The organism is Leifsonia xyli subsp. xyli str. CTCB07 (assembly GCF_000007665.1).
GTDB classification, from domain to species: domain Bacteria; phylum Actinomycetota; class Actinomycetes; order Actinomycetales; family Microbacteriaceae; genus Leifsonia; species Leifsonia xyli_C.
The window spans coordinates 1,596,265-2,053,304 of the sequence record NC_006087.1 but is presented as its reverse complement, the minus strand read 5'-3'; the positions used below and the strand labels follow the sequence as shown (position 1 = coordinate 2,053,304).

Sequence of the window (457,040 nt, the reverse complement as noted above, 5' to 3'; positions counted from 1 at the left end):
CGCGATCATCTTCTGGATCACCCTCGCCCTCTTCTTCGCGAGCATATCGGCCAGCTACAGCACGTACTGAGCCCCGGCCAGCGGGTGTTCAGAGCCGCTCGGCCAGCAGCGCTGTGTGTCGCCCGGCGATCCTGGTGAGGACCAGGGTCGCCGAGCGTTCGCCCGCGAGTCCGAGCCGCTTCCGGAGCGCGGCGGGGTCCACGTCCACGCCGCGCTTCTTGATTTCGAGGGTCCCGATCTCCCGCTTCCGGAGCGCGCGTTTGAGGTCGCGTTCCGCGTAGGGCAGCTGCTCCCGGATGCGGAACCCGGCGGCGAACGGGGTCTCGTGCCGCGCGTCGCCGGTGATGTAGGCGATGCCCTCGGCGAGCATCCGGCCGCCCAGGTTCCGCGCCACGTCCCCGATGAGTCGGGCTCGGATGACCGCGCCGTCCGGTTCGTAGAGGTACTCGCTCAGGTCGCCCGTCTCGGCGTCCTCGCTATCGGCCGCCGCGGTCAGTTCGTGTGTCTTACCGCCGCGCAGCACGAGCGCCGCTCGCCGGATGCCGGGGCGGGCCAGCGCGCCGAACCACAGTCCCAGCTCGACCGCCTGGCCGTCGGCGGACACCCACTGCGCCTCTGCCGCCGAGGGGATGCGGTCGCGATCGAACCCCGGTCCGAGTTTCAGCCCGACCGGGCGCACGGTCGCCAGTTCGTACGCGAACCCCAGCGACGGCGTGTAGTCGCCGGGGTCTGTCAGTCGTTCGGTCTGCGTGTGCCCGGCCGTCCGCCGGGCGGGGTCGAGGTAGACCGCGCCGGCGCCGCGCAGGTCGGCGTCTTCGGCGCGGCCGTGCTGAACGGTTGCGGACGGGAAGGGAGCTAAGTTGAAAGCGGCGATGGCGGCGGTCACCTCGTCGGCCTCGACCGCCGTGACCTCGATCTCCAAGCCCGCGATCGCGAGAGCGTCGCCGCCAATCCCGCAGCCGAGGTCTGCCACCGTGTCGAGGCCCGCCGCGCGGAACCGTCCGGCGTGCTGAGCCGCGACCGGCAGACGGGTCGCCTGCTCCAGCCCGGCTTCGGTGAACAGCATCCTGTCTGCGAACTCGCCGAATTTGGCCGCGGCCTTCCGGCGCAGCTTCCCCTGCGTCAGCACGGCCGCGACGAGCCCGGGGGAGTGGCCGGCTCTGCGGAGGGCGGTGACCGTCCGTAGCACGTTCTCCTCGGACCGGGCGGGTGGGAGGGCATCAAGCAGCCGCAGCCCTTCGGCGCTCAGCAGCTCGACGAGTTCGGACCGGTCCATAGCCCTTACGCTACCGTTTGGCACTTACGTTGCGTGACTGCTAACCCACCCTCTAGACTCGTCGTTAGCACTCTCATCATGAGGTTGCTAACCCAAGCCTTATGTACAAGAAAGAGGTCAACCGTGTCGGTCTCCATCAAGCCGCTCGAAGATCGCATCGTCATCAAGCAGGTCGAGGCTGAGCAGACCACTGCCTCCGGTCTGGTCATCCCCGACACCGCCAAGGAGAAGCCACAGGAAGGCGTGGTCGAGGCTGTGGGCCCCGGCCGCATCGACGACAACGGCAACCGCGTTCCGCTCGATGTCGCTGTCGGCGACAAGGTGATATACTCCAAGTACGGCGGAACCGAGGTCAAGTTCGGTGGCCAGGACTACCTCGTCCTCTCGGCTCGCGACGTTCTCGCGGTCGTCGTGCGCTGACGTTCGTCTCTCGTCGCGAAGGCCCGGATGCTCCGCGTATCCGGGCCTTCGCCGTCCCCGGGACAATGCCTATTTGCTTGTTGACGCGGACGATCTCTCTGAACATTCGTCATGAAGCCGACAACTGGCTTGGGGCTTCGACCGACATTGTCAACGGGTGAGCGCAGTTGGTGTCGGACTTCTCATATCAGCAGCGCATTGGTCCCTGGCGCTTTTCTTGCTAGCCGAATTGGGCATGATCTGCTTCGACAACGAAAGACATAGCAGAGTACTTCAGAGTGAAGTCCACTGAAGTGACAAGTGCCATTGATGCTGCCGGGCCCATACCGGTGAATGTAGAGGGATGGAACGACATCGCCTGGAGTCAGGACTCCTCTCAGCCTTCGTGAGCGTTAGAAGATCAAGCTGGCTAGGGCTGTATTTGTCGAATTCCTCAGCGCTCAGATACTGACAGCCGCCCAGCCCGAGGGCGGCGACAGCGTCCTCAGCGCGTTCCGCGAAAGGCAGACCAAGCGATACCGTTCCGGCCGCACCCACCACCGTGATCCCGTCCACCGCATCCACCGGAACCGTGACATCGATCCCCGCCAGCGTCACGTCATCGCATTCTCGCCGATGCTCTTCGTCGCTGTAAGCTAGAGCCGCCGGCAGGCCGCGCTGGGCAGCGCGACGATCGGGTGAGCTGGGACTGCGACCCGGAATCTTCGCCCAGCTTCTGACGTTACGATGAGACATCCACTCTCGCGCAGCACGGAATAGGGGTGAAATGGATCAGGCGGATCCGTTCGGCTTCATCGGTTTGACCTACGACGATGTCATGCTCCTTCCCGGGCACACCGACGTCATCCCGAGCGAGGCGGACACGTCGACGTTCTTGACCAGGCGGGTCCGCATGGCCTCCCCCCTGCTGTCCAGCGCGATGGACACGGTGACCGAGGCGCGGATGGGCGTGGCGATGGCGCGTCACGGCGGCATCGGCATCATCCACCGCAATCTCTCGATCGACGATCAGGCGACCCAGGTCGACAAGGTTAAACGCTCCGAGTCGGGCATGATCACCAACCCTGTGACTATCACCCCCGAGGCGACGGTCGAGGAGGTCGACCAGCTCTGCGGCCAGTTCCGCGTCTCCGGCCTCCCCGTCGTGGAGGGCGATGGCACGCTCGTGGGCATCGTCACCAATCGCGACATGCGGTTCGTGTCGCCGTCCGAACGCGCGACCGCTCTGGTGCGCGAGGTGATGACCCGCCAGCCGCTGATCACCGCGCCGGTGGGCATCGACCCGGACGCTGCGGTCGCTATCTTCGCCGAGCGCAAGATCGAGAAGCTCCCGCTTGTGGACGCCGACGGCAAGCTCCGCGGCCTCATCACCGTCAAAGACTTCGACAAGAGCGAGAAGTACCCCAACGCCACCAAGGACGACGATGGCCGCCTGCGCATCGGCGCTGCGATCGGCTTCTTCGGCGATGCGTGGGAACGCGCTATGACCCTCGTCGACGCCGATGTGGACGTGATCGTGGTGGACACGGCGAATGGCGACTCCGCCGGGGTGCTCGACATGGTCCGCCGGCTCAAGAGCGAGCCGCGAGCCGCGCACGTCGATGTCATCGGCGGCAATGTGGCGACCCGTTCGGGGGCGCAAGCCCTCGTGGACGCGGGGGCGGATGCGATCAAGGTCGGCGTCGGCCCCGGCTCCATCTGCACCACCCGCGTGGTTGCGGGGGTCGGCGTCCCGCAGGTGACAGCGGTCTATGAGGCGTCGAGGGCGGCACGAGAGGCCGGTGTCCCGGTCATCGCAGACGGCGGGCTCCAGTACTCGGGGGACATCGCGAAGGCCCTCGTGGCCGGCGCGGACAGTGTGATGCTCGGCTCCCTGCTGGCGGGAACCTCCGAGTCCCCGGGCGATCTGGTCTTCGTTGGCGGCAAGCAGTTCAAGAACTACCGCGGGATGGGGTCTCTCGGTGCGTTGCAGACGCGCGGCAAGAAGACCTCGTACTCGCGCGATCGCTACTTCCAGGCGGACGTACCGGGCGACGAGCAGCTGATCGCCGAGGGCATCGAGGGGCAGGTCCCGTTCCGCGGTCCGCTCGGCGCGGTCGCCTACCAGCTGGTCGGCGGCCTGCGGCAGTCGATGTTCTACGTCGGCGCGCGCAGCATCCCGGAGCTCAAGGAGCGCGGCCGGTTCGTCCGCATCACCGCGGCCGGGCTGAAAGAGTCGCACCCGCACGACATTCAGATGGTCGTGGAGGCCCCGAACTACCGGCGCTGACACCGCGTGCGTCCAGAGGTCGCCGTTCCCGTCCCGGGAGCGGCGGCCTCTACGCTGGTGGGATGCGGACATCGTATCCCCTGAAGTGCCTGACACACGTCCTCATCGCCCTGGCGACCGTCGTCGCGCTCATCGTCGTCGGCTTCCTCGCCTGGGTGTTCATCCCGATGATAGGCACGCGCCAGGCGGCGCTGGAGGTGTGGCGCGACCCGGCGGTGAGCGTCCGGGACGCCGGCGGCTCGGTCGTCCTCAGCCCGGCCGGTGCGCCATCGGGAACCGGACTCGTGTTCATCCCCGGCGCCCGTGTCGATCCGTATGCGTACCTCTTCAAGCTTTCCGGCGTCGTAGCGGAGGCGGGCGTCACGGTGGTCATCGCCAAACCGGCGCTGAACCTCGCCCTCTTCGACCAGCGCCCCCTCTCCGCTTTCACGTCGGCGGCTCCGGGGGTGAGCCGCTGGTATGTCGGCGGGCACTCGCTCGGCGGGGTGCGCGTCTGCCAGCTCGCGGACACGCCCGGGGTGGAGGGACTCGTCCTCTTCGGCAGCTACTGCGCGAACGATGTCTCGGCGACCTCCCTGCGCGTCCTCTCCCTCGGCGGCGCGAATGACTGCCTCAGCACGCCGGGGAAGATCGCTGCCGCCGCGCATCTGCTCCCGCCGGACGCGGCCTTCGTGGAGATCCCCGGGATGGACCACGCGCAGTTCGGCGACTACGGTGCCCAGCCCGGTGACTGCGCCGCGACGATCGGCGACGCGGAGGCACGCGACGCACTCACGGCGGCGCTGGGGACGATCCTCTCGCCGCCTCGCGATCCCCTCTCGCCGGGAACGACGGCCTCGCCCGCCGCCGCGAGTTCCGCACCTCGGGTGTCTAGACTGAACGTGTGAGTATGGAGATCGATATCGGGCGCGCCAAGCGCGCACGCCGCGTTTACGCCTTCGACGACGTCGCCGTGGTGCCGAGCCGTCGCACCCGCGACCCGGAGGATGTCTCGGTCTCCTGGACGATCGACGCCTACCAGTTCTCCGTGCCGTTCCTCGCCGCCCCGATGGACTCGGTGGTCTCCCCGGCGACGGCGGTCGCGATGGGCCGGCTCGGCGGTCTGGGCGTGCTGGATCTCGAGGGCCTCTGGACCCGCTACGAGGACCCGGAGACGCTGCTCGCCGAGATCCGCGAGCTGCCCGTGGGGGAGGCCACCCGCCGGATGCAGGAGATCTACTCCGCGCCCATCCAGCCCGAGCTTGTGACGAAGCGCCTGGCGGAGATCCGCGCGGGCGGCGTCACTGTCGCGGGCGCTCTCTCGCCGCAGCGCACGCAGGAGCTGTATCAGACGGTCGTCGAGGCTGGTGTCGACCTGTTCGTGATCCGCGGCACCACCGTCTCGGCCGAGCACGTCTCGAAGAATGCCGAGCCGCTGAACCTCAAGAAGTTCATCTACGAACTGGATGTGCCGGTCATCGTCGGCGGCGCGGCCACCTACACGGCGGCGCTGCACCTGATGCGCACCGGAGCGGCCGGCGTGCTCGTCGGCGTCGGCGGCGGCGCGGCCTCCACGACCCGCTCGACCCTTGGCATCCACGCGCCGATGGCCACCGCCGTCGCCGATGTCGCCGGCGCCCGCCGCGACTACATGGACGAGTCGGGCGGCCGCTATGTGCATGTCATCGCAGACGGCGGCCTCGGCAGCTCGGGTGACATCGTCAAGGCGATCGCCTGCGGGGCCGACGCCGTGATGCTCGGCTCGACGCTCGCCCGTGCCACCGATGCGCCCGGCGGCGGCTGGCACTGGGGCGCCGAGGCGCACCACCCGGATCTGCCGCGCGGCACCCGCGTCCAGGTCGGGCAGGTCGCCCCGCTCGAGGAGATCCTCTACGGTCCCTCACCGGTGGCCGAGGGGACTGCGAATATCGTGGGAGCATTGCGCCGCAGCATGGCGACGACGGGATACTCGGATCTGAAGGAGTTCCAGCGCGTCGAAGTGGTCGTCGCGCCGTACCAATCGCACTAGGTTCCGGCCCCTGGCGGCCGGGGAGGGAGAGCACGATGGCGACAACAGCCCTGTCCAACTCAGCGCAGTCCTCGGCGGCATCCGCTCCATCACGACTCGGCCCGGCCGAACGGGCTGCCGCGATCGCGGCGCTGAAGGAATCCGAACTCGACATCCTGGTGGTCGGCGGCGGCATCGTCGGTGCCGGCAGCGCGGTGGACGCCGTCACCCGCGGTCTGAGTGTGGGGCTGGTGGAGGCGCGTGACTTCGCTTCGGGCACCTCCAGCCGGTCGTCCAAGCTCGTCCACGGCGGCATCCGGTACCTGGAACAGCTGGACTTCGGTCTCGTGCGCGAGGCGCTCATCGAGCGTGGTCTGCTGCTGCAGCGGATCGCGCCGCACCTCGTGAAGCCGGTGCGGTTCCTGTACCCGCTGCACAAGCGGGTGTGGGAGCGCCTCTACATCGGCGCCGGGATGATGCTGTACGACATCTTCTCCTACACCGGTCTCCGCCCGCCGGGAGTCCCGCACCACCGCCACCTCAGCCGGCGCCAGGTGCTGAAGGCCATCCCGAGCCTTGCGCCGAACGCCCTGGTGGGCGGCATCACCTACTACGACGCGCAGGTGGACGACGCCCGCTACGTGGCCACCCTCGCCCGCACCGCGGCGCACTACGGCGCCCAGGTCGCCACCCGCCTCCGAGTCGAGGGCTTCGTCAAGGTCGGCGAGCGCGTCGTCGGCGTGTGGGCGCGCGATCTGGAGACGGACGAACGGTTCGAGATCCGCGCCAAGCAGGTCGTGAACGCGACCGGCGTCTGGACGGACGATACCCAGGCGATGGTGGGGGAGCGCGGCCAGTTCAAGGTGCGCGCCTCGAAGGGCGTCCACCTCGTCGTTCCGCGCGACCGCTTCCAATCGAAGATAGGTCTGCTGCTGCGCACCGAGAAGAGCGTGCTGTTCGTGATCCCGTGGGGCCGGCACTGGCTCATCGGCACCACCGACACCGACTGGAACCTCGACAAGGCCCACCCGGCGGCGACCGCGGCCGACATCGACTACCTGCTCGCGCACGTGAATCAGGTGCTCAACGTGCCGCTGACCCGCGAAGATGTCGAGGGCGTGTTCGCCGGGCTGCGTCCGCTGCTCGCCGGGGAGTCGGAGGAGACCTCGAAACTCTCCCGCGAGCACCTCGTGGCGCACTCCGTGCCGGGGCTCGTCGTGATCGCGGGTGGTAAGTGGACGACCTACCGCGTGATGGCGAAGGACGCGATCGACGCCGCCGTGGACGCGCTCGACGGCAAGATCCCGGCCAGTGCCACAATGGAGATCGCGCTCGTCGGAGCCGAGGGCTACCAGGCTGCCTGGAACAGCCGCGGCCGCATCGCGCGGGAGAGCGGTCTCCACCCCGCCCGCATCGAGCACTTCCTCAACCGCTATGGGACGATGACCGCCGATATCCTGGCGCTCATCCGCGAAGACCCGGCGCTCGCCGAACCTCTTCCGGGCGCCGACGACTACGTGGGCGCGGAGGTCGTCTACGCCGTCTCCCACGAGGGCGCCCTGCACCTCGAAGACGTCCTCGCCCGCCGCACCCGCATCTCCATCGAAGCCTGGGACCGTGGCGCCTCGGCTGCGCCCGTCGCCGCATACCTGATGGCCAAGGTGCTCGGCTGGGACAGGGCCCGCGAAGAACGCGAGGTGCAGACCTACCTGCTGCGCGTCGCCGCCGAACGCGAGAGCCAGCTTCAGCCCGACGACGAATCCGCCGACCGTGTGCGGCTCGAAGCGCCGGACATCGTGGCGGTGGACGCCGCGGCCGAGACCGGGTCCGCAGCGAAAGCGCCTCGGACGGCCGCAGCGTCCCGGAGGCCCAAGGGACCCAAGGGACCCAAGCCGTAACGGCTCCGCGGGCGGCCTCACCGCGGTGCGCGTCAGCGAGCGCCGCGGTGGGGGTTCTGCCCTCGATCTCGGGGAGCGCGACGGCCGTCGCCGGTCCGCGTGGCTGACCTCTCTCCCCCTGGGGGCCGCTGTCTCCGTGGACCTCCCGTGCCTCCGGTAGGCTGGAACCCGGTGCCCGCGACGGATGGAGACAGGGAAATGGTTGACGTTCGACGGGTCAAACTGCCCGGGGTCGGGGTGTTGCACACCTTCGTGACGGATGACGGCGGCAAGGTGGGCGTGATCGCGCACCGGTCCGGGCACAGTGACCTGATCACGTTCTCGGACGACGAAGACGGCTCCGACGCGACGAAGGTCTCGCTGCGCTTGAACGAGGACGAGGCGCACACGCTGGCCGAACTGCTCGGCGGCACGCAGATAACCGAATCGCTGAACGCGCTCGACCAGATCCCGGGGCTCAGCATCGACTGGTTTACCGTCGACTACGAGGACTACATCGCCGGGCAGCAGCTCGGCGCTCCCGGCGATCGCGGTGTCGTCGGACTCACCGTCGTCGCCGTCGTGCGCGGGGACTCGGCCAGCCCCGCACCCGCACCCGACTTCAAGGTCTTCCCGGGCGACACCCTCGTCGTCGCCGGGACACCGGAGAAAGTCGCCAAGGCCTTCGCGCTCTTCCGGACCGGCGAGACCGCCATCCGGGCCGCCGCCGACGCTCCGCCCGGAGGCTGATCCATGCATCTCGGCGAAGACCTCATCATTCTCGGCCTCCTGCTGCTCGTCGCCTATGCGCTGGGACGCCTCGGCAAGCTGGTGGGTCTCCCCGCGATCCCCATTTACATGATCGTCGGGCTGCTGGCGAGCCCGAACACCGGTTGGTTCCCCCTCGACTTCGAGAGCCGCTACATCGAGCTCATTGCGGTGTTCGGGCTCATCCTGCTGCTGTTCAACCTGGGGCTGGAGTTCGACCAGGACGAGTTCTTCGGCAACTTCGGCAAGCTCATCATCTCCGGCGGCTCCTACATCCTCATCAATATGGGCGTCGGGCTCGCGTTCGGCTTCTGGGTCGGCTGGGGCACGCGAGAGGCGCTGGTCATCGCCGGGATGACGGCCACCTCCTCCTCGGCGATCGTCACGAAGCTGCTCATCGAGCTGCGCCGTCTGCCCAATCGGGAGACGCCGATGATCCTCGGCGTGACCGTGGTGGAGGACATCTTCATCGCGATCTACCTGGCGATCGTCTCGGTGGTGCTCAGCGGGGAGACGGCGCTCTGGCCAGTGGCCGGCAAGCTGGCGATCGCCTTCGCCTTCCTCGTGGTGATGTTCACGCTGGCCCGGTGGGGCGGGAAAGTGTTCTCCCGGCTCTTCCGGACGAAAGACGACGAGCTGTTCACCATCCTGTTCTTCGGGCTCGCCGTGCTCTTCGCGGGCATCGGCGAGATCCTGGGCGTGACCGATGCGATCGGCGCTTTTCTCATCGGCCTCGTGCTCGGCGCGACGAAGCACCGGAACAAGATCGAGCACATCGCCATCCCGCTCCGGGACGTGTTTGCCGCCTTCTTCTTCCTCAACTTCGGGCTCGAACTCGAACCGGCGAAGTTCTCCGGGGTGCTCGGCCCGGTGCTCATCGCCGTCGCGATGACGATCGCGCTCAACATCCTGGCCGGTCAGGTCGTCGCGTGGATCAATGGGATGGACGCGCAGGCCGGCATCAACACCACGGTCATCCTGCAGAACCGCGGAGAGTTCGCGCTCATCCTCGCGACCCTGTCGATCAGCGCGGGGCTCGACCCGCGCATCCAGCCGTTCGCGGGGCTCTATGTGCTCATCATGGCCGTCCTCGGCCCGGTGCTCGCAGCGAGCTCCGAGAGGATCGGTGCGCTGGTCCTGCGGACCGGCAAACTCCGGCGGCGCGGCCGGCGCAAGCCGCGCCCTCCGATGCTCGACGAGGAGATCGCGCTTGTCGAGGCGGCGACCGCCGATCTCGACTCCGACAAGCCTCGCGAGGAGAAGAGCGCCGCGGTGGCCGCGGAGGAGACCCGCCGAGCCGTCGACCGGCTCGTCGAGCAGGCCATGCAGCAGGCCGGACCTCAGAACGACACCACCGGCGACCGAAAGCGGGACTGACCCATCGAAACCATTCCGGCCCGATCGGCGTCTCCGGCAGGGAGCACCCTCCTGCAGACGATGCTGCGCCCTCGCTGGATCGGCGCGCTGGTGTTCGCGCTCGCCTTCGCCGCCGTTTTTGCCGGGCTCGGCCAGTGGCAGCTGGAGCGCGCGATCGAGTCGGGCAAAGCGGTCGAGGCGCCGACCGAGACCGTCCTGCCCCTCCCACGGGTCGCGCAGCCCGGCGGCCCCATCCGGGACACGGCGGTCGGCCAGCTCGTGGAGGTCACCGGCACGTTCGTCCCGGGCGACGAACAGCTCCTCTCCGACCGGCTCAACCACGGCGTGAGCGGCTTCTGGGTCGTCAGCCATGCGACCGTCGAGCTGCCCGGCGGTGAGACGGCGGCGCTCGCCGTGGCCCGCGGCTGGGCGCCCGACGAAGCCGCCGCCCAGGCGGCGGCCGGGCGTCTGGCGCAAGAGCCCGCGCCCCGGCAGCCGATCGTGGGCCGCATCTTGCCCGACGAGCAGCCCGAGGCGCCCGCCGACAAATCGAAGCCGACCGCGATGCGCACGCTCGGTGTCGGCGCGCTCTACAACCTCTGGCACGGCGTCGATGGCAGGGCGGTGTATTCGGCCTATCTGGTCGATCGCACCCCACCCGCGGGTCTTGCGGCGATCGACTCGCCCCCGCCGATCGCCCAGACCGAGCTCAACTGGCTCAATGTCTTCTACGCGGCCGAGTGGATCATCTTCGCGGGCTTCTCGATCTTCCTCTGGTACCGGCTCGTGAAAGACGCGAAGGAACGTGAGGACGAGCTTCGCGGGCTCGCCGCGGCGGAGGACCCGGATGCGCAGGACCCGGATGCGCAGGCCGGTGCCGCGGGGGCCGTTGCCGCGGGGAAAGTAGACTAGCCCTATGCCCCTCGCTCCCAAACCGGAAGACGTCCCGAAGATCCGCGGGGCCCTGCGGCTCTACCAGGTCTTCGCCTACGTCACGGGCATCATGCTGCTTCTGCTCTGCGCGGAGATGACCGTCAAGTACGGTCTCGGTCACCAGCTGTTCGCTTTCAGCAACTACGGCGCGCTCACCTTCGTCCCGGTCGAGACCGCCGTCGCGCCCACGGGCGTGGACCTGAGCACCGGCATCCTGATCGCGCACGGCTGGCTGTACGTCGTGTACCTTTTCTCCGACTTCCGCCTGTGGAGCCTCATGCGCTGGAACTTCACGAAGTTCGTCATGATCGCACTCGGCGGCGTGGTGCCGTTCCTCTCGTTCTTCGTGGAGGCACGCATAACCAAGCAGGTCAAGACCTATCTGGCCGGCCGCGAGGCCGCGAACCTCGTGGAGGCGACAAATTAGCACCGAATCCGCACTCTCGGACCGTGGGGAGGCCGCTGGTTCGGCGAACCCGAGCGGCCCCCTCCTCGTCATCGACTTCGGTGCGCAGTACGCGCAGCTGATCGCCCGCCGCGTGCGCGAGGCGAACGTCTACTCCGAGATCGTGCCGCACACCGTCACTGCTGCCGACATCGCGGCCAAACGCCCTGCGGGCATCATCCTCTCCGGCGGGCCGTCCAGCGTCTACGAGGAGGGCGCGCCTCGTCTGGACGAGGGCATTTTCGAGCTCGGCGTTCCGGTGCTCGGCATCTGCTATGGCTTTCAGGTCATGGCGGTCGCGCTCGGCGGCGAGGTCGCGAAGACCGGCCACCGAGAGTACGGTTCCACGGCGGTGCGTGTCTCCGCGGGCGCCCGGGGCGGAGCGGGCTTTTTGCTGGACGGCCAGCCCGGCGATCAGACTGTGTGGATGTCGCACGGCGACTCGGTCGCCAAAGCGCCCGAGGGCTTCGACGTCCTCGCCTCCACGGACGACACCCCGATCGCCGCGTTCGCGAACGACGGGCGGAAGCTCTACGGCGTCCAGTGGCATCCCGAGGTCAAGCACTCGGAGCACGGCCAGGCGGTGCTCGAGAACTTCCTGCACCGTGCTGCGGGCATCCCGGCCGACTGGAACTCCGGCAATGTCATCGCCGATCAGGTCGCCGCGATCCGCGCCCAGGTCGGCTCCGGCCGCGTGCTGTGCGCCCTGTCCGGCGGAGTGGACTCCGCGGTCGCCGCCGCGCTCGTCCACAAAGCCATCGGCGACCAGCTCGTGTGCGTTTTCGTGGATCACGGCCTCCTCCGCCGGGACGAGGCGCGGCAGGTCCAGGAGGACTACGTTTCGGCGACCGGGGTCCGGCTCATCACGGTGGACGCGGAGGAGCAGTTCCTCGCCGCACTGGAGAGCGTGAGCGACCCCGAGGCCAAGCGCAAGATCATCGGCCGCGAGTTTATCCGCGTTTTCGAGCGGGCTCAGGCCGACCTCGTCGCCGAAGCCGCGAGCGAAGGCGACCCGATCCGCTTCCTCGTGCAGGGCACGCTCTATCCGGATGTCGTGGAGTCGGGCGGCGGCGCGGGAACCGCGAACATCAAGAGCCACCACAACGTGAGCGGCCTGCCGGAGGACTTGCAGTTCGAGCTCGTGGAGCCGCTGTGTACGCTCTTCAAAGACGAGGTCCGCGCCATCGGCCGCGAGCTCGGCCTGCCCGAGGTCATTGTCGGCCGCCAGCCCTTCCCCGGGCCGGGGCTGGGCATTCGCATCGTGGGCGATGTGACACGCGAGCGTCTCGACCTGCTGCGCGACGCAGACGCCATCGTTCGCGCCGAGCTGACCGCTGCCGGTCTCGACAGTGAGATCTGGCAGTGCCCCGTCGTGCTGCTGGCGGACGTGCGCTCGGTGGGCGTGCAGGGCGACGGCCGCACTTACGGCCACCCGATCGTGCTGCGCCCCGTTTCCAGCGAGGACGCGATGACCGCTGACTGGACCCGCCTGCCCTACCATCTGCTCGCGAAGATCTCCAACCGCATCACCAACGAGGTGGAAGGGGTCAACCGCGTGGTCCTCGACGTCACATCGAAGCCGCCGGGAACGATCGAGTGGGAGTGACCTCCCGCTGAGGTGAGGCTCTCACGCACGAAGGCCCGGGACGCTGTAGAAGCGTTCCGGGCCTTCGTGCGTGGTCGCGGCGTCTAATTGCGCGAGATCGCGAGGAGCCGCAGGATCTCCAGGTACAGCCAGATGACCGTGACCATGATGCCGAACGCGCCGGACCAGCCGTAGACGCGCGGGGCACGGTTCCGGACGCCGCGCTGGATGAAGTCGAAGTCGAGCACGAGCGAGTAGGCGCCCATGATGACGACGACGACACCGAGGAGGACGCCGAGCGGGATGCCGAAGAGCCTGACGTCGGTGCTCAGGCCGAAGGCGCTGTTCGTGACACCGGTCCACATCAGTACGACGTTGATGAGCGAGTAGGCCAGGTACCCGAACATCGCGATCATGAAGACCTTGGTCGCCTTCTTCGATGCGCGGATCTTGCCCGAGGCGAAGAGCGCGAGCGTCACGCCGACCACCGCGATCGTTCCGATGACCGCCTGAACGACGATGCCCGGCAAGGCCGTCTCGAAGATCATCGAGATCGCGCCGACGAAGACGCCCTGCACGCCGGCGTAGCTGAGGATGAGCGCGGGCGACGGCTTCTTCTTGAAGATGTTGACGAGCGCGAGCACGAATCCGATCAGAGCGGCCGGCAGCGCCAGAGCGGGAACCAGCCAGCCGACGACCGCTCCCACCACCAGCAGGCCGAACGAGGCGGCCGTCTTGTGAATCGTATCCTCGACGGTCATGCGGTCGGTGTCGAGGGCCGTCGCGGACGGAGCCTGGTACAGCTGCTCGAGGTTCTCGGCGTTCGCCCCTCCGGCGGTCGCGGTCGCTGCGGCCGTGCCGTTGGTGCTGAAAGCCGGGTTGTTCGAGAAGGCCGGATTTGTGAGTGCCATGCATTCCTCGCTTGCTCGGGGGGATCGTTCAGGACCTTTGTCCGTTAAACTTAGCTTGTTATTTTCTGTGAGGTCTGGCAGATTGCCATGAATCGGCCTCGCGCGAGATGAGACGGGCCAGCCAGGCCGCGCCGATGACAGCCAGCGACATCGTCAGGATGATGATCCAGCCTTGTCCGTAGTGGCTCACGACAAGCGGCAGGACGAGACTCGTCGCCACCGGCACCGCGAGGGCCGCGTATGACGGCAGAGGCCGTATCCGCACCAGCAGCCACGCTGCGAGCGGAACGGCATAGCACCACGCGAACTGGGCCCCTCCGAGCATCAGCCAACTGAACCTGAGCACGGGGAGCGGGACGGCCACGCGGCGTCCGAGGGTGGCGGGGAGAACAGCCCAGCCGGCGAGCTGGAGGAGGGAGCCTGCCAGGAGGAAGGGCAGACTGTAGGCCGTCGTGGCGAGGACGCATGCGGAGCCGGTCATGATCATCGCGATGCCGGCGACGAGCCGCGGGCGGTAGGCGCCCCAGCGCAAGGGGAGCAGCGAAGCGGGTTCGCGCCAGAGACCGGATGCGGACACGGCACGTTTTTGTCATCGGGAGCGCTGCCGGGACAGCCCCTGCCGGCAGTCTAGGATCGCCACATGTCTGCCCACCGGAGCCCCCTCGTCATCGGCCACCGCGGCGCGCCAGGGTATCGGCCGGAGCACACCGCGGCCGCCTACGAACTGGCTTTCGAGCTGGGCGCGGACGCGGTCGAACCCGATATCGTCGCGACGCGGGACGGGGTTCTGGTCCTCCGGCACGAGAACGAGCTCTCGGGCACCACGAACGTCGCCGAGCATTCCGAGTTCGCTGCACGCCGGACCACCAAGGAGGTCGATGGCGTCCCGCTCACCGGCTGGTTCGCCGAGGACTTCACCTGGGTGGAGCTCTCGGGACTGCGGTCGCGTGAGCGTATTCCGTCGCTCCGGCAGGGGAGCGCGACCTTCGACGACCGATATCCGCTGCTGCGGCTCGCCGACCTGCTCGACCTCATCGACCGCGCCTCCGTCGCCGCGGGGCGTCAGCTCGGGATGGTCGCCGAGCTCAAGCACGCCACTTATTTTGAGGCGGCCGGGCTCCCGCTGGACGAGCTGCTCGTCACCGAGCTGGCCGCCGCCGGATGGTCGGAGCATCCGGGGCTCATCGTGGAGAGCTTCGAGCGCACGGTGCTGACCCGGCTGTACGAGCGCGGTTTCCGCGGCAAGCGGGTCTACCTCGTCGAGTCCGACGGCGCTCCGGCCGATCGCGTCGCGGCGCTGGGGACGGACGCGCCCGGCTATTCCAGCGACCTCACCCTGCGCGGTCTCTACGCGCTGAGCAGCGCTCCTGCCGCGGCCGAGCGGGTCGACGGGATCAGCGTCGGCACCGAGCTCATCCTCCGCGCCGGTTCTGTCTCTCTCGGGCTGTTCGGGGAGGACGAGGGCGGGACCGACATCGGCTCGGTCACCTCCGATCTGGTCGACCTCGCACACTTGGCGGACCTCTCGGTCTACTGCTGGACGCTGCGGCCGGAGAACAGCATGCTGCCCGAACCGTTCCGCGGGCCGGGCCGACGAGTGGGGCGACTGGCGACGGCTGTACACCGTCCTGTTGCGGTCGGGTGTGGACGGGGTCTTCGCCGATCATCCCGACCTCGCTGTCGCCGTTAGCGACGGACGGTGACCCGGAGCGACGCCTCCCGGCGGGAATGACGGTGGAGACGGCTAATATCGTCAGCGATATGACGAGCCTCCCCGACGTCCCTTCCCCCTCCACCGTTCCGATCATTCTGGACGGGTGGGAGGGCGAGCGCCGGACCGCCGCCGACACCGGTGCGTCCGATGCGGTGGCCGCCGCAGCGGGTGTCGCGAGCGCCGGACCGTTGGGAAGCGACGGACAGCGCTCCGACAGCGGGGGCGCTCGCAGCGGCCGCGCGGACGGGGCCCCGGGCGCAGACTGGCGGAATGCGAGCCAGCGGCTGTTCGACGGGCTGAACCCTCAGCAGCGCATCGCGGCGGAGTACCGCGGGCAGGCGCTGCTCATCGTCGCGGGAGCGGGTTCCGGCAAGACGAGCGTCCTCACCCGGCGCATCGCCGGCCTGATCGAGAGCCGGGAGGCGTGGCCGAGCGAGATCCTCGCGATCACGTTCACCAACAAAGCGGCGAACGAGATGCGCGAGCGCGTCGAGCAGCTGCTCGGCGGGCGAGCGCAGGGGATGTGGATCTCCACGTTCCACTCGGCGTGCGTGCGCATCCTGCGCCGCGAGGCCGAGACCATCGGCAAGACCCAGAGCTTCACCATCTACGACTCGGGCGACAGCCGAGCCCTGCTCAAGCGGATCGTCAAGGAGCTGGACGCGGACACGCTCGGCTTCACGGTCGCTGCGACAGGCGGCCGCATCTCGAAGCTCAAGAACGAGTTGACGGACATCGAGGCCTTCGCGCGCTCGACCAATCTGAGCGATCCGAAGGAGGTCATGTTCGTCGAGATCTTCCGTCAGTACACCCGCGAGCTCCGCCGCGCGAACGCGTTCGACTTCGATGATCTGATCGCCGAGACGGTGTACCTCTTCCGAGCGTTCCCGAAGGTCGCCGCGCTCTATCAGTCGCGGTTCCGTCACATCCTGGTCGACGAGTACCAGGACACGAATCACGCGCAGTACGCGCTCATCCGTGAGCTGACCATGCCGATCGCTCCGGACATCGCTGACGAGCTGGAGTCGTACGGCCGCAACATCGGCAAGCTGCGCGACGCCGTGGGCGTCGTCCCGAGCGCGTCGCTCACCGTCGTCGGCGACTCCGACCAGTCCATCTACGCCTTCCGCGGTGCGGACATCCGCAATATCGTGGAGTTCGAGAGGGACTTCCCGGGAGCGAAGGTCGTCCTGCTCGAACAGAACTACCGATCGACGCAGAACATCCTGAGCGCGGCCAACGCCGTGATCGCCAACAACTTCGATCGCAAGGACAAGAAGCTCTGGACGGCGGTCGGCGACGGCGAGAAGATCGTCGGCTACACCGGCTACTCCGGCCACGACGAGGCGCAGTTCGTCGCGGACGAGATCGAGAAACTGCACTCGGACGGCATGGACTACAAGGACATCGCCGTCTTCTACCGGACGAACGCGCAGACCCGGGCGCTGGAGGAGATCTTCATCCGGTCCGCCCTGCCCTACAAGGTGATGGGTGGCACCAAGTTCTACGAGCGCGCCGAGATCAAGGATGCGATGGCGTACCTCATCACGGTCGCCAACCCGGCCGATATGCTCGCGCTCCGCCGCATCCTGAACACCCCGAAACGCGGTATCGGCCCCGCGACGGAGACGCAGCTCGCCAGCTACGCCGTCGACAACGGTGTCACCTTCCGGGACGCGATGCGCGACGCGGGCTCCCTCGGTCTCGGTCCGAAGGTCACGGCCGCGATCGTGCAGCTGTCCGGCCTGCTGGACGAGGCGACCGCGAAGGCGGACCCGGCGAACCCAGCGGGCGCGGCGGCCGTCGCGGACACCCTGATGTTCCTGCTCGACGGCAGCGGGTATCTGGAGGTGCTGCGCAACAGCCGTGATCCACAGGATGAGGCGCGTGCGGAGAACGTGGAGGAACTGGTGGCAGTGACGCGCGAGTTCGCGCGGAACAACCCGGACGGCACGCTGGTGGACTTCCTCACCGAGGTCTCGCTCGTCGCCGCCGCCGATGAGATCGACGACTCCAGCGGGTCCGTTTCGCTCATGACGCTGCACACCGCCAAGGGCCTCGAATACGATGCCGTGTTCCTCACCGGAATCGAGGAGGATCTGCTTCCCCACCGGATGTCTGCGAACGAGCCGGGTGGCCCGGCGGAGGAGCGGCGCTTGTTCTACGTGGGAATCACCCGTGCGAAGAAGCGCTTGTTTTTGTCGCTGGCGATGACGCGCGCACAGTTCGGCGAGACCGCCGTGGCGATGCCGAGTCGATACCTGCAAGAGATCCCCTCCGATCTGATCGACTGGCGGCAGTCTCTTGGCGCGGCGAACGGCCGTGGCGGGTCGCAGTCGCGTGCGCTCAACGCGCGCTGTCCGGGGCTCGGCTCCGGGGGCACGGCCGGGCGCTGGAACGAGAGTTTCCCGGTCGGCGGTTCGGGCATCCCGGAGCGGCCGAAAGCGGAGTGGCCGAACCGGGTCACCGGCAAGGTCCGCGACAATGGCGACCTTGAGCTTGCGTCGGGCGATCGCATCCGTCACTCCGACTTCGGCGAGGGCCGCGTGACGACCGTGACCGGCGAGGGCGCGAAGCGCATCGCACACGTCCAGTTCGAGAAGGCGGGCGCGAAGAAACTCCTCATCAAGATCGCCCCGATCGACAAACTGTGAGGTCGTTTGGACGGGTCTGGAGGGGTGAGGCCGGTCTCCGCGCCGTGTCCGGGGCTCTGGCTTAGCGGTCCGGCTTCGGGGAGCCGCTCCTGTTCAAGCCGCTGGTTCCGGTGCCTGTTCCAGGTCGTGTGTCTGTGCCGGGGCGGCTGCCGACCGCCTTGCCGCCGGCGTTCCTGTCGCCGTTCATCGCGCCGGTCTTGTCGCCGCTGCCGGCGCTCTCGCCGCTCTCGGTTCTCCCGGTGCTGCCGCCGCGCACCCGGTCCGTTTGCCGGCCGGGCCGGGCTCCCGAGTTCGACGCGCTCGCCATCGACTCCCGCAACCGCCGCAGGAAGAGGTCGCGGGGGCGGTGGCGGAGCCAGGTGGGCAGGAGCGGGTAGACCACCGCGATCCACCGCAGCTGGCGCTGGAAGCGGCGCTCCCGACGCGCGTCCCACGGCAGGCCGAACTGTTGGCGGACCTCCGCCGGGAGCAGCCCTGTCGTCAAGAGACGTGTGGCAGGCAGGGCCAGCCGCAACTAGGCCGGGACATCGCTCAGGGAGAGCAGCTGGTGTGCGACGGCCCGGGCGTCGTCGGACACTTGGAGCCTGCCGAGCGACTCCGCCCAATACGCGTCGAAGGCCGCTGAATCCTGCGGCCACGCGCCGGGATGCGCCTGCAGCATCCGGTCGCGTGAGCGGAATCGCTGGTAGACCTGCTCCCGCTCCGCCGGGGCGAGCGGATCGAAAACGCGCTCGTGGAGGTCGATCATCGTGTGGTGGAGCGTCGCGGCGACCCAGAGCTGGAGGGAGACGTCGAACGCGCTGTAGGCGGGCTGGCCCTCGCTCGCTGGTGCGTGAACCGGCTCATGTGCCTGGTTCACCCGGCGGCGCACCTCCGCGTACTCTTCCGGTGTTCCGAATGCCGCGGTGTACACGAACATCATGGTCCCGTGGAAGCGGTCCATCGCCCGTCTCGCGAAGTCGCTGTGCTCCACGACTCCCCGCCCGACGGCCGGATGAGCGATCTGCAGCAGGATCGCCCGCCCACCGCCCGCGAGCGCGAGCGCGAGCGCTTCGGACAGGATCTGCTCGAACGTGGTTTCCCCATCCTTGCTGCGCACCCGCACATCCTCCTCGTTCAGGCTGAGCTTTTGCGGGGAGTTCCGTGCCGCACGGGCGCTGACAGCGTGAGGCGTTCCGGGCGGCGGTCACGAGCGGCCCCGCGTTCGCCGGTGTCGCACGACGCTCGCCACAGCGAGCGCACCCAGGCCGGTCGCCAGCAGTCCGAGCGCGATCGCCGGGTCGGCTGTCGCCACCCGACCGCCCGTTGCCGCCAGGGTGGCGGGGCGCTCGGGCGCCGCGACGATCGGCGGCGCGGGCGCGAACGTCACCTCGCTCGCGACGCCGAACTTGCTCTGCCACGGGAGCAGCCGTGCCCCGCCCTCGGCGGCGGGCGTCCGTGCGGCGTCGATTCGCTCCGTCCACACGTAGTACCCCGCTGCCGGCAGCTCGCAGGCCGGTGTCTCGTACTCGCCCGTGCCGGTGACGACGGTCTCGACGGTGCAGACGGCCGGAGCGTCCTCGGGGGCGGAGGGCCCCGGCGCGATCGGTTCCGCGAAAGGTCCGTGGAGGGTGCTCTCGACCGTCGCCGTGATGGGAGCGAACCCGTCCTCGGACATCCAGACGCCCCAACCGGGCAGGAGACCCGCTCCGGCGGCGACACCGATGGTCAGGCGGTCCCTGATGGCCGCGCCGGGCGCTGCGGTCGCCGAACTGGTCACGGTGCTGACGATCGGCTGGAACGGCAGCGGCGATGGGCCCACAGCCGACGCGTTCGCGCTCGCGGAAGCGGTGGCCGGGACCGCGATGAGGACAGCCTGGGCGTCGTCGCGGGGCACCGCCACCGTCAGCCGGTCGCCATACGGCAGGGCTTCGAGCATCGCGCTCATGCCGATGGCGACGCTCGCGGAGGAACCGGACGGGACGATCGGGATGTCTGTCCCGGTCGGGATGTCGGCGGTCGCTCCGCCGCTCAGGAAGGTCGCTCCGTCGAGCGCCACACGGGCGGTGTGTGCTCCGGGCGGCAGGGTTTCCGGTCCACTCAGCCGGTCGACCGTCAGCTCGACCCGCACACGGCCCGGCCCGGTCTCCGCCAGCTCCACGATCGCATCGGCGCGGAAGTCCGTCGAGGCGAGGCTCGCCGACTCCTCCGCCATCGCGTGTGCCCGTGCCAGCACCGCGTCCGCGTCTGCGCCCGCTCTTGCGGCGAACTGCTCGGCACTGTGGCCTCCCATCCCGGCGACGAGCCAGGTGGCGATCTGCCCGGCGCCCGCGGTCAGCCGATCGCCGGTTCCCGCCCAGGACCGGGAGAGATAGGCGAGCCGGGCCGACTGCTCGGGGGTGAACCAGCCGAGAGCGGACCCGTCTGCGTAGTCGAGCGGGTGGCCGGTCGGACTGGGCTTCCCGGCGTTGAGGCAGAAGCCTTGTGCGCCGTCGTCGAGCCGGTAGGTGCCGAGCCACCATCCCGTCGCGGAGAGGTATCCCGGTCCGTGGCCGATTCCGGTGAGCGCCTGGGCCGGCGGTGCCAGCGCGACCACTTGGAGGACGCAGAGGAGCGTCGCGGAGCACAGAGAGGCGAGTGCTGCGATGATGCGTGGTATGAGGTTCGTCATGGCTCCCACACTCGCCAGAGGGGAGAGGTCGCGGCCGAATCGAACGAGATCTCTGGAGAACTCGCGAAACGCGCCTGCCTGTGGGAAGAATCGGGTTTCGGGGAGCTCGGACGGACACGCTAAAGTTCTGAGTGGCGAATTTATCTCGGCGTCGAGCTATTCTCCCGCCGGAAGCCCAGGAGATATCGACCGGCGGCGCCACGAGCGCGCCGGACAATCAGCGGATTGGATAACCGTGGATCTATACGAATACCAGGCCAGAGACCTGTTTGAGAAGTACGGGGTCCCGGTCCTTCCGGGCATCGTCGCGGACACTCCCGAGGAGGTCCGTGCGGCCGCGGAGAAGCTCGGCGGGGTGAACGTGGTCAAGGCGCAGGTGAAGACTGGCGGCCGCGGAAAGGTCGGCGGCGTCAAGGTCGCGAAGAACCCCGACGAGGCGGAGGAGGCCGCGAAGGCCATTCTGGGTCTCGACATCAAGGGGCACGTCGTGCGCCGGGTCATGGTCTCCGGTGGCGCTCGCATCGCCCGCGAGTTCTACTTCTCGGTGCTCCTCGACCGGGCCAACCGCTCCTACCTGTCGCTCACGAGCGTCGAGGGCGGCATGGAGATCGAGCAGCTGGCGGTCGAGAAGCCGGAGGCGCTCGCGCGCATCGGGGTCGACCCCATCGCGGGCGTCGACACCACGAAGGCCACCGAGATCGCGAGGGCCGCCGGGTTCCCGGAGGAGCTGGTCTCGAAGGTCGCCGACGTCTTCGTCAAGCTCTACGACGTCTACAAGGGCGAGGACGCGACCCTGGTCGAGGTCAACCCGCTGGTCCTGACCGAGGAGGGCGAGGTGATCGCGCTCGACGGCAAGGTGACGCTCGACGAGAACGCCGGATTCCGTCACCCGGAGCACGAGGAGCTTGAGGACAAGGCCGCGGCCGACCCGCTGGAGGCCAAGGCCAAGGAGGCCGACCTCAACTACGTCAAGCTCGACGGCCAGGTCGGCATCATCGGCAACGGCGCGGGCCTCGTCATGTCGACGCTGGATGTCGTCGCCTACGCGGGTGAGAGGCACAAGGGCGTCAAACCGGCGAACTTCCTCGACATCGGCGGCGGCGCTTCGGCCGAAGTGATGGCGGCCGGGCTGGACGTCATTCTGAACGATCCGCAGGTCAAGAGCGTGTTCGTGAACGTCTTCGGCGGCATCACCGCTTGCGACGCCGTCGCGAACGGCATCGTCAAGGCGCTGGAGATTCTCGGCGGCGACGCCAACAAGCCGCTCGTCGTGCGCCTGGACGGCAACAACGTCGAGGAGGGCCGCCGCATCCTGACCGACGCGAACCACCCGCTGGTCACCCTCGCACTCACCATGGACGAAGGCGCTGACAAAGCCGCCGAGCTGGCCGCGAAGTAAGCGCCGAGTAAGGACGAATCAGAGATATGTCTATCTTCCTCAACAAGGATTCCAAGGTCATCGTCCAGGGCATCACCGGCGGTGAGGGCACCAAGCACACCGCGCTGATGCTGAAGGCCGGCACCACCGTCGTCGGTGGCGTGAACGCCCGTAAGGCGGGCACCTCGGTCACCCACGGCGATGTCGAGCTCCCGGTGTTCGGCACCGTCGTCGAAGCGATCGAGAAGACTGGCGCGGACGTGTCGATCGTCTTCGTGCCGCCGGCGTTCGCGAAGGACGCGATGGTCGAGGCGATCGACGCCGAGATCCCGCTGCTCGTGGTCATCACCGAGGGCATCCCGGTGCAGGACGCCGCCGAGGTGTGGGCCTACGCCAAGGAGAAGGGCAACAAGACCCGGATCATCGGCCCGAACTGCCCCGGTGTCATCATCCCGGGCGAGTCGCTGGTCGGCATCACCCCGGCGACGATCACCGGCAAGGGCCCGATCGGCCTGGTCTCGAAGTCGGGCACGCTCACGTACCAGATGATGTACGAGCTGCGTGACCTGGGCTTCTCGACCGCCATCGGCATCGGCGGCGACCCGATCATCGGGACCACCCACATCGACGCGCTCGCCGCGTTCGAGGCGGACCCCGAGACCAGGGCGATCGTCATGATCGGCGAAATCGGCGGCGATGCCGAGGAGCGGGCGGCCGACTTCATCAAAGCCAATGTGACCAAGCCGGTCGTCGGCTATGTCGCCGGGTTCACCGCGCCGGAAGGCAAGACGATGGGCCACGCGGGCGCGATCGTCTCAGGTTCTGCGGGCACGGCGCAGGCGAAGAAGGAGGCGCTGGAGGCCGCGGGTGTGAAGGTCGGCAAGACCCCGTCCGAGACCGCGTCGCTGCTGCGCGAGGTGTACGCCGCGCTGTAATCGCGCGACGACCACCGGCCCGTCCGCTTTCTCCACAGCGACGAAATGTGTCTTCGGCAGTCCGCTCCGCGGCGATACAGTGAACGCACTCGCGGAAGGGGACGCCATGACACGTTTGACGAAATCCGACCTCCTGGAGCGTCTCGCGGCTTTGGAAGCGGAGAACGCCTCCCTCCGCGCCCGCGCGGATGGCAGCGCGATCGAGCCGCGGCCGGATGCGGTGGCCGAAACACCGCGGAAGCACCGGCGCGGGTGGGGATGGACGCTGCTGGCGGTCGCGCTGATCGGAATCGGCGCCGTTCTGGCCCCGGTGGCTGTGGTGGCGGCGTGGGCGAAGGTGCAGCTGACGGACACCGACAGCTTCGTCTCCGTCTATGCGCCGCTGGCGGACGACCCCGCGGTGCAGAAGTACATCACGGCCGAGACGGTCAAGGTCATCCAGAGCCATGTCGATATCCCGGGCATTACCTCCGAGGTCGTCGACGGGATCACCGAGCTGGGGACAGACCCGGCCGCCACGAAAGCGCTGGAACTGCTGAAAAGGGCCGCTCGCTCAGGGGTGGTGTCGCTGATCCAGACGACAGTCGGGAATTTCGTGTCGTCGGACGCATTCGCTCAGGTCTTCGAACAGGCGCTGCGGACCTCGCACGACCAGCTCGTCGCGACGATGCAGAATGATCCGAAGGCGGCGATCAGCGTGGGGTCCGACGGATCGGTCGGCATCCAGCTCGCGCCGATCATCGACCGGGTGAAGCAGGTGCTCGAGGATCGGGGCATAGCGTTCGCCTCGCAGATACCGTCCATCGATGAGACGCTCACGATCGCGCAGAACTCCTCCATCCCGACCATCCAGCTGTTCTACGGGGTTGCGGTCGCAGCGGGCGCGTGGCTGCCTTGGGTGTCGCTTGGACTGCTCGCGCTCGGCGTGATCGTCGCCCGGCGTCGCCAGGCCGCGCTCATCGGGGCGTCGGTGGCACTGGCGATTGCGATGATCGCGATCCTCGCCGGGATCGGGATCGGCCGGATCGTCTTCGTGGCCTCGCTGATCCCGGCCGGGGTGGCGACGGTGGTCTACGGCACCGTGACGACGACGATGCAGGACACGGCGGTCGCGGCGCTCGTGGGCTGGTATTCGGGTCCGTTCGCCGTCCCGCGGCGGCGATCGTGCTGTTCGTCCGGCCGCTCTCGTCCGGTCTCATCGTCGGCACACTGGTTGCCGCCGCGGTCGTCATCGCCATCCTGGAATTGGTGCAGCGACCGGTGGGCACCGTGCCCGAGCACGCGAGCGAGGACACGCCGGCGATGATCGTCTCCTGAGCCCCGAAGTGTCGGGCGGGCGGCGCGGGCGGTGGCCGGTAGGCTCCATCCGGTCATGAATCGCACAACCGTCGCCCTGCTCGCCGCGCTGGAAGCGGTTGTCGTCGCGGCGGTCGGACTCGGGATCTGCGTCGTGCCGTTCACGATCCTCTGGGCGGCCCAGTATCATCTCGGTTCCGAATTCCTGGTCGTGTGGCGCGCGGCGGTCGATGTCTGGCTGACCGGCCACGGGGTCAACCTGACTGTGACGCTCGACACCCAGACCGTTGCGACGCTCGGGCTGCCGGGCGCGGCGACGCCGTTCCAGGTGACGATCGCCCTACTGGGGTTCGCCGCTCTCACTGCCGGGCTCGGCGTCCGGACCGGGATGCGCGCCGCCGAGACGCCGTTCCGGTTCACGGGCGCGGTGAGTGCGCTCACCGCCTTCCTGACTGTGTCGGTCCTCGTGACACTGACCGCAGGCAGCGCGCCGGTGCAGCCGTCGGTGTGGCAGGGGACTCTGCTGCCGCCGTTCGTGTACGGGGTGGGCATCGCTGCGGGGTTCGCGTTCGCAGCCGGGTACACGCCGCGCGCGGCCGACGCTGCGAGCGCCGACGCTGCGAGCGCGGACGCTCCGGGTGGTGCGACGACGGGTGCGCCAGCGCCGGAACCGCTGGCCGCGGAAGCACGGGACGGCGCATCGGCGAGCCCCGTCGCCCTCCTCACCGCTCTCAGCGCCCGAGTCGGAGTCCGTGCGATCGCCCTCTCGGTCCCGGCTCCTGTTCGGACGGCGGCTGTCGGCGCTCTTCGCGCCGGGACCGCCGCCGCCGCTATCGTCATCGGGCTGGCCTCCCTCATCCTGACGCTGCTCATCTTCGGCAACTACGGTGCGATCATCAGCCTGTACGAGCAGTTGCAGACCGGTGTCGCGGGCGGAATCGCGCTCACCGTCGGGCAACTGGCTTTGCTGCCGAACCTTGTGATCTGGCTGGCGTCGTGGCTCATCGGTCCGGGCTTCGCGATCGGAACCGGTTCGTCGGTGAGTCCGATCGGAACCGATCTCGGGCCCCTGCCCGGGCTCCCGCTGTTCGGGGTGATCCCGGCTCACGGGTACTCGTTCGGGCTGGTGGGGGTCGTGGTGCCGCTGCTTGCGGGCTTCCTCGCGGGGGCGCTGCTCCGCGGCACACGCCGGGTGGACACCGACGGCGCGTTTACCCTCTTTCTCATCGCGCTCGGCATCGGTATAGTTTCCGGCGTTGAGCTCGGTCTGCTCGCGTGGGGGTCCTCTGGTGCGCTCGGCCCTGGTCGGCTGCACGAGGTGGGGCCGAACCCGTGGCTGGTCGGAGCTCTCGCGGCGGCGGAGGTCGCGGTCGCTGCTGTGATCGGTTTGCTGGCGGGAGGACGAAGGCGGAGATGAGATTCTGGCGGGGTCGCCACTGGTTGAAGCCGGAGTTCCAGCGGCGGCAGGTCGAGGTGGAACAGCTTGTGGAGAGCCCGTCCGTGCAGTTGCAGGAGTTCTTGGTCCAGCTCGGCGGCGCGCTGCTCTCGATCGGAATGGCCTCGACCGATATCCAGAACACGCTGAAACGGGTCGCCACGGCCCTCGGCTCGCCGAAGGCCGCGATTTTCGTGTTCCCGACGCTCATGGCCGTCGGGATGCCGGGGAAGCAGCAGACGCGCTTCGAGGTCGCCGTCCCTTCCGGCGAGGAGATGCGCTTCGACCGCGCCTCCTCTGTCTACGCGGTCGCGGACCGGGCTCTCACCGGGACGATCACCGCCACCGAGGGCATCAAAGTGCTGCACGCGGTCGAGGTCGCGAAACCGCGGTTCCGTGGTCTTGTCCGTGTTTTCGGGCACGGGTTCGCCGCTGCCGGGGTCGCCCTCGTGCTCCTCGGAGCCGAAGTTCCCACCATGCTGGACGCCCTGGCGCTAGGGATGCTGGTCGGTGTGGTGAAACTGGCGGTGCGCCCCAAAACCCACGCCGCCATTCTGTTTCCCGTCGCCACCGCCTTCCTGCTCGCGCTGCTGATCTTCTCGCTCGGGAAGACTGTGATCGTCGGCGCGCCGTTGCAGGCGCTCATCCCACCGCTGGTCACGCTCCTGCCCGGCGCGGTCCTCACGACCGGCGCCTGGGAGCTGGCGGCAGGGGACACGATCGCGGGCGCCAGCCGGCTGGTCTCGGGGATCGTCCAGCTCGGTTTCCTCGCGACCGGGATCCTGGCGGCGATGACCATCACTGGTGTCCCCGCGAGCGCAGCGCTGATCGCGACAACGCCCACGCCCTCCCCGTTCCAGCCGTGGGTCGGCGTGCTCCTGTTCTCTCTGGGCGTCTACCTCTACTATTGCGGACCGCGGCGCTCGTTGTTCTTTCTGACGTTCGTGCTCCTGGCGGTTTACGGCGCACAGATGCTCGGCGCGATGCTCCTGGGCACGGTTTTCAGTGGGTTCTTCGGCGCCTGCGCGCTCACGCTCCTGGCCTACCTGATCCAGTCGGCGCCGGGCGCGCCCCCGGCGGTCGTGTGCTTCCTGCCCTCGTTCTGGCTGCTCGTCCCCGGGGCGACCGGGCTTATCCAGCTCGCTCAGAGCGCGGCCGGCGTCGGCTTCGATCCGAGCAGCATCCCCAGTGTGCTGGGCTCCATTGTGGCGATCGCTCTCGGCGTGCTGGTGGGGACGGCGCTGTTTCGCCAGATCTACACGTTCACGCCGGCGTTCTGGGGGCTGCGTCCGGTCTGAGCCGGTCGGGCCGCCTTTGCGCGCCCCGGTAGGCTGGATGCGTGCTTTCGATTGTGGTTCTGATCTCCGGCGCTGGCTCCAACCTGCGCGCTCTGCTGGAGGCTGCGGCCGATGCCGAGTTCCTCGCGCGCGTGGTCGCCGTCGGCGCCGACCGCGATGCGGACGGCCTTGCACACGCGGAGGAGTTCGGCGTGCCGAGTTTCACGGTGCCGTTCACGTCGTACGACGATCGTGTCGAATGGGGGGACGCGTTGCTCGCGCAGATCGAGCAGTGGCAGCCGGACCTCGTCATCCTCTCCGGCTTCATGCGGCTGGTGCCCCCGCGCGTGGTCGCGGCGTTCTCGCCCTTCCTTCTCAACACCCACCCGGCCTACCTTCCCGAGTTCCCCGGCGCCCACGGGGTGCGGGACGCGCTGGCCGCGGGTGTGACCCAGACCGGCGCGAGCCTGATCGTCGTGGACGACGGAGTGGACGCCGGGCCGATCGTCTGCCAGGAGCGCGTGCCGGTGGAGCCGGGGGACACCGAGGCCAGCCTGCACGAGCGCATCAAACCTGTGGAGCGGCGGCTGCTCATCGGAGCTGTGCTCGACATCGCCAACGGACACCTCGACCTCAAGGAGCTTTCCCGAGCATGAACGGCCCCCGCCACGACACCAGCCTCTTCCGCGAACGGGATGTCGTTCCGATCCGACGCGCGCTGATCTCGGTCAGCGACAAGACCGGTCTGCTCGACCTGGCGGCGTCCCTGGCGGACGCCGGTGTCGAGATCGTGTCGACCGGGTCGACCGCCCAGACCATCCGGGAGGCCGGGCACACGGTCACCGATGTCGCGAGCGTCACCGGCTTCCCCGAGTCGCTCGACGGCCGTGTCAAGACGCTGCACCCGGCCATCCACTCCGGCCTGCTGGCCGATCTGCGGCTCGCCTCGCACGAGGAGCAGCTGAAGGATCTTGGCATCGAGCCGTTCGAGCTCGTCGTTGTGAACCTGTACCCGTTCGTCGAGACGGTCGCTTCGGGTGCGGTGGACGACGACGTGGTCGAGCAGATCGACATCGGGGGGCCGGCGATGGTGCGGGCGTCCGCCAAGAACCACGCCAACGTCGCGATCGTCGTCTCGCCCGCCGACTACGCAGGTCTCGCCGCCGCGGTCGCCGCCGGCGGCACCACCTGGGGCCAGCGCCGCGAGCTGGCGGCGCGCGCGTTCGCGCACACGGCCGCCTACGACGGGGCGGTCGCCGCGTGGTTCGCGGGCGAGGCCCCGGACCTCTCCGCTGTCGCCGAACGGTTCGAGGTCCGCGCCGAGTGGGGGCAGCCGCTCCGCTACGGCGAGAACGCGCACCAGGCAGCGGCCCTCTACGCGGACCCGGCTGGCTGCGGCATCGCGCAGGCGTCGCAGCACGGGGGCAAGGAGATGTCGTACAACAACTATGTGGACGCCGACGCCGCTCTCCGCAGCGCGTACGACTTCGCCGAGCCGGCTGTCGCGATCGTCAAGCACGCGAACCCGTGCGGCATCGCGGTCGCCGGCGACATCGCGGAAGCGCACCGCAAGGCCCACGAGTGCGACCCCGTCTCCGCCTATGGCGGTGTGATCGCCGCGAACCGGACGGTGACCCTCGCGATGGCGGAGACGGTGAGGGGCATCTTCACCGAGGTGCTGATCGCGCCCGGCTACGAGCCGGGGGCGCTCGAACTGCTGAAGACGAAGAAGAACCTGCGCATCCTGGAACTGCCGGTCGGCTACGCGCGGTCGCTGACCGAGTTCCGGCAGATCTCGGGCGGCGTTCTGGTTCAGGACACCGACCGCTTCGATGAGTTCGACTCCTCCGGCTGGACTCTCGTCGCCGGAGCCGAGGCGGACGCCGTCACCCGCGCCGACCTCGAGTTCACCTGGAAGGCGTGCCGCGCTGTGAAGTCGAACGCCATCCTGCTCGCCAAGGACGGCGCCTCTGTCGGCGTCGGGATGGGCCAGGTCAACCGCGTGGACTCGTGTACCCTCGCCGTCAGCCGCGCAGCGGAGCGGGCTGTGGGCGCGGTTGCCGCCTCGGACGCCTTCTTCCCGTTCGCGGACGGTCCGGAGATCCTGATCGCCGCCGGTGTGGCGGCGATCGTGCAGCCCGGCGGCTCCATCCGCGACGAGGAGGTGATCGCCTCCGCGACGGCGGCCGGCGTCACCATGTACTTCACCGGTGAGCGGCATTTCTTCCACTGAGCTCCGTCCGGGAAGGCCTATGGCCGGACCCGGACGGATTTCGTGGGGGATCGCCACTCTCACCGCCGTGGAGGGGAACGCGCAGGTCTGGCTGACCCCCAGCGAGTCAATGCCAGCAATTGCATAGCAGCTGTCCGATAGGTTACGTCTATGACTTCTTCGTGGGGCCGCCGGCTTGTCGCATCCTTGATCGCCGCCTTGACGGTGGCCCTGGTCGTTCATGCGGCCATGATCGCCGCGTTCTATGTCGGCAGCATCGCCGGGTCGACGGCTCCTACGGGTGCGCTCATCATCGCGGTCAGCAACTACTTCTCCTTCACGAGTGTGCTCGCTTTCGCCCTGCTCTTCGCCGCAGGTTCGGGCGGTGCGTTCGATCGGTGGTGGACCGCGCTCATCGCCGGCGCGCTCGCCGGCTTCCTCGCTCCGGCGGCCGGCACGCTGGCGACGGCGACCGCGGCCGGCTCCCCGTTCGGCGGCGACCTCCTGGTTGCGGTGCTGGGCACGCTGCTCGGGATCAACCTGCTCTACATCGTCGGGATCGCCGTGCTGACCCCCACGTTCGGCCGCTGGCTGTTCCGCTTCGTGTCGGGCAGCGCCCGCTTCGGGTCCGGCCGCAAGGTCGCGCTGGTCCGCATCCCCGCCGCCACCCTCGAGGACGGCCTGGTCACCCACCTCGAGCGCGAAACGGTCGACACCGCCAAAGCCGATGAGCAGTGGGACGCCTACGTCGCCGCTCTCGCGGGGGAGGGCTGGCAGACGGTCGAGGTCGCCAGCGCCGACGATCTCGCGGACTCAGTGTTCGTCGAGGACACCGCCGTCGTCTTCGGCGATGTCGCCGTCCTCTCGTGTCCCGGCGCCGACGAGCGCAAGCCGGAGGTCGCGGGCACGGAGGCGGCGCTGCGCGCCCAGGGCCTGCGCCTGGAGGGCATCGAGGAACCGGGCACGCTCGACGGCGGCGATGTCCTGACGATTGGCGACACGGTGTACGTTGGCCGCAGCGGCCGAACCAATGCTGAGGGCATCCGCCAGCTGCGCGCCCTCGTGACGCCGCTCGGCTACACGGTGGTCGCGGTTCCGGTGACCAAAGCCCTGCACCTGAAGACCGCCGTCACCGCGCTGCCCGATGGCACCGTGATCGGGTATGAGCCCATCGTGGACGATGTCCGTTTCTTCGAGCGTTTCCTCCCCGTTCCGGAGGCACACGGCACGGCTGTCGTGATCTTGGATGAGGTGACCGTGCTGATGTCCGCCAGCGCCCCGCAGTCGGTGGCGCTGATCCAGGACCTCGGCTACCGGGTCGTCACCGTGGACATCTCCGAGTTCGAGAAGCGCGAGGGGGGCGTGACCTGCCTCTCCGTCCGGCTTCGCTGACCTGCCCGGCTGATCCACCTTTTCTTCTTGCGCCGAATGCCGATCTGGCCATAGTATGTAAAGCTGTCTTGCCGCAGCAATCGGAAGACGCATTCGCTGTGGGAGGACGCCATGACAACGACGGGAACACACGAATCGTGACCGTGTACGGGCTCGTCGTCGCCGCGTCCCCGGAGCCGGGCCCCGCCCGGTAAGTCCCAGGAGGTCTCGCGCTTCCGGGTGACTCTGGCAGGCGCGCCGTCCGGGTACGCCCATTCCGGGGTCTCCGCTCGGCCACACGGTCACGCGAACGCCTCTTTCAATGACCTTTCAGCGCGCCCTCGGCGGGTCGGCTCCGACCCGCCGAGGAGAAGCATCGAAGAAGAACGACACAGAGAACGGAACCCATGTCTATCGCTGAAGCACCTCAGCACCCTCCGCAAAAGGACAAACAAGAAGAAGAGACGAGAGCCAAACGCACGGGGACGGTCCGGACGCTGTTGCGCATCCTGCCGTTCGCGAAGTCGGCCGCTCCGCGCATCCTGCTCGGAATGGCCGCGGCGCTGCTGGCGAGCCTGGTCGCGCTGAGCATCCCCCAGGTACTGCGCGCTGGCTGGTGGACGGTCCGCTCGCCACGGGCGATCCCAGTGCGGTGTGGCCTGCGGCGCTGCTCGTCGTCGGGCTGGGCGCGGCTGAAGCGGTCTTCATCGCGCTTCGGCGCTGGTTCGTGCTCACACCGGGCACGCACGTCGAGGCGCGGATGCGCAACGCCCTGTACGAGAAGCTCCAGGATCTGCCTGTCGCCTTCCACGACCGCTGGCCGAGCGGCTAGCTGCTGTCGCGCGCGGTCAGCGACCTCGGCCTGATTTGCCGCTGGCTGTCCTTCGGGATCGTGCTGCTGGTGGTGAACGTGGTCACGATCGTGGTCGGCTTCGCCATCCTGATCGGCTGGAATGCCATCCTCGGAACGATTTTCCTTGTGCTGTCGGTGCCGCTCTGGATCTACGGGTTCGTGTTCGAGAAGAGGTACTCGATCGTTGCCCGGCGCAGCCAGGACCAGGCTGGCGATCTGGCCACCGCGGTGGAGGAGTCGGTACACGGCATCCGGGTTCTGAAGGCGTTCGGCCGCGGCAAGCACGCGCTGAAGAAGTTCGCGTCGCAGGCCGAGGAGCTCCGCGGCACCGAGATCGAGAAGGCGAAAGCCATCGCCGGCATCTGGCTGTGGCTGCTGCTGATCCCGGATCTGGCGTTCGGGCTCTGCCTCGTCGCCGGCGTCTGGCTCGCGGCCCAAGGGCAGCTGTCGGTCGGCGAACTGGTGGCGTTCTTCGCCACGGCGACCGTACTGCGGTTCCCGATCGAGTCCATCGGCTTCCTGCTCTCGATGACCTTCGACACCCGCACGGCGGCCGACCGGTTCTTCGAAGTCATGGACCAGGCCAACGCGATCACAGACCCGGCCGAGCCGAAGCGGATCGCGGCCCCGAAGGGCGAACTCGTCTTCGAGGGGGTCTACTTCCGCTACCAGGACTCGCCCGAACGGTTCCCCGACCTGCTCGACGGCGTCGACCTGCGGCTGGAACCGGGGGAGACGATGGCGCTGGTCGGTCTGACCGGAAGCGGCAAGTCGACGCTGACCGCGCTGACCACTCGCCTGTACGACGTGACCGGCGGCGCGGTGAGGGTGGACGGTGTGGATGTGCGCGACCTCACCCGCTACGATCTGCGGAGGGCCATCGCGATGGCCTTCGAGGACGCGACGCTGTTCTCGGCGTCTGTGCGTGAGAACGTGCTGCTCGGCCGCGACGGGCTCGACCTCCGTTCCGCCGAGGCGGAGCGCCTCGGCGAGGAGGGGCTCAGCCTCTCCGGCGGCAGCGGCTCGCGCTCGCGCGTGCGGTGGCAGCCGAGCCCAGCGTCCTCGTGCTGGACGATCCGCTGTCCGCGCTGGATGTGGACACCGAGCCCTGGTCGAGGCTGCGCTCCGGCGGGTGCTGGCCGCCACGACGGCTCTGATCGTGGCGCACCGTCCCTCGACAGTGATGCTCGCCGACCGGGTCGCGCTGCTGGAGGACGGGAAGATCACCGCCGTCGGCAAGCACCAAGACCTGCTCGCCGGCAATGAGCACTATCGTTTCGTCCTCTCGAGTCTCGAGGACGAACGGAACGAGGGGCTTCGGAAGGAGGCGAACCCGTGAGCACGACGACCGTTACGGGGGTCGAGGGCGAAGAGCGCCATGACCTCACCAAGGAGGAGAGCCGGCAGATCCGCCGGCGCTCGCTGCGCCTGCTCGGATCGCTGCTGCGCCTGCGGCTGGCGCTGACGGCGGCCGTGGTCGTGGTCAGCACGGCCGCCCAGGTCGCCGGTCCCGCGATCATCGCGTTCGGCATCGAAAACGGGCTGCCCGCGCTGCTGAAGCAGGACTGGTTCCCGCTGGCCGCGGTCGGCGCCGCGTACCTGTTCACCGGCGTCATCGGCGCTGTGCTGATCGCGTGGTACACGGTGCTGAGCGCCCGGATCAGCCAGGCCATCCTGATCGACTTGCGCAAACGGGTGTTCCTGCACACGCAGAGGCTCTCGCTCGAGTTCCACGAGTCGTACACCTCCGGCCGCATCATCTCGCGGCAGACGAGCGACCTGGACTCGATCCGCGAACTGCTGGACTCCGGCATCAACCAGCTGGTGCAGGGCTTCCTCTACATGCTGTTCATCGCCATCATGCTGTTCTCTCTGGACGGGGTGAGCGGAGCGGTGCTGTTCTGCTCGCTGGTGCCGCTGTACCTGCTCACGCGCTGGTTCCAGAAGCGCTCGCAGGTGCTGTTCCGCATCTCGCGGGTGGCCTCGGCGAGGCTGATCGTGCAGTTCGTGGAGACCATGACCGGCATCCGCGCGGTCAAAGCGTTCCGCAAGGAGAAGCGCAACGAGAAGGAGTTCGGTGGTCTGGTCGAGGAGTACCGGGATGTGAACGCCCGCGTCATCCAGCTGTTCGGAGTCTTCGATCCGGGACTGGTGATGATCGGCAATGTGACGGTCGGTGTCGTCCTCCTGGTCGGCGGTTTCCGGGTGGCGGACGGCCAGCTCGCGATCGGCGTGCTGCTCGCGGCGCTGCTGTACACCCGCCGGTTCTTCGACCTGATGGAGGAGATGGCGATGTTCTACAACTCCTACCAGTCGGCTGCGGCCGCACTCGAGAAGATCTCGGGCGTCCTGGAAGAGGAGCCGAGCGTCCTGGACCCGGTGAAACCGGTGGATCTGTGGACGGCGGAGGGGCGGGTGGCCTTCGAGGAGGTGACGTTCGCTTACACGGAAGACCGGGTCATCCTGCCCGAGTTCAGCCTGGACATCCCCGCGGGGCAGACCGTGGCGCTCGTTGGCTCGACGGGGGCGGGAAAATCGACGCTGGCCAAGCTCATCTCCCGGTTCTACGATCCGAGTGCGGGCGCCGTCCGCCTGGACGGCGTCGATCTGCTGAGTCTGCACCCGAAGGATCTGCGCCGTGCGGTCGTCATGGTTACCCAGGAGGCGTACCTGTTCAGCGGCTCGGGCGCGGACAATATCGCGCTTGGGATGTCGGATGCGACCCGCCAGCAGGTGATCGAGGCGGCGACGGCGGTCGGCGCGCACGAGTTCGTCCAGGGTCTGCCGAACGGCTACGACACCGACGTGAACAAGCGCGGCGGCCGGGTTTCGGCGGGTCAGCGGCAGCTGATCTCGTTCGCGCGGGCCTTCCTCGCGAACCCGGCGGTGCTCATCCTGGACGAGGCGACCAGCTCGCTCGACATTCCGAGCGAGCGTTTGGTGCAGGAGGCGTTGCAGACGCTGCTCGCCGATCGCACCGCGGTGATCATCGCGCATCGTCTCTCGACGGTCGCGATCGCGGACCGGGTGCTCGTGATGGAGCACGGCCGTGTGGTCGAGGACGGCGCCCCGGGCGACCTCATCGCCGGAGCCGGCCGGTTTGCGCAGCTGCACGCGGCCTGGCGTGACTCGCTGGTGTGAGCTGAGCGGAAGAAGGGCGCTGGAGGGGACCTCGTCTCCTCCAGCGCCCTTCTCGTGTGGCTGACTCAGCGGTTCACGGTCACAACGAGCGGAGCGGCCGAGCACGGCACGCTCGCATAGCCGGGGTCGGGCAAACACACTCACCTATGATCGTGTGCTTGCGCATTACCCCAGTTTACTGGTCCGCGGGATTCGACGCTCCAGCCTGAGAGTAAGACTCAGTTGCTGGTGACGGGTGTCTGCTGACGAATCCACTCGTCTCGAATGGGTAAAATTTACAACTTTAAATTCACAAGTTGTGTATTATGTGATCTATCTAGTTTTTTCTATCAATGAAGAGTGAAAGGAACTGAAAAATGAGAAATATCAAAACACGCGGCTCACCGAGGGTGCGCAAAAAGGGAGAGATCCTTGCGGCCGTCTCAATACTTGCGCTCGTGTTGACTTCTGTAGCAAGCCCAGCATCAGCGGTTGAGCAGAGCACTGTTGCCATGGATTCAACGAGTGCGGGGTCCTCATTAATGACTGCTGTGGATGTTCAGATCATCGACGGTGTGCTTTTCGGAATGGGACCTGTGGCTGACAGTCTTGGAAACTCTGTTTCGGCCCTGTTCTCATCTCCAGATGATCTTGCGATTGTTGAGGCGAACCTTCAGTCGGCGCGGGATGCATTCCTGGAGGTAAAAGAGCCGGAGGCAGATGCGGCTGTTGAGAAAATCAGATCCGGTTCGGTGAACACGGTCACTGCTGGGCTTGAGCAACTCGGACAATCGTTCAACGACTACATCAAAGAAACGTACACAGAGGAAGAACTGGCCTCCGCAGTCCAAAACTATGGCGGCGTGGCAGTTGTGCCCATGTGTGGCGTCGTCGCGGCTTGCGCGGCAGCAGTTGCGGTTGCCGTATATGCTGGAGTGATCGTACAAAACGCAGCGGCAATTACGGCAGCAACCGCGGTTGTTGTCGCCGCTGCCTTATGGTGCGGCGCTTGGACATGGTGCGGGCGGTCCGCCCCTACCGAAGGTAACGAGCGCGTTCTCCAGGAGAAGTTCATTGCACACCTTACGCGGGTGTCGGCAGCTCTTCCTGAATAGCTCTCACGTAGTACGGGGCAGGAACTACATTCAATCTCGATGACCGGATGCGAAGGTGCTGACATGGTAGATCAAGAAAATACGACAAGAACCAAGTGGAGTAGTCAAGCTGGCTACGCGCGCACAACAGTCATCGTTCTTTTGTCTCTTGTCCTAGGTACTATTGTCCTAAGTTCGCTGCCCGTGATTGTACACTTCACCGGAGCGGGCGACTCGGTTAGCAAAGCCGTAACAAGCATCACGCCACAAGGCTGGGGGTTCTTTACTAAGGACCCAAGAGAGCCGTTCGTCTTGACATATCTTTCCCGTGATTCGGAAACCTGGGAGCATTAGTCGCGCGGACCCAACGCGCAACTCCGAAATGTTTTCGGTCTCAATAGAGAATCACGCCTCGATGAGTACGACCTGTCACAGGTTACAGCAGGTGCGAAACTTGACGCACTATGGGTCGAATGCACTGGAAAGACAACAAACTATTGCGCAGCGCTTGCTTCAAAAGTTAAAGGTTGGCAATCGTGGTCTACATCGATTTACGACCAAATATTATGTGTTCGTGTACTCCTGATCCGGCAAGAACCATTACCGTTGGACTTTGCTGGGTTGGACTTTAAACCTAAACAGGAAGCGATCGTAGCCAACGTCGCTTGCACCACGCCCGGGGGTTCCCATGACTGAGCAAAGAACCACCACCCTGTCGCAATAACGTCGTCACAAATCAATTCCAAACCCTCTACTGTGCTCAGTGTCAGTGTCTCAAAACTCGATAAGTATGTAGCAAGATACTCGCCATTCACCCCAGTTTTGGGCCTCGCTCGGTCAACGATCGCGCTTGCGTTACTTCTGACGCTAATAGCCACCCCAATGGAGCAACTGTTCTTCCGAAGTGAGGCTTTCCCTTCCGGCGTCAATTGCACCTCCAGCTTGTCTTCATACTCACTCTTCTGTATCGCCTCAGGTGCTGGAATTCTGGGTGTCTCCTATTGGATGAGTATCATCGTGCTGGTCTTTGTGATGTCGGGCATTCTGCCAGCAGTAACCGCCATACCCCACTGGTACTTAACCTGGAGCTTCATGCTCACTAGCACCGCGGTCGATGGGGGTGACCACCTCGCTGCGAACCTGACACTTTTACTTATCCCTCTAACGGTCATGGACCGTCGAATGTGGAATTGGAAACGTGACGATTCGTACAAAAACAGATCTGCCTGGGTCTGCTATATCGCATACGGCGTTCTCTTGCTGTGGACACTCCAAATGATGGGGGTCTATTTTCAGGCAAGCGTTGCAAAGTTTTCAGTGTTGGAATGGAGTGACGGTACGGCGCTCTGGTATTGAATGCAGAATCCCACGTTCAGCCCGCCTGGCTTCGCTGGTGAAATGGTGCGTGCCTTTTTACAGCATCTCCCGATTTCTATTGCTTTGAATTATGGAACCTTGTTGTTGCAAATAGTGCTCGTGTTCGCCGTATTTTTTACGCACCACATACGCATGACTTTCCTTGCAATCGCGGTACTATTTCATCTGCTCATCGCGGCTGCGATGGGGTTGTGGAGCTTTTCACTCATCATGGTAGCCGCCGACCTGATTCTTCTTCTGCGTCCGCATGAGTCGAATGAGTTCCCAGAAACAACAATGTGGTTCCATCGAAAGGGTATGAGTTCGTGAAGTCTTCTGAGAAATCTAAGTTCCGGGTATTCGCGCCTATGGCTGCTCGGATCGGTGTGGCACTTCTGTTCTTATCACCGTTCCTTTTTTCGTTGCTGGCACTTGCTACTGGAATAGCAAGCGACCCTAATCTCGTCGTTCCGTTGTTCTCCGCAGCGGGGGCTTGTTTGGTTCTCGCGGTCGTGTCTTTTCGGGCATCAGTATTCATTTCTGTTACGGAGACGCATGTGTCGATCGGTTTCGCACCTCTCTGGGCGACGCGACTGTCTCGACTCGACGTTCAGGACATACGCATTGTAGAGATCGATGCGTATAAGGATTACAACGGCTGGGGAATTAAATGGTCAGCGAAGAAAAAGTTCGGTCGCCTCTATTCGGCGGGCGGGTCGCAAGCCCTACGTCTCCACGACACACGCGGAAGGACGTTCCTCGTCGCCTTCCCCCGAGGCTCAGAGCACGTACAGGAGCTACTTAACGTGCTTGCAGCGCCTTCAAACGAACAACAGGACTCCCCTTCATGAGACACGAAATCTACGTTCGCGGTGAGAATAGAGTTTAGTTGTCCAGGCAGGGGGTGCTGTACGTTTAGGTGACAGGGGTTAGTCAGGCCGCGAGGGTCGGGGTCATCATGGCCTCGTACTCGATTGGTGTCAATCGGCTCAGGCGTGCTTGCCGGCGGCGTCGGTGGTAGGTGTGCGCAAAAGCCGATTCCAGACCACTCGCTATCGTGGCATGGAGGAGATCGCGGCGTCGCAGTGTTGTGTCCTCATCGATTTTGTGCCCGAACGATTGTATCGTTTGCCGCTGCGATCAAATCGGCTATCGAAGCTGGAACATGACCCAAATCGTCGACTACCCTCGCGGCTACCGAAGTGCGCGGCTTTGTGTGCGAGCCATTGACGTAGATCCCACCTGGGCTCGTTTGCATCGCTCTCGCGTCAGTTCGGTTGACAAGAGGAAGCTGCGCGTAGCGATGGATGTTTGACGCGCGCCCGATCTTTGGGCCGTTCGCGGCGGAATGGGCTACACTGAACACGTTCAGTGAACATGTTCGGAGGCGTGATGGCGGGTGCGCGGGATACTGCCCGGCGGGAGACCGAGACGAGGGTGCTTGCCGCATCGGACGCTCTGTTTCGGGAGCGAGGGTTCGCGGACACGACGATTCGCGATATCGCGGCCGCGGCGGGTGTGAGTGCCGGAACCGTCATTGCGGTCGGTGACAAGAGCGGGCTGCTTGTGGCGATCTTCGACCGTCTCATCGAGGCCGAGCATCGGAAGCGGTCGTGCGCGCTGTCCACGGGCTCGGCGCTGGATCGGATCGTCGCCTTGCAGGAGTCGTTCGTCGATGTATTCGCGGATCGAGCCGAGCTGGCCCGAGCGTATGCGTCGATCCTCGTTGCCGGGAGTCACGCTTCGACGGTGTTCACTCAACTCGCCGCAACGCTCATCACCGAGTTTCGTGAAGTGCTTGGTCCCGGCAGCGACGCACTTGCTCGCGCACTGCACCGGGCCTACCTGGGCACGCTGTTCCTCTGGGCTGCGAGCGGCAGCGATGACGCGGTGGCCCTCAAAGAAGACTTGCGCAACACGATGTCCGCGCTGTGCCCGCCCGATAAGGAGAACCCGTGATCCTGCTGCCCCATTTCTGGTGGGCGCCCGCCGCCCTCGCTGTCGTACTGGTGGCGGAAGCGGCGCTTTCGATCCGGCCGCCAGCGTTCATTCGCGACTGTTTGAACGGGGTGAGACTTCCCCAGGAGTGGTGGTGGACCCTCATCGTCGTCAAGGCCCTCGCGAGTGCGGGGCTCATCGTGGGCATTTGGACTCCCGGGGTGGGGATCGCCGCGAACACCGGAGTCGTCGCCTACTTCCTGTGCGCCGCCGCCGCGCACATCAAGGCACGTTTCCTCGGACGGGCGTTCTGGATCAACTGCCTCGGTATGCTCGCCCTCACCGGGGTCGCACTCATCGCCTCCTACGCACGGTGACGGCCCCGCCACCGTGGCGGAACCGCGGTGCGGCCTGGGACGTCGGGGCCTGGGCGCTCAGGGCCTCGGTGGCGTTTGGATGGGCGATGCCGCTTCGGCGGAACCGTCCGACCGGGGCAAAGTCGCTCAGAGAGGGTGCGCCACGGTGACTCCACCGTGGCGCACGGCCGGATCGCCCGCATCCGGGTGACCACCCGTTTCGGGCTCGGTGGTGGCACGGATGCGGGCGGGGCGCTCCTGGGCGATGATTGTCCGCATGTGTTTTCGTGTTGTGATCGTCGATGACCACGCGCGATTCCGCGCACAGATGGCCGAATTGCTCCGTCTGGAGCGGTTCTCGGTGGTCGGCGCTGCGGAGACCGGAGCCGGTGGCGTCGAGCTGAGTCGGCGCCTCACGCCCGATCTGGTGCTGCTGGATGTCGCTCTCCCGGACGCGAACGGCTTCGACCTCGTCGGCGCTGTGCAGGCCACCGGAGCCGCTGTCGTCCTCACGTCCAGCAGGTCGCGCCACGACTACGGGACGCGCATCACAGACAGCGGTGCGGACGGGTTCATCGGCAAGGCTGAGCTGACGGGTGAGGCGATCCGAGGCCTGCTAAAGTAAGCGCGTGGTGGGAGTGAACTGGGAATCCCGCCCGCCTCGGGTCGCGGTCGCCGACGACGCGGTACTGCTGCGCGAGGGCATCGGCCAGATCCTGCGCGCGGGCGGAGTGGAGGTGGTCGCCTCCGTCGACACGGCGGGGCAGCTGCTCGACGTGGTCGCGCGGGACGGCGCCCTCGATGCCGTTGTCCTCGACATCCGCATGCCGCCGACCCACAGCGACGAAGGTCTGCGCGCGCTCGAAGATCTGTGGGCCTCCGGTTCGGAGGTGGGCGTGCTGCTGCTCTCGATGTACACCACCGCCGCGTACGCATTCCGCGCTATGAGCGCCGGCAGCGGAACCGGATATCTGCTGAAGGACCGCGTCGCGGACGCCGGCGCCCTCGTGAACGCCGTGCGCGCTGTCGCTGCCGGCGGCTCCGTCGTCGACCCGGAGGTCGTGCAGCTGCTCGTCGCCGCGCGCTCGTCGGAGGTGTCGCTGGATGCGCTCTCCGCCCGCGAGCGCGACGTCCTCCGGCTCATGGCCGAGGGCCGCTCGAACGCGGGGATCGCTTCGGACCTGCATCTCAGTCTGCGCACCGTCGAGTCGCACATCGGCCGCATCATGGTGAAACTCGGCATCGAGGACTCCGCGGAGGGCCACCGTCGCGTGCTCGCCGTTCTGCGCTTCTTCCGCCAGGGCGCCTGAACCGTGGCCACTGCGCGCCTCTGGCTCCGTGCATTCGCGGTCGTCGCCGCCATCGCCGCCAATGTCCTCGCCCAGGTGCTGAGCGCCGCCTGGGGGGACTACGGTCCGCGACCCTACGGCATCGGCTGGGCGCTGGTGTTCGTCGCCGTAGCCCTCGACTACGCGGTCTGCGCGATCATCGCGTGGCGCGCGGTGCGGAACCCGCTCCCGGGCTGGCTGATGGTCGCTGCCGCTTTGTTCTGGTCGGCGGGCGCCTGGTGTCCGCTGGCCCGCGGTATCGGCTGGCTGTGGCCGCTGCTGTCGGGGGCGACGGACCTGTGGGCGGTGCTGGTCGGCGTCCTGGTGCTCTCCTATCCGGCCGGAAAGATCCTCTCCACGTTCGACCGGGCTGTCGTTCTCGTGGTGTCGGCGGCCTTCCTGGCGCGCTTCGCAGGCATCCTCCTGTTCAGTTCGCCAGCCTCGTCCGCTTGCGGCTGCGTCGCGAACAGCTATGCGGTCCTGCCGAGCCCCGATGCCGTCTACGGGCTGGGCATCGCCTGGCGGATCATCGGGCTGGGGCTGATGCTCACCGTTGTGGTGCGGCTCGCCGCGCGCTGGTTCGCGAGCTCGCTCCCGGCCCGGCGGGTGTCGTTCGTGATGCCGCTGGCCTGCTGCTCTGGTGCTACGGGACGATTCAGGACTCGCTGAGCTTCGCGATCGGCTGGGACGGCGGCTGGCTGCAGTTCGTCCCGCCGGTGGCGATCGCCTTCATCCCGCCGGTCTTCGGCGGCGGTGTCTTCTATGTCCGTGGCCTCCGCTCCCGGGTGGCGGATCTCGTCATCGTCGCGCGCGACAAAGTGGACAGATCGCTTTGGGAGTCGAGCCTGGCCGCCGGGCGCTGCACGACAGCTCGCTGCGTGTGTTCTGGTGGGAGGAGAAGTGGCGCGGCTACGCGACCAGCGACGGGGAGCCGGCGCCGGCTGCGACGGAGAGCCGCCCGGGCCGCTCGACCCTGGCGATCGACTCCGACCAGGGACCCATCGCGCTGATCGAGCACGATATCGCGCTGAGCCAGGATGACCGGCTGCTGGACGCGGTCTCCTCGGCGCTGCTGCTCTCCGTCGACAACGACCGGTTGCGGGATCGGCTGGAGCAGACCATCCAGGAGCTGCGTGAGTCCCGCCTGCGCATCGTCGAGGAGCAGTATCTCGCGCGGCGGCGGCTGGAGCGCGATCTGCACGATGGCTCGCAGCAGCAGCTGGTCTCGCTCGCGATCGGCCTGCGCATCGCGACGGGCAAGGCGCAGAGCGCGGGGGAGGCGGAACTCGTCGCGGACCTGGAACAGGCGTCCGCGCAGCTCTCCGACGCACTGCGGGAGCTCCGGGAGCTGGCGCGCGGCATCCACCCCACCGTCCTGACCGACGGTGACCTCCGTTCGGCGCTCCTCGAACTCGCGCAGCGCAGCCCTCTGCCGGTCGAGGTGGACGTCGAGCTGCTCGAAAGACTGCCGACGGTCATCGAGGAGACGATATACTATTGCGTCTCGGAGTGCCTGGCCAACGCAGCCAAGCACGCGCAGGCGCGCACCTACTCCATCGTGGTGAAGCGGGATCGGGATGCGGTCGCGATCACGGTGAAGGACGACGGCCGCGGCGGTGCGAGGATCGAGGCCGGCGGCGGGCTCGAGGGCCTGCGTGACCGGGTGGAGACCGTCGGCGGGCGCGTGGAGGTGTACTCGGAGGCCGGGCTCGGGACGATTGTGGAGCTGCTCATCCCCGTGCCAGCGTGATCACTTGCCGCTTGCGGCCTTCGCGGCATAGGTCTGGTCGCCGAGCACGAACGCGCTCCAGCCACCGCCGCAGTCGCTCGCCTTTTCGGGCAGGCCGCTGATCGGCCACCAGCTGTCCTGGACCTTCGGCTTGGGCATCGCCGTCTCGGCCTTGCAGGTTCCTGCGAGGACGTGCGTCGGCGAGGTGTAGGTGAGGATGGTCTCACCCGTGTTGGTGTCGTAGTCCACGCGGATCACGGTCGCGTCGCCCGGTACGAAGCCGGGCGAGCCGAATCTCGCCGTGCCCGCCGCTTCGAAGTCCTTGGCGGTGTCGAAGATGGCCGACTGGACGTGCGGGGCGAACATCGACACGACCGAGCAGCCCGAGAGGGCGATCAGGACGGGGACGGTGGACGCCGCGATGGCGACTCGGCGAGCACGGGGCACAGCTGACTCCTGAGTGACGATGACGATCCTGCCAGTCAACACCATTCACCTGAGTGCAAGCGTCGATCGCGAGGATGACGCTCCGAAAGCGGGTTCCGGTCAGGGGCGGTGCCGGGCGTTCCGCAGGTCCACACGGTAGGCAGGGCCGCCCACGCCGAGCAGGGGTGTGGCCTCTGCCCGATAGTGCTCCAGGGCGCTGTGCCCGTGGTTCGCGGCGGGATGGCCGCTCGCGCGGACGACGCGCCACCACGGCACCTCGCCGCCGAAGTGGGCCATCACCTGCCCGACAAGGCGGGCGGCGCGCGATCCCAGCACGGCGGCGACATCCCCGTAGGTAATCACGCGACCGGGAGGGATGCCGCCCACAGCGGCCAGGACACGGGAGGCGAAATCGCCCTGCTCCCCATCCGGGGCTCCGGGCTCAGAGTTCGAGGGCACCGATCGTCTCACCGTACTGCGTCTCGCCGAAAGACTGGAAGCCGCTGCGCAGGAAGAACTGCTCGGGGCCCTGCTCGCCGGCCTCCCAGATCACAGAGAGGCGCTGGTGGCCACGTCGACGGGCCTCGTCGGCCAGCGCGAGCACCGCGAAGGTGCCGACGCCGCGGCCCTGCTCGCCGGCCTCCACGTTGATGCGCCAGAGGATCGCCCGGAACTCCTCGTGCTGGGCATGAGGGTTGAAGTCGCCCATGATGAAGCCGACGACATTGTCGCCGTCGAGCACGACGCGCTGCCAGGAGGTGCTGGGGTCGGCGACAGCGGCCTCAGCCGAGTAGGAAACCGGAGCGATGAACTGCTCCTGGCCCGGCTTCAATGTGAGCGCGTTCGCCGCAACCACGGTCCGCGCGCTCAACTCTTCCAGTCTCAACTCAGCCATAAACGAAAGGGTAACGTGCGAGGCGATACTGGCATAGTCGAGTCCGGCCGCCGGAGGCCGGGAGGCAATTTGTCTCGATGTCAAGATAGTTACGCGGCTCAGGTAAGCTTTCTGCGGCTGAAAACGGCAGAGAAGCAGGAGAACCAGTGGACAAGATCAAGGTTGAAGGAACGGTCGTCGAGCTCGATGGCGACGAGATGACCCGCATCATCTGGAAGGCGATCAAGGACTCGCTCATCCACCCGTACCTCGACATCGACCTCGAGTACTACGACCTCGGCATCCAGAAGCGCGACGAGACCGACGACCAGATCACGATCGACGCCGCACACGCCATCCAGAAGCACGGCGTCGGCGTCAAATGCGCCACGATCACCCCGGACGAGGCGCGCGTCGAGGAGTTCGGCCTCAAGAAGATGTGGAAGAGCCCGAACGGCACCATCCGCAACATCCTCGGCGGCGTGGTGTTCCGCGAGCCGATCATCATCTCCAACATCCCGCGGCTCGTCCCCGGCTGGAACAAGCCGATCATCATCGGCCGCCACGCCTTCGGCGACCAGTACCGCGCCACCGATTTTACCTTCGACGGCCCGGGCACCCTCACCCTCAGCTTCCAGCCGAGCGACGGCGGAGAGGCCAAGAGCGTCGAGGTGTACCAGGCGCCGGGCGCCGGTGTCGCACTGGCCATGTACAACCAGGACGAATCCATCCGCGACTTCGCCCGGGCCTCTTTCACCTACGGGCTGGACCGGCAGTATCCGGTGTACCTCTCGACCAAGAACACCATCCTGAAGGCCTACGATGGCCGGTTCAAAGACCTGTTCCAGGAGGTCTTCGACACTGAGTACAAGGAGAAGTTCGACGCGGCCGGGCTCACCTATGAGCACCGTCTCATCGACGACATGGTGGCCTCCAGCCTCAAATGGGAGGGCGGCTACGTCTGGGCGTGCAAGAACTACGACGGCGATGTCCAGTCCGACACGGTGGCCCAGGGGTTCGGCTCGCTCGGTCTGATGACCTCGGTCCTGACCACGCCGGACGGCAAGGTCGTCGAGGCGGAGGCCGCGCACGGAACGGTGACCCGCCACTACCGCCAGCACCAGCAGGGCAAGCCGACCTCCACCAACCCGATCGCCTCGATCTTCGCCTGGACGCGCGGGCTCGCGCACCGGGGCAAACTCGACGGCAACCAGCAGCTCATCGACTTCACCCACACTCTCGAAGATGTCGTGGTGAAGACGGTCGAGCAGGGCAAGATGACCAAGGATCTCGCCCTCCTGGTCGGCCCGGAGCAGGCGTTCCTGACGACGGAGGAGTTCCTCGAGGCGATCAGTGCGAACCTCAAGGCGCTCCTGGGCTGAGCCCGCGGTCGTGCCCGAGCGGCCCGGTGGACCGAGAGCCACCGGGCCGCTCGCTGGTGGCGCACCTGCGGCCCGTCCCCGCTCCGCTCGCCGTTCGCGGCTGCGGTGACCGCGATCAAGGCTACGCTGAATGAAGGCATCGCCGCAGCGGTGCTGGTCTTCGCGCTGACCGTCGCTGCCGACACCGTGGTGATCGGCGGCGTCAGCCCTTCGGGGACCGGCGGCTCTGCGATGTCCACGAGGTGCTCGATAGCGGGGCGGGACGGTCTTCCGTTCCTCGCCTCGCTGGCGCTGTCGCGCCGTATCAGCCTCGTCCCCGAAAGAACACCTGTCGCCGCGCTCGAAGCGGTGCTCGGAGGAGGAACAGTTGGCTGAAGTCGTCGTCGTCCCGGATAAGGACGCAGCAGGAGAGCTCGCAGCGGAGTCCATTCTCGACCTGATTTCGCACAAGCCGGACGCCGTTCTCGGTCTGGCCACCGGGTCCACTCCGCTGCCGGTCCTACCGGGCCCTCGCGCGCCGCGTGGGCGAGCGGGGGGTGGACGTCTCCCACGTACGCGGCTACGCACTGGACGAGTACGTCGGGTTGGAGGCCGGGCATCCCGAGTCGTACCGCGCGGTGATCACCCGCGAGGTCGTGGAACCGCTCGGGCTCACCCCCTCGCTCATCCATGTGCCCAACGGCGCTGTCGATGGCATCGAGCACGCGGGCGCCGACTACGAGCGGGCGATCGCCGAGTCCGGCGGGGTGGACGTGCAGATCCTTGGTATCGGCACTGACGGCCACATCGGCTTCAACGAGCCCGGCTCCTCGTTCGCCTCGATCACGCGCGTGAAGACCCTGACCGAGCAGACGCGCAAGGACAATTCGCGCTTCTTCCCCTCTGAGGACGATGTTCCGATGCACTGCGTCACGCAGGGGTTGTCGACCATTCTGAAGGCGCGGCATCTGCTGCTGCTGGCTTTCGGCGAGGGCAAGGCCGAGGCTGTGGCCGGGGCCGTCGAGGGGCCGGTGTCGGCGTCGAATCCGGGCTCCGCCATTCAGCTGCCCCCGCATGTCACCGTGCTGGTGGACGAGGCGGCCGCCTCGCGGCTGAGGAACATCGCCTATTACCGCTACGCGTACGATCACAAGCCGAGCTGGCAGAGGCTGTAGCGAAGCGGCGGTGAGAGGGGCATCCAGCCGGGTGGGGCTGGATGCCCTTTTGCTGTCTCCGGGTACTTCAGTGGCTTTTCAGTGTACTTAGCGTTCCACTCAATTCGGACCGTGTGATCGCTCTCCTGGCCGGTGCCTCCTAGCCTGAAAGGAGCGAAAATCTCGCTCTCGGGAGAGGAAACGACGGTGTCTCTGCAACGAACCGCCCAGGCTCTGAGCGACCTGGTCGCCACTGAACTCAACACGGATGTCACAGCAGGGTCCTCAGTGCCGCTCCACGAAGTCACCTGTCTCGGCGTGATCGCCGTCGTCGCGGCGACGGCGATGGATATCGCGGCCTACGATGTGGCCTCGGGCGCGGCCGCCCTGGCCGTGACAACGCTCTCCGTCTAGGCCGGGAGGCGTCGAATCATGGGGAGATCGCGCAAGACACTGCGAGTGTTTCGTGGGCGCGCATCCAAAACAGCCTTCCTGAGCCGGGGGACTGCCCTCCGCATCGCGGAGTGCCTCAGCGCTGTGACTGTGCTCACGAGTGTCGCCGAATATCTGGTGAACCCGGGAGATCGTCGTCGCGGTGGGCTCAACGCGTGGGAGACGCTGCGGCAGGAGCAGCGCCGTATCCTGCCGCCGGTCCTCTTCCGGCTGGTCGATGTCGTGTCCGGCCGGGGTGTCAGCCTCGCTCTCACGCTGTTCCGGGGCGCCGCCTCGATGGCTGTGCTCTCGGGTCGCGTCAGCACGCGCGCAACGGGCGCCCTGCACCTCGGGTCGGCGATCGCCCAGATGCTCCTGGGCCCGAGGACCCGGCGTGGCTCGGACGGTTCGGATCAGGCGGTGCTGCAGACGACGCTCGCCGTCGGCGCCGCTCGGGCCATCGGCACGCCCCGAGCGGCCGACATCGCCCTGACCCACCTGGCTCTCCAGGCGACGCTCGCCTACCAGGCCTCCGGGTGGGCCAAAATCCCCAACCCGGACTGGGGATCCGGGAAAGCCCTCACCGGTGTCATGCGGACCCGCGCCTACGGCGACCGGGGACTCTGGCGGGTGCTGCACGCGCATCCCGGACTGGCCCGGACGCTGAGCCGCGGGATGCTCGGCTTCGAGTGCGCATTCGCGCTGGTGCTTCTCCGGTGTCCTCCCGTGACCTGGCTGTTCACGCTGATCGCGGCGGGCTTCCATATCGCCGTGGGAGCCACGATGGGGCTCGGGCGCTTCGTGACCGCCTTCCCCGCCATGCTGGTCGCGGTCCCGTACGTCTTCGGGTCACGACGCCGCAGCGCCCAAGACCGGTCGGTGCCGCTTCTGCTGGCCGGCGCGATCGCGGCGGGGGTGACCGCCGGGGCGGTGAGCGCTGGATGGCACGAACGTCGCTGGCGCGACGAGCGGAGCCTGCTCAAGCGGTCTCCCACGTCCGCCGGGACCACGGTCAGCTTCAGCGAGCGCCGCTCCTCCGGGCCCGGCGAGGTCTGCTTCGTCCTCTTCCCCGGTCTCGGATCGCTCCACCACGATCTCACCCGGTGGGCGTCCCTGCTGTCGAGCGGTGGGCGTGTGATCGTCCTCGCCGATGCGCTTGGCGGCCAGAGTCTCTCCGCTGGGGGGATCGAGGCGGTGTTGCGTGGTTTGTGCGACTTCGTTTCGGCGCTCCCGGGGCGGGTGGTGCTTGTGGGGCACTCGCTCGGGGCCTGTGTCGCCGGTTCGGTGGCCGCTCGTGTGCCGGGATCGGTCTCGGAACTCATCCGGGTCGATCCGACCGATCCCGCTGTGGTGGACACCGATCCGCGGACGAACCCGACTCTGAAGTCTATGCATCTTCTCCCCGCGACGCTGCTCCTCAGCGGCGGTCTGCTCTTCACCCGGCCGGGATGGGTCGCGGGGCTTCCCGGCCCGGCCGGTAGCCGCTCCTGGGACGCGCAACGGACCCCGTCGTGGTGGCGGCGGACGGCGGCCCTCTGGCGCCTGATCCTCGAGGACTGGGCGGCGAACGGCGTCCCCGGGCCTGTCGAGGCCACCGGGGTCGATATCTGGTCGCAGCTTGTCTCCGCGCAGCTGCCCGCAGACGAGCCCTGCGAGAACGGGCGTGTCGGCCTGGCGGTGCGGGGGTGCGACCACCATTCCATCCTGAGCTCGCGTGAGCACGCCGAGACGGTGGCGGCGCTCATCCTCGAACACGTGGAGGCGTCCGCATGAGGCCGGCTGCGGGGGCCGCGGCCCGCTGGTCTTTCTCTGCGGCGTCCTGCGCGCTGCTGCTGCTCACTCTGCTGCGCCAGCATCCCAAACCGCTCCGTCCGGCTTCTGCCGCGAACGCGGGCGCTTCGGCCCCTCCTCGACGAAATCGTGCCCGATTGGCGCTTCTTCGCCCCCCGGCCGATGACGACGGATGTCCTGCTGTTCGCGCGAACGCTCGATGTCGCCGGCGAGACGTCTCCCTGGGTCCCGCTCACCCGCTATCCGCGACGGTCCGCCACCCAACTGCTCTTCTTCCCCGACCGGCGGCGCAGCAAAGCCCTGCTGGATGTGACGAACCTGTTCCTGAATCAGCTGGCCGCGAACCCTGGCGCAGTCGAGCGGCTGCCCATGTACCGTCTCCTCGCCGATCGCGCCCGCGTGCTCCTGGAGCCGTTCGACGCCGGTGTCCTCGGCTTCCAGTTCTGCGTGGTGAAGGACAACGGCCACGAAGGGGGCGATATCGACATTCCGTTCATATCGGGATACCTCTCCCTCGCTGCAGAGCGTAGCGAGACGGATGAAGAAAAATGAGTGGCCTTTCAGAGCACTTAGCGTTCCACTCGATTCCGGCCGTGCGATCGCTCCCCTTGTCGGTGCCTTCCTAGCGTGAAGGTGGCGAAAATCTCGCTGCTAGGGGAAAGGAAACGACGATGTCTCTGCAAAAGACCGCCCAGACCCTGAACGATAGGGTCACCACTGAAATTGACCCGGATGCGACAGCCAGTACCTCGGTGCTGCACCGCGAAAACACTTGTATCGGAGTGGTGACGATCATCGTGGGGGCAGCGGCGGACGTCGCAGCCTTCGATGTCGCCACGGGCGCCTCCGCCCTGGCCGCGACGGCGCTCGCCATCTAGTCGGGGGGGACCTCGGACCGTGGCGAGATCGCGCAAGATGTTGCGAGCGTTTCGTGGGCGCGCAGCGGCGGAATCGAGCGGCTGCCCATGTACCGTCTCCGCGCCGATCGCGCCTCTACCTCGCCGCAGAACGCAGCGAGACGAATGAAGAAAGAAGATGAAATGAAAAGAAACATGACTATGAGCCAGACCGCTGAGACAGTGAATGGCGTCTTGAGTTCGCGGCTCGAAACGACGACACCAGCGGGATGCTCCCGGTCTCAGAGCGAGATCACTTGTTTGTCGGTTGCTGCGGTCATGGCCTACGCCGCATTTCTGGGCGCCGAGGCAACGGTGGACGTCGCGGTGGGGTCGGCGGCCGTGGCGGCCACCGCTCTAGCGGTATGAGGGACAGGCTTTCGATATAGCCGCCACAGGTAACTTCTGGGCCTCACAGCGCACCACTGCTCACAGTTCTCCGGCCGCGGAGAACTAATCTGGATACGCGCCCGCAAAACACTCGCAGCGTCTTACACGATCTCCCCATGATTCGACGCCTCCCGACTAACCGGCGACTGTTGTCGCGGCCGCGATGACCGCAGCATCGGCGATGTCGATAGCGGCGAAGTCCCCTGCTGCCTCCGCGGCGGCGATGGCGACGATGATCACTGCAAAACACGTGCTCTCCCGATGCGATAGTGCGAAGCTGGAGGTCGATCCCGTATCGAGTCCGGCGGCGGTCCGGTTGTTCACGATCTGGGTGGTTCGTTGCAAAGACACCGTCGTTTCCTCTCTGAGGAGCGAGATTTTCGCTACCTTCACGCTAGGAAGGCGCCGGCCAGGCGAGCGGTCACAGGGCCTGAATTGAGCAGAGCTCTAAGTAGTCGGAAAAGCTTTGGAGTGGGAGAAGAAGGTGTTGCGGCGGCGGCGTAGCTGTCGCAGGCGAGCCTGCCGGGAAGATGATGCGCCCGCTCGTGACAGGCTCGCTCAATCGGGGATTCCCGTGACGGCGGCGTGCCGGGTCCTGAAGCTCTCCCGTCAGCCCTGCTGCCGGTGGCTGAACGCCGGGGCCGAGTGTGGGTTCTGTCCGCCGGTGCGGCCTCGGGTGCGCTCGGACATGAGGGTGTGCTCGAACATCGCCTATTACCGCTACGCGTACGATCACAAGCCGAGCTGGCAGAGGCTGTAGCGAAGCGGCGGTGAGAGGGGCATCCAGCCGGGTGGGGCTGGATGCCCTTTTGCTGTCTCCGGGTACTTCAGTGGCTTTTCAGTGTACTTAGCGTTCCACTCAATTCGGACCGTGTGATCGCTCTCCTGGCCGGTGCCTCCTAGCCTGAAAGGAGCGAAAATCTCGCTCTCGGGAGAGGAAACGACGGTGTCTCTGCAACGAACCGCCCAGGCTCTGAGCGACCTGGTCGCCACTGAACTCAACACGGATGTCACAGCAGGGTCCTCAGTGCCGCTCCACGAAGTCACCTGTCTCGGCGTGATCGCCGTCGTCGCGGCGACGGCGATGGATATCGCGGCCTACGATGTGGCCTCGGGCGCGGCCGCCCTGGCCGTGACAACGCTCTCCGTCTAGGCCGGGAGGCGTCGAATCATGGGGAGATCGCGCAAGACGCTTGAGGACGGATGTCCTGCTGTTCGCGCGAACGCTCGACGTCGCCGGCGAGACGTCCCGTTCTGCCTGGTGAAGGACAACGGCCACGAAGGGGGCGATATCGACATCCCGTTCACATCGGGATACCTCTCCCTCGCTGCAGAGCGCAGCGAGGCTGATGAAGAAGGAGATGAGAGGAATGAATCTCATAGCAGACACTCAGGCTCGGCTCGCGGAGACCACCGCGAACGAGCCGCTCGAACCCGAGACGCTTTCGGCCTTCGCCCGGCGACCGGGTGAGACGACCTGCGCGGCGATCTTCGTCGCGGCGACCGTGGAACTGGTGATCCCGGCCGCCGTCGAAGTGGCGGCGGCGGATATCGCGGTGACCGCGGCCGCCACCGCCTTGGCGGTGTGACGACCGTGGTTCCTCAGACCAGAGAGACGCTGTCCTGACCGCCCCTCACCGGAAATCGCGCCGGCCGTTGATCACACCGCTGACCGTCGCGATGAGGGCGAACGCACCCGCCACGATCGGCTGGCCGAGACCGAGCCAGGCGAACGCGGACGCGCCCATGACGACCAGTTCGACGAGCGCCTTCGCGAACGGGTCGACCCGCAGCACGGCCTGGGGGGAGCGGAACAGCGCCCACAGCAGAATGGCGAGAGCCGGCGCGCCGAGGCCGATCGCGATGTTCCACGGCAACGGCCACACGAGGGAACCCCAGCTGCCGAGCGACACGATCGCGAACACCTCCAGCACGAAACGGAGGATGTCGTTCGGCCCGACGCTGTGGTGCTCGGCGCTCTCCTGGGGTGTTGCGGTCACGGGACCAGTGTACTCAGCGGAAGATGATCGTCCGTGCCCCGTCGAGCAGCACCCTGTCCTCGGCGAACCACTTGACAGCCTGGGTGAGCGTGCGGCTCTCCTCGTCCTGGCCGATGGCGACCAGCTCCGGGACGCTACTCGCGTGGTCCACCCGGACCACGTTCTGTTCGATGATCGGCCCCTCGTCGAGGTCGCTGGTGACGAAGTGCGCCGTCGCCCCGATCAGCTTCACACCCCGCGCGTGCGCCTGGCGGTAGGGGTTCGCGCCCTTGAACCCGGGAAGGAAGGAGTGGTGGATGTTGATCGCCCGGCCCGCGAGCCGCTCGCACAGTTCCGGCGACAGGATCTGCATGTAGCGGGCGAGGACGACCAGCTCGATGCCGTGCTCCTCGACGGCGGCCAGCGTCCGCTCCTCGAACGCGGCCTTCGAGGCCGGGTCGGTGACCGGGGCGGACTCGAAGGGGACGCCGTAGAAGCCGGCGAGGTCGCGCAGTGTTCCATGATTCGACAGCACCAGCGGGATCTCGACGGGCAGATGGCCCGCGCGCTGGCGGAACAGTAGGTCGTTCAGGCAGTGTGCGGCCGTGGAGACCAGCACGAGTGTGCGCAGTGGCCGCCCGACGTTGTCGACGCGGTGCGACATCCCGAACTGTGTCACGATCGGGGCGAGCGCCCGCTCGAACTCCTCTCGGTCGGCGGCGGACTCGACCTGCAGCCGCATGAAGAAGCGGCCGGTGTCGGTGCTCGCGAACTGCTGGCTCTCGGTGATGTTCCCGCGCGCCGCGACGATCGCGCCGCTCACCGCATGCACGATGCCGGGCCGGTCGGCGCAGCTGAAGGTGAGAACCCAGTGGTTGGGGTGTGTGGCGGGCGCGGGTGAGTCCATCCGATCAGGGTATCCCGACGTCCGGTGCGCCGTGCAGAGGAAGCGGCGTATGATCAGCGCGTCCGGGGAAGCCCCGCCCGCGTCACATCGGCGGCCTCCCGGTCCGGCGCCGGGCCGAAGCGGCCCGGAACGATTCAGCGGACCGGGCGCAAAGGACGTGCCCGTGACCTGTTCCGGCGGTGGTCCGCCGCCACCGTCTCCGTGTCCGGGCGGAGCTCGCGGTTCTTAACTGCCCCGGTCCGGCCTCTCCCTCTGGCAGACGGCGCCTGCGCGTCACTCACCGGCGCGCACTGGCGCGCGTTCTCGAGGGGATGACCCTCTCTGCGCCTCTCATCGAGGCTGGCGGCTGCCGTTCCCCGATCCCGGCGGTGTAAACTGGACGCGGTCGGCTGACTCAGCCGGCCCTGGGCGCGCACACAGGCGCGAAGCCGGACGGTGGCGGGCCGCCGTCCGCCGGACAGAGACTCATGACCGCGCCACCCCCGCCTTCATCTTCCTCACCGCCCTGCCCCGCGTTCCCCTGGGCCGGGCTCATCGCGCTCGCCGTCGCCGTTTTCCTCTCGGTCACCAGCGAGATGATCCCCACCGGTCTGCTGCCGGACATGAGCGCGTCGCTCGGCGTCAGCGAGGCGCAGATCGGCCTCCTGGTCAGTGTCTTCGCTTTCACCGTCGTGGTGTCGAGCCCGCCGCTCACCGTGCTCACCCGGCGCTGGCCCCGGCACGGGATGATCGTCGGCGTCCTCGTCGTCCTCGCCGTCGCGAACGCCCTCACCGCGTTCGCGCCCGACTACGCCTGGGTGGTCGTCGCGCGCGTTTTCGGCGGCCTCGGGCACGGGATGTTCTGGTCGGTCGTCGGCGCGTACGCCGGTCACCTCGTTCCGCACCGGCAGATCGGCCGCGCCGTCGCAATCACCCTGAGCGGCGGAACGCTCGCCTTCGTCTTCGGCGTCCCGCTGGGAACCTTCGCCGGGCACCTGCTCGGGTGGCAGCTCACATTCGGCACGCTCGCACTGCTCATGCTGGCGGGCGCCCTCCTCATCGCCAAGCTTCTGCCGGCGGTCGAGCGGGACGCGGGGGAACCCGGCCGCGACCGGTCACAGCCGCGGGCCCGCGACCGCAGCGTCCCGGTGGTGCTCATGATCTGCCTCATCGCCGCGGTCACTATGATCGGGCACTATGGGTTCTACACCTTCGTCGTGCCGTTCCTCACCGGACCGATGGAGGTGCCGCCGGGGGATGTCGGAGCGCTGCTGTTCCTCTTCGGCATCGCTGGAGCCGGCGGCCTGCTGCTCGCCGCTTCCGTGCTCGGGCGCAGTCCGCAGCGGGGAGTCCTGCTCGGGCTCGCGGTGACGGGGGTCGCGGTCGCCGTGCTCGCGGCGTTCGCGTCCTTGCCCGTGCTCGGGATCGGCGCGTTCGTTCTGTGGGGGCTCGCCTTCGGCTCCCTCCCGCCGCTGCTGCAGACCCGGCTCCTGCACACCTCGAGCGCGCGCTTCCGCGACACCGCCTCCGCGCTGTACACGAGTTCCTTCAACATCGGCATCGGCGGCGGTGCGCTCGTCGGTTCGCTGATCTTCGACGCTGGCGGGCTCGGGCTGCTCCCCGTTTTCTACATAGGAGTCCTGGTCGTGTCCGTGGTCCTGGTCGTCGTCATGGGACGGATGTCGGCGGCGCTCAGCCGAGTGTGATGGTGATCGGCGTCTCGGCGAGCACTCCGTGGCGCCCGTCCGCCGTGTAGGCGAACCCGATCCGGTGCTCGCCCGGGCTCCGCCACTCGTACAGGGCGGCGAACACGCCGTCGCTGCCGATCCTCCCGGTGTGGCCGCTCAGCTTTCCGTCTGCGTAGAGGGCGATCTCCCTCCCCGGAACACCCGCCACGCTCACCGAGAGCACCGTGCCACTGGCTTCGGCGGCGACGGAGGGCACCGCGATCTGGCCGCTGACCGTCTCGCTGGCCGCCGAGACACCGCCCGATGAGCCGGTCGAGCGCGCGCTGATCGCGAAGGACGCACCGGTGCCGAGCGGGTCGGTTCCCCAGCGGCCGTCGTCCCCCGCGGCGACCGTGGCGAGCAGCGACCCGCGATCGAAGACCTCGACGGTCGCGCCCGGCTCCGCTGTCCCGGAGACGATCGGGAGCAGGTAGCCCGAGCCGGTGTCGACGGCGATCGTGGGTGCGAGGGGCCGGCGAGCGACCACGACCTCGATCGGGACCGGGGCGGAGGCCGCGCCCGAGACGACCTGCACCAGGGTGAGCGCCCAGGTGCCGTTCGCCAGCCGGTCGATCGGGAAGGCGGCGGCCCACGACCCGCCGGGAGAGGCGGTCGTGGTCCCGAGGAGGATGTCGCCGCACCGGAGTTCGACGGTGGCGCCGGGGACGGCGGTTCCGGCCAAGTCCAGCTCGAACGCCGTGGCGGTCATCCTGGTGGCCGAGCCGAGGGAGAGCGGGCCCGGGCGGGCGGCGATCGGCGCCGTCGCGGGATCCGCCGCCGGCGTCTCCGCGGGAGCGGGGAGCGGGGCCGCTGCGGGCGGCGTCGCGGGGGCGGGGGTCTCGGCCGTCGGCTCAGCGGGGGCGGCAGGCTCGTTCGCCGGCTCCGGCTCACGGGGCCGCGGTGCGCTGGGCTTCTGTGCGGCGGGCGGCTGTGAGGTCTCCGCGGCGACCGGTGCTTCGGCGAAGAGTTCCGGGCCGAGAATGAGGGCTCCGGCCAGGGCGGCGGCGAGCAGCGCGCCGCCCGCCGCGAGACCGGCGATCGTCACACCGGACCCGGCAGCGCCGCTGGTCGTGCCCGCGCTGGTCGTGCCTGTGCCGGCCGTCGTCCCCCAGGTCACTGATTTGGGTAGCGCCGCCCCCGCCGAACCGAGCGCGTAGGCCACCGCGTTCGCTCCGGTCTGCGCCCACGCGGTGTACGCGGCTGTCCCGCCGACGCCGACCGCCAGCGGGAGCAGCACCAGCGCCAGCCGGCTGCCGGCGTCTTTCGCTTCTTCGGCGACGATGGCGCAGCGGGCGCAGTCCGCCAGATGGGACTCGATCTTGGCGGTGTCGCGTTTGCCGAGGCCGTTCCGTGCGTAGGCGCCGAGGCGGTCCGTGGCCCAGCGGCACTCGGAGTCTTCCGGGCTGCTCGCGATGTGGGCCTGCACCCACGCCTGCCGCAGCCCTTCGCGGGCCCGGTAGGCGAGCGCGGCGACGGCGCTGGCCGACATTCTGAGCAAGGGGGCGACGGCGGCCGGCTTCATGGCCTCGACCTCGCAATACCAGAGCACCTCCTGCCAGCGCGAGGGGAGCGAACGGAAGGCCTGGGCTGTCAGCGAGCGGTCCAGCTCGGCGAGCGCATGGTCCTCGTCGAAGGCGGGATCTGCGAGGGCTGCGGCGTCGTCGATGGGCGTCTCGCGGGCTGTGCAACGACCTCAGGTGGAGGCGACATTGCGGACGGTCGTGAAGAGGTAGGCCCGGAAGGATCCGATGGGTCCGTGGCCGCGGGAGAGGGCGTGGAAGATCTTGGTGTACGCCTCTGCGACGAGATCGTCGGCGTCGATGCTCGTGAAGCTGCGTGCGATCGTCCGGCCCGCCCGGGCATGCCGGCGCCAGAGCTCCCCGAAGGCCGTGCTGTTGCCCGAACGGGTGCGGTCCACCAGATCGGCGTCGGAGAGATCGGTCACAGAGGGCATCCATCGATTCTGCCCGATCGACGTATGAGATGTTCGAAATCCATAATTTCAGACGGGGTAAAGAAAATTCGCACAAGTCGCGTCATGGATGGGGAGGTCGATGGTCCCTTATCGTGTGGCGCGCTCCGCGGAGCGGATCGCCACGGTGTGTGACCGGCGACCCGAGCGCCGATCACACCGGGGGAGGTTCGGGGGCCGGGTTCGCGGAGAACCCGGCCCCCGAACCCGCGCCGAGCCCCGTCAGGACCGCGCGACCGGCGAACCGGCCGCCCACACCTGCACCACCCGGAAACCGTCGTCCAGCAGCACCGCGTCCGCGGCGAACCCGGGGGCGAGGCGGCCGAACTCGTCCCCGCGGCCGATGGCCGTGGCGGGCGTCTCGGTGAGGGCGAGCACGGCGTGCTCGACACCGATCCCCACTTCCATCACGGCCCGGCGCAGAGCGTCGTCCAGCGTCAGCGTCGAACCCGCGATCGAGCCGCCCTCGGCCAGCCGGGCGACGCTGCCGCGCACCTCGACCGCGAGCGAGCCGAGCAGATAGTCCCCGTCCGCTGACCCGGCGGCGGCCATCGCGTCTGTGATCAGGGCGATGCGGCCGGGAGCCGATGCGAACAGCACCCGCACGACCTCAGGGTGTACATGCGTGCCGTCGTTGATGACCTCGAGCGTCACGCCCGGGGTGCGTGTCGCCGCCGCCACGGGGCCGGGCGCACGGTGGTGCAGGCCATCCATCGCGTTGAAGGCGTGGGTCAGTATGCGGGCGCCCGCCTCGAACGCCGCCAGGGTCTGCCCGTAGTCGGCGGCGGTGTGCCCGACCGCGACAGCGGTGCCGGCTTCCGCGAAGGCGCGCACGGCCGCCATCCCGCCGGGGAGCTCCGGCGCGATCGTGATCTGCCGCAGGGTGCCGCCGGCGGCGTCGAGCAGCAGTGCGATGTCGTCGCCGGTCGCCGAGCGGAGGAGTCCGGGGTCGTGCGCGCCTTTGTGCCCTGCGTCGAGGAACGGACCCTCCAGGTGCGAGCCCAGGACGCGCGGGTCGTTCGCCGCGAGCTCCCGCACACCGCGGAGGCTCTCCGCCAGCTGCGGAACCGGAGCGGTCACGAGCGAAATAACAGCACGGGTCGTCCCGTGCCGGCTGTGGAGGACGAGCGCCGCACGGATCGCGTCGGGGCCGTCGTCGAAGCTCGCGCCCTCGCCTCCGTGGCTGTGGATGTCGACGAAGCCGGGTGTCAGCCAGCTGCCGTCGGCGTCGGTGACGATCGCCTCCGGGTCGCCCGCGACTGCGGCACGCCAGGTGTCACCGGCCCCGATCTCGGCGATTTTGTCGTCCGCGAAGCGGACCCAGCCGGCGTGCGTGATGCGGCCCTCGCTGACGAGGCGGGCTGAGTGGATGAGGTGAGTGGACATCCCCACAACCTACGCGACGCGCGCTGAGTGCCTTTCCTTGTGGCTTAAGCGACGATGACATCGACGCCGTGCTCCGTGAAGGCGGCTCGCTGCTCGCCGGTGATGCCGTCGTCGGTGATGAGCGTCGTCAGAACCGTGGGCCCGCCGAGGGTCGCGAACGCCGTCCGGCCGATCTTTCGGGAGTCGGCCACGATCACCGCTCGCGCCGCCCGCCGGGCCATCAGCGAGTTCACGCTCGCTTCGCCCTCGTCGTGGACGGTCGCGCCGACGACCGGGTCGATCCCGTTCACACCGATGAACGCGATGTCCAGGGTGATCTTCTCCAGCACGACATCGCTGTACGGCCCGACCAGTTCGTACGAGCGGGCATGCACGACACCGCCGGTGACGACGGTCTTGATGTGCGGCCGCATTACCAGCTGCGCCGCGATGTTGATGGCGTTCGTCACGACCGTCAGCGTGGGATGCGGCGACGGCTCCATGAGGTCCGGCCGTGATCCCAGCACGGTTGCGACGGCGGTGCTCGTCGTCCCGCCGCACAAGCCCACCACCGCGCCGCGTGGAACGAGCGCGCTCGCCGCCTGGGCGATCCGCAGTTTCTCCGGTGTGCGCTGTTGGCGCTTGTAGCGGATCGGGAGGTCGTACGCGACCGATTGCCCGACCGCTCCGCCGCGCGTGCGCGTCAGCAGCCGCTGCGAGGCGAGCGCGTCCAGGTCGCGCCGCGCGGTCGCCGCCGAGACATCGAGCTTCGCCACGATGTCCTCGACCTCGATCTGACCGGAGCCGGCCAGCAGGTCGAGCACGGCGGTGAGCCGCTCCGCCCGGTTCATGACGCCGTTTCCTTCGTCCGGTCCCTCTCCTCCACGGCGCTCGCCGTCACATCGAACAGCCGCATCAGCCGGGCCGCCTCCGCCGTCATCGCCGTGCGCCCCTCGCGCAGGTACGTCCGTGAGTCGACTGTGCCGGGATTCGCGGCGAGGTGCCCGCGGACCCCTGCGGTGAACGAGCGGTTCAGATGGGTGGAGACGTTGACCTTGGTGATGCCCGCCCGGATCGCCGCTTCGATCGTCTCGTCCGCGGCGCCGCTCGACCCGTGCAGCACGAGCGGAACCGGCACGGCCTGCCGGAGAGCGGCCACCAGGCCCAGGTCGAGCCGGGCGGTCCGCTCCGTCATGGCGTGCGAGCTGCCGACCGCAACGGCGAGCGAGTCGACCCCGGTCTCGGTGACGAAGCGCTGCGCCTCGTCCGGTTCTGTGCGCACACCGGGAGCGTGTACACCGTCCTTGCCGCCGATCTCGCCGAGTTCGGCCTCGACCGAAACCTCGTTCGCGTGGGCGTGCTCGACGACGCGCACGGTCGCCGCCACATTCCGTTCATACGCCAGTGCCGCTCCGTCGAACATCACCGAGCCGAAGCCGAGGTCGATCGCGCGCCGCGTCAGCTCCTCATCCTCCGCATGGTCCAGGTGAACGGCCGCGGACGCCGACGATCCCGCCGCGGCCGCGAGGGTCGCCGCCTCGATCGGCTCCAGCGAACCGTGGTACTTCACGCAGTTCTGCGAGATCTGCAGCACGATCGGCAGCCCCGTCTCCTCCGCGGCGGCGAGCAGCGCCTCGGCCGTTTCCAGATGGATGACGTTGAACGCGGCCAGCCCGGTGCGGTGGGCGACGGCTCTGCGCAGCAGGTCGAGCGTCGGGACGAGGGGCATGGGGACTCCGATCGGTCAGGCGGGGACGAGGCGGGCCTCGAACTCCGCATAGGCGGGATCGAGCTCGCCCGCGAGCGGGGCGAGGACGGCGGCGGACCAGGCGGCCGCGCGTCGCAGCAGGACGAGCGGATCGTCCTCGCCGGCCGCGAGCGCCGTAGCGACGGCTGCAACGGCGGCGTCACCCGCGCCGGTCGCATTGCCGCTGAGCGGTTCGGGCAGGCGCACGCCGGCGGGTTCGGCCCCGGGACGCACGGCGAGCATTCCGTCGCCGCCGAGCGACACGAGCACCAGACCGGCCCCGGCGTCGAGCAGCAGGCGGGCGCCGGCGACCGGGTCGTCCGTCCCGGCGGCACCGGCCAGCTCGCGGCGATTCGGTTTGAGCACGCTCGCCCCGGCCTCCGCGGCCGCGAGGAGCGAGCGCCCGTCCGCGTCGATCACGCTCGGAATCCGGTGGGCCAGCGCGATCGCGACCAGCTCGGCGTAGATGTCGTCGGGCGCGTCCGGCGGGAGGCTGCCCGAGCCGACGAGGGCGGTCGCGGGCCCAGCGAGCCGGTTTGCGCTCTCCCGGAGCGCGTTCCATTCGGCGGCGGACAGCGCCCCGCCGGTCTCGGCGAGGATCGCGACGGTGGCGCGGGTGGGAGCGGCGACCGGCACCAGCTCGGAGGGGATGCCGCTCGCTTCGAGATCGCCGGCCAGGCGGAGCCCGGACGCGCCGCCCGCCGTCGTGAGCGCGAACGCGGCCACACCGGTCTGGGCGATCACCCGCGCGACGTTCAGGCCCTTGCCCCCGGCCCGCGCAGTCGGGGGAGCGACCCGGTGCGTCTCGCCGGCTTCCAGCGCGGGTACGCGGTAGGTCAGGTCGATCGCGGGGTTCGGCGTGACGGTCAGGATCACAGGGCCGGCTCCCGCGCCGTCTCGGCGAGCAGGTCTCTGGCCCGCAGCGCAGCGCGGATGACCCCGGCGTTCTCGCCGATGCGGGCCGGCAGCAGTGCGGGCCGCCGCTGGAAGGTCAGGATGGTGTCCAGCTTCTCCGCGAGCGGCACGAACAGCGCATCCCCCGCCTGCGAGAGCCCGCCCCCGATGACGATCGCCTCCGGGGCGAGCAGCGCCACCGTGTGCGAGAGGTCGAGAGCGAGCGCGTCGAGGGCGCTCTCCCAGATCCTGGTGGCGGCCGGGTCCCCGGCCTGCGCGCGCTCGAGCACTTCGCGCGCTCCCGGAACGGAGTGACCGGTCAGCGCACTGTACCGGCGCGCGATGGCCGCGGCCGAGGCCACCGCTTCCAGACAGCCGCGTCCGCCGCACGCGCAGTCCGGTCCCTCAGCGACGCGGGAGTGTCCCATCTCGCCCGCCAGCCCTCCGCCGGTGTGCAGGCGGCCGTCCAGGAAGATCGCCCCGGCGATGCCCGTGCCGATCGCCATGACCACGGTGTCGCGGAACGGCGCTGCGGCGCCGAGCCGGTGCTCTGCCTCGCCCGCGCCGCGCACATCGTGGCTGAACGAGACGGGCCCGCCGAGCGCCGCAGAGGCGCGGTCGCGGAACGGGAAGTCCCGCCAGCCGAGGTTCCCGGTGTCGTCGTCCACCTGCCCGGGCACTAGCAGGCCCGCGGCGGCCGGGCGGATGCCCGGGTGCGCGCCCGCGAACCTCGCTGCGAGATCCGCCACGGCCGCGACGACGTCCTCGCCGGTGCGTTCCCCGTCGAGCGGCGTCGGACGCCGTACGACTTCTGCGATCCGGCCCGCCGGGTCGATCAGCGCCGCTTTCATATCGGTGCCGCCGACATCGAACGCGAGGACGGCTTCTCCGTCGCCGAGGGGAGCCGGGGAGGGGAAAGCTGGCTGATTCACGAGGAAAGGATGACGGATCGCGTCAGGTTGCGCGGCCGGTCGGGGTCCAGCCCGGAGCGCCGGGCCCGTTCCAGGGCGACCCGTTGCGCGCGGACGAGGTCGGCCATCCCATCGATGCCGCGGTGCTCGAAATGCGCCCCCGTGGCTGCGACGTCGTCGGCGAGGCCAGCCGGAGCGTCCCCGAACATCCAGGTCACCCGGCCGGGCGCGGCGATCGCGATCGGGCCGTGCCGGTACTCCTTGGCCGGGTACGATTCGGTCCACGACTGGGCTGCTTCGCGCATCTTGAGCGCGGCCTCGTGGGCGAGCCCCACGCTCCACCCGGCGCCGAGGAACGAGTATTGGCCCGCGGTGACGAGGCTTTCGCCGAGCTCTTCCCCGATCACGGCGCTGGCATCGGCGATGATCTCGACGACGCAGAGGGCGAGAGTGGAACACAGTGCGGCGGCGTCGGCGCTGAGGTCCGGCGAGGAGACGGGAAGCTCGCGGCCGCCGGTGTCGCGCGTCGTCGCGGTCTCGCCGCCAGCCGGCGATTCGTCCGCCGAGCCGAGGCCGAGGGACGCTCCGGGTGTGTCCGGACGGTTCCGGGGGTGTGGCATCATGTCGTGGTCCTCTCTCGTGGGCCGTTTGCTGTCGAGCGCGTGGTTCACCCACCCAAACAGCCGGCCGGACAAAGGTACAGAGCGTAAAAGCACAGAAAAGCATGCCTTGCGTTTTTGTCTCGCTTGTGCAACATTCCAGAAATGCCGACCCGCATACACTGGTGACGTGTCGACGCTCAGTGATCTCGTTCATGCCCAGGGCCGCTCTTCCGAGGCCGACGTCGAATGGCTGTACGGGCTGGTGGGTGACTGGCAGCTGCTGGCCGATCTCGCTTTCGCGGACATCGTGCTCTGGGTGCCGACGGCCGATGACGATTTCGTGGCGGTCGCCCACGCGCGGCCTTCCAGCGCGGCGACGCTGTTCTACCGAGACTTCGTGGGCCAGCGGATCAAGCCGGAGTGGTCGCAGCAGGTGACGGACGCGTACCGGACGAAATCCATCATCGACATGTCCGCGCCCGACTGGTACGAGGAGACGCCCACCCGGGTGCGCGCGCTTCCAGTCATCCGCCGGCTGAGCGTCCACTCGCCGGAGCTGGCGGAGGAGCCGATTGCGGTGATCACCCGGCACACCAACCTCAGCGAGGCGCGTACGCCGAGCCGGCAGGAGCTGACATTCAACGACTGCGCCAATGATCTGTTCACGATGATCGCGACGGGAGACTTCCCCGATCCGGGAGCCCCTGCGGCCCCGCGGCGCGGTGCCCCACGGGCGGCGGACGGCCTGATCCGGCTCGGTGTCGACGGCATCACCACGTTCGCGAGCCCGAACGCCCTGAGCGCCTTCAACCGGATGGGTTTCACCGGGGAGCTGGAGGGCGAGTCCCTCGCGACCGTCACCACGAAGCTGCTGGTGGGCACGATCGCGGTGGACGAGTCGCTGCCGCTGGTCATGACCGGCCGTGCGCCGTGGCGGACCGACATCGAGGCGCGCGGCGTCACCGTCTCGCTGCGCGCCATCCCGATCCGCAACCGCGGCGAGCGGGTCGGCGCGATCGTGCTGTGCCGGGATGTGTCCGAGCAGCGCCACCAGGAGCGCGAACTGATCACGAAGGACGCGACCATCCGGGAGATCCACCACCGGGTGAAGAACAATCTGCAGACGGTCGCCTCACTGTTGCGCATCCAGGCCCGGCGCACCCATTCCGAAGAGGCGCGCGAGGCGCTGAGCCAGGCGATGCGGCGAGTGGCTGCGATCGCCGTCGTCCACGACACGCTCTCCACCGGTCTCGATCAGATCGTGGATTTCGATGATGTGTTCGATCGGGTGCTGCTCCTCGTGGCGGAGGTCGCCGCGAGTCACACGACGACCGTGCATCCGAAGCGGACGGGCCGGTTCGGCTCGATGCCGAGCGAGTATGCGACTCCGCTCGCCCTCGCCCTGACGGAACTGGTGACGAACGCTGTCGAACACGGGCTGGCGGGACGCGAAGGCCAGGTGAAGATCGTCGCCGCCCGCACCGCGGACTTCCTGACGGTCAAGGTGGTCGACAACGGCTCCGGCCTGCCCGAGGGCAAGGTCGGCTCGGGTCTCGGCACCCAGATCGTCCGCACGCTCATCCAGGGTGAACTGGGAGGTGCGATCGATTGGCACACGATGATGGGACAGGGCACAGAGGTTACCATCGAGGTTCCGTTGCGCTACCTGACCAAGGGGTGACACCGGCCCGGCCGTTTCGTGTGGGCGCGAGGGCCGAACCGTAAGTCGCGCGGGTTCAGGAGGCGCGGCGGGCGCGGGCGGCACGTCGTTTGAGGGCGCGGCGCTCGTCCTCGGAGAGGCCGCCCCAGACGCCCGAGTCCTGGCTGGTCTCGAGGGCGTACTGCAGGCAGATCTCGGTCACGGTGCAGCGCGCGCAGACCGTCTTCGCCTTGTCGATCTGGTCGACGGCGGGGCCGGTGTTGCCTACCGGGAAGAACAGTTCGGGGTCCGCGGTCAGGCAGGCGGCTTTGTCGCGCCAATCCATGAAAATGTGCTCCTTGTTGTTTGCTAGGTTTCTCCCGGCCAGAGAGGCTTAGGATGCAGGGTAAGCAGTCGGGTTACAGGGTTCAGACCCGTAAGAAACGAGAAATGACCACGACCCTGTGAGCGTTAACTCGACCTCCCATATGCTCCCATAGCGGTTAACTCGAATCAATAGTTTTGTATGAGACAACGCTGTGAACACACGATCGAAACGTCTGGACGCTAAAGTGCCCGCCCTGTCTTCCCCCCGTCGTCCGCCGCTGCTGGTGGCGCTGGCCGTGATCCTCGGTCTGGAGTCCGCTCTTGTCACCGGGCTGGCGGTCTGGCTGCTGGTCGACCTGCTCACGATCGCCCCTCAGTCGTTCGTGACGGCGATCGCGATCTTCGTGCTCACCGTGCTGGCCGCAGTGTGGGCGATCGCGACGCTGGTCGGCATCCTCGCACTGCGGGCGTGGGCGCGTGCCTCGACGGTCACCATCCAGGTCCTGATGCTGGCGGTCGCCGTCGGCAGCTTCCAGGGCCTCGTCGCGCGGCCGGATCTGGGCTGGGGCCTGCTTGTCCCTGCGGTCGCCGCCGGGGTGCTCGCCGTGGTTCCTTCGGTTGTGAAGGTCATCGCCCGAAATACTCAGTCACACGAATAGCGCCGGGCTGGGAACAACCCCGAGACTCGGGGTGTTATGTCTGGAATCGTGTCTCAACTCCCTGCCCCAGCTGCACCCGCCCTGCTCTCCGCCTCCCCGTCCACCGTCGCGGCCGCTCGCGCCGTCTATAGCTCGTGGCGCTCCTCGTGGCTGTCCGCCGTCGTCGGCCCGATAGGGAATCTCGCGCTCATCGAGACGCGCTGGCTGCCTGAGGGCGACACGACGAGCGCGTAGGAGGCGCTGGCCGGCCACCCCGCGACCGTCACCGCCACCGCGCTCGAGCGCGGCACCCTCGACACCGGCGTCCCTGAGCGAGGCATCCGGCTCTGGGAAGCGGCGGCCCCGGCCATCCGGGCCTTCGACACCATCGACGCCTTCCCGTTCGACCCGGCGTGGGTCGTTGAGGCGACGTTCACACCGGTGGCGGGGGAGCGCACCATCCCGTTCGAGCACATCCGGGACAACGGCCTTACCCGCGACAAGGTCGTACCCGGAGACATCTCCTTCTCGCGCGACGGCGTCGACTACACCCTGAGCGCGTTCGACGATGAAGGGACGCTGCTGTTGGTCTTCGGCGACCCGACCAACGGCGTCGAGGGCGACGGCGGGACCTACGCCTCCGGCCGCTTCCTCTTCGTCGCCCGGCATGGCGATCGCGCCGTCCTCGACTTCAACCGCGCATTCGTCCCGCCCTGCGGCTTCTCGGACCAGTTCAACTGTCCGCTGCCGCCGCGGAGCAACCGCTTCGCCTTCCCGGTCACGGCCGGGGAGAAGCGCGTCGTGTTCCGCGAGGGCTTCGCGCACTGACCCGCCCAAACACCCAACCTTCCTCACAGTACAGGAGAACGCCCTTGAGAAAGACTCCCCTTCTCGCCACGCTCGCGATCGGCCTGGCCTCGGCGCTGGCGCTCGCCGGCTGCGCGGGCGGCCCGTCGTCCGCTGGGGGCCCGGACGCGTCCATCGCCATCGGCTCGCTCTATGAGCCGGTCAACCTCGACAACACCGGCGGCGGCGGACAGGGCGTGACCGAGGCGCTGAACGGCAATGTCTACGAGGGTCTGTTCGCGCTCACGGACGACGGCAAAGTCGAGCCGTTGCTCGCCACCGGCTACACGGCGAGCGAGGACGGCCTGACGTACACGTTTACCCTGCGCGATGGCGTTAGCTTCCACTCCGGCAAGCCGCTCACCAGCGCCGCGGTGAAGTCGAGCATCGAGCGCGTCCTCGCTGACGGCTCCCAGTCCGCCCGCAAGTCGCAGCTCGCTGTGATCTCCGGCATCGAGACGCCCGACGCGAAGACCGTGGTCATCACGCTGATGGCGCGGTCGATTTCGCTGCCGTACAACCTCAGCATACATCTGGATCTACGGACCGGGTACGTCGAACTACAAGACGGCCGAGGACGGCACGGGGCCGTACAAGCTCGGCGCCTGGAAACGCGGCAGTTCGCTCAGCCTCGAGCGCTGGAGCGGCTACTGGGGCGCCGCGGCGAAGAACAGGGAGGTCGTCTTCGAGTACTTCACCGACGCGAGCGCTCTCTCGAACGCCCTGCTGACCAACCGCGTCGACATCGTCACGAGTGTGCAGAGCCCGGACGCGCTCGCGCAGTTCCGGGGCAATGCGGACTACCGGATCAGCGAGGGGACCTCGACGACGAAAGAACTCCTGGCCTTCAACGACAGGGTCGCGCCGTTCGACAAGGCTGAGGTGCGCAAAGCTGTCTCCTCGGCGATCGACAAAAAGAAGCTCCTCACGTCGATCTGGGGAGACTATGGCACGCTCATCGGCTCGATGGTCCCGCCGAGCGACCCCTGGTACGAAGACCTCACCGCAGTCAACCCGTACGATGTCTCGCTCGCGAAGAAGGAACTGGCCGAGGCCGGATTCCCGAACGGGTTCGCCTTCGCGCTCGACACCCCGACCTACGACCCGCACCCGGCGGTGGCCGAGTTCCTCAAGACGGAACTCGCCAAAGTCGGAGTCACGGTGAACATCAACTCGATCTCCGCCGATGAGTGGTACACGAAAGTGTTCAAGAACCACGACTTCACCGCGACGCTGCAGGAGCACGTCAACGACCGCGATGTGGTCTGGTATGGCAACCCGGACTTCTACTGGGGTTACGGCAATCCCCAGGTGACCCAGTGGGTCGCCGAAGCGGAGCAGGCGCCGACCACGGCTGAGCAGACCGCGAAGCTCAAGCTCGTGGGCGAGCAGATCGCGAAGGACGCGGCCAGCGCCTGGCTGTACCTGTATCCGCAGATCGTGGTCGCCTCGAGCGCTGTGACCGGCTATCCGGTGAACGGGCTGAACTCGCAGTTCTACGCCTACGGCATCGTCAAGAAGTAGTCCTCCACACCCCCATCGTCCGATCCGCCTCTCCACAGAGTCCCGGGTGGCCCTCTCCCCGGACGTCCGGGCATCTACGCTGAGATCATCATGGCTGTCTACCTCTTCCGTCGCACGGCGTTCCTCGTGGTGTCGTTGCTGCTCGCCATGGTGGTGCTGTTCTTCCTCTTGCGTGTGCTCCCGGGCGATCCGGCCAACGCGCTGCCCTCCGCGAGCGCGACCCCGGAGCAGATCGCGGCGGCGCGGCAGCAGGTCGGCAGCGACCTCCCGCTGGTGCAGCAGTTCGCGACGTGGTTCGGATCCCTCCTCACGTTCGATCTCGGGGAGTCGTTCATCACCTCCCTGCCGATCGGCCCGGAGATCGCGTCCCGGCTGGTGGTGACCGTCCAGCTGACGCTGCTCTCGTTCGCGCTCGCGGTCGGGCTGGCGCTGCCGATCGGTTTCTTCGCGGCTTGGAAGGCCGACCGATGGTACGGGCTGGCGCTCTCCGCGTTCTCGCAGCTGGGGATCGCCGTGCCGGTGTTCTGGGTCGGCATTCTGCTGGTCGGCGTGTTCTCGATCGCCCTGCGCTGGTTCCCGTCGGGCGGATTCCCGCGGGACGACTGGGCCGACCCGGTTGCGGCGCTCGGGTCGCTCGCGCTGCCGATCGCGACGATCGCGATTGTGATGAGCGCCTCGATCTCGTGGTATGTGCGCAGCGCGACGCTGGATGTGATCGGCAGCGACTACTTGCGGAACGCCCGTGCGCTCGGTTCCGGATTCGGGCGGGCGATGTGGCGGCACGGACTGCGCAACGGCGCGGCGCCGGTTGTCTCGGTTCTCGGGATCGAGCTGGCGACCGCGTTCCTCGGGGCGGTCGTGGTCGAGAGCGTGTTCGCGCTGCCGGGGCTGGGGAGCATGCTGCTGAGGGCGATCGAGCAGCATGACTCCCCCGGCATCCAGGGCATCCTCTTCGTCTCGACGCTGCTCGTCCTGGTTGTCGGCTTCCTGGCCGACATCACGCAGCGCCTCATCGACCCGCGGCTGCGGCACAGCATTTCGGGGGACCGATGAACGCGGTGGTGAAGCAGACGGTCGCTCAGGACCCGGCGCCGGACCGGCGCGCGGGCGCCCCGCACCGCACGCGCCGGTCGCTGACGCTCGGGACCGGCCTGGCGCTGGTCGGGCTGGTGGCGCTCGTGGCAGCGGTCTCGTTCGTGTGGCTTCCGTACGCGCAGGGCGACACCTCGGGCGGGCGGCTGCACCCGCCGGACGCCTCGCACTGGCTCGGGACCGACCGGTTCGGGCGTGATCTGCTGACCCAGCTCATGATCGGCTCCCGGATCGTCCTCGCGGTCGGAGCGGGAGCGGCGGTCATCGGCGCGATCGCCGGTGTGACGGTCGGGACGCTGGCCGCTTTCGCGACGCGCTGGCTGGACGACACGGTCTCGGCTGTGCTCGACATCCTGATCGCCTTCCCGACGCTGCTGCTCGCCATGCTCATCGTCGCGGCGCAGGGGGCGTCGCTCGGGACGGCGATCCTGGCGATCGGGCTCGCGCTGTCGGCGGTGGTCGCGCGGCTGACGCGCATCCTCGCGAAGCGCGTGCTGGCGCAGCAGTACGTCACGGCCGCGCGGACGGCGGGGACCTCGTGGGCGGGCATCGTGGGGCGGCACATCCTGCCCAACATCTGGCCGACGCTGAGCGTGAACCTCGCGCTGCAGTTCGGCGTCGCCGTGCTCGCGGAGGCGATTCTGTCGTACCTGGGGCTCGGGGCGCCGCCGCCGAACGCCTCGTGGGGCCGGCTGCTGCAAGAGGCGCAAGGAACGGCCGCCGTCGCCCCGGCGGGTGCGATCGCGCCCAGTGTGGCCTTGGTGGTGCTTGTGGTCGGAGTCAATCTCGTCGCCGACGGAGTGCGGGACATCGGCGACCCGACGCTCAGGAGGTCGCGATGATTCTGGAGGTGCGGGATCTTGGCGTGAGCGGCCGCGACGGCTCGCCGCTGGTGGAGGGCGTCTCGTTCGGACTCGACGTGGGGGAGCGGCTCAGCCTGATCGGCGAGTCGGGCTCGGGCAAATCGCTGACGTCGTTCGCTGTGACCGGGTTGCTCCCCGACGGGCTGACGGCGACCGGGGAGGTCGAACTCGCCGGGGTGCCGGTCATCGGGGTCAAGGAGAGGACGCTCGTGCCGCTCCATGGGCGGACGGCCTCGCTCGTCTTCCAGGAGCCGCTGACAGCGCTCGACCCGCTCATGCGGCTCGGGAAGCAGGCGGCAGAGCCGCTGCACCGCCACCTCGGGCTGCGCGGCGCGGGGCTGCGACAGGCGGTGCTGGAGGCTCTCACCGAGGTCCGGCTGCCCGAGCCCGAACGCATCGCCCGGGCTTACGCACACGAGATCTCCGGCGGCCAGCGCCAGCGCGTGGCCATCGCCGCAGCGCTGGCCTGCCGCCCCCGGCTGCTCATCGCGGACGAACCGACGACCGCGCTCGACGTCACGGTCCAGGCGGACATCCTGAACCTCTTGGACAGCCTGGTCGCCGAGCGCGGGATGGCGCTCCTGTTCGTCAGCCACGATCTCGCGGTCGTCTCGCGGATGACCGATCGAGCGCTCGTGCTGCGCGGGGGACGGGTGGTGGAGGAAGGCGCGATCGAACGCATCCTGACCTCGCCGGCCGACCCCTACACGGCGGAACTCGTTCGCAGCGCCCGGCGCCTGGATGCCGCCCTGGAGGTGTCGTGACCGTCATCCTGAAACTGCGTGAGGCCGGCTTCCGCTACCGGCGTGCCCCAGTATGGGCGCTCGACGGTGTCTCGTTCGCGGTCGAGCCGGGCCGGAGCGTCGGGCTCGTCGGGGAGTCCGGCGCGGGCAAGACGACCATGCTCTCGCTGCTCCTCGGCCTCGCGGCGCCGACCAGCGGCAGCGTCGAGTTCGACGGCGTGCCGCTCGACCGGCGCGATCGGGCCCGGATGCGGGAATTCCGGCGCAGTGTGCAGGCGGTCTTCCAGGACCCCTACTCCTCCCTGAATCCGCGGCAGAGCGTCGGGCGCATCGTCGGGGAGCCGCTTGCTTCGCTGAAGCTCGCCAGCGGGGCGGAGGCCCGCGACCGGGTGGCCGAGGCGCTGCGAGCCGTCGCCCTGCCGGCGGAGGCTGCGCAGCGCTACCGGCACGAGTTCTCGGGCGGCCAGCGCCAGCGCATCGCCATCGCCCGGGCGATCGTGCCGCGACCGCGGGTGCTGCTCGCAGACGAGCCGGTGAGCGAGCTCGATGTGACCACGCGCATCCAGATCATCGAATTGCTCGGTGAGCTGACCGAGCGAAATGAAATGACAATTGTGATGGTCTCGCACGACCTCAGCGTCGTCGCGGCGCTCTGCCGGCAGGCCGTCGTGCTGCGCGGTGGCCGTGTGGTCGAACAGGGGCCGACCCAGGACGTCCTCGGCGCCCCGGCCGACCCCTACACGCAACGGCTCATCGCGTCCGTGCCGCGACTGCCCGCCGTTTGACCGGCGCCCTCAGTCGAGGCCGAGCTTCTTCCGCAGCGAGGTGACGTGGCCGGTGGCCTTCACGTTGTACAGAGGGAGGCGGACGCTGCCGTCCGTGTCCAGGACGAACGTGGAGCGGATGACGCCCTCCACGACCTTGCCGTAGAGCTTCTTCTCGCCGTACGCGCCGTACGCGCTATGCACCGCGAGGTCTTCGTCCGAGAGCAGCGGGAAGTTCAGCCCCTCCTGCTCCGCGAACCGCTTGTTCTTGGCCGGGGCGTCTTTCGAGATGCCGATGACCCGGTAGCCGCTCGACGCGAGCGAGGCGAGGCTGTCGCGGAAGTCGCACGCCTCCTTGGTGCAGCCCGGGGTCATCGCCGCGGGGTAGAAGTAGACGATGACCTGCTCACCGGCGTAGTCGGCGAGCGAGACGGATTTGCCGTCCTGGTCCTTCAGTGTGAATGCGGGTGCGGCCTGGCCGGCCTCGAGACGAGCGTCAGTCATGCCGCTATTCTCCCAGCGCCGCCGTCAGCGCGCGAGTGTCGTCAGGAGCCGTTGCAGCGAATCCAGCCGGGCTGTGCCGATCTCGCCCAGCTGTCCCTCCTCGACGGCCTCGGCGATTGCGCAGTCGGGGGCGTTCGGCAGGTGGGTGCAGCCGCGCGGGCACTCTTCTGCGAGCCGGGCGAGGTCGGTGAACGACGTCAGGATACTGGCGGTGTCGACGTGCCCGAGCCCGAACGAGCGGACCCCCGGGGTGTCGATGACCCAGCCGTGGCCCGCGTCGTTCCCGGCCCGCAGCGAGACGGTCGAGGAGGAGGTGTGCCGTCCCCGGCCGGTCACCTCGTTGACGTGTCCGGTCGCGCGCCCGGCGCCGGGCACGATCGCATTGACGAGAGTCGATTTGCCGACCCCCGAGTGCCCCACGACGACGGTGCTGCGTCCGATCAGAGCGGCTGTGATCTCCTCGACCGGGATCGCATCCTCGCGGCTCGTGAACACCGGCAGGTCGAGCCCCGCGAAGTTGTGCAGGAACGGCGCGGGGTCGGTCAGATCGATCTTCGTCACGCAGAGCATCGGCTCGATCCCCGCGTCATAGGCGGCGACGAGGTAGCGGTCAACCAGCCGGGTTCGGGGTTCGGGGTTTGCGGCGGCGACGACGACGAGCATCTGATCGGCGTTCGCGACCATGACCCGCTCGACTTCGTCGGTGTCGTCGGCGCTGCGGCGCAGCAGCGTCGTGCGCGGCTCGATGCGGACGATGCGCGCGAGGGTGCCCTGCCCGCCGGTGGTGTCGCCCACGACCGCGACCCGGTCGCCGGTCACGATGGGCTTCCGGCGCAGTTCGCTGGCCCGGGCTGCCGTGACTTCGCGCTCGTGGTCGGCGTCCTCGTCCAGCAGCACCGTGTAGCGCCCGCGGTCGACGCCGAGCACCCGTGCGATCTCCGCGTCCGCGTGCTCCGGGCGCACCTTCGTCCGTGGGCGGTTCCCCTTGGGATTCGGCCGGCTGCGGATGGCCGAATCGTCATAGCGGTCGAACTCGTCGTCGTCATCGTCGTCCGACCACCACGACCCCGAGCCGCCGGGCATCAGGGGCGGGCGCTCTCGTCGAGCATCCGCGCCCACAGCTCGGTGAAGTGGGGGAGGGTCTTCGCCGTCGTGGCGACATTCTCGATCTCCACACCCTCGACGGCCAGCCCGACGATCGCCCCGGCGGTCGCCATCCGGTGATCCTCGTAGCTGCGCCACACGCCGCCCGTGAGCGGCCTCGGTTCGACCCGGAGGCCGTCCTCCAGCTCGGTGACCGCGCCGCCGAAACCATTGATCTCGGCCGCGAGGGCAGCCAGGCGGTCGGTCTCGTGGTGGCAGATGTGGCCGATGCCGGTGATCTCGCTCGGGCTGTCGGCCAGAGCGGCGATCGCGACCAGGGCGGGCGCGAGCTCGCCGCCGGTCGTCAGATCCAGCCGGATGCCCTGGATGCGCTCGGGGCCGGTGACCGTCAGCCGGTCGACGGCCTTCGTCACGGTCGCCCCGAACAGCGGCAGCAGGTGGGCTAGGTCGGCGCCGACCTGTGTGGTCGACTCGGGCCAGCCCGTGATCGTGACCGAGCCGCCGGTGACGACGGCCGCGGCCAGGAAGGGGGCGGCGTTGGAGAGGTCCGGCTCGATGTCCACGTCGCGCGCGGCGATCGGACCGGGCTGCACGACCCAGCGGCCCGTCTCGGGTGAGTCGACGGCGACACCGCGCGCGGCGAGCGCGGCCACCGTCATCTCGATGTGGGGCAGGCTGGGGAGGCGCTCGCCGGAGTGCGTCAGATCGAGGCCGTTCTCGAAACGGCTGGCCGAGAGCAGAAGGGCGCTGACGAACTGGCTGGAACGGGAGGCGTCTACCTCGATCGCGCCGCCGGCGACCGTCCCGGTGCCGTGGACGGTGAACGGGAGGGCGCCGTGGCCGTCGTCGTTGATCTCCACGCCGAGCCCGCGGAGGGAGGCGATGATCGCGGTCATGGGCCGGCCGCGCGCGGAGTCGTCCGCGTCGAACATCGTCGGGCCGAGCGCGAGCCCGGCGATCGGCGGCACGAAGCGCATGACCGTCCCGGCCTGGCCGCACTCGATGGTGGTGCTGCCGAGCAGCTCTTCGGCGGGGGTGACCAGGAAATCGGAGCCGAACCCGCCTGAGCCTTCTCTCTCTTCGACTCTCACGCCGAGCGAGCGCAGCGCCTCCACCATCGCGGCGCTGTCGCGTGAGTGCAGCGGCGCCCTCAGCAGCGAGGGGCCGTCCGCGAGGGCGGCCAGAACCAGTTCGCGGGCGGTCAGCGACTTGGACCCGGGAAGGGCGACGGAGGCCGAGACCGGCCCCGGCGCGACGGGAGCGGCCCACAGTTCGTTGGGCTTCTCCACACGGGTGTCGCCGTAGGGATTGAAGTCGGGGGTGGAATAGTTCGAGATCAGCATTGTTGTCCAGGGTATCCGTGTTCTCGCCGGAAGGAAGGATCGGCCTGTGGCGTCCACTCCCGCTGTTCTCAACGCTCCCCGTTCCATCCCGCGCGCCCGCTTCGGCTCGGCGGGCGCCACCGTGGGGGACCGCGGGCGGAAGCTGCAACTAGACTGGCCCCTGATGACCACCGAAACTGAGGATCTGGGCGCTCTGTTCGAGGAGCAGGCGCTGCCGTTCATGGACCAGCTCTATGCGGCCGCGCTCCGGATGACCAGGAACCCGGCCGACGCGCAAGACCTGGTGCAGGAGACCTACGTCAAGGCGTTCGCTGCCTTCCGGCAGTTCCAGCAGGGCACCAACCTGAAGGCCTGGCTGTACCGCATCCTCACCAACACCTTCATCAACATGTACCGCAAGAGACAGCGCGAGCCCTACCAGGGGACGATCGACGAACTCGAGGACTGGCAGATGGGAGGGGCGGAGTCCGCCACCGCCCCCGCGAGTCGCTCGGCCGAGGCGGAGGCGATCGACCACCTGCCCGACAGTGCCGTCAAGGACGCTTTGCAGGCCATTCCCGAAGACTTCCAGCTGGCCGTCTACCTCGCTGATGTCGAAGGGTTCTCTTACCAGGAGATCGCCGACATCATGAAGACCCCGATCGGCACCGTCATGAGCCGCCTCCACCGCGGCCGTCGGATGCTCCGGGAGCTTCTGACCGATTATGCGCACGAGCGTGGCTTCTCCGCCGTTCAGGGGGACCGGGCCGTGCAGAACCCAGGAGCACGACATGACTGACTGCGGATGCGAGAAGGCCAAGGCCGAACTCGAAGAGTATCTGCGCAACGAGCTCTGCAGCGAGGACGCTGCGGATGTGCGCGAGCACCTCGCCAACTGCGACGGCTGCTCCGACGAGCTGCACCTGAACATCGTCCTCACCGAGGCGGTGCAGCGCGCCTGCAAGGAGACCGCTCCCGAGACGCTGCGCGCCGAGGTGCTGATGCGGATACGGTCGTTTCAGACGGCGGCGCACTGATCCCGGGCGGCCTCAGCGCCGCTGCGCCTGGCGCAGGAAGAACAGACCGCCGAACGGATCGGTGACTCGGGAACCGTGCCAACTCGCTGTCCCCGGGATCGTGGGCGACCGGTGCCGCCCAGCAGAGCTCGCCGGGGCGGTGGGCGGGCAGCGCGGTCCTGCGGTCAACCTACGCCCGGGACACCGCTGCCCACGACCGCACCTCCTCGGTGGCGCCGGAGACGCTGCCGTCTTCTCCGGCGCAGCACACCGCGAAAGGAAGCGCGGGGAAGCGAAGAGCCCCGGTTCGGTCTGAACCGGGGCTCTTCGCTCACTCGCCGCTACAGCTTTAGCGCCCGTTGGATGAGCACCGCCTGCTCCTGCGCGTGGCGTTTCGCCGAGCCTGCGGCGGGCGACGCCGACGGCGGCCGGGAGACGACGCCCAGCGGGCGCGGGCCCAGCTTTGAGGTCTCCAGGATCATGTACGGCCAGGCCCCCTGGTTCTCGGGCTCGTCCTGAACCCACACCAGCTCGGCGTTGGGGTAGGAGTCGACGGTCGCCTTCAGCTCGGCGGTCGGGAGCGGGGAGAACTGCTCGACGCGCACGAGGGCGATCTCCGGGTTGGGGTTCTTCTCCAGTTCGCTGAGCAGGTCGTAGTACAGCTTGCCCGCGAGGAGCAGGACGCGCTTGACCGCTGCTTTGTCTCCGATGCGCGGGTCGTCGATCACCGGCTCGAAGCGGCCCGAGGTGAAGTCCGCGATCTCGCTGGAGGCTCCGCGCAGGCGGAGCATCGCCTTCGGCGTGAAGACGACCAGCGGCCGGCGCGGGCGGGCGTACGCCTGGCGGCGCAGCAGGTGGAAGTACGACGCCGGGGTGGACGGGCGCGCGACGGTCATGTTGTTCTCGGCGCACAGCTGCAGGTATCGCTCTATGCGGGCGCTGGAGTGGTCCGGGCCCTGGCCCTCGTAGCCGTGGGGGAGGAGCAGGACGAGCGATGAGCGCTGGCCCCACTTCTGCTCGGCCGAGGAGATGAACTCGTCGATGATCGTCTGGGCGCCGTTGGCGAAGTCGCCGAACTGGGCCTCCCAGAGCACGAGTGCGTCCGGGCGCTCCACCGAGTAGCCGTACTCGAAGCCCATGGCCGCGTACTCGCTGAGGAGCGAGTCGTAGATCCAGAGCTTCGCCTGGTTGTCGCTGAGGTTCGCCAGCGGCAGCCATTCCTGGCCGTTGGCGCGGTCGTGCAGCACGGCGTGGCGTTGGACGAACGTGCCGCGCCGAGCGTCCTGGCCGGCCAGGCGCACCGGAGTCCCCTCCAGGAGCAGCGAGCCGAGAGCGAGGAGTTCGCCGAAGCCCCAGTCGACCGAGCCGTTGCGGCTCATGTCGCCGCGCTTGCTCAGCAATTGCTGGAGCTTCGGATGCACGCTGAACCCGGCGGGCGGGTTGTTGAAGGCGTCGCCGATGAGGTGGATGACCTGCTCGCTCACCGCGGTCGTCTCCGGTTCGCCGACGTTGTCGTCGTTCTGCTGTGCGATCGGCTGTTCGAGCTCGCCGCCGTCCTGCGCGATCACCGGCGTCGAGTTGGTCTGCGCCGCGTGCGTCTCCATGAAGGCGCGCTCCAGGCGCTCCTGGAAGTCGCGGTGCGCGGCCTCGTATTCCTCTTCGGTGATGTCGCCGCGGCCGACCAGGGCCTCGGTGTACAGGCGGCGTACGGAGCGCTTGGCCTCGATCAGGTTGTACATGAGCGGCTGGGTCATCGAGGGGTCGTCGCCCTCGTTGTGACCGCGGCGGCGGTAGCAGACGAGGTCGATCACGACGTCGCGCTTGAACTCCTGGCGGTACTCGAAGGCCAGCTGGGCCACGCGGACCACGGCCTCCGGGTCGTCCCCGTTGACGTGGAAGATCGGCGCCTGGATGGTCTTTGCCACATCGGTCGAGTACATGGACGTACGAGACTCGGTGGGAGGCGTGGTGAAGCCGACCTGGTTGTTGATGTTGACGTGGATGGTGCCGCCGGTGCGGTAGGCGCGCAACTGCGACATCTGAAGGGTCTCGACCACGACACCCTGGCCGGCCATCGCGGCGTCGCCGTGGATGAGGACCGGGAGGGTGAGGAAGGTTCCGGCCGGGCGGCGGTCCTGTTTGGCGCGTACGATGCCTTCGAGAACGCCGTCCACCGCCTCCAGGTGCGACGGGTTCGCGGCCAGATAGACCGGGATCTCCTCGCCGCCTGCGCCGTGGAACGTGCCCTCGGTGCCGAGGTGGTACTTGACGTCGCCCGACCCCTGCACGGTGCGCGGGTCCTGGGTGCCCTCGAACTCGCGGAAGATCTGCCCGTAGGTCTTGCCCGCGATGTTCGTGAGGACGTTCAAGCGGCCGCGGTGCGCCATCCCGATCGCGACCTCGTCGAGGCTCTCTTCGGCGGCGCCCTGCAGGATGGTGTCGAGCAGTGCGATGGTGGACTCGCCGCCTTCGAGGCTGAAGCGCTTCTGGCCGACGTACTTCGTCTGCAGGAAGGTCTCGAACGCCTCCGCCTCGTTGAGCTTGCCGAGGATGCGCAGCTGCTCGTCGTGGGTCGGCTTCTGGTACGGCCGCTCCAGCTTCTCCTGCAGCCACTTGCGTTGCGCCGGGTCCGGGATGTGCATATACTGGATCCCGACTGTGCGGCAGTAGGAGTCGCGCAGGACGCCGAGAATGTCCCGCAGCTTCATCGTGTGTTTGCCCTGGCTGCCGAAGCCGCCGGTGACGAACTCGCGGTCCAGGTCCCAGAAGGTGAGGCCGTGGGTCTCGATCTCCAGGTCCGGGTGGCTGCGCTGCACGTATTCGAGCGGGTCGATGTCGGCCATCAGGTGCCCGCGGACGCGGTAGGAGTTGATGAGTTCCTGAACGCGCGCGGTTTTGTCCACGGCGCTCGCCAGATCGACCGAGATGTCCGGGTTCCACTGGATCGGTGCGTACGGGATGCGCAGCTCGGCGAAGATGTTCTCGTAGAAACTCCGCTTGCCGGTGAGCAACTCGTGAACGATCTTCAGGAACTCGCCGGAGCCCGCGCCCTGGATGACGCGGTGGTCGTAGGTGCTCGTGAGCGTGATGGTCTTGCCGATGGCGAACCCCGCGAGCGTTTTCTCGCTGGAGCCCTGGAATTCGGCCGGATACTCGAGCGCTCCGGCGCCGATGATCGCGCCCTGGCCCTTCATGAGGCGCGGCACGGAGTGTACGGTGCCGATGCCGCCGGGGTTCGTCAGCGAGATGGTGGTGCCGGCGAAGTCGCCGGCCGCGAGTTTGTTGCTCCTGGCCTTCGAGACGAGGTCTTCATACGCGGCGAGGTAGTCGCCGAAGCGCAGGGTGTCGGCGCGTTTGATGCTCGGGACGAGGAGGGCGCGGGAGCCGTCCGGCTTCGGCAGGTCGATCGCGATGCCGAGGTTGATGTGCGCGGGGGCGACGACGGAGGGCTTTCCGTCGACTTCGTCGTAGAAGACGTTCTGGCTCGGGAACTCTTTGAGCGCCTGGACGAGCGCCCAGCCGATGAGGTGTGTGAACGAGACCTTGCCGCCGCGGGCGCGTTTGAGGTGGTTGTTGATGACGATGCGGTTGTCGATCATCAGCTTGGCCGGGATGGTGCGGACGCTGGTCGCGGTCGGGACCGTGAGCGAGGCGTCCATGTTGCTGGCGAGCGTCTTGGACATGCCGCGCAGTGGGGTGACCCTGTCTTCATCGGCCGTCTCGGCGACCGGGGTGGGGGAGGTGACCGGCGCGTCGGCCGGGACCGGCTGCGGCTTCGGCGCGACCGAGGTGGTGCGCGCGACGGGCTGCTGGCCGATGATCGGGATCGGCGTCGTCACCGGTTTGGGCTCGGCCGGGTGGGCGGCCGGCGCCTGCGCGGCGGCGGCCGCTGTCGGCTCCGGCGGGGCGGCGGACGTCGGCGCGGCGGGTTCGCTGGGCGTCGGCGCGGTCGGTTCGCTGGGCGTCGGCGCGGTCGGTTCGCTGGGCGTCGGCACGAGCGGCTCGGCGGGCGCAGGGAATGACGGCTCGCTCGGGGACGGGACGCCCGGCTCCGCGGGGGCCGGTGCGGGGGTCTCGTCCTGGTCTGGAGCGGAGGCCTGGCCCTCCTTCACCGGGTTGTAGTTCTCCAGGATGGGCCACCAGGACTTGTCGACCGAGTTCTTGTCCTGCACGAACTGCTCGTACAGTTCGTCGACGAGCCACTCGTTGGCTCCGAACTCACCCGACGATCCCTCGTCGGTCCCTACACCGGTCAATTGGCTCGACACAGCCGATCGCCCACTCTCTCCGTTGATTTCGCTACGATCGGGCAGCGATTCACCACCCGAATCCCTCCCCGCTAAGCCTAATCCTATCGGGGCGCTATGCGGTCGCTCAGCCGGGGCGATACCGTAATTCCCATGCAGTTCTATGGAACGACACCCCGCCACGACCTGACTTACTCCGATGTCTTCCTGGTCCCTTCGCGGTCGGATGTGGCAAGCCGGCTGGATGTGTCGCTCGAGCCCCGCGACGGCACAGGAGCGACCATTCCGATTGTGTCCGCGAACATGAACTCGGTGACCGGCAAGCGCCTCGCCGCGACGCTCGCCCGCCGCGGCGGCCTCGGTGTGCTGCCGCAGGACATGCGCCCGCAGGAGATGGACGAGGCGATCCGCTGGGTGAAGGCGCAACCCGTGGCGTTCGACACCCCGTACGGGGCCGGCCCCGAAGAGACGGCAGCCGATGTGCTGCGGCGCATCCCGGCCGTCGGCGGCCACGGCGTCGTCGTCTCCGGAGAGGACGGTGGCTACCTCGGCTGCCTGGCCGCGACCCAGCTCGGCTCCGCTTTGCCGGACGCCAGGGTCGGCGATCTGCTGCATTCCGCCATCCCCGCGCTCGACGCCGAGGACCTGACCGACAGCCGTTCCGCCTTCGCGGTGATGGAGGCCGCGGATCTCGGCTTCGCGCCCGTGCTCGACCAGGGCCGCGTCGTGGGCACCCTGAGCAAGAAGACCGCGCTGCGCTCGGCGATCTACCGGCCCGCGCTCGATGCGCACGGCCGGCTGCGGGTCGCCGCCGCTGTCGGAATCAACGGAGATGTCGCCGCGAAGGCGAAAGCGCTGGCCGCGGCCGGCGTCGACGTCCTCGTGATCGACACGGCGCACGGCGACCAGGACGGCATGTGCCGCGCCATCCGCGCCGTCAAGCAGCTAGGCCTCGGCCTTCCGGTCGTCGCCGGCAACGTCGTGACCGAGCAGGCCGTGCGCGATCTCGTCGCGGCCGGAGCGGATATCCTGAAGGTCGGCGTCGGCCCGGGCGCCATGTGTACCACGCGCATGATGACGGCGGTCGGACGGCCGCAGTTCTCGGCCGTGCTGGAGACGAGCGCGACGGCGCGCGAACTCGGCGCCCACGTCTGGGCAGATGGCGGTGTGCGCTACCCGCGGGACGTTGCTCTCGCGCTCGCCGCGGGCGGGGCCTCTGTGATGATCGGCTCCTGGTTCGCCGGGACGATCGAGGCGCCCGGTCTGCTCGCCGCCGACCAGTCCGGCGCCCTCTACAAGGAGAGCTGGGGGATGGCGTCCACGAAAGCGGTGAAGGGTCGCTTCGAGCGTCTCGACGCCTACGAGCTCGCCCGCAAGACCCTGTTCGCCGAGGGCATCTCCAGCTCGCGGATCTTCCTCGACCCGCTGCGGCCATCGGTGGAGGATCTGCTCGACATGATCACGACCGGCGTGCGGAGCTCGTTCACCTATGCCGGCGCCCGGACGCTGTCCGAGTTCCATGAGCGGGCGCTGGTCGGCATCCAGTCGGCGGCGGGCTATGAGGAGGGCAAGGCGCTGCCGGTCAGCTGGTAGCCGCTGGGGTCCGTCGCCGACGGGACGGGCCAGCGGCCCAGGACGCCGCTGTGGACCGCGGGAGCCGCGGGCGTGTGCGGCGCTGCTGCGGAGGCGGGCTGGGAATCGCGGAGCCGTCCGGCGCTCTTCAGACTTCCGTCGATATACTGACCCACGAAATGGACGACCCTCCTTCACTGAAACCTTCGACCCAGCGCCCATTCCTCCGAACCGGCCCGCGCGAGCGGGGTGATCGCCTTGCTCTTTGAATGGGCCATGCTCGGCGTCGGCCTTCTGCTGACGATCGGCACCGGTCTGTTCGTGGCGAGCGAGTTCGCCCTCGTCAATCTGGATCGCGGCGACCTCGAAGCCCGCAGAGCGCGCGGCGAATCGCGGCTGGCCATGACGATCGCCGCCCTGAAGATCACCTCCACCCACCTCTCCAGCGCCCAGCTCGGCATCACCCTGACGACCTTGCTCACCGGTTACACCATGGAGCCCGCACTGAGCGCGCTGCTGCGCGGCCCGCTGACCGCCGGGGGGCTGCCGGCCGTGGTGGTGGTCCCCATCGCGTCCGTCGTCGCGATCACCGCGGCCACGCTGCTGTCGATGATCATCGGCGAGCTCGTGCCCAAGAACTTCGCTCTCGCCCTGCCGCTGTCGACGGCGCAGCTCGTCATCCCTTTCCAGACGGTTTTCACGGCGGTCTTCCGGCCCTTCGTCGTCGTGCTCAACGGCACCGCGAATGGCTTCCTGCGGATGCTCGGAATCGAGCCGAAGGAGGAGCTTTCGGGCGCGCGCACAGCCGAAGAGCTCTCCTCGCTGGTGCGCCGCTCGGCCAGCGCCGGGGTGCTGGAAGAGGACACCGCGACTCTGCTCAGCCGCACCCTGGCGTTCTCCGCCCGAACCGCCTCCGATGTGATGACGCCCCGCCCGAGCGTCGAGGCCGTGAAACGCACCGAGCCCGCCGGCGCCGTCATCAGCCTGGCGCGCAAGACCGGGCTCTCGCGCTTTCCGGTGGTCGATGAGGATGTGGACGATGTGGTCGGCTTCGTCCATGTGAAGCAGGCCGTCGTCGTGCCGCGACAGCGACGCGAGTTCGTCCCTGTCTCGGCGCTTCAGACCGACGCCCTGCGCGTCCCGGAGACTATGAGCCTCGACACGCTGCTCGGTGAGCTGCGCCGGCGCGGCTACCAGATGGCGGTCGTCGTGGACGAGTACGGCGGCACATCGGGAATCGCGACGCTCGAAGACCTCGTGGAGGAGATCGTCGGCGAGGTCGCGGACGAGCACGACCGTGCGCGCGCCGGTGTCGTCCGGGGGCGGCATTCTATCACCTTCCCCGGCATCCTGCGTCCCGATGAGCTGCTCGAACGCGCGGGCGTGACCGTTCCGGACGAGGGCCCGTACGAGACCGTCGCTGGTTTCGTCATGAACGAGCTCGGGCGCCTGCCCCGGGCCGGCGACGAGGTCGCGATCGGCGGCGGCACGCTGCGGGTCGAACGGCTGGACGGTCGCCGCGTCGACCGCATCCGGTACACGCCGGAGACGGAGGCGGACCATGAATGACTGGGCCGGAATCGCCTGGCTGCTGGCGCTCCTCCTCGTGAACGCCTTCTTCGTCGGCGCTGAGTTCGCCGTCATCTCCGCGCGCCGCTCGCAGATCGAGCCGCTGGCGGAGCGCGGCAAGCGGAGCGCCAAGACCGCGCTCTTCGCGATGGAGCACGCCACTCTGATGCTGGCGACCATCCAGCTCGGGATCACGGTCTGCTCGCTGCTCATCCTGAACGTCTCCGAACCGGCCATCCACCATCTGCTGCAGGTCCCGCTGGGGGCGACGGGCTGGCCGGAGGAGGTCATTGGGACCATCGCGTTCATCGTGGCGCTGGCGCTGGTGTCGTTCCTGCATGTCCTCTTCGGCGAGATGGTGCCCAAGAACATCTCGTTCTCGATGCCCGACCGGGCCGTGCTGCTACTTGCGCCGCCGCTGGTCGCCGTTGGGCGGGCCGTGCGCCCGATTATCGTGGCGCTGAACGCCACCGCGAACGCTGTGCTGCGGCTGTTCCGGGTGGAGCCCAAGGACGAGGCCGCCAGCACCTTCTCGCTGGACGAGGTGGCGACCATCGTCGACCAGTCCAAGCGCGAGGGCGTGCTGACCGACCGCACGGGCGCTCTGATCGCCGCGTTCGAGTTCACGGAGAAGACTGTCCGGGATGTGATGGTGGGACCGGAGACGCTCGTCGCGCTGCCCCCGTCGCCCACCCCGGCGGATGTGGAGAAGGCGGTCGCCAAGCACGGGTTCTCCCGCTACGTCGTCCTGGACGCCGACGCCGAGCCCACCGGCTACCTCCACCTCAAGGACGTGCTCGATCTGGAGGAGACCGGCTACGAACTCCCCGTGCCGGTCAAGCGGGTCCGCCGCCTGGTCACCGTCTTCGCCGGCAGCGAACTAGAGGACGCCCTGGCGACGATGCGCCGCTCGGGCAGCCACCTGGCGCGAGCGGTGGACGCGGAGGGGGCGACGGCCGGTGTGCTGTTCCTGGAAGACATCATCGAGGAGCTGGTCGGCGAGGTGCAGGACGCGACCAGGCGGAGGTAGGCCGCATCCGGGCGGTCGCTCCTCCCCGGCCGGCTCGATCTCGACGCGCTCCGCGTTCAGCCCCGCCACGCCGCGCGGAGGTATTGCGGTGGCCAGTAGCCGATCGGCACGCCCAGCTCGTGCGCGGCCCGCAGCGGGAAATGCGGGTCGCGCAGCAGCTCGCGCGCCAGCATGACCGCGTCCGCACTGCCGTTCTCCACGATGTCCGCCGCCTGGCGCGGGGTGGTGATGAGCCCGACGGCGCTTACCTCCACCTCGGCCGAACGGCGCACATGCTCGGCGAAGGGAACCTGGTAGCCCGGCTGCAGCGGGATGCGGACACCGGTCTGGATGCCTCCGGAGGAGATGTCGAAGAAGTCGGCCCCGGCTTCCTGCGCCCAGCCGGCGACGGTCGCTGTCTGCTGCTCGTCCCAGCCGCCGGGCGTCCAGTCGGAGCCGGAGAAACGGACGAAGACCGGCACGTCGCCGCCGACTTCCGTGCGCACCTCGGCGACGATGCGCAACAGCAGCCGTGCGCGGTTCTCGAGGGAGCCGCCGTACTCGTCATCGCGGCGGTTGGCGAGGGGGGAGAGGAACTGGTGCAGCAGGTAGCCGTGCGCGGCGTGCAGTTCCAGGACGCGGAAACCGGCGTCCACCGAGCGGCGTGCGCTGGAGCGGAAGCCGGCGACGACCCGGTCGATGCCGCTGCGGTCGAGTTCGGCCGGGGTGTCTAGATCGCCGAACGCGATCGGCGACGGCGCCACGGTCGGCCAGCCGCCCTCCGCGGCCGGGACCGAGCCGGTCCTGTCCTCGAAGCCCCAGGCCGGCCAGGAGGAGGCCTTGCGGCCGGCGTGGGCGAGCTGGATGCCCGGGACCGCGCCCTGCTCGGCGATGAAGGCGGCGATGGGCCGCCACGCCTCCGCCTGCTCGTCCGTCCAGATGCCGGTGTCGCGCGGGGAGATGCGACCCTCCGGGCTGACGGCGGTCGCTTCGGTGAAGACGATGCCGCTGCCGCCGGTGGCGATCGCACCGAGGTGGACGAGCTGCCAGGTCTGCGGGACGCCCGAGCGGTCCAGCACCGAGTACATGCACATTGGGGAGGCCCAGATGCGGTTGCGGGCGGTGACGCCGCGCAGCGTGAGGGGTCCGAAGAGTGTCGCCATATCGTGCCCTAAGCCGCCAGGGCCGTCAGATACGCCCGTAGATCGGCGGCGGAGGTGTAGACATACCCGGCCATCCCGACCGCCTCGGCACCGCGCACGTTCTCCTCTTTGTTGTCGATGAAGACCGTCTCGGCCGCCGTGACGCAGAGTTCGGCGAGGACGTGCTCGAAGATATCGGCGCTGGGCTTGATCGTGCCGAGCTCGCCGCTCACGAACACTTTCTCGAACAGGTCTCCGAGCGTGCCGTGCCGGAAGTACGAGCCGAAGTCGGGGCCGGCGTTCGACAGCAGCGCGAGCCGGGTGCCGCCCTCTTTCAGATCGAGCAGCACCTGGAGCGTGTTCTGGTCGATGCTCAGCCAGCTCCGGAAGTCGGTCAGCCAGAGCTGGTGGATCTTCGCGTCCGCCCACTGCTCGCCGAGCTCGCGCTCGATCCCGCGCCAGTACTGCTGGATGCTCAGCGTGCCCTGGTCCAGTGCGTTGCGGCGCCGCCAGTAGGCGGGCCAGAAACTCCCCGAATCCGCGCCGGCGAGCGTTACGAGCGCGGCCCGGTCGGCCTCCGTCGGGGTGGTCGAGATGACTTCGCCGTAGTCGAAGACGATGATTTTCCCGGGGATGGCGATGCTCATCGCCCTAACCTATCGTGAGGAGGGGAGGTTTTCATGGACGATCGGGGCCCGTGGCGGGAACGGGACGTGAACGACTGGATCGTGGCGCCGTCCGAGAGCGACGACAAGTACTCGCGGGGCGTGCTGGGCGTGGTGACCGGCTCCGGCCGCTACCCGGGCGCCGCTGTGCTCGGCGTCGAGGCGGCGGCGCGGACCGGTGTCGGGATGATCCGCTACCTCGGGGCGGCTCATACGGCCGCGGAGGTCCTGCGCCGGCGGCCGGAGGCCGTCACTGCGCCCGGACGGGTGCAGGCCTGGCTGCTCGGCTCCGGGATGGACGCTGCCTCCCGGACCCCGGACGACACCCGCCGCCTCCGCGACGCGCTCGCCGACGGCACGCCCCTCGTCATCGACGCCGGGGCCCTCGACCTTGTGCCGGAGGCTGCGGGGCCGGTCGTCATCACCCCGCACGCCCGCGAACTCGCGCTCATGCTGGCCGGTGGCGACGATCCGGACGCCATCACGGCTGACGGCATCCGTTCCGGCCCCGCCGTCTGGGCGGCGCGGGCCGCCGCTTCCTTCGGCGTGACGGTGCTGCTCAAAGGACACACCACGCACATCGCCACTCCCGGGGGCACACATCGCACGGTGACGGCGGGGACGCCCTGGCTCGCGACCGCGGGCAGCGGGGACGTCCTCGGCGGTGTCCTCGGTGCCCTGGTCGCGACGCACGCCGACGCGGTGCGCGACCAGGGCCACGACGCGCTCGCGGCGCTCGCCGCGACCGCGGCCTGGCTGCACGGCCGGGCGGGCCTGCGGGCGTCCGGTGGCGGCCCGATCGCGGCGCTCGATATCGCGGAGGCTCTTCCTGCGGTCGTGCGGGGACTGCTCTCCGCCCGCTGAACGACGCACGGGACGTGTCCTCTATGATGAGTGTCATGGGCATGGAACCGGAGCCGAAGCCCGCGAAACCGACCCCGGAGAGTGTCTCGGGCGGGCTCCAGCGCGTCGCCGCCAGCCCGTTCGCCCTGTGGATCGCGTTCCTGCTCGTCCACCTCGTTCTCGGCGCCCTCGCCTTCGACCAGGGCAAGGGCCTCGGCGACGTCATGCATGTCTACAAGCCGTGGGCGCAGCTCGCGGCGCAGGGAACCCAGATCGTCGGCGTGGACTCCGACTGGGTGTACCCCTTCGGCGCGCTGGTGCCGGTCATGGTGCCGCTGCTGCTCGGCGCCGACAATTACGTCGGCGGCTGGCTCGCGATGGTGCTCCTGATGAATGCCGCCGCCTTCGCCGTGCTCACCGCCGGGCGGGAGCCGCGCCGCATCGTGGCCGCCTGGTGGTGGCTCGGTTTCCTGCTCCTGCTCGGCCCGATCGCGGTCGGCCGGCTGGACTCGATCTCGGCCGCGATTGCGATCGTCGGACTGCTCTGGCTGACGCTGCACGAGCGCGCGGCGGTGGTCGCGATCACGGCGGCCACCTGGATCAAGGTGTGGCCGGCCGCGATCGTCGCCGCTGCCGTCATCGCGCTCAAGACACGCTGGCACATCGTCCTCGTTGCGGTCGTCACCAGTCTCGTGATCGTTGCCGTCCCTCTGCTCTTTGGCGCGGGCGGCCATGCGCTCAGCTTCGTCACCATGCAAACCGATCGCGGCATCCAGATCGAGGCTCCGGTCGCGACGTTCTGGATGTGGCAGGCGGCGCTGCACCTGCCCGGCTCGTATGTCTACTTCGACACGAAGCTGATCACGTTCCAGGTCGCGGGGGAGGGGACGGCCGTCGCGGGCGAGCTGATGAACCCGCTGCTCGCGGTCACGGTGATCGTCGTGGCGCTCGTCGGCGTCCGCTCGCTGCGGCGCGGGACGCCGTACACGCGTATCCTGCCCGAGCTCGCCCTCGCCCTCGTCACCGCCTTCATCGCCTTCAACAAGGTCGGGTCGCCGCAGTACATCGCCTGGCTGGCCGCTCCGGTCGTCATCGGGATCGTCTACCAGGGGCGAGGGTTTAGGACGCCCGCGGTCCTGGTGCTGATCACGGCGGCGCTCACCCAGGTGCTGTACCCCGTTCTCTACGGCGGGCTCATCGTCCCGAACCTGGCGATGGTGAGCGTCCTGACGGTGCGCAACGTCGGCTATTTAGTCCTCCTCGCCTGGGCGATCGCCGCCCTGTGGCGCAAGCGGCACACGGGCGAAGCCGCGGGCGACCTGCTGCCGGCTCGCGCGTGGCCGTTCCGCGCTGCGCCGGGTTCGCATCCGGTGTCGATGGTCCGGTCCGCGCGGTAGGCTGCCGGACCGAGGCTCCTGCACGGGGAGCGGACGAAGGAGGTCCCATGCTCGTCGCATTCTCGGTCGCCCCCAGCGGCGGCGAAGGTCCGGACGCATCGGTCCACGCTGCGGTCGCCGCTGCGGTGAAGGTCGTCCGCGAGTCCGGTTTGCCGAACAGGACGTCGGCGATGTTCACCGAGCTCGAAGGCTCGTGGGACGAGGTCTTCGATGTCGTGAAGCGGGCGACCGAGGCCGTCGCGCCGTTCGGTTCGCGGATCTCGCTGGTGATCAAGGCGGACATTCGCCCGGGCTACGAGGGTGAGCTCGGCGCGAAGCTCGAGCGTCTGGAACGGGCGATCGACGATGCGCGGGGCGCGGGGGAGTAGCGGGGCCGCCGGGCTCCGGGAGGGACGTCAGCGCCTCTGATCCTGTGCCGGGCTCACGGGTGGTCAGTCGCGAGTCGTGACGCTGAAAAGGGGTGCTCTCGAGGTCGGTGAAGTTGCCGACGGACGCCCGCAGCCGGCACTCGGGGGTGATCGAGAGTGCGGTCACCGTGAGCCCGTCCGACGACACCGCGACCGCGCTGCCGCAGCTGTCGGAGAACCGGAAGCTGCTCTCGCCGCCGGCGATGTCCTGCAGGAGCTGGGAGGGCGAGCCCGAGGAGGGACTCTGGTAGAGCGGGTTGAGGGTGTCCGTTCCGCTCGGCCACACCGGGAGCAGCGTGATCGGCAGGGGCGATTGGCTGACGGTCCTCGCGGGCGTCGTGACGCTGATCCCCTTGAGCCGCTGGGCCGGGTAGGTCGTCCCCCTCACCTGTGGGTCCGAGACGGCCGTGTTCGTCGCCGTCGCCGCCTCGTCGAGCCAGGCGTGCAGGGCGGCGTCGTCCGCGACCGTGCCCGGCAGGGACGCTTTCACGGTCGTCCGTCCGTCGCGCGGGACCCGCACATCGGCCAGACGCCACCCGCAGGAGACGGTCATCCCTGTCGTGGAAGCCGCGTGCCGTGTCGCGGTCGTGCCCGTCCAGGCGACAGGGTGACAGCTCGTCGTGCCCGGAGCGGGGAGGACCTCGGCAGTTCGCCGGAGAGGTCGGAATTCTGCGCCGAGTAGACGATCTCCACGACGATGCGTTTCGATGCCGGGTCGTAGGTCGCCGAGCGGGCGGTCGAAAGTCCGGTCGGGCGGGCCTGGTCCTGTTGGTTCGCGGTCACCGCCGAATCGGAGGCGACGGGCTTCGCCTTCGTCGATCCCCCGGGGACAGCAGGACGACACTGGCCCCCAGCCCGATCAGCAGGACGATTCCCGCCGCCCCGAGCGCCATTGTGCGCTTGGTCAGCCACTCGGGCCGTCGTCCGCGCTGCGGCGCCGGCGACTCGCCCGCTTCCGCCGTCGGCGCTGACGGAACCAGGGACCGGGCCAAGGGGCGCACGATGGTCCGCTGTCCCGCCTCGCCGAGGTCCGGACGCTCGTCGGACAGGGGGACGGAGTGGCCGTGGCCGGTTCGCCGGGTCGCAGCAGCTCGCCGCGCAGCATCGTCGCCGGCCGGTTCGAGCGCCGGGAGAGCGGAATGCGCGGTCGCGAGCCTCCGCGCCGTCCGGGCGGCCTCGGAAGCGCTGGGGCGCGCCTCCGGGTCCTTCGCGAGCAGGGTGTTCAGCAGCGCCCACAGATCGTCGGGTACGGCCAGCCGGGGCGGGAGCGCCGACACATGCCGGTAGGCGATTGTGAAGTCGGTTCCGGCTCCGGCGAACGGGGTGCGCCCCGCGAGCAGCTCGTAGAGCAGGATGCCGGCCGAGTACACATCCGACGCGCCCGTCGAGCGTCCGCGGCTGATCAGTTCCGGCGACATGTAGAGCGGTGTGCCGAGCAGTCCGGTCGTCTGCCGCGTGCGTTCGTCCACCACCGAGGCGATCCCGAAGTCCGTCACCCGCACGACATTGCGGGCGCCGGGCTGCCACGGCTCGGTGAGGAGCACGTTGTCCGGCTTGATATAGCGGTGCGCGACTCCATGCTCGTGCGCGGCGGCGAGCGCGTCGAAGACCTCGGCCGTCAACGTCAGGGCATCCGCCGCGGGGAGCGTCTTTGACTCGCCCAGGGCGTCGCGCATCGAGCCACCGTGGATGTGGTCCATGACGATGGCGAGGGTCTCGCCCTCCACCACGAGATCGCGGACGGCGACGATGCCCGGGTGCCGGAGCCCGATCAGCACCGATCGCTCCCGGATGAACCGCTCCACGAGCGTCGGGTCCTTGGCGTGCTCCGGCTTCAGGATCTTCGCGGCGAAGCGGGGGCCGTCGGCCGTCGTCTCTGCGAGCCAGACGTCCCCCGCCGCTCCCGCGCCGACATGCTGCACGAGCCGGTACCCGGCCCCGAGGGCGTCGCCCGGTCGTGGCTGAACCATCGATTTCCCCTTTTTCTCGGTCTTCTGGCATATTGTATGGTATATTTTATGCGATAGGGGTCTGTCCGACACCGCGCGCATCGCCGATCGCCATCCGAGGGGGACCTGATCTTGAGCTTCTCTGCGCGTTCTCGCAGCGCACGCTTCCGTCACCGGGCGTCCGCCGGTCTGGGCGGAGCCGCCCTGCTGGCGCTGCTCGCGGGATGCGTACCGACGGCGGACGCGCCCGATTCGTCGTCGCGGGTGCTTCAGTCCGTCCACGTCGCTCTCACATCGGACGGTTCTGTGCGGGCCATCGACGGCAAAGCAGTCTACCTCGGTGCCGAGTCCCAAGAGACGACGAGCACGGAGACGTCTTACCGGGCGGAGGAGGTCGTCGACGACCTTCCGGTCCGGGTGATCACCCAGTACCGCACCGACAAGGGATCCGGCTCCGATCTCTCCGACCTGAAAGGCTACACCGGCCGTCTCGAACTCAGCGTCGCCGTCGAGAACCTGACCGTCGCTCCCCGGAGCGTCTCCTACGACGTCACCGGGTCCCAGCGCACCTCACCGGCACCGCCTGCGATGGCGTCACGCCGTTGACGGCTCCGGCCTGCTATTCCGCGGCCCTCGACGCGCGGCTGGCCGCCCAGGTCACGGCGTGGACGACGGTCCAGAAGGCGACCGAGTCCGACGACGCGGCCTCGGCCCTCGGCCGGTTGCGCGCTTCGCTGACGGCCGTGCAGAATGCTCTGGCAACGGCACAGTCGACCGACGCCAAACAGCAGGAGAAGCTGCGGGCGGCGCTGGATCTGGCCGACGCGCAGGCGCGCGCCGCCCGAACGGACGCGGACACTCTGCACGGCGACCTCCTCGCCGTCTCTCAGCAGCAGGACACCCTCGCGGCGGCTATCGCCCAGGCTTTCCAGGACGCGGCCGACGACACGAACAGCCGGGTCGCGGAGACCGTGAGCGAACAGACCCGGGTGGTCTCGGAGCAGGGCCGCCTCAGCCGTGAGGCGCTCACCGACTCGTACGACCGCACGATCGCCGGGCTGACCTCGACCTCCGGCCGCGTGCTCGACGAGTCCGGCCGGATGATCGACCAGCAGAAGCGGAAACTCGCCGAGACCGACGCGAAGGCGACGGCCGCGCTCAGCGAACGGACGGCGAGGGCCCTCGACGGCATCGCTCGCAGCACCACCGCCTCCGCGCTGGATGTCGTGTCTGCGACCGCTCTGCTCCAGGGCCGTCTCCAGGGCGTCCTGCTCGACCTCGGCGACCGGTCGCCGGGCGGGGCCGGACTGCTGGGGGCGATGTCGGCGAGCGCGGCCAAGTCGGACACTGCCGATTTCCAGCTCGCGCTCGCTTCGCAGAACGCGGCCGGCTACGCGAACATCCGTGCTGAGGACATTGCGGGCATCCTGCTCGGGCAGGCCCAGTTCTCGGCGGCGCTGGACGAGGCCGCCGCCTACCCGCCCTTCCACCTGACGGTGCCGTCGGGGGCGAGCTGGCAGACCATCTACTCGTTCCAGATCGGGGGAGGCCGGAAGTGAGCACGCACAGTCGAAGGATCGCGCCCGGGAGAGGCTGGACCCGCAAGCGGGTCCTGATCGCTGCGGGCGTCGTGGTCGGCGTGGCTGCGGTCGTCGCAGCGACCTCCGTCGCCCTGCGTGCGACGGCCAGCGACCCGGCCGACCCGGTCGCCGTGACGGTCCCGGTCGCCCTCTCTAGCGTCTCGGTCCCGAAGGACACCCGCATCGGTGTGATCGTCACGCTCGGCGGCTCGGCCGAAGGGTCCGAGTGGAACATGGCCGCCCAGGGCGCCCGCGTCGCCCAGCAGCGGCAGGCGCTCGGCGGGACCACGGTCGACCTCGTCTCCGAGGACGACCACGGAACGCCAGACGGGGGCAAGGAGGCCGTCCGCCGTCTGGTCGGCAGGGGCGTCTCCGGCATCGTGATCGCCTCTTCGGGCGCCCACCTGAGCGGCGCGGTCGCCGCGGCCTCGGCCGCGGGCGTGCCGGTGATCCTGCCCTACGCGCCTCTGCCTTCCAGCGACGCGAAGGCGGAGGGAGGCTGGACGTTCGCGCCGACCGCCAAGGCGGAGCGCGAGGCGCTGACGAAGGCGGTCGGCGCAGCCCGGCATCCTTTGCACATCGACGAGGGGCCGGGGCTGCCGGACGGCTTCGCGGAGGTCGACCGGATCGCGCTCCAGCAGGGCGGCGACCTCCAGGCGCTGGCGGTCGAGGTCGCCCGGCGGACCGAGGCGGATACGACGACCAACGGCGCCTACCTCGGTGTGCCCGCGAAGGAGGAGACATCTCCCGAGCGTCAGCCCGGCACGGCGAACGACGTCATCATCGTCAGCGGAGCGCCCGGGCAGCAGGCCGCGATCGTGCGAGCCCTGCAATCCAGGAACATCGGCGTGCCGATCGTCCTCACGGGCTCGGCGACCGGTCCGGCCTTCGCCGCAGCGCTGGCCGCCCAGGGTGGGAGCGTCGCTGCTGGCCTTCAGACCGTCGGCGCTGCGTGGGGCGATGCGACCGCGCTCGACGCGACGGCCGCGGGCCGGAGGATGTCGGCTTTCCTGGCCGGGAACCGCCTGCTCGCGCAGGACTCCGGAGCCAAGAACCTCACCGGTGACGCGGCGTTCGCCACGGTCGCCTCCGCGGCGGACGCGCGCAGCCACGACGCTGTCCTCTCCCTGGTCCGCGCCGTCTCCGCCGCGGACAGCAAGGACCCCGGCCGCGTCGCCTCCGCTCTCGGCGACTCCACGCTTGGCCCCCAGAACGGCGGAGCCGGGCCCAAGCTCGACTTCTCGCGTCCATCGGCGCTCGCCGGACCCGTCGCACCGCTCGCGGCCAGCGGACAGGACCTGGCGCTGCGGCCGGCCGCTGCCGGCGGCGCCGGTGGGCTGTCTCTGGTCTGGTTCCCCGGACCGTCCAGGCGCTAGGCGCGATACGACCAAGGGAGGCCGCTATGCGGGTGGTGATCGACATCGACGGCCGGCGCGAGGCGGTCGAGCTGGGCCGGTGGGCTCCGACGGCGACTGTCGCCGAGCTCGTGGACGCGGCAGGCGGTCGCCGGCTGGAGGCGGAGGAGCGGCTCTTCGTGGACGGCGTCGCCGTGACGGCGACGACCGAACTGCGCGACCTCGTCCTCCTGGAGGGGTCGCTCGTCTCCGCGAAGCCGGGCCGCGCGCTCGCCCGGGTGGCGGGATGGAGCGTCTCGCTCTCCGGCGGCGAGGCCGTCGGCGGCATCGTGCCCGTCCCGGACCGCCGCGAGCTCGTGGTCGGGCGCTCCCCGCAGGCGGATGTGGCGCTCCGCACCGAGAGCGCCTCCTGGAGCCACTGCACTCTGGCGTTCGAGGGCGACGGGGTGCGAATCCGCGACAGCGGTTCGACGAACGGCACCATCGTCGACGGCCGCCGCATCGACGCGGAGGGCGAGCTGCTCACCGGGCCGGCCACCGTCCTGGTCGGCGGCGCTGTCCTCACCCTCGATCTGGTCAAGGACGGGCCGCACGGACTCGTCGGCGGCACGACGGGCTCCGGCAAGAGCGAGTTCCTCCGCTCCTTCGTCGCCGGCCTCGCGGACCGGAACGATCCCACCCGGCTGAACTTCATCCTGATCGACTTCAAAGGCGGCGCCGCGTTCAAAGCGTGCGAGCGCCTCCCGCACACCATCGGCACGATCAGCAATCTCGACGAGCAGCTCGCCGACCGCGCCCTGCGCGCGCTCGAGGCCGAGATGCAACGCCGGCAGCGCCTGTTCGCCGCCGCGGGCGACGATATCGACAACCTCGACGCCTACCTCGCGACGAACCCGGCCGAACCGCTTCCGCGGCTGCTGCTCGTCATCGACGAGTTCGCGATGCTCGCGAAGGACTTTCCGGACGTTCTCGCCTCCCTCGTCAGCGTCGGCGCGGTCGGCCGGACGCTCGGCGTCCACATGGTCCTCGCGACCCAGCGCCCCGCGGGGGTGGTCACCGAGGACATCCTGGCCAACACGAACCTCCGGGTCGCCCTGCGCGTGCAGAGCAGGGAGGACTCCTCGAACGTCATCGGCGTCCCTTCCGCCTCCGCCATCGGCCGCGCGCAGACGGGCCGGGCCTACGTCAAGCTCGGGCAGGACGACATCACGCCGGTGCAGACGGCCCTCGTCACCGGACGCGCGCAGCAGGAGACAGCCGAGGCCGTCGAGGTGCAGCTCCTGGACGATTTCGGTGTTCCGATCCCGCTCCGCAGCGCGCCGGCCGCAGCAGACGGCGCGACCGACCTCGACGACCTCATCGACGCTGTCGTCGCCGCGAACGCGCAGGCCGGGTTCGCCCCGCCCCGCCCGGTCTGGCCGGAGGCGCTGGGCGAGACTGTGGAACTCGAAGAGATCGGCGGGATGAGCGGGCAGCTCATCGCCGTCTGGCTGCGATCTGAGCCAGGGCAACCTCATGCTGATGGGCATCGCCGGAAGCGGCACCAGCACCGCACTCTCCAGCATCGCGCTCGCCGCGGCCGGGGCGACGCCTCCGGAGGACCTGGACATCCTGTGCCTCGACATGGGCTCACGCGAGCTTGCCCCGCTCGCCGGGCTGCCGCACACCGTCGCCTACGTCGGCTCGGGTGCGGGCGCGAAGGAGAAGCAGACGAGGTTCCTGCGGCACCTGCTCGGCGAGTTCGAACGCCGCCGGTCCTCCGGCGAGGGGACGCCCCGCCGGGCGCTCGTCCTGCTCGACGGGCTGGCGGCGCTCCGCGACGAGTTCCAGGACTACCAGGGGCAGGCGCTGCTCGACGGCCTTTACCGTGTGTACGCCGACGGTCCGAGCGTCGGTATGTCGTTCGCCGTCTCGACGACCCGGGCCAAGGCCATCCCTTCGGCGATGGACGAGGTCACCACGCAGAAGTGGCTCTTCCGCCTCGCCGACGCCTACGACTATTCGGCGCTCGGCGTCCGCGGCACGGCCATCCCTGCCGCCGTGCCCGGCCGCTACGTCGACGTAACGACCCTGTTGCAGAGCCACGTCGCGATTCCGGCCGGCGGCTTCGTGGGCACGGTGGACGCGGTTGCCCGCCGGTGGGCGGACAGTGGGGCGAAGCGCGATGCCATCGGGAGTCTGCCCGACCGGATCGCTGTGGCGGAGCTCGGCGTCGCTGCGACGACCGGCGGTGAGCCTTGGCTGATCCCGGTGGGTCTGCGTGAGGACACCCTGGCGCCGGCCACGCTCGAAGTGTACGAGGGTGAGCATCTCCTCATCGCGGGGCCGTCGCGCTCGGGCAAGTCGACGCTGCTGCTCGCGGTCGCGGAGAGCATGCGGGCGGCGGGGTGCCAGGTCTGGGGGATCCACGACCGCCGATCCCCGCTGGCTGCGGCCGAGCTGGACCGGAGCGCGGGGAGCGCTGACGAAATCCCGGCCCTCCTGGCCTCGCTCCGGCTGGAGACCGCGCCGATCGTCCTGCTGATCGACGACGCGGAGCGGGTCGAGGACACGGATCAGTCGATCGCCTCGCTGATCTCCGCCCAGCGCCCAGGACTGTGCATCGTCGCGGCGGGCCGGGGCGGCGACCTCCTGAACCTCTACAGCCATTGGACGAAGGCGGCCCGCAGCGCCCGCTGCGGCGTGCTGCTGCAACCGGACATCGACTACGACGGCAATCTTCTCGGCGTCTCGCTTCCACGCCAGTCTCCGGTCGCCATCACCCCCGGCCGTGGGTACGCTTGCGTCGGAGGCGCTGTCGCGCTGATTCAGGCGGTCAGCCCGTCTGGAACTTGACATGAGAGATTCTGTATTGGAAAGATCAAAGTGATAATCCAATTGGTCCGTGTGGGCCGTTTTGAGGGGAAGTAATTATGTCGCGTGTGCTTTCGACCGAAAAGGCGAAGACGGCTATTCGTCAGATCCAGTCGATTGTCAATGGGGGTTCACCGATCAGATCGCCCAGTTGGATGCTCAGGGTCGTATTCTGTCCGATTCGAATGTGTGGGATGGGCCGTTGGCGTCGACGTTCCGGGGGTCGACGTGGCCGGAGACCAAGGCTGCGTTGGATAAGGCTAAGCAGGAGCTTGAGGAGCTGAGGACTCAGCTCGACCGCATCTCGCAGGATATTTTCACGGCTGGTGGCGGGGCTTGATCCGGCCGGGAGCTGTCTGGGTGCCCTCGTCTTTTGGCGGGGCACCCTTTTCCGTTCGGTGAAGGGGACCGGATCGTAGCGGACTGGTGCGGGTAGGGCCTCGACCTGGCCACGAGCGATCGTGCGGTGCGCACAGCAACCGCATCGCTCTGCACCGGGTAGCGCGCTGTGCCGCTTTCCGCGCTGTACACCTGCCGCCCTTGCGCTCAGCCCCGCCTCTAGTCGTTCTGCAGCAGGATCCCGTCCTGGATGGCCCGCTTCCGTAGCGCTACCTTGGTGCCGACGTCGTAGCCTGCGACGCGGTACTTCTCGCGGATGCGCTTCAAGTAGCTCTTCGCGGTCTCGTCGGAGATGCCGAGCTGGAAGGCGACGGCTTTGACCGGCTCGCCGGCGCCGTAGAGCGCCATGACGCGGCGCTCCTGGGCGCTGAGCTTGGGGGCGCCGCCGACTTCGCCGGTGTTGAGGGCGAGATCGAGTTCGGCGGAGATGAACGACTCGCCCTTGCTCGCCGCGCGGATCGCTTCGACGATCATGACCGCGTCCTCGCTCTTGACGAGGTAGCCGAGCGCGCCGGCGGCGAGGGCTTCGCGAACGACGGCGGGCTCCGAGTAGGTGCTCATGAGCACGGTGCGCACGCCGGTCGTCTTGAGCGTGGAGAGCTTGAGGGAGACGGGGATGTTGTCTTTGAGGTCCAGGTCGAGCAGGACGACATCGACGGGGAACTCGGGGTGCGTCAGCAGCTCGGGCCAGCTGGCGACGGCGGCCACCATGCTGATGTCGTCCGCGGCGTTGCGGATCCATTCGGTGAGAGCCCCGAGCAACATTTTGTGATCGTCGACGATCGCGATTCTGATGGGGGGTTTCTCGCTCATGGGCAGCCTTTCTTCCTTGTGAGTACCGTGCTGGGTCAGGGCATCTCGGCTGAAGCTTCGCTCACGGTGGTGACCTCGATTCGGAGCGTCGATCCGGAGAACGACTCGACATGGCGGCCCACCTTACGGATAGCTTGCCACGCGGCAGGATCCACCCCGTTTCGCGGCACACCGGTGGCTGTCACAACGATAGCCATTGTGGCATCCGTGGCGACGGCTCCGGGCATCGCTGCGGTGACGGGCCGCCGTTCGATTCCGAGGGTCAGCGTTCTGGCCTGTCCGGCCCCGGAGCGCACCGGATCGCTGATGAGCAGCCAGACCGCGGTGAGGAGGCCGTCGCGCTGATCGCGGGTGAGCCCGGCGGCGAGGCCCTCGGGGTCGTTGAGCCTCACCGCCGGACCCAGCAGCGTCGACTCCGTGACCGCGTGGTAGAGCCAGGTCTCCTTGCGGCCCTGGATGAGGCGGATGCGAAGCGCGGTGGCGATGCTGGCGGCGGCGTCCGCAGTGGACTCGTCCAGCGGGAGCGACGTCTGCCCGGTTGCCACACCGTCGAGGAGGCGCTCGGCGGCGAGGTCGAGCCGGGCGAGCTCCTCGGAGGCCATCATCCCGACCGCGTACCCGGGGGAGGAGACGGTGCTCTGTGCCTGCACGAGGTCCAGTTCCAGCTGGACGAGTGTGCTCAGCGACCGGACGATCTGCACGCCGATCAGCGGCGGAGCGACGGCGACGGCGATCGTGACCAGGTTCGGGCCGAAGATCTGCGGTTGCCCGCTCGCTCGCAGGACGAGCACGACGGTCAGAACGATGCCGAGCGCCACCGCGGCGATCGCGATCTCCCCGGCGGGCCGGACCGGGACGCACAGCAGCAGGGCGGGGCCGACGGCCGCGGCGGCGGTCAGCGGGACCCAGCCGGCGCTGGTGGCGGTGCCCGCCACATCCAGGGCCACGATCGCGGCCCAGACGATGAGGGCTCCGGCGAACATCCAGGTGGGAAGCGCCTCCGGCAGCCGGAAGCGGACGAAGAGCGCGACGAGGAGCGTCGCCAGCAGCAGCGCCCACGCCCCGAAGCTGAGGCCGATCCGCGGGGAGGAGAGGCTGGAGAGGGCCAGCACCACGAGGAGGAAGGCGATCAGGGTGACCGCCGCCACATTGAAGCCGAGGTCCAGCTGGGCCTGCTCGAGGGCGTCGTGCTCCTGGCCGCCCGGGCGGCGCGGGATGGTGCGCTCGTCCGCCTTGCTCACTTCGGCACCTCCAGAACCACCGTCGTCCCGCTGCCGGGTGACGAGAACAGGCGCGCGTTGCCCCCGACATCGTGGAGGCGCGCGACGATCGACTCGGCGAAGCCCAGCCGGCTTTCCTCAATGCTGGCGACATCGAAGCCTTTGCCGCCGTCGGTCACCATCGCGCGGACGGTCGTCTCGTCGTCCGTGATCGTGACGTGCGCCTCGTTCACGCCGGAGTGCCGGCGGACGTTCTCGAGGCACTCGCCCAGCGCGAGGAGGAACGAGTCCAGCACTTCGCTCGGCAGGAGCACCTGTCCGGCGCCATGCCAGTTGACTTCGAGCCCCATCCGCCGGAAGCGCTGCTTGACCGATTCCAGCGTGTTGCCCAGGGTGGACTCCTCGACCGGTTTCAGGCGGTAGTCGCCGGACCGGCTCGGGTCGGGGGCGAAGCCGAGTCGCAGCTGGCGGAGCAGCGCCGCGTCTTCGGCCGCCTGCTCCCGCAGCGCGCCGACGCCGACGCCGACGCCGGAGTGCGCCAGCAGTGTGAGCGTGGCGAGGACCGTGTCGTGCAAGAGACGGGCGCCCTGGCGGCGGCGCGCCTCGGTCTCCGAGGCCTGCCGCTCGACGCGGTAGGCGCGGCTCATCGTGGAGATCCGCTTGAGTGTGCGCGGCACGGTTCGCGAGAGCCAGACACCGGTCGTCGTGAGAGCGATCCAGCCGGCGGCGACGAAGACGAGCGACTCGGCCATCTGCGAGCGGGTGAGCCCGAGCGTTGTGACGGTGGCCGCGAGCGTCAGGGCGACCGCGCCGACGAGCAGCAGCATCCGGGGTCTCGACGTCACCCCGAGCACCGAGACGGACGCGATGCCGGCGGCCGCGGTCACCGCGATAGCGGCGACCGCCGACGGCCCGAGCGGGCGCATCGGCAGCAGGCTCAGCAGGATGAGCGCAATCCCGGAGACGACGATGACGGAGAGCCACACCGTGAGGCGGGACAGCGAGGCGAGCCGGACCTGGGCGTACGCCATGCACGCGATCAGCACAAGCGACGCGAGGTAGAGGGGGAGCGGGAGGGTTCCGGGAACGCTCAAGCAGAGGGCGGCGGTCACCGTGGCCGTCAGCCCCACGGTGCGGGCGGTCGAGGCGAGGAGACGATCACGCTCCCTCTGGATGCGCGACATGCCCCTCCGTTCCGTTCAGGCCGCGAACAACCTCCTCAGCTGCCCGCCGATGAGATCGTCCTCGATCAGGAATCCGTCGTGGCCGAAGTGCGATCGGACCACGAGAGGAACTCTACCGTCAAGTGCCGCCGGCAGGTGGGAGGCGATGAGCTCTTGCCCGTCCACCGGGAAGAGCCGGTCGCTGTCGATCCCGACGACCAGCGTCGTCGCCGTCACCCGGGAGAGAGCCGCCGCCAGGCCGCTGCCGTCGTGGCCGACATCGTGCGAGTTCATCGCCTGCACCAGGGTCAGGTAGCTGTTGGCGTCGAAGCGGCGGGTGAACTTGTTCCCGTGGAAGTCGAGGTACGACTCTACGGCGAACCGGCCCCCGTCGCCCAGCGGGCTGATGCCGCTCTGCCAGGTGCGCTCGAACCGGTCGTTCAGCTCGGACAGGCTTCGGTAGGTGATCAGGGCCATCCGCCGGGCGAGGGCGAGCCCCTGGTGCGGGCCCTCGCCGTCCTTCTCGTCGTAGTAGGAGCCGCCGTGGAACAGCGGATCGGTGCGGATGGCCCCCAGCTGCACGGAGTTGAACGCGATCTGGTCGGCGGTGGAGTGCGGCGGTGCGGCGATCACGGCGAGCCGTTCGACACGCTCGGGGAATCCGACAGCCCACTCCAGTGCCTGCATTCCACCCATCGAGCCACCGACGACGGCGGCCCAGCGCCCGATCCCGAGCGCGTCGGCGAAGGCGGCCTGCGCTTTCACTTGATCGCGGATCGTCGTGAACGGGAAGCGCGCTCCCCACTCGGCCCCGTCCGGGGCGATGGAGGTCGGGCCGGTCGTCCCCTGGCAGCCGCCCAGCATGTTCGGGACGGCCACGAACCAGCGGTCGGTGTCGATCGCTTTTCCCGGGCCGATGATGCCCTGCCACCAGCCGGACGTCCGGTGCCCGGGGCCGGCTGCGCCGACCGCGTGGCTGTCGCCGGTGAGAGCGTGCAGAACGAGCACGGCGTTGTCGCGAGCGGGGGACAGCTCGCCCCAGGTCTCGTAGGCGATGCGCACGAACGGGAGGCTCTCGCCGCTCTCGAAGCCGAACGCCCCGATGCCGGCGAAGCGTCTCCCGCCGACCGGGTCGGACTCCTTCCAGGCTCCGCTCGCGGGCGGCTTCCCGAACAGCGACCGGTCCTGCTCCTCGGTGATGAAACTCGAGGGGGCCGTGTCGGCCGACGTCGTCTGCCAGTCCATGCGCCCATTCTGGCGGAGCGGGGGGCCGTCCTCACGCTGTGTTACGACGTCGGCGGAAAGGGAGCGTCCGGATTCGGGACGGCGTCGCGGCGCTGGTCAGCCTCTCACCCGCAGCTCGCCCTTGTGGAGCCGGTGGGGCGCGGCCTGCGCCACCGGTTTGATCACGATGAGGTCCAGGTCCACAATGCTTTGGCAGGGTGAGGGCATGCACGATGGCCTCCGCCACATCCTCGGCGGTGAGCGGCTCCGGCACATCCTCGTAGACGGCGTCGCGCTTCTCCCGGTCGCCGCCGAAGCTGACGAGGGAGAACTCCTCGGTCGCCACCATCCCGGGAGCGACCTCGATCACGCGGATGGGCTCGCCGTTCAGCTCCAGCCGCAGCACCTCGGTCAGCGCGCGCTCGGCGAACTTCGCGGCGTTGTAGCCGCCGCCGCTCGCGTAGGCGGTGTGGCCGGCGATGGACGTCACGTTCAGGATGCCGGCGTGGCCGGTCTCGTGCGCACCTTGCCGCATCAGCGGAAGCAGGGTGGAGATCACGCGCTTGGTTCCGATCACATTGATGTCGAACATCCAGATCCAGTCCTCGACGCTGGAGGACTCCACCGAGTCGAGCCCGCGCGCGCCGCCGGCGTTGTTGACGAGAGCGTGGACGCCCCCGGTCGCCGCGAGGAGGTCGCGGAGGGCGTCGACGTCCTCTTGCCGGGTGAGATCGGCGGCGAACGTCTCGGCGCCGGTCTCCGCCGCGAGCGCCGCCAGCCGGTCGGAGCGCCGTGCGACGCCCACCACCTCCCAGCCCCGCTCCCGGAACAGGTGGACCGTCGCCGCCCCGATCCCCGAACTCGCCCCTGTCACGATCACACGTTTGCCCATACGGCCCATTGTCCCGGTTACGGCGTGTTTCGCCTGCGTTGCCCGCGCGCCACCGTGAGCCTAACGTGCTGTCATCACCCGATGCTGTCACCACGACGCCCACCGAGAAGCGAGACGCCATGACCGAAGCCGCCGACTGGCAGTTCGAGACGAAGCAGATCCACAGCGGAGCCGCACCGGACCCGGTGACCAATGCGCGTGCGACGCCGATCTACCAGACCACCTCCTACGTCTTCGACAACGCGGAGCACGCGAAGAACCTGTTCGCGCTCGCCGAGTTCGGCAACATCTACACCCGCATCCAGAACCCGACGCAGGCCGTCGTGGAGGAGCGCGTCACCGCGCTCGAAGGCGGCACCGGTGCGCTGCTGGTCGCCTCCGGACAGACGGCCGAGACCTTCGCGGTGCTGAACATTGCGCAGGCCGGCGACCACATCGTCTCCTCGTCGTCCATCTACGGCGGCACCTACAATCTCTTCAAGTACACGTTCGCGAAGCTCGGCATCGAGACCACGTTCGTGGAGAACCAGGACGACGCGGAGGAGTGGCGCCGGGCGGTCCGCCCGAACACCAAGCTGTTCTTCGCGGAGACCATCGGCAACCCGAAGATCAACATCCTGGACATCGAGCTTGTGGCGCAGGCTGCGCACGAGGACGGTGTGCCGCTGATCGTGGACAACACCATCGCGACCCCGTACCTGATCCGTCCGTTCGAGTACGGCGCCGACATAGTCGTACACTCCGCCACCAAGTTCCTCGGTGGCCACGGCACCGTGATCGGCGGAATCGTCGTGGACGGCGGCGCGTTCGCGTGGTCCGAAAACGTCGAGACGTTCCCGGGGCTGACCGAGCCGGACCCGTCGTACCACGGCGCGAGCTATACCGCAGCGGTCGGCGACGGTCTCGCCTACATCGTCAAGGCTCGTGTCCAGCTGCTGCGCGATCTCGGCGCGGCGATCGCTCCGGCGAGCGCCTGGCAGCTCATCCAGGGCATCGAGACGCTCTCTCTCCGCGTCGAGCGTCACACGCAGAACGCACAGGAGATCGCCGAGTTCCTGGAGAGCCACCCGGACGTCGCCTCGGTCAACTACTCCGGTCTGCCCACGAGCCCGTGGTACCCCGCCGCCAACAAATACGCCCCCAAGGGCGTGGGAGCGGTGCTCTCCTTCGAGCTCGCAGGCGGGGTGGACGCCGGCGCCGCCCTGGTGGACAGCCTCCAGCTGTTCAGCCACCTCGCGAACATCGGCGACGTCCGCAGCCTCGTCATCCACCCGGCGTCGACCACGCACTCGCAGCTCACGCCCGAGCAGCAGTTGACGGCGGGGGTCACACCCGGTCTGGTGCGCCTGTCGGTCGGGCTGGAGAACATCGACGATCTGAAGGCGGACCTCTCCGCGGGCCTTGCCGCAGCGCGGTCGGTCGTGGAGGCGGCACGCGCATAGGCGCTTCCCAAGGCAGTCATATATCATAATGTGCAATGACTCCCGACCCGGACCCTCCCCTCGGCGTGCCTCTGAGTGCGGCCGTTCCCCTCGCCCATGCGCTCGTGCGCGAGGTGGCCGAGCGCAACGGCATCCGCATCCTGTTCGTCAAAGGTCCGGTGCTCGCGGCGCAGGGGCTGCGAGCACCGCGCGTGTCGGTGGATGTGGATGTCTGGGCCGACCCGGCCCGGTTCGACGACCTCATCGCGGCGCTGCGTGAGTTCGGCTGGACGCGCCGCGCGGAGTCGCGCAGCTGGCAGCTGTTCATCACGCACTCGGTGACGCTGGTGCGGTCGGGCTGGCCGTGCGACATCGATGTCCACGACCGGTTCCCGGGTGCTTTCGCCGACCCGCAGCTCGTGTTCGAGACCCTGTGGACGTAGCGGACCGAAGCTGTGCTGGAGGTCGGCGCTGTGCCGGTCCCGAACCGTGCGTTCCACGCCGCGATCGCACTGCTGCACGCGCACCGGGAGGCCGACGGCGTCCGTCGGGCTGGGCACCTCGACCCGCTCGTCGCGATCCTCCGGCGATGGAATGCCGCCGAACGGGCGGAACTCGGGGCGGCCGTCGAGCGGATCGGTGCCGCGGAGGTGCTCGCGGAGACCTGCGCCGAACTCGGTGTCGCGGTGCGGGCCCCGGATCGGCCGAGCGGTGAGATGCTCGTCTGGCGGCTCCGGCGCAGCGACACCCACCACGCGGTCGACTGGATGCTGGAGGTGCTGACCGCACCACGTCGTGAGCGCATCGCCGTGCTGCGGAACGCCCTCTTCCCGCCCCGCGAGGACGTCATGGCCGATCATCCCGAGCAGTCGGCGTCCTTCGCCGATCGGCTGCGGCTGCGGCGAGGGGGGCGTGCGATGCGCTCGATTCCGAAGATGCTGCAAGCCATCCGGGTCGCGCGCTCGGAGAGCGTGCGACGGGCGATCGCGGAGAGCAAGACGCCTCGCCTCGCGGAGCCGGAGCCCGCTCTGACCGCCACCGAAGCGCCTGCTGCTCCCGTCCCCGCTGTGGAGGCGGCCGTTGCGGAGGCAGCCGTTGCGGATGCCGACGCCCCGCCCGCGATCGCGCGCTCTGGCCGGATCGCGGCTGTCGCCGATGAGTCCGGCGACTATCTCCTCGCGCTCGATCGGCTGGGGGAGCCTCCGATGGTGCTGGCCGGGTCGGCCTCCCTCATTTGGCGTGTGCTCGACGCGGTCAGCTGGACGCCGGAAGGGCTCGTCCTCGCTGTGGCGAGCGCTGCCGGGATGGAGCCCGATCTCATCCGCGGGGATGTCGCCGGCTTCCTGGCGACGCTGCGACGGCACGGCCTGGTCGAGGAGGCTGCCGCTGCCTCCGCGAACGCCGGCCGCAACGCGAAGAACAGCAGCCCAGCCGCGGCGAGTGCGCCGCACCTGCCAGCCGTTTAGCCGGAGGACAGGCCGGTTGCGGACGCGGCGCCCGTGCCCGCTCGCCGGCCAGGGCGTAGCCGCTCCGGTCGTGGCGGCCCCGGCATCCGCCCGCTGTCTCGTTCGGCCTCGTGTCCCGTTCGGTATCCTCCGCGGGTGCTAACATCCGCCGTGCCCTTGTACGGTAGTGCTGTGACCAGCGAACTCGATGATTCACATGCATGCGCTCTCACGGAGTCAGCGGAGACGGAGCGCGAAGTCCTCGGCTGGCTCGAGTTCGGGGAAGCCTCGCGCCATCTCGCGGGCGAGGTGCTCGAATCCGGATTCGAGCCGGATCTCGTCGTCGCCATCGCGCGCGGCGGGCTGATGCTCGCCGGGGCTGTCTCCTACGCGCTCGGCGTCAAAGCCTGCGGCCTGCTCAACGTCGAGTTCTACACGGGTTTCGACGAGCGCCTGCCCGAGCCCGTCCTGCTCCCGCCGGTGTTCGACGCCGCCGCCCTCGACGCGAAGCGCGTGCTGCTCGTGGATGATGTCGCCGACTCCGGCCGCACGCTGGCGATGGTGATCGACCTGATCGCCGCCTCGGGCGCGGAGATTCGCACCGCCTGCCTGTACGCGAAGTCGCAGACCGTGATCGTCCCCGATTTCCTCTGGCGTCGCACCGACCGCTGGATCGTCTTCCCCTGGTCGGCGCTGCCGCCCGTGACGGCCACCTACTGAGCGTCATGCCGAAATCTCTCGCCGAACTCGCCGCAGATGGGTCGATGGACCCGGGCTGGGCTGAGGCTCTCGCCCCCGTCGCCGATCGCATCGCCGCAATGGGCGATTTCCTCCGCGCGGAGGTCGCGGCCGGCCGGCCGTACCTGCCCGCCGGCGCCAACGTCCTGCGCGCCTTCCGCGCGCCGTTCGCCGATGTGCGGGTCCTCATCGTCGGCCAGGACCCGTACCCCACCCCCGGGCACCCCATCGGTCTCTCGTTCGCTGTCGAGCGGCAGGTGTACCCGCTGCCGCGGAGCCTTCAGAACATCTACCAGGAGCTGCGCGACGACCTCGGCCTCGCACCGCCCCCGCACGGCGACCTCAGTGCGTGGTCGGGCAACGGGGTCATGCTGCTCAACCGGGTCCTCACCGTCCGGCCGGGGGCGCCGGCCTCGCACCGCGGCAAGGGGTGGGAGCCGATCACCGAGCATGCCATCCGCTCCCTCGTCGCCCGGGGGCGGCCGTTCGTCAGCATCCTGTGGGGGCGGGACGCCTCGACGCTGAAGCCGCTCCTCGGCGGCAACCCGGCGATCGAGTCGCCCCACCCGAGTCCGCTCTCGGCGTCGCGCGGGTTCTTCGGGTCGAAGCCGTTCTCCCGTGCGAACGCGCTGCTGGAGCGGGTGGGGGAGAGACCGGTCGACTGGGCGCTGTCGCCGTAACGCGAGCGAAACGCTCCCGACGTACCCTGGATACCGTGCTGGAAGAGGAATACGAGACGCGCCGGGCGCTTCCGCGGCATCTGCGTAAGCGGGAGCTGCCGGAGGCGTCGTTCGAGTACGCGATTCGCGAGGCGCGGGCCGAGGACCTCCCGCATGTCCGCGAGATCTACAACCACTACGTCGCCAACAGCACGGTCACATTCGATGAGGATGCGATGACGCTGCCGGAATGGAAAAGCAAATTCGGCTACCTGCACAAGCTCGGGATGCCGTTCATCGTCGCCGAGTCGCCGTCCGGTCAGGTGCTGGGGTACGCGCTCGTCTCCCCGTGGAAGCAGAAGCGGGCTTACCGCTACACCGTGGAGAACTCGATCTACCTGGGTGCGGCCTCCACCGGCAAAGGTCTCGGCCCGGCGCTCCTGCAGGAGCTCATCGATCGCTCGAAAGCGGCGGGTCTTAAGGAGATGATCGCCGTCATCGCCGACAAGGGAGCCGAAGCGTCGATCACAATGCACGAGAACTTCGGTTTCACCGAGATCGGCCGCATGGGCCGCGTCGGTTACAAGTTCGAGCGCTGGCTCGGGACGGTGCTTATGCAGAGGTCGCTGAAATAGCCTCCGACGCCGTCTCGTCGGAAAGCGCTGTCGGAAAGGGAGGAGATTCGCGATCGGCCCATCGGTCAGGGGCTTCGCCAATCGGTCCGGACCGGCTTCGTCGTGAGCGGGATAGCCTGGCCGGATGACCGACCTCCACGAGTTGACCGCGCTCGCCCTCTGGCAGGAGCTGCAGAGCGAGCGCATCTCGCCCCGCGAACTCGTCGCCCACTACCTCGACCGCATCGACCGGCTGAACCCGGAGCTCGGCGCGTTCGTCGCGGTCACCCGCGAGCAGGCGCTCGCCCGCGCCGACGAGGTGGCCGAACGCGTCCCGCGCAGCGCGCCGCTGTGGGGTCTGCCCTCCGGCGACAAGGACCTGTGGATGCGCGCGGGCGTCCGCGCCGGCTTCGGCTCGCGGATCATGTCCGGGTTCGTCCCGGAGACCTCCGACGAGATCGTGGAGACGCTCGACGCGGCCGGCTCCGTCAGCCTCGGCAAGACGAACGCACCCGAGTTCGGCCTTCCTGCCTACACCGAGTCGCTCGTCGCGCCGCCCGCGCGCCCCCACTGGAACCCCGCGCTCGGCGCTGGCGGTTCCAGTGGGGGCGCGGCAGCGGCTGTCGCGAGCGGGATGCTGCCCTTCGCTCCCGGCTCGGACGGCGGCGGGTCGGTCCGCATCCCGGCCGCCGCCTGCGGTCTCGTAGGGCTGAAGCCGACGCGCGGGCTCGTTCCCGCCGGCAGCGGCATCGCTTCGCTCGCCGGCCTTGTGGTCGACGGCCCGCTGGCACGGACGGCGGCGGACGCCGCGCTGCTGCTCGACGGGATGATCGCGAGGGTCGGCGGCCGCATCGACCACCACTACACGCTGCGCGCGCCCGGCGACGGAGACGGGGCCTTCCTCGCGGCGGCGGTCCGCGGCGAGGGCCGCTTTCAGCTCGGCGTCATGACGACCTCCGTGTGGGACGACGCCTATGAGATCGCCCTCGCTCCGGAGGCCCGGGCGGCGCTCGAGCTGGCCGTCGCCAAACTCGCCGCTCTCGGTCACGGAATGGAGGAGACGGCTCTGACGCCGGACCCGAGCTACGCGCCCGCGTTCCGCACGATCTGGCAGGCGGGCGGCGCGCATCCCGGCGGAGGGGGAGGCGCTGGCCCTCCTGGAGCCGCTCACGGCGTGGCTGGTCGAGCGCGGCCGGGCGATCGGCGCGCGCGAGCTGAGCGAGGCGCTCAGCGCGCTCACCGCGTACGAGCGCTCGTTCATCCGGCAGCTCGCGTCGTTCGACGCCGTGCTCACACCGGCTCTCGCGATGACGCCCCGCCCCGTCGTCTGGTACGACCGTGAGGACGGCGAGCGCAACTTTGAGCAGCAGGTCCAGTACACGCCGTTCACCTCGATGCTGAATGTCACGGGGCTGCCCGGCATCGTGGTGCCGGTGGCGCAGACCGAGGACGGACTTCCGATGGGGGTCCAGCTGATCGGCCGCCCCGGCGCGCGAGCGGACGCTGCTGTCGCTCGCCGCGCAGCTGGAGCGGCGGTTGCGCTGGGACCTGCGCCGGCCGCCGGTCTGGTGACGTGCCGCCCCGGCGCGTGTCAGCTGACGGGGCCGGTGTGCTTCTCGCCCGGGCCCTTGCCGATCTCGTCCGGGAACGGCGAGGCTTCGCGGAAGGCCAGCTGGAGGGAGCGCAGGCCGTCGCGCAGGCTGCGGGCGTGCTGGGTCCCCTAGGTGGGCCGCGCTCGCGGTCACGAGTCCCGCGAGGGCGTCGATGAGCTTGCGGGCTTCGTCCAGGTCGGTCTGATCCCCGGGGGCTTCGGCGAGTCCGCACTTGACGGCGGCCGCGCTCATCAGATGCACCGCGGTCGTGGTGATCACCTCGACGGCGGGTACCTCTGCGATGTCGCGGGTGGCCCCCGCGACGGCCTCGTCCTCATGGTGGTGGGGGGATGTTTCGCTCACTGATTTCCTCTGTTAGAATCGTTCGGGCTCCCGGGCATCTGTCCGGGTGTGAAAGTGGAGGTTCCTCCCACCCGCGCTTGACCGCTTCATTAAGGTTACCGGGTCGTTGCACTCCGCCGCCGTGTACACACGAGGGCAGACAGGGTGCTGTGCCAGGACTGCGAGGAAATCGCAGGACCGTGCTGGTGCGTGGAATCCTCGCTTTCGCCGGATCGTCGCCGATGGTCCGAGCCATGCGAAGCATCGCTCGACTCAGAGGAGACACACCATCAGCGAACCCCGTACGAATGACCGTATCCGCGTCCCCGAAGTACGACTCGTTGGCCCCAGCGGAGAGCAGGTCGGCGTCGTCAAGATCGAGGTCGCCATCCGACTCGCGCAGGAGGCGGATCTCGACCTCGTCGAGGTCGCGCCGAACTCCAAGCCGCCGGTCGCCAAGATCATGGACTACGGCAAGTTCAAGTACGAGGCTGCGCAGAAGGCCAAGGAGGCCCGGCGCAACCAGGCGAACACCATCCTCAAAGAGGTCCGGTTCCGCCTCAAGATCGACAAGCACGACTACGAGACCAAGCGCAAGCGCGCCGAAGGCTTCCTCCAGGCCGGCGACAAGGTGAAGGCCATGATCCTCTTCCGGGGCCGTGAGCAGTCGCGTCCGGAGCAGGGCGTCCGCCTCCTCCAGCGCTTCGCGGAGGATGTCGCCGAACTCGGCACCGTCGAGTCGAACCCGACCATCGACGGCCGCAACATGGTGATGATCATCAGCCCGCTGAAGAACAAGTCCGAGGCCAAGGCCGAGGCAAACGCACAACGTGCCGCATCCAAGGCGCGCGCCCAGGGGCGCGCCCAGGACGCGGTTGCTGAGCCGGCCGCCGCCGCTCAGTCCGAGACGGATTCCCCGCAGCGCGAGGATGACCCTGAGGAGAAATAATGCCCAAGCAGAAGACCCACTCCGGCGCCAAGAAGCGCTTCAAGATCACCGGCAGCGGCAAAGTCATGAAGCAGCAGGCCGGTATGCGCCACAACCTGGAGGTCAAGGGGAGCGACCGCAAGCGCCGCCTGAACGCCGACCAGGTGGTCCCCGAGGTGGACGCCAAGTTCGTCCGCCGGATGCTCGGCAAGTGACCCCCGACACGCACGTAAGGAATATCGACTAATGGCAAGAGTGAAGAGGGCTGTCAACGCCCACAAGAAGCGTCGGGTCATCCTCGAGCGCGCCGAGGGCTACCGCGGTCAGCGGTCGCGCCTCTACCGCAAGGCCAAGGAGCAGGTCACCCACTCGCTGGTCTACGCGTACCGCGACCGCCGCCAGAAGAAGGGCGACTTCCGCCGTCTCTGGATCCAGCGCATCAACGCCGCCAGCCGCGCCAACGGCCTCACCTACAACCGCTTCATCCAGGGCCTCGGCCTGGCCGGTGTCGAGGTGGACCGCCGCATCCTCGCTGAGCTGGCCGTGAACGAGCCCGCGACCTTCACGGCCCTCGTCGAGACCGCCAAGAAGGCCCTGCCCGCCGACACCTCTGCCCCCAAGGCGGATGCTGCGGCGTAAAGCCGCCCACACGGAAACGGTCCGGCCGGCCTAGCGCCGGCCGGACCGTTTCGCGCTCTGCGATGGGACGCCCCCTCATCTGTCCTTGAAGTACCTGAAGAGGTGCCGCTCGCGGCTGCGAGCACGCCCGGAAGCGCCGCGGCGGCTGCGAGCAGGGCGGTCAGCGTCCCGGTGGCGACACTCACCGATGCGACGCCGAGGAGCTGGGCGGCGGCGAGACCGCTGGCCTCGGCGGCGGCGGCCGTGCTCCAGATGATGGTCTCGGCGCTGAGAACCGCGAAAACACTCGACCGTGTGGCCCCGGCGTGCAGAGCAGCCGCGATCTCCAGGCGTCGAAGCCTCACTCCGACGGCCCCGACGGCCGCCGCTGCCAGCGCGGCGAGAGCCGGGGCCAGCCGGGTCACGCGCTCTTCCTACTCTGAGGCGACATCGAGCGTCGAGCCCAGCGACTTGTTGACCTGCCCTAGGATGACCGGTGTCTTCGAGTCGGGGGCGGCGAAGGCCGTCGCGCGCAGAAGTCCGTCGCTGTCGGTGGTCGCGGGCCAGACGAGGGCCCAGCATTCGTCCATGGCTCCGACCGGGACGGGGACCAGCACAGCGCGGCCGAGTCGCTTGTCCCGGCCGTCTTCCGGCCACTCGAAGATCGAGGTGATTCGGATGACCCCTTCCGTCGTCGGGAGGGCGTCGCCGGCGGAGACCCCCAGCGTCTCGGCCAGGGAGCGGGAGACGAAGGCGCCGCTGCCGCCCTCCGGGGGCAGCTCGAGGACACGGGCGAACCCCGGTGAGACGGCGAACCGCGGAAAGCTCGTTCCTGGAAGCGCCGCAAGGCGCAGAGGCTGCTCTTCGCGCAGCGCCCCCGCGGTCGGCACGCCCTGGGCCCGGTCGAGGGCGTCGCAACTGGGGATGTCGATCTGCTGGCGGCTGACGACGGTGCGGATCGCGGCGCCCGAGGCGAGGTAGGTCTCCGCCCGGCGGGTCAAGGAGTCCACCGTCACGGCGTCCGCGATGGTCGCTCCGGCGGCGAGGATCGCGACGGCAGCGGCCAGAAGGACGGCGCGGCTCGTGCCGCTCCGGAGGTTCCGGAGCGCTTCGCTGAGGATCGCGGACGGCCTCATGCGGCGCTCCGCTCAGAGGGCGCGTAGTCGATCAGGTCGAACACGCGGGTGCAGGCAGCGCGCGTGTCCGGGTCGTGGGTCGCGACGACCACGATGGAGCCGCTGCTGGCGACCTGGCCGAGCGTGGCGCTGACTTCGTGGGCTGTGTGCGTGTCGAGTTGCGCGGTCGGCTCGTCGACCAGGAGCAGGCCGGGCGCCGCGCTGACCGCCCTGGCGAGCATCAGACGCTGCGCTTCGCCCCCGGAGAGCGCTCGAAACGGCCGGTGTGCGACGGATTCGAGACCGAACAGTGCGAGGGTGCGCAGCCCTTCCGCCTCCGCTTGGCGGCGCGAGAGACCGCGGGTGAGCAGAGGGAACACCGCGTGGTCGAGGGCGGTGCGCCGGGGGGACACCGTGCGGATTCTGGAAGACCCATCCCACGCGGTCGACGCCGATCTGCTCGATCGTTCCTTTCGCCGGAGTCTCCCAGCCGGCGAGCAGAGAGAAGGGTGGATTTGCCGAATCCCGAGGGGCCGCACAGCCCGATCACCTCTCCCGAAGAAAGATCGAAGGACAGGTCCTGGAACAGGTCGGGAGTCCCGTCGAAGCGATGCCTCAGCCCGGTCGCCCGCACGCGTGCCGTCATCGGCAGGCCTTCGCTGCGACTCCCGTGCCGATGCGGACCGTCGTCGGCGCCGGGGCTTCGGCGGGAAGCGTGACGAGTGTCGCCCCCAGCGCTGCCCCGACCACCTCGACCGCCTGCACACCGGACGGCGACTGGATGCAGCCCCGGGAGCCGTCGACGCCGAAGACCGCCGCGGCGGGCACCTTGACGGTGCTGAGGGGCTCATCGAGGGCGGTCGCCCCGGTCGCTTGGCGATTGTCCTCCGTCGCTGCGAGCATGACCCGATAGTCGGTGGTCGCGCTGAGCCGGGCGAGGAAATCGGGATCGGTGGATCGGAGGCTGTCGTCCAGAGGCCCCTTCTGCCCCCACAGGGTCAGCGTCCGGCTCCCCGGCGTGAGCGCGGTGGGGCGCGGCGTGAGCGTCACCGCGGTCAGAGCGCCGGGCAGCGTTCCGAGCGTTTCGCCCGCTTGCGCGCTCGCACCCCACACAGCGCTCCACGCGCCGACGCTCACGCTCGGTGCGGGCAGCCAGAGGATGTCGGTGCGGGAGAGCGAACGGTCGGGCGCGGGGAAGCCCGCCTTCTTTTCGAGCGTCTGGAGCCCTCGCCCGGTGGCCGCGTCGAACCGCCCGGTGACGGTGAGGTCGTGTCCCAGCCGGGCGAGTTCGCGTTGCAGGGCGGACACATCCTCGCCGCGGTCGCTGGCGGTGAGGTCGCGGTAGAGCGGGACATCGGTGTGAAGCGCGAGGACCGGCGCGCCGTCGAGGGCCAGAGGCGTCGTTCCCGAAGCGATCGTCGCGCCGGGGCCGGCATCCGCGCGTGTCACGATCCCCGACCGGGGGTCGGGCAGCGGCCGGTCGGCGGTCACCGTCAGCGACGCTGTGACCGTCCGTTCGTCGCGGAACTCCTGGGCCGTCGCGGGAGCGCTCCGCGCCGGAGCCGCGGCACGCAGCACCGGGTCGCGCTGCTCAGGTGTCTCGGCGGCCGCGGTGATCGCGGCCGCCGAGAGGGTGACGGCCACACCGAGGATGAGGAGGGACCCTCCCACGGCGTGACGGCTCCCTTTCCGCTCAGCGTTCGTCGTCGGGAGCGGTGTAGGCGGGTACGCGCTCGGCGCAGATCCGCTCGGCCTGGGCTCGGGCGTCGCCGGGGGAGTCGTCCGAACTCACGGAGGCTCCGCCGTACGCCTCGCCGATGCCGTACGCCACCCGGCCGTCCTGGTCGACGATGGCGTCGATGCCCTCGTCGTTCAGGCAGCTGACGTATTCGGCGGTCGCCGCGGGGACGCTGCCCCGCTTCGGCGCACCGGGGTCTTCGGCGGGTGCGGGAGCGGAGCAGCCGGCGAGCACGGCGACGATCAGCGTCGCGATGCCCAGGGCGGCGGCCCGGGGGGAGGGTGGATCGTGTCATGGCCGGTTGTCTCCTGGTGGCGTGGGCAGTGGTTCTGGTCCGTCCGCTCACGGGGTGTCTCCCGTCGCGACCGAGTAGCCCGCCGAGTACAGGCAGTTGTTGACATCGGCCTGCTCGACGAAGAACGGAGCCGAGGCGAATCCGCCCTCGGCGTCGCGATCGAAGTCCTCGGGCGTGTAGCCGGCATCGACAGCGTCGAGGTCCCGGAAACACTGGATCGCCACGGCGCGCGGGTCGGCCAGGAGGTCGGGATTGGCCTGCTGCTGAAGGTAGAGACTCTCGATGCGTATCACTGTGCCGTCAGCGCAGCCGGCTGTCTTCTCCAGATAGGCTTTGGCCTTCTCGTTCGAGCCGAGGGCCGGTGGCGTCACCCGGTACAGCCCGTTCGGGAGTTTGTTCCAGGTCTCCTTGTAGCCGAGATCGGCGACGCAGGAGGAGTACCGCTGGAAGGCCTCGTCGTAGTCCTCTTCGGAGATCTTCCCTGCTGCGACGGCTCGCTTCAGCACCGAGCGTTCGAAGTCCGAAAGCCCCTCTTTGCCCAGTTCCTGTGTGAAGAGTTCGGTGAGGCTGCCGGCCAGGCGCTCGTCGGCTTTCCCCTGCGCCGCCGGTGTGGGAGCCGAGCACGCGGCGAGGCTGAGCGCAACGATCAGCGCGGGGAGGAGCCGGAGAGGTCTCCGGGGTGTCGATGTCATGCGGTCGCCTTCCTTCGTCATCGCCGGGTGGCTCAGCCAGTCAAACGAACCGGCCGTTATGGTCGCGTGATGCGACCGCTAACGTCTGGCTAACATGTGGAATGGAGAATGAGTTCCGGGTGAAGGGAGACGGGGCATGGTGCGTGTGCTCGTCGTCGAAGACGAGCCGGATCTTGCGGAAACGCTGCGCGAGGCTCTGACCGTGGACGGTTTCGTCGTCGATGTCGCCGGCGATGGGCGGCAGGCGCTGGACTTTCTCGAGACCCAGCCTTTCGACCTCGTCGTCCTTGATCGCGATCTGCCGGAGGTGTCCGGCGACGAGGTGTGCCGGCTGCTGGTCGAGCGCGGGTCGATCGTCCGCATCCTGATGCTGACCGCATCCGTCGATCTGGCCGATCGCGTGCGCGGTCTCGAGCTGGGGGCGGACGACTACCTCGTGAAGCCGTTCGCCTACGCCGAACTCGTCGCGCGCCTGAGAGCCCTCGCCCGCCGGAGCGGCCGGGCCGCCGGGTCCGTGGTGGTTGTGGGCGCCCTCAGAGTGGATGTGACCCGCCGCATCGCCGACGTCGAAGGGTTCCCCGTCGCCCTGATGCCCAAAGAGTTCTCTGTGTTGGAGGCGCTGGCGCTCCATGACGGGGCGGGGCTGACCGCGGAGCGTTTGCTGGCGATGGCGTGGGCAGAGCCCTATGAGCGCACGGTCGGAGCGGTTCGCGTCGTCGTGCATTCTCTGCGTCGCAAACTCGGACCGGCGTTGCGCATCGAGAGCGCGCCGGGGTACGGCTACCGGCTGGAGCGGCCGTGATCGGAGGCTTCCGGGTGCGGCTCGCCGCTGCGATCGCCCTCGCCTTCACCGCGCTGGGAGCGGCTTTCGTGGCCGCGGAGTACGCGATCCTCTCGCGCGTCTTCGATTCGAGCGTGGCGCTGGCGACGACGGGGGAGATCGAGGCCTTCGGCGCGATCGGCGATGTCCCCGGGTGCGCGGGCGAGGTCGATGACGGCGTCGTCTGCTCCGGCGACGGAGCGGGGCGGCTGCTCTCCGAGACCATCGGGTCCGGTTTCCTCGCCTGGTCGCTGCTGATTCTGGCGGGGTTCGTCCTCGTCTCTGCCGTCGCAGCGTGGCTCATCGCGCGCGGAACCGCCCGCCGCCTCGGCGAGATGGCCGAAGCCGTCGGCGCGGTGTCGGAGCGCGATCTCTCCCGCCGTCTCCGGCTCCGCGGACCGCGTGACGAGGTGCGGGCGCTCGCCGACCGCATCGACTCGACTCTGGAGCGGCTGGATGCGGCGTTCGCTCGGCAGGAGCGGTTCCTCGGGAACGCCTCGTACGAGCTGCGGACGCCGCTTGCCACGGGTCGTGCGGCTCTGGAGGCGCCGCTGACGCAGGGGCGCCTCGCTCCGGAGGTCGAGCCGTCCGTGCGGCGGGCCATCCGGTCCTATCTGCGCATGGAGGAGGCGGTGGAGGGTTTGCTGCTGGTGGCGCGGGTGGGGGAGCTGGGCGACGCCGATGTCGAGGCGGTGCCCATCGCGGAGGTTCTCGCGCGCACGGCAGGAGACATCGAGGGCGAGGCGCGCGAGCGGGGAGTGCGTGTGCGAGAGGGGGTCCGGCCGGGCCTCGCGGTCTGCGGCTCCGCGCCGGCGGTGGATGTGGCCGTGCGCAACATCCTGCTCAACGCCGTCCGGCACAACATCGACGGCGGATTCGTTCGCATCGATGTCGAGCGAGCGGCTGCCGGCTCTGCGGTCGCCATCCGCGTCGAGAACTCGGGGGCCCGCTATGAGGCGGAGGAGGCGCTCAGGCTGCTGGAGCCCTTCAACCGCGGCGTAGCGTCGCGGAAGGGCGGGGCGAAAGGGATCTTGGGTTCTAGCGGTTGTTGCAACATCTGGAGTTTCTAGGAGTTGCAAGGACCGTGTCCCGTTTAAGGCGCAGTGCGGGGAAGAGGAAGTACACCCAGGCGGAGCGTGAAGCCTTCTTCGTCATTTTCAAGGAGTCCAGGAGTACGACGATCGCGGCGAGGGAGCTAGGGTTCAACCCCGCGACGTGCGCGCAATGGGTTCGCAAGGCGGGCCTGGCTAGTCACGGCTACACCGGCGGCGGCATGAGCGCGCACCCATGCAAGGACGAGTACCTGGAGCTGCGGAGCAGCGGGCTCTCGCGCCGCGAAGCGGTGGGACGAGTCGGAATCAGCCCGAACACGGGATACCTCTGGGACAGTCGAACGGGCGACGCATTTATCCAGATGGTCGCGTGGTCGATTACAAAGACAGGGTGCCTGTCGTTGTTGATCCTGTTCAGCGGGCGTCGATGCGTTCGCTCGAAGCCGCACTCCACCCACGATTCCTCTCCCTGCAGGAGCGTGAGCTGATCCGGGACCTGACCAGGGCCGGCCTTTCGTTGTGTCGGGTCGCGGCCAAGCTTGGTCGCTCGGTGTCGACGATCAGTCGAGAGATTCGCCGGAATCAGCTTCCTGGAGAGGGCGGCTACCATCCATACGTGGCGCATCGGAAAGCGGCCAGCCGCCGACCGCGACCGAAAGCCACGAGGCTGGTCCGCAATCCGCAGCTGCGCAGTTACGTTCAACGGAAGCTGACGCTACGTTGGTCGCCGGAGCAGATCAGCCGGTCGCTGATCCGCGAGTTCCCCGGCGATGCGGAGATGCGCGTGGCGCACGAGACGATCTATCAAGCCTTCTACGTGCAGGGCCGTGGACAACTCCGCCGCGAGCTCACGATGGTGCTGCGGACCGGCCGGGCCAAGCGGAAACCGCATCGTTCTGGCGCCGCTCGCAGACATCGTTTCGCGGATCCGATGGTAATGATCTCCGACCGTCCCGCCGAAATCGAGGACCGCGCCGTTCCCGGACATTGGGAAGGCGACCTCATCATCGGCGGACACCGCAACAGCGCCATCGGCACCCTCGTGGAACGCTCCACCCGGTTCGTGATGCTGATCCATCTCCCCATCGATCGCACCGCAGAATCCGTCCGGGACGGACTGATCAGCGCCGTCAAGACACTCCCACGCGAACTCCGTCGCTCGATCACCTGGGACCAGGGCTCGGAAATGGCAGCTCACAAGTCGTTCACGATAGCCACCGACATCCCGGTCTACTTCTGCGACCCCGCGAGTCCCTGGCAACGCGGCAGCAACGAGAACACCAACGGACTCCTTCGCCAATACTTCCCCAAGGGAAAGGGAACAGACCTCGCCCGATTCACCGCAACCGACCTGACGAACGTCGCCCACGAGCTCAACACCCGCCCACGCAAAACGCTCGGCTGGGAAACCCCAGCCGAACGCCTCGCTAAACTACTCGCCAGCTAATCGTCGTGTTGCAACAACCACTGAATCCGCCCACCCGCCATGTCGCGCCCCATGATCATGGTGTCTGCTGTCGGGTTGTGAGTGACTGCTCCCATGAGTTTCTGGCTCACGACCTGCCCCGTTGTGCCACCTGCACCGCCGAGCAGAGCCCCCGACGCAATTCCGGTTCCAGCCGCGTTGAGACCGCCCAGGACGGTGTGAGGACCGGGACCGGTGTAATAACTGTAGGTGTTCATGACGCCACCGCTGACCCCACCAGAACTCGCCCCGGCCGTGACGGCCGCCTTCATACCCGTCAGACCGGCACGCGCAGCGATACCAGCGCCACCGAACCCACCGAGAAGCCCGCTGATGGCGACTTCGCCCCAGTTCACGGTTCCGGTGGTGGCTTTTTGGATGATCGTGTTCGCGCCTGCTCCGATGAGCATCATTCCGGCGGTGCCGCCGATACCGGTGGCCATGAGGACGCCGCCAGCGATGACCATGGCTCCGCCGGCGACGTATTCCCAGTTCTCGTTCCACCAGTGGCCGGCCGCTGCGGCTGCTTGGGTGAGGGGGCCTTGGAGGCTGTTGGCGTATCCGCCGAGTTCGGCGTCGGTGATCGGGGCCAACCCTAACGGGTCGGTGGCGTGGAGGGGATCGTTCCCGGCGTAGGAGTATGGGTTGCTCTCCCAGGCGGCGCCCGTGGGTGGGGTGAGTGGGTCGATCGAGAGGAACCCGCGGGTGGCGGGGTCGTAGGCGCGGGCGCCTAACCATTCCAGACCAGCGACGGTGAGCTCGCCGGTGGCGGTGAGAGAGATCCGGCGGGGAGCGTCGAGGAGCCGGGGAGACCGGCCAGCGCCGCCCAGGGGTCATCGTCGCTGGCGGTGTGTGTCCCGCCAGTCCGGGGTGATCCAGGTCCCGTCCAGGCCGGTGAGCCCACCCGGGGCGTGGAGCACGCTCGTTTCGCCGAAGGTGGTGAGGGCGGGGATGGGGGAGGCGGTGTCCCACACCGACGCTGTCCCGTCGACCTCGGCCAGCTCGCCCAGAGCGTTGACCCAGAGCCGGGTTTTCCGGGTGGTGTCGCTGGTGTGTTCGGTGATGCCGGTGAGGTGGCCGGTGTCGCCCCACTGGTAGTGGGTGCTGCGGTCGCCGGTGGTGGTGCGGGTGCCGGTGGTGGTGTGGGTGCGGCGGCCAGCGCCGTCGTAGGCGAACGTGGTGCGCTGCGGGCCAGCGGTGGAGGTCAGCAGTTGCCCGGCGGCGTCGTACTCGTGGGTGCGGGTGGAGTGGTCGCGGGTCTCCGCGATCAGACGGCCAGCTGTGTCGTAGGTCCAGGTGGCCCGGGTGGTGGCCCCGGGGGAGCTGGTGGTCGCGGCGGTGAGCTGGCAGGCGTCGTTGTAGCGGTAGTCGGTGCGGGTGTCGGGGCGGTGGATGCCGGTGATCCGGTCGTCCTCGTCCCGGGCGATGGTCGTGGTGTGGGCGCTGTCGGGGGTGATACGGGTGTGCCGGATGGGGTGGCCGGCCCGGTACTCCCAGGTTTGGAGGAGGTCACCGGCCTGTGCGCGGAGCATCCGCCCGTCGGCGTCGTACTCGTACTGGACGCTGCCGAACCCGGTGCGGGCGATCTCGATCACCCGGCCGGTCGTGTCGTGCCGGTAGTCGGTGCGGTCGCCGCCCGGGGCGAGCATCCCGGTGCGGTGGCCGTCGGGGTCGTACTCCCACCGGGTCCTCTGGCCACCGGTCGTGCGTTCGACCAGGCGGTCGTGGCGGTTGTAGCGGAGGGTGTGGGTGACCGGGTCGCCGCCGGGGTGGGTGTGGTCGGTGATCGTCGCGGTGCGGGAGCGGGGGTCCCGGTCGATGCGGGAGACGAGGCGGCCTGCGACGCGGAGGGCGCAGACGAGTCCGGCCGCATCGTGCTCCCACTCGGTGGTGACCCCGTCTGGGTCGGTTTGGGAGACTTGGCGGCCGGCCGCGTCGTATTCGGCTGCGGTGGTGCGGCCGAGGGGGTCGGTGCTGGTGGCGACTTTGTCGAGCGGGGTGTACGTGCGGGTGGTGACACCGCCGGCGGGGTCGGTGACCCGGACCATCCGGCCGCGGGTGTCGTACTCGTAGCGGGTGAGCCCGCCGAGACCGGTGGTGGTGGCGGTGAGCTGACCGGCTTCGTCGTAGGCGAAGCGGCGGATGCCGTACCGGGTGATCCGGCCCGCGGGGGTGGTGACCTGGATGACGCGGCCAGCGCGGTCGCGGAGGATGCGGGTGAGGCCGCCCTCGGCGTCCAGCACCTCGACGGGACGGCCGCAGGGGTCGTAGCCGATCAGCTCGGCGGAGCCATCGGACTGCTCGACGCGGGTGTTCTCGGTGCGCACCCCGGTCGGGTCGACCGTCACGGCCAGCTGGCCGGTGGCGTTGTAGTCGCGACGCCAGTCCGCCGGCCGGGTCGGTGATCGCTCGCAGCCGGGCGAGCGCGTCATGGGCGTACCCCAGGCGTCCCCATCCGGCAGGGTCACCGCCGAGACGTTGCCGAGGTCGTCGAACTGCTTGGTCACGGCCCGGCCGAGCGGGTCGATCGTGGTGACCAACTCGCCATGAGGGCCGTACTCGTAGCGGGTGGTCGCTCCCAGAGGGTCCGTCACCCGGGTGAGCACCCCTTCCTCCCAGCTCAGCTCGGTGACAACGCCGCCAGGGTCGGTGACCCGGCACGGGTTGCGATCCCCCTCACTCGCGTAGGCGTACTCGACAGTGCCGCCGGACGCGGTGACGACGGTGGTCACCCGGTCATGCTCGTCGTACCCGTAGACGACATCCGCGCCCTCGGCGGTGACAGTGCGCGTCCTGCGCCCGCGGTCGTCGACGGCATGCACGGTGGTCTGCCCGTCCCGCTCGGTCACCGGGACCAGGTTGCCGTGCCGGTCGTACGCCATCGACTGCCGGTTCCCATCGGCGTCGATGACGCCCACCACCCGGCCTTTGGCGTCGGAGACCCAGGTGTTCGCCCTCGTCCCGTCGTCGTCGGAGACCGAGGTCACCCGGCCCCGCAGATACGCGAACCGCACCGTGCGGCCGAACGCGGTGACCTGCTGAATCACCCGCCCCGTGTCGTCGTAAGCGTTCTCGCACTCCACCACCCCGGCGGCGGAGACCACCCGGTCGACCAGACCCTGGCTGTTCCACCGATACGACCGCGTCCCCACCGCGTCCTGGACGCCGACCAGACGCCGTTCGTCGTCGTACAGGTACTCGAGCCGGCGACCATCGGATGCCGACACCGACGCCACCCGGTCGCCGGCGTACTCCACCGTCAGCGACCGGCCCCACTCATGGACCAGGCCCGAAACCCGCCCGGACTCCTCCCGGAGGACTCTCACCGTTGTGCCCGGCCCGTTCCCTGACCCCAGCCACACACCGGCCAGGCTGAACGCCCACCACCCCCCAGCGTTGTTCCGCACGACCAGCGCCGCCCCAGCCGCCTCCCGCCGCAGCGGAAGCGTGCCGGCAGGCTCCTCGGCGAGCCAGAAGTTCTCCCCGGTCCCGCGATCCCAGCCCGCACCCTGCCGCGGGAAGCACACCTGGCGGCCGTCCGCCATCACGAACCCTGCGCCCTCCTCGTCCAGCGTCAGCCGGACATCGAACACGGAAGACCAGCCGACACCGAACACACCCACCCGAGCATCGAGCGAGTTGTACATCCGCGTACACGCCAGGGACGCCGCACCCCCGGAGAACGGCAGATCCGTCTCCGGCTCCAGGAAATTCCCCGTCGCCGTGTTCACCGGATCGTCCGCGAAACCATTCGTCGGCGGGGTCCCCAGCGCCGAGAACGGGCCGATCGTGAAATCGTCCCGAAAGATGTCGAGCCCCACCGACGCCAGCGCCGCACCGATCGACGTATCCGACACCGTGACCACCCCGCCACCAGTGCCCACCGCCTCGAAAACCCCCCGCGACCTGACCCGCCCACTGCGCATCCCGCTCATTAGCGTCCAGCCACGCACGCACCGCCGCCACCAGCGACTGAGCGTTCAGCGTCCCCCACCGCCCATTGCAGCCCGCCTCATACTCCGCCAACGCCGACGAGAACGACGACACCCACCCCCTCGCCTGTGCGTCCAACGACTGCGTGCCCGATTGAAACGAGCGCAGATCCCCCGGAACCGCCGCCGACACACTCGACGCCCTCCGACCGCCCGGGTCCCCTCGGCCCGCGATCGTCACCGGCTCAGCCGCAGCCGACGGTTCCGGCTCCGGAGCCGGCGGCTGCGGGTCGTCCTTCTCCACCCACCCCAACGCCGTCCCGACCTCATACCGGGCCCCGACGAACCAATTCTCCTCACGCCGCCTGTCCTCCGCCCGCGCCGCCTGCCGCAACTGGTCGACGAAACCAGAAAGACTCCGCAACGCGCCCGCCAGCGCGATAGCACCGTCCCGGCCCACCCGCGCATTCTCGGCGAACGCCTGCGCATAGAACCCCCGGAACTCCCGGCCCGCCGTCGACACCAGAGAAGCACGCGACCCCGCCTGCCCCTCCACCCCCGACTCCAAAACCCCACACGCCAACCTCAACGCATCAGCCGACGAATACGAATACCCCGTCGGATCATTCCCACCGATCCTCGCCATGACAGCTCCGTTCTCCTCCCTCTCGAAACCCCCAGGACAGACGGCCACAAAACCGTGGCAAACCCGAAACTCAGGCAGGCGTCAGCAAAACACATCATAAACATCAAAAACATATATTGAATACTTGATGCTCGCTGAGAGAAGCACTGCGCCGAGAGCGTTTCGACAGGGGGACTTCCGGCCGCGCGCGGGTCGTCGCCGCTGCCGGCGGGCCGCACCCGGCTGCCCGTCCGGAGTAGCATCGGAGGCTATGATCGCGGGCGTCACCAGTCTTGTCCGGCCGGCAGGCAGCGGGCGGCAGGCCGCGCACCCGCGCATCCCGCTGTTCGGCCGCGAGTGGCGCTGGTGGCCGCTGCTGCTCGGGGTTTTCGCGGTGTCCCGCCTCCTCACGACGGCCCTCATGCTGGCGCTGTACGTGGCGGAGACCGCCGGGCACTGGCCCTCGGCCAGCCCGATCGGGCAGAACGGCTTCTTCCGTTTCTCGGCCACTTGGGACGCGTCCTTCTATCGGCGGATCGCGGACGACGGCTACCCGCACACCCTGCCGGTCGATTCGTCCGGGGATGTCGAGCAGAATCCCTGGGTGTTCCTCCCGCTCTATCCCCTGATCGTGCGTGGTCTGATGTCGGTCACCGGGCTCGGCTTCGATCTTCCCGGCGTCCTCGCTGCGGTCGTGTTCAGTGCGCTCGCGACGCTGGTGCTCTACCGTCTCGTTGCCTCCCGCGCCGGCGCGCTGAACGGCTTCTGGGCCGCCGTTCTCTTCTGTTTCGGACCGCTCTCGTTCGTGCTCCAGATCGCGTACGCCGAGAGCCTCTTCTTGCTGCTGATGTTCGCTGGTCTCTGGGTGGCGATGGAGCGCCGCTACCTGGCCGTCATCCCGTTCGCCGTCGCGGCCGCTTTCACCAAGCCCGGGGAGCTCGCACTGCCGCTGGCACTCGGAATCGTCTTCCTGGTCCGGCTGGTGCAGGCCCGGCGAGGTGGCGAGGAGTTCCCGGGCCGCCAGCGCGCGGCGATGATCGCCGCCGGCGCCGTCTCGGCCCTCGCCGGACTCGCCTGGGCCGTCATCGCGTCCGCGGTCACCGGCATGCCGGGCGCCTATGTGGAGACCGAGCTCTCCTGGTGGACAGGATACGTCGGGCGGGTGACGTTCGTGCCGCTTACCCCGTGGTTCCTGTTCACCTGGACGTACGAGGGCCTCGCCGGGACGCTGCTCGTCGTCTCCGTCGTCGCCGGGTACATCTGGCTGCTGCGCCGCCCCGGCGTCCGGGATCTCGACGTCGAGGTCGTCGCCTACGCGGCGAGCTACGGCCTCTACCTCTTTGCGGTGTTCCTGCCGCAGCAGAGTCTGTTCCGGCTGCTGATGCCGCTCGCACCCCTCGCGGGCGCGCCGGGGCTCACCCGCCGGGCTCGCGCGATCGCGCTCGTCGCCGGTGTCGCCCTGCAACCGGTGACCCTGCTGCTGCTCTGGTTCCTCGGCTACCCTTAGACGGCGATCGACTTGATGAGCGAGGCCAGTTCCGCGCGGTTCGAGACAGAGGTCTTCCGCATGATCCGGTGCAGGTGGCTCTCCACGGTCCGCACGCTGAGCACGAGTCGCGCGGCGATCTGCGGGTTGGACAGGCCGCTCGCGACGGGTCGCGAGATCTCGCGCTCGGTCAGGTTGATCGCCGTCGCGAACATCCGGGTCGCGTCATAGCTGCGGCTCGGGAGGGCGGCGATGAACTCCTCGCGCGCCCGGTCGGACTCGCGTGCCCGCTCGTGCTCACCGTCCTCGTTCAGCCACTCGGAGGCCAGGCGGAACGCGACGACGGCCAGGCCGGGCCGGCCACTCGCGGTCAGCCGGGGCACGAGGGCGGTGATCGCGTCCGCGTCCCGGTCCTGAAGGGCGATCAGGAAGGCGAGGTGAGCGTCGAAGAACTCGGACTGCATCCCGCGGAGGACATCGGAGGCCTGCTCCAGGCCGGCCGGGTCCGGGTTGAGCTCAAGGGCCGACAGCAGGGCGAAAACGCTCCCCGAGTGGACTCCGATGCCGCGGAGGTGATCCGAGTGGCCGTGGAGCAACTGCGCTGCCTCGTTCGGCTGTCCCCGGTAAGCGACCAGCTGGGCAGTGCTCCAGGTGAGACCGGAGCGGCCGATCAGAGTGCCGGCGGCGGGAGTGGCGGCGATGTCGGCGCGCAGCCTTTCGCCGAGGGCTGCGTTGTCCCGGCGGACCGCGACCACGGAGGCGAGCGCCTGGATTCCGATGTGGTCGCTCAGGTCCGTGAGCGGTGGCTCTCCGAGAGCGAGCGCGACGGAGATCACATTCTCCGCCTTGCTGTACTGCCCGGAGACCGTCAGGCACAGTGCCGCGATGAAGCTATGGGCGCGGAGCCCGGAGACATCCAGATTGGCGTGCGCTTCGTCCACACCGCGCTCCGCCCAGGCTAGCGCCTCGGCGTGCCGGCCCTCGCCGAGCAGGGTGTAGCCGTGCGTGGCGACGATGTCGGTCGAGATGTCGGCGGTCCCCAGCGCGGAGAGCTGGTCGAAGAGCGCGTGCGCCTCCGCGAACCGGCCGCGGAGGGTGGCGATGGTGAGCGTGACTTCGAGCAGCCGCGTGCGGATCGGGTGCGGGAGGTCGCCGCCGGCCTCCAGCCGATCGTCCGCGTCGTCTGGGATGCCGCGCGCGGCCGCTTCGAGGAGCACGGCCTCGGCGTCGGCCAGCCGGGCCGCGGGGCCGAGTCCGGCGACCCGCTCGCGCAGTTCGCGGAGCGTCTTCTCGAGGTCGCTCCCGGAGGCGAGCTGCCACTGAGCGCGCAGCACGGCCAGCCGGGCGAGGTCGACCGGCTCGCCTGCGCTGTTCTCGGTCTGGGCGAAGGTCCGGGCGACGAGGCCGTCCGAGTCGGCGTCGGCCAGGAGAGCCTGCAGGTAACGGTGGGCGGAGCCGGCTTCCGGCGCGTTGTGCCACTCCGCTTCGGTGACGACGCGGCGCGTTCGTGCGCGCTCATGGACGAGACGCACGAACAGAGCGTCCCCGTCGCCGAGGCCGTGCGGGACGACCGGGGTGTCGGCGAGGATGGCCTCCAGCGAGTCCAGCGAGCCGCGCACGACCCGGATCCGGCTCGCCAGGCGCTGTCGCCGCACCGCGGAGGACTTGTGCCGGTAGAACTCGGAGAGCAGCGGCGGGTCGACCGTGACCAGCTGATGGCTGCCGCTCGGGACGATCCGGAGGACGCCCGCGTCCTCTAGTTGCTCCAGGACGCTGTTGTCGCTCAGCTTGAGGGCCGTCTCCAGGTCGCTCACGCCGACCATCGCGATCATCTCGAGCGCTTCGCGGTGCTCGTCGCCGAGCCAGGAGAGATAGGTCTCGACCGCGCCGCGCAGGGACGGGCTCCACAGGCTGCGCCGGGCCATCCACACCTCGTTCGTGAGCAGCAGACGGCCTTCGCGCGCGGCGAGGTCGATCATCGTGAGGGCGAGCCCGACATTGCCGCCGGACTTCGCGTAGACGCGGCTCATGGTCCCCGCGTCGATCATTCCGCCAAGCCGTTCGCTCAGCACGATCTCCAGATCGTCGTACCGGAGCGAGGGGAGGTCGATCACGTATCCGGCCGTGTGAGCACTGTTCGCGCTGAGCCGCGAGCGTGTCCTCGCGGTCGGCACCCGCATCGAGCGCTGGACGGCTTCGATCGCTCCGAGCGAAGCCTCGTCGAGCAGGTCGGTGTCGTCGATGAGGATCACACCGCGTCCGTCCCCGACCGATGCGCTGAGCGCGTCGATCGCGTTCTGCAGCGGCGACGCGGGGCGGCGGTCGCCGGTGAGCTGAGAGCCGATGCCCGCGGCGTGGACCGCGGCCAGCGGATTGCAGCGCAGCGCACGGACACCGTTGATCCGCACGACGGTCGCCTGGCTGTCGGCGACCGTGAGCGCGAGCGCGTCGAGCACGCTGGTGCGGCCGCTTCCGCCGCTTCCGACGATGTCGATATCGGCGCTCGCGGAGAGCAGATCGCGTGCCAATCTGAGCACAGATTCCCTACCTACCAGGGTGGGAGCGGGACGGGAGGCGAATGATTCGAGAATAAGAATTATTTCTGGTCAGGGTAAGAGATTTCGGGTTTCACAATTTAGAATCTCAGCGTATTATGGAATACGCAAGATCGAAAGTTCTTATACGCAATACCCGTTGCGTACCTCGCTAAGCTCGCTCGTTGGCACGTACTTCCCCGAAGCGCTCGGTATGAGGCCCCCGCCCCGCGGGAACAATCAGTCCGAGCGGAGGTGAGACCCGAACCCATGACGAAACCCCTGACCGAATCAATGCCCGACATCGCGAACCTCGGCCCGACCATGCGATCCGCCGCGCCCCTGGAATTCATCTCCCGGCGTGTTCTGGACGACGCGCTGGCCACCGCCCGCCCCGGAGCCGTCCTCCTTCTGGAAGGGCCCTCCGGCTCGGGCAAGACCTCGGCTGTCCTGGCCTCCGACGCCAAGCGGGACGCGATCGTCGCCACGGCCGACGGTCTCGCCGCCCCCAACTCGAGGCGATCGCCGCCGCGGCTGCTGCGGCCGGCGTCCCGGCGCTCCTGATCGCGGCGGACGACAGCCCGCGTTTCCGGCTGCTCGCCCGCGGCATCACCCCTGTCGTCATCGGTTCGGACGAACTCCGCTTCGACCTTGCTGAGGTCGTCCGCGCCGCCGATCTCGCCGCCGTGCGCTTCAGCCGCCGGCAGCTCGCCGCGCTCGCCGCCCGGACACAGGGCCGTCCCGTCCTGGTCACCCGCCTGCTCGCCACCCTTCCCCGCCACGTCGCGGTCTCCGACGGTGCTCTGCGCACCGCATGGACGACGCTCGCCCGCGTCACCGCCGACGACCTCGCCGAGCGCTTCGGCGCCGCCTGGATTGCCATCGCCTCCCGGATCGCCGAGGTGCCCGTTCTGACGGCCACGCTGCGCTCGCGGCTGGCGTCTGTCGAACCAGCGGCCGAGGAGATCCTCTCCGTCCTGGCCAAGCGCGGTCTTGCTGCCGAAACGCTCGTCTTCGGGGAGCCCGCACTCCGCATTTCCGGTGTGGACGCCGATCCGGCCTCTGCGGTCAGCGACGACGCCTGGCTCGCCCTCGCCGAGTACCGCCGAGTCGGCGCCGACCTGGAGCTCGCCACGCTCTACGCCGACCGCGGCGACTGGGCGGAGCTCAGCTGCCTGGTCCGTCGCCGGTGCGCCGAACTGCTGTGCTCGCCGGAGCGCGCGGCGGAGATCGTCTCCCGCATCCCCGCCTCCGTCTTCGACCAGGACGCCTGGCTCATCGTCGTCGAGCGGACGCTCGGCGCCGAAGCGGGCATCGCCGTCCCGCCACGCCGGCTCAAGAAGCCCGCTGGCGCCATGCCCGCCGCTGAGCGCGCCTGGCTCCAGGCCGGCAAGCTGCGGATGGAGATCGCGGACGGGTCGTTCACCAAGGCGGTCGCCGAGGCCGGCTATCTCACACGCATCTTCGGCCAGGCCGACCTTCCCGAGGACGAGACGGCCGAACTCTGGTTGCAGAGCGCCCTTCCGCCGTTCCACACCGGAAACTACGCGGAGGCGGCTCAGCGGCTGGAAGCGGCGCTCGGCCTGGCCGGGCGCGCGGACCGCCGGCACGTCGAGCTGGCCGCCAGCGGTCTGCTGGCGCTCTGCCACGCTCTGCGCGGTCGCCTTCCCGAGGCGGAGACCGTCATCGAGCGCATCCTCCCGTCCGAGCTGTCCGGGAACGAGGGGACGGTGTGGAGCGTCCCGGGGTTCATCGCGTCCGGTCTGATCAGCGCGGAGCGCGGTAACGCGGCGGGGCAGAGCGCCGTCGCCGAGTGGCAGGCCGGCCTCGGGGAGGCGTTGGATCGGTTCCGCTAGGCGGAGGTCTCCGTCGTCGTTCTCGGCAACCCGCCGGAGACGACCGCCGCGGCCGATTGCGCTGTCCGGTCCGGGCGATCCGCCGACTGCGTCCGGCAGCCGTCCGGGGCCTACGGGCTCAAGGCGCGAGCCGAGAAGGCCGCAGTGGAGAGCGCGCGGGACACCGGTATGACGGTCGACTACATCGACCCAACCGGCTGGTTCTGCGTCCCCGGTCTTGGCTGCCCGCCCGGCGTCGACGGCGTTCTCGCCAAGCGCGACCACGGCCACCTGACGGAGACCTACTCGGCCATGCTCGGCCCGCTGCTGCGGGCCGAGCTCCCCGTGGCGGTGACCGGCCGTGGGTAGCGTTGCCCTCGCGGCCGTGCTCGCCGCCGGAGCCGTCGCCATCCTCCTGGTCCTGCTGGTCCCGGCGCGTCTGGCCCGTGCCACTGCCCTGTCTATCGCCCTGGTGGTCGCGGTCGTCGGCGCGACCCTGACCGCGGGATCGAATGTCTCGATGGCCTCGATGGCCTTCGGATCTGTCATCCTGGGCATCTCTCTCGTCCGGGTGCGCTCGTCGTCCTCCGGAGAGAGACTCCTGCAGGGGGTCCTGTGCGCCTGGTGGGTCCTCGCGATGCTGAGCACGCTGGTCATGCACGGTCGCAGTGTGTCCGGGATGCTGGTCTTCGGGACGTTCGCGCTGCTCGTGAGCCACGTCGCGCTGCATCTGGATCGCGCATCGGTGCGGCTCTTCGTGCGCGTCACGCTCGCGGTCATGGTCGTCGAGGTCGCGCTGGCCGCGCTCGAGTTCGGCGCTGGGATGCAGCCCCTGTGGGGCTACCTGGCAGGCGCACGCGCGAACCCGCTCATCGACGGCTTCGACCGAGCACAGGGCACCTTCGGACATCCGATCGTCTTCTGCTGGTTCCTGGCGGTGTGCGCGACCCTCGTCTGGGTGGACGCCGGGCGGCTCACCCGCCGGTGGCGTTTGCCGCTCCTGGCTGTCGTCGTCGCCGGCCTGGCGCTGAGCGGCACCCGGAGCGCGATGGTCTCCTTCGCCGTGGGCGTCATCCTGCACCTGGCGATGCGCCCCGGTCTGGCCAAGTGGATGCGCAACCTGCTGATCGCCGGGGGAGCCGCGTTCGTCGCTCTCGCGATCGGCGCCGGTTCCCGCATCAGCGAGTTGACCGCCGACCTCCTCGATTCCGGTTCGTGGGCGCAGCGCATCGGCAACCTGGCCCGCATTCCCGACCTCCTCGCGTGACCGCCGATGGAGTCGCTGTTCGGGGTCGGCTGGGGCCGGGACGATCAGCTCTTCGTCGAGGGAGATCTGGTCAGTCCGTTCAACTTCCACGTCGTAGACAACATGCTGGTCGAAGCGCTCGGCACGGTGGGAGTGCTCGGCCTGCTCGTGCTGATCGTCATGGTTGTGGTCGCGTTCGTTCGCGGCGACCGGGCCAGCCGTGCCATCGTGGCGGCCATCGCGGCCATGATGTTCTCCTTCGACACGATGGTGTGGCCGTTCACGGCCATCGCCCTGATGCTGTTCTTCTCGCTGCCGCGGCTGAACCGGAACGCACCCCCGGAGCCGCCGGAGGCGCTCAGCGGAACGGAGCCGGTGACGCGGCGTGTGCTAAACGGGCGACGGACCCGCTGAGCTTCTCGAAACGCTGTGCGTCCGGAAGGCCCTTTTCGCTTTCGCGCCGGTATCGCGCCACTCATTCCGAGCGCTGTGGCCGCTCTGGGCGGGGCTCTCCACCTATCGTGGCGACGGAGAACCGCCTCCACTGCCAGGCGAGAGGGGATGCGATGTCCATTCGACGAACCACCAGAACCGTGAATGATCTGCTCGTCGCCGATCTCGGTTCGCATTCGACAGCCGTCGTCGCGGGGTCGCAGCACGAGGTCATCTGCCTCGTAACAGCGGCTTTCGCCGCTATCGCAGCGACGGTGGAGATGGCGGCCATCGACATCGCCGTCGACGCGGCGGCCGAAGCGGCGACCGCGCTCGCTCTCTGAGCGCGGAGGGCCCGGAGCGGGGGAAACGGCGGACAGCGGGGGCGAGCACAGTGCTCGCGCCCGCTGAAAGAGAGCGCTCCCGGTCGGCAGGCCTAGCCTCCGCATCTTGGCGCGCTCCGCGTTTCGGCGCGCTCCGTCTTTTGGCGCGCCCGGTGGACGCGACCCGCGCTCACGAGCGGCGCTGAGCGTCTTGTGAACCCGGGGTCGTCCTCGCGTCGGTCTCGACGAGTGGGCGACGCTGCGGGAATCGCGGCGGGAAGTGCCCGGCCGTTGACCGTCGTGCCGCAATGAGGCGCGGAATCCTTCTGACCTGTGGCGGAGCGTTCCGCTGAAGCCGGTTCTTATCCGTGCCGCGCGGCCCGGCGGCCGCGGTTCGCGGGTTCGGCGGGAACCGGCTCCGGGACGCTGCCGGACGTGCTGTGCGGGTCGGTAGCGTCCCGGTCGGCAGCGTCCGGCTCGGCTGGCGTCGGCACGGGGGTGGCGGCCGGCGCCGGGGCTGCCTCAGGCCCGGCCGTCAGGGATGCATCGTGGTAGTAGCCGTACCCGTATTTGGCACCGTAGTAGCCGTAGTTGACAGCGTCGGCGCCGCGGCGCGGGACGCGGTTGAGGACGACCCCGGTGAGCTTCCCGGCGGCCTGGTCGAGGGTGCGGAGGGCCTTTCCGAGCTGGTCGATCTTCGTGCGCTTCGCGTTGACGACCAGCAGCACACCATCGACCGATTTGGAGAGCACGGCGGCGTCGGTGACCGGGAGCAGCGGCGGTGCGTCCACGATGACCACGGCGAGTTCGGAGAGGGCGGCGAGGAGTTCGCGCATTGTCCGGGAGCCGAGCAGCTCGCTCGGGTTCGGTGGCGTGCGGCCCGCGGTGAGGACACGGATGTGTGTGTGGAGAGAGACATCGGGGTCTTGCAGCACTTCGCGCAGAGAGACCCGGCCGGCGAGGACATCCGAGAGCCCGGCGCCGTTGGGGATGCCGAAGGTCTTGCCCTGCGTGGGGTGGCGCATGTCGGCGTCGACGACGACGACCGGCTGGCCGCCGCGGGCGATCGTGACCGCCAGGTTGGCCGAGAGGGTCGACTTGCCCTCGGAGGGCATGGAGGAGGTGACGAGCAGGATGCGCGGGGGTTGTCCACATCCACATACGAGAGGTTCGTGCGGAGTTCGCGCAGAGCCTCCATCGCGCTCACGGAGTCGGATGCGTTCTTCCCGCTCATACCGATGATGTGCGAATTCTCGGCCAGTTCGTCCGTGACGGGGACGGTGCCGATCACCGAGACGCCGAAGGTGTTCTCGACCATCTCGGCCGACCGGACGCCGCGGTCCAGCTGGTTCCGGATCAGCGCGTAGAGGGCGGCGAGGAAGAGCCCGAGGACCAAGGCGATACTGAGGGTGATCGGGACGTTCGGTGACGAGGGCAGCGAAGGGAGCGGGGCGCTGGCCGTCGGGGTGAACTGGGTCGCCCCGCTGGAGGCGTCGCCGTCGCCCTGTAACTGGGCGATGTGGAGCTGTACACCCGCGTCTGGGCGATCGTCCACACGGCTGCGGCGGAGACGCTGATCAGGATCAGGATCAACATCCCCACCCAGTACGTGCGGAGAATACGCAGGTATTCGCGGAGATTCGTCGTACGGGCTTGGTCGGGCTCGCGGTGCTGCATCGGGTCCGGACTCCTCAGGGCGGAAGTGTCTGTTTTCGACAGGAAGTTCTTCTGGTATGGAACATGTAACTATAACATTTTAAAAAAGGACCCCTCTTTCAGAGGGGCCTCCTGTTCCCGAAGAAAGAGCGAATCAGACGGTGACATCATCCAGCCACGGGAGGCCGTCCACCCTCCGGTACCGGGTGCCGTGGGCGTCCCAGCTGCTCCGCGAGCCGGGCCACGCGGGTGGCGAAATCGTCGAAGTCGCGTGCAGAGTCCGTGCCGTAGGGCGTGGCCGACCAGCCGATCTCGGCGACGGCGGCCAGCCGGGGAAACACCATCTCTTCGGCGTCCTCGATGGTCGGGACGGTCTCGGTCCAGAGCGGGCCCTCCACGCCCAGGATGTGCGATTCGCTCAGGCCGGGTACGACACGCGCCGGCTCCCAGCCATAGGCGCTGCGGAGGTCGGTCGGTCCGTTTGCCCAGTCCAGGCCGATCGCGTCGCCCTTTTCGTAGACCATATCGAGGTAGGCCACGTCGGCGGGCGACATGATGACGGAGCCGCCCTGCCTCACGAAGGAGAGGATCTTTTCGCCGGTCTTGTCGCGGGGAGTGCGGAACGACCAGTACTGCCCGATGGTGCCCCGTGGCAGCCGGTCGCTCCGGCCCATCTCGTGCCAGCCCACCGGGGTCTTGCCGGTCTCGGCCACGAGGCCGGCGGCGCGCTCGATGAAAGCTCGGAAGTCTTCGGCAGGGGTGCTCAGGCATTCGTCGCCGCCGATGTGAAAGTACGGGCTCGGCGTCAGCGCGGCGAACTCGCGCACCACATCCCGCAGGAACCGGTCGGTGGTGGCGTCATCGGTCATCAGACTGCTGAAGCCGACTTTCCTCCCCGTGTACAGCTCTTTGGCGACGCCGTCCGGGTTCAGCTCTGGATAGGACGCCAGCGCCGCGTTCGTGTGGCCGGGCACATCGATCTCGGGCACGATCGTGATGTGACGCTTGGCCGCGTAGTCGACCAGCGCCCGGTATTCGTCCTGGGTGTAGTACCCGCCGGGGCTGCCGTCGCTGCCCGTGGAGCCGGCGATCCGGGTCAGCTCCGGCCAGGACTCGATCTCGATGCGCCAGCCCTGGTCGTCGGTCAGGTGCAGGTGGAGGTGGTTGATCTTCAGCAGTGCGATCGCGTCGATGAAACGGCGGATGTCGGCGGGCGGGAAGAAATGCCGTGCGACATCCAGCATCGCGCCCCGGTAAGCGAAGCGCGGGTAGTCCTGGATGCGGACCGCCTCGATCGTGAGCGGGTCGTCCGCGCGGGCCGTCGGCACCAGCTGGCGGAGCGTCTGCACGCCCCAGAACGCCCCGGTTGCGGTGGCCGCGCCGATGCGCACGCCCTCCGCCGAGACCTCCAGGGTGTGCCCTTCCTCGCGCTGCCCCTCCGGCCCTTCGTGCTCCGCGATGACGATCGCGATTTCCCCGAACGCCGGCGGCTCGTGTACCACCTCGAGTTCGCGGCGGCCGTCGCTCGCCAGCCCGTCGCGCAGGCGCCGGGCCATAGCGTCCGCACCCGGACCGGCGGCGCTGATGCGCGCGCCGCCCCCGAGGACGAACGGGGCCTCGCAGCTTTTCTCGGACCGGACGGGAAGGGGGACGACCACGGTTGCTCCTCGTACAAGGTTTTTCGGGGGAGGCTGACGCTGCCCGCCCGCTGGTCGGCCACTGCGAGTATTTCAGGAGCCCTCTGCTCTGAGCAAGGTTTCGGCCGGCGCTGCCTTTGCTATGCTGGCCTTCGTCGCGACTGGCGCTCAGATGGTCACCATCGGGGAGCGACGACGGTACCTCGAACGAACGGGTGGATTCGGCCGCGCGCCTGGGTCGATAGCAACAGAAATGTCCACGCCTGTTTTTGTTTTGAAGGAGCCGATTGTGACCGACACCCTGCCGTCCACCTTCACTGCGTCGCTTGCGGAGGTCGACCCGGAGATCGCCGAGGTGCTCCAGTTGGAGCTCGGCCGCCAGCGCGACTACCTGGAGATGATCGCGTCCGAGAACTTCGTGCCGCGCGCCGTCCTGGAATCCGTCGGTTCGGTGCTGACGAACAAGTACGCCGAAGGGTATCCGGGGCGTCGCTACTACGGCGGCTGCGAGTACGTGGACATCGCCGAGCAGCTGGCGATCGACCGGGCGAAGAGCCTGTTCGGCGCGGAGTACGCGAACGTGCAGCCACACTCGGGCGCCTCGGCCAACGCGGCCGTGCTCTCCGCCATCGCGACCCCGGGCGAAACCATCCTGGGCCTGGAACTCGCCCACGGCGGGCACCTGACGCACGGGATGAAGCTGAACTTCTCCGGCAAGCTCTACAACGCGGTCGCCTACGGCGTCGACCCGGAGACCTTCCTCGTCGACATGGACGCTGTGCGCGACAGAGCGCTCGAGCACAAACCGCAGGTCATCATCGCCGGCTGGTCGGCCTACCCGCGTCAGCTCGACTTCGCTGCGTTCCGGGCGATCGCAGACGAGGTGGGCGCCAAGCTGTGGGTGGATATGGCCCACTTCGCCGGCCTTGTCGCGGCCGGTCTGCACCCCTCGCCCGTGCCCTACGCCGACGTCGTCTCCTCGACTGTCCACAAGACGCTCGGCGGCCCCCGCTCCGGTTTCATCGTCAGCCGGGACACGGAGCTGGCGAAGAAGCTCAACTCGAATGTGTTCCCCGGTCAGCAGGGCGGCCCGCTCATGCACGTGATCGCCGCGAAGGCGACCGCGTTCAAGCTGGCGGCGACCGACGAGTTCAAGGACCGTCAGGCACGCACCATCCGTGGCGCGCAGCTCCTCGCCGAGCGGCTCACCGCCGCCGACTCCCGCGCATCCGGTGTGGATGTGCTCACCGGCGGCACCGATGTCCACCTGGTGCTCGCCGATCTGCGCACGTCGGAGCTCGACGGGCAGCAGGCGGAGGATATCCTGCACGAGGTCGGGATCACGGTCAACCGCAATGCGGTGCCGTTCGACCCGCGCCCGCCGATGGTCACCTCGGGCCTCCGGATCGGCACCCCGGCGCTGGCGACCCGCGGCTTCGGCGACACCGAGTTCACCGAGGTCGCCGACATCATCGCGCTGGCGCTCCGTCCCGGCGCCGACACCCGCGCGCTCCGTGCCCGCGTCGACGCCCTGACCGCCGCCTTTCCGCTCTACCCTGGCCTCGCGCCCTCCGCGAGCTGACCCCTCCGCAGTCATCGTTTCCTTGCGTTTTGCGGGGATTCGGTCCGAAAACGCGGAAGAACGGAGGAAGCGACGGTGAGGGGACGAGGATGAGCGCGAGGACGCTGGACGGGAAGGCGACGGCGGCTGCGATCAAGGCCGAGCTCCGGGAGCGGGTGAGCGCGCTGCGCGAGCGGGGGGTCGTGCCCGGGCTCGGCACCATCCTCGTCGGCGACGACCCGGGATCGCAGTGGTATGTCGCGGGGAAGCACCGCGACTGCGCGGAGGTGGGCATCGCGTCCCTCCGCCGCGACTTGCCCGCGGAAATCTCGCAGGCGGAGCTCGAGGCCGTCGTGGAGCAGCTGAACGCCGACCCCGGCTGCACCGGCTTCATCGTGCAGCTCCCGCTGCCGAGCCACCTTGACACGGACGCCGTTCTGGAATTGGTGGACCCGGCGAAGGACGCCGATGGACTGCACCCCACGAACCTCGGACGGCTCGTGCTGAACGTCAACCGGCCGATCACGACCCCGCTGCCGTGTACCCCGCGCGGCGTGATAGAGCTGATGCTGCGCCACGGTATCGATCTGGCAGGCAAAGATGTCGTGGTCGTCGGCCGCGGTGTCACCGTCGGCCGGTCGATCGGCGCGCTGCTGACCCGCCGGGAGGTCAACGCCACCGTCACCCTGACCCACACGGGAACGAAGAGTCTGGACGAGCATCTGCGCAGCGCCGATGTGATCGTGGCGGCGGCGGGTGTGCCCGGGCTGGTTTCGGCGGAGAACGTCAAACCGGGCGCGATCGTGCTGGATGTCGGCGTGAGCCGTGTCGAGGACCCGGAGACGGGTAAGAGCCGTGTCGCGGGGGACGTTGCGGCGGATGTCGCCGGGGTCGCCTCCTGGATCTCGCCCAACCCCGGCGGAGTCGGGCCGATGACCCGGGCGCTGCTGTTGCAGAATGTGGTCGAGTCCGCCGAGCGGGCGCTGAGGTGAGCGACGCGGACGCGCGTTCCGCCCGCACCCGGGAGGACCGGCGGGTGACCATCAAACTGGAGAACATCGGCATCGCGGTCCGCGATCTGGAGGCCGCGGTCGCCTTCTTCACCGATCTCGGCCTCACGCTCCTCAGTCGTGACACGGTCAGCGGCGAGTGGGCGGACACCGCGGTGGGACTCGACGGCAATCACGCCCGGATCGCACTGTTACAGAGCCCTGACGGCCACGGTCGCCTGGAACTCTTCGAGTACCTCCACCCCGACGCCATCGAGACGCAGCCCACGCTGCCGAACGAGATCGGCATGCACCGCGTCGCCTTCTCGGTCGACGACATCGACGCGGCGCTTGCGATCGCCGCCCAGCACGGGTGCCATCCGCTCCGGGGCGTGGCGACATACGGGGACCTCTACAAGCTGACGTACCTCCGAGGGCCGAGCGCCATTCTCATCATGTTCGCCCAGGAGCTGAAGCCGGCCTAAACCGCGGCAGGGTGTTCGCCGATGTGTCTCAGGTACGCTTCGGCGTTCTGCCGGATCGCCGCGCGCTCGTCCTCGGTCAGCTCCCGCCGCACCTTCCCCGGAACGCCCGCGACCAGGGAGCCCGGCGGGATGACAGCCCCCTCCAGCACGACGGTCCCGGCGGCCAGCAGCGAGCCCGCGCCGACGACGGCCCCGTTGAGGACGGTCGCGTGCATCCCGACCAGCACACCGTCCTCGATGGTGCAGCCGTGCAGCACGGCGTTGTGGCCCACGTTCACATCCGCGCCGATGGTGAGCGGGTAGCCGTGATCGACGTGGCAGGAGACGTTGTCCTGGATGTTGCTGCGCGCACCGAGCACGATCTCCTCCGCTTCCGCTCGGAGCACTGCGTTGTACCAGACGCTGGAGCCGGCGTCGAGTCGCACACGCCCGCTGAGGACGGCGCCGGCGGCGACGAAGGCGTCGTCGGCGAGGGTCGGGGTGGAGCCGTCGGCGAGGGTCACGATGGTCATGGTTCACACCCTAAACGCTCAGACCGGTTCTTTAGTGTGGGGCGTATGTGTGATGTCCGGCGGGCGATGGCGGCCGGCGTCCTGCTTGTGGGATGCGCCAGCGCCAAACCGATGCCGCCGCCGGGCACACCGGTCCTCTCGGCAGCGACCGCTTCACCGTCCCCGTCGTCCCCCGCGACGGTGGACCCGGAGGCTTCCGCCCGGCTCCTCGCTGTCGTGAGTGTGGGCGACCGCGACGCGGTGCGCCGTGCGATCGTTGCTGGTGCGGATGTCGAGACCCGGGGCGACCGCGACCGCACGCCCCTCTTGATCGCGACGAGAGCGGGCGACACCGCGCTCGCCCGGGAGCTGATTCTCGCCGGAGCCGATGTGAACGCCACAGACGACCTGCAGGACAGCGCCTATCTCTACGCGGGCGCCGAGGGGCTGGAAGACATCTTGCGGCTCACACTCGACCACGGCGCCGATGTGGACGCCGAGAACCGGTATGGCGGCACCGCTCTCATCCCGGCTTCCGAACACGCGCACCTCCGCGTCGTCGCGATGCTCATTGAGGCCGGTGTGGAGGTCGACCATGTCAACCGCCTCGGCGGGACCGCGCTTCAGGAGGCCATTGTGATGGGCGACGGCGGGCGGGGAGCCCAGGATGTCGTCCGGCAGCTCCTCACCGCCGGGGCCGATCCGGACATCAGGGACGCCGATGGCCGCACTCCGCTCTGCAACGCGGAGCGGAACGGTTTCCGCGCCATCGCCGGCCAGCTGAGGACCGTCGGCGCCGCCGGCTGCTGACGCCCGGCTGCTGACGCCCGGCTCGGATGCGGACACGATGAAGCGGCGTCCGGCGGCGTTCACCGGGACCGCCGCCCCGGCTTGTCCGTGGGCGGCGAGCGTGCCGGTCGTGCTCCCTGTGTCCTCGCTCCGCCTCCTCCGTGGGAACGGCCCGGGGCTCAGCTCTCCCGGCGCGCGCCCGCGGAGGCCCGCACCGTGAACAGATCCGGTTGGCCGAAGCCGTGCTCCGCGAACGCGCCGTCGAGGGCGACGAGTACGCGGCTCACGGCGTCGGCCGGCACCAGGGCGAGGGCCGAGCCGCCGAAGCCGCCCCCGGTCATCCGGGCGCCGAGCGCACCGTTCGCCTGGGCGGTCTCGACAGCGAGGTCGAACTCGGGCGCCGAGACCTCGAAGTCGTTGCGCAGGGAGGCGTGCGAGGCTTCCAGCAGGCCGCCGATCGCGGCCGGACCGTGCTCGCGCAGCACGCGGACGGTGTCGAGCACGCGCTGGTTTTCGGCGACGACGTGGCGGACACGGCGGAAGGTCACGTCGTCGAGCAGTCCGCGGGCGTGGTCGAGGTCGGCGACCGACACCTACCGAAGCGACTCTGCGCCGAGCGCGCGGGCGCCCGCTTCGCAGGACGCGCGGCGTTCCGCGTACCCGCCGGTCGCATGGGCGTGGGCGACGCCGGTGTCCACGATGAGGATCTCGAGGCCCGCCTCGGCCAATCCCAGGGGGATGACCTCCGACGCCAGCGAGCGGCAGTCCAGGAAGACCGCGGCATCCTCTTCGCCCAGGAGCGAGGCGGACTGATCCATGATGCCGGTGGGCGCGCCGACGGCGACGTTCTCGGCGCGCCCACCGGCACGGGCGAGCGCGCGGTGGTCGAGGCCGAGCCGCCAGGCGTCGTTCAGGGCGAGCGCGGTCGCCCCCTCGATCGCGGCCGACGAGGAGAGACCGGCCCCGACCGGGACGTTCGAGTCGAGCAGCAGGTCGAAGCTGGGAACGGCCGTCAGGTCGGCGCCGGACTCCCCGAGCGCCCACGCGACGCCGAGCGGATAGGCCGACCATCCGCTGAGCGCGGCCGGGGCCAGCCGGTCGAGGTCGATTTCGACGAGTTCGTCGGCATAGGCGCTGCCGACGCGGACGGTGCGGTCCTCGCGGAGCGCGAGCGCGGCGACGGTGCGGCGGCTGATCGCGAACGGGAGCACGAAGCCGAGGGTGTAGTCGGTGTGCTCGCCGATGAGGTTCACGCGTCCGGGGCTCGACCACACCCCATCCGGTTCGCGGCCGAACACCTCGGCGAAGTCGTCGCGGACACCGGTGCGCAGGTCGGTCATCGGGTCGCCTCTCGGTCGGGGGAATCGGAAGCGGGCACGGTCACGAGCCCGGAGACACCAGCGGGCAGCGGACCGACGGGATTCTCCTGGGCGGCGCGGACCACGGCGTCGCGGAGTGCGGCGGCCGCCTGCTCCGGCGGGATGTCGCCCACCCAGGCGCCCATCGCGGCCTCGGAGCCCGCCAGGAACTTCAGCTTATCCGCGCTGCGGCGCGGCGAGGTGATCTGCAGCATGAGACGCACGTCGTCGCGCCGCACCGTCACCGGCGCCTGGTGCCAGGCGGCGATGTACGGCGTGGGGGAGCCGTAGAGCGCGTCCACACCGCGCAGCACGCGCAGGTAGAGGGTCGCCAGATCGTCCCGCTCGGCGTCGGCTGTGGCGGCCAGGTCGGGGATGTGCCGGTGCGGCAGGAGGTGGATCTCGATCGGCCAGCGCGCCGCGAAGGGCACGAAAGCGGTCCAGTGCTCCCCGGCGAGCACGACCCGCTCGGAGGCCCGCTCGCGTTCCAGGATGTCCGCGAAGAGCGCGGGCCCGTAGGCGTCAGCGAGCGCAGCAGCGCGCTCGTGCGCGGTGTGATGTAGGGGTAGGCGTAGATCTGCCCGTGCGGGTGGTGCAGTGTGACGCCGATCGCTTCGCTGCCGTTCTCGAAAGGGAAGACCTGCTGCACGCCTGGGGTGGCCGAGAGCGCAGCGGTCCGGTCCGCCCAGGCTTCGATGACCGTGCGGGCGCGCGAGGCGGTCAGCGCACCGAACGAGCCGGTGGTGGCGGGGCTGAAGCAGACGACTTCGCAGCGGCCGACGGACCTGCGGCTGCGTTCGATGCCGATGGTGGCGAGGTCCGCGAGGCTGTGCGGGGCGTCTGCGCCGGCGGTGAGCGGCCCGAAGGACGGCGACTTGTTCTCGAACACGGCCACGTCGTACACGCTCGGGATCTCCGACGGGTTGCCGGGGCTGGCCGGTGCGAGCGGGTCCCGTTCGGCGGGCGGCAGCATCACCCGGTTCTGCCGGGCGGCGGCGATGGAGACCCACTCGCCGGTGAGCGGGTCCTGGCGCATGGAGGCCGTGGCCGGCCGCGGCGCGGGCTCGCGCAGATCGGGTGCGCGGTCCGGTGCGAGCGTCGTGTCGGCGTAGTAAGTAGAGGTCGCGCCCGTCCGAGAGCCGGTGCGGACGCTTCGTGATGGCGGCCATGCAAACCTTTTGTTTCCGAAAGTGAATGTAGTGGATGGCTTACGGATTGACAAGAAAACGCAAGCACACAAACATGGCTCTATGAGAGAACCGCTGCCCGCAGCCCTCCGCCGCGAGCGCATGCTCGAACTGATCGGGCACGCGGGCTTCGCGCGGGTGGCCGAACTGAGCGAGGCGTTCCAGGTCTCCGATGTGACCGTCCGCACCGATCTGGACGCACTCGACGCGCAGCAGCGCATCCGCCGGGTTCGCGGCGGCGCCGTGCTGCGCGGCGGCGGGATGCGCGAACCGAGCTTCGAGGAGGCGCTGGCGTCCTCCGCCGACGAGAAGCGCCGCATCGGCCTCGCTGCGGCGGCGCTGGTCGAGCCCGGCAGCAGCGTCCTGCTCGACGTCGGCACGACCAACGCCGCGATCGCCCGAGCTCTCGCCGACCGGGAAGACCTGGACGATGTCACGGTCCTCACCAACGGCCTCACGATCGCGCTGGAACTCGAGCGCGCCATCCCGCGCTTCCAGGTGATCGTCACCGGGGGGACGCTGCGGCCCTTGCAGCATTCGCTGGTCGAGCCGCTCGCCGCGGTGCTGCTGGAGCGTGTGCATGCGGACCTGGCCTTCATCGGCTGCACCGGTGTACACCCTCTCGGCGGTGTGACCAATGTGAACCTGCCGGAGGCCGACCTCAAGCGGGCGATGGTGGGCTCGGCCACCCGCGCGATCGCCGTCGCAGACGGCGGCAAGCTCGGCCGCATCCATCTCGGCCGGATCGCCGCTGTCGACGCGTTCGCCGGGCTCATCACCGGCGAGACGGCGGGCGAGTCCGCGGTCGTGGCCCTCCGGGCGACCGGCCTGTCCGTGACCGTCGTGTGAACCCTCCGCACTGCTCCGCCCCCGTACGCACATCGACGAGACCCGGGGACGGTAGGGGCCGGAACAGAACGGCTTAGGTACAGCTAGGGCACGATCGAGAGGAAGATGAACGCGGCGAAGATGATCAGGTGGATGGTTCCCTGCATCCGTGCCGCGCGCCCCTGCACGATCGTCAGGATGCTGACCGCCACCGTGAGGGCCAGCAGCACGATCTGGCTCGCCCCGAGGCCCAGGTGCAGCGCCCCCGGCAGCCAGATCGATGCGATCGCGATGGACGGGATAGTGAGGCCGATGCTCGCGATGGCGGAGCCGAGCGCCAGGTTCAGGCTGGTTTGCATCCGGTTCCGGCGTGCCGCTTTCGCCGCTGCGATGCCTTCGGGGAGCAGCACGAGCAGCGCGATGACCACTCCGACGAACGACTGCGGCAGACCGGCCGCGGTGACGGCGCGCTCGATCGGCGTGGACTCGAGCTTGGCCAGGCCGACGACGGCGACGAGGGCGATCAGCAGCATCCCGAGGCTGATGAGCGCGGTGCGGTTGGAGGTCGCATCGGCGTGGCTGTCCTCCGCGATCGGCCGTTCCTTGGTGGAGACCGGGAGGAAGAAGTCCCGGTGGGCGACGGTCTGGGTGAACACGAACATCGCGTAGAGGAGCACCGAGGCGATCGCCGCGAACCACAGCTGGCTCGGGGAGAACTGCGGGCCGGGTGTCTCCGTGAACGCCGGGACCACCATCGTCAGCGCCGCGAGCGCTGTCACGGTGCCCAGGGCCGAGCCGCTGCCCTGCGCGTTGAAGGACGTGGTCTCGCGGCGGGAGGCCGCCAGCAACAGGCTGAGGCCGACGATACCGTTCATCGTGATCATCACGGCCGAGAAGACGGTGTCCCGCGCGAGGGTCTCGGAGTCCTTGCCCGTTGTCATCAGGGTCACGATCAGCGCCACCTCGATCACGGTGACCGCCACGGCGAGCACCAGCGACCCGAACGGCTCGCCGACCCGGTGGGCGACGACATCCGCGTGCTGGACGGCCGCGAGCACGGTGCCCGCGAGGAAGACACCGATCAGCGTGATCGAGAACGCTCCGAGCGGCACCGTCCAGAACCCCACGAGCAGGATGACGCCGATGACAGGGACGCAGATCGCCCAGAAACGGATGAGCCAGGTTCCGAGCGCTTTCATAGTCCCATCCTGCCAGTGCGGCGCGTCTTCCCCCATAGTCACATGCATGAATGCTGAAGTGTATGCATGGCCGATCGTACGCGCACCCCGTCCCCCGCATCCCGGCGCACTCTCGCGGCGTTCGCTGTCGTCGCCGTTCTGACGGCGGTTCTTTCCGCCTGCTCTCCCGGCGCGGGTCCGACGGCGTCCCCCACCGCGACCCGGACCGCCCCCGGCTCCCCGGCGACGCGGCCGAGCGGCAGCAGCACGGCCGTCCCGGTCGACGGCCAGTGCGACACCGCGAAGCTGACCGGTTCCATCGCCGCGGGAGGCGGGGGAGCGGCCGGCAGCGTCGAGGTCGCCCTCGTCCTGACCAACGGGGGGTCCGAGCCGTGCGCGCTGCAAGGCTGGCCGAGTGTCTCCTTCGTCGGCGACGGCAACGGCAACGGCGTCCAGCTCGGCCAGTCTGCTGAGCTCGACCGCAGTGCGCCGCATCCCACCGTGCGACTCGCCCCCGGCGGCACCGCACGCGCGCCGCTCAAGGTCGTACAGGCGCTCAACTACGACCCCTCGGAGTGCCAGCCGCAGAAAGCCGACGGCTTCCGTGTCTCTCCTCCGGGTTCGGCCACCGCTCTGTTCGTGAAGGACGGTGCTTTCACCGCGTGTGCTAACGCCAGCGTCTCCCTGCTGACGGTTGGCGCGCTCGTCGGCGGCTGATCCGCGATTACGCTGGAACCGTGCCCCTCGCCTCCCCCCGCCCCGGTCGCGGCACGCCTGCCTGGCTGATCCGTCTCGTCGTCGTCACTGTGCTGGTCGGGGTCGGCGCGGGTGTCGGCGGAGGGGCGGTGGTGCTCGCCCTGCACGCTCTCCAGCACCTCGCGTTCGGCTACTCCGAGGGCGCCTTCCTCGACGGTTTGCGGGAGTCGCCTCCCGCAGACCGGGTGGTGGCGCTGGTGGTCGCGGGCGTCATCGGCGCTGTCGGCTGGTGGCTGCTGCGCGGCTGGGGCCGCCGCCGTGCCGACCACGCCGTCGTCGCCGTCCAGGCCGTCGTCGACGGCCAGCGGATGTCGGTGCTGGTCACCCTCGCCAATGCCGCCCTGCAGGTCGTCATCGTCGGTCTGGGCGCGTCCATCGGGCGGGAGGTCGCACCGCGCGAAGTCGGGGCGCTCTGGGCGTCCTGGCTCTCCGAGCGCGCCGGCGTCACGGCCCGTGAGCGCCGGATCCTCGTCGCCTGCGGAGCCGGTGCTGGCCTCGCAGCCGTCTACAGCGTCCCCTTCGGCGGGGCCGTCTTCGCCCTCGAGATCCTCCTGGCCGAGATCAGCTTCGCCGCTGTCCTCCCCGCCTTCGCGGTCTCCGGCGTCGCCGCCCTCGTCGCCAGCTCCGTCGTCCCGGCCAACCCGCTCTACACCGTGCAGCAGGTGCCGCTCAGTCCGCAGATCGTGGTCTGGGCGCTGCTGGCGGGGCCGCTGTTCGGCGTCGCCGCCGTCGGCTTCGTCCGCCTCGTCTCGTTCGCGCAAGCCCGCCGGCCGCGCTCCTGGGGCATCCTGATTGCGATGCCGCTCACCTTCGCTGCGGTGGGCGTCGTGTCCCTCGGCATGCCGGCCATCCTCGGCAACGGCCGCGCACTCGGCCAGCTCGCGCTGTCCGCGACTCTGCCGGTGCTGCTGCTCTTGGCGATCGCTCTGGTGAAGACCGTCGCGACCGTTGGCACTATCGGGGCGGGCGCAGCGGGCGGCACGCTGACCCCGTCTCTCGCGATCGGCGCGGGTCTCGGTCTCGGTCTCGGTGCCGTCTGGGACGCGCTCTGGCCCGGTGCTCCGCTCGCCGGGTTCGCGCTGATCGGGGCCGCGGCGTTCCTCGCCGCGACCATGCGCGCGCCGGTTACCGCCTTGCTCCTGGTGATGGAGTTTACGCACCAGGGCCCGCAGCTGCTGACCCCGGTCATGCTGTGCGTCGCCGGAGCGGTCGCGGTCGGCTACGTTTGGGAGCGGCGTCGCGTGACTGGCGTCGCCTGAATTCCCTCCTCCAATCGCCTCCGTGTGACGAAGAGCGCCGTCGCGGCACAGACCGCCGCCGTGAACCCGATGATCGCCACGCCCAGGTCGATCCACTGCCGCCGGGTGAGAGAGTCGTGATGGCCGACCGCTCGTGTGGCGACGCCCTGATCGAGCCCGGGCGCCAGGAATAGCCCCAGGGAGACCAGGGCGAGGATGAGGGCCAGTCCCAGGAGAGACCACCAGGTGTTGCGAGGCATGAGTTCATTCAACCCGGGATCGGACTCAGATGGGGAGAGACGGCCGAGTTTTGCCGGGAGTTCGGACGCGCTGTTCACCGGAGACACGGGACTTCTCACAATTCTCGACTTCTCACAATTCTGGACTTCTCACAGTGGGCTGGACATCCCAGACGGCTCGTTCGGCCGTGCCGTCCGCGGCGGGCGAGAGCCACAGGATCCTGTGGCTCTCGCCCGCCCTTTGAGGTGGGCCCCGTGGGGCTCGAACCCACGACCCGCGGATTAAAAGTCCGATGCTCTACCGACTGAGCTAGAGGCCCTCGCCTGTTAACCTATCGTGGATTCCGCGCGCTCCTGGACGGGGGACAGCAGCCTGATCGGGTGCATGTTCATTCGGGTCTATGTGGAAGACGCGATTCTGCGGTCTCAGGAAGCGCTCGAAGCGGGTGGGATCATCCTTCTGGTGATTTTCCGTTCTCAAGGCGCTGACCCGGTCTGTCGCTGTTCGGGTTTGTTTAGGGTGACGACGAGGGGCCGAGCGGGCTCCTTACCTTTCGTGTCAGCGCTCCTGAGCGGCAGATTGACAGGTCTCTCGGGGTTCTGTCGCATCGTCTCTTGCTGTCGACTCTGAGAGGACCAGTCCATGAAGATTCCCGATCGAACACTGCGAGCCGGCGCAACGGTTTTCGTCTTGTTAAGCGGTCTTGTGGCGGGGGTGGGTGCGCCGAGTCCGGCCCGAGCTTCGGCCGCTGACACGTCTTCGCCTGGCGAGGTGATTCATTCCGCTCCTGGTCCTCGTCCTCCGCGAAACGCGTCCGCGAATGGCGACGTCATCGACCCGCTCGGTCATTGGACTCCCGAGAGGATGCGCTCGGCCACTCCCCTCGAGGACAGCCTCGCCGAGCGCGGCGCGAGCCCCCGCAGCCACACCGCCACGACCGAACCGGCGAACAGCGAACCGCGGATCGTGGTGAATCCTGTAGAGCCGACCGAGAGCGCCGCGACGAACGAACCGCCCCGGGCGATGGCCAGCGTGGGAAAACTGTTCTTCGATGGTCCTGACACCCACGGACATGTGTGCAGCGGCGCCATCGTCGCCAGTCGCAGCGGCAACCTGGTCCACACCGCAGGACACTGCGTTTATGATCCTAAGAAGCCATGGATGAAGGGATGGATGAAGAATTTCTTCTTCGTCCCCAGCTACGCAGACGGAACGGGTCCGCTCGGAGGATGGAACGGCAATTTGGCATACGCGTTAACGCCTTGGATGAAAAGTGGAGACTTTTCGCACGACCAGGCTTTCATCTCCTTCTACCCCCACAGCGAGGGTGAATCTATGCAGCAGTACTTCGGCGGGAACGGCCTCACGTTCAATGAGAGCACCAGCCGCGATGGGGTGACCATCTACGGTTACCCGGCCGCAGCCCCCTATCAGGGCAACATCCAGCACTACTGCTCGGGAAAAACCAGCTGGCATCGGCCTGCGTCAGACACCACGATGGGCTGTCCGATGACCCACGGCTCCGACGGTGGCCCCTGGTACTCATCTCTTACCGATGACCACGTCGGCATGATCTACGCTGTCACGTCTCGGAGAGGGAAGGATAGTTCCGGGAACCCATACCTCATCGCCACGCCCAATGGGAACGACGTCCGCACAATCTATAACTTCATCAACAACTAAACATCACGACAGGCGTGTGTGAGCCCAGCGTCGCACTCCTTAGTTATAAGGGCTTTTCACACCAACCGGGCGACGAAACCCCGCCCCGTCCCGCACAACCGGAAGCGGGGCGGGGGTGAGGTGGTTACGCGCTGGCCAACGGGCTGGCCGCTGCCGTGGAGACACCGTTTGCGGCGTGGCTTCCGCGCGATTCTGAACGGGGGACAATAGAGGGATGCCCGACCGATATCACAAGCCGGCCCTGTTCCCCGGAGGGACGTTCGACGCGTTCCTGGGCGGGGAGGACCCGGCGCGTATCAATCGTGTCGCCCACGAGACGGCGCAGGCGCTGCTCGCGCGCGTGCGCGCCGATTCCGATCCGGCCGTGGTCGGCCGGCTGGTCGCGTTCACGGACGAGCATGGGATCGACGCGATCGCCGAGCTGTGGTCGCGGTCGAATCCGAAGAGCCTGCCCGGGGCGCTGTGGCGCATCTGCCTGCTGCGGCTGCTGATCCGTCAGGATGCGCAGGGTACGGCGTTGCTGTACCAGCGGGGGACGGAGGTGCTCGGGTCGATCGATTCGGTCGTCGCGGGGGCGTCCGCGCCGGCCGGCTCAGCGGAGGTGACCGAACTGGCCGACCGCATTCTGCGCGGGGTGTTCGAGGGGGACTTCGCGGTGGCCCTGGACCGGGCTGCGGCGTTCTGCCGCGTGACGGCGGCGGGGTGCCTGAACGTCGCGGACGACCGCGACACCGTGGACCCCGGCCGGGCGAGCGAGCTGACGACCCGGGCGCTCCGGTTCACGAGCACCGCCGAGGAGCTGACGGTCTGCGCCCGGCTGTGGCGCTCCGATTCGCTCGATTGAGCGCTGTTCTCCGCGCACTCTGCGCCGTCGAGCGCTCCTGTACACTGGCGAGGCCGGACCGTAGTAACCCCGGGCTCCACAATTCGCCGCTCCGAGCGGCCTCGCGCCGAGAGGTGTTCTGCGGTCTGGCTCTTTGTGTCTAGACTCGATGACGTCTGACGTGACGAGCGGAGACGATGTGGACGACGTCCCAGCGGGTGACCTCGATGAGCTTCTCGCCGCAACGGCTCTCGGCGACCGTCAGGCGTTCTCGGCTTTGTACGACGGCGCCGCGCCGCGGGTGTTCGGGCTTATCCGGCGTCTGCTCGTCGACGCCGCCCAGGCCGAAGAGGTCGCCCAAGAGGTTTTCCTCGAGGTATGGCAATCCGCTGCCCGCTTCGATCCGAATAGAGGACGAGCGCTCACCTGGCTGCTCACGATGGCCCACCGTCGCGCGGTGGACCGGATCCGCGCGTCGCAGGCGGCGCGTGACCGGGACACCGCCGTCGGCATTCGTGACCTCCCGGCAGCCTACGACCAGGTCGCCGAGACTGTCGAGGTGCGCGTGGAGCACGAACGAGTGGAGGCGGCGATGAGCGTGCTGAGTGAGGCACAGCGTGAGGCTGTGATGCTCGCCTACTTCGCCGGCCTGACGCAGAGCGAGGTCGCAGAGCGCCTCGGCATCCCCCTGGGCACAGCGAAAACTCGGCTGCGTGATGCGATGATACGGCTGCGAGATGAGCTGGGGGTGACACCATGACCGACGACGAGCGGGGCGGACGCGCCCGCCTCGGGGCGGAGCTGGGCGCCCGCGACGCGCGCGAGGCGCACGACTTCGAGGCTGTGGCTGCCCAGCTCGGGATGACTCTCCCGTCCGTTGAGCCGCGGCCGGAGGTGAAAGCGGCGATCTTCGCGCAGCTGGACGGCCTCCCGCAGCTGCCGCCTGTCACGGCCGGGGCTTTGCCGGAGACCGCCTCTCCTTCGCGGCCGGCCGGGGAACGGGCCCGCCTGCGCTGGTTCCAGCGTCCGGGCGCTGTCCTCTCCGCTGCTGCCGCCGCCGTCCTGATCTTCACTGGCGGTTCTTTCTTCGGCAACGTTCTGGCGGGCGCCGCTCCGGATCGGCAGCAGGCGTCGGCGCTCGTCGAGATCAACGCGGCGCCGGATGTGCGGTTCCAGAGTTCTGAGGTCGTGGGCGGCGGCACCGTGACGCTCGTCTGGTCGGTGCAGCTGCGACAGGCCGCCCTCGTGACGAAGGGGCTGCCGAAGCTGGCCGACGACAAGGTGTACGAACTCTGGTATCTGAGGAAGGGCACGGCCATCCCGGCCGGCACGATGACGGACGTGGACGGCGACAGCACCGTCTGGCGCGTCCTGACGGGCGAGATGGCGGCGGGCGACGCGGTCGGCGTCACCGTGGAGCCTCAGGGCGGTTCGAACCAGCCGACGACGCCGCCGATCGTAGGCATCGCCTCCTGAAGAGGGAAGCCCCGCGGGGCTTCCCTCCGCTCGGTGCCGGATCAGCCGAAGCGTCCGGAAACGTAGTCCTCGGTCGCCTGCGCGCTCGGGTTCGAGAAGATGATGTTCGTGTCGTTGTACTCGATGAGCTTGCCCGGTTTGCCCGTTCCCGCGATGGTGAAGAATGCCGTGCGGTCGGAGACGCGCGAGGCCTGCTGCATATTGTGGGTGACGATGACGATCGTGTAGTCGTTCTTGAGCTCCTCGATGAGGTCCTCGATGGCGAGCGTCGAGATCGGGTCGAGGGCGGAGCAGGGTTCGTCCATCAGCAAAACATCGGGGGAGACCGCGATGGCGCGCGCGATGCACAGTCGCTGCTGCTGGCCGCCGGACAGCCCCGAACCCGGGAGGTTCAGCCGGTCCTTCACCTCATTCCAGAGGTTCGCACCCCGCAGCGAGCCCTCGACCAGGTCGTCCGCGTCCGTCTTCGATATCCGGTGGTTGTTGAGCTTGACGCCGGCGAGCACATTGTCGCGGATGCTCATGGTCGGGAACGGGTTCGGGCGCTGGAAGACCATGCCCACTTGGCGGCGGACGAGCACCGGGTCGACGCCCGCGCCGTACAGATTGTTGCCGTCGATGAGGACCTCGCCCTCGACGTAAGCGCCGGGGATGACCTCGTGCATGCGGTTCAGCGTGCGGAGGAATGTCGACTTCCCGCATCCCGAGGGGCCGATGAACGCGGTTACGCTCCGGGGCTCGATGGTGAGCGACACGTCTTCCACAGCGTGGAATTTGCCGTAGTAGACGTTGAGGTCGTTGACTTCGATGCGCTTGGACACGTGATTTCCTTGCCTGGTTCTCGGGAACGCGGGGTGGGCGGTCAGCGACCGCGCTGGGGGGAGAAAGCCTTGGCGGCGACGCGACCGGCGAGGTTCAGGAGCATGACGATGAGGATCAGGGTCAGCGCTCCGGCCCAGGCCCGGTCGATCGAGTCCTGGGCGTGAAGACCGGCGGCCTGCGTGTACTGCGTGTACACGAACACCGGCAGTGTCATCATCCGGTCGTTGGACAGGTCGTAGTTCGTGCTGGTCGTGAAGCCGGCGACGATCAGCAGCGGCGCGGTCTCGCCGATGACGCGGGCGACGGCCAGCATGACGCCGGTCACGAGACCGGCGATCGACGTGGGCAGCACGACCTTCAGGACGGTCAGCCATTTCGGGACGCCGAGGGCGAGCGAGGCCTCGCGCAGTTCATTCGGGACGATCTGCAGGATCTCCTCGCTTGACCGGACGACGACCGGGATCATCAGCACGGAAAGGGCGACCGATCCGATGAAGCCGTTGCGGATGGCGGGGCCGAAGATCAGGGCGAAGAGCGCATAGGCGAAGAGGCCGGCGACGATCGAGGGGATGCCGGTCATGACATCCACGAAGAAGGTGATCCCCCGCGCCAGCGTACCCCGCCCGTACTCCACCAGGTAGATCGAGGTGAGCAGTCCGATCGGCACGGAGATGAGCGCCGCCATGAGCGTGATGAGCAGCGTGCCGACGATGGCGTGCAGCGCGCCACCGCCCGCGCCGATGACATTGCGCATCGACTCCGAGAAGAAAACGGGGTCGAAGCGTTCGAGGCCCTGCGTGATGACCGTCCAGCCCAGCGAGATCAGCGGCAGCAGCGCGACGATGAACGCGGTGGCGACGAGCGAGGTCACCAGACGGTCCTTCGTTTTGCGCGAGCCCTCGACCAGGAGCGAGGTGGTGTAGATCGCGATATCAAACAGCACGGTCCCGAAGAAGAGAGCGCCCACGATGTTGAAGTCCTTGGTCGCGCCGCTGGCAGCCAGGATGGCGAAGACCGCGCTGAAGACGGCCCAGCAGACGGCCAGTATGGTCCAGGGGGCCCACGGAGGCAGTTTACCGGCGGTGTAGGCGTTCGCGAGGGGCCGCGTTGCGGCTGTGGCGGTGGCCATCAGTTCGCTCCCGAGAAGGCCTTGCGGCGGCTGACGATGTACCGGGCGAGCACGTTGATCAGGAGCGTCACGACGAACAGCACGAGGCCGGAGGCGATGAGCGCGTTCACGCCCACGCCGGTGGCTTCGGGGAATTGCAGCGCGATGTTCGCGGCGATCGTGTTCGGGCTCTGCGCTTGCAGCACGGCGAACTTCACGACCAGCGCGGGCGAGAGCACCATCGCGATCGCCAGCGTTTCGCCGAGCGCGCGGCCGAGGCCCAGCATGATCGCGGAGACGATGCCGCTGCGGGCGAAGGGGAGGACGGCCATTTTGACCATCTCCCACTTGGTCGCCCCGAGCGCGAGCGCGGCTTCTTCGTGCAGGCTTGGCGTCTGGATGAAGATCTCGCGGCAGATCGCCGTCATGATCGGGATGACCATGACAGCGAGCACGATCGCGGCCGTCAGGATGGTCCGGCCGGTGCCGGAGACCGGCGGCGCGAAGAGGGGTATCCAGCCGAGGGTGGCGCCGAGCCACACGTAGAAGGGCTGGACGAAGGAGGCGAGTGTCGCGATGCCCCACAGACCGAAGACGACCGAGGGAACGGCGGCGAGTAGGTCGATGATGTAGCCGAGCGTCTGCTCGGCGCGGCGCGGCGCGTAGTGCGAGATGAAGAGCGCGATGCCGAGGGAGAGCGGCGTCGCGATGAGGAGCGCGATGAGCGCGGCCCAGATCGTCCCGAACACCAGCGGCCACACCCACGACCAGAAGGAGGTCGCGTTATTGGGGAGCTCGCCCGCCCCGGCGAACAGAGCCGGGATGCTCTGGAGGAGGAGGAAGAGGGCCACAGCGGCGAGCGTGGCGAGGATCAGCGACCCCGCGACGATCGTGCTCGTGGAGAAGACCCGGTCGCCGAGGCGGACCTTCGCCTTCGGCCTGGCGGCTCCTGCGATTCCGGCGGTCATGCGTGACTTTCTCTGTTCGGGCGGTGCGCTTTTCGGGTGAGGTCATGCACCGCTCGGCCCGAACCGTGAAACCGGTCAGGCCGAGCGGCTGGGGCGTTACTTGATGCTGGCGACGGCCTTGGAGACCTTGTCGGAGAGATCGCTCGCGAGCGGAGCGGAGCCGGCCTGCTTTGCGGCGGCCTTCTGGGCGTGGCCGGAGACCAAGTAGTCGATGTAGCCCTTCACCAGATCGGCCTTGGCGGAGTCCTTGTACTCCTGGCAGGCGATGACGTACGAGACGAGGACCAGCGGCCAGGCTCCCTTGGCGGTGTCCTTGCGGTCGATCTTGATGGCGAGGTCGTTGCTGCCGCGGCCAGCGGCGATCGGGGAGGCGGCGACCACAGCGGCTGCGCCATCGGCGCTGATCTTTTCGAAGCTGTCGCCGACCTTCAGCTGTGCGATGGACAGGCCGGCCGAGCCCGACTCGTCGATGTAGGTGATCGAGTTCTTGGCGTTCTTCGTGGCTTCTGCGACGCCCGAGGTGCCCTTCGCCGCGTCACCGATCTGGAACGGGAACGTCTGCGACGCGGGAGCGGTCCACACGTCGGGCGCGTTCGCTGCGAGGTAGTCGGTGAAGTTCTGCGTGGTGCCCGAGTCGTCGGAACGGTGTACGACAGTGATCGGGGCGGACGGGAGCGAGGCGTCCGCGTTCAGCCCCTTGATCTTCGCGTCGTCCCAAGTGGCGATCTTGCCCGAGAAGATGCCCGCGATGGTGGCGGCGTCGAGCTTGAGGTCCTTCACACCGTCGATGTTGTACGCGATCGCGATCGGGGAGACGTAGACTGGCAGGTCGATGGCCTTGCTGCCTGCGGCGCAACCCGCGAACGTGGAGGAGAGCTCGGTGTCGTTGAGCGCGGCGTCCGAGCCGGCGAAGTCGGTTGCGCCCGCGATGAAACTCTTGCGACCGGCGCCGGAGCCTTGCGGGTCGTAGTTGACGGTCGCCTTCGGGTTGTCCTGCTGGAAGCCGGCGATCCAGACGGTCTGGGCGGCTCCCTGGGCGGAAGAGCCGATGCCGTTGAGGGTGCCGGAGAGATTCGACGGCTTCGCCGAGGTGGCCGCCGGGCTGCTGCCTTCGTTGGCTGCGCAGGCGGTGAGGGAAAGAGCGGCCGCGGCCAGGAGGGCCACGGGAACGCCAAGGCGCTTCAGTTTCACAGTTGTCCCTTCCGGGGGATCAGTAACAACAGGACGGGGCCGGTGCAGCCCTCGTGCGACGCTATGCCCGGTGTCTGACCAGCGTCCCCCGCAGTGGTAAACGGAAGGTTAACGACGTGTGTTGTCTTGGGCGCTCAACCCACTGGTGGTGCGTAGGTCTCGATCGAGACGATGCCCGAGGCAGGGTTCGTGGCCGAGAGGTGTACGACCGAGAAACCTCCGGTGTCGAGGTCGGCTGCGTCGTTCAGGTAAGCGCCCGGCATGGTGCCGGTGGCCAGCGCGATCTCGCGTAGGATCTCGGGCAGGACCGGGCCGTGGCTGCACAGAACCGCGGTCTTGCGGGCACGGATGCGCTTGCCGACGATGGCCCGGACATCGCCGCGGCCCTCTTTGTGCGCGTCCTGGCTGATGCCGTGGTCGCGGCGCGGGACGATCCCGGTCGCGGCGGCGAGCGGGGCGACCGTCGCCACGCAGCGGACCGCGTCGCTGCTGACGATGCGCTTCGGATGCCATGCACGGAGGGTGGGGACATCCCCCGGCGGATTGCTTGACGCCGCGGTCGGTCAGGGGCCGGGTCGCGTCTGGGCCGTCCCAGCGTGTGTGGGGCTCCGCTTTGCCGTGGCGGAGCACGATCAGCGCGAACGTGGAGGTAACTCCCTGGTGGACGAGGTCTTCGAAGGCGTCGAGGATCTCGACGTCCCGCTCGTAGGTGAGGTAGCCGCGGGCCTTCTTGAGGCTGACCCACTCGATGGCCGCGATCTCGGAGTTGGGCACGAAGGTCGACCGTTCGATCGCGCGGTCGGAGACCTGGGCAGACCAGTAGCGGACGATCTTCTCGCGGCCGGAGTGCAGCGGGTACGCGGAGACGCCGAGGGGGACGCCCAGCGTGATGGCGAGACCGGTCTCCTCGAGGATCTCGCGGACCGCGGTCTGCGGCAGCGTCTCGCCCGGATCGACTTTTCCCTTCGGGATGGTGACATCGCCGTACTTCGTGCGGTGTACGACGAGGACGACGATCCTGTCGTTGACGACGCGCCAGCAGAGGGCGCCCGCCGCAGAGATGGCGGAACTCACCGCCTGGTTCCTGTGCGGGATCTGCGGGGCCGGTGATTGATCTGCTGCATGAGCTTATTCTGCAGATCGGTCAGCGGCTTGCCGGCGCTGTCGAGGTGATTCCGTGTCCAGACGCCGTCCTCCGAGAGCGCCCAGCTCGCCGTTCCGGGGTCGAAAGCCAGATCGAAGAGGCGATCGAACTCGGCGATATGGGCAGGTTCGCTCAGCCGGACCAGTGCTTCCCCCCGGCGGTCCAGGTTGCGATGCATCATGTCGGCGCTGCCGACGCACACCTGGGGGTCGCCGTTGTTGACGAACGCGAAGATCCGGGAGTGCTCCAGGTAGCGGCCGAGGATCGAGCGCACCCGGATGTTCTCCGAGAGCCCTTCGCGGCCCGGGACGAGCCCGCAGATGCCCCGCACCCACAGATCCACCGGAACGCCCGCCTGGCTCGCGTGATAGAGCGCGTCGATGATGGCCTCGTCTACGATCGAGTTCAGTTTGATCCGGATGCCGGAGGGACGCCCCGCCGCCGCGTTCGCCGCTTCCGCCTTGATGCGCTTGATGAGCCCTTTGCGCAGGTGCAGCGGCGCCACCAGCAGACGCTGGAACTTCTTCTCGATCGCGTAGCCGGAGAGTTCGTTGAACAGGCGGGTGAGGTCTTTGCCCACCTGGTCGTCGGCGGTGAGCAGGCCGAGATCCTCGTAGATGCGCGAGGTCTTCGGGTTGTAGTTGCCGGTGCCGATGTGGCTGTAGTGCTTGAGAGTGCCCTCCTCCTCGCGGATGACCAGCGCGAGCTTGCAGTGCGTCTTCAGCCCGACCAATCCGTAGACGACGTGGACGCCGGCCTTTTCGAGCTTGCGCGCCCAGGAGATGTTGTTCTGCTCGTCGAAGCGAGCCTTGATCTCCACCAGCGCCAGCACCTGCTTGCCGGCCTCGGCCGCGTCGATGAGCGCCTCGACGACGGGGCTGTCGCCCGAGGTGCGGTAGAGCGTCTGCTTGATGGCGAGCACATGCGGTTCGGCGGCGGCCTGCTCCAGGAACGACTGGACGCTCGTCGCGAACGACTCGTACGGGTGGTGCAGCAGGATCTCCTGGCGCGACACCGCGGAGAAGACATCCGGTTTGGCGTTCGGCTCGCTCGGCATGAGCTGGGCGGCGGTGGCCGGCACATGGTTGGGGTAGTGCAGATCCGGCAGGTCGATGCGGGAGAGGTCGAACAGGCCGCCCAGGTCGAGCGGAGCGGGAAGGCAATAGACCTCCTGTTCGGTCACGTCCAGTTCGCGGATGAGCAGACCGAGCGTGACCTCGTCCATATCGTCGGTGACCTCGAGGCGGATGGGCGGGTCGAACCGGCGTCTCAGCAGCTCGCGCTCGAGAGCCTGGATGAGGTTCTCGGTCTCGTCCTCGTCCACCTCGACGTCTTCGTTGCGGGTGACCCGGAAGACGTGGTGGTCGAGCACCTCCATGCCGGGGAAGAGATCGCCCAGGTGGTTGGCGATGAGGTCTTCGAGTGGGATGAACCGCACCTCGCCGAGCGTCTGGCGCTGGTCGATGCGAACGAGGCACCTTGAGGCGGGCGAACTGCTCCTTGCCGGTGCGCGAGTTGCGCACCCGGACCGAGAGGTTGAGCGAGAGGCCGGAGATGTAGGGGAAGGGGTGGGCGGGATCGACGGCCAGCGGCATCAGCACCGGGAAGATCTGCTGCGAGAACACCTCGCGCATCTGCACCCGGTCCGCTTCGTCCAGTTCGTCCCAGCCGACGACCGAGATCCCCGCCTCGACCAGTTTCGGGAGCACGAGCTCCAGATACGCGCGGGCGTGCCGGGTTTGCAGTTCGTGCGCCTTCTCGGAGATGTCGGACAGCACATCCTGCGGCGCCCGGCCCACGTTGGTGGGAACCGCCAGCCCCGTCGCGATGCGCCGCTTGAGGCCGGCGACGCGCACCATGAAGAACTCGTCGAGGTTGCTCGCGAAGATCGCGAGGAAGTTCACGCGTTCCAGCACCGGGACCAAGGGGTCTTCTGCGAGCTCGAGCACGCGCTGGTTGAACGCGAGCCAGCTCAGCTCGCGGTCGAGGTAGCGGTTCTCGGGCAGCGTCGAGTCCGGTTCGTACAGGAAGGGCGCGAAATCGTCGTCGAAATCGCCGTCCAGGCTTCCGCCGAACCCCGTTTCGAGAAGGCCGTCTTCCAGAGTGCGTTCGCCGTCCATGCCCCCCATCATGTCACTGAGCGCAGGCGCCCGTCACGGTGCCGTGCGAACGGTGGACAACCCCCGTTCACGGCGGGGATGTGGAGGGAAGCCGGTCGTTGTCGTTGTTGTCGTCGTCGTCGTACACAGTGAACCGATAGCCCACATTGCGCACCGTACCGATCAGCGATTCCAGATCGCCGAGCTTTGCGCGGAGGCGCCGCACATGCACATCCACCGTGCGGGTGCCGCCGAAGTAGTCGTAGCCCCACACCTCGCTGAGGAGCTGCTCACGTGTGAAGACACGCGAGGGATGCGTCGCGAAGAAACGGAGAAGCTCGAACTCCTTGAAGGTCAGGTCGAGCTGGCGACCGTGCGCCTTCGCCGCGTAGCTGGCCTCGTCGATGGTGATCCCGGAGGCCTGGATCTTGGTCTGGGAGCGCTCCTGGGTCTGACGTCCGATCGCGAGCCGGATGCGCGCGTCCACCTCGGCGGGGCCGGCGCTGTCCAGGACGACATCGCTCGCCCTCCAGTCCGCGCTGACGGCGGTGAGCCCGCCCTCCGTGAGGACGAGCAGCAGCGGGACCGAGATGTCGGTCGTGGTGAGGATTTTGCACAGCGATTTGGCGCTCGCGAGGTCGCGGCGCGCGTCCACGAAGATGAGGTCGCAGTTGGGGGCGTTGACGAGCGAGGCCGGTTCGGCGGGGATCTGCCGGGTGCGGTGGCTGAGGAGCGCGAGCGACGGGAGCACCTCGGCGCCGGGCGCTGAGGTGAGAATCAACAGCTGCGCCACCCGTACCTCCTCGCCCCTTTTGTGTGCGGCCATGCTACCCGAAAGGATCGCGCGAGCCATGAGACGCCGAACCGGGCAGAATGGGGGGATGAGCGACACGCCTCCCGGCCCGCCGGGACCTCCCGCCGCGGACGGCCCGCCGCCGCTCTCCCGGTTCGCCGTCGTGCTCAGCGTTGGGGCCGTGTGGGCGGTCGCGCTCGTGTTCGGACTCCTGATCGCCGCGCTCTCCGAGCCCGAAGACCATGCCTCCTGGCTCTCGCTCGCGCTCGGCGTGTGCGTCCTCGTCTCGTTCGGCGCGCAGCTCGCGACGCAGCAGAAGGATGGCTTCGTGAACCGGCTGGCGGCCACGCTCACCGGTAGCTTCGTCGTCCTGTGCGCCACCGGCGCGATTCTCGGGCTCACGACGCTCGGCCACTGAGTAGACTGGGCGCATGCTCGTCGCTCTCGAACTGTTCTTCATCGGCCTGCTGGGCCTCGCCAGCCTCGCCATCCTGGGCGTCTCCGGCGTCGTGGTCTACAACCTCTTCCGCGGACAGCGCTGATCGCGGGCCATCGCTGAGCATGATCGAGATCCCCACCGACCTCCCGGCCGAACTCGTTCCGCTCTCCTGGCTCATCGGCGTGTGGGAGGGCACCGGCGTGCTCGACTACGCGATCGGCGACGACCACACCGAGCGCGAGTTCGGGCAGCGCATCGGCTTCAGCCACGACGGCCAGAACTACCTCGCCTACTCCTCGACCGCGTGGCTGCTGGATTCCGACCGCACCCCGCTGGCGGCGGAGTCCGGGTATTGGCGGCTCAGCCGCACGCTCATCGAGGGGGACGCCGGCCCGGGGATGCTGCCGGGCGTCGGCCCGCGCCCGTTCGGGACGGCGCAGTCGGTGGAGGCGTTGCGCGCTTCGCACGGCGGCTTCGACATCGATGTCTCGATCGTCCACCCGAACGGAGTCAGCGAGCTCTACATCGGCCGCGTGAACGGTCCGCGGATCGATCTGGCGACCGATGCCGTCGTGCGCACGGCGGGCGCCAAGGAGTACACCGCCGCCACCCGCCTGTACGGGCTCGTCGAGAACCACCTGCTCTGGGCGTGGGACATCGCCGCGCTCGGCCAGGAGCTGCGCACGCACGCTTCGGCCCGTCTCGCCAAGGCCGAATGACATGACCGGCTCGCCCTTCCTGACCCTGCCCGGCGCGGTGGACGTCGACGGGTCCGGTGTCCCCGCACACTACGGGAGCCCGCTCGCCGAGCAGCGCTCCCTGGCCTGCTCCGACGCGATCGTGGACCTCTCCGACCGCTCGGTGCTGAGCATTGCCGGTCCCGATCGGCTGAGCTGGCTCCACACGCTCACAAGTCAGTCGCTGACCGGGCTGCGGCCGGGGGAGTCATCGGAGACGCTGCTGCTGGACGCGACCGGCCGCCTCGTGTACGCCGTCCGGCTCATCGAGGACGGCGAGACGCTGTGGCTGCTGGTCGACCGGCCGGAGGCGGAGGGGCTGCTCGGCTGGCTCGACTCGATGCGGTTCCTGCTGCGGGTCGAGGTCGCGGATCGGACCGCCGCTTTCGCGACGATCGGCACGCTCGGCGAGCCCCCGCTGCCGGTCGCCGCGCCGAACGGGGCGCCGCTGGTGTGGCACGATCCGTGGCACGCCGTGACGCCCGGCGGACACCAGTACGCGCGGGGCGATCATCCCGGCGTGGGCTGGAGCTGGAGCGAGCGGCTCGTGCCGCGGGATGCGCTGGCGTCGATCGCCTCCCGGGCCGGGTCGGGCGAGCTGACCGTAGCGGGGACGCTCGCCGCCGATGCGCTGCGGATCGCGGCCTGGCGTCCGCGGTTCGCGACCGAGGCGGACGAGCGCACCATTCCGCACGAGCTGGACTGGCTGCGGACGGCGGTCCATCTGAGCAAAGGCTGCTATCGCGGTCAGGAGACGGTCGCCAAAGTCCACAACCTCGGGCACCCGCCGCGACGCCTCGTGATGCTGCACCTGGACGGCTCGGAGGGAGTGCATCCCGCTCGGGGCGCCGAGGTGAGCCTCGACGGCAAACCGGTCGGGACGGTCACCTTGTCCGCTCTGCACTACGAGCTCGGGCCGATCGCGCTCGCGGTGGTGAAGCGCGCCACGCCTGCGGCGGCGACGCTGACGGTGGACGCGTTGGGCACTCCGGTGCCGGCGGCCCAGGAGGTCATCGTGCCGCCGGAGGCGGGCGCGGCGTCGCAGGTGCCGCACCTGCCGCGGCTCGGAGCGGTGACGCGCAGATCGCGCGGCTGAGCCGCCCCCTCTTTCGGGAGCGGGCGAGTCTCACCCCGGCCGCACCGCATCCCACGCCACGGTCAGCTCCCCGAGCCGCCAGCGCGCGCGTCCGCCGCGGACCGGCCAGCCGGAATCCCGCATCCCCTGCGCCACGGCGATCCAGCGCTGGGTGGGTCCGTACGCGGCGAGCGGGGAGTGGACGCGCCACAGCCGGTCGAGCTCACCCAGGAAGGCGTACACGCGCTCACCCGGGACGTTGCGATGGATGAGCGCCTTCGGCAGGCGCTCGGCGGCGACGCCCGGGGAGTCGAGGTCCGCCAGCCGCAGCGAGACGGTCAGGGAGAGCGGGCCGGCCGGGTCGAGCGCGACCCAGCTGGCGACGCGGCCGACCTCATCGCAGGTGCCCTCGACGAGGAGGCCGCCGGGCTGGAGGCGGGCGAGCATCCGGGACCATGCTCCGGCGACTTCCGATTCGCCGTACTGGCGCAGGACGTTGAACGCGCGGATCACGGCGGCGCTGTGGCCCTCCGGCAGCGGGACCTCGAAACCGCCGAGGGCGAACCGGATGCGGGCGTCGGTGTCGAAGCCGGTGCGGCCCGCGCGCACCTCGGCGAGCTGCGCGTCCGCCGTCCGGACCCGGATCGGCTCGATTTCGAGGCCGACGACCCCCACCTCGGAACGGACCTTGGCCAGGCGCTGGTGCAGCTCCAGCGCGGTGACGCCGCTCGCGCCGTAGCCGAGGTCCACCACGAGCGGGTCGCGGGCGCGCAGCAGGGCGGGCTGCGCGGCGATCCACCGGTCCACCCGGCGCAGCCGGTTCGTGTTGGTGGTGCCGCGCGTGACTGTGCCGATCGCGCCCGAAGCCATGTGACAAGATTATTCGCATGTCCGCTTCTCACGCTTTGATCCTTCTGCGCCACGGCAACAGCGAGTGGAACCGGCAGAATCTGTTCACCGGCTGGGTGGACGTCCGGCTCAGCGAGCAGGGTGTCGCTGAAGCCAAGCGGGCCGGCGAGCTGCTGGCCGAGTCGGGTCTTGTGCCCGACATCCTGTACACCTCCCTCCTGACCCGCGCTATTCAGACGGCGAACCATGCGCTCGATGCCGCCGACCGGCTCTGGATTCCCGTCGTGCGCTCCTGGCGGCTCAACGAGCGCCACTACGGCGCTTTGCAGGGTCTCGACAAGGCCGAGACGCTTGAGAAGTATGGTCCCGAGCAGTTCCAGCTCTGGCGTCGTTCCTTCGATGTGCCGCCGCCCCCGCTGGCCGACGACAGCGAGTGGTCGCAGGCGGACGACCCGCGCTACGCGGACCTCGGCGCGGACCTGCCCCGCACCGAGTGCCTCAAAGACGTCATCGCCCGGATGCTGCCTTTCTGGGAGTCGGACATCACCACGAGCCTCAGTGCGGGGAAGACCGTGCTCGTCACCGCCCACGGCAACTCGCTCCGCGCCCTGGTGAAGCATCTCGACGGCATCTCCGACGACGACATCGCGGAGCTCAACATCCCGACCGGCGTCCCGCTCGTCTACAAGCTCGACGACTCGTTCAAGCCCGTTGAGCCCGCCGCCTACCTCGACCCCGAGGCCGCCGCCGTCGGCGCCGCTGCCGTCGCCGCCCAGGGCAAGAAGTAGCTCCCGCCGTAGCCGCCGAGCTAGGCGGGGCGGGTCAGGAGGAGAAGTAACAGCGGCCCAGCCGTCATACGTCGTCTTCGCGTTCCTGAAGGACGCGGAGACGACGTGTTTTCAGCTGTATCAGGAAGCGGAATCGACCAGGAGAGCACTGAGGCCGGGCATCGGAAAACGCATCCGGAATGCCCCTCACTCAAAGCGGGCCAGGTCTCCTGCTCGTCGTGAATCTGCCTCAATTGATGATCAATAATTTGACTCGAAGCTCGATTCGACGAACCTCGCGCCCGGCGTCGCGCGGTCAGGCTTCGGCGTCATCGTCTCGCTCCCGAGCGGTTTCGAGTGGGAAGACGGCGGCGTCGGCACCCGAGACCTCACCATCGATGCGGCGGGGCAGATCCGGATCACCGGTGTGCGGGCTCCGCTCAAGAACCTCACCGCCGCCACGATCACCGAGACATCCCTCACGGGCGGGCGCCAGCGTCCTCGACGATCAGCGTCGCCGTGGCCACCGCGACGGTCATCTTCTCCCGCGGGATGTCCGTGGGTGGAGTCCTCGCTTCCGACAGCACGCCGTTGGCCAGCTTCGACGGGCCCGTGCTCGACATCAAATCGGCACAGAACAGTGCGTCGACGGCAGCCTCCCCGACCGCCGACGCCGGCTTCGCTCGATGAACGGCGTCGAGCTCGCGACCGGTGTCAGCGCGTTCGTGCCGAGCGTGCAGTACGGCGGACCGCGCAGGGTCTACTGGGCGGTGGGAGCAGCCGTATCGGAGAACTCCATCGGCGCTCTCAAGACCGATCAGAACCGTCTCTACGCCGTCCCGACGACTGTGGCCTCGCCGAGGTTCGTCGACGAGGACGTGGTCGCATTCGCCACTATGGTCGAGTACGATGGTTCTCGGATTCTCTTCTACTCGAAGAAGGACGCCACCCTGTGGCGCTGCGACACGGACACGATGAAGACCACGCAGATCAGGAACAATGCCGGACTGGTCACCACCATCCGTGCGGCATCCAATGGCTCGTCGGTGGTCGCCTTCCGCTCCGAGACAGGCCGGCTCTTCAACAGCGCCGGTGCTGTGGTGGCCGAGAACGTCCCCGCCTTCGACACCGACGTGGATGCCTCCTCCAACCGGAAGGTGTTCTACGCGCAGTACAGCGAGCTCTGCTGAGCGAGAAAGAACGGCCCGAGCGCGCGCCACAATGATGAAACCCCGGCACAGAGGCGATCTGTGCCGGGGTTTCCGTGTCGTCGGCGTGTGGTGCCCGTGGACGGCGCCGACTAGGAGGAGGCGAGTTCGGGGGCCCAGTAGCCGGTGGCGAGGTACTGGACCTTTTTGGCGATGGAGACGGCGTGGTCGGCGAAGCGCTCGTGGTAGCGGCTTGCGAGAGTGGCGTCGACGGTGTCGACGGCCTGACCCTTCCAGGTCTCGCCGAGCACCTTCTCGAAGACGCTGGCGTGCAGTTCGTCGATATCGTCGTCGTCGTTGCGGATCTCATCCGCCAGGCGGATATCCTGGGTGCGCAGCAACTCCGCGAGCTTCTCCGCGATGGCAACATCGAGGCGGCCCATCTCCGCGAAGGTGCCGCGGAGGGACTTCGGGACCGCTTTGTCCGGGAAGCGGTAGCGGGCGAGCTGGGCGATGTGCTCGGCCATGTCGCCCATCCGCTCCAGCGAGGCGGAGATGCGCAGCGCGCTCACGACGATGCGGAGGTCCCGGGCGACCGGCTGCTGGCGGGCGAGGATCTGAATGGAGAGCTCGTCCAGGATCACCGTCAATTCGTCGATCTTGTGGTCGTTGGCGATGACCTCCTCGGCGAGCGAGACGTCGGACTCGGCGAAAGCCTCCGTGGCGTAGCGGATCGAACGGACGACCAGCTCGGCGATCTCGACCAGCCTGTCCTGGACGTCGGCCAGCTCTTGCTGGAAAACTTCGCGCATGGCGTGTGGTCCTTTCCTGGGCGTGCGCACGCACGCGGAATGCGTGGCCTTGCCGACCCTGCTTCGCATGGTGGTCGCGCCAGGTTAACGGTTGGTGCCGTCCACCTGAACTCTGTCTAACGTACCCGCGAAAACACGCGGAGCGCAGAGGCTCCGGTGCTTCGGCGCCGATCCGCATCACCTACGCTGACCGTATGGACTCCACCTGGTTGGTGCTGCTCGCGCTGGGCCTGGGGCTTATCGTCGGCGCTGGATTCGTGTGGATGCTGCACGTCGCCGAGCGCCGCGGCAGCCACGCGGCTCAGGTCGTCAGCCCGTCGGTGCCCGACGGCGTCGATCAGGTGCTCGACGCGATGGAGTCGGCCGGCGTCGTCCTGGATCCCTCGAACAATCTCATCAAAGCCTCGCCTGGTGCTCTCGCCATCGGCCTGGTCTGGAACGGCGCCCTCGTGCATGCGTACCTCGCCGAGCTGGCCGACCGGGTGCGACGGACCGGGGAGTCGGTCACGGAGGAGTGCGAACTGGCGCGGGGGCCGTTCGGGGAGGCCAACATCCGTCTCTCTGTGCGTGTCGCGCGGCTGGGCTCCCGCTACATCCTGCTGCTCGCGGAGGACCGCACGGAGTCGTTCCGGCTGGATTCGGTCCGCCGCGATTTCGTCGCGAACATCAGCCACGAGCTGAAGACGCCGATCGGCGCGGTCGGGCTGCTCGCGGAGGCACTGGATGAGGCCTCGGACGACCCCGGCCAGGTGCGCCGCTTCGCGCTGCGGCTGAGCGAGGAAGCCTCTCGGCTGGCGCGGATCACGCAGGACATCATCGAACTGAGCCGGTTGCAGGTGGCCGATGCGCTCGGGAACGCCGTGGAGCTGTCCGCCCGGAAAGTCGTCAAAGCGGCGATCGATCAGAACAAGGTCGCCGCGGAGGCCCGCCGGATCGAGATCGCGATGCGCGGCGACAAAGACGCGATGGTGCTCGGCAATGAGCCGCTGCTGGTCACCGCCGTGCATAACCTCATCTCGAACGCGATCCAGTATTCGCCCGGCGATTCCCGCATCGGGATCGGTGTGCGCGCGCTCGATGGCGTCGTGGAGATCGCGGTCACCGACCAGGGCGATGGCATCCCGGAAGAGGACCTCGACCGGGTGTTCGAGCGCTTCTTCCGCGTCGACCAGGCCCGCTCCCGCAACACCGGCGGCACCGGGCTCGGCCTGTCGATCGTCAAACACGCCGTGGAGAACCACGGTGGCGACGTACGTGTCTGGTCGCAGCCGGGCCGCGGCTCCACCTTCACCATCCGGCTGCCCGAGGTGTCCGCCATCCACCCCCCGATTGGAGAGAACCAGTGACAAGCATCCTGCTCGTCGAGGACGAGGCCGCGCTGAGCGAGCCACTCGCGTATCTGCTGAAGCGCGAGGGCTACGAGGTCGAGGTCGCCGAGGACGGACCGACCGCGCTCGCCGACTTCGACCGGCTCGGCGCCGACCTCGTCCTGCTCGACCTCATGCTGCCCGGCATCCCGGGCACCGAAGTGTGCCGCGAGATCCGGACGCGCTCGAGCGTGCCGATCATCATGCTCACCGCGAAGGACTCCGAGGTGGACATTGTGGTCGGGCTCGAACTCGGCGCGGACGACTATGTGACCAAGCCGTACTCCTCCCGCGAGCTGCTCGCGCGCGTCCGGGCGGTGCTGCGGCGCCGGGTGGACGAAGCGGAGCGGGAGGATGATGGAGTCCTGGAAACTGGCGCCGTCCGCATGGATGTGGACCGTCACACTGTGGCGGTGAACGGCGCCGAGATCTCCATGCCTCTCAAGGAATTCGAGCTTCTCGAACTTCTGCTGCGCAACGCCGGGCGCGTGCTCACGCGCGGGCAGCTGATCGACCGAGTGTGGGGCAGCGACTATTTCGGCGACACGAAGACGCTGGATGTCCATATCAAGCGCATCCGCTCGCGCATCGAGGAGAGCCCGTCGGACCCGCAGATGCTCGTCACCGTGCGCGGACTGGGCTACCGCTTCAACAGCTGAGGTCCCGCCGGCCGCGGGGAGGCCGGCCGCTAGGAAGCCGGAAGGATCGCCGGCGGCACGAGGTCCTTGTACTCGGACAGACCGCCGTCGAGGACCGGTGCCGCCAGCTGGACGCCGGTTTCGTCGCCGTACTGAAAGTAGACGGGGGAGAGGCTGCCCGGCAGGGCCGTGAAGTTCAGGAGGAAGACGTTGCTCGCGCTGGCTTTGCCGGGCGTGGCGCCGACGTTTTTGACCTCGCCCGGCTCGACGGTGACAGAGGAGGCGGGTGTGCGCTGATCGCCGGCGGAGATGGCGACGCGGTGGCTCTTCGAGCCGGTGTTCACGAGCGTGACGACGAGGTTGCCGACCTTGCTGGTGCCGTCGGTGACGATGAGGGCGTTGCGGATGTCGATCTGGCCGAGGTTGCCGCTCACGCCATCGCTGGCGTCGTAGTGCTTGGTGGTGGCCTGCGGAGCGACGAAGCCGCAACCGGCCGTTCCGAAAGCGACCGCCAGGGCGAGGACGACGGACGTCGTGGCACGAGCTTTCACTGAGACCCTTCCAATCGTTCCGCTCGACGGCGTTATTCAGCCAGGTGAGAAAGCGGATTCACACCGTCGAGTTTATCCCATTGGGTGGCCGTCCCCGGCCGCTTGCGCGCGCGAGGGCGAACCCTAGCATGTGCATCGTGTGGTATCCTCTTTGTTGCTGAAGGGACAACATATCTATGCTTTTCGAGGTTGGCGAAACCGTCGTTTACCCGCATCACGGGGCCGCAACGATCACCGAGGTCAAGAAAAGAACCATCAAGGGTGAAGAGAAGCTGTACCTCAAGCTGAATGTGACGCAGGGCGATCTGACCATCGAGGTCCCCGCCGACAACGTCGATCTCGTCGGAGTGCGCGACGTGATCGGCAGAGAAGGTCTCGACCGCGTTTTCGAGGTGCTGCGGGCTCCGTTCACCGAGGAGCCGACCAACTGGTCCCGCCGCTACAAGGCGAATCTGGAGAAGCTGGCGTCGGGTGACGTTATCAAGGTCTCCGAGGTGGTCCGCGATCTGTGGCGTCGCGACCAGGACCGCGGCCTCTCCGCCGGCGAGAAGCGGATGCTCGCCAAGGCGCGCCAGATCCTGATCTCGGAGCTGGCCCTCGCGGAGAAGACCGATGACGAGAAAGCGTCGAGTCTGCTCGACGAGGTGCTGGCGTCCTGAGCGGCGCCCCTCGATCTCAGCGCCCCGCAGCAACGGCTGCGGGGCGCTGAGATCGGCCGGGCGGGTCCCGGCGGGCGGTACGCTCAGGGGGTGTGTACCGCATCCCGCCCCCGCATCGCCGTCATCGTCGTCGCCGCAGGCAGCGGCACCCGACTGGGCGCCGGGTCGCCCAAAGCGTTCGTGACGCTCGGCGGGCGGACACTGCTGGAACGGTCGCTGCATGCCGTGCGCTGCATGCGGGAACCGGCGCAGGTGGTGGTGGTGGCGCCGGAGGAGCGGCTGGCGGAGGCGGCGGCGCTCGGCGAGGCCGGGTTCGGTGCGGCGGTCGATGTCGTCGCCGGCGGCGAGACCAGGCAGGGTTCGGTCGCGGCCGGCCTGGGGGCGCTGCGCGAGGGCGTGGAGATCGTGCTGGTGCATGACGCTGCGCGGGCGCTGACGCCGGCTGCGCAGTTCGACGCGGTCGTGGCGGCAGTGGATGCGGGCGGAGCCGGCGTGGTTCCCGGGCTGCCGGTGAGCGACACGATCAAGCGCGTCGGGGCGGATGGCGAGGTGCGGGAGACGGTGGACCGCTCTGTTCTGTCCGCGGTGCAGACGCCGCAGGGCTTCCCGCGCGATCAGCTGGTGGCGGCGTACGCCGCCGCGACGACGGACGAGACCGATGACGCGGAGCTGGCGGCGGCGGCCGGGCATCCCGTCACGGTGATCCCCGGCGACGCGCGCGCGTTCAAGATCACGACGCCGTGGGACCTGCGGCGGGCCGAAGAGCTCCTGGCCGGGCTCGCCGCCCCGCGGATCGGATTCGGGACCGACACGCACGCTTTCGACCCCTCCGCCGAGCTGTGGCTGGCTGGACTTCGCTGGGAGGGGGAGCCCGGCCTGGCCGGGCACAGCGACGGTGACGTGGTGGCGCACGCGATCGTGGACGCCCTGCTGTCGGCGGCGCGCCTCGGCGACATCGGCGGCGTCTTCGGGACCGGGGACCCGCGGTTCTCCGGGGCGCACGGCGAGGTGTTCCTCACGGAGACGAGGCGGCTGGTCGAGGAGGAGGGATTCAGGATCGGGAACGTCTCGGCGCAGATCGTCGGCAACCGGCCGAAGTTCGCCCCGCGGCGGGCCGAGGCGGAGACACTGCTCTCCCGCGTCCTGGGCGCGCCGGTGTCGGTGAGCGCGACGACGACAGACGGGCTCGGGCTGACGGGACGCGGCGAAGGGGTCGCCGTGTTCGCGACGGCCCTCCTCCTCGCCCCGTAGGCTTATGGGCGTGACTCTGCGACTGTTCGACACGAAAGCCGGAGCCTTGCGCGACTTCGTCCCTCTCCGTTCCGGCGAGGTGGGGATGTACGTGTGCGGTCCCACGGTGCAGGCGTCGCCGCATATCGGGCATCTGCGCTCCGCTCTCGTGTACGACCAACTGCGGAGGTGGCTGACGTATCGCGGGCTGGCTGTAACGCTCGTCCGCAACGTCACGGACATCGACGACAAGGTCCTGGCCAATGCTGCGGCTGCGCAGGCCGAGGGCGGAAGCGAGCAGTGGTGGGCGCTGGCCTACCGGTTCGAGCGGGAGTTCACCGCCGCCTCCGTCGCGCTGGGGGTGCAGGCTCCGACTTATGAGCCGCGGGCGACGGCGAGCATCCCGCAGATGCAGGAGATCATCCAGCGGCTGATCGAACGCGGGCACGCCTACGCGGCGGGCGACGGATCGGGCGATGTGTACTTCGATGTGCGCAGCTGGCCGGCCTATGGCGAGCTCACGCGGCAGAGCGCCGACAGCATGGAGGCTGCTGCCGACGCCGATCCGCGCGCCAAGCGCGACGGACGCGACTTCGCCCTCTGGAAGGGGCGGAAGGCGGACGAGCCGGACTCGGCCGCCTTCCCGTCACCGTGGGGCGAGGGCCGTCCGGGATGGCATATCGAGTGCTCTGCGATGTCGCGACGGTACCTTGGTCCGCGGTTCGACATCCACGGCGGTGGGCTCGACCTGCGCTTCCCGCACCACGAGAACGAGCTGGCTCAGTCCGCTGCCGCGGGCGATTCCTTCGCGAACTACTGGGTACACAACGGTCTCGTGAACGTGAACGGCCAGAAGATGAGCAAATCGCTCGGCAACTCGGTGTCCGCGGCCGAGTTGCTGGGTGCAGCGCGGCCCCTGGCCGTTCGCTACTCCCTGGGTTCGGCGCACTACCGATCGACGATTGACTACCACGACGGCTCGCTCAGCGAGGCGGAGGCCGCGCTCGAGCGCATCGCCGGCTTCTTCGAGCGGGTCGATCGCCGGCTCGCCGGGACCCGGTTCACGGGCAGCGGCTCCGAGGTCGTGCCGATCGCGTTCGCGGAGGCGATGGACGACGACCTCGCCGTGCCGCAGGCGCTCGCGGTGCTGCACGAGACCGTGCGCTCAGGAAACGCCGCACTGGATGCGGAAGACTTGGAGGCGGCCGCAGCCGCGCGGGGGCAGGTGTTCGCCATGACAGAGGTCCTCGGTATCAATCCGCTGTCGCCGCAGTGGCGCCAGACCGGCTCCTCCGCCGCCGAGCAGGCGCTCGGGACGCTGGTCGAGAGGTTGCTGCACAACCGGCAGGAAGCCAGGCAGGTGCGCGATTTCGTTGCTGCCGACCGCATCCGCGAGGAGCTCACCGGAGCGGGAATCACCATCGAAGACACCCCCACGGGGTGTCATTGGAGCATCGAAGCATGAAGAACTCGGGTGGCAAGCCCCGGGCCGGGGCCGTGAGGAAGACCAAGAAGGGGGCCCAGACCGGTACCGGCGGACACGGGCGCAAGGCGCTGGAGGGCAAAGGCCCGACGCCGAAGGCAGAGGATCGCGAGTATCACGTCGCCCACAAGAACAAAGTGCTGCGCGAGCGTGCGGCCGCCAAACGCGGCACTGGACACGATGCCGCACCGCGCGGCGCGTACGGCGCCTCCCGACGGGCCAAGACCGGCGACGAATCGGAGATCGTGACCGGGCGCAACTCCGTGCTGGAAGCCCTGCGGGCGCGCATCCCGGGCACGACTCTGTACATCGCTGCGCGGGTGGAGCTGGACGATCGGGTGAAGGAGATCCTCTCCCTTGCGACCGGTCGCGCCATCCCGGTGCTCGAGATCATGCGGCCGGAGCTCGACCGGCTCGCCGGCCGGGATGCGGTGCATCAAGGCGTCGCACTCAAGGTCCCGCCGTACGAGTACGTACACCCGGGCGAACTGCTCGACCGGACGCTGCGGAACGGCGAGACACCGCTGTTCGTCGCGCTCGACGGGATCACCGACCCGCGCAACCTCGGTGCGATCATCCGCTCGACCGCGGCGTTCGGCGGGCAGGGCGTCATCGTCCCGCAGCGCCGTTCGGCCGGGATGACGGCCTCGGCCTGGAAAACCTCGGCCGGCGCCGCCGCTCGCACCCCCGTCGCGATGGCCTCCAACCTGACGCAGACGCTCAAAGCGTTCAAGCAGGCAGGGGTGTTCGTCCTCGGGCTCGACGGTGGTGGCGACACGCCGCTACCCGGCCTGTCGTTCGCAGACCGGCCTGTCGTGATTGTGGTCGGCAGCGAGGGCAAGGGCATCTCGCGGCTCGTCGCCGAGACGTGCGACGCTGTGGTGTCCATCCCGATCGCTGCCACGACCGAGTCGCTCAACGCGGGCATCGCCGCGAGCGTCACGCTCTACGAGATCGCGAAGCTGCGGGCGCAGGCCCAGCCACGGTGATCCAGCCGCGGGCGCTCCGGCCAGAGGGCTCTCCGCGGGTCACAGCCGGATCAGGCCCTCTTTCATCGCCCGGGAGACGGCGGCGGCGCGCGTGTCGACGCCGAGCTTCGTGAAGATGTGGTTGACGTGCGTCTTGACGGTCGTCTCGCTGACGAAGAGCCGCTCGCCGACCTGACGGTTGGTGCGCCCGGTGGCGAGGAGAGCCAGCACCTCGATCTCGCGCGGGGTGAGCGATTCCTGCGGCGCGCGCATCCTGTCCATGAGGCGGGAGGCGACGGCGGGGCTGAGTGCGCTCCCACCGTCGCGTGCGGTGCGGATGGCGGCGAACAGCTCCACCGGGGTGCTGTCTTTGAGGAGGTAGCCACTCGCGCCGGCGTCGAGCGAGCGCACGAAGTCGGCGTCGGAGTCGTAGGTCGTGAAGACCAGCACGGCTGTCGACGGGCTTGTCGCGCGCGTGTGCGCGGTGAGTGCGACACCGTCGGTGTCCCCACCGAGTGCGAGGTCCATGAGGACGATGTCGGGGCGCGCGCTCTTCAGCAGGAGGCGGTACTCCTCGGGGTCGCCGCAGTCACCGACCACCTCGAAGTCCTCCTGCGTGTCGAGCAGCGTGCGCATCCCGTGCCGGAGGATAGGGTGGTCGTCCACGAGCACGATGCGGATCACGAGGCGACCACCCGCGGGAGGTGCCCGGCGACCACGGTCCCGGCGCCGGGCTCGGATTCCACGACCAAGCGGCCGCCGAGCTTCTCGACGCGCAGGCGCATCGCACGCAGGCCGTAGCCGCCCTCCGGGCCGGGGGCGGGCACGGCCTTGGGGTCGAAGCCGCGGCCGTCGTCGGCGATGTCCACGCTGATGGAGTGCTCGTAATAGGTGAGTGTGACGATGATGCGGTCCGCGTCGGCGTGACGCTGTGCGTTCGCGACGGCGCCCTGCACGACGCGCAGCAGCGCGTGCTCCGTCTCCGGTGGCAGCGGGACCGGCTCTCCGATGAACGTGGCCCGGCCGCCGGCGTCCCCAGCCACCGTCTCGACGGCCTCGAAGAGGGTCCCGGTGAGCGAGTCGCTCGCGAGCCGGTGTACCAGGCGGCGCGTCTCGGCGAGGTTGTTCCGCAGGGTCTGCTCGGCCGAGGCGATGGAGACGCGCGCGGCGTCCCGATCCGACCAGGTCTGCTCGGCGGCCTCCAGCAGCAGGAGGGCGCTCGCCGCACCCTGGACGACGGTGTCGTGGATCTCGGCCGCCAGCCGGTGCCGCTCGGCCAGCGTGCCGGCCTCCCGCTCGGTGCGAGCGAGTCTGTCCTGGGCGGTCACCAGTTCGTCCACGAGTCGCTGGCGGGCGTCGAGGGCTCGGTTCAGGGCGTCCATCGCGAAGCTGAGGAGGAGGCCGGCGACGAGCGGGCCGAACATCATCACAAGGTCGGAGGCGCCGGCGAGCAGATAGACGCTCACGCTCACCGTGATCGTGAGCACGGCGGCGGCCACGAGCGCTGCGGCGCGCGAGAAGGCGTTGTGGAGCAGCACGAACAGTGGGATGGCGCACCAGGCGAACGAGGGGGCGACCATGACCAGGGGCATCCACGCCACAGAGGCGCCCACGTCGAGCCAGCGCCGCGACCAGGCCGGTCGCTGTGAGCACGGGGCCGGCCTGGTCGGCGTGGACCGGGATCGCGGCGAAGCGCACGGCGCAGATCGTCAGCAGGACCAGCAGCGCGAATCTGCTCACGCGGTCGAGCAGCGTCAGCTCGCGGGAGATCTTCGGAGAAGGAGGAGAAATCGGCATTTGATGTATAAGTATAAATGACGGGTGCCGGCAGCGCATCCCCTATTCGGTGGATTCACGGCGGACCGGATGCCCGATGTGCCCCGTTGCCGCGACGAAAGAGGATGGGGGCGTCCCCATCGAAAGGAACCCCCATGAAAATCCGTCCCGTCGTCCTCGTCACCGCAGCCGCTGCCGGAGCGCTGCTCCTGGCCGGGTGCAGTGCAGGGTCCGCGCCCTCCTCCGCTCCCGCGACCGCGAACAGCGCCGCGGTCGTCGCTGAGAAGGAGGTCATCCAGATGCCGCGCCTGTCGGACACAGCAGCGCAGAAAGCCGCCGCTGTCGCGCTGGAGCAGTGCAAGAAGGACGGCTTCGGCTTCGTGAGCGTCTCGGTCGTCGACCGCTTCGGCCAGTTGCAGGCGTTCGTCCGCGGCAACGGCGCGGCCGAGCACACGATCGAGGCCTCGAAGCAGAAGGCGTACACCTCGGCTGCGTTCGGCGCCGACACGGCCGCGCTCGTGGAGCGCGCCAGCGGCACCGGGCCGGGCTTCCGCGACCTGCCGGGCACGCTCTTCCTCCCCGGCGGTGTGACCTTCAAATCCGGAGAGTCGTCCATCGCCGGCATCGGCGTGAGCGGCGCGCCGTCGGGCGACGCCGACGCTGTGTGCGCCGCGGCCGGAGCCTCCGCCATCGCCGGCTGAGCCCGCCAGGTGTCACACTTTCGCGCGCCAGTCGGTCTCGTCGTCATCGTCGAGGCCGGCTGCGCGGCGGACGGCCGGAATGCTCAGAGACTCCGTCGCTGGGCCGACCACGGTTGCCTCGTCGCGGCGGTGGCGCAGGATGTCGTTGATGTACGATGCCAGGGCTTCGGCGAGAGGAACATCCCGGCCCTCCGCCTGTGAGATGAACCAGCGGTGCTCGAGCAGCTGGTGGAAGACCTCGGCCGGTTCCAGCTTGCCCTTCAGCTCGGCCGGGATGGCGCGCACGATCGGCTCGAAGACGCGCATCAGCCACTCATGGGCCATCGCCTCTTCGTCCAGCCTCACTTTCCCGAGGGTCGCGGAGTACGAATCTAGGTCGTTCAGCAGGCGGCGGGCCTGGTTCTCGCCGGTGTCCAGACCAGTGAGGCGCAGCAGCCGGCGAGAGTGGTGGCCGGCGTCCACGACCTTCGGCTGGATGCGCACGGTCGTGCCCTCGTCGGAGGTTTTGATCGCGAGCTCTTCGATGTCGAAACCGAGCTCGTTGAGCCGTTCGACTCGCTGGCTGATGCGCCAGCGCTCGGAGGAGGAGAACGACTCGCTGCCGGTCAGCTCTTTCCAGAGGGACCGGTAGGCGGCCACGATGCCGTTCGAGACTTTGATCGGGTCGAGCTCTTCGTCGACGCGGCCGCCGGCTTCGAGGTCCATCAGCTCGCCGGCGATGTTCACCCGGGCGATCTCCAGATCGTTCTCGCGCTGGCCGTTCGAGAGGCCGCCGTCGTAGAGCTGACCGGTCTCGGCGTCCACGAGGTAGGCGGCGAAAGCGCCCGCATCGCGGCGGAAGAGCGTGTTCGAGAGGGAGACATCGCCCCAGAAGAAGCCGACGATGTGGAGGCGCACCAGCAGCACGGCGAGAGCGTCCACCAGGCGCGTCGCGGTGTCCGGGCGCAGGGTCTGCGAGAAGAGGGCGCGGTAGGGGAGCGAGAACTTGAGGTGGCGGGTGACCAGAGCGGCATTCAACGGGTCGTCGTCGTCGTCGGTGCGGTTCTTGATCACCGCCACCGGGTCTACGCAGGGGATGTCGAGACGCTGCAGCGTGCGGAGCATGTCGTACTCGCGCTGGGCCATCTCCGCGGTCGTCTCTTTGATGGCGATGACGTAGCCCGAGAGGTTCGCGAACCGGACGAGGTGCCTGCTGATGCCTTTCGGCAGCAGGGCGATGTGCTCGTTCGACCACGCCGCCAAGGGGATGTTCCACGGCAGGTCGAGGAGCGCGGGGTCGACCGTCGCCGCGGTGATGTTGACAGATCCGGCCATCAGGGTCCTCCTGGTCGTGGAAAGCACTCTGCCGCAGCCCGATCCGGATTGCGGCAGAGTGAGGGTTCGCTCCTCGGAGACTAGTCGACCACCGCGCCGCCGAGACGCTCGCCCGACTCCGCGTGGAACAGGTGGATGTGGCCCGGCTTCGGGGTGATGTACACGGTGTCACCGGCGTTCGGGTGGACGCGGCCGTCGACGCGGCCGACGATGTCGGTGCGCTTGCCGTCGACCTCCGAGTGGCCGTAGAGGTAGCCTTCGGCGCCGAGCTCCTCGACGAGGTCGACCGTGACCTTGAGGCCAGTGCCCTCGGCGGACGACACGACGACGTCCTCCGGGCGGACACCGATGGTGACGGTGGAGCCGGCGTCGGCGAGGGTGACGCGCTCGACCGGGACGACCGCGTTGCCGAACTGGACGCCGCCGTCGGCGACGTCGGCCGTGAACAGGTTCATGGCTGGGCTTCCGATGAAGCCGGCGACGAAGACGTTCTTCGGCTGCGCGTACAGGTCGCGCGGGGTGCCGACCTGCTGCAGGACGCCGTCTTTGAGCACCGCGATGCGGTCGCCCATGGTGAGCGCCTCGGTCTGGTCGTGGGTGACGTAGACCGTGGTGACGCCGAGGCGGCGGGTCAGCGAGGCGATTTGGGTGCGGGTCTGGACGCGGAGCTTGGCGTCGAGGTTCGACAGCGGCTCGTCCATGAGGAACACCTGGGGGGAGCGCACGATCGCGCGGCCCATCGCGACGCGCTGACGCTGGCCGCCGGAGAGGGCCTTGGGCTTCCGGCCGAGGTAGGGCTCCAGGTCGAGCAGCTTGGCGGCCTCGAGGACGCGCTGGGCGCGCTCCTCCTTGCCGATGCCCGCGATCTTGAGCGCGAAGCCCATGTTCTCGGCCACGGTCATGTGCGGGTACAGCGCGTAGTTCTGGAAGACCATCGCGATGTCGCGGTCCTTCGGCGGAACATCGGTGACGTTGCGCTCGCCGATGAAGATGTTGCCGTCGTTGACCTCTTCGAGGCCGGCGAGCATGCGCAGGGAGGTGGACTTGCCGCAACCGGAGGGGCCGACCAGGACGAGGAACTCGCCGTCCGCGATGTCGAGGTCGAGGGCGTCGACCGCGGGGCGGTTCGAGCCGGGGTAGAGCCGGGTCGCTTTGTCATAGGTGACAGTCGCCATAGTTCTCGTGTTCTCCTTCACCGGCAGGTACGTGCCGGACGATCCGTAGTGATGGATGATGTGGCGTTTCGTCCAAATCGGGCGCCGTCGCCACGCCCCATAGTAGGGCATTCCGAAGCGTGCTTCGACCAGACCGGAGCCGGGCCGGGGGCCGGGGGTGTCTGGTCTATTCCCAGACTGCCGGATTACGATCGACCGGTTGCGTGTACACACGCATCCGAAGGACCTGCGTCCCCCGCGCAGCCCGGCGAGACCCCTACCCCGAGAGTGACAACCATGATCGATCCCGACGAGAGCCGCAGCGGCGACGTCCGCGCGGCCGCCCGGGACAAAGCCCGCCAGCTGCGCAGCACTCAGCAGCGCAAGGACCGCCGCAACAGGGCACTCCTCTCCGGAGGCATCGTGGTCGGCGTGCTCGCGATCGCGGCCATCGTCGCCGTCGTCATCGTCTCCGCCATTCGGCCGACGGTTCCCGGCCCCAAGAACATGGCCAGCGACGGCATCGTCATCGGAGCCGGTCTCACGGCGAAGACGACGCCCGCTCTCGCCGCCGATGCGAAGCCGATCGCGAGCAAACCGGCCCCCGCCGGCAGCACGGTGGACATCCGCATCTACTCCGACTACCTCTGCATGCTCTGCGGCCAGTTCCAGCGCACGAACCTGGCGCAGCTGGAGCCGCTCGTCAAAGATGGCGCGGTCACGGTGGAGCTGCATCCTGTCGCCATCTACACCAGTCAATCGGCCGGAACCCGCTATTCCCTGCGCGCCGCGAACGCCGCCGCGTGCGTGGCGAACTACGACCCGTATGTGTTCTGGCGTTTCAACGAATCCCTCTTCGCCGACCAGCCCAAGGAGGGGGGGGGCGGTCTCAGCGACGATGCGCTGAAGAAGCGCGCGGAGTCCGCCGGGGCCAAGCCGGTCGCGGATGTGGACTCCTGCGTCGATGAGGGCCGCTTCAAGACCTGGGTCGGCAAGGCGAGCGATCGCGCGCTGAGCGGGCCCATCCCGAACTCCGACGTCAAGAAGATGACGAACGCGCTGCTCGTGCTCGTCAACGGCAAACCGTACACCGGATCGCTCACGAGCGCGTCCGACTTCAAGGCGTTCGTGCTGCAGGCGCAGGGCGACGAGTACACCACAGCCACGCCGAAGCCGTCTGCGGGCTGAGGCCGGCGGCCGTCCCCTAGAATAGTCTCCGACGCATCGCCGTCGTTGCCGACTTAGCTCAGCTGGTAGAGCACTCGCCTTGTAAGCGAGCGGTCGCGGGTTCGAACCCCGCAGTCGGCTCCGCGTTTCTTTCCCAGTCCTTTCCCGGCCCGGATCACTCCGGGGAGCCATCCCGGCGCTGCCGGAGTTTGGCCTCCAGCTGCCGGATGCGGTCGTCGGCGATCTCACGCTCCAGCGCTTCGAGCTGCTCTTCCGTGGAGGGAGAGCCGGGCGTCGGGGCGGACTCGCGGACGATCACGGTCCGCTTCCGCCGGGCGGGGCGCGGGGCGCGCGCCCCGGAGCGTTCCCTCCCGAGCGCGAACCAGAGGACGCTGCCGATGAGGGGCAGCAGGATCACGATGACGATCCAGGCGACCTTCGGCAGGTGCCTGATCTGGTCGCCGGTGCGCAGGATGATATCGATCAACGCCACCAGGAACAGGGCGAAGACCAGCAGCGAGATAACGGCCATCGCTCGATTCTAGAGTCTCGACCCGAACGGGATCGCGCCCAGCACGACACTCGCCACCAGCATCGTCAGCGCCACCAGCAACGCCCGCCAGAGCACTTTCCTGTGGTGGTCGCCGAGGTTCACGTTTGCGAGCGACACCAGCAGCAGGATGGCGGGCACGAGGGGACTCTGCAGATGCACCGGCTGGCCGATGATGGAAGCGCGCGCCATTTCGACCGGGCTGATGCCGTAGGTGGCCGCGGTCTCCGACAGCACGGGCAGGATGCCGTAGTAGAAAGCGTCGTTCGACATGAAGAAGGTCATCGGGATGCTGAGCAGTCCCGTGATCACGGCGAAGAATGGCCCGAGCGGCGGCGGCACGATCTCGACCACCCACTTCGCCATCGCAGTGACCATCCCCGTGCCGTTCAGCACCCCGACGAGGACGCCGGCCGCCAGCACCATCGAGACCACGCCGACGATGCTCGGTGCGTGCGCGACGATCTCGTCGGCCTGGCTGCGGAGCTTGGGGAAGTTGATCATGAGCGCCAAGGCCGCGCCGACCATGAAGATGTAGGCTAGCGGCAGGATGTCGATCACCAGCAGCACCATGACCACGAGCGTCAACGCGAGGTTCACCCAGACGAGCTGTGGCCGGAGGGTCGCTCGCTGAGGGTCGAGCGCGGTGTCGGCCATCGCGGTGTCGGCAGGGTCGGTCAGGGCGGTGCCCGGGCGCACCGCCACCACGTCGCGTGTGTCCACGGAAGCCCGGGCGCCGGGGGTGGTCTGGGAGCCGCGTGTGAGACGCCTGCCCTGGAACAGCGAGAAGCGTTTGGCTTCCTGCGGTCGCTCAGCCAGGAACGGTTCGCTGAGGGTGAGAGCGCCGAGACGGTTCCGCTCGCGCACACCGAGCGTCCAGACCAGCGCGAATGCGACGGCGAGGCCGATGGCGAGGGAGGGGAGCATGGGCACGAAGATGTCGGTGGGGGAGACCTTGAGCGCGGACGCCGCGCGGGCGGTCGGTCCGCCCCACGGGACGATGTTGAGCGTGCCGTTCACTAGGCCGGCGACGCAGGTGAGGGTCACCGGGCTCATCCCGAGCCGCAGGTAGATCGGCAGCATGGCCGAGGTCACGATGATGAACGTCGTGGAGCCGTCGCCGTCGAGTGAGACGGCGCCCGACAGCAGCGCTGTGCCGATCACGACCTTCGCCGGGTCGTCTCCGAGGAAGCGCACGATGAATCGGATGAGCGGATCGAACAGGCCGACATCGATCATGATGCCGAAGAACATGATCGCGAACATGAGCAGCGCCGCTGTCGGCGCGAGGTTCTTCAGCGCTTCCAGGATCATGTCGCCGAGCCCGAGGCCGGCGCCCGCGAACAGGCCGAAGACCGTGGGCACGAGGATGAGCGCGACCATCGGCGTCAGCCGTTTGGTCATGATGAGCGCCATGAAGACCAGGATCATGGCGAATCCGAGGATGACGAGCACGTCGACTCCTTCGTCGAGGCGGATAGGGGACTTCCCACACACCGTAGGGAATGGGGGAGGTCCCTCCTGGATATTTCGCATTCGTTCACGATGAGCGCGATCCGCGTGTTCTGCGCGTTGTGCTCATTGTAAGGTGGCCTGCGGCACCATACGCTGTCGGGGTGCGTTTCGCCAGCCATGTCCTCCTGCTCCAGCTCGCAACGGTCTCCGCTGTTGTCGCGGTGTGAGCTGGTGTGTCTGCGTGGCTTGGCGTTCAGCAGCTGCGCGGTGCGGCGGAGCGTACGGCGCTCGCCATCGCGCACGACGGGGATCACCCGGTGTGCGCGCCGCCGTCGCGCGGTACAGTGGCGACTCCGGAGCCCCGGCGGCGGCTGTGCTCGCGCGGGGACCGCTGCAGCCGCTCGCCGAAAGGGTGCGGAAGCGCACCGGCGCGCTCTTCGTGGTGCTGACCGACGACCACGGCATCCGGTTGGCGCATCCCGACCCGGCCCGGCTCGGGAGCGAGGTGAGCACCGACTACCGCGCCGTGGTCGCCGGGAAGGAGATCGTCTCTTGGGAGACGGGAACACTCGGCGAGTCGGCGCGTGCGAAGGTGCCGGTCTACGGGCCGGGTGGCGTGTCGCCGGTGGGAGAAGTGAGCGTGGGCTTCGCCTCCGTCAGCGTCTTCGAGCAGCTGCCCCAGCTGCTCACCGCGGTCGGCGCGGCCGCGCTCGCCGCGCTGGCGATCGGCGCGGTCGCCTCCGTCCTGCTGCGACGGCGGCTCGCGCGCCTCACGCTCGGGGTGCAGCCGGAGGAGCTCACCGCGCTCGTGCAGGACAGGGCTGCCGTGCTCGACGGCGTCGGCGAGGGCGTTCTCGCCGCCGACTCCGCCGGCCGGGTGACGGTCTGCAACGGCCGGGCCGCAGAACTGCTCGGGGTGGAAGGCGTGCTCGGCGCTCCTGTCGCGGCGCTCGGTCTGCCCGCGGAGCTGGCCGCACGGCTCGCGGATCAGCGGACCGGATCGACGGAGATCGTCCGTCACAGCCGCGTCCTCTACGTCGACGTGCGCCGGGTCGAACGGGCGGGACGGGACCTGTGCGCGGTGGTGGTCCGCGATCGCACCGACCTGGTCTCGCTCACCCGGCGGCTGGACGCGGTCGCCACGATGACCAACGCCCTGCGGGCGCAGCGCCATGAATTCGCCAACCGTCTGCACGTCGTCTCCGGCCTGCTCGCCGCGGACCGCTGCGATGAGGCGCGTGCCTACCTCGGCGAGGTGGTCGCGCGCGGGCCGCTCAAGTTCTCGGTTCAGCACGCCGACCGGCTTCAGGAGCCCTACCTCCAGGCGCTGCTCGGAGCCAAGGGCGAAGAAGCCGCCGAGCGCGGCGTGCTCCTCTCGCTCGGTGCGGAGACGCTGGTGCGCGGCACGGTGTGCGATCCAGAGGACGTCGCAACGGTGATCGGCAACCTGATCGACAATGCGGTGCGCGCGGCGGTGGCGGGAGAGGAGCCTCGCTGGGTCGAAGTCGATGTGCTCGACGATGGCGATACCCTGTATGTCACCGTCAGCGATTCCGGCGACGGGATGCGCGACCCGCTGGCTGCGTTCGGCACCGCGCCCTTCGCTCCTGCCTCCGCGACGACCGGACTCGCGGCAGACAGCGTCCACGGCTCGGGGTTCGGCCTGCCGCTCAGTCGCGCCCTCGCCCGGCGTCGTGGCGGCGACGTGTGGGTCATCGATCCGGGCGGTTCCGGCTCGGGCGCGGTGCTGTGCGCCCGGCTGCCAGGCACAGTCGAGGAGGGAGCGGGATGAGCGGTGCGTTGCGGGTTCTGGTGGTGGACGACGACTTCCGCGTCGCGGGACTGCACCGCGACATCGTCGCCGCGTGGCGCGGGTTCACGGCCCTCGAACCGGTCACGACCGCTCGTGCAGCCCGCACAGCCGTGCGCGAGCAGGCGCCCGACCTCGTGCTGCTCGACGTGTTCCTGCCGGATGGGGACGGCCTGGCCGTGCTCGCTGAGCTGGAGGTCGACGCCTTCGCGATCAGCGCCGCCTCCGACGGCGCGAGCGTGCGCCGGGCGCTGCGCTCCGGTGCGCTCGCCTACCTCGTCAAACCGTTCGCGGCGCGCCTGCTCGCTGAGCGCCTGGACGCCTACCAGCGTTACCGCAATGTCCTCCGCGACGACCGCGCCGCCGACCAGGAGGCGATCGAGCGCGCCCTGCGCATTCTGCACTCCGGCGACGCGGCCGCCCCCGCGTCCCGGTCGGCGACCGAACAGCTGGTGCTCGCCGAACTGCGTGCAGGGGAGGTGGCGGCTGCGGACGTGGCCGCCACGATCGGTGTCTCGCGCGCCACCGCGCAGCGCTACCTGGCCGCGCTCGCCGCGCGCGGCGTCGCCGAAGTGGCGCTTCGGTACGGCGCGACGGGCCGCCCGGAGCACCGCTACCGGCTCACTCCCCTGTCGTGAACGGGCGGATCTTCAGCCGTCCGTTACGTGCCATCGGGTGCCGGGCGGCGATCTTCACGGCTTCGTCGACGCTCTCTCACTCCAGGATGTCGAAGCCGCAGATCCAGGCCGTCGAGTCGGAGCCGGGTCTGTCGGCGGCAGAGCGCTCTCCGTGGCGGACGCGGACGATGCGCGCGGACGCCGGCGGCTTGAGCGCCTCGCCGATGATCCGCCTGCCGGAGGCGTCCAGTTCGCCCACCCGCAGCTCGACGTCGGACTCGTCCGGCACGGTGTCCGGCTCCGGATCGGTCATCACGAACATCATGTGCTTCACGGTTGTCCTTCCGGTCCGTCTCATTTCGCACACCGACCGGGGACGCCGGGCTCGGCCTCCCGTCGTGCGGATCGGCCGGATGCCCGGACATCGCTGTCCGCACGGCGATCGCTCAGTGGGTTAGTCTAGCCTTACCTTACTCTTGACTCCCGTCCGGAAGGATCGCCGCGTGGCTCTGCTCGCTCCGCCCGTCACGGACCATCCGGCCTACCGTCCGTATCGCGACGTTGTGGCCGCGGTCCGCCGGCTCAGCCCGCACTTCTACTCGCGTGAGCCTTGCTTGCGACGACTTCGCCACATTCGGCGCCGAACGCCTCGACCAGCGCGTCAAGCTGCTCTTCCCGCTCGACGACGGCAGCTTCTGCGACCTGGGCTCCGGCGATTGGCACCAGCGGTGGCGCGCTCTGCCCGAGCACCGCCGCAACCCGTTCCGCACGTACACCGTCCGAGACATCGATCAGCGTACATGTCGCCTCGACATCGACTTCGTCGTGCATGCCGAGCTGGGCGAGGGCGCGAGCGGTCCCGCCTCGCGCTGGCTGGCCGCGGCCGGTCCCGGCTCCGAACTCGTCGTCATCGGCCCGGACGCCCGCAGCCCCCAGAGCGGTGTCGGCATCGACTGGCGGCCTCGGGACGCCGGAGACCTCCTGCTCGCGGGGGACGAGACCGCCGCCCCGGCCATCGCCTCCATCCTGGAGACACTGCCGGAGGGGCGCCGCGCACACGCGTTCATCGAAGTCCCGGCCGCCGCCGACGCCCTGGCGCTCGATCTGCCCCAGGGTGCCGCCGCGACCTGGCTGAGCCGGCAGGGCGGCGAGCACGGGTGCGAGCTGACACCCGCCGTGACCGCGTGGCTGGCCGGGCATCCCGAGGTCGTCGCCGCGGCCGCCGCCCCCCGCGGCCGCCGGCAGCGCCTGGCCGCTGTCGATGTGGACGCGAGATCCTCTGGGAGCATCCCGAGAACGGCGCCGGCGGTTTCTACGCCTGGATCGCGGGCGAGTCGGCCGTGGTGAAGACGCTGCGCCGGCTGCTCGTGCGCGGGTATGGGATCGACCGCGGCCGGGTGGCCTTCATGGGCTATTGGCGGCACGGTCGTGCCGAGCGCACCGAGTAGCGGCCTGCTCCCGGCTCACTTGTCTCGGTGCTCTCCCTTGTCTTGGCGCTCGGTGCCCCGGAACGTCTCCGGGTAGTTCGAGAGCCCGGTCCAATGGCTCACCGGCCAGCTGACCACGAAAGCCCGGCCCACGACATCCGAGAGCGGGACGAAACCCTTGCCCGGATCGTTCATGTGGTAGCGCGAGTCCGCCGAGTTGTAGCGGTTGTCGCCCATGACCCAGACCTCGCCTTTGGGCACGGTGACGTCGAACGGTTTCGCAGAGACCGCCAGCTGCCCGGCCGGCAGGAGCACGTACGGTTCCCTCAGCGGGACGCCGTTGACCGACATCTGTCCGAGCGCGTTGCAGCAGGTGATGTTGTCGAAGGGCAGGCCGATGATCCGTTTCACGAGATGCTGGTCGCTGTCGGACGCCCCCAGCCCGACGAAGTCGAGGATGCCCCCCACTCCCTGCTGGAGCAGGTTCTGCTGAGGCTGGGGCGCGGCCGCGGGGAGCCATCCCCCCGGGTCCTTGAACACGATCACATCCCCGCGTTGCAACCCGAACACACTCGGCTGCAACTCGTTGACGATGATGCGGTCGTTGATCTGGAGCGTGTTCTCCATGGAACCTGAGGGAATGTAGAAAGAACGCGCGACGAACGTCTTGATGAGGAAGGACACGAGGACCGCCACCACGAAGATGACGACGACATCCCGCAGGAGCGTTTTCCACCCGGATCTCCGCGCGGCGCGGCGTGGGTTCGGGTTTTCTGCCGTCTCGGTCACAATCGTTCACCGTAGCGTGCCGCGGCTGGGAGGCGCATCAAGACAGGCCGTATCCTCCCGGCATGGCCCGCGGGGGAGCCGGGGGCAGGACCCGCCCCCGCTCTGGTCTCTGTGCGTACGATGCGCCTGTGAACGGCGCGCAGACAGACCCGCAGCCGGTTCCGGGGCGTGGTCGCTGGAACGCCTGGAGGGGTACGGTGCAGGCATGACCGAACTCACGGAGCTCGTCGGCGTGTGGATGCGCCGCCAGCGCTGGTACTCCACCAAAAGCGTTGAGCCGAGGTTGCGTCTGCTGGCGTCGTTCGAGGTGCAGCCGGGCGTGGATGCCATCGCCGGTGTCCGTATCCTCACCCACCTCTTCTGCGACAATGCCCCGCGCGTCCCGCGCGTCTACCAGGTCCCGCTCGTCGCCCGCGCCCGCCGCGACGGCGATCCGGCCGCGTTCGTGGGTGAAACCGGGGGCTGTCACCTCTATGACGGCCCGGCTGAGGACGCTTACGTCGGGGCCCTCACCGCGCTCATGTCGGGCGCGGGCCGGGCCGGTGGCGGCGAAGCCTCCGCGCAGGGCCGCAGCATGGGCAGCGACGTGCGGGTCGTTTCCTCCCGCCTGCTGTCCGGAGAGCAGTCCAACACCTCCATCGTCGCCGAGCTCGCGGGCGGCGGACAGGCCCTCGTGAAGGTTTTCCGTGTCCTCCAGGCGGGCGAGAACCCCGACATCTCCACCCTCGCCGCCCTCACCCGCGAAGGCTCCGTGTACACACCCGCCCTGTTCGGCTGGCTGACCGGTTCGTGGCCCGCGCCGGACGGCGGACGGGCCTGCGGCGAGTTCGCTCTCGTTCAGGACTTCGTTCCCGGGGTGGAGGACGGCTGGGAGCTCGCCCTCCGCGCAGCCGAGCGCGGCGAGGACTTCGCCGGGCAGGCTTTCGCTCTCGGCGCCGACACGGCCGAGCTGCACCGTCTCCTCGCCGTCGCGTTCCCCACCCGCCCCGCCGATCGCCGGGATGTGGCTGAGGCTCTCGACGGCATGTTCCGCTGTCTCGCCGTCACCGCCGCCGCCGTCCCCGCCGTCGAGGAGCTGCGGCCCGGGATCGCCGCCGTCTATGAGGAGGCCGCGACCGCGGCGATCCCCACCCTCCAGCGCATCCACGGTGACCTGCACCTCGGCCAGGCGCTGCGCTCGCCGGAGCGCGGCTGGCAGTTCATCGACTTCGAGGGCGAACCCCTGCGGCCCCTCGCCGAGCGCGCCCGGCTGGACGCCACCCTGCGGGACATTGCGGGGATGCTCCGCAGCTTCGACTATGTGGCCGGGTCGCTGGCGCGCCGGGAACCGCCGATCGACGCCGCTGCGTGGGCGGTGCGCGCGCGGGAGGCGTACCTCGACGGCTATGCGTCGGTGGCGGGCGAAGAGTTTTCCGCCCACCGGCGACTGCTCGGCGCGTTCGAGCTGGACAAGGCGGTCTATGAGATCGCGTATGAGGCGCGGCACCGGCCGGCGTGGGCGCCCATCCCGCTGGAGGCGGTGGAGCGGCTGCTGGCGGCGCGTGTCCCCTAATCCAGAACGCTGAGGAAGCGTTCAGGGTCCACCGTCTTGCGGTGTCCCTCCTTGCTGCCTTCCGGTATGCCGCCCACGTAGAGCCAGCCGAGCAGCCGCTCATTTCGGGCCAGCCCGTGCATCCGGTGGACCGCTTTCGACCGGGCGTGCCGCCCGGTGCGCCAGATCACGCCCCAGCCGGCGTCATGGAGCAGCAGACTCAGCAGGTGGGCGACGCCTGAGGCCACGGCGTCCTGCTCCCAGCCGGGGACTTTCTCGCTCTTCGTCCGCACCGAGACGATCGCGAGCAGGAGCGGCGAGCGCAGCGGCTTAGCGGCGAGCTTGTCGCCCGCCCGTCCGCTCAGCTTCGCATCCTCGGCGAACGCCCGGCCGAGCCGCACGCGCGCCTCGCCACGCAGCTCGATGACCCGCCACGGGCGCAGCGCCGTGTGGTCCGCGACGCGCCCCGCTGCGGCGACGAGCGGCAGCAGCTCCTCGTGGGCCGGCGCATCCGGGGTCACGCGGGAGTGGGATCGGCGCGCCGCGACCCGCGAGACGAGGTCGCTCATTCGTCCTCTGGCTGGAAGTCCAGCGAGATCGAGTTCATGCAGTAGCGGTCGCCGGTCGGGGTTCTGAAGCCGTCCGGGAAGACGTGGCCGAGGTGGGAGCCGCAGTTCGCGCAGCGGACCTCGGTGCGCGTTATCCCGAGACGGGTGTCCTCGAGCAGTTCGACCGCTTCCGGGCGGACAGATTCGTAGAAGCTCGGCCAGCCGCAGCCGCTGTCGAACTTCGTGCCCGATCGGAAGAGCTCGGCCCCGCACGCGGCACAGGCGTACACCCCGGCGCGGCTCTCGTCGAGCAGTTCGCCGGTCCACGGCTGTTCGGTTCCAGCCTGGCGCAGCACGCCGTACTGTTCGGGTGTGAGCTCGCGGCGCCACTCCTCGTCGGACTTGGCGATCTGGTACTCGCCCTTGCCAGCGTCCATCGCAGCATCCTCTCGTCTCTCCTCACCCTAAACGGCGCGGCCGCACCCGCCTCTCCGTTTCGCCCGGCTCCGCTGTTTCGCCGCGCGCCACCGGCCAACACACAGGAGGCGACCCCTAGGATGTTTCGTGAGTGCGAGAAAGAGGAACCAGCGGGCGACGGCGAGGGGAGGCGGTGCGTGTGGCCGACGCAGCAGACGACCACCGGAACGGGCCGAAGCCGGAGGGGCTCACCGGCAGGGAAACCGACATCCTCGCGTTCGAGCGTCAATGGTCGCGGCACGCCGGCGCCAAAGAGCAGGCTATTCGCGAGGAGTTCGGCATCTCGGCGGCACGGTACTACCAGATTCTCGGAGCGCTGATCGACCGGCCCGAGGCGCTCCGTCACGATCCCATGCTTGTCAAGCGCCTGCTCCGGCTGCGGGAGACCCGCTCGGCCGTGCGGCAGGCCCGGACGCTCCCGCACCACGACTGAGACCACGAGGAACCAGCGCTAGATGGCACAGAAATATTCGACAGACCGGTTCGATGAGATCCCGGACGACCTGCAGCGCGTCGGCGCGCACCGCGCACCGCAGCCGAAGAGACGTCGCTGGATCGCGGTCGGCTGGGCGGCCCTCGCTACCCTCGCGCTCGTCGGCGCCGGTATCCTCTACCTCTCGGTCGTCAGCGGCTCCATCTCCTTCAGCGGTTCGTCCCGCTCCGCCAACGCCTCGCCGATCCTCAGCGCGACCCCCACACCGACGATCGTCCCGACGGTGGACCCGGCTCTGACTGTCAACATCCTCAATGGCACATCGATCTCGGGGCTGGCCGGCCGGGTGGATGAGAAGCTGGCCGCCGCCGGCTGGACGGTCGGGGCCGTTGCGAACGCCTCCCGCACCGATCTGAAGCAGACGATCGTGTACTATTCCGACCCGGCCAACCAGGCCTCGGCTCTCGGGGCCGCCCGGTCCTTGACGGGGGCGACTATCCAGGAGACGCAGGACTTCGCTCAGACCGGGGCGCAGCTCACGGTGGTCGTCGGCAGCGACTACACCGGCTGAACCCACCCCGCCGATTGTTTCCGGCAGGTTTAACTTCGGCGGATTCTGTAACGGATTCACAAAGATTCTCCCCATTGCCGGCATTGTCAAGCATTAGTATCGGGGTCAAACGTGCGGCGCTGGACCGCACGAGCGACACAGCAATGGGAGTGATGCATGGCGAACGGAACCGTGAAGTGGTTCAACGCTGAAAAAGGCTACGGATTCATCACTGTCGACAGTAACGTCGACGGTGGGGAGCAGAACGTCACCGTTCACCAGGACGTTTTCGTTCACTACTCTGCAATTGACATGAACGGCTACAAGGTCCTCGAAGAGGGCCAGCAGGTGGAGTTCGAGGTCGGCACGGGCAGCAAAGGACCGCAGGCCGAATCGGTTCGCCCTCTGTAGCGAGCAGCGATCGGCAAGACGAGAGAGCGCCGCCCTCCGGGGCGGCGCTCTTGCTTTCTGGGCCCGGCCCGCCAGGAACGGCAAGCTGACCCCGCGATCTCCTCCGTTTCCCGCGCTGCCCGGTCTTCCGCCCCGGAAATCCTCCTTTTGCGATGCGTGGCGGACTCGCCTTGCACTCCACCGCGACGAGTGCCAGAATCGCTTTAGCACTCCGCCTTACCGAGTGCTAACAAACCGAATCTTTCGCAGACGTCCGGGAGGGACGAGAAACACATGGCAAAGATCATTGCTTTTGACGAGGACGCGCGTCGCGGTCTCGAGCGCGGCCTCAACATCCTGGCTGACACGGTCAAGGTGACGTTGGGCCCGGGCGGGTGCAACGTCGTCCTCGAGAAGAAGTGGGGAGCGCCGACCATCACCAACGACGGCGTCTCCATCGCGAAGGAGATCGAACTCGACGACCCCTACGAGAAGATCGGCGCGGAGCTGGTCAAAGAGGTCGCGAAGAAGACCGACGATGTCGCCGGCGACGGAACCACCACCGCCACCGTGCTCGCTCAGGCGCTCGTCAAGGAGGGTCTGCGCAACGTCGCGGCCGGCGCCGACCCGATCTCGCTGAAGCGCGGTATCGAGAAGGCTGTCGAGGCCGTCACCGCCGAGCTGGTCGGCAACGCCAAGGAGGTCGAGAGCAAGGCGCAGATCGCGGCCACCGCCTCCATCTCCGCCGGGGACACCACCATCGGGGACATCATCGCCGAGGCGATCGACAAGGTCGGCAAGGAGGGCGTCGTCACCGTCGAGGAGTCGAACACCTTCGGCACCGAGCTGGAGCTGACCGAGGGCATGCGCTTCGACAAGGGCTTCCTGTCGCAGTACTTCGTCACCGACCAGGACCGCCAGGAGGCGGTGTTCGAGGATGCTTACATCCTCATCGCCAACCAGAAGATCTCCTCGATCAAAGACCTGCTCCCGATCGTGGACAAGGTGATCCAGGCCAACAAGCAGCTCCTCATCATCGCTGAGGACGTCGACGGCGAGGCGCTGGCGACCCTGATCGTCAACAAGATCCGCGGCATCTTCAAGTCCGTCGCCGTCAAGGCTCCGGGCTTCGGTGACCGCCGCAAGGCCATGCTGCAGGACATCGCGATCCTCACCGGTGGCCAGGTCATCTCCGAGGAGGTCGGCCTCAAGCTGGAGAACGTCACCCTCGACCTGCTCGGCAAGGCCCGCAAGGTCGTCATCACCAAGGACGAGACCACCATCGTCGAAGGTGCGGGCGACCCCGACCAGATCGCCGGCCGCGTGGCCCAGATCCGTGGCGAGATCGACAACTCCGACTCCGACTACGACCGCGAGAAGCTCCAGGAGCGTCTCGCCAAGCTCGCTGGTGGCGTCGCCGTCATCAAGGCGGGTGCGGCCACCGAGGTCGAGCTCAAGGAGCGCAAGCACCGCATCGAGGACGCCGTCCGCAACGCGAAGGCCGCTGTCGAAGAGGGCATCGTGGCCGGTGGGGGCGTCGCCCTCATTCAGGCCGGCAAGCTCGCCTTCGAGAAGCTGTCGCTCGAGGGTGACGAGGCCACCGGCGCCAACATCGTCAAGGTCGCCATCGAAGCCCCGATGAAGCAGATCGCGATCAACGCAGGCATGGAGCCGGGCGTCGTCGTGGCCCGTGTCCGCGAGCTCCCGCTCGGCCACGGTCTCAACGCGGCCACCGGCGAATACGTCGACATGCTCATCGCGGGCATCAACGACCCGGTGAAGGTCACCCGCTCGGCGCTGCAGAACGCCGCCTCCATCGCGGGCCTGTTCCTCACCACCGAGGCTGTCGTGGCCGACAAGCCGGAGAAGGCCGCCCCTGTCGCGGCCGAACCGGGTGCGGGCATGGACTTCTAAGTCCGGCGCAGCCGCAGACGACGGAAGGGCGTCTCCCCGCGGGGAGACGCCCTTCCGTCGTTCCGCGCCCGGGACCTCTTGTCCGGGAGTTCCTCCCGGGTTTCCCTCCCCGGTTTCCCTCGTCCCCGGATGCCCCGCGACGCGAGGGGACCCACGCGCGCCGGCGGTTCGTCCCGGCCGGGTCCGTGCGCTGGCGACCGGCTCTCTAGGTGTAGTTCCTTGGGAGGTTGTGAACGGCTGGGTTAGCGAAGACCTTCGCACCCGCCCCTACCGGCCGCAGACCAACGGCAAGGTTGAACGGTTCAACCGCACCCTCTCGGCCGAGTGGGCGTACGCTAGCGGAGAACATCCTTGAGGGTGGCCCCGCAGCCTTCAACGCCCGCCATCATCTATACGATTCTGATCGTCCGAGTACGAGGATGGCGCCAGTCCGATTCTCGGATTAGAGCAGCCTTAATGGGACACGCTCAGTTCCTACAGCACAATAATCGATCTTCCGCCACGGCGATCAAGCGATTCCCCACTCACAGGTGCAATGTCGGGTCCATGCGCTGATGCAGGATCCGTATCACATCCACACCGACTGTGCTCTCGACGTAGAAAAGCAGATGGCTGCCAATCCCGTACCGACGGTACCCTTGGCGGATCTCATCACAGTCCCGACCACGAGAAGGGGCGTCGGCAATACGCTCGATTGCAGCTCTGATCTCGGTTACATAGGTCTCGGCCTGACGGACGTTCCACCGCTCCTCGGTAAAGTCCCAGATCGAGGAGAGGTCGCGTTGCGCAGCGGGAGTGAGGCGGTAACCTGTCACGACTTCTTCATCGCGATGAAAGCGTCGAAGTCGAAAGCCTCTGGCATGCCACTCGCCTCACCCGCGACGAGGGCGGCACGGAGCGCTGCGAGTTGCGTCTCCTGGTCCTCCAGCAACCGAAGGCCGGCGCGGACGACCTCGCTTGCGGACCGATAGCGGCCTGACGAGACCTCTTTGGAGAGAAAGTCCGAGAAGTGATCATCCAGGCTGATCGAAGTGTTCTGAGCCATGATGTCATGGTACCAATCCTTGGTAAGCCACGGGTGGAAACCCGACCTCAACCCGTTTGCGACCACCTTCGCCGGACGGTTCGAGAGAACCACTCACTAATAAAAAACCGCCTGACCCCACACGCCGTTTACCGGACAGACCTGCCGCATTCAGGCGAAGGCGCTGAGTTATGGCGCAAGAGAACCAGCGAGCTGGTGCAATAGTTGCTGGATCGCCTCCGAGGACAAGGAACACCACTGACGCTTCCCGGCCCTGGGCAGTGCGGATCGTGGCCTGCTGTGAGCCCTGGGTACCTTCGGGAAAGCGAGTCAAGCCGATCAGCGACGGCTCGAAACGGTGAAATCGCGATGACCTGGTCCGGCGGGATGCCATGATCAGCGAGATAGGCAAGCGCCTCTCTAACCGGGCGATCTGGTTCATCCTGGAGATGAGTTCCCTGAGTCGGCGCCGGTTCGTCGATCCAGCGACTCGGTGCGACGATTGGACCGGTCGTGCTGTCGAAGATGTCAGGCTTGTCCGGATCGTCGAGCCGGCGTTTGACGCCGTTGACCATGATGCCGTTGTATGCAATGTCGTTGCAGAGGACGAACTTCGTCACATCGACGTGGTTCAGCGAGCCGGGATGGTCGTGCTCGTAGTGACGGATCGGCTCCCCGGTGACCCGGTCGATCACCGGCAGCTTCACAGCCGGAGGTCTTCGCCCCTCAGCACCTCACGGCCGTATCGCCGAAACAATGTCCCTGGACAGCACACCTAGCCGGCGATCGGCTTCGGCGCTGCCGTCGAGTCTGCGAGCGGCAGCGACACCCGGAACGTCGCGCCTCCGCCGGGTGTCTCCACGACATCCACGCTGCCGTTGTGCGCTGCGACGATCGAGGAGACGATCGCCAGGCCGAGGCCGCTCCCTCCGGTTTCGCGGGTGCGTGAGGTGTCGGCGCGCCAGAAGCGCTGGAAGATCTTCTCGTGGATCTGGGGCGGGATGCCGTCGCCGTGGTCGCGGACCTCCAGCACCGCCCGCTCGGTGCGGTGGTCGACCTGCACCCCGATCTCGATGGGGCTGTCGCTGGCGGTGTAGCGCAGCGCATTGCCCATCAGGTTGGTCACCACCTGGCGGAGCTTGTTCTCCTCGGCCAGGACGAGCGCGGGATGGGCGGGCGGAGCCTCCGACAGGCTGATCAGCTTCTCGCCGGTCGCCATCACGAGGGGGCCGCCGCTGCCGCTTCGGCGGGTGCGTCCGCGGCGCAGGCGGGCTAGCGTTGCGCCCGCGAAGGCGATGGGGCCGGTCGCGTTCGTCGGGCGGACGGGCTGATCGGCCACGGGCAGCGGAGCCGTGTCGACCCCGGGCTCCTCCGGTTCCGGGGCGACGGCGGCGATGGGGGGCGGGACGATCACGGTGACGATGCGGCCCGGGGAGCCCGCCATCGCATCCATCGCGGCGTCACGGGCGATGGCGACGAGGTCGACAGGGTTCAGGTCGAGCGGTTTCGTCTCATCCAGGCGGGCGAGTTCGAGGAGATCTTCGACGAGGATGCCCATCCGGATCGCCTCCTTCTCGATGCGGTCCATCGCCTGCGCGACATCGTCGGGGGTTTGCAGGGCGCCCATCCGGTAGAGCTCGGCGTAGCCGCGCAGCGAGACGAGTGGCGTGCGCAGTTCGTGGGAGGCGTCGCCCACGAACCGGCGCATCTGGTCGATCGTGCGCGCGCGGTCGCTGAAGGCCCGGTCGATCCGGTTGAGCATGGTGTTGAGCGAGCGGTTCAGCCGGCCGACCTCGGTGTTCGGCGTCGCGCCGCCGAGGCGCTGGCCGAAGTCGCCGTCGGCGATGGCCGCTGCGGTCCGCTCGACCTCGCGCAGCGGCGAGAAGGTGGTGGTGACCAGCATGCGGGTCAGACCGGCCCCGACGATGATGACGATGACGCCGAAGCCGAGGAAGATCGCCAGAAAGCTCGCCATCACCGTGTCGATCTGGCTGGTGTTCGTCGCGACGATCGCCGTGCCGAGCGCCCCGGCCGGCGAGGTCAGCGTCACGACCTGCGCCATCGCCCGGTAGGCGATGCGGCCGTCGTTGCTCGTGAGTGGGTATCCGCCCTGCGATTGAAGCTGTTTGCCGTCGGTGACCGAGATGTGGTCGGGAACGGCCGGCCGGCCGGAGAACGGGATGTTCGACCAGTTGGTTCGCACCAGGTCGCCGTTCGAATCGTACAGCGCCGCGAAGTAGTCCGATGGGCTCGCATCCGTCGCGATCTTCGCGCTGCCCGACGACGTGCCGAACAGGTAGGTGTTGAGATAGTTCGCCCCCGATGCTGCCGAGAGCTGTGCGTCCAGCTGGTCGAGCAGCACCGGCTTCAGCATGGACATCGTGCCGATGCCGGTCACGAGCAGCCCGAGCGTCAGCATGAGCACGGTCACCCCGGTGATCTTCATCCTCAGGGAGATCGCGTTCCAGCGGTCGAGCAGACGTGAGTGCATGAGGACGTCAGTCTATGCAGGGAAGCTGGGCGCTCCGTCTCACGCCTTGGCGGCTTTCAGCATGTAGCCGAATCCGCGTTTGGTCTGGATGAGCGCTTCGCTGGAGTGCGCATCCACCTTGCGGCGCAGGTAGGAGATGTAGGACTCCACGATGCCGGCGTCGCCGTTGAAGTCGTACTCCCACACATGGTCGAGGATCTGCGCCTTGGACAGCACGCGGTTCGGGTTCAGCATAAGGTAGCGCAGCAGTTTGAACTCGGTCGGGCTCAGCTCGATCGGGGTGTCGCCGACGAAGACCTCGTGCGTGTCCTGGTCCATCGTCAGCTCGCCCGCGCGGATCACGGCGTCCTCGTCGGCCTGCATCGTGCGGCGCAGGATGGCTTTGATGCGCGCCACGATCTCGTCGAGGCTGAACGGCTTGGTGACGTAGTCGTCGCCGCCGACGGTGAGGCCGGTGATCTTGTCCTCGGTGTCGTCTTTGGCCGTGAGGAACAGGATGGGCGCGGTGTAGCCGGCCCCGCGCAGCCGCTTGGTGACGCCGAACCCGTTCATGTCCGGGAGCATGACGTCGAGGACGATGATGTCGGGCTCCTCTTCGAGGACCGCGGAGATCGCCTGCGCGCCGTTGCCGACCGCGCGCACGGCGAAGCCGGCGAAGCGGAGGCTGGTCGTGAGCAGATCGCGGATGTTTGGCTCGTCGTCGACGATGAGAATGCGGGGTCCTGCGTTCATGCGAAACATTATCTGCACATTCACTGAATTCTTCCTGTGAGCAGACGGTGCGCTGTGGGTGCGAGGGCTGGCGCTCGCCGTGCGGGCAGCGGATGCCGGCGGCAGAGCGTGCGAGCAATGACGTCGCCCGGTTCTTCTCCTCAGGCCTCTACGATCGGGGCATGGAATCTTCGGGAGACCCGCTGGCGGGCGGTGTCCGCGCCGTGCGCCGCAGCGACCGGCCGGTGGCGGGGGCGGAAACGAATGTGCGGGATATGCAGGAGGACAGTCAGCGTCTCCTCGGCTCCGGTGACGGCATCGACCCCGGCCGGCCCGCGGGCGAGAGGCCGGATCGTGCCGGCGTCTGAAGATGTATCTTCCTCCCCTTCGCGTTCCCGTCCGCCGCATCGGCGCCCGCACCTTCGACTTCTCCCGGCGCGTGGCCGTCATGGCCGTGGTCAACCGGACGCCCGACTCGTTCTTCGACCAGGGCCGTACCTTCGCCCTCGAGAAGGCTGTCGCCGCCTGCTTCGACGCGGTCGCGGCCGGCGCGGACTGGGTCGACATCGGAGGGTCGCCGTTCGCGCCGGGCGAGGCGATCCCGGTGGAGGCGGAGGCCGGGCGCGTGGTCCCCGTCGTGCGCGAGCTGCGGGCCGGATCGGATGTGGCGATCTCGGTCGACACCTTCCACTCGGAGGTCGCCCGGCGGGCCATCGCCGCGGGCGCCACCGTCGTCAACGACACCACCGGGCTGAGCGACCCGGAGCTCGCTCGCGTCGTGGCCGACAGCGAGGCGACGCTCGTCCTCACGCACAGTCTCGCCGTTCCGCGGACGGTGTACCCCCGGCCGCACTACGCCGACATCGTTGCGGAGGTGTCGGCGTTCCTGCTCGACCGGGTGGAGTGCGCGGCCGCGGCGGGGGTCCCGGAGGAGCGCATCGTGCTCGATCCCGGCCACGATCTCAACAAGAACACCCTGCACTCGCTGGAGCTGACGCGCCGCCTCGCCGAGATCGCCGACCTCGGTTACCCCACGCTGGCCGCCGTCTCCAACAAGGACTTCATCGGCGAGACCCTGGATGCGCCGCGATCCCGGCGCGGGGAGGGGTCGCTCGCCGCCGCGGTCGTCTCCATCGTGAACGGCGCGCGCATCATCCGGATGCACGATGTGCGAGCGTCTGTCGCCGCTGTCCGTATGACGGAGGCTGTTCTGGGCCTGCGGGAGCCGGCCTTCCTCAAGCACAACATGGGAGATGCGAATGACTGACCCGGCTCTCGTCCGCTTGCGCCCGGCACCCGGCGCGAGCGGACTCGACGACACCGAGCTCGCTGCGCTCTACACCGCCGGAACCGGCGCCGGTCCGTCCTGGCTGCGCGTGAACTTCGTCGCCAGCCTCGACGGCGCGGCCACCGAGCAGGGTCTCTCTGGCGGCCTCTCGGACGACGCCGACAAGCGCGTGTTCGACATCCTGCGCCGCCTCTGCGATGTCGTGGTCGTGGGGGCGGGGACGATTCGCGCGGAAGGCTACGGCGCGATGCGCGTGGACGCGGCATCGCAACGGGCCCGCCGGGCGGACGGGTTGACCGAGCACCCTGTGTTCGCCATCGTCAGCGCCGTCCTCGACCTCGACCCGGCCGGTCCGATCTTCCGCGAGGCCCCCGAGCGCCCGCTGGTCCTCACTTCGGAGCGCTCGCGCGCCGGCGCCCGCGAGGCGCTTGCCGAGGTGGCGGACGTCGTCGTGTGCGGCGCCCAGCGCGTCGAGCCGCGGCTGCTGGTGCGGGAGCTAGCCGCACGGGGACTGCGCCGCATCCACTGCGAGGGCGGTCCGCGCCTGTTCGGCGACCTCCTCGCGGGCGGAGTCGTGGACGAGCTGTGCCTCACCCTGAGCCCGCGGCTCGAGGCGGGCTCGGCCACCCGCATCGCGGTCGGCGCTGCGCCGATCGAGCCGGTCGGGATGCGGCTCGCGCACGTTCTGCACTCGGAGGACACGCTGCTCCTCCGTTACGTCCGCGCCGGAGCCGCCGCCTGACCTCCGCTACGCCGCCAGCGCGTGCGCGTCCAGGATCGTGTACGAGTAGCCCTGCTCTGCCAGGAACCGCTGCCGATTCTGCGCGAAGTCCTGATCGACGGTGTCGCGCGCGACGAGCGTGTAGAAGTTCGCCGAGAGGCCCGACTCCTTCGGTCGGAGCAGCCGGCCGAGGCGCTGCGCCTCCTCCTGCCGCGAGCCGTACGAGCCGGAGACCTGGATGGCGACCGTTGCCTCCGGGAGGTCCACCGAGAAGTTCGCGACCTTGCTCACCACCAGCACCGGTGTCGTGCCCTCCCGGAACTCCTGATACAGCCGCTCGCGTTCCTCCACGGCCGTCGCGCCGGTCAGCTGTGGCGCGCCGAGCGCCTCGGCGAGCTCGTCGATCTGATCGAGGTACTGCCCGATGACCAGGATGCGCTCGCCCGCGTGCCGCTCGACCAGCCGCCGCACGACCTCCTGTTTCGCGGGCGCCGTCGCCGCGAGCCGGTAGCGCTCGTCGTCCGCGGCGGCCGCGTAGCTCAGCCGCTCGCCGGGCGGCAGATCGATCCGCACCTCGTAGCAGGCGGCAGGGGAGATGAAACCCTGCGCCTCGATCTCCTTCCACGGCGCATCGAAGCGTTTGGGGCCGATCAGGCTGAACACATCGCCCTCGCGGCCGTCCTCGCGCACCAGCGTCGCGGTGAGCCCGAGCCGTCTGCGGGCTTGCAACTCCGCGGTCAATTTGAAGACGGGGGCGGGGAGCAGGTGTACCTCGTCGTAGACCACGAGCCCCCAGTCCAGCGCGTCCAGCAGGGCCAGGTGGGCGTACTCGCCCTTCCGCTTGGCCGTGAGGATCTGGTATGTGGTGATGGTGACCGGTTTGACCTCCTTGACCTGGCCCGAGTACTCGCCGATCTCCTCAGCGGTCAGGGTGGTCCGCTTCAGCAGCTCGTCGCGCCACTGCCGTGCCGACACCGTGTTGGTGACCAGGATGAGCGTTGTGGTCTTGGCCGTGGCCATCGCTCCCGCGCTCACAAGCGTCTTGCCCGCGCCGCACGGCAGGACCACCACGCCGGAGCCGCCGTCGAAGAAGTTGCCGATGGCCTTCCGCTGGTAGTCGCGCAGCGCCCAGCCGTCCTCGCGCAGGCCGATCTCGTGCGGCGTGCCCGGTGTGTACCCGGCGAGGTCTTCGGCGGGCCAGCCGAGCTTCACGAGCTCCTGTTTGAGCTGCCCGCGCGCCCAGGCCTCGACGGCGAACGTCTCGTCGTCGCGCCGCTCCAGCAGCAGCGGCGCGATGCGCTTTGCCCCGGCCACCTCGGTCAGCACCGCCAGGTCGTCCGAGCGCAGCACCAGCGCGCCTTCCCCGTCGCGCTCGATGACCAGCCGGCCGTAGCGCGCGACGGTCTCGGCCACATCCACCGACACGGTCTGCGGGAGGGGGAATTTGGAGTAGCGCTCCAGCGTCCCGAGCATGTCGTCGGCGGTGTGCCCGGCAGCGCGGGCGTTCCAGAGGCCCAGCCGGGTGATCCGGTAGGTGTGGATGTGCTCGGGCGCGCGCTCCAGCTCGGCGAACACAGCCAGATCGCGCCGGGCGTCCTCGGCGTCGGGATGGGCGACCTCGAGCAGCACGGTGCGATCGCTCTGGACGATCAGGGGGCCATCGGACATGACAGCTCACTCTACGCTGCGCAGCCCTTTGACGCTGGAGAGCGGCAGTGTGCGTTCGATGTCTGCCGCGCGGTCCCGGCCGCGCAGTCGGCCGCCGCCCACACCGGTCGGCTCCAGCTGGTAGTCCACGATCCGGCCGTCGGGCAGGGCGACTTCCACGATGATTGGCTGGCGCGCGCGCACGGCCTGATCGAGCTGGCGCGCGAGCAACTGCTGAGCGGTGAGGGCGACGGTCGTGTCGGCTCCCGCCTCGCCCTCGGCTTCCCGCAGCCGCGCGACGAGCTCCGCGTCCGGGTCCCGGGAGGTGGTGACCGGGGGAGGCGCGACCCGTTGCCGCCGCAGGGCCACCGGCGCTCCCGCATCGTCTTCTGCCACGACCGGATACCGCGCGTCGCTGAGCGCCCAGTAGACGACATCCCGGGGGAGAGGGCTCGTCAGGGTGGCGTCGTCACGCACGAGGCGCAGCGCCCGGAGCGATCGGTCGACCGCGATCGCCTCCACGAGCGTCGCGTCGGCCGTGTATACGAGCGCGCCGCCGTCCTCGCCCGACCGCACCCGCACCCGGCCGTGCCGTTCGACCGCGTCCGCGATGAGGTAGCCGAGCGGCTGCGGCACACCGGTCAGCGACACCGCCGCGAGGAAGTCGAGGATGCTCGCCGCCGTCTCGCCTGCCGTGACGGCACGGTCGATGCTGGCCGCCGAGAACCGGAAGGTGGAGGCCAGCGCCCGGCTCTCCATCTCCGCCATCGTCCGCAGCCGCGTCTCCACGTTCGGGGCGAGCGGGCCGGGGGAGATGACGGTGAGGTCGTGCTGCAGGTAGACGCGGTCCACCTGCGCTGGGAACAGCCCGGCCAGGAGTCCGGCCGCGGCCTCCGGGCCCCTCGTTACGAGGGCGGTCCCGGCGCTGCTCGGCGTCTGCTGCGCCGTCACACCCAGCCACTCGGCCTCCCGGGTGCGTGCCTCCATCCGCTGCTGGGCCTCCGCGGCCGCAGCCGGGTACAGCCAGGCGATGTGCTCGCGCAGGCTCTCTCCCCACCTGGCGCGGTTGCGACTGGCCAGAAGCGAGCGCAGCCCGGCGGGCAGCGCCTCCCACCAGCCGGCGGCGAGGACGCGCCAGCGGTCGGCGGCGGCCGAGTGCCGCCAGCCGGAGGCCGCTTCGGTCGGCAGCCAGGTTCCGTCGCCCACGGTGGCGAGCCCGGCGCGCCCTGCGACGGAGAGAGCCACCGGCACCACGGACTCCTCCACGCTCAGCGCCTCGGCCAGGCGCTTCGTCGCTGGCAGCGCCAGGCCGCCCTTCTGCAACTCGCGGGCGCCTTCGCGCCCCAGCTCGGCCAGCAGCTCGGAGACCGCGGCGACGGCCTCGAACGCCCGTTCGGCCGCGAGACGGTCGGTGAAGCGCTGATCGGCCACTGGCGCCAGCGCGAGCGCCGCCGGTGGCGCGGCGGCGAGCAGTTCCTCTGCGCTGGGCTCAATCGCCGCTGTCACGGCCGGGTAAGCCGCGTACCGGCTGTCCCCGGGATGGACGAGGAATGCTCCGGCCAGGTCAGCCAGCGCTCCGGCCGCTTCCTGCTCGGCGCCCCCGGCCGTCGCGGGGTGTGCGGCGAACCCGTACGCGAGGGCCGCGGCGTCGAGGAAGCCGCCCGCGCGGCCGAGCAGCGCCAGCGCCGCGAGCCGGGTGCGGTCCAGACCGGTGAGCGCGCGCTGCACGGCCTCGGGATCGAGCAGCGCTTCGGCGAGGTCGAAGAAGTCGGAGACGCCCGCGCGGCGAATCGGCCGGGCGTGCAGCGCGGCTACGAGTCCGGCGTCCGGCAGCGCACGCAGCCGCGCGGCCAGGGCGAGCGTCGTGGTCATCGCAGGGACCCCGCGCTGACCGTCAGCGCCTGTTCTTCGGACCGGCCATTTTCGCCGCCGCCCGGCGGCGCTGGAGCGCTCCGGCGACGATGATCGCGATAATCAGGACGAACGCGAGGGGGAACGCGGCGAGGGGGAACAGGAACACGGCCGGCCACAGCCCCTCACCGGAGCCTTGCTGCGGCATCCTGCCCAGGGCGGAGCCGATCAGGATGGCCGCGATGCACAGGAGTGAGACCGCGACGAGGGCTGCGGCGATGTAAGAGAGTATCCGCTGGAGACGGGAAAACGGCGGCGGCGTCTGCTGGGTCACGGAATCAAGGATAATTGAGGTTGATCATTCGATCCGCCATGTGAAGTGAGGTTCCCATGCCAACCGGCAAGGTCAAATTCTACGACGACGAGAAAGGCTTCGGCTTCATCAGCTCCGATGACGGTCAGGAAGTCTTCCTGCACGCCTCGGCGCTGCTCGCGGGCGCCGTGGTCAAAGCGGGGAGCCGTCTCGAGTTCGGCATCGCCGACGGCAAGCGCGGCGCCCAGGCGCTCTCCGTGCGGGTGCTCGAGGCCCCGCCGAGCCTGGTCAAACTGAAGCGCAGATCCGCCGACGATATGGCGATCATCGTGGAGGACCTCGTGAAGCTGCTCGACGGCATCGGTGCGAACCTGCGCCGCGGCAAGTACCCGGACAAGGCGCACGGCGTCAAGATCGCCGCCGTGCTGCGGCGCGTCGCGGATGACCTGGATGCCTGAGAGCCCTGCGGAGCCCGGCGACTTCCGGGAGCTTGTCGCGGCCATCTCCCTCGCCCGGGCGGCTCTGGCCGAGATCACTCCCGAGTCCACGGTCGGCGAGCCGCTCGGTCACGTCGTCGAGGCCGGCGGAGCCGTCTCCCTGCTGTTCGCCTGCACGCTGCCCGGCTACCCCGGCTGGCGCTGGACGGTCTCGGTCGGACGCGCGGAGGACGGTGTCCAGCCGACTGTGCTCGAAGCCGAGCTGATGCCCGGCGAGGAGTCGTTGCTCGCGCCCGATTGGGTGCCGTGGTCGGAACGTCTCGCCGAGTACCAGGCGGCGCAGGAGGCCCTCACGGTCGAGGCGGACGACGATGACGAGGACGGCGAGGACCGGCCCGACGAGGATGAGGATGAGGATGAGGATAGCGACGGCTTCGACGACGAAGACGACCACGACATCCACGATCTGCATGCCGGGGACGACGTGGACGGCGTCGACATCGACAGTGTCGGGGGCGAAACCGGCCTCCTGCCGACGGGCGTCGACGACGAAGCCACGGACATCGAAGCCGATGCCGAGCCTGTCCTCCCCGACGGGGAGGGCGCTGTTCTGTGACGCTGGTCGCCGCCCGGCGGCTCAGCGCCGGCGGTCCCGTCCGGTGTTGAGGTAGGCGAGCCCGAGCACGCCGAGGGCGAGACCGGCGACGATCGTCCAGCGCCACCGGCTCTCGTCCACAGCGCTGAGCGGGCTGGCGAAGGCGAGTGTCGCAGCGAGGGCGGCGAACTACAGGACCAGACCGGTGAGCACGGCCCGCCGGTCGTCCGCCGGGAGGGGCGCCGGATCGGGCCGGCGCTCGCTCTCGCGCAGCCAGAGCCGCACGGCTCAGCACAGCCGCTCGACCACGTACTCGACGCAGCCGATCAGCGCCCGCACATCCGCCGGCTCGATGGCTGTGAACGTCGCGATGCGCAGCTGGTTGCGCCCGAGTCTGCGGTAAGGTTCGGTGTCTACGATCCCGTTGGCGCGCAGAGTCTTCGCGATCGCTGCGGCGTCGATCGTGTCGGCGAAGTCGATCGTGACGACCACCTGGGAGCGGTGCTCCGGGTCTTCCACGAAGGGAGCCGCGTACTCGACCGAATCGGCCCAGGCGTAGAGCGCGTCCGAGGACTCCTTCGTCCGGGCGCTCGCCCAGGCGAGGCCGCCATGGGCGTTCATCCACGCGATCTGGTTCTCCATCAGCGCCACGGTCGCCACGGCGGGGGTGTTGAGCGTCTGGTTCAGGCGCGAGTTGTCGACCGCGTTCTTCAGGCTCAGGAACTCCGGGATGTAGCGGTCGCCGGCGGCGATCCGCTCCACGCGCTCGATCGCCGCGGGGGAGAACAGGCCGAACCAAAGCCCGCCGTCCGAGGCGAAGTTCTTCTGCGGGGCGAAGTAGTAGACGTCGGTCTCGGCCGCATCGAGGTCGGCGCCGCCAGCCGCGCTCGTCGCGTCGACGACGGTCAGCGCGCCCGCGTCGCCGTGGATGCGGCGCACCGGGGCCATCACACCCGTCGAGGTCTCGTTGTGCGGCCAGGCGTACACATCCACCCCGGCCGTTGGCTCCGCATCGGATCGCGAGCCCGCGGGTGCTTCGATGACGTGCGGGGCCTGCAACCACGGGGTCGCCGCCGCTGTGGCGAACTTGCCGCCGAACTCGCCGAAGACGAGGTTCTGACTGCGCTCCTCGATGAGCGAGAACGCCGCTGCGTCCCAGAACGCCGTCGAGCCGCCGTTGCCCACCACGACCTCATAGCCCGCCGGCAGCCGGAACAGCTCGCTGAGACCTTCGCGCACGCGGCCGACCAGGTTCTTCACCGGGGCCTGGCGGTGGGAGGTCCCGAGCAGTTCGGCGCCGCCTCCGGCGAGGAACGCGATCTGTTCGGTGCGGACCTTGGAGGGACCGCATCCGAACCGACCGTCGGCGGGTAGCAGCTCAGTGGGAATCGACACATCCGGCATGACAGAAGTTTAGGGGCTGCCGCATCCTCCTGACGGCCACCCGGAATGCTGTCACCGCGCTGCCAGCGGCAGCAAGTAGGCTCTAGTGCGACATTCGCGCCCGCCAGTGGAGGGGTCCATGACCGATCTGATCGACACGACCGAAATGTACCTTCGCACCATCCTGGAGCTGGAGGAGGACAACATCGTCCCCCTGCGCGCGCGCATCTCCGAGCGCCTCGGGCACTCTGGCCCGACCGTCTCGCAGACCGTCGGCCGCATGGAGCGCGACGGCCTCGTCGTCGTGTCGGGCGACCGCCACCTGGAGCTGACCGGCGACGGCCGCCGCAAGGCTGTGCATGTCATGCGCAAGCACCGCCTGGCCGAGCGCCTCCTCAGCGACGTCATCGAGCTCGAATGGGAGTACGTTCACGAGGAGGCCTGCCGGTGGGAGCACGTCATGAGCGAGCAGGTCGAGCGGAAGCTGCTCACCATGCTCGGCAACCCGACGGAGTCGCCCTACGGCAACCCCATCCCGGGCCTCGGCGAACTCGGCGTCGCCGAAACCGCCTCCACCGGGAACCTGGTGAACCTCGTGGAGACCGTGCGCGCCGCCGATTCCGGGGTGACTGCTAGGATCCGCCGCCTCGGGGAGCCGGCGCAGGTTGATCCCGAGCTGCTGTCGCAGCTCAAAAAGGCGGGAGTGATTCCCGGCTCGACCGGCGTTTTCTCGGCGAATGGCTCCTATGTCGCCGTCCAGATCGACGGGGCCGAGACGGGGTTGGAACTGCCCAACGAACTTGCTGCGCACATCTTCGTCGACGCCTGAAATCTGTTACCCGTTCGTTAAGAAGTCCTCGAAAAGATGTGACAAACCAGAAGTCGTCCCGTATTCTCTTACGAGTCCGAACGGGCCAGAAGCCGGCCCACCAGGAACCCGACCGGGACGCTCCACCCCCCGCATCCCGTCTCCCGGCCGGTGAACCGACGCCAATCCACGTAGACGGGGCGGCCCCCCAATGCCGCAGGAGCGCCAGGAGGTTGCACGTTGGCACACTCTGATACGCTCGGTCTCACCCAGGACGGGGCCTCTCAGGACCCTCACTCCACCCCTCAGGATTCCGCTCTCCTCTCTGTGTCGCGCCGGTCTCTCCGCGCCGAGCGAGAGACCGGGATGGTCACCCGCTCGACATGGGGGCCAGCTGGGTCCGCGGTCTCCTCGACGGGTGCTGCCGCGACCGCCGCCAAGCCGGACGGCAAGCGCAAGGGCGGCTGGGCTCTCAACGTCGCGGCGATCGGCGTCGCGACCGGCATCGTCGCCACCATGTCCATCCCCGCCTTCGCTTTCAACCCGGACGAAGCCGGGAGTTCGGCTTTCGGCCCCACAGCCGCCGATAGCATGAAGAAAGCGCAATCGCAGAGCGTCGAGGTCAGCGACGTCGTCTCCTCGACAGCCGGCCGCGAGGCTGTCAGCGCGACCACCGAGCAGCAGCTCGCCGCTCAGAAGGCTGCCGCTGACGCCGAGGTTGCCCGCCAGCGCGCCGCGGTCACGCTGACCCGCTACGCGACCAGCTACTCCGGCCCCTCCGTCCAGCAATTCCTGGCCAAACCGCCATACCCGGACTTCAGCCTCGACCGGGTGTTCTCAGTCGCCCAGCAGTACGTCGGAACGCCCTACATCTACGGCGGCTCCACCCCCGCCGGCTTCGACTGCTCCGGCTACGTGATGTACGTCTACGCGCAGTTCGGCATCTCCCTGCCGCACTCCGTGTCGGGCCAGGCCGCTCAGGGCAAGACGATCTCCATCGAAGACGCCCGCCCCGGCGACCTCGTCATCATGCCCGGCCACGACGGTTTCTACGCGGGAAACGGCAACATCCTGGACGCTCCCACGCAGGGCAAGGCGGTCTCCATCCGGCCGATCTGGACCGACAACTACCGCATCGTCCGCCTGGGGATCTGAACCCCGGTGAACTCTGCGGACACCCGCTCCGGAACGGCGTGCCTCGAAGAGCAGGTGCGTCGTTCATGCGTTACTCTGAACGCTGTGCTGAGCAGCCGCGCAGATCGGAGAGACCCGATGGCCGCACGATCCTCGCTCGGGTCGCTGGAGGCGACCGCGGGGCCCGAGCGCGGCCTCCTGCCGGGCGTCGTGCGCACGCTGCCACCGCGCCACCGCGACTTTCTGGCCTGTCGCCACCATGTTGAAGCCTGCCACCGCTGTCCGGTGGTGTGCCACCACTCTGCCGCCGTCGAAAAGGGCGCTGTCCGCGAGGACAGTGCCCTTTTCGTTTGCCCGGCGTCCCGCAGCGCCCACCCCGTCCATCCGAAAGGTCGCAGATGAAGACTCTGGTCCTCAACGCCGGCTACGAACCTCTTGCGGTCGTCTCCTTCAAGCGCGCCATCGTCCTGGTGATGAACCACAAGGCGACCGTCCTCGAAAGCGACCGAGACCACCCTGTTTGGAGCATCGCCGGCAGCTGGGACCGCCCCTCCGTCATCCTCCTCACCCGCTATGTCCGCATTCCCCACGGCCGAGCCGTCCCGGTGAGCCGCCGTGGTGTCCTCCGGCGCGATATGCACCGCTGCGCCTACTGCGGCAAGTCCGCCACGACCATCGACCATGTCCTGCCCCGCTCCCGCGGAGGCCGCGACTCCTGGGAGAACCTCGTCGCCTGCTGCCTGCGCTGCAACAACGTCAAGAGCGACAAAACCCCCGGGGAGATGGGCTGGACGCTCTCCTTCACCCCCTATGCCCCCCACGATGCCTCCTGGGTCGTGCGCGGGACCGAGGGCGCCCTCGCAGAGTGGCAGGGCTACCTCGCTCCCGCCGCGTGAGGACAGGGCTGCGATCGGCGGTTCCCGGCTCTGCCCGGTAGACTCCTCCCGTGCGCCTCTGTAGCTCAGTGGAAGAGCGAGTGCGTCCTAAGCACCAGGTCGGGGGTTCGAATCCCTCCAGGGGCACCGATGTGAAGCACGTCTCTTCCCCCATGATGTCGGGGGGAAGAGACGCCCGCCGATCCCGGGACCACCGCGGGAGTCACGGCGGTGCGGTGCGGGCTGCGGGAGGATGTCAGAATCCGGCACGGGGGACTCCAGCGGGCTCGGCGGAGGGGACACCCAGCGAACGCACGGCGGTTCCGCGTAGCATCGTCCCGTGAATTCTGGGCGGACCGGGGCCCGCTGGCGGGCAGCGCTTCTGGCGTTCCTCCTCGACGCCGTCCTCGTGTTCGTCTTCGTTCTCGTCGGTCGCCGCAGCCACGGGGAGGCCTCCGGTCTCGGTGGCATCCTGACGACTTCCTGGCCCTTCCTGGTCGGTCTCCTCGCGGGCTGGCTGGTCACCGGGGCCTGGCGCCGCCCGTTCGCGATCGTCTGGCCCGGCATCCCGGTCTGGCTCATGACCGTCGCGCTCGGGATGCTGATCCGCACCTCCGCGGGCCAGGGTGTGCAGCCCAGTTTCATCGCGGTGGCGTTCGTGGCGCTCGGAGTCTTGCTGGTGGGCTGGCGGCTGATCGCGCTGCCGCTGGTGCGGCACCGGGCGCGCCTGAGCGCCATGCGAGGGCGGAGATCGCTGTCGCCACGGCGAAGATAGCGAGACCCGCGAGAGTCCCGGCCACCGTCCCGTTGATCTCGATGAACGGGAGATCGCGGCCCACTTGGGTCTCGATCTTGTCTGTCGTCTCGGCCGCGGACGGTCTCGGCGATGACGTTAGCGAGATCGCGGCGGTAGATCGTGACGAGGCGCAGGGCGGCATCGCTCAGGTGGGCGTTCGGGGAGACGCGGAGGCCGGGGTCGGCGCAGACGCGACCGGCGGCGTCCCCGAACGCCTTCATCCGGCTCAGCGCCCTCCGGCGCTCCGCGTCGCGCACGAGGGGCCGGATGTCACTGGACGATGTGCAGCTCGCGGCTGGTGTTGTTCAGCCGGTGCGCGCCGTCCACATCGGCGACCACGATGTCCTCGATGCGGATGCCGAACCGGCCGGGCAGGTAGACGCCGGGCTCGATCGAGAAGCACATCCCCGCCTCGATGGGCCGCTCCTCGCCCTCGACCAGGTACGGCGGCTCGTGCGTCGTCGTCCCGATGCCGTGGCCCACCCGGTGGATGAAGTGGTCGCCGTAGCCGGCCTCCCGGATCACCGCCCGCGCGGCGCGGTCGATCTTCTGGCACGGCACGCCGGCGGTGACCGTGTCGAAGGCGGTCTGCTGGGCGCGTTTGACGACCTCGAAGACCTCGTGCTCCTCGTCGGTCGGCTCGCCGACATGCACGGTCCTGGTCGTGTCGGAGCCGTAGCCGTCCATGATGCCGCCGAAATCGAGCACGACCATGTCGCCCTCCAGGATCGTGCGCTCACCGGTCTCGTGGTGCGGGTTCGCACCGTTCGGACCGGAGCCGACGATGGTGAAGTCCACCTGCGAGTGTCCGTGCGCGCGCAGGAGCCGGGCGAGGTCGGCGGCGACCTCGTTCTCGGTGCGTCCGGCGAAGCGGACGCCCAGGATGTCCTCGAAAGTCGCGTCCGCCGCCGCGCCCGCGGCGGCGAGCCGGTCGATCTCGTCCATCCCCTTCACCGCGCGAAGCATCGGCAGCGCCGTCGAGAACGCTTCGAACCGGACGGCGGGCAGCTTGGCCTGCAGCGCGAGCAGGTGCATCGCCCAGGTGGCGTCGGAGACGGCGTAGCGGCCGCCGGGACGGAGCAACTCGGCCGCCGGCGCGTATTCGTCGTCGCCATCGCGCCAGTCCAGAAGCCGGAAGGAGCCGGCGGCGATCGTGTCCGCCGCGCTGGTGCGCTCGAGGATCGGCACCAGCATCGTCGGCTCGATCTCGTCCGCCGCCGGGATGACGAGCAGCGTGATCCGTTCGGTGGTCGCCACGGGCAGGTAGCCGGCGAAGTACGCCAGGTCGGGGCCGGGTGAGACCAGCAGACCGTCGAAACCCGCCTCGCGGGCCTGGGCGGCGCCCCGGCGGAGGCGTGCTGTGTAGTGCTCGGCGGTGATGGGGCGCATGCGGGTCACTCCTCGATCGGACCGAGCCAGGCGTTCGCGACGGTGGTGTGTGCGGACTCGGCATCGGATGGGTGGAAGATGCCGGCGAGCACGTCGCGGTACAGCCGGCCGAGTTCGTTCCCCGCGAAGAAGACGGACCCGCCGGAGACGCGGATCGCCTGGTCGACCACCCGGCGGGCGGTCTCGGTGGCGCGGACCTTCATCCTGACGAGCTGGGGGAACCACTGCGGTCCGTGGTCCGCGAGCGCGTCGACATCCCGGGCGATCGCATCCAGCTGGGGCAGCAGCGCGTCCTGGTCGATCGCCGCTTCGGCGACGCGCCACCGGATGTCCGGGTCGTTCGCGTAGCTGCGGCCGTTGTTCTTGAGGCTTGTCCGGCGCTTGGCCGCCGCGACCCCGAGTTCCAGGGCCCGCGCCCCGATACCGGTGTAGACGGCAGCGAGCAGGATCTCGAAGTTCGCGAAGATCGCGAAGACCAGCGGGTCGAGGTTCGGGCCGGGGTCGAGACGGCGCACTATGCGGTCAGCGCGGGCGGGGGCGCCGTCGAGCACGGTGGTGTTGCTCTGCGTCGCGCGCATCCCGAGCGTGTCCCAGTCCTCGCGGATCTCGAAGCCGCCGCCCGTGCGCTCGATGAAGCCGTAGACGATCTTGGGGCCGTCTGCGCTCGCCGTGTCGAGGCCCATTGTGCCGAGCCGGGTCCAGGCGGGGGAGAGGGAGGTGAAGATCTTAGCGCCGAAGAAGCGGTAGCCGCCGTCCGGCTCGGGCCGGGCCTCCGTGGTCGAGCCGAACAGCACGAGGTCGTTGCCCGCTTCGCTCAGGCCGAAGGCGAACACCTCGCCGGCGCCGGCCTCCCGGAGCACGAACTCCAGCGAGTCGTCGTCGCGGTCGCGCAGCGTCTTGGGGATGCCGGTCCAGACGAGGTGCATGTTCACCGCGAGCGCGGTGGCGGGCGCGGCCCCGGCTAGCCGGACCTGGAGCCGTGCGGTTTGCTCGAGGCTCAGCCCCAGGCCACCGAACTCGGCCGGCACGAGCGCTGTCAGGTAGCCCGCCTCCGCCAGCTCGGCGAGGTCCTCCGCGAAGAAGCGGTTCTCGGCGTCGTACTCGGCGGCGCGGCCGCGGAAGCGTTCGAGACGCTCCGTGGTCAGGATGTCCTGCTCGGTCACGTTCCTCAGCTTAAGGGAATGAGTCCGTTTTGAGTCCTGGTCTGCGGCGGCGAGTGGGTCGCGCATGGCGAGCCCGGGCTGCCGAACAGGCGGTGGCGGCGGCCCCGCCATGTGCGCAGGAAACCACCACAAGGAGCGGAGCGGCCACCCGAACCGAAGACCGTCACCGTGTGCTCGCCTTCGCTGTCGTTCCTGGTATCGATGGTTCCGACGGTCTGTTTCTCATAGGACAGGATGCCCCAGCGGTCCCAGAGGTTGACGACGATTCTGGTGTGGCCGCTGGGTCTTGGCTAGGACAGCTGAAACGGTGGATCGTGTCAGGGCCAGAGTCGATCGCGCCTGGCAAATCACTGTCCGACGTCGCCATACGGCGATGTCCAGCGCGGCCGTCGCCGCCGCGCACCGTGAGACACGGGAACCTCCCGGTCTTCGAGCGGATGTCTGAGGAACTCCCGCTTTGTCGGGCTCTCGTGTCAGGTGTTGGCGGAGTTGTAGAGGTCGCGGACCTTGTACGTGTTGGGCGTGGCGATGAGGTATGGGTTCCCGGAACTATCCTTCCCTCTCCGAGACGTGACAGCGTAGATCATGCCGACGTGGTCATCGGTAAGAGATGAGTACCAGGGGCCACCGTCGGAGCCGTGGGTCATCGGACAGCCCATCGTGGTGTCTGACGCAGGCCGATGCCAGCTGGTTTTTCCCGAGCAGTAGTGCTGGATGTTGCCCTGATAGGGGGCTGCGGCCGGGTAACCGTAGATGGTCACCCCATCGCGGCTGGTGCTCTCATTGAACGTGAGGCCGTTCCCGCCGAAGTACTGCTGCATAGATTCACCCTCGCTGTGGGGGTAGAAGGAGATGAAAGCCTGGTCGTGCGAAAAGTCTCCACTTTTCATCCAAGGCGTTAACGCGTATGCCAAATTGCCGTTCCATCCTCCGAGCGGACCCGTTCCGTCTGCGTAGCTGGGGACGAAGAAGAAATTCTTCATCCATCCCTTCATCCATGGCTTCTTAGGATCATAAACGCAGTGTCCTGCGGTGTGGACCAGGTTGCCGCTGCGACTGGCGACGATGGCGCCGCTGCACACATGTCCGTGGGTGTCAGGACCATCGAAGAACAGTTTTCCCACGCTGGCCATCGCCCGGGGCGGTTCGTTCGTCGCGGCGCTCTCGGTCGGCTCTACAGGATTCACCACGATCCGCGGTTCGCTGTTCGCCGGTTCGGTCGTGGCGGTGTGGCTGCGGGGGCTCGCGCCGCGCTCGGCGAGGCTGTCCTCGAGGGGAGTGGCCGAGCGCATCCTCTCGGGAGTCCAATGACCGAGCGGGTCGATGACGTCGCCATTCGCGGACGCGTTTCGCGGAGGACGAGGACCAGGAGCGGAATGAATCACCTCGCCAGGCGAAGACGTGTCAGCGGCCGAAGCTCGGGCCGGACTCGGCGCACCCACCCCCGCCACAAGACCGCTTAACAAGACGAAAACCGTTGCGCCGGTTCGCAGTGTTCGATCGGGAATCTTCATGGACTGGTCCTCTCAGAGTCGACAGCAAGAGACGATGCGACAGAACCCCGAGCGGGCTGTGGCTCAGGAGCACTGACTCAGAAGAACTGACGCGAGAAAGAGGTCGCTCGGACTCTCTTCGTCACTCTAAACAAAGCAGAACGGCGACAGGGTGAGTCAGTTCCTTCTGCGCAGAAAATCACCAAAAGCATGATCCGAAGGCGGGCACCGCTGCAAGAATCCGCCAAAGCGCTCCGGCGCGCCCGCGACGCACCACGTTCGACGAGGAAGACCACGCTCTCGAAGCTCAGATGCTGAATCCGTGTTCGGCGCCTTGACAAGGACGACCCGGCCGTCGAAGATCGCAGCGGACGGCCTCTCACCGGCGTCACCTTCCGCATCGCTACCCAGACACAACGAGCTCACCGGAGCACCACGGAGACGAGCGCTCAGCGCCGCCGACCGCGAACCGGACGGGTTCCGTCGGCTAGGACGGCTGCACCGGCACCGGCTCGGTGTCCGGGAGGGGGGAGGCGTCGCGTCCGCGCAGGTCCGGGTGGACGCGGTGCGCGAGCGCCGGAACGACGAAACCGGCGAACGCGAACGCACCCGCGATCCAGAACGCGCCGACGGGGCCGCTGCTGTCGATGAGGAAGCCCGCAAGCGCCGAGCCGAGCGCGGCTCCGATGAGCTGTCCGGTGCCGACCCAGCCGTAGGCCTCCGCGGTGTCGGAGAACTTCACGCTCGCCGACACGATCGCGAACAGCACCGCCAGTGCGGGCGCGATGCCGAGTCCGGCGATGATGAGCGTGAGCGAGAGGCCCCACCACGACCACAGCATGAAGGTGGAGAGCAGCACGCCGACGAACACGATCAGCATCCGCCGTGCTGTCGCCCAGGGTCCGATCGGGACGTGCCCGAACGCGAGGCCGCCCACCAGTGAGCCGAGCGACCAGATGGCCAGCACGATCCCCGCGAACGGCGACCCCTCGCCGAAGGTCGCCACCACACCGGCTTCGACCGCCGCACAAGAACCGATCAGCAGGAACCCGACGACCGTCGCCAGCAGCACCGGCGGACGCGCGAGCACGACCCCGAAGCGTCGCTTGCTGCGCGGGATGCGCACCCGCCCGACCTCGGGGGAGGAGATGAACCAGAACCCGCCGAGCAGCATGATCGCCACGGACATCAGGATGCCCTCGACCGTGCCGATCTGCGTGGAGACGAAGGTGATCGCGACGGGCCCTGCGATCCAGATGATCTCCTGCGCGGACGCATCCAGCGAGAACAGCGGCGTCAGCTGCCGCGAGTTCACCATCTTCGGGTAGATCGTGCGGACCGCGGGCTGGATGGGCGGCATGCTGAGCCCGGCGAAGAACGCGACGGCCATCGTGAGCGGGATCGGCATCCGCAGGAGGCCGATCCCGGCGACGGCCGCCGCGCACAGGAGCAGCGTCGTCCAGAGGACGGCCCGCATCCCGAGCACGCCCATCAGTCGGCTGGTCATCGGGCCGGCGATCGCCTGTCCGACGCTCATTGCGCCGAGCACGAGACCGGCTGCGCCGTAGCTGCGGTGGATGTGCTCGATGTGCAGCAGGAACGCCAGCGAGAGCATGCCGAAAGGGAACCGGGCGGTCAGCTGCGCGGCGATGATGCGCCCCACCCCGGGTGTTCTCAACAGGTTCGAATAGGTGCTCACGATCTCTCCACTGTATCGGTCGCGCCCCCCCGATCCGGAGGGCGGAATCGGCGGCACGCCGGGTGTGGAAATGTGCATAACTTGTTCACATCTGTGGACGACACGCCCACTAGATGTGGGGGCGTAGAAATGTCGGCCCCCCGCTATATAGTGGTCGAGCGACGAGATGCCCGGACCTGCCCCCGGGGAGCCGAGGCTGTGTCGCACGACTTCGCCGCTCGTCCGAGCGGCACGCACAGAGGAGAGAATGTGGCCATCACTGTCGTGAAGCGTAACGGCGAGCGGGAGCCGTACGACGCCAACAAGATCAACCTCGCGATCGAGCACGCTGCGGCGGGGTTGGACGAGAACATCACTTGGGTCACGCAGATCGCGAGCGAGCTTGAGCTGACCCTGTTCGACGGCATCACCACCCAGCAGCTCGACGAGGCGGTCATCCAGGTCGCGCTCCAGAATGTGAAGGACGACCCCGCCTTCGACATCGTCGCCGCCCGTCTCCTCCTAAAGATCATCTATAAGCGCGTCCTCGGCGACTACGCGAGCGGGACGGACGGAGACAACGCCGAGCTGGTCGAGTTGCACGCCCGGCACTTCCGCGGGTACATCGAGCGCGGCGTCTCCGAGACCCTCCTCGACTCGCGCTTCACCGGCCTCTTCGACCTCGACCGCCTCGCTGGCCACCTCGACCCCTCGCGCGACGAACTGCTCAAGTACATCGGCGTCGTCACCCTCAACAACCGCTACGGCATCAAGGCTCGCAACGGCGATTCGCTCGAGGTCCCGCAGTACTTCTGGATGCGCATCGCCATGGGTCTCTCCCTCAACGAAACCGACCCGACGAGCCACGCCATCGCGTTTTACCACAAGATGTCGAAGCTCGAATACCTCGCCGCCGGCTCCACGCTGGTCAACGCCGGAACCGCCTACCCGCAGCTCTCCAACTGCTTCGTGATGGAGATGCAGGACGACATCGAGCACATCGCGAAGTCGGTCCGGGATGTCATGTGGCTGACCAAGGGCACCGGCGGCATCGGCCTCTCCGTCACGAAGCTTCGCTCCCAGGGCTCGCCCATCCGGTCGAACAACACCACCTCCACCGGCCCGATCCCGTTCATGCACACGATCGACTCGGTGCTGCGCGCGGTCAGCCGCGGCGGCAAGAAGTTCGGCGCGCTCTGCTTCTACATGGAGAACTGGCACCTGGATTTCCCGGAGTTCCTGGACCTGCGCCAGAACTCGGGCGACCCCTACCGCCGCACCCGCACCGCCAACACCGCGGTCTGGACCAGCGACGAGTTCATGAAGCGCGTCCAGAACGACCAGGACTGGTACCTCTTCGACCCGCTGGAGGTCGCGGACCTCAACGAGCTGTACGGCAAAGCGTTCTCCGAGCGCTACGCCGAGTACGCCGTGATGGCCGAGGCCGGCGAGCTACGCATGTTCAAGAAGATCAGCGCGCGCGCGCAGTTCAAGGACATCCTGATGAGCCTCCAGACCACCAGCCACCCGTGGCTGACCTGGAAGGACACCATCAACAACCGCGCCCTCAACAACAACACGGGCGCCATCCACCTCTCGAACCTCTGCACCGAGATCACGCTGCCGCAGGATCGCGACAACGTCTCCGTCTGCAACCTGGCTTCGATCAACCTCTCGCGCCACCTGGTCGATGGGGAGCGGGCCAATGGACTCGAGATGGACTGGGCCCGCCTTGAGGAGAGTGCGCGTCAGGCGGTCCGCCAGCTGGACAACCTGATCGACATCACGGTGTCGAGCGTGCCGGAGGCGGACTTCTCGAACCAGCAGAACCGCGCGATCGGCCTCGGCGTCATGGGCTTCACCGATGTGGTGGAGCGGCTCGGCTTCAGCTACGAGAGCGAAGAGGCCTACGCGCTCATCGACGAGATCATGGAGCATGTCTCCTACGCCGCCATCGACGAGAGCGCCGACCTGGCCCAGGAGCGCGGCGCGTACCCGAACTTCGAGGGCTCGCGCTGGTCACAGGGTCTCGTCCCCTACGACTCGATCGCGCTCGCCGAGGCCGACCGCGGCATCCCGATCACGGTGGACCGCACCATCCGCCTCGACTGGGACCGCCTGCGCGAGAAGGTCAAGGGGGGGATGCGCAACGCGACTCTCATGGCCATCGCGCCGACCGCGTCCATCGGCCTCGTCGCGGGCACCACGCCCGGCTTCGACCCGCAGTTCTCGCAGATCTTCAGCCGGTCGACCTCCTCGGGCAAGTTTCTGGAGGTCAACCGCAACCTCGTCGAGGCGCTGCAGGAGCGCGGGCTGTGGGAGGAAACCCGGGAGTCCATCCTGCGCTCGCAGGGCGACATCCAGGGAATCGCGGCGATCCCCGACGAGATCAAGGCGGCGTTCAAGACGAGCTTCCAGCTCTCGCCGCACGCCTTCATCGAGGTCGCGGCGCGTGCGCAGAAGTGGATCGACCAGGCCATCAGCCGCAACATGTACCTGGAGACCCGCGACATCGGCGACATGATGGACATCTACGCCGCGGCCTGGGAGAAGGGCGTCAAGACGACGTACTACCTCCACATGAAGCCGCGCCACCAGGCCGAGCAGTCGACCGTCAAAGTCAACAAGTCCGAGGAGATCTCGGGCGGACGCAAGGGCTTCGCGAGCGTCGGCGCGGGGGTTCCCCCCGCCGTCGTGGCCGAGCCCGCCGCCGCTCCGGCTCCCGTTGCGCCCGCTCGCCGCGGGTTCGGCTTCGGAGGTCTCACGGGAGGTGACAAGCGATGAACAACGCCACCGTGATCGGGGGCTACGACGTGCCGGTCGACCCGATGGACGACCTGCAGTGCGAGTCCTGCCAGTAGTCGCTCCCCGCGCAAGCCGTCGAGTCTGAAAAGAGGATAAAGAGAACATGGGCATCCTGGGAACCGGGATCGAAGAGGGCCTGCTGCTCAAGCCGGTGAAGTACCAGTGGGCGATGGACCTGTACGACCAGGCCGTCGCGAACACCTGGTTCCCGAACGAGATCCAGATCGGCGAGGACATCGCGGACTTCAAGAAGATGACCGACGAAGAGCGTCACGCGGTCACCTTCCTGATGAGCTACTTCAACCCGAACGAACTGCTGGTGAACAAGGCGCTCGCGTTCGGCGTCTACCCCTACATCAACGCGGCCGAGGCGCACCTCTACCTCGCCAAGCAGATGTGGGAGGAGGCCAACCACTGCATGTCGTTCGAGTACGTCCTGGAGACGTTCCCGATCGACCGCGAGCAGGCGTACAACTCCCACGTGGATGTGCCGTCGATGGCGAGCAAGGAGGAATTCGAGGTCCGCTTCATCAAGCGGATGACCGAGCAGGCGCTCGACATCACGACGACCGAGGGCAAGCAGGACTTCATCCGCAACCTCATCGCGTACAACGTCATCCTCGAAGGCATCTGGTTCTACTCGGGCTTCATGGTCGCGCTGTCGTTCCGCCAGCGGAACCTGCTGCGCAACTTCGGCTCGCTCATCGACTGGGTGGTGCGCGACGAGTCGCTGCACCTGAAGTTCGGCATCAACCTCATCCTCACCGTTCTCGAAGAGAACCCGGACCTGCAGACGCCCGAATTCGCGGCCGAGATCAAACAGATGATCCTGGACGCCGTGGAGATGGAAGAGCAGTACAACCGCGACCTCCTGCCCGGCGGCATCCTGGGCCTCAATGCCAACTACATCAACCAGTACGTCAAGTACCTGGCCGACCGCCGCCTGGAGGAGCTGGGCTTCGAGGCCGAGTACAAGGTCTCCAACCCGGCCAAGTGGATGGCGACCGCCAACGACACCCTGGAACTGGTGAACTTCTTCGAGTCGACCAACACCTCGTACGAGTCGAACGCGAAGGCGTCGAGCGGCCGCTGAGCCGGCTCGCTCCGCGCGAACGGCGTCTTGAGGATCTGTGCGATCCGGGGCGCCGTTTCGCCGTCTCTGCGCTGCGACCCGGTTTCTAGGATGAACGGATGACCTCTCCGCTCGTCTCCGCCGCTGACCTCGCCGCCGCTCTCGCCGGTCCGCGCCCGCCCGTCGTCCTCGACGTGCGCTGGAAGCTCGGCGGCCCGCGCGTGGTGGCTTCTCCGGCAAGCGGGGTTCGGGGATGTCCGCGTGCTCGACGGTGGCCTGCGAGCGTGGCAGGGGGCGCTCTCGACGGAGGACGCACACCCGGAGCGGGGCGATGTCTCGCTGGGCTACGGTGCGCTTCCGACGCTCGACGCGGACGGCGCGGCCGCGGTCGCCCGCGACGGGGTGCTCCTCGACGCCCGCGCGGGGGAGCGCTACCGCGGCGAGGTCGAACCTGTGGACCCACGGGCCGGGCACATCCCGGGAGCTGTGAGCGCTCCCACGACCGGGAACCTCGGGCCGGACGGACGAATGCTCACCGGTACCGTGCTGGCCGGGCGGTTCGCCGCCCTGGGGGTGACGCTGGATGCGCCGGTGGGCGTGTACTGCGGGTCGGGCGTCACCGCCGCGCACGAAGCCCTGGCACTGGTAGCGGCCGGGCTGCCGATGCCGGCGCTGTACCCGGGGTCCTTCTCGGCGTGGTCGAACGACCCGGCGCGGGAGGTCGCCCTCGGGGACGGCCGTTGGTCTTTGTGAAATAACGGATCTAAAAGTTGCAATTTCTCTGCATCTGTTCCTAAGATGTTGTTATATCGCAGGGAATCTGTGATACCGACATCGGAACAGAGGGGAATCCACCGTGCGTACCAAGCCAAGCATCACCAAGAAAATCGCGAGTCTTGCCGGAGCCTCGGCGCTGGCCGCTGCGGCGCTGTTCGGCGTTTCCGCCACGACCGCATCGTCCTCGGCGGAGGCCGCCTGCGCATCGCTCGCGCGGTGGTCGGTGTACAACAGCAGCTGCAGTTAGGCGCGGCACTTCAACATCATCAGCGGCAAGACCTACAAGTACGCGCCGTGGGTCGGCAAGCAGCGGACGTCGGCGCAGTCGGTGTGCTGGGCCAACATGACCCACTACGGATATCAGGCCGCCTGATGCCCCTCTGCCCTTTCGGGCGGCGAACGCGACGTGGTGGCCGCGCTGCCACCGCGTCCGCGGTTGTTTTCCTCGTGTCCGTTCTCACCGGGTGCTCCGCGTCGGTTGAGGGCTCCGGCCCGTCCCGGTCGTCCGCCAGCGGACAGGTTCCGGAGTTCGAGGGGCTGTGGGCGGCGGAGTTCACGTCGGCGTACGGCCGGGCTTCGTCCGCGTTCGAGCGCTCCATCCTGGCTGATGGACGGATCACCGACCAGGAGCTCGCCGAGGTCAGGGACAAATTCACCGTGTGCCTGTCCGCGTTCGGGTTCACGGGCCTCCGTTTCGAGGACAGCGGTGAGTTCCAGTTCGACGCGCCTGAGGGTGCGGACGCCGACACGACGAACGACCAGGTGAAAGACTGCTCCACCGAGGCCGGCGAAGCGACGATCGGATCCCTGCACTCGTGGATCCGCCGCAACCCCGAGAACCAGGACGAGGGGACGATCATGGCCGCGTCCCTGGTTCGCAAGGGGGTCGTCGATCCGTCTTACACAGCGGCGGACTACGTCGATGATGCGCCGACCGAGTCTTTCCCGTTCGTGACCGGAAAGCCCGGACCCGTCGTCTTCCAGGAGTGCAGCCTGGATCCGCTCGGACTCTACAGCTGAATGGCGGGCCAGAGGTTGCGCAGCAGCAGCGCGAAGATCGGCCTGATCGGGCTGGCGCTCCTGGTCGTCGCGTCGGGCGGCGTGGCAGCCGGTGCGCTGTTCTTGACTCCGGCCGTGCCGGAGATCCTGCAGACGGCCGCTGACGTCGGCGACGTCCCGGTGAGTCAGCGCTCCTTCGAGGACAAACACACGGTCGAAGTGGTGTTCTCCCTCGCGGCCGACACGCTCATCACCACGCAGGCGACGGGTCGGATCACCGCTTTCGATTGCCGGTCGGGGAGCGTGTTCGAGTCCGGGGCGAGCAACCTCTCCGTCGATGGTTCGGGTGTGGTGAACCTGGCGACGTCGGTCCCTCTCTGGCGCGACCTGGCATCCGGAGACACCGGAGAGGACGTGCGGGCCCTGCAGACCGAGCTCACACGGCTGGGGTTCCCGGTCCGTGCGGACGGAACGCTCGGCCGGGCGACGCTGCGCGCGGACGCCGATCTCCTTCGCCGGACCGGCGCGGCGGCGGACACGGTGGATGTCGTGGCGGCGACCCGCTTCCTGTGGCTTCCCGCCGCCCGCGTGGCGGTCGAGTAGTGCAAGACGTCGGTCGGCGCCGCGATCTCCGCCGGCGCTGAGGTCGCCGCGCTTCCGGGCTCGCTCGCGGCAGCGGCCGTCGCTCGCCAGCCGAGCGCTACGGTCGCCGGCGACCGCGTGCTTCTCCTCGAGGGCCGACGGTTGCCGGTCGGCTCCGACGGAGCGGTGACGGATCCCGCCGCCCTGGCCGAGATCGCCGCATCGTCGGCTTTCGCGGACGCGCGCCGCGGCTCGAGCGCCACGATCGCGGCCAGTTCTGCCCTGGCCGAGCCGATCACGGTCTCGGTCGTCCCTCCGGGAGCGCTCTACGGCGTCCAAGGCCGGAAGGGATGTGTCGTCAACGGGTCGGGCGCGAGGCCGGTGGAGATCATCGGCTCCGAGCTCGGCCAGAGCTTCGTGAGGTTCCGCGCGGGGGAACCTCCCTCCGGGGTGGTCCTCTCCCCGGAACGGCCGCCGGCGTGCAAGTGACGCTGCGGGGCGTCGGTCACCGTTTCCCGGCCGGCCCCTGGCTGTTCCGCGGTCTGGACACGGTGCTGCGGCCCGGCCGGGTGTACGCGCTGACCGGGCCGTCCGGATCCGGCAAGAGCACGGTGCTCAATCTTTTGGCGGGCTGGACCGCCCCGGCTGAGGTCACGGTGGAACGCCGATCGCCCGGCCGGGCGGCCTGGGTGTTCCAGAACCCGCACGGTTTCCCCGGACGGTCGGCTGCGGATCACGTCGCCCTGCCTCTGTTCGCCCAGGGGGAGACGACGCAGTGTGCGGATGCGGCGGCGCGGCGGCTGCTGGCCCGATTCGGGCTGGCGGCCGCGGCCGATCGCCCGTTCCGGTCCCTGTCGGGCGGAGAGACGCAGCGGTTGATGCTCGCGGTATCGCCGTGCGTCCCGGGCTGTTCCTCGTGGATGAGCCGACCGCACAGCTGGACATCGCTACCGCCGCCGAGGTGAACGCGGCGCTCGTGCATCTTGCGATCGCCGACACCATCGTCGTCGTCGCGACGCACGACGAACGGACGCGGGACGCGTGTACGGACCGGATCGACTTGCGCGACGGTCCTTGCCCTCATCTTGGCCGGGGTGTCCGCCGGACTCGCCGCTGCGGAGCTCAGCGTGGTACGTTCGCTCACGGAACGGGCCGTGGCGTTCCGAGCGGCAGGGGCCTCCGTCATCACGCTCGCAGCGGCGGATCGCATCGACGGCTGCAGCTGCGATCGGCTGGCGGAACTGCCCGGCGTGCGAGCGGCCGGAGCGCTGCGCGACAGTGGGCGCGGGGTGAGCGCTGCGACGCTCCCCTCGTCCAGCATCCCGGTGTTCGAGGTCACCCCGGTGTTCGCTGCGATCCTGCCCGCTGAGCGCGCCGCCATCACCGGGCTCCTGGTGTCGGACCAGGTCGCCGAGGCGCTCGCGGTCCGCGCGGGAGACTCCATCGCCACGGAGGACGGCCCGGTCGGGGTGGCCGGGGTCTACGGCTATCCGAGTGACGGCCGGCGGCCGTGCTACGGGTACGCCGCGCTCGCTCCAGCCGGGGACTCAGACGCTTTCGACGAGTGCTGGATCGACGTCTGGCCGCTCTCGTCGGACATCCCGAAGCTGCTCCACACGACCCTCCTGCCCACTCAGGCGGACGATGAGCGGCCGGTGCTCTCCCAGCTGAACACAACGCGGGGCGCGAGCTTCGAGGGGGAGACGCTGTTCGCGGGCCGGATCACGCAGTACGGCGGCCCGGTCGCTCTCGCGCTCGGCGCGGGGCTCGGTTTCGTCGCGGTGCGATCGCGGCGCATGCATCTGGCGTCCGCTCTCCATGCCGGTGTCTCTCGCGCGGATCTGGCCGCGATCACCGCACTGGAGACCGTTGTCTGGGTGATCCCGTGCTTAGTCTTCACCGCTGCGGTGATCGGGGTCTTCGCCGCGGGCGGGGCCGACGCGGATGCCGTGACGACCGCGATCCTCGGCGGACGTATCGGCCTGCTCGCCGCGGCCGGAGTGCTGCTCGGGACCGCAGCCGGGTTCGGACTGGTTCGTGAGCGGCACCTGTTCCGGTACTTCGCGGACCGCTGAGCGGCCTCCCGTAATACGCGGCAACCTCCGTGCGCCGTCGCCGTCCGAGTGCCTATCGTTCCCCTATGACCGCACTCGCCACCCGTCCCGCCGACCCCGCCTCGAGCCTTTCGCCGGGCGAGGTCTGCGATTCGGTGGCGGCGCTGATCGGGAACACGCCGCTAGTGGAGCTGCGCTCGCTCACAGCCGGCCTGGGTGCGCGCATCCTGGTGAAGCTGGAGGGACGGAACCTGGGCGGTTCGTCCAAAGACCGCACCGCGCTGAGCATGATCCGCACCGCGGAGGCGTCCGGCGCCCTCTCTCCCGGCGCGACGATCGTGGAGGCGACGAGCGAGAACACCGGGATCGGGCTGGCGCTGATCGGGCGGCTGACAGGGCATCCCGTGATCATCGTTCACAGCGCGGACATTGCGGACGAGAAACGGAAGGTGCTCGCCGCGTACGGTCCGCGGCTGGTCGAGGCCCTGTGGGACGCGGCCCCGGACGACCCGGCGAACCCCCGGGCCGTCGCGGATCGGATCGCCCAGGAGATCCCCGGTGCGTGGCGTCCGGCGCAATTCGCGAACACAGCGAACCCGGCGGCGCACTACCGCGGCACCGGGCCGGAGATCTGGCGGCAGACCGCTGGACGGGTCACGCACTTCGTCGCGTCCGTCGGCACCGGCGGCACGGTCAGCGGGGCCGGGCGCTACCTGAAGGAGGCGAGCGGCGGCGCTGTGAACGTCGTGGGGGCGAACCCGGTGGGTTCGACGTACGGCGGGGGACAGGCCGGGCGGATACTGGTCGACGGCGTCGGGACGGCGTGGCCGCGCGAGTTCTGGCCGGAGAACTTCGATCCCGCGGTCGTGGACGCCGTGGACACGGTCGAGGACGCTGCCGTCTACTGCACCCTCCGCCGGCTCGCCGCAGAGGAAGAGCTGCTGCTCGGGCCGTCCGTCGGCGCTCGCTGTCGCCGTCGCGCTGCGGCTGGCGCGGTCGGCGGAGCCGGGCGCGGTCATCGTGGCCGTCGCCCCCGACGGCGGGGTGAACTACCTGACGAAGGCTTCTGACGACGGCTGTCTGTCCGCTGCGGGTGTCGCGGGCGTGGAACAAGAACACAACGGAGACAGGATCTGATGGCTCTTCGTGCATTTCGGCTGGTTTCTCGGTGCCGGGTTCGGCGTCCAGGGCTGGGGCGACCCCACCTACGGCATCGGCTACGACTGGCGGCAGCCGACGGTGTACCAGGAGGCGGCGCGAGCCTTCGAGGGCGCCGGCTTCGATCTCTTCATCGTCGAGGATGGCGTCGCGGTGCCGGACACCTACGGTGGCACGGCCGAGGTGAACCTCGCCGCGGCCCGGTTCGTGCCGAAGCATGATCCGCTGCCGCTGGTGCCCTCCCTGCTCAGCGCGACCAGCCGGCTCGGCGTGGTCCTGACGCTGAGCGCCAGCTTCACCGATCCGTTCACCGCCGCACGCCTGCTGAGCACGCTTCAGCACTTCGCCGGCGGACGTCTCGGCTTCAACGTCGTCACCAGCGGCTCCGACCTCGCCGCACAGAACTACGGGCTCGACAAGCAGGTCGAGCCCGATCTGCGCTACGACCGGGCCTATGAGTGGGTGGAGGTGGTTCGCAAGCTCTGGCGCAGCTGGGAGCCCGACGCCATCGTCGAGGATGCCGCCACCGGCGTCTACGCCGACTTCCGCAAGGTTCACCCGATCCACCACGAGGGCCGGTTCTTCACCGTGCGCGGTCCGCTCAACACCGCCCCGGCCGCCGAGGAGCCGGTGATGGTGCAGGCGGGGGCGTCCGGCCGTGGACGCGACTTCGCGGGGAAGAACTCGGATGTGGTGCTCGCCCTCGCCTCGACGCCGGAGCGGATGCGCGAGCACCGCGACAGCATCCGCCGGGTCGCGACCGAGAACGGCCGCGATGCCGACGCGATCACGGTGCTGTTCGTGGTGCAGCCCATTCTGACCGCCAACGCCGAGGAGACCGCGAGCGTGCGCGCCGCCCGCTCCGAGCTGACGAAGGCGGCGATCGACGAGCAGCTGCAATCCATCTCCTACCTGACTGGCGTCGACTTCAAGAGGTTCGACCTGGACGCCCCGCTGCCCGAGATCACGACCAACAGCAATCGCGGAACGCTCGACAACTTCCTCTCCTCGGCCCCGGCCGGCTCGACACTGCGCGAGATCCTGCGGAAACGCGCCAACGAAGACGGGCTCGCCCTCATCGGCACCGCCGACGAGGTGGCCGATCACCTGGGCGAGCTGGGGGAGGCGGTCGGCGGCGACGGCTTCCTGTTCACCGGTCAGGTACACCCGGCGAACGTCCACCGCACGCTCGACCCGCTCGTCCCGGCGCTGCGCCGCCGCGGGCTCCTCCGGACCGAGCTCGGCGATGGCGGCCTGCGCCAGAACCTCGCGGACTTCTGAGGTCTCCCCGATGGTCCGTCTCGGTTCGGCAGCGCCCACGGCCGCGGACATCGTCGCGATCGCTGCGGGGGCCCCGTCGAGCTGGACGCGGACGCTGTGGCGACGCTCGCCGCCTCCCGGGCCGTCGTCGAGCGTGCGATCGCCGTGGGAGAAGCGGTCTACGGTCTGAATCGGCGTCTCGGCGCCGGCCGGGACGAAGCGGTCGCTCCGGCCGAGTTCGCGACCTTCCAGCGGCGGACCATCGCGAACCACCGCGGCGGCATCGGCGCGGCACTGCCCGCCCTCGAAGCGCGGGCGGTCGTGGCCGCCTGGCTCGCCGGGTTCACGCGGGGCGGGGGTCCGGGTGGAGCTGGCGCGGGCGTATGCGGCGCTTCTGAACGCGCGGGTGACCCTGCTCATCCCTTCCCGGGGCTCCGTTGGCGCGGCCGATCTCACCGCGCTCGCGGAGGTGGCTGCGGTGGTGACGGGGGAGGGCCGGGTGCTGCCGGATGCCTTCGCTTCCGACGCGCTCGCCGCCGCGGGCCTGACCCCCGTGGAACTGGCCCACCACGAAGCGCTCGCCGCGATCAGCGGCAACGCGTACAGCGTCGGCGTCGGCGTCGGCGCGCTGCTCGTGGCGGACGTGGAGGCGGTGGCCGTTGCCGCCGACCGCGCGGCGGCGCTTTCTCTGGAAGCCGTCTCGGGCAACCTCAGTCCTTACTCCGAGATCATCGCCGATGCCCGCGGCGCCTCCGGCCAGCGCGCCTCCGCCGTGGCTGCGTGTGGCCGATGGACTCCCGCCCAAGTTCCAGGCAGATCTTCGGCAGCTGTGTCGTCTTGCCCGAACTGGTCTCGCCCGCGACGATCACGACCTGGTTCTCCCGGATCGCGCGCGCGATGTCCTCCCGCTTCTGGCTGACGGGCAGCTCCGGCGGGAAGACGATGCGGGGGAGAGCGGCGGGGGAGGGCATAAACCTTCCAGTCTATCGGCGTCAACGGCCGTCGCGGGGGCGGACTGTTACGCGCGCTCGAGCTTGTCGAGCATCCCCCAGACCGCTTCGCTCAGCTCCGGATGCTCCAGTGCGATCTGTCGCAGCAGACTGTACTTGAAACGTTCGAAGGTCGTCCGGCCGGTCGCGGGGCGGTGCGCCCGCGACCGCTCCTCGCCGAGGTCGATGTCTTCGAGCGCCCCGGCGCGCAGGGCGATGACGACCTGCTCATCCACGCTCGGCATGTCCGGGATGAACTGCCACGGGTCTTCGCCGGCCCGGCAGCGCTGTTCGATGAGCGAGGCGAGTTCGTCCCGCGCCTGCTGGCGCAGCACTTCGACACTGCGTGGAACCTCGTCGGTCACGGTATGGCCTCCCCCCGCTCGCGGATGGCTCCGGCTGCGGAGCCGGACTGGGTGGGTACAGCCTAGGCCGGGAGACGGGCCATCGCGAATCGGGGCGTAACGAGGGGTCTACCGAAAGATGAATAGTTGGTGTTCAGTAGGTTCTTTCCAACAAATACTTGTTGAGATTGGCGGTGAGAACGGCGTCGACAGGATATTTTTTTCCGTTGATTTGTGTGATCGGGGCCGCTTGCCGCACGCTGGACACCAGCCAAAGTGCATCAGCGGCGAAAAGCTCCTTGACACTGATGCGGCGGTATTCCGTCTTCTGCCCGCGCTCCTCGAAGAACGCGAACGCCGCCGCCTGGGTGGTCCCCGCGAGGATGCCTTGATCTGTTTGCGGGGTGACCACGGCACCCCCCGTGAGCAGGAGGAGATTCGAGGTGGGGCCCTCCAGCGCGTAGCCGTCCGAGCTGAGAAAGATCGCGTCGTCCGCTCCGCGTCGGACGGCCTCGCGCTGGGCGGCGCGGTTGACGGCGTACGAGAGCGTCTTCGCACCCGCGAGCAGCCACGGCGAGGTCTCGGCCACGTCGTGACGAAGCCCGCGGTCGAGAGTGACGACACGGATTCCGAGGCGTTGCTGGGTGAAATCCTCGCCCCGGTCGACGAGTACCCACCCGCTCGGCCGCCCCTCGCCCTCGACGCCGCGCGTGTAGATGAGCTTCGCGTACAACTCGCGCTCCGCGCCGTTGCGCTCGCGGTAGTCGGCGACCCCAGCGAGAACGGCCTCGTGCCAGCGGCGCTCGGCGGGCGCGGGGAGGTCGAGCAGCGCGGCGGAGTGCGCCAGACGGATCAGATGCGGGCCCAGCGACTGCGGGCGGCCGTCGATCACGGCGATGGTCTCGAAGACTCCGTCGCCGCGGGTCACGGCGAGGTCGGTGATCCTGACCTGCGGGGCGGCGAAGTCGGCGACGGCGTAGCCGGGGCCGCCCGTGGCTGTGGCTGCGTCGGGCGCAGCGATCGTGAGCAGTGTGGCGCCAGTCATGGGTCCATTGTCGTCTCAGCGGCGGCCCCGGTGAGGTGCGGCGGCTCAGTCGCTCTCGCGGCGGTGGAACGCGGCGGCTTGTGTCGCCCACTCCCGGGGAGAGGGGAGGCCCCGTAGGCTTCCCGTGTGCCTTCGTTTCGCGTGATCGTCTCCGTCGGCCGGCTGCGTCCCGGAGTCGCTGCCCAGAGCGTCGAGACCGCGGCGGCGGAGGCGGCGGCCGAACTCACCGTGGTCGAGGCCACCGGCGTGGACGCCGTGGCGGGCGAAGCCCGCCTCACCGTCCGCTTTCTGGCGGACGGGGCCGAGGAAGCGCTCCGCATCGCCGAGCACACCGTGGCCGGTGTCCAGCGGTGCGCGGAGGTGGGCCGCTGGCAGCTCACCGAGCGCGTCGGCGGCCGGTGGTTCCGGCGGGCCTGATCCGGCGCGCTTCCGGTTCCGGGTCACACCGCCGTCGGCAGCGCCTGCTCGATGAGCCCGATGATCTCGGGAGCGTCCGGCTCGGTCGTCGGGCGGAACCGATGCACCGCGCCGCCGGGGGTGATCATGAACTTCTCGAAATTCCACTTCACCTTCCCCGCCTTGCCAGCGGCGTCGGGGTAGGTGGTCAGCTCTGCGTAGAGCGGGTGCGCCGAGCGGCCGTTCAGCTTCACTTTCTCCATCATCGGGAAAGTGACGCCCCAGGTGGTCGAGCAGTATTCCTTGATCGCGTCCGTGCTGTTCAGCTCCTGCAGGAACTGGTTGCTCGGGAATCCGATCACGGTGAAGCCGCGGTCGCCGTAGGTCTTCTGCAAGCCTTCGAGCTTCTCGTACTGCGGGGCGAGCCCGCAGCGGGAGGCGACGTTGACGACGAGGATGACCTTGCCCGCGAAAGCCGCGAGGGAAGTGGGTTCGCCGTCGATGGTGCGGAACGGGATATCCATCAGGCTCATGATCGGAGTCTACGTCCGCTGCGGCGCCGCTCCTCTGCGACTCAGCGAAGACTCAGCCGGCCCGATGCCGGGTCGGCGGCAGCCGGTGCGTCTGCACCGCGTCGTAGGTGAGCTGCAGCGGGGGCAGCGTCCGGCCGTGGAGCCGCTGCACCAGGCGCACGAAGAGGAAGTCGACCACCGCGAGCTGTGCGATCCGGCTGGACATCGCGCCCGGCCGGTAGCGGGTCTCCGAGGCGCTGGTCACCAGCACATGGTCGGCCTGCTCGGCGATCAGCGAGGCCGGGAAGTTCGTCACCGCCACGGTCGCCGCCTCCGGCGAGGCGTGCCGTCGAGAGGCTATCGACGGTCTCCACGCTGAGACCCGAGTGCGAGAATCCGACCGACACCGAACGGCCGGTGAGCAGCGCGCCGCTGGTCAGGGCGAGGTGGATGTCGCTGTTGTAAAAGGAGACGAGACCGATGCGGTGCAGTTTCTGCTGCAGGTCGATGGCGGCGAGGGCGCTGGAGCCGACACCGTAGATGTCCACCCGGTCGGCTTTCGCGATCGCGCCGGCCACGGCATCCAGTGTGGTGGTGTCGACGGACGACGCTGTCGACTCGATGGCGTGGGCCTCGTGGTAGGCGACCTTCGCGAGCACGTCATGCGCGTCGTCGTCCGCTTCGATCTCGCCGTCCGAGACGCCGAAGCGGCCGAGCGAGACTTCTTCGCGGCCGCGGGTCGAGGCCAGTTCCAGCCGGAGTTCGCCGCACCCCGCATACCCGGCCGCCTGGCAGAAGCGCACGACCGTCGCCACCGAGGTGGAGCAGCGCTCGGCCAGTTCGGTGATCGGCAGGTCGACGATCGAAGCGGGGTCGGCCAGGATGGCGTCCGCCACCCGCTGTTCGGAGGGCCGTAGCCCCGGTCGCGCCTGGGCGATCCTCGCCACCGCGTCTTCGCTCATCCCGGACCTCCTGCCGATTGCTCCCGCACGATTCTGCCTTAATGCTTGTATTGACCATCCGCGTCGCGGCCGTGTAAAGGATATTTCTTTGGCTTGAACTCTATGGATATTTAGGCCAGGATCGGCGCATGACCATCCCCGCAGCCACCGCCAGCCACCGGCTCCCGCCGACCGAACTCCGCAGCCCGGACTCCACAGGGCTCGACGAACTGAGCACGCTCGAGCGGCTCCGTCTCCTCAACGCGCACGACCGGCGGGCGATGGAGGCGGTGGCCGAGGCACTGCCGCGGGTGGCCGACCTCGTGGACCAGGCGGCCCCGCGGGTGCGCCGCGGCGGTGTGGTCCACTACTTCGGTGAGGGTACCCCGGGCCGCCTCGCGGTGCTCGACGCCGCCGAACTGCTGCCGACGTTCCATCTGGAGCCCGGCATCGTCACCGCCCACATCGCGGGTGGCGAGCGCGCGCTGACGGTCGCCGTCGAAGACTCCGAAGACTTCGTGGCCGACGGCGAGCGGGATGCCGACCTCCTCGGCCCGGACGATGTCGCGATCGGCGTCACCGCCTCCGGCAGCACGCCCTATGTGGGCGGCGCCCTCCGCCGCGCCCGCGAGCGTGGAGCGTTCACAGCGCTCGTCACGAGCACCCCCGACGCCGCGCTGGCCGGCCTCGCCGACATCCTGATCGCGGTCGAGACCGGTCCCGAGGTGCTTACCGGTTCGACGCGGCTGGGCGCGGGCACCGCGCAGAAGACGATCCTCTCCGGCTTCTCGACGGCGCTCATGATCGCGCTCGGACGCACCTACTCCAACCTCATGGTCTCCGTCGTCGCGACCAATGCCAAGCTCCGCTAGCGCACCCTCCGCATCCTGGGCGAGGCCGGCGCACCCGAGGACGAGGCCGAGGCGCTGCTGGCCGCGGCCGGCGGCGATCTCAAGGCCGCGATTGTCGCGCTGCTGACCGGCGCCGACGCCGACCGCGCGGCCGTGGCGCTCGCCGCCGCCTCCGGCTCGGTCCGCGACGCCGTCGCCGCGCTGCACGCCTGACCCATACCGTTTCACCACCCATCGAAGGAGATCTCAGTGAAGAGAAAACTCAGCACCGTGGCCGCTCTCGCTCTCGGGCTGGCCGGCTGCGCACCGGGGTCCGGCTCCACCAGCGCGGAGGAAAGCGGCGACGTCACGCTCGCCGTCTGGTCGTGGCGTCCCGAGGACAAGGCCGCCTACACCAGGATCTTCGCCGAGTACGAGAAGCGGCATCCCGGGGTCACCGTGAAATTCTCGGCGTTCAAGAACACCGAGTATCCGCAGGTGCTCACCACCGGCCTGACCGGCAGCGGCGGCCCCGACATCGCTCAGGTGCAGGCCTACGGCAAGCTGCAGCCCTATGTGGACGGCGGCAACCTCGTTGCCCTCGACGGCAAAATCGCGGGACTGAAAGACATCGACGAGGCCGCGCTCGCGGGCGCGACGGGAAAACAGGACGGCAAGGTCTACGGTGTCCCGTTCGCGATGCAGACGCTCCAGACGTTCTACAACAAGGACATCTTCGCCAAGCACAAGCTCTCGGCGCCGACGACCTGGGACGAATTCGTGCGCGTCGACGCCACACTCAAGCAGAACGGCGTCACACCGATGGCCGTCGGCGGCAAGGACACCTGGACCCTGCCCATCCTGCATGACACGCTCGCTGCGGCGGTCTACGGCGGCAGCGCGTTTCAGAAGGAGGTTGTTTCCGGCGCGACGACGTTCCAAGACCCGGCCTACGTGAAGGGCATCCAGACCGTCGCCTCGCTGCAGGACGACCTGCCGAAGGATGTTGTGGGCGTCAGCTACACCGACGCCCAATCGCTCTTTCTCGCCGGCCAGGCCGGGATGTACCCCGGCGGCTCGTTCGAGCTGGGCTTCTTCACCGCGCAGAACCCGAATCTGAAACTGGGCGTGTTCGCCGTGCCGCCGTCTCCCGGCCCGGTCAGCGAGACCGCGCTGACGCCCGGCTACGCCGACGGCTCGTCGCGATGGTGTCCGGCGGGGAGGGGCTGTCGGTCGTGAAGCTGCTGCTCATCGCCGGGCTCGTCGGCTGCGTCATCGGGTTGAAGCTGGCGCACTGGTCGACCCCGAAGCGGGCGCACGGAGCGCCCCCGGCCTCCACCGCCCCGCCCGAGCGCGAGCACCGCGACGCCAGCTCCATCGGTCGTGGCCTGCGGCAGGGGGACGTCGCAGACGCCATCCCGGGTCAGACCCAGCTCGGCAGCCACATATGCGCCTGCCAGAACCAGAAAGGCACCTGCTGCCCGGTCCAGAGCGGCCAGAAGAAGACGCTGATCGCTGTCGCGGCTACGAGAAACGCGGCCGTCCACGCGATCCCGCGCCGGCGCCGGCGCTCGGGGTCTGTGCGCTTCCCGACCACAAGGGCCGCCACGGCCGCCAGCCCGAGGATCAGGTACGGTTCGAACGCAATCGAGTAGAAGGTGAAGATCGTGCGGTTGATGTAGATCAGCCACGGCACGTAGCCGGCCGCGAAGCCGGTCAGGATCAACCCGACCTGCCACTCGCGAAACCGGACCAGGCGGTAGGCCAGGTAGAGCAGCGCCGCGGTCGCCGCCCACCAGATCAGCGGGTTGCCGAGCGAGGTGATCGCCTCGGAGCAGCCGCCCGGGGCCGTGCAGCCCCCCTGGCCCTGCGGATCGCCGATGTAGTACATGCTCGTCGGGCGGATCATGAGCGTCCACGTCAGCGGGTTCGACTGGTACGGATGCGGTGTGTGCAGGTTGATGCTGTAGTTGTACATCTCCTTCTGGTAGTGCCAGAGGTTCTGGAACCACAGCGGAACCCAGGAGAGCCCGTCCGCCCACTGCGCATGCACCGACTGTGCCCAGCCGCGGTAGACGCCGCCGCTGGTGACCAGCAAGCCCGTCCAGGTGGCGAGGTAGGAGGCGAACGCGATCGGCACCATGAGCGCGAACGTCGCCGGGGCCTGCTTGAGGAGGCCGCCCGATGCGGAGAACGCGAGCCTCTCGCGGCGGCGCGCCACGATGTCCACCAGCACCGTGTACACGGCGAAGAACGCGAGGAAGTAGAAGCCCGTCCACTTCACGCCCGCGCACAGCCCGGTCAGGACACCGGCCGCGAGCAGCCACGGCCGCCACCAGAGTACCGGTCCCCAGGCCGGGTCCTTTCCCGCCTCCCGCGCCGCCGCCACCCGCGCGGCCAGCCGCGTCGCATGCGCGTCGCGGTCGAGGAGCACACAGCCGAACGCGAGCAGCGCCAGAAGCATCACCGAGCTGTCGAGCAGCGCCACCCGGCTCATGACGATCGCGTGCCCATCGATCGCGAACAGGAACCCGGCGATGGCCGCCACGGCGGTCGACGCGAACAACTTCCGCGCGATCAGGAACACGACCAGCACGGCCAGGACGCCGACGATCGCCGTCGACACCCGCCAGCCGAACGAGTTCCCGGCGCCGGTCGCGGCCATCCCGAGCCCGATGATCCACTTCCCGAGCGGGGGGTGGGTGACGAACGACGGATTCGAGCTGAACACATTCACATCGCCCGCGGCGAACGACGAGTCCGCTTTCTGGGGCCAGCTGCCCTCGTAGCCTAGGTGCCACAGCGTCCACGAGTCCTTCACGTAGAAGGTCTCGTCGAACACGAGCGTGTGGGGCCATCCCAGGTTCCACAGCCGCAGCACGGCGGCGAGCAGCGTCACCGCGACCGGTGTGCCCCAGTGCCAGACGCGCAGCCGCGCAGCCGTGCATAGCACGCGCGCCGCCCAGTCGTCCAGGCGGCTGCCGGTGCGCTCGGCGCGATGCCCGGCCGCACCGGCGGGTGCTGTCGGTGCGGCGTCGACGGGCGAAGACGAGGTCATCGCCTCATCCTGACAGACTGAACCTTATGATCATCCTCGCTGCGACCCCGATCGGCAATCTCGGCGACGCCTCGGTTCGCCTGGTCGAGACCCTCGCCGCCGCCACCATCGTCGCCGCCGAGGACACCCGTGTCGCCCAGCGCCTCCTCGCCGGGCTCGGCGTCACGGGCCGTCCGCGCCTCGTCCCGCTTCACGAGCACAACGAGCGCGACCGGGCAGCCGAACTGGTCGAGCTGGCGCGGGACCGGGACGTCGTCGTCCTCTCCGACGCGGGGACGCCGACCGTCTCCGACCCCGGTTTCCCGCTCGTCTCCGCCGCTGTGGCGGCGGGCGTCGCCGTGACCGCCCTTCCCGGCCCCTCGGCCGTGCTGACCGCGCTCGCCGTCTCCGGGTTGCCGACCGACCGCTTCGCCTTCGAGGGCTTCCCGCCGCGGAAGCCGGGGGAGCGGGCCGCCGCCTTTCGCGCGCTGGCGGCCGAATCGCGGACGATGGTGTTCTTCGAGTCGCCCAACCGGCTCGCCGCTTCTCTCACCGGTATGGCGATCGGCTTCGGACCCGATCGGCGTGCGGTCGTCTGCCGCGAACTGACGAAACTCTACGAAGAGGTGCGTCGCGGCACGCTCGGCGAGCTGGCGGAGTGGGCTCATGAGGGGGTCCGCGGCGAGATCGCGGTGGTCGTCGCCGGGGCGCCCGCCTCCCTGGCGGACCCGGAGGCCGCGCTCGCACAGGTGCTCGCCCTGGTCGCCGGCGGGATGCGCCTCAAAGACGCCGCCGCCGAGGTCGCCGAGGCCACCGGCCTCGGCCGTCGCGACCTCTACCAGGCCGCTCTTCCCCGCAAACCCTGACCCTGCTTTCGCGGAGGCTGCCGGGGTGGAGGGCCAGCCTGTACCCCTTAATCGAGTGAGAACGGTTTTAGATCGATGAGACGGCCTCATCGGCTAGAACGGCCTTCTTCTCGGAATGTCGCGCGCCCACCAGGGGCTCACGGTTATTTTGGTCTGCACCCCCGGATAGGTGTTGAGCGCAGAGGACGGCAGCGTTGCGAGCGTCGGCCAGGTGCCGGGGAAGAACCCGCGCAGCGTGTAGTCGAAGGTGACAGCGCCGCCGGCCTGCGGAGGACTGGTGTGGATCGCGTAAGTCAACGCCGGGTCAACGACATCGACGGCCTTCCCGCTCGTGCCGTCGCGGTTCTCCGCGACGGTGAACGATCCGCCGGTGGCGTTGGCCTGCGGCTTCCCCTGGTAGAACACCCTTTGCCCTTCGGTGTCGCCGAGACGCAGCCACAATTGGAAGGTGTTCGCGCCCGTCTCGTCGGCGGTCGGTATTCTGTCCCACTCCATGATGAGCCACGAGACGTCAGTTCTGTTGTTTGTAAGTATTGCGATGCGGATACCTGCGTTCTCAGCGAGCCGAGGCGATGACGGGTCCATATCTGTCCAGAACGCCGCAATCGCGTTGTTCGGCGCTTTGCCGTTGATGTCACTGGGGTACTGGGGCGGTATGAAATCCTTATCCAGATATCCCACGATGATATAATCGTCGCTCATCACATTAAGTGAGGTGTAGGTCTCTCCACCGTATTTGAAGGCGGGGACGGTATAGTTCCAGCCACCGCCGTCCCCGTAGTCGGGCTTTGGCGGTGCGCCGTAGCTCGCGAGACTGTCGAAGTCTCCCGGCCATTCGCTCAGGGTTTCGGGTGCGAAGGAGTCAATCGTCGCAGGCTTGGCACCGGAGAGCGTCCCACTCCAATCGGCTCCCATGAAGGATCGCTTCGCCGGGGCGGTGACGTTGTTCAGCGGGAGGAACGGACTCGCGAAGGTTTTGACGTGGGAATCCACATCGACCGGCATCTGGTTTTTCGCCGAGACGGTGCAGGTCGTTGTCGCGCCGAACTCGATCTCCGCCGGAGCGCAGCTCTGGGTCAAGGCGATCGCCGCGTCGCCTTTGTTGGCGGCCACCGGAAGCACGACCGGCGTTCCTCTCCCGTAAGGCGTGATCGTGATCTGGCCCTCGTGCCAGCCGTTCTTGGCCTCCAGGCCGTTGAGCGTCACCGTCAGTTCGCGGCTCTTTCCCGCGCTGAGCGAGAACCACGACGGGTACACCCCGATGGAGAGGCCGTTTCCGCCACGTGTCGTCACCGCGAAAGACTGCCGCGAACTCGTCACATTCGTCACGGTGCGCTTGACCACGGCCGCACCGGGGAGCGGGTCGACGGAGACGCTCGGGAGGTTCAGGTTGATGCGGCTGAGCCGATCGGTCAAACCGGTGGCGAACTTCGCGGCCGTCTCGCTGATCGTGAGCGTCGGCGACAGCGCCCTGTTCGCGCGGATCGATCCCGCCCCGCGCTGGAACACCCCGGCGGCCGAACCATCGGGGTGCGCCTTGAGGAAGGAGACCAGGTCGTCGTTCGGCCCATCGAGGTGGATCGCGGGGAGCGGCTGGCTGTCGGCTTCCGTATCGCTGGTGACCGGGTTGTAGAGGATCATCTCGGCCGCACCGCCCTGCAGGGCGTTCGCGCCCTTGTCCTCCCGGTCGTTCTCGCCTCTTTCGCAGGCGACGACTTTGCCCGTCAGCGTCCCCGCGGCGAAGGGGGCGGTGCATTCTGCGCCCCCCTCATAGCCCGAAACCGCGGAGGCCAGAACTACCGGACTCGGCGTGACACCCTGCGTGAGCGTCACACCCGCCTTGTGGTAAGAGGCGCCGTCGGCAGCGGTCAGGGTCACCGTCGAGGTGTACCTTTTTGTCCAGGGTCGACGCTCCGACGCTCGTCATCCACGGACTCATGTTGCCGACAGTCGACGCATCCGGTCCCGAGTTGCCAGCAGCGGCGTTCACGGATATGCCTGCCGCATACGCATCGAGGAAGGCAAGGCCGACGGGGCTCAGATACGTCGTGTTGTCGCCGCCCACGGAATAGTTGATGACGTCGACGCCATCGAGGATGGCCTGCTGCACAGCGGCCACAATGTCAGAGGCGATACCACCGTTCGGACCGAGTGCCCGGTAAGCGATGACCGAAGCGCCGGGAGCGACGCCACTCACCGGTCCCCGATTTGTGCCGAGCAGCGGGGCGTCCTGGACATAGTCGCCGACGGCGGTCGTCGTCGTGTGGGTGCCGTGGCCCTCCGAATCGCGTGCGGAGCATGCGGTCGCCGAACAGTAATCCTGCGCCCCGACCGGGTACATCGTACGGTAGCCGTCGAGGAAGGCGTACGCCCCCCACCAGTTTGTGGTTGCACGAGAACGCCGCATCGCCGCCGTCGCCGAATTCGCACTTCCAGGGACCGCCGGCCGGCGCGGGAAGCCCGCGGTCGGCGAGCATCGGATTCTCGGGCCAGATACCCGTGTCGATGTCGCCCACGATCACCCCGGCGCCGGCCCTATCGCGTCCGCCGAGAGAGGGCCACGCGGCAGCGGCACCGATGAAGGTGGAGGATTCGTCGCTGAGCTGCGATTCTTTGCCCGTGGCCAGTCGCGCGCTCGTTGCCGCACGGGAGGGCCCGGGAGGTACGGGTGCGTTGGCCCCCGCGCCGGAGGGCCCGGACGGTGCGGGGGCATCCGTCATCGCTGTGGGCAGCTTTGCAGTGCATTGTTCTGCACCGCAGCGACCCCCGGCACCGAGAGCAGTGCCTTCGCGTCACGCGCGGGAACTTTGACGACAAGGCCGCCGTACGCGACCCTATAGGTGGACAAAATGGACACCGATGGTATCGCCTTGTGGATCGCGGCCGTCGCGGCCGCGATCTTCTCATCGACGTATCTGAGATACGCCTTGACCGCTGGGTCTGAGAGGGAAAGCTTCTTCCCTGTGATCTCCGGGCTCGTCGCGGCGAGTCCCTTCACGCCACCGGTGTAGGAAGCCACCGGGTCCACGTCGACTTTGACCATCGCCGGGATGACCGCAGCGTCGGTGAGATTCACAATCGCTCCATCGCTCTGCGCAAGCTGACCTGATTTGGACTTCGCGCCCTTGACTCGCTGGCCGACGGGAGCCACGGGAGTAACCTTGTACTGATGCGCATCTGCCGCGACCGCGGCCGGGGCTACGAGTCCGGTGGCTAAAACGGGCGCCGTCACCGACGCCACAACAAGAAAATGAAGGAGACATCTTCGCATTTGGGGGATTTACCTCTCGTGTCGATCGTGCTGCCGTATAGCAGCACGATCCGGAGGTGGTATTACATGAATTATCTCAATGGCCAGTCATTATTTGCATGCTTTTTTGTGCGATCGCGGCGCTGGCGAATCGCCGGCAGCCCCGCCCCGGACGCCAACGATGCGAAGGCCACAGCGGTACGGGACCGTCACTCATCATCCCCTCGTCCGGCACTCGGATCCGCGCGCGTGGCTCAGGCTTGACCGATCCGCGTTCGAGAGCCCGCCCCAGTGAGAGCCCCCGAGCGCACCGCGGAGCGCCAGACCCGGCTGGGCCGCTCAGAGAATCCAGGAGATGATGTGCTCTCGTTTTTCAGCGTCCTCCCGAAGGGAATCGCCCGCGTCGCGCTCGTAGCCGCGCTCGTCACGGCGTCGACCACGGCTACCGGTTCCGCAGCGCACGCCGCACCGACGGACCGGCATGCGACCGTGTCGAGACCTCTCGTCTACGTGGGTCACCTCCATGTGCCGCACTCGGGGTCCGAGAGCAAGGTGGATCTCTACGGGAGCGTCACCGTCGCCGGGAACCGCTCCGGGGCGACCTCGACGCGGTTCTCCGCGTCCGAATACAACGCGGTCGCCTTGCAATACGACCAGGTGCCCTTCACCTCGAATGGCGTGCAAGACGTGAGCGCCACGATCAAGGTAGACCTGTGGGAAAACTGGCAACCGGTCTTCATCTCCGACACGCATATCGCGTACGGAACGATCGACACATCGAACGCGCCCTATGGATTCAACAAGGTCAAAATCAACGGTGACGATGGCCGCTTCGTCGAGGTGGCCTATCTCAAGCTCGCACACTGGTCCCGGGTCGGACTGTACGGTGTCACGCTGACGAATTCGGACGACGACCCTGCGAAGATCTATGGCTCGATCAGGGGTGACTTCAAGCAGAATATCTGGGGTTCTGGGACGATCTCTCCCTACTGGCTTTTCGGACGCTATGCCGCGGAGGCTTCTCAAGTGCGGCGCGGGAGCCCGATCTGGTTGTCGACACCCCCATACTTCTTCTACCTGTACCCGGACAGGGAGAATAATGTGAGGGTTTCCGTCGACATTTGGGGCTACAACTACATCTTTGCGAATGCGCACATCGCACAGGGGATTGTGACGATCCCGACCACCACGTCCACCACTCCCGTGGAAGGCTCATCGGAGATCCCCGGGCCGAATGGCTCCGTGACCGTGTATTGGCAGAGCGTGCTGGAATCGGAGACAGACTGAAAGCGGAGCTTCTGCGCGCTCCGCCCACGGCGCGCCGAGTGAGCGCTGGCGTCGAGACCTGACGACCGGGCCGATTCGAATCGTCGCCGAATCCTGCCGGACGTTTGCCCGCTCCCGGCGTGTCCCGTGAATGAGCGAGGAAGCGATGGCCGGGGCGACAGGGGCCGGGATGGTAGGGGGCGGGGCGACCGTAGGATAGTCAGCATGTCCGACGGCTCTTCGTTCTACATCACCACGCCGATCTTCTACGTGAACGATGTCCCGCACATCGGGCACGCCTACACGGAGGTCGCCGCGGACGTGCTCGCGCGCTGGCGCCGCCAGGCGGGCGACGACACCTGGCTGCTGACGGGGACCGATGAGCACGGGCAGAAGATCCTGCGCACCGCGACCGCGAACGGGACCACGCCGAAGGAGTGGGCCGACCGGCTGGTCCGGGACGAGTGGCTGCCTCTGCTGACGACCGTGGACATCGCGAATGACGATTTCATCCGCACCACCGACGAACGGCACGAGAAGAACGTGCAGAAGTTCTTGCAGAAGCTCTACGACGACGGCTTCATCTACGCCGGTGAGTACGAGGCGCTCTACTGCGTCGGTTGCGAGGAGTTCAAGCCGCAGAGCGAGATCGTCGACGGCACGGGGGAGTATGCGGACCAGAAAGTCTGCGCCATCCACTCGAAGCCGCTGGAACTGCTGCAGGAGAAGAACTACTTCTTCCGGATGAGCGACTTCGCCGAGAAGCTGCTGGCGCTCTATGAGGAGCGGCCGGACTTCGTGCAGCCGGAGTCGGCCCGCAATGAGGTGGTCAGCTTCGTGCGGCAGGGACTGTCCGACCTGTCCATCTCGCGGTCGAGCTTCGACTGGGGCATCAAGGTGCCGTGGGACGAGTCCCACGTCGTCTATGTGTGGTTCGATGCGTTGCTCAACTACATCACTGCGGTTGGCTACGGGCAAGACGAGGAGGCGTTCGAGCGGCGCTGGCCGGCGACGCACCTGGTCGGCAAGGATATCCTGCGCTTCCACGCCGTCATCTGGCCGGCGATGCTGCTCGCGGCGGGTCTGGAGGTGCCGCACCGCGTGTTCGGGCACGGCTGGCTGCTCGTCGGCGGCGAGAAGATGTCGAAGTCGAAGCTGACCGGCATCGCGCCGACGCAGATCACGGACACCTTCGGCTCGGACGCGTTCCGCTACTACTTCCTGCGTGCCATCAACTTCGGTCAGGACGGCTCGTTCAGCTGGGAGGACCTGTCGGCCCGTTACCAGGCCGAGCTGGCCAACGGCTTCGGCAACCTCGCCTCGCGCGTCGTCGCGATGGTCATGCGCTATTTCGGTGGCGAGGTCCCGGCCGCCGGCGAGTTCCGGGAGGCCGATCTCGAGGTTCAGCGCGTCGTCGCGCAGGCCGCCGCTGACGCCGATGCCGCGATGGCGCGCCTCGCCATCCACGATGGCATCGCCGCTGTCTGGACGATCGTCGACCAGCTCAACGGGTACATCACCGAGCAGGAGCCGTGGGCGCTCGCCAAGGACGAGGCGAAGCGCGAGCGGCTCCAGACCGTGCTCTACACGGCGGTGGAGGGCCTGCGCGCGCTCGCCGTGCTGCTCTCGCCGGTCATTCCGAAGGCGACGGCGGCACTGTGGACCGCGCTGGGTGTGGAGGGCGAGCTGGGCGGCCTGGATGCGCAACGGCTCCGCAGCGCAGGGGACTGGGGACAGGTCCCCGCCGGCACCGCGGTCAACGGCCTTGAGGCGCTGTTCCCCCGCATCGAGACGGACACGGCGCTGGGAGCATGACGGATCCGGCGTTCCTCCGGCCGAGGGGCCCGGCCGACGGCCCTGACCGCAGCACCTACCCTCCGCTCCCCGAGGCGCTGGTCGTCCCGGTCTACGACAACCACACGCACCTGGAGATCGTCTCTGGCGCAGACGGGACGGAGCCGCTGGACTACCGCGAGCACCTCGACCGGGCCTCGAGCGTCGGCGTCCGCGGGGTCGTGCAGGTCGGGACGGATGTGGAGACCTCGCGCTGGTCCGCCGAGACGGCCGCCGTCGAGCCCCGGATGCTCGCCGCTGTCGCCCTCCACCCCAACGACGCCCCCGACTACGCGGAGCGCGGTGAGCTGGACGACGCCCTCGCCGCGATCGCGGAGCTCGCGACCCGCCCGCGGGTGCGGGCGGTCGGGGAGACGGGCCTCGACTTCTTCCGCACCGAGGCGGGCTCGCTCCGGGACGCGCAGGTCGCCGCCTTCGAGGCGCACATCGAGATCGCCAAGCAGAACGGCCTCGCCCTCCAGATCCACGACCGGGACGCGCACGCTGCCGTCGTCGCGACCCTGAAACGTGTCGGTGCGCCCGCTCGCACGGTCTTCCACTGTTTCTCGGGGGACGCCGAGCTCGCGAACCTCTGCGCCGAGAACGGCTGGTACATGTCTTTCTCGGGCACGGTCACGTTCAAGAACGCGCCGAATCTGCGCACGGCTCTGCGCGCGGCTCCGCGGGATTTGATCATGGTGGAGACGGACGCCCCCTATCTCACGCCGGCGCCGTTCCGCGGCCGGCCGAACGCGCCCTACCTCATCCCGCACACCGTGCGCGCGATGGCGGAGACGATCGGCGCCGACACCGCCACGGTCGCGGCCCAGATCGCCTCGAACACCGAGCTCGTTTACGGCCGCTGGGACAGCGATCCGGTCGCGCCGCCGCCCGCTACGCCCATCGGGATCATCGCGTGAACGAGCTGCGACTGCTCGGACCCGCCGAGATCCGCGACCTGGCCGAGCTGATCGGTGTGGCGCCGACGAAGAGGCTCGGGCAGAACTTCGTCATCGATGCCAACACAGTCCGCCGCATCGTCCGCGTCGCCGGCGTCGAGGCGGGGGAGGTCGTGGTCGAGGTGGGGCCCGGCCTCGGCTCCCTCACCCTCGGCCTCCTGGAGGCCGGAGCGCGCGTCGTCGCCGTCGAGATCGATGGCCGCCTGGCCGAGCGGCTCCCGCTCACCGTCGCGCAGCTCGCGCCGGAGGCCGCGGGCCGGCTGACCGTCGTCCACAGCGACGCGCTCGCGGTGACGGAGCTGCCGGAGCGGCCCGGCCGGCTCGTCGCGAATCTCCCGTACAACGTCTCGGTGCCCGTGCTGCTGCACCTGCTGGAGCGTGTCCCGTCGCTGCGCTCCGGTGTCGTCATGGTTCAGGCGGAGGTGGGTCAGCGTATCGCGGCCGGGCCGGGCTCGAAGGTCTACGGCGCCCCGAGCGTCAAAGCCGCGTGGTACGGCGTCTGGCGCACCGCGGGCACGGTCAGCCGGCAGATCTTCTGGCCGGTTCCGAATGTCGACTCCATCCTGGTCGGTTTCGAGCGCCACGCGACCGAACCGGGCGACGACGAGCTGCGGAAGCGGACGTTCGCCCTGGTGGACGCCGCGTTCCAGCAGCGCAGGAAGACCCTCCGCCAGTCCCTCGCCCCCGTCTACGGCGACCCTGCCGCAGCCGGCGCGGCGCTGGAGGCGGCCGGGGTCGCCCCGAGACGCCGCGGCGAACAGCTCACCCTCGCCGACTTCGTGCGGCTCGCTGCGCGCTGAGGCCCTCGCCAGCACGGGGGCGTCCTCGCCTCCCTGAGAAGCTGTGTAGGTTTGAGTCATGGTCGACGTGGGCGCCCGGTGGGATGTGGATGCGGTGCATGTTCGCGCACCCGGCAAGGTCAATGTCTTCATGCGCGTCGGCCCGCTCCGCCACGATGGCTACCACGATGTCGCGACCGCCTATCAGGCGCTCTCGCTCTACGAGGATGTGCGCGCGTATCCCGCCGATGACATCTCGGTGACCTTCGCCGGCGGCAGCGTCGACACGTCGGCGCTCCCGACGGACGGCACGAATCTGGCTGTCAAGGCCGCGAAACTGCTCGCCAAGCGCACCGGGTTCACTGGTGGCGTGCGCCTGGAGATCGACAAGCGCGTCCCGATCGCCGGGGGGATGGGCGGCGGTTCGGCGGACGCCGCGGCCACTCTCGTCGCCTGTGATGCGCTGTGGGGCACCGAGCTCGGACGGGAGGAGCTGCTCGCGCTGGCTGCGCGGCTCGGCGCGGATGTCCCGTTCGCGCTCGTGGGCGGCACCGCGATCGGCACCGGTCGCGGTGACCGGCTGAGCCCGGCGCTGGCGACCGGCCAGTTCCACTGGGTGCTCGCGTTCGCGGAGGGCCAGCTCAGCACACCGACTGTCTACAGCGAGCTCGATCGGCACCGTGAGCGGCACGCGAGTGAGATCCCGCCCGCGCAGCGCGCACCCGGCGTCGACGCCGGGGTGCTGCAGGCGCTTCGCGCGGGGGATGCGGCGATGCTCGCGGAGGTGCTGTCGAACGACTTGCAGGCCCCGGCCATCCACCTGGCTCCGTCCATCGCCGAGGTGCTCGAACTCGGCGAGCTGAACGGCGCTCTCGCGGGGATCGTGTCGGGTTCCGGTCCCACTGTCGCCTTCCTCGCCGCGGATCTCGACAACGCGCTGGACGTGCAGATCGCGCTCAGCGCGGCCCGCGTGCGAGTGGTCCGGGCGACCGGCCCGGTTCACGGCGCCCGGGTCCTCTCGGACTGAGCCGGCTGTCCCGGCTGGTGTGCGGCAGAGGGCGGGAGCTTCCGGGGATGCCCGGACCCTCCGCACATTCGGGTGAGACGATTTCGTCGGGCCGGATTCGTTTCCGTGCGTCGAGGGCCGGGCATCCCCGGAAGCTCGCGGCCGATGCGGTTGTCCTCCAAACCGTGTCCGTCACCCGCACGCTCTTGTCCGCCCGCGCTGATCGGGAGGGAAGAAGCGAGCGGGCCGTCTCGGAAAGTACTCGCATATGCGCGGACGGCAGCGGGTTCGCTCCGTCTTGGGGGCGCGGGCTCACACCTGCTCCGACAGCTCTAGCCACCGCTCCTCAAGCTGCTCGGTCTCCCGTTCCAGCTCGCCGATCGCCGTCAGCTCCTCGCCCAGCCCCACGTAGTCCGACTGGTCGCGTTCGGCGAGCGCTGTGCGTTTCGCGTCGATTCGGCCGGTGAGCTTGGAGAGGCGGCGTTCGATCGAGGCGAGCTCCTTCTGAGCCGCCCGCAGCTCGCCGCCGCTGAGCGCCGGGGCGGCTGTCGTGGCGGCGGCAGGTGCGGGGCCTGAGCCCCCGGCGGGTGCGGACGCTCGCGCGGCGTCCCGGCGCTGCTGGTTCTTCCGCAGCCGCAGGTACTCGTCCACCCCGCCCGGCAGGTGCCGCAGCCGCCGGTCCAGGATCGCGAACTGCTGGTCTGTCACCCGCTCCAGGAAGTACCGGTCGTGCGAGACCACGATCAGCGTCCCCGCCCAGGAGTCGAGCAGATCCTCGACCGCGGCGAGCATGTCGGTGTCCAGGTCGTTGGTGGGCTCGTCCAGGATGAGGACGTTCGGCTGGTCGATCAGGATGAGGAGGAGCTGGAGGCGGCGCTGCTGTCCGCCGGAGAGATCCTTCACCGGGGTGGAGAGCTGCGCGGAGGCGAAGCCCATCCGCTCCAGCAGCTGGCCCGGAGTGATCTCCTGGGCCTTCGAGTCGCTGCCGAGGGTGTAGCTGGTGCGCAGGCCCGAGACGACCACGCGCACCGGGTCGTCGCGGTGCTGGTCGAGTTCGTCCATCCGCTGCGTGAGGGTTGCGACGCGGACCGTCTTGCTCCGCTTCACGCGACCGGAGGTGGGCTCGACCGTCCCCGCCACGAGGCCCAGCAGCGTCGATTTGCCGGCCCCGTTGACGCCCAGGACGCCGGTGCGCTCGCCCGGGGCGATCCGCCACTCCACCTCGTGCAGGATCTCGCGGTCCCCGTAGCCGGCCGAGGCGCCCAGGATGTCGACCACGTCTTTGCCGAGCCGGGAGACAGCGAGCGACTGGAGTGAGACCCGGTCGCGGATCTCGGGGACGTCGGCGATGAGCGCGTTGGCCGCGTCGATGCGGAACTTCGGCTTCGATGTGCGGGCGGGAGCGCCGCGGCGCAGCCACGCCAGCTCCTTCCGCGCGATGTTCTGCCTCCGGGCCTCGATCGCCGCCGCCTGGCGGTCGCGCTCGACGCGCTGCAGGATGTAGGCGGCGTAGCCGCCCTCGAACGGCTCCACGATCCGGTCGTGTACCTCCCACGTCGCCGTACACACCTCGTCCAGGAACCACCGATCGTGCGTCACGACCAGCAGCCCGCCCGCGGTGGCCGTCCAGCGCCGCTTCAGGTGCTCGGCCAGCCAGGCGATCGCCTCGACATCGAGGTGGTTGGTGGGCTCGTCCAGAGCCAGCACATCCCAGTCGCCCGTCAGTAGCTGGGCCAGGGCGACCCGGCGGCGCTGACCGCCGGAGAGGCTGCTCAGCCGCGCCTCCCACGGCAGGTCGCCGAGCAGACCGGCGATCACGTCCCGCACCCGAGCGTCGCCCGCCCACTCGTGCTCGGGTGCGTCGCCGACCACAGCGTGCCCGATCGTCTCGTCGTCCGCGAGCGTGTCCGCCTGGTCGAGCACGCCGATCCGGACACCGCCGCGCACCGTCACCCGGCCGGAGTCTGGCGGGATGCGGCCCGACAGCATCCCGAGGAGGCTCGATTTGCCGTCGCCGTTGCGGCCGACGATGCCGATACGGTCGCCCTCGTCGACCCCGAGCGAAACCGAGTCGAAGACAACGCGGGTGGGAAACTCAAGATGCAGGGACTCCGCCCCCAGAAGATGCGCCATATCCCCCTACACTAATCCCCCCTTCCCTCACTCATCGCTTTCTCCGTTTTTCCGGCCCCCACGCCGCCGCGGGCCGGAAAAACGGAGGAAGCGATGGCTAGCCGAGGGGGACGGCCCCGATGGCGGTGTAGAACTCGGCGACGGCCTTGCGGTTGTAGGCGGTGCCGTCGAAGTGGTTGGCGGGGACGTCGCCGGCGAGATACGCCCGGAGACCGCCGGCGACGCCCGCGTCCGTCTGCGGCACGACGAGTCCGCTCCCGGCCGGCAGCGCGTTCTTCGCGGAGGCGAACTCCACCGTCACGATCGGCAGGTCGAGGACGAGCGCTTCCAGGATCACCATCGGCTGGCCCTCGTAGTCGCTCGACAGCACGAAGCAGTCGGCCCTCGCCATGATCGCGTGCGGGTTGGGCTGCATCCCGGTCAGGAACACGGACCCGGCGAGCCCGCGCTCCACGATCAGCGCCTCCAGCTCGCCCGTGAGCGGACCCGAGCCCACGATCAGCAGCCGTGTCTTCGGGTTCTCCGCGTACACGTCCGCGAACGCCCGGATGAGGCGGGCCTGGTTCTTCTCCGGCGAGAGCCGTCCGACGTTAACGAAGGTCTTCACGCCGTCGTCCGCGAGCAGAGCCTCCGCCCAGTCCGGGACGCAGCCGGTCTCCTCGTCGACGGCGAGCTCGCGGAGGTCGGCGGCCGCGTTCTCCAGAATGTGATCGGCATCCACCGTGTTCAGCGCCGAGACGAACTTCTCCGGTGCGGCGTAGTCCGCCAGCGAGGCGCGGTTGATCTCCGAGAGGGTGGGCGAGACCGAGACCAGGTGGTCGTATTGGCTGTACAGCGTGAACAGCTCGGTGAGGCTGTGCAGCATCCGCTTCTCGCCGTGTACCTCGCGGTGCGCATCGGCCGCGAGGTCGTTGTGCAGCCAGATCGCTCGTTGCGCGTCGGGGGAGTGCAGGAGCAGGATGGCCCAGAATGGCCCGTAGCCGGAGAAATCGACCACGTAGCCGAAGCGGCTGTCTCCGAAGCAGCGATACCACTCGTCGTCCCACAGCTGGTTCTGCGCGATGTCCTCCGCGTGCCGTGCCGTGCGCCCGCGGCGGAAGTCGAGGTGTCGCTCGAGATGCAGCAGCTTCGTGCCGTTCATGCCGCCGACGCGCGGGAACTGGCGGACCGCCGGATGGATCTGCTGCTGCTTCCCGATGGCCGCCCGGTTGCGGCTCTGCGCGAAGAACGTGGAGACGTCGTAGCGGTCGTGGTCGATGTTGTTGAGCAGGTTCAGCGCTGAGGTGGTGATGCCGTTCGGCCGCATTCCGCCCAGGTACAGCAGGATCTTCTCGCGGCCGTCCTGGTCGAGGCCGGTGCGCAGCCGCAGACCCTCCCGGTTGCCGCGGAACACGAGGTCGATCACGCGCTTCGACGCCGATCCGTCCTCGTGCGGCGTGAAGCGCTGCTGCATCCCGCGGTAGCGTTCGCGCGCTGCGGCGGGAACGGCGTCCCCGTCGGCGGCGACGGCCTCGAGGGCGTCGCCCAGCTCGCGCGCCGACGCGAACACCGGCCCCGGCCACTCCTCCGGCTCGAAGTACAGGCCGCGGGCTTCGGCGTAGTCCGCGCGGTCGGGCGCGAAGAACAGGACCGGCCGCCCGGTCTGCAGGAAGTCGAAGAAGATGGAGGAGTAGTCGGAGATCAGGATGTCCGACGCGCCGAGCACCAGGTTGGTCGGGATCTCGTTCGGCACCAGTGCCCGTTGCAGCTCCGGCCGGCCCACGGCCAGCTTGTGGACGGTCTGGTGCGTCTTCAGCAGCACCGCGTAGCGGCTCGTGTCGATGCGCTCCTCGACCTGGGCGATATGTGCCATCAGCTCGTCCAGGTCGTCCTCTGGGCGGCCGAAGCTCGTGCCCTTCCACGTCGGCGCGTACAGCACGATCTTGCGATCCCCGAGCGGGATCCCGCTCGCCGTCAGACGCTGGCGCACCTCCTCGCGGCCGGCCTCGTCCAGGAACTGCCGGTCGATGCGGGGGTAGCCCTCCTCGACCAGCGTCCCCCGGTAGATCCCGGTCAGCTTGTAAGCCCTCTCGTACATCTGCTCGGCCATGAACGCGTTCGCGGCGAGGAGGTAGTCGGCCTGGACGAAGTTCCGGACGATGTTGGCCGTGGCCAGGGCGCCGTTCTCGATGTCGTAGCCCATTCGTTTCAGCGGCGTCCCGTGCCAGGTGTTCAGGTAGACCTGGCTGGGACGTTTGGAGAAGTCCGGCGGGAACGTCGCATTGTTGATGAGGTACTGGCTGGTTGCGAGCGCGCGATAGTAGGCCGCCGACCCGGAGCGCACGAAGCTGACCCGGGGGTCGCCGGCGAACTCCGCGACCGTGGCACTGTACTGCTTCAGGTCGGAGAGGGCCCAGATGTGCGTCAGGTGCGTCAGGTCCGGCGCGGCCAGCAGCTCGCGGAACAGCGCCTCCGGGTTGTCCAGCATCCCGTTCCCGGAGAAGGACTCGTAGAACACCGAGCCGAGGGCGATCGGCTGCCGCCGCCAGTGCGCGTGGACCTCGAAGCGTGCGGCGCGCTTGAGCCGGGAGGGCAGGCGCTTCAGGCGGGAGAATTTCATCGGGAGCCGAGTCTATGAGCGGGGGATAACAGTCTCCTGGGAGCCCGGGAGAAGCGAGGCCGGGCAGACACGGGCGCCGGGTTCACGCCCCCGTGTCGAACCCCAGGCTCAGCTTCCGCAGCAGCCCCGCCAGCCGCTCTTGCTCCACCCCCGACAGCCCTTTCAGCAGTTCGGCCTCCGCGTCCACCAGCCGGGCGATCGCCGTGTCCACCCGCGCCAGTCCCTGCTCCGTCATCTGCGCCAGGATGCCGCGTCCGTCGTTCGGGTCGGTGCGGCGCTCGACCAGCCCGCGCTCGGCCAGCCGGTCGATGCGGTTGGTCATGGTGCCGCTGGAGACCAGCGTCTCCCGGAGCAGTGCCTTCGGGCTCAACTGGTAGGGCGAGCCGGCGCGGCGGAGGGCGGAGAGCACGTCGAACTCCCAGGAGTCGAGGTCCGAGCGCTCGAACGCGCTCCGGCGGGCCCGGTTGAGATGCCGGGAGAGGCGGGCGACGCGGCTGAGGACTTGCAGCGGGGAGAAATCGAGGTCGCTGCGCTCGCGCAGCCAGGCGTCGACGATGCGATCGACGTCATCGCGCGGGATTCCGTCTCGTGCCTCCGCCATCCCTCCATGCTATTCGGCGTCGCCGGGGATGCCGGTCTGGCAGACTGGGTGTGCGCGTCGCGCGTTCCGCCTTGGTGTAATGGCAGCACGACAGCCTTTGGAGCTGTGAGGTCCAGGTTCGAGTCCTGGAGGCGGAGCCATCTGCGACCTGTCTGTCCGACCGAATGCCCCGGAGAATCATGACCGACCAGAATCTCGCCATCGTCGTGCTCGCGGCGGGGCAGGGGACGCGGATGAAGTCCGCCACGCCCAAACTCCTGCACCCGCTCGGCGGTATCCCCGTCATCGCCCATGTGCTGGAGACCGCTCGGGCGCTGGAGGCCGCCGAGGTCGTGGCCGTCGTACGGCACGAGCGCGACCGTCTGGCCGAGGTGATCGGCGTGGAGCTGCCCGAGGCGGTCATCGTGGACCAGGACGAGGTCCCCGGCACCGGGCGCGCGGTCGAGCAGGCCGTCGCGGCGCTGCCGGCGGACTTCTCCGGCGACGTGCTGGTGGTGAACGGCGATGTCCCGTTGCTGGACGCAGGGACGCTGCGCGAGCTGATCGCGGCACACCGGGCGGGCGGCTCGGCCGCGACCATCCTGTCCGCGTTCCCGGCGGTCGCCGCCGGCTACGGCCGCATCGTGCGCACCTCCACCGGGCGCCTCGACCGGATCGTGGAGCACAAGGACGCGACCGAGGCCGAGCGCGCGATCGGCGAGATCAACGCGGGCATCTACGTGTTCGGCGCCGCGGCGCTGCGCGACAAGCTCGCGGCGATCACCACCGACAATGCGCAGGGCGAGAAGTACATCACCGATGTGATCGGGCTGTTGCGCGAGTCCGGTTTCGATGTGGATGCGCTGCCCGTCTCCGACTCGTGGCTGGTCGATGGCATCAATGACCGCGCGCAGCTCAGCGAGGCAGCAGCGAAGCTCAACGCCCTGACCGTGCGCGCCTGGCAGCTCGCCGGGGTGACCGTGCAGGACCCGGCGACCACGTGGATCGACGTGAGGGTGAGGCTGGCCCCGGATGTGACCCTCCTGCCCGGCACGCAGCTGCGCGGGGCGACCGCCGTCGAGACGGGGGCGACGATCGGCCCCGACACCACCCTGCTCGACACCGAGGTCGGCGCGGGCGCGACCGTGAAGCGCACCGACGCCACGCTCGCCGTGATCGGCGCCGCCGCCACGGTCGGGCCGTTCGCGTACCTGCGCCCGGGGACCGTGCTCGGCGCGGACGGGAAGATCGGGACGTTCGTGGAGACCAAGAACGCTGTCATCGGCGCGGGCGCCAAACTCGCCCATTTCAACTACGTCGGCGACGCCGAGGTCGGGGAGAAGTCCAACCTCGGCGCGGGCGTCATCACGGCGAACTACGATGGCGTGAACAAGCACCGCACCGAGATCGGGTCGCACGTCCGGGTCGCCACGAACACAGTGTTCGTCGCGCCCGTTAGGATGGGCGACGGAGCGTACACCGGGGCGGGGACGGTGGTCCGCAAGGATGTGCCGGCGGGTTCCCTCGCCGTCACCGTCGCGCCGCAACGGAACATCGAAGGCTGGGTCGCTCAGAGGCGGCCGGGCACAGACGCCGCCAGGGCCGCCCAACGGAACGGGGCCGCTGAGGCCAGCAATGCTGCGGAAGAGAGCGGAGAGTAAGTGTCAGGGATCACTGCCACCGGCCAGAAACGACTCGTTCTGATCTCGGGGCGCGCTCATCCCGAACTAGCGCAGCAGATCGCCGCCTGCCTCGGCAGCGAGCTGGTCCCGACGGACGCCCGCACCTTCGCCAACGGCGAGATCTACGCGCGGTTCGACGAGAGCGTCCGCGGCTCCGACGCCTTCATCATCCAGTCGCACACCTCCCCGATCAACGAGTGGCTCATGGAGCAGCTGATCATGGTGGATGCGCTCAAGCGCGCCTCGGCCAAGCGGATCACTGTGGTCGCCCCCTTCTACCCCTACGCCCGCCAAGACAAGAAGGGCCGCGGCCGCGAGCCGATCTCGGCGCGCCTGGTGGCCGACCTGTTCAAGGCCGCGGGAGCCGACCGCATTATGTCCGTCGACCTCCACGCCGCGCAGATCCAGGGCTTCTTCGACGGTCCGGTCGACCACCTGTTCGCCATGCCGGTGCTGCTCGAGCACATGCGCCGCGAGCTCGACCCGTCCACGCTGACCGTCGTCTCGCCCGATATGGGCCGCGTGCGCGTGGCCGACATCTGGAGCGACAAGCTGGGCGTCCCGCTCGCGATCATCCACAAGCGCCGCGATCCGCTGGTCCCCAACCAGGTCTCCGTGCATGAGATCGTCGGCGATGTGAGCGGCCGCGTCTGCCTGCTCGTGGACGACCTCATCGACACCGGCCGCACGATCGTCAAGGCGGCCGAGGCGCTCAAGGCCAGCGGCGCCACCGGCGTCGTCGTCGCCGCGACGCACGCTGTCTTCAGCGATCCGGCCGTCGAACTCCTCCAGTCGGAGTTCATCGACTCGGTCGTGGTCACCGACACGCTCCCCCTTCCCGAGCACAAACGCTGGGACAAGCTGACGGTCCTCCCGATCGCCCCCCTCCTCGCCGATGCGATCGAGCAGGTCTTCACCGATGGCTCGGTGACCTCGATGTTCGACGGCGCCGCATAGCCACCTCCGCTGCTGGTCCCGCCCCGCTCCGTTTGGTCGAGTTCGGCGGGGGAGCCTCATCTCCTATCCGGTGCGGCCGCAATGCGTGCAATGAGAAATACCAGCGTTGAGACGGTCGGTTCCGGACGCTAGCGTCGATGTCATGAGAATTCGTCGTCGTCTTTCCGTTCTCGCAGCGGCCGCAGCGGCCGCTCTCCTCGTGGGGTGTGCGACCGGTCCGACCTACGGCGAGAGCCGCGGCTCGATCACCGTCTGGCTGATGAAGGGCCCCCAGCCGCCGATGGAGGGCTTCTACGCAGACCTGGCGCGTGCGTTCGAGCGCAAGACCGGCGGCGCGACCGTGACGATCCAGGAGGTCGCCTGGGCGGATGCCAAGAACCGTTTCCAGACGGCCATCGCCGGTGGCACCACGCCGGGTTTCGCCGAGATCGGCAACACCTGGACACCGGAGTACGCCGACGCCGGCGTGCTGGTGCCGCTCACCGACCGGGTGCGGAAGGCCGGGATGGAGAAAGACATGGTCGCCGGGCTCCGCGAGTCTGGCGAACTCGACGGCGAGCTGTATGGGATGCCGTTCTACACGGCGATCCGCGCCTTGATGTACCGCACCGATATTCTGGAAGGGCTCGGCCTCTCGGCTCCGACCAGCTGGGATGAGCTGGTGACCGCAGCCGCGGCGATCACGGCGGCGCATCCCGGGCTGATCGCGTTCCCGGTGCCCGGGGACGCGGAGTTCTCCGCCTACCCGTGGGTGTGGGGCGCGGGAGGCGAGGTCGCGACGCAGGCGGCGGACGGAACCTGGACGAGCCGGCTTGACTCCACCGAGTCCCGCGAGGGGCTGCGGTTCTACACCGACCTGGCGCTGGCGCACGGCTTCTCCACCGCGGGCGCGGCCACCTGGAAGGAGACAGACGTGCTCGACCACTTCGCCCAGGGCGAGACGGCAATGGCCATCCAGGGTTCGTGGACCATCGGCAGCGTGACCTCCAAAACCCCCGGCCTCGCGGGTAAGATCGCGTCGGCGCCCATCCCCGGCAAGGACGGCGGATCGCATCTTTCGGTGTTTCGGACGACCAAGCACGAGGACCTGGCCTGGCAGTTCGTGGAGCTCCTGACGAGCGGAGAGTACGCCCAGAAGTTCGTGGAAGCAACCGGGTTCTTCCCCGCCCAGAACTCGGCGCTCCAGAAGACCGTCGCCGCCGACGATCCGGTCGTCGCCGGTTTCGCCGAGCAGCCGATCCACGGGGGAGCGGCCGTGCCGGTCGCACCGACCTTCAGAGCGGTGCAGGCGAAGCAGACGACTCAGAGCATGATGCAGGCGATCCTCTCGGGGCGGAAGTCCGTTGCCGATGCGACGGCGGATGCGGCGTCCGAGATGACCGGGCTGCTCAACGGCAAACGGTGACAGTCGTGAATGGCCTCCGTGTCGCCCCCTACCAGCCGGAGGAGGCCGCCGAGGCCGCTGCGATCGCCGAGATCTGCATCCGCACGGCATTGGCCGGAGAATCGGTGTCGGGGCTGTACCTCGAGCCTGCTCTCGTGCCCGAGGTGTTCGCGATGCCGTATCTCGTCCACGATCCGGCACTCGCCTTCGTCCTCCGCGACGAGGAGACCGAAGGAGAGCGCATCGTCGGGTATGTGCTGGCGACCGCCGATTCGAGGGTGTACGCCGACTGGTTCCGCGATGAGTGGTGGCCCTTGCGTCGCCGGCGGTACTTTCCGTCTGCGCGCGAGCATCCCGACGAGACCCGGATACGGGAGGCGGCCCAACATCCGCACGCCGCGCTTCCGCCGGTGGACGAACGGCGGCGCTTCCCCGCCCACCTGCACATCGATTTGCTCCCGTTGGCTCGTGGCCGCGGCGCGGGCCGGCAGCTGATGGCGGCGCTGTTCGGCGCACTCGGCGACCGCGGGGTTCCGGGCGTGCATCTGAACTACGGCGCCGGTAACCGGAACGCGGCGGCGTTCTACGCGCGGCTCGGGTTCACGTCCCTGCCCTCGGGCACGCCGGAGGCGCCGCGACTGGCGCGCGCGGTCCGGTGACGCCTCCGCTGCTCCGCGTCAGCCCAGCGAGTGCGGCGTCGAGGGGATGAGTCCCAGCGGCGCGACGAACCTCGCGTCCCCCTCGGTGTTCAGCGCGTAGCACTGCCATCCCGGTCCCACCGGGGCGAACAGCTCGAACCGTGCGGACGATCCGGCCGCATCCGGTGCGTAGCGCTCGGTGTACACCGCGCAGGTGTTCGTGGCTGTCTCCGTCTGGACGCTGATCGTCACCAGCACGCTCGGCAGCAGGAGTGCCGTCACCGCCACGCACACGAACGCGCGCGCGGCGATGGTCGCCCGGCGTCCGCGGAGCGGCCGATCGGACGGTTCGTACTCCACCAGCTCCGGGTGCTCCTCGAACGTCACGCTTCCGAGTCTGAGCCGGGTGGGGGCCGATTGCAAGCGAGAAGGACCCAGGGGTCAGTTCAGGTCAGTTCACGTGCCGGGGCCTTGAGCGCAGGGACGGTCTCGCTAGTGCGACGACCCTTCCGTCTCGATCTCGGTGCGGTCGCCCGACCACAGCGTGTGGAAGGTGCCGTCCTTGTCGACGCGCTTGTAGGTGTGGGCGCCGAAGAAGTCGCGCTGACCCTGCACGAGCGCGGCGGGGAGGCGTCCGGAGGCGAGCGAGTCGTAGTACGACAGCGCCGCGCCGAAGCCCGGGACCGGCACACCCGATAGAGCGGCGGTCGCGACGATCCGGCGCCAGGCGGCCTCGCCCTCGCGGAGGGCGTCGGCGAAGTAGGGGGCTTCGAGCAGGGTCGCGATGTCGGCGTTCTCTTCGTAGGCGTCGGCGATGCGGCCCAGGAACTGGGCGCGAATGATGCAGCCGCCGCGCCAGATCTTGGCGATCTTGTCTTTGTCGAGTTTCCAGCCGTACTTCTCGGCACCGGCGACGATGGCGTCGAAGCCCTGGGCGTAGGCGACGATCTTGGAGGCGTAGAGCGCCTTCGAGACGTCGTCGGCGAAGGCGGCCAGGTCTTCCGGTCTCTGCGCTTCGGGGCGCGAGGTGATGACGCGCTGCACGGCCGTGCGCTGAGCGGGCTTCGAGGAGACGGCGCGGGCGAAGACGGCCTCGGCGATGCCGCCGACCGGGATGCCGAGGTCGAGGGCGTTCTGGACCGTCCAGACACCGGTGCCCTTGGACCCGGCCTGGTCGAGCACGATGTCCACGAACGGCTTGCCGGTCTCCGCATCCACCTGGCGCAGGACCTTCGCCGTGATCTCGATGAGGTACGACTCCAGGGAGCCGGTGTTCCACTCCGCGAAGACGTCGGCGATGGCGGCCGGCTCAAGGCCGCCGACCATGCGGAGCAGGTCGTAGGCTTCGGCGATCAGCTGCATGTCGGCGTACTCGATGCCGTTGTGGATCATCTTGACGAAGTGCCCGGCGCCGTCCGTGCCGATGTGGGTCACGCACGGCTCGCCTTCGGCGATGGCGGCGATGGAGGCCAGGATGGGCCCGAGCGTCTTGTATGACTCGGCCGTGCCGCCCGGCATGATCGACGGCCCCTTGAGCGCGCCCTCCTCGCCGCCCGAGATCCCGGCGCCGACGAAGTGGACGCCCGTGGCCGAGACCCGCTTCTCCCGCTCGATCGTGTCGAGGAAGTTGGCGTTGCCGCCGTCCACGATGATGTCCCCCGGCTCGAACCGCTCGACCAGCTGGTCGATCACGGCGTCCGTCCCCTTGCCCGCCTGCACCATGATGATCGCGGTGCGCGGCGTCGCCAGCGACGCAACGAAGTCGTCGATCGACTCCGAAGCGACGAAACCGGCTTCGGGATGCGCCCCCACGAGGTCCTCGGTGCGCGCGAAGGTGCGGTTGTAGACGGCGACCGTGTTGCCCTCGCGCGAGGCGAGGTTGCGGGCGAGGTTGGACCCCATCACCGCCAGGCCGACGACTCCGATGTTGGCCTGGGCATCGTTTTCGGGCACGGAGGACTCCTTATGCGTTGAGCGTCTTTGCTCCAGCGTAGCCTGCGGGCGGGAGCGGGGGCCGCTGTGTGACGGGGGTCAGGGTGTGGGGGTTGGCGGGAGTGTGGGGATGGTGGCTTCGGCGGTGCGGCGGTCTTCGTCGAGGACGGTGTCGTGGGTGGAGCACGTGGTGTGGATGTCGATGCTGACGATTCCGTCGCTGGCGAAGAGCCCGACCATTGCGCCGTCGCCGCGGTCGCCGCGGATGCTGGTGGTGCGGGTTCCGTCACGGAATGTTTGGTAGGGGGTAACGGTGCTGACGGTGAATCCGTGTTCCTGCCAGACGGGGGTGACCCGGTCGGCGAGGACTTTGGGGTCCACACCGGGGTCGTGGCTGATGTTCATTTGCAGGCGGAGGGGGCGGGGGTGCGGCGGCCCATGCCGCAGAGCTCGGGGGATATTGGGTGATGATGTCCGGCGTCCAGAGTGTGCCTCCGCCATCGGCTTTTGAGCCGAGGTACCAACCGTCCGCAAGGCCGGTGGCATCGCGGGTGGTGTTGACGAGGTCGAGGGCTTGTTCTCGGAGTTCGGTGAGGGTTTTCTGGGGTCCCCGCTGGGGTGGGGGTTCGGAGAGGACAGGGACGGACATACAGCCTCCGAGGAACAGTACGGACAGCAGCGCACCCACCAGGACGGTGGGGCGGTGTGGTCGGTGGGTGGGGTGGTTCATGCGATTGGATGGGTGGGTGTGCCGGGTTTCCCGGGGGCCAGTGGTGCGGACGGCGGCGGAGCGAGCGGGGGAATGTCCTCGCCGAGGGGTTGTGGCCGCGGACGGGTTTGAGGTCGCCGTCGGAGGAGAACGATTGGGCGCCGGTGATGATGCGGCCCCCGGCCCTGCGCCACCCCCGGCCGCGGCAACTCCCTCCGCCCCACAAGCACAGCCGGAGCCGTGCACACCGGCGCCGGAACACCCGGCCCCGGACACGGATCGGTGAGCACCCCCACCACCCCGGACACCGGCCGCCCCACCCCCGCCACACGCCCCACCGACTGACGCGTACGCTCCCCAACCTCGACCGCCGCCGCCGACCGCAGAACCTGATACACCTCATCCGCCACCCGCGGATCGAAGACAAGCTCCCGAACATCCTCACCAACAGACACCCGGAACATGAAACACAGGATACAGAAGCCTGGAGTACCCGTTCGCCTCACCCCAACCGGAACGTCGCCCGCGGAACCTCACCCACCAACCGCCCAACAACCCCAAAAGCATCCTCCTCCCCCCAGCTGGTGACTCACAACCAGGGAAGCGAGGAAGGCCGCATCCACCCGCCGCGACATGTCGTGACGGGTCGGGATGCTGCAGAACGCGCGGGTGTCGTCGATGAACCCGCTGGTCTTGGCGACGCCCGCGCTGTCGGTGATGGCGCGGCGGTAGCGCAGGATGGCGGCGGGCGTGTCGAGGAACCACCAGGGCGCGCCGGCGTACACCGACGGATAGAAGCCGGCCAGCGGCGCGATCTCGCGGGAGAAGGCGGTCTCGTCCACCGTGAACAGCACGAGCCGGAAGGTCGGGTTCGTGCCGAAGTCCCGGAGGATCGGGGTCAGCGGCTCGGTGAAGGCGGTGACCGCGTGCAGATCGTGGCCGGTGTCCGGGCCGTACTGGTCGAAGGTGGGCCGGTGGTGGTTTCGGTGGACCCCGGGGTGCAGCTGCATCACGAGGCCGTCCTCGGCCGACATCTCCGCGAGCCGGTAGAGGAGGTTGCGGCGGTACGCGACCGCGTCCGCGGGGTCGAGCGCGCCGGCGAGGGCCGAGCGGTGGATGCGCTCCGCGGCTGTCTTGGTCAGCGGCTCGCTGCCCGCGTCGATCACGCCGGTGTCGGTCGCCGTGCCGCCCGCGGCGGCGAAGGCAGCGCGGCGGGCGCGGAGCGCGGCGAGCAGGCCCGCGTAGCTGCCCGTGTCCGTGCCGGACGCGGCGGCGAGCCGGTCGAGCCGGCCGGCCCTGCCGGGCTCGTCGGGGTGCATGTAGCGGTCGGCCCGGAAGGTGGGCACCACGCGGCCGGTGAAGCCCGGATCGGCGGCGAGCCGGGCGTGCGCTTCGAGGTCGTCGGCCGGGTCGTCGGTGGTGGCGAGCACGGCGATGCGGAACCGGTCGAACAGGGCGCGCGGGCGGAACGCGGGTGAGGAGATCATCTCGGCGAGCTGGTCGTAGAGCGCGTCCGCGTTCGCGGCGGAGGGGTGCTCTGTGAGGCCGAACACCTCGCTGAACTCCGACTCGAACCAGAACCGGACCGGTGTCCCTAGGAACGCCTCCCAATTCTCGCAGAGCGTCCGCCAGATGGCGCGGCCGGAGGCGGGGGAGGGGACGCCGTTCTTCGCCAGGCCGAGAGCCCTGAGCGGGACGCCCAGGGAGTGCAGCGTCCGGGTCACGTAGTGGTCGGGGGTGATGAGCAGGGCGGCCGGGTCGGGGAAGGGCTCGTCGTCGGCGAGGTGGCCGACCGCCTGCTCGACGCCGTTCGGGGTGTCGATGAACACATTGGCGACGCCGCGAGTCTGCCGGTTGACGGCGACGACGGGGATCTCGGCGGCCAGCGCGGTCAGCCGGCGGTCGGTGAGGCGGGAGGCGGCCAGGATCGCGCCGTCGAAGGAGCGGCGCAGCCCCTGCAGCGTCCCGTCCTCCAGTTCGTCCGACTCCTCGGTGTCGACCAGCAGCTGCGTGTACCCGGCGGCCTTCAGCTGCTGCTGCGTGCCCCGGATGACGCCGAAGTAGAAGGGGTTCGTCACGTCCGAGACGAGCACCGCGACGGCCCGGGTGCGTCCGCTGGTGAGGGCGCGCGCCGGGGAGTTCGGGGTGTAGCTGAGTTCGTGGGCCACCCGCTCGATGCGCTCCCGGGTCGCCGCGTTCACGCGGCCCGGGTTCGAGAGCGCCCGCGCATCCTGCGGCATCCCGGCCTCGCCCTGACGGCACTGGTGGACGCTGCGCCCGCCGCTGCGGCCGCCCTCGCCGACCAGCTCGTCGCCGAGGGCGCGGCCCGCCCCGCAGAGTTCGACGCTCTCGGCTCTGCGCTCGCCGCGGCCGACATCGACATCGTCGTCATCTGCGCCCCGAGCGGTCTGCACGTCGTGCTCGCGCGGGAGGCGCTCGCCGCGGGCAAGCATGTCGTCATCGAGAAGCCGTTCGATGTCTCGCTGCCACGCACGCGGGAGATCCTCGCGCTCTCCCAGCGCGCCGAGCCGGGCGGCCTCGTCGTCTCCGTCATCAGCCAGCACCGCTTCGACCCGGCCTCCCGCGTCGTCGCTGAGGCCGCCCACTCCGGCGTGTTCGGCCGGCTGACCGGCTGGGTCGCCTCCGTCGCGTGGTGGCGCAGCCAGGAGTACTACGACTCCGGGCAGTGGCGCGGCACCTGGGAGCTCGACGGGGGCGGCGCGGTCATGAACCAGGGCGTCCACACGGTCGATCTGCTGGTCTGGTTCCTCGGCCGTCCGGTCGAGATCGACGCCCGCACGGCCCTCCTCGCGCACGAGCGCGTGGAGATCGAGGATGTCGCGGTCGCCACCATCCGCTTCGCCTCCGGCGCGCTCGCCGTGCTGCACGCGACGACCGCCGCCTATCCGGGCCTGTCGGTGCGGGTGCAGGTCCACGGCGACCGCGGCTCGGCGATCATCGACGACGATCAGCTCGAGTACTTCGGCACCGCTGACGCCGACGGCAACCGCGCTGCCGATCTCGTCCCGGCGGGGGAGCTGCGCGGCGGCGACCGTGGCGAGGAGCCGTTCGTCGCCGGCCATCTGCGGCAGTACGAGGACATCGTGGCCGCCATCGCCGAGCGCCGCGCTCCCGGCGTCACCGTCGCCGATGCCCTCCTCTCGGTCGCGGTCGTCCGCGCCGTGTACCTTTCCGCCAGCCTCGGGCGCCCGATCCGCCTGGACGAGGTGGCCGTGACGACGGGGGTGAGCGCATGAGGTTCTCCGTCTTCACCGCCTCCACTCCCGAGTGGACCCCGGAGCAGGCCGTGGCCGTTCTGAGCGATCAGGGCTGGGACGGGGTCGAGTGGCGCGTGACCGACCAGGAGGATGCCGCGGCACCCGGCTTCTGGGCCGGCAACCGCGCCACCTGGCCACTCACCGGGCTGGAGCGGGCGCTGCCCGAGATCGCCCGCATCACCCGTGAGTCGGGTCTGGAGTTCTCCGGCCTCGGCGGTTACGCCCGCGCCGACGACCACGAGAGCGTCGACCGGACGCTGGCCGCGACCGCCGAACTCGGCGCGCGCCAGGTGCGCATCACGCTGCCCCGGAGCGACAGCGGGGACTACCGCGATCTCTTCGCCGCGACCCGCAAGGATGTCGGGCGGGCGGCATCCTGCGCCGCCGCTCTCGGCGTGAAGGCCCTCATCGAGCTGCACCACGAGACGGTCACGCCCTCCGCTTCGGCCGCCTTCCGGCTGGTCGATGGGCTCGACCCGGAGAGCGTGGGCGTCATCCACGATCTCGGCAACCTCGTCATCGAGGGCCAGGAGCGCACCCTCTCCGCTCTGCAACTGCTCGGCCCGTATCTCGTGCACGTCCACGTGAAGAACGTCGCCTGGCTGCCCGGGAGACCGGAGGAGGACGGCACCGTGCGCTGGTGTCACGACTGGGCGCCGCTGTGGGCGGGCGTCGGGGATGTGGACCGCTACTTCCGCGCTTTGCGCGAGTTCGGCTATGACGGCTGGGTGGCATGCGAGGACTTCTCGACCGGGCTGCCCCTCGAACAGCGGACCCGTGACAACCTCGCCTACCTCCGCGCTGTGGCCGCCCGCGCCGGTTTCGCGGTGCCGGTATGACGCCGCCGCCCCGCTCAGTGCGGCACCCCGTCCGGGTGGCGCACCTGGGCCTCGGCGCGTTCCACCGCGCGCACCAAGCCTGGTACATGCAAGCGGCGAACGAGGCCGGCGGCAGCTATGGAATCGCCGCATTCACCGGCCGCCGGCCGGAGGCGGCACGGGCGCTCGCGGCGCAGGACGCCGTCTACACCCTGATCGAGCGCGGCCCGGACAGCGACGCGACGGCACTCGTGGAGGCGCTCAGCAGCGTCCACGACGGTGCGGACGCGGACGCCTGGCGTCGTGTGCTGGCCGACCCGGAGATCGGCGTCCTCACCCTGACCGTCACCGAGGCCGGGTACGAGCCCGGCTCTGGCGTCCCCGCCCGCGTGCTCGACGGGCTGCGCGCCCGGTTCGAGACCCGGTCGGGCGGTATCGCGGTCGTCGGCTGCGACAACCTGCCGGAGAACGGCACGGTGATCCGGGACGCGGTGCTCGCTCTCCTCGCTCCCGGCGCGGACCCGGACTTCGCCGCCTGGCTTCGTTCCGATGTCTCCTTCGTCTCCTCGATGGTGGATCGTATCACGTCCGCGGCCACCGCCGCCGACCGTGTCACGGTCCGCCGCCTCACCGGCTGGGACGATGCGGCTCCGGTCGTCGCCGAGCCCTTCGCGGAGTGGGTGCTCGCCGGGGCTTTCCCGGCCGGCCGGCGTGGGAAGCCGGGGGAGCGCGCTTCGTCGAGGACATCGCCCCCTACGAGCGCCGCAAGCTCTGGCTTCTCAACGCCGGACACTCCGCCTACCGGGGCCTCGCCGCGGGGCACACCACCGTGGCCGAGGCCGTCGCCGACCCGGCGCTCGCCGCCGAGCTGGAGGGCCTCTGGTCGGAGCAGCGCAGCGAGCTGCCCTTCGACGCCGAGACGGTGGACGCCGCCCTGGCCGCCCTCCGCTCCCGCTTCGGCAACGCCCGCATCGAGCACCGCCTCGCCCAGATCGCGGCCGGCGGCTCGCGGAAGCTCGGCCCGCGCCTCCTCGACCCGCTGCGCGCCCGCCTCGTCGCCGGACGGCCGCCCGGCGACGCCCAGCTCGGTGTGCTCGCCGCTTGGGCCGGCCACTTGACCGACCCCGGCGTGAACGACCCCGGCGCGGCATCCCTCATCGCCACGGTGCGGGACGCTGCGACCCCGGCCGCCCGCGCCCGCGCCGTGCTCGCCGCCCTCGGTGGGCTGACCGGCGACCATCGCGACCTGTCCACCCTGATTGACCCCTTCGCCGAGCGCCTGTCCGCCCGGCAGCAGGGAGCGAACCCATGAGAATCACCGCCGCCGTCCTCGTCACAAGCCCCGGTCGCAACTTCGTCACCCTCCGCATCACGACCGGCGACGGCGTGACCGGGCTGGGCGACGCGACCCTCAACGGCCGCGAGCTCGCCGTCGCCGCCTACCTCAGCGAGCATGTCGTGCCTCTCCTGATCGGCCGCGACGCACATGCCATCGAGGACACCTGGCAGTACCTCATACCGCGGCGCGGACCGGTGACGATGGCCGCCATCGCCGCCGTGGACACCGCGCTCTGGGACATCAAGGCCAAAGTCGCCGGTCTGCCGCTCTACCAGCTGCTCGGCGGGCGCAGCCGCCGCGGGACCCTCTGCTATGGCCACGCCTCCGGGGCGGAGCTGCCGGAGCTGTTCGACTCGATCCGCGCTCACCAGGAGCAGGGCTACCGGGCCATCCGCGTCCAGACCGGGGTCCCGGGACTCTCGTCGGTGTACGGCGTCGCCTCCTCTGCGAACGCCGCGGCGGGCGCGGGAGGCACGACCGCGCGCTACGACCACGAGCCCGCCCGGCGCAGCGTCGTCCCGGTCGAGGAGCAGTGGGACACCCGCGCGTATCTCCGGCACATCCCGGGCGTCTTCGAGGCCGTCCGCAGCGAGTTCGGGGCGGAGCTGCCGCTGCTGCACGACGCGCACCACCGGCTCACACCTATCCAGGCCGCGAAGCTTGGCAAGTTGCTGGAGCCGTACGATCTGTTCTGGCTAGAGGACGTGACCCCCGCCGAGAACCAGGCCGTGCTGCGCCGTGTGCGCGAGCACACGACCACTCGCACACGCCGGAGGACCTCGCGCGGACGATCGCTGCGGCGGTCGGAGCACACACGGAATTCCGGTAGACTCGCTACGAACTTCGGCGAGGGGCGCGCTCGGGCGCGTCCGTGATCGACGCGGTGGAGCAGGCTTCGCAGTCTTTCCTCGCGCACTTCGATGCGCTCGATTCGACAACCCAACACTGCGAGCACCGGCTCGCCCGATCGCCGGCCCGGCCGGCAAGGAGCATCATCATGGCTGACGAGTCCAACAAGGTCGCCGCGGAGGTCCGCGACAGCTTCGGCAAGGGCGCGGCGCGCAAGATCCGCGCGGCTGGAAAGATCCCCGCGGTCATCTACGGCCACGGCAGCGAGCCCGTTCACATCACGCTCCCGGCGCACCAGGTCGGCCTGCTGCTGCGCAAGGCGAACGCCGTGCTGGACATCGACATCGCGGGCAAGACCCAGCTCGCCCTGGTGAAGGACGTGCAGAAGGACCCGGTGCTGCAGATCATCGAGCACCTCGACCTCCTCGTCGTCCGCCGCGGCGAGAAGGTGCAGGTCGAGGTCCCCGTCCACGTCGAGGGCGAGCCGTTCTCCGGCACCATCGCGATGCTCGACATCCCCACCATCAAGCTTGAGGTCGAGGCCACGAACATCCCGGAGCGCATCGTCATCGACGTGACCGGCGCCGAGGAGGGCACCCAGTACCACGCGAAGGACTTCGCGTTGCCGGCCGGGGCCGTGCTCGCGGAGGACGAGGACCTGCTGTTGCTGAACATCATCGTCCCGGCCGCCGCGCGCGCCGAGGACGAGGAGGCCGTCGTTGAGGCCGCTGGCGATCAGGCCGCGGAGTAACGCTCCCGATGGAGACGCTCTGGCTCGTGGTCGGGCTCGGCAACCCCGGGCCCGGCTACGCCGCCACGCGTCACAACGTGGGCCAGCTGGTGCTGGATGAGCTGGCCTCGCGCGACCGTCTCAGCTTCAAGACCCACAAGACGAACGCGACGGTCGCCGAGGGGCGCATCGTCCCTGGCGGCCCGCGTTTCGTCCTGGCTAAGCCGAATACCTACATGAACGGGTCCGGCGGGCCGGTCTCCCAACTGCTGCGGTTCTATTCGCTTGAGCCGTCGCGCCTCATCGTGGTGCAGGACGAGCTGGACATCCCCTTCGACACCTTGCGGCTCAAGTTCGGCGGCGGCCACGGCGGCCATAACGGCGTCCGCGATGTGATCGCGGAAGTCGGCAGCGGCGATTTCACCCGCGTGCGCGTCGGAGTCGGCAGGCCGCCCGGGGTGCAGGCCGCGGCCGACCATGTGCTCAAGGGTTTCAGCGCCGCCGAGCGCAAGAACCTGCCCATCCTGGTGGCGGACGCCGCCGACGCGGTCGAGCGGATCGCGGCCGAGGGACTGACGGCGGCGCAGAACCGCTTCCACACCGCTGGCTAGGTGTGATGTCCAGGGAGGTTGTTGTCGATTCTGCTAATGGGTGGGGCTCTGATGGCGGAGTGGTGCTGGTGATGATTGTAGAAGTGGGGCCAGCCGGGGAGTGCTTCTCGTCGTTCGGCCTCTGAACCATAGAACTGGGCGTAGGCCCAGCCGTCGGCGAGTGTGCGGTGGAAGCGTTTGATCTTCCCGTTGGTCTGTGGTCGGTATGGTCGGGTCTTCTTCGCCCTGATCCCGAGCTCTGTGCAGGCGTCTCGCCAGGCGTAGGACTTGTAGGCGGAGCCGTTGTCCGAGAGGACGAGTTCGACGCTGACATCCCGGTCGGCGAACCAGGCGACAGCACGCCGCAGGACACCGATCGCGGTGTCCGCCTTCTCGTCGGAGCAGATCTCGGCGTAGGCGACGCGGGAGTGGTCGTCGATGATCGTGTAGACGAACGCGGTGCCCAACCGTGGCTCGTAGCGGTGGTTCCTGCTCTTCGTGCGGGTGGCGGTCGCTTCCCGGTTGCGTTCGCCCTGGACGCGGCCGACGAATCGTCAGCCGCCGCCGTTGGGGATGTTGCCGAACTTCGTCACGTCGACATGGATCAGCGATCCAGGGTGGTCGTGCTCGTAGCGACGGATCGGCTCGCCCGTGACCCGATCAATGGTGCAGAGCCGGTTGATGCGGCAGCACACCAGGACGGCGTGGACGGTCGAGGCGGGAAGGCCAAGCTCGCCGGCGATCTGCACCGGCCCCAGGCGTCGTCGCCACCTCGCCCGCACGATCCGCTTGAGCACGGGCAACGGCGTCCGCGTTGGCATCGATCGTGGGCGGCTAGACCGGTCGGTCATCCCTCCCGTGCCTTCGGCGCGGAACCTCGCCGCCCATTTCCGCGCGGTAACGGGCGAGACCATAAACATCTTCGCTGCGACGGAGACCAGCCAATGGTCCTCGACGATGAGCCTGGCAAGGCGCAGACGAGCGCGCGGTGTGAGAGCAGCGTTAACGTGGGACACGAAGGCCTCCTGGATCGTGAAGCGGTTGAACTGAACAGCTCCACTTCACAACCGGAGGCCCTCGCCCCTCAACTCCTCACGACCGTATCGCCGAAACAACCCCCCTGGACATCACACCTAGACCGGCAGAAGCGAGACGAACGGCGCGGACCGCGAACGGCGTCGCCGTACGCGGGTGAGCTTCCCCGCCGCCGGGGGGGCCGTAGACTCTCACGGGTGAGACTGCAGGGCTTGATCTCGGCGCTTCAGCGCGCCTCCACCTACGGCGACGCTCTCGCCTCCGCCACCCGAGACGCCGACTTCTCCCTCACGGACGGGCTCCGCGTGCCGCTGCTGGCCGGTTTGCTCGCGCGTCGCGCCGAACAGGGCGCTTCGCAGGCGTCGCTCGTGATCACGGCCACCGGCCGCGAGTCCGAGTCGGTGCGCGCGGCGCTGCCCTGCGTGCTGACCGGCGCCGAGGTCGTCGAGTTCCCGGCGTGGGAGACCTTGCCGCACGAGCGGCTCAGCCCGAGTCCGGAGATCGTCGGCAAGCGTCTTGTCGCCCTGCGGCGGCTGAGCGATTGGACGGCCGCGGGCAGCGCGACGCCCTTCGTGCTCGTCGCCTCGGTCCGCGCTGCTTTGCAGCCGATCGCCGACAACTTGACGGACTACGACCGTGTCGAACTGGTGGCCGGCGCGCGCGGATACGATCTCGCGGGCCTCGTCGCACACGCGGTGGACCTGGCGTACACGCGGGTCGACATGGTCACCCGTCGCGGCGAGTTCGCGGTGCGCGGCGGCATCCTGGACGTCTTCCCGCCCACGGCCGACCACCCCTACCGGGTCGAGTTCTTCGGCGACGAAGTCGAGCAGATCCGCGCGTTCTCGGTGGCGGATCAGCGGTCGCTGCCCGAGCCCATCGCCTCGGTCGGCCTGCCGCCCAGCCGCGAGCTTCTGCTGAGCGAGTCCGTGCGACAGCGGGCGCGTGAGATGCAGCACGAGTTCCCGAACCTGTCGTCCATGTTCGCCAAGATCGCTGAGGGCATCCCCGTCGAGGGGATGGAGTCGCTCGCGCCGGCGTTGGCCGACCGCCTCGTCCCCCTCACCCACTACCTCCCGGCGGGCGCGGCGGTCGCCGTGATGTCGCCGGAACGGGTCGCCTCCCGCGCGGTGAGTCTCGCCGAGACCAACCGCGAGTTCCTCTCTGCGGCGTGGAGTGCCGCCACGGTCGGGGCAGCCGCGCCCATCGACCTCGCTGCGGGAGATTTCCTCACGCTTCAGCAGTTGCGGGATGACGTCACGTTCAGCCGGCCCGGTCACCCGAACCCCGACCACCCCTGGTGGACCTTCTCCGGCTTCCAGGCGAACGATGCGCTGCCGGAGGAGAGGGAGCTCGAAGAGCACCTTCAGATCCGCGTCGAAGCGGCGGCGGTTCCCCGTTTCCAGGGCAATGTCACAGGCGCGGTCGAGCATGTGGCCGGGTTGCTGAAACGCGGCTGGCGCGTGATCATCGTGGCCGAAGGCGCTGGCCTCGTGGAGCGGGCCGCGCAGGTGCTCGCCGAAGCGGAGCTGCCGGCGCGGCCGCTGGACGCGTTCCCCGCCGACCCGGAGCCCGGCGTCGCCTCTCTGATCCGCGCCACCGTCGAGCACGGATTCGAGCTGGAGGAGGCGAAACTCGCGCTGCTCAGCGAGGGAGAGTTCTACGGCCGCACGGTCGGCTACGACTCCCGGCAGGTCAAGAAGCTCGCCACCCGGCGCAAGAGCGTTGTGGACCCGCTGCAGCTGAAGCCGGGCGATCACGTCGTCCACGAGACGCACGGCATCGGCCGGTTCGTGGAGCTGACCCAGCGCGAGGTGTCCAGCGGCGGCCGCAACGCCGTGAAATCGAAGCGCGAGTACCTCGTGCTGGAGTACGCCCCGTCCAAGCGCGGCTACCCGGGCGACAAGCTCTACGTGCCCACGGATCAGCTCGACCTGCTCACTCGCTATGTCGGGGGCGAGGCCCCGCAGCTGTCGAAGATGGGCGGCAGCGACTGGGCCGCCGCGAAGGGCCGCGCCCGGCGTGCGGTGCGCGATATCGCGGTGGAACTGGTGAAGCTCTACTCGGCGCGTATGTCCAGCAAGGGGCACTCTTTCGCGCCGGACACACCCTGGCAGCGCGAATTGGAGGAAGCGTTCCCCTTCGCGGAGACGCCCGATCAGCTGCAGACCATCGACGAGGTCAAAGCCGATATGGAGCGGCCGATCCCGATGGACAGGCTCATCTCGGGCGATGTCGGCTTCGGCAAAACGGAGATCGCCATCCGGGCCGCCTTCAAAGCCGTGCAGGACGGCAAACAGGTGGCCGTGCTCGTACCGACCACCCTGCTGGTCAAGCAGCACGCCGAGACGTTCATGGAGCGTTTCGCCGGCTTCCCGGTGCATCTGCGGCAGCTCAGCCGGTTCCAGACGGACAGGGAGGCGCGAGAGACTCTGCGCGGCCTGGCCGGCGGCACCGTCGATATCGTCATCGGCACGCACCGCATCCTGTCCGACGGGGTGACTTTCAAGGATCTCGGGCTTGTCGTGATCGACGAAGAGCAGCGGTTCGGGGTCGAGCACAAGGATCGGCTGAAGAAGCTGAAGACGAATGTCGACATCCTGGCGATGAGCGCCACGCCCATCCCACGCACGCTGGAGATGGCGGTGACCGGCATCCGCGAGATGTCCACGCTCGCGACGCCGCCGGAGGACAGACACCCGATTCTCACCTTCGTCGGCCCCTACTCGGAGAGGCAGGTCGGTGCGGCGATCCGCCGCGAGCTGCTGCGGGAGGGGCAGGTGTTCTTCGTCCACAACCGCGTCGGCTCGATCACGAGCGTGGCCGCCAAGCTCGCCGAGCTGGTCCCGGAGGCGCGCATCGCCTACGCGCACGGCAAGATGAACGAGCACGCCCTGGAACAGGTCGTGGTCGACTTCTGGGAGCGCAAGTTCGATGTCCTCGTCTCGACCACCATCATCGAGACCGGCCTCGACATCTCGAACGCCAACACCATCATCATCGACCGAGCCGACAAGTACGGCCTCAGCCAGCTCCACCAGCTGCGAGGCCGAGTCGGCCGCGGGCGGGAGCGCGCCTACGCCTACTTCCTCTGGGACGAGAACAAACCGCTCAGCGAAACCGCCCACGATCGCCTGTCCACCATCGCCGCCAACAACGATCTCGGCAGTGGCATGCAGGTCGCGCTCAAAGACCTGGAGATCCGCGGCGCCGGCAACCTGCTGGGCGGCGAGCAGTCCGGTCACATCGCCGGGGTCGGCTTCGACCTCTACCTCCGGATGATCGGCGAAGCCGTCTCGGCTTTCCGGGGCGAGGTCGCCGAAGGGCAGACCGAATTGCGTTTGGAGCTGCCGGTGGACGCTCGCATTCCCGAGGAGTACGTCGACAGTGAGCGGTTGCGCCTGGAGGCGTACCAGAAGCTCTCTGCCGCGACAGCGCCGGCCGCGAAGGACGGCCAGATCGACCTCGTGCTGGAGGAGCTGACCGACCGCTACGGCGAGCCGCCCGCGCCCGTGCTGAATCTCGTCGCCGTCTCGCGACTGCGGCGCACAGCGCAGCGGTCGGGGCTCGGCGAGGTCGTCGCGATGGGCTCCCAGCTGCGATTGGCCCCCGCCGCGCTGCCGGAGTCGCTGCAGGTGCGTCTCCAGCGTATGTACCCCGGGTCCAAGTATCATGCGGCGCCGAAGGTGGCGATGGTCCCTCTGCCCCGCGTGAACGGGGAGGCGCCGGAGGACGCCGAGGCAATCGCGTGGGTGGCGACCCTGCTGGCTGCGCTGTTCCCGGTGACGGAGCCCAAACCCGCCGCCGCCTGACTGCCGCCGCCTGGCTTCCGGAGAGAAAGAGGACCACCGGGGCCTCCCCGACCGGCCCTCCCCGACCGGCCCTCCCTTTCCTGTTCTCCGCCTCCCCGGCTGCGCAGCTCCTCCTTTCCCTGCGGCGACGCGGCAGGGGTCAGCGGTGTACACGCCGGCTCCGCCGGGCCAGTGCCGTCACCAGCGTCCCCGACACGGCGATCGCGACCGCGGAGCCGAGCAGCACGGCGAGTGTGCCTTCGGCGCTGGCCTCCTCGTCTCCCGCGAACGCCAGCTCGTTCATCAGGAGCGACACCGTGAATCCGATCCCGCCCAGCGCGCCGATCGTCACCAGGGCGGAGAGGGGCAGCCGGGCCCGTTCCTCCTTCGCCCGGGTGAACGACCCCAGCCAGCCGCCGAGCGTGATTCCGATCAGCTTGCCCACCGGCAGTGCGACGAGGATGCCCCAGAACGCTGGCGTCAGGTCCGCCGGCGACACGGAAGGGATGACGACCAGCGCCGCCGAGAACGCGAACAGCGGCAGGATGACGCCGTTCGACCACGGTTTCAGGGCGTGCGCCACGCGTCCCCCCGGACGTCGAGCCATCGCGAATCCGAGCGCGACGCCCGCGATGGTCGGGTGGACGCCCGAGTCGTACACCAGCCACCACGCGAGCAGTGCGAGCAGGATCATCGATACGCCGAGAGGCCAGCGCATCCGGCCGGTCAGTCTTCTGCTCAGCGTCCCGAACGCGGTCATGACGATCGCCGCGAGCCCCGGTTCCAGGAGGTTGGGGGCGGTCGTGAAGAACATTGGCGATGATGACGATGGCGATCAGATCGTCCAGCACCGCCAGCGCCAGCAGGAACACTCGCAGCCGGTTGGGCAGCCCGCGTCCGAAGACGGCGAGCACACCGAGCGCGAAGACGATATCGGTCGCGGTCGGGACGGGCCAGCCCTCCGCGTACCCGGTCCCCGCCGTGAAACCGAGATAGACGAGCGCTGGGACGATCACGCCGGCGACCGCGGCGATGGCGGGATGGGCGGCTTTCTTCCACGAGTTCAGCTCGGCGGCCACGAATTCGTGCTTCAGCTCGACCGCGACGATGAAGAAGAACACCGCCAGCAGTCCGTCGCTGATCCAGTGGCCGGTGCTGAGGCCGAAGGGGCCGATGCCGAGGCGGGTGTACTGCAGGCCGAGCAGTGGGGGTCCGGCCGGGGTGTTCGCCAGCAGGACGCCGAGGGCGGCGGCGCCGAGGAGGAGCCCGGCGGCGGTCCGCTCGGAACGGATGATGCTCATGGGAAGCCTTTTCTCGCGCTCGCGCACACACGGGGGAGTCCACGCCGACCAGACTTCCCGGCACGCCGGGGAGCCAGTCTACCGGGCGCGCTCACGCCAGCGGCGGTGAGAGGGCCAGCGGCGGTGAGAGGATAGGGGCGTGCAAACCAAGCTCGACGAGCTCATCGCCGTCATGTCCCGTCTCCGCGCCCCCGGCGGCTGCCCGTGGGACGCCGATCAGAGCCACGAGTCGCTCGTCCCGTACCTGGTCGAGGAGACGTACGAACTCATCGAGGCGATCGAGACCGGCGACCGGGACGCGATGCTCGAGGAGCTGGGCGATGTGCTCTACCAGGTGCTGTTCCACGCCGATATCGCCGCGCACACCCCGGGTGAGGGTTTCGACATCCAGGATGTCGCCGAACGGATGACGCGGAAGATGGTCGGCCGGCATCCGCATGTCTTCGGCGGCGGCCTCACGGCGGAGACAGCGGAGGAGGTCGCGGGCTTCTGGGACGAGCTGAAGAAGCGGGAGAAGCCGGAGCGCACGAGCGTGCTCGACGGGGTTCCGCAGGGGATGCCCGCGCTCGCGCTCGCGGATAAGCTGCTCGGCCGTGCCCAGAAGGCCGGGTTTCCCGCACGGTCCGGGCCGGGCGGATTCCGCTTCGGCAGCGAGGACGAGCTCGGTGCGCTGCTGCTGGCGATCGTGGCGACCGCGAAGGCGCAGGGCCTGGACGCGGAGCGGGCGCTGCGGAGCGCCCTCCGGGGATTGCAAGGGGAGATTCGGGAACAAGAGGCAGCTTATTAGATTAGGCTTGCCTAATGTGCCGCCGTCGGCATGGAAGCACACCCGCGCCCCCCACCCCACCGAGGAGAATGATGCCCCTTTCCGCCCGCACCGGCCGTCGCCGGTCGCGTCTCGTCCTGATTGCGACCGCCGTCGCCGCCTCCGCGGCCCTGGCCCTCGCCGGCTGCTCAGCCGGAGCCCCCGGAGACCAGCGCTCGTCTTCGGCCGACGCGGGAGCCGTCACCGTCACCGTCGGCTCGGCGCTCGGCAAGACCACGATCGACGCCCAACCGAAGCGGGTCGCCACCTGGGGCTGGGGCGCGCAGGACGTCGTGCTCGCGCTCGGGATCGTGCCGGTCGCCATGCCGAAGTTCGCGTACGGCGGCGACAAGGACGGTGTGCTGCCCTGGGACGCCGAGAAGATCGCCGCCCTCGGCGGCAAGACCCCGCAGCTGCTGGACGCCGACACCGGCGAGGTGCCGTTCGAGGAGTTCGTGAAGGCCAAGCCCGACGTCATCCTCGCCCCCTACTCCGGCATGACGCAGGTGGAGTTCGACAAGCTCAGCAAGATCGCCCCGGTGGTCGCCTACCCCGGGAAGCCCTGGGCGACGAGCTGGCGCGACCAGACCGCGATCGTCGGCAAGGCCCTCGGCCTGTCCGCGGAGGCGACCGCCCTCGTCGCGAAGACAGAGCACAGCGTCCGCGACCTCTCCGGCGAGCACCCGGCGATCAAAGACAGAACCTTCTTCTACGCTGCTGCCAATGAGCCGGGCGTCCTCAACGTCTACCGCGCCGAAGACCCGTGCGTGAAACTGCTGAACGACCTCGGGATGAAGAACTCCCCGAGCGTCGTCGCCCTCGACTTCCACAAGGGCGACGCCAGCTTCTTCTTCCCGGTCAGCTGCGAGAACCTCTCCGCGATCGACACCGATCTGCTGGTGATGTACTTCGACAGTCAAACGTCGGTCGACGCCTTCACTGCTGACCCGCTCGTGGCCGCGATGCCGACGGTCAAGGAGGGCCGCTTCGCTCCGATCGTCGGAGAGCCGTTCGTCGCCGCGACCAGCGCGCCGAGCGTGCTCAGCATCCCGTGGATGCTCGGCAAGTACGTGCCACAGCTCGCGGCCGCCGCCGAGAAGGTCAAGTAACCCGACGATGTCCGCGAGCGTTCTCGCGCCGGGGAGTCGTCCCCGGCGGGCCGGCGGCGTCGGCACGCCCTCGCGGGCTTCGCGACCGCCGTCGTCGTGCTGCTCGTGGCCTGCTTGCTGAGTCTCATGGTGGGAGCGCGCACCATCGCCCCCGGCGACGGTGCTCGATGCGCTGTCCCACCCGTCCGGGACCGGTCCCGACACGCTCGTGGTCGTCGGAAGCAGGCTGCCCCGCACTCTGCTCGGCGTGGCGGCCGGGCTCGCTCTCGGCCTCGCCGGGACGGTGATGCAGGGACTCTCGCGCAACCCGCTCGCCGCCCCCGGCCTCCTGGGCGTCAACGCCGGCGCCGCGCTCGCGGTCGTCGTGGCGATCGGGACGCTGGGCGTCACCACGGCCTCGGTCTCTGTGTGGTTCGCTTTCCTGGGCGCCGCGCTCGCCGCCGGGCTGGTCTACGCCGTGTCGTCGGCCGGGCGGGAGGGCGCGACGCCGATCAAGCTCGCGCTCGCGGGCGCCGCCGTCTCCGCCGTCCTCGGCTCTCTCCTCACCGCGGCGATGCTGACGAGTCGCGTCTCGCTCGATCAGATGCGCTTCTGGCAGGTCGGCGCGCTGGCCGGCCGCGGGACCGGCGTCCTGCTGCAAGTGCTGCCGACGCTCGCGGTCGGGGCTGCGCTGGCCCTCGTCCTCGGTCGTGCGCTCAACGGCCTCGCGCTCGGCGACGATCTCGCGCGCGGGCTCGGGCAGCGGGTCGGCCGCGCGCGGCTGCTCTCCGCTGTCGCGATCGTGCTGCTGTGCGGTTCGGCGACGGCCGCCGTCGGCCCCCTCGCTTTCGTCGGGCTCGTCGTTCCGCATGCCGCCCGCTGGGCCGTCGGCACGGACTACCGGCGCATCCTGGCGTTCTCCGCTGTGTTCGCTCCGGCGCTGCTGCTGACCTGCGATGTCATCGGCCGCGTCGTCGCACCGCCGGGGGAACTGCAGGCCGGCGTCGTCCTGGCGTTCGTCGGGGCGGTGCGGGCGGTGGGGGCCGACCGCCGCCGGAACGGCCGTGCCGCGCGGGTCGCCGTGGCGCTCGCCGCGCTCGTCGTCGCCGCGCTCTCGCTCACAGCGGGCGCCGCCGGGGTCGCTCCGCAGGACGTCCTGGCCGCGCTGATCGGGCGTGCGGATCGCCTCACCTCGTTCGTCGTCCTGGAGCTGCGGCTGCCACGGCTCGTGGCCGCCGTCCTCGTCGGCGCGTGCCTCGGGCTCTCCGGGGCGCTCATCCAGTCGGTCGCCCGCAATCCGCTCGCGAGCCCCGACATCATCGGCATCACGGCCAGCGCCAGCGCCGTCGGCGCGATCGCGCTCGTCTGGTTCGGCCTCACCGGTCTCGCGCTCTCCGGCGTCGTTCTGGGCGTGACCCTCCTCGCGGCCCTCTTCATCTCCCTGCTCGCCCGGCGCGGCGGCGTGAGCGGTTACCGCTTCGTGCTCGTCGGCATCGCCGTCGCCGCGATCTGCTCGGCCGTCGTCGCCTACGTCCTCACTCGCGCCGATCTGAGCGATGTGCAGCAAGCGCTTGTGTGGATCGCCGGGAGCCTGAACACGGTGGACGCGGTCGCGGTCGCCGCGGCCGCGCTCATCCCGTGTAGCCTGCTCCTCGGTCGCCCGCTCGCAGCCCTCGGCCTCGGCGAGGACACGGCCGCCGGGATCGGCGTGCGGCCGGTGTACACGCGCATCCTCGTCATCGGGGTGGCGGTGGCGCTCGCGGCGTTCGCGGTCGCGGTGGCCGGCCCCGTATCGTTCGTGGCCTTCCTCGCCGCGCCGATCGCCCGCCGACTGGTCGGCCGCGGTTCGCTCGCGCTCGTCTCGTCGGCCCTCGCCGGCGCGCTCGTGCTCGTCGCCTCCGACATCGTCGCCCAATTCGCCGTCCCCGGGGTCGTCTTCCCGGTCGGCGTCGTCACCGGCGTCGTCGGGGCGCCGTACTTGCTCTGGCTGCTCACCAGGACCAACCGCATCGGCCGGGGAGGCTGACAATATGACCGGCACCGTCATCCGCACGCTCGCCGCGAGCGGCCTGACCCTCGCCTACGAGGGCCGGGCCGTCGTCCGCGGCCTCGACCTGGAGATCCCGCCCGGCCGCCTCACCGCGATCGTCGGCCCCAATGCCTGCGGTAAGTCGACGCTCCTGCGCGGGCTCGCCCGCCTGCTCGCGCCGGTCTCGGGCGCGGTGCTGCTCGACGGCGCCGACATCTACGCCCTCCCCACCAAACAAGTCGCGACCCGGCTGGGGCTCCTCCCGCAGACTCCGGCCGCTCCCGACGGGATCACCGTCGCCGACCTCGTCTCCCGCGGACGCTACCCGCACCAGGGCTGGTTCCGCTGCTGGACGGCCGCGGACGACGCCGCGGTCGCCGAAGCCATGACCGCGACCGGTGTCGCCGCCCTGGCCGAGCGTGCCATCGACGAGCTCTCCGGCGGCCAGCGCCAGCGCGTCTGGATCGCGATGGCCCTCGCCCAGCAGACCGACATCCTCCTGCTCGACGAGCCGACCACTTTTCTCGACATCGCCCACCAACTCGAGGTGCTGGACCTGCTTCTCGACCTGAACGCCGCCAAGGGCACAACCATCGCGATGGTGCTGCACGACCTCAACCTGGCGGCGAGGTACGCGGACCACCTGGTCGCGCTACGGGCGGGCGGGATCGTGGCGGCCGGCGAGCCGGCCAGCGTCGTGACGGCGGGACTCGTCCGTGAGGTTTTCGGGGTGGAGTCGGTCATCGTGGACGACCCGGTGACGGGGACGCCGCTGGTGGTGCCGCGGGGACGGCATCACCGCTGACGCCGGCCCCGGCAGCGCGCTCGCCGCTGAATCGGGCGTCTGCGGGGGCGCGGGAGGACAGCGAACGCAACTGATGGAAGAATCGGAGGTATGGCGTCTCCGATCACCCCTCCCCGCGGCATGCGTGACTTCCTCCCGGCCGAGAAGGCCCGCCGAGAGCACGCGCTGGGGGTGATCCGGCGCAGTTTCTCGGCGCACGGTTTCGACGAGATCGAGACGCCGGTGGCCGAAGATGTCGCGCGGCTGCACGCGGGACTCGGCGGCGACAACGAGAAGCTCGCGTTCAGCGTCCTGAAGCGCGGTCTCAGCGGAGACGACCTGCGGGCGGCGATCGAGTCCGGGGACACGCTCTCGCTGTGCGACCTCGGACTCCGCTTCGACCTCACCGTTCCGCTCGCCCGCTTCTTCGCGAGCCACCGCGCCGAGCTGTCGCCGGTGTTCCGGTCCCTCCAGATCGCGCCGGTGTGGCGGGCGGAACGGCCGCAGAAGGGGCGCTACCGGCAGTTCGTGCAGTGCGACATCGACATCGTAGGCGAAGCGTCGCAGCTGGCGGAGGCCGAGCTGATCACGGCGACGGCGGCGACGCTGGACGCGCTGGGGCTGAAGGACTGCACGATCCGCGTCAACGACCGCCGCATCCTGAACGCACTGCTCCAGCACTGTGGTTTCGCGGAAGCGCGCTGGCCGCGGGCGCTGATCTCGATCGACAAACTCGACAAGATCGGGGCGGAGGGCGTGGTCGCCGAGCTGAGCGAGGGCGCCGCGGACGCCGCGGCCGCGCTCGGTGGCGTTCTGGCCGGGTTCGAGCCGCACCTGGCCGATGGCGGGGTGGAGCTGACGGCCCAGGCGATCTTGCGCATCCTCCCTGCGGGCGTGGACACCGCTGCGATCGGCGAGCTGGAGACGCTGGCCCACGCGCTCGGCGCGCTGCCCACGGGGGTGCGGCTGCGGTTCGATCCGAAGCTGGTGCGTGGGATGGGCTACTACACCGGTGTCATCTTCGAGATCGCGCACCCGGGTTCCGGCAGCTCGGTCGGCGGCGGCGGCCGCTACGACGGCATGATCGGGCGCTTCCTCGGCACAGAGGTGCCCGCCTGCGGCTTCTCCATCGGCTTCGAGCGTGTGGTCGACCTCATTGAGTTGCCGGAGAGCGCCGGACCCGATTCGGTCGTGCTCGTGTATGACCCTGCGATGCCGATCGGCCGGCTGCTCGCGATCAAGTCGGATCTCGCCGCCGCCGGTCGCCGGGTGCGTCTCGACCGCCGCGCGAAGAATCTGAAGGCGGTGCTCGACCGCGCCGCCGCCGCCGGGTTCCGCTCCTTCGCCTTCGTGGACGCGGACACCCCCGCCGTCGCTCTCGATCTCAAACCCCTGACCGAGCTGTAGCCCCCACCTGCTCCGTCCCCATCTGACCTGCCCCACGGTTTTGGTTCCAGTTCCGGTGGCTAGCTGTTCGACCCGTGGTCCGCGTGATGGATTAGACTGGTGAGATCGCCACCGGCACCCCACGCGGCCATGTCGAGCGCCTGCATCGGCAGGATCTCTGACCGTAGCGTGGCGGCGACGTTCCAACCGACGATCCGGCGCGAGTAGACATCCGTGACGAACGCGACGTAAGCGAAGCCGGACCACGTCGCGACGTAGGTGACGTCACAGACCCAGAGCCGCCGCGGCGCGGGCGCCGTGAAGCGGCGGTTGACCAGATCGGCCGGTAGCACGGTGGTCTTATCGGAGTGTGTGGTGAGCACCCGCTTCGACTTGCGCACCCCGCGCACTCCCGCGAGGCGCATGAGCCGCTCGGTCTGATCGCGGCCGATGACCCACCCTTGCCGGCGCATCAACGCATGCATCTTGCGGCGACCGTAAAAGCCGTAGTTCTCCGCGTGCAACCGAGTGACCTCCGGAACGAGGAGGTAATCTCTCAGTTGCCGGGCAGATGGCGCCCGCCCAATAGCGGCGCGATAGCCGAGAGAGGTGAGGAAGCCCTGCACTACCGGTCGGAGGACACGGCAGATGAACTTGACTCTGCAAGGTTGCTTCGCTGATACCGAAGTCGGTCGCGAGCTGCTTGATAGTGACGCCGCTCTCGCGGCGCGCCGGGAGCGCTCTCCCCCGTCGGGATCGGCCACGAGCGCGGCCGGGAAACGTCACTAGACTGATCGGGAAACCACGAAAACCACCAAGGAGACTGTTGTGGCTGCAATCGAAGCTGTAGGAGCTCGCGAGATCCTCGACTCGCGCGGAAACCCGACCGTCGAGGTCGAGGTGCTCCTCGAAGATGGCACGGTCAGCCGCGCCGCCGTCCCGTCCGGCGCGTCCACCGGCGCGTTCGAGGCCTACGAGCTCCGCGACGGCGACAAGGGCCGCTACCTGGGCAAGGGTGTCGAGAAGGCCGTGGATGCCGTGCTCGACGAGATCGGCCCGGCCATCGAGGGCTTCGAGGCCAGCGACCAGCGCATCGTCGATGAGGCGATGATCGAACTCGACGGCACCGACAACAAGAAGCGCCTGGGCGCTAACGCCATGCTCGGTGTCAGCCTCGCAGTCGCGAAGGCCGCCGCCGACTCCGCCGACCTGCCGCTGTTCCGCTACCTGGGCGGCCCGAACGCGCATGTCCTGCCCGTCCCGATGATGAACATCATCAACGGCGGCGCGCACGCGGACACCGGCGTCGACATCCAGGAGTTCATGATTCTCCCGATCGGCGCCGAGACCTTCTCCGAGGGCCTGCGCTGGGGCGTGGAGACCTACCACTCGCTCAAGGCGCTGCTGAAGTCGAAGGGCCTGAACACCGGCCTGGGCGACGAGGGCGGCTTCGCCCCCGAGCTGGAGCACAACCGCGCTGCGCTCGACCTGATCGCCGAGGCCATCGAGAAGGCCGGCTTCACCGTCGGCTCGCAGATCGCGCTCGGCCTCGACGTGGCCTCCACCGAGTTCTTCGAGAACGGCGTCTACCGCTTCGAGGGGCAGGACCGCACCGCGGCCGAGATGAGCGCCTACTACACCGATCTCGCGAACAACTACCCGCTGGTCTCCATCGAGGACCCGCTGGCCGAGGACGACTGGGAGGGCTGGGCGCACCTGAACGCCGAGATCGGCTCGACGCTGCAACTCGTCGGCGATGACCTGTTCGTCACCAACCCGAAGCGCCTGGCGCAGGGCATCCAGCAGAAGGCCGCGAACAGCATCCTGGTCAAGGTGAACCAGATCGGCACCTTGACCGAGACGCTGGACGCGGTCTCGCTCGCCCAGCGCAGCGGTATGACCGCCGTCCTCTCGCACCGCTCCGGCGAGACCGAGGACACCACCATCGCCGACCTCGCCGTCGCCACCGATTCCGGCCAGATCAAGACCGGCGCCCCGGCCCGCTCCGAGCGCGTCGCGAAGTACAACCAGCTGCTCCGCATCGAGGAGGAGCTGGGCGAGGCCGCTGTCTACGCCGGCCGTTCGGCGTTCCCCCGTTACCAGGGCTGAGCCGCCCCGCGCGCTCTGGAGGCTCCGTCTGTGCGCCGGAGCCTCCGCGCTGCGGACCACCCGTCCTGTTCGCCGCCCGGGACGCCCGTCGCGCGTTCCGGGCGTAAGACGCCCGGGCGGCCGGGCTCGCCTTCGCCGTCGTGGGCGTGGCCCTGCTCACGCTCGCCGCCGCCCGCTTCGCGGCCATCCTGGCAACCGCATGACCGGTCGCCTCGACACCCCGCCCCGGCAGCGGCCCCGTGCCGCCGATCGTCTACGATTGTCCTGGGGCCCCGCCGCCCCTTTCCACATCCGCCGAGCCGTCGGGAGGGGCCATGGCTAAGCCGCGCACACGCCGCGTCGCCGCCGCGTTCTCCGCCCCGGGCGCGGCCGGACTCTGGTTGCGCGGCATCCACTTCTCGGCGTTCTCGCTCATGATGATGGGCGTGCTTGTGCTGGCGGTGGTCATCCTGGCGCCGACCACGCAGGCGTTCATCGCGCAGCGGCAGCAGATCGCCGACCAGCAGGCTGCGGTCGACAAGCTCTCGGCGCAGGTCGGCGAGGTCGCATCGCAGCGCGCGCGGTGGAACGACCCCAGCTATATCCGCGCGCAGGCCCGCGACCGGCTCTACTACGTGATGCCGGGCGAGGTCAGCTACCTGGTCATCGACGACCGGCAGCCGGCGGCTCAGAAGCAGGAACAGCCGGTCAGCTCGAAGCTGCAGGAGACGAAGACCGATTGGGTGGGTTCGCTGTTCGCCTCGGTCATGGGCGCAGGCCTGACCGAAGCGACGCCCCAGCAGCTCAGCGGCACGCCCGCATCGACTCCCGCCCCGACGACCCCGTCCAGCACCGAAGGCAAGCGATGACCAGACCGCCCTTCGACCCCGTGACCGACGAGGACATCGCCGTCGTCAGCGAACAGTTGCGCCGCCCGGCGCGTGGCGTGGTCGGCATCGCCGCCCGCTGCGTCTGCGGCCGGCCGACGGTGGTCTCCACCTCGCCGCGCCTGGACGATGGGACGCCGTTCCCGACTTTCTACTACCTGTCGCATCCGGCCGCCACGGCCGCGATGTCGCAGCTGGAGGCGACGCAGGTCATGGCCGAGTACAACGACCTGCTCGCCGCCGACGAGGAGGTGCGGCGTGGCTTCGGGGCTGCGCACGAGCAGTACCTCGCCGACCGCGATTCGGTCGCGGCGGTCGCGGAGATCGCGGGCATCTCCGCGGGAGGGATGCCCTCCCGGGTGAAGTGCCTGCACGCTTTGGCCGCGCACGCTCTCGCCGCCGGACCCGGGGCGAACCCCATCGGCGACCTCGCGCTCGCGCGCGGCGGCTGGTCTCCGGAGGTGTGCGAGTGCAGGATCGACGCCGGCTGAGCGGCGGAGGCCGCGTCGCAGCGCGGATCTCGGCGACCCTGGCGGCTGCGCTGGCCCTCACGCTCGTCGCGCCCACGGCGGTCTTCGCCGACCAGGTCCGCGCTCTCGAGTACTGGCTGAGCGACTACGGATTCCAGCGGGCCTGGAACACGACGCGCGGCGCTGGGGTCAAGGTCGCCGTGATCGATACCGGCGTGGACGGCCGCTTCCCCGACCTCGCCGGCGCGGTGGTCGGCGGCACGGATGTCTCGGGCGTCGGGTATCCGGACGGGCAGAAGCCGCTCGGCGCGGGCGACGAAGCGAACCACGGCACCTGGGTCGCCTCCCTGCTCGCCGGTCGCGGCACAGGCAGAGGGAATGGCGTTCTCGGCGCGGCTCCGGAAGCCAGCGTCCTGACCGTTTCGATCGCGCTCGGGACGGCGACCGGTGCGGTCGGCAGCGACGAGCAGATCGCCAGCGCTGTGCGCTGGGCCGTGGACAACGGCGCGAGCGTGATCAATATGTCGCTCATGCGCAACACGCTCGACTGGCCGGCGAGCTGGGACGACGCCTTTCAGTACGCCTTCTCGCACGATGCCGTCGTGGTCGCCGCGGCGGGCAATCGGGGGAGCGGGACCACGGAGGTGGGAGCGCCCGCCACCATCCCCGGGGTGCTCACCGTCGCGGGCGTCGACCGTGCCGGGACCGCGAGCTTCGACGCCTCCTCGCAAGGCATCACCGTCGGGGTCTCCGCGCCGAGCGAGCAACTTGTGGGGGTGAGCCCGGGCGGCGGGTATGTGCAGTGGGCGGGCACATCCGGCGCAGCGCCCCTGGTCTCGGGCGCGGTGGCGCTGGTGCGGGCGGCGCATCCCGAACTGAAGGCGGCGGATGTCATCAACCGGATCGTCAAGACCGCGCGCCCGGTCGGCGCTCCGGTGCCGAGCCTGATCTACGGGTTCGGACTGCTGGATGCGGCAGCGGCCGTGACGGCGGAGATCCCGCGGGTCACGGCGAACCCGATGGGCGACCTGGGCGAGTGGGTCCGCATCCACCGGCGCGCCGAGGCGACAGCAGCCCCGGAGCCCGGCGACGGTGGGGCGCAGGCCGCGCCAGCGCCCCAGAGACTCGCCCCCGAACGCCCGGCGGTGTGGACGCTGTTCTTGTGGCCGCTGTGGAGCCTCTTCACGACCTTCTGGCTCCCGTTCGCTCTGATCAGCGGTTTTCTGGCTCTGCTGGGCCTTGGCGGAGTCGGCGCGAGGAAGCATTTCAGGCGAACGCCGACCAGGGAGTAGATTAACTCCATCACTTTCGTGTTGAGGAGACCCATTATTGTGCCCAAAATCCTGATCGTCGGTGGTGGATACGCTGGTTTCTACACGGCGTGGAAGCTTGAGAAGCAGCTGCGCAAGGGTGAGGCTGAGGTCACGATGGTTGACCCGCTGCCCTATATGACCTACCAGCCGTTCCTCCCGGAAGTGGCCGCCGGTTCCATCGAGCCCCGTCACGCCGTGGTCGCTCATCGCCGTCACCTCGCGACGACGAACGTCATCACGGCGAAGGTCACCTACATCGACCACGCGAAGAAGACGGCGACCATCCAGCCGGCCATCGGCGAGGCGTACGAGTTCGAGTACGACCAGGTCGTGGTCACGGCGGGCGCGGTGTCGCGCACCTTCCCGATCCCGGGCGTCGCGGACCAGGCCGTCGGCCTCAAGACGATCGAGGAGGCCGTGTACATCCGCGACCGGCTTCTCGCGAATTTCGACAAGGCCGCAGCGCTCCCGGCCGGTCCCGAGCGCGACCGGCTGCTGACCGTCGTCGTCGTTGGCGGAGGCTTCGCCGGCATCGAGATCTTCGCTGAGCTGCGCTCGTTCGCCAGCGCCCTGCTCGCGAAGTACCCGGAGCTCTCGTTCGAGGACACGCGCTTCCACCTGATCGAGGCGATGGGCCGGATCATGCCGGAGGTTTCACTGCCGACGAGTCACTGGGTGATCAAGAACCTGGCTGAGCGCGGTGCCCAGATCCATCTGGAGACCCAGCTCACCAGCGCGGTGGACGGCCGCATCGAGCTCTCCACGGGCGAGTCGTTCGAGTCCGACCTCATCGTCTGGACCGCCGGTGTCATGGCGAACCCGACGGTGGTCCGCCACACCGACCTCCCGATCGAGGAACGTGGTCGTGTCCGCACTCGGGCCGACCTCCGTATCGGCACCGACGAGGAATTCGTGTCCGGAGCCTGGGCTGCCGGCGATGTCGCGGCCGTGCCCGATCTGACCGGCGCCGGTGTCGGCGGTTTCTGCGTGCCCAACGCGCAGCACGCCGTCCGTCAGGCGAAGCTCCTCGCGAAGAACCTCATCGCGGACCTGCGCGGCGAGCTTCCGCGGCAGTATTACCATAAGAGCCTCGGCGCTGTCGCCGGCCTCGGTCTCGGCATCGGCGTGCTCCAGTCCGGCAAACTCGCGATCAAGGGCGTCCTCGGCTGGTTCGCCCACCGCGGCTACCACGGTCTCGCCATGCCCAGCTGGGAACGCAAGTGGCGCGTCCTGTGGGGCTGGTGGAACAACTTCTGGCTCAGCCGCGACATCGTCTCGCTTCCCGGCCTCTCGCAGCCGCGCGCCGCGTTCGAGGAGTTCGCTGCCCGTCCGAAGCCGGCCGTCGAGGCCGCTCCGGCGCAGGCGCCGAAGAAGGCTGCCGGGTCGAAGGCCGCGGCGAAGCCGGACACGAAGGAGCCCGCTGAGGTCACGGCGACGTAGCCGTATCCTCGCGAGCTGCCCGATCCCCGAGCGGACCGGGCAGCTCGCACCGTGCAAGGTCCACGCCATCGCGGGCGGCGTCGGCGCCGCCGTCCGCTCCCCAGCCGGGACGGTGTCTCTCCGGCGTCAGCGGAGCGAATCCGGCAGGACCCGATTCAGAGCCAGCGGACCCGGCCTCGGCTGAGATCGGCGACGGCCTCTTTCGCGGACGGCGCCCGTGTCTCGGGGAGGCGCAGCGTCAGCAGCACCTCTGCGCCGTATTCCGGTTCGGCCACCGTGAACGATTCGCCCTCCGCCCACCGCTTCACGGTTTCCGCGTCGGTGTAATCGGCCGCGAGCCGCAGCGTCGCCTCCGGGATGCGCTCCACTGTGCCCGCTCCGGCCAGCGCTGTCGCGATCGCGTCGGTGTACGCCCGTACGAGTCCGCCCGCTCCGAGCTTCACACCGCCGAAGTACCGGACGACGACGCCGAGCATGCCGTCGAGGTCGTGGGAGCGTAGCACTTCGAGGATGGGCCGTCCGGCCGTGCCGGAGGGCTCGCCGTCGTCGGACATCCCGGACTGGCCGCCGGCGAGGAGTGCCCAGCAGATGTGCGTCGCGCCGGGGTGCTCGGTTCGGAGGGCATCGACCGCGGCCAGAGCGTCCACACGGCTGGCGACAGGGAGCGCCTGGGCCAGGAAGCGGCTCTTCCGGATCTCCAGCTCCGCGCTTGCGGGTGCGGCGAGGGTGCGGGGCATGTGACTACGGTAGCGGGCGGAGCCTGCGCGCTTGATCCCTCTCGCCGTTGACACGGTCCGGCGTCAGGGGCTCCGGCGCGCGGGTGTCCGCGGTCGGCTTCGCTGTGGGCGGGTTCGCACAGGGTTGACTTGCGGAGCCGAATCGGTGCGGCTATGCTCCTCGTAAACGTTTACAAACCTGACGATGATGTTGAGGGAGTGCTCATGGTCGAGACTCGCAAGTCCACGTTGGTGCTGGTCGCGGAGCGCGCGGGGGTCTCGATCGCGTCGGTGTCGCGGGTGCTGAACGGGTTGCCGGCGTCCGCGAGTGTGACGGAGCGGGTGCGGGAGGCGGCCGATGCGCTCGGCTATGTGCCGGACGCCAGCGCGCGGACGTTGAAGACGGGCCGCACGGATCAGATCGCGTTCGCGGTGGCGGATGTCGGAAACCCGGTCTACGTGCAGATGATGCACGAGGTCTCCCGGGTGGTGGCGAAGGCCGGCTACCGGCTGGTGCTGTCCTCGACCGGAAACGACCCGCAGGATCAGATCGAGCTGCTCACGAGTCTCAACCGGGGGTACGCGGATGGGCTGCTGCTGAGCCCGCTGCGGGTCACGGAGCCGCTGGTGGAGGCGCTGCGGTCGAGCCGGTTGCCGATCGTCATCATCGGTTCGCTGCCGTCCGGGGTGGAGCTGGACAATGTGCGGGCGGACTCGGTCGCGGGCAGCGGGCTGGCGGTGGAGCATCTGGTCGAGCAGGGCCGCAAGCGCATCGCGTTCGTGAACGGCCCGGTCGACACGGTTCCGGGCGCGGCGCGTCTGAGCGGATACCTGGCGTCGATCGAGCGGTTCGGACTGGCGACGAGCGCGGATGTGCAGGTCACGGCGTCCGACTTCACTTTCAAGGCGGGGCGCAAGGCTGTCAGGCGGATGCTGACGCAGTCGTCGCCGGACGCGATTGTGTGCGCGAACGATCTGCTGGCGGTGGCGGCGCTCAAGGAGCTGACCGGCCGCGGGCTGCGGGTTCCGGAGGACGTCGCTGTGGTGGGGATGGACGATACGGACGCGGCGGAGCTTGCGAACCCGTCCATCACGAGCGTCGACCTCGGCTCGGCCAAGCGGGACAAGGCCGCGGCGAAGCTGCTGATCCGCCGGCTGGGCGACCCCCACGCCAGCGTGAAACAGGTGGTGATCGAGCCGCGGCTCTCGGTCCGGGAGTCGTCCGTGCGCGCGAACGCCGAGGTGATCGTGTGACGGCCGCGGCTCCTCTCGCGCTGACACCGCCAAACCGCGCAAGCCTCGGCGGCGCAACCGCGGTGGCCCGGCTGGTGGCGGCGGAAGGGACGCCTGGCTGCTGGTGCTGCCCGCGCTGATCCCGGTGGTGCTGTTCAGCGTGTACCCGCTGGTGCAGGGCATCCTGTTCGGCTTCACCGACGCGCGCGCCGGGCTGAACCTGCCGGTGAACTTCAACGGTGTCGACAACTACGTGAAACTCAGCGGCAACACGCTGTTCTGGAACTCGTTCGGGATCGGCCTGGTCTGGGCATTCAGCGTGACCATCTTGCAGTTCTTTGCGTCGCTGGGTTTGGCGCTGCTGCTCAACCTCGATCTCCGGCTGCGCTGGCTGGCCCGCACGCTGGCTCTGGTGCCGTGGGCGATGCCGCCGGTCATCATCGCGATCATGTGGCGGCTGATGCTGAACCCGAGCTATGGGCCGATCAACCAGGGGCTGGACGCCCTCGGCCTGCCCAGCGAAATCAACTGGCTGGGCGATGCGTCGATCGCTCTGCCGGCGGTGATCGTCGTCGGCGTCTGGGCGGGGATGCCGCAGACCACGGTCACACTTCTTGGCCGGGTTGCAGAACGTCCCGGCGGAACTGCACGAGGCCGCCGCCATTGACGGGGCGACCACCTGGAGCCGGTTCTGGCACGTCACACTGCCAGCGTTGCGGCCGATTGTCGTGGCGATCACGACGCTCGACCTGATCTGGAACTTCAACTCCTTCGCCCTGGTGTTCGTGCTCACGGCCGGCGGCCCGGGCGGCACCACGATGCTGCCGATGCTGTTCGCCTACAACGAGGCCTTCCGCTACGGGAACTTCGGCTACGCGGCGGCGATGGGCAACGTCATGGTCGTGGTGATCGCGATTTTCCTGTTCGTCTACCTGCGAGGCCAGCTGAGGAGCCGGAACGCATGACCGCCATCGCCACCAAAACCCCCGCACCCCGACGCCGCACGCCGGCGCCGCACAGCGCCTCGATCCGCCGCTCGCGGAGGATCGGCCGGCCCCTGCAGTACGTCGCGCTCGTCCTCTACATCGTCTTCCTGGGCTTCCCGCTGCTGTTCCTGCTCACCACCGCGTTCAAGACGCCGCAGGAACTGCAATCGCCGAACCCCGGATTCCTTCCCACCAGCCTCAACGGGGACAACTTCGCGCAAGCCATCGAGAAGGCCAATCTGTTCGCCGCGGCCGGCAACAGCCTGATCGTGGCGGTGGCGACCACAGCGCTGGTCACCGCGATCTCGCTGCCGGCCGCCTACGCGCTGGCCCGGTTCCGCACGAAGCTGCGCGGCATCGCGACGAGATGGATTCTGCTCAGCCAGGTGTTCCCCTTCATCCTGATCATCATTCCGCTGTTCCTGGTGCTGAAGAACATCGGGCTTGTCAACAATCTGCTGGGGCTCATCCTGGTCTACACCGTGTGGTCGCTCCCGTTCGCCCTCTGGATGCTGCAAGGCTACGTGGAGGGAATCCCGGTGGAGCTCGAAGAGGCCGGCGCGATGGACGGGGCGACCCGGTTCCGCACGCTGCGCACCATCGTGCTGCCCCTGCTCGCGCCCGGACTGGTCGCGACCAGCCTGTTCACCTTCATCTCGGCCTGGAACGAATTCTTCTTCGCCCTCGTCCTCATCCAGGACCCCGCCCTGCAAACCCTGCCGCTGTCGCTCGCCCGCTTCGTCGGCGCGGAGGGGCAGGTGCAGCTCGGACAGCTGGCGGCGGCGTTGCTGCTGGCGACCGTCCCGAGCCTGGTCTTCTTCCTCATCATCCAGAAACGTCTGACCTCCGGGCTGCTCAGCGGCGCGGTCAAGGGCTAGACCCTCCCCGACAACCATCGAAAGAGAGAAAGCAATGCGCACTCGAACCTTCGCCCGCGCGGGCGTCGCGCTGGCCGGCATCGTCGCCGCCTCCGTCGCGCTCTCCGGCTGTTCGTCCTCCGGCGGCCCCGACGCGGACAAAGGCGGAAAGGTCACGCTGACCTTCCAGTCCCTGGCCTACCAGGACACCACGGTGGCCGCCACGAAGAGCATCGTGGAGGAGTGGAACAAGGCGAACCCGGACATTCAGGTGAAGCTCCAGCAGGGCAGCTGGGACAATGTCCACGACCAGCTCGTGACGCAGTTCCAGGTCGGCACCGCCCCGGACATCATCCACGACGAGTCGGCCGACATCATGGGCTTCGCGAACCAGGGCTACCTCGCCGACCTCAGCGAACACGTGAGCGACGATGTGAAGAAGCAGGTCTCGAAGGATGTCTGGGGCGCGGTCACCACGGCCTACGGCAAGATCGTGGCCGCGCCGACACTGCTGCAATCCTACGTGGTGTTCTCGAACACGGACGCGTTCGCGAAAGCCGGCGTCGAGGTGCCGACCGGGAAGACCCTGAGCTGGGACGACTTTCAGAGCCTGTCGAAGAAGCTCACCGCGGACGGGACCTTCGGCGTCGGATGGGGGCTCAAGCAGCCCACCGCCGCGGTGATGAACCTCGCTCTGGGATTCGACGGCGGCTTCTTCGCCACCAAGGACGGCAAGACCAGCATCTCCGTCGGTGACGATGAGCTCCAGGTGCCCGAGCGCATCAACACGATGGCCTACAAGGACAAATCGTTGGACCCGGTTTCGCTCACCCAGAGCGGAACGGACGTGCTGCCCAGCTTCTTCGGCGGCAAAGACGCGATGTACCTCGGTGGCAACTATGTGGCCCAGCAGATCGCCGAGTCGGCGCCGGCCGGGTTCAACTGGACGGTGCTTCCGCCGCTGGCCGGGTCCGCGGGCGCGGCCCAGGCGGCCAACCCGCAGACGATGTCGGTGTCCGCGCAGAGCAAGCACGTCGAGCAGGCCGCGAAGTTCATCGACTACGTCATGAACGCCGGAAACCAGGCGAAGCTGGCCGAAGGCGACTGGCTCATCCCCGCCTCCGTCGCCGCCCGCGACCGCGTGGCCAAAGACACCGCGGGCAAGAACGGCTGGGAGACCATCCTCGCCTCGGGCGAAGAGCTGAAAGCCGCGCCGTTCCAGTCCGCGACGAACTACCCGCAGTGGAAGGACCAGTACTCCACCCCCGCGTTCCAGAAGTACTTCGCGAACTCGATCGGCCTCGATGAGCTGAAGAAGCAGCTGACCGACGGCTGGAACGCCCTCAACTGACCCGCGCACGCGGTGCGACGACTCGACCCTGACGTAAGAAGGAGCCTGAGGTAATGAAGGAGAACGGGATGGACTCGCTGGTTGACAAGGCGACGGGAGCGCTCGCGGGCGCGGCGGTCGGCGACGCGCTCGGGGGAGCGGCCGAGGGCAACACCCCGAGGCGATCCAGGAGCGCTATAGTGGGTTCATCGCGGGCATCGTGCCGCCGTTTCTGCCGGACTGGCGCACCGCCCGCCCGATCGCGCCGTACCACAAGGGCGACGGACATGTGACGGACGACACCCTGATGACGACGGCGCTGGTGGACGTGTACGACACTGTGCGCGACCACCTCGACGCCTACGCCATCGCCGACCACCTCGTGCCCTTGCTCATCGGCGAGAAGCGCTGGATTCCGGAGTTCGAGTCGGAGGGGCTGCTGCTGCACCGCATCTTCCTCGCGGAGAAGTGGCTGGTCGCCCGGCTGCACTACGGTCACATCGACCCGCGCGAGGCCGGCGTCGGCAACATCGTCAACTGTGGAGCCACCATGTATGTGGCCCCGATCGGCATCGTGAACGCCGGGAATCCGGAGAGCGCGTACGCCTAGGCCATCGACGTCGCCGGTGCGCACCAGTCCAGCTACGGCCGGGAGGCAGCGGGCGTCTACGCCGCCGCGGTTGCCGAGGCGATGCGGCCGGGCGCTAGCGTCGGCTCAGTGGTCGAGACCGTCCTGCGGCTGGCGAAAGACGGCACCCGGGACGCGATCGAGGCTGTCGCCGAGGCCGCCTCCCGGGTCTCCGACTGGCGCGGCGGCCTCGCCACGCTCCGCAGCGCGGTTGAGCCGTTCGACACGGTGGGGCCGCACTACCGGCAGCCCGCCCCGACGCCCGCATCCCGAGCCGCACCAAGGCGATCGAGGAGTTGCCGATCGCGCTTGGGATGCTCATCGCCGCCGAGGGGGGTTACCGGGAGGCCGTGCTCGGCTCGATCAACTACGGCCGCGACAGCGACTCCATCGCCGTCATGGCCGGCTCCATCGCCGGCGCACTCGGCGGGCTCGCCGCGGTTCCGGGGGAGTGGATCGACGGGGTGAACGAGGGCAGCCGTTCCGTCGCGCGCGACGTCTGGGCCGCCGATGCCGCGCGCGCGGCGGATGTCGCAGCGTTGCGCACCGGGTTCGCCGTGAGTCTTGAGGTGGCGTAGTGCTGCGCCTCAGCTGGACCCAGCCGGAGGATCTGCTGCCGCACGCCCTGGTCGCCGCCGCCCTCGACGGGAAGGCCATCGAGGGCATCCGCGCCCGCTGGCTGGCCGCGGGCGGGAGCGCGGAGGCCGCGGCGAGCGGGGCGACGCCCACGCCGGCGTCCCCGGCGCTGCGGGACCTCGCGCGCGAGCTGCTGGTCGAGGTGGACGCGCTGCCGACGCCGCCCGGGCTGGCCGAGATCCTCGCCGCCGCCCCGGGACCGGTTGCGATGACAGACCCGCGCTCCGCCGACCTGCCCGACCGCGTGCTCGGCGCGTGGCTGGGCCGGGCGGCCGGGTGCCTGCTCGGCAAGCCGGTCGAGAAGATCTCGCTGGCCGGCATCCGCGCCCTCGGCCGCTCGACCGGGAACTGGCCACTCGCTGGTTACTTCACCGAGCGCGGTCTCGACCCCGAGGTCGCCGCGCGGTACCCGTGGAACCGGCGCAGTCGGCCGACCAGCCTGGTGGAGAACATCGACGGGATGCCCGAGGACGACGACCTCAACTTTCCCCTCATCGCGCTCGGCCTCCTCGAAGCGCTCGGCCGCGACATCGGCACCGACGACGTGGCGACTTCCTGGCTGAACAATCTGCCCGGCGGGCGTGTGTTCACCGCCGAGCGGATCACCTACCGCAACCTCCTCGACGGCTGGGCGAACCCGGGTGACCCGGTGGCCGCCGCGAGCCTGGCCTGGCGGGACGCCCGGCTCAGCCACGGCCGCAACGGGCTCTACGGCGCCCTGTTCGCCGCCGCGGCCTGCGCGGCCGCGGTGACCGCCTCCTCCGTTGGCGACGTGATCGCGGCTGGGCTGAGCGTCGTCCCGGCCGGCAGCCGCTACGCCGCCGCGATCCGCCGCGGCGCCGAACTCGGCGCCGGTGACCTGGGCGACGAGGCGGCGGTCGACGCTCTGCACGCGGAGTTCGGGCACCTGCACTGGGTACACTCCCTCAACAACTCCGCCCTGCTGGCCTTCGCCCTCACCCGCGGCGACGGCGACTTCGCCCGCACGATCACCCTCGCGGTGAGCGGCGGCTGGGACACCGACTCTGTCGGGGCGACCGCCGGATCCATCAGCGGGGCGCTCACTGGCGCGGCCGGCCTGCCTGCCGCCTGGATTGACCCGCTGGACGACCGGCTCGCCAGCAGCATCCCCGGCTTGACTGTGCCCGCTTCAGCGAGCTGGCCGCGCGCACGCTGGCCGTGAGCACCGCGGCTGCCGCCTCCGTGGGGGTGCCGCGATGAGCGTCACCGTGCTGGGCAGCGCCAACCTCGACCTCGTCTATCGGGTCGAGCGCATCCCGTCGCCCGGAGAGACCGTCCTGGCCGCCGGCGCCGTGCCCGTCGGCAAAGGTAACAACCAGGTCACCGCGGTGGCCCGTTCCGGCGCCGACGCGACGTTCATCGCCGCCCTCGGCAAGGATGCCGCCGCCGAGCGGCTCATCGCCAGCCTCACCGAGTCAGGCGTTGCCCTGTGCCTCCGCCGGGTGGATGAGCCGACCGGGACCGCGGTCATCAAGGTGGACGAGGGCGCTGAGAACGCGATCGTGGTCGACGCAGGCGCAAACGGCGAATTGCTGCGCCTGACCTCCGGCGAGCGAGAGGCCATCGCAGCCGCAGACGCACTTCTGATGCAACTGGAGACTCCGGTCGAGACTGTGACCGAGGCGGCGCTCGCCGCCCGCGCGGCCGGGACCGCTGTGGTGCTCAACGCCGCCCCGATCCCCCCAGTGCCCGCCGAGCTGATGCAGGCCGTCGATCTGCTGATCGTCAACGAGCACGAGGCCGCCCGGCTCGCCGCCGCGGTCGCGGACGCGCCCGATCCGGCCGACGAGGAAGCGGTCGCAACTGTCCTCAGCGGTCTCGGCCTGGCGGTGATCGTCACGCTCGGCGCGCGCGGGGCCCTGGTCTGCGTGCCCGGCGAACCGGTCGAACCGGTCCCTGGCCTTCGCGTCGACGCGGTGGACACTACCGGCGCTGGCGACACCTTTTGCGGCGCCCTGTTGGCCGAGCTCGACCGCTCCGGCGCCTTCGTGGACGCGGGCGGCGACCTCCGCCGTTCCGCGCTGGTGGCGGCCGCGGCGTTTGCCACGGCCGCCGCCGCTCTCTCGGTGCAGTGTCCCGGCGCGGTGCTGTCCATCCCCACTCTCGAGGAGATTCACGATTTCCGCTCGTCTCGCTGACCCCGCCGTCGATCCCGACGAAGAGAACACCAACGATTTCGACCCGCTTGTCCCGCGGGCGATCGACCTCCCTATTTCGCTGCCGCCGAGCGGGATGATCGACCCGGCGGTCGGTGACATCGCCAAGGTGTTCGCTGCACCCGAGGACCCCGCCGACTGGCCGCGCTGGCGCGCCGGCCTCGCCGCCTGGCGCGACGAGGCCCGAGCACGTCTGGGCTATAGCGGCGCCGCTTACGAGCAGACCGAGACCGGCTGGGCGCGCAGCGCGTACAGCGTTGCCCAGGTGTGGCTGTGGGATGAACGGCTCTTCGACCATGAGCGGCAGTGCTTCACGGTTGAGGCGTTCCTCGCCGCCACTGCCGATCACGGCGGCTTCGACGGCATCGTGCTCTGGCACGCCTACCCGGTGGTCGGCATCGATGACCGCAACCAGTACGACTTCTACCGCGACGTCCCCGGACTGACCGGGCTGATCGCTGAACTGCACGAGCGTGGCATCCGCGTTTTCATCGACTACAACCCTTGGGACACTGGAACCCGCGGCGCGGCCGGAGATGACCCGACCGAACTGGCTGCGCTGGTCACGGAGCTCGGTGTGGACGGGGTGTTCCTGGACACGATGAAGGAGGGCGACACCCGCCTCATCGACGCGCTGCGCCGTCGCCCCCGCATCCAAAGCGGACGCGCTCGACGCCGTGACCGGCTGGCTGCGCGACCGAGAGGCAACGGGACCGATCCTCCAGGTGCGGGTCAACGCCGGAGCCGGCCACGAGATCGCCGCGCTCCGCGCCATCGGGGCAGAGGTCGAACTGCGCACCGACACCGAGCACGGCCGCCGCCTGGGCTGGATCGGCCGTGTGGCCGCGCATCCGAGTCAGCTGCCGGTGATCGCGGAGGTCTTCGCGACTTCGCCGGAGGAACTGGCCTGGGCGTCTGCGGTGCTCGCCGCGGTCGGCGATGGCGGTGTCGGAACCCTTCCCTCCGGCGAGATGGTCGACCCGGCCATGCTCGGCCGTGCCCGCGCGATCCTCGACCGGCGATGATCGCACACCACAGCCTCGCCAGCCCGACGCTCGGCGAGGAGTTGCGCGGCACCGTCGTGTGGCCCGAGACCCTGGCGCGCCTCCCGGTCGTCTCCCTTCTGCACGGCCGCGCAGACACAGCCGAGTCCTGGGAGCCGGTGCTCGGCGACCTGGCGCGCTGCCGCTCATCGACTCACAGGCGCAGCTCGCACCGGCGATCTTCGAGTGGATCGAGCGCTTCCACCCCCCGCGCCGGCACACGTCCCTCGGCGACCTCTGCCCTGCCGACTACGAAGCCCTTCACACCACCGCCGCAACCGCGGCATGATCAACGCACAAGAACCATCCGGGAAACCGGGGCAGGCTCCAAGTTCCAAGACCGCCTCCGCAGCGAACTCGACACCATCGACGCCCGCCTGGCCGAGCACCACAACGACTACTCCGAAGCCCGCACCCACATCGACGCCTGCCTCAACCTCGCCACCGACATGGGCGACATATACGCCAGCGCCGACAGCCAAACCCGCCGACTCATGAACCAGGCCTTCTTCACCCAAATCCTCATCGGCGAGAACCGCGAAACCGATTCCATCGCGGCCAAACCCTTCGGGCTCTACTTCGACAAGAACACCCAGCAAGCCGCGACCGAACGGGCAACCGGCGAAACCACCGACCCATTCATTCAGCCCCAGGTCGGAACGTCGAACATGAGGTGCCCCCAGCGGGATTCGAACCCACACTGAAGCGATTTTAAGTCGCCTGCCTCTGCCGATTGGGCTATGGGGGCCGAGCGTTTCCGTGAGCCGGCGGAGGTGCGCTTCGCTGGGTCACACGGCTGGGCCGGCAGGTTTCGGGGCCGAGTCTAGCCGGTTAGCGGTTGCGGTAGGGGGCCTTGGCCATCGCGACCAGGGCCGCCAGCACGCTGATGCCACCGCCGACGACGATGAGCCAGATGATACCGATGAACAAGCCTTCCATGCCTCTAAAGGTACACGGTGGGAGCTTGTGTGCGGTGGACGGAGGCTCAGCGTACGATCCGGATCGGTTCAACGGCTGAGCGGAGAGCCGAGGTGCGCGAAGGGGTGGTCGTGGAGGTGGCCCAGGGAGCGCACGATCAGCCTGGCGGCCATGGTTCAGGCGCGCAGATCGGCCGGGTCGTCTACACTCGCGGGGTGACCCTCCTGCACTGCCCCTGCACCAGCGGTGAGAGGTATGACGCCTGCTGCGGTCCTCTGCACGCGGGATCGCCCTCGCCGACCGCGGAGCGGTTGATGCGCTCCCGGTTCAGCGCGTTCGCGCTGGGCGACGGCGGTTATCTCCTGCGCATCTGGCACCTCTCGACGCGGCCCGGCGAGCTGCTCCTGGAGGACGGCCTCCGCTGGTATCGCCTCGACATCGAACGCACCGGGCGGGGCGGACCGTTCGACCGGGATGGCGTGGTCGCGTTCGCCGTGTACTACAAGGGCGTCGAGCGGGGCATCCAGCGCGAGACGTCGCGGTTCGTCCGCGAGGGGCGGGACTGGTATTACATCGCGGCGGTGTGACTCTCAGCGTGCCGGTTCGATGTAGCGCTCCCACAGCCACACGCTGACGCTCAGCACGGCGAACACCAGCGCGGCGGCGAGGATCGCGACGAGGTCTGTGCCGTTCTGGATGAGGGAGGCCACCGGTAGCAGGAGTGCGAACAGCATCGTGTACACGACCAGGTTCAGTCCGAGCCACAGCGGTCGCACCCACAGGAAAACCGCACGGCCAGGAAGCTGGCCGATCGGCAGGAGTGCGATGGCGGCGGACCCGATGCCCAGCAGCGAGAGCGCGTTCGCGAACTCGACGAAGAAGGCGGAGAACCCGCCCGAGGGTGACGGTAGTGCACCGACGGCGAGCCAGGCGAGCACACCGATGGCGGCGATGGCGGAGAGCTGCACGGTGGCGATCCGTCCGCGCGCCACCCGGGCGCGGCCATCCGGGAGGGGCACTCCCAACACCAGACCGAACAGCAGCGCGGGCTCGAACCCGAACAGACGCGACCCCACGGCCGTCGCCGCCACGGCCATGAGTAGGAGGGGCAGCACGACCACGGGAGGCGCTGCCCTGCCCAAGTGCCGCGCTGTCGCGCGCGCGGCGAGCACCCCGACTGCATTGACGGCGGCGACAGCCAGCGCGACGGCGAACAGCAGCCGGACGTAGGTGGCGGCATCCTGTACGGAAGCCGACAGAGTCACCAGAGCGGCGGCCACGACACCGGCGACCGGCGCCAGCCAGACCGGTTGGGGCGCGGTCGTCGCGGAGGGGGAGAGCCCGGAAACCTCCGATTTCGCGGAGCCCAGCGCCCAGCGTCGCCCGACGAGCGCTGCGTCGGCCTCGGCCAGCTCGGCCCGGGTGCGGTTGCGCCCGAAGATGGAGGGACGCGCGGAGCGCGGAGCGGCCCGCGAGCGGCGGCGCGCCAGCGTGGCCGCGAGCAGCTGAGCCGGCAAGGCGAGGAGCAGGAGCGCAGCTACGGCGAGAGCGAGCGAGCGGAGCCAGCCCGGAAAGGAGGCGGCGTCGACGGCGGGCGCGGAGGCCGTGGAGAACGGGGTTCCGGTCCAGCCCTTGGTGTCGGGGCGCACCGGTCCGGAGGGCGGTGCCGGCGCGGGGAGCACGGGCGCGGGGCGGGTCGGTGTGGGAGTCGGCGCGGGCCGGGCTGCCGATTTCCGGGAGGACGGCGGAGCGTTCGCGGCGGCGTCCTGAACCGTGACCGCGATGGTGTTGCTTCCGGCGCTGACGTTGCCGGCGGCGTCCCGCTGCAACGCCGAGACGCGGTACCCGCCGGGCGGCAGCGCGCCGCTGCACGACCAGACGCCGCCGGTGACGGGCGCGAAACAGGCGATGGTGGTGCTGGATGCGGTGCTCGCGTAGACGGTGACCTCGCCGCCCGGCTCGCCGGCGCCGCCGAAGCTGAACGCTCCGCCGTTGGCGACGGAGGCGTCCGGACGGGGCGCGGTGATGGGGGGCGGGCGGTGGGACGGTGTCGAGGACGATCGAGACACTGGCGCTGCGACCGGATCGTGTCGCCGAGAACGGGGCGACTTGCGTCGCGGTGATCGTGTGCCGGCCGTCCGGCATCCCGGCGATGACGCATCCCCAGGTTCCGGCCCCGTCTGCCGGGAACGTACACTGGGCGCCGGTCTCGGAGGCGACGGTCACGGTCGCGCCGGGGAACGCTGTCCCACGGATGCCGCCGCCGGTCGCCGTGCCGTCCGCGGTGGTGATCACCGGAGGCGAGAGCACCTGCACCTGCCAGCTGTCGGACAGCCCGGCGGCGCGGGATTCGGCGCGCACGGGCACGCGGCCGCCGTCCGGCAGGCGGCGGAGGGCGCAGCTGAAGCGGCCGTCTGCGGTCGCGGTGCAGGTGGCGTCCGGGCCCGGAGAGGACCCGCCCGAGACCGCGATGACGTCGCCGGGGCTGGCCGTTCCGGAGACGGTGAGCGGGAAGGAGACGACGAGGTCCGAGGGCGCCGGGTCGAGCCGCGGGGCAGACGGGTTCGGCGTCGGGCTCGGGGTGTCGGCGGAGGAAGAGCCGGCCTCGCCGGTGGACGAGACCGCTGCGGCTGCCCCAGCGGGCTCGGTCGGAGCGCTGAGCGCCATCGCCACCAGCAGCAGCGCGATGGGCGCAAAAGCGGATGCTCCCATCGCTCCCCGCGACCGGACCTGTGGCGGCATGTCCGACATGAATAGCTGCATTTCACCCTATTCCAAGCGCGGCGGACGCGCCTGTCAAATGGAATCGCGCTATTCGCGGCATACTGACACCTCGGTCCGCCTGCCCCATTCGCTGTGAAGAGGCTGCGGTCCCGGTGTTGCCGGAAAGGAGGACGCGGAGGGCGGAAGCGGCAGGAGAAGCGCTCTGTGAGCGGCGGAGGGAAGCAGCGCGTCGTGGGCGCCTGGCCATCCCCGGCGCGGTTGCTTCGAGTGTGATGGGAAGGGCGGGGGAGGCCCATTCGCCGCGGTTAGGATGGCACCAGCGCACCCTCACACAGCGCCCGCACGCAAGGAGTTCCCCTCATGGAATGGCTCATTCCGGTCATCATCGTCGCCGCGATCGCCGCGATCGTCGGAATCTACCTCTGGGCCACCTACAACTCGCTCGTCACCCTCAAGGTGCGCGTGGACGAGGCGTGGAGCGACATCACCGTGCAACTCAAGCGACGTGCCGATCTCATCCCGAACCTGATCGAGACGGTGAGAGCCTACGCGGCGCACGAGAAGGGCGTCTTCGAGTCCGTCACGCAGGCGCGCTCCGAGACGCTGACCGCTCAGACACCGGGTGAGGCGTCCGCGGCCGAGGGGCGCATGCAGACAGCTCTGAAGAGCATTTTCGCGGTGGCCGAGGCGTACCCGCAGCTGCAGGCCAGCCAGAACTTCCTGCGGCTCCACGCCGACCTGGTGGACACCGAGGACAAGATCCAGGCGTCGCGCCGTTTCTACAACGGCGGGGTCCGCGAGTTCAACACGAAGAACACGGTGTTCCCCAACAACCTTTTCGCGCGGCGGCTCGGATTCACCGAGCGCGAGTTCTTCGAGGTCGACAACCTGGCGGCGATCGCCGAGCCGCCGCGCGTGCAGTTCTAGGGCGGCGATGTACAGGGCGATCGCCAGGAACAAGCGCAACACCGTCTTCACGATTCTGCTGTTCCTGGTTCTCATTGGTGCGCTCGGCTGGCTGGGCGCTTACATCTACCGCAGCTGGACCATCCTGATCGTCGTGCTGGTGGGGGCAACGCTCTACGCCTCCAGTACTATCTGGCCTCCAGCCAGGCGCTCAGCATGTCGGGCGCCGTGCCGATCGCCAAGGCTGACAATCCACGCCTCTGGAACGTCGTGGAGAACCTCGCGATCACGACCGGCACCCCGATGCCCGCGGTGTACATTGTCGACGACCCCGCCCCGAACGCTTTCGCGACCGGGCGCGACCCGCAGCACGCCTCGGTCGCGGCCACCACCGGACTGCTGGACATCATGACGGATGCGGAGCTTGAGGGCGTCATGGCGCACGAACTCGGTCATGTCCGCAACTACGACATCTGGCTCTCGATGATCGTCTTCGGGCTCACGGTCGTATCGGCTTCGTCGCGGACCTGCTCTTGCGGATGGCGTTCTTCGGCGGCGGCAACCGCAACAACAACGGCGGAGGCGGCGGCAACCCCATCGTGCTCGTGTTCGGGCTCATCGCCGCGATCATCGCCCCGCTCGTGGCGACGCTCGTGCAGCTGGCTGTCTCCCGCCAGCGCGAGTACCTCGCCGACGCGACCGGCGCGATGACCACCCGCCACCCGGACGCCCTCGCGAGCGGCCCTGCTCAAGCTGGAGTCCCACGGTCGCCCCATGCGCCGCCAGAACAGCAGTATGGCCCACCTGTGGATCGCGGAGCCCCTCAAGCCCAGTCTCATGAGCCGCCTCTTCTCCACCCACCCGCCCATCCCGGACCGGGTCGAACGCCTCGAGAGAATGGGCGCCGGCTTCTGAGCTGCCCGCCCCCGCTGGCCCCGGCGCCACCACGAAGGAGGGCGGTCAGTGCCTGACCGCGCTCGCGAGCGCCGGGGCGAGGTCGCCGCGAGCCCGCGCCGCGACCTCCACACCGTCGAGCCCCTGCCATCTTGCGGTCGTGGCGAGCAGCGGCACCAGGCGTTCCACGATCCCGTAAGGCCCGGTTGTCTCCGTCCAGGCGGACTGCACCCGTAGGACGCCGTTCTGCCGGTCGCTTTTAAGGTCCACCCGGCCGACCAGCGCATCGTCCAGCAGCAGGGGCAGCGAGTAGTAGCCGTAGACCCGCTTCGGTGCGGGGGTGTAGATCTCGATGCGGTAGTGGAAGCCGAACATCCGGAGCGCCCGGTCGCGACGCCAGACGACGGGGTCGAATGGCGAGAGCAGCGCGGCTGTCTCCACGCGTCGCGGGCGGCGGGCGCCGCGGTGAATCCAAGCGGGGAGCGGTCTGCCGTTGCTCTCCCAGCCGGGGACGCACACAGGGAGCAGCTCGCCGGACTCCTCCAGGTCGCGGATCGCCGCGCGTGCGGGAGCGGTGCGGATGCGATAGTAGTCCGCGAAGTCTCTCACCGTGCCCACACCGTGTGCGACGGCCGAGCGGCGGATTAGTTCGCGCACCGCGTCCTCCTCGCTGACGCTGCGCTTCAGGACGCTAGCGGGCAGCACCTCTTCCACCAGTGCGTACCGCCGCTGGAACCGGGTGCGGCCGGCGATCGCCACCTCCCCCATCAAGAACAGCGTTTCGAGTGCCCGTTTGACCGCCGACCAGCCCCACCACGGGCCCGTGCGTGTGTTCGCGTCGTGTTCGATCTCGCTCGCGGCCAGCGGTCCGCTGGCGGCGAGTTCCCGCCGCAGCCAGTCCACCGTTTCGCGGTTGCTGTCGAACCAGCCGCCGGCCTTCCCGTACCGGTCGCGGTTGAACCGCATCCGCCACTCGAACAGCGGCCAGTCCTCTTTGCGGATGAACGCGGCTTCGTGCGCCCAGTATTCGGTGTGCGGTCCGCGCGCGTCGAACGTCAGCCGGTCGAGCAAGCTGCGGTCGTAGGCGCCGAGCCGGGCGAAAGCGGGCAGGTAGTGGCTGCGCTCGAACACGTTCACTGAGTCGATCTGCAGCAGATTGATGCGGTCGATGAGGGCGTTGAGCTGCCGTGCGCCTACAGTGGCGGGACGGGGTCGCCCGAAGCCCTGAGCGGCGAGCGCGATGCGGCGGGCCGCGGCGGGGGAGAGGTGATCGGCCACGGGACGACCCTAGCCGTCCCCTCTGGCACCCGCTGCCCGCCGAGCAGGCATGTCCCGCTGGCCGGACGGGTGGCCAGGCGCGCTCGTCCACCGGCGCGCTCGCCTACCGGGTTCCGGCCGGTTTCCCTGCGCGGGGGCGCTGGCGGCCCGGGCGGGGTCGGAGTCTGTCTGCACGAAGGAGAGCACCACGCCGATCGCCGCCAGGGATGAGATCAGCGCTGTGCCGCCCGCCGAGATGAACGGCAGCGGCACCCCGAGCGTCGGGAGGAGACCGAGCACGACCCCGACGTTGACGAACGCCTGGAAGATCAGCCAGACGAGCACCGTGGCGGTCGTGATGCGCGCCGTCGCATCCGGCGCTGTGCGGACGATGCGCAGCAGAAGCACCGCGAGCAGCACGAACAGGAGCAGCACGACGCACGCGCCGATGAGGCCGAGCTCCTCGCCGATCACGGCGAAGATGAAGTCGGTGTCCGCCGACGGCAGCCACGACCACTTGGCGTGCGAGTTGCCGAGCCCGACGCCCCAGACACTGCCCGAGGCCAGCGCGTAGTGCGCGTTGTCGAGCTGCCAGTTCACATCCGGGTTCACCGCACTCGTCCCGCCGAAGAAGGCCGACAGGCGACCGCGCCGGGTCGCGCTTGAGAGGGCGAGCAGGATGGCCGCGAAAGCGCCGACGCCCATCACCATGCCGAGATGCTTGATCCGCACACCCGCGAAGAAGGCCGCCCCGATCGTGAACACGGCCATCACGACGGTTGTGCCGAGGTCACCGCCGGCCATCACGAGGAGGAGGGCGGGAGCGGCGACCGGGAGGATGCGCCGGGCGAGGGTCCGCCAGTTCGTCAATTCGTCCTGGTCTCGCCCCAGAGTGAAACCGAGCCAGACGACGAGCCCGAGTTTGATGCCTTCCGATGGCTGGCCGGTGAGCGGCCCGATCCGGACCCAGTTCGTGTTGTCGCCGATCTGCACTCCGAGCGGCGTGGTCAGCGCGAGCAACTGGAGGAGGCTGGAGACCAGGAGCACCGCCATCGCCGCGCGCCGGGTCCAGAGCCGCGGAAGCCGGGAGACGGCCAGCATGACCACGATCCCGACGGCCGCGTACGCGCCCTGCGATCCGAAGCGCGCGAAGAAGCCGAGCCCGTCTGTGTACGACTCGACCGCCGAGGCCGAGAGCACCATCAGCAGTCCGAACACCGCGAGGAAGAGCACCGTCGCGCTCAGGACGATGCCGATCGCGGACGGACGGCGGATGCCGCTGCGCAGCCGGATGAGGAGACGGCGCGGCCTGCCCGGGGCAGACGCCGTGGCGGACGCGGCGGCGACAGGGGCGGTGGAGGGTGCGGGCACGGTGGGTCTCTGGGCTGCGGACGGGACACTTCCGACCCTAGCGGGTGGATTCCGCCTCCGGTGGGTGCTCTCCGGCGGGCCGGGCCTCCGTCCGGATCGGCGATGCGGGTCTCGTCCGGCTGTCCCCGGCGTCGATCCCCGATGCTGGGGGAGGGCTGTGAAACGATCGGGCCGGGATGAGAGCGCCCTGAAGAAGCGCAGCCGGCCGTTTTAACCGTGTCCCGCAGCACTACCCCCGAACCACACGTCCAGCTCGATGACGCGGCACTCGATCACCGCCCGATCAGACTCGATCGACTGCCCAATAGCTTCGCAGAACATCGTGAGATCGGGTGCGGCGAAGGTAGCGTGGAGCACGTCGAGGTCTTCCGGACGGTGAGTGTAGGAACTTCCATGTCAGCTACAGTGCAGTTCATGCACAGTCGGCGGAAGAAACAAATCCTTCTCGCCCTCACCGCAGGCATCCTGACATCTCTCAGCGGATGCACGTCACTGCCTGCCTTCGTCGAGCGCTCCTACGAAGGGGCGCCCACGGAAACACATGCACCCAAGGCAACACCCCTGCCGAATATGACCCCGAAGGCATCAGGCGATCTTCCCGATCCCGATCTTGGACCGAGGGCGCAATGGACTGCCACTCCCGGCGTGTTCGCTCTCTCCCTCTGGGGAAGTTCCTCCTGTCCCGTGGAGCCCGTCACGATGGACGCGGTATCCATGATCGCGTTGCCGTGACGGTTCGCTCACAAAGCGGATTCTTTGGTTCATGCACCGCCGACCTCGCCATCAGAACCTACGAAATACGTCTCCCCCCTCGATCTCCCCCACAATCCCACTAACGATCGTCGTTGACGATCGCCAGCTCACTCTAGAACCTGACAGGTAAAACGCAAACTTGACATGTGAAACCTTGATTGCTTGACTGACGTGAACCTCTATCCCCGTGGGATAAACGCTCAAAGGAGAGCAAGTGAGTTCACAACTGCGGCACACGCTCTCGAAAGCCGCCATTGCAGGGGCAGCCGTTCTTTCACTATCAGGTCTGAGTGTCTCGGTAGCCCATGCCGATCCGACCGTCGCAGACCGCCCTGGACTGGTGGCCGAGACCCGCCCCTTACCAGCAGATGTCTCCCTCTCGCCTTTGCCAGATGACCAGGACTCTGGGCTCCCTGCCGGAATGCAAGACGGACTATGGGATCTCTACGCCACAAACCCTGATCTCAATGTGAACACTCTGGAATGGGACAGCGCCCACGGGAAGCTCCTCGTCTACACCGCCGCAACCACACAGGTCCAGCCGCTCTTCGATGAACACCTCAGCGGTATGCCCGTCGAGCTGGTTCCAGCGAAGCATTCAAAACGCACCATTGATGCTGTCCTCGACCGGATCGCATCCACGGGCGGTGACCTCGGCAACGGACAACGAGTAGTGACCGCGCAACCGGCAAAGGATGGTTCGTCCATTGCGCTCGGGGTGGAGGGCACGACCGACGCCCGGGGACGCTTGGCTCCCCTCAACGCCCCATAGCTCTCGGTACCGACATCCCATTGACGGTCCAGCCCGCGCCGACTATCGAGCCTTCCATGTGCAACATCGGCTACTACGGGAACTTCTTTTCCGGCGCGATCATGACCAGACCCGCTTCGTCCACCACGATCCAGTTGTGTTCCACCGGGTTCGCTATCAGCAACATGTCCACATACCAACCGGGCATGCTCTCTGCCGAGCACTGCGGTCGCGGCCACATCGGAAGCACCTGGTACTACTCAACCGTTCAGGTACCAAATGCTTCACTCGGCCAATTCCAAGGAATGCTCGGCGGCGGAAATATCGGACAAGTCGACACCGGAATCTGGCTCGGTGGAAACCTCGATGCGTTCTATCCCGCCGTGTTCACCGGAGCGAACAACGGCGACTCCCCGCTGACCGCGATCCGCGGAGCCGTCGTACCCGTCGTGGGGACATCCGTCTGCTACTCCGGGGCACGATCCGGCAACATCTGCGGCAACAAAATCGAAGCAACCGGTCAGATGACGTGCTACACGGTCTCGCAGTGCTACGCGAACCAGAGCATCACACAACAGACCAGCAACATCCCTGCTGTCGGCAACGGCGACAGCGGCGGCCCCGTCTACCAATCCATCAACGGCCAACCCTACGGAGCCGGAATCATCAGCGGCATCCAAAACGGCAACAATTCCTGCACCGGCGACCCCAGCGATGCCAACCGCAAGTGCAGCGCGCGAGCGATCTTCGCGCCGCTGAACGCTGCGCTCGGAAACGGCCAATGGGGTTTCAACTATGTCCCGTAGACACGGGACATCTAGCAATCAATTCTCGTCATCACTGGCGGTGAGCGATTCGCGCATCGTTGAGCTACATGCCAGCGCGAATAATGATTGGTGACAATGCCGTGTCGCAGAAATGACTCGGAGCGCTATAGGGAATCCGCGGGATATTCTCCGCGCGTGCCCTGCTGTCCGTGCTGCTATTTGTCGGCTGCGCAGCGACACCGCCATTCGACGGAGCGCTACCGCCCCCGCTCCTTCCCCGGGCGGAGACAACACGTCAAGAAAACGATCTCGTAGACGAAAGAACCACCTCATAGGGTAGGCATCAAGTCGTCTCAGACAGCGAGATTCATGTCTTCTTCCACGCGGGAAATCCGAACCGTTACGGCACCCACACAACGGTCACCGAAAGCGGCTTTTCGCGGTTGAGGGTGTCGGCGTTGGTTGGTGGGTAGGCGTCGAGGTCTTCCAGGATGGAAGTTCTTACATTCACCGTCCGGAAGACCTCGACGTGCTCCACGCTACCTTCGCCGCACCCGATCTCACGATGTTCTGCCGCTTCGACAAGTTTGGCCTCGAAGCTGTTGGGCAGTCGATCGAGTCGGATCGGGCGGTGATCGAGTGCCGCGTCATCGAGCTGGACGTGTGGTTCGGGGGGAGTGCTGCGGGAAACGGTGACTCGTCCACGGGCGGATGAGCTGTTCGAGCATCGGCTCACGAACTTGCTGGTGAGGGTGCGCCGCTATCGCTGCGATCACTGCCACCGCACCTGGCGGCAGGACATGTCGAAGGCGGCGGCGCTTCGGTCGAAGGCGGGGTTCAAGCGGTAGTCCGCCGCACCCTGCATACCGGCGACAAGCTGCTCACCGACAAGAAACTCGGTAAGCAGAGGATGCAAACCGTCATCGACTCCGTCACCAGAGGCGTCCCGGCCGACTCGAGCACCTCCGTGGCTCCGCCCTGGGATTCCGGAACCTGACACACCACATCGCCAGGAGCCCGCTCGAAGCCAGAGGATTCAGACCCCACCTACACCCTCGATTACGATGAGCCGTTTTAGACTGATCGGCATGGCTGACAGCGACCCCCCGCCTCCCGGTCCGGTCCGGCCGGGGCGCGCCTGCTTTCTGCGCAGTCGGCGCGCCCCCGGCGCTTCCGGGGAGACAGACCGGGCGGCCGGAGCGATCGACGACGCTCTGCCGCGCGGTGTGCGTCTCGCCGGTGCGTGGTCGTGGCGTCTGCTCGTCATCGGCGCGGTCATCGTGGTCGCGGTCTTCCTCATCGTGCAACTGCGGCTGATCGTCATCCCGGTGCTCATCGCGGTCCTGCTCGGCGCGCTGCTCGTCCCGTTCAAGGAGCTGCTGATCCGTCACCGCTGGCCCGTTTGGCTGGCGATCCTCACGACCCTGCTCACGCTCATCGTCGTGGTCGGGGGACTGCTCTCCCTGGCGATCTGGCAGGTCACCCGGCAGAGCCACGATCTGCAGACGCAGTCCGTCGCGGCCTACGACGGCTTCCGCGCCTGGTTGACCACCGGGCCGCTCGGCCTCAGCGAAGCGCAGATCGCCAGCGGTCTCGACACGCTGTGGACCTCCATCCAGCAGGACAGCCAGGTCTTCGTCTCCGGGGCGCTCTCCCTCGGCTCGACCCTCGGGCATGTGCTCGCCGGCGTCCTGCTCACGCTGTTCAGCGTCCTGTTCATCCTGATCGACGGCAAAGGGATCTGGGCATGGATCGTGCGCGTCTTCCCGAGGAGCGCCCGCGGTGCGATCGACAACGCTGGCCGTGCCGGCTGGACGACCCTCCGGAATTTCGTGAAGGTGCAGATCCTCGTCGCTTCGATCGATGCGCTCGGGATCGGGCTCGGCGCCTTCTTCCTCGGGCTTCCCCTGGTCATTCCGATCGCGGTGCTGGTGTTCCTGGGGTCGTTCATCCCGATCGTCGGCGCGGTCGTGACGGGTGCGCTCGCGGTGTTTGTGGCGCTCGTCTTCAAAGGCTGGGTCTTCGCGGTCATCATGCTCGCCGTCGTGCTGCTGGTCCAGCAGATCGAGGGACACGTCCTCCAGCCGCTCATCATGGGCACGGCGGTGAAGGTCCACCCGCTCGCCGTGGTGCTGGCCGTCGCCGGGGGATCGCTGCTCGCCGGCATCCCCGGCGCCCTGTTCGCCGTGCCGTTGGTTGCCGTGCTCAATGTGATGGTGAACGACATCTCCAGCGGCGCCGGGCGGAGAACGCCGCCGGCGGGTCCCGCCCGGCCGTCCGGCGCCATCTGGGAGACCGTGCCGAGCGCTGCGCGCCGCCCCCGGAGCTGAACCGCATTCGCCATCGGGAATATCTCCGTGAGTATGCTTTGCGAGTGGCTACCGTGACCGATCCCACGCGCACCCCGTTCGCCGGCCCCAGCCTGGCCGCTTTCGAGGCTGCGCGCGCGATCGTGGCGACGGTGGCCCAGCCGACCCCGCTGGAGAGCTCCCGCTATCTCGCGGGCGTGCTCGGTGCGCCCGTCCTGCTGAAGTGCGAGAATCTGCAACGCACCGGCTCCTACAAGATCCGTGGCGCCTACAACCGCATGTCCAAGCTTACCGCCGAGGAACGTAATCGTGGGGTCGTCGCCGCCTCCGCCGGAAACCACGCACAGGGCGTGGCCTTCGCGGCCCGGGAGCTCGGCATCCACGCCACGATCTTCATGCCGGTCGGTGTGGCCATCCCCAAGTTCCAGGCGACGCGGGCGTACGGCGCTGATGTGGTCCTGAGCGGCAGCATTGTGGATGAGGCGCTGCGCGCGGCGGCGGATTTCGCGGCCGAGACCGGCGCTGTGCTCATCCCGCCGTTCGACCACCCGGACGTGGTGGCCGGTCAGGGCACGCTCGGCCTCGAGATCCTCGACGAGGTCCCCGACGTGAGCACGATCGTCGTCCCGATCGGTGGTGGCGGACTCATCTCCGGCATCGCCAGCGCGGTCAAGCAGCGTTCCGCACGCGAGGGCCGCACGGTGCGCGTGATCGGCGTGCAGGCCGCCAACGCCGCCGCCTACCCGCCCTCACTCGAAGCCGGCGCCCCCACCGAGATCTCCCTCGTCGCGACCATCGCCGACGGCATCGCCGTCAGCCGCCCGGGCGCGCTCAACTTCCAGATCGTTCAGGACGCGGTGGATGCCGTGGTCACGGTCACCGAGGACGACATCGCCCGAGCCCTCCTCGTCCTCCTCGAACGCGCGAAGCTCGTGGTCGAGCCCGCCGGGGCCGCGGCCGTCGCCGCCGTCCTCGCCGGGCACATCCCCGCCGATGGCACGACGGTCGTCATCCTCTCCGGTGGCAACATCGACCCGTTGCTGATGCAGCGTGTGATCAGCCACGGTCTCGCCGCCTCAGACCGCTACCTCAAGCTGTCGATCATGCTGCCCGACCGGCCGGGCCAGCTGGCTCGCATCGCGGAGATCCTCGCGGGCGTCAACGCGAATGTGGTCGAAGTGCTGCACACCCGGCATGGCCGCGGGCTGCAGCTCAGTCAGGTCGAACTCGATGTCTCCGTGGAGACCCGCGGCTCCGAGCACCGTCAGCAGGTCATCTCCGTTCTCCGCGCCGCGGGATACGATCCGGTCCTCGAAGAGGACTGAAACGGAACCGCCGGGCACACCGGTCGGTGTGCCCGGCGGTTCGGCCGCGTTCGTGCGCGTCGAAGTGGGGCGCTATTGGCCTGTGTAGGTTTCGACCTTGGTGATGCGGACGGCGATCTGGCGGCCGTTGGGGGCGGTGTACTCCGTCGTGTCGCCGATCTTCAGGCCCAGGATGGCGGCGCCGAGCGGGCTCTGCTCGCTGTAGACGGGGAGCTCTGTGCCGGTCGCGATCTCGCGGTTGCCGATCAGGAAGGCGCTTTCGTCGCCGGCGATGGTCGCGGTGACCACCGTTCCCGGCTCCACGATGCCGTGGCTCTCCGGCGCTGCGCCCACGGTCGCGCTGCGCAGCAGGGCGGTCAGCTGCACGATGCGGGCCTCGATCTTGCCCTGCTCGTCCTTGGCTGCGTGATAACCGCCGTTCTCCTTGAGGTCGCCCTCCTCGCGGGCCGCTTCGATCCGCTTCGCGATCTCAGCGCGGCCGTTGACGCTGAGCTCTTCGAGTTCGGCCGCGAGGCGATCGTACGCATCCTGGGTCAGAAACGTGGTCTGAGACTCCGGGTACAATGTGAACTCCTTCGCGCCTGCGGCAGCGCCGCCGGCAGATGGCCCGGTCAGGAACCGGTGGGTAAAGTCGACGCCCCGGCCTCGGCCGGGGCGCACCATGACAAGGCTAGGTCAGCCAGCAGGTTTTAATCAAACCCGTCGTGCTCTGTTGCGTCGTCCGGATGCTCTCTCGATGGGTGGTCACGCGCGAGTCCGAACCGGGGTAGCTGACGATCCGCCAGCCGACGATCGCGAAGTCCTCGTTGAGAGCTTGCAGTGCGCAGGTCACAGCCGTGCCTCGGGGTGTGTTGATGGTGAAGGTGATGTCGACGTGCCGGGCGTCGGGGATGGTGTACGCCGTGTCCGTGAACTGCAGATCGGCCTGGTCCTTGTCCCATCCGGCCCAGAGCACCCAGGCGGTGACGACCGCGAGCATGGCCGCAGCGCCCGCGCCGAGCAGCCAGCGGTCCCGGCGCTTCGCCGAAAGGGTGCGGTCGTAGCGGGAGGCGAGCCCGGCGGACTCGGGCGCGGCGGGGGCAGCAGCGGTGACGTCGTCGGGATGCGCGGCCTCCGGCGGCGGGAACGTCTCGACCCGGTCGCCCTCCGTGTCCGGGACGCTTTGGTCGTCGCGCGCCATCTGTGTCCTGTCTGCCTCTCGGCCGCCGCCCACGCCCGCCGCCGCTGCGACGGTAGGCTGAGACAACACTAGGAGACGAAGCTGTGAATGCCTCGTCGTCCCCGTCCGAGCCGAAAGCGACGTTCCCCCTATGTCCGACCTCTTGCTGCGCGCATCCGCGTGGCTCGCGGCCACCCCCACGCCGACCCCCAGCGGCGGTCCGGTCGATGACCAGGTGACCCCGGGCGTCGTCGGGTTCGTGGTCACGTTCCTGATTGCCGTCGCGGCCGTGCTCCTCATCCTGGACATGACCCGCCGCATCCGGCGCGTGCGCTACCGCGAGGAGATCGCGCAGAAGCTCGACGCCGAGCAAGCGGTGTCCACCGGCGGCGACACCGGCGACCATCGCAGCTGAGCGACGGCCCTCCCTCAGCCGTTGTAGGCGGGACGCATCGCGATGAGCAGCGTCGCCGCCCAGTGACAGAGGAAGGCCAGCACCGTCAGGGTGTGGAAGATCTCGTGGAACCCGAACACCCCCGGGAACGGGTTCGGGCGTTTGACGCCGTAGATGACCGCCCCCACGGTGTAGAGCACCCCGCCCACCATCACGAGCACCATCATCGCGACATTCGCGTTCACCAGGTCGACGATGTACATCATCGCCGCCCAGCCAAGCAACAGGTAGATCGGAACGTACAGCCAGCGCGGCGCTGAGATCCAGAACACCCGGAACCCGATCCCGAGGAGTGCGCCCGCCCACACGATCGAGAGCAGGAGCACGCCCTTCTCCGGCGGCAGCGCGAGCACCGCCAGCGGCGTGTACGTGCCCGCGATCAGCAGGAAGATGTTCGCGTGGTCGATGCGCTTCAGGACGATCTTGGTGCGCGGCTTCCAGCTGAAGCGGTGGTAGAGCGCTGAGTTTCCGAACAACAGCATCGACGTCAGCATGAAGACGGCGGCGGCCCACTTCGCGGATGCGCCCTGCGCGAGGCTGATGAGGACGATGCCCGCCGCGATGGCCACCGGGAAGGTGCCTGCGTGTATCCAGCCGCGCCACGTCGGCTTGATCTCCGAGGGATGGGCCGGGGAAGCGTCCAGCAGCGGGATGTTGGGGAGGGCCGGACCGCGCAGCTCATCGGCCTTCACCGCTCCGTCAGCGGGCGGAAGTGCGGTCATCGGTTCGGCCAGGAACTCGGCGACATCCTCGGGGTCGGAAGCGTTGCGCGGCGTCATGGGCCAAGCGTAAGGGACATAGCGGGCAAAGCTATGGGAGACGGGTGGCGGGACGCTGTGAGCTCTGGGCCGTGTGCCGCGCTAACGTATCCGAGTGAGCAGAAGAAGTTCTCCCCTTGCCAGCGGACTGCTCTATGGGTTGTACCAGAAAGGCGTTCGCCGCGAACTCGCGGCGCTCGGCGTCGAAGCGCTCCCGAAGCATGTCGCGATGATCATCGACGGTAACCGCCGCTGGGCACGCCAGGCCGGTCTCACCACGGTCGCGCACGGACACCGTGCGGGCGCCGCCAAAATGCGCGAGTTCTTGAAGTGGTGCGATGATCTCGGCATCGCCGTCGTCACGCTCTACCTCCTCTCCTCGGACAACCTCACCAACCGCGAGAGCGCCGAGCTGGCAGACCTCATCGAAATCATCGCGGAACTCGCCGAGGACCTCTCCCGCTACCGCCACTGGCGTGTCAAGCACGTCGGCTCCGCCGCCGGGCTGTCCGATCCGCTCGGCGCCGCGCTCACCGGCGCCGAGGATCGTACCGCGGCGAACGAGGGGATGCACATCAACCTCGCCGTCGGCTACGGCGGCCGCAAGGAGATCACTGACGCCATCCGCAGCATCGTCGCCGCGCACCAGGCCGAGGGCGGAAGCCTGGAGACCCTGGCCGACCTGCTGACACCGGATTTCATCGGCGCCCACCTCTACACCGGGGGGCAGCCCGACCCCGACCTCGTCATCCGCACCTCCGGCGAGCAGCGTCTCAGCGACTTCATGCTCTGGCAGAGCGCCCACAGCGAGTTCTACTTCGTCGAAGCGCTCGGCCCCGACCTCCGCGAAGTCGACTTCCTCCGCGCCGTCCGCGACTACTCCCGCCGACAGCGCCGCTTCGGCTCCTGAGCCGCAGCCGCCGAAGGGGATTCGCGTGCGCGGCTCGCAAAGCGGCAGGATGGTCCCCGGAGGTGCGGGATGACGACGATCGAGCAGTTCGCGCGCGGGTTCGGCGAGGAGCCGGGATACCTCGACTACGGCCGGGTCGGCCCGCTGTCGGCGGCGGTGCGAGCGGAGGCGATCGCGCAGTGCGAGATCCTTTCGCGGGCGCGGTTCGGCACGATCGAGGGGATGGCCGCGGAGGGCGCGCGTCTCCGCCAAGCCGTGAGCGCGCTGACGCGGTTCCCCGCCGATCAGGTCTCCTTCCAGTCGAACGCCTCCAGCGGACTCATGCACGCCGCGTTCGGCCTCACCGGCGGCGAGGTGCTGGTCTCGCGCGCAGAGTTCCCGAGCGTCACCTACGCGGCGGTCCGTGCGGCGCAGGCGATGCGCGTCATCGCGCCGGTCTGGCTCCAGACCGACAACGGCCGCGTCACGCCCGCGCGCATCCGCGAGCATCTCACGCCCGCCACGAGCGCGGTCATGGTCAGCCTGGTGGACTCGCGCACCGGTTATCTGGCCGACATCGACGGCATCCGGCAGGTCATCGGCGACCGGCTGCTGATCGTCGATGCCATCCAGGGCTTCGGCATGGTCGACGCCCCCTACGAGGTCGCCGATGTCGTCGTCTCGGGCGGGCAGAAGTGGATGCGGTCCGGCGGGGGCACAGGGTTCCTCGCCCTCAGCGAGCGTGCCATCGGGCACCTGACCCCGGTCTTCAGCGGCTGGGTCGGCACCGACGCCGACGGCCAGACCTGGGACGAGGTGCTCGACCCGGCGCGGGCCGCGCGGGCGTACGCTGTCTCCAACCCGGACCTCGTTGCCCAGGCGCGGTTTGCCGCCGGTCTCGACGAGGTCGCCGCGGTCGGCGTCCCGGCGATCTCGGCTGCCGTGTCGGCTGCCGTCGAGCGAGTCATCGCGCTCGCGGACGAGTTCGCTGTGCCCGTCTCCTCGCCGCGGAACCCCGCGGAACGCGCCGGGATCGTCGTGCTGGAGCCGCTGCCCGAGGAACTCACCGCTCTGGCCGCCGCCCTCTTCAACCACGGCATCACCGCGACGGTCCGCGAGACGAACGCGCGAATCAGCGTCCACGCAGGCACGACCGAGGAGACCTTCGGCATGGTGCGCGCCGCGCTTGTCTCCTACTCCTCCGCGATCTGAGCGGCCGGTTCCCGCAATGGTGCAGGAATTCATCAGCCCGTAACGCAACACACACCCGCGCCACGCATCGATCGGCGCACAGTCGGCGTAGTTTCGTGTCATCGGGCACGGAGCTCGGTCGAGACGGCCACACCGTTCGTTTCGAAACCCACTGGCCGACTCGCCATAAGGATCCGCCGGCTCTCGCGAGAGCGGGACCGCGGGGGTGGGAGTGGTCGTGGCTGAAGCAGGAACCCGGCAGTTCGAGTCGGCGGGAAACGCCATCCAGCAGAGCGAGCGGACTTATGTGCTCGACACCTCTGTGCTGTTGTCCGACCCCAAGGCGATCTTCCGGTTCGCCGAACACGCTGTCGTCATCCCCGTCGTCGTCGTGAGCGAGCTGGAAGGGAAGCGGAACGATCCCGAGATCGGGTACTTCGCCCGGCAAGTGCTGCGCAACCTGGACGATCTGCGCGTCCAGCACGAGCGGCTGGACTTCCCTCTCCCCGTGGGGGAGGGCGGCTCGCTGCGGGTCGAGCTGAACCACTCCACTATGTCGGTGCTCCCGAGCGGGATGCAGCTGGGCGACAACGACTCGCGCATCCTCGCCGTGGCGCTCAACCTGGCGAACGAGGGCCTTGCGGTCACCGTCGTCTCCAAGGACCTCCCGATGCGCGTCAAAGCCGCATCGATCGGCCTCGTCGCCGAGGAGTACCGCCACGAGCAGGCCGTCGACTCCGGGTGGACCGGTCTCGCGGCGATCTCGCTCGGCAGCGACCAGATGAGCGATCTCTACGAGGAGGAGTGGATGCGCACTCCGCTGGTCGACGGGCTCCCCATCAACACGGGGCTCATCATCCACTCCGACCGCGGCTCGGCCCTCGGCCGCGTCGTGAACGAGGGCGAGCTGAAACTGGTGCGCGGCGACCGGGATGTGTTCGGGCTCCATGGCCGCAGCGCCGAGCAGCGCCTCGCGATCGACATGCTCCTCGACCCGGAGGTGGGCATCCTGTCGCTCGGTGGCCGGGCCGGCACCGGCAAATCGGCGCTCGCGCTGTGCGCAGGTCTGGAAGCGGTGCTCGAGCGGCAGCAGCACAAGAAGATCGTCGTGTTCCGCCCGCTGTACGCGGTCGGCGGACAGGAGCTCGGGTATCTGCCGGGCGACCAGGGCGAGAAGATGAACCCCTGGGGCCAGGCGGTGTTCGACACGCTCGGGGCGCTCGTCTCGAGGAATGTGCTCGAGGAAGTGCAGGATCGCGGCATCCTCGAGGTGCTGCCGCTGACGCACATCCGGGGCCGCTCGCTCCACGACTCCTTCGTGATCGTGGACGAGGCGCAATCGCTGGAACGGAACGTGCTGCTCACGGTGCTCAGCCGGATCGGCCAGAACTCCCGTGTGGTTCTGACGCACGATGTGGCCCAGCGCGACAACCTGAGGGTCGGCCGTCACGATGGCGTCGCGTCGGTGATCGAGACGCTGAAGGGTCACGCGCTGTTCGGGCACATCACGCTGACGCGGTCGGAGCGGTCGGCCATCGCGGCCCTCGTGACCGAGATGCTGGAGGCGAACGAGCTGGCGTGAGGCCCTTGTCCTGTGGAGGATCAGGACCAACCGGTATTTCCTGTGAATGCCCGATCCGGAGGCTCGCCCCTCTCTAGCGTGAGGGTATGGGGAAAACACAGGTCCGGATCGCCGCCGCTGCCGTGCTCGGCGTTGCGCTTCTTCTGCTGCGCAACGCTGGGCCGGCTGCGGTCGGGAGCCTCTATCTCGCCGCGGTGACCGTTCCGCTGGTGGCGGCGGACGTGCGGGAGCGACGGCTCCCGAACGCGCTTGTCCTGCCCGGCTACGTCTTCCTCGTCGTGGGGGTCGTGTGGGACGGGCTGGCCCGGGGGAGCCCCCGTGGGGGCCGCTCGCCTTCGCGGCCGGGGTGCTCGTGCCGGTGGGGGAGACCGGCGCCGTGCTCGTTTGGGGGATCGCCTGCGTCCTGACCGCTGGCACGGCCGGAGCGGCAGCGGTGTGGAGCGGCCAGGGGGGCCGTGGTGGCACGGGTGGGGATGTTGCTCTGGGTCCGGTGCTGCTGGGGGCTTTCTGGGCGGTGGCCGCGATGTGGTGAGAGGACACGGCGAGGATCAGAGGGCAGAGCGCAGGGAGAAGGTGCGGTGTGGGGAGAAGGCCGGGCGCCCTCCTGCGGGGTGGGAGGGAGGGCACCCGGAAATCGGCGGAGTCGCGGTGCGGACGGTGGCCGTTCTCCCGTTCTGTGTGTCTCAGCCGGGGCGGGTCATGCTCAGCACGTCTAGCGCCTTGTCGAGCTGTTCCTCCGTCACCTCGCCGCGTTCGACGAAGCCGAGAGCGATCACGGCCTCCCGAACGGTCATCCCCTGGGCGACGGAGTGCTTGGCGACCTTGGCGGCGGCCTCGTAGCCGATCACGCGGTTCAGCGGGGTCACGATGGACGGGCTGGACTCGGCGAACGCGCGGGCCCGGGCGAGGTTCGCTTCGAGGCCGGCGACGGTCTTGTCGGCGAGCACCCGGCTGGCCTGCGTGAGGAGGCGGATGGACTCCAGCAGGGCGGTGCCCATCACCGGGATGGCGACGTTCAGCTCGAAGAGGCCGGAGGCGCCGCTCCAGGCGATCGTCGCGTCGTTGCCGATGACGCGCGCGGCGACCATGAGGGCAGCTTCTGGGACGACCGGGTTGACCTTGCCGGGCATGATCGACGATCCGGGCTGGAGGTCCGGGATATGCAGTTCGCCGAGGCCGGTGTTGGGGCCGGAGCCCATCCATCGGAGGTCGTTGCAGATCTTGGTCATGCTGACGGCGATGGTGCGGAGCGCACCGGAGGCCTCGACCAGGGCATCGCGGTTGGCCTGGGCCTCGAAGTGGTTGCGGGCCTCGGTGATCGGGAGCTCCGTCTCCTGGGTGAGGAGCTCGATCACCAGCTGCGGGAAGCCGGCCGGGGTGTTGATGCCGGTTCCGACCGCGGTGCCGCCGAGGGGGACTTCGGCGACCCGGGTCAGCGCCGCCCGGACACGTTCGATGCCGTAGCGGATCTGGGCGGCATAGCCACCGAACTCCTGCCCGAGGGTCACCGGCGTGGCGTCCATCAAATGAGTGCGGCCGCTCTTGACGGCCGCGGCCCACAGCTCGGCCTTCTCCTCCAGCGCGACCGCGAGGTGGTCGAGGGCCGGGATGAGATCGTCGATGAGCGCGCCGGTGACGGCGATGTGGACGGAGGTCGGGAAGACGTCGTTCGAGGACTGCGAAGCGTTGACGTGGTCGTTCGGATGCACCGGGCGGCCCAGGCGGCGCGTGGCGAGGGTCGCGAGCACCTCGTTCATGTTCATATTGGAGGAGGTGCCCGAGCCGGTCTGGTAGACATCGATTGGGAATTCGCCGAACAGTCCGCCGGCGACGACCTCGTCGGCGGAGGCCGTGATGGCGTCCGCGATCTCGGTGTCGATGACGCCGAGACGGGCGTTCGCGAGGGCCGCGGACTTCTTGATGCGGGCGAGCGCCGCGATCTGGGCGGGCTCCAGCACAGAGCCGGAGATCGGGAAGTTCTCGACCGCTCGCTGCGTCTGCGCGCTGTACAGGGCGGTTGCGGGCACCCGCACCTCGCCCATCGTGTCGTGCTCGATGCGGTACTCGGTGCCCGAACTGGTGTCCACCACGGTGTGTTCTTCCTTACTGTGTGTTGTGAGCGCCGCTCAGGCGGCACTCGGCGAGTCGGCGGCCGGATCGGCCAGACCGACGACGACGTCGGGGACGACCCGACCTTCCTGGAGCCGGTAGTTGGCCCCGACGATGGCGAGGAGATTGGCGGCGACGGCGTCGCTGATGATCTCCGAGCAGGCCAGCAGCTCGCTCACCGTGTGGCGCAGATGCTCCCGGCCGACCGCGGAGGCGTCCACCTGTGCGGGGTCGATCGCGGCGTCCATCGCGGTGTTCGTCACGCGGTGAACGGCCGGGACGATCGGGGCGATGAGCGAGGCGATGTGCGGGGGGAGCGGTTCGGCGTCGGCCGCCTGCGAGGCGATGGCCGAGGCGACGGCGCCGCAGGCGTCGTGGCCGAGCACGAGGATGAGCGGCACCTTCAGTACGGCGACCGCGTACTCCAGCGAGCCGACCACCGAGTCCGAGATCACCTGGCCGGCGTTGCGTACGACGAACGCGTCGCCGAGCCCGAGGTCGAAGATGATCTCGGCGGCGAGACGGGAGTCGGCGCAGCCGAAGATCGCGGCGAGGGGGGCCTGGCCCTGGGCGACGGATTCGCGGCGTTCGACGCCCTGGCGCGGATGACGGGGCGTGCCGGCGACGAAGCGCTCGTTGCCCCGCAACAACTCGTTCCAGATGCGTCCCGGACGGTTCGTGGGCATCACGCGTCTCCCAGCGATCGGATCTGTCCGGCCAGTGCGGCGGCGACTGTCTGGAACTCGGCGTCGCCGGCGGTCCCGAAGACGACGATGGAACTCTTTCCCGCTGTCGTCGTCAGGGCGTAGGCGACGTTGCCGGTGTCCGCGCCGGATGTGCGGTTGTCGTACACGTCCCAGCGCACGCCGTCGATGTCCCGGGTCCCGGCGATCCGGCTGCGGTTCACCTGGCCGGCCATCCAGCTCTCGTTCGCCTCGAAGCCCTGGGTGACACCGATGAACTCGCCTTTCGGCGTGAGCAGCCCGATATACCAGGAGTCGACGCCGTCGGCGGTCTTGGTGCGGAACTGTGCGCTGTTGGACGTCCAGGAGTCCGGCAGCTCCGGAACCAGCAGAGGGTCCGGCTCGCTGCCCTGCGCCTGCTGCGCAACGGCGGCGAAGTCGACGTCGTGGGTGGACGCGGTGGGGGCGCCACGCGGGACGGCCAGCACGATCACGATCACCAGTGTGACGGTCGCGATGAGCGAGTACACGAGGTTGTTGACGGTCTGCCGGTTGCGGTGGTTGGCCGAGTTCTGCGCCCTGCGGGCCGCCGTCTCCTCCGGCGTCTCGGGGCGACCGAGTTCGGCGACGACCGCCGGGGGCTTGTTTCGGGGGCTCATGCGCTGTCCGCGGCTCCCCTGCTGTCCGCCGCGACCGCGCTTTTTGCCGTGCCCGCGCTCTCTGCGGCCCCGGCGCGCGCGGCGTCGAGCCGGGCCTTCGCACCGATCAGCCACTCCTCGCAGCGCCGGGCCAGAGCTTCGCCGCGCTCCCAGAGCGCGAGGGACTCCTCGAGCGTCGCGGAGCCCTGCTCCAGCTCGGTGACGACGCGGACGAGTTCGTCGCGCGCCTCCTCGTAGCCGAGCGCGCTGATATCGGAGAGTGGCATGGCATCCATTCTATTTCCCCCGCGGGGCGGCCAGCGAGCCGTTCGTCGCGCCCTGCGCCGGCGAGGGGAGCGCCTTCCCGGCGGTCGCGGCCAGGGACCCGCCGGAGACGGTGATCCGCAGTTCCGTTCCCGCCGGCGCCTCCCCTGGCGCCGCGACGACACGGCCCGCCGCATTCTGCACGATCGCGTACCCGCGCTCCAGCGTCGCCTGCGGGCTCAGCGCGCGTAGTTGTCCGCGCAGCTCGGCCACCCGGGCGGCCTCGCGGTCCACGCAGCGCTCCACGAGTTCGGCCCCGCGGGCCACGAAGCGCGTCAGATCCTGGGCGCGGGAATCCACGATCCAGGACCCGGAGGCGAGGGCGGGCCGGGTCCTGAGGTGCCCGATGCGGTCGATCTCGTGCCGGATGATGTGCGTGAGCCGCGTCCCGATCCGGGCGCGGGCCTGGTGGACCCGGACAAGCTCTTCGGCGACGTCCGGGACCACCCGCTTGGCGGCGTCGGTGGGAGTTGACGCGCGCAGATCGGCCACTTCGTCCAGCAGCGGCCGGTCGGCCTCATGGCCGATGGCGCTGACGAGCGGCGTGCTGAGGCCGGCCGCTGCGCGGAGCAGGGACTCGTCGCTGAAGCCGAGGAGGTTCTGGAAGTCGCCGCCGCCGCGGGCGACGATGATGACCTCGACCTCGGGGTCGGCGTCCAGCTCCCGGAGGGCCGCTGTCACCTCCGGTACCGTCCGGTCGCCCTGCACGGCGGCGTACACGGTGCGGAAGCGCACCTGCGGCCAGCGCAGCTGGGCGTTGCGAAGCACATCCTTCTCGGCGTCCGAGTCTTTCCCGGTGACGAGCCCGATCGTGTGCGGGAGGAACGGGAGGCGCTTCTTGCGCTCGGGGCGGAAGAGCCCCTCGGCGCGCAGCTGCGCGCGCAGCCGCTCGAGCCGTTCGAGGAGGTCGCCGAGGCCGACGTGGCGCATATCGGAGACCTGCATGGTGAGCGTCCCGCCCTTGAGCCAGTAGTTCGGCTTGACGGCGGCGATCACCCGGTCGCCCTGCTTCAGATCGGCGGGGATGCGCGCTTTGACGGACGACCAGATCGTGAAACCGACGGTGGCGTCCTCGTTCAGATCCTTCAGCTTGCCGTAGACGTTGCCGCCGGAGACGCCCCACTGGGTGATCTCGCCCTCCACCCACGCCGTGCCGAGCCGCTCGATCCAGCCGCGGATCTTCGACGCCAGCAGTGCGACCGGCCACGGATCGTCGAGAGTGGGAGGTCCGGGGGCCATCCGGGGCGCACTCGCCGTCTCCGTCACTCGCGTTCCTCTCATCCCTTCCTCAGCGCTTGCCGCGTACGATCGAAGGGTGAGCGACGCGACCATCAGCCTCCCCATGCCCCGCATCCCCCTCCGGCGGGACGCGGGTGTGCGCGGCCTGCTTCAGGATATCCCGGTCCGGGGACAGAAGCGGGTCTTGCTGGCCGCCCCCCGCGGCTACTGCGCCGGTGTGGACCGCGCGGTCATCGCCGTCGAGAAGGCGCTGGAGCGCTACGGAGCGCCGGTCTACGTGCGCAAGCAGATCGTCCACAACATCCATGTCGTCTCCGAGCTGGAGCGGCAGGGTGCGATCTTTGTGGACGAGGTGGACGAGGTTCCGGAGGGCGCGCACATCGTGTTCTCGGCGCACGGTGTCTCGCCCGCGGTCGTCGCCGCCGCTGCGGACCGCGGGCTGCGCGCCATCGACGCGACCTGCCCGCTGGTGACCAAGGTGCATCGCGAGGCTGTCCGGTTCGCGCGCGACGACTTCGAGATCCTCCTGATCGGCCACGAGGGCCACGAGGAGGTCGAGGGCACCGCGGGCCACGCCCCCGAGCGCGTCACCCTCGTGAACAGCCCGGACGAGGCCGACACGATCGAGGTCAAGGACCCGGACAGGGTCGTCTGGCTTTCGCAGACCACTCTCTCGGTGGACGAGACGATGGAGACCGTGCGCCGCCTGCGAGAACGCTTCCCGAACCTGCAGAACCCGCCCAGCGACGACATCTGCTACGCCACTCAGAACCGCCAGGTCGCGATCAAGAAGGTCGCCCAGAGCGCCGATCTCGTCATCGTCGTCGGTTCGGCCAACTCCTCCAACTCGGTGCGCCTCGTGGAGGTCGCCCTGGAGTACGGCGCCAAGGCGGCCTACCGCGTGGACTACGCGAGCGAGATCCGCCAGGAGTGGCTCGACGGTGTCGCGACCGTCGGGGTGACCAGTGGCGCGTCGGTGCCGGAGGTGCTGGTGCAGGAGGTGCTCGCCGACCTCGCGGGCGCCGGCTACGCCGATGTGCAGGAGGTCAAGACCGCGGAGGAAGACCTGATGTTCTCGCTGCCGAAAGAACTGCGCAAGGACATCGCTGGCAAACGGGACGAGCGAGCGCTCGGCGGGCGGCGCAGCTAGCCTCGTCTGCGATCAGGCGGTCGGAGGTGTGCTGGTCCCCGGCTCTGCCGTCCCCGGCGAGCCGCCGGCCGCGCGGCGACGGATCAGCTCGAGCGCGGGTACCGCGACAGCGGCCGCCACACACGCCGACGACGCCGATCAAGAATGGATAACCCGCCAGACCGACCACGATTCCGCCGAGCAGGCTTGCGGCCCCGGCTCCGATGTTGAGGAGTGTGTCGGCGAACCCCTGCGTCCGCAGCCGGTCCTCAAGGGGCACCGAGGCCAGTGCGGCCGAACTGGCAATCGTCCCCAGCGACCAGCCGAGGCCCAGGACGGTGAGACCGATGCCGAACCCGACGGGTGTCCGGAGCCCGAACCCGATCACGGCGCACGCGGTCAGCGTCGACGTCAAAGCGATCACAGAGGCCGCACGCGGGCCGATCGCCCTCACCATGACGCCGAACAGGGGGCTGAGCGCGTACATCCCCACCAGATGAGCGCTCATGATCGTGCCGATCCCCTCTGCGCTCACCCCCCGCCGTCGAGGAAGACCGGAGCCAGACCCATGAGCGCGGTCATCGCCATATGGTTCGAGGTCGAGACGGTGATCGCGACCCGGGCCGCCGGAGGGAAGCGCTTTCCGACCGCGCCGGTTCGGGCCTTTCGCCGCTCGGTGTCGTCTGGATCGCCGGATGCCCGGAACCGGGTCAGTGCGACCACCAGGATCGCCAGGCCGTACAGCAGCGCGATGAGGAGGAACGGCCCGGACGGGCTTCCTCCTTTCAGGGCGATTGCCGTGAGCGGAGGACCGATGAGGCTCCCGACACTGGCTGTCCAGAGAATCAGAGCGATGTAGCGCGGACGTTTCGCGGGGTCTGGGGCGAGGTCGGCAGCGGCGAACCGCAGGGCGAGTCCGGCGACCGTGCCGCTCCCCACCCCGGCCATCCCCACGAGGAAGACGGCCAGCACGCCTGCGGCCGCGCCGAGGGCCGCGAGGCCGCTCCCGGCGAAGGCGACGGTGTAAGCGAACGTCAGCGACACAGAGCGGCCCCAGCGGGCGGCGAGGCGCGAGATCGGGAGGGCCAGCGCTCCCGCTCCGACGATGGTCGCGCTCTGGGCGAGGCCCGCGAAGGCTGCCGACCCCGACATGCTCGCCACCGTGAGCGCGCTCGCGGTGAGTGAGATGCCGACGGCGGCCGTCCCCAGCGTCTGCGCGACCGCCAGCGCGGCGAGCGACGCTCGACCCGGCTTCGACGTCACCGGCGTCTCGTGTAAAAGAACGGGGCTTCGTCCCCCGGATGAAGACGGCCGTGTAGTCCTCGACGTCTTGGTAGATCGCCGCTTCGTACTGTGTGACGATGCAGTCGTCGGGTTCTTCGACGGCGACACCGTGCCACGGGGAGATGAGCGTCCGCGGGCCGGCCAAACGAGGGGAGTATTGTCCCGGTTTCGGATTGACCGTGCTGCAGATCGCATAGCGGAAGGAGGATCCGATGAGGTTCACCTTCCGGAGCTTGTCCATCAGGACGGCGTATTCGAAGGCGGTGCTCTCGGCGCGTTGGCGCATGACGGCATCGGCCGCGGCGAAGAACTCATCGAGACCGATTTCGCGGTGCGTCCCGCTCTTATAGAGCTCGATGAGAGCAGCGGAGATCGCTGTCGTCTCGGTTCCTTGCCGCAGCGCTCGGATGAGATCGTCCCGTTCTGCGATCCGGCCAGACTCCCACGCGACAGCGATCTCGTGCCGGGTTTGGGTGTCCACGGCGTCGAGGTCCCGTTTCCGGGCCATTATCAGATCGTGCATGTCGACAGTGCGGATCTGGCCTCGTGCGCCGAGCAGGTCGATCTGCGACTCCAGGTTGCTGCCGTAGGGGAGAGCCTCGTCGTCGCTGTAGCCGTAGAACGGTCGATAGGCACGTCCGTCGAGGAGGAGAGTGAAGAGAACGCCAGGTGCGTAGGTCTATGCACGGTGTCTGAGATGTTCTTGAGACGTTGCAGTGCATAGAGCTCCCCCCAGGTCGGGGCTCACCCGCCGGTGGGCGGCCGGGTTGTGCGGACGACCCGCGAACGAGGGGAGGACGATCTCGATCGGCGACTCGGAGCGCATCGATCTCTCGATTTTCTCCCGTGCCTCTCCCGAAGGATGAAAAATGTTCTCGGCGGGACCTTTTCGAAACTCGGGTCGGTTCAGGAGGTCGAGAGTCGCGGACGCCCCGCGCCCGCTGGCAGGGTTGGAATCGTTCAGCCCGTGCCGACGCTGGAACAGGTCCACGTCGAAGCGGGGGAGCGTCCGAGAGAGCGGCGACGTTGCCAGGTCTGTCATTCTTCTTTCCTGTCTCCCGTTCCCTCAAGGTCTTCTGAGAAATCTAGAACGAACACTTTCAAAAAATGAATTCTGTGTTTCGTGAGATGGCGGTCGAGCTAGGCGCCTGGGCGATCGAGCAGACCAGGACCCACCGCGTGACGAGCGTGACCACCAAGGCACACTGTGGCGGCTTTGGTGGTGGCGTCCCGTGCCCGGCAGGGGTTGCCTGGCACAGTCCCGATCCCGTTGTCATCGCACGGTTGCGGGCGTTGTGCGCCCGCCCGAGGGTGCCGGGGTCAGGTGGCCCAGACGAACTCGGTGCGCTGGGTGAGGAGTCCCTGCCGGTGGGCGTGTAGCCGGGTCTGGTACTCCTGGTCGGTGTCGGTCTTGCGTCGGGGGACGATCGATGCGACTCCGGCGGGCTGGGCGTGGATGTGGACGCACTCCAGTACCAGCTTGGTCACCTCGTGCTTCCACGCCGCTGTGCGCCCGCCCAACTCGGCCGCGATGGTGCTCATGTTCACGCTCGCGCTCGGAAGCACCGGAAGTGCCTGCTCGTACTCGCGCTGAATCAACGCCAGCCGATCCATGATCCGGTTCCGCTGCCTGGACCAGGTGGCCCTGTCGATCAGCCCGTCATAGTGGTCATCGTCCAGGCGTTCCAGCGCTTCCCGGTCCGCTGCCAACCGCTGCCGCAGACTCGTCACCTTCTCGCCTCTCCCTGACCGTTGAGCGGTTCCAGTGAGGTCGATCCCAGCGAAAGCGGCGAGGACGACCTCCTCGATATGAGCCTGCACTTCGGTCGCGTTGATCGCGCGAGCGCACCCACCACGGGAGTGGTGCTCGCACACGTACTTCGGTCCCTTCTTGCGCATCTTGTGTCCACACCGCCCGCACCGGGTCAGCCCGGAGAACGGCATCACCCGCTTCGTGGACAATCCCTGTCCCGCGATCTTGGCGCGTCGGGCATCCAGAATCCCCACAACCTCATCCCACGTCTCCGCATCCAGAATCGGGGACCAGTTCTCTTGCGTGACCACCTCTGCCGTCGGCGTCCTGGCACCATCGGGACGCAACGGATGATACGTGCGTACCCCCTTCAACGCTGGGCTGCGCAGCAGCGATCCCAACACCTTCTCGTTCCAGTACGCCCCGTGCTCGGTCGTGTTCCCAGCACGGTTCCACCGCGTGACAATCTGATACAAGCTCTCGCCGGCCCGGACCCGGTTCACGGCCTCCCACACCTGGGCGGCATGCTCCGGCACGATGTGAAGCGTCGAGTCCGCCATCCGATACCCGAACGGCGCACGACCCCCATGCCACTACCCCTCCACCGCCCGCTGCTTCGACGCCCGCGCCACCCGCCTGGCGGTGTCCGCCGACGACTTGTTCGCCATCGCCACCAGCACACGGGCCATCGCCACATCGCTATCGGTGTCCAGGCGCAGGCTCCCCGTGGCGGAGCGCCCCCCGTACCCGTGGAGCATCTTCGATTCGATCAGATCCTCCAAATCGCGCGGGTCACGCACCGCACGGTCGAGGTCGTAGGCTATCAGCACGTCCCCGCCGTCGTTGGCCATCAACTGGAGCATCGCCCTAAACTTCGGGCGGATCACCCGCCGGACCTTCTCACCCGAGGGCAACACGATGGTGCGCTGCTTGAACGCGGACGTGTCGTTCTCACGGAACACCGCCACCACCTCCAGGCCCTCCGCGGCGGCCACCGCCCGGAAGTCCTCCTCCTGCCGGTCCACACCCCGCTCCAGACCCTCCGGGTCATCACTGATCCGCACATACACAACCGCACGCCGACCTACCTGCGTTACCTCGTTCACCGCTTGCACCTTCCGTCTCAAAGACGTAGGTACGTTTGTCACTCAGCTGCTTACTAAAAAGTGCGTACCTCCGTATGGGAAGTTTTGCGGCAGGCCGCCGGTTGGCCCCGTTACCAACCGAAAGGAAACCGATCATGACCATCATCGTCACCGGAGCAACCGGCCACCTAGGCCGCCTGACCGTGGAGGCGCTGCGGAAACGCGGCGTCCCCGCCGCCAGCATCCGCGCGCTCGGACGCAGCGCCGAGCGTCTGGCTCCGCTCGCCGCCCAGGGCATCGAAACCGCCGTGATCGACTTCGACAAGCCCGAGACGCTGGAGCCTGCGTTCGCCGGCGCCGACGCGATGCTGCTCGTCTCCAGCTCGGAGATCGGCCAGCGAGCGCGGCAGCACGGGAACGCGATCGAGGCGGCGAAGCGGGCGGGCGTCGGCCGTCTCGTCTACACCAGCGTTTTCCACGCTACCGAAACGGACGGCGTGCTCTCGCCCGAGCACGCCGCGACCGAGCGGCTGCTCGCGGAGTCTGGGCTGCCGGTGACCATCCTGCGCAACAACCTGTACACGGAGACATACGCGGATCAGGTCGGCATCGCGTCTATGACCGGCGAAGTCGTCGCCAGCGCGGGTGCCGGCCGCGTCGCGAGCGCATCCCGCAAAGACTACGCCGAAGCCGCCGCGGCGGTGCTGACCGCTGAGGGGCACGAGGGCGCGGTCTACGAGCTCTCCGGGGACGCTGCTTGGACGTTCACCGAACTGGCTGCGGTCGCTAGGGACCTGCTCGGGCGGGAGATCGCGTACCGGCCGGTGACGCCGGAACAGCACCGGCAGATCCTTCTCGGCGCGGGTCTCGACGAGGGGACTGCGGGCTTTGTGGTCGCGCTCGACGGCGACATCCGGGATGGCGGGTTCGCAGAGGTGACGCCCACGCTGTCCGAGCTGATCGGCCGGCCGACGACGCCGCTCGCGCAGGGGATCGCCGATGCGCGTACGGAGGCTGTGGCCTGACCCCGGTGGCGTGGGGAGGGGCCTCCTCTTCCCACGCCCACCCGGTCGGGGGTCTGGGCAGCCGGCCTCGGAGCGTCGCAGCGGCCCTCAGGGTGTCGGCGTGCCTGCCGGGCTGGGGGTGACTCGGCCATAGTCGAGCAGCGCCGGGTCGGTGGCGATGACGGCGCCAGCGATCACGAAAAGGACGATGAGGGCGACGACGCCCGCGACGATCGGCAGGTAGAACGCGAGCCGCTTCCGGAGGAGCAGCCAGACCGAGAGCCCGGCGGAGAGGAACCACAGACCGGCCATCACAATCGAGCCGGTCGTGATGAGAGCGCTCACCGAGTCGGCGGGGTGGAAATCGCCGAGCTGCTGGGTGGTGTGCAGGAGTCCCATGCTTGAGGGGAGGGCCTGCAACGTCCCGATGGAGGAGATCATCCCGAAGAGACCGACGATCAGGAGCGCGATCGTCGCGGAGAAGTTCCCGCGCGGCGCATGGGCCTGCGCCGGGGGCGAGTACGGTGAGCGCCGCTCGGGAGGCTTTGGCCGGTGGTCCTCCGGGCCCGCGGGTACGCCGGGACGCCTGTCCTCGGCGGCGTCCAGACTCTCCGACGCCGCCGGACTGCGGCGTGTGGTGTCGAGGCGGTTGACGTCCTCCGGGGGGCTCCAGGACCAGCCCGGCGGCGCCAGCTCGCCGAACTTCGGTCGCGGACGCTCGTCTGGCTGCTGCTCCTCGGCCATGCGGCCGCCTCCCGCGATGTCGGTCTTTGACTACTTGCCGGAGTGTCCGGCGCTGCCCAGCTGCTGTGTCGCCTCGACGACGCGAGCGGCCATCGCCGACTCGGCGACCTTGCCCCAGGCGCGCGGGTCGTAGACCTTCTTGTTGCCGACCTCGCCGTCGATCTTGAGGACGCCGTCGTAGTTCCCGAACATGTAGCCTGCGATCGAGCGGGTGAACGCGTACTGCGTGTCGGTGTCGATGTTCATCTTCACGACGCCGTTGCGCACGGCCTCCGCGATCTCCTCGTCGGTCGAGCCCGAGCCGCCGTGGAAGACGAGGTCGAGCGGCTTGGGGCTGGTCCCGTACTTGGCGGCGAGGCCGTCCTGGATCTCTTTGAGGAGCTCCGGGCGCAGCTTGACGTTGCCCGGCTTGTAGACGCCATGCACGTTGCCGAAGGTGAGCGCAGCCATGTAGCGGCCGTTCTCGCCCAGGCCGAGGGCCTCCACGGTCTGGATCGCATCGTCCAGCGTGGTGTAAAGGTGCTCGTTGATTTCGTGGCTGACGCCGTCCTCCTCGCCGCCGACGACACCGATCTCGACTTCGAGGATGGCGTTGATGGCCCGGGTGCGCTCGATCATCTGCTTCGCGATCTCCAGGTTATCGGCCAGCGGAACCGCCGAGCCGTCCCACATGTGAGACTGGAAGATCGGATTCCGGCCGGCCTTGACCTCGTCCTCGGAGGCGGCGATGAGTGGGAGCGCGAAGTCGTCGAGCGCGTTCTTCGGGCAGTGGTCGGTGTGCAGCGCGACCGTGATCGGATAGTTCTTGGCGACCTCGGTGGCGAACCTGGCGAACGCCAGCGCACCGGTCGCGCGCGCCTTGACCGACTGCCCGGCGAAGTAGTCCGAACCACCGGTCGTGACCTGGATGATGCCGTCGCTGCCGGCCTCGGTCAGACCCTGCAGCACCGCGTTGATCGTCGACGAGGACGAGACATTGAACGCCGGGTAAGCGAACCCGCCGGCCTTCGCCTTATCGAGCATCTCTGCGTACTGGTCCGGCGTGGCGATGGGCATAGCTGCTCCTTGGGATCGGGGGTCGAACGCGACTCATCATACCGAGGGGCGGATGCCGGGAGCCGCCCGTCCGGCGGGTGTGGGCGGCGGGCGATGAACGTTCGTGCGTATCCGCTGTGCGAGGCGCCCGCCTGGATAAACTGGGCAGCGCCGCCGAGGGCGGCGCCGACACCGTCGTTCGACTCCGTCCGGGAGGACCCATCATGACCAGCACCGACACCGCATCCCTCTTCCTCCACCCGGACCGGAACCTCGCGATGGAGCTCGTGCGGGCGACCGAGGCGGCGGCCATCCGGGCGACCCCGTGGATCGGGCGTGGCGACAAAAACGCGGCGGACGGCTCGGCGGTGGACGCGATGCGCAAGTTCCTCGGGACGGTCAACTTCGACGGTCTCGTCGTCATCGGCGAGGGCGAGAAGGACAACGCGCCCATGCTCTTCAACGGCGAGCATGTCGGCAACGGTCGTGGCCCGGCCTGCGACATCGCGGTCGACCCGATCGACGGCACCTCGCTGACCGCGGCCGGCCGCCAGAACGCGCTGTCGGTGATCGCGGTGTCCGACCGTGGGACGATGCTCGACGCGTCCAGCGTCTTCTACATGTCCAAAATCGTCGCCGGGCCGGAGGGCCGCGGTGTGGTCGACCTGTCCCAGTCCGTCGGCGACAACATCCGGGAGCTCGCGAAGGCCAAGGGCAAACCGGTGGGCGAGCTCCGCGTCGCCGTCCTCGATCGGCCGCGCCACGAGGGCCTGATCGAGGAGATCCGCGCGGCCGGAGCCGGTACGCGCCTCATGCTCGACGGTGATGTCGCGGGCGGCATCAACGCGGCGCGTCACGACTCGCGCATCGATCTGTGCGTCGGCATCGGCGGCAGCCCGGAAGGCATCACCACCGCCTGCGCGATCAAGGCGCTCGGCGGTTTCATGCAGGGCAAGCTCGCACCGAAAGACGATGCGGAGCGCGCCGCCGGCATCGCGTCCGGCCTGGATCTGGACCGTGTCTACGGAGCGGACGACCTCGTCAAGGGCGACAACACCTTCTTCGTCGCGACCGGTGTGACAGACGGCGGGCTGGTCGAAGGCGTGCGTCGCAAGGGCCTGATCATCCGCACGGAGTCGATCGTGCTGCGCTCGAAGTCCGGCACCATTCGCCGTGTCCTCGCGGACCACCCGGCCGAGAAGTGGCTGGATGCCTCCGAGCTTTGACCGCTTCTCGCGGCCGCTTTCGGCGGCCGGCGACGGTCTGGTCCGGGCGGGAAGAGGCCGGGGGCATCGGCGGGCGTCTCCCCGGACATCGCGCGGATGCCGCGTTCTGGCCTCAGCCGCCTTCCGGCAGTTCGGCGGCTCCTCGACGGGGACGCTACGCGCTGTGTTCGGCGGTGGAGTCCGCGGTGCGTGACTGCTCCGCTCGGGCCTGCTCGTCGCGGGCCAGTTTGTCGATGCCGTGCATGTCCCGGGGTTCGAGCTCGCTCACGAGCTCGAATGCCGTGAGCTCGCGGGGAGCCTCCTCAATGCCGTCGAGGGCCCCGATCACCCGGGACTCGTCCAGAGCGCCGAGTTTGCGGGCGGCGGGGAGGACCTGGCGCTCGAACGAGCCCACGAAGCCGTTGTAGTCCTTGACGGTGCGCTCCAGGGAGCGACCGAGCTTCTCGATGTGCCCCGCGGTGGTGGACAGGCGGCTGTAGAGCGTGCGGCTGAGGTCGAAGAGCTGTTTGGCCTCCTGGGTGAGCACATCCTGCTGCCAGCTGAACGCGACGGTCTTGAGCACCGACCAGAGCGTCACCGGGGAGGCGAGGGCGACGCGCTTGGCGAAGGCGAACTCCAGGATCGAGGGATCGGCCTCGAGCGCGGAGGAGACCAGGGATTCGCTCGGGATGAACGCGATCACGAGCTCGGGGGACGATTCCAGTCCCGTCCAGTACGCCTTGCTGCCGAGGGCCGTTATGTGGTCGCGGACCGCTTTGACATGCTGCTTGAGCAGGACGTCTCGCTGGGCGCCTTCTGCGCCGGTGGCCGTGGCCGGGATCTGGCTCGCCTCGAGGTAGGCGGTGAACGGGACTTTGGCGTCCAGGGCCATATTCTTGCCGCCGGGCAGGCGGATGATCATATCCGGACGGCCGGCGCCGGCCTCGGAGTGGATGTTCGCCTGCACGTCGAAGTCGACTCGCTCGAGCAGACCCGCGGCCTCGACCACGCTGCGCAGCTGGGTCTCGCCCCACACCCCGCGTGTGCTGTTCGAGCGCAGCGCGGAGGCGAGCGCCTCGGCCGTGCTGCGGAGCCGCTCTTCGGATTCCACGGCGGAGCGCAACTGCTGGGTGAGCTCGCCATGCTGCCGGGTGCGCTGCCCCTCCAGCTCCGCCACGGCGCGGTGCATCTCGGTCAGCGACTCCCGCACCGGTGCGAGCGCCTGGAGGACTTTGCTCTCGGCGCGCTCCCGCTCGCCCTGCGCAGCGGCCTCGGCGCGGTGCCGCTCGATCGTCTCGCGCAGCTGGTGCTGGGCGGCAAGCACCTGCCGCTCGAGCGCGTCGATGCGGCCCTGCGCGGCGGCGAGGTCGGTGCGGATCTCCGCCTGCACCGCCGCCTCGGCGGCCCGCACCTGCACCAGCTCGGTCGCGTGCTGGGCGGCGAGCACCGCGGGGTCGACCGCGGGCGCGGCCTCCACGGGCTCCGCAGAGGACCGGCCGCGCAGCAGCCGGGCGACCGCGGAACCCGCGGAACCCGCGGCGACGGCCCCGACGATCAGACCGAGCAGAATGCCGACGAAGAGGGCGAGGATGTCCATGCGTGCAGTCTTGCAGGAGTCGCCGACAGCCGGGGTACGCGCGCCGCGCTCACCGCGTGTAATGTGCCTCCAGCTCCCGTTCCAGGGTCTCCAGGCTCCGCCCGCGCGTCTCCGGCAGCGCGCGCACGACGAACAGGAGTGCGCCGCAGCCCACGGCCGCGAAGACGAAGAACGTCGGCGAGATCCCCATCCCGGACACCAGCTGGGGGAACAGAAACCCGACGAGGAAATTCGTCAGCCAGAGGACGAGTGCCGCTGCGCCGAACGCGACGCCGCGGATGCGCGCCGGGAAGATCTCGGCGAGCATCAGCCAGGTCACCGGCGACACCGCGCCCTGCTGGAACGTGAGGAACAGCACCGTGAGCGTGAGGGTCGCGAACGGCAGCGCGGGTGTGCCCGCGAGCACGGCGGAACTCGTGCCGACGAGCAGCAGCGCGCTCGTCGTGCCGATGAGGCCGGTGATCAGAAGCGGGCGGCGGCCCACCCGTCCGAGCAGCCAGATCCCGCCGAAGGTGGCGAGCACCGAGATGACGCCGTTCGCGATCTGCCCGACGAGCGCCGCCTGCGCGTCGAAGCCCGCTCGCTGCAGGATCTGGACGCCGTAGTACATGATCGAGTTCACGCCCGTCAATTGCTGCACCATCGCGATCCCGACGCCCACGAGGAAGACGCGGCGTATCCACGGCGTGCCGAGCGCGCGCACGAGATCGGCGAAAGAGGCGCTGGGGGCGTGCTCGATCGCATCCCGGATCTCGGCGGCCTCCCGCTCGGCCTGGTGCTCGGCGCGCCCCTCGGCGAAGCGTCCCTGAAGGATCAGCCAGCGCGGGCTCTCGGGCACGACGAGCATCCCGAAGAAGAGGACCACGGCGGGGAGGGAGGCGACGACCAGCATCCACCGCCACACCTCGGCGTGCTCCGGGACCGCCGCCGCGATCGCCGCGTTCACTGTGAACGCCGCGAGCTGCCCGGAGACGATCATCAATTCGTTGTGCGTGACGATCTGCCCGCGCCGCTGCGCCGGCGAGACCTCCGTGAGGAACAGCGGGACGGCGACCGATGCCGCGCCGACGGCGATCCCGAGCAGCACCCGTGCCGCGACCATGACCGCGATGGATGGCGCGAACGTGCAGCCGAGCGCCGCGGCGAAGAACACGATCGCGAGGCCGATGAGCAGGCGGCGTCGTCCGCTGCGGTCGGCGATCCGCCCGCCCACGAGCGAGCCTGCGGCGGCGCCGAAGAGGAGGGAAGAGACAACGACGCCCTCCTCGAACGGCGAGAGCGCCACTCCCTCGAACCGCATGAACGGAAGCGCGCCGCTGATTACGCCGGTGTCGTAACCGAAGAGCAGTCCGCCGAACGTCGAGAGGACGGTGATGCGGCGCAGGAGCCGCCGCCGCTGTAGGCTGGGGATCTCATCGGCAGTGAGAACGGCCAGCGAGCCGGAGGGGTGCCAGGACATCATGTTCCTTTGCATTGTAACTATGTCCCGACATTAGGAGAAAGACCACAAAGCCGCAAGGTTTGCATTTGGAGTAGGAGATGAAGAAGCGCGGTGTCTACGACGCGGCCGGCGCACCGATGCGGTACAGACGCGTACCCGTCAGCGCGGCCAGGTCGGACACTGTCGCGGCTCCGTGCCGCCGGGCCGCGTGGATCGCGATTGCGGCACACGCCTCGGCGTCGGCGAGCGCGTCGTGGTGGTGGAAGTCCTCGAAGCCCGCAGCCAGCGCGGCGGCCGGCAGCCGGTAGGACTCCAGGCACGTGCGGCGGGCCACCTGAAGGCTGCACAGATAGCGGTAATCCGGGCAGGCGATGCGGGTTGCCGCGCACGCGGCGCGGATGACGCCCATGTCGAAGCCCGCGTTGTGGGCGACGAGAGCGTCGTCTTCGCAGAACTCCACCAGATCGGCCAGCTGGTCGGCCCATCCCGGCGCCCCAGCGATATCCGCGGGGTGGACGCCGTGGATGCGGACGTTCCACTCGTGGAACTCGTCGTGCCCGGCCGGCGGCTGGATGAGCCACCCCGATCGGTCGACGACCCGCCCATCCCTGACCTTGACCAACCCGACCGAACAGGCCGACGCTGCCGAGGAATTCGCTGTCTCGAAGTCGATCGCGGTGAAATCCAGGGTCACGCCGTCATCGTTGCACGCCCTGCCGACGTCCGCGCGCGAGGCGTCCGGTGCGCCGTAGATTGTGAGGGGGAAGGGCCGATGGAGAAGACAGACATTAAGAACGGCATCCCGGGCTACCGTGCGCCGCGCGGCCGGTTCGAGGTGGTGACCATGCCGCCGCTGCGGTATCTCATGATCGACGGGCGCGGCGGCCCGAACACGTCGGACGCCTACCGGGAATCGCTCGAGGCGCTCTACCTCGTCGCCTACCGGCTGAAGTTCTTCAGCAAGCGCGAACTCGGCCGCGACTACGGTGTGATGCCACTGGAGGCGCTGTGGTGGGCGGAGGACATGGCCGCCTTCACGAGCGGGAGAGACAAGTCCCGCTGGCAGTGGACGGTGCTGAATCTCGTCCCGGAGTGGCTCACCGGCGACCACGTCGAGGCGGCTCGGGACGCTGTGGCGGCAGAGCGCTCCGGCTGCCATCGCCTCGCTTCGGCTGGAACCGCTGGACGAGGGGCTGTGCGTGCAGACGTTGCACGTCGGCCCCTACGACGCCGAGGCTCCCGTGCTCGACGAACTCCATAATGTATACATTCCCGGGCACGGTTTGCGGATGACGGGGAAACACCACGAGGTCTACCTGAGCGACGCGCGCCGCGCCGCGCCGGAGAAGCTGCGCACCATCCTGCGCCAGCCCGTGACAGCGGTCTAGTTTTGACCGGCCATCGTTTTCTCGTTTTCTGGCCTTGCCCCGGCGTGCCGTCTGAACAAGCGAGGAAAAGATGGCGTGGACCCGGCCGGTAGAGTGGTGGACTGTGGCTCTCACTATCGGTATCGCCGGGCTGCCCAATGTCGGCAAGTCCACCCTCTTCAACGCGCTGACCAAGAACGACGCGCTCGCCGCGAACTACCCGTTCGCGACGATCGAGCCCAACGTCGGCGTGGTGAACCTCCCCGACCCGCGCCTCGGCAAGCTGGCCGAAATCTTCGGCAGCGAGCGCATCCTGCCGGCGCCGGTGTCGTTCGTCGACATCGCCGGCATCGTCAAAGGAGCGAGCGAGGGCGAGGGCCTCGGCAACAAGTTCCTCGCGAACATCCGCGAGGCGGACGCCATCGCCCAGGTCGTGCGCGGATTCTCCGACCCGGATGTCGTACATGTCGCGGGCAAGGTCGACGCCGCCAACGACATGGAGACCATCAACACCGAGCTCATCCTCGCCGACCTCCAGACGCTCGAGAAGGCCGAGACCCGCTACGAGAAGGAGGTCAAGGGCCGCAAGCTGGAGCCCACCGTGCTCGAAACGGCCCGGGCCGCCCTCGCCTGCCTCAACGAGGGCACGCCGCTCTCGGCCTCTTCCCTGGACCTCGAACCGCTGCGTGAGCTGGGCCTGCTCACCGCGAAGCCCTTCATCTACGTGTTCAATGTGGATGAGGCGGTGCTGACCGACGAAGCCCGCCGCGCCTCCCTCGCCGCTCTGGTGGCGCCCGCCCAGGCCGTCTTCCTCGACGCCAAGCTCGAGTCCGAGCTGATCGACCTGGACGCCGAGGACGCCGCCGAACTCCTCGCTTCGACCGGCCAGTCCGAGAGCGGCCTCGACCAGCTCGCCCGCATCGGCTTCGACACGCTCGGCCTCCAGACCTACCTCACGGCCGGTCCCAAGGAGTCGCGGGCGTGGACCATCCGCAAAGGCTGGAAGGCTCCGCAGGCCGCCGGCGTCATCCACACCGACTTCGAGAAAGGCTTCATCAAAGCCGAAGTCATCTCCTTCGGCGATCTGGTCGCCACCGGGAGCGTCGCCGAGGCGAGAGCGCACGGGAAAGCGCGGATAGAAGGCAAGGATTACGTGATGCAGGACGGGGATGTGGTGGAGTTCCGTCACAGTTAGGTATCTGAACCTCCGTCGCAGAGCCGCTTCCACCTGACAGGATCGAGCTGTGGACATCGCTGCGCTCATCATTTCTGGTCTGGCTGTTGTGATCGCTGCTATCGGAACGATTCTGGCTAACAGGCGCTCCAACGACGCGCTGAAGGAGTCGCGGAAGGCTGTCACTACCGCGCTCTGATCCGCCGCGCAGGAGGCAGTCCAGCGGCTCGTGGGACTCGACCCGACCACTGAGCCAGTTGGCGAGCGTCTCGCCGACCTGCGCATCGCCATGATCGCCCTCACCGACGAACACGAGGACTGGAAGGGCTTGGAGGCTGAACGAGCGCTCGGCGCGACCCTCGCGCGGGAGGTGATGGAAGCCGCGCGGCCCGGCGATAGCGTAGCGGAGCGTCTCGAGGTTCTCGACCTGTACATCACTTGGGCGCAGGCTCTCAGCCAGAACCTTCGATTGTTTCGTACCAAGGGCTATGACAGGGAGGCACTCTCCAGGCTACGTGAGAACGATCTCGCGCTTATCAAGGAGATCCACGAGCGGCACGGCTGGAACATGCCCCCGACCTCGAACCCGCGCCTGAGCCCGCTCAAGTAACACCTTCGCCCGGCGGCGCTGAGGCGAGCCTGCACGTCGCCGACTCGGTCTTCCGAGAGGACCCGAGTGCATTCGGCGGCAACGAATCCTGGATGCCTGAAGGGGACCCTTTTGGCAAACCCGCGTCCTTCGCGGTTTGGTCGCGCTTTCCGTCATGTCGGAGGGCTGCTGCTATGTTGGAAATCTGGGGCTAGCTGACCCGATCGCTCCGCATTGCGGGTAGCGAACACTTGTCGGCTCCGTTGGTCTCAACAAGGAAGTTGCAACACAATGCACGTAAAGAAATACCTGGGGGGAACGGCGATCGCCACCTCTGCGATCCTGGCCTTCGGACTGCTGGGCGCGTCTCCTGCACTGGCGGACACTGCGTCGGATGATGTCCTCGGTGCCGTCACGAGCGCGACTCCGAACACGGCCAACAATGCCGCACCCGTCACGACAAGAGCGTCCGGCGAGAACGCAATCGACGCATCCGTTTCAGGCGCAGACATCTCGGTTCCCGTCGATCCTGCTGAGGGGATCACCCTTGACACGACAGCGGGAGGCCTTTCCGTCGCACTGCCGTTCGCTTCGGACGCCGAGAACGCAATCGTTGAGAAGAAGGGTGTCGTGTCCTACGACAACAACAACGGCTCAACTTCAGTCCCGGTGGTCACCAAGGATGGCTCGCTTCAGATCAACACAGTGATCTCGACAGCGGACGCGCCGAAGCGCCACAGCTACGACCTTACGATCCCCGATAACGGTCAGATCGTACAGGCGGGCGAAGGCTACTTCATCGTGAACGCCGACAGCGACCCAGTTGCGTACATCGCCGCCCCCTGGGCAAAGGACGCGAACGGCGCTCCGGTCCCGACACACTACGAACTGAGCGGGACGACCCTCACGCAGGTTATCGACTTTACGAGGGCCGCCGCGTTCCCTGTCGTTGCAGATCCTCAGTTCGCGTGGTATTGAGTCCTGCCGTCGGTGCAGCTCACTCGCAACGAGACGAAGACCGCCACAACCCTTAGTGGCATGGCAACAGTCTGCGGTTGGGTGACGCGACTGACGGGATACGCGGGTGGCGCGCTCTGTGACCTCAACGCCGCCTCGATCATCGTCAACACGCAGCGCATTTACTACAACGAGAAGCGCTGCGCACAGCTCCTCATTGGTCCCGGTGTTATCGGAACCGTCGGATACTCGGGAGGCTACTGCAAGTGACTATCCGTGACGCCTTCCGCTCCGACGTTCGGCGAGCAATCAACGCCACCCCAACTCGGCGGTTCGTGTCCTTCGGCTCTATGGCCGTCCTGGTCGCGCTCGCCGTTATTTCCGGTGCTGTGGCACCGTGGTGGGTTTGGCCGCTCTTAGTTGTCGTAGAGGGGATTGTTTTTCTCATCCTCGGCAACCGGTGGGCTGGTCGGGATGCTCTGGAAAGAGCTCAGGGCGTTGAATGAGTGGTGAGGGGGTGCGTGCGTCGGCATGCACCCCCTCTCACGTCAGCGTCGAAAGTTGCCGAGAATGCTGTCTGCAATCGCGACAAAGACTTCTCCAATGCGTGATATTCAGGAGTCGTACAGTCCATTTACGGCCCGGCTCAGGCTTCTCCATATAGCTCCCTAGCTCGATACGATCAAAAGTACTATGCAGCGTTGGATGAAACCGATCACAGGATCGGCATCTTGTCGGTATGGGCGAGGTCGTGGCCGACTGTCTCGGCGTTGATGTTGAGGATGATCGGGTGGGCCTGGTCGTGCCGCTTCGGGCGTTGCGCGCTCAGCTCACCGAGGACGATGACGAGGCCGTCGTGGTAGACGATGGCCTCGACTTGTCCGGCGAGTTGCCCGGCGCAGCGGACTTAGCAGGCGTCTCGCCAGGCGTAGGACTTGTAGGCGGAGCCGTTGTCCGAGAGGACGAGTTCGACGCTGACATCCCGGTCGGCGAACCAGGCGACAGCACGCCGCAGGACACCGATCGCGGTGTCCGCCTTCTCGTCGGAGCAGATCTCGGCGTAGGCGACGCGGGAGTGGTCGTCGATGATCGTGTAGACGAACGCGGTGCCCAACCGTGGCTCGTAGCGGTGGTTCCTGCTCTTCGTGCGGGTGGCGGTCGCTTCCCGGTTGCGTTCGCCCTGGACGCGGCCGACGAATCGTCAGCCGCCGCCGTTGGGGATGTTGCCGAACTTCGTCACGTCGACATGGATCAGCGATCCAGGGTGGTCGTGCTCGTAGCGACGGATCGGCTCGCCCGTGACCCGATCAATGGTGCAGAGCCGGTTGATGCGGCAGCACACCAGGACGGCGTGGACGGTCGAGGCGGGAAGGCCAAGCTCGCCGGCGATCTGCACCGGCCCCAGGCGTCGTCGCCACCTCGCCCGCACGATCCGCTTGAGCACGGGCAACGGCGTCCGCGTTGGCATCGATCGTGGGCGGCTAGACCGGTCGGTCATCCCTCCCGTGCCTTCGGCGCGGAACCTCGCCGCCCATTTCCGCGCGGTAACGGGCGAGACCATAAACATCTTCGCTGCGACGGAGACCAGCCAATGGTCCTCGACGATGAGCCTGGCAAGGCGCAGACGAGCGCGCGGTGTGAGAGCAGCGTTAACGTGGGACACGAAGGCCTCCTGGATCGTGAAGCGGTTGAACTGAACAGCTCCACTTCACAACCGGAGGCCCTCGCCCCTCAACTCCTCACGACCGTATCGCCGAAACAACCCCCCTGGACATCACACCTAGCACGTCTTCGCTCCGTCTGGTCAGTGCGCCGAAACCGTGTCGCTCGCCCGGCCGCTGTGCCGGGCGCGGCGTGAGCGGGTCGGGGCCAGCCGTACGAGCTGGGCTGTGGAGGAGTCGTCGAGTTCGACGAGCTGGTTGTGCGACTTCACGAAGTCGCTGAACGAGCGGAAGCCCAGGGCTTTTTCGCTGAAGGAGGGGTCCATCCGCTTCATCTGGCTTTTCACCGCCGATGTGTGCAGCCACTCAGAGTCGTCTTTCTCATGCCCGAGCTGGAGCGCGCGGGCGAGGAGACGAGTGGCCACGACCTGTGGATCGTCCTGTGGTTCTTCCTGTGTCTCGCCCGGCTGCTCGGGGGTTGCCTGCTCGGGGGGTTTGCGCTTGCGGGAGCGCTGGGTCGCCTTCTGCACGGTGGCGGCGTCTGCGGCCCCTGCTCCGGCGGTCTCGGGTTCGGTCTCCTGCTCCGGGGCCGCGATGTCTGCGACGGCTTCGTGACCCTCTTCCGTCTGGGCGGCTTCGTCGCGCGCGATGCCCGGCAGATCGTCGTAGCTGACGAACTCGTCGCACGCCGCGGCGAGCGAGCGGGCTGTCGAGCCGGCGATGCCGATGCCGATCACGTACCGGCCGAGCCGTTTGATGCGCTGTGCCAGCGGGATGTAGTCTGAGTCTCCGGCGACGATCACGACGTGGGTCAACTCGGGAAGCCGGAAGAGATCTTCGACCGTGTCGACCGCCAGGCGGATGTCGCCGCCGTTCTTGCCGTAGGCCGCCGCCGGGAACAGCTGCACCAGATCCACCGCCCGCCCGACCAGCTGCCCGCGGTATTCGGCGTTGACCGCCGAGGACCAGTCGGCGTACGCACGGGTCAAGACGATCGTTCCGAACGACGAAGCGAAGTCGATGATGGCGCCGAGGTCGACGCGCGCCTCGGCGAGTTTCGCGGCGAAAGCGGGCTTCGGCAGTGCGCCTGTCTTCTGCTTGTCCCGCATAAATTGACCACGGCCGTGTACCTGGTCGTAGCGGGAGATGACGATGTTGTCGAAGTCGATATAGACCGCGACGCGGCCGTCCCCGGGTTCGCTCATGTAGCCACGATATCCCGCGGACGGCACTCCGGAGCACCGGGCTTACGTCTGCGAAGCGGGCCGGCGGCTGTCACGGCGGCGCTGGCCGCCGGCGACCCCGCGGTCGTGCTCCGACATCGGCTCGATGGCGCGTTAGTGCGCGTCCGCTCCGTCGGGCGCGTCAGCGGGCTTCCGCACGAAGAACGAGTCTGCCACCGCGAACAGCGAGATGATCGCCGCCCCGAGGAAGGCCGCGCGCACGCCGCCCGCGGTCGCCGCATCCACCGGCGATCCGTCTCGGAGCAGATTCGAGGTCTGCAGCGACATCAGGGCGATCAGCAGCGCTGTCCCCGCCGCGCCCGCGACCTGCTGCACGGTGCCGACGATCGCCGAGCCGTGCGAGTAGAGGTGCGGCGGAACCGCGCCCAGCCCCGCCGTGAACAGCGGCGTGGACATCAGCGCGAGCCCGAGGCTGAAGGCGATGTGCGCGATCAGAAGGAGGGACACCGGCGTGTGCTCGGTCACCATCGTGAGTCCCCACAGCACCAGGCTGACGAGGATCGCCCCCGGCGCCACCAGCGGCTGTGGCCCGAACCGGTCGTAGAGACGCCCGACGACGGGCGCTGCGAGCCCCATCGCGAGCCCGTCCGGCAACAGGAGCAAACCGGTCGAGAGCGTGTCCAGGTGCAGGACGTGCTGCAAATACAGCGGCAGAACGATGATGACGCCGAACAGGGAGGCCATGCTGATGGCCATCATCGCGATCGCGGTCGTGAACAGGGGCCTGCGGAACGTGCGCAGGTCGATCAGCGCCCGGTCTCTGCGTTGCAGAACGAGCTGCCGCAGGACGAACGCCGTCAGCGCGACGACCCCGACCGCCAGCGAAACCCACATCGCCGGACCGGCCCCGACCCCCTCGACTCCCCGCTCAGCGTCAGGCCGTACACGAGCCCGCCGAAGCCGAACGCTGAGAGCGCCACCGTGAGGACGTCGATGCGGCTGCGCGAGGTCTCCCCGACGTTCTCCACGTACTTGATGCCGATCAGCAGCATGACGAGGGCGATCGGCAGCACAATGAGGAAAGCCACTGCCACGCCAGGTAGTTCAGGATGAAGCCCGAGATCGCGGGGCCGATGGCCGGTGCGACCGAGATCACGATCGACACATTGCCCATCGTCCGGCCGCGCTTCGCCGGGGGCACCACGGTCATGAGCGTGGTCATCAGCAGGGGAAGCATGATCGCCGTGCCGGTCGCCTGGATCACGCGCGCTCCCACCAGCACCGCGAAACTGGGGGCGAGGGCCGCTGTGAGCGTCCCGACCGAGAACAGCGACAGGGCCGCGATGAATACGGCGCGCGTCGAGAGCCGTTGCAGCAGGAACCCGGTGATCGGGATGACCACCGCCATCGTCAGCATGAACGCCGTGGACAGCCACTGGGCCGCGAGTGCGTCGATGCGAAGATCGTTCATCAGCTTCGGGAGGGCGACCGTCATGATCGTTTCGTTCAGGATCACGACGAACGTGGCCGCCAGCAGCAGCCAGATGACCCGCGAGTCCCGTTTCGACAGCTCCGCTGGGGCAGCCGGGACACCCGGAGCCACCGTGGGTGGGCTGGCCGGAGCTGAGATCTTTTCCGTCACCGGTCAAGAGTATCGGTGACCTCGGACACGGCTGGCTCCCTCTGGTGTCACCGCTCGCCCGCGTTCACTCTCCACGCAATCCGGCGACCCGGCGGACCGCCGCCCCGACCGCGAGCGCGACACCGGCCAGCTCCGCCGCGCCTGTCTCGGGACCCCACGAGAATCGCACAGCCGTGCGCGCCAGCTCCGCGGGGTAGCCGAGCGCCAGCAGCACATGCGAGGCCTCCTCGCTTCCGGCCGCGCAGGCCGACCCGCTCGAGGAGACCACTCCGTTCCGCTCCAGTTCCAGCAGCACGGCCTCTCCGCTCGTCCCCGGGAAGACGAACGATGCGGTGCCCGGCAGCCGCAGCGAGGGATGCCCGGTCAGCTCGGCTCCCGGCGCGGCCTCCAGCACAGCGGCCACGAAGGCGTCGCGGGCTGCCTGGGCGGCCGTCGCCCGGTCATCGCGGCCGGTCGCCGTCGCCTGGGCGGCCACCGCGAAGCCGACCGCTCCGGCGACGTTCTCCGTCCCCGACCGGCGTCCGCGCTCCTGGCCGCCCCCGTGCAGCACCGGCTCCAGCGGGACGCGGCCGTGCACGCACAGTGCGCCGATGCCCTTCGACGCCCCGATCTTGTGGCCCGACACGCTGAGCGCGTCCACCCCGAGCGCCCGCACATCCAGTGGCAGCCAGCCCGCTGCCTGCACCGCATCGGTGTGGAACGGGATACCGTGCCCGTGCGCCAGCGCCGCCAGCTCCGCGACCGGCTGCACCGTCCCGACCTCGTTGTTCGCGAGCATCACGGAGGCCAGCGTTGTGTCCGGCCGGAGCGCCGCTGCGAAATCCGCCGTGTCGACGAGACCGTCCCGGCCGACCGGCACGAGCGTCACCGAGAAGCCGTGCTCACGCACCAGGTGGTCGGCCGAGGCCAGCACAGCCTCGTGCTCGATCGGGGTGGTGACGAGGTGCCGGCCGCGCGGGTTCGCCAGAGCGATGCCTTTGACCGCGAGGTTGTCGGCCTCCGTCCCCCCCGAGGTGAACACCACCTCGGAGGCCCGGCAGCCGAGCCAGGCGGCGACCGCGCTCCGGGCCTCGCCGAGAGCCCGGGCCGCCGTCTCGCCGAGGCTGTGGTGGCTCGACGGGTTGCCGAAGTCGCCCGTCAGATACGGCCACATCGCCTCCAGCACGTCGCGGCGGACCGCGGAGGTGGCGGCGGCGTCCAGGTAGATCACGGCGTCTCGACCACCACATCCAGCCCAAGATCGAGCGAGCGCACGCTGTGCGTCAGCGCGCCGGCCGAGATGATGTCCACACCGGTCTCCGCGATGGCGCGCACGGTCGAGAGACTCACCGTGCCGCTCGCCTCCACGATCGCCCGGCCGTCCACGATCGCAACGCCTTCGCGCAGCTGTTCCAGCGTGAAGTTGTCGAGCATGATCGTGTCGACGCCGGCGGCGAGCACCGGCTCGATCTGGTCGAGACGGTCGACCTCCACCTCGAGGTGCGTGGTGTGGGAGAGCTCCCGTCGCACTTTCTTCAGCGCAGCGGTGACCGACAGCCCCGACTGCGCGGTCAGCACGGCGAGGTGATTGTCTTTGGCCATCACCGCGTCCGAGAGCGAGAAGCGATGGTTGCCGCCGCCGCCGCAGCGCACCGCGTGCCGTTCGAAGGCGCGCAGGCCCGGCGTCGTCTTCCGGGTGTCCACAATCCGAGCGGAGGTGTGCGCCACCGCACGGACGAAGGACGCTGTGAGCGTGGCGATTCCGCTCATCCGCTGGGCGAAGTTCAGCGCCACCCGCTCCGCCGTCAGCACCGAGCCCGCCGGTCCGCTGACGGTGGCGAGCGTGTCGCCGGCCTCGAAGGCGTCCCCGTCCGCGACCGCGAGGATGACCTGGATGCCGGGGTCGGTCAGCCGCATCGCTGCGGCGAACACCTCGCCCCCGGCGAAGGTCCCTGGCTCCCGGGCGGCGAGCCGGGCGGAAGCGTACGCCGATGTGGGAATGAGGAGTTCGCTGGTCAGATCGCCCCAGGGTGCGTCCTCGGCGAGGGCGGCGCTCACGGCGGCGTCGATGATCGGGCGCGTCAGCATGGAACGGTCTCCTCGGTCGGGAGCGGCAGAGGCGCGAGCACGGTGTGCCGGGCGTCGCCGGGGGCGGTCAGTGGGAAGTCGGAGCGATAGTGCGCGCCGCGGGACTCTTCCCGCGAGAGCGCCGCGGCGACGACGAGGCGGCCGAGCAGCAGCAGATTCGCGTCCTCGCCGGGCGCGGGCGTCCGCATCCCGGCCAGCTCGGCGGCGGCCCGGGCGAGGCCGGTGCGGGTGCGGCTCAGGCCGGCCGCCGACCACAGGACGCTCTGCAGGCGCGCACGGTCGAAGGGGGAGAGAGGCGCGGACTCCGGCAGCGTGTCGCTGCCTCCCGCAGCGTTGAGCCAGGCGGGTGGACCGGGCCAGTCCCCGCCCGCGTCGAAGGTGTCCACCGCTGCGGCGGCCCTGTGTGCGAACACCAGTCCCTCGAGCAGCGAGTTCGATGCCAGTCGGTTCGCTCCGTGCGCGCCGGTGCAGGCCGCCTCGCCCACCGCGAACAGTCCGGGCAGGGTCGTCCGGCCCGCGGTGTCCGTCGCGACCCCGCCCATCGCATAGTGCGCTGCGGGCGTCACCGGCACCGGTTCGCGGGACCAGTCGAATCCGGCCTCCCGGCACGCTGCGTCGATCGTCGGGAACCGCCGTGCCAGGAACTCCGCGCCCAGCATCGTCGCGTCGAGCACGACCGGCGCGCCACCCTGTGCGGCCATTTCCACCGCGATCCCGCGCGCCACCACATCCCGGGGCGCGAGCTCGGCGTCGGGATGAACCTCCCGCAGGAACCGCTCTCCGCGCGCGTTCCGCAGCACCGCCCCTTCGCCGCGGACCGCCTCTGAGAGGAGGAAGGCCGCCCCGGAGCCGGCCAGTGCTGTCGGATGGAACTGCGTGAACTCCAGGTCGGCGAGCGCGGCCCCGGCCCGCCAGGCCGTCGTGACCCCGTCGCCGGTCGCCACCGCGGGGTTGGTCGTGCGGCCGTACAGCTGTCCCCAGCCGCCGGTCGCGAGGAGGACGGCATCGGCCGCGATGGTCGTCGTGCTCCCGTCTGCCTGCCGGATCAGCACGCCGGTCGCGCGGCGATCCGCGACCAGGACCTCCCTCAGGAAGGCCTGCTCGATCACGGGGATGCCTGCCGCGCGCACGGCGGCGGCCAGCGCCCGCTCGATCTCCGCGCCGGTTGCGTCCCCGCCCGCGTGCAGGACGCGCGCGCGAGTGCGCCGCTTCCAGCCCGAGCGCGAGGAGTTCGCGCACGCGCTCCGGGCCGTCGGCGCACAGCGCCGTCACGGCTTCCGGGACGCTCAGGCCCGCACCGGCGCGCAGCGTGTCCGCGATGTGCGCCGCGACACTGTCTTCCGGAGACAGGGCCGTGGCGATCCCGCCCTGTGCGTATCGCGTGCTGCTCTCCGCGAGCGCGCCCTTGGTCACGATCGTGACCTGGTGCCGCCCGGCCGCTCGCAGCGCGGCGACCAGCCCGGCGATGCCGCTCCCGGCGACGACGACGCGGGCCACGTCAGGCCGCCATCGTCGTGTCCGGCCGCGCGGCGAGCATGCGCTCGAGCGCCGCCCGGGCCGGGCCGGCGACTGCGGCCGGCACGCTCACCTGGTTGACGACCTCGCCGCGCACGAGCGACTCGAGTACCCAGGCTAGGTAGCCGGGGTGGATGCGGTACATCGTCGAGCACGGGCACACCACCGAGTCGAGGCAGAAGACCGTGTGCTGCGGGAACTGCGCCGCGAGCCGCTGCACGAGGTTGATCTCGGTGCCGATGGCTAACGTCGAACCGGCGGGCGCCGCCTGGATGGCCTTCACAATGTAGTCCGTCGATCCGCTCTCGTCGGCTGCGTCCACGACCTCCATCGGGCATTCGGGATGGACGATGACGCGGACGCCGGGGAACGCGGCTCGCGCCTGCTCGATCTGCCCCACGGTGAACCGCTTGTGTACCGAGCAGAAGCCGTGCCAGAGGATGACCCGTGCGTCCCGCAGCATCGTCTCGCTGCTGCCGCCGAGCGGCTTCCGCGGGTTCCACAGCGGAATCCGCTCGACCGGGACGCCCATCGCCTTCGCCGTGTTGCGTCCAAGGTGCTGGTCGGGGAAGAACAGCACGCGCTGCCCGCGCTCGAACGCCCACTCCAGCACGGTCGCGGCGTTGGAGGAGGTACACACGATCCCGCCGCGTTCGCCGCAGAACGCCTTCAGCGCCGCCGACGAGTTCATGTAGGTCACCGGGATAACCGGGACCCGGCCGTCTGCGTCGGGCTCGGCGCCGTACAGCTCCTCGAGCGCCTCCCAGCACTCCTCCACCGAGTCGAGGTCGGCCATGTCGGCCATCGAGCACCCGGAGGCGAGGTTCGGCAGGATGACGCGCTGGTCGGGCCGGGAGACGATGTCTGCGGTCTCAGCCATGAAGTGGACGCCGCAGAACACGATCGCCTCCGCCTCCGGCCGGGCCTTCGCCGCGTTCGCGAGCTGGAAGGAGTCGCCCACGAAGTCCGCGAACCGCACGACCTCGTCGCGCTGGTAGAAGTGCCCCATGACCGCGACACGGTCGCCGAGGGTGGCCTTCGCGGCGTGGATGCGCCCGGATAGCTCCTCCTCGCTCTCCGTGCGGTACTCCTCCGGCAGCTCGCCCTGCCGGGGCGCGAGGGCGGGGATTGGGTCGGCCTGCGAGGCGCCCGGGCCGTACGATGGCGCTGCCGCGTCGAAGAGCCACGGCGCCTCCGCCAGCTCGGGCGCGCAGGTGGCGCTGTCCAGCTCGCCGCGCGAGATGAGCCGGATGGTGGTGTCGACCGAAGCGATGGTCATCGGGTTGCTCCTTCGAATGGATGCCGCTGCCGGGGGGAGTGGCTCCGCGTCGGCGAGGTCGATCGAGCCGTTGTAGCGGTAGAGCCGGGGTGGCCGGTGCGGCGTCCCGGTCAGGTAGTCGCCGGTGGCGACGACTGTGCCGGAGGATTCGATGGTCCGCCGGAAGTTCGCGGGGTCGAGCGGGCGCCCGAGCACCGCCTCGTGTACCTCGCGCAGCTGGGCGAGGGTGAAGCGCTCGCCCAGGAAGGCGTGCGCGATCCGCGAATGTTCCATCTTCGTGCGCAGCCGCCAGAGGGCGTACTGCACGATGAGGGTTTGGTCGAAAGCCAGCTCGGGCAGCTCGTCCGCCGCGAACCAGGCGACGTTCTCGCCGACGCTCGCGCGCTTGGCCTCCGCGCTGCCGACGAGCGCCCAGTAGACGATCGAGACGACCCGTTCGTGGCTCCGGGAGCGCAGCGCGTCCCCGAAGGTGTAGAGCTGCTCCAGGTAGCGTGGCGTCAGCCCCGTCGTCTCGCCCAGCGTGCGTGCGGCGGCGTACCCGAGATCTTCGCCCACCCGGAGCGGACCGCCCGGCAGCGCCCAGCGTCCTTCGAACGGCTCCCGGATGCGGCGCACCAACGGCAGCCTCACCTGCGGCGGGCCCTCGGCCGAAGCGTCCTTCCGCAGCGCGAAGATCACGGTGGACACCGCGAGCAGCGCGCTGGCGCGCTCGTGCAAGGTCTCGTGTCCCGTCACCCCGGCCTCCGTGCCACTAAAGTCTTCCCGGCCCTCAGCTTAGGGTCATATCGACTCGAACACAAAAGCGCGCATCGTCGGCCACGAGGGGGCGCTGGCCCGGCACCGTTACGTGGAGGAGGTCAGAATGTTGTTCGCACGCACCGGCACGGCGGGTCAGTTCACCCCCATAAACATGTATGCGGTCTCTACCTGCCCTGTGGGGTTGCGAAACACGATATCGACGCCTCGCCCGGCGACGTCGCCTGACGGTCCGGTCATTGACCAGCGCAGCAGGAGCGCATCGTCGGCTTCGTGCTGCTGGTCGTAGCTGAACGTGAGTCGTTTGGCCACGATCATGTCGTTGTGAACGCGGGCGATGTGCGCCGAGATCTCTGCCGTGCCGTGCAGCGTGATTCCAAGAGACGAGATCACGAGCTTGCCGTCGGGGGCCCAGATTCTCTCGGTGGCGCGGAGTCGCCGATCGGCATCGGGCTCTGTCCAGGTGGTGAGCTAGTGCTCGTGGAAGTCGAGGGGGGCGTGAGCGTTCATGAAGATCTCCGGGTCTGTTCTGGCTTGCGAGTGAAAGGTGGGTGTTAGACGGTTTTGACGGTGCCGCCGTCGATGACGAGGTCGGCGCCGAGGACGCTGGCCGTCACAGGCGAGACGAGCAGAGCGATGAGAGCCGCACCCTCCTCCGGTTCCACCAGTCGTCCACTCGTGACGCCGAAGGTCGCGGGCAGCGCCGCCAGGAAGTCCGCATGCGTCGCACCGAGCGTCTCGGCGACTTTGCTGCCGAAGCCGTCCGGATCCCGCCAGAGACCGGTGCCGACCGGGCTAGGAGAGACCGTGTTCACACGCACCCCCTGCGGACCGAACTCCTCAGCCAGCCGTTTTCCGAATGCCGTGAGTGCCGCCTTCGCCTCGCTGTAGCCGACCGGTCCCGTCGCGGGCACTCGTGAGGTGATCGAGGAGACGTTGACGATCGCGCCGTGGCGCTCGATCAGCGACGGCAACGCGGCCCGCGATGTCCACACCGCGCTGAACAGATTGAGGTCGAGGAGGTTCCGCCACTGGGCGTCGTCAGCGTCCAGGAACCCGCCGGGCTTCAGCTTGTCGGCGTCGCCGGCTCCGACGTTGTTGACCAGGATGTCGAAGCCGCCGAGCTCCGAGAGCGCCACCTCCACTACCCGCCGGGCGCCGTCGGGTGTGGAGAGGTCACCCGCGACGCTGAGCGGGGCCGCCTCGCTCAGTTCTGGTGTGATCGTGCGCGCAGCGCCGACCACGCGCACGCCTTCTGCAACGAGGGTTCGTGCCGTGGCCAGGCCGATCCCCCGGCTCGCGCCAGTCACCAGTGCAGTCTTGCCTCGAAGAGTGAGTTCCATGTCCATCGCCTTTCTTGAACTATTGGTCTAAAACGTGAGTGTGAAGAACCTGAACAAGCGGAGCCGATCCGGACTCCGCGTCCGGTTAGAGGGCCATCAGCGCCGTGTCGATGATCCGGTGCAGAGCCGGCGCTTCGTGGGTCATCGCCATCACGCGAAGACCGGCAAGGGTGTTCGCGACATGCTCTGCCAGCGCCTGCGCATCACGATCGCGGGGAACATCGCCCTCGACCTGTCCGCGCCGAATGCGTTCGGCGAACCAGGCTGTGGACTCGTCCTTCATCCGCCGCAGCTTGAAGGACATCTCGGCGTCTTCGCCGGCGAGCTCCACGGCCGTGTTTCCGATCAGGCAGCCACGACGCTGTGGCTGCGCGAGGTCCCCATCGACCACGGCCTTCAAGGCGGCCGAAATGCACTCGCGCGCAGTCCCCGGATGCCCCATCCACTCCTGGGTCGTCTCGATTACGTGCCGGTGGTACAGGTCAAGACACCGGTCGAAGAGTGCGCGCTTGCTCGAGAAGGCGTTGTAGAGGCTCCCTTTCGCGATGCCCGTCGCCTCGGCGAGTTGCGCCGGAGAGGTGCAGGCGTAGCCGTGCGTCCAGAATTCCTCCATCGCCCGCGACAGCACCGCTTCGTCGTCGAAGGTCCTCGGTCGTCCCATGTCGTCAGACTACCAATATTGGACTAGTCGGTCAAAAACGGTGTCGACAACGTCCTGGCCAGCAAGAGCTACGTCAAACGGCGAACCTGCGGTTATGCTGGCGAAACACAGCAACTGAACATCGGGCCATCGAGGCCGATGCGGGAGAGCTGCGGGGGAGAACCCGCCCGCGGCACCGAAGGAGCAATCCTCCCCGACAATCTCTCAGGTACGCGTACCGCATCGGACTGGCCACTCTGAAAAGCAGGGCAGCGTCGACCCTCCGGGTCGATCCCGCGGGACATGCTGGCCTCGCCCACGGTGAAAGCCGCGAACGCTTCGCGGTGAAACTCTCAGGCCGGATGACAGAGGGGGAGTTCTTCCCGGGAGGCCCGCCGCCCGTCAACCCCCGGCGATGGCCGGCGAATCGGAGAACTCATGACCCCGCAGGACAGCCAGCGCCTCTCCCCGCTGCACGACGCACACGAGGCCGCCGGGGTCTCTTTCACCGATTTCGCCGGCTGGCAGATGCCGGTCCGCTACTCCAGCGACCTCGCCGAGCACCACGCCGTCCGCACCGCCGCCGGACTGTTCGACCTCTCCCACATGGGCGAGATCGTCCTGAACGGCCCGGAGGCCGGGCGGGCGCTCGACGCCGCGCTCGTTGGCGCGCTCTCCGCGCTCGCCGTCGGCCAGGCCAAATACTCGCTGCTGCTCTCGTCCTCCGGCGGGATCGTGGACGATCTGGTCGTCATACCGCACGGGAGCCGACCGCTTCATGGTCGTCGCGAACGCCGCCAACCGGGAGCTCGTCGCCGGGGAGCTGCGCGAGCGCACAGAGCCGTTCGATGTGGAGGTGTTCGACGAGAGCGAGGACATCGCGCTCATCGCCGTCCAAGGGCCGGCGAGCCTCAGCGTCCTGCTCGCCACTGACGGCTTCCGGCTGGACGGCTCTCTCCCGGGCGGCGACTTCGCCCAGCACGTCAGCGACCTCAGGTACTACTGGAGCGTCCCCGCCGAGTTCGAGACGCATCCCGTGCTCATCGCCCGCACCGGCTACACCGGCGAAGACGGCTTCGAGCTGTACACCGCGCCGGACAGCGCCCGCGTCCTCTGGGACGCGCTGCGGGAGGCCGGCTCCGGGCACGGGCTCGTCCCCGCCGGTCTCGCCAGCCGCGACACGCTGCGCCTGGAAGCCGGGATGCCGCTGTACGGTCACGAATTGGGTCTCGACACTCTGCCCGCCCAGGCCGGCCTCGCCCGGGTCGTGAGCCTCGCCAAGGACACCGATTTCATCGGCCGCGCCGCCAGCGAGGAGGGTCCGTCTCCCGAAGCCCGTGTCCTCGTCGGCCTCCGGGGCGGGGGCAGGCGCGCGGCCCGCGCCGGCTATCCCGTGCTCGCGATGGCGGACGACGGCTCGGCCGAGGAGGCCGGCGTTGTCACCTCTGGCGCTCTCTCGCCGACGATCGGCGTTCCCATCGTCATGGCCTACGTCGCCCCCCGCTTCGCCCGTCCCGGCACCGAACTGTACGTGGATGTGCGCGGGTCGAGCCTTCCGTTCACCGCCACCGCCCTTCCCTTCTACCGCCGAAAGCCTCTCACCCCAGAAAAGGAGGGCTGACAATGCCCGCACAGCAGGACCTCAAATACACTCCCGAACACGAGTGGCTGTTCGTCGAGGGCGACACCGCGACCGTGGGCATCACGAGCTACGCCGCCGAGAAGCTCGGCGATGTCGTCTTCGTCGAACTGCCGGAGGCCGGGACCACCGTGGCGGCCGGCCGCGTCGTCGGCGAGATCGAGTCGACCAAGTCGGTTGGAGAGCTGTTCGCCCCCGGTCGACGGCACCGTCGCCGAGGCCAACCAGGCCGTGCTGGACGCGCCCGAGCTGGTGAACTCCGACCCCTTCGGCGAGGGCTGGCTGATCAGCGTGACGTTCGCCGCGCTCCCCGACGGCCTCCTCAGCTACGACGAGTACAAGGCCCTCACGGGCGAGCCGTCCTGATCGGCGAGACTGTTTTGACAGACCAGATTGGCGCAGAGCCCACGATGAACGATCTCTTCCAGGCGCGTCACATCGGCACCGACCGGGAGGCGCAGAGCACGATGTTGTCCGCGCTCGGCCACCGCTCGGTCGAGGAGCTCGTCTCCGCGGCTGTGCCGGCCTCCATCCGCGTGGACGGCGCGCGCCTCGACCCTGCCCGATCCGGTCAGCGAGCGCGCGGCGATCCGCGAGCTGCGGGAGCTGGCCGCGCGCAACACGGTCAACCGCAGCCTGATCGGGCTCGGCTACTACGGCACCATCACCCCGGCGGCGATCAAGCGGAACGTCCTCGAGAACCCCGGCTGGTACACCGCATACACGCCGTACCAGCCGGAGATCTCGCAGGGCCGCCTCGAAGCGCTCATCACCTTCCAGACGATGGTGGCCGATCTAACCGGGCTCGGCACGGCGAACGCGTCGATGCTGGACGAGGGCACCGCAGCGGTCGAAGGGATGCTGCTGGCCCGCCGCGCCTCCATGTCCGCCTCCGCGAAGTTCGTTGTGGACGCCGACGCCTTTCCGCAGACCCTCGCCCTGCTCCGCAACCGCGCCGAAGCGGTCGGCATCGAAGTGGTGGTGCGCGACCTGCTCTCTGCTCCGGCCGACGCCCCCGAACTCACGGACGCTTTCGGTCTGTTCGTCCAGTACCCCGGCGCTTCCGGCCGGGTCTGGAATCCGGAGTCCGTCATCGCCGCCGCGAAGGCCGCGGGCGGCGTCGTCGTGGTCGCAGCCGACCTGCTCGCGCTCACACAGCTGCGCTCGCCGGGCGAGCTCGGCGCGGACGTCGCGGTCGGCACTAGCCAGCGCTTCGGGGTCCCGATGGGCTTCGGCGGCCCGCACGCCGGCTATCTGGCCGTCCGCAAGGGCTTGGAACGGCAGCTGCCCGGCCGTCTCGTCGGGGTGTCGCAGGATGCCGCGGGCAAACCCGCGTACCGCCTCACGCTCCAGACGCGCGAGCAGCACATCCGCCGGGAGAAGGCCACCTCGAACATCTGCACCGCGCAGGTGCTCCTCGCCGTCATGGCCGCGATGTACGCCGTCTACCACGGTCCGGCGGGCCTGCGCGCGATCGGGCGGCAAGTTCACCTCAGCGCCGTCGCCGTCGCCCGCGCGCTCCGCGACTCTGGCGTCGAGGTGCTCTCGCGCTCCTTCTTCGACACGCTTCTGGTGGAGGTGGATGACGCGGCCGCTGTGGTGGAATGCGCCCACGAGCGCGGCATCCTGCTGCATGCGGCCGGCTCGGGCCTCGTCTCGTTCAGTCTGGACGAGGAGGCGGCGGCCGATCTTCGCGACGGGGCCTTCCCCCTCGCCGACCTCATCGATGCGCTGGGCGGAGCGGCCGACGGCGAGGTCGCGATCGACCGGGACGCGGCCGTCTCCTTCGACGCCGCGCTGGCGCGCACCTCCGCGTACCTGACGCACCCCGTGTTCTCCGCACACCACTCCGAGACCGCGATGATGCGCTACCTCCGCCTCTTGCAGGACCGCGACTACGCGCTCTACCGCGGCATGATCCCGCTCGGCTCCTGCACCATGAAGCTCAACGCGGCGACGGAGATGGAGGCTGTCACCTGGCCCGAGTTCGCTGCCCTGCACCCGTTCGCGCCCGCCGCGGACGTGGCGGGATCGCTTGCCCTCATCGACCAGCTCGAGGGCTGGCTCGCGGAGGTGACCCGGTACGACACCGTCTCCCTCCAGCCGAACGCGGGCAGCCAGGGCGAGCTCGCCGGGCTCCTCGCCATCCGCGGATACCACCGCTCGCGCGGCGACGGGCAGCGCACGGTGTGCCTCATCCCGCAGTCCGCCCACGGCACGAACGCCGCCTCGGTGGTGCTCGCCGGTCTGAGCGTCGTCGTGGTCGCGACCGACGAGGACGGCAACGTCGACCTGGACGATCTGCATGCCAAGATCGCCGCCAGCGCCGGCGCCCTCGCCGCGCTGATGATCACCTACCCCTCGACGCACGGCGTGTACGAGCACGAGGTCGTCGCCATCGCGGACGCGGTCCACCGGGCCGGGGGGCAGGTCTACATCGACGGAGCCAATCTGAACGCCCTGCTCGGCTACGCCCGGTTCGGCGACCTTGGCGGCGGCGTCAGCCACCTCAACCTGCACAAGACCTTCTGCATCCCCCACGGCGGCGGCGGTCCCGGCGTCGGCCCGGTCGCCGCGAAGGCGCACCTCGCGCCGTTCCTGCCCGGTCACCCGCTGGCCCAGGACGCGACCCACGCGCTCGCGGGCGGGGGGCGGATCGAACACGGCGGGGCCCCGGTCTCCTCGGCCCCCTACGGCAGCCCCAGCATCCTGCCGATCAGCTGGGCTTACGTCCGGATGATGGGCGCGGAGGGTCTGAAGGACGCGACCGGGGCGGCTGTGCTCGCTGTGAATTACGTGGCCGCCCGGCTGCGAGAGCACTTCCCCGTGCTCTACGCGGGCAGCGGCGGCCTCGTCGCGCACGAGTGCATCCTGGATCTGCGCCCGCTCACCGCGCGAACCGGTGTGACAGTGGACGACGTCGCCAAGCGGCTCGTGGACTTCGGGTTCCACGCGCCGACCATGTCGTTCCCGGTCGCCGGCACCCTCATGGTGGAGCCGACCGAATCCGAGGACCTGGCTGAACTCGATCGTTTCGTCACCGCGATGGTCGCCATCCGGGCGGAGGCCGACGCGGTCGCGGCCGGTGACTGGCCGGGCGACGACAACCCGCTGCGCAACGCTCCGCACACCGCGGAGTCCGTCGTCAGCGGCGAGTGGACGCATCCCTACTCCCGGGAACAGGCCGTTTACCCCGTCCCCGCACTCGTCCGCGCGAAGTACTGGCCCCCCGTCCGCCGCATCGACCAGGCCCACGGCGACCGCAACCTGTTCTGCGCCTGCCCGCCCCCCGAATCCCTCGCCTGAGCCCCTTCGCCCCTTTTCCGCCGGCACGGGAGCCGGGAGCCGGGAGAAGCGATGAAGATGAGGGGGCGAGTCAGGCGAAGACGGTGGGCCAGAGGGTGACGGCGAGGGGATAGCCGAAGAAAGAGACGATGTCGATGACGACGTGGGCGACGACGAGCGGGGCGACACGGCCCCACCGGGCGTAGCACCAGCCGAACACGACGCCCATCATGGCGTTGCCGGCGAACGGGCCGAAGCCTTGGTAGAGGTGATAGCTGCCGCGAAGCATGGCTGTCGCGAGGATGATCGGCCACGTCCCCCAGCCGAGCTTCCGCAGCCGGGCGAACAGGTAGCCGACCACGATCACCTCCTCTTGCAGACCGGCGCGCAGCGCGGCGAGGAGGAGGACCGGCACGGTCCACCAGTGGGTGTCGAGCGGGGAGGCCTGAACCGCCACCGTCGCGCCGAGCACGCGGCCGAGCGCGTAGAAGAGCAGGCCGGGCGCCCCGATCACGAGGAGGAGGAGCAGGCCGCCGCCCAGATCCGGCCACGGTCGCGTGAAATCCAGCCCGATCCGGCGGAAGCCGTTGCGCCGCGGCTGCCACAGCAGGAAGATCGCCAGCGCCACCGCGAAGAGAGGGAACAGGTTTCCGAGCAGCTGGTACAGGGCGTCGAATAGCTCGCGGCTGGACTGGGAGGGATTCACCTGCGCGGTCTGGTCGGAGAGGGCTTTCTCGCGCGTCGAGAGGTCGATGATCGAGACGATCGAGTACACCGCCGACTGCCCCAGCGACAGGCCGAGGACGATGGCGATCTCCCACCACAGGCGGACGCGAGCGTTGCGATCGGCGGGGACATCGCCGGTCTGGGTCGATTCACTGCTCATACACGCATCCTGTCAGGCGCTTCAGCCTCTTTCCCGGCGCCACCGCAAGGTGTGGCTATCGGCGATCCGCACCCGGGGTGAGCGAGTGTGCGCACGGAAGGTCCGATCGCCTCGGTTTCCGCCTCCGAACGGGGGAATTCATTGCCTGCATTACCACTGTGTAACGTTTTTGGGCCCAGTTTTGCATTCATTGCAAATGATACCTAGGGTCAGTCATATCCCGCGCCGGATCAGGTACTCTCGCACGCCCGTGCCGCGCGCACACTTCGCACAGGAGGAACATTGCACATCAAGGGAAGAAAGGCCAGGCTCGCGGTCAGCGCCGTCGCCGGTGTCGCCGCTCTCGCTCTGTCAGCCTGCACCACGTCCAGCACCGGCGGCTCGTCCGCTGCCAAGGGGGGCACGGTGACGGTCGCGGTCGTCAACGACCTAACCTCGCTGAACTCGCAGACCCCGCAGGGCAACCTGGACACCAACGGCCAGGTCGGCTACCTGAACGGTTCCTACGGGACTGGTTTCCAGTACATCGACAACAACTACAAGATCGTCCACGACGGCAAGTTCGGCACCTTCGAGAAGACCTCCGATGACCCGCTGACGGTCAAGTACACCCTGAACAAGGACGATAAGTGGTCGGACGGCCGGCCCGTCACCGCTGACGACATGATCCTCGCCTGGGCGATCGCGTCGGGTCACTACGACTCCGCCAAGTTCGACGACTCCGGCAAGGTCACCAGCGGCACCCAATACTTCACGATCGCCGGTTCGACAGCGGGAATCGACGCCACCGACTTCCCGGCGGTGAGCGACGACAACCGCACGATCACCCTCAAGTACTCCACGCCCTATGCGGACTGGGAGCTTGTCAACCCCATCGCTCAGCCCGCGCACATCGTGGCCAAGAAGGCGGGCCTGTCCTCGGCCGCCGATCTGACCAAGCTGCTCAAAGGCCTGCCGAAGGGCGACCCTGCCAGCCCGGCCGCGCCGGACGCCACCCTGAAGAAGGCGGCGGACTTCGTCAACACTGGCTACGACATCACCGCGATGCCCACGGACAAGGACCTGCTGGTCGCCTCCGGCGCGTTCACCCTGTCGTCGTGGACTCCGGGACAGTCACTCACGATGGTGAGGAACAAATACTACGCCGGCGGCTTGGAGCCGAACGTGGACAAGATCGTCTTCCGCATCATCCCGGACGCGAACGCGCAGGTCACCGCTCTCCAGAACGGCGAGGCCGACATCATCACCCCCCAGGCCTCGGCCGACACCCTCACCGCGCTGAAGAAGACCAGCGCGAAGGCGCTGACCGGAGACCAGGCATCGTACGACCACCTCGACCTGAACTTCGGTTCGCAGACCTTCTCGGACGCCAAGGTCCGTGAGGCGTTCTTGAAGACGATCCCGCGTCAGCAGATCCTCGACTCGATCGTCACCCCGGTGAACCCGAAGGCCAAGGTCCTCAACTCGCAGATCTGGCTGCCGAACCAGCAGCCCCAGTACGGCGACACAGTGAAGAACAACGGTTCTTCGGCCTACGACAAGGTGGACATCGACGGCGCTAAGGCTCTGCTGGCCGGCGCGACCCCGACTGTTCGCATTCTGTACAACACGAACAATCCGAACCGTGTCGACGAGTTCCAGGCCATCCAGGCGTCCGCGTCCAAGGCCGGCTTCAAGGTCGTCGACGCCGGCTCGCCGCAGTGGAGCAAGCTGCTTCCGGGCGGGGACTACGACGCGTCGCTCTTCGGGTGGATCAGCCCGGGCGCCGGGACCGCGCAGATCCCGCAGCTGTTCACCACCAGCGGCGGCGGCAGCAACTACAACCGCTTCTCGGCGGCGAACGCGGACGCGCTGGCCACCCAGACCACGCTGGACAAGAGCAAGCTGACCGACCTGGAGATGAAGATCGACAAGACGGCCTTCTCCCAGGCTTACGGTTTGCCGCTCTTCCAGCTGCCGGGTGTCTTCGGTGTCAACGCCCGCGTCGACGGCGTGAAGTTCATGGGCAACCAGAACGGTCCGTTCTGGAACTTCTTCCAGTGGTCGGTTAAGTCCTCCACGTCGAAGTAACGTCTTCCACAGTGAGAGTGCCCGGGGGAACCCCCGGGCACTCTCCTGCGGCGGGGGCCGGCTTTGCGAGTCGGCGCCCCGTATCACCTCGTCGGCGGATGACCCGTCCGCCTCTCCCGAAACGCGCCAGGCGAGCGCTCTCCTCGCCACCACCCGTTCGGCGCGTCCTGCTCCAGTGAAGGTTTTGAACCTATGGCGAGTTTCATCCTGAGACGTCTTCTGGTCTCAGCGCTTATCATCGTCGCCGCTTCGTTCCTGATGTACATGCTGGTGGCCTACAGCGCCGACCCGCTCCAGGACCTGCGAAGCAGCAATTCCCCGAATAAGACCCAGCTCATCAATGCGCGCATCCAATTGCTGCAACTGGGTGTCGTGCCCCCGCTCCGCTGGCTCCTCTGGCTCGGCGGCGCGGCGAAGTGCCTCATCCCGTTCGCGAACGCCTGCGACCTCGGATCGACGATCTCCAACGCCAAGGTGGTCGACATCCTGCCGCAGGCGCTGTCCTCGACCGTGCAGCTGGTCACCCTCGCGCTGATCCTCGCCATCTTCCTGGGCGTGACGATCGGCATCGTCACGGCTCTGCGGCAGTACAGCGGACTCGACAACGTCGTCACATTCCTCAGTTTCTTCCTCTACTCGCTGCCGGCGTTCCTCGTCGCGGTGCTCCTCAAGGAATTCGTCGCGATCGGGTTCAACGACTTTCTGGTGCGTCCGGCGATCCCCTGGTGGACGGCCGTCTTGACTGGTCTGGTCGCCGGGCTTATCTGGCAGTCGCTCATCGGCGGCGACCTGTGGCGGCGGGGGATCACCGCCGTCGTCTCCGGCGTAGCGACAGCCGGAGTGCTGCTGCTGATGAGCGCGACGAACTGGTTCCTGCGCCCTGGCCTCGGCCCGGTCGTGATGATCATCCTCATTGCCGCCGTGGTCGTCGGCGCAACGGCGCTCACCGCGGGTCTGCAGAGCCGGCGCGCGCTCATCGCGGCAGGGATCACCGGGGCGGTGTCGCTCGTGTGCTACTTCGCCCTGCAGCCGTTGTTCATCGTGTCCACGGTCGCCACCATCGCGATCCTGGCGGTCGTCGCGGTCGTCGCGAGCCTTGCGATCGGCTTCTTCGTGGGCGGCTACGATCGCGGCCAGAATATGCGCGTCGCGGTCATCGTCGCCATCCTGTCCGGTTTCCTGATCCTGGTCGATCGCTTCATGCAGGCGTGGCCGACGTACTTCACCGACACGAACGGCCGGCCGATCGCCACCGTGGGGTCCTCCACCCCCGGTCTCAGCGGCGATATGTGGGAGTCGGGTCTCGACACCTTCACGCATTTGCTGCTGCCCACGGTGGCGCTGCTGCTGATCTCCTTCGCGCCCTACACTCGCTACTCGCGGGCCGGGATGCTGGAGGTGCTGGGCCAGGACTTCATCCGCACCGCGCGCGCGAAGGGGCTGCCGGAGCGGACTGTCGTCGTGCGGCACGCCTTCCGCAACATGCTCATTCCGATCACCACGCTGGTGGCGTTCGATGTGGGCGCTTTGCTCGGTGGTGCGATCATAACAGAGCGCGTGTTCGCGATTCCGGGGATGGGTTTCCTGTTCGCGAGCGGCCTCGACCGCGGAGACCTGAACCCGGTCATGGCGTACTTCCTGGTGATCGCGGCGATGGCGGTCTTCTTCAATTTCCTGGCCGATCTCGCCTACGCCGCACTCGACCCGAGAGTGAGGGTCCGCTGATGCCGACAACCGAACCGACGATCGCCGACGAACTGCGGGAGCCGGACTCTCCGCCCGTCAGCCAAGGGAAGCTGATCTGGAGGCGCTTCCTCTCCAACAAGATCGCCGTCGCCAGCGCCATCCTGTTCATCCTCATCGTGCTGTTCTCGATCTCCGCGATCGGGATCGGACCCCTCCACGGCTGGTGGAAGTACGACTACAAGGAGCTGAACGACCAGGTGCAGCAGGGCTCGCCCACCGGGGAGCACCCGTTCGGCCAGGACCGCATCGGCAAGGACTACTTCGCCCTGACCATGCGCGGCATTCAGAACTCGGTGCTGGTCATGATCGTCCTCGGAGCCATTGCCAGTGTCGTCGGCGCGGTCGTCGGCGCGGTCGCGGGGTATTTCCGCGGGGTGATCGATGCCATTCTGATGCGCATCACAGATGTGTTCATCGTCATCCCGGCGCTCGTGATCGGCTCGGTCGTCGGACACGCTTTCGGCGGGCTGGGCGCTTTCTTCCTCGCCCTGATGCTGGGATTCTTCTTCTGGATGAACATCGCCCGTCTGGTGCGCTCGGAGTTCCTCTCGCTGCGCGAGCGCGAGTTCGTGGAGGCGGCACGGGTCGCCGGCGCGTCGGACATGCGGATCATCTTCAAGCACATCCTGCCGAACACCATCGGCATTGTGATCGTCGCCGTGACACTGATCATGGCCTCGGCCATCCTGCTTGAGACGGCGCTCTCGTTCCTCGGCTATGGCATCCGGTCACCCGATGTCTCCCTCGGTCTTCTGATCAGCTCCAACCAGTCGGCGTTCCAGACCCGGCCCTGGCTGTTCTGGTGGCCCGGCGCGTTCATCGTCGCCCTGGCGCTGCTGGTCAACTTCGTGGGCGACGGCCTGCGGGACGCCTTCGATCCGCGTCACCGTCGCTTCATCCTCCGCAAGATGCGCGAGCAGGAGCCGGAACCGGACGCGGGCGAGGACGGTCCCCGCACGGGCGCGGCCTTCGCGAAGGATGCGCTGTGACCCGGGAGCGCGCCGTCCAGACGCTCCCGGCCCCTGCCGCCGCAGGTTCAGGCCAGGAGCAGCGCTGCGACCGTGCCGCCGAGCAGCGCTGCCAGGGCGGCCAGCGTCAGGAGATTCCAGCGGACCGTCACGGGGGTCTCGTCGGCGTGACCGGCTTCGATGATCCCTGCGTCCCGCAGGGCCGCCCAGCGGCGGCGCACCGCTTCGGCCGCCGCGCCGGACTCGGTCGAGAGAAGATCGCCGGGGCGGCGCACGCTGTCCTCGACGTTCGGGCGGCCCACACGTCCCGTCGTCTCGCGCCGGGTGGCCCGCAGCGTGCTGCCGGTCCCCGGAGCGGGTGCGGACCACACCGGGAACTTTCGCCCCGGCGTGAAGAGCGTGAGCGCGTACTTCGTCTCGACGTCGATGAGCGCGGGCCAGGGGATATACACGGTGCGCGTGACGTTGACCAGCTCCAGCCCATCGTCCGACACCGTCAGATGCGGACGCCAGAGCCCGGCCCATGCCAGCAGTGCGAACAGGCCGCACGGAACGAGGAAGAGCAGGCGCGCATCGCGCAGACTGACCAGAAGGCCGACGGCCAGGGCGGCGACCGCCGCCCAGATCAGGACGGCAAGGACCCGGTTGAACCGGGACACGAGAACCTCGCGCTCGGCGGGGGAGACGGAGGGCATGGCTCCATGCTCTCATCCCGCCCCGCACAGCCCCTCCCGGAGCGCGCCCCCGAAAGGAACCGCGAATCATGACCGCCACCATCCCCGCCGGTCAGGCGGGCGCTGCGACCGGCGCCCCCGTGCTGGAGGTCGCCGACCTCTCCGTCGACTTCGGCGTCGACAACGTCTGGGTGCCCGCCGCCAAGAAGCTCCGCTACTCGATCAAAGCGGGCGAGGTGCTGGCCATCGTCGGCGAGTCTGGCTCCGGCAAGAGCGCGAGCTCGATGGCGATCCTCAACCTCCTGCCGAAGAACTCCCGTGTACGCGGCTCGATCAAGCTGGAGGGCCGCGAGCTCACCGGACTGAGCCCGCAGCAGATGCGCCGCGTTCGCGGACGCCAGGTGTCGGTGATCTTCCAGGAGCCGATGACCGCGCTGAACCCGGTCTACACGGTCGGCTTTCAGATCGTCGAGACACTCCGCGTCCACTTCGGGATGTCGCCCCACGAGGCGAAGGAGCGTGCCCTGCAACTGCTCGGCATGGTCGAGCTGCCCGACCCCGTCAAGGCGTTCAACTCCTATCCGCACCAGCTCTCCGGCGGTCAGCGTCAGCGCGCCATGATCGCGCAGTCGATCTCCTGCGACCCGAAGCTCCTCATCGCCGACGAGCCGACGACCGCGCTGGATGTGACCGTGCAGGCGGAGATCCTGGAGCTGCTGCGGAGTCTCCGCGACCGGCTCGACTCCGCCATCCTGCTGATCACACACGACATGGGCGTCGTCGCCGACCTGGCCGACAACATCGTGGTCATGCGGAAAGGCGATATCGTGGAGTCCGGCACTGTCGCCGAGGTCTTCGCGGCGCCGAAGCACCCGTACACCATCGCCCTGCTCGAGGCCGTCCCGCACCTCGGCCAGCGCGAGGACGAGGAGATCGACACGACCGCCGCCCTCGCCGCGGGCACCGCGAAGCCGGACGCCGAGTTCGCGGAGCGCATCCGCGTCAACGAGCGCCTCGCCGCCGCCGAGCACGAGAAGGCGGAGCTGGACAAGCGGAAGATCGTCGTCGAGTTCGACAAAGTCTCGATCGAGTACCCGAAGCGCGGCCGTGTCCCGGCGTTCCGCGCGGCGACGGACATCGACCTCACCATCCACGAGGGCGAAGTGGTCGGCCTCGTGGGCGAGTCGGGCTCCGGCAAGACGACGCTCGGCCGTGCGGCGATCGCTCTCCTGCCGATCCACTCGGGCCGCCTCGTCGTCGCGGGGCAGGACATCAGTGATGCGAACCGCGACGAGATCCGCAGGCTGCACCGCAACGTCGGCATCGTCTTCCAGGACCCGTCATCCTCGCTGAACCCCCGCCTGCAGATCGCCGATTCGATCGGTGAGCCGCTGCGCCTGGCGAAGGGCCTCAAAGGCATGGACCTGGCCAAGGAGGTCGACCGCCTCCTCGACAGCGTCGAGCTGCCGCGCGCCTACCGCAGCCGCTTCCCGCACGAGCTCTCCGGCGGCCAGAAGCAGCGCGTCGGCATCGCCCGCGCCCTCGCGCTGAAGCCGCAGGTCCTCATCGCGGACGAGCCCACCTCCGCGCTGGACGTGCTGGTCCAGGCCCGTGTCCTGGAGCTCATGCAGCAGCTCCAGAAGGAGATGAGATTCGCCTGCCTGTTCATAACCCACGACCTCGCCGTCATCGACGTGCTGGCCGACCGCATCGCGGTCATGCACCACGGCAGCCTGGTGGAGGTCGGCACCCGCGACGAGATCCTCCGCTACCCGAAGGAGGCGTACACGCAGCGTCTGCTCGCGGCCGTCCCGCTCCCGGACCCGGAGGCCCAGCGTGACCGCCGCGCCCTGCGGCTGGAACTGCTGGCGGCAGGGTCGGACGAGGTCGTTCCGGCGAACGAGGGGCTGCCGCCGGAGCCGCCGGTGGTGGTGCAGGGCCTGTAGGCCCCTTTGGCGGTGCAGACCACGAGCGGAACGGGTGTCGCGCTCTCCCCGGAGAGCTGAACGGCACCGGCGCCGCAGCCCAGCGTCCGCTTCTCGCTAGCGGCGGCCACGGGGCCGAGGCTGGGGCTGCTGCGCCGGTGGTGCTCAGGTCGCCACGAACGCGGTCGCAAGCGCCATTGCACAGAACGCCGCTGTCGGTCCGAGGTGGATGTCGTTTCGCACACCATCAAATTATCGAGATGAGATGTGACATCTCAAACCCAAAATTAAAAAGTCTTTCGATTAAAACTTTGCGTTCTATGCGGGTTATCGTGTTCATCTGACCTGCATGGAGGTATCGCACGTGCGCAAACACAGACTCATCATCGCTGCGGTGGCCGTCGGTGCGCTGGCCCTCACCGGCTGCGCTTCGACCACAGACGCGAAGAGCGGCGGCAGCTCCGGCGTCGTCAGCGCCTGGAGCACCGAGCCGGAGCGCGGCCTGGTTCCCGGCGACACGAACGAGGCCGGTGGCGGCCTCATCGTCAATCAGCTTTTCGCCGGACTGATCTACTACGACGCGAAGGGCGTTTCGCACAACGACGTCGCCGAGTCGATCACGACCGAGGACTCTCAGCACTTCACGGTCAAGCTGAAGAGCGGCCAGAAGTTCAGCGATGGCGAGGCCGTCACCGCCTCCTCCTTCGTGGACGCGTGGAACTACACCGCCAACGTGAAGAACGGCCATAAGGCGGCCGACTTCTTTCAGGATGTCGAGGGCTTCAGCCGCGACGTGGATTCCGACCTCACCGGCCTGAAGGTCGTCAGCGACACGGAGTTCACGATCACCTTGGCCTCCAAGGTCTCCGACTTCGCCCAGCGCCTCGGCGCTAATGCGTTCTTCCCGCTGCCCGAGTCGGCGTACGACGATATGAAGACGTTCGGGCAGCACTCGGTCGGCAACGGTCCGTACCAGTTCAAGAGCTCCTCCGCGTGTAAGCACGACGAGCAACTCGAGCTCAGCGTCAACAAGAACTACACCGGCCCGCAGAAACCGAAGAACGACGGTCTCAAGCTTGTCTTCTACAGCAACCCCGACTCCGCGTACCGGGATGTCCAGGCGGGCAACCTCGACGTCCTGTATCAGATCCTCGACAGCGCTGTGAGCACGTATGCGTCCGACTTCCCGGACAGGAACGCGAACCAGCCGGCCGCGGTTCAGCAGAGCTTCACCATCCCGCAGAACCTGGAGCGCTTCCAGGGCGAGGAGGGCGCGCTGCGCCGCCAGGCCATCTCGCTCTCGATCAACCGTCCGGAGATCACCAAGGTGATCTTCGGCGGGACGCGCACTTCGTCCACCGACTTCTCCGCGCCGACGATCGCCGGCTACCAGAAGGACCTCCCCGGCTTGGACGCTTTCGCCATCTCGCCGTGGACCGGCACGTTCAAGCTGGCCTACAACGCCGACGGCGGTCACCAGGGCTGGGTGGACGCCGTGAGCAACGGCATCAAGAACACGCTCGGGATCGAGGCTGAGGGCGCACCCGTGCCGACCTTCGGCGCCTTCCGCGATCAGATCACGAAGCGCACCATCGGCTCGTCGTTCCGATCGGGCTGGCAGGGCGACTACCCGGGGTTGTACAACTTCCTCGGCCCGGTGTTCGGCACCGGCGGTGGCTCTAACGATGGCGAGTACTCCAACCCCGCCTTCGACGCCCTGCTTAAAAAGGGACTGGCCGAGCCGGACGAGAAGGCCGCCGCCGCCGACTTTGCCAAGGCGCAGCAGATCCTCTTCACGGATCTGCCCCAGGTCTCGCTCTGGTACCAGAACGTCACCGCGGTCTGGAGCGGAAGCGTGAGCGACGTGACCATGAGCTGGAACTCGTTCCCCGTGTTCACCGACATCGTCAAGAACTGACACCCCGAACTGCTGCGGCGGGCCACCGGCCCGCCGCAGCAGTTCTGTCTGGAAAGCCCGCCCTTGCTCCTGTACATCCTCAAGCGCCTCGCCCAGGCCGTGCCTGTTCTGCTCGGGACGACGCTGCTGATCTACTTCCTCGTCTTCTCGCTGCCGGGAGATCCCGTCGCCGCTCTGTTCGGCGACCGCCCGCCCTCGCCCGCGCAACTCGCGCAGGTGCGCGCCCAATACCACCTGGACGAGCCGTTCATCGTCCAGTACCTTATCTACCTCGGCGGCATCTTCCGCGGCGACCTCGGGGTCTCCTTCTCCGGCGAGCCCGTCGCCGACATCCTGGCCCGCACCTTCCCGGTGACCCTCCGGCTCGCCGTTCTGGCCCTGCTGTTCGAGACCGTCATCGGCATCGCGGTCGGGCTCGTCAGCGGCCTCCGCAAGGGCAAACTGTTCGACGCGAGCTCGCTCGTCGTGAGCCTCATCCTGATCTCGCTGCCGATTTTCGTCGTCGCGTTCGTCGCGCAGTACGCGTTCGGCGTGTGGCTGGGCTGGGTCCGGCCGACCGTGAGCCCCGGTGCGCCCTGGGGCGATCTCGTGCTGCCCGCCATCGTGCTGGCCTCGATCTCGTTCGCGCAGATCGTGCGGCTCACCCGCTCCTCGGTGATCGACGCCGCCGGGCTGGACTATGTGCGCACCGCCCGGGCCCGCGGACTCAGTGGGCGCCGGGTGGTCGGCGCTCACATCCTGCGCAACTCCCTGCTTCCGGTGGTGACCTACCTCGCCACCGACTTCGGCGTGCTGCTCGTCGGCGCGACCGTCACGGAGGGCATCTTCAACGTGCCCGGCGTCGGCAACGCGCTGTACCGGGCGATCCTTCAGGGCCAGGGCCCGACGGTCGTCTCGTTCGTCACCGTCATGGTGCTCATCTACCTGGTGGTCAACCTGATCGTCGACCTGCTCTACGCCGTTCTCGACCCGAGGATCCGCTATGCCCGTTAGCCACTATCTCGCCCCCTACGACGAGGCGGAGATCGACGCCGCCCGGCCCACCGCTCCGGCGCAGGGCGGCACGCTCTTCAGCGACGCCTGGCTCGACCTGCGCCGACGGCCGACGTTCTGGCTGTCGGTGGCGCTGATCGCGCTCATCCTGTTCGTCGCGCTCTTCCCCGGGCTCATCACCTCCGTTCCGCCGAACGCGGGATGCCAGCTGGCGAACAGCAACGGCGCTCCAGTCGCCGGCCACCCGCTCGGGTTCACCAAACAGGGGTGCGATGTGTTCTCCCGCATCGTGCATGGCGCGGGCACCTCCGTCTCCGTCGGTCTGATCGCGACGCTGCTCATGGCCTGCTCGGGATCGTGTTCGGCGCTCTGGCCGGTTTCTACGGGGGCTGGGTGGACACTGTGCTCTCGCGCGTCGGCGACATCTTCTTCTCGATCCCCTACATCCTGGCCGCGGTCGTCATCATGTCGGTGTTCGCCGCGTTCGCGAACGTGTGGATCATCGCGCTCGCCATCGGCGTCTTCGCCTGGCCGGCGACCGCGCGCGTGCTGCGCGCTGAGGTGATGCGGTTCAGGAACGCCGACTTCGTGATGGCTTCGGAGGCGCTCGGGCTCGGCCGGTTCCGCATCCTGGTGTGGCACGTGCTGCCGAACTCGATCGCGCCGGTCATCGTCATCACCACAATCTCGCTCGCGGGCGCGATCGTGGCCGAGGCGACCCTGTCGTTCCTTGGGGTCGGGCTGCCGCCGAGCACGATGTCCTGGGGCAACGACATCGCGGCGGCGCAGGTCGACCTCCGCACCGCTCCCACCGTGCTGCTGTATCCCTCCATCGCGCTGTCCGTCACTGTGCTGAGCTTCATCCTGCTCGGCGAGACAGTGCGCGAGGCGCTCGACCCGAAGGCGAGGGCCCGCCGATGAGCGCCGAGACCGCGACGAAGAGCCCGCTGCTGTCGATCGCTGGACTTGAGGTGGCCTTCGGCCCGAAGGGCCGGCGCATCCCCGCGGTCGCCGGCGTCGACCTGGAGGTCTATCCGGGCGAGACCGTCGCCATCGTCGGCGAGTCCGGCTCCGGCAAGTCGACCACGGCCCAGGCTGTGATCGGGCTCCTGCCCGAGGGCGGGACCGTCACCGGCGGGCGCATCCTGTTCGCCGGTGAGGACATCGCCCACGTCGGCAAGCGCCGCCTGGAGGCGTTGCGCGGCCGCGAGATCGGCTTCGTGCCGTAGGATCCGATGTCGAACCTCAACCCGGTGTGGAGCATCGGCTACCAGGTCGGCGAGGCCGTGCGCGCCAACGGCGTCGCCAAGGGCCGTCGCGCGGTCCGCGAGCGCACGATCGAGGTGCTGAGCGAGGCCGGCCTCCAGGACCCGGCGAAGCGCCTGAGGCAGTACCCGCACCAGTTCAGCGGAGGGATCCGGCAGCGTGCCCTGATCGGGATCGGCCTCGCTGCCCGCCCCCAGCTGCTGATCGCCGACGAGCCGACCTCGGCGCTCGACGTGACCGTGCAGCGCGTCATCCTCGACCACCTCGCGACGCTGACCGGCGAGCTCGGAACGAGCGTCCTGCTGATCACGCACGATCTCGGTCTCGCGGCGGAGCGCGCCGATCGCGTCGTCGTGATGTACCGCGGGCGCGTGGTGGAGGCGGGACCGTCGCGCGAGCTGCTGCAGAACCCGCGGCACCCGTACACGAAACGTCTGGTCGCCGCGGCGCCGAGCCTCGCCTCCCAGCGCTTTCGCGTGACCGAGCGGTCCGCCGCCGCGCCCGCCATTGAGGCTCCGGCCGTCGAGGCGCTCGACGTCCGCAAAGTGTACCAGCTGCCGACAGGAGGACTGCGCTCCGAGCCGTTCGCCGAAGTGGACGGCGTGAGTCTGACGGTGGCACGCGGCACGACGACGGCGCTCGTGGGGGAGTCCGGCTCCGGCAAGTCGACCATGGCGAAAATGGTGCTCGGCCTCGAGAAGCCCACCGCGGGCCGGATCAGCGTCGACGGCCAGGACATCGGCGCGCTCGACCGCCGCGGCCTATTCGCCCTGCGTCGCCGGATGCAGCCGGTCTTCCAGGACCCGTACGGGTCGCTCGACCCGCTGCGCAGCGTCCACAGCACCATCGCCGAACCGCTTGCGATCCACGGCATCGGCACGGCCGCCGAGCGGCTCCGGCGGGTGGAGGAACTGCTCGACCAGGTCGCGCTCCCGGCGTCGTTCGCTTCGCGCTACCCGAACGAGCTCTCGGGCGGCCAGCGCCAGCGCGTCGCGATCGCCCGCGCCCTCGCCCTCAACCCCGAGATCGTCGTGCTCGACGAGGCGGTCTCCGCGCTGGACGTGCTGGTGCAGGCCCAGGTGCTCGAACTCCTCGTGGGACTGCAGGAGGAGCTCGGCCTGACCTACCTGTTCATCACGCACGACCTCGCGATGGCGCGCACGATCGCCGACCGGGTGAGCGTCATGCGCGCCGGTCGCGTGGTCGAGGAGGGGAGGACGGACGAGGTTTTCACGGCCCCGCGCGAGGACTACACGCGGACCCTCCTGGAGGCCATCCCCGGAGCGGCCATCCCCCTGGGATAATATGGACCGTTCCCCGAAATCCTTCTGACGAGAGTCGAGCCCTCACGTATGTCTGAGAACGCCGTCGCCCACCGCGACGATCTGCGCAACGTTGCGATCGTCGCCCACGTCGACCACGGCAAGACCACGCTGGTCGACGCCATGCTCCGGCAGACGAACTCCTTCGGCGACCACGAGCACGTGGAAGAGCGCGCGATGGACTCGAACGAGCTCGAGCGCGAGAAGGGGATCACCATCCTCGCCAAGAACACGGCGATCTCCTACAAAGGCAAGCACGCCCCGAACGGGCCGATCACGATCAACGTGATCGACACCCCCGGCCACGCCGACTTCGGCGGCGAGGTCGAGCGCGGCCTCTCGATGGTCGACGGCGTCGTGCTGCTGGTGGACTCCTCCGAGGGTCCGCTGCCGCAGACCCGCTTCGTGCTGCGCAAAGCGCTGGAGGCGAAGCTGCCGGTCATCCTCGCGGTGAACAAGACCGACCGCAGCGACGCCCGCATCGAGGAGGTCGTGGGGGAGGCGCAGGATCTACTGCTCGGGCTCGCCAGCGACCTTGCCGATGATGTGCCCGACCTCGACCTGGACGCTGTGCTCGACGTCCCCGTCGTCTACGCGTCCGGCCGCGCCGGGGCCGCCAGCCGAAACCGGCCCGCGAACGGCGAGCTGCCCGACAACGACGATCTGGAGCCGCTGTTCGAGGCGATCCTGGAGCACATCCCGGCTCCCAGCTACGATCCCGGCGCGCCTCTGCAGGCGCATGTCACCAACCTCGACGCCTCGCCGTTCCTTGGCCGCCTCGCGCTGCTGCGCGTACACAACGGCACGCTGAAGAAGGGCCAGACGGTCGCCTGGGTGCGCCACGACGGCGACATCCACAACGTCCGCGTCACCGAGCTGCTGATGACCAAGGCGCTCGAGCGCTACCCCGCCGAGTCCGCCGGCCCCGGCGATATCGTGGCGGTCGCGGGTTTCGCCGACATCATGATCGGCGACACGCTGGCCGACCCGGAGGACGTGCGTCCGCTCCCGGCCATCCACGTGGACGACCCCGCCATCTCCATGACCATCGGCACCAACACCTCCCCGCTGGTCGGCAAGACGAAGGGCCACAAGCTCACCGCCCGCATGGTCAAGGACCGCCTCGACCGCGAGCTCATCGGCAATGTGTCGCTGCGTGTGTTCGACATCGGCCGCCCGGACGCCTGGGAGGTGCAGGGACGCGGCGAGCTGGCGCTGGCCATCCTGGTCGAGCAGATGCGCCGCGAGGGCTTCGAGCTGACCGTGGGCAAGCCGCAGGTGGTCACCCGCACCGTAGACGGCAAGACGCACGAGCCGTATGAGCACCTGACGATCGACATCCCCGAGGAGCATCTCGGCGCGATCACGCAGCTGCTCGCCGCGCGCAAGGGCCGCATGGAAAACATGACGAACCACGGCACCGGCTGGGTGCGCATGGAGTTCATCGTCCCCTCGCGTGGCCTGATCGGCTTCCGCACCGAGTTCATGACCACGACTCGCGGCACCGGCATCGCCAACGCCATATCGCACGGCTACGACCAGTGGGCGGGGCCCATCGTGACCCGCAGCAACGGCTCCATTGTCGCCGACCGCCAAGGTGTCGTCACACCGTACGCGATCATCCAGTTGCAGGAGCGCATGACTTTCTTCGTGAACCCCACGGAGGAGGTCTACGAGGGCATGGTCATCGGCGAGAACTCACGCGCCGACGATATGGATGTCAACATCACCAAGGAGAAGAAGCTCACCAACATGCGCTCCTCGACGGCCGACACGTTCGAGTCGATGACGCCGTCGCGCCAGCTCACCCTGGAGGAGTCGCTCGAATTCGCCCGCGAGGACGAGTGCGTCGAGGTGACCCCGGAGGCCGTGCGCATCCGCAAGGTCGAGCTCGACGCCACCGCGCGCGGCCGCGCTGCGGCGCGCCTGAAGCGGCAGGATTCCTGACCGCACCGGTGCAGCCGGCCTCGGTGCGACACGGTCCCCGGCTGCTTCCCGGCGCAGATCCCTCCCGTGGACGCCGCGGTTGTGTTCGGCGCCGCCGTCGGCTCCGCCGCCTCAGGCGAACAGGCTCGCCCCGATATACGAGCCTTCCCGAGCGCCGGGAGGCACGGCGAAGAGCGCGGAGCCCACATGCTTCACGTACTCGTTCATGGCGTCGTTGCGGGCGAGCTGCGACTGGATCGGGATGAACTGCTTGCGCGGGTCCCGCTGGAACGCGATGAAGAACAGACCCGCGTTCAGGCGTCCGAGTTCGTCGTTGCCATCGACGAAGTTGTAGCCGCGGCGGAGGATCCGGGCTCCGTCGTTCGTGCTCGGGTGCGCGAGGCGGACGTGCGAGTCCGGGTCGATCTTGGTGCTCCCGGAGGCGGCGAGGGCCAGGAAGTTCGGCTCCGTGAACTCGGTGCCGCCCGAGAGCGGGGCGCCCTCGCCCTTGTCCCGGCCGATGACATGCTCCAGTTCGCCGAGCTGCTGGCGGTCCCAGGTCTCGATCGTCATGCGGATCTTGCGGGCGACCAGGTAGGAGCCGCCCGCCATCCACTCGCTCCCATCCGCTCGCGCCGCCCAGACCTGCTGGGTGACGGCGGCGGCGTCCTCGGAGGTGATGTTGGCCGTGCCGTCCTTGAAGCCGAACAGGTTGCGCGGGGTCGTCTGGCTGCGCGAGGTGGACGAGGTGCGGCCGAACCCGAGCTGCGACCAGCGGATGGCAGCGCGGCCGAAGGCGATGCGGGAGAGGTTCCGGATGGCGTGGACGGCCACCTGCGGGTCTTCGCTGCAGGCTTGCACGCACAGGTCACCGACGGTGTACTGGTCGAGCAGCGCATCGCCGGGGAAGTGCGGGAGGTCGATGAGCGCCGCGGGCTGCCGGCGGGCGATGCCGAACCGGTCGTCGCCCGCAGCGGAGGTGAAGAGGGTGGGGCCGAACCCGAACGTGATGGTCAGGCCACCCGCGGGCAGGCCGAGCGCCTCGCCGGTGTCGTCGGGGGGTGTGTCGAGCGGCCCGGAGGCGGGCCCGCCCGTGCCCGCCGGCTTCCCCTGCGTCATCCGGGCGGCGGCGGTCGTCCAGTCCTGGAGCAGCTCGATCAGCCCCGCGCGGGTGAGATCGGCGGCGACATCGAACGCGGCGAAGTGGAGCCGGTCTTGGACGGGCGTCGTGATGCCCGCCTGATGGCCGCCGTAGAACGGGTATGTGGTCGCAGCGCCCGCCGTGTCCGGCCCGGTGATCGCGTGGCCGGCTGCCACGCCGGCTCCGAACCCGGCGAGGCCTGCCCCCGCCGCCGCCCCCACCAGCCCCAGCAGCCCGCGCCGGGAGAAGCCGCAGGAGGCTGGGGACGAGGCCGGCACGTCCCCGGCTGTCTTTTCGCTCACGCGCCTGCTACCGCCGGCTCTTGACGAGGATCGAGGTGAGCTGGCTGAGCGGCTCGCTGAGCGCGTTCACCTTGTCGGACAGCTCTTTCACCTGCGCGGTGCTCAGCTGCGTGTAGCTCGCGTAGCCCTCGCCGGAGGCGTACCGGCTCAGCAGCTTGCCGATGGCGGCGAACTCGGCGTCGAGCTTCTTCGCCATCGCTTTGCCAGCGTCGCCCTTCTCCACCAGGACGTCGCGGACTGTCTCGTAGGCGACTTGCGCGCCTTCGACGTTCGCTGCGAAGTCCCAGAGGTCGCTGTGAGAGAATGTCTCCTCCTCACCGGTGATCTTGCTTCCCGCGACCTCTTCCATCAGGCTGGAGGCTCCGTTGGAGATCTGGTCGAGGGTGAGGGAGAAGCCTTTCGCGTAGACGAGGTCGTACAGCCGCTGGGTATCCGAGACGAGCCGGTCGCCGAGTCGCTTGCGATCGGCCGCGTTAGACGGGACGTGCCCGGCGGGAGCCCACAGATCCTTCTCGATGCGGTGCCAGCCGGTCCAGCTCTGGCCCTGCTCCAGGTCGGCCTCGCGGAGGTCGAGCGCGGGGTCGATGTCGCCGAACTGCTCGGCGGTCGGCTCGATGCGCTCGTAGTGCTGGCGCGCCGCCGGGTACTGCGCGCGGGCTGCGGTGTCGTCGCCCGCCTCGTAAGCGGCCGCGAAGGTCTGCGTGGCGCTCAGCAGCTGGCCGGCTTGGTCCTTCACATAGCCTGTGTAGTTCGTGACTGCCTGCTGGATCTGTTTCGTCTCGCCGGCGGCCTTAGCGTCGCCGGAGCCCTTCGTGACGGAGAACGCGGCGAGAGAGGTCGGGCTGCCGACCATCCCCTTCTTGCACGCGGTGAAGTATCGGCCCTCGGTGAGTTGGACGACGTAGTTCACCGTCGTGCCGGGGCCGATGTTATCCTTCTCACCCGCGATGCGCAGCTTGTCCGAAGCGAGCACCTCGAACTCGTTCACGTCGGTGCCCTTGTTCGTCACCTGGAACGTGACGGGTCCGGAGCGGGCGGTCGCCGTGCCGACCGTGTTTTTCTCGTCGTGGAGAGTGACCGGGATGGCCGCGCCGGTCGTTCCAGCGCTGCCTCCGCCGGGGTTGTTCGGCACACAGCCGGTGAGGGCGAACGCGAGGGCGGCGGTTCCGGCGAGAGCGCCGGCGATCGTGCTGCGCGGGCGGAGACGGGGCATAGGGACGCTGTGCTTTCTGCTCGGAGGGGAATCGCTGCGGGGTGTCAGGAGGTGACGGGGTCGTGCTGCGCGACCGCTGTCTCCTGCGGTTTCACGGGGGCAGTGCGGCGTGAGGCGCGGCGCTGCCGGAGGAAGAGGAACGAGACCACGACGATGTAACCGGCCCACGCGACGACCTGCAGCCAGGTGGGGGACGGGGTGAAGTTCACGATGCCGGCGAGCGCGGTGCCGTACCAACTGGACGCGGGGACGATTCCGCTGATGTCGTAGGCGTGGATGTTGGCTCCCGGGAGGATGCCCGCTTCCTGCAGGTCGCCGAGGCCGTAGGCGAGAACGCCACCGGCGACGACCACCAGAAAAGCGCCGGTCCAGGCGAAGAACGATCCTAGGTTGATCCGCACCATCCCGCGGTAGAGCAGGAATCCGACGACCGCAGCGCTGATCAGCCCGAGTGTCGCGCCGACGATCGGCTCCCAGCCGCCGCCGACGCTGGCGACGGTGGCCCACACGAACAGGGCGGTTTCGACGCCCTCGCGCCCGACGCTCAGCATGGCGAGCGCGACCACGCCCCAGCCCGCGCCGACGAGCGCCGCGTCCAGGCGGTTCTCCAGGGTGGCGGTCAGCGAGTGGGCTGTTTTGCCCATCCAGAGGATCATCCAGGTGACGAAGCCCACCGCGGCGAGCGACAGGGCGCCGCCGACGGCCTCCTGCGCCTCGAAGCTCAGCCCGTATGGCCCCCAGGTGAGCAGCGCGCCGATCCCGAGCGGGACGACCAGGGCGACGCCGACCCCGAGCCACAGCTTCGGGAGGATGCCGGTGTGGCGTGTCTTCGCCGCGTACGCAACGAGGATGGTGACGATGAGCGCCATTTCGAGACCTTCGCGGAGGCCGATCAAGTAGTTCGCGATCACAGGGGGAACCTTGCCGGTGGAGGGTTTCGGAGGGAGGGCTTCGGTTCAGTCAGGTAACGCTAACCTTATCTTCCTGACTGACTTTAGGGCACGGTTCCGGATTGTGTCCAGAGATAGGATGCGAACATGCTCAGCCGGATCGTCAGCGCGGTTCCGCTCCTGATCGTCGGCGCGATCGTCGGCGGTGTCGGGACAGTCGCCCACCAGATCGCCGTCGGATGGGGTGTGCCGATCCCGCTCGGCCTGATCGGGTCCCTGCTCGCCATCGCTGCCCTGCTCGCCGGGCTGCGGCTCCTCGGTCACAGCCGCGTGCCCGCCGCACTCGCGGCGGCCGGGACGCTCGGTACGATCCTGGTCTTCGCGCAGCAGAGCCCGGGCGGCTCGGTGCTGATCCCGGACAATGCGCTCGGGCAGATCTGGCTCGTCGCCCCCTTCCTGATCGCCGCCGTCGCCCTCGCCTGGCCCGACCTCTCGCGACGCGGGGCCGGACCGGCCCTCTGATCCGTGCGGGCCCGTTGACGCGGCCGGGACGGCATAAGCTAGACAGGTAGCCTCGAAGCGTTTCTGCGAAGGGATCAGAACCACCGTGACCTATGTCATCGCCCTCCCGTGCGTCGATGTGAAAGACCGGGCCTGTATCGACGAGTGCCCTGTCGACTGCATCTACGAGGGTGAACGGTCCCTGTACATCCACCCCGACGAGTGCGTCGACTGCGGCGCCTGCGAGCCGGTCTGCCCGGTCGAGGCCATCTACTACGAAGACGACCTCCCCGAAGAGTGGGCCGACTACTACAAGGCCAATGTCGAGTTCTTTGACGACATCGGCTCGCCCGGCGGCGCAGCCAAGGTGGGCGTCATCGCGAAGGACCACCCGATCATCGCCGCGCTCCCGCCCCAGGCACACTGACGTGGCGCTGCACGAGCTTCCGGACTATCCCTGGGACCTCATGGCACCGTACGCCGCCCGAGCGCGCGAACACGCAGACGGTCTCGTCGACCTCTCCATCGGCTCCCCGGTGGACGCCACGCCCGCGCTGATCCGCGATGCGCTCGCTGCGGCGACCGATGCGCACGCCTATCCGCAGACGGCCGGGACACTGGCCCTCCGCGAGGCTATCGTCGCCTGGTTCGAGCGCCGCCGCGCCGTCCCCGGGCTCAGCGCCGAGAACGTCCTGCCGACCATCGGCTCGAAGGAACTCGTCGCCTTGCTGCCGTTCTTCCTCGGGCTCGGCCACGGGGATGCCGTGGTACACCCGCGCGCGGCCTACCCTACCTACGCGATCGGCGCCGCGATCGCCGGAGCCGCCGCTGTGGCGAGCGACGACCCGGCCGAGTGGCCGGAGAGTACCCGGCTCGTCTGGCTCAACAGCCCCGGAAACCCCGACGGGCACGTCCTGTCCGTGGACCAGCTGCGTGCTGCCGTCGTGCGCGCCCGGGAGCTCGGCGCGTATCTGGCGAGCGACGAGTGCTACGCCGAGCTGGGCTGGGAGCCGCCGTGGGATGCGCAGCGTGTCCCGAGCGTCCTGGACCCGCGGGTGACCGGCGAGGACCGCCGCGGCGTCCTCGCCGTCTACTCGCTCAGCAAGCAGTCGAATCTCGCCGGCTACCGAGCCGCGTTCGTGGCGGGCTGTCCCGCCCTGGTCGCTCGCCTCACCACCGTGCGGAAGCACGCCGGTCTCATGCTGCCCGCTCCGTTGCAAGCCGCGATGGTGGCCGCTCTGGGCGACGACGAGCATGTGGCCGCACAGCGCGCCCGCTACGCCGCCCGTCGCGCGCAGCTGAAGCCCGCGCTGGAGGCGGCCGGTTTCCGCGTCGATCGCAGCGAGGGCGGCCTGTACCTCTGGGCCACCGAGGGCCGCGACGCCTGGGAGACCATCGGCCGGCTCGCCGGCCTCGGCGTCCTGGGCGGACCGGGGCACTTCTACGGCGACCACTACCCGCAGCATGTGCGTCTCTCGCTCACCGCGACAGACGAGCGGATCGCGGACGCAGCCGCACGGCTGCGGGCCTTTGGATACTCCCTCTAAAAGCACGGCTGTCCCTTTGGGCGAGTCAACAGTTGTCTCGCGGGTTGGCTAGGCTGTAACAGCACGATCATTGTGCAGCGCGCTGCCCCCATCGGCGCACGAAATCCAGCAACTTTCACCAGGAGGCGTTGTGACCGGACTCGGCACCGAGAAAGCCCCGGCGGAGCAGAGCGGCCCCGCCCGCGAGGGGATGCCGACCGCGTCCCTGACCTACCCGGGCGGTGTGGCCGAGTTCCCGATGCTGCCGAGCAGTCAGGGACCCGGCAGCATCGACCTCTCCAGCTTCACCCGCCAGACCGGGCTGACCAGTCTGGACTACGGCTTTGTCAACACCGCCGCCACTCGCTCCTCGATCACTTACATCGACGGCGACGCCGGGATTCTGCGCTACCGCGGTTACCCGATCGAGCAGCTGGCCGGGAACTCCACCTTCCTCGAGGTGGCTTGGTTGCTCATCCACGGTGAGCTGCCCAGTGCCTCGGAGCTCGCGGACTTCGACGCGCGCATCCGTCGTCACACGCTCCTCCACGAGGATCTGCGCCGCTTCTTCAGCGCGCTCCCGCACGACGCGCACCCGATGTCGGTGCTCTCCAGCGCGGTCTCCGCGCTGTCGACCTTCTACCAGGACTCGCTGAGCGTCCACGACCCGGAGCAGGTGGAGCTCTCCACCGTCCGCCTCCTGGCGAAATTGCCGGTCATCGCGGCCTACGCCCACAAGAAGAGCATTGGTCAGGCGTTCCTCTACCCGGACAATTCGCTGAGCTTCGTGGACAACTTCCTCCGCCTCAACTTCGGTACGCTGGCCGAGCCGTACGAGGTGGACCCGGTGCTCTCCCGTGCGCTGGAGCGTCTGCTCATCCTGCACGAGGACCACGAGCAGAACGCCTCCACGTCGACGGTCCGCCTCGTCGGCTCGACCCAGGCCAATCTGTTCGCCTCGGTCTCCGCCGGCATCAACGCCCTCTACGGTCCGCTTCACGGCGGCGCCAATGAGGCTGTGCTGCAGATGCTCGCCGGCATCCGCGACTCGGGCGAGGGCGTTCAGAAGTTCGTCGAGCGTGTCAAGAACAAGGAGTCCGGCGTCAAGCTCATGGGCTTCGGCCACCGCGTCTACAAGAACTTCGACCCCCGGGCCAGGCTCGTCAAGCAGTCCGCGGACGAGGTTCTCTCCGCTCTGGGCGTCCACGACCCGCTTCTCGACATCGCCAAGGAGCTCGAGGAAGTCGCTCTCGCCGACCAGTATTTCATAGACCGCAAGCTCTACCCGAATGTGGACTTCTACACCGGCGTCATCTACAAGGCGATGGGCTTCCCGACTCGGATGTTCACGGTGCTCTTCGCCATCGGCCGCCTCCCCGGCTGGATCGCCCACTGGCGTGAGATGATGCTCGACCCGGGCACCAAGATCGGCCGCCCCCAGCAGCTTTACGTGGGTTCCCCCGAACGCAGCTGGCCGTCCTCCCGCTGACGAACTCCCCGTCGCCATCCTCTCGCGTGAGGGGAGAGGGCGCGGGGCCGGTCAGGGCGTGAGGCGGAGGGTCTGCGTGGCGGCATCGCGGGACGCGGCCGGAGTGAACGGCCAGGGCCGGGTCTGGCCGCGAGCCCACAGAGCGGCCTGATCGGCGTAGTGCGGGTCGAAAGCGTGGCCGGACGCTCCGGTGAGGTTGACCCAGGTGCTCCGATCGAAGTCCGCGAGGTCGATCACCATCCGCATGGACGGGACGTGGCTCACTTCGTAGCCGGCGGATGCATCCCAGCCGGTCGCGTTCACAATGCTGGAGCCGCCGCCGACACGGTACGGCCCGCGGTTGAACAGCCACTTGACCGGGGCGATCCCGGACGTCCCGAAGCTCGCGTTCGTGAGCTCCAGGGTGTGCAGGCTGCCCCAGCGCCACGAGGACGGATCGCCGCCGAGCCGCTGGGTCGCCTCCTTCCAAGCGGCGTTCGCCACGTGTTCGATCATGTTGTCGCGACCGGCGACGCCGAGCGTACTGTCCGTCCACCACTCCGAGCCGGGCTCTGCGATCAGCGTCTGCACCACTTGGAACCAGCGGTCCCCGCCCTCCGGCGGTGTGGAGCCGGGAAGCTTCCTGCCGAAGGCGTCCGCGAGCAGGTTCTTCCAGAAGACGGCGAAATAGGCGGCTGCCGCGCTGTCGGCGTCGTCGCCGTAGTCCCACCCGGTCAGCAGCCGGGCAGCGTTCGCCACCCCCGAGGCCGGATCCGCTCGGTTCCCGATCGCGATGATGAGCGGGGCCAGGGTCGCGGCGTTCGCATCGTAGGTGTCCGCCTGGATCGCCGTCATCTCCGCCGTCGTCACCTTCTTCTCTGCGGAGAGCAGCCTCTCCAGGCGCACGTTGATCTGGTTGGCGCGGTAACCGGCATCCCAGTCTTGCGTGATCAGCTGCGGGAACTCGGGACCCACCGCCGCATTGTTCGCGGTGACGATGTACCCGCGCGGCGGATTGAGCACGCTCGGCAGCTCATCGTACGGGATGCTGCCCACCCACCCGTACCGGCTCGTCCAGCCGGGAACCGGCATCGTGCCGTCTTCGCTCGCACGGATGGGAACGGCGCCGGGAGCCTGATAGCCGATGTTGCCGTCCGCATCGGCGTAGAGCAGGTTCTGCGACGGCACCTGGAACGAGGCCGCTGCGGCCCGGAAGCTCGGCCAGTCGCGGGCGGTGTCGAAGGCAAAGATGGCGCTCGGAGTTGGCCCCGGCGTCAGCGCTGTCCACTGTAGCGACAGCTGGTACTCCGAGCGGATCGTGAGCGGAATCTGGGCGCCATCGTACTCGTACGTGTTCGTGTTGCTGTCGACTCTCTCCACGTACAGATCGGCGACATCCGGCCCGAGGTTCGTGAACCCCCACGCGATCCGCTCGTTGTGCCCGATGACGACGCCCGGGAAGCCGGAGAACCCGAACCCGGAGACAGCGAACGGGAACTCTGCCGTGACCCTCGCGCACCGCAAGCCGATCTGATACCAGACCGACGGCATCGAGGCGCCGAGGTGCGGGTCGTTCGCGAGCAGCGGTTTGCCGGTCGCCGTGTGGTCTTCGGACACCACCCACGAGTTCGAGCTGATGTCCGTGCCCGCGGGCCCCATCGGCTTCGGCAGCGCCGCAAGGCTCGTCGCCACCTGCTGCAGCCCGTCGCGGTAGTCCGCGACGGGCACCGTCGCCAGCGTGCCCGCCTGTCCGTCCGTCGCCGACCGGGTTCTCCCGTCGGCCCTGTTCCTGTCGGTCTCGTTCCCACCGGCGCCGCCCGCTCTCACCGTGCCCGGAGCGCCTCCGGCCCCGGGCTCCGCCGCCCCGCTGCCCAGCTCCGTGATCGTGGGATGCGCGGCGTAGTCGTACCCCGGGTGCAGTTCGGCGACCTGCTGGGCCGTCAGCGTCGTCGAGAGCAGCGCCCGGTCGATTTCGTCTTCGAGGTTGGAGCGGAGGTCCCACGCCATCGCTTTCAGCCAGGCGACCGAGTCGGCCGGTGTCCACTTCGCGGGGGAGTATCCGGGGTTTTGCAGACCGAGCACCGCGTACTCCAGGGAGATCTCCGCCCCCCGGTGCCCGGCGAGGTATGCGTTCACTTCGTCGGCGTAGTCCTGGTAGTAAGTAGCGCAGGGCCGTCTCGTCGAGCAACTCCACCTCCTGCTCCGCGATGTTTCGCCAGCTCAGTGTGCGGATGAACCTGTCGGTGGGCACCTGGCTGGCCCCGAAGAGCTCCGAGAGACGGCCCGCGGTGACATGCCGCCGGGAGTCCATCTCCCAGAAGCGGTCCTGGGCGTGTACGTACCCCTGTGCCCGGAACAGGTCGTTGGCGGTCTGCGCGGTGATCTGCGGCACCCCCGCCGAGTCTCTGGTCACGGTCACCGGTTTCGTCAGGCCGGGGAGCGTCAGCGTGCCGGAGGTCTGCGGGAATGACCGGGTGACCGTCCACACCCCGATCCCGCCCGCGATCACGACGATCACGAGGAGCGCGGCGAGCGCGATCCCTATGATCCGGAGCGCCCGGTGGCGCTGTCTCGGTCGGGGAGTGTCGTAGGCCACGGTGGTTCCTCACGCTTGGTGCTGGTTGCGTTCCTCGGACTGTAGCGCACGGCGGCGACGCACTCGCGGCCGAAGCCGGAATTGGTGGACAATGCGTTATGTTTCAGCGTCTGTGGAGGAGGGCCCGCGTGTCAGCGGGCAGCGATCGCCGAGAGGGAGCGCCGCTCACGCCCTCTGCCCGGTCATCGGCTGTCTCCGGAGCGGCCGTGATGAAATCGTGACCGAAGACTCCCCTTTCTCCTCTCGATTTCGGCCCTGGCGTGTCGGACCCTTGGCCTACGCTGGAAGCACCGTTTCAGAGCAGTCGCTTTTGAGTCGGTTCGGTACTGCACCGGGTCGGCCGGGAAAGGGGGGGAGAGCATGCCACAGCTGCTTCCCCTGCGTCTGCTCGAGACCGTCGGCATCCGTCTGCCCTCCGCACAGGCCGTTGCAGCGGCGGCGGAAAGCCCGGCTGTCGGGAGCGACGCGGCGACAGCGCGGGCCGTGGCGAACCCACGGCCCGCCGTTCCCGTGTCCTCCGTCCACGAGCCGACCACCGCTTCCCCCTCGCCCGCCGGCGAGCCCTCCGCCGCCATCGGCGGTCCGACCGACATCGACCCCGGTTTGGAGTCCACCCGCCCGCTCTCGATCATCGCGCCCCGGCGCATCGGCGAGTCCGACCTCGCGGTCCACCCGCTCTCCCTCGGCGCCAGCGTCTTCGGCTGGACGGCCGACGGCGATACCTCCCTCGCCATCCTCGATCGGTTCGCCGCGGCCGGCGGCGATTTCATCGACACGGCCGACAGCTACGTCGGCGGTCGCAGCGAAGTGCTGATCGGCCATTGGATGCGCAAGCGCGGCAACCGCGACGACCTCGTCGTCGCCACCAAAGTCGGCCGCCACCACGAGAACCTCGGCCTCGGCCCGGTCAGTATCGTCCGCGCCGTCGAGTCCTCGCTGGAGCGTCTACAGACCGATCGCATCGACCTGCTCTACTTCCACGACGATGACCCCGACATCCCCCTGGAGGACAGCCTCGCAACGGCCGAGTGGCTGATCGAGACCGGGAAGGTCCGTTATCTCGCCGCCTCGAACTTCAGCGCCGATCGGCTGATCGAGGCGCGCATCCTGGTCTCCTCCGGTCTCCCGAAGTTCGTGGCGATCCAGACCCAGTACAACCTCATGCACCGTGCCGAATTCGAGAGTGCGCTGCGCATCGTCGCCGCGGCGCAGGGCCTCGCGGTCATGCCCCGCCACGCTCTCGCCAACGGTTTCCTGACGGGTAAGTATCGCTCGAAGGGCGATCTGACCGCCGGCGCCCGGAGCGTGCGCGCGTCGGCGTACGTCAACCGCCGGGGGCTGCGCGTCCTGGCTGTGCTCGACCGCATCGCCGCCGAGCAGGGCGTCGCTCCGGCGAGCATCGCCATCGCCTGGCTGCTCGTCAAGCGCACGATCGTCGCCCCGGTCGCGAGCGCCAGCCGTCCGGAGCAGGTCGACGCCCTGCTCGCCGCCGCCGGTGTCCGCCTCTCGCGCACTCAGATGCGGGAGCTGGACCGCGTCTCGGATTAGATCTCAGGCCTCCGGGAGAATCCGTTCCAGCGTCCGGTGCAGGGCGGCGCCCGCGGCGATCGGGTCACCGACGTAGCCACCCGCCATCGCCCCGTCACACGCCAGGATCAGATCGTCGGCGGCGTCTCCGGGGTGTGCGTGCCCGATCTCGCGGAACAGCTCTTCGATCCGCTTCGCGTACCAGTCTCGGTGGGCGGTCACGGCGATGCGCACCGGATGGCTTTTGTCGGCGAACTGCGCGGCCGCGTTGATGAAGGGGTCGCCGCGGAACTCCGGGCGGATCGCCTCTGCGGTGATCGAGTCGACGAGGGCCCAGGCGATGTCGCGCGGGTTGGACCGCTCCCGCTCGTGCCGGGCGAACCACTCTCGTCCTTGGCGATCGCGTCCTTCGACGTACGCGATGATGAGGAGGTCCTTCGACCGGAAGTGCTTGTAGAACGTCGCCTTCGTCACTTTCGCGCCGGCGATGATGCGGTCCACTCCGACGGTGTGGATGCCTTCCTGATAGAAAAGCTCATCCGCTGTTGCGAGGATTTTGACCTTCGACGGCGCGGGAGGCCGGATGGTCGCTCGGGCGCTTACGATCATCCGGTACGACTCCTTCTGCTGGGAGGTTGTGACCTCCGTGTGGTATGAGAGCCACCGGGACCGGCTTCGAGGGTGGATCGCCGGTCCGGGTGATTAGAAACCAGTATATAGATAGACAGAATATTCTGTTTGTCCTCAATTTGTTCACTCCGTGTTTTGGGAGCCTCTGGCGTAGGGTTGAGGCGATGAACAGCGCAGTTGACCTCTCGTTCGGTTCGGCCGATCTCACCTTCGCCTCTTCCGGCGACGCGCTGGTCCGACGGACGATTCTGCCGAGCGGCGTCCGCATCCTCAGCGAGCAGGTTCCCGGGGCCAGGAGTGCGACGCTCGGCTATTGGGTCGCGGTCGGCTCGCGCGACGAGCAAGAGCATGTCCCCGGCAGTCTCGGCTCCACGCACTTCCTCGAGCATCTGCTGTTCAAGGGCACCAGATCGCGCTCGGCGCTCGACATCGCCGTCGCCTTCGACTCCGTCGGCGGCGAGCACAACGCGATGACCGCGAAGGAGTACACCTGCTACTACGCCAAGGTGCAGGACAGGGACCTCGACATGGCCGTCGAGGTCATCGGCGACATGCTCACCTCCTCGGCGCTCGATCCGGCGGAGTTCGAGAACGAGCGGGCGGTGATCCTGGAAGAGCTGTCGATGACCGAGGATGACCCAAGCGAGGTGGCCAACGAACGGCTGTTCTCCGCGGTTCTCGGCGATCATCCGCTCGGCCGGCCGATCGGCGGGCGCCCGGAGAGCATCAGGGCCGCCTCCCGCGACGCCGTCTGGAACCACTACCGCGCGAACTATCGCCCCCAGGATCTCGTCGTCACCGCCGCGGGCGCGGTCGATCACGATCAGCTCGTCGCCGGCGTCCAGCGCGCGCTCGACGCCGCGGGCTGGGACCTCGCCGCAGCGGCGAGACCGGTCGCCCGCCGCGCCACCGTGCCGGCCGCCATCCAGCGGGCCGCCGCTGTGGTCACGGTCGAACGTCCCACCGAGCAGGTCAACCTGCTCGTCGGCGTCCCCGGCATCGTTGCGTCGGATGAGCGGCGAACCGCCATGAGCGTCCTCAGCTCCGTCCTCGGCGGCGGGACGTCCAGCCGCCTCTTCCAGGAGATCCGCGAGAAGCGCGGCCTCGCCTACGCTGTCTACTCCTTCTCCGCCTCTTACTCCGATGCCGGGGTTTTCGGGCTCTACGCGGGCTGCGCGCCGGCCAAGGCCCGGCAAGTTGCCGAGCTCGTTCTCGACGAGTTGCGCCGTCTCGCTGATGGCGGCGTCACGTCCGAGGAACTGAGCCGCACCGTCGGCCAGCTCTCCGGCGGCACCGCCCTCGCCCTGGAGGATTCCGACACCCGGATGTCGCGTCTCGGACGCGCCGAGATCAGCCTGGGCGAGTTCGCCGACCTGGACGAGAGCCTCCGCAGGCTGCGTCTCGTCACCGCCGGCGATGTGCGCGACCTCGCCTGCGACCTCGTTGGCCGGGAGTTCTCCGTCTCGGCTGTCGGGAATGTGACCGATGACACCTTCGCCGGACTCGTCTCCTGACTGCTGCCCGCATCTCTTTGAAAGGTTCCACCGGTGCTTCACTACCTCTACCTCGTGCGTCATGGTGAGCAGCAGGACGCCGAACACGGTCTGCCCGACGGTCCGCTCTCTCCGCGCGGAAAGCGTCAGGCGCAGCTCATCGCGGACCGGCTGAGCGGTGTGCCCTTCACGGGCATGTACCACTCGCCGCTCGCGCGCGCCGCCGAGACCGCCGCGATCATCGGTGAGCGGATGCCGGCCCTCGCCCCCGAGCCCTCCAGCCTGCTGTTCGACTGCATTCCCTCGGGACCGACCCCGGACATGCCGAAGGCGTTCGAATCGTTCTTCGGTTCGGTGACCGAAGCTGAGATCGAGGCCGGCAGCGCCCAGATGGAGGACGCGGTTCACGAGTTCCTCACACCGGCGCTGGGGGACAGGCACGATCTGCTGGTGACCCACAACTTCGTCATCGGCTGGTTCGTCCGCCATGTCTTCGATGCCCCGTCCTGGCGCTGGCTCGGCCTCAACCAGGCCAATTGCGGCCTCACGGTCATCCGCGTCCGCTCGGCGAAGCCCCCGGTCCTCGTCGTCCACAACGACCTCGGCCACCTCCCCGTCGAACTCCGCACCGGCCTTCCCGACCTCCAATCCGTCTGAGCGGGGTCAGGGGAGGGGTTTGCGGAGCCAGTCTGTTGCGTTGGGGTTGTCGTTGTAGGGGTGGATGCTCTGGTAGCCGTGTTGCCGGTAGAGGCCGCCGGCCGCTTCTAGCGCCGCGTTCGTGTCGAGCACGACCTCGGTCGCGCCGAAACCGCGCGCCCGGCGCTCCAGCTCGGCGAGGAGCGCGCGCCCGAGCCCACGCCTGCGGTGCGACGTCTTCACCCAGAGGTGCTTCACCTCGTAGCGGATGACAGCCCGGCCCTCCTCCCCGTCCGCGAGCGGGATGGAGAGCACCCGGACGCCGCCGCAGCCGGCCTCCCCGGCTTCGTCGGAGGCGAGTAAGAACACCCCGTTTGGCGCCACGAACTGCCCGGGGTCCGGGAACGTGGTCCGGTAGGCGCCCTGCTCCTGTGGGAAAGTGGCGGCGCGTTCGGCGAAGTAGCCGGTCAGCATTCGGCGAGCGGACGCGTCGGCGACGGAGACAGCGGCAAAGGACACCATCGGCTCAGCGTAATCGGCCGCGGGAGGCGGGTAAGCTGGAAGGGTGACTATTCGCGTGGCCGTCGCCGGTGCGACCGGAAAACTGGGCAGCGTGGCCGTGCGGCTGATCGAGGGGGCGCACGACCTGGAGCTCGTGGCGGCGCTCGATTCGCGCTCCCCGCTCGAGGACATGCTCGCGGCGCATGTCCTGGTGGACATGACCCTCCCCCAGGTGAGTCCTGGAATCGTCGCGTTCGCGATCGACAACGGCCTTAACGTCCTCGTCGGCACCTCCGGCTGGTCGGCGGACCGCATTCTGGACCTTGAGCGCCGGGTGGACCAGCGCCAGGGAACGGGAGCCGTCGTCATCCCCAACTTCTCCCTCGGCTCCGCGCTCGGCACCGTGTTCGCAACTGTCGCTGCCCGTTTCTTCGACTCGATCGAGATCGTCGAGGCACACGGAGCGGGCAAGGTGGACTCGCCCTCCGGCACCGCCGTCCGCACCGCGGAGCTCATCGGCGCCGCTCGCGCCCAGAGCGGACCGGTGAACGCGCCGCACACCGACCAGCGCGCCCGCGGCCAGCAGGTCGCGAGCGTCCCCGTTCACAGCCTCCGGATGAGCGGTGTGGTCGCCGAGCAGCAGGTGATCTTCGGCGGTCTCGGGGAGACTCTCACCATCCGCCACGACACCGTGAGCCCCGACGCCTACGAGGCCGGCATCCTGCTCGCCGTCCGCGCGGCCATGACGGCCACCGGTGTGACCGTCGGCCTCGACAAGCTGATCGATTTCGGCATTGCGGGTCCGGACGGAGAGCTGCCGCGCTCGACCGTCCGAGAAGACTAGGGCTCCGCTGTGCGCAACCGCATCGCTGCGCTCGTTATGGCGCTTCTCCTGCTGGTGTACCTGGCGCTCGTGGTCCAGCGAGCCATCCTGCTGCTCGTCAGCGGGAAGCCCATCGGTGTCGCGATGGGCGTCGCCCTGCTGGTGCTCCCGGTGATCGCGGCGTGGGCGATCGGCCGGGAGCTGCTGTTCGGCGCACGCACCGAGCAGCTCGTCAAGCTGATGGCCGCTGAGGGCGCCCTGCCCGTCGACGACCTGCCGCACCGCGCGAGCGGCCGGCCATTGCGGGATGCCGCCGATGCGGAGTTCCCGCAGTACAAGGCGGAGGTCGAGGCGCAGCCGGAGAGCTGGCGTGCCTGGTTCCGTCTCGGGCTCGCTTACGATGCGAGCGGCGACCGTCGCCGGGCCCGGGCGGCCCTGCGGGAGTCGATCGGACTCTGGCGGGCCGAGCGGAAGGCCGCGCGGATGTGAGGGGCAGTCTCCGTCATCTCGCCGCGACGAGTTCTTTCATGGCCTCGGCGACGGTCTCGTCCCGGAACGCGAAGCCGTCCGCCAGTAGCCGTTTGGGGACGACGCGCTGACTCGCGAGCAGCAACTCGCGTCCCGCTTCGCCCAGCGCGGCTTTCATGGCGAACTCCGGCAGTGGCAGCCGGTACGGGCGGCGGACGGCGGTGGCGAGCGCGCGGAGCATGGTGCCCGCGGTCGCCGGGGTCGGGCCGGCCAGATTGACCGGACCTGTCAGCTCGGAGGTGAGCAGATGGACCAGAGCGGCCGCCTCATCGCGCAGGCTCACCCACGCCCAGTTCTGCCCGCCGCCCGCGATCGGTCCGATGAGGCCGAGTCTCGCGAGCGGCAGCAGCGGGGCCATCGCGCCGCCTGGGCCGATCACGACGCCGGTTCGGGCGGTGACCACCCGCGTGCGCTCGGGAGCCAGCTGCGCTTGCTCCTCCCAGGCTTCGACGACATCGGAGAGGAACCCCGTGCCCTTCGCAGACTCTTCGGTCAGTGTCTTTCCCGGCTGGTCGCCGTACAGACCGACCGCCGAGCCGCTGACGAACACCGCCGGCGGGTTCGCTGCCTGGCGCATCGCGTCGGTCAGCGTCGCCGTCGCGTCCAGCCGGGAACTCCGGATGCGGCGTTTGTGCGCCGCTGTCCAGGGCAGCCGGTTCAGGGAGGCGCCGGAGAGGTTGACCACGGCGTCGGCGCGGTCCATCAGCGCCACGTCGATCATCCGTGTCTCCGGCGACCAGTGGAATTCGTCCGGTCCTTCCGGGTCGTGCCGAACGAGGCGCAGAACGTCGTGACCCGCGTCGACGAGCTGCCGGCGCAGTTCGCTGCCGATCAGTCCGGACCCTCCGGCGACGAGCACCCGCATTCCGGCTGTCCCTCCCCTCAGACCCGCGGCTCAGGCCAGGCTGGCGTCGAGCGTGATGGGGATGCCGACAAGAGCCCGGGAGACCGGGCAGCTGCTCTTGGCCTCCTCCGCGATGCTGTGGAAGTCCTCCTCGGAGATGCCGGGCACTGTCGCGACCACCGTGAGGTGGCTGCCGGTGATCCCCTCTGTGGGGTCGAATGTGACCGCAGCGGTGGTCTTCACGCTCTCGGGGCTCGCGCCGAACCCGGCGAGCGCGTGCGAGAACGCCATCGAGAAGCACGCCGCGTGGGCGGCGCCCAGCAGTTCCTCTGGCGTGGTCACTTCGGCGCCGCCCTGGGAGCGGGCCTTCCAGTGGATTGAGAGGGAGGTGGCGTTCGAGGAGTCGAGCGTGACAGTGCCCGATCCCTTCATGAGATCGCCGCTCCAAACGGTGGTGGATGCGTTGGTGACGGGCATGTGGCCTCCTATCCTGGCTGTGGGCGTTCGCGCACGGTCAGCGACCAGAATAGTGGCGGTGTTCGCCGGGTACGTCCCACGTTCGGGGGATTCCCGGTTTGGGTGATCGGGAGGGTGGCATCGCGCTCCTCCACAGGCCGGCGGGACAGGTGGGTTCTCCACCGATCCACCGGCGAGGCAGCGGCGTCCTCGTCCGACCCGATAGCCTGGACCGCATGGTTCCTCCCTCCGCTAATCCCTTCGGCCAGGTCCTCGTCGCCCTGGTCACGCCCCTCACCGCCGACGGTGAGGTCGACTGGGCCGGCGTGGAGAAGCACATCGACGACGTGATAACCGCTGGGGCGGACGGCATCGTGGTGACGGGGACGACCGGTGAGACCTCGACCCTGACCGACCCGGAGAAACTGCGTCTTGTCGAGGTCGGCAAGTCCGTCTCCTCCGGCCGAGCCAAGATCATCACCGGCGGCGGCTCCAACGAGACCGCGCACGCGATCCAGCTCTACCGCCAGAGCGAGAAGGCCGGAGCCGACGGTGTCATGGTCGTCACGCCGTACTACAACAAACCGACTCAGGCCGGCGTCCTGACCCACTTCCGCATGATCGCGGACTCGACGGACCTCCCGGTCATCCTGTACGACATCCCCGGGGCGCACCGGCATCCCGATCACGTACGAAACCATCCTGCGCATCGCCAAGCACCCCAATGTGCTCGCCATCAAGGACGCGAAGGGCGACTTCAGCGAGGTCAGCCGCGTGCTTAACCAGACCGACCTGATGTACTTCTCCGGCGACGACGCCAATGTGCTCCCGCAGCTCGCGATCGGCGCGACCGGTCTCATCGGCGTCACAGCGAACATCGCCGCGACGCCGTACCGCCAGATCGTGGACGCGATCAACACGGGCGACCTCGCCACGGCCACGGCTGCGCATCAGAAGCTCGAGCCCCTGGTCCGCGCCGTGATGACCCACGTCCCCGGCACCGTCGCAGCGAAGTACATCCTGCACGGCCTCGGCCGCATCGCCAGCCCTCGCGTACGCCTGCCGCTGGTGGGCCCGGAGGAATGGGAGGCCGCGCAGATCGAAGACGAGCTCGACCTCGTGAAAGACATCCCCGGCGTCGACTTCTCGAACTTCCGGCCCGACCGCAACGCAGCCGCAGGCGGAGCGCTGCCGAAGGTCGCCGGGACCACACGGTAGAAAAGTCGCTCGGAGCGGCACCGCAATCCCGGGCACACGTCCGGACACCTTTCGTATTGGAGGGGCAGATGCCCAATCTTATGACCGAACCTCCCGCTCTGGAGCCGGGAACGCTCAGGATCGTCCCCACGGGCGGCCTCGGCGAGATCGGCCGCAACATGACCGTCTTCGAGTATGAGGGCAAACTCCTCATCGTCGACTGCGGCGTTCTGTTCCCCGAGCCGGATCAGCCCGGCGTCGACCTCATCCTGCCGGACTTCGCGCCGGTCCGTGACCGGCTGGACGACGTGCTCGGCATCGTGCTGACGCACGGCCACGAAGACCACATCGGAGCGGTGCCCTACCTGCTGAAGCTCCGGGCGGACATCCCGCTCATCGGCTCCGGCCTCACCCTCGCGCTGGTGGAGGCCAAGCTCAAGGAACACCGCATCAAGCCCTACACGCTCACCGTGGCCGAGGGTCAGCACGAGCAGCTGGGGCCGTTCGACCTCGAGTTCGTCGCGGTCAACCACTCCATCCCGGATGCGCTCGCTGTGGCGATCACCACCCCGGCCGGCACCGTGCTGCACACGGGCGACTTCAAGATGGATCAGCTGCCGCTGGACGACCGCATCACCGACCTGCGCGCCTTCGCGCGCCTGGGCGAGCGCGGCGTCGACCTCTTCCTGGTCGACTCGACCAACGCCGATGTTCCGGGGTTCACTCCGCTGGAGCGCTCGATCGGTCCGGTGCTCGACGCCGTCATCGTGCGCGCTCCACGCCGGGTGATCGTCGCGAGCTTCTCGAGCCATGTCCACCGGGTGCAGCAGGTCCTGAACGCCGCCGCGGCGAACGGCCGCCGCGTTGCCCTGCTGGGCCGCTCGATGGTCCGCAACATGACCATCGCCGCCGAACTCGGCTACCTCCAGGTGCCGGAGGGCGTGCTGATCGACTACAAGAAGGCCGCAGACCTGCCGGACGACAAGATCGTCTACATGTCCACCGGCTCCCAAGGCGAACCGATGGCCGTTCTCGCCCGGATGGCGAACCTCGAACACCAGATCGAGGTGGGGCGGGGCGACACCGTCGTCCTCGCCTCCAGCCTCATCCCCGGCAACGAGAACGCGGTCTACCGCGTCATCGACGGGCTCACGAAGCTAGGCGCCAATGTCGTTCACAAAGGCAACGCCAAAGTGCATGTCTCCGGCCACGCGGCCGCGGGTGAGCTGCTCTACTGCTACAACATCCTGAAGCCCAAGAACGTCATGCCCGTACACGGCGAGTATCGCCACCTGGTCGCGAACGCCCGGCTCGCGATGGACACCGGCGTCCCGGAGGAGAGAACCATCCTCGCGGAGGACGGTTCGGTGGTCGACCTGCGCGACGGCGTCGCCCGCGTGGTGGGCCAGCTCGACCTCGGCTTCGTCTACGTGGATGGCTCGAGCGTCGGCGAGATCACCGATGCCGACCTCAAGGACCGGCGCATCCTCGGCGAGGAGGGTTTCATCTCGATCATCGTGGTCGTGGAGGCCGGCAGCGGAAGGATCGTCACCGGCCCTGAGATCCACGCCCGGGGCTTCGCGGAGGACGACACCGTCTTCGACAGCGTCAAACCGAAGGTCGCGGCGGCGCTCGCCGAAGCGGCGCACAACGGAGTCCGTGACTCCCACGCCCTGTCGCAGATCGTCCGGCGCACCGTCGGTCGCTGGGTCAACACCAGCTACCGCCGCCGGCCGATGATCGTGCCCCTCGTGATCGAGGCGTGAAAACACACATGGAGCGCACCTCAGTGCGCTCCAGACATCGCCGGGTTGCGCCGTGGACGGTCGAGGCGGTGAACGGGAGTCGCTGCGGGCGAGGTCTCTGCCAGCGTTCCCGAGGACCCGGTGGCTCCCGGTCCCATCGCGGCGGGAGGCGGCCCGGCGATATCGGCTGCCGCCTAAGACGTACACGATGCCGCAGCCTCGCGATCCTCCACGCTGTCCGCTTCTCCACAGCAGATCGCCTGTCGTGGATTTTCCCCGATCCAGGCGCGGGAACTCCGCGAAGACGGGGGTGCGAGTAGCGTTGCATCATGGCTACGAGCACCAAATCGACATCGCGATCCCGGAACTCCGGGCGCGATGGCTCGAGCGCGCGCAAGCCGGACGCGAAGGCCGCTGCTCAGAAGACGGTCGCCTACCCGGCCGCAGCGGACGTGTCGAGCCCCCTGGCTCGCGCCTGGATGGGGATGGCGCATCTCACCGGCGCCGCGTTCCGCGCTCTCGGCCCCGAGAAGCTGGCCAAGGAAGAGCGCCGTGACGGCTTCCCCTTCTTCCTCGTGCTGCTGGCGGTGGCCGGCGCCGTCGTCGAGTGGTTCCTCATCAACGACCAGGTCGCGCGCGTGCTCGACGCATGGACGTTCGGCGGGCTTGTCGGCCGGGTCGCGTTCGCGCTCCCCGTGGTCATGGTGCTCTTCGCGTTCTGGTTGTTTCGCCATCCCGCGTCTGTTCACGACAACACCCGCATCGGGATCGGCCTCAGTCTGCTGCTGCTGATGGTGTCCGGGCTGTGCCACTTGTTCAGCCCCCATCCGTCCCCCAGCCAGGGGATGCCGGCGCTCGCGCAGGCCGGTGGCGTTCTGGGCTGGCTCATCGCCGCACCGATGTCCGTGCTGCTCATGCCCTATGGTGCGGCAGCGGTGATCGTCCTGCTGCTCGTCCTGAGCCTTTTCATCATCACGAAGACCCCGCCGAATAAGCTGCCCGCACGGATCCGCGAGCTCTACTCGTACCTTTTCGGTGCGCAACTGGCGACCGAAGAGGAGCGCCAGGAAGCCAAAGAGCAGAAGACCCGGCAGGTCGAGCTCGACGGCATGGACGGCGACGAAGACACTTCCCTGGAGACCAACCTCCCCTGGTGGCGGCGCAACAAGTCCAAGCGCGAAGAGGACCCCGACTACGAGCAGCCGGCCGATCTGGCCGAGGTTTTCGGCGAGCCGATGCGCGGCAAGGGCGAGTTCGCCACAGCACTCGAGCCCGACCCTGCGAGCGACCACTACAACACCGAGGTGCTGAGCGAGCTGACGAACGCGGAGGATGCGATCGCGCGCTTCACCGGCGAGGAGCCGCCGACCGCAGCGGTCGGTGCCGAGGGGATGGGCGCGGCGGCCGGCAGCGCGCCCGTGGTGCTCCCGGGATTCCAGGCCGGAGCCGACGGCTACGATGAGTCGGCCGCTCTCGCTGCGGACACGGGACCGGCCGCGCCCTACAGCCTGCCGGCGGCGTCCATGCTCTCCGCGGGGACGCCCGCCAAAGTCCGTTCCACCGCGAACGAGGAGATCGTCGCGGCGATCACCGAGGTGCTCACGCAGTTCGGAGTGGACGCCAAGGTGACCGGCTACTCGCGCGGTCCGACCGTCACGCAGTATGAGATCGAGCTGGGTCCGGGGGTGAAGGTCGAGCGGGTCACTGCGCTCAGCAAGAACCTCTCTTACGCCGTCGCGAGCAACGAGGTTCGCATCCTCTCACCCATCCCGGGCAAAAGCGCGATCGGTGTCGAGATCCCGAACAGCGATCGGGAGATCGTCTCCCTCGGCGACGTGCTCCGCTCGCCCGCGGCGACGAAGAGCGCGCACCCCATGACGATCGGGGTCGGCAAGGATGTCGGCGGCGGTTTTGTCGTCGCGAACCTGGCCAAGATGCCGCACCTGCTCGTGGCCGGTTCGACCGGCTCCGGCAAGTCCAGCTTCGTGAACTCGATGATCACGAGTCTGCTGATGCGCGCCAAGCCCTCCGATGTCCGCATGGTGCTGATCGACCCGAAGCGCGTCGAACTGACGATCTACGGCGGTGTGCCCCACCTCATCACGCCCATCATCACGAACCCCAAGAAAGCGGCCGAAGCGCTGCAATGGGTCGTCAAAGAGATGGACATGCGCTACGACGACCTGGCCAGTTTCGGTTTCCGCCACATCGACGACTTCAACAAAGCGGTCGTGAACAACGAGATCGTGCTGCCCGAGGGCAGCGAGCGGAAGCTCAAACCCTACCCCTACCTGCTCGTGGTCGTAGACGAGCTCGCGGACCTGATGATGGTCGCTCCGCGCGACGTCGAGGACTCGATCGTCCGCATCACTCAGCTGGCGCGGGCGTCCGGCATCCATCTGGTGCTCGCGACGCAGCGGCCCTCCGTGGACGTCGTGACCGGCCTGATCAAAGCCAATGTCCCCTCCCGGCTCGCTTTCGCTGTGACGAGCGTCACCGACTCGCGCGTCATCCTGGATCAGCCCGGTGCCGACAAGCTGATTGGCCAGGGCGATGGGCTGTTCCTGCCGATGGGGGCCTCCAAAGCGCTCCGGGTGCAGGGCGCCTGGGTCAACGAGGACGAGATTCAGAAGGTGGTCACCCATGTCACCCGTCAGGCTCGCCCGGAGTACCGCCAGGATGTGATCGCTGGGGCCGAGAAGAAACAGATCGACGCGGACATCGGCGACGATCTCGAACTGCTGCTCGCGGCGGCGGAGCTGGTGGTGTCGTCGCAGTTCGGCTCGACCTCCATGCTCCAGCGGAAGCTGCGGGTCGGCTTCGCCAAGGCCGGCCGTCTCATGGATCTCCTGGAGTCCCGCGAGATCGTCGGCCCGTCGGAGGGGTCGAAGGCGCGCGATGTGCTCGTCACCCCCGAACAGCTGCCGCAGGTCCTCGCGCGATTGCGCGGCGAGGAGCCGCTGGGTCCGGCCGACGGCGGCGGCACGCCCGTCCCCGCCTTAGCGGACGAGGGCGAGGATCGATACGATTCCGATCCGGTCGCGGCCATGACCGAAGGCCACCCTGAAGTACACGGCGACTCCGGCGAGGACGCCTGGCAGCTGACTGGCAGAGGGTGAGAACGCGATGTCGGCTCCCAACACGCCATCGGCCGCAGCGGGGGGCACGAGACGAGTGAGCAATTGGAACCTGCCCAATGTCCTCACGATCGTCCGCATCCTGCTCGCGCCCCTTTTCGTGTGGATGCTGCTCGCGGACGCCGGTCGCGACGGCCCCCTCCGCTGGGCCGCTGCCGCTCTGTTTGTGATCGCGATCGCGACGGATGGCGTCGACGGAGCGATCGCGCGCCGCAACAACCTGGTCACCGATCTCGGAAAACTGCTCGACCCGATCGCGGACAAAGTGCTCACCGGTGGCGCACTCATCGCGCTGTCTGTCCTGGGGGAGCTGCCGTGGTGGGTCGCCATCGTGATCCTCCTTCGGGAGATCGGCATCACGGTCTACCGGTTCGTCGTGATCCGGCAGGGGGTGATCGCTGCCTCGCGCGGCGGCAAGATCAAGACCATCGTGCAGTCCGTCGCGATCTCATCCGCCCTCTTCCCGCTCTGGACCGTGTTCGGGGAGGGGATGTTCTGGGTCAACGGCATCCTGATGACCGCTGCGGTCGTCCTGACCGTCGTCACGGGATTCGATTATCTCTGGCAGGCCTATCGCGGGCGGGCGGAGAAGCGTGCCGCAGCCTGATGACGTTCCCGAGCGGACGGCGGAGGTGGTCCGCACCCTCGTCGAACGCGGGCTGACGGTCGCAGCGGCGGAATCGCTGACCGGTGGGGGACTGATGTTCGAGCTCACCCGGGTGCCCGGCGCGTCCACGGCTGTGCTCGGAGGCGTCGTCGTGTACGCGACCGCGCTGAAGCACACACTCCTCGGCGTCGACGCTGAGCTCCTCGCGGCCGAAGGCCCGGTGCATCCTGACGTGGCCCGGCAGCTCGCGGCCGGGGTCCGCGAGCGTCTCGCCGTCGAGGGCCGGCCCGCCGACCTCGGTGTCGCAACGACCGGAGTGGCCGGTCCGGACCCGCAGGGCGGCCGCGCGGTGGGAACGGTGTTCGTCGGCGTCTCGAGCGTCCGGGGTACGCGCGCGGTGGAGCTGACGCTCGACGGAGATCGCGCCGGGGTCCGCGCGCAGACGGTCTCCTGTGTCATCGAGGAACTCGCTGCGGAACTTGGCTTTCAGCCCGGTGGCCCCCCTGTCTGACGGTGGGAATATCCACTGTTTCGGTCTCATTACACTCCTGTGCGTTCACAACAAAAGCCCAGTCGTCGCCGATATCGTGAGTGTCGCGGATGCGGTATCGTGAGCATCCATCGATTCGCCGGCAGAGTATGAAGAAGGAGGCTCCGAATGATTCTTGTACGTCAGGAAATCGGCGACGTGCTCAGGGACTTCCGCCTGCAGAAGGGCCGCACTCTTCGCCAGGTCGCCAGCAAGGCGAGTGTCGCCCTCGGCTATCTTAGCGAGGTCGAGCGCGGCCAGAAAGAAGCCTCGAGCGAGATCCTCGCTTCTGTCGCCGACGCGCTCGAAACTCCGGTCTCGGTCATCATGCGCGAGGTCGGGGACCGCATCGCTATCCTTGAGGGCCTCGAGCCGGTCATCCCCGACACAGTCCCGGACGAGTTCGTCTCCGCTCTGGACGCGAACCTCGTCGTACGCTGATCGCGACAGCAGACGCGAACGCCCCGCCGAGTGCGGGGCGTTCCTCTGTGTTGACGGAGAATGGACGCATGAAGCTCAGCGAGTTCCAGCGCGCCGTGGCGGACGAGTTCGGCTCGACCTACGGTGAGGCCCTGCTGACCGATCTCGTGCTCGGCGAATTGGGCGGATGCACGGCCGGCGAGGCGATCGCGGCGGGTGCCGCGCCCCGCGACGTGTGGCTGGCCCTGTGCCGCGAGACGGGCGTCCCTCCGTCGCACTGGCACGGCGCGGGGAAGCCGGCGCCGAAGCGTTGAACGCGACACGCCGGAGGGGATATCTCGAAGATATGTTCGGAACTGATTAGAATCCCTCACAGGCGGCTATCGAAAACGAGTTGTCCACAGAATGAGCGTCCGCGCTTCGCGTGTCGGATGTCCCCCGTACCGTCGAACTCGTCAGCGAAGTCCAAAGGAGAACCGCACATGCCATCACCCGCAGACCGCGAGAAGGCGCTCGTGACCGCGCTCGCACAGATCGACCGTCAGTTCGGAAAAGGCTCGGTCATGCGACTGGGCAGCGACGAGCGCGCTCCTGTCGAGGTCGTCCCGACCGGGTCGATCGCCCTGGATGTCGCGCTTGGCATCGGCGGTCTTCCGCGTGGCCGCATCGTCGAGATCTATGGCCCGGAATCGTCGGGTAAGACCACCCTGACCCTGCACGCGATCGCCAACGCGCAGCGCGCGGGCGGCATCGCTGCCTTCATCGACGCGGAGCACGCGCTCGACCCGGACTACGCCCGCAAGCTCGGCGTCGACATCGACGCACTGCTGGTCTCCCAGCCAGACACCGGTGAGCAGGCGCTGGAGATCGCGGACATGCTGGTGCGTTCCGGCTCGATCGACTTGATCGTCATCGACTCCGTCGCCGCGCTCGTCCCCCGTGCCGAGATCGAGGGCGAGATGGGCGACGCGCACGTCGGTCTGCAGGCCCGTCTCATGTCGCAGGCGCTCCGTAAGCTCACCGGTGCGCTCAGCCAGACGAACACCACGATGATCTTCATCAACCAGCTCCGCGAGAAAGTGGGAGTGTTCTTCGGCAGCCCGGAGACCACAGCCGGTGGAAAGGCGCTCAAGTTCTACGCCTCGGTCCGTCTCGACATCCGCCGCATCGAGACGCTCAAAGACGGCACCGACGCGGTCGGAAACCGCACCCGCGTTAAGGTCGTCAAGAACAAGATGGCACCGCCCTTCAAACAGGCGGAATTCGACATCCTGTACGGTGTCGGCATCTCCCATGAGGGCAGCCTTCTCGATTTCGGTGTGGAGCACGCGCTCGTCAAGAAGTCCGGTGCCTGGTACACTTACGAGGGCGACCAGCTGGGCCAGGGCAAAGAGAACTCGCGCAACTTTCTCATCGCCAACCCGGACATCGCCGCGGAGATCGAGAACAAAATCAAGATCAAGCTCGGCATCGTGGCCGATCCGAACGCCGACGCCGAACCGACCGCTGCGGCCGGCTCTCTGGAGGAGAAGCTGCCGGCCCGCAAGGGCGCCTGAGCCGTCGGGTGACCGAGACGAGGAGGTCATCATGGTCGTGAGATTTCCATCGCAGTCCGACCAGGGCGAGCCGGAGCCGGGCGCTGAACGCCTCGCCGCAGTGACCCCGTTGCACAGGAGGCCGGGGTCACCGCGGAAGAGGCCACCCTCGCCGGCGTCGGAATCGTCGAGTCTTGCCCCCGATGAGCCTGACGTGACGCGACCTGGCGGGCAAGACGGGAACCTCGCTGTGCGGCGCACCGTTCGCCCGGTGGCCGAGTTGCCTCGGGCGCAGGGCGTTTCGGCGCAGGGCGGCGCGCTGTGGAACGACACCTGGGCGCCGGAGCCGCCCGTGGCGGCTCCGGCTCGTGAGGACGGCTCCGGCGAGGAGAGAGAACGGCTCGGCCGCAGGGCGACGGGATTCACGATCCGGCAGCTGGCCCGGCGGGGGATGTCGCGGTGGGAACTGGAACAGCTGCTCACCATGCGCGAGATCCCGTCCGAGGTCTACGGTCCGGAACTGGACCGGCTTGAGGCGATGGGGGCGATCGACGACGCACGCTCGCAGCGACGCTCGCCTTCGCGCAGCACAGCCGGAAAGGGCTCGGGAAGTCGGCCATCGAGCAGGACCTCAAGCGGCGGCGCATCGACCCGGAGCTGATCGAGCTGGCCCTCGGCGACATCGCCGACGAGGACGCGCTAGGTGTGATGTCCAGGGGGGTTGTTTCGGCGATACGGTCGTGAGGAGTTGAGGGGCGAGGGCCTCCGGTTGTGAAGTGGAGCTGTTCAGTTCAACCGCTTCACGATCCAGGAGGCCTTCGTGTCCCACGTTAACGCTGCTCTCACACCGCGCGCTCGTCTGCGCCTTGCCAGGCTCATCGTCGAGGACCATTGGCTGGTCTCCGTCGCAGCGAAGATGTTTATGGTCTCGCCCGTTACCGCGCGGAAATGGGCGGCGAGGTTCCGCGCCGAAGGCACGGGAGGGATGACCGACCGGTCTAGCCGCCCACGATCGATGCCAACGCGGACGCCGTTGCCCGTGCTCAAGCGGATCGTGCGGGCGAGGTGGCGACGACGCCTGGGGCCGGTGCAGATCGCCGGCGAGCTTGGCCTTCCCGCCTCGACCGTCCACGCCGTCCTGGTGTGCTGCCGCATCAACCGGCTCTGCACCATTGATCGGGTCACGGGCGAGCCGATCCGTCGCTACGAGCACGACCACCCTGGATCGCTGATCCATGTCGACGTGACGAAGTTCGGCAACATCCCCGACGGCGGCGGCTGACGATTCGTCGGCCGCGTCCAGGGCGAACGCAACCGGGAAGCGACCGCCACCCGCACGAAGAGCAGGAACCACCGCTACGAGCCACGGTTGGGCACCGTGTTCGTCTACACGATCATCGACGACCACTCCCGCGTCGCCTACGCCGAGATCTGCTCCGACGAGAAGGCGGACACCGCGATCGGTGTCCTGCGGCGTGCTGTCGCCTGGTTCGCCGACCGGGATGTCAGCGTCGAACTCGTCCTCTCGGACAACGGCTCCGCCTACAAGTCCTACGCCTGGCGAGACGCCTGCACAGAGCTCGGGATCAGGGCGAAGAAGACCCGACCATACCGACCACAGACCAACGGGAAGATCGAACGCTTCCACCGCACACTCGCCGACGGCTGGGCCTACGCCCGGTTCTATGGTTCAGAGGCCGAACGACGAGAAGCACTCCCCGGCTGGCCCCACTTCTACAATCATCACCAGCACCACTCCGCCATCAGAGCCCCACCCATTAGCAGAATCGACAACAACCTCCCTGGACATCACACCTAGAGCGCGCCACCGAACTCGTGGTGAAGCGCATCGGGCAGCTGTCCTCCTACGACGACGAGACGGTGCGACGGCGCCTGCACGGATTCCTCGCGCGGAAGGGGTACGACTCCGGGACGGTACGGCAGGCGATGGATGCGGCATTCGCGAGCCGTAAGCATCGTGGGGTGCGATTCCAGTAGCCGGGTGTGGCCGTGAGCGCGAGTGTGACGGTGGTGGCCGTTGCCGGTTGCCATTCCTGTGCGCGCCCGGGCGGGGGAGCTGCGTTCGTTCGGAGCTGGGCGGCGGCGAACGTAGACTTGTGGGCATCATGAGCATCATCGATCACCACAGCGTCGTCCCTCGGTCTGAGGCCGCGGTCGGGGAAGACGGCCGAGCGCGCACCTACGAGGTGCGCACGTTCGGCTGCCAGATGAACGTTCACGATTCCGAGCGGCTCAGCGGGTCGCTGGAGGCGGCGGGTTATGTCCCCGCGAACGGGGAAGAAGCCGACATCGTCGTCATCAACACCTGTGCCGTGCGCGAGAATGCGGACAACAAGCTGTACGGGAACCTGGGGCACCTCGCCAGTGTGAAGCGACGGCACGCGGGTATGCAGATCGCGGTCGGCGGCTGCCTCGCTCAGAAAGACAAGAACGTCATCCTGGAGAAGGCTCCCTGGGTGGATGTGGTGTTCGGCACGCACAACATGGGTGCGCTGCCCCGTCTGCTCGAACGCGCCCGGCACAACGACGCCGCTGAGATCGAGATCCTGGAAGCGCTGGAGACTTTTCCCTCCACGCTGCCCACGAAACGGGACTCGTCCTTCTCGGGCTGGGTGTCCATCTCGGTCGGTTGCAACAACACCTGCACGTTCTGCATCGTGCCCGCGCTGCGCGGCAAGGAGAAAGACCGGCGCCCGGGTGACATCCTCGCGGAGGTCCAAGCTCTCGTGGACGAGGGGGCGGTCGAGGTCACACTGCTTGGGCAGAACGTCAACTCGTACGGAGTGGAGTTCGGCGACCGGCAGGCGTTCAGCAAGCTGCTCCGGGCCGCCGGGCAGATTGAGGGCCTGGAACGAATCCGGTTCACGAGCCCGCATCCGGCGGCGTTCACGGAGGACGTGATCGACGCGATGGCGGAGACGCCGAATGTGATGCCTCAGCTGCACATGCCGTTGCAGTCCGGGTCGGACCGCATTCTCCGTTCGATGCGGCGCTCGTACCGGTCGGAGAAGTTTCTCGGCATTCTGGACCGCGTGCGCGCGAAGCTGCCCGGTGCCGCGATCAGCACCGACATCATCGTGGGCTTCCCCGGCGAGACCGAGGAGGACTTTCTGGACACGCTGCGCGTCGTGGAGGCGGCCCGGTTCGCGTCTGCCTTCACGTTCCAGTATTCGATCCGTCCGGGCACACCCGCGGCCACTATGGCCGGTCAGGTGCCCAAGGAGGTAGTGCAGGAGCGCTACGATCGCCTGATCGCCCTCCAGGAGCGCATCTCCCTGGAAGAGAACGAGAAGCTCATCGGGCGCGACGTCGAACTGCTCGTCGCTACTGGCGAGGGGCGCAAGGACGCCGACACGAGGCGTCTCTCCGGGCGCGCCCGCGACAGCCGGCTCGTCCACTTCGAGCTCCCCGCTGGCTCCGAGGTCCCGCGACCGGGGGATGTGGCCCTGGTCCGCGTCACGCAGGCTGCGCCGCACTACCTCATCGCCGATGCGGCGGGCGGGCCCTTGCGGGTCCGTCGCACGCGAGCCGGTGACGCGTGGGATCGGGCCGAGGCCGAGTCCTGCGCGGCCCCGAGCCTCAGTGGCGGCAGGGCCGCGGCGGCGGTGGGCCGGGTCTCGCTCGGGCTGCCCACGCTGCGCACACGGGAGCCGCTTACCTCGCCCGGAGTCGGGACGATGCCGCTCTACGACCCCACGGACGGGCAGCGCTGAGCGCCGAAGACGGCCCTCCGCCGCTCGTCGCGATCGTCGGCCCCACAGGCACCGGCAAGACGGAGCTGTCGCTGAACCTTGCCGAGGCCCTCCGCGCCTGGGGCCGCGCCGCCGAGATCATCAATGCCGATGCGATGCAGTTGTACCGCGGGATGGACATCGGCACGGCCAAACTGCCCCCGGGGGAGTGGCGCGGTCTCCCGCACCACCTGTTCGATGTGCTCGACGTCACCGATGAGGCCGCGGTCGCGCGCTACCAGCCGGAAGCGCGACGGGTCGTGCAGGAGATCCGGGAGCGCGGATCGACGCCGATCCTGGTCGGCGGTTCGGGGCTGTACGTCTCGAGCGTGGTGTTCGATTTCCGCTTCCCGGGCACCGACACGGCGCTTCGGGCGCGGCTGGAGGCCGAACTGGCGGCGCAGGGCCCCGGGACGCTGTTCCAGCGTCTTCTGGCCCGGGACCCGGAAGCGGCGAAGCGCATCGGCTCGAGCAACGGGCGGCGGATCGTGCGCGCGCTGGAGGTCGCCGAGCTCACGGGCGCAGCGGTGAGCGGCGCCCTGCCGGAGGAGCCGAAGCCCTGGGTCCCGGTGCGCGTCCTGGGGCTCGCCGCACCGCGGGAGGAACTCGTGCAGCGTCTCGACGCCCGCGTCGAGCGGATGTGGGCGGAGGGCCTGCTCGCCGAGGTCGAGGGACTGATCCCGCTCGGCATCGAGCGCAGCGTCACCGCACGGCGGGCCATCGGCTACGCTCAGGCGCTGGCCGAGCTGACGGGCGAGCTGACGCGCTCCCAGGCCCAGGCGCAGACGCAGCGGCTGACGCGCCGCTACGCGCGGCGGCAGCTGAGTTGGTTCAAGCGCTACCCGGGCATCCACTGGCTGGATTACGATGACCCGCAGCTGGTCGCCGCGGCGCTCGCTAGGCTGTGAGCATGGCGACGCTCCACTTCACCAAGGGTCAGGGGACCGGGAACGACTTCGTTCTGTACGCGGACCCGGATGGCACGTTGCCGCTGTCGGCCGGGCAGATCGCGGAGATCTGCGATCGGCACTTCGGCGTCGGCGCAGACGGTGTGATCCGGGCCGTCCGCTCCAAGCGCCTGCCCGAGGGCGCGGAGGCGCTGGCGGACGACGAGGCGGCCGAGTGGTTCATGGACTACTACAACGCAGACGGTTCGGCGGCCGAGATGTGCGGGAACGGTATCCGGGTGTACGTCCGCTACCTGATCGAGTCGAGGCTGGTGCAGCTCGCGGACGGCGACACGCTTCCGATCGGGACCCGCAGCGGCGTGCGCGATGTGCAGCGCACCCTCAGCGGCTTCCAGGTGGACCTCGGCCGGTGGCGGCTGGCCGGCGGCGAGCCGCTGGTGCGGGCCAAAGAGCTTCCGGTCGCGCGTCTCGGTCTGGGCATCGACCTGGGGAACCCGCACGTCGTCGTCGCTCTGGCCGATGAGTCCGAACTGGAGTCGGCTGATCTCACGTACATCCCGCACCTGGAGCCGGCGCCGCAGGGCGGCGCGAACGTCGAGTTCGTCGTCCCTCACGAGCCGCTGGTGAAAGACGGTGTCGGCCGCATCCGGATGCGTGTCCACGAGCGCGGCAGCGGTGAGACGCTCTCCTGCGGAACGGGGGCCGCGGCCGCAGCGCTCGCGGTGCGCCACTGGGCCGGCGAGAACGCCCCCGGTCAGTGGTGGGTCGATGTGCCCGGCGGCACCGTCGGTGTGCGCATGTTCCCGACCGAGGACGGCGAGCACGTCGCCCTCTCCGGCCCGGCCGAACTCGTCTACACCGGCGCCCTCGAACTCGCCTGATCCTCCCGGGACGGCGTGGTCTCCGGGGACGGCGTGGTGCGGGGTCAGGACGGGCGGCGGGCGCGGAGCACCCGGTACCCCTTGGAGATGGCCGCGCGGGAGGTGGTGAGTTCGGGCAGGGCCCCCTCGATCCAGCGATGCAGGGAGTCGCTGCCGAGGTTGCGCTGCACGACCAGCCAGGCGTTCGATCCGGGTTCGAGGCGGGGGAGCCACCGCTTCAGGATGGTGTGGAGTTCGTTCTTGCCCACTCGGATGGGCGGATTCGACCAGATCGTCGTGAATTCGAGGCCGTCGGGAACACGATCGGGGGTTACGGGGTTAACATTCTTCAGACCGAGCTTCTCTGCGTTCCGGCGCACCACATCCAGGGCTCGGGTGTTGACGTCGACCGCCCAGACGGTCGCATGAGGGGATTCGAGAGCCAGTGTGAGAGCGAGGGGCCCCCATCCGCAACCGAGGTCGAGGAACTGACCGCTGGGCGGGGCAGGGGGGACGTGGTCGAGGAGCACTCGGGTACCCATGTCGATGCGCTCGGGGCTGAAGATCCCGCTGGCCGTGACCAATTCGTACGTCTGGCCCGCCAGGCGCGCCGTGAAAGACCGCAGGTTCGTTTCGCTCTCGGGCGCCGGGGAAAAGTAGTGATCTCCGGAAGCCATAAGAGGACCGTACAGGACGGCAGGCTCCTGGCAAACTAGAGCTGCCCGGAAGAGGGAAGAGCTATGACGGAACGAACGAACATCGAAGAACAGAGCGCCGACGACGTGGTCGCGCGGGTTCTCGCCACCCAGCAGAACCGGGCGCCGGTGACGCTCTTCGGAGCGGGGGCGCAGGCCCTGCAGACCACCGGCACGGACGGTCACCTCGACGACGGCGAGCAGCTCGACCGGGAGGAGCGCGCGGCCCTGCGCCGTGTCTCCGGTCTCTCCACCGAGCTCGAGGACGTGACGGAGGTCGAGTACCGTCAGCTCCGACTGGAGAACGTCGTGCTGATCGGCGTGTACTCTCAGGGGTCTCAGCAGGTCGCGGAGAACTCGCTGCGCGAACTCGCCGCGCTCGCCGAGACGGCCGGCGCTGCGGTGCTGGACGGTCTGCTGCAGCGGCGGCCGCATCCCGACCCGGGAACCTACTTCGGGAGAGGCAAGGCGGAGGAGCTGGCCGGTGTCGTCTCAGCGCTCGGCGCGGACACCGTGATCGCGGACACCGAACTCGCCCCGAGCCAGCGGCGCGCGCTGGAGGACGTGGTGAAGGTGAAGGTGATCGACCGCACGGCCGTCATCCTCGACATCTTCAGCCAGCACGCGAAGAGCTGCGAGGGCAAAGCGCAGGTCGAGCTCGCGCAGCTGGAATACCTGCTGCCGCGTCTGCGCGGCTGGGGCGAGTCGATGTCGCGCCAGGCCGGTGGTCAGGTCGGCGGTGCGGGCGCGGCCATGGGTTCGCGCGGTCCCGGTGAGACGAAGATCGAACTGGATCGCCGCCGCATCCACACCCGGATGGCGAAGCTGCGGAAGCAGATCGCGGGTTTCAAACCGGCGCGCGAAGCGAAGCGGGCGAACCGGAACCGCAACGCGGTCCCATCGGTCGCGATCGCGGGCTACACCAACGCCGGGAAGTCCAGTCTGCTGAACCGGGTGACGAAGGCCGGGGTGCTGGTCGAGAACGCGCTGTTCGCGACGCTGGACGCGACGGTCCGGCGTTCGGTCACCGCAGACGGCCGGCTGTACACACTCGCCGACACCGTCGGTTTCGTCCGGAACCTGCCTCACCAGCTGGTCGAGGCGTTCCGCTCGACGCTCGAGGAGGTCGCCGACTCGGACGTGATCGTGCATGTGGTGGACGGGTCGCACCCCGACCCTGCCTCGCAGCTCGCGACCGTGCGGGATGTGATCGGCGACGTCGGAGCGCGGGACATCCCGGAGATCGTCGTCTTCAACAAGGCGGACCTGATCCCCGAGGACGAGCGGCTGGTGCTGCGCGGCCTGGAACCGGGCGCGATCTTCGCCTCCGCCCGCACGGGCGAGGGCGTGGAGGAGGTGCTCGCGGCGATCGCCCGGTTGCTGCCGGACCCGTCGGTCGAGGTGGAGCTGATCGTGCCCTATGACCGCGGCGACCTCGTCTCGGCGCTGCACGAGCGGGGGCGCGTGCTCTCCACCGAGTACACGGAGGAGGGCGCGCGCGTGCGGGCGCGGATCATGCCGGAGTACCGGGCGGTGTTCGAGCCATTCGCCCCGTGAGCGCACTCATGCCGTGGAGAGGGACTGTCTGATTTTCGGTGTTTCTGGGTCGGCCTGACCGAAAAGGACAGGCCGTGATGCGCACGACCGAGAAGGTGATGGCATCGGCGCCCAGCTGGGCGGCAAGGCGCATGAGCTAATTCTTCAAACGCGAAAGATCCAATTTAATGGAATGTAGATCAAAACCTTCGGGGCTCTTTTCCTTTTTGTCAAGAAACTCTTTTGACAGGTAGGTGAAGGACTCGTCATTATATTTTTCAAGAAAATCCCAGGGCATCCTTTTAATTTGCCCCCAGGTTATAACATAGAGATATGTGGCGTCATAGCCAACGGCGGCAACAGTAGTGTCCGTCGATTATCTCCGACGGGGCTCCCTTGATAGCTTCCCATGGCTCTTTCTTTTGGAACTGAACCATCGCCGAACGTGGGACCTCAAAACCAATCCCAATAGCAGAGAAAAGCCAAATAGACTGCATATGCTCCATTTTATTTGAAGGCGATATGGAGGTTTAAGCGGCAATTTTATGGCGCTTACCGGTAACATCTTCCAAACCATTTTTCCTTCTCCAAGAGGCAGCGTCGGCCATCACGGTTCCGTGTTCCGTGCTCGGATTTTTTGGGTCGTAACCGGTTAGGTCTGAGTACATACTGATCACCTGTTCATCGGTGATCTCGACCCTTCTCCCCCCTCGCGATTCCACAGCAGTGTCTCGTGGGCAGCGCCCGCACAAACACAGTCCGCCAATCGGTCGTTTGCAAATATGTTTGAATCCGACAACTTCTGATGGCCCGCTCTCATTGGAGGAGCTGGGATAGAGGCCGCATAGTCTCTAAATTTAGAATAAATTTCCTTCGAGGGCAGCTTGCCAAGCCTAACAAGCCTAAGAACCATAGAACACACGCTCTTAAATTAAGAATTTTAACTCTTTTCCTGCGAAGATTCCTGTCGGCTCTGGAGTGCCGTCGCAAACCGATGAGTCTCTATCGCTGAAGCGCTCTGACCCTGGTGGAGACTTGCGCTCTTTGATCCCAGCCAGAGGTTCGCGGTCGTCATCATAGGGGGCTGCCGCACAGATGGGTATGGTCAGGTCTGCCCCGGTTTAACCGAAAGGGCAGACGGGAAAGACATCGCTGCGGCCAACGCCCTACCCGAGCGGCTGCCCTTTTGTCGTCCTCAAGACTGTTGACCATCGCAAACCGGCTCTGGGCTCCTGGCAGCCCGGGCGAACCAACGCTGCGCCCCACTGTGTCACTAGATGACGCGGCCGATTCCGTCCGGCCTTCCGCGTTGCTATCGTGCCGTAACAACCGCAGCGGGCGACCGCTGACGCGGTGCGACAGCCGAGCCCGGCACCCGCCCACCCGTTCCGTGAGCCCCGCCGTCCGCGGGCGCCCGTGAGCGGGGTCCGTGACGCTGATCGACCATTCCGAGGATGCCATGAGCCGTACCGACGCCCGGTACTCGTTCGAGCTGTACCCGCCGCGCAACGAGCGCGCCGCCGCCGCGCTGCCCGCGACGATCGACCGGCTCGCCGCCACACGGCCCGATTTCATCTCGGTCACCTACGGCGCGGGCGGTTCCTCCCGCGTCTCGTCGCTCGCGGTGCTGCGCTCCATCCTGGAGCGCACCGATGTCAGCCCGATGGCCCACCTGACCTGCGTCGGATCGTCGCACGCGGAGGCGAACCGGCTGATCCGCGAGTTCCTGGACGCCGGCATCCAGCGGTTCCTGGCGGTGCGGGGAGACCCACCGGCGGACCTGGCGCCCGGCTAGGACGGTCTCGGCGACATCAAGAGCTCTGCGGAGCTGGTGCAGCTCATCCACCGGGTGCAGGCCGAGCGGGTGCCGTACGGCGAACTGGATATGCCGGAGCTGGGCGCGCAGGCTGTGCTCCGGCACCGCGAGCGGGTCCAGATCGCGGTCGCGGCCTTTCCGAACGGGCACCCTGCCTCGCACTCGGCCGCCCAGGACATCGACACCCTTCTCGCCAAGCAGGCGGCGGGGGCGAACCTCGGGATCACGCAGCTCTTCTTCCACGCCGAGGACTATCTCTCGTTCGCCCAGCGGGCGAAGGAGGCCGGGGTGCGCTTCCCGATCCTGCCCGGGATCATGCCTGTCACCTCCCCCTCCCGCCTCCGGCGCATGCTCGAGCTGAGCGGCGAGGATCTGCCGAGCGATCTCGCCATCCAGCTCGAGATCGAGCCCACTGAGGAAGGGCAGCGGGAGATCGGTGTCGCTTGGGCCGCGCGGCTCGCTGAGCGTCTCCTCGCCGGGGGCGCCCCCGGCATCCACCTCTACACGTTCAATCAGCACGCGGCCGTCCTCTCGGTGCTCGAGAGGATCGGACTGCTGCCGGACCACGCCACCATCACGAAGGAGAACGAACCAGTATGACCCCCTCGACCTCCCGCGCTGCCTTCCCGGTCGGCACCATCATCGGCTACCCGCGCATCGGTCGCCGCCGCGAACTCAAGAAGGCCGTCGAGGCGTTCTGGGCGGGCGACACGACCGCGGACGAGCTGGAGCTACCGCGGCTTCGCTGCGCGCCGCCACCCGCGAACGGCTCGCTGCGCTCGGCCTGGGGAGCGACGATGCGGCCATCCCAGAGAGCTTCAGCTACTACGACCAGGTGCTGGACGCTGCCGTGACCGTCAGCGCTCTTCCGTCCCGGTTCGCGGCTCTCGCCGATGCCTCCGGTGCGGTGGATCTGGCCGGCTACTTCGCTATCGCGCGGGGTGAGGCCGAGAACCCGCCGTTGGAGATGACGAAGTGGTTCGACTCCAACTACCACTATCTCGTGCCGGAGATCGGGCCGGAGACGGGCTTCCGGCTCGCCTCCGACCGCATCGTCCGTCACTTCGCAGAGGCGCGTGCCGATGGTTTCCTCACCCGTCCGGTGATCGTCGGTCCGGTGACTTTCCTGCTGCTCAGCAAGCCGAGCGACGAGGCTCCGCAGGGGTTCCGCCCGCTTTCGCGGCTCGCCGACCTGCTGCCGGTCTACCGCGAACTGCTCGCGGGGCTCGCGGCGGCGGGAGCGCCGTGGGTGCAGCTGGACGAACCGGCGCTTGTCTCCGAGAGCATCGAGGAGCCGCGTGCCGACGTGCTCACCGCTCTCGCCCGCGCGTACGCTGATCTCGGGGGTGCGGCGGAGCGCCCGGCGATCTTCGTCGCTGCCCCCTACGGCAGCCTCGACGATGCTCTCCCCGTGCTGGCGGCCTCGCCGGTCGAGGCGCTGTCACTCGACCTCGTGCGCGGCGGCATCCCCTCGGCTCTGGATGCGGCGACCGCGGACGCGCTGAGCGCGAAGACCGTGGGCGGCGACGTCGTCGACGGCCACAACATCTGGCGGGGCGATCTGGAGGGCGCTTTCGGGAAGCTGGCCGAACTGCGGACGCTGAGCCCGCATGTCGCCGTCGCGACCTCGACCTCGCTCCTGCATGTCCCGCACGACGTCGAGGACGAGCCGGAGCTGGACGCCCGGCTGGTGTCGTGGCTGGCCTTCGCCGACCAGAAAGTCACACAGGTCTCCGTGCTCGCGCGCGGCCTCGTCGATGGCCGTGAGGCGATCCGGGCGGAGCTGGCCGACGCCACGGCGGCGCTCGCCGACCGTGCGGGTGCGCCGGGTGTGCGGGTTCCGGAGGTGCGCGACCGCGAGGCCGCGCTGACCGTCGCCGACTTCTCGCGCGGCGACTACGAGACCCGGCTCGAAGCCCAGGATGCGGCCCTGCGGCTTCCCTTCCTGCCGACCACCACGATCGGGTCTTTCCCTCAGACGGCCGACATCCGCCGCTCCCGCGCCCAGCTGGCGAAGGGGCTTCTCGTCGAGGAGGAGTACCGGGCCCGGATGCGGGCCGAGATCAAACGCGTCGTCGACCTCCAGGAGGAGATCGGGATCGACGTCATCGTTCACGGCGAGCCGGCGCGCAACGACATGATGCAGTACTTCGCGGAGAACCTCGACGGTTTCGCGGTGACCCAGAACGGCTGGGTGCAATCGTACGGATCGCGCTGTACCCGCCCGTCCATCCTGTGGGGCGATGTCTCGCGGCCCAAGCCGATCACGGTGGAATGGTCGGCGTTCGCGCAGAGTCTGACCTCGAAGCCGGTCAAGGGGATGCTGACCGGCCCGGTCACCATCCTCGCCTGGTCGTTCGTGCGCGACGACCAGCCGCTCGGTGAGACCGCCCGCCAGGTGGCGCTCGCCCTGCGCGATGAGATCGCGGACCTGGAGGCGGCGGGCATCCGCGTCGTCCAGGTGGACGAGCCAGCTCTGCGCGAGCTGCTGCCGCTGAAGCGCGCGGCCCAGGACGAGTACCTGTCGTGGTCGGTCGGCTCCTTCCGGCTCGCGACGGCGGGCGTCCAGGAGGAGACCCAGATCCACACGCACCTCTGCTATTCGGAGTTCGGCGTGGTCATCGACGCGATCCGCAACCTGGATGCGGATGTGACGAGTATCGAGGCCGCCCGCAGCCGCATGGAGGTCGTCCACGACCTCCATGCGCTCCGGGTTCGAGCACGGCATCGGGCCCGGCGTGTACGACATCCACTCGCCGCGTGTGCCGTCGGTCCCTGAGGTGACCGAACTGCTCGAGACCGCGCTGAGCGCGATCCCCGGCCGTCAGCTGTGGGTCAACCCGGACTGCGGGCTGAAGACGCGCGGCTATGACGAGACGATCTCTTCGCTGAGGAACATGCTTGCGGCGACGAGGGAGGTCCGGGAGCGGGTCGGCGTCGAGGTCTGAGGTCTCCGGCTCGCACCGGTCTGGTCGCCGTTCGCACCGAGCGGGTCGCGGTGAGGTATAAAACTATGGCAGGTTGTTGACAGTTGGGTCTTCCATTTGGGAGGAAGGCTCAACGTCAGATCGGTCGCTCGAGCGGCGGCCGAAGCACAAGCTGGCGGTGCTTCGGCACGTCGAGGAAGTCGCCGGTGCGAGTCGAGAGCTGAGTCAGTACATTCGAATGCGCCGATCCGGAGGTGTCGAGGTGGGTGCCCCGGCGTTCTTTCGGGCAGCGCAACTCTGATATGCGGTCGCCTATGCGTTCGCTTCCCAGGTCTTGAGTTCGTCGGGTACAGGCGCGTCCTGGACGTTGAGGTGGTTCCGGCCTTCCTTGATGAAGACGCTCATCACCGCACCGACAGAGACGACGCTGGCCAAGGGGATGAAGATGGCGGCGATCCCGTCGCGGTCGGCGAGAATGCCCAGTAAGGGAGTGACGAAGCCGCCCAGCGTCATCGACAGTCCCAGGGTCACGCCGCTCGCGGTGCCCAGATGCCGCGGCAGGAACGAGTGCGACAGCGTGACGTGAACGGCGAAAGGCAGGGACAGCGCCCAGCCAGCGACTCCTGCAGCGATCAAGAGTTCTGTCGTGTTCGGGGCGAACCCGATCGCCAGCGTCGCGAGCCCCGATAGAGCGTATCCGCTGATCATCACCGCACGGCGTCCGAAGCGATCGGCGATGAAACCGCCCATGAGCGTTCCGAGCGCGGCGGCGAGGGAATATATCGTGAAGGCACTGGTTCCCAGCGCGTCGCTACCGTGGAAAGCCTGCGTGACGTCAAGGGCGATGAACGAGCGGATACCGAGTGCCGTGATCGACCACAGGCAGATGATCGCGAGCAGCCAGACGAATCTTCCCCACTGGTCAGCAGGAACTGCCGCAGTCGCAGAAGCTGAGCGCCTTCTGCTCGTCGGGGCGGCTCCGTTGCGCGTTGCCCGCATGGCAGCCACATAGATAACAGCAACGACGGCCGTCGGGATCAGAAGCAGAGGGGTGGCCACCAGGCCGAACAGCCCCACAGTGAGCCCGACGCAGATCGGAGCGATGGCCGCACCGAGGTTGCCCGCGACGGAGAAGAGGCTCATCGCCTTGTCGCTGCCGCCACCCGTCATCTTCGCGTCCACTGTGGCCGGCGGGTGGTAGGCGGCGACACCGATCCCGGAGATTGCCACCACGATCCAGGTGAGCCAGTAGTTTGCCGACGTCAGACCAGCGACCGCGATCCCTAGCGCCGCGACGCTCATCCCGATGATCGTCAGCGGGCGCAGGGGCAACTTGTCGGTCAGATAGCCGAACAGCGGCTGCGCCACGCTGGACAATGACGTCGCTGCGAGCGCCAGCCCGGCCACCGCCGTGTACGTGTAGTTCTGTTCCGAGACGAAGTACGGCAGAAGTGCCGCGGCCGCGCCACTCTGGAAATCGTTCATCACATGGGTGGCGGACAGTGCCCAGAACCTCGCCCGCGAGGGAGCCAACGGGGTCATGGGTCCTGCCGTGCGGCCGCGTTTCCTCTGCGGGCTCGGCACGGTCGGATTCGTTGCTGTTTTTGTCGTTGTCATAGATCGCTCTTACTATCGGGGGCGGGCGCAGAGAGGGAGGGCGGCGCCCTTCCAGTACCGGGGACAACGATAGCCTACTCATCAGACAAGTAGATGTGTCAAGCCGATTTATCTCGATAATCACTAGGTTTTCTGGTCAGGCTTGGATATCGGCGATATGGTGGGGTCGGTAAGAATTTGAGGGAGAGACGATGGCAATCGAGGTACAGCGTCGCTCCGTGGTGCAAGAAGCAGGCGACGTGCTCATGCGGCGGATACAGGAGGGCGAGTGGGGCCTTGGGCACAAGATCCCGAGCGAGTCCATGCTCGCTGCGCAACTCAATGTCGGTCGCTCGACCGTTCGCGAAGCAGTCCGGCAGCTCGCAGGAAAGGGCATGCTGGAGTCGCGTCAGGGCGCCGGAGTGTTCGTCATCTCCACCGAGCCGCCGGAGAACTGGGAAACCTTATTCCAGACCTCGCCTCTCGGGGCCATCCTTGAAATCCGCATGGCGATCGAAACGGAAGCAGCGCGGCTTGCGGCGCTGCACCGAACGCCAGCGGAGCTTCGCGCCATGCGACGAGCGCTCGATTCGCGTCAGGGCTCCTCTTCTGTCGAGGAGCAGGTCGATGACGACACTTGCTTCCACCGCAGCATCGTGCTCGCCGCGCATAACCGGCTGCTGCTCGAAATCTTCGATGACTTCACTCCACGAGTGCGTGCAGCAATGATCGCGCTCGCACGTGCTTCCCCGGCGATGCGCCCCGAAGACGATCGCGATGTGCATGCCTCCCTGGTGGAGGCTGTCTCGGCTCGCGATGCTGACTCAGCGGCCGCCCTCAGCCGAGCCCACCTGACCGCATTGTCTCGGCTGCCAACGCTGGCGTAAGAATGACCCCGTAGCGTTGAGGCGGATTCGGTGAGCGTCGCAACGTTTGACGCTAGACGTTGCGATGCGGGCCCTCAGACGGCCCGGAGAACGGCGACGACCTTGCCCAGGATCTGTGAGAAGTCGCCCAGGATCGGCTCGAAGTTTGAATTCCTCGGCAGCAGCCAAGTGTGGCCGTCGCGCTGCCGGAAGACCTTGACCGTCGCTTCCTCATCCAGCATCGCAGCGACGATGTCGCCGTTCTCCGCGGTGTTCTGCGCGCGGACGACCACCCAGTCGCCGTCGCAGATGGCCGCGTCGATCATGGACTCTCCGACGACCTTCAGCATGAACAGCTCGCCATTGCCGACCAGCTGACGGGGGAGCGGGAAGACCTCTTCCACTTGCTGTTCGGCCGTGATCGGCACGCCCGCGGCGATGCGGCCGACGAGCGGGACCATCGCAGCGTCGCCGACCGGGGTCTGGCTCTCGAAATCCGGCGCGGCGGCGCTCGGCAGGTCGATGAGGATCTCCAGCGCCCGCGGGCGGTTCGGGTCGCGGCGCAGATAGCCGCTGAGCTCCAGCTGGTTGAGCTGGTGCGTCACCGAGGAGAGCGAGGAGAGGCCGACCGCGTCGCCGATCTCGCGCATGCTCGGAGGGTAGCCGCGCTGGCTGACCGAACGCTGGATGACGTCGAGGATCGCGAGCTGTTTCTCGCTCAGATTCTTGCGCCGGCGGGTGCCCCGTGGAGTCTGATTCTCGTTCGACACGCTCGTCCCTTCGTGACCCCCGCCGCACTCGGCGGACCCGAATGTCGGTGGTGCCTGGTTGTGTGGTCTCCAGACACTCGAAACTGTATCCTCCCGGCGGCGGTCGAACAAACATGTGTTCGATTGTGTCGCGAAATGCGCTCTGAATCTCGTGACTCATCAGGTCTTGCGGTTTCGCACATTCGAAGATAAATTCGGAACATAGATTCGAATCGGGTGGTTCCGGAAGGGAAATAGGGAGGTCGGCGCCATGAGCAGCACAGCGGTCATTGGTCGTGCGGACATCGGTCGTGCGGCCGGGAGGTCTGCGATCGCGGCGAGGTCCCGTGCTGGCGTTCTGCGCGCAGCGGGCGTTTCGGGTTCTTCGGGGGTTCCGGCTGGGGCGCGGGTCCGCCTGCGGCTGACCCGTCGCGGACGCGCGGCGCTGACATTCCTGGCCGCCCTGCCGATCGTCGTCGGAGCGTTCGTGTTCGCCTTGAACGGCGGGGGCGCGGTCGCCTCGGGTGAGCACGCCGCCGTGGCTTTCCAGCATGTCACGGTTCAGTCGGGCGAGTCGCTGTGGTCGATCGCGGAGCGCCTCGCGCCGAGCGCCGACCCGCGAGATGTGATCGCGGAACTGGTCACACTCAACGGGCTCGACTCGGCCGTGGTGACCCCGGGGCAGGAATTGGCGATCCCGGCGCAGTACGCGAAGTAGGCTCCGAGGTCTCCTCGCACCCGCGGGGTCCGCCCGGGCGGTCTGGACTGAACCCGAAAAATTGCACACGGATGTTCGTGGAGATGATCACCGGGTTTCCTGTGCTTGCAGTGACGTTCGAGGGGGCCGAGCGTCGGACTCAGGTAGACGTTCCCCCTTGAAGCTGTTCGAGCGAGGATGTTAACAGAGGTGGACACGGAGGGGTCGGATCCCCAGCGCGAATGCCGACGGATGAGAGGGATCGATTGGGTCGGCCTTTGCGGATCCTTGGCAGGAATCGGCGCAGTCAGTGTCACCGCGCGAGAAGCTGAGGCGTTCCGGGCGTTTGGCTTGCGTCGGAGGTCTGTTGTCGAGCGGAACAAAGAGTTGCGGGACGTGTGTCTGCGTTGGCTTCACGAGGAGATCGAGAGCAGAGTTTCGCGCTCTCCAGCAACCAGTGCGCGTCTGAGCGCTTCTGTAGGGCATGTCGGTGCTGCCGGGTCTATACCCCAATCGTCAACCGAACACGGGGCAGACCCCTTCACCCTTGCGGGCGTACATTTGCCTCACCCGTCGCACGATGACGGTCCTGCCACCGTGGCGGCACCGTCCGACCGGGGCTTCATGGCCACGGTGCGCTTCCGTGGTCGCCAGTTACGGGACGGGAATCGTGAATGCAAGCAGTGCAGCGCGTCACACGGCGCGATCGCGCCCCTGGCGCTGGCTAGCATGGGAAGGTGACCTCTCTTTCCGATCTCCCCCTCCGCGATGACCTGCGGGGGCGCGTTCCGTACGGGGCGCCGCAGAAGGCGGTCCCGATCGCGTTGAACGTGAACGAGAACACGCATCCGGTGCCGGAGGGCGTCGCGGCGGAGATCGTCGCCCGGGTCTCTGCCGCGATCGGCGGGGTGAACCGGTATCCCGATCGAGAGTTCACGGAGCTGAGGGAGGCGTTCGCGCGCTACCTCGGGCACGGTCTCACGGCCGGGAACGTCTGGGCGGCGAATGGGTCGAATGAGGTGTTGCAGCACATCTTCCAGGCGTTCGGCGGTCCGGGGCGCAGCCTGCTTGGGTTCGCGCCGACCTACTCGATGTACCCGCTGCTGGCGGCGGGTACAGGCACGGAGTGGGTCGTGGGAGTGCGGGACGCCGGGTTCGAGCTGTCGCCGGAGACGGCGGCGGCGCAGATCCGGCGGGTGGACCCGGACATCGTTGTCCTGTGCTCGCCGAACAACCCGACGGGAACACCGCTCTCGCTTGAGACCGTCGCGGCGGCCTACGAAGCGTCCCGCGGGATCGTGGTGGTGGACGAAGCGTACACGGAGTTCCTTCCGGATGGCGAGGAGTCCGTGCTCACACTGCTGGAAGGGCGACCGCGGCTGCTGGTATCGCGGACGATGAGCAAGGCGTTCGCTTTCGCGGGTGCGCGCGTCGGCTACCTCGCCGCCGACCCGGCTGTGACGGACGCGCTGCGGCTCGTCCGGCTGCCATACCACCTGTCCGCGATCACCCAGGCGGCGGCGCTCGGCGCGCTCGCGCACTCGGATGAGATGCTGGCGATGGTCGGCGAGATCCGGGAACAGCGCGATCGGCTGGTCGCGGAGCTCGCGCGTCTCGGCTACGCGCCGCACCGGAGCGGCAGCAACTTCGTGCTGTTCGGGAACGTCGCCGACCCGGAGGCCACCTTCGAGGCGCTACTGGAGCGCGGCATCCTGATCCGGGATGTCGGCATCCCGAACCACCTGCGCGTCACCGCGGGCACGGAGGCGGAGACCACCGCCTTCCTGGAGGCGTTCGCGGCGCTTGGCCGGCCGGAACCGCTGGCCGCCGTCCCGGTAGGCTCGCAGCCATGACAAATCGGACGGCGTCCCTGCGGCGCGAGACCAGCGAGTCGGGCATCGAGCTGAGCCTCGACCTGGACGGGACGGGAGCGTCCGAGATCCACACCTCCGTGCCGTTCTACGACCATCTGCTCACGGCGTTCGCGAAGCATTCGCTGACGGACCTGCGCGTGCGGGCGAGCGGTGACACCGAGATCGACGTCCACCACACGGTCGAGGATGTCGGGATCGTGCTCGGGCAGGCGATCAGGCAGGCGCTCGGCGACAAAGCCGGTCTCTCACGCTACGGGGATGCGCTGGTTCCGCTGGACGAGGCGCTCGTCCAGGCGGTGGTCGACCTGTCGGGCCGCCCCTACCTCGTGCATGCGGGGGAGCCGTCCGGGTTCGAGTTCCACCTGATCGGAGGGCACTTCACCGGATCGATGGTGCGCCACGTCTTCGAAGCGATCTCGTTCAACGCGGCGATCACCACGCACGTCACTGTGGTGGGCGGGCGCGACCCGCACCACATCGCGGAGGCGGAGTTCAAGGCGTTCGCGCGCGCGTTCCGGCAGGCGAAGGCGTACGACCCGCTGGTCTCCGGCATCCCGTCGACGAAGGGCGCCCTGTGAGCCGTCCCGTCGTCGTCTTCGAGTACGGCTCGGGCAACGTCCACTCGGCGGTCAAGGCGCTGGAAGCGGCCGGGGCGGATGTCGAACTCACCCGCGACCGGCGGCGCGCGCAGGAGGCCGATGGTCTGGTTGTGCCGGGTGTCGGCGCATTCGCCGCGGTGGTCGATCGGCTTCGGGCCGCCCACGGCGACGAGATCATCGAGCGGCGGCTGGCGGGCGGGCGTCCGGTGCTCGGGATCTGTGTCGGGATGCAGGTGATGTTCGAGCGCGGAACGGAGCACGGACAGGAGACCGCAGGGCTAGGCGAGTGGCCGGGCGCTGTCGAGCCCCTGTGCGCCGGGGTCGTGCCCCACGTGGGCTGGAACGCAGTGGAGGCCCCGGCGGACTCGGTGCTGTTCGACGGTGTCTGGGACGAGCGATTCTACTTCGTCCACTCCTACGCCGCGCAGCACTGGACGCTGGAGGCGACCGGTCCGTTCCCGAAGCCGCGCGTCAGCTGGGCCGAGCACGGTTCGCGGTTCGTCGCCGCGGTGGAGAACGGTCCGCTGAGCGCGACGCAGTTCCACCCAGAGAAGTCGGGCAGCGCCGGTCTCCGGCTGCTGGCCAACTGGATCGGGTCGCTGTAGCGGCCGACCCCTGTCCGCACGGTGCGGACCCGAACAAGGAAATACAGTGAGCGAATTCAACAACAGGCCCCGGCTCGTCCTGCTTCCGGCGGTGGATGTGGCCGACGGCAAGGCCGTCCGGCTGACCCAGGGCGCCGCCGGCAGCGAGACCAGCTACGGCGATCCGGTGGACGCGGCCGCCGAGTGGGCGGATGCGGGCGCGGAGTGGATTCACCTGGTGGATCTGGATGCCGCGTTCGGGCGCGGCGACAACCGCGGTCTGCTCAAGAGAGTCATCCGGCAAACGAAAGGGGTCAAGATCGAGCTCTCCGGCGGCATCCGCGACGACGATTCGCTCGAGCACGCGCTGGAGATCGGCGCGACCCGTGTCAACCTCGGCACGGCCGCGCTGGAGAACCCCGAGTGGGCGTCCCACGTGATCGGTCAGTATGGCGAGGCGATCGCCGTGGGCTTGGACGTGCGCGGAACGACGCTCGCCGCTCGCGGCTGGACCCGCGAGGGCGGCGACCTCTGGCAGGTCCTCGAACGCCTGGAGGAGGCGGGCTGCGCCCGCTACGTCGTCACCGACGTCACGAAGGACGGCGCGCTGAAGGGTCCGAACCTCGATCTGCTCCGTCAGGTGGTGGAGCGCACCGAGCGCCCGGTCGTCGCCTCCGGCGGCATCGCGAGCCTGGACGACATTGCCGCGCTCCGCGAGCTGGTCTCGCTCGGGGTGGAGGGTGCGATCGTGGGGAAGGCGCTCTACTCGGGCGCGTTTACGCTGCCCGAGGCACTGGATGTCGCGGGACACTGACGAGCCGGAGGAACCTCCGGCGGCGTCGAGGCATCCGGAGTCCCCCGCGCCGAACCCGGCGGGCGCTGAGCGGCTGGCCGGGTTCGCGGCTGTCCTCGCCGACTCGGCGGGTCAACCGTGGGAGGGGCGGGAGTTCGGCGACAACCCCTACGGCGGGGACGACGGCGCCGCCCCGGCGGCATTGCTCGGGGCGCTAGCCGCTTTCCGGGCTGGTGAGGTCGGCGCGGAGGCCGTGGTGGAGGCGGTGCGCACCTCGCGTGTGCTCATCCCGCTGGTCGCCGAGCGGGGCGAGGAGGGCGAATCCGGCGCCGGGCTGGTCGTCGACAAAACGCAGGAGCTGTCCATCGTGACCGTCGCCGGTCCGGACGGGCGGACGGTGCTCCCGGTGTTCTCTTCGGTGACCGCGATGCACACGTGGAATCCCGCGGCGCGTCCGGTGCCGGCGGCGGGTCCGCGGGCGGCGCTGGCGGCGGCGTCCGCGGAAACGGAGGTCGTGGTGCTCGACCCGGCCTCGGAGACGGAGTTCGTGCTGCGGCGGCCGGCCGTCTGGGCGCTCGCGCAGGGGCGTCCGTGGCTGCCGAGCCATCGGGACCCCGCCGTGGTCGAGGCGTTCCGCACCTCCATCGGCTCTGAGCTGGGCGTGCTCGATGTGCGGCTCACGTCCGGAGACCCGGACCACCGGCTCCGCGGAGAGGAGCTTCTGGTCCGGCTGGAACTGACCGGCGGTCTCACGGAGAAGGAGCTGGACGTTCTGCTCGCCCGGCTGGCGCAGCGCTGGGCGGCGGATGAGGCGATCGCGACGCGCGTGGACTCGCTGCGGGTGCAGCTCACCTCGGGCGCGTAGCCGGCCTCCACCCCTCCCGCTGCTCGCTCTGCTCTCCGCGACGGCGGGGCGCTCCTCCTGCTGGTATGACGCCCACGCCGGGCAGCATGCGGACATTGCCCTGAACATCACCGGGTACACGTGAAAACACGTCCAGCATGACGGACCAGTCCTTTGTCACTATGACGTCCTGCCTGCGACCAGTGCGAAAGCAAGTTGGAACCTCGACTTGAACCGGCCCTGTATCAACTACGCATGTTGGCAACGTGCGCTATTCGTTTCTGCCGAATTGGCCTCAATCACCGAGGCCCCACACAATGCATGCTTGGTTTCTATATGAATTCACATGTTGCGATAGCCATCCGAAGATGGCGATCAGAGGGCTTGGTCGCGTCTTGTTGATCTGATGCCCTCGCGGCATTATGCATAATGAAATGAGGATCAATTGAAACGGTGGAAGAGTCTCTGCTCGCGAGCAGCGTCGCGCTTGGCTTGCTGCTTGGGGGTGCGACTGCTGCCAACGCTTCGGAAGAGCCCGGCGTGAAATTGGTGATTCAACACGGGGAAACCTGGGTTGATGTGGACATGGACGCTCTCGAAGCGGCGACTCTCGATCTTGACGCTCCGACCGAGCCTGTGGAGGGGACGCGCACGCCGCGTCTGATTGACTGGAACCAGTGGTTCGGATGCTACTCGCTCAATAACGAAAATGATGTCTTCAAGTACTACTGGTTTCCGTGGGACGGCCGTCTGAACGCAGTCAACCTGAAGTGTGGCAACTCGAGCTATGGGTACAAGCACATCCGTGAACGGCATGAATCGCAGTGGCAGGATGTTCTGAACACAGCTCGGGAACGAGGATGGCAGTCCGCCCAGTACGGTGTCGAGTCCTGGGATGACCTGATTTCCGGAGTCACCAGCGGTGTCGTCGCTGACCCGGGCCCGGGTCTGACGAAGTATCCGACCTCCAACAAGTGGTGCACGAAGACCACCTTTGGACTCTGGGACAGCGCACAGAAAGCGATTATCTACGAGTTCGGTGTCGAAACCGCTTGGGCATCGGATAGCGACAGGCTGATCACGTCCTTCCCGTCGACACGCAAGGTCTGCTGAACACAAAAGGGGGTCGGCGTCATTGCTCGGGCGGATTCCAGTGGTTGTTGCAACACGACGATTAGCTGGCGAGTAGTTTAGCGAGGCGTTCGGCTGGGGTTTCCCAGCCGAGCGTTTTGCGTGGGCGGGTGTTGAGCTCGTGGGCGACGTTCGTCAGGTCGGTTGCGGTGAATCGGGCGAGGTCTGTTCCCTTTCCCTTGGGGAAGTATTGGCGAAGGAGTCCGTTGGTGTTCTCGTTGCTGCCGCGTTGCCAGGGACTCGCGGGGTCGCAGAAGTAGACCGGGATGTCGGTGGCTATCGTGAACGACTTGTGAGCTGCCATTTCCGAGCCCTGGTCCCAGGTGATCGAGCGACGGAGTTCGCGTGGGAGTGTCTTGACGGCGCTGATCAGTCCGTCCCGGACGGATTCTGCGGTGCGATCGATGGGGAGATGGATCAGCATCACGAACCGGGTGGAGCGTTCCACGAGGGTGCCGATGGCGCTGTTGCGGTGTCCGCCGATGATGAGGTCGCCTTCCCAATGTCCGGGAACGGCGCGGTCCTCGATTTCGGCGGGACGGTCGGAGATCATTACCATCGGATCCGCGAAACGATGTCTGCGAGCGGCGCCAGAACGATGCGGTTTCCGCTTGGCCCGGCCGGTCCGCAGCACCATCGTGAGCTCGCGGCGGAGTTGTCCACGGCCCTGCACGTAGAAGGCTTGATAGATCGTCTCGTGCGCCACGCGCATCTCCGCATCGCCGGGGAACTCGCGGATCAGCGACCGGCTGATCTGCTCCGGCGACCAACGTAGCGTCAGCTTCCGTTGAACGTAACTGCGCAGCTGCGGATTGCGGACCAGCCTCGTGGCTTTCGGTCGCGGTCGGCGGCTGGCCGCTTTCCGATGCGCCACGTATGGATGGTAGCCGCCCTCTCCAGGAAGCTGATTCCGGCGAATCTCTCGACTGATCGTCGACACCGAGCGACCAAGCTTGGCCGCGACCCGACACAACGAAAGGCCGGCCCTGGTCAGGTCCCGGATCAGCTCACGCTCCTGCAGGGAGAGGAATCGTGGGTGGAGTGCGGCTTCGAGCGAACGCATCGACGCCCGCTGAACAGGATCAACAACGACAGGCACCCTGTCTTTGTAATCGACCACGCGACCATCTGGATAAATGCGTCGCCCGTTCGACTGTCCCAGAGGTATCCCGTGTTCGGGCTGATTCCGACTCGTCCCACCGCTTCGCGGCGCGAGAGCCCGCTGCTCCGCAGCTCCAGGTACTCGTCCTTGCATGGGTGCGCGCTCATGCCGCCGCCGGTGTAGCCGTGACTAGCCAGGCCCGCCTTGCGAACCCATTGCGCGCACGTCGCGGGGTTGAACCCTAGCTCCCTCGCCGCGATCGTCGTACTCCTGGACTCCTTGAAAATGACGAAGAAGGCTTCACGCTCCGCCTGGGTGTACTTCCTCTTCCCCGCACTGCGCCTTAAACGGGACACGGTCCTTGCAACTCCTAGAAACTCCAGATGTTGCAACAACCGCTAGAACCCAAGCTCGCAATGCGCCGACCCCCTTTGTCATCAACCGGTTCGATGCTCGACAACGACGTCAGCTGTATCCCAGACCTCCTGAGCCAGCCAGGCAGCAAGTTCGTCTCCACGCGCTGCCCATCTGATGTACTGTTCCATCTCGCGCCAACCGTCGCCCGGCCCGACGGCGGCTTCCCACTCGTCGTACCAACGCCGCAACGCCCTATCGAGCTGGTCACTGAGCCCATAGTCATCGGGCGTTGCAGTGTAACCAGCTTGTGAGTCCCAAAGCGGCCAGGGGTGACCGTGATCAGGAAAGAACCTGATCGTGTGCAGTTCCCCAGCGCGCCTCTTTGCGCTCCGGGCGATCGTCGCCTCGACCGTTGAGAAGGCTGGCACCAAAAGCTCTTCCTGTGTAATCGGGTCAACAACCCGAGCCCACTCGGTCTCCTGATGCGTCAGCTTCTCGGATTCCATAAGAATCAGGCTATCGTCATCTGCAATAGCCGGAGCTGTCTTGACCTCGACCGCGGTATGGGCAAACCGGTGGTGGCGCATCCGCGCGATCAGTTTGCGCCAGTCCACTGCGGTTCTGACAGGGGCCCAGAAGAGGCGCGCCTGGCGACGTTTGTCGCATCGCCAAGGGGCCGACCTCATCGTTTCCGAACGCTCGCGGCGGCGAGGTTGTGCCAGGTCGAGGCGGTGGTGGGTGCGATGCCGAGGAGGCGCGCGGCGACAGTGATGATGGCGGCGCTGGAGGCTTGATGCGCTCGGCTCGGGGTCACGCCGAGGTTCCGAAGCGCCGCAGCCAGGGCCGTATGCGCCAGCAGCGGGCGGCCATGGAACGGCCCAGGGAACACCCAGGCAGCATCCTCGTGCAGGAAAGCAATACCATCGGCCAGATGCAGCGACGCAGCCCCATGCGGGTGTGATCTCGCCACCAAGACTCCCATCTAACGCGAACAAACCGCATTAAACGCGATGATATCGGCCGGGTGCAAATCACATCAGCAATGCAGGCGGCTGGCGCAACACACTGCGCATCCGTGAACCCCCTTAGAACTCTCGTCTACTGCAATTCCGCGTATTTCTCCTGCTAGCTAATCTTTGCAATAACTAACTCTGCATCGAAAGAAGGGTCGGCGCTGTGGAAATGAGAGCATCTCGACACCCCAAGGTGATTTCAGCCACTCTGATCGTGGCCTGCGTGTTGACTTTTTGTTCTGTCGCCTTATACGCGGTTGCGGAAGGCCTACGCGCCGATGCGACAGGCACTAGTGCGAATTCCCTGCTATTGTTCCTTGGTGGAGGGCTGGGGTTAGCCTTGCTCGTCGCATCTATCTGGTACTCCATTGGGGCAGGCAAGAAGCAATAATCGCCAACTGCTGGTACTTCAAAGTGCGGTAGGCATGGAGAAAGTTCTTCATGCCTACCGCCTTTCTGTAGCTTGATGGCAGTAGCGCCGCTCGGTTCGCTTGACCCCGCCGGAGTCGCCGCTCTGGACCAGGACGAGCTGATCGCCGCGATGTAGCGGCCACCGGCCGTCCGAGGAGAACAAATTCCATCCGCCCGCTGTCGGTGGTCGCCGGTACCTCCGACAGGAGCGCCGGGCCGGTGCGGAAGGGGGGCGCGTGTTTCTGCTCGATGGCGTCATCGTCACCAGTGCGAGCGACCTCACCGAAGCGTCGACGTGTGAGTTCGCCTTCCTGCGCTCGCTGGATGTGAAGCTCCGGCGGCGGGAGAAGACGGAGGAAGCCGAAGACCCGATGTACGTGCGGTCGTCGCGGCTGGGCGACGAGCACGAGCAGCGCATCCTGGAGCGTTACCGCGAACGGTTCGGCCCGGGTGTCGCGGAGATCGGACGGCCGGAGCGGCTGACCGCCGAGACGCTGGCGGAGGCGGTCGCGCACACGGCGGGGGCGTTCGAGCGCGGGGCGGAGATCGTGTTCCAGGCGACGTTCTTCGACGGGGCTTTCGTCGGGTTCGCCGACTTCGTGGCGCGGCTCCCCGATGGCCGCTTACCGCGTTCAGGACTCGAAGCTCGCCCGCAGCGCACGGGTCACGGCCCTGTTGCAGCTGGCCGCCTACGCCGATCAACTGCGGCGGGCGGGCGTCGCGGTCGACGAGACCGTCGAACTGCTGCTGGGCGACGGCTCGGTGAGCGAGCACCGGCTCTCCGATATCGAGCCGGTGTACCGCAAGCGGCGTACACGGCTGCTCTCGATCGTCCGGGAGCACATCGCCGACGAGGGATCGGTGGCCTGGGGAGACCCCCGCTTCGCCGTCTGCGGGCGATGCGCCACCTGCGACGCGGAGATCCAGGCGACCCGGGATGTGCTGCTGGTCGCGGGGATGCGCATCGCGCACCGCGAGCGCCTGATCGCGGCTGGGCTCCCCACGATCGACGCGCTCGCCGCCGCGGAGGGGCCGGTCGACGGCATCCCGGAGGGGACACTGTCCGGGCTCCGCGAGCAGGCCCGGCTGCAGCTGAACGCGGAGCCGGGTGAGCCGCCGCCCATCCGGGTCTTCAACGCGCCCGTGCTCGCCGTGCTGCCGCATCCCGACGAGGGCGACCTCTTCTTCGATTTCGAGGGCGATCCGCTGTACACCGAGGGGCCGGGGGAGCGCTGGGGGCTCGACTACCTCTTTGGCACCGTGGACGCCGAAGCCCGGTTCACCGCGTTCTGGGCCCATGACTTCGCGGCGGGTCGGGCTGCACTGGAAGAGTTCCTCGCGTATGTGCGGGAGCGCCGGAAGCGGTGTCCCGGACTGCACATCTACCACTACGCGGCCTACGAGCAGACCCACCTGCTGTCGATCGCCGCGCGGCACGGTGTTGGCGAGGAGGAGGTCGACGCCCTGCTGCGGGAGGGCGTGCTGGTCGACCTCTACCCCCTCGTGCGCAAGGCTGTGCGGGTCGGGTCGCGATCGTACTCGATCAAGAAGCTCGAGCCGCTGTACATGGGCGGCGAACTGCGCGAGAGCGAGGTCACCACCGGAGCGGACTCGATCGCGGAGTACGCGAACGCCCGTGACCTGCTCGCGCTCGGCCGCACGGCGGAGGCGCAGTCGCTCCTCGACGCGCTCGCCGACTACAACCGCTACGACTGCCTCTCGACGCTCCGGCTGCGGGACTGGCTGATCGAGCGAGCCCGCGAGAATGGCGTCCCGATAGGGGCGGCGCCGATGGAGGAGCCGGAGCCCGCGCCGGACGAGTCGCCGCTCCGGGCCGGGCTGCTGGCGTTCGCGGGGGACCCACTCGACCCCCACCGGTCGGCCGACCGTGAGGCGATGGCGCTCGCGGCCGCGGCCATCGACTTCCACCGACGCGAGCGGAAGAGCTTCTGGCAAGCCCACTTCGCCCGGCTCATCCAGCCGATCGACGAGTGGGCGGACACGCGGGATCTGCTGGTCATGGAGACCGCGAGCGTGCTGCGCGACTGGTACGCGGACGAGGGGCAGCGTGTCGAGCGCCGTGACCTGCTGCTCAGCGGGCAGTGGGGTGCGGGCAGTGCGGTGCGGGTCTCGGAGCGCGCCGGACCGGCGCTGCTCTACGAGTATCCGGGGCCGTTCCGGCAGCCGCGGGCACAGCCGGGCGCGCGGACGGTTCGGACGGTCGCAGTGATCGAGGCGCGCGACGATGGATCGGTCGTCGTGCGGGAGACACTGCCGGCGGGCGTTCCGCCGTATGCGGCGCTGCCGAGCGCGCTCGCCCCGGCGCCACCGCCGGATGCGCGCCGACTGGCCGAGGCGGTGCGCGAGTGGGGGACACAGCTGCTCATCGCCCGGAACCATCGAACCTGGCCGGTGCAGGCGGCGGTTGACCTGCTGCGGCGGACCCCGCCGCGGACCCGGAGCGGAGGGCTTGCGCCGGAAGCCGGCGGGGATGCGCGCGGAGAGGGCGATCGGCGCGTCGAGGCCGTCGTGGCGAGTCTGCTCGACCTGGACCGGTCCTACCTGGCGGTGCAGGGCCCGCCGGGAACGGGGAAATCCTCGCTTGGAGCGCGGGTGATCGGGCGGCTGGTCGCCGAGCGCGGCTGGCGGATCGGGGTGGTGGCGCAGTCGCACACTGTGGTCGAGAACCTGCTGGACCGTGTGGTGGCGACCGGGCTGGATGCCGGGCTGGTGGGGAAGACCCCGTCGGCGTCGGCGCGCGGGGTGGCGTCTCGCGCACCGGCTTTCACCGTGCTCCCCGCCGACGGACAGCTCGCTTTCGCAGAGGAGCGTGCGGCGAGCGGGTACGTGCTCGGCGGCACCGCGTGGGACTTCGCGAACGCGGCTCGGGTGCCCCGGGGGTCGCTCGACCTGCTCGTGGTCGACGGGGCGGGGCAGTTCTCGCTCGCTTCGACCATCGCGGTGGGGGTGGCGGCCCGGAACCTGCTGCTGCTCGGGGACCCGCAGCAGCTGCCGCAGGTGAGCCAGGGGCGGCATCCCGAACCGATCGACGGCTCCGCTCTCGGGCGGGTGAGCGCGGGCCACCAGGTGCTGCCGCCGGAATACGGCTACTTCCTGGCGGAGACACGGCGGATGCGGCCTGAGCTGGTGCGCGCGGTCTCGGTCCTGTCGTATGAGGGCTGGCTGCGGGCGCACCCGGCTGCGCGGGAGCTGCAGCTCCACGGGGTCGAACCGGGGCTGCATCCCGTCGCGGTCCGGCACACCGGGAACGCGACGGCGTCGCCCGAGGAGGAGGCGGTCGTGGCGGATCTGATCGGGGAGCTCGTCGGGCGGTCGTGGACGGACGCGGGGGCCGGCCGGTACGATGACCCTCTCGGCGAGGCGGATGTGATCGTCGTGACGCCCTACAACGCGCAACTCGCGGAGGTGAGAGCGGCTGTGGAAGCGGCCGGATTCGCCGGAGTCCGGGTCGGGACGGTGGACAAGTTCCAGGGCCAGGAGGCGGTGGTCGCGATTGTGTCGCTGGCGGTGTCCTCGACGGCCGAGGCGCCGCGGGGGATGTCGTTCCTGCTGATGAAGAACCGGCTGAATGTCGCCGTCTCGCGCGCGAAGTGGGCCGCGTACCTCGTCCACTTGCCCGAGCTGACCGAGTTCCTGCCGACGACACCGGCGGGGGTCGGGGATCTGAGCACGTTCATCCGGCTGGTGGAGGGCGAGACGGGCACAGAGCCCTCCGGCTGACAGGCCCCTCATCGTCACATTTCGGAACCCGTCTTGACCACCTCTCTCCGTCTTGGGAAGCTCGAAGGGCCGCCAACCGCACGCCGGCATCCCTCACCCCTTCACGAGAGAGGCACAGCCATGCCCGACGCCACCCCGCCCGTTCCGACGCTGCCCGCGCTTCCGGAGAAGCCGAAGGGCTCGAAGACCGGCTGGTTCGTCGGGGCCGGCATCGCCGTCGTCGCGGCGATCGTGGCCGTCGTGCTCGTCGTCGTCAACCTGGCCGGCTCCTCCAACCCGGCGGGCTCGACGGTGACGGTGAGGATCGGCACGACCGAGCAGGCGGCTCCGTACTGGCCCATCCTGAAGAAGAAGGCCGCAGAGAACGGCATCGACCTCCAGGTGGTCGGGTTCCGCGACTACACGCAGGCGAACCCGGCGCTCGCGAACGGCCAGCTCGATCTGAACCTCTTCCAGCACCTGCAGTTCCTCGCGAACTACGATGTGCAGTCCGCCCAGAACCTCGTCCCGCTCGCGTCCACGCTGGTCGTGCCGCTCCCGCTGTACTCGAAGAAGTACGCCTCAGTGGACGCCATTCCGCGGGGCAGCGAGATCGCCATCCCGAACGACCCGACCAACCAGGCGCGGGCGCTCCTCGTGCTGCAGGACGCCGGCCTGCTCACCCTGAAGGGCGGCGGCAGCGCGCTCGCGACGCCGGCGGACATCGACGCCACTGTTTCCACGGTCACGGTGACGCCGGTGGACGCCGCCCAGACCGCCCCGGCGCTGGATTCGGCCGCTGCCGCGATCGTCAACAACAACTTCGCCCTCACGGCGGGCCTCGACTCCAAGAAGGCACTCTTCCAGGACGACCCCACGAGCGAGGCCGCCGAGCCGTACATCAACGCGTTCGTCGCCCGCGCCGCGGACAAGGACAACAAGACCTACCTCAAGGTCGCCGAGCTGTACCACACCAAGGCGGTGCAGGACGCAGTGCTCGCTGAGTCGAAGAACACCGCTGTCATCGCGGAGAAGCCGCAATCGCAGCTCATCGCGATCCTCGACCGGCTCAAGAGGTCCATCGAGGCGGCGAAGTAGCTCCGTGGCGGCACATATCGAGTTCCGCGGCGTCACCAAGAGCTTCGGTTCCGGTGACACGCCCGCCGCGCTGGACGGTCTCGATCTGACGATCGACCGCGGGGAGATCTTTTGCATCATCGGGTATTCGGGGGCCGGGAAGAGCACGCTGGTGCGGCTCATCAACGCCCTCGAACATCCCTCCTCCGGCTCCGTGGTCGTGGACGGCCGTGACCTCACCGCTCTGCGCGAGCGCGAACTGTGCGGTGTTCGGGCGGGCATCGGGATGATCTTCCAGCAGTTCAATCTGTTCCGCTCCCGCACGGTGTTCGGCAACATCGCCTATCCGCTGAAGATCGCGGGCTGGCCGGCGGACAAGCGCAAGCAGCGCGTGGCCGAACTGCTCGCGTTCGTCGGGCTGACGGAGAAGGCGTGGGCCTACCCCGAACAGCTCTCGGGCGGCCAGAAGCAGCGCGTTGGGATCGCCCGCGCGCTGGCGACGAACCCCGGCATTCTGCTCGCCGACGAGGCGACTAGTTCGCTCGATCCGGAGACGACGGCGGATGTGCTCGCCCTGCTGAAGCGGGTGAACGCGGAACTGGGCGTGACGATCGTTGTAATCACGCATGAGATGGAGGTGGTCCGCTCGATCGCGGACCGTGTGGCGGTCCTCGAGGCGGGGCGCGTCATCGAAACCGGAACAGTGTTCGAGGTGTTCTCGAACCCGCAGACGACGACCGCTCGGCGTTTCGTCGGCACCGTGCTCCGTAACCAGCCCGGGGCGGCGGATGTGGAACGTCTGCGCGGCAAACATTCCGGCCGGATCGTGTCGGCGCGCATCCAGGACGACGGCCGGCTCGGCTCGGTGCTCTCCGATGCGGTGGGCCGGCACTGTGTGCGGTTCGAGATCGTCTACGGCGGGATCTCCGCTCTGCAAGGCCGCTCGTTCGGCAGCCTCACGCTCGAGCTGATCGGCGAGCCCGCCGATGTGGACGCCCTGATCGCCGACCTCCGCGGCGCTACCGAGATCGAGGAGGTGGCGGCGTGAACGACGGCTGGACGATGCTGCTGCCGGTCTACGGGACCGCTATCGTCCAGACCCTGTGGATGGTCGCGGCGACGCTTCTGCTCGGCGGTGTGCTGGGCCTCGCGCTCGGCGTCCTGCTGTACACCACCCGGCCCGGCGGGCTGCTGGCGAAACGGTGGCTGTCGACCACGCTCAACATCGTGGTCAATTTCGTCCGGCCGATCCCGTTCATCATCTTCATGACGGCCGTCGCGCCGCTCACACAGCTGGTGCTCGGGACTTTCCTGGGGACGCCCGCGGCGATCTTCCCGATGACGATCGCGGCGACGTTCGGGATCTCCCGGATCGTGGAGCAGAACCTCGTGACCATCGACCCCGGCGTGATCGATGCGGCGCGGGCGATGGGGTCCGGCCCGTGGCGGATCATCGCGACGCTGCTGATCCCCGAAGCGCTGGGGCCGCTCATCCTGGGCTACACCTTCGTCTTCGTTGCGATCGTGGATCTGTCGGCTGTGGCGGGCAGTCTGGGCGGCGGCGGACTCGGGGACTTCGCCATCCAGTACGGTTACCAGCGCTACAACTGGGTGGTCACCTGGGTCGCGGTGCTGACGATCGTGGTGCTTGTGCAGCTGGCGCAGTTCCTCGGGAACCGGCTGGCGCAGAAGGCTCTGCGGCGCTGACCCGGGTTTGCACGCGGCCGTCGGCGCATCCGTGCGCTGACCGGCGTCCGCTCGTCACGGTGTCGGCCGCAGCGCGTCGTAGCTGCGGAACCCGCGCTGCGCGCGCACGACGGTCGCGACCAGCACGGCGATGACCAGCCCGCCGAGCAGGGGCGGGAACCACAGTGCGCCGGTCAGAGCCAGAACGCCGATGTACAGATCGCCGAGCTGGGGCCCGCCGGTCACGACGACCGTGAACACGCCCTGCAACCGGCCGCGCATAGCATCCGGTGCGGAGGCTTGCAGGATGGTCATCCGGAAGATCGCGCTCACATTGTCGGCGGCGTCCGAGGCCGCGAGCAGCAGGGCAGCGAGGACCAGGGCGGGGAGGTTGGCCTCCACGATCGACGTGTTCTCACCCTGCGTGCCGGTCAGCGCGACGATGGCCAGTACGATGCCGAAGCCCAGGATGGCGGCGCCGTAAGCGACGATAGCCCGCTCGACCGCGCGGCCCTGCCAGCGGACCTGGCCGAGGCGGCCGGAGAACACTCTCGAGACGAGTGTCCCCACCGCGCCGGCGGCGGTCAGGAGCCCGACCGTCACGGGTCCGCCGCCGATGAGCAGCGCGCCGACGGCGGGGAAGAGGGCGCGTGGCTGCCCGAAGGTCATGGCGATGGCATCGAGCACGAATGTCATCCCGAGGTTCGGCGCTGTGCGCAGGAACCGCAGACCCTCGAGCACAGAGGCGAGGCCGGCGTTCTGTCTTTCCCCCTCCGGGACGATGGGCGGGAGGGTGAGGATGCCGAGGAAGGCCGCGCTGAAGAGCAGAACATCCACCGTGTAGGTCCACGGGATGCCGACGCTCGCGACCAGGAGGCCGGCGAGGGCGGTCCCCACGGTGACCATGACGCCCATGCTGATGCCGTTCAGCGCGCTTGCCACGGGCAGCAGCAGGGCCGGGAGCAGCCGCGGCGTGATGGCCTGCCGAGTGCTCCCGATCATCACCGTCGCGACCGCGTTGATGGTGGTGAGGAGGTAGAACGGCCAGACCTCCTGGATGCCGAACCAGGCGAAGATCGCGATCCCGACGGTGGACGCCCAGGCCGCGACCGCGGTCACGAGGGCGACTTTGCGACGGTCGAAGGCGTCCGCGAGCCCCCGCCGTAGAGGCCGAACACGATCATCGTGAGCAGCGCGAACAGAGCGATCAGCGAGACGGCGAGTGTCGAGTGCGTGAGCTCGTAGATGTGGAGGCCGACCGCGACGATGGTCATCTGGCCGCCGACACCGGCAATGGCTCCGCCCAGCCAGAGGCGGGCGAACACGGGCGACTCCCTCAGCGGCGCGAGATCGGCGAAGTGCCGGCGGTGCGCCAGAGCGGTCTCGCCGGGCTCCTCCGGGAGGTAGGCTCCGGGCTCTGCCCTCGGTCGGGGTTCCGGCTTCAGAAGCGCGGCTTCGTGCTGAGCGCCACGGCTACGGTGGAGAACACGACGCCCGCGAGCATGACGGTGATGGTGGCCGCCTGCATCACGACCTGCCAGAACGGGGCAGACGGGGTGATGGAGACCCAGAGCCAGAGGATCGCGCCGATCAGCGTGATCACGTAGCTGAAGGTCCCGCGTGCGTACAGCGCGTTCAGCGCGACGACGATGCCCGCGACGGATGTCTGGAACAGCGGCAGCGCCGAGTCCGGGTAGCCGCTCCAGGTGGCGATCAGGCTCCAGACGGCGAACGCCAGCGTGACCAGGACCACGAGGGTCGCCAGCAGGTTCCCGACCGCTGTGGGAAGACTCGCGCTGAGGCTCCGGACGAGGCCGCCGTGCTCTTCGTCGGTGACGGCCGGTTCGGCGGTGGACGTGGTCTGTGCGGTTAGGTGCGTGCTCACGAGGACGATCCTACTGCTGCGCGCGGCCCGCCGGGACGTGGCCGTCACCCCTCCCGCACCACCTCGTCTGCGCTCTTGTCCGCGCGCAGTCCCCGCCACGACGGTTGCCGCAGCCGGCCCGTGCCCGTCCACTCCGCGAACTCGACTTCGCCGACGAGGTCGGGACGCACCCAGTGGACTGCGCGCGTGTCCGCGGCCGGGACGCCGTCCAGCGGCGACGTCTTGCGCGGGCGGGACGCGAGGCGCGCGGCGAGGTCGTTCAGCGTCCTGTCGGTGAACCCCGTGCCGACTTTGCCCACGTAGCGAAGTCTGTCCCCGTCCGGGACGCCCAGGAGGAGCGCGCCGAGCGTGTTCGCGCGGCGGCCGGTCCCGGACGTCCAGCCGCCGATGACGACCTCTTGCGTGCTGTGGTGCTTGATCTTGATCCAGCTGCGGGAGCGGCGGCCGTCGGCATAGGGGGAGTCGCGCTGTTTGGCCACCACCCCTTCGAGGCCGAGTTCGCGGGAGGAGGCGATGGCGTGCTCCAGGTCGCCGGCGAAGGCAAACGGCACTTGGATGGCGTCGCCGGGCGGCGGGCGCAGCGCTCGATCGAGGGCGCACCGTGGAGGTCGTACTCCTCACGGCGCAGGTCGTCGCCGTCGAACTCCAGGAGATCGAAGGCGAAGTAGTGTGCGGGCGCGCGCTGGGCCGCGGCTTCCACCTCGGGCGGGCGGGTCAGGCCCATCCGGGTCTGGATCAGCCCGAAGTCGGGCCGGCCTTGCCCGCTGAGGGCGACGATCTCGCCGTCGACGATCAGGTCGTGTCCGCCGGCCAGTCCGGCGAGCCCGGCGAGGTCCGGATAGGCGCCGGTGATGTCGTTGCCGTTCCGGGTGGTGAGGCGGAGCCGGCCGTCACGGACGGCGGCCAGGGCGCGGATGCCGTCCCACTTCATCTCGAACGCCCACTCGGCCTCGTCGCGCACATCGCGTGCGGAGCCGAGCGTGGCGAGCATGGGGGAGACCGGCTTCGGCTGTTCCCGCTTCATCAGGTGGATCAGCCAGTTCTTCCCGTTCCCCTCCCCGTCCCGGCCGGTCCGGATGAGGGCGAACGTCCGCGGCTCGCCGCCGAGACCGCCATCGGGCTGTCCGCTGAGCGTCGCGATCACCTCGTCGTCGCGCCATTTCTCGAGTGTGTACTAGCCGTGGTCCCAGATGCTGACGTGCCCAGCCCCGTACTCGCCCTTCGGGATGTCTCCGGCGAACGTCCCGTACTCGAGCGGGTGGTCCTCGACATGCACGGCGAGGTGGTTCCGCCGCGGGTCGGTCGTCGGGCCCTTCGGCAGCGCCCAGCTGACGAGCACACTGGCGCGCTGAAGGCGGAAGTCCCAGTGCAGCCGGCGGGCGTGGTGCTCCTGGATGACGAACGAGCGGCCGTCCGCCGCGTCCGGACGAGCCTCGGGGACCGGCTCGGGCGTCTTGGCCGCATTCCGCATCGACCGGTAGGCGCGGAGGCGGTCGGAGCCCGCTGCGGTGGCGTCCCCGTCCGACAGACGCGCGAGCGGGTCGCCGTGCCGCCGCACGCGCGCCAGCACCTCCGTGTAGTCGAGCTGCCGCAGCTCTTTCGACGCGAGTTCGCGCCAGGTGCGCGGCGCTGCGACCGTGGGCCGGAAGCGTCCGCGCAGCGAGTACGGGCGATCGTCGTCTTCGCGCCGTTGTTCTGGCTCCAGTCCACGAACACCTTGCCGGCCCGCAGCGCTCTCTTCATGCCGCTCACGACGAGGTCGGGATGGTCGGCCTCCAGCGCTCGCGCCAGCTCGTGCGCCACCGCCGAGATCCGCTCGCTCGTCTGCGATCCGTCCAGCGGCGCGTACAGGTGAATGCCCTTCGATCCGCTGGTCACCGGGAACGGATCGAGCCCCATGCCGGCCAGGATGGCGCGCGCCAGACGCGCGACTTCGGCGCAGTCGGCGAGGGTGACGCCCTCGCCCGGGTCGAGGTCGAGCACGAGACGGTCCGGGTTTTGCCTCTGGTCTCCGCGGCCCACCCGCCACTGTGGCACATGCAGCTCGAGTGCGGCGATCTGCGCGAGCCAGACGAGGGTGGCCCGGTCGTTCGCCAGCGGGTAGATGTTCTGGCTTGCCTTGTGCGCGATCGTCCGCTGGGCCACCCAGGACGGCGTGGATCTCGCGTCCAGGTTCTTCTGGAAGAACGCCTCACCGGAACGCTGCGGCGTCCCGGTCCCATGCACCCAGCGCTTGCGGGTCGCGATGCGGTCGCGGACGTGTGGGATCATCGCCTCGGCGATGGCGTTGTAGTACCCGATGACATCGGCTTTCGTGGTCCCGGTCTCGGGGTACAGTACTTTTTCGAGGTTGGTGAGCGTCAGCCGGCGACCGTCGATCGAGACGGTCTCGGTGTCCTCGGCGGCCATACGCTCACGGTACCCTCCGATTGCCCGTTGATAATCGCCGGATTCGCGGCCACCATGTTCGCAATGAGGGCCATTTGGACAGGCGCCATCACCTTCGGGCTGGTCAATGTGCCGGTGAAGGTCTACAGCGCGACGGAGGACCACGATGTCCCCCTTCAACCGCTACACGCCGCTGACGGTGGGCGCATCCGGTATCAGCGGCGGTGCGAGATCGACGGGAAGGTCATCCCGTACGAGGACATCGCCAGGGCGTACGACGACGGCGAGCGGATGGTCGTTCTCACGCCGGAGGACCTGGCATCGCTCCCCGCGGAGCGCAGCCGGGAGATCGACGTGGTGGAGTTCGTGCCAGACGAGCAGCTCGACCCGCTCACGTTCGATCGCAGCTACTATCTGGAGCCTGACTCCCGCTCGGTCAAAGCCTATGCGCTGCTGCGGACGACGCTCGAGGACGGGTGCCGCACCGCGATCGTCACCGTCGCACTCCGGCAGAAGACCCGCCTGGGCGCGCTCCGCGTCCGTGGGAATCTCCTCGTGCTGCAGACGCTGCTCTGGCACGACGAGATCAGGGCGGCAGCGTTCCCGTCGCTGGAGACGGTCCCGCCGATCACCGAGCGCGAGCTGGCTCTCTCGTCGGCGCTGATGGAGAGCTTCGCGGGCGACTTCCAGCCGGAGACGTTCGCGGACGAGTACCAGGAGGAACTGCGGAAGCTCATCGCCGCGAAGATCGAGCAGGGCGAGAGCGTGGACGTCGCCGAGACGTTCGGCGAGGGAGCCGCCCCGGCGGGCGGCGGCGCGGTCATCGACCTGATGGAGGCCCTCCAGCGCAGCGTCGAGCGCAGCGGGGGGAAGGCAGCGTCGGCGTTCCCGGCCGCCGAGAAGGCGCCGGCCGGGAAGAACGCGGCCACGGCCTCCGCGAAGAAGGCGAGGAAGCTCGCATGACCCGGTTGCGCATCCGTTCCCTCGTCATCCCCCTGCCGGGGCGGAGGTGTGGATGTCGCCGGATGCCGGAATCGGCTCTGCGGGAGGTGCTCGGTTAGCGAGCCTCCAGTCACCTGTCAACCCCTTGTCGGGACGCGAGGCGATCTGCTTACCGTTGATAAACGAATCGGGGCAGAAGACTGCTGTACGACGTGAGGGGTGACACGATGACGGTGCTCGAAGTGACGAATGATCCGGTCCGCGACTACCTCAATTCGATTGGACGGACATGGCTGCTGACCGCGGAAGATGAGGTCTCGCTCGCCAAGCGGATCGAAGTCGGCGTCCTCGCGGGGGAGCGTCTCGCCACACGGCCGGGGCTCTCTCCTCGGGAGAAGCGCGAACTGCACGTTCTCTCCGACGACGGCAAGCGCGCTTTCGAGCGGTTCATCGAGGCCAATCTGCGCCTGGTCGTCAGCATCGCGAAACGCTACGCCGGACGCGGGCTGGCCGTGATGGACCTCATCCAGGAGGGCAACCTGGGCCTGGTGCGCGCGGTCGAGAAGTTCGACTACCGCACTGGGAACAAGTTCTCCACTTATGCGACCTGGTGGATTCGTCAGTCCATCCTGCGTGGCATCGCCGACACGGCTCGTGTGATCCGCATCCCCGTTCACACCGTGGAGAAGATCGACAAGCTGGACCGCATTCGCCGCGACCTCGGCGGCGAGCTGGGCCGGACGCCCACCCTGGAAGAGATCGCGGATGCCGCCAGCCTGACCCCGGCTGAAGTCCACAAGCTGCAGATGAGCGATTCGGAGACCGTTTCGCTCGCTGTCCCGGTCGGGGAGAACGAGGGCGCCGAACTCGGCGATCTCATCGAGGACGGCGACGCCCCCGGCCCCTCCGAGCGCGTCGAGGTCGAGTTCCGTCACCGGGACCTGGAGGAGCGCCTGCGTGAGCTGCCGCTGCGCGACGCCAAAGTGGTGCGTATGCGCTTCGGCCTCGACGGGCGCAAGCCGATGACTCTGGACGAGGTTGGCGCAGTCTACGGCATCACCCGCGAGCGCGTCCGTCAGCTGGAGACCCGCAGCCTGAAGCGGTTGCGCTCCCCGGAACTGCTCGAATACCTGCGGTGACCCGCGTGGAAGAGCAGGCCCCGGGTGCTGTGCCGGCGTCCGGCGTCGCTTCTGCGCGGCGGTCAGCCGAGGGCGGGATTCTCGTGCTCGGCCGCGGCCTGGTCGAACGGGATGTCGCCAGGCCGCTCCCCGGGCGCCGCCTGTTCCGCGCCGGGTGCGGCGTGAGTGTGCGGTGCGGCGTCAGCGGGGGAGGCGGACGGCTCCGCCATCGCTGCGGCCGGGACCGGCTCTTCTGCTCCTGCGGTCATGGCGTGCCTCGCTTCCTGCCATGATTTCGCCCAACACTAGGCTTAATCGCGCGGCGGTTCAAGGCCGCCGGCGTCAGCGTCCGGTAGGGGGGTCCGCGTTGACTTCGTCGGCTCCCAGCGTCCCGATCTCTTCGGTGAGCTGGAGACCCTGCGCGCTGTTCGACGACACGGTGAGGGCCTCGAGCCAGGCTTTGTTGATGCTGGGCTGCCGGCCTCCGCTGTACCGGAAGAGCAGCGGGATGGCCGGGTCGACCCAGATGGCGCTCCGGCCGTCGCCGACGCTCTGCTCGTCCCGCCAGGAGAAGAAGCCCTCCTTGCGGCGCAGCTTCAGTCCGATCACGATCTGGAGGTGCGCGAGGACGCGGTCCTCGAAGCCGATCTCCAGGGTTCCCGCGTAAATGAGCTTGCCCATGCGCAAACGGTACCCGACTCCCGATCGAATGCATGTATTGGGTTCATTCGGTCCAGCCCGGGGCCCGGCGGTTCGTCAGGCCGGGCTCGCCGGGCGTATGGTCGCCGCATGACTCCGCAGCGCGCGCTCGTGACCGGCGCCACCGGCTACATCGGCGGCCGGCTCGTCCCCCGGCTCCTCGAACAGGGGTGCGCCGTCCGGGTCCTCGTGCGCTCACCGCAGAAGCTCACCGATGTGCCCTGGGCGCACCAGGTCGAGGTCGTCCCCGGTGACCTCGGCGATCCCGCTTCCGTCGCCGCAGCGATGCGCGATGTGGATGTCGTCCACTACCTCGTGCATGCCCTGCGCGCCCGTGGCGATTTTGAGGCCGAGGAGTCCGCCGTCGCCCGGATCGTCGCGGACGCCGCGCGCGCCGCCGCCGTCCGCCGGATCGTCTACCTCGGCGCTCTGCACCCCGAGGGCCCGCTCTCGCGCCACCTGCGCTCGCGGGTGGAGGTGGGCCGCATCCTGCTCGGGTCCGGCGTGCCGACGGCGGTGCTGCAAGCCGGTGTCGTGATCGGCTCGGGCTCGGCATCGTTCGAGATGATCCGGCACCTGACCGAGGTGCTGCCCTACATGCCCGCGCCGCGCTGGGTGCGCAACCGCATCCAGCCGATCGCGGTGCGCGATGTGCTGCACTATCTGTCCGCCGCCGCCGAACTGCCACCGGAGGTCTCGCGCGCTTTCGACATTGGCGGCCCCGACATCCTGCGCTACGGCCAGATGATGAACGGCTACGCGGTCGAGGCCGGACTGCCCCAGCGTCCGATCGCCGCGCTTCCGGTGTTCACCCCCTGGCTCGCTTCGCAGTGGGTGAACCTCGTGACGCCCATCCCGCGGAGCCTCGCCGTTCCGATCATCGAGTCCTTGCAGTGTGACTGCGTCGCCCGGGAGCGCGACATCGACGAGGTCATCCCCCCGCCCGCCGGCGGTCTGACCGGCTACCGCCGCGCTGTGCGTCTCGCCCTCGGCCGGATGCGCGCCGGGACTGTCGAGACCAGCTGGCAGGATGCGTCGATCGCTGGCGCCCCCAGCGACCCGCTCCCGAGCGACCCGGACTGGGCGGGCCACACGGTCTTCGCTGATCTGCGCGAGCGCGACAGTGCGGCCTCCCCGGAGAGCGTCTGGCGGGTGATCGAGGGGATTGGCGGCGATCGCGGGTGGTACTCCTTCCCACTGGCCTGGGCGCTGCGCGGCTGGATGGACAAACTCGCCGGGGGAGTGGGCCTGCGGCGCGGGCGCCGGGACGCCGACCGGCTCCAGACCGGCGATGCCCTCGACTGGTGGCGCGTCGAGCGTCTGGAGCGCGGTTCGCACCTGCGCCTGCGCGCGGAGATGCGGGTTCCCGGCCGCGCCTGGCTAGAACTCAGTGTCGAGCCGCGGGAAGGCGGCTCGCGCTACCGTCAGCGCGCGGTCTTTTTCCCGCGGGGGCTCGCCGGCCGACTCTACTGGCTGGCGATCCTTTCCTTCCACGGCATCATCTTCAGCGGGATGGCGAACCGCATCGTTGTGGAGGCGGAACACCCCGCTGTGGTCACTTCGGCAGAGGGGCGGCGATGAGCGCGGTGGCGGCGAGGTCGTCGAGGAAGCGCGTGACGATCTCGCGCTCCTCCGGCTGGAGCGATCGTGCGATCTCGACGCGTCGCGCGTGCTCCGCGCACATCCTCTCGCTCACCTGCCGGTGTGTCTCCGGGGCGATCTCCACCGTCACGGCTCGGCGATCGGTCGGATGCGGCTTCCGCCCGACGTGGCCGGCTCGCTCCAGACGGTCGAGGAGTTTGGTGGTGGACGCGGTGGAGATGTGGAGGTGTTCGGCCAGCGCTCCCGCGGTGACCGCCACCTCCGCGTTCATTGACGCGATGATGTACCGGAGCGCTTTCATATCGTTCTCGTTGACCCGGAGCGCGCTGCGGGTTTCCCGGCTCAGCCGCTGTTCGGCCTCCTGCCACTGGCGGATCGCCCCGAGCAGCCGCACGATCCGGGAGAGTTCCTCGTCGGCGAGGTCGTTGTGCCGGGCATCGTCCTTCGAGGGCATGCGCACATCCTAATTCCCGTCGGTGAGAAGCATGCTACGTTATTTTCTACTGTGGCTAGGTACAGGGAGGCGCCCATGACGCAGCTGCACTCCGCGACGACCCACGCTCCCACACCGCCGTCCGATCCGCAGGCATCGGGCCTTGACGCCGACCTCGTCGCTGTCGATGCCGCGCTCGCCGTTTTCTTCGCTGAGCGCTCGGCCGCCGCCGGTGACTTCGGCCACGCCTACCGGCGGCTCTGGGAGAGCGCTCGCGACGCGGCGGAGGGCGGCAAGCGGCTGCGTCCCCGGTTCCTGCTGAGCGCCTTCCACGGCCTCGGCGCTCCCGATGATCGGCGTGAGGACGCGATCCGCACGGCGGTGGCGTTCGAACTCCTGCACACCGCCTTTCTGCTGCACGACGACCTCATCGACGGCGACACGGTCCGCCGTGGACGCCCGAACGTCGCTGGCGAGTTCAGCGCCGACGCCCTGTTTCGCGGAGCCGATGCGCCCCTTGCGACGGTCTGGGGCGAATCGGCCGCTCTCCTCGCCGGTGATCTGCTGCTGCACGCGGCCAGCGACCAGCTCGCGCGTCTCGACGCGCCGGCCGGTGTCCGCTCCCGGCTCCTGGACGCCCTGGACCGCGCGGTGTTCGTCACGGCCGCCGGAGAGCTCGCGGATGTCGGGCTCGCCACCGGGATGACGGCCCGCGGCATCCCGGATGTGCTCGCCATGACCGAGCATAAGACGGCCGCCTACTCGGTCTCGGGCCCCCTCACCGCCGGTGCGCTCCTCGCCGGGGCGAGCGACGGGCTTCTCGACGTCCTGGCCCACTACGGCCGTCTGGTCGGCGCCGCCTTCCAGCTCGGCGACGACCTGCTCGGCGTGTTCGGCCGGCCGGCTGTCACGGGCAAGAGCATCGTCAGCGACCTGCGCGAAGGGAAGGAGACCTCCCTCATCGCCTTCGCGCGCGGAACGGCGGTCTGGCCTGAGCTGGCCGTCGCGCTCGGCCGCCGCGATCTGGACGCCGTGGCGGCCGTCCGGTTCGCCTCCCTGCTCCAGGAGTGCGGCGCCCGCGGCTTCGTCGAGCGGCTCCTCGCAGAGAACGTCGACGCCGCCATCGCCGCGGTCGGCTCCCCGGCGGTCCCCGCCGCGCTCGCCTCGGAGCTCACCGCCGTCGCCCGCAGCTGCGTCGGGAGGATCGTATGACCCGCACCGAGACCGCCGCCGCGGCGGGGCCGCCGACCGATCTGGCGCTCTACACGCGGGCTGCGCACGAATCCGCGGCCACGATCATCCACCAGTACTCGACTTCCTTCGGGATGGTGACGCGCCTGCTCGCGCCGAGGGTCCGCCCCCGAGTCGAAGATGTGTACGCACTGGTCCGCATCGCGGACGAGATCGTGGACGGCGCTGCCGCTGAGGCCGGTCTCGACCTCGCCGACCAGCGCGCCCTGCTCGATGCCCTCGAAGCCGACACCGAGCGCGCGATGCGCACCGGCTACAGTGCCAACCTCGTCGTCCACTCGTTCGCGGCCACCGCCCGGGACAGCGGGATCGGGGTGGCGCTGACCCGGCCGTTCTTCGCCTCCATGCGCCGCGACCTCAGTCTGGTCGATTTCACCGCCGATGAGCTGCGCGAGTACGTGTACGGCTCGGCCGAGGTGGTCGGTTTGATGTGCCTCGCCGTCTTCCTGACCGATTCGCCCGTCGCCGACGACCGGCGGCGGCGGCTGGAGGCGGGCGCGCGCCGACTGGGCGCGGCCTTCCAGAAGATCAACTTCCTCCGCGACCTCGCCGCGGACTATGCCGGGCTCGGCCGCAGCTACTTCCCGGGAATCGACCCCGCCCGCCTCACCGAGCGGCAGAAACTCGCCCTGGTCGTGGACATCGACGGCGACCTTGGGGCCGCGGCCGACGCCATCGCGGAGCTGCCGGGCAACTGCCGGCGCGCCATCGTTGCCGCGCACGCACTGTTCTCCGAACTGAGCGACCGCATCCGTGCGACGCCGGCCCGCGATCTGATCGTGCGGCGTGTGAGCGTGCCCATGCGCACCAAGCTCGCCATTCTGCTCCGCGCGACAGCGGGGATCCTCCGGTGACCGCTCCCCGCGCGGTCGTCATCGGCGGTGGCATCGCGGGCCTCGCGACCGCCGCGCTCCTCGCGCGCGACGGGCGCCCGGTCACTCTGCTCGAGCAGCACGGGACGCTCGGCGGTCGCGCCGGACGGTGGGAGACGGCCGGCTTCCGCTTCGACACCGGCCCGTCCTGGTATCTCATGCCGGAGGTCTTCGACCACTTCTTCCGTCTGCTCGGCACCTCGGCCGCGGAACAGCTCGATCTCGTGACGCTGGACCCGGGCTATCGCGTCTTCGCCGAGGACGGCCGGCGTCCGCTCGACATCCGCGCCGCGGGAGCCGCCAACCGAGCCCTGTTCGAGAGCGTCGAGTCGGGCGCCGGGGCCGCGCTCGACCGCTATCTCGCCGGGGCGCGCGAAACCTACGGGCTCGCCGTCGACCGTTTCCTCTACAGTACGTTCGCCTCCATCCGGCCCCTGCTGAGCCGTGAGGTGCTGGCCCGAACCGGCCGGCTCGCCCGCCTTCTGCTCGAACCGCTCGACCGCTACGCGGCCCGCTGCGTCCGCGACACCGTGCTCCGCCAGATCCTTGGCTACCCCGCCGTCTTCCTCGGCACCTCGCCGGACCGCGCCCCGAGCTTGTACCACCTCATGAGCCACCTCGACCTGGATGACGGCGTCCGCTACCCCGTCGGCGGGTTCGCCACGCTCATCGACCGCATCGTCGCGTTCGCCCGGGCCGCTGGGGCCGAGCTCGTGACGGACGCGCGAGTCACCGGTATACGCACCGGTGTGGGCGGCCGGCGCGCGAGTGCCTTCGGTGTGGACTGGGTGGACGCCGAGGGCCGTTCCCGGCACAAACATGCCGACATCGTGGTCTCCGCCGTCGACCGCCGCCACACCGAAACACAGCTTCTCCCGCCGGCGCTGCGCAGCTCCGACCGGGAGTGGAAGCGTCGCGACCCCGGACCGGGCGCGGTCCTGGCGATGCTCGGCGTCCGCGGCGAGCTGCCGCAGCTGACCCACCACAACCTCTTCTTCACCACCGATTGGGAAGCGAACTTCGAGCGCGTCTTCGGCGCCGATCGCGGCGTCCCGGACCCAGCCTCGCTCTATGTCTGCAAGCCGAGCGCGACCGATCCGGGGGTTGCGCCGCCCGGGCACGAGAACCTCTTCGTCCTCGTCCCGGTGCCCGCGGACACCTCGATCGGCTCGGGCGGCATCGACGGCGGCGGGGACCGGCTGGTCGAACGCACCGCGGATGCGGCGATCGCTCAGGTCGCCGCCTGGGCGGGCATCCCCGACCTTGCCGACCGGGTCGTCGTGCGCCGCACAGTGGGGCCCGGGGACTTCGCCGCCGCCGTCAACGCCTGGAGCGGCGGTGCCCTCGGCCCCGCCCACACGCTGCGGCAGAGCGCCTTCCTCCGCCCAGGCAACGCCTCGCGCCGGGTCCGCGGGCTGTTCTTCGCCGGCGCGACCACGATTCCGGGCATCGGCCTGCCGATGTGCCTCATCAGCGCCGAGCTCGCCGTCAAGCGCCTCCGTGGCGACACGTCCGCTGGTCCGCTGGCCGAGCCGCTGGCGCCCGCGCGGGTGGGACCGGTGCCGTGAGCGTCGTCTACCTCGCTTGTCTGCTGGCCGCGCTGGCCGCGATGGTCCTGCTCGATGTCCGGTTCGGCCTCGTGTTCTGGCGGGCCGGCCCCTGGGCCGTCCTGGTCCTCGTCCTCGGTGTCCTCTTCTTCCTCGCCTGGGATGTCGCGGGCATCGTCCTCGGCGTGTTCGCCCGCGGCGAGTCCCGCTTCATGACCGGCGCCGAACTCGCCCCCGAACTCCCGGTCGAGGAAGTGTTCTTCCTCGCGTTCCTCTGCTATCTCACCCTGATTCTGCTGTTCGGGACGCGCGCCCTCCTCGAGCGCCGGAGCCCGGGATGACATACGTCCTGCTCAGCCTGGTCTTCCTGGCCGTGGCGGCGATCGTGCTCTTCTTCGCGCTCGCGACCGCTCCCGATCGCCGGGGCCTGCTGCGCCGCTGGGCCGCGCCGGTCGCTGTCGCCGGTGTCGCGCTGGTGGTCCTCACGGCGGTTTTCGACAACCTGATGATCGCCGCCGGGCTGGTGACCTACGCCGATGCCACCCTGTCCGGTCTCCGCCTCGGCTCCGTCCCGATCGAAGATTTCGCCTATCCGCTGGCCGGCCTGCTCCTGCTGCCCGCCCTGTGGCTGCTCCTGCGCCCGCTGGGGGATCGCACATGATCGTCACCGCACCGCCGCTCTTCCGCCAGCTGTTCCTCGCCTCCCGGCCGCTCAGCTGGATCAACACCGCCTACCCGTTCGCCGCCGCCTACCTTCTCACGGCACGCGAGGCGGATATCGTCTTCATCGTCGGCACGCTCTTCTTCCTCGTCCCGTACAACCTCACGATGTACGGGGTGAACGACGTCTTCGACTACGCCTCCGATCTGCGCAATCCGCGGAAGGGCGGCGTCGAAGGCGCTCTGCTCGACCCGGGGACGCACCGCAGGACGCTCGTCGCGGCGGCGGCCACGAGCCTTCCCTTCCTCGTCTTCCTGGCGCTCGCCGGTCCGCCGCTCTCCTGGGCGGTGCTCGCGGGCAGTCTGTTCTTCGTGCTGGCGTACTCGGTCAGGGGCCTGCGCTTCAAAAAAGTGCCCTTTCTCGACTCGGCGACCTCAAGCATCCACTTCGTCAGCCCCGCGCTGTACGGCCTGGTGCTCGCCGGAGCGACCTTCACCCCGGGGCTCTGGCTGGTGCTCTTCGCCTTCTTCCTGTGGGGCGTCGGCAGCCACGCGTTCGGCGCGGTTCAGGATGTGGCACCGGATCGCGAGGCCGGCATCGCCTCGGTCGCCACCGTCCTCGGCGCCGCCCGCACCGTCCGGTTCGCGATCGCGGCCTGGGCGCTCGCTGCGCTCGCCGCTCTCGCTATCCCGTGGCCCGGCCCGCTCGTCGCCATGCTGGCGCTCCCGTACATCACGGTCGCCGCTCCGTTCTGGTCCGTTCCGGACGACCGCGCGAGCGCCGCCAACCGAGGCTGGCTGCGCTTCCTCGGGATCAACTACGCGTGCGGCTGCCTGCTCACCCTGCTGTTGATCGGGTACGCGCTCCGCTGATCGGGACGCGCTCAGCTCCGGGTAGTGCCCAGGGACGCCGGGACGGACCTCTCCCCGCCTAGGGACGTGGCGGCAGCTCCTGCAGGCTCCAGCGGTTGCCGTCCGGATCGGCGAACATCACGAAGCGCCCCCAGTCGAAATCGGCGACGCCCTGCGCGTCCACGCCCTTCTCCCGGAGGTGCGCGAGCGCAGCGTCGGCGTCCGGCACCACGATCTGGAGTCCCGTCATCGTTCCCGGGACCATATCGGTGAGCCCCTCGCCGAACGCGATCGAGCATGCCGACCCGGGCGGGGTGACCTGCACGAACCGGAGCGAGTCGGAGACGCGCTGATCGTGGTCCGCTTCCCAGCCGAGCGTGTCGGCGTAGAACGCCTTCGCCGTGTCGGTGTCGCTGACGGGGAGGATGATCAGCTCGATACGCCAGTCGGCGATCGCCATGATGGCTGCCTTTCGTTCGGTGCTTCTGGTTTCCTGCACTCCCCACGCTAAGGCTTCAGTCCCGTCACATGCTGCGCTCATCGAAAGTGAAGCGAATTCGCGGAACCGCACGCTAGTCTCGAAGGCCATGAGCGACAGTCCCGCCGCGCCAAGCCCCTACGACATCCTCGGAGTCAGTGCGGCCGTGAGCCAGGAAGACCTGCGCCGGGCCTACCGGCGGCTTGCGCGCGAGACCCACCCGGACACGGGCGGGACCGCCGCCCGGTTCCAGGCCGTTCAGGCCGCCTGGGAGCTGGTCGGCGACCCCGATTCGCGCGCCCGCTACGACCGCGGTGAGAGTCTCGTCGTGGGCGCCGTCTCCGGCGAGTCAGCTGCCGGCGGGTTCAGTGCCACCATGCATCCCACCCGTTCCGCCGACCGCGGCGGAACCGTGCGCGCCCGCAGCTACGGCCATCCCGGCGGACAGTCCCGCGAACGTTTCCTCGCCCTCATGCGGGAGTGGATGGGGCTCGGCAGCGACGCCGACCCGTACGATCCGGGTCTGGTGCGCTCGGCGCCGCGCGAGATCCGCCGGCTGCTGGCCGCCGCCCTCGCCGAGGAGGCCACCGCCCGGGCCGTCTCCAGTCTCGGAATCGGCTTCACCCTCTGGAGCGATGTCGCCGTCCATCCCGGCTCCGATGCCAAGCTGGACCACATCGTCCTCGGCCCCGTCGGTCTCTTCGCCATCTGTTCCGCGGATTGGGGAAGTGAGGTCAGGCTCGCGAAGGGCGAACTCGTCGGCTCCGGCCTCCCGCGCGACGAGCGGCCGTTCCACGACCTCGCTCGCGCCGCCAAGTCTTTCGGCCGTCAGGCGGGTCTCCGCTTCACCGGTCATCTCGTCGTCGTCCCGGACGACGCCCTCGCCGTGCCGTTCGACCTGGTCCCGCGTGGCCGTCTCGCCGGTTCGCTCGTCGTCCGCCGCTCGGTCCTGCCGGCGATCCTCCGCGACGGCGCGAACGCCGCAGGCCGCGAGAGCGTCGACCGTGCGTTCGAGCTGCGCCCGCGGCTGCAGGAGGCCGTGCGTTTCGTCTAGGTGCGCCGGGTCAGCGGCTTCGGTGTGTGCAGGACGCACTGGTGGCTGAGGAGGGAGACATCGGCTCGCCGCCCCGCTCGCCCCTCAGCGCCCCCGCAGCTGTTCCAGCATCCGCCGCCACGGCTGCGCCGACGCGCTTCACGATCAGCCGCCTCGCGATGTAGACCTTCTCCGACCCGCCCGCGAGGGCGCGGATCTCGTCGCCCACCTTCACCGGCTGCGCGGGCTTTGCCCGATCGCCGTTGACTTTCAGGTGCCCGGCTTTGCAGGCGTCCGAGGCCGATGAGCGCGTCTTGAACAGCCGCACGGCCCACGTCCAGGAGTCGACGCGCACACTCGCGGGACCGGCCACCTCAGACCCCTGCACCGGCTGTCGCCTCCGCTTCGGCTTCCGCTTCCGCAGCGAGGTCGCTCTTCCACTTCACCAGGATCCTGACAGTTCGGCTGCGATCCCCGGAGAGCGTCGCCATCACGTCCGCCGGGACGAAGTAGTTGACGGCGACCCAGCCGCGCACTGTCTCCGAGCTGTCGTCGGCGAGGTGGCGCAGAATGCCGCACGGCGTGACCTCGTTCTTCGCCACACAGCCGCGCACGCCCTCGTCGGGATCGTCCGCGAGCGCTGCGAGGAGATCCTCGGGCGTGTTGTGGCTGGAGGCCACCGCCTCGCGGATCTTCGGGTTCGTGTCCGTCGCCAGCAGTCGTAGCCGCTGGATCTTGCTCTCGGTCACCGCGGGAGCCGGGTGGAGCGCCACCGCCTCCTCGGCTGTCAGCAGCGCTGGCCGGTGCTCTCGCATCGCCTGGCGCTGGGCAGGGGTGTTGAACCGGATGCACGACATGCCTCCACCGTACGCTCTGTCCATCGAAAGAAGGAGGCCTTCCCGCCACCGGCGGGTTACCGTGAAGGCATGGCACCCTTCCTCAGCCGTCTCGACCGCATAGCGGGCGGCCGGTACGCGGGCTACACCGTCCCGGCCGCCGGCCGGGAGCACCCGCGCACCCGGCGCGCGTTCGCCGTCATCGGCTGGCTCCTCGCAGCCGAACTCCTGCTCGGCGCCGCCGCGGTCGCGGTCGCGGTCGCGGTCGACCTGAACGGCGTGTCTGTCCCGTTCGCGGTGTGGACGCGCTCCCTCGTCGTCCTTGGAATGACGCTCACTCTCTTCTACTTCGCCGGGCGCGCCCAGAAAGGGTACTACTGGGCGTACTCGCGCCTGCGCCTCTTCTCCAAGATCTTCCCGGTCGTCACGCTGGTCATCGCCGCGATCCCCGGCCTGTACCCGCTCTGGATGGTGACGGAGCAGATCGTGTTCAGCCTCATCCTGATCGGCGTCGCCGACTACCTCGACACCGACCACATGCGCTCGGCCTTCCCCAAGCCAGCACGGCCGGCTGCGACGGCGCCGTGACCGTCCCGGCGCTGCGGGGGCGATCGGGGAGTCCTGGCGCTGGTCCGCATCCTCCCGGTGGCCCGACAGTGAGACCCTCTCGGTGACGCATCCGGGGACGCCCGCCCCGTTCAGTAGAGTGGACTCGTGGATGGAGTCGGCGCGATCAGCTCGCGCGTGTGGACGATCCCGAACGCCCTCAGTTTCTTCCGGCTCGCGCTCGTTCCGGTTTTCCTGGCCTTCGTGATCGCGGGCCACGACGCCCTCGCGCTCCTCGTCCTCGTCGTGTCGAGCCTCACCGACTTCCTCGACGGCTGGCTCGCCCGCCGCGTCGATCAGGTCTCCCGGCTCGGCCAGCTGCTCGATCCGGCCGCCGACCGGCTCTACATCTTCGCCGCCCTGATCGGGCTGGCCTGGCGTGACATCGTCCCGTGGTGGCTCGTCGCCGTCATCGTCCTCCGGGATGTCATGCTCGCGGTCCTCGGCGTCATCCTCGCGAACCACGGCTACGGTCCGCTCCCGGTGCGCCACCTCGGCAAGGTCGCCACGTTCTGCCTGTTCTGGGCGCTCCCGCTGCTCATGCTCGGTGAGGCGTTCACGCTCCTTGCGCCCTCCTCGCTCCCCCTCGGCTGGGCTTTCGCACTCTGGGGCGCCTTCCTCTACTGGTGGGCGGGCATCGCCTACCTTCGGGAAACCGCCCGCGTCATCCGTCTTCCGGCCGATGACAGCGGCGCTCGATCCGATACGCTGGATGGGAAGGAGGCTGACGGTGCCTGACGAGAGCTATCCCCACGGTTCGGACAACACGCCGGAGCGCGACGCCACGAACAACCCTCTGCGTGATTCCACGTCGGGGAACGAAGAGACCACGGCTCGCTTCGGCGATGATTTCGCGTCGAAGATGTACGCGCTCGACGGGGAGATCTCGCCGGAAGAGCAGGAAGCGATCGCGGCGCTCCCCTCGGGCTCCGCGCTGCTCATCGTGCGCCGCGGCCCCAACGCCGGGGCTCGCTTCCTCCTCGACGCCGATGTGACGAGCGCCGGCCGTCACCCGAACGCCGAGATCTTCCTCGACGATGTGACCGTCTCGCGACGGCATGCGGAGTTCACGCGCCGGGGGACCGCCTTCGAAGTCCGCGACCTCGGTTCGCTGAACGGCACGTACTACGACGGCGTCCGCATCGAGAGCGCCTTCCTGGCCGACTCGGCCGAGGTGCAGATCGGTAAGTTCCGGCTTACGTTCTACGCCTCCCGCCACGATCTCGTCGCCTCGGCGAGCGGCTAGTGGCCCGGTCAGCAGCGCGGTTCCCGGCCGCCGCGCCCGCCCTGCTCTCGATCGGCCAGGTGCTCGCGCAGCTGACGCCGGACTTCCCCGAACTCTCCTCCTCCAAGCTGCGCTTCCTAGAGGAACGCGGACTGGTCTCGCCCGCTCGCACCCCCTCCGGGTACCGTAAGTTCTCCCCGGCGGATCTCGAACGGCTGCGAAGAGTGCTCGCGATGCAGCGCGACCACTATCTCCCGCTCAAGGTCATCAAGCAGTACCTCGCCGACCTCGACGCGGGCAAGAATCCACCGGCGCCGGGCGCTTCGGCCGGTGCCTCCATGCTTCCCGCCGGCCGGCGCTTCCACCGCGACGAGTTGCTGCGGGAGGCCGGGGCCACACCCGAACTGCTGCAGGAGGCGGTGAGCGCTTCGCTCATCGCGCCCGCCGAATTCTACGGTGAGGACGCCCTGGTCGTTCTGCGCGCTCTGGCCGAACTCGCGAGCACCGGGATCGGACCGCGGCACCTGCGCGGATTCCGTACGGCGGCTGAGCGTGAGGTGGGCCTGATCGAGACCGCTCTGGTGCCGATCGCGCGCCGGAGGGACGTCACCGCGAAGGCCAGGACGGCCGAACTCGCGCGTGAGATCGCGGATCACCTGGACACCGTGCGAGCCAGCATCATCCGCGCTTCCCTGGAACGCCTCCGCCCTTGACGATCCGCCTCGCTCGACACGCCGACGGTGAATGGCCGGATGTCGTTGCCCGGGAAGCGGGGGATCGATACCGTGGATGAAGCGCCCCAGTGATCGGGTGCGATCATCATCGGGAGAGGCGGGCACCATGAGTGAAGCGAATCGTGACAGCGACGCCGCCCGATACGACCTGGGTCTGCTGTTCACCGACGGCCTTCCCGAACTCGACGACACCGGTGGCTACCGCGGCGCCGTCGCCGCCCGCGCCTCCGGCATCTCCTATCGCCAGCTCGACTACTGGGCCCGCACCGGACTGGTCGAGCCGACCGTGCGCGGCGCCGCCGGCTCTGGCTCGCAGCGTCTCTACGGCTTCCGCGACATCCTGGTTCTGAAACTCGTCAAGCGTCTGCTCGACACGGGGATCTCGCTCCAGCAGATCCGCACCGCTGTGAATCAGCTCCGCGAGGCTGGCGTCAGCGATCTGGCGCAGACCACCCTCATGAGCGATGGCGCCAGTGTCTACCTCTGCACCTCCAGCGACGAGGTCATCGACCTCGTCAGCCGTGGCCAGGGCGTCTTCGGCATCGCCGTGGGCAAGGTGCTCCGCGAGGTCGAGTCCTCCCTCGTCGAACTCGACACCCAAACCGATTCCCTCGACGAGCTCGCCGCCCGTCGCGCCGCCAAATCCAAAGCCTCCTAATCCCTTCTGAGGCCGAGCTCCAGCCCCGTCTGCCGCGCCCTCTCTTCTCCTCCTCGCCCTCCCGGGCGTCATCCTCCGCTTCGGTCGCGGGGAGGGACGATGGGGTCAGCTGCCAGCGGTGGCGTACTCGCCGATGCGGGCGGTGCGGAGGACCCGCTCGAGGAGCAGGTCGAAGTTGCGGGCCATCTCCTGAGCGCTCTCTCCGGGCCAGATATGGAGGGGCTTGGCCGCTCCCTGGGCCTGTTGCAGAGAGGTGCGCTCGGGGAGCTGAGGCGAGAGCACCAGCGGGCCGAACATGTCGCGCAGCTCCTTGATCCGGAACTGGTGCTCCAGCGACTGCACCCGGGTGCGGTTCACGATGATGCCGAGGGGCTGGAGGCGCGGCGAGAGCCCGCGGCGGATCTCCTCGATCGCGCGCAGCGCACGGTCGGCGGCGGCGACCGAGAACAGGCCCGGCTCGGTGACGACGGCCACCCGGTCGCTGGCGGCCCAGGCGGTGCGGGTCAGTGCGTTGAGGGACGGGGCGCAGTCGATGAGCACGAGATCGTAGTCGTGCTCGACGTTGGCGAGCGCCTCCTCCAGCTTCCAGATGTCGCGGATGCTGGGGTTCGGGCCGTCGAAGTTGATGGCGGACGGGCTGCCGATCATGAGGTCGATTTTGCCCGCGCAGCCCCTGGCCCAGCCCGAGGGCGCGATCGCCGCGCGCACGATCTTCTCCTTGGGAGAGGCGAGCACATCGGCCACGTCCAGATGACCGGCGATCTGGATGTCCATCCCCGTCGAGACATCGGATTGCGGGTCGAGGTCGACGACCAGCGTCCGCAGACCTTTCGCGAACGCCGCCGAGACCAGACCGAGCGTTACCGTGGTCTTTCCGACACCGCCCTTGAGGGAGCTAACGCTGAGTACGTGCACGACAGCCACGTTACCTTCACTAGTCTTGGACTACCTAACCGTTTGCTGTGTGGTGCGGACTCTTGTTCGAAAGGCTCCCCATGTTCCGTAAGATCCTCGTTGCCAATCGCGGTGAAATCGCCATCCGGGCCTTCCGGGCCGCCTATGAGCTGGGCGCTCAGACGGTGGCCGTCTTCCCGTATGAGGACCGTGACTCGATGCACCGTCTGAAGGCGGACGAAGCGTACCAGATCGGTGAGTCGGGTCATCCGGTGCGTGCGTACCTGGATGTGCAGGAGATCATCCGTGTCGCCAGGGAGTCGGGGGCGGACGCGATCTACCCGGGCTACGGTTTCCTCTCCGAGAACCCCGAGCTGGCCGAGGCCGCCCGCGCGGCGGGCATCGCGTTCATCGGCCCGCGCGCCGAGGTGCTGGAGATGGCCGGCAACAAGGTGACGGCGAAGGAGCACGCGATCGCCGCGGGCGTCCCGGTGCTGAAGTCGACCCCGCCGTCGAAAGACATCGACGCCCTCCTCGCCCAGGCCGACGAGATCGGCTTCCCCCTCTTCGCCAAGGCCGTCGCCGGCGGCGGCGGCCGCGGGATGCGCCGCGTCGCCGCCCAGGAGGAGCTGCGCTCTGCTCTCGACGAGGCCATGCGCGAGGCGGACAGCGCCTTCGGTGACCCGACGATGTTTCTTGAGCAGGCCGTGCTGCGCCCCCGCCATATCGAGGTTCAGATTCTGGCCGACGGCGGTGGCGAGACGATGCACCTCTTCGAGCGCGACTGCTCGGTGCAGCGCCGCCACCAGAAGGTGGTGGAGATCGCACCCGCGCCGAACCTCTCCGACGAGATCCGCCAGTCGCTCTACCGCGACGCGATCGCCTTCGCGCGCTCCATCGTCTACGAGAACGCGGGCACCGTCGAGTTCCTGCTCGACACCGCGGGGGAGCGTGCCGGTCAGCATGTGTTCATCGAGATGAACCCGCGCATCCAGGTGGAGCACACGGTCACCGAGGAGATCACCGACGTCGACCTCGTGCAGTCGCAGATCCGCATCGCCGCGGGCGAGACCCTCGCCGATCTCGGCCTCAGTCAGGACAGTGTCCAGATGCGCGGCGCGGCCCTCCAGTGCCGCATCACGACCGAGGACCCGACCGCGAACTTCCGTCCGGACACCGGCAAGATCACGACGTACCGTTCGCCGGGCGGGGCCGGCATCCGCCTCGACGGAGGGGCGATCAACCCGGGCGCCCAGATCAGCCCGCACTTCGACTCCATGCTGGCCAAGCTCATCACGCGCGGTCGCGACTTCCCTGCCGCTGTGTTGCGCGCCCGGCGTGCGCTGGCCGAGTTCCGCGTGCGCGGTGTCGCTACGAACATCCCGTTCCTCCAGACGGTCATGGAGGACCCGGACTTCATCGCGGGCGACGTCTCCACCTCGTTCATCGAGGAGCGTCCCGAGCTGTTCAAGGGCCGGGCCTCCAAGGACCGCGGCACCAAGGCGCTCAACTGGCTCGCCGACGTCACGGTCAACCAGCCGAACGGCGCGCGCCCCGAGACCGCCGACCCCCTCGACAAGCTGCCCCGCCTCGACCTGAGCCTTCCGGCGCCCGCGGGCTCCCGGCAGCGGCTACTGGAGCTCGGCCCGGCAGGGTTCGCCGGGGCGCTGCGGGCCCAGACCGCCCTCGCGGTCACCGAGACCACCTTCCGCGACGCCCATCAGTCCCTGCTCGCGACCCGCGTGCGCACCAAGGACCTCCTCGCCGTCGCCCCGTATGTCGCGCGCATGACGCCCGAGCTGCTCTCCGTGGAGGCGTGGGGCGGCGCGACCTACGACGTCGCGCTCCGCTTCCTGGGCGAAGACCCGTGGGAGCGTCTCGCCGCCCTTCGCGAGGCGCTGCCGAACGTGAACATCCAGATGCTGTTGCGCGGCCGCAACACTGTCGGCTACACGCCGTACCCGACCCCGGTGACCGACGCCTTCGTGCGGGAGGCCGCGGCGACCGGCGTGGACATCTTCCGCATCTTCGACGCGCTCAACGACGTCTCGCAGATGCGCCCGGCGATCGAATCGGTGCTGGCCACCGGCTCCGCTGTCGCCGAGGTCGCCGTCTGCTACACCGGCGACCTGCTCGACCCGGCCGAGGACCTCTACACCCTCGACTACTATCTGCGGCTCGCCGAGCGGATCGTGGACTCGGGCGCGCACATCCTGGGGATCAAAGACATGGCGGGCCTGCTGCGCCCGGCGGCGGCCGAGAAGCTCGTCGCCGCATTCCGGGAGCGCTTCGAGCTGCCGGTGCATGTCCACACGCACGACACTCCGGGCGGCCAGCTCGGAACGCTCCTGGCCGCCGCGCGGGCCGGGGCGGACGCGGTGGATGTCGCCAGCGCGCCGATGGCGGGCACGACCAGCCAGCCGAGCGCGTCCGCCCTGGTCGCTGCGCTCGCGCACACCGAGCGCGACACCGGCGTCTCTCTCACGGCCGTCCAGGACCTCGAACCGTATTGGGAGGCGGTGCGTCACGTCTACCGCCCGTTCGAGTCCGGGCTCCCCGGGCCCACGGGCCGGGTCTACAAGCACGAGATCCCCGGCGGTCAGCTCTCCAATTTGCGCCAGCAGGCCAAGGCCCTCGGCCTCGCGGAGGACTTCGAGCTGGTGGAGGACATGTACGCCGCGGCCAACCGCATCCTCGGCCGCATCCCCAAGGTCACGCCGTCGTCCAAGGTCGTCGGCGACCTCGCGCTGCACCTCGCGGCCGTGCGGGCCGACCCGCAGGACTTCGCGGAGAACCCCCAGAACTACGATATCCCGGACTCGGTGGTCGGCTTCATGGCGGGCGAACTGGGCGAGCTGCCCGGCGGCTGGCCGGAGCCGTTCCGCACCAAGGTGCTGGCGGGCAAGACTGTCAAGGTCGGTGTGGAGGAGCTGTCCGCCGCCGACGCGCGGGCGCTGGAGGGCTCCAGCGAGGAGCGCCGCGCGACCCTCAACCGTTTGCTCTTCCCCGCCCCCACGCGGATCCACGAGCAGATGCGCGAGCTGTTCGGCGATCTGTCGGTGGTGGATTCGCTCGACTACCTCTACGGGCTGCGGCAGGGCTCCGAGCACGTCATCGAGTTCAGCAAGGGCGTGCGCCTGTACATCGGCCTGGAAGCCATCGGCGAAGCCGACGAGAAGGGCATGCGCACGGTTATGACGACCCTCAACGGCCAGCTACGGCCGGTGTTCGTCCGCGACCGCAGCATCGTCGTGGAGGCGAAGGCGGCGGAGAAGGCGGACACGGCCAAGCCGGGCCAGGTCGCCGCGCCTTTCTCCGGCGTGGTGACGCTGCACGTCGCCGTCGGTGACTCCGTCGCGGCGGGGCAGGCGGTCGCGTCCATTGAGGCCATGAAGATGGAAGCGGCCATCACCGCTCCGGTCGCCGGTGTTGTGGAGCGGCTCGCTATCCCGAAGACCCAGCAAGTGGATGCGGGTGATCTGCTCGTGGTCGTCACTCCGCTCTGAGCCCTGTACCGGTAAACTGTGGCAGTCGCCTCCTGTGGGCGGCAGAAGGAGACCATCCGTGGCAGACAAGCCGGACGAACCCGAGCGCGGCGCTCTCGCGCCGGCGGAGGACGAGGAGCTGACGGTCAGCGCCCCGGAGACGCTGAGCATCGCCCTCGACCTTCCGCCGATCGTGCCGAGGGAGATCCCCGAAGACGAGGCGGCTGTCGCGATCGACGAGGTTCCCGTCGACCCCGGGTTCGTGCAGTCGCCCACCGAGCCCACCACGACCTCCGTTGCGATCCTGGCATCGCGTCTGGACGGCCGTCCGGCTGCGGGCGACCTCGCGGGGGGCGAGGGGGAGCACACCCCGTCTCACGAGGTGCTGCGGCAGGAATCCTTCGCGCAGTCCCGGCGCGACCGGCTGCGCGGCGAGCACTCTCCGCAGCCGGAACCGGCCACGATGCTGACCGCCGACCGCCTGCTCGAAGTGAACCGCAAGACCCGGCCGGGACCGGAGGGCGTCTGGCAGAGTTTCGTCTACGCGGCGACCTTCCGCTCCGTGAACCTCGGAGACTCCGCCCGGGTGCGGGCGCGCAAGGAGCTCGACAACCGCATCCAGAAGCAGTTCGAGGGGGGCACCCGGTTCGTCCCGGTGCTGACCCGCAAGGGGGGCGTCGGCAAGACGACCGTGACGACTCTGCTCGGGATGGCGCTGGCGGACGCCCGCGAGGACAGGGTCATCGCGCTCGACGCCAACCCCGACCGCGGCACGCTCTCCGAGCGTGTTCCCAAGCAGACGCGGGCGACTGTCCGCGATGTTGTCCACAAGGCGGCGAGCATTTCCGGTTTCACCGATTTCTCCGCCCTGGTCTCGCGCGATGAGACACGGCTCGATGTGCTCGCCTCGGACACGGACCCGATGTTGTCCGAGGCGTTCGACGAGAACGATTACAATGTGGTCGCCGACCTGGCGGCACGGTACTACTCGATCGTGCTGACCGACTGCGGCACCGGCATCGTCCACTCGGTCATGCGGGCGACCCTCCAGCGCGCCGACTCGCTCGTGATCGTCTCCGGCGGAAGCGTGGATGAGGCGCGGCTCGCCTCCGAGACGCTGACCTGGCTGGAGGCGAACGGCTACGGCGACCTCGTCACCAACGCCGTCGTCGCTCTGAACACGGCCACCCAGGGAACGAACCTGGTGAAGCTGGAGGAGATCGAGTCGCACTTCCGTTCGCGCGTCCGTGAGATCGTCCGCATGCCGTACGACTCGCAGCTGGCCGCCGGCTCGGTCGTGTCGTGGAAAGACCTCAAACCCCTTACCAAGCTCTCGGCCCGCACGCTCGCCGCGCTGGTGGTCGAGGGTCTGCCGTCCGAGCGGGACTGAGCGGCGCGCAGCCGCTCACGCACCACAGCATCATTCCAAGGGAGACCTCCGTGACCGAACGCCAGATCCGCTTGTTCGGCGACCCCGTGCTCAAGACCCTGTCGGAGCCGGTCGGCGAGCTCGATGAGAGTGTCCGCAGCCTGGTTCAGGATCTGGTGGACACGGTTCTCCCGCCGGGGCGCGCCGGGGTCGCCGCCCCGCAGATCGGCGTGAACCTGCGTGCCTTCAGCTACAACGTGGACGGGGAGGTCGGCTACATCCTCAACCCCGAGCTGGTCGAGGTCTCCGGGGAGCCCGAGCTGGTGGACGAGGGGTGCCTCTCGGTGCCCGGCCTGTGGTTCAAGACCGTACGGTACCCGTTCGCGCGTGTGCGCGGCATCGACCTGGACGGCGCCGAGATCGAACTCTCCGGCACCGGGGTTATGGCGCAGGCCCTCCAGCACGAGACCGATCACCTCGAGGGGAAGCTCTACCTCGACCGTCTGGACAGGGGATCGCGCCGCGAGGCCATGAAGCAGATCCGCGAGTCCGGCTGGTTCTAGACCACCCTGACGTCTGCCGGGGTGTCGAGGGCGACCGCCGCCTCCAGCGGTCGCCGGAGACGGGGAAGCAGGAACGCCCAGACGCGCTCCGCGGCGGACGGCGCACTGCTGTCGATCGATCGCCCAGCCCGGACTGCTCAGTGGGACAGCGAGATCCCCTGGGTCTTCGGGTTGTCGCTGTAGAGTCTGTCGATCACATCGGCGAAATCCGCCAGGATCACGCTGCGCTTGATGCTGAGCTTCGGCGTCAGGTGACCGCTCGCCTCGGTCAGCTCTGTGGCGAGGACGACGAACTTGCGGATGCTCTCCGCTCGGGAGACGCGCGTGTTGGCGGCGTCGATGGCGCGCTGGATCTCCTCGTTGACGGCGGGATTGACGCTCGCCTCGGCGAGGGTCATGTCTCTGTTCTCGCCGTTGTTGGCCAGCCAGACGGGGAGCATCTCGGTGTCGAGGGTGACCAGGGCTGAGATGAACGGTCTCTGGTCGCCGACGACGACGACCTGGCCGACGAGGGGGTGCGCGCGGATCGGGTCCTCGAGCGCGGCCGGGGAGACGTTTTTCCCGCCGGCTGTGACGATCATCTCTTTTTTGCGGCCGGTGATCGTCAGGAAACCGTCTGCGTCGAAGGAGCCCAGATCGCCGGTGCGGAACCAGCCGTCCTCGAACGCTTCCGCCGTCGCTTCTGGGTTCTGCCAGTACTCCTTGAAGACGTTGACACCGCGCACCTGGATCTCGCCGTCGTCCGCGAGCCGCAGGTCGACGCCGGGGAGGCTGGGGCCGACCGTGCCGATTTTGAATGTGCCTGGCCGGTTCACGGTGGCCGGGGCTGTGGTCTCGGTGAGGCCGTAGCCCTCCAGGATCTTGATGCCGAGACTGTGGAAGAAGTGGCCCAGGTGGGACCCGAGCGGAGCCGACCCCGACACGGCGTAGATCACGCGGCCGCCCATCGCAGCGCGCAGTTTGGAGAACACGAGCCGGTCGTACAGTGCGAACTTGACTTTGAGGCCGAACGGCACCCTCCCGGTCTCGACCGCCCGGGAGTGTTCGAACGCGACTTCAGCGGCGGCGCGGAAGATCTTGCCGTGCCCGCTGGCCTCCGCTTTCTGCTCGGCCGAGTTGTACACCTTCTCGAACACGCGCGGCACGGCCAGGAGGAACGTCGGTTTGAAACTTGCGAGCGCCGGCAGCAGCTGCTTCGTGTCCGCCTGGTGCCCGACCTTCACACCCGCGGTCACGCAGAGCACGGAGATGAACCGCGCGAAGACGTGCGCGGTGGTGATGAAGAGGAGGGTGGAGGCACCCGGCTGCTTGACGACCTCCTGCAGAGCCTCGGCCGAATTCCGCGCGAGTTCCACGAAGTTCGAGTGCGTCAGCACGCACCCCTTCGGGCGGCCGGTCGAGCCGGAGGTGTAGATCAGCGTCCCGATGTCCTCGCCGCGGGCGAGGTTCCGGCGCCGCTCGATCTCCTCGTCCGGGACGGCGGCGCCGGTGGTGGCGAGCTTGCCGAGGTCGCCGAGGTGCAACTGCCAGAAGTTCTGGACGAGGGGGAGGTCGGCGTGTACTTCGTCAAAACGGGAGAACATCTCCGCGTTCTCCAGGATGATGGTGTTCGCGCCCGAGTCCGCCATGTTCCACTGGATCTGCGCGGGGGAGGAGGTCTCGTAGATCGGGACCAGCACGGCGCCGGCGAACCAGACAGCGAAGTCGATGAGCGACCACTCGTAGCGCGTTTTGCACATGAGGCCGATCTTGTCGCCCGGCTGCACGCCGGCGGCGGCGAGGCCCTTGGCCAGTTCGACCACCTGACGGTGGAACTCGGCGGCCGTCACATCCGTCCAGCTCGCACCGTTGGGCAGGCTGAAGAGCGCGGCGTCCGGGGTGGCCTGCACCCGCTGCACGAGCAGATCGGTCGCGTTGGCCTCGGGGTCGGCGGGGACGAGAGCGGGTGTCTCTGACAGGTTCATGGCAGCTCCCTCGACACCGGGTGGGCTTTCCGGCCGAATGGCTTCGGCCGCGGGCGGTTAATGACACTCTATTAATGACACTCTAGAGGATGCGCCGGTCTCTCGGGACTGGCCCGCCCCATCCTTTCGTCCCCTTTCATTGGAGTGCTCGCTTATGCACGCGATCGGCATCGACGTCGGCGGGACCAAGATCGCCGGCGCTGTCGTCGACGAGCTCGGCGCGATCGTCCGCGAGGACAGGGTGCCCACCGACGCCACCCGGCCCGAGGAGATCGAGAACGCCGTCGTCGCGATGATCCAGCGGCTGTCGGACGGACCGGAGCGGATCGTCGGCGCGGGCGTCGCCGCCGCCGGTTTCGTCGACGCCGGGCAGTCGATCGTCTACTACGCGCCCAACATCAGCTGGCGCTCTGAGCCCGTCCGGGAGAAGCTCGAGAAGCGTATCGACCTCCCCGTGATCATCGAGAACGATGCGAACGCGGCGGGATGGGCCGAGTTCCGCTACGGTGCCGGCCGCCTGGTGAGCGACATGGTGATTCTGACCATCGGCACCGGGGTGGGCGGTGCGATCGTGAGCGACGACCGGCTCTTCCGCGGCGGCTTCGGCGCGGGCGCCGAGATCGGCCATATGCGCGTCGTCCCGGGTGGCCGGCCCTGTGGCTGCGGCGCGCGCGGCTGCATCGAGCAGTACGGTTCCGGCCGGGCTCTGCAGCGGATCGCGGGCGAGCTAGCCGACGCCGGTGGCATCGGCCAGGCGCTCGCCGATGTCCGCCAGCGCAAGGGCTCGCTCGGCGGAGCGGACATCTCCGAGCTGATCAGGGCCGGTGACGCGGGCGCCCTCGCGGCCCTCCGGCAGCTGGGCGACTGGCTCGGCCAGGCCTGCGCCAGTCTCGGCGCTATCCTGGACCCGCAGCTCTTCGCCTTCGGCGGCGGCGTCGCGCAGGCGGGAGAGCTGCTGCTCGAGCCGATCCGGCTGGCCTACCTCGAGAATCTCCCCGCGCGCGGCTACCACCCGGAGCCCGAGTTCCGCATCGCCGAGCTCGTCAACGATGCCGGTGTGGTCGGCGCCGCCGACCTCGCCCGCCTGTACGCCGCCTCGCTGTGACGACGTCGCGGGGGAGCGCTCCGCGGGTTAGGCTTTCGATCGATGTTCTACTGGTTGTTGAAGTACGTCATAGCAGGGCCGCTCTTGCGCGGCGTGTTCCGCCCCTGGGTCGTCGGGCTCGAGAACGTCCCGAAGGACGGCGCGGTGATCCTCGCGAGCAACCACCTGTCGTTCATCGACTCGGTCTTCCTGCCCATCGTCGTCGACCGGCATGTCTCGTTTCTCGCCAAGAGCGATTACTTCACGCGCCGCGGTCTCAAGGGCTGGGCGACGAAGGCGTTCATGACCGCCACCGGCCAGCTCCCCATCGACCGCTCCGGCGGCAAAGCGTCGGAGGCGTCCCTCAACACCGGCCTCGCCGTCCTCGCGCGCGGCGAGATCCTTGGCATCTACCCGGAGGGCACGCGGAGCCCGGACGGCAAGCTCTACCGCGGCCGCACCGGCGCGGCCCGGATGATCCTGGAGGCCGGAGTGCCGGTCGTCCCGGTCGCGATGGTGGACACTGCCGAGATCATGCCCATCGGCAAGCGGCTGCCCAAGTTCGGCCGCATCGGCATCGTCATCGGCGAGCCGCTCGACTTCTCGCGCTTCGACGGGATGGAGGGCGACCGTTTCATCCTGCGTTCGGTCACCGACGAGATCATGTACGTGCTGCAGGGTCTCGGCGACCAGGAGTACGCGGATGTGTACGCCAGCACCGTGAAAGAGAAGCGCGCGGCTCCCTCCGCCTGAGTGGACCGGTCTCCGCGGTCACGCGGATCACGCACCCTGCTCCGCGCGATAGGCTTGGTAGTCAATCCATCCACGTCTATTGAGCGGAAGAAACAGTGCTGCAGACCACAGACCCCGTCGTCACCCCGGGCGAGTCCGTGATGGAGGGCCTGGACTATTGGCGCACGCTGCCGATCAAACAGCAGCCGGAGTGGCCGGACAAAGATGCGGTGACGGCGGTTTCGGCTGAGCTCGCCACCCTGCCGCCTCTCGTCTTCGCCGGTGAGGTGGACCAGCTGCGCACCCGGCTCGCGCGCGCGGCCGAAGGCAACGCTTTCCTGCTCCAGGGCGGCGACTGCGCTGAGAAATTCGCGGACGCGACCGCCGACCAGATCCGCAACCGGGTGAAAACGGTGCTGCAGATGGCGGTCGTGCTCACCTATGGCGCGTCCGTGCCCGTCATCAAGATGGGGCGCATGGCGGGGCAGTTCGCCAAACCGCGCTCCAGCGACACCGAGACGCGGGGGGAGGTCACGCTTCCCGCCTACCGTGGTGACATCGTCAACGGGTACGACTTCACTCCGGAGTCGCGCCAGGCCGACCCACGCCGGCTCGTCCAGGGCTACCACATGGCCGCCTCGACGCTGAACCTCATCCGCGCGTTCACGCAGGGGGGGTTCGCCGACTTGCGTCAGGTACACAGCTGGAACAGGGGTTTCGCGGCGAACCCGGCCAACCAGCGTTACGAGGGCTTGGCCCGTGAGATCGACCGCGCCATCAAGTTTATGGAGGCTGCCGGCGCGGATTTCGACGAGCTCAAGCGCGTCGAGTTCTACTCTAGCCACGAGGCGCTCCTCATGGACTATGAGCGCCCGATGACGCGCATCGACTCCCGCACCGGCACGCCGTACAACACATCGGCGCACTTCGTGTGGATTGGTGAGCGCACCCGTGATCTGGACGGCGCGCATGTCGACTTCCTCTCCCGCGTTCGTAACCCGATCGGCGTCAAGCTCGGACCGACCACCTCGCCGGACGATATGCTGCGCCTGATCGACAAGCTCGATCCGGAGCGCGAGCCCGGCCGCCTGACTTTCGTCACACGGATGGGAGCGGGCAGGGTCCGGGAGGCGCTTCCGCCACTCCTCGAAGCCATCAAGCGCTCCGACGCCTGCCCGCTCTGGGTCACCGACCCGATGCACGGCAATGGCCTCACCACCCCGACTGGCTACAAGACGCGCCGCTTCGAGGACGTCGTGGATGAGGTCAAGGGCTTCTTCGAGGCTCACCGGGCGGCCGGGACCAACCCCGGCGGCATCCACGTCGAACTCACGGGAGACGATGTCACGGAGTGCCTGGGCGGCTCCGAGCACATCGACGAAGCGACCCTGGCCACCCGCTACGAGTCGCTGTGCGATCCCCGCCTCAACCACATGCAGTCGCTAGAGCTGGCTTTCCTGGTCGCGGAAGAGCTCAGCCAGCCCTGACCCGTTTCGCCCGCCCCGGGCTCCCGGCCCAAAGGCGAGGAGATCCGGCCCATCCAGGCCCGGATCTCCTCGCCTTTCCTCCCACCCTGTCAGGATCGGCTCGGGGAGGGGGCTGTGCGAGCAGGACGGGGACGCACCTCCTGCGCTGTGGTTGTGCGGGAAAGGTTAGAAGCTGGCGAAGTTGACGGTGACGGTGGAACCCTTGTCGGCCTGGGTTCCGGCGTCCGGGCTGATCTTGGAGACGACGAACGCGCCCGGGAGAAGATCGGCGGCAGTGGAGTACTTGAGAGCGAAGCCGGCCTCGGTGAGGGTCTTCTTGGCTTTGTCCCAGGTTTGGCCGACCACGTCCGGAACAGGGACCGGTTCGGGGCCTTTCGATGTCTTCAGGGCGACGGTGTCGCCCGGACGGACAACCGCGGCCTGGGGTTGCGCGGAGATCACGTCGCCCTTTGCGATGGTCTCGCTGTAGCTTTCCGGCCCGGCGACGACCACGAGGCCCGCCTTGTGCAGGAGTGCGGTGGCGCTCTCCACAGACTTCCCCGCGACATCCGGAACGGGACCGACCGACACCACGAGATCGACGGATGCCGCCTCGAAGTACGGTCCCCCGCCGGAGATGTCGCCGCCATCGGAGGTTTTCGTCGCAGAGATGACGGTTCCGGAGTGTACCTTGCCGTCGAATTGCTCGGCGATGGTTCCCACCTTCGCCCCGACGCCGGTGATCGCGGCCTTCGCTGTGTCGAGGGGGTGCCCGGCGAGCGGCGGGATGGTGACCGGCTTCGGGCCCTGGGAGACGCGCAGCGTCACGGTCGAGCCACGCCCGGCCGGCGTCTCGGCCACCGGAACGGTGCTCGAGACCTGCCCGGCGGGCACGGTCACGCTGTATTCCTGCGCCTGTTTGGTCCGGAATCCGAGCTCGGTGAGCTTGGCGGCGGCGGCGGCCGGTGTCTTGCTGACGACGTTCGGCACGGTGACGAGCGAGCCGGGACCGGCGCCGAAGTACCATCCGGTGCCGCCGGCCAGCCCCGCGAGCAGGATGACGAGCGCGAACAGCCACCAGCCCTTCGCCCGGCGGCGTGCGGAGGCGGCACTCAGCCGGTCGGTGGCGCTGGGCGCGCTGGCGGCGACCTGCTGGCGGATAGCCGGGTTGATGATCTGGGTTTCGCCCTCCGCCGCTTCAAACGCTGGTGGCAGCACCATCGTCAGCTGAAGGGCCGCTTCGCCGCGAAGGGACTTCTCGGCCTCGACGAGTCGGTCGAACAGCTCGCGAGCGTCCTTGGGGCGGCGGTCTGGGTCCTTCTCGGTCGCCCACTGTACGAGATCGTCGAGCTCGGCAGGCACGGCCGGATTTTTGCCGCTCGGCGTCGGGACCGCGTCGTTGGCGTGCTGATAGGCGATCTGCATCGGCTGCTCGCCCTGGAAGGGCTGCTCGCCGGTCAGCATCTCGTACATCATGATCCCGAGCGCGTAGATGTCGCTGCGCGCGTCCGCGACGCCGCGAGTGACGAGCTCGGGCGAGAGGTAGGCGATTGTGCCGAGGAGCGCCTGGCCGGTGGCGGTGTTCGCGCTCGCGGCGCGGGCGAGGCCGAAATCGCCGATCTTGATGCGCCCGTCGTCGGCGAGCAGCACGTTCTCGGGTTTCAGGTCGCGGTGGACGATGCCCGCCTTATGGGCGGCGACGAGCCCGCTCAGCACCGCCTCCATGATGTCGATAGTCTGCTCGGGCGTGAGCTTGCCGTAGTCCTTGAGCAGATCGCGGAGCGTGATCCCGGGCAAGTACTCCATGACCAGATACGCCATATCGGAGTCTTGGCCCTGGTCGAAGACATTGACCACGTTCGGGTGCGCGAGGCGCGCGGCCGAGCGGGCCTCCTGAACGAAGCGGTTCTTGAAGGTGGTGTCGTCGGCCAGGTGGCCGTGCATCACCTTGATCGCCACGCGGCGCTCGAGGCGTAGATCTGTGGCGAGGTAGACCGTGGCCATCCCGCCGCGCGCGATCCGCGAGCGCACCTGGTAGCGGCCGTCGATCAGACGGCCGATCAGGGGATCGGTCTGGCTCGTGGTCACGGATCGAGTCTAAGGAACGGTGCATGCATGAGTCCTGCAAAACACCGGTGGAAGCGAGGGCTGTGATCCGGCTGTGACATTCCGCTCAGCCCAGCTGGGCGAGCCAGCTCCGTGCGTATGCCTCCCATTTGGCGTAGGCGTCGGGGTGTGCGGAGAGCTGTACGGCCTGTGCAGCCTGTGTGACGCTCATGGAGGTCCATCCGGGGATGTCGAGCAGGCCGCGCGTCTTCCCCGTGTTGGGGTTCCCACGGCCGCCGAAGAAGGCGTGGGTGGCGTGGTCGGCGTCGAGCACCTGGGCCGGGGTGCCCCAGCCGGTGCTCGGGCGCTGCTGGAACAGCCCGAGCGAGTCGCGGTCGCCGTGGCGGATGTTGCGCAGACCCGACTCCTGTGCGGCAGCGGCCAGCGTGATCACGATGCCCTGGTCGCTGACGCCCTCGGCGCGGCCGATCCGTACGATGAGCTCTGCGTTTGCGCGCATCTCATCGCTGAGCGGGATGGCCCGGCCGGCCGCCGCCGAGGCGTTCGGCGTCGCGCTGGGCTGGCTCACCGTCTGTGGGACAGCCGGAGCCTGCGTCGGTGCGGTGACGGCAGCAGCGTTCGCGCCGAGCACAGTTGCGGTCTTCACTCCGAATCGTGCGGCGATGCCGCTGAGGGTGTCTCCGCGCACGACTTCGTACTTCATCGCTTCCGCTGAGCGCTCCGGCGTCGGTACGGTCGCCGGAGCCGCTGCGCCGCTGAGCGCGAGCAGCTGCCCCGGGAAGATCAGGCTTTTCCAGGAGAGCCCGTTGAGCGCGAGCACGCTCGCCGTCGAGAGGCCGAAGCGCGCGGCGATGCCGGAGACCGTGTCGCCCTCGTGTACGCGGTAGCTCGCCGGCGCGGCGTCGAAGGCGGTCTGGGCCGGTGCTGCCGCGGCAGCTGCCTCCGCAGGGATGACAGAGGTCACCGTGTCGTGCGCGCCTGTGCCGCCGCGCTCGTCCTCGCCCTCCTGGGGCGCTTTGTCGCGTGATCGCTCGGCCGGCGGCACGGGCAGAGCCTGCGCGGGGGCGATCAGTCCCACCGTGACGGCGATGGACCCCGCCACCGCGATCGGCACGCGCCCCAAGACGCGCCCGAGCAAGTGGCTCGCTGTGTTCTCGGTCGGCGACATCGTGACCCCCAGAAGAGTGGCATGGCGGCTTCAACGCTGCCACAAGCTGGGCAGGGAGTCAATTGCTGTGACAGATGTGAAAAGCGTTTGCATAACCGTAACATCGGGTGCGCTTCGTGCGAACCGTCCGGGCGTGGCACGCTTGTGGTGTGAACGAGCAAGCCCAGGCCATCGAGTGGCTGACCGTCCCCGACCTCGTCGAACAGCTGGGGGTCGGCGTCAGCCGGGTGCGCCGGCTCATCGAAGACAACCATCTCGGCGCCAAGCGTATCGACGGTGTCCTGAAGGTCCCTGCCGTCTTTCTCCGCGACGGCGAGCCGCTGTGCGAGCTGCGTGGGACGCTCATCCTGCTCGGCGACGACGGCTTCGGGAACGAGGAGGCCGTCGACTGGCTGCTGGCCGAGGAAGACAGCCTCGGCGCGTCGCCGATCGAAGCGCTGCGCGCTGGCCGCAAGGCCGAGGTGCGCCGGGTCGCGCAGGCGCTGGCGTAGCGGCCCCGGTTCTCAGGCCGTGCGCCGGGTGACCGTCACAGCCAGGGTGCGCAGCTGAGCCTTCGCGGACTCGCCGATCGGCGCCGTCTCGAGCGCTGCGATCGCCCGCCCCACGCTGTCGGCGATCATTCGCTCCACTTTCTCCACCGCGCCGGACTGGCGGATGGTGAGCTGCAGAGTCTCGATCTGTCCCGGTGTCAGGTCCGGGTCGCCAAGAAGTTCGTCGAGTGTGGCACGGGCGCCCGCCGGGAGCGCTTCGCGGGTGAGCGCGATCAGGACGGTCCGCTTGCCCTCGCGGAGGTCGTCACCGCTCGGCTTGCCTGTGACGGCGGCGTCCCCGAACACGCCGAGGAGATCGTCCCGCAACTGGTAGGCGATCCCGAGGGGGAGCCCGAATCCGCCCAGGGCGTCGAGCTGCCCGACGTTCGCTCCGGCGAGACTGGCCCCGATGAGAAGCGGCGACTCGATGGAGTACTTAGCCGATTTGTAGACGATCACGCGCTCGGCGCGGGCGAGCTGGTCGGCATCGTGCCGGCCGGCCCAGCCGATCTCCTCGAAGAGGTCGAGGTACTGCCCGGCGGTCACGTCGATGCGCATCCGGTTGAACTCCGCGCGGGCCGCTCGGCGTGCGGCCGGGCTCACGGTCTGCCCGATCCCCTCCTCGAACAGTTCGTCGCTCAGGATGAGCAGGAGATCGCCGAGGAGCGTCGCGGCGCCCGTGCCGAAACTCTTCCCGCACCCCGACCACTTTTCGCTGTCGTGGAGGCTCTCGAACCGCCGATGCACGCTCGGCGCACCGCGCCGTGTGTCGGAGTTGTCGATGAGATCGTCGTGGACCAGTGCGGCGGCGTGGAAGAGCTCCAGGGCGCTTGCTACGGAGACGACGGCATCCAGCGGCCCGCCGGCCGTGACCGTCTCGTCAGTAGCGTCTTCGCCCGATGTGCGCACCGCTTGCCAGCCCCAGAAGCAGAAAAGCGCCCGGAATCTCTTGCCACCGCTGAGAAAGTCCCTCGAAAACTCTGCAATGGGCGAGAGCTCTTCGGCGATGGAGACGAGAATGGATGCACGTGCATCGAGGAATCCATCGAGCCTGGACTGAATGAGGTCGACGAATCGAATGCTTTCTGACACACGCCTAGCCTAGTCAGAGCCCATACAGCTACAATCAGCCACACAACGTCTCGAACCCGTGAAAAAGAGGGGGATTCCGGATGCCGCTTTCGGAACACGAGCAGCGCCTCCTCGAAGAGATGGAGCGCAGTCTCTACCAGAACGACGCTGATTTCGTCGCGAAGGTCGGCGGAAAGCGCGCTCGCCCTGCCTACCGTTCGATCGTTCTCGGGGTGCTCGTGGCCGTGGCGGGGGTCGCGGTGCTGGTCACCGGCGTCTTCGTTCAGCAGCCCGTCGTCGGCCTTCTGGGCTTCGTCGTGATGTTCGCGGGCGTGCTTCTTGCCATCGCCCCCGGAAAGCGCATCGCCGTCGACCCGGATGCGCCCGCGCAGACCCCGGGGAAGCCGGTGCGCAATCAGAGCGGGTTCATGGACCGCCTGAACGACCGCTGGGACAAGCGCAACGACGGTCCGGGCTGAGCCGAACGACCGTAATTCCTGTGTGAGGCCCGCCACTGGCGGGCCTTTCCCGTGTCCGCCCCGCTCTCCTCCACAACGTTCCCCTCCACAACGCTCCCCTCCACAACGCTCCCTTCCGTCCAGCCTCAGGACCGATCTTTCCGATCGGTCCTTTTTGCGCCTCTTTCCCGGCTCCTTCATGGAGGACTCCTCCATTTTCCTCCACCCCTGATTTCGCTGGAATTATCGAGAATAATTCCCCCCTAACGGGGCAATATTCCAAGATTGCCTGAATTTGTGGATGGAAGTGGAGTAAAGTGGAGCCGCACCGCAACCTTGGCCGGGAGAGGGGGAGTGGAATCCGATGTTCCTCGGTACCTACGCCCCGAAGCTGGATGAAAAGGGGCGCATCATCCTGCCGGCCAAGTTCCGGGAGGAACTCGCGTCCGGACTCGTGCTCACCCGCGGTCAGGAGCACTGCGTCTACGTCTTCTCGCAGCGTGAGTTCCAATCGCTCCACGAGAAGATCCGGCAAGCGCCGGTGACGAGCAAACAAGCCCGCGACTATCTGCGCGTCTTCCTCTCGGGAGCGAGCGCGGAGGTCCCGGACAAGCAGAACCGGGTGACGGTCCCGCCAGCGCTCCGTTCGTACGCGGGCCTCGATCGCGACCTGGTCGTGATCGGCGCAGGGAGCCGCGCGGAGATCTGGGACGCCGAAGCGTGGGAGACCTACCTGGCCAAGCAGGAAGCAGCATTCGCGAACACAGAAGAGGAGGTGATTCCGGGACTGTTCTAGCGCCTGGCGCCGGACTCCCAGCCATCCCGACCTGACACCACTTCCCCGGTGTCAGGTCGGGATGGATGGGGATCGGACGCCAGGGGCCGGACCGGAGAAGACGATGAGCGACGACATCCACGGCGACATCCACCTCCCGGTGCTCCTCGAGCGCTGCATCGAACTGCTGGCGCCCGCGCTGCAGGAGCCCGGTGCGGTGATCGTCGACGCCACGCTCGGGATGGGCGGGCACTCGGCCGGCATTCTCGCCCGCTTCCCGCAGGCGACGTTGGTCGGGCTCGACCGCGACCCGGATGCGCTCGCGATCGCGGGGGAGCGGCTGGCCCGCTTCGGCGACCGCGTCCACCTGGTGCATACCGTCTACGACGGCATCCGCGAGGCGCTCGACGGGCTCGGCATCGCTGAGGTGCAGGGCGTGCTGTTCGACCTCGGTGTCTCGTCCCTCCAGCTGGACCGGGTGGAGCGCGGCTTCTCGTACTCGAAGGATGCGCCGCTCGACATGAGGATGGACGGCACCAGCGACCTGACCGCCGAGCGCGTCCTCGCGGAGTACCCCGAAGCGGACCTGCGCCGCATCTTCCGGGATTACGGCGAGGAGAAGCTGGCCGCCCGGTATGCGCAGCGCATTGTGGCGGCACGGCAGCAGGGGCCGATCACCCGCTCGGGTGAACTGGTCCACCTCCTTCAGCGGGCGACGCCGGCGGCCATTGCGCGGCAGGGCCACCCGGCCAAGCGTGTGTTCCAGGCGCTACGCATCGAGGTGAACCAGGAGCTCGCGGTGCTGGAACGCGCCCTCCCGGCGGCGGTCGACGCCCTGGCCGTCGGTGGCCGCCTCGTCGTGGAGTCGTACCAATCGCTCGAGGACCGCATCGTCAAGCGGGAGTTGCAGACTCGCTCCCGTTCCAGCGCACCCGCGGGGCTTCCGGTGGAGCTGCCGGAGCACCGGCCCGAGCTGAGACTGCTGATTCGCGGCGCCGAGCTGGCGGACGACGACGAGAAGGCCGCCAACCCGCGGGCCGCTCCCGTCCGCTTGCGGGCGGCCGAGCGGACCAGGGCGTCTGAGGATCGGAGGGGCTCATGAGCACGAACCTGGTGGGGAGTCGCCGCCGGCCGACCGTTCTCTGGAGCGGGGGGCCGGTCGGCGTGAGTCAGGCGGCGACGGCAGCGGTGCTGCCGGAGCGGGAGGAACGACACGAGCGAGCCGGGCGGGATCGCCGGGTCCACCTCGAAATCGTCAGCACCCGGAGCCAGCGCCGGGCCCGGCCGCGCGCGCTGTACGCGGTGATCGCGGTCTCTGCGCTGCTCGCGATCGTGGTGGTCCAGCTGCTCCTCAGCATCGGGATCTCGCAGGGCGCGTACCAGCTGGGTTCGCTGCAGTCGAAGCAGACGGAGTTGCAACGGTCGTACCAGGCGGCCTCCGAGGACCTCGCCCGGCTCGCCTCTCCGCAGAACCTCGCCGCGAACGCGAACGCGCTCGGCATGGTCAGCAACAGCAACCCGGCCTACCTCCGGCTGTCGGACGGGGCGGTGCTCGGGGCGCCGCTCGCAGCGACGGGTGCGGCCGGCACGGTCACCGGGGCTCAGAGCAATCTGGTTCCGAACGCGCAGTTGCAGGGCGTCCCGCCGGTGACCGCTCGGGGCCTGCCGCAGAGCGCGACGGCGCAAGCTGGGAATTCCGCAAGCGGGGGTGCGGCATCCACGCGGACCGAGACTCCGTCCGTACCGTTGGAAGGAGCGTTGCCGACACCGGTGACGCACTGATGGGGAAGAACGGTAGCCGCGGAATGTCCGACAAGAAGACGCTCCGGCGCCGCACCGCACTCACTGCTGTCGGCGTCGCCGTGTCGGTGATGATCCTGGGCGGCAAGCTGGTGGACATCCAGGTGGTGAACGCCGAGGCACTGCAGAAGAAGTCGGAGAGCGCCAAGGAAGACTCGACGACGCTGTACGGCGATCGCGGGGACATCGTGGACGACTCCGGCAAGGTCCTCGCCACGACGATCTACACCTACACGGCTCAGGCCTCCCCGTCGGACGCCGTCGCCAAAGGCCGCGAGCGGATGGTGCAGGCGGCAGCGAAGATCGGCGCGATCACGGGCCAGGGCGGCGACGCTGTCGTCGCCCTGTTCGACGAGGCCCTCAAGGAGAATCCGAAGTCGAAGTACGTCCTGATCAAGAGCGGGATGGGCGTCACCACCTTCGACAAGCTCGACAAGCTTCCGTATCCCTGGCTCACCTTCACTAAGACGCAGGCCCGCAGCTACCCGAACGGCGCGGTCGCGGGGAATCTGCTCGGCTATGTCTCGCAGAGCGGCAACGGTGGCCTGGAAGCGAGCGAGAATTCCTGCCTCGCCGGGCAGAATGGCGTTCAGACGTACCAGCGCGGCGCCGACGGCGTGGCCATCCCGGGCAGCACTGTGGTGCAGAAGGCCACCAAAGACGGCGGAACGGTGAGACTCACGATCGACAGCGATCTGGAGTGGT

General features: G+C 68.8%; 412 protein-coding genes, 5 tRNA genes, 47 pseudogenes and 2 riboswitches (2 of these 466 only partly in view). Of the genes and pseudogenes, 288 read left to right on the top strand and 176 right to left on the bottom strand.

All coding sequences use genetic code 11. The annotated features are described in order from the left end of the window. A protein-coding gene (locus tag LXX_RS09785) for a DUF4190 domain-containing protein (RefSeq protein WP_041767714.1) crosses the window boundary here: on the top strand, window positions 1-70 show its 3' portion. It extends 389 nt beyond the left edge of the window; only the last 70 of its 459 coding nucleotides appear in the window; its start codon lies off the left edge, out of view; it ends in the stop codon at window positions 68-70. Window positions 71-88: 18 nt separating this feature from the next. Here the strand turns inward: LXX_RS09785 and LXX_RS09780 are convergent, their stop codons facing one another. Beyond that, the gene (locus LXX_RS09780; protein WP_041767713.1) at window positions 89-1,276 is read right to left on the bottom strand and encodes a THUMP-like domain-containing protein; all 1,188 of its coding nucleotides are present in this window, start codon (window positions 1,274-1,276) and stop codon (window positions 89-91) included. A gap of 123 nt (window positions 1,277-1,399) precedes the next feature. Here LXX_RS09780 and groES point away from each other — a divergent pair, with 123 nt between their 5' ends. The 10 genes from groES (at window position 1,400) to guaA (ending at window position 12,937) form a co-directional block, all read left to right on the top strand. Beyond that, window positions 1,400-1,696 (top strand): co-chaperone GroES, encoded by a 297-nt coding sequence (groES, locus tag LXX_RS09775; protein ID WP_011186689.1) that lies wholly within the window; start codon window positions 1,400-1,402, stop codon window positions 1,694-1,696. A 766-nt stretch (window positions 1,697-2,462) separates the two neighbouring features. After that, window positions 2,463-3,965: an IMP dehydrogenase gene (guaB, locus tag LXX_RS09770; RefSeq protein WP_011186687.1), complete on the top strand. Its 1,503-nt coding sequence runs from the start codon at window positions 2,463-2,465 to the stop codon at window positions 3,963-3,965. Window positions 3,966-4,027: 62 nt separating this feature from the next. After that, window positions 4,028-4,852, top strand: coding sequence for an alpha/beta hydrolase (locus tag LXX_RS09765; RefSeq protein ID WP_081423143.1), 825 nt, complete (start codon window positions 4,028-4,030; stop codon window positions 4,850-4,852). Between the two features lie 2 nt (window positions 4,853-4,854). Beyond that, window positions 4,855-5,973, top strand: a complete 1,119-nt coding sequence (locus LXX_RS09760; protein ID WP_011186685.1) for a GuaB3 family IMP dehydrogenase-related protein — start codon at window positions 4,855-4,857, stop codon at window positions 5,971-5,973. A 35-nt stretch (window positions 5,974-6,008) separates the two neighbouring features. Next, the gene (locus tag LXX_RS09755) at window positions 6,009-7,850 is read left to right on the top strand and encodes a glycerol-3-phosphate dehydrogenase/oxidase (protein WP_011186684.1); all 1,842 of its coding nucleotides are present in this window, start codon (window positions 6,009-6,011) and stop codon (window positions 7,848-7,850) included. Window positions 7,851-8,048: 198 nt separating this feature from the next. Beyond that, window positions 8,049-8,579: a cation:proton antiporter regulatory subunit gene (locus LXX_RS09750; protein WP_041767712.1), complete on the top strand. Its 531-nt coding sequence runs from the start codon at window positions 8,049-8,051 to the stop codon at window positions 8,577-8,579. 3 nt (window positions 8,580-8,582) lie between these two features. Continuing rightward, the gene (locus tag LXX_RS09745) at window positions 8,583-9,974 is read left to right on the top strand and encodes a cation:proton antiporter (protein ID WP_011186682.1); all 1,392 of its coding nucleotides are present in this window, start codon (window positions 8,583-8,585) and stop codon (window positions 9,972-9,974) included. A gap of 60 nt (window positions 9,975-10,034) precedes the next feature. After that, window positions 10,035-10,865, top strand: coding sequence for an SURF1 family cytochrome oxidase biogenesis protein (locus LXX_RS09740; RefSeq protein WP_041767711.1), 831 nt, complete (start codon window positions 10,035-10,037; stop codon window positions 10,863-10,865). A 4-nt stretch (window positions 10,866-10,869) separates the two neighbouring features. Continuing rightward, on the top strand, window positions 10,870-11,313 hold the full coding sequence (locus tag LXX_RS09735) for a DUF3817 domain-containing protein (protein ID WP_011186680.1): 444 nt from the start codon (window positions 10,870-10,872) through the stop codon (window positions 11,311-11,313). A 70-nt stretch (window positions 11,314-11,383) separates the two neighbouring features. Then, entirely contained in the window at window positions 11,384-12,937 is a 1,554-nt protein-coding gene (gene guaA, locus LXX_RS09730) for a glutamine-hydrolyzing GMP synthase (RefSeq protein ID WP_141692744.1), read from the top strand. A gap of 83 nt (window positions 12,938-13,020) precedes the next feature. Here guaA and LXX_RS09725 read toward each other — a convergent pair whose 3' ends face one another. Next, window positions 13,021-13,827 carry a Bax inhibitor-1/YccA family protein gene (locus LXX_RS09725; protein WP_011186678.1) on the bottom strand — a complete coding sequence of 269 codons (807 nt, stop codon included), beginning with the start codon at window positions 13,825-13,827 and terminating at the stop codon, window positions 13,021-13,023. Window positions 13,828-13,885: 58 nt separating this feature from the next. Further along, entirely contained in the window at window positions 13,886-14,404 is a 519-nt protein-coding gene (locus tag LXX_RS09720) for a hypothetical protein (RefSeq protein WP_011186677.1), read from the bottom strand. A gap of 63 nt (window positions 14,405-14,467) precedes the next feature. Between LXX_RS09720 and LXX_RS09715 the strand changes: the two are divergent. Continuing rightward, window positions 14,468-15,530: pseudogene (locus tag LXX_RS09715) on the top strand (glycerophosphodiester phosphodiesterase family protein). 58 nt (window positions 15,531-15,588) lie between these two features. Next, window positions 15,589-18,195, top strand: a complete 2,607-nt coding sequence (locus tag LXX_RS09710) for an ATP-dependent helicase (protein WP_041767709.1) — start codon at window positions 15,589-15,591, stop codon at window positions 18,193-18,195. Between the two features lie 61 nt (window positions 18,196-18,256). On the opposite strand, the pseudogene LXX_RS15815 reads toward LXX_RS09710, so the two are convergent. Both LXX_RS15815 and LXX_RS09700 read right to left on the bottom strand, forming a co-directional pair. After that, window positions 18,257-19,294 (bottom strand): annotated as a pseudogene (locus LXX_RS15815) (oxygenase MpaB family protein). Window positions 19,295-19,381: 87 nt separating this feature from the next. Beyond that, on the bottom strand, window positions 19,382-20,845 hold the full coding sequence (locus LXX_RS09700; protein WP_050737910.1) for a hypothetical protein: 1,464 nt from the start codon (window positions 20,843-20,845) through the stop codon (window positions 19,382-19,384). A 235-nt stretch (window positions 20,846-21,080) separates the two neighbouring features. Between LXX_RS09700 and sucC the strand changes: the two genes are divergently transcribed. The 16 genes and pseudogenes from sucC to LXX_RS09630 all read left to right on the top strand — a co-directional run bounded on the left by sucC (window position 21,081) and on the right by LXX_RS09630 (window position 39,487). Continuing rightward, window positions 21,081-22,244: an ADP-forming succinate--CoA ligase subunit beta gene (gene sucC / locus LXX_RS09695; RefSeq protein ID WP_011186673.1), complete on the top strand. Its 1,164-nt coding sequence runs from the start codon at window positions 21,081-21,083 to the stop codon at window positions 22,242-22,244. A gap of 26 nt (window positions 22,245-22,270) precedes the next feature. Next, a complete protein-coding gene (gene sucD, locus LXX_RS09690; RefSeq protein WP_011186672.1) occupies window positions 22,271-23,158 on the top strand; it encodes a succinate--CoA ligase subunit alpha in 888 nt (295 codons plus the stop codon). 106 nt (window positions 23,159-23,264) lie between these two features. After that, the gene (locus tag LXX_RS09685; RefSeq protein ID WP_011186671.1) at window positions 23,265-24,464 is read left to right on the top strand and encodes a hypothetical protein; all 1,200 of its coding nucleotides are present in this window, start codon (window positions 23,265-23,267) and stop codon (window positions 24,462-24,464) included. A 66-nt stretch (window positions 24,465-24,530) separates the two neighbouring features. Next, on the top strand, window positions 24,531-25,871 hold the full coding sequence (locus LXX_RS09680) for a cell division protein PerM (protein WP_041768447.1): 1,341 nt from the start codon (window positions 24,531-24,533) through the stop codon (window positions 25,869-25,871). Then, the gene (locus tag LXX_RS09675) at window positions 25,868-27,187 is read left to right on the top strand and encodes a threonine/serine exporter family protein (RefSeq protein ID WP_011186670.1); all 1,320 of its coding nucleotides are present in this window, start codon (window positions 25,868-25,870) and stop codon (window positions 27,185-27,187) included. Before LXX_RS09680 ends, LXX_RS09675 begins: the two co-directional genes overlap by 4 nt. Window positions 27,188-27,228: 41 nt before the next feature. Further along, the gene (gene purN / locus LXX_RS09670; RefSeq protein ID WP_011186669.1) at window positions 27,229-27,822 is read left to right on the top strand and encodes a phosphoribosylglycinamide formyltransferase; all 594 of its coding nucleotides are present in this window, start codon (window positions 27,229-27,231) and stop codon (window positions 27,820-27,822) included. Continuing rightward, complete coding sequence (gene purH, locus LXX_RS09665; protein WP_011186668.1) at window positions 27,819-29,399, top strand: bifunctional phosphoribosylaminoimidazolecarboxamide formyltransferase/IMP cyclohydrolase; 1,581 nt, start codon at window positions 27,819-27,821, stop codon at window positions 29,397-29,399. Before purN ends, purH begins: the two co-directional genes overlap by 4 nt. A 150-nt stretch (window positions 29,400-29,549) precedes the next feature. Continuing rightward, entirely contained in the window at window positions 29,550-30,770 is a 1,221-nt protein-coding gene (gene ddaH / locus LXX_RS16385; RefSeq protein WP_041767708.1) for a dimethylargininase, read from the top strand. Between the two features lie 386 nt (window positions 30,771-31,156). Further along, window positions 31,157-32,941 (top strand): annotated as a pseudogene (locus LXX_RS09655) (ABC transporter ATP-binding protein). Then, window positions 32,938-34,743 carry an ABC transporter ATP-binding protein gene (locus tag LXX_RS09650; protein ID WP_011186666.1) on the top strand — a complete coding sequence of 602 codons (1,806 nt, stop codon included), beginning with the start codon at window positions 32,938-32,940 and terminating at the stop codon, window positions 34,741-34,743. Before LXX_RS09655 ends, LXX_RS09650 begins: the two are co-directional and overlap by 4 nt. Window positions 34,744-35,099: 356 nt before the next feature. Beyond that, the gene (locus LXX_RS14430; RefSeq protein ID WP_141692747.1) at window positions 35,100-35,837 is read left to right on the top strand and encodes a hypothetical protein; all 738 of its coding nucleotides are present in this window, start codon (window positions 35,100-35,102) and stop codon (window positions 35,835-35,837) included. Between the two features lie 39 nt (window positions 35,838-35,876). Continuing rightward, window positions 35,877-36,512: pseudogene (locus tag LXX_RS16875) on the top strand (SdpA family antimicrobial peptide system protein). Window positions 36,513-36,698: 186 nt separating this feature from the next. Next, window positions 36,699-37,172, top strand: a complete 474-nt coding sequence (locus LXX_RS09645) for a hypothetical protein (protein ID WP_011186665.1) — start codon at window positions 36,699-36,701, stop codon at window positions 37,170-37,172. Then, window positions 37,173-37,502: a hypothetical protein gene (locus LXX_RS09640; protein WP_011186664.1), complete on the top strand. Its 330-nt coding sequence runs from the start codon at window positions 37,173-37,175 to the stop codon at window positions 37,500-37,502. 1,107 nt (window positions 37,503-38,609) lie between these two features. Beyond that, the gene (locus LXX_RS09635) at window positions 38,610-39,131 is read left to right on the top strand and encodes a TetR/AcrR family transcriptional regulator (protein WP_176714729.1); all 522 of its coding nucleotides are present in this window, start codon (window positions 38,610-38,612) and stop codon (window positions 39,129-39,131) included. Further along, the gene (locus LXX_RS09630) at window positions 39,128-39,487 is read left to right on the top strand and encodes a DoxX family protein (RefSeq protein WP_050737907.1); all 360 of its coding nucleotides are present in this window, start codon (window positions 39,128-39,130) and stop codon (window positions 39,485-39,487) included. Before LXX_RS09635 ends, LXX_RS09630 begins: the two co-directional genes overlap by 4 nt. A gap of 126 nt (window positions 39,488-39,613) precedes the next feature. Here the strand turns inward: LXX_RS09630 and LXX_RS16285 are convergent, their stop codons facing one another. Next, entirely contained in the window at window positions 39,614-39,745 is a 132-nt protein-coding gene (locus LXX_RS16285) for a hypothetical protein (RefSeq protein WP_256030478.1), read from the bottom strand. On the opposite strand from LXX_RS16285, the gene LXX_RS09625 reads away from it, so the two are divergent. The 4 genes from LXX_RS09625 (at window position 39,744) to LXX_RS15795 (ending at window position 42,544) form a co-directional block, all read left to right on the top strand. Further along, window positions 39,744-40,091 carry a response regulator gene (locus LXX_RS09625; RefSeq protein ID WP_041767706.1) on the top strand — a complete coding sequence of 116 codons (348 nt, stop codon included), beginning with the start codon at window positions 39,744-39,746 and terminating at the stop codon, window positions 40,089-40,091. The two genes, LXX_RS16285 and LXX_RS09625, sit on opposite strands and share 2 nt — an antisense overlap. 4 nt (window positions 40,092-40,095) lie before the next feature. Then, window positions 40,096-40,776 (top strand): LuxR C-terminal-related transcriptional regulator, encoded by a 681-nt coding sequence (locus LXX_RS09620; RefSeq protein ID WP_223227637.1) that lies wholly within the window; start codon window positions 40,096-40,098, stop codon window positions 40,774-40,776. A 3-nt stretch (window positions 40,777-40,779) separates the two neighbouring features. Then, complete coding sequence (locus tag LXX_RS15800) at window positions 40,780-41,463, top strand: hypothetical protein (protein ID WP_223227636.1); 684 nt, start codon at window positions 40,780-40,782, stop codon at window positions 41,461-41,463. 163 nt (window positions 41,464-41,626) lie between these two features. After that, complete coding sequence (locus tag LXX_RS15795) at window positions 41,627-42,544, top strand: sensor histidine kinase (RefSeq protein ID WP_223227635.1); 918 nt, start codon at window positions 41,627-41,629, stop codon at window positions 42,542-42,544. On the opposite strand, the gene LXX_RS09610 is transcribed toward LXX_RS15795, so the two are convergent. The 3 genes from LXX_RS09610 to LXX_RS09600 all read right to left on the bottom strand — a co-directional run bounded on the left by LXX_RS09610 (window position 42,545) and on the right by LXX_RS09600 (window position 43,844). Continuing rightward, window positions 42,545-42,970 (bottom strand): hypothetical protein, encoded by a 426-nt coding sequence (locus LXX_RS09610; RefSeq protein ID WP_041767705.1) that lies wholly within the window; start codon window positions 42,968-42,970, stop codon window positions 42,545-42,547. Between the two features lie 99 nt (window positions 42,971-43,069). Continuing rightward, complete coding sequence (locus LXX_RS09605; RefSeq protein ID WP_011186657.1) at window positions 43,070-43,408, bottom strand: MGMT family protein; 339 nt, start codon at window positions 43,406-43,408, stop codon at window positions 43,070-43,072. Continuing rightward, window positions 43,392-43,844 (bottom strand): GNAT family N-acetyltransferase, encoded by a 453-nt coding sequence (locus tag LXX_RS09600; protein ID WP_011186656.1) that lies wholly within the window; start codon window positions 43,842-43,844, stop codon window positions 43,392-43,394. The genes LXX_RS09605 and LXX_RS09600 overlap by 17 nt, the downstream gene beginning before the upstream one ends. Window positions 43,845-43,990: 146 nt before the next feature. Between LXX_RS09600 and LXX_RS09595 the strand changes: the two genes are divergently transcribed. The 7 genes and pseudogenes from LXX_RS09595 to LXX_RS09565 all read left to right on the top strand — a co-directional run bounded on the left by LXX_RS09595 (window position 43,991) and on the right by LXX_RS09565 (window position 49,439). Next, complete coding sequence (locus LXX_RS09595) at window positions 43,991-45,205, top strand: NADP-dependent isocitrate dehydrogenase (protein WP_011186655.1); 1,215 nt, start codon at window positions 43,991-43,993, stop codon at window positions 45,203-45,205. A 105-nt stretch (window positions 45,206-45,310) separates the two neighbouring features. Beyond that, window positions 45,311-45,580, top strand: coding sequence for a hypothetical protein (locus LXX_RS09590; protein WP_041767704.1), 270 nt, complete (start codon window positions 45,311-45,313; stop codon window positions 45,578-45,580). Further along, window positions 45,573-46,359: pseudogene (locus tag LXX_RS09585) on the top strand (glucosamine-6-phosphate deaminase). Before LXX_RS09590 ends, LXX_RS09585 begins: the two are co-directional and overlap by 8 nt. A gap of 186 nt (window positions 46,360-46,545) precedes the next feature. Beyond that, the gene (locus LXX_RS09580; protein ID WP_041767700.1) at window positions 46,546-46,752 is read left to right on the top strand and encodes a hypothetical protein; all 207 of its coding nucleotides are present in this window, start codon (window positions 46,546-46,548) and stop codon (window positions 46,750-46,752) included. Window positions 46,753-46,770: 18 nt separating this feature from the next. Continuing rightward, window positions 46,771-48,543, top strand: coding sequence for an alpha/beta fold hydrolase (locus LXX_RS12800; protein ID WP_141692748.1), 1,773 nt, complete (start codon window positions 46,771-46,773; stop codon window positions 48,541-48,543). Between the two features lie 147 nt (window positions 48,544-48,690). Beyond that, the gene (locus tag LXX_RS09570) at window positions 48,691-49,113 is read left to right on the top strand and encodes a hypothetical protein (RefSeq protein WP_011186652.1); all 423 of its coding nucleotides are present in this window, start codon (window positions 48,691-48,693) and stop codon (window positions 49,111-49,113) included. Window positions 49,114-49,232: 119 nt separating this feature from the next. Continuing rightward, window positions 49,233-49,439, top strand: coding sequence for a hypothetical protein (locus LXX_RS09565; protein ID WP_041767703.1), 207 nt, complete (start codon window positions 49,233-49,235; stop codon window positions 49,437-49,439). A 543-nt stretch (window positions 49,440-49,982) separates the two neighbouring features. Here the strand turns inward: LXX_RS09565 and LXX_RS09555 are convergent. After that, window positions 49,983-50,198, bottom strand: coding sequence for a hypothetical protein (locus tag LXX_RS09555; RefSeq protein WP_068981794.1), 216 nt, complete (start codon window positions 50,196-50,198; stop codon window positions 49,983-49,985). 595 nt (window positions 50,199-50,793) lie between these two features. Between LXX_RS09555 and LXX_RS09550 the strand changes: the two genes are divergently transcribed. Both LXX_RS09550 and LXX_RS09545 read left to right on the top strand, forming a co-directional pair. Continuing rightward, window positions 50,794-51,000: a hypothetical protein gene (locus tag LXX_RS09550; RefSeq protein ID WP_041767700.1), complete on the top strand. Its 207-nt coding sequence runs from the start codon at window positions 50,794-50,796 to the stop codon at window positions 50,998-51,000. A 217-nt stretch (window positions 51,001-51,217) separates the two neighbouring features. Beyond that, a complete protein-coding gene (locus LXX_RS09545; protein ID WP_041767699.1) occupies window positions 51,218-51,436 on the top strand; it encodes a hypothetical protein in 219 nt (72 codons plus the stop codon). Window positions 51,437-51,481: 45 nt separating this feature from the next. Here LXX_RS09545 and LXX_RS09540 read toward each other — a convergent pair whose 3' ends face one another. Further along, complete coding sequence (locus tag LXX_RS09540) at window positions 51,482-51,847, bottom strand: YrdB family protein (RefSeq protein WP_011186648.1); 366 nt, start codon at window positions 51,845-51,847, stop codon at window positions 51,482-51,484. A gap of 13 nt (window positions 51,848-51,860) precedes the next feature. Beyond that, window positions 51,861-52,733: a formyltetrahydrofolate deformylase gene (gene purU / locus LXX_RS09535; protein WP_011186647.1), complete on the bottom strand. Its 873-nt coding sequence runs from the start codon at window positions 52,731-52,733 to the stop codon at window positions 51,861-51,863. 467 nt (window positions 52,734-53,200) lie between these two features. On the opposite strand from purU, the gene LXX_RS09530 reads away from it, so the two are divergent. Beyond that, on the top strand, window positions 53,201-54,418 hold the full coding sequence (locus LXX_RS09530; RefSeq protein WP_011186646.1) for an MFS transporter: 1,218 nt from the start codon (window positions 53,201-53,203) through the stop codon (window positions 54,416-54,418). Here LXX_RS09530 and LXX_RS12795 read toward each other — a convergent pair. The 8 genes from LXX_RS12795 to LXX_RS15790 form a co-directional block, all read right to left on the bottom strand. After that, a complete protein-coding gene (locus LXX_RS12795; protein ID WP_050737905.1) occupies window positions 54,405-55,961 on the bottom strand; it encodes a zf-HC2 domain-containing protein in 1,557 nt (518 codons plus the stop codon). The genes LXX_RS09530 and LXX_RS12795 overlap by 14 nt on opposite strands. 171 nt (window positions 55,962-56,132) lie before the next feature. Further along, on the bottom strand, window positions 56,133-56,393 hold the full coding sequence (locus LXX_RS12790) for an RNA polymerase sigma factor (RefSeq protein WP_011186644.1): 261 nt from the start codon (window positions 56,391-56,393) through the stop codon (window positions 56,133-56,135). 240 nt (window positions 56,394-56,633) lie between these two features. Further along, window positions 56,634-57,797, bottom strand: a complete 1,164-nt coding sequence (locus tag LXX_RS09520; protein ID WP_041767698.1) for an N-acetylglucosamine-6-phosphate deacetylase — start codon at window positions 57,795-57,797, stop codon at window positions 56,634-56,636. 44 nt (window positions 57,798-57,841) lie between these two features. Next, the gene (locus LXX_RS09515; protein ID WP_011186642.1) at window positions 57,842-58,627 is read right to left on the bottom strand and encodes a DeoR/GlpR family DNA-binding transcription regulator; all 786 of its coding nucleotides are present in this window, start codon (window positions 58,625-58,627) and stop codon (window positions 57,842-57,844) included. After that, window positions 58,624-59,505, bottom strand: a complete 882-nt coding sequence (locus LXX_RS09510; protein WP_011186641.1) for a class II fructose-bisphosphate aldolase — start codon at window positions 59,503-59,505, stop codon at window positions 58,624-58,626. Before LXX_RS09510 ends, LXX_RS09515 begins: the two co-directional genes overlap by 4 nt. 15 nt (window positions 59,506-59,520) lie before the next feature. Then, on the bottom strand, window positions 59,521-60,399 hold the full coding sequence (locus LXX_RS09505) for a PfkB family carbohydrate kinase (RefSeq protein ID WP_011186640.1): 879 nt from the start codon (window positions 60,397-60,399) through the stop codon (window positions 59,521-59,523). After that, on the bottom strand, window positions 60,396-61,349 hold the full coding sequence (locus LXX_RS14425; protein ID WP_041767697.1) for an ROK family protein: 954 nt from the start codon (window positions 61,347-61,349) through the stop codon (window positions 60,396-60,398). Before LXX_RS14425 ends, LXX_RS09505 begins: the two co-directional genes overlap by 4 nt. Then, entirely contained in the window at window positions 61,346-61,951 is a 606-nt protein-coding gene (locus tag LXX_RS15790) for an SIS domain-containing protein (protein ID WP_223227634.1), read from the bottom strand. The genes LXX_RS14425 and LXX_RS15790 overlap by 4 nt, the downstream gene beginning before the upstream one ends. A gap of 166 nt (window positions 61,952-62,117) precedes the next feature. Here LXX_RS15790 and LXX_RS09490 point away from each other — a divergent pair, with 166 nt between their 5' ends. Next, on the top strand, window positions 62,118-63,611 hold the full coding sequence (locus LXX_RS09490) for a sensor histidine kinase (protein WP_011186637.1): 1,494 nt from the start codon (window positions 62,118-62,120) through the stop codon (window positions 63,609-63,611). Window positions 63,612-63,666: 55 nt separating this feature from the next. On the opposite strand, the gene LXX_RS09485 is transcribed toward LXX_RS09490, so the two are convergent. Further along, on the bottom strand, window positions 63,667-63,915 hold the full coding sequence (locus tag LXX_RS09485) for a WhiB family transcriptional regulator (RefSeq protein WP_011186636.1): 249 nt from the start codon (window positions 63,913-63,915) through the stop codon (window positions 63,667-63,669). 193 nt (window positions 63,916-64,108) lie between these two features. On the opposite strand from LXX_RS09485, the gene LXX_RS09480 reads away from it, so the two are divergent. The 9 genes and pseudogenes from LXX_RS09480 (at window position 64,109) to LXX_RS09450 (ending at window position 70,387) form a co-directional block, all read left to right on the top strand. Then, complete coding sequence (locus LXX_RS09480; protein ID WP_223227633.1) at window positions 64,109-64,555, top strand: hypothetical protein; 447 nt, start codon at window positions 64,109-64,111, stop codon at window positions 64,553-64,555. 48 nt (window positions 64,556-64,603) lie between these two features. Beyond that, window positions 64,604-64,789 (top strand): hypothetical protein, encoded by a 186-nt coding sequence (locus LXX_RS15785; RefSeq protein WP_223227632.1) that lies wholly within the window; start codon window positions 64,604-64,606, stop codon window positions 64,787-64,789. Between the two features lie 6 nt (window positions 64,790-64,795). Continuing rightward, the gene (locus LXX_RS15780) at window positions 64,796-65,362 is read left to right on the top strand and encodes a DUF1684 domain-containing protein (protein ID WP_370558479.1); all 567 of its coding nucleotides are present in this window, start codon (window positions 64,796-64,798) and stop codon (window positions 65,360-65,362) included. 215 nt (window positions 65,363-65,577) lie between these two features. After that, a pseudogene (locus tag LXX_RS16280) lies at window positions 65,578-65,823 on the top strand (ABC transporter substrate-binding protein); the annotation flags it as partial. A gap of 88 nt (window positions 65,824-65,911) precedes the next feature. Further along, window positions 65,912-66,904, top strand: a complete 993-nt coding sequence (locus tag LXX_RS09470; RefSeq protein WP_370558478.1) for an ABC transporter substrate-binding protein — start codon at window positions 65,912-65,914, stop codon at window positions 66,902-66,904. Between the two features lie 90 nt (window positions 66,905-66,994). Beyond that, the gene (locus LXX_RS09465; RefSeq protein WP_011186633.1) at window positions 66,995-67,957 is read left to right on the top strand and encodes an ABC transporter permease; all 963 of its coding nucleotides are present in this window, start codon (window positions 66,995-66,997) and stop codon (window positions 67,955-67,957) included. Continuing rightward, entirely contained in the window at window positions 67,954-68,838 is an 885-nt protein-coding gene (locus tag LXX_RS09460; RefSeq protein ID WP_041767696.1) for an ABC transporter permease, read from the top strand. Before LXX_RS09465 ends, LXX_RS09460 begins: the two co-directional genes overlap by 4 nt. Further along, window positions 68,835-69,623: an ATP-binding cassette domain-containing protein gene (locus LXX_RS09455; RefSeq protein WP_041767695.1), complete on the top strand. Its 789-nt coding sequence runs from the start codon at window positions 68,835-68,837 to the stop codon at window positions 69,621-69,623. Before LXX_RS09460 ends, LXX_RS09455 begins: the two co-directional genes overlap by 4 nt. Further along, window positions 69,620-70,387 (top strand): ABC transporter ATP-binding protein, encoded by a 768-nt coding sequence (locus tag LXX_RS09450; protein ID WP_011186631.1) that lies wholly within the window; start codon window positions 69,620-69,622, stop codon window positions 70,385-70,387. The genes LXX_RS09455 and LXX_RS09450 overlap by 4 nt, the downstream gene beginning before the upstream one ends. Window positions 70,388-70,396: 9 nt before the next feature. Here LXX_RS09450 and bcp read toward each other — a convergent pair whose 3' ends face one another. From bcp to aroA, 3 genes are read right to left on the bottom strand one after another with little or no spacing between them, the layout of a single operon-like run. Then, the gene (bcp, locus tag LXX_RS09445; RefSeq protein ID WP_011186630.1) at window positions 70,397-70,870 is read right to left on the bottom strand and encodes a thioredoxin-dependent thiol peroxidase; all 474 of its coding nucleotides are present in this window, start codon (window positions 70,868-70,870) and stop codon (window positions 70,397-70,399) included. 24 nt (window positions 70,871-70,894) lie between these two features. Beyond that, the gene (gene rsgA, locus LXX_RS09440) at window positions 70,895-71,953 is read right to left on the bottom strand and encodes a ribosome small subunit-dependent GTPase A (protein ID WP_011186629.1); all 1,059 of its coding nucleotides are present in this window, start codon (window positions 71,951-71,953) and stop codon (window positions 70,895-70,897) included. After that, window positions 71,953-73,317 carry a 3-phosphoshikimate 1-carboxyvinyltransferase gene (gene aroA, locus LXX_RS09435; protein WP_041767694.1) on the bottom strand — a complete coding sequence of 455 codons (1,365 nt, stop codon included), beginning with the start codon at window positions 73,315-73,317 and terminating at the stop codon, window positions 71,953-71,955. Before aroA ends, rsgA begins: the two co-directional genes overlap by 1 nt. Before the next feature lie 163 nt (window positions 73,318-73,480). Between aroA and LXX_RS09430 the strand changes: the two genes are divergently transcribed. Both LXX_RS09430 and LXX_RS09425 read left to right on the top strand, forming a co-directional pair. Next, window positions 73,481-74,095: a sigma-70 family RNA polymerase sigma factor gene (locus tag LXX_RS09430; RefSeq protein WP_081423205.1), complete on the top strand. Its 615-nt coding sequence runs from the start codon at window positions 73,481-73,483 to the stop codon at window positions 74,093-74,095. After that, the gene (locus LXX_RS09425) at window positions 74,088-74,333 is read left to right on the top strand and encodes a zf-HC2 domain-containing protein (RefSeq protein WP_041767693.1); all 246 of its coding nucleotides are present in this window, start codon (window positions 74,088-74,090) and stop codon (window positions 74,331-74,333) included. The genes LXX_RS09430 and LXX_RS09425 overlap by 8 nt, the downstream gene beginning before the upstream one ends. Before the next feature lie 320 nt (window positions 74,334-74,653). Here the strand turns inward: LXX_RS09425 and LXX_RS09420 are convergent, their stop codons facing one another. After that, the gene (locus LXX_RS09420) at window positions 74,654-78,580 is read right to left on the bottom strand and encodes a multifunctional oxoglutarate decarboxylase/oxoglutarate dehydrogenase thiamine pyrophosphate-binding subunit/dihydrolipoyllysine-residue succinyltransferase subunit (protein ID WP_011186626.1); all 3,927 of its coding nucleotides are present in this window, start codon (window positions 78,578-78,580) and stop codon (window positions 74,654-74,656) included. A 132-nt stretch (window positions 78,581-78,712) separates the two neighbouring features. On the opposite strand from LXX_RS09420, the gene LXX_RS09415 reads away from it, so the two are divergent. The 3 genes from LXX_RS09415 to LXX_RS09405 all read left to right on the top strand — a co-directional run bounded on the left by LXX_RS09415 (window position 78,713) and on the right by LXX_RS09405 (window position 82,730). Beyond that, a complete protein-coding gene (locus LXX_RS09415; protein WP_011186625.1) occupies window positions 78,713-80,152 on the top strand; it encodes a GuaB1 family IMP dehydrogenase-related protein in 1,440 nt (479 codons plus the stop codon). Between the two features lie 255 nt (window positions 80,153-80,407). Next, on the top strand, window positions 80,408-81,700 hold the full coding sequence (locus tag LXX_RS09410; protein ID WP_176714735.1) for a hemolysin family protein: 1,293 nt from the start codon (window positions 80,408-80,410) through the stop codon (window positions 81,698-81,700). Next, on the top strand, window positions 81,693-82,730 hold the full coding sequence (locus tag LXX_RS09405; protein WP_041767692.1) for a hemolysin family protein: 1,038 nt from the start codon (window positions 81,693-81,695) through the stop codon (window positions 82,728-82,730). The genes LXX_RS09410 and LXX_RS09405 overlap by 8 nt, the downstream gene beginning before the upstream one ends. Window positions 82,731-82,786: 56 nt before the next feature. On the opposite strand, the gene LXX_RS09400 is transcribed toward LXX_RS09405, so the two are convergent. Beyond that, window positions 82,787-83,872, bottom strand: coding sequence for an NADH:flavin oxidoreductase/NADH oxidase (locus LXX_RS09400; RefSeq protein ID WP_011186622.1), 1,086 nt, complete (start codon window positions 83,870-83,872; stop codon window positions 82,787-82,789). 8 nt (window positions 83,873-83,880) lie between these two features. Continuing rightward, window positions 83,881-84,498 carry an HAD family hydrolase gene (locus LXX_RS09395; protein WP_011186621.1) on the bottom strand — a complete coding sequence of 206 codons (618 nt, stop codon included), beginning with the start codon at window positions 84,496-84,498 and terminating at the stop codon, window positions 83,881-83,883. A gap of 33 nt (window positions 84,499-84,531) precedes the next feature. Here LXX_RS09395 and LXX_RS09390 point away from each other — a divergent pair, with 33 nt between their 5' ends. The 4 genes from LXX_RS09390 (at window position 84,532) to LXX_RS15775 (ending at window position 87,414) form a co-directional block, all read left to right on the top strand. Further along, window positions 84,532-85,380 (top strand): ADP-dependent NAD(P)H-hydrate dehydratase, encoded by an 849-nt coding sequence (locus LXX_RS09390; protein ID WP_041767691.1) that lies wholly within the window; start codon window positions 84,532-84,534, stop codon window positions 85,378-85,380. Window positions 85,381-85,415: 35 nt separating this feature from the next. Further along, complete coding sequence (locus LXX_RS09385; protein ID WP_141692750.1) at window positions 85,416-86,756, top strand: glycosyltransferase 87 family protein; 1,341 nt, start codon at window positions 85,416-85,418, stop codon at window positions 86,754-86,756. A 47-nt stretch (window positions 86,757-86,803) separates the two neighbouring features. Then, window positions 86,804-87,124: a thiamine-binding protein gene (locus tag LXX_RS09380; RefSeq protein WP_011186618.1), complete on the top strand. Its 321-nt coding sequence runs from the start codon at window positions 86,804-86,806 to the stop codon at window positions 87,122-87,124. 92 nt (window positions 87,125-87,216) lie between these two features. After that, on the top strand, window positions 87,217-87,414 hold the full coding sequence (locus LXX_RS15775; RefSeq protein WP_041767690.1) for a hypothetical protein: 198 nt from the start codon (window positions 87,217-87,219) through the stop codon (window positions 87,412-87,414). Window positions 87,415-87,712: 298 nt separating this feature from the next. On the opposite strand, the gene LXX_RS15770 is transcribed toward LXX_RS15775, so the two are convergent. Then, complete coding sequence (locus tag LXX_RS15770) at window positions 87,713-87,946, bottom strand: hypothetical protein (protein ID WP_011186617.1); 234 nt, start codon at window positions 87,944-87,946, stop codon at window positions 87,713-87,715. Further along, window positions 87,943-89,133 (bottom strand): serine/threonine-protein kinase, encoded by a 1,191-nt coding sequence (locus LXX_RS15765; protein ID WP_011186616.1) that lies wholly within the window; start codon window positions 89,131-89,133, stop codon window positions 87,943-87,945. Before LXX_RS15765 ends, LXX_RS15770 begins: the two co-directional genes overlap by 4 nt. Before the next feature lie 111 nt (window positions 89,134-89,244). Between LXX_RS15765 and LXX_RS09360 the strand changes: the two genes are divergently transcribed. The 4 genes and pseudogenes from LXX_RS09360 to LXX_RS16870 all read left to right on the top strand — a co-directional run bounded on the left by LXX_RS09360 (window position 89,245) and on the right by LXX_RS16870 (window position 94,882). Continuing rightward, the gene (locus tag LXX_RS09360; protein WP_041767688.1) at window positions 89,245-89,718 is read left to right on the top strand and encodes a hypothetical protein; all 474 of its coding nucleotides are present in this window, start codon (window positions 89,245-89,247) and stop codon (window positions 89,716-89,718) included. Further along, window positions 89,715-90,671, top strand: coding sequence for a hypothetical protein (locus LXX_RS09355; protein ID WP_050737903.1), 957 nt, complete (start codon window positions 89,715-89,717; stop codon window positions 90,669-90,671). The genes LXX_RS09360 and LXX_RS09355 overlap by 4 nt, the downstream gene beginning before the upstream one ends. Continuing rightward, window positions 90,668-92,068 (top strand): ABC transporter substrate-binding protein, encoded by a 1,401-nt coding sequence (locus tag LXX_RS09350; RefSeq protein ID WP_050737902.1) that lies wholly within the window; start codon window positions 90,668-90,670, stop codon window positions 92,066-92,068. Before LXX_RS09355 ends, LXX_RS09350 begins: the two co-directional genes overlap by 4 nt. Window positions 92,069-92,094: 26 nt before the next feature. Beyond that, window positions 92,095-94,882 (top strand): annotated as a pseudogene (locus LXX_RS16870) (FtsK/SpoIIIE domain-containing protein). Between the two features lie 576 nt (window positions 94,883-95,458). Here the strand turns inward: LXX_RS16870 and LXX_RS09335 are convergent. The 5 genes and pseudogenes from LXX_RS09335 to LXX_RS09315 form a co-directional block, all read right to left on the bottom strand. Further along, window positions 95,459-96,112, bottom strand: a complete 654-nt coding sequence (locus tag LXX_RS09335) for a response regulator transcription factor (RefSeq protein ID WP_011186615.1) — start codon at window positions 96,110-96,112, stop codon at window positions 95,459-95,461. Window positions 96,113-96,147: 35 nt separating this feature from the next. Continuing rightward, complete coding sequence (locus tag LXX_RS09330; protein ID WP_011186614.1) at window positions 96,148-97,353, bottom strand: hypothetical protein; 1,206 nt, start codon at window positions 97,351-97,353, stop codon at window positions 96,148-96,150. Next, window positions 97,350-98,516 (bottom strand): sensor histidine kinase, encoded by a 1,167-nt coding sequence (locus tag LXX_RS09325; RefSeq protein ID WP_011186613.1) that lies wholly within the window; start codon window positions 98,514-98,516, stop codon window positions 97,350-97,352. The genes LXX_RS09330 and LXX_RS09325 overlap by 4 nt, the downstream gene beginning before the upstream one ends. 15 nt (window positions 98,517-98,531) lie before the next feature. Then, window positions 98,532-99,740, bottom strand: a complete 1,209-nt coding sequence (locus tag LXX_RS09320) for a homoserine O-acetyltransferase MetX (RefSeq protein ID WP_011186612.1) — start codon at window positions 99,738-99,740, stop codon at window positions 98,532-98,534. A gap of 96 nt (window positions 99,741-99,836) precedes the next feature. Beyond that, a pseudogene (locus LXX_RS09315) lies at window positions 99,837-100,611 on the bottom strand (SDR family oxidoreductase). Between the two features lie 119 nt (window positions 100,612-100,730). On the opposite strand from LXX_RS09315, the gene LXX_RS09310 reads away from it, so the two are divergent. The 7 genes and pseudogenes from LXX_RS09310 to LXX_RS09280 all read left to right on the top strand — a co-directional run bounded on the left by LXX_RS09310 (window position 100,731) and on the right by LXX_RS09280 (window position 107,060). Further along, window positions 100,731-102,053: a bifunctional o-acetylhomoserine/o-acetylserine sulfhydrylase gene (locus LXX_RS09310; protein ID WP_011186610.1), complete on the top strand. Its 1,323-nt coding sequence runs from the start codon at window positions 100,731-100,733 to the stop codon at window positions 102,051-102,053. Window positions 102,054-102,088: 35 nt separating this feature from the next. After that, window positions 102,089-102,475: a nucleotidyltransferase family protein gene (locus LXX_RS09305; protein ID WP_050737899.1), complete on the top strand. Its 387-nt coding sequence runs from the start codon at window positions 102,089-102,091 to the stop codon at window positions 102,473-102,475. Between the two features lie 30 nt (window positions 102,476-102,505). Next, complete coding sequence (locus tag LXX_RS09300) at window positions 102,506-103,498, top strand: PqqD family protein (RefSeq protein ID WP_011186608.1); 993 nt, start codon at window positions 102,506-102,508, stop codon at window positions 103,496-103,498. 171 nt (window positions 103,499-103,669) lie between these two features. Then, on the top strand, window positions 103,670-104,197 hold the full coding sequence (locus tag LXX_RS09295; protein WP_011186607.1) for a phosphoribosyltransferase: 528 nt from the start codon (window positions 103,670-103,672) through the stop codon (window positions 104,195-104,197). A 5-nt stretch (window positions 104,198-104,202) separates the two neighbouring features. Then, window positions 104,203-104,895 carry a uracil-DNA glycosylase gene (locus LXX_RS09290; RefSeq protein WP_011186606.1) on the top strand — a complete coding sequence of 231 codons (693 nt, stop codon included), beginning with the start codon at window positions 104,203-104,205 and terminating at the stop codon, window positions 104,893-104,895. 35 nt (window positions 104,896-104,930) lie between these two features. Continuing rightward, window positions 104,931-105,509, top strand: a complete 579-nt coding sequence (locus tag LXX_RS09285) for a GNAT family N-acetyltransferase (protein ID WP_011186605.1) — start codon at window positions 104,931-104,933, stop codon at window positions 105,507-105,509. A gap of 124 nt (window positions 105,510-105,633) precedes the next feature. Beyond that, window positions 105,634-107,060: pseudogene (locus LXX_RS09280) on the top strand (amidase). A 19-nt stretch (window positions 107,061-107,079) separates the two neighbouring features. On the opposite strand, the pseudogene LXX_RS15750 reads toward LXX_RS09280, so the two are convergent. Beyond that, window positions 107,080-107,443: pseudogene (locus tag LXX_RS15750) on the bottom strand (DUF1844 domain-containing protein). A 211-nt stretch (window positions 107,444-107,654) separates the two neighbouring features. Here LXX_RS15750 and infC point away from each other — a divergent pair. Genes infC through rplT form a run of 3 tightly spaced genes read left to right on the top strand, consistent with a single transcriptional unit; the run spans window position 107,655 to window position 108,989 of the window. Further along, window positions 107,655-108,371, top strand: a complete 717-nt coding sequence (gene infC, locus LXX_RS09270) for a translation initiation factor IF-3 (protein ID WP_370558477.1) — start codon at window positions 107,655-107,657, stop codon at window positions 108,369-108,371. Next, entirely contained in the window at window positions 108,371-108,565 is a 195-nt protein-coding gene (gene rpmI / locus LXX_RS09265) for a 50S ribosomal protein L35 (RefSeq protein ID WP_011186603.1), read from the top strand. Before infC ends, rpmI begins: the two co-directional genes overlap by 1 nt. 31 nt (window positions 108,566-108,596) lie before the next feature. After that, the gene (rplT, locus tag LXX_RS09260; RefSeq protein ID WP_011186602.1) at window positions 108,597-108,989 is read left to right on the top strand and encodes a 50S ribosomal protein L20; all 393 of its coding nucleotides are present in this window, start codon (window positions 108,597-108,599) and stop codon (window positions 108,987-108,989) included. Window positions 108,990-109,402: 413 nt separating this feature from the next. On the opposite strand, the gene LXX_RS09255 is transcribed toward rplT, so the two are convergent. The 6 genes and pseudogenes from LXX_RS09255 to LXX_RS12770 all read right to left on the bottom strand — a co-directional run bounded on the left by LXX_RS09255 (window position 109,403) and on the right by LXX_RS12770 (window position 112,808). After that, complete coding sequence (locus tag LXX_RS09255) at window positions 109,403-110,104, bottom strand: hypothetical protein (RefSeq protein WP_011186601.1); 702 nt, start codon at window positions 110,102-110,104, stop codon at window positions 109,403-109,405. After that, window positions 110,101-110,496: an ATP-binding cassette domain-containing protein gene (locus LXX_RS16275; protein WP_218060869.1), complete on the bottom strand. Its 396-nt coding sequence runs from the start codon at window positions 110,494-110,496 to the stop codon at window positions 110,101-110,103. The genes LXX_RS09255 and LXX_RS16275 overlap by 4 nt, the downstream gene beginning before the upstream one ends. 125 nt (window positions 110,497-110,621) lie before the next feature. Further along, window positions 110,622-110,729 (bottom strand): annotated as a pseudogene (locus tag LXX_RS16865) (hypothetical protein); the annotation flags it as partial. Continuing rightward, window positions 110,726-111,754, bottom strand: a complete 1,029-nt coding sequence (locus LXX_RS09245; RefSeq protein WP_041767685.1) for a peptidoglycan-binding domain-containing protein — start codon at window positions 111,752-111,754, stop codon at window positions 110,726-110,728. The pseudogene LXX_RS16865 and the gene LXX_RS09245, both read right to left, overlap by 4 nt. Window positions 111,755-111,776: 22 nt before the next feature. Then, window positions 111,777-112,055, bottom strand: a complete 279-nt coding sequence (locus LXX_RS09240; RefSeq protein WP_011186598.1) for a hypothetical protein — start codon at window positions 112,053-112,055, stop codon at window positions 111,777-111,779. 108 nt (window positions 112,056-112,163) lie between these two features. Beyond that, window positions 112,164-112,808, bottom strand: coding sequence for a hypothetical protein (locus tag LXX_RS12770; protein ID WP_068981799.1), 645 nt, complete (start codon window positions 112,806-112,808; stop codon window positions 112,164-112,166). A 139-nt stretch (window positions 112,809-112,947) separates the two neighbouring features. On the opposite strand from LXX_RS12770, the gene LXX_RS09230 reads away from it, so the two are divergent. Genes LXX_RS09230 through LXX_RS09220 form a run of 4 tightly spaced genes read left to right on the top strand, consistent with a single transcriptional unit; the run spans window position 112,948 to window position 116,127 of the window. After that, on the top strand, window positions 112,948-113,610 hold the full coding sequence (locus LXX_RS09230; protein WP_011186596.1) for a response regulator transcription factor: 663 nt from the start codon (window positions 112,948-112,950) through the stop codon (window positions 113,608-113,610). Then, entirely contained in the window at window positions 113,607-114,698 is a 1,092-nt protein-coding gene (locus LXX_RS12765) for a sensor histidine kinase (RefSeq protein WP_050737898.1), read from the top strand. Before LXX_RS09230 ends, LXX_RS12765 begins: the two co-directional genes overlap by 4 nt. Window positions 114,699-114,712: 14 nt before the next feature. Beyond that, window positions 114,713-115,168 carry a transposase gene (locus LXX_RS16860; protein WP_223227607.1) on the top strand — a complete coding sequence of 152 codons (456 nt, stop codon included), beginning with the start codon at window positions 114,713-114,715 and terminating at the stop codon, window positions 115,166-115,168. After that, entirely contained in the window at window positions 115,108-116,127 is a 1,020-nt protein-coding gene (locus LXX_RS09220; RefSeq protein ID WP_223227743.1) for an IS30 family transposase, read from the top strand. The genes LXX_RS16860 and LXX_RS09220 overlap by 61 nt, the downstream gene beginning before the upstream one ends. On the opposite strand, the gene LXX_RS09215 is transcribed toward LXX_RS09220, so the two are convergent. The 3 genes and pseudogenes from LXX_RS09215 to LXX_RS09210 all read right to left on the bottom strand — a co-directional run bounded on the left by LXX_RS09215 (window position 116,124) and on the right by LXX_RS09210 (window position 120,002). Then, window positions 116,124-116,738, bottom strand: a complete 615-nt coding sequence (locus LXX_RS09215) for a hypothetical protein (RefSeq protein WP_011186594.1) — start codon at window positions 116,736-116,738, stop codon at window positions 116,124-116,126. The two genes, LXX_RS09220 and LXX_RS09215, sit on opposite strands and share 4 nt — an antisense overlap. A 9-nt stretch (window positions 116,739-116,747) precedes the next feature. Beyond that, window positions 116,748-116,888: pseudogene (locus tag LXX_RS16855) on the bottom strand (RHS repeat-associated core domain-containing protein); the annotation flags it as partial. A gap of 90 nt (window positions 116,889-116,978) precedes the next feature. Beyond that, entirely contained in the window at window positions 116,979-120,002 is a 3,024-nt protein-coding gene (locus LXX_RS09210) for a DUF6531 domain-containing protein (protein ID WP_176714731.1), read from the bottom strand. Window positions 120,003-120,973: 971 nt separating this feature from the next. Between LXX_RS09210 and LXX_RS09205 the strand changes: the two genes are divergently transcribed. After that, window positions 120,974-122,209, top strand: a complete 1,236-nt coding sequence (locus tag LXX_RS09205; protein ID WP_011186592.1) for a mannosyltransferase family protein — start codon at window positions 120,974-120,976, stop codon at window positions 122,207-122,209. Here LXX_RS09205 and LXX_RS09200 read toward each other — a convergent pair. After that, window positions 122,206-124,725, bottom strand: a complete 2,520-nt coding sequence (locus LXX_RS09200) for a helix-turn-helix transcriptional regulator (RefSeq protein WP_011186591.1) — start codon at window positions 124,723-124,725, stop codon at window positions 122,206-122,208. The genes LXX_RS09205 and LXX_RS09200 overlap by 4 nt on opposite strands. A gap of 291 nt (window positions 124,726-125,016) precedes the next feature. Here LXX_RS09200 and LXX_RS09195 point away from each other — a divergent pair, with 291 nt between their 5' ends. From LXX_RS09195 to LXX_RS09170, 6 genes and pseudogenes are all read left to right on the top strand, one after another. Beyond that, window positions 125,017-125,286, top strand: a complete 270-nt coding sequence (locus LXX_RS09195; RefSeq protein WP_041767682.1) for a hypothetical protein — start codon at window positions 125,017-125,019, stop codon at window positions 125,284-125,286. A gap of 122 nt (window positions 125,287-125,408) precedes the next feature. After that, on the top strand, window positions 125,409-126,578 hold the full coding sequence (locus tag LXX_RS09190) for a hypothetical protein (RefSeq protein WP_041767681.1): 1,170 nt from the start codon (window positions 125,409-125,411) through the stop codon (window positions 126,576-126,578). Window positions 126,579-126,599: 21 nt separating this feature from the next. Next, window positions 126,600-126,926, top strand: a pseudogene (locus tag LXX_RS15740) (SGNH hydrolase domain-containing protein); the annotation flags it as partial. After that, the gene (locus LXX_RS09180; RefSeq protein WP_011186587.1) at window positions 126,919-127,824 is read left to right on the top strand and encodes a hypothetical protein; all 906 of its coding nucleotides are present in this window, start codon (window positions 126,919-126,921) and stop codon (window positions 127,822-127,824) included. The pseudogene LXX_RS15740 and the gene LXX_RS09180, both read left to right, overlap by 8 nt. 6 nt (window positions 127,825-127,830) lie before the next feature. After that, window positions 127,831-128,217 (top strand): hypothetical protein, encoded by a 387-nt coding sequence (locus tag LXX_RS09175; RefSeq protein ID WP_011186586.1) that lies wholly within the window; start codon window positions 127,831-127,833, stop codon window positions 128,215-128,217. Between the two features lie 179 nt (window positions 128,218-128,396). Next, window positions 128,397-128,579 (top strand): hypothetical protein, encoded by a 183-nt coding sequence (locus tag LXX_RS09170; protein WP_041767679.1) that lies wholly within the window; start codon window positions 128,397-128,399, stop codon window positions 128,577-128,579. Between the two features lie 341 nt (window positions 128,580-128,920). On the opposite strand, the gene LXX_RS12760 is transcribed toward LXX_RS09170, so the two are convergent. Beyond that, the gene (locus tag LXX_RS12760; protein ID WP_223227770.1) at window positions 128,921-129,691 is read right to left on the bottom strand and encodes a CpsD/CapB family tyrosine-protein kinase; all 771 of its coding nucleotides are present in this window, start codon (window positions 129,689-129,691) and stop codon (window positions 128,921-128,923) included. Between the two features lie 12 nt (window positions 129,692-129,703). On the opposite strand from LXX_RS12760, the gene LXX_RS12755 reads away from it, so the two are divergent. Then, entirely contained in the window at window positions 129,704-129,925 is a 222-nt protein-coding gene (locus tag LXX_RS12755) for a hypothetical protein (protein WP_155806814.1), read from the top strand. A gap of 456 nt (window positions 129,926-130,381) precedes the next feature. On the opposite strand, the gene LXX_RS09160 is transcribed toward LXX_RS12755, so the two are convergent. Beyond that, on the bottom strand, window positions 130,382-131,872 hold the full coding sequence (locus LXX_RS09160; RefSeq protein ID WP_011186584.1) for a beta-N-acetylhexosaminidase: 1,491 nt from the start codon (window positions 131,870-131,872) through the stop codon (window positions 130,382-130,384). 126 nt (window positions 131,873-131,998) lie between these two features. Continuing rightward, window positions 131,999-132,097, top strand: a riboswitch (ZMP/ZTP riboswitch). 43 nt (window positions 132,098-132,140) lie between these two features. On the opposite strand from LXX_RS09160, the gene glyA reads away from it, so the two are divergent. From glyA to LXX_RS09145, 3 genes are all read left to right on the top strand, one after another. Next, a complete protein-coding gene (glyA, locus tag LXX_RS09155; RefSeq protein ID WP_011186583.1) occupies window positions 132,141-133,433 on the top strand; it encodes a serine hydroxymethyltransferase in 1,293 nt (430 codons plus the stop codon). An 89-nt stretch (window positions 133,434-133,522) separates the two neighbouring features. Further along, window positions 133,523-134,404, top strand: coding sequence for a bifunctional methylenetetrahydrofolate dehydrogenase/methenyltetrahydrofolate cyclohydrolase (locus LXX_RS09150; protein ID WP_011186582.1), 882 nt, complete (start codon window positions 133,523-133,525; stop codon window positions 134,402-134,404). 44 nt (window positions 134,405-134,448) lie between these two features. After that, window positions 134,449-134,886, top strand: a complete 438-nt coding sequence (locus tag LXX_RS09145) for a VOC family protein (protein ID WP_011186581.1) — start codon at window positions 134,449-134,451, stop codon at window positions 134,884-134,886. On the opposite strand, the gene LXX_RS09140 is transcribed toward LXX_RS09145, so the two are convergent. Continuing rightward, window positions 134,883-135,398 carry a gamma carbonic anhydrase family protein gene (locus tag LXX_RS09140; protein WP_011186580.1) on the bottom strand — a complete coding sequence of 172 codons (516 nt, stop codon included), beginning with the start codon at window positions 135,396-135,398 and terminating at the stop codon, window positions 134,883-134,885. The two genes, LXX_RS09145 and LXX_RS09140, sit on opposite strands and share 4 nt — an antisense overlap. Before the next feature lie 45 nt (window positions 135,399-135,443). Here LXX_RS09140 and LXX_RS09135 point away from each other — a divergent pair, with 45 nt between their 5' ends. Further along, the gene (locus tag LXX_RS09135) at window positions 135,444-136,187 is read left to right on the top strand and encodes an ankyrin repeat domain-containing protein (RefSeq protein WP_041767678.1); all 744 of its coding nucleotides are present in this window, start codon (window positions 135,444-135,446) and stop codon (window positions 136,185-136,187) included. Between the two features lie 158 nt (window positions 136,188-136,345). On the opposite strand, the pseudogene galK reads toward LXX_RS09135, so the two are convergent. Both galK and galT read right to left on the bottom strand, forming a co-directional pair. Then, window positions 136,346-137,506, bottom strand: a pseudogene (gene galK / locus LXX_RS09130) (galactokinase). Next, window positions 137,503-138,693: pseudogene (galT, locus tag LXX_RS09125) on the bottom strand (galactose-1-phosphate uridylyltransferase). The pseudogenes galK and galT overlap by 4 nt, the downstream one beginning before the upstream one ends. Window positions 138,694-138,774: 81 nt before the next feature. On the opposite strand from galT, the gene LXX_RS09120 reads away from it, so the two are divergent. Beyond that, window positions 138,775-139,560 (top strand): DeoR/GlpR family DNA-binding transcription regulator, encoded by a 786-nt coding sequence (locus LXX_RS09120; protein WP_041767677.1) that lies wholly within the window; start codon window positions 138,775-138,777, stop codon window positions 139,558-139,560. Window positions 139,561-139,643: 83 nt separating this feature from the next. Here the strand turns inward: LXX_RS09120 and LXX_RS09115 are convergent, their stop codons facing one another. Then, window positions 139,644-140,738 (bottom strand): calcium:proton antiporter, encoded by a 1,095-nt coding sequence (locus LXX_RS09115; protein WP_041767676.1) that lies wholly within the window; start codon window positions 140,736-140,738, stop codon window positions 139,644-139,646. A 66-nt stretch (window positions 140,739-140,804) separates the two neighbouring features. Between LXX_RS09115 and LXX_RS09110 the strand changes: the two genes are divergently transcribed. After that, the gene (locus LXX_RS09110; RefSeq protein WP_041767675.1) at window positions 140,805-141,434 is read left to right on the top strand and encodes a DUF4232 domain-containing protein; all 630 of its coding nucleotides are present in this window, start codon (window positions 140,805-140,807) and stop codon (window positions 141,432-141,434) included. Window positions 141,435-141,454: 20 nt separating this feature from the next. Then, window positions 141,455-142,732, top strand: coding sequence for a chloride channel protein (locus tag LXX_RS09105; protein ID WP_141692757.1), 1,278 nt, complete (start codon window positions 141,455-141,457; stop codon window positions 142,730-142,732). Here the strand turns inward: LXX_RS09105 and LXX_RS09100 are convergent. Beyond that, window positions 142,693-142,971, bottom strand: a complete 279-nt coding sequence (locus LXX_RS09100; RefSeq protein WP_041767674.1) for a hypothetical protein — start codon at window positions 142,969-142,971, stop codon at window positions 142,693-142,695. The two genes, LXX_RS09105 and LXX_RS09100, sit on opposite strands and share 40 nt — an antisense overlap. Before the next feature lie 226 nt (window positions 142,972-143,197). Continuing rightward, a tRNA-Lys gene (locus LXX_RS09095) sits at window positions 143,198-143,270 on the bottom strand. A 545-nt stretch (window positions 143,271-143,815) separates the two neighbouring features. On the opposite strand from LXX_RS09095, the gene LXX_RS09090 reads away from it, so the two are divergent. From LXX_RS09090 to LXX_RS09075, 4 genes are all read left to right on the top strand, one after another. After that, window positions 143,816-144,634, top strand: coding sequence for a trypsin-like serine peptidase (locus LXX_RS09090; RefSeq protein WP_041767673.1), 819 nt, complete (start codon window positions 143,816-143,818; stop codon window positions 144,632-144,634). A gap of 214 nt (window positions 144,635-144,848) precedes the next feature. Continuing rightward, window positions 144,849-145,478 carry a hypothetical protein gene (locus tag LXX_RS09085; RefSeq protein WP_011186573.1) on the top strand — a complete coding sequence of 210 codons (630 nt, stop codon included), beginning with the start codon at window positions 144,849-144,851 and terminating at the stop codon, window positions 145,476-145,478. A 148-nt stretch (window positions 145,479-145,626) separates the two neighbouring features. Next, a complete protein-coding gene (locus tag LXX_RS09080; protein WP_176714732.1) occupies window positions 145,627-146,217 on the top strand; it encodes a sigma-70 family RNA polymerase sigma factor in 591 nt (196 codons plus the stop codon). Next, the gene (locus LXX_RS09075; protein ID WP_011186571.1) at window positions 146,214-146,933 is read left to right on the top strand and encodes an anti-sigma factor; all 720 of its coding nucleotides are present in this window, start codon (window positions 146,214-146,216) and stop codon (window positions 146,931-146,933) included. Before LXX_RS09080 ends, LXX_RS09075 begins: the two co-directional genes overlap by 4 nt. Before the next feature lie 41 nt (window positions 146,934-146,974). On the opposite strand, the gene pstB is transcribed toward LXX_RS09075, so the two are convergent. From pstB to LXX_RS09040, 7 genes and pseudogenes are all read right to left on the bottom strand, one after another. Beyond that, window positions 146,975-147,754, bottom strand: coding sequence for a phosphate ABC transporter ATP-binding protein PstB (gene pstB, locus LXX_RS09070; RefSeq protein WP_011186570.1), 780 nt, complete (start codon window positions 147,752-147,754; stop codon window positions 146,975-146,977). A 41-nt stretch (window positions 147,755-147,795) separates the two neighbouring features. Then, window positions 147,796-148,884, bottom strand: a complete 1,089-nt coding sequence (gene pstA, locus LXX_RS09065) for a phosphate ABC transporter permease PstA (RefSeq protein ID WP_011186569.1) — start codon at window positions 148,882-148,884, stop codon at window positions 147,796-147,798. Then, the gene (gene pstC / locus LXX_RS09060; protein WP_011186568.1) at window positions 148,884-149,831 is read right to left on the bottom strand and encodes a phosphate ABC transporter permease subunit PstC; all 948 of its coding nucleotides are present in this window, start codon (window positions 149,829-149,831) and stop codon (window positions 148,884-148,886) included. The genes pstA and pstC overlap by 1 nt, the downstream gene beginning before the upstream one ends. Window positions 149,832-149,927: 96 nt before the next feature. Then, on the bottom strand, window positions 149,928-151,022 hold the full coding sequence (gene pstS / locus LXX_RS09055) for a phosphate ABC transporter substrate-binding protein PstS (RefSeq protein ID WP_011186567.1): 1,095 nt from the start codon (window positions 151,020-151,022) through the stop codon (window positions 149,928-149,930). 134 nt (window positions 151,023-151,156) lie between these two features. Beyond that, a pseudogene (locus tag LXX_RS09050) lies at window positions 151,157-152,096 on the bottom strand (NUDIX domain-containing protein). Beyond that, window positions 152,093-154,286: pseudogene (locus tag LXX_RS09045) on the bottom strand (RNA degradosome polyphosphate kinase). The pseudogenes LXX_RS09050 and LXX_RS09045 overlap by 4 nt, the downstream one beginning before the upstream one ends. 67 nt (window positions 154,287-154,353) lie before the next feature. Beyond that, entirely contained in the window at window positions 154,354-155,058 is a 705-nt protein-coding gene (locus tag LXX_RS09040) for a response regulator transcription factor (RefSeq protein ID WP_011186566.1), read from the bottom strand. An 88-nt stretch (window positions 155,059-155,146) separates the two neighbouring features. Between LXX_RS09040 and LXX_RS09035 the strand changes: the two genes are divergently transcribed. From LXX_RS09035 to LXX_RS09020, 3 genes are all read left to right on the top strand, one after another. Then, window positions 155,147-155,476 carry a hypothetical protein gene (locus LXX_RS09035; protein WP_041767672.1) on the top strand — a complete coding sequence of 110 codons (330 nt, stop codon included), beginning with the start codon at window positions 155,147-155,149 and terminating at the stop codon, window positions 155,474-155,476. Window positions 155,477-155,619: 143 nt separating this feature from the next. Next, on the top strand, window positions 155,620-156,216 hold the full coding sequence (locus LXX_RS09025; RefSeq protein WP_011186564.1) for an FABP family protein: 597 nt from the start codon (window positions 155,620-155,622) through the stop codon (window positions 156,214-156,216). A 1-nt stretch (window position 156,217) separates the two neighbouring features. After that, the gene (locus LXX_RS09020) at window positions 156,218-157,330 is read left to right on the top strand and encodes a YgfZ/GcvT domain-containing protein (RefSeq protein WP_011186563.1); all 1,113 of its coding nucleotides are present in this window, start codon (window positions 156,218-156,220) and stop codon (window positions 157,328-157,330) included. Window positions 157,331-157,360: 30 nt separating this feature from the next. On the opposite strand, the gene LXX_RS09015 is transcribed toward LXX_RS09020, so the two are convergent. Continuing rightward, entirely contained in the window at window positions 157,361-158,179 is an 819-nt protein-coding gene (locus LXX_RS09015) for a class I SAM-dependent methyltransferase (protein ID WP_011186562.1), read from the bottom strand. A 17-nt stretch (window positions 158,180-158,196) separates the two neighbouring features. Between LXX_RS09015 and LXX_RS09010 the strand changes: the two genes are divergently transcribed. Further along, a complete protein-coding gene (locus tag LXX_RS09010) occupies window positions 158,197-158,946 on the top strand; it encodes a phosphoglyceromutase (protein ID WP_011186561.1) in 750 nt (249 codons plus the stop codon). Window positions 158,947-159,404: 458 nt separating this feature from the next. Here the strand turns inward: LXX_RS09010 and LXX_RS14405 are convergent, their stop codons facing one another. Beyond that, window positions 159,405-159,548, bottom strand: coding sequence for a hypothetical protein (locus LXX_RS14405; protein WP_155806812.1), 144 nt, complete (start codon window positions 159,546-159,548; stop codon window positions 159,405-159,407). 63 nt (window positions 159,549-159,611) lie between these two features. Here LXX_RS14405 and LXX_RS09005 point away from each other — a divergent pair, with 63 nt between their 5' ends. Further along, on the top strand, window positions 159,612-160,115 hold the full coding sequence (locus tag LXX_RS09005) for a hypothetical protein (protein WP_041767671.1): 504 nt from the start codon (window positions 159,612-159,614) through the stop codon (window positions 160,113-160,115). Between the two features lie 110 nt (window positions 160,116-160,225). Here LXX_RS09005 and phoU read toward each other — a convergent pair whose 3' ends face one another. Then, on the bottom strand, window positions 160,226-160,885 hold the full coding sequence (phoU, locus tag LXX_RS09000; RefSeq protein WP_041767670.1) for a phosphate signaling complex protein PhoU: 660 nt from the start codon (window positions 160,883-160,885) through the stop codon (window positions 160,226-160,228). Between the two features lie 194 nt (window positions 160,886-161,079). Between phoU and LXX_RS08995 the strand changes: the two genes are divergently transcribed. Further along, on the top strand, window positions 161,080-162,231 hold the full coding sequence (locus tag LXX_RS08995; protein WP_011186558.1) for a sensor histidine kinase: 1,152 nt from the start codon (window positions 161,080-161,082) through the stop codon (window positions 162,229-162,231). Further along, complete coding sequence (locus LXX_RS08990) at window positions 162,228-162,911, top strand: response regulator transcription factor (RefSeq protein WP_011186557.1); 684 nt, start codon at window positions 162,228-162,230, stop codon at window positions 162,909-162,911. The genes LXX_RS08995 and LXX_RS08990 overlap by 4 nt, the downstream gene beginning before the upstream one ends. Window positions 162,912-162,940: 29 nt before the next feature. Here LXX_RS08990 and LXX_RS08985 read toward each other — a convergent pair whose 3' ends face one another. Then, window positions 162,941-163,441 carry a hypothetical protein gene (locus tag LXX_RS08985; RefSeq protein WP_011186556.1) on the bottom strand — a complete coding sequence of 167 codons (501 nt, stop codon included), beginning with the start codon at window positions 163,439-163,441 and terminating at the stop codon, window positions 162,941-162,943. Window positions 163,442-163,617: 176 nt separating this feature from the next. Here LXX_RS08985 and LXX_RS08980 point away from each other — a divergent pair, with 176 nt between their 5' ends. The 4 genes from LXX_RS08980 (at window position 163,618) to rlmB (ending at window position 167,802) form a co-directional block, all read left to right on the top strand. Beyond that, window positions 163,618-164,100: a CarD family transcriptional regulator gene (locus LXX_RS08980; protein ID WP_011186555.1), complete on the top strand. Its 483-nt coding sequence runs from the start codon at window positions 163,618-163,620 to the stop codon at window positions 164,098-164,100. A 90-nt stretch (window positions 164,101-164,190) separates the two neighbouring features. Further along, window positions 164,191-165,351 carry a 2-C-methyl-D-erythritol 4-phosphate cytidylyltransferase gene (gene ispD / locus LXX_RS08975; protein ID WP_011186554.1) on the top strand — a complete coding sequence of 387 codons (1,161 nt, stop codon included), beginning with the start codon at window positions 164,191-164,193 and terminating at the stop codon, window positions 165,349-165,351. Window positions 165,352-165,361: 10 nt separating this feature from the next. Next, entirely contained in the window at window positions 165,362-166,795 is a 1,434-nt protein-coding gene (gene cysS, locus LXX_RS08970) for a cysteine--tRNA ligase (protein ID WP_011186553.1), read from the top strand. Beyond that, window positions 166,792-167,802 (top strand): 23S rRNA (guanosine(2251)-2'-O)-methyltransferase RlmB, encoded by a 1,011-nt coding sequence (rlmB, locus tag LXX_RS08965; RefSeq protein WP_011186552.1) that lies wholly within the window; start codon window positions 166,792-166,794, stop codon window positions 167,800-167,802. Before cysS ends, rlmB begins: the two co-directional genes overlap by 4 nt. Before the next feature lie 39 nt (window positions 167,803-167,841). Here rlmB and LXX_RS08960 read toward each other — a convergent pair whose 3' ends face one another. Continuing rightward, a complete protein-coding gene (locus LXX_RS08960; RefSeq protein WP_011186551.1) occupies window positions 167,842-168,465 on the bottom strand; it encodes a response regulator in 624 nt (207 codons plus the stop codon). Then, window positions 168,462-169,394 carry a sensor histidine kinase gene (locus tag LXX_RS08955; protein ID WP_011186550.1) on the bottom strand — a complete coding sequence of 311 codons (933 nt, stop codon included), beginning with the start codon at window positions 169,392-169,394 and terminating at the stop codon, window positions 168,462-168,464. Before LXX_RS08955 ends, LXX_RS08960 begins: the two co-directional genes overlap by 4 nt. A 318-nt stretch (window positions 169,395-169,712) precedes the next feature. Here LXX_RS08955 and LXX_RS08950 point away from each other — a divergent pair, with 318 nt between their 5' ends. After that, entirely contained in the window at window positions 169,713-170,258 is a 546-nt protein-coding gene (locus LXX_RS08950; protein ID WP_041767669.1) for a GlcG/HbpS family heme-binding protein, read from the top strand. A gap of 12 nt (window positions 170,259-170,270) precedes the next feature. On the opposite strand, the gene LXX_RS08945 is transcribed toward LXX_RS08950, so the two are convergent. Together LXX_RS08945 and LXX_RS08940 are read right to left on the bottom strand one after the other, a co-directional pair. Next, window positions 170,271-171,572, bottom strand: a complete 1,302-nt coding sequence (locus tag LXX_RS08945) for a DUF4032 domain-containing protein (protein ID WP_041767668.1) — start codon at window positions 171,570-171,572, stop codon at window positions 170,271-170,273. A gap of 80 nt (window positions 171,573-171,652) precedes the next feature. Further along, on the bottom strand, window positions 171,653-172,747 hold the full coding sequence (locus tag LXX_RS08940) for an ABC transporter ATP-binding protein (protein ID WP_011186547.1): 1,095 nt from the start codon (window positions 172,745-172,747) through the stop codon (window positions 171,653-171,655). Between the two features lie 276 nt (window positions 172,748-173,023). Here LXX_RS08940 and LXX_RS08935 point away from each other — a divergent pair, with 276 nt between their 5' ends. Next, complete coding sequence (locus tag LXX_RS08935) at window positions 173,024-173,914, top strand: DsbA family protein (protein ID WP_011186546.1); 891 nt, start codon at window positions 173,024-173,026, stop codon at window positions 173,912-173,914. Between the two features lie 47 nt (window positions 173,915-173,961). Beyond that, window positions 173,962-174,034 (top strand) — tRNA-Thr (locus LXX_RS08930). Between the two features lie 34 nt (window positions 174,035-174,068). On the opposite strand, the gene LXX_RS08925 is transcribed toward LXX_RS08930, so the two are convergent. Both LXX_RS08925 and LXX_RS08920 read right to left on the bottom strand, forming a co-directional pair. Then, window positions 174,069-174,425, bottom strand: a complete 357-nt coding sequence (locus LXX_RS08925; protein ID WP_011186545.1) for a PLD nuclease N-terminal domain-containing protein — start codon at window positions 174,423-174,425, stop codon at window positions 174,069-174,071. 9 nt (window positions 174,426-174,434) lie between these two features. Beyond that, window positions 174,435-175,979, bottom strand: coding sequence for a CitMHS family transporter (locus LXX_RS08920; protein WP_081423137.1), 1,545 nt, complete (start codon window positions 175,977-175,979; stop codon window positions 174,435-174,437). A 238-nt stretch (window positions 175,980-176,217) separates the two neighbouring features. On the opposite strand from LXX_RS08920, the gene LXX_RS08915 reads away from it, so the two are divergent. Then, window positions 176,218-177,690, top strand: a complete 1,473-nt coding sequence (locus LXX_RS08915; protein WP_256030508.1) for a sensor histidine kinase — start codon at window positions 176,218-176,220, stop codon at window positions 177,688-177,690. Further along, window positions 177,687-178,346: a response regulator gene (locus tag LXX_RS08910; RefSeq protein ID WP_011186542.1), complete on the top strand. Its 660-nt coding sequence runs from the start codon at window positions 177,687-177,689 to the stop codon at window positions 178,344-178,346. The genes LXX_RS08915 and LXX_RS08910 overlap by 4 nt, the downstream gene beginning before the upstream one ends. 76 nt (window positions 178,347-178,422) lie before the next feature. Here LXX_RS08910 and LXX_RS08905 read toward each other — a convergent pair whose 3' ends face one another. Continuing rightward, complete coding sequence (locus tag LXX_RS08905; protein WP_011186541.1) at window positions 178,423-178,659, bottom strand: hypothetical protein; 237 nt, start codon at window positions 178,657-178,659, stop codon at window positions 178,423-178,425. A gap of 269 nt (window positions 178,660-178,928) precedes the next feature. Between LXX_RS08905 and LXX_RS08900 the strand changes: the two genes are divergently transcribed. Together LXX_RS08900 and LXX_RS16850 are read left to right on the top strand one after the other, a co-directional pair. Continuing rightward, on the top strand, window positions 178,929-179,672 hold the full coding sequence (locus LXX_RS08900; RefSeq protein ID WP_370558450.1) for a siderophore-interacting protein: 744 nt from the start codon (window positions 178,929-178,931) through the stop codon (window positions 179,670-179,672). After that, on the top strand, window positions 179,666-179,773 hold the full coding sequence (locus LXX_RS16850; protein WP_370558449.1) for an SIP domain-containing protein: 108 nt from the start codon (window positions 179,666-179,668) through the stop codon (window positions 179,771-179,773). Before LXX_RS08900 ends, LXX_RS16850 begins: the two co-directional genes overlap by 7 nt. A 15-nt stretch (window positions 179,774-179,788) precedes the next feature. On the opposite strand, the gene lepB is transcribed toward LXX_RS16850, so the two are convergent. Further along, window positions 179,789-180,541, bottom strand: a complete 753-nt coding sequence (gene lepB, locus LXX_RS08895; RefSeq protein WP_011186539.1) for a signal peptidase I — start codon at window positions 180,539-180,541, stop codon at window positions 179,789-179,791. Window positions 180,542-180,746: 205 nt separating this feature from the next. Between lepB and LXX_RS08890 the strand changes: the two genes are divergently transcribed. Next, entirely contained in the window at window positions 180,747-182,093 is a 1,347-nt protein-coding gene (locus LXX_RS08890; RefSeq protein ID WP_041767666.1) for a maltokinase N-terminal cap-like domain-containing protein, read from the top strand. Here the strand turns inward: LXX_RS08890 and LXX_RS08885 are convergent. Together LXX_RS08885 and msrB are read right to left on the bottom strand one after the other, a co-directional pair. After that, on the bottom strand, window positions 182,090-182,641 hold the full coding sequence (locus tag LXX_RS08885) for a nitroreductase family protein (RefSeq protein WP_011186537.1): 552 nt from the start codon (window positions 182,639-182,641) through the stop codon (window positions 182,090-182,092). The genes LXX_RS08890 and LXX_RS08885 overlap by 4 nt on opposite strands. Further along, window positions 182,638-183,057, bottom strand: a complete 420-nt coding sequence (msrB, locus tag LXX_RS08880) for a peptide-methionine (R)-S-oxide reductase MsrB (protein WP_011186536.1) — start codon at window positions 183,055-183,057, stop codon at window positions 182,638-182,640. Before msrB ends, LXX_RS08885 begins: the two co-directional genes overlap by 4 nt. 173 nt (window positions 183,058-183,230) lie before the next feature. Here msrB and LXX_RS08875 point away from each other — a divergent pair, with 173 nt between their 5' ends. The 5 genes and pseudogenes from LXX_RS08875 to LXX_RS16845 form a co-directional block, all read left to right on the top strand. Continuing rightward, a complete protein-coding gene (locus LXX_RS08875) occupies window positions 183,231-183,530 on the top strand; it encodes a DUF3263 domain-containing protein (RefSeq protein ID WP_011186535.1) in 300 nt (99 codons plus the stop codon). A gap of 22 nt (window positions 183,531-183,552) precedes the next feature. Beyond that, entirely contained in the window at window positions 183,553-184,101 is a 549-nt protein-coding gene (locus tag LXX_RS08870; protein WP_041767665.1) for a LytR C-terminal domain-containing protein, read from the top strand. A 156-nt stretch (window positions 184,102-184,257) separates the two neighbouring features. Continuing rightward, entirely contained in the window at window positions 184,258-184,491 is a 234-nt protein-coding gene (locus tag LXX_RS08865; protein ID WP_041767664.1) for a cold-shock protein, read from the top strand. 273 nt (window positions 184,492-184,764) lie between these two features. After that, window positions 184,765-186,384, top strand: a complete 1,620-nt coding sequence (gene groL / locus LXX_RS08860; RefSeq protein ID WP_011186532.1) for a chaperonin GroEL — start codon at window positions 184,765-184,767, stop codon at window positions 186,382-186,384. A 256-nt stretch (window positions 186,385-186,640) separates the two neighbouring features. Continuing rightward, window positions 186,641-186,721: pseudogene (locus LXX_RS16845) on the top strand (integrase core domain-containing protein); the annotation flags it as partial. Between the two features lie 187 nt (window positions 186,722-186,908). Here LXX_RS16845 and LXX_RS08855 read toward each other — a convergent pair. The 5 genes from LXX_RS08855 to LXX_RS08835 form a co-directional block, all read right to left on the bottom strand. Then, complete coding sequence (locus LXX_RS08855; RefSeq protein WP_041767663.1) at window positions 186,909-187,199, bottom strand: type II toxin-antitoxin system RelE/ParE family toxin; 291 nt, start codon at window positions 187,197-187,199, stop codon at window positions 186,909-186,911. Further along, window positions 187,196-187,429 (bottom strand): type II toxin-antitoxin system ParD family antitoxin, encoded by a 234-nt coding sequence (locus LXX_RS08850; RefSeq protein ID WP_011186531.1) that lies wholly within the window; start codon window positions 187,427-187,429, stop codon window positions 187,196-187,198. Before LXX_RS08850 ends, LXX_RS08855 begins: the two co-directional genes overlap by 4 nt. 128 nt (window positions 187,430-187,557) lie before the next feature. Continuing rightward, window positions 187,558-188,115, bottom strand: a complete 558-nt coding sequence (locus LXX_RS14395; protein WP_141692758.1) for a hypothetical protein — start codon at window positions 188,113-188,115, stop codon at window positions 187,558-187,560. A 68-nt stretch (window positions 188,116-188,183) separates the two neighbouring features. Beyond that, window positions 188,184-189,899 carry a sensor histidine kinase gene (locus LXX_RS08840; RefSeq protein WP_011186530.1) on the bottom strand — a complete coding sequence of 572 codons (1,716 nt, stop codon included), beginning with the start codon at window positions 189,897-189,899 and terminating at the stop codon, window positions 188,184-188,186. Window positions 189,900-189,938: 39 nt separating this feature from the next. After that, complete coding sequence (locus LXX_RS08835) at window positions 189,939-190,631, bottom strand: response regulator transcription factor (RefSeq protein ID WP_041767661.1); 693 nt, start codon at window positions 190,629-190,631, stop codon at window positions 189,939-189,941. Window positions 190,632-190,792: 161 nt separating this feature from the next. Here LXX_RS08835 and LXX_RS08830 point away from each other — a divergent pair, with 161 nt between their 5' ends. The 3 genes from LXX_RS08830 to LXX_RS08820 are packed head-to-tail and all read left to right on the top strand — an operon-like array spanning window position 190,793 to window position 192,640. Further along, window positions 190,793-190,978, top strand: coding sequence for a hypothetical protein (locus tag LXX_RS08830; RefSeq protein ID WP_141692759.1), 186 nt, complete (start codon window positions 190,793-190,795; stop codon window positions 190,976-190,978). A gap of 2 nt (window positions 190,979-190,980) precedes the next feature. Further along, window positions 190,981-191,877, top strand: a complete 897-nt coding sequence (gene folP, locus LXX_RS08825; protein WP_011186528.1) for a dihydropteroate synthase — start codon at window positions 190,981-190,983, stop codon at window positions 191,875-191,877. Continuing rightward, window positions 191,870-192,640, top strand: coding sequence for a pyrimidine reductase family protein (locus LXX_RS08820; protein WP_041767659.1), 771 nt, complete (start codon window positions 191,870-191,872; stop codon window positions 192,638-192,640). The genes folP and LXX_RS08820 overlap by 8 nt, the downstream gene beginning before the upstream one ends. A gap of 6 nt (window positions 192,641-192,646) precedes the next feature. Here the strand turns inward: LXX_RS08820 and LXX_RS08815 are convergent, their stop codons facing one another. The 3 genes from LXX_RS08815 to LXX_RS08805 are packed head-to-tail and all read right to left on the bottom strand — an operon-like array spanning window position 192,647 to window position 196,451. Then, the gene (locus LXX_RS08815; protein WP_011186526.1) at window positions 192,647-194,287 is read right to left on the bottom strand and encodes a DNA repair helicase XPB; all 1,641 of its coding nucleotides are present in this window, start codon (window positions 194,285-194,287) and stop codon (window positions 192,647-192,649) included. Window positions 194,288-194,293: 6 nt separating this feature from the next. Continuing rightward, window positions 194,294-196,138, bottom strand: coding sequence for a helicase-associated domain-containing protein (locus LXX_RS08810; RefSeq protein WP_011186525.1), 1,845 nt, complete (start codon window positions 196,136-196,138; stop codon window positions 194,294-194,296). A 22-nt stretch (window positions 196,139-196,160) separates the two neighbouring features. Next, the gene (locus LXX_RS08805; protein ID WP_011186524.1) at window positions 196,161-196,451 is read right to left on the bottom strand and encodes a hypothetical protein; all 291 of its coding nucleotides are present in this window, start codon (window positions 196,449-196,451) and stop codon (window positions 196,161-196,163) included. A 56-nt stretch (window positions 196,452-196,507) separates the two neighbouring features. On the opposite strand from LXX_RS08805, the gene LXX_RS08800 reads away from it, so the two are divergent. Together LXX_RS08800 and LXX_RS08795 are read left to right on the top strand one after the other, a co-directional pair. After that, a complete protein-coding gene (locus LXX_RS08800; RefSeq protein ID WP_011186523.1) occupies window positions 196,508-196,888 on the top strand; it encodes a cold-shock protein in 381 nt (126 codons plus the stop codon). Beyond that, window positions 196,881-197,483 carry a DUF3027 domain-containing protein gene (locus LXX_RS08795; RefSeq protein ID WP_050737894.1) on the top strand — a complete coding sequence of 201 codons (603 nt, stop codon included), beginning with the start codon at window positions 196,881-196,883 and terminating at the stop codon, window positions 197,481-197,483. Before LXX_RS08800 ends, LXX_RS08795 begins: the two co-directional genes overlap by 8 nt. 267 nt (window positions 197,484-197,750) lie before the next feature. On the opposite strand, the gene serC is transcribed toward LXX_RS08795, so the two are convergent. Beyond that, window positions 197,751-198,866 (bottom strand): phosphoserine transaminase, encoded by a 1,116-nt coding sequence (gene serC / locus LXX_RS08790; RefSeq protein ID WP_011186520.1) that lies wholly within the window; start codon window positions 198,864-198,866, stop codon window positions 197,751-197,753. A gap of 118 nt (window positions 198,867-198,984) precedes the next feature. Between serC and LXX_RS08785 the strand changes: the two genes are divergently transcribed. From LXX_RS08785 to LXX_RS08765, 5 genes are all read left to right on the top strand, one after another. After that, a complete protein-coding gene (locus tag LXX_RS08785; protein WP_041767658.1) occupies window positions 198,985-199,674 on the top strand; it encodes a metal-dependent transcriptional regulator in 690 nt (229 codons plus the stop codon). A 219-nt stretch (window positions 199,675-199,893) separates the two neighbouring features. Then, on the top strand, window positions 199,894-200,808 hold the full coding sequence (locus LXX_RS08780; RefSeq protein ID WP_223227629.1) for a C40 family peptidase: 915 nt from the start codon (window positions 199,894-199,896) through the stop codon (window positions 200,806-200,808). A gap of 377 nt (window positions 200,809-201,185) precedes the next feature. Continuing rightward, complete coding sequence (locus tag LXX_RS08775) at window positions 201,186-201,683, top strand: HNH endonuclease (RefSeq protein WP_011186517.1); 498 nt, start codon at window positions 201,186-201,188, stop codon at window positions 201,681-201,683. Window positions 201,684-201,737: 54 nt separating this feature from the next. Next, window positions 201,738-201,809, top strand: a tRNA-Arg gene (locus LXX_RS08770). A gap of 193 nt (window positions 201,810-202,002) precedes the next feature. Beyond that, window positions 202,003-202,437, top strand: a complete 435-nt coding sequence (locus LXX_RS08765; protein WP_011186516.1) for a DUF3054 domain-containing protein — start codon at window positions 202,003-202,005, stop codon at window positions 202,435-202,437. Between the two features lie 34 nt (window positions 202,438-202,471). Here the strand turns inward: LXX_RS08765 and LXX_RS16840 are convergent. The 5 genes and pseudogenes from LXX_RS16840 to LXX_RS08745 form a co-directional block, all read right to left on the bottom strand. Continuing rightward, window positions 202,472-202,600, bottom strand: a pseudogene (locus tag LXX_RS16840) (hypothetical protein); the annotation flags it as partial. 128 nt (window positions 202,601-202,728) lie between these two features. Further along, window positions 202,729-203,847 (bottom strand): aminopeptidase P family protein, encoded by a 1,119-nt coding sequence (locus LXX_RS08760; protein WP_011186515.1) that lies wholly within the window; start codon window positions 203,845-203,847, stop codon window positions 202,729-202,731. A 5-nt stretch (window positions 203,848-203,852) separates the two neighbouring features. Beyond that, window positions 203,853-205,010: an acyl-CoA dehydrogenase family protein gene (locus LXX_RS08755; protein ID WP_041767657.1), complete on the bottom strand. Its 1,158-nt coding sequence runs from the start codon at window positions 205,008-205,010 to the stop codon at window positions 203,853-203,855. A gap of 473 nt (window positions 205,011-205,483) precedes the next feature. Further along, complete coding sequence (locus LXX_RS08750; RefSeq protein ID WP_041767656.1) at window positions 205,484-206,302, bottom strand: trypsin-like serine peptidase; 819 nt, start codon at window positions 206,300-206,302, stop codon at window positions 205,484-205,486. Window positions 206,303-206,990: 688 nt separating this feature from the next. Beyond that, a complete protein-coding gene (locus LXX_RS08745) occupies window positions 206,991-208,202 on the bottom strand; it encodes an MFS transporter (RefSeq protein WP_011186512.1) in 1,212 nt (403 codons plus the stop codon). A 249-nt stretch (window positions 208,203-208,451) separates the two neighbouring features. Between LXX_RS08745 and LXX_RS08740 the strand changes: the two genes are divergently transcribed. The 12 genes and pseudogenes from LXX_RS08740 to LXX_RS12745 form a co-directional block, all read left to right on the top strand. Further along, the gene (locus LXX_RS08740; protein WP_176714733.1) at window positions 208,452-210,965 is read left to right on the top strand and encodes a ribonucleoside-diphosphate reductase subunit alpha; all 2,514 of its coding nucleotides are present in this window, start codon (window positions 208,452-208,454) and stop codon (window positions 210,963-210,965) included. A 124-nt stretch (window positions 210,966-211,089) separates the two neighbouring features. Then, on the top strand, window positions 211,090-212,079 hold the full coding sequence (locus LXX_RS08730) for a ribonucleotide-diphosphate reductase subunit beta (RefSeq protein WP_011186510.1): 990 nt from the start codon (window positions 211,090-211,092) through the stop codon (window positions 212,077-212,079). 180 nt (window positions 212,080-212,259) lie between these two features. After that, window positions 212,260-212,811, top strand: a pseudogene (locus tag LXX_RS08725) (sulfurtransferase); the annotation flags it as partial. Window positions 212,812-212,914: 103 nt separating this feature from the next. Continuing rightward, window positions 212,915-213,082, top strand: a complete 168-nt coding sequence (locus LXX_RS14390) for a hypothetical protein (protein WP_155806811.1) — start codon at window positions 212,915-212,917, stop codon at window positions 213,080-213,082. Between the two features lie 200 nt (window positions 213,083-213,282). Continuing rightward, entirely contained in the window at window positions 213,283-213,855 is a 573-nt protein-coding gene (locus LXX_RS08720; protein ID WP_141692760.1) for a hypothetical protein, read from the top strand. 15 nt (window positions 213,856-213,870) lie between these two features. Further along, a complete protein-coding gene (locus LXX_RS08715; RefSeq protein ID WP_141692761.1) occupies window positions 213,871-214,437 on the top strand; it encodes a peptidoglycan-binding domain-containing protein in 567 nt (188 codons plus the stop codon). A gap of 117 nt (window positions 214,438-214,554) precedes the next feature. Then, window positions 214,555-214,905: a hypothetical protein gene (locus LXX_RS08710; protein ID WP_011186507.1), complete on the top strand. Its 351-nt coding sequence runs from the start codon at window positions 214,555-214,557 to the stop codon at window positions 214,903-214,905. Next, entirely contained in the window at window positions 214,902-215,381 is a 480-nt protein-coding gene (locus LXX_RS15725) for an ATP-binding cassette domain-containing protein (RefSeq protein WP_068981803.1), read from the top strand. The genes LXX_RS08710 and LXX_RS15725 overlap by 4 nt, the downstream gene beginning before the upstream one ends. A gap of 120 nt (window positions 215,382-215,501) precedes the next feature. Then, a complete protein-coding gene (locus LXX_RS08700) occupies window positions 215,502-216,491 on the top strand; it encodes a hypothetical protein (RefSeq protein ID WP_223227628.1) in 990 nt (329 codons plus the stop codon). Between the two features lie 65 nt (window positions 216,492-216,556). Then, entirely contained in the window at window positions 216,557-217,540 is a 984-nt protein-coding gene (locus LXX_RS08695; protein ID WP_011186505.1) for a PLP-dependent cysteine synthase family protein, read from the top strand. Between the two features lie 76 nt (window positions 217,541-217,616). Then, complete coding sequence (locus tag LXX_RS08690) at window positions 217,617-218,909, top strand: NtaA/DmoA family FMN-dependent monooxygenase (protein WP_011186504.1); 1,293 nt, start codon at window positions 217,617-217,619, stop codon at window positions 218,907-218,909. A gap of 96 nt (window positions 218,910-219,005) precedes the next feature. Beyond that, window positions 219,006-219,600 (top strand): annotated as a pseudogene (locus tag LXX_RS12745) (aromatic amino acid lyase); the annotation flags it as partial. A gap of 46 nt (window positions 219,601-219,646) precedes the next feature. Here the strand turns inward: LXX_RS12745 and LXX_RS16835 are convergent. The 3 genes and pseudogenes from LXX_RS16835 to LXX_RS08675 all read right to left on the bottom strand — a co-directional run. After that, window positions 219,647-219,859: pseudogene (locus LXX_RS16835) on the bottom strand (hypothetical protein); the annotation flags it as partial. Window positions 219,860-219,906: 47 nt separating this feature from the next. Then, entirely contained in the window at window positions 219,907-220,242 is a 336-nt protein-coding gene (locus LXX_RS08680; RefSeq protein ID WP_011186503.1) for a hypothetical protein, read from the bottom strand. A 133-nt stretch (window positions 220,243-220,375) separates the two neighbouring features. After that, the gene (locus LXX_RS08675; protein ID WP_011186502.1) at window positions 220,376-221,266 is read right to left on the bottom strand and encodes an aminodeoxychorismate lyase; all 891 of its coding nucleotides are present in this window, start codon (window positions 221,264-221,266) and stop codon (window positions 220,376-220,378) included. 126 nt (window positions 221,267-221,392) lie between these two features. Here LXX_RS08675 and LXX_RS08670 point away from each other — a divergent pair, with 126 nt between their 5' ends. Beyond that, window positions 221,393-221,683, top strand: a complete 291-nt coding sequence (locus LXX_RS08670) for a hypothetical protein (RefSeq protein ID WP_041767651.1) — start codon at window positions 221,393-221,395, stop codon at window positions 221,681-221,683. Between the two features lie 23 nt (window positions 221,684-221,706). Here LXX_RS08670 and LXX_RS08665 read toward each other — a convergent pair whose 3' ends face one another. The 3 genes and pseudogenes from LXX_RS08665 to LXX_RS16825 all read right to left on the bottom strand — a co-directional run. After that, window positions 221,707-222,195: a glutathione peroxidase gene (locus tag LXX_RS08665; protein WP_011186501.1), complete on the bottom strand. Its 489-nt coding sequence runs from the start codon at window positions 222,193-222,195 to the stop codon at window positions 221,707-221,709. A gap of 52 nt (window positions 222,196-222,247) precedes the next feature. After that, complete coding sequence (locus tag LXX_RS16830; RefSeq protein ID WP_370558476.1) at window positions 222,248-222,445, bottom strand: hypothetical protein; 198 nt, start codon at window positions 222,443-222,445, stop codon at window positions 222,248-222,250. A gap of 529 nt (window positions 222,446-222,974) precedes the next feature. Beyond that, window positions 222,975-223,136 (bottom strand): annotated as a pseudogene (locus tag LXX_RS16825) (RpiR family transcriptional regulator); the annotation flags it as partial. 128 nt (window positions 223,137-223,264) lie between these two features. On the opposite strand from LXX_RS16825, the gene LXX_RS08655 reads away from it, so the two are divergent. After that, window positions 223,265-223,987: an N-acetylmuramic acid 6-phosphate etherase gene (locus LXX_RS08655; protein ID WP_011186500.1), complete on the top strand. Its 723-nt coding sequence runs from the start codon at window positions 223,265-223,267 to the stop codon at window positions 223,985-223,987. A 228-nt stretch (window positions 223,988-224,215) separates the two neighbouring features. After that, on the top strand, window positions 224,216-225,184 hold the full coding sequence (locus LXX_RS08650) for an ABC transporter substrate-binding protein (RefSeq protein WP_011186499.1): 969 nt from the start codon (window positions 224,216-224,218) through the stop codon (window positions 225,182-225,184). 184 nt (window positions 225,185-225,368) lie between these two features. Here the strand turns inward: LXX_RS08650 and LXX_RS08645 are convergent, their stop codons facing one another. Beyond that, window positions 225,369-227,003 (bottom strand): dolichyl-phosphate-mannose--protein mannosyltransferase, encoded by a 1,635-nt coding sequence (locus LXX_RS08645; RefSeq protein WP_011186498.1) that lies wholly within the window; start codon window positions 227,001-227,003, stop codon window positions 225,369-225,371. Window positions 227,004-227,029: 26 nt separating this feature from the next. On the opposite strand from LXX_RS08645, the gene rsmI reads away from it, so the two are divergent. Continuing rightward, the gene (rsmI, locus tag LXX_RS08640; protein WP_011186497.1) at window positions 227,030-227,848 is read left to right on the top strand and encodes a 16S rRNA (cytidine(1402)-2'-O)-methyltransferase; all 819 of its coding nucleotides are present in this window, start codon (window positions 227,030-227,032) and stop codon (window positions 227,846-227,848) included. 93 nt (window positions 227,849-227,941) lie between these two features. On the opposite strand, the gene LXX_RS08635 is transcribed toward rsmI, so the two are convergent. The 3 genes from LXX_RS08635 to LXX_RS08630 all read right to left on the bottom strand — a co-directional run bounded on the left by LXX_RS08635 (window position 227,942) and on the right by LXX_RS08630 (window position 230,999). Then, entirely contained in the window at window positions 227,942-229,726 is a 1,785-nt protein-coding gene (locus LXX_RS08635; protein ID WP_041767650.1) for a PA domain-containing protein, read from the bottom strand. After that, window positions 229,617-230,255 (bottom strand): S8 family serine peptidase, encoded by a 639-nt coding sequence (locus LXX_RS13695; protein WP_081423135.1) that lies wholly within the window; start codon window positions 230,253-230,255, stop codon window positions 229,617-229,619. The genes LXX_RS08635 and LXX_RS13695 overlap by 110 nt, the downstream gene beginning before the upstream one ends. Before the next feature lie 309 nt (window positions 230,256-230,564). Beyond that, the gene (locus LXX_RS08630) at window positions 230,565-230,999 is read right to left on the bottom strand and encodes a hypothetical protein (protein ID WP_141692764.1); all 435 of its coding nucleotides are present in this window, start codon (window positions 230,997-230,999) and stop codon (window positions 230,565-230,567) included. A gap of 459 nt (window positions 231,000-231,458) precedes the next feature. On the opposite strand from LXX_RS08630, the gene LXX_RS08625 reads away from it, so the two are divergent. The 5 genes from LXX_RS08625 (at window position 231,459) to LXX_RS08605 (ending at window position 236,962) form a co-directional block, all read left to right on the top strand. Beyond that, the gene (locus tag LXX_RS08625) at window positions 231,459-232,385 is read left to right on the top strand and encodes a hypothetical protein (RefSeq protein WP_011186496.1); all 927 of its coding nucleotides are present in this window, start codon (window positions 231,459-231,461) and stop codon (window positions 232,383-232,385) included. 204 nt (window positions 232,386-232,589) lie between these two features. Continuing rightward, entirely contained in the window at window positions 232,590-234,179 is a 1,590-nt protein-coding gene (gene metG / locus LXX_RS08620) for a methionine--tRNA ligase (protein WP_011186495.1), read from the top strand. Then, window positions 234,176-235,117: a TatD family hydrolase gene (locus tag LXX_RS08615; protein WP_011186494.1), complete on the top strand. Its 942-nt coding sequence runs from the start codon at window positions 234,176-234,178 to the stop codon at window positions 235,115-235,117. The genes metG and LXX_RS08615 overlap by 4 nt, the downstream gene beginning before the upstream one ends. Continuing rightward, entirely contained in the window at window positions 235,114-235,956 is an 843-nt protein-coding gene (gene rsmA / locus LXX_RS08610; protein WP_011186493.1) for a 16S rRNA (adenine(1518)-N(6)/adenine(1519)-N(6))-dimethyltransferase RsmA, read from the top strand. Before LXX_RS08615 ends, rsmA begins: the two co-directional genes overlap by 4 nt. 58 nt (window positions 235,957-236,014) lie before the next feature. Beyond that, window positions 236,015-236,962: a 4-(cytidine 5'-diphospho)-2-C-methyl-D-erythritol kinase gene (locus tag LXX_RS08605; RefSeq protein WP_041767648.1), complete on the top strand. Its 948-nt coding sequence runs from the start codon at window positions 236,015-236,017 to the stop codon at window positions 236,960-236,962. A gap of 291 nt (window positions 236,963-237,253) precedes the next feature. Here LXX_RS08605 and LXX_RS08600 read toward each other — a convergent pair whose 3' ends face one another. The 3 genes from LXX_RS08600 to LXX_RS08590 all read right to left on the bottom strand — a co-directional run bounded on the left by LXX_RS08600 (window position 237,254) and on the right by LXX_RS08590 (window position 242,274). Beyond that, a complete protein-coding gene (locus LXX_RS08600) occupies window positions 237,254-239,074 on the bottom strand; it encodes an ABC-F family ATP-binding cassette domain-containing protein (protein ID WP_011186491.1) in 1,821 nt (606 codons plus the stop codon). A 97-nt stretch (window positions 239,075-239,171) separates the two neighbouring features. Continuing rightward, the gene (locus LXX_RS08595) at window positions 239,172-241,673 is read right to left on the bottom strand and encodes a glycosyltransferase (protein ID WP_011186490.1); all 2,502 of its coding nucleotides are present in this window, start codon (window positions 241,671-241,673) and stop codon (window positions 239,172-239,174) included. Between the two features lie 82 nt (window positions 241,674-241,755). Further along, window positions 241,756-242,274, bottom strand: coding sequence for a MarR family winged helix-turn-helix transcriptional regulator (locus LXX_RS08590; RefSeq protein WP_011186489.1), 519 nt, complete (start codon window positions 242,272-242,274; stop codon window positions 241,756-241,758). Between the two features lie 65 nt (window positions 242,275-242,339). On the opposite strand from LXX_RS08590, the gene LXX_RS08585 reads away from it, so the two are divergent. The 5 genes from LXX_RS08585 to LXX_RS08565 all read left to right on the top strand — a co-directional run bounded on the left by LXX_RS08585 (window position 242,340) and on the right by LXX_RS08565 (window position 246,935). Continuing rightward, window positions 242,340-242,414, top strand: a tRNA-Gln gene (locus LXX_RS08585). Window positions 242,415-242,453: 39 nt separating this feature from the next. Beyond that, a complete protein-coding gene (glmU, locus tag LXX_RS08580; RefSeq protein WP_041767647.1) occupies window positions 242,454-243,914 on the top strand; it encodes a bifunctional UDP-N-acetylglucosamine diphosphorylase/glucosamine-1-phosphate N-acetyltransferase GlmU in 1,461 nt (486 codons plus the stop codon). Beyond that, window positions 243,915-244,892, top strand: coding sequence for a ribose-phosphate diphosphokinase (locus tag LXX_RS08575; RefSeq protein WP_011186487.1), 978 nt, complete (start codon window positions 243,915-243,917; stop codon window positions 244,890-244,892). Window positions 244,893-245,034: 142 nt separating this feature from the next. After that, window positions 245,035-246,297, top strand: a complete 1,263-nt coding sequence (locus LXX_RS08570) for a sugar ABC transporter substrate-binding protein (protein WP_011186486.1) — start codon at window positions 245,035-245,037, stop codon at window positions 246,295-246,297. Window positions 246,298-246,302: 5 nt separating this feature from the next. Beyond that, a complete protein-coding gene (locus LXX_RS08565) occupies window positions 246,303-246,935 on the top strand; it encodes a GNAT family N-acetyltransferase (protein ID WP_011186485.1) in 633 nt (210 codons plus the stop codon). 18 nt (window positions 246,936-246,953) lie between these two features. Here the strand turns inward: LXX_RS08565 and LXX_RS08560 are convergent, their stop codons facing one another. The 4 genes and pseudogenes from LXX_RS08560 to uxaC all read right to left on the bottom strand — a co-directional run. Further along, complete coding sequence (locus tag LXX_RS08560; RefSeq protein WP_011186484.1) at window positions 246,954-247,301, bottom strand: hypothetical protein; 348 nt, start codon at window positions 247,299-247,301, stop codon at window positions 246,954-246,956. Between the two features lie 105 nt (window positions 247,302-247,406). Beyond that, window positions 247,407-248,816: an NADP-dependent phosphogluconate dehydrogenase gene (gene gndA / locus LXX_RS08555; RefSeq protein ID WP_050738000.1), complete on the bottom strand. Its 1,410-nt coding sequence runs from the start codon at window positions 248,814-248,816 to the stop codon at window positions 247,407-247,409. 129 nt (window positions 248,817-248,945) lie between these two features. Continuing rightward, window positions 248,946-249,251: a hypothetical protein gene (locus LXX_RS12740; protein ID WP_141692765.1), complete on the bottom strand. Its 306-nt coding sequence runs from the start codon at window positions 249,249-249,251 to the stop codon at window positions 248,946-248,948. Between the two features lie 837 nt (window positions 249,252-250,088). Next, window positions 250,089-251,783: pseudogene (gene uxaC / locus LXX_RS08545) on the bottom strand (glucuronate isomerase); the annotation flags it as partial. Between uxaC and LXX_RS08540 the strand changes: the two are divergent. The 6 genes and pseudogenes from LXX_RS08540 (at window position 251,715) to pth (ending at window position 257,180) form a co-directional block, all read left to right on the top strand. Beyond that, window positions 251,715-252,812, top strand: a complete 1,098-nt coding sequence (locus tag LXX_RS08540; RefSeq protein ID WP_011186480.1) for a Gfo/Idh/MocA family protein — start codon at window positions 251,715-251,717, stop codon at window positions 252,810-252,812. The pseudogene uxaC and the gene LXX_RS08540 sit on opposite strands and share 69 nt — an antisense overlap. Continuing rightward, window positions 252,809-253,672: a sugar phosphate isomerase/epimerase family protein gene (locus tag LXX_RS08535; RefSeq protein WP_041767644.1), complete on the top strand. Its 864-nt coding sequence runs from the start codon at window positions 252,809-252,811 to the stop codon at window positions 253,670-253,672. Before LXX_RS08540 ends, LXX_RS08535 begins: the two co-directional genes overlap by 4 nt. Beyond that, window positions 253,669-254,963 (top strand): annotated as a pseudogene (locus tag LXX_RS16820) (mannitol dehydrogenase family protein). The gene LXX_RS08535 and the pseudogene LXX_RS16820 overlap by 4 nt, the downstream one beginning before the upstream one ends. Continuing rightward, window positions 254,960-255,751, top strand: a pseudogene (locus tag LXX_RS08525) (enolase C-terminal domain-like protein); the annotation flags it as partial. The pseudogenes LXX_RS16820 and LXX_RS08525, both read left to right, overlap by 4 nt. A gap of 236 nt (window positions 255,752-255,987) precedes the next feature. Then, window positions 255,988-256,590, top strand: coding sequence for a 50S ribosomal protein L25/general stress protein Ctc (locus LXX_RS08520; protein WP_011186477.1), 603 nt, complete (start codon window positions 255,988-255,990; stop codon window positions 256,588-256,590). 8 nt (window positions 256,591-256,598) lie between these two features. Next, a complete protein-coding gene (gene pth, locus LXX_RS08515) occupies window positions 256,599-257,180 on the top strand; it encodes an aminoacyl-tRNA hydrolase (protein WP_011186476.1) in 582 nt (193 codons plus the stop codon). Here pth and LXX_RS08510 read toward each other — a convergent pair. Continuing rightward, a pseudogene (locus LXX_RS08510) lies at window positions 257,177-258,175 on the bottom strand (IS481-like element ISLxx4 family transposase). The gene pth and the pseudogene LXX_RS08510 overlap by 4 nt on opposite strands. A 216-nt stretch (window positions 258,176-258,391) precedes the next feature. Between LXX_RS08510 and mfd the strand changes: the two are divergent. After that, window positions 258,392-262,006 carry a transcription-repair coupling factor gene (mfd, locus tag LXX_RS08505; protein ID WP_011186475.1) on the top strand — a complete coding sequence of 1,205 codons (3,615 nt, stop codon included), beginning with the start codon at window positions 258,392-258,394 and terminating at the stop codon, window positions 262,004-262,006. A 139-nt stretch (window positions 262,007-262,145) separates the two neighbouring features. Here the strand turns inward: mfd and LXX_RS16815 are convergent, their stop codons facing one another. Both LXX_RS16815 and LXX_RS16810 read right to left on the bottom strand, forming a co-directional pair. Then, window positions 262,146-262,745: a Na+/H+ antiporter NhaA gene (locus tag LXX_RS16815; protein ID WP_370558448.1), complete on the bottom strand. Its 600-nt coding sequence runs from the start codon at window positions 262,743-262,745 to the stop codon at window positions 262,146-262,148. A 115-nt stretch (window positions 262,746-262,860) separates the two neighbouring features. After that, a pseudogene (locus tag LXX_RS16810) lies at window positions 262,861-263,286 on the bottom strand (Na+/H+ antiporter NhaA); the annotation flags it as partial. 139 nt (window positions 263,287-263,425) lie between these two features. Between LXX_RS16810 and LXX_RS08495 the strand changes: the two are divergent. The 5 genes from LXX_RS08495 to hisS all read left to right on the top strand — a co-directional run bounded on the left by LXX_RS08495 (window position 263,426) and on the right by hisS (window position 269,399). Continuing rightward, window positions 263,426-264,073, top strand: coding sequence for a MazG family protein (locus tag LXX_RS08495; RefSeq protein WP_011186474.1), 648 nt, complete (start codon window positions 263,426-263,428; stop codon window positions 264,071-264,073). A gap of 68 nt (window positions 264,074-264,141) precedes the next feature. Beyond that, entirely contained in the window at window positions 264,142-265,200 is a 1,059-nt protein-coding gene (locus LXX_RS08490; RefSeq protein WP_011186473.1) for an iron-siderophore ABC transporter substrate-binding protein, read from the top strand. Between the two features lie 160 nt (window positions 265,201-265,360). Then, on the top strand, window positions 265,361-267,205 hold the full coding sequence (gene fhuB, locus LXX_RS13690) for a Fe(3+)-hydroxamate ABC transporter permease FhuB (RefSeq protein ID WP_011186472.1): 1,845 nt from the start codon (window positions 265,361-265,363) through the stop codon (window positions 267,203-267,205). 4 nt (window positions 267,206-267,209) lie between these two features. Next, window positions 267,210-268,013: an ABC transporter ATP-binding protein gene (locus tag LXX_RS08480; protein WP_011186471.1), complete on the top strand. Its 804-nt coding sequence runs from the start codon at window positions 267,210-267,212 to the stop codon at window positions 268,011-268,013. Window positions 268,014-268,103: 90 nt separating this feature from the next. Then, window positions 268,104-269,399, top strand: a complete 1,296-nt coding sequence (gene hisS / locus LXX_RS08475; RefSeq protein WP_011186470.1) for a histidine--tRNA ligase — start codon at window positions 268,104-268,106, stop codon at window positions 269,397-269,399. A 59-nt stretch (window positions 269,400-269,458) separates the two neighbouring features. Here hisS and LXX_RS14890 read toward each other — a convergent pair whose 3' ends face one another. Beyond that, window positions 269,459-270,004 (bottom strand): IS3 family transposase, encoded by a 546-nt coding sequence (locus LXX_RS14890; RefSeq protein ID WP_223227627.1) that lies wholly within the window; start codon window positions 270,002-270,004, stop codon window positions 269,459-269,461. Between the two features lie 202 nt (window positions 270,005-270,206). Between LXX_RS14890 and eno the strand changes: the two genes are divergently transcribed. The 5 genes from eno to LXX_RS08445 all read left to right on the top strand — a co-directional run bounded on the left by eno (window position 270,207) and on the right by LXX_RS08445 (window position 275,576). Further along, window positions 270,207-271,487 carry a phosphopyruvate hydratase gene (gene eno, locus LXX_RS08465; RefSeq protein ID WP_011186468.1) on the top strand — a complete coding sequence of 427 codons (1,281 nt, stop codon included), beginning with the start codon at window positions 270,207-270,209 and terminating at the stop codon, window positions 271,485-271,487. 314 nt (window positions 271,488-271,801) lie between these two features. Beyond that, window positions 271,802-272,335, top strand: a complete 534-nt coding sequence (locus LXX_RS08460) for an FtsB family cell division protein (protein ID WP_011186466.1) — start codon at window positions 271,802-271,804, stop codon at window positions 272,333-272,335. Then, complete coding sequence (locus tag LXX_RS08455; RefSeq protein ID WP_011186465.1) at window positions 272,332-272,844, top strand: DUF501 domain-containing protein; 513 nt, start codon at window positions 272,332-272,334, stop codon at window positions 272,842-272,844. The genes LXX_RS08460 and LXX_RS08455 overlap by 4 nt, the downstream gene beginning before the upstream one ends. After that, a complete protein-coding gene (locus LXX_RS08450; RefSeq protein ID WP_011186464.1) occupies window positions 272,823-274,115 on the top strand; it encodes a S8 family serine peptidase in 1,293 nt (430 codons plus the stop codon). The genes LXX_RS08455 and LXX_RS08450 overlap by 22 nt, the downstream gene beginning before the upstream one ends. Before the next feature lie 39 nt (window positions 274,116-274,154). Next, complete coding sequence (locus LXX_RS08445; protein WP_011186463.1) at window positions 274,155-275,576, top strand: NAD(P)/FAD-dependent oxidoreductase; 1,422 nt, start codon at window positions 274,155-274,157, stop codon at window positions 275,574-275,576. 155 nt (window positions 275,577-275,731) lie between these two features. Here the strand turns inward: LXX_RS08445 and LXX_RS08440 are convergent, their stop codons facing one another. After that, entirely contained in the window at window positions 275,732-276,313 is a 582-nt protein-coding gene (locus LXX_RS08440; protein WP_011186462.1) for an IMPACT family protein, read from the bottom strand. 204 nt (window positions 276,314-276,517) lie between these two features. Here LXX_RS08440 and LXX_RS08435 point away from each other — a divergent pair, with 204 nt between their 5' ends. From LXX_RS08435 to LXX_RS14375, 11 genes are all read left to right on the top strand, one after another. Next, window positions 276,518-277,546 (top strand): LacI family DNA-binding transcriptional regulator, encoded by a 1,029-nt coding sequence (locus tag LXX_RS08435; protein WP_041768404.1) that lies wholly within the window; start codon window positions 276,518-276,520, stop codon window positions 277,544-277,546. A 103-nt stretch (window positions 277,547-277,649) separates the two neighbouring features. Next, window positions 277,650-278,192 carry a carbohydrate ABC transporter permease gene (locus tag LXX_RS15705; protein WP_223227626.1) on the top strand — a complete coding sequence of 181 codons (543 nt, stop codon included), beginning with the start codon at window positions 277,650-277,652 and terminating at the stop codon, window positions 278,190-278,192. After that, entirely contained in the window at window positions 278,140-278,490 is a 351-nt protein-coding gene (locus LXX_RS15700) for a carbohydrate ABC transporter permease (RefSeq protein WP_223227625.1), read from the top strand. The genes LXX_RS15705 and LXX_RS15700 overlap by 53 nt, the downstream gene beginning before the upstream one ends. Continuing rightward, window positions 278,487-279,389 (top strand): carbohydrate ABC transporter permease, encoded by a 903-nt coding sequence (locus LXX_RS08425; protein ID WP_011186460.1) that lies wholly within the window; start codon window positions 278,487-278,489, stop codon window positions 279,387-279,389. Before LXX_RS15700 ends, LXX_RS08425 begins: the two co-directional genes overlap by 4 nt. A 34-nt stretch (window positions 279,390-279,423) precedes the next feature. Further along, the gene (locus tag LXX_RS08420; protein WP_011186459.1) at window positions 279,424-280,719 is read left to right on the top strand and encodes an extracellular solute-binding protein; all 1,296 of its coding nucleotides are present in this window, start codon (window positions 279,424-279,426) and stop codon (window positions 280,717-280,719) included. 199 nt (window positions 280,720-280,918) lie between these two features. Next, window positions 280,919-281,308 (top strand): ADP-ribosylglycohydrolase family protein, encoded by a 390-nt coding sequence (locus tag LXX_RS15695; RefSeq protein WP_011186458.1) that lies wholly within the window; start codon window positions 280,919-280,921, stop codon window positions 281,306-281,308. A gap of 314 nt (window positions 281,309-281,622) precedes the next feature. Further along, window positions 281,623-281,904, top strand: a complete 282-nt coding sequence (locus tag LXX_RS15690; protein ID WP_011186457.1) for an ADP-ribosylglycohydrolase family protein — start codon at window positions 281,623-281,625, stop codon at window positions 281,902-281,904. After that, entirely contained in the window at window positions 281,904-283,145 is a 1,242-nt protein-coding gene (locus tag LXX_RS08410; protein WP_223227624.1) for an ADP-ribosylglycohydrolase family protein, read from the top strand. Before LXX_RS15690 ends, LXX_RS08410 begins: the two co-directional genes overlap by 1 nt. 34 nt (window positions 283,146-283,179) lie before the next feature. Then, window positions 283,180-284,121 (top strand): ribokinase, encoded by a 942-nt coding sequence (locus tag LXX_RS08405; RefSeq protein ID WP_011186455.1) that lies wholly within the window; start codon window positions 283,180-283,182, stop codon window positions 284,119-284,121. Between the two features lie 695 nt (window positions 284,122-284,816). Next, window positions 284,817-285,164 (top strand): hypothetical protein, encoded by a 348-nt coding sequence (locus LXX_RS14380; protein WP_041767643.1) that lies wholly within the window; start codon window positions 284,817-284,819, stop codon window positions 285,162-285,164. Beyond that, window positions 285,161-285,886 carry a hypothetical protein gene (locus LXX_RS14375; RefSeq protein ID WP_155806810.1) on the top strand — a complete coding sequence of 242 codons (726 nt, stop codon included), beginning with the start codon at window positions 285,161-285,163 and terminating at the stop codon, window positions 285,884-285,886. Before LXX_RS14380 ends, LXX_RS14375 begins: the two co-directional genes overlap by 4 nt. On the opposite strand, the gene LXX_RS08395 is transcribed toward LXX_RS14375, so the two are convergent. Next, window positions 285,857-285,930: transfer RNA gene (locus tag LXX_RS08395), tRNA-Leu, on the bottom strand. The genes LXX_RS14375 and LXX_RS08395 overlap by 30 nt on opposite strands. A 385-nt stretch (window positions 285,931-286,315) precedes the next feature. Here LXX_RS08395 and LXX_RS08390 point away from each other — a divergent pair. Then, window positions 286,316-286,687: a YchJ family protein gene (locus LXX_RS08390; protein ID WP_011186453.1), complete on the top strand. Its 372-nt coding sequence runs from the start codon at window positions 286,316-286,318 to the stop codon at window positions 286,685-286,687. A gap of 3 nt (window positions 286,688-286,690) precedes the next feature. On the opposite strand, the gene LXX_RS08385 is transcribed toward LXX_RS08390, so the two are convergent. Beyond that, window positions 286,691-288,169, bottom strand: coding sequence for an antifreeze glycopeptide AFGP polyprotein (locus LXX_RS08385; RefSeq protein WP_011186452.1), 1,479 nt, complete (start codon window positions 288,167-288,169; stop codon window positions 286,691-286,693). Here LXX_RS08385 and LXX_RS12735 point away from each other — a divergent pair. The 3 genes and pseudogenes from LXX_RS12735 (at window position 288,148) to LXX_RS14370 (ending at window position 290,645) form a co-directional block, all read left to right on the top strand. After that, window positions 288,148-288,960: a hypothetical protein gene (locus LXX_RS12735; RefSeq protein ID WP_141692807.1), complete on the top strand. Its 813-nt coding sequence runs from the start codon at window positions 288,148-288,150 to the stop codon at window positions 288,958-288,960. The genes LXX_RS08385 and LXX_RS12735 overlap by 22 nt on opposite strands. 224 nt (window positions 288,961-289,184) lie before the next feature. Then, complete coding sequence (locus LXX_RS08380; protein WP_011186451.1) at window positions 289,185-289,751, top strand: LemA family protein; 567 nt, start codon at window positions 289,185-289,187, stop codon at window positions 289,749-289,751. A 7-nt stretch (window positions 289,752-289,758) separates the two neighbouring features. After that, window positions 289,759-290,645 (top strand): annotated as a pseudogene (locus tag LXX_RS14370) (M48 family metalloprotease). A 45-nt stretch (window positions 290,646-290,690) separates the two neighbouring features. Here the strand turns inward: LXX_RS14370 and LXX_RS08365 are convergent. Beyond that, window positions 290,691-291,902 (bottom strand): winged helix-turn-helix domain-containing protein, encoded by a 1,212-nt coding sequence (locus LXX_RS08365; protein WP_011186450.1) that lies wholly within the window; start codon window positions 291,900-291,902, stop codon window positions 290,691-290,693. 9 nt (window positions 291,903-291,911) lie between these two features. Then, complete coding sequence (locus tag LXX_RS08360) at window positions 291,912-293,252, bottom strand: peptidoglycan glycosyltransferase FtsW (RefSeq protein WP_011186449.1); 1,341 nt, start codon at window positions 293,250-293,252, stop codon at window positions 291,912-291,914. Between the two features lie 1,093 nt (window positions 293,253-294,345). On the opposite strand from LXX_RS08360, the gene LXX_RS14360 reads away from it, so the two are divergent. The 3 genes and pseudogenes from LXX_RS14360 to LXX_RS14355 all read left to right on the top strand — a co-directional run. Further along, window positions 294,346-294,777, top strand: a complete 432-nt coding sequence (locus tag LXX_RS14360) for a hypothetical protein (protein WP_192807295.1) — start codon at window positions 294,346-294,348, stop codon at window positions 294,775-294,777. Between the two features lie 20 nt (window positions 294,778-294,797). Continuing rightward, complete coding sequence (locus tag LXX_RS08350; RefSeq protein ID WP_141692809.1) at window positions 294,798-295,562, top strand: hypothetical protein; 765 nt, start codon at window positions 294,798-294,800, stop codon at window positions 295,560-295,562. 526 nt (window positions 295,563-296,088) lie between these two features. Further along, a pseudogene (locus LXX_RS14355) lies at window positions 296,089-296,353 on the top strand (ISL3 family transposase); the annotation flags it as partial. Here the strand turns inward: LXX_RS14355 and LXX_RS14885 are convergent. After that, window positions 296,296-296,439 (bottom strand): hypothetical protein, encoded by a 144-nt coding sequence (locus LXX_RS14885; protein ID WP_176714761.1) that lies wholly within the window; start codon window positions 296,437-296,439, stop codon window positions 296,296-296,298. The pseudogene LXX_RS14355 and the gene LXX_RS14885 sit on opposite strands and share 58 nt — an antisense overlap. Before the next feature lie 172 nt (window positions 296,440-296,611). Between LXX_RS14885 and LXX_RS08345 the strand changes: the two genes are divergently transcribed. Both LXX_RS08345 and ilvA read left to right on the top strand, forming a co-directional pair. Further along, window positions 296,612-297,853, top strand: a complete 1,242-nt coding sequence (locus LXX_RS08345) for an AI-2E family transporter (RefSeq protein ID WP_011186447.1) — start codon at window positions 296,612-296,614, stop codon at window positions 297,851-297,853. Window positions 297,854-297,897: 44 nt separating this feature from the next. Beyond that, entirely contained in the window at window positions 297,898-299,157 is a 1,260-nt protein-coding gene (gene ilvA / locus LXX_RS08340) for a threonine ammonia-lyase (RefSeq protein ID WP_041767638.1), read from the top strand. Between the two features lie 72 nt (window positions 299,158-299,229). Here the strand turns inward: ilvA and greA are convergent, their stop codons facing one another. Together greA and LXX_RS08330 are read right to left on the bottom strand one after the other, a co-directional pair. Then, window positions 299,230-299,721, bottom strand: coding sequence for a transcription elongation factor GreA (greA, locus tag LXX_RS08335; protein ID WP_011186445.1), 492 nt, complete (start codon window positions 299,719-299,721; stop codon window positions 299,230-299,232). A gap of 106 nt (window positions 299,722-299,827) precedes the next feature. Then, window positions 299,828-300,337 carry a DUF4307 domain-containing protein gene (locus LXX_RS08330; RefSeq protein ID WP_081423133.1) on the bottom strand — a complete coding sequence of 170 codons (510 nt, stop codon included), beginning with the start codon at window positions 300,335-300,337 and terminating at the stop codon, window positions 299,828-299,830. A gap of 130 nt (window positions 300,338-300,467) precedes the next feature. Here LXX_RS08330 and LXX_RS08325 point away from each other — a divergent pair, with 130 nt between their 5' ends. Further along, on the top strand, window positions 300,468-300,731 hold the full coding sequence (locus LXX_RS08325) for a hypothetical protein (RefSeq protein WP_011186444.1): 264 nt from the start codon (window positions 300,468-300,470) through the stop codon (window positions 300,729-300,731). A 14-nt stretch (window positions 300,732-300,745) separates the two neighbouring features. Here the strand turns inward: LXX_RS08325 and LXX_RS08320 are convergent, their stop codons facing one another. Next, the gene (locus LXX_RS08320) at window positions 300,746-301,492 is read right to left on the bottom strand and encodes a PAQR family membrane homeostasis protein TrhA (RefSeq protein ID WP_050737999.1); all 747 of its coding nucleotides are present in this window, start codon (window positions 301,490-301,492) and stop codon (window positions 300,746-300,748) included. A 151-nt stretch (window positions 301,493-301,643) separates the two neighbouring features. Between LXX_RS08320 and LXX_RS08315 the strand changes: the two genes are divergently transcribed. The 4 genes from LXX_RS08315 (at window position 301,644) to LXX_RS15685 (ending at window position 305,722) form a co-directional block, all read left to right on the top strand. Further along, complete coding sequence (locus LXX_RS08315; protein ID WP_011186442.1) at window positions 301,644-302,438, top strand: isoprenyl transferase; 795 nt, start codon at window positions 301,644-301,646, stop codon at window positions 302,436-302,438. A gap of 69 nt (window positions 302,439-302,507) precedes the next feature. Beyond that, the gene (locus LXX_RS08310; RefSeq protein WP_041767637.1) at window positions 302,508-303,629 is read left to right on the top strand and encodes an aminotransferase class V-fold PLP-dependent enzyme; all 1,122 of its coding nucleotides are present in this window, start codon (window positions 302,508-302,510) and stop codon (window positions 303,627-303,629) included. A 217-nt stretch (window positions 303,630-303,846) separates the two neighbouring features. Next, complete coding sequence (locus tag LXX_RS08305) at window positions 303,847-305,190, top strand: PhoH family protein (RefSeq protein ID WP_223227623.1); 1,344 nt, start codon at window positions 303,847-303,849, stop codon at window positions 305,188-305,190. A gap of 289 nt (window positions 305,191-305,479) precedes the next feature. Then, complete coding sequence (locus LXX_RS15685) at window positions 305,480-305,722, top strand: hypothetical protein (protein ID WP_155806807.1); 243 nt, start codon at window positions 305,480-305,482, stop codon at window positions 305,720-305,722. Between the two features lie 151 nt (window positions 305,723-305,873). Here LXX_RS15685 and LXX_RS08295 read toward each other — a convergent pair whose 3' ends face one another. Genes LXX_RS08295 through xseA form a run of 5 tightly spaced genes read right to left on the bottom strand, consistent with a single transcriptional unit; the run spans window position 305,874 to window position 310,210 of the window. Then, complete coding sequence (locus LXX_RS08295) at window positions 305,874-307,280, bottom strand: class II fumarate hydratase (protein ID WP_011186438.1); 1,407 nt, start codon at window positions 307,278-307,280, stop codon at window positions 305,874-305,876. Window positions 307,281-307,316: 36 nt separating this feature from the next. Further along, window positions 307,317-307,985 (bottom strand): carbonic anhydrase, encoded by a 669-nt coding sequence (locus tag LXX_RS08290; RefSeq protein ID WP_041767635.1) that lies wholly within the window; start codon window positions 307,983-307,985, stop codon window positions 307,317-307,319. Continuing rightward, on the bottom strand, window positions 307,985-308,641 hold the full coding sequence (locus tag LXX_RS08285; RefSeq protein ID WP_041767634.1) for a DUF4245 domain-containing protein: 657 nt from the start codon (window positions 308,639-308,641) through the stop codon (window positions 307,985-307,987). The genes LXX_RS08290 and LXX_RS08285 overlap by 1 nt, the downstream gene beginning before the upstream one ends. Further along, on the bottom strand, window positions 308,638-308,916 hold the full coding sequence (locus LXX_RS08280) for an exodeoxyribonuclease VII small subunit (RefSeq protein WP_011186436.1): 279 nt from the start codon (window positions 308,914-308,916) through the stop codon (window positions 308,638-308,640). The genes LXX_RS08285 and LXX_RS08280 overlap by 4 nt, the downstream gene beginning before the upstream one ends. Before the next feature lies 1 nt (window position 308,917). Further along, the gene (gene xseA, locus LXX_RS08275) at window positions 308,918-310,210 is read right to left on the bottom strand and encodes an exodeoxyribonuclease VII large subunit (RefSeq protein WP_081423132.1); all 1,293 of its coding nucleotides are present in this window, start codon (window positions 310,208-310,210) and stop codon (window positions 308,918-308,920) included. Between the two features lie 76 nt (window positions 310,211-310,286). Between xseA and LXX_RS08270 the strand changes: the two genes are divergently transcribed. Continuing rightward, window positions 310,287-311,333, top strand: a complete 1,047-nt coding sequence (locus LXX_RS08270; protein WP_041768388.1) for a 4-hydroxy-3-methylbut-2-enyl diphosphate reductase — start codon at window positions 310,287-310,289, stop codon at window positions 311,331-311,333. Here LXX_RS08270 and LXX_RS16805 read toward each other — a convergent pair. Together LXX_RS16805 and LXX_RS08265 are read right to left on the bottom strand one after the other, a co-directional pair. Next, the gene (locus LXX_RS16805; RefSeq protein WP_370558475.1) at window positions 311,230-311,799 is read right to left on the bottom strand and encodes a hypothetical protein; all 570 of its coding nucleotides are present in this window, start codon (window positions 311,797-311,799) and stop codon (window positions 311,230-311,232) included. The genes LXX_RS08270 and LXX_RS16805 overlap by 104 nt on opposite strands. Before the next feature lie 44 nt (window positions 311,800-311,843). Continuing rightward, the gene (locus LXX_RS08265; RefSeq protein ID WP_041767633.1) at window positions 311,844-312,575 is read right to left on the bottom strand and encodes an MFS transporter; all 732 of its coding nucleotides are present in this window, start codon (window positions 312,573-312,575) and stop codon (window positions 311,844-311,846) included. Window positions 312,576-312,642: 67 nt separating this feature from the next. Between LXX_RS08265 and LXX_RS14875 the strand changes: the two genes are divergently transcribed. Further along, window positions 312,643-313,320, top strand: coding sequence for a hypothetical protein (locus LXX_RS14875; protein WP_218060887.1), 678 nt, complete (start codon window positions 312,643-312,645; stop codon window positions 313,318-313,320). A 596-nt stretch (window positions 313,321-313,916) separates the two neighbouring features. Here LXX_RS14875 and LXX_RS15680 read toward each other — a convergent pair. Together LXX_RS15680 and LXX_RS15675 are read right to left on the bottom strand one after the other, a co-directional pair. Continuing rightward, window positions 313,917-314,885 (bottom strand): recombinase family protein, encoded by a 969-nt coding sequence (locus LXX_RS15680; RefSeq protein WP_223227622.1) that lies wholly within the window; start codon window positions 314,883-314,885, stop codon window positions 313,917-313,919. Window positions 314,886-314,942: 57 nt separating this feature from the next. Next, on the bottom strand, window positions 314,943-315,455 hold the full coding sequence (locus LXX_RS15675; RefSeq protein ID WP_223227621.1) for a recombinase family protein: 513 nt from the start codon (window positions 315,453-315,455) through the stop codon (window positions 314,943-314,945). A gap of 134 nt (window positions 315,456-315,589) precedes the next feature. On the opposite strand from LXX_RS15675, the gene LXX_RS08250 reads away from it, so the two are divergent. After that, the gene (locus LXX_RS08250) at window positions 315,590-316,459 is read left to right on the top strand and encodes an SDR family oxidoreductase (RefSeq protein ID WP_041767631.1); all 870 of its coding nucleotides are present in this window, start codon (window positions 315,590-315,592) and stop codon (window positions 316,457-316,459) included. An 87-nt stretch (window positions 316,460-316,546) separates the two neighbouring features. Here LXX_RS08250 and LXX_RS08245 read toward each other — a convergent pair whose 3' ends face one another. Further along, window positions 316,547-317,182, bottom strand: a complete 636-nt coding sequence (locus LXX_RS08245; protein ID WP_011186432.1) for a DUF6264 family protein — start codon at window positions 317,180-317,182, stop codon at window positions 316,547-316,549. A gap of 30 nt (window positions 317,183-317,212) precedes the next feature. Beyond that, entirely contained in the window at window positions 317,213-318,238 is a 1,026-nt protein-coding gene (gene fbaA, locus LXX_RS08240) for a class II fructose-bisphosphate aldolase (RefSeq protein ID WP_011186431.1), read from the bottom strand. Between the two features lie 203 nt (window positions 318,239-318,441). Between fbaA and glpX the strand changes: the two genes are divergently transcribed. After that, window positions 318,442-319,443 carry a class II fructose-bisphosphatase gene (gene glpX / locus LXX_RS08235; protein WP_011186430.1) on the top strand — a complete coding sequence of 334 codons (1,002 nt, stop codon included), beginning with the start codon at window positions 318,442-318,444 and terminating at the stop codon, window positions 319,441-319,443. A gap of 154 nt (window positions 319,444-319,597) precedes the next feature. On the opposite strand, the gene rmuC is transcribed toward glpX, so the two are convergent. From rmuC to LXX_RS08220, 3 genes are all read right to left on the bottom strand, one after another. After that, window positions 319,598-321,019, bottom strand: coding sequence for a DNA recombination protein RmuC (gene rmuC / locus LXX_RS08230; protein WP_011186429.1), 1,422 nt, complete (start codon window positions 321,017-321,019; stop codon window positions 319,598-319,600). Between the two features lie 49 nt (window positions 321,020-321,068). Further along, complete coding sequence (locus LXX_RS08225) at window positions 321,069-322,481, bottom strand: sugar porter family MFS transporter (RefSeq protein ID WP_011186428.1); 1,413 nt, start codon at window positions 322,479-322,481, stop codon at window positions 321,069-321,071. A 94-nt stretch (window positions 322,482-322,575) separates the two neighbouring features. Next, a complete protein-coding gene (locus LXX_RS08220) occupies window positions 322,576-323,154 on the bottom strand; it encodes an exonuclease domain-containing protein (protein ID WP_011186427.1) in 579 nt (192 codons plus the stop codon). A 78-nt stretch (window positions 323,155-323,232) separates the two neighbouring features. Here LXX_RS08220 and LXX_RS08215 point away from each other — a divergent pair. The 6 genes and pseudogenes from LXX_RS08215 (at window position 323,233) to LXX_RS08195 (ending at window position 326,817) form a co-directional block, all read left to right on the top strand. Continuing rightward, window positions 323,233-323,848, top strand: a pseudogene (locus LXX_RS08215) (GyrI-like domain-containing protein). 103 nt (window positions 323,849-323,951) lie between these two features. After that, window positions 323,952-325,022 (top strand): redox-regulated ATPase YchF, encoded by a 1,071-nt coding sequence (gene ychF, locus LXX_RS08210; protein ID WP_011186426.1) that lies wholly within the window; start codon window positions 323,952-323,954, stop codon window positions 325,020-325,022. Window positions 325,023-325,071: 49 nt separating this feature from the next. After that, complete coding sequence (locus LXX_RS16250; protein WP_256030653.1) at window positions 325,072-325,200, top strand: hypothetical protein; 129 nt, start codon at window positions 325,072-325,074, stop codon at window positions 325,198-325,200. A gap of 30 nt (window positions 325,201-325,230) precedes the next feature. Then, window positions 325,231-325,611, top strand: coding sequence for a hypothetical protein (locus LXX_RS08205; protein ID WP_223227620.1), 381 nt, complete (start codon window positions 325,231-325,233; stop codon window positions 325,609-325,611). A gap of 270 nt (window positions 325,612-325,881) precedes the next feature. Beyond that, a complete protein-coding gene (locus tag LXX_RS12730; RefSeq protein ID WP_011186424.1) occupies window positions 325,882-326,568 on the top strand; it encodes a hypothetical protein in 687 nt (228 codons plus the stop codon). A gap of 60 nt (window positions 326,569-326,628) precedes the next feature. Continuing rightward, window positions 326,629-326,817, top strand: a complete 189-nt coding sequence (locus tag LXX_RS08195; RefSeq protein ID WP_011186423.1) for a hypothetical protein — start codon at window positions 326,629-326,631, stop codon at window positions 326,815-326,817. A 640-nt stretch (window positions 326,818-327,457) separates the two neighbouring features. Here LXX_RS08195 and LXX_RS13665 read toward each other — a convergent pair. The 11 genes and pseudogenes from LXX_RS13665 to LXX_RS08145 form a co-directional block, all read right to left on the bottom strand. After that, window positions 327,458-328,210 (bottom strand): annotated as a pseudogene (locus LXX_RS13665) (IS481-like element ISLxx4 family transposase); the annotation flags it as partial. A 141-nt stretch (window positions 328,211-328,351) separates the two neighbouring features. After that, window positions 328,352-329,413 carry an NYN domain-containing protein gene (locus tag LXX_RS08185; RefSeq protein WP_081423129.1) on the bottom strand — a complete coding sequence of 354 codons (1,062 nt, stop codon included), beginning with the start codon at window positions 329,411-329,413 and terminating at the stop codon, window positions 328,352-328,354. A 132-nt stretch (window positions 329,414-329,545) separates the two neighbouring features. Next, a pseudogene (locus LXX_RS08180) lies at window positions 329,546-331,034 on the bottom strand (MDR family MFS transporter). Between the two features lie 64 nt (window positions 331,035-331,098). Further along, entirely contained in the window at window positions 331,099-332,244 is a 1,146-nt protein-coding gene (locus tag LXX_RS08175; protein ID WP_011186421.1) for a cysteine desulfurase family protein, read from the bottom strand. After that, complete coding sequence (nadC, locus tag LXX_RS08170; protein WP_011186420.1) at window positions 332,241-333,101, bottom strand: carboxylating nicotinate-nucleotide diphosphorylase; 861 nt, start codon at window positions 333,099-333,101, stop codon at window positions 332,241-332,243. Before nadC ends, LXX_RS08175 begins: the two co-directional genes overlap by 4 nt. Then, window positions 333,095-334,598 (bottom strand): annotated as a pseudogene (nadB, locus tag LXX_RS08165) (L-aspartate oxidase). Before nadB ends, nadC begins: the two are co-directional and overlap by 7 nt. Before the next feature lies 1 nt (window position 334,599). After that, window positions 334,600-335,895 carry a quinolinate synthase NadA gene (gene nadA, locus LXX_RS15670; protein WP_011186419.1) on the bottom strand — a complete coding sequence of 432 codons (1,296 nt, stop codon included), beginning with the start codon at window positions 335,893-335,895 and terminating at the stop codon, window positions 334,600-334,602. 390 nt (window positions 335,896-336,285) lie between these two features. Beyond that, window positions 336,286-336,510: pseudogene (locus LXX_RS15665) on the bottom strand (NUDIX domain-containing protein); the annotation flags it as partial. A 276-nt stretch (window positions 336,511-336,786) separates the two neighbouring features. Next, on the bottom strand, window positions 336,787-337,044 hold the full coding sequence (locus LXX_RS08155) for a hypothetical protein (protein ID WP_011186418.1): 258 nt from the start codon (window positions 337,042-337,044) through the stop codon (window positions 336,787-336,789). A gap of 161 nt (window positions 337,045-337,205) precedes the next feature. Beyond that, a complete protein-coding gene (locus LXX_RS08150; protein ID WP_041768382.1) occupies window positions 337,206-337,994 on the bottom strand; it encodes an SDR family oxidoreductase in 789 nt (262 codons plus the stop codon). Between the two features lie 85 nt (window positions 337,995-338,079). Further along, window positions 338,080-338,655: a TetR/AcrR family transcriptional regulator gene (locus tag LXX_RS08145; RefSeq protein ID WP_011186416.1), complete on the bottom strand. Its 576-nt coding sequence runs from the start codon at window positions 338,653-338,655 to the stop codon at window positions 338,080-338,082. A gap of 131 nt (window positions 338,656-338,786) precedes the next feature. After that, a riboswitch (glycine riboswitch) is annotated at window positions 338,787-338,885 on the top strand. Between the two features lie 187 nt (window positions 338,886-339,072). On the opposite strand from LXX_RS08145, the pseudogene gcvT reads away from it, so the two are divergent. The 3 pseudogenes from gcvT (at window position 339,073) to gcvP (ending at window position 343,579) form a co-directional block, all read left to right on the top strand. Further along, window positions 339,073-340,255 (top strand): annotated as a pseudogene (gene gcvT, locus LXX_RS08140) (glycine cleavage system aminomethyltransferase GcvT). A 2-nt stretch (window positions 340,256-340,257) separates the two neighbouring features. Next, window positions 340,258-340,639: pseudogene (gcvH, locus tag LXX_RS08135) on the top strand (glycine cleavage system protein GcvH). A 44-nt stretch (window positions 340,640-340,683) separates the two neighbouring features. Further along, window positions 340,684-343,579 (top strand): annotated as a pseudogene (gcvP, locus tag LXX_RS08130) (aminomethyl-transferring glycine dehydrogenase). A 70-nt stretch (window positions 343,580-343,649) separates the two neighbouring features. On the opposite strand, the gene LXX_RS08125 reads toward gcvP, so the two are convergent. Further along, window positions 343,650-344,444, bottom strand: coding sequence for a CPBP family intramembrane glutamic endopeptidase (locus LXX_RS08125; RefSeq protein ID WP_011186415.1), 795 nt, complete (start codon window positions 344,442-344,444; stop codon window positions 343,650-343,652). A 282-nt stretch (window positions 344,445-344,726) separates the two neighbouring features. Between LXX_RS08125 and LXX_RS08120 the strand changes: the two genes are divergently transcribed. The 3 genes from LXX_RS08120 (at window position 344,727) to LXX_RS08110 (ending at window position 349,249) form a co-directional block, all read left to right on the top strand. Then, window positions 344,727-346,514 carry an ABC transporter family substrate-binding protein gene (locus tag LXX_RS08120; protein WP_011186414.1) on the top strand — a complete coding sequence of 596 codons (1,788 nt, stop codon included), beginning with the start codon at window positions 344,727-344,729 and terminating at the stop codon, window positions 346,512-346,514. Between the two features lie 192 nt (window positions 346,515-346,706). Further along, window positions 346,707-348,239: an ABC transporter permease gene (locus LXX_RS08115; protein WP_041767630.1), complete on the top strand. Its 1,533-nt coding sequence runs from the start codon at window positions 346,707-346,709 to the stop codon at window positions 348,237-348,239. Continuing rightward, on the top strand, window positions 348,239-349,249 hold the full coding sequence (locus LXX_RS08110; RefSeq protein WP_011186412.1) for an ABC transporter permease: 1,011 nt from the start codon (window positions 348,239-348,241) through the stop codon (window positions 349,247-349,249). The genes LXX_RS08115 and LXX_RS08110 overlap by 1 nt, the downstream gene beginning before the upstream one ends. A 47-nt stretch (window positions 349,250-349,296) precedes the next feature. Here LXX_RS08110 and LXX_RS08105 read toward each other — a convergent pair whose 3' ends face one another. Further along, window positions 349,297-349,923, bottom strand: coding sequence for a PH domain-containing protein (locus tag LXX_RS08105; protein WP_011186411.1), 627 nt, complete (start codon window positions 349,921-349,923; stop codon window positions 349,297-349,299). 68 nt (window positions 349,924-349,991) lie between these two features. On the opposite strand from LXX_RS08105, the gene LXX_RS08100 reads away from it, so the two are divergent. The 6 genes and pseudogenes from LXX_RS08100 (at window position 349,992) to typA (ending at window position 359,273) form a co-directional block, all read left to right on the top strand. Next, window positions 349,992-351,848 (top strand): dipeptide ABC transporter ATP-binding protein, encoded by a 1,857-nt coding sequence (locus LXX_RS08100; RefSeq protein WP_041767629.1) that lies wholly within the window; start codon window positions 349,992-349,994, stop codon window positions 351,846-351,848. Window positions 351,849-352,191: 343 nt separating this feature from the next. Continuing rightward, on the top strand, window positions 352,192-353,745 hold the full coding sequence (locus tag LXX_RS08095; RefSeq protein WP_011186409.1) for a peptide ABC transporter substrate-binding protein: 1,554 nt from the start codon (window positions 352,192-352,194) through the stop codon (window positions 353,743-353,745). A gap of 63 nt (window positions 353,746-353,808) precedes the next feature. After that, on the top strand, window positions 353,809-354,738 hold the full coding sequence (locus LXX_RS08090; RefSeq protein WP_011186408.1) for an ABC transporter permease: 930 nt from the start codon (window positions 353,809-353,811) through the stop codon (window positions 354,736-354,738). Beyond that, a pseudogene (locus LXX_RS08085) lies at window positions 354,728-355,659 on the top strand (ABC transporter permease). Before LXX_RS08090 ends, LXX_RS08085 begins: the two are co-directional and overlap by 11 nt. Then, window positions 355,656-357,308: pseudogene (locus LXX_RS08080) on the top strand (dipeptide ABC transporter ATP-binding protein). Before LXX_RS08085 ends, LXX_RS08080 begins: the two co-directional pseudogenes overlap by 4 nt. Window positions 357,309-357,356: 48 nt before the next feature. After that, entirely contained in the window at window positions 357,357-359,273 is a 1,917-nt protein-coding gene (gene typA, locus LXX_RS08075) for a translational GTPase TypA (RefSeq protein WP_011186407.1), read from the top strand. A 111-nt stretch (window positions 359,274-359,384) separates the two neighbouring features. On the opposite strand, the gene efeB is transcribed toward typA, so the two are convergent. Genes efeB through efeU form a run of 3 tightly spaced genes read right to left on the bottom strand, consistent with a single transcriptional unit; the run spans window position 359,385 to window position 362,819 of the window. Beyond that, entirely contained in the window at window positions 359,385-360,695 is a 1,311-nt protein-coding gene (gene efeB, locus LXX_RS08070) for an iron uptake transporter deferrochelatase/peroxidase subunit (protein WP_011186406.1), read from the bottom strand. Window positions 360,696-360,702: 7 nt separating this feature from the next. After that, window positions 360,703-361,908 carry an iron uptake system protein EfeO gene (gene efeO / locus LXX_RS08065; protein WP_011186405.1) on the bottom strand — a complete coding sequence of 402 codons (1,206 nt, stop codon included), beginning with the start codon at window positions 361,906-361,908 and terminating at the stop codon, window positions 360,703-360,705. Window positions 361,909-361,952: 44 nt separating this feature from the next. Further along, entirely contained in the window at window positions 361,953-362,819 is an 867-nt protein-coding gene (gene efeU, locus LXX_RS08060; protein ID WP_011186404.1) for an iron uptake transporter permease EfeU, read from the bottom strand. A gap of 126 nt (window positions 362,820-362,945) precedes the next feature. Here efeU and LXX_RS08055 point away from each other — a divergent pair, with 126 nt between their 5' ends. The 4 genes from LXX_RS08055 (at window position 362,946) to LXX_RS08040 (ending at window position 366,314) form a co-directional block, all read left to right on the top strand. Continuing rightward, window positions 362,946-363,320, top strand: coding sequence for a hypothetical protein (locus LXX_RS08055; protein ID WP_011186403.1), 375 nt, complete (start codon window positions 362,946-362,948; stop codon window positions 363,318-363,320). Window positions 363,321-363,405: 85 nt separating this feature from the next. After that, window positions 363,406-363,726, top strand: a complete 321-nt coding sequence (gene fdxA, locus LXX_RS08050; RefSeq protein WP_011186402.1) for a ferredoxin — start codon at window positions 363,406-363,408, stop codon at window positions 363,724-363,726. A gap of 1 nt (window position 363,727) precedes the next feature. Further along, window positions 363,728-364,846: a succinyldiaminopimelate transaminase gene (dapC, locus tag LXX_RS08045; protein WP_011186401.1), complete on the top strand. Its 1,119-nt coding sequence runs from the start codon at window positions 363,728-363,730 to the stop codon at window positions 364,844-364,846. A 190-nt stretch (window positions 364,847-365,036) separates the two neighbouring features. Beyond that, complete coding sequence (locus LXX_RS08040) at window positions 365,037-366,314, top strand: citrate synthase (RefSeq protein WP_011186400.1); 1,278 nt, start codon at window positions 365,037-365,039, stop codon at window positions 366,312-366,314. 51 nt (window positions 366,315-366,365) lie between these two features. Here the strand turns inward: LXX_RS08040 and LXX_RS08035 are convergent, their stop codons facing one another. Next, window positions 366,366-368,429, bottom strand: coding sequence for a penicillin acylase family protein (locus tag LXX_RS08035; protein ID WP_256030683.1), 2,064 nt, complete (start codon window positions 368,427-368,429; stop codon window positions 366,366-366,368). A gap of 94 nt (window positions 368,430-368,523) precedes the next feature. Then, window positions 368,524-368,685, bottom strand: a pseudogene (locus LXX_RS16245) (penicillin acylase family protein); the annotation flags it as partial. A 564-nt stretch (window positions 368,686-369,249) separates the two neighbouring features. On the opposite strand from LXX_RS16245, the gene LXX_RS08030 reads away from it, so the two are divergent. Continuing rightward, window positions 369,250-370,437, top strand: coding sequence for an aldo/keto reductase (locus tag LXX_RS08030; RefSeq protein ID WP_223227619.1), 1,188 nt, complete (start codon window positions 369,250-369,252; stop codon window positions 370,435-370,437). 3 nt (window positions 370,438-370,440) lie between these two features. On the opposite strand, the gene LXX_RS08025 is transcribed toward LXX_RS08030, so the two are convergent. Continuing rightward, window positions 370,441-371,025 (bottom strand): TetR/AcrR family transcriptional regulator, encoded by a 585-nt coding sequence (locus LXX_RS08025; protein WP_011186398.1) that lies wholly within the window; start codon window positions 371,023-371,025, stop codon window positions 370,441-370,443. Window positions 371,026-371,210: 185 nt separating this feature from the next. On the opposite strand from LXX_RS08025, the gene LXX_RS08020 reads away from it, so the two are divergent. Further along, entirely contained in the window at window positions 371,211-372,560 is a 1,350-nt protein-coding gene (locus tag LXX_RS08020) for a M16 family metallopeptidase (protein ID WP_041767627.1), read from the top strand. Window positions 372,561-372,593: 33 nt separating this feature from the next. Then, window positions 372,594-373,196 carry a histidine phosphatase family protein gene (locus tag LXX_RS08015; RefSeq protein WP_041767626.1) on the top strand — a complete coding sequence of 201 codons (603 nt, stop codon included), beginning with the start codon at window positions 372,594-372,596 and terminating at the stop codon, window positions 373,194-373,196. A gap of 6 nt (window positions 373,197-373,202) precedes the next feature. On the opposite strand, the gene LXX_RS08010 is transcribed toward LXX_RS08015, so the two are convergent. Continuing rightward, window positions 373,203-373,697 (bottom strand): GNAT family N-acetyltransferase, encoded by a 495-nt coding sequence (locus LXX_RS08010; RefSeq protein ID WP_041767625.1) that lies wholly within the window; start codon window positions 373,695-373,697, stop codon window positions 373,203-373,205. Window positions 373,698-373,740: 43 nt separating this feature from the next. Here LXX_RS08010 and dapB point away from each other — a divergent pair, with 43 nt between their 5' ends. Both dapB and LXX_RS08000 read left to right on the top strand, forming a co-directional pair. Further along, on the top strand, window positions 373,741-374,520 hold the full coding sequence (gene dapB, locus LXX_RS08005; RefSeq protein WP_041767624.1) for a 4-hydroxy-tetrahydrodipicolinate reductase: 780 nt from the start codon (window positions 373,741-373,743) through the stop codon (window positions 374,518-374,520). 36 nt (window positions 374,521-374,556) lie between these two features. Then, window positions 374,557-374,988 carry a hypothetical protein gene (locus tag LXX_RS08000; protein WP_011186394.1) on the top strand — a complete coding sequence of 144 codons (432 nt, stop codon included), beginning with the start codon at window positions 374,557-374,559 and terminating at the stop codon, window positions 374,986-374,988. 13 nt (window positions 374,989-375,001) lie between these two features. Here the strand turns inward: LXX_RS08000 and LXX_RS07995 are convergent, their stop codons facing one another. Beyond that, entirely contained in the window at window positions 375,002-375,892 is an 891-nt protein-coding gene (locus tag LXX_RS07995; RefSeq protein ID WP_011186393.1) for a TIGR01777 family oxidoreductase, read from the bottom strand. A gap of 30 nt (window positions 375,893-375,922) precedes the next feature. After that, the gene (locus tag LXX_RS07990) at window positions 375,923-376,348 is read right to left on the bottom strand and encodes an OsmC family protein (protein ID WP_011186392.1); all 426 of its coding nucleotides are present in this window, start codon (window positions 376,346-376,348) and stop codon (window positions 375,923-375,925) included. Window positions 376,349-376,563: 215 nt separating this feature from the next. Here LXX_RS07990 and dapA point away from each other — a divergent pair. From dapA to dapF, 14 genes and pseudogenes are all read left to right on the top strand, one after another. Continuing rightward, a pseudogene (gene dapA / locus LXX_RS07985) lies at window positions 376,564-377,545 on the top strand (4-hydroxy-tetrahydrodipicolinate synthase). 68 nt (window positions 377,546-377,613) lie between these two features. Continuing rightward, complete coding sequence (locus LXX_RS07980; RefSeq protein ID WP_011186391.1) at window positions 377,614-379,290, top strand: ribonuclease J; 1,677 nt, start codon at window positions 377,614-377,616, stop codon at window positions 379,288-379,290. 308 nt (window positions 379,291-379,598) lie between these two features. After that, window positions 379,599-382,388, top strand: a complete 2,790-nt coding sequence (locus LXX_RS07975; protein ID WP_011186390.1) for an FtsK/SpoIIIE family DNA translocase — start codon at window positions 379,599-379,601, stop codon at window positions 382,386-382,388. Between the two features lie 7 nt (window positions 382,389-382,395). Further along, window positions 382,396-383,013, top strand: coding sequence for a CDP-diacylglycerol--glycerol-3-phosphate 3-phosphatidyltransferase (gene pgsA, locus LXX_RS07970; protein ID WP_041767623.1), 618 nt, complete (start codon window positions 382,396-382,398; stop codon window positions 383,011-383,013). Further along, window positions 383,000-383,524, top strand: coding sequence for a CinA family protein (locus LXX_RS07965; protein WP_041767622.1), 525 nt, complete (start codon window positions 383,000-383,002; stop codon window positions 383,522-383,524). Before pgsA ends, LXX_RS07965 begins: the two co-directional genes overlap by 14 nt. 147 nt (window positions 383,525-383,671) lie before the next feature. Further along, complete coding sequence (locus tag LXX_RS07960) at window positions 383,672-383,983, top strand: helix-turn-helix domain-containing protein (protein ID WP_011186387.1); 312 nt, start codon at window positions 383,672-383,674, stop codon at window positions 383,981-383,983. Between the two features lie 68 nt (window positions 383,984-384,051). After that, a complete protein-coding gene (locus LXX_RS07955; RefSeq protein ID WP_041767621.1) occupies window positions 384,052-384,276 on the top strand; it encodes a DUF3046 domain-containing protein in 225 nt (74 codons plus the stop codon). A 168-nt stretch (window positions 384,277-384,444) separates the two neighbouring features. Next, the gene (recA, locus tag LXX_RS07950) at window positions 384,445-385,518 is read left to right on the top strand and encodes a recombinase RecA (RefSeq protein ID WP_041767620.1); all 1,074 of its coding nucleotides are present in this window, start codon (window positions 384,445-384,447) and stop codon (window positions 385,516-385,518) included. A gap of 193 nt (window positions 385,519-385,711) precedes the next feature. Continuing rightward, entirely contained in the window at window positions 385,712-386,158 is a 447-nt protein-coding gene (locus tag LXX_RS15660) for a hypothetical protein (RefSeq protein ID WP_223227618.1), read from the top strand. A gap of 159 nt (window positions 386,159-386,317) precedes the next feature. Further along, a pseudogene (locus LXX_RS07940) lies at window positions 386,318-387,316 on the top strand (IS481-like element ISLxx4 family transposase). A gap of 17 nt (window positions 387,317-387,333) precedes the next feature. Further along, window positions 387,334-387,495: a RecX family transcriptional regulator gene (locus tag LXX_RS13655; protein WP_081423127.1), complete on the top strand. Its 162-nt coding sequence runs from the start codon at window positions 387,334-387,336 to the stop codon at window positions 387,493-387,495. 128 nt (window positions 387,496-387,623) lie between these two features. After that, window positions 387,624-389,231 carry a tRNA (N6-isopentenyl adenosine(37)-C2)-methylthiotransferase MiaB gene (gene miaB / locus LXX_RS07935; RefSeq protein WP_011186382.1) on the top strand — a complete coding sequence of 536 codons (1,608 nt, stop codon included), beginning with the start codon at window positions 387,624-387,626 and terminating at the stop codon, window positions 389,229-389,231. Further along, window positions 389,228-390,157, top strand: a complete 930-nt coding sequence (miaA, locus tag LXX_RS07930; RefSeq protein ID WP_041768378.1) for a tRNA (adenosine(37)-N6)-dimethylallyltransferase MiaA — start codon at window positions 389,228-389,230, stop codon at window positions 390,155-390,157. Before miaB ends, miaA begins: the two co-directional genes overlap by 4 nt. A gap of 2 nt (window positions 390,158-390,159) precedes the next feature. After that, window positions 390,160-391,038, top strand: a complete 879-nt coding sequence (dapF, locus tag LXX_RS07925) for a diaminopimelate epimerase (RefSeq protein WP_011186380.1) — start codon at window positions 390,160-390,162, stop codon at window positions 391,036-391,038. A 44-nt stretch (window positions 391,039-391,082) separates the two neighbouring features. Here dapF and LXX_RS07920 read toward each other — a convergent pair whose 3' ends face one another. Next, window positions 391,083-391,694, bottom strand: coding sequence for a class I SAM-dependent methyltransferase (locus tag LXX_RS07920; protein ID WP_011186379.1), 612 nt, complete (start codon window positions 391,692-391,694; stop codon window positions 391,083-391,085). A 63-nt stretch (window positions 391,695-391,757) separates the two neighbouring features. On the opposite strand from LXX_RS07920, the gene hflX reads away from it, so the two are divergent. The 3 genes and pseudogenes from hflX to metE all read left to right on the top strand — a co-directional run bounded on the left by hflX (window position 391,758) and on the right by metE (window position 398,012). Then, complete coding sequence (gene hflX / locus LXX_RS07915) at window positions 391,758-393,269, top strand: GTPase HflX (RefSeq protein ID WP_041767619.1); 1,512 nt, start codon at window positions 391,758-391,760, stop codon at window positions 393,267-393,269. Between the two features lie 1,438 nt (window positions 393,270-394,707). Further along, window positions 394,708-395,664, top strand: a pseudogene (locus tag LXX_RS07910) (methylenetetrahydrofolate reductase). After that, window positions 395,661-398,012: pseudogene (gene metE, locus LXX_RS07905) on the top strand (5-methyltetrahydropteroyltriglutamate--homocysteine S-methyltransferase). The pseudogenes LXX_RS07910 and metE overlap by 4 nt, the downstream one beginning before the upstream one ends. A 291-nt stretch (window positions 398,013-398,303) precedes the next feature. On the opposite strand, the gene LXX_RS07900 reads toward metE, so the two are convergent. Further along, window positions 398,304-399,608, bottom strand: coding sequence for an MFS transporter (locus LXX_RS07900; protein WP_081423126.1), 1,305 nt, complete (start codon window positions 399,606-399,608; stop codon window positions 398,304-398,306). A 191-nt stretch (window positions 399,609-399,799) separates the two neighbouring features. Between LXX_RS07900 and LXX_RS07895 the strand changes: the two genes are divergently transcribed. Beyond that, window positions 399,800-400,474: a FadR/GntR family transcriptional regulator gene (locus LXX_RS07895; protein ID WP_011186376.1), complete on the top strand. Its 675-nt coding sequence runs from the start codon at window positions 399,800-399,802 to the stop codon at window positions 400,472-400,474. 74 nt (window positions 400,475-400,548) lie between these two features. On the opposite strand, the gene lexA is transcribed toward LXX_RS07895, so the two are convergent. Then, the gene (gene lexA, locus LXX_RS07890; RefSeq protein ID WP_011186375.1) at window positions 400,549-401,223 is read right to left on the bottom strand and encodes a transcriptional repressor LexA; all 675 of its coding nucleotides are present in this window, start codon (window positions 401,221-401,223) and stop codon (window positions 400,549-400,551) included. A 250-nt stretch (window positions 401,224-401,473) separates the two neighbouring features. Here lexA and LXX_RS07885 point away from each other — a divergent pair, with 250 nt between their 5' ends. The 7 genes from LXX_RS07885 (at window position 401,474) to LXX_RS07855 (ending at window position 407,706) form a co-directional block, all read left to right on the top strand. Continuing rightward, window positions 401,474-401,920 carry a LysM peptidoglycan-binding domain-containing protein gene (locus LXX_RS07885; protein ID WP_081423125.1) on the top strand — a complete coding sequence of 149 codons (447 nt, stop codon included), beginning with the start codon at window positions 401,474-401,476 and terminating at the stop codon, window positions 401,918-401,920. A gap of 716 nt (window positions 401,921-402,636) precedes the next feature. After that, window positions 402,637-403,752: a histidinol-phosphate transaminase gene (locus tag LXX_RS07880; protein ID WP_011186373.1), complete on the top strand. Its 1,116-nt coding sequence runs from the start codon at window positions 402,637-402,639 to the stop codon at window positions 403,750-403,752. Beyond that, entirely contained in the window at window positions 403,749-404,351 is a 603-nt protein-coding gene (gene hisB / locus LXX_RS07875) for an imidazoleglycerol-phosphate dehydratase HisB (protein ID WP_011186372.1), read from the top strand. Before LXX_RS07880 ends, hisB begins: the two co-directional genes overlap by 4 nt. Beyond that, entirely contained in the window at window positions 404,348-404,977 is a 630-nt protein-coding gene (gene hisH / locus LXX_RS07870) for an imidazole glycerol phosphate synthase subunit HisH (RefSeq protein ID WP_011186371.1), read from the top strand. Before hisB ends, hisH begins: the two co-directional genes overlap by 4 nt. Window positions 404,978-405,023: 46 nt before the next feature. After that, complete coding sequence (gene priA, locus LXX_RS07865; protein ID WP_011186370.1) at window positions 405,024-405,770, top strand: bifunctional 1-(5-phosphoribosyl)-5-((5-phosphoribosylamino)methylideneamino)imidazole-4-carboxamide isomerase/phosphoribosylanthranilate isomerase PriA; 747 nt, start codon at window positions 405,024-405,026, stop codon at window positions 405,768-405,770. After that, window positions 405,754-406,614 carry an SseB family protein gene (locus LXX_RS07860; protein ID WP_011186369.1) on the top strand — a complete coding sequence of 287 codons (861 nt, stop codon included), beginning with the start codon at window positions 405,754-405,756 and terminating at the stop codon, window positions 406,612-406,614. Before priA ends, LXX_RS07860 begins: the two co-directional genes overlap by 17 nt. A 432-nt stretch (window positions 406,615-407,046) precedes the next feature. Further along, window positions 407,047-407,706 carry a hypothetical protein gene (locus LXX_RS07855; protein ID WP_041767617.1) on the top strand — a complete coding sequence of 220 codons (660 nt, stop codon included), beginning with the start codon at window positions 407,047-407,049 and terminating at the stop codon, window positions 407,704-407,706. A gap of 61 nt (window positions 407,707-407,767) precedes the next feature. Here the strand turns inward: LXX_RS07855 and LXX_RS07850 are convergent, their stop codons facing one another. The 4 genes from LXX_RS07850 to LXX_RS16240 form a co-directional block, all read right to left on the bottom strand. Then, window positions 407,768-408,787, bottom strand: a complete 1,020-nt coding sequence (locus LXX_RS07850; RefSeq protein WP_223227743.1) for an IS30 family transposase — start codon at window positions 408,785-408,787, stop codon at window positions 407,768-407,770. Next, window positions 408,727-409,182: a transposase gene (locus LXX_RS16800; RefSeq protein ID WP_223227607.1), complete on the bottom strand. Its 456-nt coding sequence runs from the start codon at window positions 409,180-409,182 to the stop codon at window positions 408,727-408,729. Before LXX_RS16800 ends, LXX_RS07850 begins: the two co-directional genes overlap by 61 nt. A gap of 81 nt (window positions 409,183-409,263) precedes the next feature. Then, complete coding sequence (locus LXX_RS07845; protein WP_041767616.1) at window positions 409,264-409,797, bottom strand: hypothetical protein; 534 nt, start codon at window positions 409,795-409,797, stop codon at window positions 409,264-409,266. Window positions 409,798-409,865: 68 nt separating this feature from the next. Continuing rightward, window positions 409,866-409,997 (bottom strand): hypothetical protein, encoded by a 132-nt coding sequence (locus LXX_RS16240; RefSeq protein WP_011186368.1) that lies wholly within the window; start codon window positions 409,995-409,997, stop codon window positions 409,866-409,868. An 846-nt stretch (window positions 409,998-410,843) separates the two neighbouring features. Here LXX_RS16240 and LXX_RS07835 point away from each other — a divergent pair. The 4 genes and pseudogenes from LXX_RS07835 to LXX_RS07820 all read left to right on the top strand — a co-directional run bounded on the left by LXX_RS07835 (window position 410,844) and on the right by LXX_RS07820 (window position 417,111). Further along, a pseudogene (locus LXX_RS07835) lies at window positions 410,844-414,348 on the top strand (TM0106 family RecB-like putative nuclease). Window positions 414,349-414,468: 120 nt separating this feature from the next. Further along, window positions 414,469-415,425, top strand: a complete 957-nt coding sequence (locus LXX_RS07830; protein ID WP_041767614.1) for a MetQ/NlpA family ABC transporter substrate-binding protein — start codon at window positions 414,469-414,471, stop codon at window positions 415,423-415,425. A 4-nt stretch (window positions 415,426-415,429) separates the two neighbouring features. Further along, on the top strand, window positions 415,430-416,452 hold the full coding sequence (locus LXX_RS07825) for a methionine ABC transporter ATP-binding protein (RefSeq protein ID WP_011186365.1): 1,023 nt from the start codon (window positions 415,430-415,432) through the stop codon (window positions 416,450-416,452). 14 nt (window positions 416,453-416,466) lie between these two features. Beyond that, on the top strand, window positions 416,467-417,111 hold the full coding sequence (locus tag LXX_RS07820) for a methionine ABC transporter permease (RefSeq protein WP_011186364.1): 645 nt from the start codon (window positions 416,467-416,469) through the stop codon (window positions 417,109-417,111). Window positions 417,112-417,165: 54 nt separating this feature from the next. Here LXX_RS07820 and LXX_RS07815 read toward each other — a convergent pair whose 3' ends face one another. The 4 genes and pseudogenes from LXX_RS07815 to LXX_RS07805 all read right to left on the bottom strand — a co-directional run bounded on the left by LXX_RS07815 (window position 417,166) and on the right by LXX_RS07805 (window position 421,384). Continuing rightward, complete coding sequence (locus tag LXX_RS07815) at window positions 417,166-418,209, bottom strand: MFS transporter (RefSeq protein WP_370558447.1); 1,044 nt, start codon at window positions 418,207-418,209, stop codon at window positions 417,166-417,168. Beyond that, complete coding sequence (locus LXX_RS16795; RefSeq protein ID WP_370558446.1) at window positions 418,206-418,415, bottom strand: hypothetical protein; 210 nt, start codon at window positions 418,413-418,415, stop codon at window positions 418,206-418,208. The genes LXX_RS07815 and LXX_RS16795 overlap by 4 nt, the downstream gene beginning before the upstream one ends. Before the next feature lie 116 nt (window positions 418,416-418,531). Continuing rightward, window positions 418,532-418,975 carry a hypothetical protein gene (locus LXX_RS07810; protein ID WP_041767612.1) on the bottom strand — a complete coding sequence of 148 codons (444 nt, stop codon included), beginning with the start codon at window positions 418,973-418,975 and terminating at the stop codon, window positions 418,532-418,534. A gap of 44 nt (window positions 418,976-419,019) precedes the next feature. After that, window positions 419,020-421,384: pseudogene (locus tag LXX_RS07805) on the bottom strand (ATP-dependent DNA ligase). Between the two features lie 63 nt (window positions 421,385-421,447). Between LXX_RS07805 and LXX_RS07800 the strand changes: the two are divergent. Then, complete coding sequence (locus LXX_RS07800) at window positions 421,448-422,326, top strand: Ku protein (RefSeq protein WP_011186363.1); 879 nt, start codon at window positions 421,448-421,450, stop codon at window positions 422,324-422,326. Between the two features lie 206 nt (window positions 422,327-422,532). Further along, window positions 422,533-423,444, top strand: coding sequence for a sigma-70 family RNA polymerase sigma factor (locus tag LXX_RS07795; RefSeq protein ID WP_041767611.1), 912 nt, complete (start codon window positions 422,533-422,535; stop codon window positions 423,442-423,444). Between the two features lie 62 nt (window positions 423,445-423,506). Here the strand turns inward: LXX_RS07795 and LXX_RS07790 are convergent, their stop codons facing one another. Both LXX_RS07790 and LXX_RS07785 read right to left on the bottom strand, forming a co-directional pair. Continuing rightward, window positions 423,507-423,692, bottom strand: coding sequence for a hypothetical protein (locus LXX_RS07790; protein ID WP_041767610.1), 186 nt, complete (start codon window positions 423,690-423,692; stop codon window positions 423,507-423,509). Window positions 423,693-423,765: 73 nt separating this feature from the next. After that, window positions 423,766-424,104: a hypothetical protein gene (locus tag LXX_RS07785; protein ID WP_011186361.1), complete on the bottom strand. Its 339-nt coding sequence runs from the start codon at window positions 424,102-424,104 to the stop codon at window positions 423,766-423,768. Window positions 424,105-424,212: 108 nt separating this feature from the next. Here LXX_RS07785 and LXX_RS07780 point away from each other — a divergent pair, with 108 nt between their 5' ends. Beyond that, window positions 424,213-425,703: an SDR family oxidoreductase gene (locus LXX_RS07780; RefSeq protein ID WP_011186360.1), complete on the top strand. Its 1,491-nt coding sequence runs from the start codon at window positions 424,213-424,215 to the stop codon at window positions 425,701-425,703. Here the strand turns inward: LXX_RS07780 and LXX_RS07775 are convergent. Beyond that, window positions 425,678-426,178 (bottom strand): MarR family winged helix-turn-helix transcriptional regulator, encoded by a 501-nt coding sequence (locus LXX_RS07775; RefSeq protein WP_141692906.1) that lies wholly within the window; start codon window positions 426,176-426,178, stop codon window positions 425,678-425,680. The two genes, LXX_RS07780 and LXX_RS07775, sit on opposite strands and share 26 nt — an antisense overlap. A gap of 75 nt (window positions 426,179-426,253) precedes the next feature. Here LXX_RS07775 and LXX_RS07770 point away from each other — a divergent pair, with 75 nt between their 5' ends. The 6 genes from LXX_RS07770 to LXX_RS07745 are packed head-to-tail and all read left to right on the top strand — an operon-like array spanning window position 426,254 to window position 431,360. Next, window positions 426,254-427,369: a polyprenyl synthetase family protein gene (locus LXX_RS07770; RefSeq protein ID WP_011186358.1), complete on the top strand. Its 1,116-nt coding sequence runs from the start codon at window positions 426,254-426,256 to the stop codon at window positions 427,367-427,369. Beyond that, a complete protein-coding gene (locus LXX_RS07765) occupies window positions 427,366-428,262 on the top strand; it encodes a phytoene/squalene synthase family protein (RefSeq protein WP_011186357.1) in 897 nt (298 codons plus the stop codon). Before LXX_RS07770 ends, LXX_RS07765 begins: the two co-directional genes overlap by 4 nt. After that, window positions 428,259-429,848 carry a phytoene desaturase family protein gene (crtI, locus tag LXX_RS07760; protein ID WP_011186356.1) on the top strand — a complete coding sequence of 530 codons (1,590 nt, stop codon included), beginning with the start codon at window positions 428,259-428,261 and terminating at the stop codon, window positions 429,846-429,848. Before LXX_RS07765 ends, crtI begins: the two co-directional genes overlap by 4 nt. After that, a complete protein-coding gene (locus LXX_RS07755) occupies window positions 429,845-430,168 on the top strand; it encodes a lycopene cyclase domain-containing protein (RefSeq protein ID WP_011186355.1) in 324 nt (107 codons plus the stop codon). The genes crtI and LXX_RS07755 overlap by 4 nt, the downstream gene beginning before the upstream one ends. Further along, a complete protein-coding gene (locus LXX_RS07750) occupies window positions 430,165-430,488 on the top strand; it encodes a lycopene cyclase domain-containing protein (protein WP_011186354.1) in 324 nt (107 codons plus the stop codon). The genes LXX_RS07755 and LXX_RS07750 overlap by 4 nt, the downstream gene beginning before the upstream one ends. After that, window positions 430,485-431,360 carry a prenyltransferase gene (locus LXX_RS07745; RefSeq protein ID WP_011186353.1) on the top strand — a complete coding sequence of 292 codons (876 nt, stop codon included), beginning with the start codon at window positions 430,485-430,487 and terminating at the stop codon, window positions 431,358-431,360. The genes LXX_RS07750 and LXX_RS07745 overlap by 4 nt, the downstream gene beginning before the upstream one ends. A gap of 58 nt (window positions 431,361-431,418) precedes the next feature. Here the strand turns inward: LXX_RS07745 and LXX_RS07740 are convergent, their stop codons facing one another. Continuing rightward, window positions 431,419-431,799: a glyoxalase superfamily protein gene (locus tag LXX_RS07740; RefSeq protein ID WP_011186352.1), complete on the bottom strand. Its 381-nt coding sequence runs from the start codon at window positions 431,797-431,799 to the stop codon at window positions 431,419-431,421. Between the two features lie 127 nt (window positions 431,800-431,926). On the opposite strand from LXX_RS07740, the gene LXX_RS07735 reads away from it, so the two are divergent. Further along, window positions 431,927-432,871 (top strand): DnaJ domain-containing protein, encoded by a 945-nt coding sequence (locus LXX_RS07735; RefSeq protein WP_011186351.1) that lies wholly within the window; start codon window positions 431,927-431,929, stop codon window positions 432,869-432,871. Between the two features lie 10 nt (window positions 432,872-432,881). Here LXX_RS07735 and LXX_RS07730 read toward each other — a convergent pair whose 3' ends face one another. Both LXX_RS07730 and LXX_RS07725 read right to left on the bottom strand, forming a co-directional pair. After that, window positions 432,882-433,223 carry an RNA-binding S4 domain-containing protein gene (locus LXX_RS07730; protein ID WP_223227617.1) on the bottom strand — a complete coding sequence of 114 codons (342 nt, stop codon included), beginning with the start codon at window positions 433,221-433,223 and terminating at the stop codon, window positions 432,882-432,884. A gap of 1 nt (window position 433,224) precedes the next feature. Beyond that, entirely contained in the window at window positions 433,225-433,707 is a 483-nt protein-coding gene (locus tag LXX_RS07725; RefSeq protein ID WP_041767609.1) for a hypothetical protein, read from the bottom strand. Window positions 433,708-433,776: 69 nt separating this feature from the next. Here LXX_RS07725 and LXX_RS07720 point away from each other — a divergent pair, with 69 nt between their 5' ends. The 5 genes from LXX_RS07720 (at window position 433,777) to LXX_RS07700 (ending at window position 436,909) form a co-directional block, all read left to right on the top strand. Then, window positions 433,777-434,274: a hypothetical protein gene (locus tag LXX_RS07720; RefSeq protein ID WP_041767608.1), complete on the top strand. Its 498-nt coding sequence runs from the start codon at window positions 433,777-433,779 to the stop codon at window positions 434,272-434,274. Between the two features lie 126 nt (window positions 434,275-434,400). Continuing rightward, window positions 434,401-435,030 (top strand): CDP-alcohol phosphatidyltransferase family protein, encoded by a 630-nt coding sequence (locus tag LXX_RS07715; RefSeq protein WP_011186348.1) that lies wholly within the window; start codon window positions 434,401-434,403, stop codon window positions 435,028-435,030. After that, window positions 435,023-435,538, top strand: coding sequence for an FHA domain-containing protein (locus LXX_RS07710; RefSeq protein ID WP_370558445.1), 516 nt, complete (start codon window positions 435,023-435,025; stop codon window positions 435,536-435,538). The genes LXX_RS07715 and LXX_RS07710 overlap by 8 nt, the downstream gene beginning before the upstream one ends. Beyond that, window positions 435,538-436,230 (top strand): transcriptional regulator FtsR, encoded by a 693-nt coding sequence (locus LXX_RS07705; RefSeq protein WP_011186346.1) that lies wholly within the window; start codon window positions 435,538-435,540, stop codon window positions 436,228-436,230. Before LXX_RS07710 ends, LXX_RS07705 begins: the two co-directional genes overlap by 1 nt. A 127-nt stretch (window positions 436,231-436,357) precedes the next feature. After that, window positions 436,358-436,909: a MerR family transcriptional regulator gene (locus tag LXX_RS07700; RefSeq protein WP_041767607.1), complete on the top strand. Its 552-nt coding sequence runs from the start codon at window positions 436,358-436,360 to the stop codon at window positions 436,907-436,909. Window positions 436,910-437,014: 105 nt separating this feature from the next. Here LXX_RS07700 and LXX_RS07695 read toward each other — a convergent pair whose 3' ends face one another. Beyond that, window positions 437,015-437,824, bottom strand: a complete 810-nt coding sequence (locus LXX_RS07695; RefSeq protein WP_041768365.1) for a ParA family protein — start codon at window positions 437,822-437,824, stop codon at window positions 437,015-437,017. An 80-nt stretch (window positions 437,825-437,904) separates the two neighbouring features. Here LXX_RS07695 and LXX_RS07690 point away from each other — a divergent pair, with 80 nt between their 5' ends. From LXX_RS07690 to def, 3 genes are read left to right on the top strand one after another with little or no spacing between them, the layout of a single operon-like run. Beyond that, entirely contained in the window at window positions 437,905-441,309 is a 3,405-nt protein-coding gene (locus LXX_RS07690; RefSeq protein WP_011186343.1) for a pyruvate carboxylase, read from the top strand. Window positions 441,310-441,367: 58 nt separating this feature from the next. Continuing rightward, window positions 441,368-442,678 (top strand): MinD/ParA family ATP-binding protein, encoded by a 1,311-nt coding sequence (locus tag LXX_RS07685; protein ID WP_011186342.1) that lies wholly within the window; start codon window positions 441,368-441,370, stop codon window positions 442,676-442,678. A 50-nt stretch (window positions 442,679-442,728) separates the two neighbouring features. Beyond that, window positions 442,729-443,220, top strand: coding sequence for a peptide deformylase (gene def, locus LXX_RS07680; RefSeq protein WP_011186341.1), 492 nt, complete (start codon window positions 442,729-442,731; stop codon window positions 443,218-443,220). A gap of 137 nt (window positions 443,221-443,357) precedes the next feature. Here def and LXX_RS07675 read toward each other — a convergent pair whose 3' ends face one another. After that, entirely contained in the window at window positions 443,358-445,184 is a 1,827-nt protein-coding gene (locus LXX_RS07675; protein ID WP_011186340.1) for an AMP-dependent synthetase/ligase, read from the bottom strand. Between the two features lie 154 nt (window positions 445,185-445,338). On the opposite strand from LXX_RS07675, the gene LXX_RS07670 reads away from it, so the two are divergent. The 3 genes from LXX_RS07670 to LXX_RS07660 all read left to right on the top strand — a co-directional run bounded on the left by LXX_RS07670 (window position 445,339) and on the right by LXX_RS07660 (window position 448,487). Beyond that, window positions 445,339-446,289 carry an ROK family glucokinase gene (locus LXX_RS07670; RefSeq protein ID WP_041767605.1) on the top strand — a complete coding sequence of 317 codons (951 nt, stop codon included), beginning with the start codon at window positions 445,339-445,341 and terminating at the stop codon, window positions 446,287-446,289. Window positions 446,290-446,331: 42 nt separating this feature from the next. Continuing rightward, window positions 446,332-447,021, top strand: a complete 690-nt coding sequence (locus tag LXX_RS07665; protein WP_011186338.1) for a lysophospholipid acyltransferase family protein — start codon at window positions 446,332-446,334, stop codon at window positions 447,019-447,021. Window positions 447,022-447,161: 140 nt separating this feature from the next. Then, complete coding sequence (locus LXX_RS07660; protein ID WP_041768363.1) at window positions 447,162-448,487, top strand: class II 3-deoxy-7-phosphoheptulonate synthase; 1,326 nt, start codon at window positions 447,162-447,164, stop codon at window positions 448,485-448,487. Window positions 448,488-448,652: 165 nt separating this feature from the next. Here LXX_RS07660 and pknB read toward each other — a convergent pair whose 3' ends face one another. Next, entirely contained in the window at window positions 448,653-450,554 is a 1,902-nt protein-coding gene (gene pknB, locus LXX_RS07655; protein ID WP_011186336.1) for a Stk1 family PASTA domain-containing Ser/Thr kinase, read from the bottom strand. Window positions 450,555-450,639: 85 nt separating this feature from the next. Next, complete coding sequence (locus tag LXX_RS07650) at window positions 450,640-451,701, bottom strand: LysM peptidoglycan-binding domain-containing protein (RefSeq protein WP_011186335.1); 1,062 nt, start codon at window positions 451,699-451,701, stop codon at window positions 450,640-450,642. A 149-nt stretch (window positions 451,702-451,850) separates the two neighbouring features. On the opposite strand from LXX_RS07650, the gene LXX_RS07645 reads away from it, so the two are divergent. Then, entirely contained in the window at window positions 451,851-452,192 is a 342-nt protein-coding gene (locus tag LXX_RS07645) for an Rv2175c family DNA-binding protein (RefSeq protein ID WP_041767604.1), read from the top strand. Window positions 452,193-452,204: 12 nt separating this feature from the next. Here the strand turns inward: LXX_RS07645 and LXX_RS07640 are convergent, their stop codons facing one another. Continuing rightward, a complete protein-coding gene (locus LXX_RS07640) occupies window positions 452,205-453,323 on the bottom strand; it encodes a polyprenyl synthetase family protein (RefSeq protein WP_011186333.1) in 1,119 nt (372 codons plus the stop codon). Window positions 453,324-453,403: 80 nt separating this feature from the next. Here LXX_RS07640 and LXX_RS07635 point away from each other — a divergent pair, with 80 nt between their 5' ends. The 5 genes from LXX_RS07635 to LXX_RS07615 form a co-directional block, all read left to right on the top strand. Continuing rightward, window positions 453,404-453,781 carry a DUF3040 domain-containing protein gene (locus tag LXX_RS07635; protein ID WP_011186332.1) on the top strand — a complete coding sequence of 126 codons (378 nt, stop codon included), beginning with the start codon at window positions 453,404-453,406 and terminating at the stop codon, window positions 453,779-453,781. Window positions 453,782-454,124: 343 nt separating this feature from the next. Continuing rightward, on the top strand, window positions 454,125-454,556 hold the full coding sequence (mraZ, locus tag LXX_RS07630) for a division/cell wall cluster transcriptional repressor MraZ (protein ID WP_011186331.1): 432 nt from the start codon (window positions 454,125-454,127) through the stop codon (window positions 454,554-454,556). Between the two features lie 103 nt (window positions 454,557-454,659). Next, the gene (gene rsmH / locus LXX_RS07625) at window positions 454,660-455,637 is read left to right on the top strand and encodes a 16S rRNA (cytosine(1402)-N(4))-methyltransferase RsmH (protein ID WP_011186330.1); all 978 of its coding nucleotides are present in this window, start codon (window positions 454,660-454,662) and stop codon (window positions 455,635-455,637) included. Next, window positions 455,634-456,317 carry a hypothetical protein gene (locus LXX_RS07620; protein ID WP_223227616.1) on the top strand — a complete coding sequence of 228 codons (684 nt, stop codon included), beginning with the start codon at window positions 455,634-455,636 and terminating at the stop codon, window positions 456,315-456,317. Before rsmH ends, LXX_RS07620 begins: the two co-directional genes overlap by 4 nt. Further along, window positions 456,317-457,040: the 5' end (the start) of a peptidoglycan D,D-transpeptidase FtsI family protein gene (locus LXX_RS07615; protein ID WP_223227615.1), read on the top strand. The gene runs 1,043 nt beyond the window's last position; the window shows 724 of its 1,767 coding nt (coding positions 1-724); its start codon is at window positions 456,317-456,319; its stop codon lies off the right edge, out of view. Before LXX_RS07620 ends, LXX_RS07615 begins: the two co-directional genes overlap by 1 nt.

Coding starts and splice junctions, on each gene's coding strand:
- LXX_RS08025 (WP_011186398.1), bottom strand. CDS start 371,025: ATGATCGTAAGCGCCCGAGCGACCATCCGGCCTCCCGCGCCGTCGAAG.
- LXX_RS08010 (WP_041767625.1), bottom strand. CDS start 373,697: ATGGTGTCCTTTGCCGCTGTCTCCGTCGCCGACGCGTCCGCTCGCCGA.
- LXX_RS09075 (WP_011186571.1), top strand. CDS start 146,214: ATGACCGACGACGAGCGGGGCGGACGCGCCCGCCTCGGGGCGGAGCTG.
- LXX_RS12770 (WP_068981799.1), bottom strand. CDS start 112,808: ATGACATCGACACCCCGGAGACCTCTCCGGCTCCTCCCCGCGCTGATC.
- LXX_RS09205 (WP_011186592.1), top strand. CDS start 120,974: ATGATCGCGGGCGTCACCAGTCTTGTCCGGCCGGCAGGCAGCGGGCGG.
- rlmB (WP_011186552.1), top strand. CDS start 166,792: ATGAAGAACTCGGGTGGCAAGCCCCGGGCCGGGGCCGTGAGGAAGACC.
- LXX_RS08000 (WP_011186394.1), top strand. CDS start 374,557: ATGGCGCTTCTCCTGCTGGTGTACCTGGCGCTCGTGGTCCAGCGAGCC.
- LXX_RS08040 (WP_011186400.1), top strand. CDS start 365,037: ATGCCGACCGCGTCCCTGACCTACCCGGGCGGTGTGGCCGAGTTCCCG.
- LXX_RS08460 (WP_011186466.1), top strand. CDS start 271,802: ATGGCTAAGCCGCGCACACGCCGCGTCGCCGCCGCGTTCTCCGCCCCG.
- LXX_RS12795 (WP_050737905.1), bottom strand. CDS start 55,961: ATGAAGCCGGCCGCCGTCGCCCCCTTGCTCAGAATGTCGGCCAGCGCC.
- metG (WP_011186495.1), top strand. CDS start 232,590: ATGTCCGACGGCTCTTCGTTCTACATCACCACGCCGATCTTCTACGTG.
- LXX_RS08795 (WP_050737894.1), top strand. CDS start 196,881: ATGCCTGAGAGCCCTGCGGAGCCCGGCGACTTCCGGGAGCTTGTCGCG.
- rmuC (WP_011186429.1), bottom strand. CDS start 321,019: ATGGACATCCTCGCCCTCTTCGTCGGCATTCTGCTCGGTCTGATCGTC.
- LXX_RS08290 (WP_041767635.1), bottom strand. CDS start 307,985: ATGCCCACGAACCGTCCGGGACGCATCTGGAACGAGTTGTTGCGGGGC.
- LXX_RS07620 (WP_223227616.1), top strand. CDS start 455,634: ATGAGCACGAACCTGGTGGGGAGTCGCCGCCGGCCGACCGTTCTCTGG.
- LXX_RS07795 (WP_041767611.1), top strand. CDS start 422,533: ATGACGGTGCTCGAAGTGACGAATGATCCGGTCCGCGACTACCTCAAT.
- LXX_RS09455 (WP_041767695.1), top strand. CDS start 68,835: ATGATTCTGGAGGTGCGGGATCTTGGCGTGAGCGGCCGCGACGGCTCG.
- LXX_RS09115 (WP_041767676.1), bottom strand. CDS start 140,738: ATGAAAGCGCTCGGAACCTGGCTCATCCGTTTCTGGGCGATCTGCGTC.
- sucD (WP_011186672.1), top strand. CDS start 22,271: ATGTCTATCTTCCTCAACAAGGATTCCAAGGTCATCGTCCAGGGCATC.
- LXX_RS09625 (WP_041767706.1), top strand. CDS start 39,744: ATGTGTTTTCGTGTTGTGATCGTCGATGACCACGCGCGATTCCGCGCA.
- LXX_RS08850 (WP_011186531.1), bottom strand. CDS start 187,429: ATGGCTCAGAACACTTCGATCAGCCTGGATGATCACTTCTCGGACTTT.
- LXX_RS08225 (WP_011186428.1), bottom strand. CDS start 322,481: ATGATGTCCTGGCACCCCTCCGGCTCGCTGGCCGTTCTCACTGCCGAT.
- LXX_RS08535 (WP_041767644.1), top strand. CDS start 252,809: ATGAGGTTCTCCGTCTTCACCGCCTCCACTCCCGAGTGGACCCCGGAG.
- LXX_RS08405 (WP_011186455.1), top strand. CDS start 283,180: ATGAGCGTCACCGTGCTGGGCAGCGCCAACCTCGACCTCGTCTATCGG.
- LXX_RS08570 (WP_011186486.1), top strand. CDS start 245,035: ATGAGAATTCGTCGTCGTCTTTCCGTTCTCGCAGCGGCCGCAGCGGCC.
- LXX_RS09325 (WP_011186613.1), bottom strand. CDS start 98,516: ATGTCGCGCATCCAGAGGGAGCGTGATCGTCTCCTCGCCTCGACCGCC.
- pgsA (WP_041767623.1), top strand. CDS start 382,396: ATGTCGGCTCCCAACACGCCATCGGCCGCAGCGGGGGGCACGAGACGA.
- purU (WP_011186647.1), bottom strand. CDS start 52,733: ATGGACTCACCCGCGCCCGCCACACACCCCAACCACTGGGTTCTCACC.
- LXX_RS07775 (WP_141692906.1), bottom strand. CDS start 426,178: ATGCCCTCGAAGGACGATGCCCGGCACAACGACCTCGCCGACGAGGAA.
- LXX_RS07990 (WP_011186392.1), bottom strand. CDS start 376,348: ATGCCCGTCACCAACGCATCCACCACCGTTTGGAGCGGCGATCTCATG.
- LXX_RS09600 (WP_011186656.1), bottom strand. CDS start 43,844: ATGGCTGAGTTGAGACTGGAAGAGTTGAGCGCGCGGACCGTGGTTGCG.
- LXX_RS07635 (WP_011186332.1), top strand. CDS start 453,404: ATGCCGCTTTCGGAACACGAGCAGCGCCTCCTCGAAGAGATGGAGCGC.
- LXX_RS09640 (WP_011186664.1), top strand. CDS start 37,173: ATGCAGAATCCCACGTTCAGCCCGCCTGGCTTCGCTGGTGAAATGGTG.
- LXX_RS08810 (WP_011186525.1), bottom strand. CDS start 196,138: ATGACCACGACGCTCGCCCTGGCCGCGCGGCTGCGTGCGCTGCCGGAC.
- recA (WP_041767620.1), top strand. CDS start 384,445: ATGCCATCACCCGCAGACCGCGAGAAGGCGCTCGTGACCGCGCTCGCA.
- LXX_RS15790 (WP_223227634.1), bottom strand. CDS start 61,951: ATGATGCCACACCCCCGGAACCGTCCGGACACACCCGGAGCGTCCCTC.
- LXX_RS08145 (WP_011186416.1), bottom strand. CDS start 338,655: ATGGGACGACCGAGGACCTTCGACGACGAAGCGGTGCTGTCGCGGGCG.
- LXX_RS07780 (WP_011186360.1), top strand. CDS start 424,213: ATGACTCCGCAGCGCGCGCTCGTGACCGGCGCCACCGGCTACATCGGC.
- rsmI (WP_011186497.1), top strand. CDS start 227,030: ATGATCATCCTCGCTGCGACCCCGATCGGCAATCTCGGCGACGCCTCG.
- LXX_RS08865 (WP_041767664.1), top strand. CDS start 184,258: ATGGCGAACGGAACCGTGAAGTGGTTCAACGCTGAAAAAGGCTACGGA.
- pstC (WP_011186568.1), bottom strand. CDS start 149,831: ATGACCGCCGGAATCGCAGGAGCCGCCAGGCCGAAGGCGAAGGTCCGC.
- LXX_RS07975 (WP_011186390.1), top strand. CDS start 379,599: ATGGCTACGAGCACCAAATCGACATCGCGATCCCGGAACTCCGGGCGC.
- LXX_RS09740 (WP_041767711.1), top strand. CDS start 10,035: ATGCTGCGCCCTCGCTGGATCGGCGCGCTGGTGTTCGCGCTCGCCTTC.
- folP (WP_011186528.1), top strand. CDS start 190,981: ATGTATCTTCCTCCCCTTCGCGTTCCCGTCCGCCGCATCGGCGCCCGC.
- LXX_RS09015 (WP_011186562.1), bottom strand. CDS start 158,179: ATGGCTTCGGGCGCGATCGGCACAGTCACGCGCGGCACCACCAACACG.
- efeO (WP_011186405.1), bottom strand. CDS start 361,908: ATGCCCCGTCTCCGCCCGCGCAGCACGATCGCCGGCGCTCTCGCCGGA.
- LXX_RS09685 (WP_011186671.1), top strand. CDS start 23,265: ATGACACGTTTGACGAAATCCGACCTCCTGGAGCGTCTCGCGGCTTTG.
- glpX (WP_011186430.1), top strand. CDS start 318,442: ATGACCAGCACCGACACCGCATCCCTCTTCCTCCACCCGGACCGGAAC.
- LXX_RS07690 (WP_011186343.1), top strand. CDS start 437,905: ATGTTCCGTAAGATCCTCGTTGCCAATCGCGGTGAAATCGCCATCCGG.
- LXX_RS08455 (WP_011186465.1), top strand. CDS start 272,332: ATGACCAGACCGCCCTTCGACCCCGTGACCGACGAGGACATCGCCGTC.
- nadC (WP_011186420.1), bottom strand. CDS start 333,101: ATGCTGACGCGCCCGATCATCGACGCCGCCGTGAGCGCCGCCCTCGCC.
- LXX_RS07885 (WP_081423125.1), top strand. CDS start 401,474: ATGAGCAGCACAGCGGTCATTGGTCGTGCGGACATCGGTCGTGCGGCC.
- LXX_RS07980 (WP_011186391.1), top strand. CDS start 377,614: ATGCCCAATCTTATGACCGAACCTCCCGCTCTGGAGCCGGGAACGCTC.
- LXX_RS08490 (WP_011186473.1), top strand. CDS start 264,142: ATGATGCCCCTTTCCGCCCGCACCGGCCGTCGCCGGTCGCGTCTCGTC.
- LXX_RS09150 (WP_011186582.1), top strand. CDS start 133,523: ATGAGCGCGAGGACGCTGGACGGGAAGGCGACGGCGGCTGCGATCAAG.
- LXX_RS09335 (WP_011186615.1), bottom strand. CDS start 96,112: ATGAGCGAGAAACCCCCCATCAGAATCGCGATCGTCGACGATCACAAA.
- LXX_RS14405 (WP_155806812.1), bottom strand. CDS start 159,548: ATGTCGAGCACGGGCCCGTCGAAGCTGGCCAACGGCGTGCTGTCGGAA.
- LXX_RS09390 (WP_041767691.1), top strand. CDS start 84,532: ATGGACGATCGGGGCCCGTGGCGGGAACGGGACGTGAACGACTGGATC.
- LXX_RS09005 (WP_041767671.1), top strand. CDS start 159,612: ATGAACGGCGTCGAGCTCGCGACCGGTGTCAGCGCGTTCGTGCCGAGC.
- LXX_RS09425 (WP_041767693.1), top strand. CDS start 74,088: ATGACTGACTGCGGATGCGAGAAGGCCAAGGCCGAACTCGAAGAGTAT.
- LXX_RS09140 (WP_011186580.1), bottom strand. CDS start 135,398: ATGACCATCGTGACCCTCGCCGACGGCTCCACCCCGACCCTCGCCGAC.
- LXX_RS09725 (WP_011186678.1), bottom strand. CDS start 13,827: ATGGCACTCACAAATCCGGCCTTCTCGAACAACCCGGCTTTCAGCACC.
- LXX_RS08280 (WP_011186436.1), bottom strand. CDS start 308,916: ATGGATGCCATGCCACTCTCCGATATCAGCGCGCTCGGCTACGAGGAG.
- LXX_RS08595 (WP_011186490.1), bottom strand. CDS start 241,673: ATGAAATTCTCCCGCCTGAAGCGCCTGCCCTCCCGGCTCAAGCGCGCC.
- LXX_RS07650 (WP_011186335.1), bottom strand. CDS start 451,701: ATGTCGCCGACCGAGAACACAGCGAGCCACTTGCTCGGGCGCGTCTTG.
- LXX_RS08330 (WP_081423133.1), bottom strand. CDS start 300,337: ATGGCGCGCGACGACCAAAGCGTCCCGGACACGGAGGGCGACCGGGTC.
- typA (WP_011186407.1), top strand. CDS start 357,357: ATGTCTGAGAACGCCGTCGCCCACCGCGACGATCTGCGCAACGTTGCG.
- LXX_RS08590 (WP_011186489.1), bottom strand. CDS start 242,274: ATGGCGGAGGCACGAGACGGAATCCCGCGCGATGACGTCGATCGCATC.
- LXX_RS07820 (WP_011186364.1), top strand. CDS start 416,467: ATGCTGCTGCCGGTCTACGGGACCGCTATCGTCCAGACCCTGTGGATG.
- LXX_RS08645 (WP_011186498.1), bottom strand. CDS start 227,003: ATGACCTCGTCTTCGCCCGTCGACGCCGCACCGACAGCACCCGCCGGT.
- LXX_RS07750 (WP_011186354.1), top strand. CDS start 430,165: ATGACATACGTCCTGCTCAGCCTGGTCTTCCTGGCCGTGGCGGCGATC.
- LXX_RS09020 (WP_011186563.1), top strand. CDS start 156,218: ATGACCGGCTCGCCCTTCCTGACCCTGCCCGGCGCGGTGGACGTCGAC.
- aroA (WP_041767694.1), bottom strand. CDS start 73,317: ATGCTGATCTCGAACTATTCCACCCCCGACTTCAATCCCTACGGCGAC.
- LXX_RS08440 (WP_011186462.1), bottom strand. CDS start 276,313: ATGCCCCGCACCCTCGCCGCACCCGCAAGCGCGGAGCTGGAGATCCGG.
- phoU (WP_041767670.1), bottom strand. CDS start 160,885: ATGCGCGAAGTTTTCCAGCAAGAGCTGGCCGACGTCCAGGACAGGCTG.
- groL (WP_011186532.1), top strand. CDS start 184,765: ATGGCAAAGATCATTGCTTTTGACGAGGACGCGCGTCGCGGTCTCGAG.
- LXX_RS08820 (WP_041767659.1), top strand. CDS start 191,870: ATGACTGACCCGGCTCTCGTCCGCTTGCGCCCGGCACCCGGCGCGAGC.
- LXX_RS08125 (WP_011186415.1), bottom strand. CDS start 344,444: ATGAGCAGTGAATCGACCCAGACCGGCGATGTCCCCGCCGATCGCAAC.
- LXX_RS09405 (WP_041767692.1), top strand. CDS start 81,693: ATGAATGACTGGGCCGGAATCGCCTGGCTGCTGGCGCTCCTCCTCGTG.
- LXX_RS09700 (WP_050737910.1), bottom strand. CDS start 20,845: ATGACGAACCTCATACCACGCATCATCGCAGCACTCGCCTCTCTGTGC.
- LXX_RS09220 (WP_223227743.1), top strand. CDS start 115,108: ATGCGTTCGCTCGAAGCCGCACTCCACCCACGATTCCTCTCCCTGCAG.
- LXX_RS09760 (WP_011186685.1), top strand. CDS start 4,855: ATGGAGATCGATATCGGGCGCGCCAAGCGCGCACGCCGCGTTTACGCC.
- LXX_RS12790 (WP_011186644.1), bottom strand. CDS start 56,393: ATGCCCTCTGTGACCGATCTCTCCGACGCCGATCTGGTGGACCGCACC.
- LXX_RS08150 (WP_041768382.1), bottom strand. CDS start 337,994: ATGGAACTCACTCTTCGAGGCAAGACTGCACTGGTGACTGGCGCGAGC.
- serC (WP_011186520.1), bottom strand. CDS start 198,866: ATGCCGGATGTGTCGATTCCCACTGAGCTGCTACCCGCCGACGGTCGG.
- LXX_RS09430 (WP_081423205.1), top strand. CDS start 73,481: ATGACCACCGAAACTGAGGATCTGGGCGCTCTGTTCGAGGAGCAGGCG.
- LXX_RS08320 (WP_050737999.1), bottom strand. CDS start 301,492: ATGACCGCACTTCCGCCCGCTGACGGAGCGGTGAAGGCCGATGAGCTG.
- LXX_RS09680 (WP_041768447.1), top strand. CDS start 24,531: ATGAATCGCACAACCGTCGCCCTGCTCGCCGCGCTGGAAGCGGTTGTC.
- LXX_RS07675 (WP_011186340.1), bottom strand. CDS start 445,184: ATGAACCTGTCAGAGACACCCGCTCTCGTCCCCGCCGACCCCGAGGCC.
- mraZ (WP_011186331.1), top strand. CDS start 454,125: ATGTTCCTCGGTACCTACGCCCCGAAGCTGGATGAAAAGGGGCGCATC.
- LXX_RS08950 (WP_041767669.1), top strand. CDS start 169,713: ATGAAAATCCGTCCCGTCGTCCTCGTCACCGCAGCCGCTGCCGGAGCG.
- LXX_RS08250 (WP_041767631.1), top strand. CDS start 315,590: ATGACCATCATCGTCACCGGAGCAACCGGCCACCTAGGCCGCCTGACC.
- LXX_RS08310 (WP_041767637.1), top strand. CDS start 302,508: ATGACGACGATCGAGCAGTTCGCGCGCGGGTTCGGCGAGGAGCCGGGA.
- LXX_RS09395 (WP_011186621.1), bottom strand. CDS start 84,498: ATGAGCATCGCCATCCCCGGGAAAATCATCGTCTTCGACTACGGCGAA.
- LXX_RS09085 (WP_011186573.1), top strand. CDS start 144,849: ATGCCCGACCGATATCACAAGCCGGCCCTGTTCCCCGGAGGGACGTTC.
- LXX_RS09485 (WP_011186636.1), bottom strand. CDS start 63,915: ATGGATTGGCGCGACAAAGCCGCCTGCCTGACCGCGGACCCCGAACTG.
- LXX_RS09565 (WP_041767703.1), top strand. CDS start 49,233: ATGTCTCTGCAAAAGACCGCCCAGACCCTGAACGATAGGGTCACCACT.
- LXX_RS16805 (WP_370558475.1), bottom strand. CDS start 311,799: ATGTACGCGCTCAGCCCCCTGTTCGGCGTCATGGTGAGGGCGATCGGC.
- LXX_RS08890 (WP_041767666.1), top strand. CDS start 180,747: ATGACCGAACTCACGGAGCTCGTCGGCGTGTGGATGCGCCGCCAGCGC.
- bcp (WP_011186630.1), bottom strand. CDS start 70,870: ATGACTGACGCTCGTCTCGAGGCCGGCCAGGCCGCACCCGCATTCACA.
- LXX_RS08695 (WP_011186505.1), top strand. CDS start 216,557: ATGACCGCACTCGCCACCCGTCCCGCCGACCCCGCCTCGAGCCTTTCG.
- LXX_RS08785 (WP_041767658.1), top strand. CDS start 198,985: ATGACCGATCTGATCGACACGACCGAAATGTACCTTCGCACCATCCTG.
- LXX_RS09465 (WP_011186633.1), top strand. CDS start 66,995: ATGGCTGTCTACCTCTTCCGTCGCACGGCGTTCCTCGTGGTGTCGTTG.
- miaB (WP_011186382.1), top strand. CDS start 387,624: ATGAGCATCATCGATCACCACAGCGTCGTCCCTCGGTCTGAGGCCGCG.
- fbaA (WP_011186431.1), bottom strand. CDS start 318,238: ATGCCCATCGCCACGCCGGACCAGTACGCAGAGATGCTCGATAAGGCG.
- pth (WP_011186476.1), top strand. CDS start 256,599: ATGGAGACGCTCTGGCTCGTGGTCGGGCTCGGCAACCCCGGGCCCGGC.
- LXX_RS09745 (WP_011186682.1), top strand. CDS start 8,583: ATGCATCTCGGCGAAGACCTCATCATTCTCGGCCTCCTGCTGCTCGTC.
- LXX_RS09410 (WP_176714735.1), top strand. CDS start 80,408: ATGCTCGGCGTCGGCCTTCTGCTGACGATCGGCACCGGTCTGTTCGTG.
- LXX_RS09035 (WP_041767672.1), top strand. CDS start 155,147: ATGAGCGACACGCCTCCCGGCCCGCCGGGACCTCCCGCCGCGGACGGC.
- LXX_RS09110 (WP_041767675.1), top strand. CDS start 140,805: ATGGCCGATCGTACGCGCACCCCGTCCCCCGCATCCCGGCGCACTCTC.
- LXX_RS08925 (WP_011186545.1), bottom strand. CDS start 174,425: ATGGCCGTTATCTCGCTGCTGGTCTTCGCCCTGTTCCTGGTGGCGTTG.
- LXX_RS09380 (WP_011186618.1), top strand. CDS start 86,804: ATGCTCGTCGCATTCTCGGTCGCCCCCAGCGGCGGCGAAGGTCCGGAC.
- LXX_RS08995 (WP_011186558.1), top strand. CDS start 161,080: ATGGACTCCACCTGGTTGGTGCTGCTCGCGCTGGGCCTGGGGCTTATC.
- LXX_RS08935 (WP_011186546.1), top strand. CDS start 173,024: ATGATCGATCCCGACGAGAGCCGCAGCGGCGACGTCCGCGCGGCCGCC.
- LXX_RS09120 (WP_041767677.1), top strand. CDS start 138,775: ATGAGAGAACCGCTGCCCGCAGCCCTCCGCCGCGAGCGCATGCTCGAA.
- LXX_RS08100 (WP_041767629.1), top strand. CDS start 349,992: ATGACCGCCACCATCCCCGCCGGTCAGGCGGGCGCTGCGACCGGCGCC.
- LXX_RS09400 (WP_011186622.1), bottom strand. CDS start 83,872: ATGGCGACACTCTTCGGACCCCTCACGCTGCGCGGCGTCACCGCCCGC.
- LXX_RS08115 (WP_041767630.1), top strand. CDS start 346,707: ATGGCGAGTTTCATCCTGAGACGTCTTCTGGTCTCAGCGCTTATCATC.
- LXX_RS09320 (WP_011186612.1), bottom strand. CDS start 99,740: ATGGACTGGCAGACGACGTCGGCCGACACGGCCCCCTCGAGTTTCATC.
- LXX_RS07790 (WP_041767610.1), bottom strand. CDS start 423,692: ATGACCGCAGGAGCAGAAGAGCCGGTCCCGGCCGCAGCGATGGCGGAG.
- LXX_RS12800 (WP_141692748.1), top strand. CDS start 46,771: ATGGGGAGATCGCGCAAGACACTGCGAGTGTTTCGTGGGCGCGCATCC.
- hisS (WP_011186470.1), top strand. CDS start 268,104: ATGGCGTCTCCGATCACCCCTCCCCGCGGCATGCGTGACTTCCTCCCG.
- LXX_RS08815 (WP_011186526.1), bottom strand. CDS start 194,287: ATGTCCGATGGCCCCCTGATCGTCCAGAGCGATCGCACCGTGCTGCTC.
- LXX_RS08345 (WP_011186447.1), top strand. CDS start 296,612: ATGGCTGACAGCGACCCCCCGCCTCCCGGTCCGGTCCGGCCGGGGCGC.
- LXX_RS08800 (WP_011186523.1), top strand. CDS start 196,508: ATGCCAACCGGCAAGGTCAAATTCTACGACGACGAGAAAGGCTTCGGC.
- LXX_RS08055 (WP_011186403.1), top strand. CDS start 362,946: ATGCTCAGCCGGATCGTCAGCGCGGTTCCGCTCCTGATCGTCGGCGCG.
- LXX_RS07860 (WP_011186369.1), top strand. CDS start 405,754: ATGTCGCGGGACACTGACGAGCCGGAGGAACCTCCGGCGGCGTCGAGG.
- LXX_RS07660 (WP_041768363.1), top strand. CDS start 447,162: ATGGAGGGCCTGGACTATTGGCGCACGCTGCCGATCAAACAGCAGCCG.
- LXX_RS09780 (WP_041767713.1), bottom strand. CDS start 1,276: ATGGACCGGTCCGAACTCGTCGAGCTGCTGAGCGCCGAAGGGCTGCGG.
- rpmI (WP_011186603.1), top strand. CDS start 108,371: ATGCCCAAGCAGAAGACCCACTCCGGCGCCAAGAAGCGCTTCAAGATC.
- LXX_RS07670 (WP_041767605.1), top strand. CDS start 445,339: ATGCACGCGATCGGCATCGACGTCGGCGGGACCAAGATCGCCGGCGCT.
- LXX_RS16285 (WP_256030478.1), bottom strand. CDS start 39,745: ATGCGGACAATCATCGCCCAGGAGCGCCCCGCCCGCATCCGTGCCACC.
- LXX_RS07955 (WP_041767621.1), top strand. CDS start 384,052: ATGAAGCTCAGCGAGTTCCAGCGCGCCGTGGCGGACGAGTTCGGCTCG.
- LXX_RS08885 (WP_011186537.1), bottom strand. CDS start 182,641: ATGAGCGACCTCGTCTCGCGGGTCGCGGCGCGCCGATCCCACTCCCGC.
- LXX_RS09135 (WP_041767678.1), top strand. CDS start 135,444: ATGTGTGATGTCCGGCGGGCGATGGCGGCCGGCGTCCTGCTTGTGGGA.
- LXX_RS07765 (WP_011186357.1), top strand. CDS start 427,366: ATGACCCGCACCGAGACCGCCGCCGCGGCGGGGCCGCCGACCGATCTG.
- nadA (WP_011186419.1), bottom strand. CDS start 335,895: ATGACCATCGCTTCGGTCGACACCACCATCCGGCTCATCTCGCGCGGC.
- LXX_RS08380 (WP_011186451.1), top strand. CDS start 289,185: ATGGAATGGCTCATTCCGGTCATCATCGTCGCCGCGATCGCCGCGATC.
- LXX_RS07725 (WP_041767609.1), bottom strand. CDS start 433,707: ATGTCGTGCATCCGGTTCAACACCCCTGCCCAGCGCCAGGCGATGCGA.
- LXX_RS07960 (WP_011186387.1), top strand. CDS start 383,672: ATGATTCTTGTACGTCAGGAAATCGGCGACGTGCTCAGGGACTTCCGC.
- LXX_RS08655 (WP_011186500.1), top strand. CDS start 223,265: ATGACCATCCCCGCAGCCACCGCCAGCCACCGGCTCCCGCCGACCGAA.
- LXX_RS09460 (WP_041767696.1), top strand. CDS start 67,954: ATGAACGCGGTGGTGAAGCAGACGGTCGCTCAGGACCCGGCGCCGGAC.
- LXX_RS08480 (WP_011186471.1), top strand. CDS start 267,210: ATGACCGGCACCGTCATCCGCACGCTCGCCGCGAGCGGCCTGACCCTC.
- LXX_RS12740 (WP_141692765.1), bottom strand. CDS start 249,251: ATGAACATCAGCCACGACCCCGGTGTGGACCCCAAAGTCCTCGCCGAC.
- LXX_RS08195 (WP_011186423.1), top strand. CDS start 326,629: ATGGCAACAGTCTGCGGTTGGGTGACGCGACTGACGGGATACGCGGGT.
- LXX_RS09530 (WP_011186646.1), top strand. CDS start 53,201: ATGACCGCGCCACCCCCGCCTTCATCTTCCTCACCGCCCTGCCCCGCG.
- LXX_RS09010 (WP_011186561.1), top strand. CDS start 158,197: ATGTCCGCTTCTCACGCTTTGATCCTTCTGCGCCACGGCAACAGCGAG.
- LXX_RS08730 (WP_011186510.1), top strand. CDS start 211,090: ATGGGCATCCTGGGAACCGGGATCGAAGAGGGCCTGCTGCTCAAGCCG.
- LXX_RS08835 (WP_041767661.1), bottom strand. CDS start 190,631: ATGAACGCAGGACCCCGCATTCTCATCGTCGACGACGAGCCAAACATC.
- LXX_RS09545 (WP_041767699.1), top strand. CDS start 51,218: ATGAATCTCATAGCAGACACTCAGGCTCGGCTCGCGGAGACCACCGCG.
- glmU (WP_041767647.1), top strand. CDS start 242,454: ATGACCGACCAGAATCTCGCCATCGTCGTGCTCGCGGCGGGGCAGGGG.
- LXX_RS08420 (WP_011186459.1), top strand. CDS start 279,424: ATGCGCACTCGAACCTTCGCCCGCGCGGGCGTCGCGCTGGCCGGCATC.
- LXX_RS07745 (WP_011186353.1), top strand. CDS start 430,485: ATGATCGTCACCGCACCGCCGCTCTTCCGCCAGCTGTTCCTCGCCTCC.
- LXX_RS09310 (WP_011186610.1), top strand. CDS start 100,731: ATGACCGAAGCCGCCGACTGGCAGTTCGAGACGAAGCAGATCCACAGC.
- LXX_RS08750 (WP_041767656.1), bottom strand. CDS start 206,302: ATGCGCTCGGCCACTCCCCTCGAGGACAGCCTCGCCGAGCGCGGCGCG.
- dapF (WP_011186380.1), top strand. CDS start 390,160: ATGGCGACGCTCCACTTCACCAAGGGTCAGGGGACCGGGAACGACTTC.
- LXX_RS07850 (WP_223227743.1), bottom strand. CDS start 408,787: ATGCGTTCGCTCGAAGCCGCACTCCACCCACGATTCCTCTCCCTGCAG.
- LXX_RS07830 (WP_041767614.1), top strand. CDS start 414,469: ATGCCCGACGCCACCCCGCCCGTTCCGACGCTGCCCGCGCTTCCGGAG.
- LXX_RS07995 (WP_011186393.1), bottom strand. CDS start 375,892: ATGCGGGTGCTCGTCGCCGGAGGGTCCGGACTGATCGGCAGCGAACTG.
- LXX_RS09385 (WP_141692750.1), top strand. CDS start 85,416: ATGGGCATGGAACCGGAGCCGAAGCCCGCGAAACCGACCCCGGAGAGT.
- gndA (WP_050738000.1), bottom strand. CDS start 248,816: ATGGGGTCCAACCTCGCCCGCAACCTCGCCTCGCGCGAGGGCAACACG.
- LXX_RS09510 (WP_011186641.1), bottom strand. CDS start 59,505: ATGCCCCTCGTCCCGACGCTCGACCTGCTGCGCAGAGCCGTCGCCCAC.
- ddaH (WP_041767708.1), top strand. CDS start 29,550: ATGACTTCTTCGTGGGGCCGCCGGCTTGTCGCATCCTTGATCGCCGCC.
- LXX_RS09735 (WP_011186680.1), top strand. CDS start 10,870: ATGCCCCTCGCTCCCAAACCGGAAGACGTCCCGAAGATCCGCGGGGCC.
- LXX_RS09515 (WP_011186642.1), bottom strand. CDS start 58,627: ATGAACCGGGCGGAGCGGCTCACCGCCGTGCTCGACCTGCTGGCCGGC.
- LXX_RS09645 (WP_011186665.1), top strand. CDS start 36,699: ATGGAGCAACTGTTCTTCCGAAGTGAGGCTTTCCCTTCCGGCGTCAAT.
- LXX_RS08775 (WP_011186517.1), top strand. CDS start 201,186: ATGAAGACTCTGGTCCTCAACGCCGGCTACGAACCTCTTGCGGTCGTC.
- LXX_RS08030 (WP_223227619.1), top strand. CDS start 369,250: ATGCCACAGCTGCTTCCCCTGCGTCTGCTCGAGACCGTCGGCATCCGT.
- LXX_RS14430 (WP_141692747.1), top strand. CDS start 35,100: ATGAGAAATATCAAAACACGCGGCTCACCGAGGGTGCGCAAAAAGGGA.
- LXX_RS07740 (WP_011186352.1), bottom strand. CDS start 431,799: ATGGCGATCGCCGACTGGCGTATCGAGCTGATCATCCTCCCCGTCAGC.
- LXX_RS09710 (WP_041767709.1), top strand. CDS start 15,589: ATGACGAGCCTCCCCGACGTCCCTTCCCCCTCCACCGTTCCGATCATT.
- LXX_RS09195 (WP_041767682.1), top strand. CDS start 125,017: ATGCCCGACATCGCGAACCTCGGCCCGACCATGCGATCCGCCGCGCCC.
- LXX_RS08945 (WP_041767668.1), bottom strand. CDS start 171,572: ATGGCCGGATCTGTCAACATCACCGCGGCGACGGTCGACCCCGCGCTC.
- purH (WP_011186668.1), top strand. CDS start 27,819: ATGAACGGCCCCCGCCACGACACCAGCCTCTTCCGCGAACGGGATGTC.
- LXX_RS08840 (WP_011186530.1), bottom strand. CDS start 189,899: ATGCACTCACGTCTGCTCGACCGCTGGAACGCGATCTCCCTGAGGATG.
- LXX_RS09675 (WP_011186670.1), top strand. CDS start 25,868: ATGAGATTCTGGCGGGGTCGCCACTGGTTGAAGCCGGAGTTCCAGCGG.
- LXX_RS08110 (WP_011186412.1), top strand. CDS start 348,239: ATGCCGACAACCGAACCGACGATCGCCGACGAACTGCGGGAGCCGGAC.
- LXX_RS08870 (WP_041767665.1), top strand. CDS start 183,553: ATGGCACAGAAATATTCGACAGACCGGTTCGATGAGATCCCGGACGAC.
- LXX_RS16815 (WP_370558448.1), bottom strand. CDS start 262,745: ATGACCGCGTTCGGGACGCTGAGCAGAAGACTGACCGGCCGGATGCGC.
- LXX_RS15765 (WP_011186616.1), bottom strand. CDS start 89,133: ATGGTTCAGCCACGACCGGGCGACGCCCTCGGGGCCGGGTACCGGCTC.
- LXX_RS09520 (WP_041767698.1), bottom strand. CDS start 57,797: ATGTCCACTCACCTCATCCACTCAGCCCGCCTCGTCAGCGAGGGCCGC.
- LXX_RS09080 (WP_176714732.1), top strand. CDS start 145,627: ATGACGTCTGACGTGACGAGCGGAGACGATGTGGACGACGTCCCAGCG.
- msrB (WP_011186536.1), bottom strand. CDS start 183,057: ATGGACGCTGGCAAGGGCGAGTACCAGATCGCCAAGTCCGACGAGGAG.
- LXX_RS07665 (WP_011186338.1), top strand. CDS start 446,332: ATGTTCTACTGGTTGTTGAAGTACGTCATAGCAGGGCCGCTCTTGCGC.
- LXX_RS07895 (WP_011186376.1), top strand. CDS start 399,800: ATGGCAATCGAGGTACAGCGTCGCTCCGTGGTGCAAGAAGCAGGCGAC.
- LXX_RS07920 (WP_011186379.1), bottom strand. CDS start 391,694: ATGGCTTCCGGAGATCACTACTTTTCCCCGGCGCCCGAGAGCGAAACG.
- LXX_RS07800 (WP_011186363.1), top strand. CDS start 421,448: ATGAGGGCCATTTGGACAGGCGCCATCACCTTCGGGCTGGTCAATGTG.
- LXX_RS08940 (WP_011186547.1), bottom strand. CDS start 172,747: ATGGCGACTGTCACCTATGACAAAGCGACCCGGCTCTACCCCGGCTCG.
- LXX_RS08920 (WP_081423137.1), bottom strand. CDS start 175,979: ATGCGAAATATCCAGGAGGGACCTCCCCCATTCCCTACGGTGTGTGGG.
- LXX_RS09175 (WP_011186586.1), top strand. CDS start 127,831: ATGGAGTCGCTGTTCGGGGTCGGCTGGGGCCGGGACGATCAGCTCTTC.
- LXX_RS09100 (WP_041767674.1), bottom strand. CDS start 142,971: ATGCCTCGCAACACCTGGTGGTCTCTCCTGGGACTGGCCCTCATCCTC.
- hflX (WP_041767619.1), top strand. CDS start 391,758: ATGACGGAACGAACGAACATCGAAGAACAGAGCGCCGACGACGTGGTC.
- LXX_RS09305 (WP_050737899.1), top strand. CDS start 102,089: ATGACTCCCGACCCGGACCCTCCCCTCGGCGTGCCTCTGAGTGCGGCC.
- LXX_RS08760 (WP_011186515.1), bottom strand. CDS start 203,847: ATGCGCCCCATCACCGCCGAGCACTACACAGCACGCCTCCGCCGGGGC.
- hisB (WP_011186372.1), top strand. CDS start 403,749: ATGACAAATCGGACGGCGTCCCTGCGGCGCGAGACCAGCGAGTCGGGC.
- LXX_RS08285 (WP_041767634.1), bottom strand. CDS start 308,641: ATGAGCCCCCGAAACAAGCCCCCGGCGGTCGTCGCCGAACTCGGTCGC.
- LXX_RS09765 (WP_081423143.1), top strand. CDS start 4,028: ATGCGGACATCGTATCCCCTGAAGTGCCTGACACACGTCCTCATCGCC.
- LXX_RS08615 (WP_011186494.1), top strand. CDS start 234,176: ATGACGGATCCGGCGTTCCTCCGGCCGAGGGGCCCGGCCGACGGCCCT.
- LXX_RS08830 (WP_141692759.1), top strand. CDS start 190,793: ATGGAATCTTCGGGAGACCCGCTGGCGGGCGGTGTCCGCGCCGTGCGC.
- LXX_RS07900 (WP_081423126.1), bottom strand. CDS start 399,608: ATGACAACGACAAAAACAGCAACGAATCCGACCGTGCCGAGCCCGCAG.
- LXX_RS07770 (WP_011186358.1), top strand. CDS start 426,254: ATGACGCAGCTGCACTCCGCGACGACCCACGCTCCCACACCGCCGTCC.
- LXX_RS07735 (WP_011186351.1), top strand. CDS start 431,927: ATGAGCGACAGTCCCGCCGCGCCAAGCCCCTACGACATCCTCGGAGTC.
- LXX_RS08665 (WP_011186501.1), bottom strand. CDS start 222,195: ATGAGCCTGATGGATATCCCGTTCCGCACCATCGACGGCGAACCCACT.
- LXX_RS08020 (WP_041767627.1), top strand. CDS start 371,211: ATGAACAGCGCAGTTGACCTCTCGTTCGGTTCGGCCGATCTCACCTTC.
- LXX_RS08185 (WP_081423129.1), bottom strand. CDS start 329,413: ATGAGCGAACCCGGGGACGGCCGCGTCGCGGTCTATATCGACTTCGAC.
- LXX_RS09090 (WP_041767673.1), top strand. CDS start 143,816: ATGCGCTCGGCCACTCCCCTCGAGGACAGCCTCGCCGAGCGCGGCGCG.
- guaB (WP_011186687.1), top strand. CDS start 2,463: ATGGATCAGGCGGATCCGTTCGGCTTCATCGGTTTGACCTACGACGAT.
- LXX_RS07700 (WP_041767607.1), top strand. CDS start 436,358: ATGAGTGAAGCGAATCGTGACAGCGACGCCGCCCGATACGACCTGGGT.
- LXX_RS08105 (WP_011186411.1), bottom strand. CDS start 349,923: ATGCCCTCCGTCTCCCCCGCCGAGCGCGAGGTTCTCGTGTCCCGGTTC.
- LXX_RS09290 (WP_011186606.1), top strand. CDS start 104,203: ATGCCGAAATCTCTCGCCGAACTCGCCGCAGATGGGTCGATGGACCCG.
- LXX_RS13695 (WP_081423135.1), bottom strand. CDS start 230,255: ATGCGGCGTTCTCGTGCAACCACAAACTGGTGGGGGGCGTACGCCTTC.
- LXX_RS08435 (WP_041768404.1), top strand. CDS start 276,518: ATGGTCGAGACTCGCAAGTCCACGTTGGTGCTGGTCGCGGAGCGCGCG.
- LXX_RS08600 (WP_011186491.1), bottom strand. CDS start 239,074: ATGGCGCATCTTCTGGGGGCGGAGTCCCTGCATCTTGAGTTTCCCACC.
- LXX_RS09755 (WP_011186684.1), top strand. CDS start 6,009: ATGGCGACAACAGCCCTGTCCAACTCAGCGCAGTCCTCGGCGGCATCC.
- LXX_RS09415 (WP_011186625.1), top strand. CDS start 78,713: ATGCAGTTCTATGGAACGACACCCCGCCACGACCTGACTTACTCCGAT.
- LXX_RS08675 (WP_011186502.1), bottom strand. CDS start 221,266: ATGACTGGCGCCACACTGCTCACGATCGCTGCGCCCGACGCAGCCACA.
- LXX_RS07785 (WP_011186361.1), bottom strand. CDS start 424,104: ATGGGCAAGCTCATTTACGCGGGAACCCTGGAGATCGGCTTCGAGGAC.
- pstA (WP_011186569.1), bottom strand. CDS start 148,884: ATGGCCACCGCCACAGCCGCAACGCGGCCCCTCGCGAACGCCTACACC.
- LXX_RS08520 (WP_011186477.1), top strand. CDS start 255,988: ATGGCTGACGAGTCCAACAAGGTCGCCGCGGAGGTCCGCGACAGCTTC.
- LXX_RS09025 (WP_011186564.1), top strand. CDS start 155,620: ATGATCGAGATCCCCACCGACCTCCCGGCCGAACTCGTTCCGCTCTCC.
- LXX_RS09255 (WP_011186601.1), bottom strand. CDS start 110,104: ATGAGGCCGTCCGCGATCCTCAGCGAAGCGCTCCGGAACCTCCGGAGC.
- LXX_RS08980 (WP_011186555.1), top strand. CDS start 163,618: ATGCTTTTCGAGGTTGGCGAAACCGTCGTTTACCCGCATCACGGGGCC.
- LXX_RS08325 (WP_011186444.1), top strand. CDS start 300,468: ATGTCCGACCTCTTGCTGCGCGCATCCGCGTGGCTCGCGGCCACCCCC.
- LXX_RS08245 (WP_011186432.1), bottom strand. CDS start 317,182: ATGGCCGAGGAGCAGCAGCCAGACGAGCGTCCGCGACCGAAGTTCGGC.
- rsmH (WP_011186330.1), top strand. CDS start 454,660: ATGAGCGACGACATCCACGGCGACATCCACCTCCCGGTGCTCCTCGAG.
- LXX_RS08605 (WP_041767648.1), top strand. CDS start 236,015: ATGGTCGACGTGGGCGCCCGGTGGGATGTGGATGCGGTGCATGTTCGC.
- rsgA (WP_011186629.1), bottom strand. CDS start 71,953: ATGCCCGGCGGCTCGGGGTCGTGGTGGTCGGACGACGATGACGACGAC.
- LXX_RS08910 (WP_011186542.1), top strand. CDS start 177,687: ATGAGCGGTGCGTTGCGGGTTCTGGTGGTGGACGACGACTTCCGCGTC.
- LXX_RS09750 (WP_041767712.1), top strand. CDS start 8,049: ATGGTTGACGTTCGACGGGTCAAACTGCCCGGGGTCGGGGTGTTGCAC.
- LXX_RS08270 (WP_041768388.1), top strand. CDS start 310,287: ATGCCCCGCATCCCCCTCCGGCGGGACGCGGGTGTGCGCGGCCTGCTT.
- LXX_RS08425 (WP_011186460.1), top strand. CDS start 278,487: ATGACCGCCATCGCCACCAAAACCCCCGCACCCCGACGCCGCACGCCG.
- LXX_RS12730 (WP_011186424.1), top strand. CDS start 325,882: ATGCACGTAAAGAAATACCTGGGGGGAACGGCGATCGCCACCTCTGCG.
- rplT (WP_011186602.1), top strand. CDS start 108,597: ATGGCAAGAGTGAAGAGGGCTGTCAACGCCCACAAGAAGCGTCGGGTC.
- LXX_RS14375 (WP_155806810.1), top strand. CDS start 285,161: ATGATCGCACACCACAGCCTCGCCAGCCCGACGCTCGGCGAGGAGTTG.
- LXX_RS07720 (WP_041767608.1), top strand. CDS start 433,777: ATGGCACCCTTCCTCAGCCGTCTCGACCGCATAGCGGGCGGCCGGTAC.